Genomic DNA, 438,583 nt, shown 5'->3' with positions numbered 1-438,583 from the left:
TCGCCCATGGCAATTTCCAGCCAACAGACGATCCAGACCGAAGGAGACCTCCATGCAACGCCGTACCTTCCTGACCGCGTTCGCCACCGCCCTCGCCGTTCCGGCCTTTTCGCGTGCGACGCTTGCACAGGAAACCCCTTCGGAAGACATGATCCTGCGCCGTCTCGACGCCGCCCCCGCCCGCCGCATGCGCGAGGAGGAACGGGTGACGGTGCGCGAATTCAAGCGTCGTCCGGACCTGCGCGGCGCGGCGCCGTCGATCAACATCCAGTCGATCAACTTCGCCTTCGCCTCGGCCGAAATTCCGCGGTCGGAATACCGCAAGGTGCGCCAGATCGCACGCGCGATGGAAAGGCTCCTCAATCGCCGCCGCCGCGCCGTTTTCCTGATCGAGGGCCATACGGACGCCGTCGGCTCGGCCGCATCGAACCAGATCCTCTCGGAACGCCGCGCCGAATCACTGAAACGGGTCCTCGTCGAGGAATTCGGCCTTCCCTACCGTGCGTTGGAGACCGTCGGCTACGGCGAGGAATACCTGCTGGTGCCGACGCAGAACGAGGAGTGGCGCAACCGCCGCGTCACGCTTCGCCGCATCGACGAGTTCGTGCGCTGAACCTTCCGCTTCGCTTCGAACCGCCGGCCCTGTGCCGGCGGTTTCGATTCGCGGCAAGAAAAGGCCCGGATCACTCCGGGCCTCTATCGTCTCAAGCGACGTTCAGCACTGCCTCGGGCGCGACGGACTCGTAGCCGAGCGCTTCGGCGACCGGCCGGTTCGTCACGCGGCCCTTGTGCACGTTGAGGCCCGCGCGCAGGTGCCGGTCCTCGGCAATGGCCTTCAGGCCCTTGTCGGCGAGTTGGAGACCATAGTGCAGGGTCGCGTTGTTGAGCGCATGGGCCGAGGTGACCGGCACCGCGCCCGGCATGTTGGCGACGCAATAGTGCACCACGCCATCGACCTCGTAGGTCGGGTCGGAATGGGTCGTCGCGTGCGAGGTCTCGAAGCAACCGCCCTGGTCGATGGCGACGTCGACGATGACCGCGCCTTTCTTCATGCCCGACAGCATTTCGCGGGTGACCAGCTTCGGCGCGGCGGCACCGGGGATGAGCACGGCGCCGATGACGAGATCGGCGGAGAAGACTTCATCCTCCAGCGCGTCGATGGTGGAGTAGCGCGTGTGAACGCGGCCGCCGAAGAGGTCGTCGAGCTGGCGCAGGCGGGGGATCGAACGGTCGAGGATGGAGACATCCGCACCGAGGCCGGCAGCCATCTTCGCCGCATGGAGGCCGACCACGCCGCCGCCAATGATCGCGACCTTGGCCGGCAGTACGCCCGGCACGCCGCCGAGCAGGATGCCGCGGCCGCCATTGGCCTTCTGCAGCGCCGTCGCGCCGGCCTGGATGGAGAGACGGCCGGCGACCTCGGACATGGGCGCGAGCAGCGGCAGGCCACCGCGGTCGTCCGTCACCGTCTCATAGGCGATGGCCGTGACGCCGGAGGCGAGAAGCCCCTTCGTCTGTTCCGGGTCGGGGGCCAGATGGAGATAGGTATAGAGAATCTGTCCGTCGCGGAGCTGCGCCCATTCGGCGGGCTGCGGTTCCTTGACCTTCACCACCATGTCGGACTTCTGGAAAATGTCCGCGGCGGTGGGCACGATCCTCGCGCCGGCGGCGCGATAGGCGTCATCGTCCGCGCCGATGCCGGCGCCGGCCTTGGTCTCGACGATCACCTCATGGCCGTGGGCCACATATTCGCGCACGGCTCCGGGCGTGAGACCCACCCGATATTCATGATTCTTGATTTCCTTCGGACAACCGACACGCATGCGCGTTCCTTTCCCAGTGATGTGGTGCGTTCCCGTTCTTGCCGCCGGTTCGGCGGAGACATCATGGAAGCAGAGGATGCGCGCAATGTCCTTGCAAAGCCCCTTGGCGAAAGGGGCGCCTATCGAATATTCTTCGATTATCAGCGGAGTTTTCGGAGAAAATTCGAATGGCGCAACTGGATGCTATCGATGCTGCGATCCTGAAGGCGGTTCAGCAGAACGGGCGAATCTCCAATGCCGAGCTTGCCGAGCGCGTCGGCCTGTCGCCATCGGCCTGTTCGCGCCGCCTCGACATTCTCGAAAAGTCCGGTGTCATCAACGGCTATCACGCCCGCGTCTCGCCCAAGGCGCTCGACTACAAAATGATCGCCATCGTGCACATCTCGCTCTCCGGCCAGTTCGCCAAGACGCTGGCGGAGTTCGAGGCGGCGGTGAAGCTCTGTCCCAATGTCCTTGTCTGCTACCTGATGTCCGGCGAATACGACTATATCCTGCGTGTCGCGGCCAAGGACCTCGAGGATTACGAGCGCATCCACCGCGACTGGCTCTCGGCGCTGCCCCATGTGGTGAAGATCAATTCGAGCTTCGCGCTGCGCGAGATCATCGACCGGCCGAATGTCGGGGTCTAGGGCAGCCGGGCGTTTTCGCCGGCCATAACCCGGTTGCGGCCGGCGTCCTTGGCCGCATAGAGCCGCGCGTCGGCGGCCGACAGGAGGGCATTGAGCGTGGTGCCGTCGCCATAGCTGTTGGCGACACCGATGCTGACCGTGACCGGCAGGCCGTCGGGCCGGCGGATTTCCGTCTCCACGGCGCGGCGCAACGCCTCGGCTCGCCCTGTCCCGGCCTCCGGTACGATATCCTCGCAGAGCACGACGAACTCCTCACCGCCGAAGCGGAAAATCCGGTCGCCGCCGCGTAGCGTGCGCTGCAGGCAGGCGGCGATGTCCTTGAGCACCCCGTCGCCGGCAAGGTGGCCGAAGCGGTCGTTGACGTCCTTGAAATGGTCGGCGTCGATGATCATCAGCGCCAGCGGCTTACCCGCCGCCAGCATGGCCGAAAGCACGCGCGGGGCCTCGAATTCCAGCCGGCTTCGATCGTAGATGCCCGTCAGCGCGTCGCGGCCGGAACGGTCGAGCAGGTCCTCGTAACGCTCGCGGAAAGTGAGGTCGGCGAAGATGTCCGCGATCGGCCGCGGCGAGACGGGAATGGCCGACAGGCGCGAATAATGCAGGTATACCGTGATCAGCACCGCATAGACGCAGGCCGCCATCATCTTGGCGACCCAGCCACCCCAGAAGACCGCGACCGGCGCACCGTTGAGGAAATGCAGCGCCGCGAAGAAGCCGATCTGGTCGAAGGTGAGCACGACGACGCCGGAGACGAAGAAGCGCAGGGCCACGCTCTTCCTGAAGACCCGGCCGAGCCGCTCGTAGAGCAGGATGATGCCGAGAGCATCGAGATAGAGCAACGTCGTGCCCCACAGCATCAGCCAGCCCATCTCGTCGATGAAGGCGAGGTCGGCGATGCGGCCCGGCACCGCGCCCACCGTCTGGTGATGCCGCAGGAGGAAGCTCAGCCCCACCGTCAGGAAGTTGCCGGCGAGCAAGCCGTAGATCGGCGCGCGCACGACGGCGGCGTCCTCCTTCACATAGAGAAGAAGAATCATCATCAGCTTGCCGGAGAACAGCACCGAGGAGCCGGGCGAGATCACGCCGAAAGGCAATTCGACGTAGAAGACGGCGGCGAGATAGGTCTCGAGGAAATGCATCACGCCAAGCGCGGCGATGAACACGCCGATGCCCAATTGATGGCGCAGATGCAGGATGCCCACCATGAAGACGAAATAGAACCCGGCTTCGATGAGAAGCAGGATCAGGTTTTCTGTACCCATGATCGGTCCGCGAATCTTCGACTATCCCCGCCTTGGGACACGGGGAGAATCGCCAAAAGTCATCTTCTGCGGATACAGGCAATCGCGCCGGTTCTCCAGCGTCTTCCTGCCAAGCATCCGGATTATTTAGACCTGCCGGCTCTCCGCGCCGTCGCCGAACAGCGACGCGCCGTGCTGGTCGGCGATCTGCCGGGCCTTGCGGAAGGTCGAGGCCACCGTGTCGTCCCGCGAGGAGAAGAGGTCGGCACGAATGAACGTGCGGATCAGCACGCGCTCGCCATCCTGCTTTTCGATGCGGCCCGCGAGCCGATACTGACCGCCTTCAGCAATGGGGGCAGCGACAAGGAGAAGGTCGTTATAGGTCTCGGTTTCCTCGGCAACCTTTGCCGGAGCATCCGAGCCGCCGCCGCGACCGAAGAGTTTTGAAAAGAACGATGCCATGGTCGATTGCTAGCACAGGCGGCCGCGCGCTCCAAGAGAAACGCACGGCCGGCGCCGTGTCCCTAGATGATGAGGTTTGCGAGAATCTCGTTCTCGGTGATGTCCTGGTAGCGCATGCCGGCGGCGTCGAACGCCTTCGTGAGCGCCGTGAAATTCTCCGGCGCCTTCGTTTCGATGCCGATGAGGATCGAGCCGAAGTTGCGGGCGGATTTCTTCAGGTACTCGAAGCGGGCGATATCGTCGTCCGGGCCGAGCATGTTGAGGAAGTCGCGCAGCGCGCCGGGGCGCTGGGCAAGGCGCAGGATGAAGTATTTCTTCAGCCCCGCATGGCGCATCGCCCGTTCCTTGACGTCCGGCAGGCGCTCGAAGTCGAAATTGCCGCCGGAGACGACGGCGACGACCGTCTTGCCCTCCAGCGCCTCACGGCCGAGCGCATCCAGCGCCGTCAGCGACAGCGCGCCGGCGGGCTCCAGCACCACGCCCTCCACGTTCAGCATGTCGATCATCGTCACGCAGATCGCGTTTTCCGAAAGCAGCATGACCTGATCGGCGGAGAAGCGGTTGAGCGCCGCGAAATTCAGCGCGCCGATCTCACCGACCGCGGCGCCGTCGACGAAATTGTCGACCTGGTCGAGCGTCACCACCGCGCCGTTTTCAAGGCTGCGCTTGAGGCTCGGCGCGCCGGCCGGCTCGCAGAACAGGAAGCTCGATGGGTCGATCATGCCGTCGAGGTAGCCGGTGACGCCGGAGGCAAGGCCGCCGCCGCCGACAGGGAGGACCACGAGGTCCGGCAGCTTGCCTTCACCGAGCTGGGCGACGATCTCCGCCGCCACGGTCGCCTGCCCCTCGATGATATCCGCATGGTCGAAAGGCGGCACCATCAGCGCGCCGGTCGCCTCCGCATGGTCGCGGGCAGCCTTGTAGCACTGGTCGAAGAAGTCGCCGACGAGCCTGATCGTCACGAACTCGCCGCCGAACATGCGCGTCTTGTCGATTTTCTGCTGCGGCGTCGTCACGGGCATGAAGACCACGCCCGGCACGCCGAAATGCCGGCAGACAAAGGCGAAGCCCTGTGCGTGGTTGCCGGCCGAGGCGCAGACGAAACTGCGCGCGCCATCCGGCTCTGCCAGAACCTTGCGGAAGAAGTTGAAGGCGCCCCGTATCTTGTAGGAGCGCACCGGCGAGAGGTCCTCGCGCTTCAGGTAGATCTCCGCGCCGTAGCGGGCGGAAAGGTGTTCGTTGAGCTGGAGCGGTGTTTCGGGGAAAAGCCCGCGCAACGCTTCGCAGGCCGCGTCGACGTCCGGTTTCATGCCGTTCGATGCCATCCTTGAGTTTGGACAATGCAGAGGCTATAGCATCGTGCCGAACAGTGGACAGCGGTTTTCGGTAAAAAACGATGCGAAAAACAAAAAGTTGTCGATCGCAGCACTGGACACCGCCCCTCCTGGCCGCGCGGCCCTTCGAGACCAGACCTTGAACCCAGCCGGCTTGCAGGACCATCTTCCTTGAACGCCACGATCTTCCGGTCCGCCATCAACATCGCCGCCATCAGCGGAGCCTATCTTTCATTGGCGATGCTCATCCCGGCGTTCATCGACGTTTATTACGGGCATCCCGACTGGGAGGTTTTCCTACTGTCCGCCTTTTTCACCGGCGGCCTCTCGCTTGCCACAGCCGTCGCGACGCGCGCCGGCCCGCCGCCCTTCAACAAGCGGATGGGCTTCTTGGTGGTGAACCTGCTCTGGCTGAGCGCGACCTTTATCGGCGCGATCCCGCTCTGGCTCTCCTCGCTGAAGCTCACCTTCGCGCAGGCCTACTTCGAATCGGTATCCGCGATCAGCACGACAGGCTCCACCGTCATCGTCGGCCTCGACCATGCGCCGCCCGGCATCCTGATGTGGCGCTCGCTGCTGCATTGGCTCGGCGGCATCGGGATCCTGGCGCTCGGCCTCTTCATCATGCCGTATCTGCGCGTCGGGGGCATGTCCTTCTTCAAGCTCGAATCGTCCGACACGGCCGACAAGCCCTTCGCCCGCATCGCCAGCTATACCCGCGCCTTCCTCGCCATCTATGTGTCGATAACCCTCATCTGCGCCATCACCTATGCCGCGCTCGGCATGAACCGCTTCGACGCGCTGAACAACGCCATGTCCACCGTCGCCACCGGCGGGCTTTCGACGCACGACGCTTCCTTCGGCTATTTCAAGAGCCTGCCGCTGCTATGGGCCGCCACCTTCTTCATGACGCTGAGCAGCCTGCCCTTCTCCGTCCTGATCCTCATCGTGGTGCGCGGGCGGGTGGATGCGTGGCGCGATCCGCAGATCCGTGTGTTCCTCGGCTACCTCGCGCTGTTCTCGATCGCGGCAAGCGTCTTCCAGCGCCTCCAGAACGGCGTCGATTTCCACGAAGCCCTCGCCCATTCCTTCTTCACCGTCTCGTCCATTCTATCGACGACCGGCTTTGCCAGCGACGATTACACCCAATGGGGCCATTTCATCGTCGCGCTCGCCTTCGTCGCCACCTTCATGGGCGGCTGCTCCGGCTCGACGGCGGGCGGCATCAAGGCCTATCGCCTGATCATCCTCTTCAACTTCATCCGTACCGGCCTCTACCGCCTCATCTATCCCGACGGCATCCATGCCGTGCGCTACGGGCCGATGACGGTCGACGCGGACCTGCAGCGCAACGTCTTTCTGTTCTTCATCACCTTCGTGGCCATCTCCGCCATCGGCGCGATCCTGCTCGCCCTCATGGGCTACGACGTGCTGACGGCGATCTCGGCCGCGGCCACATCGCTTTCGAATGTCGGCCCGGGCGTCACGCAGGCGATCGGGCCGGCCGGCACCTTCGCCGGCTTCCACGATGCGGCGCTCTATCTGCTGTCCTTCCTGATGCTGCTCGGACGTCTGGAAATCCTCACCGTCCTCGTGATCCTGACGCCGCTCTTCTGGAAGCACTGACAAGAGCGGCCCCGTCCTTGACTGTTGTCACGCTTCTTCGCATCTTGGCCGGCATGCGGCTGGAGGAAGACTGAATGTCCGTGTGGAAGTCCCTGATGCGTCTGACCTTTGTCGCCGCCCTTGCGCCGACGTTCGCGCTGGCCGGCCCCCTCGCGGATGCGGCGAAGAAGGCGGAGGAGCAGGCGGCGGCCGGCGATACGGTCGGCGCGCACAACACGATCCGCGACGCCTACGGCGCCTTCGCCGCCACCCTGCCCTTCTCCATCGGCAAGGCGATCTTCGTTTCCGCGCCGCCGGAGGGCTACGGCATGTACGCCACCCGCGCCGATACCAGCTTCAAGGCGGGCGAAGCGCTGATCTCCTATGTCGAGCCGGTCGGCCTCACCTGGCGTCCCGTCGATGGCGGCCTCCTGGAATCGCATTTCACCGTCGATCTGGAACTGCTCGATCCGAAGGGCGCGAAACTCGCCGAACAGAAGGCCTTCGGCTCCTTCGACTTCAAGGGAAGCGTGCGCAACCAGGAAGTCTTCGCCAAGCTGACGCTCAATCTCAGCAGCCCGCCGGCGGGCGACTACGTGCTGCGCTACCGCTTCCGCGACAGCGCGAGCGGCGCCGTCGCCATCAGCGAGCAACCGTTCAAGATCGTGCCCTGATACCCTCCGGGCCTGTTTACCGCACCGCAAGAGAATTGTGACAAGCGGCGAATCAGTGCTTTTCAGCGCCTTTCCGCTCAATTATGACAGCCGCATGACAACCCCAGCCACATAAGGGGCATCCATGCTTTCGCTGTTTCGCAAATTCATGCCGCGCGAGGACCGTTTCTTCGATCTCTTCGAGCAGCATTCCCGCACCGTCGTCGGCGCCGCCGAAGCCCTCCGCTCGGCGCTTGCCGGCGGCCCGGACCTTCAAAAACACTGCGACCGCATCGTCGAACTGGAAGACCAGGCCGACGAGATCACGCGCGAGGTCCTGCTCGCCGTCCGCCGCAGCTTCATCACGCCCTTCGACCGCGGCGACATCAAGGACCTGATCCAGTCGATGGACGACGCCATCGACATGATGCATAAGACGGTCAAGACCATCCGCCTCTTCGAGCAGACGAGCTTCCAGCCCGGCATGCAGGAAATGGGCGAAGCGGTCGTCAAGGCCGCCCACCTCATCGCCGAGGCCATTCCGCTGCTCGACAAGGTCGGCGTGCATGCCGGCCGTCTCAGCGCCATCGCGGAAGAAGTCACCCGCGTCGAAGGCCGCTCGGACGAGCTGCATGAGCAGGGCCTGAAGGATCTCTTCAAGCGGTTCGGCCAATCCGATCCGATGGCCTATATCATCGGCAGCGAGATCTATGGCGAACTCGAGAAGGTCGTCGACCGCTTCGAGGATGTTGCCGATGAAATCAGCGGTATCGTGATCGAGAACGTCTGATGGACGCCACCCTCGCCCTTCCGCTGCTGATCGCTCTCATCGGCATCGCGCTGCTCTTCGATTTCCTGAACGGCCTGCACGATGCCGCCAACTCCATCGCCACGATCGTCTCGACGCGCGTGCTGCGGCCGCAATATGCCGTGATGTGGGCGGCATTCTTCAATTTCATCGCCTTCCTGTTCTTCGGCCTGCATGTCGCCGAGACGCTGGGCAGGGGGATCATCGATCCCTCCATCGTCAGCCCGCTCGTCATCTTCGCGGCGCTGATGGGCGCGATCATCTGGAACGTCGTCACCTGGATCTTCGGCATCCCTTCCAGTTCCTCGCATGCCCTCATCGGCGGTCTCGTCGGCGCGGGCCTTGCCCGCACGGGCTTCGACGCGGTCGTCTGGAGCGGCCTTCTCAAGACGGCGAGCGCCATCTTCCTGTCGCCCGCCCTCGGCTTCTTCCTGGCGCTGGTCCTCGTGCTGATCGTCTCCTGGATCTTCGTGCGCCAGACGCCGTTCGCCGTCGACCGCACCTTCCGCGTCATGCAGTTCGTCTCGGCCTCGCTCTATTCGCTCGGCCATGGCGGCAACGACGCGCAGAAGACGATGGGCATCATCGCCGTGCTGCTCTATTCGCAGGGGTATCTCGGCGGAGAGTTCTACGTGCCCTTCTGGGTCGTCATCACCTGCCAGGCCGCCATGGCGCTCGGCACGCTGATGGGCGGCTGGCGCATCGTGCACACGATGGGCTCGAAGATCACCCGCCTCAACCCGATGCAGGGCTTCTGCGCGGAGACCGGCGGCGCTCTCACCCTCTTCGGCGCCACCTGGCTCGGCATCCCGGTCTCCACCACCCATACGATCACCGGCGCCATCATCGGCGTCGGCGCCGCACGCCGCGTCTCCGCGGTCCGCTGGGGCGTCGCCAGCAACATCGTCTGGGCGTGGATCATCACCCTGCCCTCGGCAGCGGCGATCTCGGCGCTGTTCTATCTGGTGTTCAACGCGATCAGCGGTTGAGCGCAACGCGATACGGGCTGTAGCATCACCTACAGCCCGTAATCCTCGCATTACATATCCGCACTTCGGTCTATTATGGCTTTATGCAATCGCCGTCCTTGAGCCATCCAGCTCTCACGGTGGGGCCGTTGTTCGTCACGTTACGATAGATGACGGACGCATTGCCTGAATCGTTGAAGCACACCTCAATGCCGTGGGTGTAACCTCCCCCGACTATGTTGAAGTTTCCTCTATCCACCTTACACACCTCGTCATAGATGCTTATGACCCGTGTATCCCCGGTGAATATGAAGCTTCCATCGATGCAGATGGAAGCAGCGTTCGCGGCTCCCGACGCCGACATTGCCAAGCAGAATACGACTTTCCGACGCATTTCTCCTCCTTACCGTCCAAATTGCCCGCCACCATAAGGGAGCGTCGGCAGGTTTATTTACCTGGGAAAGGCTTTTTGAGATTTGCGGTCTTGACTGACCCGCCCCGGCAATCGAGAACGCAAACCACGCGGGCGTGGCGAAACTGGTAGACGCAAGAGACTTAAAATCTCTCGGCCTTGGCTGTGCGGGTTCGATCCCCGCCGCCCGCACCATCCCTTGAGCCTGTCCTGATCGTCAGCCGAGAACCCTGGCATTCGGCTCGACGTAGTAATATTGCGGCTCCTGTTTATGGGAGCTCACCGTCTTCACCCGCTCAAGCACCCGATCCTCGCAATCGGCGATCCTGATACCGGGTTCCTCCCGCAGCACGGACTGCAAGGCATAGCTGAATGCCCCGCGGGAAACGCCTTCGATTTTCAGGTCGGCCGCCGTCTGCTCATCCTTGCAGGCGGAGAGCACATTGTAGGGTCCGACTTCGGCCGCGCGCATTGCCTCCGGCAGGCCCGATACGTCGATACACCGGTTCTGCAGGGTCTGAAGCCCTCCGTTCTCGTCGAATTCGACGAAACGGATCATCGTGCCGGAGTGGCAACAGTCGTAGAACGCCGTGAACTTGACATCCGGCGCCAGGCGGGGCGCGATGATGCCGAACAGTTCGTTGTCGGTGACAAGACTGTTGATGGTTATCTCGTAGGGGACGATCGCCTGATCACGCCCAGCCGGTTCGCCATCGACCTCGAAGCCCTTCTGCGTCCCGTGACCAGCAAAGTAGAAGAGAAGCTGATCTCCTGCGCTCGTCCCGGAAAGCAGGTTCGTCAAGCTTTCCATGATGTTGGAGCGTGTTGCCTGCGCATCGGTCACGACCCGCATGTCCCCGTCGCTGAATCCGTAGTTTTCCTTAAGGATTTTTCCCATCTCGAGGACGTCGTTGACGCATCCCGCCAGATTGAACTGGGCCTGTTCGTACTGATTTATTCCGACCAAAAGCGCACGCTTCATATCCGCTCCTCCCGAAGCGGCACCGCCGCCGGACGGCGGCGGTGCCGTCTTGAAACTCAGAAACTTCCGCTGATCGAAATCCCGACGGAGATATCCCGCGCCTCTACCGCGAGCGCCGCATCGCGCTGCGTGATCTGTGCAGCCCCCGACGCGACGAGCTCCTTTGCGGCAATGATCTTCGCGTAGACCGCCTCCCCGAGATCGCCAAGCACGAAGGCCCGCGCCGCTTCGGCATCCGCAGGAATCTGCTCCAGATCCCGAATGGTTATCGTGACGGTTCCACCCACCGAAATAGCCATGATTTTCTCCTCCACTGGCTGCTGACAGCGTTAACTTACACAATGCATCTATGGTTGCAATATAAAATACAAACTCATTGGTTGTATTAATTCTTGAGAGGGCGCCCCACGAAAACGAGGATTCCCAAGAAAAAAGGGCGCGGCCCCTGACGCTTGCCGCACCCTCTTTTTCAGCGACGTTTCAGGAGAACGTCAGGCCGAAAGCTTGCCGGCGATCTTCGCCACATGTGCGCCCTGGTAGCGGGCGGCTTCGAGTTCCACCTCGGAGGGCTGGCGCGAGCCGTCGCCGTCGGTGATGGTGGAGGCGCCGTAGGGCGAGCCGCCCTTGACTTCGTTCACGCCCATCTGCCCCTGGAACGCATAGGGCAGGCCGGCGACGACGAGACCGTGGTGAAGCAGCGTCGGAATAAAGCCGAGAATAGTGGATTCCTGGCCGCCGTGCTGGGTGGCGGAGGAGGTGAAGACCGAGCCGACCTTGCCGACCAGCTTGCCCTGCGCCCAAAGGCCGCCCGTCTGATCCCAGAAATTGCGCATCTGCGAGGCGACGGTGCCGAAGCGGGTGCCGGCGCCGACGATGATGGCGTCGTAGTTCTCGAGGTCGGCGACGGTGGCGATCTCGGCCTTCTGGTCCATTTTGTAATAGGATGCCTTGGCGACATCGTCCGGCACCAGTTCCGGCACGCGCTTGACGGTGACGTCCGCACCGGCCGACCTGGCGCCTTCCGCCACGGCATAGGCCATCGTTTCGATATGGCCGTAGGCCGAGTAATAAAGAACCAGAACTTTCGCCATCGTCGTCTCCTGTTGCAAAGGGGCTTTCCGCTTGATTGCGGCCTCGCCTTGGATGTAGCACTTCGAGATGACCGCGGCACGAAGCGGCACGGTCGACAGACTGTTCACCCGTCATTGACAATGCCCCCGCCTTCGGTCGGCATTTCTGTCCGAACTTCGGAGAGCGCCCATGAGTTCCACCACGATCGCCACCGCCGCCATGCTCGCCATCGGCGATGAACTGCTCTCCGGGCGTACCAAGGACAAGAATATCGGCCAGCTCGCCGACATGCTCTTCCTCGCCGGCATCGACCTGAAGGAGGTGCGGATCGTCGGGGACGAGGAGGACGCCATCGTCGAGGCGCTGAACGCGCTGCGCGCGCGCTACACCTATGTCTTCACCTCCGGCGGCATCGGCCCGACGCATGACGACATCACGGCGGACGCGATCTCGAAGGCTTTCGGCGTGCCGTGCCTGCACGATCCGCTGGCCATGCGGCTTCTCGGCGCGATGTACGAGCGCCGGGGCGTGGAATTCAACGAAGCCCGCCAGCGCATGGCCCGCATGCCCGAGGGCGCCGTGCATATCGAGAACGCCGTCTCCACCGCGCCGGGCTTCCATATCGGCAATGTCTATGTCATGGCCGGCGTGCCGCAGGTCTTCACCGCCATGCTCGGCACCGTCGTGCCGAAGCTTGAGGGCGGCCAGCCCATGCTGTCGCGCTCCGTCGCCTCGCCCTTCGGCGAGGGTGATATCGGCAGCGCGCTCGCCGGGATCCAGAAGAACCACCCCGAAACCAGCATCGGCTCCTATCCGCGCTTCTCGGAGAACCGCTTCTCGACGGAAATCGTCATCCGCAGCCGTGAAGAAGCCCCGGCGGAAGCGGCCGAACGTGATATACTCGCAATGATCGCCGAAATCGCCGCGGCCAAGGCCGCATCTTGATCCGGATCAAGGTCCCGGCGGCGCGGCGGGCGCAGGTTTCGTGTGAACCCGACAGGAGGCCCAAATGACCTACAAGACCATCGTGGCAGTGCTGAGCGCCGCGGAAGACGCCGGCAAGGTAACCGATCACGCGCTCGCCCTCGCGCGCCGGACCGGCGGCCATATCATCGGCATCCACGCGGAATCCCCGGTCGTGGTCACGCTCATCGCGCCCATGGAATATCCCGATCCGAACGCCGTGCTCGAATTGCAGGAGCGCGCCCAGCAACAGTCCCGGGAGGTCGAACAGGCATTCCGCTCGCGCTGCGCGCGCGACGACATTTCCTATGAATGGCGGCTCTTCACCGGCACCGCCGGCTATGCCTCGGCGGGCGTCATCGACAGCGCGCGCGGCGCGGATATCGTCATTGCCGGCCAGTTCGACCCGGATCTCGACGGCCCTGCGCGGGAGGACATCGAGGATCTTCTCTACGAGAGCGGGCGGCCCGTCTATCTCGTCTCCAATGCGCCGGCCGGTCCCGAGCCGGTCGACCGCGCGCTCGTCGCCTGGAACGGCTCGCGGGAGGCGGCGCGCGCGGTCTTCGACGCCCTGCCGTTCCTGACCGCCGCGAAGGACGTCGAGATCTTCGCCGTCGACCCACCGGAAACCGCGATGCAGTCGCGCGATTTCAGCGGGGCGGAGCTTGCCGCGACGCTCGCCCGCCACGGCGTGAACGCCACCGTCACCTCGGGGACCTCCAGCGGCCATTCGGTCGCAGAAACGCTGAACCGTCGAGCAACGGAAATCGATGCCGGCCTCATTGTCATGGGCGCCTACAGCCATTCGCGGCTGCGCCAGCGCCTCTTCGGCGGCGTCACAAGCGCCATGATGCGCGACGCGCGCGTGCCGGTGCTGATGTCACGCTGAGACGGACTTGCCTGTGGATCGCCCGGCTTCTGTGGCCGGGCGACGATTTCCTTGACCGGCGACTTGCAGTAGAGAGAAGGAATCTTCTTTTTCCGCCTATCAGGAGCCTGTCATGTCGCTGCCCGACAAAGCCTTCCCCGTATCCTGGGACCAGTTTCACCGCGATGCGCGCGCGCTCGCCTGGCGGCTGGCGGATGGCGACCGCGAGTGGAAGGCGATCGTCTGCATCACCCGCGGCGGTCTCGTGCCGGCCGCCGTCATCTCCCGCGAACTCAACATCCGCCTGATCGAGACGGTCTGCGTCGCCTCGTATCATGACTATGTCTCGCAGGGCGACATGCATGTCCTGAAGGGCATCTCGCCGGAACTCACCCAGCATGGTGGCGAAGGCATCCTCATCGTCGACGACCTCACGGACACCGGCAAGACCGCCGCGCAGGTGCGCGCCATGCTGCCGAAGGCGCATTTCGCCGCCGTCTACGCCAAGCCGAAGGGCCGTCCTCTGGTCGACACCTTCGTCACCGAGGTCAGCCAGGACACCTGGATTTACTTCCCGTGGGACATGGGCTTCACCTATCAGGAGCCGATCGCCAAGGGCGCCCGAACCTGATCGGCCAAGGCTCGAAAGTGAGTCAAGGCCGCGCGGCAATGCATTGATTTGACGGTCATTCAGGCCGGTGGACGCGGAACCGCATCCACCGGCTTAATCTTTCCGCAATCCGTATAAAAGATACTCCTTATCCACGCATCGTCGTTGCCGGGGAGGACAGGCATTCATGCAGCATGGAAGGCGGATATTCCCGGCGGCCCTCATCGCCGCCGCCCTTCTCTTCAGCCCCGCCGGAGCCGAGACGGATATCCGCACCGCAGCCGTTGCGGACTATATCGAGGCCAATGTCCGGCCCTGGCTGGACGAGCCGGCGATCATCAATGCGATCCTCGCGCAGAACGGCGCCCATGCCAGGCTCGGCAAGGCCGGCATCGAGATGCTCGATGCCCGCTGGCAGGCAGAGCTTTCCAGTCCGACGCGCCCGATGATCGATGCCCAGCTTTCCAATCCCCTCTCGCTCTACCTCAAGGACCGCCAGCGCGCGGCCGAGGGCGTGATCACCGAAATCTTCGTCATGGACAATCGCGGTCTCAATGTCGGCCAGAGCGACGTCACCTCCGACTACTGGCAGGGTGACGAGGCGAAATGGCAGAAGAGCTTCGAGGGCAGCATCCTCTACATCGAGGAAGCAGGGCGGGACGAGTCGACCCAGCTCATGCAGTCGCAGGCAAGCCTTCCCATCAGGGACCCGAAGACCGGCGCGGTGATCGGGGCGATCACCATCGGCATCAATCTGGACGCGCTCTGAACAGGGCAAGCTCCCTCCCGACGCTTCCTCTCCCCGACCGTCATTGCAGCATCGGCATGTGCGCGGTACATGCAGGTCTCCCGCTACGGGAATCGATCCGGCCCGCATTCCCGCACAGCAGAAGGAACAGCCGATGCCGACAGACCGCCGCCGGGGACCGCTCGACCTCGCCTATCGCGTCCTCGTCCTGCCGGGCGTCATCGCCTATCTCTTCGCCGTCAGCATCGTCGTGCTGGCCGCCGACCGGTTCTGGCTGGTCGATCTCCTCACCTTCGCCTGGCCCTATGTGGGAGCGGCCGGCGTGTTCCTTGTGCTCGCGGCGCTGTTGACGCGACGTGTGAAGGCCATCGTGATCGCTCTTGCCGGCCTCGCCATCGCGGCCATCCCGGCCCTCGATGTGCCGACGGCCCGCTCCGCCACGGCGGGAGCCGGCCTGAAGGTACTCACCGCCAATCTCTTCGTGGAGAACGCGGAGGACCCTGCCGTCTTCATCGACCTGCTACGCCTGGAAAAACCGGACATCGTCGTCTTGCAGGAGACCAGGGCCGACTGGGCGCAAGCCATTTCCGCTTCCGGACTCTACCCCTATGAAAGCAGCGCAGAGAGCCGTGAGCGCGAAAACCTTCAAGTGTTCTCGACGCTGCCCATCCGTGCGGAAACCACGCTGCAGCGCGCCTTCACCGAGGAATATGCCCACAAGCAGCCGCTCCGGCTCGAACTCGACCTCAACGGACGCCCGCTCTTCCTCTATGCCCTTCATCCGGAAACGCCGCGCCGGCTCTGGCAATGGCGCGACCGCAACGCCTATCTGGCCGCCGCCGCCGACGCGGTAAAGGGCGACCTCGAAAAGGCGCCGGTCATCGTCGCGGGCGACTGGAACACGCCGACATGGTCGCCCTTCTTCCGCGGCTTCCTCAAGCAGGCGGGCCTGACCTCCACGGCCGGCGGCTGGCTGCAGCCGGTCACCCGCTTCTCGATGCGGCTCGACACCTTCGCCTATATCGGCGCGTCGATAGACCATATCGCGGTCTCCCCCGATATCCTGCTGCACGAACGCCGGGTCGGTCCCTATTTCGGATCGAACCACCTGCCGGTTATCGCCGAACTCACGCTGCCACAGACGTAAAGCTCTCGCTTCGGCCGAGAAGCGCCCTATATTGAGCGGGATCGATACAGGGAGAAGACGATGGCGACGGACAAGAACAGCCCGAAGGCCTCGCTGGAAAAGGAACGGGCCAGCAGGAAAGAGAAAAGCCCCAAGGCTGAGCAGGATGCCTATCTCGACGAGGCCCTGAAGGAAACCTTTCCCGCCAGCGACCCCATCGCACCGGGCGACGTCAACGACGACTGAAACAGGGCAGGCATGAATCCACCCTTCCTCTTCACAGGCCCGCAGGACGCACCCGTCACCCTGCTGCTTGCCCATGGCAGCGGCGCGCCGATGGATTCGCCCGCCATGGACGCCGCCGCCGCTGCGCTTGCCCGCGAAGGCCTGCGCGTCGCCCGCTTCGAGTTCTCCTACATGGCCGCGCGGCGGACGGACGGCAGCCGCAGGCCGCCGCCGAAAGCCGAGACGCTGAACCCGGAGTTCCGCGCGGCCGTCGCCTCCCTCAAGGCGAGCGGCAAGCTCGTCATCGGCGGCAAGTCCATGGGCGGACGCGTCGCCAGCATGGTTGCCGACGCGCTCCATGCGGAAGGCAGCGTCGCCGGCCTCCTTTGCCTCGGCTACCCGTTCCATCCGCCGGAAAAGCCGACGCAGCTACGGACCGCGCACCTGATGACGCTGTCGGTTCCCACCCTGATCTGCCAGGGCACACGCGACCCCTTCGGCACCCACGATGAGGTGCCGGGCTACGGCCTGCCGGAACGCATTCGCTTCCTCTGGCTGGAGGACGGCGACCACGACCTGAAGCCGCGCAAGAGCGTTTCCGGCTTTTCCGCCGCCGACCACCTCGCCACCATGGCGGGAGCCGTGCGGGCCTGGACGGAATCGCTCTGACCGGCTTGGCTCGGCGAACCTGCGACCATGAATCAAGACGCTGCCGGATCGATTCCGCTTTTTCAAGCAACACATTGAAAGAATGCAGCTATTGCTAATGCCGAAAGAAGGGAACGTTAACCGGCCCATGCCATCGTATTAGCGAAACACCAGATAATCCGGACAGTTCATGGCGCACAGCTTTCCCTATACGCACTACGATCTCGACATGCAGCGCAGCGGCACGGTGATCGAGATCACGCTTTCGGCTATCGCCAATGTCCGGCTGATGACCCATGCCAATTTCGACCTCTTCAAGAATGCGCGCCAGCACAAGTTCCTCGGCGGCGTTGCGAAGCAGTCGCCGATCCGGCTGCAGATCCCGAAAAGCGGCCATTGGCATGTGGTGGTGGACATGGAGGGCCATGCCGGCAAGGCGGAATCCTCGATCAAGATGGTGCCGCAGGCCCCGCAGAAGCCCGCCCCGCGCTTCGGCGCCGCCTGACCTCAGCCGCGCTCCCGCCGTAGCTTCGCCCACCATTCCAGCCGCTTGCGCAGTTCCCGTTCGAAACCGCGTTCCGGCGGATCGTAGAAGGTGCGACGCCCCATCTTCTCGGGGAAATAATCCTGGCCGGAAAAGGCGTCCGGCTCGTCGTGGTCGTAGCGATAGCCCTCGCCGTATCCTTCCCCCTTCATCAGCTTTGTCGGCGCATTGAGGATATGCCTGGGGGGTAGCAGCGAACCGTTCTCCTTGGCCGCGCGCATGGCGGATTTATAGGCCGTGTAGACCGCGTTGGATTTCGGAGCCGTGGCGATATAGACGCAGGCCTGCGCCAGCGCCAGTTCCCCTTCCGGCGAGCCGAGGAAATCATAGGCGTCCTTGGCCGCGTTGCAGACGACCAGCGCCTGCGGATCGGCAAGGCCGATGTCCTCGACCGCCATGCGCACCATACGGCGGCACAGGAACAGCGGATCCTCGCCGGCATCCAGCATACGCGTGAGATAGTAGAGCGCCGCGTCGGGATCAGAACCGCGCACCGCCTTGTGCAGGGCGGAAATGAGGTTGTAGTGCCCGTCCTGCGACTTGTCGTAAACTGGTGCGCGGCGCTGCACGATGCGGAAGAGGTCGTCCTGCCCGAAGGTCTCGCCGGCGCGCGCCGCCCGCCACACCTCCTCGGCCAGCGTCAGCACCGCCCGCCCATCGCCATCCGCCATGCGCAACAGCGAGGCGCGCGCCTCCTCGTCGAGAGGAAGCGGCTTTTCCTCGACGGCCTCCGCACGCTTCAGAAGCTCCTCAAGGCTCTCCTCGTCATGCGGCTTGAACGTCAGCACCCGGGCGCGAGAGAGAAGAGCGGCATTCAGCTCGAAGGACGGGTTTTCCGTCGTGGCGCCGACCAGCACGATGGTGCCGTCCTCCATGACGGGCAGGAAACTGTCCTGCTGGGCGCGGTTGAAGCGATGGATCTCATCGACGAAGAGCAAGGTCTGGCGGCCGCCCATGCGGCGCTGGCGGGCCGCTTCGAAAACCTTCTTCAGATCGGCGACGCCGGAGAAGATCGCGGAAATCTGCTCGAAAGCCAGCCCCGTCTCACCGGAGAGCAGCCGCGCGACGGTCGTCTTTCCGGTGCCGGGCGGTCCCCAGAAGATCATCGAGCCGAGCGAGCCGGCCTCGATCATGCGCGAAAGAACGCCGTCCGGCCCGGTCAGGTGCGCCTGACCGGTGACCTCGCCCAGCGTGCGGGGGCGCAGGCGGTCGGCCAGGGGCCGTTTTGCCGCCATCTCCTCCGGTTCACGCGGGGCGAAAAGGTCGCTCATCGGAAGAACTGGCGGATACGCTGGCCGTCGCGTTCGATCTCGACGCGCCAGATCGACGGGTCCTCGCCGACGAGCGAGGCGAGCGTTTCGGTGGAGGTGACCGCCGTGCCGTTCAGTTCGATGACGATATCGCGCGGCTGGAGACCGATGCGGGCAGCGGGCGAGCCGCGATTGACCTCGGTCACCACCACGCCGCTTGTCGTGCCGTTGGTCGGCATGCGCAGCTCTTCGGCGACGCGCGGCGAGAGATTGGCGACCACCGCGCCGGAAAAGGGATTGCGACCCTCGATCAGCCGCTCGTCGCGCGGCGTCGTTTCGGGTGCGCGGTCGAGGGAAAGCGTCAGTTCCTTCTCCTTGCCGTCGGCAATGACCGTGATGCGCGCCGTGCCGCCGATGCCGACCGTGGTGAGGCGATAGCCGAGCGCATCGGGATGCTCGACGGCAATGCCGTTGACGGCAGTCACGACCTGGCCGGGCTTCATGCCCGCCTTCTCCGCCGGGCTGCCCGGCTGCACCCGGGAGATGAGCGCGCCACGCGCGCGGTCGAGGCCGAGCGCTTCGGCGACTTCCGACGTCACGGCATCGAAGGTCGCGCCGACGAAGGGACGGTCGAAGGTGGCGCTGCCGTTTTCGGCGCTTGCGACGAAGGTCTTCACGAGATTGGCGGGAATGGCGAAGCCAACGCCGTTGGAGCCGCCGCCGCGCGAGAAGATGGCGGTGTTGATACCGATCAGCTCGCCGTTCATGTTGATGAGGCCGCCGCCGGAATTGCCGGGATTGATCGAGGCGTCGGTCTGGATGAAGAAGCCGAAATCGCCCGAGCGCACCTGGTTGCGGGCGAGCGCCGAGACGATGCCGCTCGTCACCGTCTGGCCGACGCCGAAGGGATTGCCGATGGCTAGCACGAGGTCGCCGACCTCGACCGCGTCGCTGTCGCCGAGCGGCAGCGCCGTGAACGCGGTGTCCGCCTTGCTCACCTTGATCTTCAGCACGGCCAGGTCGACGCGCTCGTCCTTCAGCACGACGGTGCTTTCATATTCGCGGCCGTCCGCCAGCGCCACCTTGATATCGCTGGCCCCTTCGATGACGTGGTTGTTCGTCACGACGATACCCGTGGCGCCGACGATCACGCCCGAGCCGAGCGAGGACTGCTTCTCGCTGCGATTGGGCATGCGCTGGCCGAAGAACTCCTCGAAGAAGGGATCGCCCTCGAAGATCGAGCGACGCTCCACCACGCGCTCGGCATAGACATTCACGACAGCGTTCTCGACCTGCTTGACGAGTGGGGCGAAGGAGAGCTGCATCTCGGTATGCGACTGCGGCACGGTGCGGTCCTGAGCCGTGGCGGGCGCCGCCAGCGCAAGGGCGGCGGCAAGTGGGGCGGCAAGCAGGATGCGGACTTTCGGCATGGACGAGTCTCCTTCGTTTCTGCGTAACGATCAGATAGGATTTCGCAGGAAAAAAGGCAAACCGCGCGGTCTTTCGCTCGCGCCGGCTCACGCAGCGCGCACGAAAAAGTGGTCGCCGGGAAAACGGTCCGGCCGTTGAAACAACACAGGTCTTCTTTACCTACTGATCAGGCAAGCAACCGAACGGATCGAGTCCCGCCATGTCCCTCTACCGCCCGCCCCGCATCGCCGCATCGCAGATCACGCCGGAGCGCTGTTTCTTCAGTCGCCGCTCGTTTCTCGCCACGGCCGCCGGCGGGGCGCTGGCCGCCTTCGGAACACCGGCCTTCGCGGAGGCGCTGAAGGCATCGAAAAGCCCGTACACCGTCGACGAGGCGCTGACGCCGGAAAAGGATGTGACCGGCTACAACAACTTCTATGAATTCGGCATGGGCAAGGGCGATCCACTGGCCAACTCGGAAAAATTCAAGCCGACGCCCTGGACCGTGAAGGTCGACGGTCTTGTCGGCAAGCCGAAGGAATTCGGGCTGGAGGAACTGCTCGCCATGCCGCTCGAGGACCGGGTCTACCGCATGCGCTGCGTGGAAGCCTGGTCGATGGTCGTTCCCTGGGTCGGCTTTCCACTCGCCGCGCTGCTCGACAAGGTGGAGCCACTGGGCGATGCGAAATATGTCGCCTTCGAGACCGTCGTGCGGCCGGAGGAGATGCCCGGCCAGTCCGGCTATTTCCAGTCCCTGCCCTGGCCCTATGTGGAGGGCCTGCGGCTCGACGAGGCCCGCCATCCGCTGGCGATCTTCGCCGTCGGTGTCTACGGCAAGACATTGCCCAACCAGAACGGCGCACCGATCCGCCTTGTCGTTCCGTGGAAATACGGCTTCAAGGGCATCAAGTCGATTGTCAGGATCACGCTCACCGACAAGCAGCCGCCATCCACCTGGAACCTCTCCGCCCCCGGGGAATACGGCTTCTACGCCAACGTCAATCCGGAGGTGGATCATCCGCGCTGGAGCCAGGCGAGCGAGAACCGCATCGGCGAAGGCGGTTTCTTCGGCGCCAACCGCCGGCCGACGCTACCGTTTAACGGCTATGCGGACGAGGTCGCCGGCCTCTATTCCGGCATGGACCTGCGGGCGAACTACTGATGGCATCCCTGCCCGCCCTGCCCCGCAAATACCATGCGGCGTCGATCTGGCTGCTCTACACCATCGGCCTGCTGCCTGCCGCCTACGGCTTCTGGCTGGGCGCTACGGGCCGGCTGCCCGGCAATCCGGTCAAGGAATTCGAGCATCTCCTCGGCCTGTGGGCGCTGCGCTTCCTTGTGGCGACGCTGGCGATCACGCCGTTGCGCGATCTCTTCGGCATCAACTGGATCCGCTACCGCCGCGCCCTCGGCCTTTTGGCCTTCTGGTACGTGCTGATGCATTTCCTCACCTATATGGTGCTCGACCAGTACCTGAACTTCGCCGCCATCCTTGCCGATATCGCAAAGCGCCCCTTCATCACCATCGGCATGGCCGCCTTCGTGATGCTGCTCCCGCTGGCGCTGACGTCCAATGGCTGGTCGATCCGCCGGCTGGGGCCGCGCTGGGTGAAGCTGCATCGGTTGATCTACCTCATCGCGGCGGCCGGAGCGTTGCATTTCGCCATGTCGGTGAAGGTGGTAGGGGTCGAGCCTTGGACCTATATCGCGCTGGTGGCCCTGCTTCTCGCCTATCGTCTGATCCGCCCGATGACGCGCGGAAAGAAACGCGGTCGGCCAAATGGCGCAGACGTCCGCGGCGAGGCGCGCTCCGCATAGGCTCTCGCCATAGCAGCCTTCACACGACGAAGAATTTCGGGCCGGATTGCGCGGGGATATCGGCCGGGCTGCTGACGACCCGGTTGCGGCCGCTGCTTTTCGCGAGGTAGAGCAGCCGGTCGGCGCGGCTGATGGCGTCGTGGATCGTGTGATCCCCGGCCGCCGTCACGGCGACCCCGAAGCTTGCGGTTATCGAGCGGTCGATACCGATTCCGCCCAGATCGCGTTCCGAAATGGCGATGCGCACCGTATTGGCCAGGGTATGGGCGTCCTGAAGGCGGCAGTTCGGCAGGTAGGCGATGAATTCCTCGCCGCCGAACCGGGCGACGGCCAGCTCCGGCCAGGAAAGCGCGCCGAGCACCGCCGCGACCTCTCGGATCGCCGCATCCCCCGCCGCATGGCCGAACCGATCGTTGATCGACTTGAACCAGTCGATATCGCCCACGATGATGGCGGCCTCTCCACCGCGCGCACTTCCGTTCCGGCTTACGAGCTGCTCGAAGCCGCGACGATTGAGGAGGCCGGTCAGCGGATCCTCCTCGGCGGCCTTGCGATGCCGCTCGACGATCCGCAGAGCGACCGATGCGAGCGCCGCCAGCGCCATGACCAGCGCACCGATCGTAGCCGTGATCTGCATGACATAGGCGTAGGTCGAACCGATGAATTCACCCATGGCGACGCCGCGCGTCATGACGAAGAAGACAACGGTGCGAACGCTCACCTCCAGCACGACGAACATCACCGCGCAAAGGAGCGCACGGTCCATCCACGAGCCGGCGCGCCGCCGAACGGAGACGACGGCGATCGTCAGAAGGAGGCCGCAGGCGATATCGTTGACGAAGAGCTCGACGCGCAGGCTCTGGCCGATGAGAACCGCGGCGCCGGCACAGGCATAGGCGACGGCGGCCACGCCCGCACGAAGGGCAACACGCCGCGGCCCTTCGAAATGCATGGCCAGAGCATGGCTGTAGAGAAAGAAAGCGGAGAGAAACGCGGCGTCCGCCGAAAGGGCCACGAGAGGAATGGGTAGGACGGTTTCCGCGAGCGGAACCAGAAAGCCGAAGGTAGCGCAAAGATAGCCAGCGCCCCAGAACAGGGCGGCGCGATTGCCGAAGCGCCCGACGACCAGGAAGACCAGGCCGAACAGCGTAAGGACCACCGGCAGCAGGAACGCAAAATTCTCGCCCATCACTCGAACTCGATTAAATCTCGATCGAATTCTAGAGCCGAGGGCTAAAAACAATGCCTAGGGACATGGTTTCCAAGTTCTTGTTCCACATTCCGGGCAACAAAAAAGCCGGACGCTGATGCGCCCGGCTTCATGGCATTCGCAAGAATGCTTGTCGTATCAGGCAGCTTCGGCAGCGGCTGCTTCAGCGGCAACGCGGGCCTTGTCGGCTGCGCCCTTGGCATCGACGTCGCGGTCGACGAACTCGATGACGGCGAGCGGGGCGTTGTCGCCATGGCGGAAGCCGGCCTTCATGATGCGCAGGTAGCCGCCGTTACGGTTGGCATAGCGGGTTGCGATCGCGTCGAAGAGCTTCGAAACGACGGCAACGTCGCGGATCTGCGAGATCGCCTGGCGGCGAGCGTGCAGGTCGCCGCGCTTGCCGAGGGTGACGAGCTTCTCGACGATCGGGCGGATTTCCTTCGCCTTCGGAAGCGTCGTTACGATCTGCTCATGCTGGATGAGCGAGGCAGCCATGTTGGCGAACATCGCCTTGCGGTGGCTGGCGGTACGGTTGAGTTTGCGACCGGAATTCTGGTGGCGCATCTCGGTTCTCCTTCACATGCAGGCAGGTAGCCTGCCGTTTGATGGTTAGTATTGGTCTTCGTAGCGCTTGGCGAGATCTTCGATGTTCTCCGGCGGCCATGCGGGCACTTCCATGCCGAGGTGCAGGCCCATGGAAGCGAGAACTTCCTTGATCTCGTTGAGCGACTTGCGACCAAAATTCGGAGTGCGAAGCATTTCGGCTTCGGTCTTCTGAATGAGATCGCCGATGTAGACGATGTTGTCGTTCTTCAGGCAGTTCGCCGAACGGACGGAAAGTTCCAGTTCGTCGACCTTCTTGAGGAGCGCCGGGTTGAACGCCAGTTCCGTGACCGATTCTTCCTCGGCTTCCTTCTGCGGTTCGTCGAAGTTGACGAAGACCGAGAGCTGGTCCTGGAGAATGCGGGCCGCGAACGCGATCGCATCTTCGCCGGTGACGGAACCGTCGGTTTCGATGGTCATCGTCAGCTTGTCGTAGTCGAGAACCTGGCCTTCACGGGTGTTTTCCACCTTGTAGGACACTTTCTTGACCGGCGAGTAGAGGCTGTCGACCGGGATGAGGCCGATCGGCGCGTCTTCGGAACGGTTGCGGTCGGCCGGGACGTAACCCTTGCCGTTGTTGACCGTGAACTCCATGCGGATTTCCGCGCCCTCGTCGAGGGTGCAGATCACGTGGTCGGGGTTCAGGATCTCGATGTCGCCGACCGTCTGGATGTCACCAGCCGTTACGACGCCCGGACCCTGCTTGCGCACGACCATGCGCTTGGAATCGTCGCCATCCATCTTGATGGCGATTTCCTTGATGTTAAGCACGATGTCCGTCACATCTTCCCGGACGCCCGGGATGGAGGAGAACTCGTGCAGGACGCCGTCGATCTGCACGGCGGTAACAGCCGCACCGCGCAGCGACGACAGGAGCACGCGACGCAGCGCGTTGCCGAGCGTCAGGCCGAAGCCACGCTCCAGCGGCTCGGCAACAAGGCTTGCCTTGGTGCGGCCCGAGGAGGTGAATTCCACCTTGTTCGGCTTGATCAGTTCCTGCCAGTTTTTCTGGATCATATGTTTTGCCTTCCGTTCGCCGCCACCATCCAATCGTGACGGCCGAGCCCCGAAGAACCGCGGAAGCCGGCTGGCCTCCACGGTCGTTTGAAGTCGATGATCAGACGCGGCGCTTCTTGCGCGGACGGCAACCGTTGTGCGGGATCGGGGTCACGTCGCGAATGGACGTGATCATGAAGCCGGCAGCCTGGAGGGCGCGCAGAGCCGATTCACGGCCGGAACCCGGACCGCAGACTTCGACTTCCAGCGACTTCATGCCGTGTTCCTGGGCCTTCTTGGCGCAGTCTTCAGCAGCGATCTGGGCAGCGAACGGGGTCGACTTGCGCGAACCCTTGAAGCCCTTTGCACCGGCGGACGACCAGGCAATCGCGTTGCCCTGTGCGTCGGTGATGGTGATCATCGTGTTGTTGAACGAAGAATTGACGTGAGCAACACCCGAGGTGATGTTCTTGCGTTCGCGACGGCGGACGCGTGCGGCTTCCTTGGCCATGGATAGTCCTTTCGTTGATCTCGACACCGCCGTAATTCCAGCGGCTCCACCGGGCCGGGACGAAACCCCTGCCCTGAACAGTATTTGCAGACAGGCCCGAGGGCTTTCGTCTGCGGCGATATCGTCACTGCCGTAGCACCAGCAGCTCCACCGACCGGGACCCTTGATGAAACACAAGGCCCCGCTCGAAACTCAAAAGAGGCCGGCGCGAAGCGCCAGCCTCCCGTTCCCCGTTTCCGGGAAATTACTTCTTCTTGCCTGCGATGGCCTTGGCCGGACCCTTGCGGGTACGGGCGTTCGTGTGCGTGCGCTGGCCGCGAACCGGGAGGCTACGGCGATGACGCAGGCCGCGGTAGCAGCCGAGGTCCATGAGACGCTTGATGTTCATCGAGGTCTCGCGACGCAGGTCGCCTTCGACCTGGTAGTCGCGGTCGATGGCTTCGCGGATCTGCAGGATTTCTGCGTCCGTGAGCTGATGCACGCGGCGATCAGCCGGAATACCGACCTTCTCGATGATTTCCTGTGCAAACTTCGGGCCGATCCCGTGGATGTAGCGGAGCGCGATGACAACGCGCTTTGCGGTCGGGATGTTGACGCCAGCGATACGTGCCACGCCTGTTCTCCTTGCTTCCAGTTGCCATCCGGCAAGTGGTTTTCTTCATTTGAAACGGCCTCAAGGCCGTGTCGCTCAATCTGATGTTCGGGACATGTCGAAAACGACCGAACCCGGACTTCGTTTCTGGAAATCCGCGCCGATCGCAATGGTATGTCGCGAGTTGGCGCTGTCTTAAGGGGAATCGGCCGAAAAAGTCAACTCCCCGGCCGTCCTTTTTAACCTGATATCAGGCGTTCTCGAGGATTCCCGCAATCTGCGCGGTCACCTTGTCGACATTGGCCATGCCGTCGACCGTCTGGAGCTTGCCCGTCGAAGCGTAGTACTTCGACAGCGGCGCGGTCTTCTCGCGGTATTCCGTCAACCGGCGCTTGAAGGCCTCCGGATTGTCGTCGGAGCGGACCGTACCGCCGGCGGCGATCGTTTCAGCCACGCGATTCTCCATGCGGCGAACCAGGGCGTCCTCATCGACCTTCAGCTCGACGACGGCATCGAGCGCGATACCCTTGCCGGCGAGGATCTGGTCGAGGGCCTCGGCCTGCGGAACCGTCCGCGGGTAACCGTCGAGGATGAAGCCCTTCGCGCAGTCCGGCGAATCGATGCGATCGGAAACGATTTCGTTGACGATGGCGTCGGAGACGAGCTGGCCGGCGTCCATGACGGCCTTGGCGCGCTTGCCGACATCCGTGCCGGCGGCGACGGCCGCCCGCAGCATGTCACCGGTGGAAAGCTGCGGAATGCCGTACTTGTCCGTCAGGAGCTTGGCTTGAGTCCCCTTGCCAGCGCCCGGCGGTCCCAGAAAAATCAGTCTCATCGTCCCCTCTTTCCGCCACGCAGCTTCGACTTCTTGATCAGCCCCTCATACTGCTGAGCGATCAGGTGGCCCTGTATCTGTGCTACAGTATCCAGGGTCACGCTGACAACAATCAAAAGCGACGTACCACCAAGGTAGAACGGCACGCCGGTCTGCGCGATGAGGATTTCCGGAAGAATGCAGACGAACATCAGGTAGGCCGCGCCGATGACCGTGATACGGGTCAGCACGTAGTCGATATACTCGGCGGTGCGCTCGCCCGGGCGGATGCCGGGGATGAAGCCGCCGTGCTTCTTCAGGTTGTCGGCCGTGTCCTTCGGATTGAAGACGATGGCCGTGTAGAAGAAGGCGAAGAAGGCGATCATGGCGGCGTAGAGCACCATGTAGAGCGGCCTGCCGTGGCCGAGCGCCGCGATGGCGGACGTGGCCCAGGACGGCAGCTCGGAAGTGTTGGAGAAGCCGGCCAGCGTTGCCGGCAGCAGCAGCAGCGACGAGGCGAAGATCGCCGGGATGACGCCTGCGGTGTTGAGCTTCAGCGGCAGGTGCGAGGTATCGCCCTGGAACATGCGGTTGCCGACCTGGCGCTTCGGATACTGGATCAGAAGGCGGCGCTGGGCGCGTTCCACGAAGACGATGAGCGCGATGACGCCGACAGCCATGACGACGACGGCGATGATGACGCCGATGGAAAGCGCGCCGGTACGGCCGAGTTCCAGCGTGCCGGCGAGCGCGTTCGGAAGCGCGGCGACAATGCCGGCGAAGATGATCAGCGAAATGCCGTTGCCGATACCGCGCGAGGTGATCTGCTCACCGAGCCACATCAGGAACATGGTGCCGCCGAGCAGCGAGATGACGGTGGAGATGCGGAAGAACCAGCCTGGATCGTTGACCAGCCCTGCCCCGCTCTCAAGACCGACGGCAATGCCGTAGGCCTGCAGCGTGCCGAGCAGCACCGTGCCGTAGCGGGTGTACTGGTTGATGATCTTGCGGCCCTGCTCGCCTTCCTTCTTCAGCTGCTCCAGTGAGGGAACGACGGAGGTCATCAGCTGCACGATGATCGACGCGGAAATGTACGGCATGATGCCGAGCGCGAAGATCGCCATGCGCTCGACGGCGCCGCCGGAGAACATGTTGAAGAGGCCGAGAATGCCGCCCGACTGGCCGCGGAAGGCCTGGGCGAAGGCATCGGGATTGAGGCCCGGCAACGGGATATAGGTGCCGAGACGATAGACGAGCAGCGCGCCCAGCGTGAACCAGAGACGCTTCTTCAGATCTTCCGCCTTGGCGAAAGTCGAAAAGTTGAGATTAGAGGCGAGTTGTTCCGCTGCCGAAGCCATGCATTTCTCCGCGTAGCCGATCCGGCGGCGGTGAAGCCCGGCCAGGTCCGGAATGGCTGATCCGTTGGCACCTGCGGCCAGCCCTCCCCGGACCGACGACGCCGATGCTGAAATTGGTCGTGCCCTTCTGCCGTGCGGCAAATCGGGCGGATGGAGCCTAAACCGGTTGAAACGCGGATTGTCAAGCAATCCCGGCCTCACCCTGGTTTTTTGTCCGGACAACAGCGGGGATAAGAATCCTGGCCGTCGTTGTGAGGCTCACATATGGGAGCAAAATCGCCCGGTGTGAAGCACACCGGGCGACTATTTCGTCGAATTATTCTGCGGCTTCCGCTGCTGCGACCAGCAGCTTCACCGAACCGCCAGCCTTTTCGATCTTCTCGATCGCCGGCTTGGAGGCACCGGCGACTTCGAAGGCGACCTTGGCCTTCAGTTCGCCGTCGGCGAGGATGCGCACGCCATCCTTTTCGCGACGGATGACGCCGGCAGCCTTCAGAGCAGCCGCATCAACAGTCGCCTTGGCGTCGAGCTTGCCGGCATCGATTGCCTTCTGGACGCGGTCCAGGGAAACGATGACGAAGTCGGACGCGAAGATGTTGTTGAAACCGCGCTTCGGCAGGCGACGGTAGATGGGCATCTGACCGCCTTCGAAGCCGTTGATGGCGACGCCCGAACGGGCCTTCTGACCCTTGACGCCGCGACCACCGGTCTTGCCCTTGCCCGAACCGATACCGCGACCTACGCGCTTACGGCTCTTCGAGGAACCTTCGTTGTCCTTGATTTCATTCAGCTTCATGATCTATCCCCTCACTTCTCTTCGACGACGCGAACGAGGTGCTGGACGGCACGGATCATGCCGCGGACAGACGGAGTGTCTTCCAGCGTGCGAACCCGGTGCATCTTGTTCAGGCCCAGGCCGACCAGCGTGGCGCGCTGGATGGCCGGACGGCGGATGGGGCTGCCGATCTGCTCGACAGTCACCGTCTTCTTGGCGGTTTCTTTCTTAGCCATGGATCAGTGCTCCTTATTCTTCAGCAGCAACGCCAGCCGACTGACGACGAGCCTGCAGCGTGGCGTACTTCATGCCGCGCTGAGCTGCGATGTCCTTCGGGTGCATCTGGCTCTTGAGAGCGTCGAACGTCGCACGGATCATGTTGTACGGGTTCGAGGAACCGGTCGACTTGGCGACGACGTCATGAACGCCGAGCGTTTCGAAGACGGCGCGCATCGGGCCACCGGCGATGATACCGGTACCGGCCTTGGCCGAACGAAGCAGAACCTTGCCGGCGCCGTGGCGGCCGTGCACGTCATGGTGCAGCGTGCGGCCGGAGCGCAGCGGAACGAAGATGAGGTCGCGCTTGGCGGCTTCGGTGGCCTTCCGGATTGCTTCCGGAACTTCACGAGCCTTACCATGGCCGAAGCCTACGCGGCCCTTCTGGTCGCCGACGACGACGAGAGCTGCAAAACCGAAACGACGGCCGCCCTTGACGACCTTCGCGACGCGGTTGATCGCGACGAGCTTGTCGACAAACTCGCTGTCGCGCTCTTCGCGGTTCTGGCGGTCATCGCGACCGCGCTTTTCCTGTGCCATTGTCCTTTTCCTTTTTCTTTTCCGGGTGCAATCGGCAGATTGACGAAAGTCGCCTCCATTCTGTGAACGGAAGCGACCAGTACCCTACTGAGCTGGTCGACGGGCGCTTTCGCGCCCGACCGATCGATCAGAAGTTCAGACCACCTTCACGGGCTGCGTCGGCAAGAGCCTTGACGCGGCCGTGATAGAGGAAGGCGCCACGGTCGAAGACGACGTCCTTGACGCCGGCCTTGACTGCGCGCTCGGCAATGAGCTTGCCGACGGCAGCGGCTGCTGCCGTGTCGGCGCCCGTCTTCAGCGACGAGCGCAGATCGGTGTCGAGCGTCGAGGCGGCGGCAAGGGTCTTGCCGGCCACGTCGTCGATGACCTGTACGTAGATGTTCTTCGACGAGCGATGAACCGACAGGCGCGGACGGCCGTTGGCGACCGCCTTGATGGAACGGCGCACGCGGTTGGCGCGGCGCACGAGAGCTTCTTTAGTGCTAGCCATTTCGCGTGATCCTTACTTCTTCTTGCCTTCCTTGCGGACGATGCGTTCTTCCGCGTACTTGACGCCCTTGCCCTTGTAAGGCTCGGGGCCACGGTACTCGCGGATTTCCGCAGCGACCTGGCCGACCTGCTGCTTGCTGATGCCGGACACGATGATTTCGGTCGGCTTCGGAACAGCGATCGTGATGCCTTCCGGCGTCTGGTAGACGACGTCGTGGCTAAAGCCGAGTGCCAGCTGCAGGTTCTTGCCCTGAAGCGACGCGCGGTAACCGACGCCGTTGATTTCGAGCTTGCGCTCGTAGCCGTCCTTCACGCCCTTGAAGATGCCTTCGATCATCGTGCGGGACATGCCCCACTTCGAGCGTGCATCCTTGGACTGGTTGACCGGCTGAACGACAACCGAGTTGTCTTCGAGCTTGACCGAAACTTCGTCATTGGCGACGAAGAACAGTTCGCCCTTCGGGCCCTTCGCGGTGACCTTCTGACCGTCAACGGTCGCGGTGACGCCAGCGGGAACCGGAACGGGCTTCTTACCGATACGAGACATTGTTTTATCCTGTCTGTTCGTTATGGAGATCCGTGCCCTGTCTTAGAAGACAGAGCAAAGAATCTCGCCACCAACGTTCTGTTCGCGTGCCTGGTGATCGGCCATCACGCCCTTCGGGGTCGAAAGGATGGTGATGCCGAGGCCGTTCGCGACCTGCGGAATGGACTTGACCGAGACATAGACCCGGCGGCCCGGCTTGGAGACGCGGTCGATCTTGCGGATCACCGATGCGCCTTCATAGTACTTGAGTTCGATGTTCAGCTCGGCCTTGCCGTTGCCGAATTCGACTTCCGAATATCCGCGGATGTAGCCTTCAGCCTGAAGGACGTCCAGGACGCGTGCACGCAGCTTGGAAGCCGGCGTGGAAACGCTGGACTTGCGGCGAGCGGCGCCGTTGCGGATACGGGTGAGCATATCGCCCAGGGGATCAGTCATTGCCATGTTCCCGTCTCCTTACCAGCTCGACTTGACGATACCCGGCACCTTGCCGAGATTGCCCAGTTCGCGAAGCGCAATACGCGACATCTTGAGTTTGCGATAGAAAGCGCGCGGACGGCCCGTGACTTCGCAACGGTTGCGAATGCGGGTCTTGGAGCCATTGCGCGGCATTTCGGCAAGCTTCAGGGTTGCCTTGAAGCGCTCTTCGATCGGAAGAGACTGGTTCATGATGACCGCCTTGAGAGCGGCGCGCTTGGAAGCCTGGCTGGCGACAAGCTTGCGGCGACGGTTGTTCTTTTCTACTGCGCTGGTTTTAGCCATAACAGTTATCCTTCTTTACGCTTGTCGTTACGGGTCAGGCGCGGAACGGGAAGTTGAACTCTTTCAGAAGAGCCCGTGCTTCGTCGTCCGTCTTTGCCGTCGTGCAAACGATGATGTCCATGCCCCACATCTGATCAACCTTGTCGTAGTTGATCTCAGGGAACACAATGTGCTCCTTGATACCCATGGCGAAGTTGCCACGGCCATCGAAGGACTTCGGGTTCAGACCACGGAAGTCGCGTACGCGGGGCAGCGCGATGTTCACGAGGCGATCCAGAAATTCGTACATGCGGGCGCCGCGCAGGGTGACCTTCGCGCCGATCGGCATGCCTTCACGGACCTTGAAGCCCGCGATGGAGTTACGAGCGCGCGTGATGACCGGCTTCTGGCCGGAGATCGCTGCGAGGTCGGCAGCTGCAACGGTGGGCTTCTTGGAGTCCGCCGTGGCTTCGCCTACGCCCATGTTGATGACGATCTTGTCGAGGCGCGGGATCTGCATCTCGTTGGCGAAGGAGAACTGCTCCATAAGCGCCTTGCGGATACGCTCGACGTATTCCTTCTTCAGGCGCGGCTCATACTTGGTGTCAGCCATCGATCGACACTCCCGAACGCTTTGCTACACGAACCTTCTTGTCGCCCTCGACCTTGAAACCGACGCGGGTCGGCTTGCCGTCCTTGGGGTCGGCGATCGCGATGTTCGACAGATGGATCGAAGCTTCCTTGGTGATGATGCCGGCTTCCTGGGTCTGGGTCTGGCGCTGGTGACGCTTCACCAGGTTGATACCCTTGACGACCGCGCGGTCTTCCTTCGGCATTACCTGAACGACTTCACCGGTGCGGCCCTTGTCCTTGCCGGTGAGTACGACGACTTTGTCGCCCTTGCGAATCTTTTGCATAGCCATCGCTCCTTACAGTACTTCGGGAGCCAGCGAGATGATCTTCATGTGGTTCTTGGCGCGAAGTTCGCGCGGAACCGGTCCGAAGATACGGGTGCCGATCGGCTCTTTCTTGTTGTCGATCAGGACAGCGGCGTTGCTGTCGAAACGGATGACGCTGCCGTCGGCGCGACGGATGTCCTTGGCGGTACGTACGACGACCGCCTTCATCACGTCACCCTTCTTCACGCGGCCGCGCGGAATAGCTTCCTTGATCGAGACGACGATAATGTCGCCGACCGAAGCGTACTTGCGCTTGGAGCCGCCCAGCACCTTGATGCACATGACACGACGTGCGCCGGAATTATCCGCGACGTCGAGGTTAGTCTGCATCTGAATCATGTCAGGTCGCCTTCTTGTTTTACCGGACCGGTTGGGTGTTAGCCCCCTGTTCCAGCTTATGGAAATTCATGTTTTCGCGCGGGATGGTGTGTTGCCAAGGTGGTTTCCACTTCGGCGAGCCGATGGACCTTCCGTGCGCTCAAAGCAAAAGAACGCTCGTGATTCCGAGCGTCCTTGCGCTGCTTCATACAGGATTTCGCGCCAGACGCAAGGGCCGGGCGCGAATTCTGATGATTTAAGCCTGGGCCGCTACAACGGTCCAGCGCTTGTCCTTGGAGATCGGTGCACATTCCTGGATGGAAACGACGTCGCCGACCTTGTACTGGTTGGTTTCGTCATGTGCCTTGTACTTCTTGGACCGGCGAACGGTCTTCTGAAGCAGCGGATGGGCAAAGCGGCGCTCGACGCGAACGACAACGGTCTTGTCGTTCTTGTCGCTGACTACGGTGCCCTGCAGAATGCGTTTCGGCATATTTTTCTGGTCCTTAGGCCTTGGCTTCTGCCGCCTTCTGGCGGGCAATGGTCTTGACGCGCGCGATGTCCTTGCGGACTTCGTTGATACGCGAGGTCTTTTCAAGCTGGCCGGTGGCCTTCTGGAAGCGCAGATTGAACTGCTCTTTCTTCAGCTTGGCAAGCTCTTCGTTGAGCTGGTCGGCGCTCAGCGCCTTGACGTCTGCGGCTTTCATGGCGCTCGCTCCTTACTCTGCAATGCGCTGTACGAAGCGCGTCTTGACCGAGAGCTTGGCCGAGCCGAGGCGAAGCGCTTCACGCGCGATTTCCTCGGAAACACCGTCGATCTCGAACATCATACGGCCGGGCTTGACCTTGGCTGCCCAGTATTCGACCGAACCCTTACCCTTACCCATGCGGACTTCCGTGGGCTTTGCGGTAACCGGGGTGTCGGGGAACACGCGGATCCACACACGGCCGGCACGCTTCATGTAACGGGTGATCGCGCGGCGGGCCGCTTCGATCTCGCGAGCGTTCACGCGGTTCGGTTCCTGAGCCTTCAAGCCGAACTCGCCGAAAGCGAGCTCGGAGCCGCCCTTGGCGACACCCTTGATGCGGCCCTTGAACTGCTTGCGGTACTTGGTACGCTTTGGCTGCAACATTTTTTTACTTCTCCGATATTGGCTGCCAAACGCGACTGTTACGCGTTTTCACGACGACGGTCGCCGCGATCGCCGCGTTCACGGCTTGCGGGACCCTGGCTGTCACTTTCGCTGGCGCGACGCTCAGAGGCCATCGGGTCGTGCTCAAGGATTTCGCCCTTGAAGATCCAGACCTTGATGCCGCAGATGCCGAATGCGGTTTCGGCTTCAGCCGTACCGTAGTCGATGTCCGCACGCAGCGTGTGAAGCGGAACGCGACCTTCGCGGTACCATTCCGTACGGGCGATTTCCGCACCGCCGAGACGGCCGGCGCAGGTGATCTTGATGCCTTCGGCGCCAAGACGCATGGCCGACTGAACGGCGCGCTTCATCGCACGGCGGAAGGCCACGCGGCGCTCGAGCTGCTGGGCGATCGACTGAGCGACCAGCGTTGCGTCGACTTCCGGCTTGCGCACTTCAACGATGTTGAGGTGCGTTTCGGAGTTCGTCATCTCGGAAAGCTTCTTGCGGAGCTTCTCGATGTCCGCGCCCTTCTTGCCGATGATCAGACCCGGGCGAGCCGAGTGGATCGTGACGCGGCACTTCTTGTGCGGACGCTCGATGACGACCTTGGCGATACCGGCCTGCTTCAGCTCTTCCATGACGAAAGCGCGGATCTTCAGGTCTTCGTGGAGCAGCTGGCCGTATTCGGCGTTGTCGGCGAACCAACGGCTGTCCCAGGTACGGTTGATGCCGAGGCGGAAACCGATCGGATTAATCTTCTGGCCCATTATGCGGCCTCCCCTTTGGCTTCGACTTCACGGACGACGATCGTCAGATGCGAGAAAGGCTTCTCGATCCGCGATGCACGGCCGCGGCCACGAGCGGCAAAGCGCTTCATGACGATCGACTTGCCGACATAGGCCTCAGCGACGATCAGCGAATCGACGTCGAGGTCGTGGTTGTTCTCTGCGTTGGCGATCGCGGACTCAAGCGTCTTCTTGACGGTCTCGGCGCTACGCTTGCGCGAGAATTCAAGCTCGGCGAGAGCGCGGTCGACCTTCTTGCCGCGGATGAGCGCAGCAAGCAGGTTGAGCTTCTGGGGGCTGACGCGGATCGTGCGCGCGATAGCCTGCGCCTCGTTATCCTTCAGCCGACGTTCGGCTTTAGCCTTACCCATCGTTACTTCCTCTTCGCCTTCTTGTCCGCGCCGTGACCGTAGTAGGTCCGCGTCGGAGCGAATTCACCAAACTTGTGGCCGACCATGTCTTCGTTGACGGCCACCGGGATGTGCTTGCTGCCGTTGTAGACGCCGAAGGTGAGACCTACGAACTGCGGCAGGATCGTGGAGCGACGGCTCCAGATCTTGATCACTTCGCTACGACCGCCTTCACGAACCTTCTCAGCCTTCTTGAGAAGATAGCCGTCAACAAACGGGCCTTTCCATACTGAACGAGCCATTCCTGACTACCTCTCTTACTTCTTCTTCAAGTGGCGCGAGCGCATGATGAACTTGTCCGTGGACTTGTTCGAACGGGTGCGCTTGCCCTTGGTGGGCTTGCCCCACGGGGACACCGGATGGCGACCACCGGAGGTGCGGCCTTCACCACCGCCGTGCGGGTGGTCGACCGGGTTCATGACGACGCCGCGGTTATGCGGGGTCTTGCCGCGCCAGCGGGTGCGACCGGCCTTGCCGTCGTTGATGTTGCCGTGGTCCGGATTGGATACGGCGCCGATCGTTGCGAGGCACGACGAGTGAACCAGGCGCTGTTCGCCCGAGTTCAGGCGAAGGATCGCCATGCCCTGGTCGCGGCCGACGAGCTGGACGAAGGTGCCGGCGGAGCGGGCGATCTGGCCGCCCTTGCCCGGCTTCATTTCGACGTTGTGAACGATCGAACCAACCGGGATGTACTGCAGCGGCATGGTGTTGCCGGGCTTGACGTCAACGGCCTTGTTGGAGGCGATGACCTTGTCGCCGGCTGCCAGGCGCTGCGGGGCCAGGATGTAGGCCTGTTCGCCGTCAGCGTAGTTCACCAGAGCGATGAACGCCGTGCGGTTCGGGTCGTATTCCAGGCGCTCGACCGTGCCCTCGACGTCGAACTTGCGACGCTTGAAGTCGATGAGACGGTAGGTGCGCTTGTGACCGCCGCCGATGAAGCGGGCGGTGATGCGACCGAGGTTGTTACGACCGCCGCTCTTGGAGAGGCCTTCGGTCAGAGCCTTTACGGGCTTGCCCTTGTAAAGGCCCGACCGGTCGACGATGACCAGCTGGCGCTGGCTCGGAGTGGTCGGATTGAAGTGTTTCAATGCCATTTTCTTGTTTCCTCTTTAGCCGAGTGCCCGATTAGAGCCCGGTGGAGACGTCGATGGACTGACCGTCAGCGAGCGTGACGATAGCCTTCTTGACATCTCCCTGCCGGCCGGCGAAGCCGCGGAAACGCTTTACCTTGCCCTTGCGGACGAGCGTGTTCACAGCCGTGACCTTGACGCCGAAGAGTGCTTCGACCGCAGCCTTGATCTCAGGCTTGGAAGCGCGCTTGGCAACGTTGAAGACGATCTGGTTGTTTTCGGATACCAGCGTCGACTTTTCGGTGATCGAAGGAGATACGATCACATCGTAGTGGCGAAGATCCGTCATTTGAACCGCTCCTCGAGGGCTTCTACAGCAGCCTTGGAGAGCACGAGCTTGCCGCGGCGCAGGATGTCGTAAACATTGATACCCTGGATCGGCAGGACATCCACGTTCGGGATGTTGCGTGCTGCGAGCTTGAAGTTGCCGTCAAGTTCCGCGCCGCCGATGAAGAGGGCATTGGTGAGGCCGAGCGAAGCGAATGCGCCGGCCAGAGCCTTCGTCTTTGCTTCTGCAGCGACGAGATCGTCGATGATGATGACGTCGTCAGCCTTGATCTTGGCCGAGAGAGCGTGACGCAGGCCGAGCGCGCGAACCTGCTTGGGCAGATCGTGAGCGTGGCTGCGGGATACCGGGCCGTGAGCCTTGGCACCGCCGCGGAACTGCGGAGCGCGAGCCGAATGGTGACGAGCGCGGCCCGTACCCTTCTGCTTGTACATCTTGGAGCCGGTGCGAGCGACTTCGCCGCGGGTCAGCGACTGGTGCGTGCCCTGCTGCTTCTTGGCGAGCTGCCAGCGGATGACGCGGGCAATGATGTCTTCGCGCGGCTCGAGGCCGAAGATCGCGTCGGAGAGGGAGACCTTGCCGGCGTCCTTCCCTTCGAGGGTCGTGACTTTGAGATCCATGATCAGGCTCCCTTACTTGGCTGCGGCGCGCACGGCGGCCGGACGCGGAGCGTCTGCCGGGGTGCCGGACTTGACGGCGTCACGAACGACGATCCAGGCGCCCTTGGAGCCCGGGACTGCGCCCTTGACGAGGATGAGACCGCGCTCTTCGTCGGTGGAGACGACTTCGAGGTTCTGGGTGGTGACGCGCGTCTGGCCCATATGACCAGCCATGCGCTTGCCCTTCCAGACCTTGCCCGGGTCCTGGTTGTTACCCGTCGAACCGTGCGAACGGTGCGAAACGGAAACGCCGTGCGTTGCACGAAGACCGCCGAAGTTGTGGCGCTTCATGGCGCCGGCGAAGCCCTTACCGATCGTGGTGCCGGTAACGTCGACCAGCTGGCCGGCGACGAAATGGCTGGCGGTCAGTTCCGCGCCGATTTCGATGAGGTTGTCTTCCGAAACGCGGAATTCGACGAGCTTGGCCTTCGGCTCGACGCTTGCAGCGGCGAACTGGCCGCGGAGCGCCTTTGCCGTGTTCTTCACCTTGGAAGAGCCGGCGCCGAGCTGGACGGCCGTGTAACCGTTCTTGTCCTGCGTACGCTGGGCAACGACCTGGACGTTGTCCAGTCGCAATACTGTTACGGGGATGTGCTCACCTGCGTCATTATAGACGCGAGTCATCCCTACTTTCTGTGCAATCACACCTGAACGCATGGTTCAATCCTCTTAGAAGTCCTGGCGGGATCGTGACGCCCCGTCATGCCTCTTGGTTTAAGGATTCCACTCGGGCTCGAAGGCCTTCGGGTTTCCCGTTTTTAGAAGACGTCGGCTTTCGCCACGTACCTTCCTTGTTATTCGGCTTGCGCCAGGACTTAGAGCTTGATCTCTACGTCCACACCGGCCGCAAGGTCGAGCTTCATGAGAGCATCGACCGTCTGCGGCGTCGGATCTACGATGTCGAGCAGGCGCTTGTGGGTGCGCATCTCGAACTGTTCACGGCTCTTCTTGTCAACGTGGGGCGAACGGTTGACCGTGAACTTTTCAATACGGGTCGGGAGAGGAACGGGACCGCGGACGCTTGCGCCGGTGCGCTTTGCCGTCGACACGATTTCACGCGTGGAGGCATCAAGGATCCGGTGGTCAAACGCCTTGAGGCGGATGCGGATATTCTGGCCGTTCATACGACTTTTCCTTAGTTCGTTATCGGCGCGATTCTCTTGGGGAATGCGCTTTTTTGATTCTGGCGCTTCCCATAAAGGAAGGCGCACGAAAACACAATGCCGAAAGGCCAGTCCGCTAAATTATCAAAGACCGGAGGGGCAGGATGCGATCCTGCCCTTCCTATTTCAGCGGCCTGAAGCCTTAAGACTTACTCGACGATGGAGGCTACGATGCCTGCGCCGACGGTACGGCCGCCTTCGCGGATAGCGAAGCGCAGCTTTTCTTCCATCGCGATCGGAACGATCAGCTCGACGTCAACCGTGACGTTGTCGCCCGGCATGACCATTTCCGTGCCTTCCGGAAGCGTAACGATGCCCGTTACGTCCGTCGTGCGGAAGTAGAACTGCGGACGGTAGTTCGTGAAGAACGGCGTATGACGGCCGCCTTCTTCCTTCGTCAGGATGTAGGCTTCAGCCTTGAACTTCTTGTGCGGCTTGACCGAACCCGGCTTGCACAGGATCTGGCCACGCTCGACGCCGTCACGGTTAACACCGCGCAGCAGCGCACCGATGTTGTCGCCGGCCTGGCCCTGGTCGAGCAGCTTGCGGAACATTTCAACGCCCGTGCAGGTCGTCTTCGTCGTCGGACGGATGCCGACGATTTCGATTTCCTCACCAACCTTGACGATACCGCGCTCGACGCGGCCGGTCACAACCGTACCACGGCCCGAGATCGAGAACACGTCTTCGATCGGCATCAGGAACGGAAGGTCGATCGGACGCTCCGGCGTCGGGATGTAGTCGTCGACAGCGGCCATCAGGGCGCGGATCGCGTCTTCGCCGATTTCCTTGTTCGAGTCTTCCAGAGCGGCAAGAGCCGAACCCTTGACGATCGGAATGTCGTCGCCCGGGAATTCGTAGGACGACAGAAGTTCGCGGACTTCCAGCTCGACGAGTTCGAGAAGCTCGGCGTCGTCAACCTGGTCGACCTTGTTGAGGAACACGACGATAGCCGGAACGCCGACCTGGCGGGCGAGCAGGATGTGCTCGCGGGTCTGCGGCATCGGGCCGTCGGCAGCCGAAACGACGAGGATCGCGCCATCCATCTGGGCTGCGCCGGTGATCATGTTCTTGACGTAGTCGGCGTGGCCGGGGCAGTCGACGTGCGCATAGTGACGGTTGGCCGTCTCATACTCGACGTGTGCCGTCGAGATGGTGATGCCACGGGCCTTTTCTTCCGGGGCAGCGTCGATCTGGTCGTACGCCTTGAACTCGCCGAAGTACTTCGTGATCGCGGCGGTCGTCGACGTCTTGCCATGGTCAACGTGGCCGATCGTGCCGATGTTTACGTGAGGCTTGTTGCGCTCAAACTTACCTTTTGCCATTTCCGGCTCTCCGTTCCTGATCCCTTGAGGGAAATTCGTTCAAATTCTTGAGGGGTGCACCCCGGTCACTTCTGACCGGAGTACTTAGCCTGGATTTCCTGTGCGACGTTCGACGGAACCGGCGCGTAATGGTCGAAGACCATCGAGTACTGGGCGCGGCCCTGCGACATGGAGCGCAGGTTGTCGACGTACTTGAACATGTTCGCCAGCGGCACATTGGCGGAGATCACGACGGCGACGCCGCGCGATTCCTGGCCCTGGATCTGGCCACGACGGGAGTTCAGGTCGCCGATGACGTCGCCGACATAGTCTTCCGGCGTCACGACTTCGACCTTCATCATCGGCTCCAGAAGCTGGGCGCCGGCTTCGCGGGATGCTTCACGGAAGCAGGCGCGCGATGCGATTTCGAAGGCGAGGACCGAGGAGTCGACGTCGTGGAAGGCGCCGTCGATGAGCGTCGCCTTGACGCCGAGCATCGGGAAGCCTGCAAGCGGACCCGAGGACAGAACGCTTTCGATACCCTTCTGAACGCCCGGGATGTATTCCTTCGGAACAGCACCGCCGACGATCTTGGATTCGAAGACGAAATCTTCGCCATCCGGGTTCGGTTCGAAGACGAGCTTCACGCGGGCGAACTGGCCGGTACCACCGGTCTGCTTCTTGTGCGTGTAATCCTTCTCGGTCTTGCGCGTGATCGTCTCACGGTAAGCAACCTGCGGAGCGCCGACGTTGGCTTCGACCTTGAACTCGCGACGCATGCGGTCGACGATGATGTCGAGGTGAAGTTCGCCCATGCCAGCGATGATCGTCTGGCCGGATTCTTCGTCGGTCTTGACGCGGAAGGACGGGTCTTCGGCGGCCAGGCGGTTCAGGGCGAGGCCCATCTTTTCCTGGTCGTTCTTGGTCTTCGGCTCGATGGCGATCTGGATGACCGGCTCGGGGAATTCCATGCGCTCGAGGATGACCGGCTTCAGCGGATCGCAGAGCGTGTCGCCCGTCGTCGTGTCCTTGAGGCCGGCGAGAGCAACGATGTCGCCTGCGAAGGCTTCTTCGATGTCTTCACGCGAGTTGGAATGCATCTGGAGCATGCGGCCGACGCGCTCGCGCTTTTCCTTGACCGTGTTCATGACCGACGTGCCCTTTTCGAGCTTGCCGGAATAGATGCGGGCGAAGGTGAGCGAACCGACGAAGGGGTCGTTCATGATCTTGAAGGCGAGCATGGAAAGCGGCTCGGCGTCGTCGGCGTGACGCTCGATCTCGCCTTCCGTCTTCACGTCGATGCCCTTGATGGCCGGGATGTCGACCGGCGACGGCAGGAAGTCGACGACGGCGTCGAGAAGCGGCTGGACGCCCTTGTTCTTGAACGCGGTGCCGCAATAGACCGGGTGGAACTTCACGTCGATCGTGCCGCGACGGACGAGTTCACGGATCTTGTCGTTGTCCGGGTAGTTGCCTTCGAGATAGGCTTCCATCGCGGCCTCGTCGACTTCGACGACGGTCTCGATGAGCTTCTCGCGGTACTCCTCGGCCTTTTCCTTCAGGTCTTCCGGGATCTCGACGACGTCCCACTGGGCGCCGAGCGATTCGTCGCGCCAGACGAGAGCGTTCATCTCGATCAGGTCGATGACGCCCTTGAACTCGGTCTCGGCGCCGATCGGCAGCTGCATGGCGACTGGGATCGCACCGAGGCGCGACTTGATCATGTCAAGGCAGCGGTAGAAGTCAGCGCCGGTCTTGTCCATCTTGTTGCAGAAGATCATGCGCGGAACGTTGTACTTCTCGGCCTGACGCCAGACGGTTTCCGTCTGCGGCTCGACGCCTGCGTTGGAGTCGAGAAGGGCGATCGCACCGTCGAGAACGCGCAGCGAGCGCTCGACTTCGATGGTGAAGTCGACGTGGCCGGGGGTGTCGATGATGTTGAAGCGGCGAGCCTTGCCGTCACGGCCCTTCCAGAAGGTCGTGGTGGCGGCAGACGTGATCGTGATGCCGCGTTCCTGCTCCTGCTCCATCCAGTCCATCGTCGAGGCGCCGTCGTGGGTCTCGCCGATCTTGTGGTTCTTGCCGGTGTAGTAGAGGATGCGTTCGGTCGTCGTCGTCTTGCCGGCGTCGATATGCGCCATGATACCGAAATTACGGTAGTCTTCGATTTTGTATTCGCGAGCCATCGGGGACTCCTTTCGAGACGTTAGTATCGGTTACCAGCGGTAGTGCGAGAATGCACGGTTGGCGTCAGCCATCTTGTGCGTGTCTTCGCGCTTCTTGACAGCGCTGCCGCGGTTGTTCGCTGCGTCCATGAGTTCGCCGGAGAGGCGCTCGACCATGGTCGTTTCGTTACGCTTGCGGGCAGCGGCGATCAGCCAGCGGATGGCCAGAGCCTGACGACGCTCCGGACGAACGTCGACCGGAACCTGGTACGTCGCACCACCGACGCGGCGCGAGCGCACTTCGACGTGCGGAGCGACGTTGTCGAGAGCCGAGTGGAACACGCCGAGCGGATCCTGCTTGGCCTTGCCCTGAACGACATCGAAGGCGCCGTAAACGATCGTTTCGGCGACGGACTTCTTGCCGTCCAGCATGATGGCGTTCATGAACTTGGTGACGACGAGATCGCCGAACTTCGGGTCCGGGTTGATCTCGCGCTTTTCTGCTCTATGGCGACGGGACATACTTTTCGTCTTTCTTCAAAAGGTTCTGACCAGCGAAATGGCGCCGGTTACTGTATTACTTCGGACGCTTCGCGCCGTACTTGGAGCGGCGCTGCTTGCGGTTCTTGACGCCCTGGGTGTCGAGAACGCCGCGGATGATGTGGTAACGCACGCCCGGCAAGTCCTTTACGCGGCCGCCACGGATCATGACGACGGAGTGTTCCTGCAGGTTGTGGCCTTCGCCCGGGATATAGCCGATGACTTCGAAGCCATTGGTCAGGCGGATCTTGGCGACCTTACGCAGAGCCGAGTTCGGCTTCTTCGGGGTCGTCGTGTAGACGCGGGTGCAAACGCCGCGCTTCTGCGGGTTTTCCTGCAGGGCAGGAACCTTGTTGCGCTTAACCGACGCCTGGCGCGGCTTGCGGATCAACTGGTTTACGGTAGGCATAGAACCATCCCTTAATCGTGTCTGTTACCCTTGCGGGCGGTTTTGGAGCGGCGGACCGCCCCGGCATACTCGGTTGCCGCATTTATGCGACGCCAAGCATGCCGCTTGCCTGCAAAATGCTCGTGGCCACACGCGTGTTCATGCGCAATAAAAGGCCGATCCACCTTGGTGGATGACCTCGTTAGGCAGAGGACGCGCTATAACCGCGTCATGCGTGCAGCATTCATGTTCTCAACGTGCGTCGAGCCCTGTTTGAGGCGAACTTCAGAACGAGTCATTCCGAACCAGCCAGCCCCACATAGGCTCTGATGGCGTGCGGTCTACTGTCTCAAGGGCAAAAGGTCAAGGGGCGAGGCCAAAGAATCCCGGGCCGGAATGGCTGACCCGCCTGAAAAGCCGGGCTTTCAGCCCCTGCCCTGCCGCGTTTCGGCGCTGGCAACAAGGGCCGAGGCGACTGCCGGAGAACATTAAGAAAGCATGAAGGCGGAATCAACCGGAAAGAGTCGGAGCCGCCACGGCACATCCACCGATTCTCTTTCACCTTTTTGAAGGGCTGGAGATTTTGCGTTTGGGTCCGGCCGCCCTACCCTTTATAGAACGAGCACAACCCGATCCCGAAAGGAACCCGCCATGACGTCCAGCGCCGACAACGACAACAACACGCTCGACGAGCCGATGGTCTTCATCATCATCGGCAAGGCCTATGAGCGCGAGGGCGACGAGGGCATCGACATCCACGTGATGCTGCGCGCGCCGGACGACGACAGCGCCGTGCGGGAGGCCCTGAACGCGCTTTCCGAAGAAGGTTTCCTCGAAGCCGACCTCGACCAGATCGGCACCCTGACCGGCGAGCCGGAAGACGAGCCGCATGCCTCCGCCTACCGGGGCGCGCTCGAAGGGGAAGTCGCGATCATCCGCTTCGCCTGAGCCTTTACTCCCGAAATGCAAAAAGCCGCCCGGTCGCCGGGCGGCTTTTTTGTTTTCGTTTGGGATCGGCAAACCGCTCTCCCCGCCGAATGAAAACGCCGGGCGCTAGGCCCGGCGTTCTGCATTGTCGTAGCGTCAGCCTTACTCGGCTGCGGCACCTTCGCCGCCGGCGAGGTCCGCCAGCATCGGGGTGGCGACGCCAGCGCCCGTCGACTTGCGGCGCTCGTCGAGGATCATCTCGTCGCGAGCCGTCGCGATGCGGCGGATCTGGGTCATGGTGCCGCCCGTACCGGCCGGGATGAGGCGGCCGACGATGACGTTTTCCTTGAGGCCCTGCAGGCCGTCGGTCTTGCCGGCGATCGCAGCTTCCGTGAGGACCTTGGTGGTCTCCTGGAACGAAGCGGCCGAGATGAACGACGGAGTCTGCAGCGACGCCTTGGTGATACCGAGAAGGACCGGATCGCCGTAAGCCGGCTTCTTGCCTTCCTCGATCAGGGCGTTGTTGACGTCTTCCAGCTCGATGCGGTCGATGTTGTCGCCGACGATGTACGTCGAGTCGCCAGCATCCGTGATCTCGACCTTCTGCAGCATCTGGCGAACGATCACCTCGATGTGCTTGTCGTTGATCACAACGCCCTGCAGTCGGTAGACTTCCTGGATTTCGTTCACGAGGTAGGAAGCGAGTGCTTCCACGCCCTTGATCGCCAGGATGTCGTGCGGGGCCGGGTTGCCGTCGAGGATGTAGTCACCCTTTTCGATGTAGTCGCCGTCCTGAAGGTGGAAGGGCTTGCCCTTCGGGATCAGGTACTCGACCGGCTCGACACCGTCTTCCGCCGGTTCGATCAGCACGCGACGCTTGTTCTTGTAGTCGCGGCCGAAGCGGATCGTGCCATCGATCTCAGCGATGATGGCGTGGTCCTTCGGACGACGGGCTTCGAACAGTTCGGCAACGCGCGGCAGACCACCGGTGATGTCCTTGGTCTTGGCGCTTTCCAGCGGCGAGCGGGCAAGAACGTCACCCTGGGAGACCTTCTGCCCCGGTTCGACCGAGAGGATCGCGTCGACCGAGAGCATGAAGCGGGCTTCACCACCGCGGGACAGCTTGGCGACAGCGCCATTCTTGTCCTTGATGACGATGGCCGGCTTCAGGTCCGTACCGCGCGGCGTCGAGCGCCAGTCGATGACCGAACGCTTGGTGATGCCGGTGGATTCGTCCGTCGATTCCAGAACCGAGATACCGTCGACGACGTCTTCGAAGTGAACGGTACCCTCGACTTCCGTCATCATCGGACGGGTGTAGGGGTCCCACTCGGCGAGACGCTGGCCGCGCTTCACCTTGTCGCCGTCGTCGACGAAGATCTTCGAACCGTAGGCGACGCGCTGCGAGGAACGTTCCACGCCGCGCTCGTCGAGGATGGTGATCGCCATGTTGCGGCCCATCGCGACGAGTGCGCCTTCGGAGTTGCGCAGCATGTTGCGGTTCTTCATCTGCACCGTGCCTTCATACGATGCTTCCAGGAACGACTGGTCGACCACGGTCGCCGTGCCGCCAAGGTGGAAGGTACGCATGGTGAGCTGGGTGCCCGGTTCACCGATCGACTGAGCCGCGATGACGCCGACGGCTTCGCCCATGTTGACGGGCGTGCCGCGTGCAAGGTCGCGACCGTAGCAGACGCCGCAGACGCCGGTCTGGATTTCGCAGGTCAGCGCCGAGCGGATGCGGATCGACTGGATGCCGGCCTTTTCGATCTCGACGACATCGGCCTCGAGGATCATCTTGCCAGCATCGACGATGCGAGCGCCGGTGACCGGATGATCGATATCGTCCAGGGCCGTACGGCCGAGAACGCGGGTGCCGATGGAAGCCACGACCTGGCCGGCGTCGACGATCGCCGTCATCGTGAGGCCCTTGTCGGTGCCGCAGTCGACATGCGTGACGATGCAATCCTGCGCGACGTCGACGAGACGACGGGTCAGGTAACCGGAGTTCGCGGTCTTCAAGGCGGTGTCTGCCAGACCCTTACGGGCGCCGTGCGTCGAGTTGAAGTACTCGTTCACGGTCAGGCCTTCCTTGAAGTTCGAGATGATCGGCGTTTCGATGATCTCGCCCGACGGCTTAGCCATGAGGCCGCGCATGCCGCCCAGCTGGCGCATCTGGTTCGGAGAACCGCGGGCGCCCGAGTGGGACATCATGTAGATCGCGTTCATCGGCTTCTGGCGACCGGTTTCCGGGTCGAACTCGACGGCCTTAATGCGGGCCATCATGTCTTCCGCAACCTTTTCGGTGGCCTTGCCCCAGGCGTCGACGACCTTGTTGTACTTCTCGCCCTGAGTGATCAGGCCGTCGTTGTACTGCTGCTCGTATTCCTTGACCAGGGATTCGGTATCGCCGACGATCTTCACCTTGGTTTCCGGGATGATCATGTCGTCCTTGCCGAACGAAATGCCGGCGCGGCAGGCATGGGCGAAGCCGAGCTGCATGATGCGGTCGCAGAAGATGACCGTGTCCTTCTGGCCGCAATGACGGTAGACCGTATCGATCATCTTGGAGATGTTCTTCTTGGTCATTTCCTGGTTGCAGATGTCGAACGGAATGTTGCCGTTCTTCGGCAGCAGTTCGCCGATGATCATGCGGCCAGGCGTCGTCTCGTAGATCTTCGTGTAGGGCTTGCCGTCGGCATCGACCGACTTGAAGCGACCACGGATCTTCGCGTGCAGTGTGACGACCTTGTTTTCCAGAGCATGGTGCAGTTCGCCCATGTCGGAGAAGGCCATGCCTTCGCCCGGCTCGTTCTGGTTCTGGATCGCCAGATAGTAGAGGCCGAGAACCATGTCCTGCGAGGGAACGATGATCGGTGCGCCGTTCGCCGGATGCAGGATGTTGTTCGTCGACATCATGAGCACGCGCGCTTCAAGCTGGGCTTCCAGCGAGAGCGGGACGTGAACAGCCATCTGGTCGCCGTCGAAGTCGGCGTTGAAGGCCGTGCAGACGAGCGGGTGCAGCTGGATGGCCTTGCCTTCGACCAGGATCGGTTCGAAGGCCTGGATGCCCAGGCGGTGCAGCGTCGGTGCGCGGTTCAGGAGAACCGGATGCTCGCGGATAACCTCGTCGAGGATATCCCAGACTTCCGGCTTTTCCTTTTCGACGAGCTTCTTGGCCTGCTTGACGGTCGAGGAGAAACCCTTGGCGTCGAGGCGGGCGTAGATGAACGGCTTGAACAGTTCGAGCGCCATCTTCTTCGGCAGGCCGCACTGGTGCAGCTTGAGTTCCGGACCCGTCACGATGACCGAACGGCCGGAATAGTCGACGCGCTTGCCGAGCAGGTTCTGGCGGAAGCGGCCCTGCTTGCCCTTGAGCATGTCGGACAGCGACTTCAGCGGACGCTTGTTGGCGCCGGTGATGACGCGGCCACGGCGGCCGTTGTCGAACAGGGCGTCAACCGATTCCTGAAGCATGCGCTTCTCGTTACGGATGATGATGCCCGGCGCGCGCAGCTCGATGAGGCGCTTCAGACGGTTGTTGCGGTTGATGACGCGGCGATAGAGATCGTTGAGGTCCGACGTCGCGAAACGGCCGCCGTCGAGCGGAACGAGCGGACGCAGGTCCGGCGGGATCACCGGAACGACCTTCATGATCATCCATTCCGGACGGTTGCCGGATTCCATGAAGTTCTCGACGATCTTCAGGCGCTTCATCAGCTTCTTCTGCTTCAGCTCCGACGTGGTGTCGGCAAGGTCCGAACGCAGATCGCCAGCGATCTTCTCGAGGTTCATCGAGGCGAGCATCTCGTAGATGGCCTCGGCGCCGATCATCGCCGTGAACTGGTCTTCACCATATTCATCGACGGCGATCATGTATTCTTCTTCGGAAAGAAGCTGGTTTTCCTTGAGCGCGGTCAGGCCCGGCTCCGTCACGATGTAGTTCTCGAAATAGAGAACGCGCTCGACATCCTTCAGCGTCATGTCGAGGAGCGTGGCGATGCGCGACGGCAGCGACTTCAGGAACCAGATATGGGCAACGGGAGCGGCGAGCTCGATATGGCCCATGCGCTCACGGCGAACGCGCGACAGCGTGACTTCGACGCCGCACTTTTCGCAGATGATGCCCTTGTACTTCATGCGCTTGTACTTGCCGCACAGGCACTCGTAGTCCTTGATCGGACCAAAGATGCGCGCGCAGAACAGGCCGTCGCGTTCCGGCTTGAACGTACGGTAGTTGATCGTTTCCGGCTTCTTGATCTCGCCATACGACCAGGACAGGATCTTTTCCGGAGACGCGATCGAAATACGGATGGAGTCGAACGTCTGCGCAGGCACCTGCGGGTTGAAAAGGTTCATGACCTCTTGGTTCATGCCTATCTCCTTCGTGGGCCAGTGGCCCTCTGCTTAGCAGCCAATTGCGGCGATACCCGGGTGCCGCAAGGCTGCTTGAAACGGATGAGCCGCCCCTGCCCGACCGGGCGGAGGCGGAAACGGTGCGCGCCGGAAGGCGCGCACCAGATCAGGCTTATTCCGCCGCGTCGGGAAGCTGGCCGGCTTCCGCGTTCGGATCGACCTTCGAGTTCTCGAGTTCGACCGACAGACCGAGCGAGCGCATTTCCTTGACGAGAACGTTGAAGCTCTCCGGAATGCCCGCCTCGAACGTGTCGTCGCCACGCACGATCGCCTCGTACACCTTGGTGCGGCCCGCGACGTCGTCCGACTTCACGGTCAGCATTTCCTGCAGCGTGTAGGCGGCGCCGTAGGCTTCGAGCGCCCAGACCTCCATTTCCCCGAAGCGCTGGCCGCCGAACTGCGCCTTGCCGCCCAGCGGCTGCTGGGTAACGAGCGAGTACGGGCCGATCGAACGGGCGTGGATCTTGTCGTCCACGAGGTGGTTCAGCTTGATCATGTACATGTAGCCGACGGTGACCTGGCGGTCGAAGGCTTCACCCGTACGGCCGTCGTAAAGAACCGACTGACCGGAAGAGGCAAGACCTGCGCGCTCCAGCATGCTGGCGACGTCGGGCTCATGCGCACCGTCGAAGACCGGCGTTGCGATGGAGACGCCCTTGCGGGACTGCTCGGCAAGCTTGACTAGGGCGTCGTCGTCGAAGTGAGCGACTTCGTCCTTGGCTTCGCTCTCGTAGACTTCCGTCAGCTCGCGCTTCAGGTCCGAGATGTCCATGGTCTTGCGGTACTCGTCGAGCAGGTCGCCGATCTTCTTGCCCATGCCGGCGCAAGCCCAGGCAAGGTGGGTTTCGAGGATTTGGCCGACGTTCATGCGCGAAGGCACGCCCAGCGGGTTCAAGCAGATGTCGACATGCGTGCCGTCTTCGAGGAACGGCATGTCCTCGATCGGCAGGATGCGCGAGACGACACCCTTGTTGCCGTGACGGCCGGCCATCTTGTCGCCCGGCTGGATCTTGCGCTTCACAGCGACGAAGACCTTGACCATCTTCATGACGCCCGGGGGCATTTCGTCGCCGCGCTGGACCTTTTCGACCTTGTCCATGAAGCGCTGTTCAAGGCGCGACTTGGACTCGTCGTACTGGCCGCGGAGGGCTTCGATCTCGCCCTGAACCTTCTCGTCCTCGACGGCGAACATCCACCACTGCGAGCGGGGATATTCGGAAACGACGGCGTTCGAAAGCTCGGTGCCCTTCTTGAAGGACTTCGGGCCGGCAACGGCGACGTGGCCACGCAGCATGTCGATCAGACGGCCGTAGACGTTACGGTCGAGGATCGCCTGCTCGTCGTCACGGTCCTTCGCCAGACGCTCGATCTCTTCACGCTCGATCGCCATCGCGCGTTCGTCCTTCTCCACGCCGTGGCGGTTGAAGACGCGAACTTCGACGACCGTGCCGAAGGTGCCCGGGGGCATGCGCATGGAGGTGTCGCGAACGTCGGAAGCCTTTTCACCGAAGATGGCGCGCAGGAGCTTTTCTTCCGGCGTCATCGGGCTTTCGCCCTTCGGGGTGATCTTGCCGACCAGGATGTCGCCCGGCTGAACCTCTGCACCGATGTAAACGATACCGGCCTCGTCGAGATTCTTCAGCGCTTCTTCCGAGACGTTCGGAATGTCGCGCGTGATTTCTTCCGGACCCAGCTTGGTGTCGCGGGCCATGACTTCGAATTCCTCGATGTGGATCGAGGTGAACACGTCGTCGGAGACGATGCGTTCGGACATCAGGATCGAGTCTTCGTAGTTGTAGCCGTTCCACGGCATGAACGCGACGAGCGCGTTGCGGCCGAGCGCGAGGTCGCCGAGGTCGGTCGACGGACCGTCCGCGATGATGTCGCCCTTGTTCAGAACGTCGCCGACAGTGACCAGCGGGCGCTGGTTGACGCAGGTGTTCTGGTTGGAACGCTGGAACTTCTGCAGACGGTAGATATCGACGCCCGACTTCGACGGATCGAGGTCTTCGGTGGCGCGGATAACGATACGCGTCGCGTCGACCTGGTCGACGACGCCGCCGCGGCGGGCCGCGATGGCCGCACCCGAGTCACGAGCGACGACCGGCTCCATGCCGGTGCCGACGAACGGCGCTTCCGCACGCAGAAGCGGCACGGCCTGACGCTGCATGTTCGACCCCATGAGCGCGCGGTTGGCGTCGTCGTTCTCAAGGAACGGGATGAGCGCCGCCGCGACCGAAACGAGCTGCTTCGGCGAAACGTCCATGAGGTTGATCTGGTCGCGCGGAGCGAGCATGACTTCGCCGGCGTGACGGCAGACGACGAACTCTTCAGCGAAGGAGTTGTCGGCTTCCAGCGGCGAGTTGGCCTGGGCGACGTGGTACTTGGCCTCTTCCATGGCGGAGAGGTAGACCACGTCCGTCGTGACCTTGCCGTCGACGATCTTGCGGTACGGGCTTTCGATGAAGCCGTACTTGTTGACGCGGGCGAAGGTTGCGAGCGAGTTGATCAGACCGATGTTCGGGCCTTCCGGCGTTTCGATCGGGCAGATACGGCCATAGTGGGTCGGATGAACGTCGCGGACTTCAAAGCCTGCGCGCTCACGGGTCAGACCACCCGGGCCAAGGGCCGAAAGACGGCGCTTGTGGGTGATTTCCGAAAGCGGGTTCACCTGGTCCATGAACTGCGAGAGCTGCGAGGAACCGAAGAATTCACGAACGGCGGCGGCCGCCGGCTTCGCGTTGATCAGGTCCTGCGGCATAACCGTGTCGATCTCGATCGAGGACATGCGTTCCTTGATCGCGCGCTCCATGCGGAGCAGGCCGAGACGGTACTGGTTCTCCATCAGTTCGCCGACCGAACGGACGCGGCGGTTGCCGAGGTTGTCGATGTCGTCGATCTCGCCCTTGCCGTCGCGCAGTTCGACAAGCATCTTCACGACGGCAAGGATATCGTCCTTGCGCAGCGTGCGGACCGTGTCGGCGACGTCGAGGTCGAGGCGCATGTTCATCTTCACGCGGCCGACGGCGGAGAGGTCGTAACGCTCCGCATCGAAGAACAGCGTGTTGAACATGGCTTCGGCCGAATCCATGGTCGGCGGTTCACCCGGACGCATGACGCGGTAGATGTCGAACAGAGCGTCCTGGCGGTTCTCGTTCTTGTCTGCCGAAAGCGTGTTGCGGATGTAGGCGCCGACATTGATGTGGTCGATGTCGAGAACCGGGATCTCGTCGAAACCGGCCGACAGGATGACCGGCAGGGTCTTCTCGTCGATTTCGTCGCCGGCTTCCAGGTAGATCTCACCGGTGCCGTAGTTGACGACGTCTTCGGCGAGGTAGTTGCCGTAGAGGTCTTCGTCGGTCGCCTTGAGGGCCTTCAGGCCCTTTTCGGAGAGCGAGCGCAGCAGACGCGGGGTCAGCTTCTTTCCGATCTCGACGACCACTTCACCCGTGTCGGCGTCGATCATGTCCGCGACGGCCTTCTGGCCCTTCAGCGCGTCGGGATTGAACGGTACGCGCCAGCCTTCGCCGTCGCGCTGGTAGAGCGACTTCGTGTAGAAGGTCGACAGGATGTCTTCGCCGTCCATGCCGAGAGCCATGAGCAGCGAGGTGACGGGGATCTTGCGGCGGCGGTCGATGCGCGCATGCACGATGTCCTTGGCGTCGAACTCGATGTCGAGCCAGGAACCGCGATACGGGATGACGCGGGCGGCGAAGAGCAGCTTGCCGGAAGAATGGCTCTTGCCCTTGTCGTGGTCGAAGAACACGCCCGGCGAACGGTGCATCTGGGAAACGATGACGCGCTCGGTGCCGTTGACGATGAACGTGCCGTTGTCGGTCATGAGCGGCATGTCGCCCATGTAGACGTTCTGTTCCTTGATGTCCTTGATGGACTTCGCGCCCGTATCCTCGTCGATATCGAACACGATGAGGCGCAGCGTCACCTTGAGCGGCGCTGCGTAGGTCAGGTCACGCTGGCGGCATTCCTCGACGTCGAACTTCGGCTGTTCGAACTCGTAGGAAACGAATTCGAGCATGGAAGCGCCGGAGAAGTCTGTGATCGGGAAAACCGACTTGAAAACGGCCTGAAGGCCCTCATCCGGACGACCGCCGGCGGGCTCTTCAACCATCAGGAATTGATCATAAGACGCTTTCTGAACCTCGATGAGGTTCGGCATTTCAGCGACTTCGGGGATTTTACCAAAAAACTTGCGTACGCGCCTACGACCGTTAAACGAAAGGGTCTGAGCCATCGTCGCTCCTTCAAATTTGCATCCGGGCCTGCAACGGACGGGGTTCGCTGGCCAGTCGATCCCGTCGACCAATGGGTTGGTTCAAACTCGTCTTGCTGCCGGTTGACGGGCCGGATTGCCCAATCGCGCGGTGAAGACCATCCTCTTGAAGAACCCATTACCCAAAAGCCGTTTTTGCGGCTTTTGGGTAATCAGTTCAGCGGAAAGGACCAATGGGAGAGGGTCGAAACCCTCTCCCACCGTATTCCGGTATTACTTGACGTCGACCTTGGCGCCGGCGTCCTCAAGCTTCTTCTTGAGGTCAGCGGCTTCAGCCTTGGAAACGGCTTCCTTGACCGGCTTCGGAGCGCCTTCGACCAGGTCCTTGGCTTCCTTGAGGCCGAGGCCGGTGATGCCGCGGACTTCCTTGATGACGTTGATCTTGTTGGCGCCAGCGTCAACCAGGATAACGTCGAACTCGGTCTTTTCTTCTTCAGCAGCAGCCGGAGCAGCAGCGCCGCCAGCAGCAGCAACAGCTACGGGAGCTGCAGCCGAAACGCCCCACTTCTCTTCGAGAAGCTTGGAAAGCTCAGCGGCTTCCAGGACGGTCAGGGCGGACAGGTCTTCAACGATCTTTGCGAGATCAGCCATTGTAGTAGTTCCTTTTGTTCGGTTCGAACTGGGTTGTTTGATTTACAGCGAAAAACCGCCTTACGCGGCTTCGTCCTTCTTGGCGTAGGCTGCGAACACGCGGGCAAGCTGGCTTGCCGGTGCTGCAACGACCGTGGCGACGCGCGTTGCCGGGGCTGCAATGAGGCCCAGGAGCTTTGCACGAAGCTCGTCGAGCGAAGGCAGGGTCGCAAGCGACTTGACTGCTTCTGCGTCGAGTGTGGTCGCACCCATGGCACCACCGAGAACAACGAGCTTGTCGTTGGTCTTGGCGAAATCCATGGCTACCTTCGGAGCGATCATCGGATCATTTGCGTATGCAATGAGTGTCTGACCCTGGAAGAGATCAGACATCCCTTCCGACTCCGTACCCTGAAGGGCAATTTTGGCCAGGCGGTTCTTCGCGACTTTGACGGTACCGCCAGCTGCACGCATCTTCGTACGAAGATCGTTCATCTGTGCAACGGTGATGCCGGCATAGCGGGCCACGACAACCGAACCGGAAGCCTTGAAGACTTCATTCAGCTCCGTGACGAATTCGCGTTTTTCCGCTCTTTCCACTGCCTATCTCCAGTTAACAGGACCGTGAATTCTCACGGAACCTGCCGGGTTTGCCTTTGCCGCTAGAGATCATCTCAAAAAGCTGATCCCGAGCGACGCTCGAGGATCCTGTCCCCCCGCGCTCGGCTTGGAGCCGCGGCACAGGCAAGGTAGGTTCGAACCGAATTCCGCGTCATCCGACGCTGAGTGAAATTCAGGTCTCACCCGTCTCATGCAGGCAACGTGATTAAGGTCTAACCACCTGCAATCTCGGACAGGAGTTCCGGGTTTCCCCGGAAATTCCCGGCCAGACCGGCCGGGAATTCTGTTGCGATCCGGCCGAGGCCGAACCGAAATTAAGCGACCGTCGACGGGTCGATCTTTACGCCCGGGCCCATCGTCGAAGAGATGGCTACGCGCTTGACGTAGTTGCCCTTGGCGCCAGCCGGCTTCGCCTTGATGACGGCGTCGGCGAAGGCCTTGATGTTCTCTTCAAGAGCCTTGGCGTCGAAGGAAGCCTTGCCGATGCCGGCATGGATGATACCAGCCTTCTCGACGCGGAACTCGACAGCGCCGCCCTTGGAAGCCTTGACGGCGCCCGTGACGTCCATGGTGACCGTACCCACCTTCGGGTTCGGCATCATGCCGCGCGGGCCGAGAACCTTACCGAGACGACCGACGAGCGGCATCATGTCCGGGGTCGCGATGCAACGATCGAAGTCGATCTTGCCGCCCTGGACGATTTCGAGCAGGTCTTCCGCACCGACGATGTCGGCTCCGGCGGCCTTGGCTTCGTCAGCCTTGGCGCCACGTGCGAAGACGGCGACGCGAACGTCACGGCCCGTGCCGTTCGGCAGGTTGACCACGCCGCGGACCATCTGGTCTGCGTGGCGCGGGTCGACGCCGAGGTTCATGGCGACTTCGACGGTTTCGTCGAACTTGGCGACGGCACGCTCCTTGACGAGAGCGATTGCGTCCGACAGGGCGACGAGCTTGGTCGGATCGATGCCTTCACGGATCTTCTGGATGCGCTTTGCAATCTTGGCCATGATATTAACCTACCACTTCCAGGCCCATGGCGCGGGCGGAGCCCTCGACCATTGCCATCGCGCCTTCGATATCGGCGGCGTTGAGATCCTTCATCTTGGCTTCGGCGATCGACTTGATCTGAGCCTTGGTGAGCTTGCCGACCGTCGCGCCCTTGCCCGGGGTCTTCGAACCGGACTGGATCTTGGCTTCCTTCTTGAGGAAGTAGGTCACCGGCGGCTGCTTCATCACGAAGGTGAAGGACTTGTCCTGGTAGTAGGTGATGACGACCGGGATCGGCATACCCTTTTCCATTTCCTGCGTAGCCGCGTTGAACGACTTGCAGAATTCCATGATGTTAATGCCACGCTGACCAAGCGCCGGGCCGATCGGCGGGGACGGGTTTGCCGATCCTGCCTTGACCTGAAGCTTGAGCTGGCCTGCAACTTTCTTAGCCATTTTCTCTGCCTTTCAGAATGCGGCCGGTTGCCCGGCCCTTGATGCCGATCCAGGGACCGGCGGCTGCGGTTGCGTGGTGCGGTCCGGGCGCCCGGCTAAAGGCCGCCTTCCCTTCCACGCGATCGGCGGAAACTTCCGCCACCAACCCTCACGAGGAGGATTGGATTTCGAAACAGCAACGCCCGGAAGGCGCCGCCGAAATCAGATTTTCTCGACCTGAGCGTATTCCAGCTCGACCGGGGTGGCGCGACCGAAGATCGACACTTCCACCTTGAGGCGCGAACGCTCCTCGTCGACGTCCTGGACGATACCGTTGAACGAAGCGAACGGACCATCGGAAACGCGAACCTGCTCGCCGATCTCGAACGAGACGGAGGGCTTCGGACGATCGACACCGTCCTGAACCTGCGACAGGATGCGCTCGGCCTCACTGTCCGGGATCGGAACCGGCTTGTTGTCGGAACCGAGGAAGCCCGTGACCTTCGGCGTATTCTTGATGAGGTGGTACGCCTCGTCCGTCAGGTTCGCCCGCACCAGCACGTAGCCGGGGAAGAACTTGCGCTCGGAGTCGACCTTGCGGCCACGACGCACCTCGACAACCTTTTCGGTCGGCACGAGGATCTTTTCGAACAGGTGATCAAGACCCTTCTGGCGAGCCTTGTTCTCGATGTCCTCAGCGACCTTCTTCTCGAAATTCGAATAGGCGTGGACGATGTACCAACGGGAAGCCATGTTCATCTCCAACCAATCAGGCGCCGGCGTTCAGGACGAGGCCGATAAGCCAGCCCATCAACTGGTCCGCAGCAAAGAAGAACACCGCGGCAAGGAAGACCATGACAAAGACCATGACGGTCGAGATCATCGTCTCGCGCCGCGAGGGCCAAGTCACTTTCGCCGTCTCGGAGCGTACCTGCTTCAGAAACGCAATCGGATTCGTTTTCGATGCCATTGAATGTCCACGCCATTACGGCGCGTAAAGCTGAACTCTCAGCCCCACGCACCGCGTGTCTGTTTTGCCCTACATAAAGCCCGATTCCCTTTTTCACAAGAGGCAACCGGACTTTTAACGAATTTAGGCGGTGGAAGCCGCCACGCCATTTACGACCGTCGCTGCAAGTGGTCCGCGCTGTCCGGCAGGAAATGGCAGGGGCAGAGGGGCTCGAACCCCCGACCTGCGGTTTTGGAGACCGCCGCTCTACCAACTGAGCTATACCCCTAGTCGCCTGCCGCATCGGAAGCAAAGCACCCGTCACCGGCAAGGCATGGGGTCTTTACGGCGCTGGGGCGGACTTTGCAAGCCCGAAAAACGCATTTCTTACAACAAATCAGTGCTTATTCCGGCCAGCGCCCTGCCCCACCGGCGCAAGCGCCCGAAACGCAAAAGCCCCGCGGTTTCCCGCGGGGCTCTCTTCAGGTCAAGGACCCGAAATTACTCGACGATGGAGGCTACGATGCCTGCGCCGACGGTACGGCCGCCTTCGCGGATAGCGAAGCGCAGCTTTTCTTCCATCGCGATCGGAACGATCAGCTCGACGTCAACCGTGACGTTGTCGCCCGGCATGACCATTTCCGTGCCTTCCGGAAGCGTAACGATGCCCGTTACGTCCGTCGTGCGGAAGTAGAACTGCGGACGGTAGTTCGTGAAGAACGGCGTATGACGGCCGCCTTCTTCCTTCGTCAGGATGTAGGCTTCAGCCTTGAACTTCTTGTGCGGCTTGACCGAACCCGGCTTGCACAGGATCTGGCCACGCTCGACGCCGTCACGGTTAACACCGCGCAGCAGCGCACCGATGTTGTCGCCGGCCTGGCCCTGGTCGAGCAGCTTGCGGAACATTTCAACGCCCGTGCAGGTCGTCTTCGTCGTCGGACGGATGCCGACGATTTCGATTTCCTCACCAACCTTGACGATACCGCGCTCGACGCGGCCGGTCACAACCGTACCACGGCCCGAGATCGAGAACACGTCTTCGATCGGCATCAGGAACGGAAGGTCGATCGGACGCTCCGGCGTCGGGATGTAGTCGTCGACAGCGGCCATCAGGGCGCGGATCGCGTCTTCGCCGATTTCCTTGTTCGAGTCTTCCAGAGCGGCAAGAGCCGAACCCTTGACGATCGGAATGTCGTCGCCCGGGAATTCGTAGGACGACAGAAGTTCGCGGACTTCCAGCTCGACGAGTTCGAGAAGCTCGGCGTCGTCAACCTGGTCGACCTTGTTGAGGAACACGACGATAGCCGGAACGCCGACCTGGCGGGCGAGCAGGATGTGCTCGCGGGTCTGCGGCATCGGGCCGTCGGCAGCCGAAACGACGAGGATCGCGCCATCCATCTGGGCTGCGCCGGTGATCATGTTCTTGACGTAGTCGGCGTGGCCGGGGCAGTCGACGTGCGCATAGTGACGGTTGGCCGTCTCATACTCGACGTGTGCCGTCGAGATGGTGATGCCACGGGCCTTTTCTTCCGGGGCAGCGTCGATCTGGTCGTACGCCTTGAACTCGCCGAAGTACTTCGTGATCGCGGCGGTCGTCGACGTCTTGCCATGGTCAACGTGGCCGATCGTGCCGATGTTTACGTGAGGCTTGTTGCGCTCAAACTTACCTTTTGCCATGTCTTTTTCCTACTGAACGAAAGTTGGGCTAACCGGCCCGTCCGGTTTGGCAGGCGTTTAAGGCTTTCGCAACGAATGCGCAAGCCTTAAATGCACAATGAAATCCGCCGGAAACGAGCTGGGGCAAGCCGGATTTGCCATAAGTCGGGATGCCGAATCGGTTTTTCAAGGCAACGCCTTATGCCGGAATACAGCCCCGCCGCCCGGGCACGAAAAGCGACGGGACCAAACCGGCATATCCTGCCGGCAAGGCCTCCAAAACCGGCAATCGCCTCGAACCGGCGACCTACTGCGCCGCCAGAACGATTCCGGCCTTCTGGCAGAACGTCGTCGTCAACGCGGCCTTCTCATCATCGCTTCCGACCCCGGTCACGTCGAAGACCGGCTTCGGCGCAAGCGTCAGGACGCCCATGAAGGGCGCCGTGCCGACATAGCCGCAGACCGTTATCACGCCATCGGCCCGTTGCGTCGCGCTCATCGGGCCGAACGTCGCGGATGCCGGGTCCTTGAGGGAGGCCCGCACGCCGGCCTGGACGGTCTCGGTATCCGTCTGCGTCAGCGCATAGGCCGGCGTCGACGGCGTCACGTCTTTTGTTGCGGTCTGGCTGCAACCCGAAAGGGCCACCGCGAAGGCGACAACAATGCAGGATTTCACATTCATGATCCCCTCCCCATCGCTGAGAAAGATCATGAGACCAATTGAGGAAAGAGTCGAGCGGCTTCAGGATTCTCGCCGGAGCAGAGGAGCGCCACATACCGCAAACGGATGCGGCGAGACCGAACAACACATCAGTTTCAGGGGGCGACCGATGGAGCGGGTAGCGGGAATCGAACCCGCGTATTCAGCTTGGAAGGCTGCTGCTCTACCATTGAGCTATACCCGCGGGAGGTCTTGATCCGAGCAACGGAATGGTGGAGGGAGTTGGATTTGAACCAACGTAGGCTGAGCCAACGGATTTACAGTCCGTCCCCTTTAACCACTCGGGCATCCCTCCATATTCCGGCGGGATCAAGCGACCAGTATCGACCGTTCGGCTGTGCCCTGCGGCGGCGCCTTCGATCTGGCGCGGTATATGACGGGCACAATTCATCCTGTCAACACGACGTCACGGAAAAAATTGCGAAAAATGTCGTCATCCCCATGCCGGAGCCCAAGCGGCGGCATTCGCTTGCCGCCCGATTTTTCGCGGCTTGTGCAAAACCGCTGCACACTTTTGCGCGACATGCATTATAGAAGCGGCATGAGCAAAGACGATACCGGCGGCAAGTCCGCAAAAGACACCCATTACGCCAAGCTTCGCCGCGCGCATCGCGACCAGCGGCGCGAGCGCGGGGAGATCCCGACGCCCAAGGACGACCGCCGCCGCCGGCAGGCCGATGGCTGGAAGCCGCCGGCCGTCGCCCCCGACCAGGTCTTCCTTTATGGCCTGCATACGGTGCGCGCGGCGCTCGACAATCCCGAGCGCAGGATCGTCAAGCTTTCCGTGAGCCAGAACGCCGCCCAGCGGCTGGAGCTGCCGGATTTCTCCACCCTGCCCTATCCGGTCGAGACGGTGCTTCCCTCCGACCTCGACAAGGTGCTCGGCCCCGAGGCCATCCATCAGGGCGTGATGCTGGAAACACGGCCGCTGCCGGTGCGCCGGCTGGAGGCGTTGAAGGATTCGCCGCTCCTCCTCGTGCTCGACCAGGTCACCGACCCGCACAATGTCGGCGCCATCATGCGCTCGGCCGTCGCCTTCAACGCCGGCGCGGTCATCACCACGCAGCGCCATTCGCCGACCGAATCGGGCGTACTTGCGAAAACCGCCTCGGGCGCGCTGGAACTCATTCCCTATATCCAGATCACCAATCTCTCGGATGCGCTGGAAGAGTTGCACAAGCTCGGCTTCCAGACCGTCGGTCTCGATTCGGAAGGCCCCGCCCCGCTGGAAGGCACGCTTTCCGGCCAGCGCATCGCGCTCGTCATGGGGTCGGAGGGCAAAGGCCTGCGGCAGAAGACGCGCGCCACCTGCAAGGCCCTCGCCCGTCTCGACATGCCCGGCGCGATCAAGTCGCTCAACGTGTCGAATGCGGCCGCCATCGCGCTCTACGCCTCGCATCGCCACCTGTTCGGCTGAATCGTCGTCCTGAATGCGCAAAGGCCCGCCGGCTTCCACCGGCGGGCCTTTGCGTTGCGGGACGTGTCCCTTAGCTGGCGAGCTTCAGGCTGCCGCGGCCGGAGATGACGCGCTCGGCCTCCGAAATGGCCTCGACCTTCGAATCGGCGCTGAGATTCAGGCCTTCGGCGCGTACGATCTCGATATCCGTGATGCCGAGGAAGCCGAGCACAGTCTTCAGGTAGCTTTCCTGGTGATCCATGACGGCCGCCGGGCCCGCGCTGTAATGGCCGCCGCGGGTGGAGACGACGATCACCTTCTTGCCCTTGGCAAGCCCCTCCGGGCCTTCGGCCGTGTAGCGGAACGTCTTACCGGCGACGGCAACGCGATCGATCCAGGCCTTGAGCTGGCTCGGCAGGGAGAAGTTGTACATGGGCACGCCGAGGACGATGGTGTCGGCGGCGAGGAACTCGTCCAGCACGGCCTTGCTTTCCGCGACGTCGGCCGCGATCTGCGCGTCGACATCTTCAGGCGCGGCGTTGGCCGCCATCAGATGCGCGCCGGAAAGATGCGGCAGCGGGCTGGCGACGAGGTCGCGGTAGGCGACGGTCGCGCGGGGCTGCTCGGCCTTGATCTGGGCAGTGACAGCGGCGGTCAGGCGGCGGGAAACGGAATGGTCTCCGAGAATGCCGGAATCGATGTGAAGGAGGTTCATGGGTCAGCACCTTTGCTTGAAATTTGATGAAACCCATATGATCCGAAAACAATCACATGATTAGACGGCAAAAATCCAATTGACTGTTTCTTGATGGAAACAATAATCAGGAGACCATCGGAGAAAACGCCATGCAGGACCTGAACGATCTCGCGCTTTACGCCGCCGTGGTTCGGCACAAGGGCTTCACCGCGGCGGCGAATGCGCTGTCCGTGCCGAAATCGAAGATCAGCAAGCGCATCGCCGCACTGGAGGAGCAGCTCGGCGTGCGGCTCATCGAGCGCTCGACCCGCAAGCTCTCCATCACCGATATCGGCCAGTCCTTCTATGAGCGCTGCGAAGCGGTGCTGTCCGGCGTGGAGGCGGCGGAGGCCGTTGTCGCCGTCGCCAAGGCGGAGCCGGCCGGCACGGTGCGCATGTCCATGCCGCCCGGCTTCGCCCCCGTCGTTGCCGATATCCTGCCGGGCTTCATGCGGCGCTATCCGCTGGTGCGCCTCTCGATCCTCACCACCGGGCGGCCGGTCGACCTCATCGAGGAGCGGATAGACGTGGCGCTGCGCGTGCGCGACAGCTACGACACCGACCAGTCGCTGATCGTGCGCCGCTTCGGCGGCACCCGCCGCTACCTCGCGGCCAGCCCCCGTTTCCTGGAGCGTCACGGCCCCATCGACCTCGATACGATTGGCCGCGTGCCGACCCTGTCGATGCAGGAGAACAATCCACGCGCCATCTGGACACTGTTCCACACCAATGGCGAGGTGCACGACGTCTCCCATTCGCCGGTGCTGACCTGTTCCGACTTCACCGTTCTGGAACGGGCGACAATCGAGGGCGTGGGACTGGCGCTGCTGCCGGACATGATCGTCGAGCGCGGCTTCCGCGCCGGCCTGCTGACCCCGGTCCTGCCGGACTGGTCGAGCGCGGAATCGGCCGTCCACGCCGTCTTCACCTCGCGCCACGGCATGCTGCCGGCCGTACGCGCCCTCATCGACCATCTCGCAGAAAACCTGCCGCGCTCCATGGAACGCTGCCAGGAAATCGTCCCGCGAGGCGCCTCCGACAGCAACTGGTCGATCTGAGGCGGCCTTTTCGCTTTACAGCGGCGGAGAATATGCTAACTCCCTCGCAGAGTGCCCTTATAGCTCAGTTGGTAGAGCACCTGATTTGTAATCAGGGGGTCGCGAGTTCGAGTCTTGCTGGGGGCACCACTCTCTCCTCTTCGTCGCCGATTACCGGCCGGCGCGGCCATGTGTAGACAAAATCCCGAAATTCAATGGACTTGCGCTACCGCAGGGCGCACCATGGCCGTTACAGGACCGCGCCCGATTTTCCGGCGCAGCCCCTCCCTGTCGTGCGGGGTGCCCATGAGATATGTCATCGCCGTCTTTGCGATCGCCTGCGCCATCGTCTGGGATTTCACGCAGAACCACGGCGCGTATACCCAGGGAATTGCCGAAAGCCTGTCCCATTTCCTTCGAACCACATTCTGAGCCCGCCGCCAGCGCCCATCTCTTGACTCTTTCACCAGAATAGAACATATAGAGAACATTGGAGGTCGCGATCATGCAGAACGATACCCTGGAACGCGGACATGCCCTTCTGGAAGCCTGCCGGTCCTTGCGGGAGCGGCAGATGCAGAACCGCCTTGAGCTTCAGCGCAAGGCCGCGGCCGTCGCCAAGCCGCTCTATGTGCTTAAGAGCAAGAAGCAGCTCGAACTACGGCTTCAATGACACCATCCCGGCGCCGGGGTCTCCTTGCGCAGCCTCCATTGCCGTAGGCGGCGCTCTGCCCTATAGGCATGCTCAGCGCGCGGTTACGTAGCGGCGCGGCGATCATGCGGAGGAACGGACGTGGCGGCAGACAAGAACCCGGATGCCAGGAACCCGATTACCAAGATCACAGTGGAGAAGGACGCCAAGGGGCTCTATTTCTTCGCCCTCACCTATCGTGGCGTCACCTATCCGGTGAACGGTCCCTTCGCCAATCCGCTTCAGGCCGCGGCCGCCGGTCAGGCCGTGCTCAACCGCCTCGAGGCGCAGGAAAAGGCCCGCAAGGCTTGACGCAGGCGGCGAACGCCGCCGCCTTTTTGCATCGATGCCTCTGGTATTTTTCAGATGCATGGACCGTGAAGGCGTGCGACAAAGGCCAGCCCGCACCCGGCGGGGCTTTGCAGCGAGGATGCGGATCAGGGCATGACGCGTAACTTCACCTCCCTCTCCTTCGTCGCCTCGCAGGCGCCGGAAGCGCAGGAAGCGCGCAACGAGCTGATCGCCATCTACGGCAATGCCGATCCCGAGGAGGCCGACGTGATCGTCGCACTCGGCGGCGACGGCTTCATGCTTCAGACGCTGCACACGACGATGAATTCCGGCAAGCGCGTCTACGGCATGAATCGCGGCTCCATCGGCTTCCTGATGAATCGCTACGACACCAGGGACCTTCAGGCGCGCATCGAGACCGCGGTGGAAAACGCCTTCCGCCCGCTCGAAATGACCACGAGCGACGCCAGCGGCCAGGAACGCCGGGCGCTGGCCATCAACGAGGTCTATCTGTTCCGCCAGTCCTACCAGGCGGCCAAGCTGCGCGTCAGCGTGGACGGGCGTGTGAGGCTTGAGGAACTGATCTGCGACGGCCTGCTTTTGGCGACGCCGGCAGGTTCCACGGCCTACAATCTCTCCGCCCACGGCCCCATCCTGCCACTGGAGGCACCGCTTCTCGCCCTGACGCCCGTCAGCGCTTTCCGGCCCCGCCGCTGGCGCGGCGCACTGCTGCCGAACAAGGTGACGGTGGAGATCGAGGTGCTGGAGGCGGAAAAGCGGCCGGTCAATGCGGTGGCCGACAATACGGAGGTCAAGTCGGTGATCTCGGTGCGCATCGCCGAATCGGCCGGCCTCTCGGCGCGCATCCTTTCGGATCCCGATCATTCCTGGTCCGACCGGATTCTCGCCGAACAATTCGATTATTGAGGCGGCGACAGGTTCAGGACAGGAGTTCGTCATGAAACGGCATATGCTCGCCGCCGCCCTCGCCTTTCTCCTTTTCGCCGCGCCGGCTTCGGCCGAGGGCGATTCGCCGGTTGGCGAGACGATCACCTTCGTGGTCAGCACCGGCTTCTGGGAGGCGCCGGCCGAGGATGGCGACGCAGCAAAGCCGGAAACGACCACAGGCGGCCTGCGCCGCGGCTACTACAAGCTGATCGCCGTGCGCCAGCCGGACGGAACGGCCGCGATCCATCTCCAGCAGATCGAGGCGACCGCGACCGGCCCGAAGATCGCCTCCTCGGCGGTGCTGGAAGAGTTTTCAGCGATGAAACCCTATGTGACGGATATCCGCCCGGAGAACTCTTCGGGCGTCACCGCCCAGCCCGGTCTCTTCGCCACGGTCTATCTCAAGACCGATCCTAAGACCGTGGAGCCTGAAAGCTGGACGGTGCTGATCGACGACCTCGGCGCGGTCAAGGTGGAGCGCGCCACCAACTGAAAACGGGCGCCGAAGCGCCCGTCATCCATTCGATCCCTGCCGAACTCAGCTCAGGTCGTCCACCACCGCATCGGCGCCGCCATTGACGCGATGGGCGAGAGCGGCTTCCATGAACTCGTTCAGTTCGCCGTCGAGCACATCCGAGGGGGCCGTGCTTTCGACGCCCGTGCGCAGGTCCTTGACGAGCTGATAGGGCTGGAGGACGTAGGAGCGGATCTGGTGGCCCCAGCCGATATCCGTCTTGGAGGCGGCTTCGGCGTTGGCGGCGTCCTCACGTTTCTTCAGCTCCTGCTCGTAGAGGCGGGCGCGCAGCATGTCCCACGCCTTGGCGCGGTTCTTGTGCTGCGAACGCTCCTGCTGGCAGGCGACCACGATGCCGGTCGGGATGTGCGTGATGCGCACGGCCGAGTCGGTCGTGTTGACGTGCTGGCCGCCGGCGCCCGACGAACGGTAGGTGTCGATACGGCAATCGCTTTCGTTCACCTCGACGGTGATCGAATCGTCGACGACCGGATAGACCCAGATCGACGAGAACGAGGTGTGGCGCCGCGCATTGCTGTCATACGGCGAGATGCGCACGAGACGGTGCACGCCCGATTCCGTCTTCAGCCAGCCATAGGCGTTGTGGCCCTTGACGAGAAGCGTCGCGGACTTGATGCCTGCCTCTTCGCCGTCGTGGACTTCCAGCAGCTCCACCTTGTAGCCCGAGCGCTCGGCCCAGCGGGTATACATGCGCAGCAGCATGTTCGCCCAGTCCTGGCTTTCCGTGCCGCCGGCGCCGGAATGCACTTCGAGATAGGTATCGTTGGTGTCCGCCTCGCCCGAAAGCATGGCCTCGACCTGCTTGCGCGCGGCCTCGACCTTGACGGCCTTCAGCGCGTCCTCGGCATCCTTGACGACGGAATCGTCGCCCTCTTCCTCACCCATTTCGATGAGTTCGATATTGTCCCGGAGCTGCTGCTCGATGGCTCTTACGCCATTTATGCTCTCGTCCAGCTGCTGGCGCTCGCGCATCAGCTTCTGGGCTTCCTGGGCATCGTTCCAGAGGTTGGGATCCTCTGCCTTGTTGTTCAACCAGTCCAGTCGTCTTACCGCCTGATCCCAGTCAAAGATGCCTCCTCAGCAGGCTTATGGCCTGCTTGATTTCGTCGACGATATTCTCGATTTCCGCGCGCATGTCCGTTTCTTCGATGCTTCAGGTTTCGGTGGCCCCGAAATAGAGAGGGCGGGCGCGGATGTAAAGCCCCGCGCCCGCCCTCGAACAGGGATCGGATGGATCAGAACAGGCCGCCGCTGCCGCCCGTCACGGCCTGGTTGGCCTGCGGCGAGCTGTTCAGGATTTCCTCGGGGGTGGCATATTCGTCACCGCCGATGACCGAGAAGACGTCGGCCGGGCCGGTGCCGGGCTTGAAGGCTTCCATGATCGTGTCCGGATCGCCCTCATAGGCCTGCATGCCCGTCTTGCGGTTGACGGCGATGAACTGCATGCCTTCCGGCACGATGAACTTTGTCGGCCGCGTGCCCTCCACCGCAGCCTGCATGAACTCGTTGAAGATCGGCGCGGACAGCGAGCCGCCGGTGCCGCCGCGGCCAAGCGGGGCCGGACTGTCGAAGCCGATATAGAGACCCGCGACAAGGTCCGGCGTATAGCCGACGAACCAGGCGTCCTTCTCATCGTTGGTCGTGCCGGTCTTGCCGGCCGTCGGGCGGTCGAGCTTGATCTTGCCGGCGGCGGTGCCGCGCGTGACGACGCCTTCCATCATCGAGGTGATCTGGTAGGCGGTCATCGGGTCGAGCACCTGCTCGCGATTGTCGACCAGTTCCGGCTCCTGCTGGTTTTCCCAGTCGGTGGCGTTGCAGTTCTCGCAGGTGCGCTCTTCATGGCGGAAGATCGTCTTGCCGTAGCGGTCCTGGATGCGGTCGATCAGCGAGGGCTTGATCTGCTTGCCGCCATTGGCGAGCACGGCATAGGCCGAGACCATGCGCATCACCGTCGTCTCACCCGAGCCGAGCGACATGGCGAGCACCGGCAGCATCTTGTCGTAGATGCCGAAGCGCTCGGCATATTCTGCGACGAGGTTCATGCCCATGTCGTTGGCAAGGCGAACGGTCATCAGGTTGCGCGAGCGCTCGATGCCGAGACGCAGCGTCGACGGGCCGGCCGAGCCGCCGCCGTAGTTCTGCGGGCGCCAGACCTGGCCGCCGGCGACCATCTCGAACGGCGCGTCCATGACCACCGAGGCCGGCGTATAGCCGTTGTCGAGCGCGGCAGCATAGACGAAGGGCTTGAAGGAGGAACCCGGCTGGCGCATCGCCTGCGTGGCACGGTTGAATTCCGACTGGCCGTAGGAGAAGCCGCCGACCATGGCGAGCACGCGGCCGGTATGCGGGTCCATGGCGATGAGGCCGCCCTGCACCTTCGGCGGCTGGCGCAGGCGATAGGTACCGCCTTCCACCGGCTCGACATAGACGACATCGCCCGCACTGAGCACGCCGACCGGCGATTTCGCCGTCTTGCGATCACCCTTGGCGGAGCGGTAGGCCCAGGTCATCGCCTTGGCCTCGATGCGGCCCGTGACGCGCTCCTCGACGACCTTGCCGGAGGCTTCCTTGCTCGGTTGCAGGCCGATATCCGCGCCGCTGTCGTCGACGGCAAGCACGACGGCGAGCTTCCATTCCGGCACGTCGGAGAAGGCGTCGACCTTGGCCAGTTCCACGCCCCAGTCACCACCGATCTCGATGGTCTTGATCGGGCCGTGGAAGCCGCGGCGCTCGTCATAGCTTAGAAGACCGTGCTGCAGCGCCTTGCGGGCCGCGACCTGGATGCGCGGGTCGAGCGAGGTGCGCACCGAAAGGCCACCTTCGTAAAGCGCGTTGTCGCCGTAGCGCTCGATGATCTGGCGGCGGACTTCCTCGGAGAAGTAATCCGAGGCGAAGAGATAGGTGCCGCGGTGGCGCGGGGTCACGCCGAGCGGCTGGGCTTTCGCCTCCGCGCCGTCGCTCTGGGTGACGTAGCCGTTCTCCACCATGCGGTCGATGACCCAGTTGCGGCGCTCGATGGCCGCTTCCGCGCGGCGGAAGGGATGGTAGTTCGACGGCCCCTTCGGCAGGGCTGCAAGATAGGCGGTCTCGGCGATGGTCAGTTCGGTGACGGACTTGTCGAAATAGGTGAGCGCCGCGCCGGCGATGCCGTAGGAATTGAGGCCGAAGAAGATTTCGTTCAGGTAGAGTTCGAGGATGCGGTCCTTGGAATAGGCCTGCTCGATGCGGAAGGAGAGGATCGCTTCCTTGACCTTGCGGTCCATGGTCTGGTCGGAGGACAGGAGGAAGTTCTTCGCGACCTGCTGCGTGATGGTCGACGCGCCGACGGGGCGGCGGCCGGACCCCATGTTCTGCAGGTTGACCACGATGGCGCGGAAGAGGCCCGTCACGTCGACGCCGGGATGCTGGTAGAAATTCTTGTCTTCCGCCGAAAGGAAGGCGGCCTTCACGCGGTCCGGGATCGCCTGGATCGGCAGGTAGAGGCGGCGTTCGCGGGCATATTCGGCCATCAGCGCGCCGTTGCCGGCATGTACGCGCGTCGTCACCGGCGGCGCGTAGCTGTTGAGCACCTCATAATCGGGGAGATCCTTTGCGACACTTCCGAGATAGAGGGCAACCATTGCCGCCACGCCGAGAAAGAATACGGCGCCAATCCCGAAGAAATATCCAATCAGTCTGATCATGAGCCAGTTACCGGTGCCTTATGCTTATGAATTCATCGGACAGACCTGCTGCCCGGCCTGTGCCGCTCCGGCTGGATCCAGCCGCCGCGCCCTGCCCGTCGAAGACGACTCGTCCCCAGTTTCCGCTTCCGTCTAGCGATCGGATTGTGAGGAAAATAGGGCTTACAGCATGCCCGATGGCTTCGCTACCCGCACAATGGGCGGCGATGTCACTTTTCCGGCACAGGAAAGACTAGCATGTTCGCCGATCCGGCGCCCACGTTTTTAAGGACAAGCTTAACCGCCGTTGGCGACCACAGTCTCGCGGTATTCCTCCACCGCCTTGGCGACGAGGCCCGCAACCTTCTTCTGCCAGGCGGGATCGATCAGCAATTGCTCGTCGTCCTTGTTCGACATGAAGCCGAGTTCCAGCAGGATCGAGGGCACATCCGGCGCGGTCAGCACGCGGAAGCCGGCATGGCGGTGCGGGTTGTTGATCAGCAGCACCTCGTCCTTGAAGGTGCCGACGACGCTCTGGGCGAGATTGATGGAAAAGGCCTGCGTCTCGCGGCGCGTCAGGTCCAGCAGGATGTCGGCGACCTCGGCCGGCTCATCGGTGAAGGAGATGCCAGCGATCTGGTCGGAGAGGTTTTCCCGCTCGGCAAGGCTTGCGGCGAGACTGTCGGAAGCCTTGTCGGAAATGGTGTAGACCGTCGCGCCGCGGATATCCTTCTGCTTCAGCGTATCGGCGTGGATGGAGATCAGGAGGTTCGCGCCCTCGCCGCGGGCAAGCTGCACGCGCTGGGAAAGCGAGAGGAACTCGTCCTTGTCGCGGGTCAGGATGGCCTTGGTGCCGGGCAGCTTGTTAAGGGCGTCCGCAAGCTCCCTTGCGAAGGCGAGCGTGACATTCTTCTCCTCCGTCTTCGTCGCGCCGCCGCGCGCGCCGTTGTCGATGCCGCCGTGACCGGCATCGACGGCGATGACGAAGGGGCCGTCCGGCCGGCTGCCCGGCAACAGCACGGGCGTTTCCTCGCTTGCGGCGGGCGCGGATGCCTGCCAGCTCTGCTTGTCCATCTGGCCCTGGAAGACCTCACCGGTGACGATGGCCGTGTCGATGACAAGGCGATAGCTTTCCGCCCCCTGCTCTTCCTGCACCTCCGCCAGCACGACGCCGACAGGGCGCGAGGCGGTCAGCACGATGCGGGCGCGCCCGGCGGCCATGGTGCCGTAGCGGATGTCGGAGAAGATGCCGCGCGCCTCCAGTTCCTCTGCCTTGATGCCGAAATCGGTCTCCGGCAGGTCGATGAGGATGCGATAGGGATTGGCGACGTAGTGGACCTTGAAGTCGGGCTTGCGGTCGAAGTCGATGACGAGGCGCGTGCGGGCGTCGTCACCGGCGATGCGGGCGCCGAAGGCGAGCAGCGGCGCGGCGGAAGCGGAAACGGCGAGCACAGGCGTCACGACGGCAAGGCAGAGACTTGCGGCGAACGCCCCCATGGCAAGGCGATAAAGGGTCTTGGTCAGAAAGCTTGGCATCACCACTTGCAGTCCGTTCGAACGCGTGAAACCCGCGCGGCGCGGCGCTGGACGAAGTCCATAGATGCCCCCATATGGTTAACCGAAGCTTGCCGGAGGCGGCCGTGCGCGGCGCGGCGCACAGATCATGGCAAATCCATCAAGATTATGACGCTTTTGGCTTTTCCCTTGCCATTGTGACATATCCGCCATAAAAGCAAAATCAGGGAAAAAGAATAGACGGGATAGAATCGCTTAGAGCAGGCAGCCACCCCTTCGGGATCTTGGCGCCGAACCGGGCCTTCATCCGCCGTCGCACCACTTTTTCCCGGCCGATTAGATCGCGTAAACCGGCGGTGGCCGGAACAGTCAAGGTGGATTTCCACCACTCGCCCTTACCCAAGGGCAACTTCATCGGACCCTATGGGTCTATGGCACTGGCATTCTCGTTGGACGTTGATGTTGTCACGGCGGATTCTATCAGAGGGTAACAGGCACCGGGACGCTCGCGTACCGACCACCCTCCGTCCGCTTACCCCTCACCGGGGCCTGACGGGAACTTACTTATCCGGCGCATCCCTCTCCTCCCCCGGCTCATCCCTTTCAGGGAACAGCTCGCCGCCAGGATTGCGGCTGCGCCGAGGAGCTCAAATTACATGGCAGAGAAAATGCTTATCGATGCGTCTCACTCTGAGGAGACGCGGGTTGTCGTCGTACGCGGGAACCGCATAGAAGAATTCGACTTCGAATCCGAACACAAGAAGCAGATCCGCGGCAATATCTACCTTGCCAAGGTCACGCGCGTCGAACCGTCGCTCCAGGCGGCCTTCGTCGACTACGGCGGCAACCGCCACGGCTTCCTGGCTTTCGCCGAAATCCACCCGGATTATTACCAGATCCCCCTCGCCGACCGTCAGGCTCTCCTGAAGGCCGAAGCCGAGGAACATCGCCGCGACGACGACATCGAGCCGATCGAGACGGGCACGCGCGCTTCCGATGAGAGCGAAGCGCCGGTCGAGGCCGAAGCCGAGGCGGTCGTCGCCGTCGAAGAAACCGTAGTCGAGGCGGTCGTCGCCGTCGAAGAAACCGTAGTCGAGGCCCCGGCCGAGCCGGAAGTCGTCGAAGCGTCCGCTGACCTTGCCGCTGAAGAGGCTCCGGCCGAAAAGCCGAAGAAGCCGCGCCGCACCCGCAAGGCCAAGGCGAAGACCGAGGAAGAAGCCCCGGCCGCCGAAGAGGCTGCCGCTTCCACCGAAGGCAGCGAGGACGAGACGCCCGGCGGCGCGATGGCCATGGCCGTCGACACCGACGAAATCTCCGAGCCCGCCGAGCGCTCGCGCGGCCGTCGCCGCCGCGATGACGACGACGATGACGACGATCACAACGGCGAAGAGAAGGAAGTCATCGAATCCGTCGGCGCCGAAGACGCCATGGAAGAGGTACCGGATCGCGTGCAGCGCAAGCCGCGCAAGCAGTACCGCATCCAGGAAGTCATCAAGCGCCGCCAGATCCTGCTCGTGCAGGTCGCCAAGGAAGAGCGCGGCAACAAGGGCGCGGCTCTCACCACATACCTTTCGCTCGCCGGCCGCTACTCCGTCCTGATGCCGAATACGGCGCGCGGCGGCGGCATTTCCCGCAAGATCACCAACCTTCAGGACCGCAAGCGCCTGAAGGAAATCGCCCGCGACCTCGAGGTTCCGCAGGGCATGGGCGTGATCCTGCGCACCGCCGGCGCGAACCGCACCCGCGTCGAGGTCAAGCGCGACTTCGAATACCTGATGCGCCTGTGGGAGAACGTCCGCACGCTGACGCTCGCCTCCACCGCGCCCTGCCTCGTCTATGAGGAAGGCTCGCTCATCAAGCGCTCGATCCGCGACCTCTACAACAAGGACATCAGTGAGATCGTCGTTGCCGGCGAGGAAGGCTACCGCGAGGCGAAAGCCTTCATGAAGATGCTGATGCCGAGCCACGCGAAGGTCGTCCAGCCTTACCGCGACGTGCATCCGATCTTCTCGCGCTCGGGCATCGAAGCCCAGCTCGACCGCATGCTGCAGCCGCAGGTGACGCTGAAGTCCGGCGGCTACATCATCATCAACCAGACCGAGGCGCTCGTCTCGATCGACGTCAACTCCGGCCGTTCGACCCGCGAGCACTCCATCGAGGAGACCGCGCTCCAGACGAACCTGGAAGCGGCGGAAGAAGTCGCGCGCCAGCTGCGCCTGCGCGACCTTGCCGGCCTCGTCGTCATCGACTTCATCGACATGGAGGAGAAGCGCAACAACCGGGCCGTCGAGAAGCGTCTGAAGGACCATCTCAAGAACGACCGCGCGCGCATCCAGGTCGGCCGCATCTCGCATTTCGGCCTGCTCGAAATGTCGCGCCAGCGTATCCGCGCTTCGGTTCTCGAATCGACGATGCAGACCTGCCCGCACTGCAACGGCACGGGCCATATCCGCTCGCAGTCGTCGGTCGCGCTGCATGTCCTGCGCGGCATTGAGGAATATCTCCTCAAGAACACCACGCACAACATCACCGTCCGCACCACGCCGGACATCGCGCTCTACCTGCTCAACCACAAGCGCGGCACGATCATCGATTATGAGGGCCGTTTCGGCGTCGCCATCATCATCGAGGCGGATGCCCATGTAGGCGCACAGCACTTCGCGATCGACCGCGGCGAGGCTGTGGAGAATCCGGTCAAGATCGAGCAGATCCTGCACTTCGAGCCGGAGCCGGAAGAAGAAGACGTCGTGATCGAGGAAGAGATCGACGAGGAAGAGGAAGAAGCAGCCCGCCCGGCCGCCGCCGCCGCGCAGTCCGCCTCCTCCGACGAGAACGGCCGCAACAAGCGCAAGCGCCGCCGCCGCCGTCGCGGTCGTGGCCGCGAGAACGGCGACGGCACGGACACCGCCTCCTTCGGCGGTGAACAGGCCGGCGATGACGACGCACTCGACGACGATGACGCCGAAGGCGATGGCGATGGCGAGGAGGGTACGGAAGCGACCCAGGCCGAAGCCGGCGAGAGCAGCGACCAGCGCCGCAAGCGCCGCCGTCGTGGCAAGCGCGGCGGCCGCCGCAACCGTCCCGAAGACGGCTCCGTCGAAGCCGGCGCCGAAGGGTCCGACGATGCGGAAGGCGATGACGACGACGGCGATGCCGTGACGGTGGAAGCCGTCGAGGCGGAAGTCGCCGAAGTGGCTGTCGCTGCCGAGGAAACCCCGGCCGAAGCCATCGTCGAGGAAGTGCCTGCCAAGCCGAAGCGCGCTCGCCGCAGCCGCGCCAAGGCGGCCGAGGAAGCCGTTGCCGACGAGGCTGCCCGCAGCGAGGTCGAGGCCCAGCCCGCACCGGCTGCCGTGGAAGAGACCGCAACGTCGGCGGAACCGGAAGTCGAGCAGGCCGCCGCCGATCTCGAAGAGCCGGCCAAGCCCGTACGCGCCAACCGCGACCTCTCGAAGATCGCCTCCGAACCCGTCGTGAAGTCCACGACGGCCACCAAGGAAGCGGCAACGGACGATGAACCGGAAAAGCCCAAGAAAGGCGGCTGGTGGCAGCGTCGCGGCTTCTTCTAAGAGCCTGCTTATATTATGAAATCGAAAAGGCCCGGTTTTGCCGGGCCTTTTTCTTGCGCGGGAATCGGGTGGCTGCTCCCTTCTCCTTCTGCGACATCGCTGTCGTCAGAACCAAGAGGAGCTTCCCATGACATATCTCGATAGCAAGGTTGCCATCATCACCGGCGCAAGCTCCGGCATCGGCCGCGCCGCCGCGCTGCTGTTCGCCCGGCAGGGGGCGAAGGTCGTGCTTTCGGCACGCGGACGCGAACGGCTGGAGGCGGTTGCCGAGGAAATCCGTATGGCCGGCGGCGCGGTCGTCGCCGTTCCCGGCGACGTCAGCGAAGAATCCCATCACGAGGCGCTGGTCGATGCCGCGCAGGCGGAATTCGGCGGCCTTGACATAGCCTTCAACAATGCCGGCACGACGGGGCCGGTCGGCGCCCTCACCGCGCTCTCCATGGCGGAATGGCAGGCGGTTCTGGGCGTCAACCTGACGAGCGGCTTCCTCGCCGCCAAGTACCAGCTTCCCGCGATGGAGGCACGCGGCGGCGGCAGCCTGGTCTTCACGTCCACCTTCGTCGGCTACACGGCAGGTTTTCCCGGTCTTGCGGCCTACGCCGCGTCCAAGTCCGGCCTTGTCGGCCTGGTGCAGGTGCTCGCTTCCGAATACGGGCCGAAGGGCATTCGCGTGAATGCGCTGCTGCCGGGCGCGACGGATACGCCGATGGGCCGCGACGTGGCGAACACGCCCGAGGCGCTGCAATTCGTCGCCGGCCTCAACGCCTTCAAGCGCATCGCCGCGCCGGAGGAAATCGCTGAAGCCGCACTTTTCCTCTGCTCGCCCGCCTCCAGCTTCACGACGGGAACGGCGATGCTGGTCGATGGCGGCGTCTCGATCAACCGCGTCTGAGAAAGTGAATCAGGTGCCTGAAAGATCGATTCCGCTTCGCATCGCAAAGCCTTGAAGCGGAATCGCTTTCCGATCTCAGGCGAGCCAGCGCGCGAGGCGGTCGACCGCCTCGTTCATCTCCTCGAAGGAGCCGGCATAGGAGAACCGCATCGTGTGATGGCCGTCCAGCGGATCGAAGTCGATGCCGGGCGTCGCGGCGACATCGGTCTCGGCCAGCATGCGGCGGGCGAAGGCCATGCTGTCGTTGGTGAAGCGGCGGACATCCACATAGGCATAAAAGGCGCCATCCATCGGCGAGGCGATGGAGAAGCCGAGTTCCGGCAGGCGCTTAACGAGGAAATCACGGTTCACGCGGTAGGCATCGCGGTAGACGTTCAACTCCGCCTCCGCGCCGAGGGCCGCCTGCGCCGCGATCTGCGAGAGTTCCGGCGCGGAAATATAGAGGCTCTGGGCGATGCGCTCGACCGGACGCACCAGCTTTTCCGGCAGCACCATCCAGCCGATCCGCCAGCCGGTCATGCAATAGTATTTCGAGAAGGAGTTGATGATCACCGCCTCCTCGCCGAATTCCAGCGCCGTCGCCTCCTCGCCGACGAAGGTGAGGCCGTGATAGATCTCGTCCGAGATGAAGGCGATGCTGTTGTCCCGGCAGTAGGCGGAGAGCGCCGAAAGGTTGGCGCGGCCGGTCACGGTGCCCGTCGGGTTCGCAGGGCTGGCGAGCAGCACGCCATCGATGCGGCCCGCCGCCTCCAATGCCTCCGGCGTCAGCGTGAAGCCGTTTTCCGCGCTCACCTCGATCTCCACCGTCTCGATGCCGAGCGCGGCGAGGATATTGCGATAGGCAGGATATCCAGGGCGCGCGATGGCGACCCGGTCTCCGGCATCGAACAGCGCGAGGAAGGCGAGGTTGAAGCCGGCGGAAGAGCCGGTCGTGATGGCAATGCGGCCGGGATCGACCGAAACGCCGTGGAGGGCCTTGTAGAAATCCGAGATGGCGGTGCGCAGCGAAAGCAGGCCGAGCGCGTCCGTATAGCCGATGCGGCCGATCTCCAGCGCACGGCGCGCGGCTTCGCGGGCAGCTTCCGGCGCGGGATGGACGGGCTGGCCCACGGCCATGGAGATCACCGGGCGGCCGGCGGCCCGGCGCTTCGTCGCCTCGGCGAGCACATCCATGGCGTGAAAGGGTTCGACGGCGCCGCGGCGGGAGAGTTTCATGGGCTTTTCTTCCGGTTCATGAGATGCCGCCTTCCTGCCGCAAGACGCCCACGTTCACAATCCCGCGAGGGCCGAAAATCCGCCGCTTTTGCCCTATCGTTTGCGCGCGGCGAACCATAAGGTCGTTGAAAGCGTGCCGCGCGGATTGACGCGCAGGCCCCGCCGGTGGCAGTTCTCCGGCGCATCACGGACGAGGACAGGACAGACATGACATTCAAGACCAAGCTTGCGGCCACCGTCGCTCTTACCATCGCGGCCGCAGCCCCCCTTCCCGCTCTCGCCCTCGACGATGCGCAGAAGAAGGAAATCGGCGAGTTCATCAAGGAATATCTCGTCGAGAACCCGGAAATCTTGATCGACGTGCAGGAAGCCCTGCAGAAGAAGCAGGAAGAACAGCAGCAGGCGAAGGCCCAGTCCGCGATCACCGACAATGCGAAGGCGATCTTCTCCTCGCCTTACGACATCGCGCTCGGCAATCCGAAGGGCGACGTCACGATCGTCGAGTTTTTCGATTATAACTGCGGCTACTGCAAGCGCGCCCTCTCCGACATGGACGAGGTCCTGAAGGAGGACCAGAACGTCCGCTTCGTCCTCAAGGAACTGCCGATCCTCGGCCCCGATTCGGCCGCCGCCCACAAGGTCAGCGCCGCGGTGCGCGATCTGGCTCCGGAAAAGTACGGCGAGTTCCACCGTGCCCTCCTCGGCGGCGAAGGCCGCGCGACGGAAGAAAGCGCCATCGCGCTTGCCGCCACCATGGGCCTTGCCGAGGCGGATATCCGCAAGACCATGACGGAAAAGCCGCATGACGACGCCGTGCGCGAAGCCTATACGCTGGCGAATGATCTCGGCATCACCGGCACTCCTTCCTACGTGCTGGGCGAGGAGATGGTCTTCGGCGCCGTCGGCGTGGACGAACTCAAGCAGAAGATCGCCAATGTCCGCTCCTGCGGCAAGGCGACCTGCTGAGAACCGCGCGTTCTTCCCGTCACGCCGGCCATAGCGGCCCTTTGGCTTGTGGACAGCCCTTTCGACCGGCAAAGCCCCGCTGCTTGGGGCTTTCCTCACGCAAACCGCCGGTCTATAGGTAATTGTCTATCCAGCATGCGGAATTGCGAATGGCTTCAACCCTTTTCGTGCTCAACGGCCCCAACCTGAACGCCCTCGGCAAGCGCGAGCCCGGTATCTATGGCGGCCAGACGCTCGCCGATATCGAAGCGCTCTGCAAGGCGGAGGGCGGGAAGCTGGGCTATGCCGTCGAGTTCCGCCAGTCCAACCACGAAGGCGATCTGGTCGACTGGATCCATGAGGCCGGCGATATCGCCGCCGGCATCGCCATCAACGCCGGTGCCTATACCCACACCTCGATCGCGCTGCACGACGCCATCCGCGCCGTGAAGATACCGGTCGTCGAACTGCACCTTTCCAACGTGCATGCCCGCGAGGAATTCCGCCACACGTCGATGATCGCGCCCGCCGTGAAGGGCGTCATCTGCGGCTTCGGCGCGCATAGCTATATCCTCGCGCTCCATGCGCTTTCGTCCATCACGACATAAGAAGAACCAGAGGCTCATTTCCATGGCTGACAAGAAACACGGCATCGATCAGGCTCTGATCCGCGATCTCGCCAACATCCTCAACGAGACGGACCTGACCGAGATCGAAGTGGAGCAGGACGACCTGCGCATCCGCGTCTCGCGCGCCGGCACCCCGCAATATGTCCAGGCTCCGATCGCCGCACCCGTCGCCGCCGTCAGCGCCGCGCCGGCTGCCGCCGCTGCGCCTGCCGCCCCGGCCGATGCCCGCAGCAACAAGAACGCCGTGACGGCGCCGATGGTGGGCACCGCCTACCTCGCTCCGGCCCCGGGGGCGCGCGCCTTCATCGAGGTCGGCTCGACGGTCAAGGAAGGCCAGACCATCCTCATCATCGAAGCCATGAAGACGATGAACCAGATTCCCGCGCCGCGCTCGGGCAAGGTTACTGAAATCCTCGTGCAGGATGCGAGCCCGGTCGAATATGGCGAACCGCTGATCGTCATCGAATAAGGCGGGTCCCATGATCTCCAAAGTCCTCATTGCCAACCGCGGCGAAATCGCCCTCCGGGTCCTTCGGGCCTGTAAGGAGCTGGGTATCGCCACGGTCGCCGTGCATTCGACGGCCGACGCCGACGCCATGCATGTGCGTCTTGCCGACGAGAGCGTGTGCATCGGCCCGCCGCCGTCGCGCGAAAGCTACCTGAACATCCATCAGATCGTCGCCGCCTGCGAGATCACCGGCGCTGACGCCGTGCATCCGGGCTACGGCTTCCTGTCGGAGAACGCCAAGTTCGCGGAGATTCTCGACGCGCACGGCATCACCTTCATCGGCCCGACGGCGGAGCATATCCGCGTCATGGGCGACAAGATCACCGCCAAGCAGACGGCGCAGGAACTCGGCATTCCCGTCGTTCCCGGCTCCGACGGCGAGGTGAAGCCGGAAGACGCACTGGAGATCGCCCGCAAGATCGGCTTCCCCGTGCTGATCAAGGCCACCGCCGGCGGCGGCGGACGCGGCATGAAGGTCGCCCGGACCGAAGCAGACCTTGAAGAGGCCGTCTCGACCGCCCGTTCCGAAGCGCTCGCCGCCTTCGGCAACGACGCCGTCTACATGGAAAAGTATCTCGGCAAGCCGCGTCATATCGAAATCCAGGTCATGGGCGACGGCATGGGCAACGCGGTGCACATGGGCGAGCGCGACTGCTCGCTGCAGCGCCGCCACCAGAAGGTCTGGGAAGAAGCCAATTCCCCGGCTCTCAATGTCGAGCAGCGCATGAAGATCGGCCAGATCTGCGCCGAGGCCATGCAGAAGCTGAAGTACCGCGGCGCCGGCACGATCGAGTTCCTCTACGAGAACGGCGAGTTCTATTTCATCGAAATGAACACTCGTCTTCAGGTGGAGCACACCATCACCGAAGCGATCACCGGCATCGACCTCGTGCATGAGCAGATCCGCGTCGCTTCCGGCGGGGGCCTTTCGGTCCGCCAGGAGGATATCGTCTTCTCCGGCCATGCCATCGAGTGCCGCATCAACGCCGAGGATCCGCGCACCTTCGTTCCCTCCCCGGGCACGATCACGCATTTCCATGCACCGGGCGGCCTTGGCGTTCGCGTCGATTCGGGTGCCTATCAGGGCTACCGCATCCCGCCCTACTACGACAGCCTGATCGGCAAGCTCATCGTGCACGGCCGCACCCGCGTCGAATGCATGATGCGTCTGCGCCGCGTTTTGGACGAGTTCGTCATCGACGGCATCAAGACGACGCTGCCGCTCTTCCAGGACCTGATCGGCAACCAGGACATCGCCAACGGCGATTACGACATCCACTGGCTGGAGAACTATCTGGCCAGCAAGACCGACGCTTAAGGGGCGTCGGTCGATGGCAGGGCGACGCAGACGGCATCCGGAGATCACCCCGGAACTTCTTCTGCGCGCCTATTCCATCGGGCTTTTCCCGATGGCCGATTCGGCGGACGACCCGGAGCTCTTCTGGGTCGAGCCGGACATGCGGGGCGTCATCCCGCTCGACGGATTTCACGTCTCGCGCAGCCTTGCCAAGACGATCCGCAAAGTCCCCTTCGACATCCGTTTCGATACGGCCTTCGACGCGGTGGTCGCGGCCTGCGCGCAGGCCGCGCCGGACCGGCCGTCGACCTGGATCAACGCGAAGATCAAGTCGCTCTACGGCACCCTGCACCGCATGGGCCATGCCCATTCCGTCGAGGCCTGGGAGGGGGATCAGCTCGTTGGCGGTCTCTACGGCGTCTCACTCGGCGCTGCCTTCTTCGGAGAAAGCATGTTCTCGCGGCGCACCGACGCCTCGAAAATCTGTCTCGTCCATCTCGTGGAACGCCTGAAGACGAACGGCTTCCGCCTGCTCGACACGCAGTTCACCACCGAACACCTGAAGACGTTCGGGGCCATCGACGTGCCGAAGATCGATTATGAAGACATGCTGGCGAACGCGCTGGCCTCGCCGCACCTGCCGTTTTAAGGCGACTCATCTCCAAATCCATGCTTTTTCAGGTTACCGGCATTCAACCTGCCGGCGTTGAGGATCAAGGATATATCCTCCAGACGTCGCGTCATCACAACGGTCGATATGGTCGTTGATTTGAGAGGCCAGAGCGACCATCCATACGACTATAGCCGTCAAAAAAACCACACAAACGGCGCCGATTATCTGCCCTTTTCCAACGCCGAACACTGGGTGCTACTGCGCCTTCGCCTTGGCGTCATCAGGCGGCGGGACGTCCGACTTCGCCTTGCACTCGGTCAGCCAGACGTCATAGACGGGGTGCTCGACGGCGTTGAGGCCGGGGCTGTCGGCAAACATCCAGCCGGTGAAGATGCGGCGGATCTTGCGGTCGAGGGTGATCTCGTCGACTTCGACGAAGGAGGTGATCTTCTGCGCCTCGGTATCGTCACGGCTGTAGCAGACCTTCGGCGTCACCTGAAGCGCGCCGAACTGCACGGTCTCGCCGATATAGACGTCGAAATTGGTGATGCGGCCGGTGATCTTGTCGATGCCGGAAAAGGCGGCGACCGGGTTCTCGATGCGCGCCGCCGATGCAGCAACGGGCGTCAGGGCAAGCCCTGCGACAAAAGCCGCAAGCACCACCGAACCGAAGCGCCGCCCGGCGTTTGCCCGTGAAAACCCTGATGTCATGAAGCCGTCTCCTGATCCGTTCCGGCGTTCGCCGGTGGCTTCCAGCTACCGGCGAAATGTGGCCAAATCGGTATCAGTTGCCCGGGGTCCAGGCGTCGTAGTCGCCGGTAACGCGCGGGCGCTCGCCGGCAGCGGCAAGCGAACCCGGCGGGCGGTAAGCCTGCGAGGTGCCAGTCGGATTGGCGCGATGCGCCTTTTCCCATTCGCGCGCCTTGTAGCTCTCGTCGGCCGGGGAAACGTCCGTGCGGTGATGCATCCAGCCGTGCCAGCCCGGCGGGATGGCGGAGGCGTCGGCATAGCCATTGTAGATCACCCAGCGGCGCGTGCGGCCTTCGGAGTCCTTGCCGCCACCCTGATAGTAGACGTTGCCGAACTCATCCTGGCCGACCTTGGTGCCGAAGCGCCAGGTATGGAAGCGGGTGCCGATCGTCTGACCGTTCCACCAGGTGAAAATCTGCTTGAGAAGGCTCATGGGTGGCGTCCTTGGCAGGGCCATGCCGGAAGCGCGGCCCGAGACTGATGGTTTGCCCGCTCGTCACGGACGATATTTCTTCCGCTTATGGCCCCAAGACGCTGGAATGTCCAGCGATTCCCGCGCCTTCGCCCACGGCTTTTCGTGAGCGTCAACCGCCAAGCGGCTTCTCGTACACATCCAGCGGCACGCCGGAGACATTGTCCGCCGTATGCTGCGCCTCGCCCACCTTGGCAAAGCCGTGTGCATAGTAGAAGGCGACGGCCGCGTCGTTGCGCGGATCGACTTCCAGCAGCATGGTCTTCGCATCCGGGAAGCAGGTTTCAAGCTCGGCGAACATGTCGCGCCCGATGCCCTGACGCTGGTAGCGCGGCAGCACATAGAGCTGGTGGAGGAAGGCGACCTTCGGCCGGTCCTTCGACATGGCGACATAGCCCATGCCGGCCAGTTCCTTGCCATTGTCGGCGACGACGAACTCGCTGTCCTTGCGTTCCAGCTTGGTCTTGAGCGCCGGCACGGAATGCCAGCGCGCGGTGATCTCGCTGACCTTGTCGACGCCGTAGAGCGCATCGTAGGTCGCGTGCCACGTCTCGGCCAGAAGCGCGCTGACTTTCGCCAGATCGCGCTCCGAAGCCGTGCGGACAAAGAACACCGGATTACTCCTCGATGCCGAGCTTGGCCTTGACGAGGGCCTGAACGGCCTGCGGGTTGGCCTTGCCGCCCGTCGCCTTCATCACCTGGCCGACGAACCAGCCGGCGAGCGTCGGCTTGGCCAGGACCTTGGCGACCTGATCGGGGTTGGCGGCGATGATCTCGTCCACGGCCTTCTCGATGGCGCCGGTGTCCGTGACCTGCTTCATGCCGCGGGTCTCGACGATTTCGGCCGGCTCGCCGCCCTCGTTCCAGACGATCTCGAAGAGGTCCTTGGCGATCTTGCCGGAGATGGTGCCGTCCTTGATGAGATCGATGATGCCGCCGAGCTGGGCGGGCGAAACCGGAGTCTCTTCAATGGCTTTGCCGTCCTTGTTCAAGGCGCCCAGCAAGTCGTTGATGACCCAGTTCGCGGCAATCTTGCCATCGCGGCCGGCGGCCACGGCCTCGTAATAGTCGGCGATCGCCTTCTCCGAGACGAGCACCGAGGCGTCGTAGACGGAAAGGCCGAGATCCTTGAAGAAGCGGATCTTCTTGTCGTCGGGAAGTTCCGGCAGGTCGGCCAGAAGCTTGCCGACGAATTCGTTGTCGAATTCCAGCGGCAGCAGGTCCGGATCGGGGAAATAGCGGTAGTCGTGCGCGTCTTCCTTCGAGCGCATGGAGCGCGTCTCGCCCTTGCCCGGATCGAAGAGACGGGTTTCCTGGTCGATGCTGCCGCCATCCTCCAGAATGCCGATCTGGCGACGGGCTTCATATTCGATGGCCTGGCCGATGAAGCGGATGGAGTTGACGTTCTTGATCTCGCAGCGCGTGCCGAAGGCTTCGCCCGGGCGGCGCACGGAAACGTTGACGTCGGCGCGCATGGAACCCTCGTCCATATTGCCGTCGCAGGTGCCGAGATAGCGCACGATGGAGCGCAGCTTCGTCATATAGGCCTTGGCCTCGTCCGAGGAGCGCATGTCCGGCTTGGAGACGATCTCCATCAGCGCGACGCCCGAGCGGTTGAGGTCGACATAGGACATGGTCGGATGCTGGTCGTGCATCGACTTGCCGGCGTCCTGCTCCAGATGCAGGCGCTCGATGCCGATCTCGATATCCTCGAAATTGCCCTGGCGGTCCGGGCCGAGCGAGATGACGATCTTGCCCTCGCCGACGATCGGGTCCTTGAACTGCGAGATCTGGTAGCCCTGCGGCAGGTCCGGATAGAAGTAGTTCTTGCGGTCGAAGATCGAGCGGTGGTTGATCTGCGCCTTCAGGCCCAGGCCCGTGCGCACCGCCTGCCTGACGCATTCCTCGTTGATGACCGGCAGCATGCCCGGCATGGCGGCATCGACCAGCGAGACGTTGGCATTCGGTGCCTTGCCGAATTCCGTCGATGCGCCGGAGAAGAGCTTCGAATTGGAAAGGACCTGCGCGTGCACCTCCATGCCGATGATGACTTCCCAGTCGCCGGTGGCGCCGGGGATCAAGCGTTTCGGATCGGGGGTGCGGACGTCGACGAGGGTCATTGCAGGCTCTTTTTGTGGTGTCTTCGGTGCTGTCTCGGTAGAACATATGGGCAGGCGGCGCAAGGTTTTCAGCGGGTGCCGTCCGCCCTCGTTAGCCAAGCCGCAAGGATGATCGGCTAAAAGCGTGTCATGGACACGATAGCGACGCTTCCGATCATCCTTGTTCTCTTCAACATCGTGACGTTCTGCCTCTACTGGTGGGACAAGGAAGCCGCGCACGACGGCCATTGGCGCGTTTCCGAAGCGCGACTGCTGCAGTTCGCCTTCTTCGGGGGCAGCCTCGGCGCCGTTGCCGCACAGCGGATCCTACGGCACAAGACGCGCAAGGAGCCGTTTCGCACGCGGCTGATGGCGATCCTGATTCTCCATGCGTTGTTGATCCCGGCAGCCCTGATCTTCGGCCCTTCCCTCTATCGAATGTTGCTCGCCGGCTGACGCGCCTTTTCGGCATGTGTTGACATGCGGCGAGATTCGTAACTATTATTGTTACATGAAAAGAAACAGCCGCCTTTCCGCCGTGCTTCACGCACTCATGCACATGGCCGAGCGCAACGAGCCGATGACCTCGGATGATCTCGCGCTTTGCCTCGACACCAATGCCGTCGTCGTCCGGCGCACCATGGCCGGGCTTCGCGACGCCGGCATCGTACAGTCCGGCCGGGGCCATGGCGGCGGCTGGCACTTTGCCAGGCCGCTTGCCGAAATCTCGCTGCTCGACATCTACAATGCGCTGGGAGAGCCGATCCTCTTCCAGATCGGCCCGGCGACGGAAATGCCGGGCTGCGTGGTCGAGCAATCCGTCAACCGCGTAATCGGCGATGCGCTTAGGGATGCCGAGGCGATCCTGATGGCGCGCTTCGCCGGCACGACGCTCGCCGACCTCGCGGTCGATTTCCGCGCAGCGGCAAGGCACTGCCGGCCCGATACCGGCTAAACCGCAGTCACTCCCGATACCCTGCATCGCACGGACGGCGCCCGCCGGCCGAACGATGCCGCTCGCTCCATAGAAAGGATCAACCATGACCGAAGATGCCATCATCATCGGCGGGGGCTTTGCCGGCCTTTCCGCCGCCATGCAGCTCGCCCGCGCCCGCCGCCGCATCACCATTCTCGACACCGGGGAGCCGCGCAATCGCTTCGCCTCCCGCTCGCACGGCTTCCTCGCGCAGGATGGCCGGCCGGGAAGCGATATCCTCGCCGATGCCCGGCGCCAGCTTGCCGCCTATGAGACCGTCACATTTCGCGATACCCCCGCCGAGCGGCTGGACGGTGAACGGGATGCCTTCTCCGTCATCACCGGCGATGGCGAGCGGATCGATACGCGGCGCGTGCTGCTCGCCACCGGGTTCGAGGATCAGTTGCCACTCATTCCGGGCATTGCGGAGCGCTGGGGCAAGACGGTGCTGCATTGCCCCTATTGCCACGGTTACGAGGTGGGTGGCGGACCGATCGGCGTCCTGGCGCGCACGGCGGAGGCAGCCCGCTTTGCGGCCGTCGTCGCCGACTGGGGCAATGTCACGCTCTTCACCAATGCAGTACCGGAACCGGACGACGAAGCCCTCGCCGTTCTCGCCGAGCGCAACGTGAAGCTGCGGCCGGGCCGTGTCACGGGTGTAACCGACGGGCCGGACGACATGCTCTCCGTCGAAACCGGTCCCGGCATCCCGACGCTGGTCAAGGCGCTCTTCGTCATGCCGGAGGCGCGGGTGCGCAGCGCCATTCCGGCCGAACGCGGCCTGAAGCTGAAGGAAACGCCCATCGGCAATATCCTCCACACGGACGATACCGGCCAGACCTCCCTGCCCGGCCTCTATGCCGCCGGGGATATCGCATTGGGCGCGGCCAATATCTCGCTCGCCTCGGCCAATGGCGTGAAGACCGGCGTCTTCCTGCATCACTCGCTGATCTGGCCCGCACATTGACCTTTGCGGATGCTCCGGGTATTTCCGGAGCATCCGTCATGGAGTTTTGATGTCTAACTTGTCTGAGACCCGCTGAGGACCCTGCCCGCCACAGCTTGCGCGCAGGGTCTGAAAAAACGATGAGCCCTGCCACCCATCGGATGGCGGAACGTTTTTTCGCGTTCATTCGAACGCTGGACGGATTCTCAAGACAATGGACATTTCGCGCGCCGAACAGCGCATCCTTCACCTGCTCGCCCAGGGCGGCAGGATCGACATCGAAAAAGACGACGACACCCGGAAGATCACGACGGTCACCTGCATCACGCGGGACGGCTGGCGGGCAAGCGGTCTTGACATGGATCTCTTCCGCAGGCTGAAGCGCCGGCGGTGCATCGCCTCCTCCGGCGGCAAGCCCTACCGTATCACGCAGCGGGGGCTGGAACTGGTTCGTGCCCAGCACGACAACCAGTAGAAAGTGGCGGAGGCGCGGCGAAAGCCCGCCTCCTCTTCGCCTCAGAACCCGCCCGGTCCGTAGGCGATGGGTCCGTCCATCACGAGCTGCCGGCGCAGACCAACCGATTCGATGTTGCGATCGAGGCGCTCCGAGTAATCGACAGAAAGCCAGCTCACCCCATAGCCATGCTTCTGGAAGAAGCCGACGGCCGCAAGGTTGCGCGCATGGGTCTGGAGACGCGCCGCCTCGAAGCCGGCCGCGGCGATCTCGGTTTCCATCGCGGCAAGCAGGGCCGAACCGAGGCCCTTTCGCTGCTGCGCGGGATCGACCCAGAGATCGCTGATTTCGTCGTCCAGCTTCTCGCGCGAAGCCCAACCGGAAAGCTGGCCGTCGAGATCGGCGACGGTCACGCGCAGCCAGCGATTGGCGAGGAATTGCTGGAAGGCATTGCGGGCATGGTCGCGCCGCACCTGAACGGGAACGCCGACGATGGCCTGCTCCCAGGCGCGGACGCCGATCCCGATCAGGGCCGGGACATCTTCCTCAAGCGCGTTGCGTACGGTGATCATGCGGCAGCTCTCTCCGCCGCCATCAAAGCACTGTGGATAGCGGTTGGCGAGAGACGCCAACCGCTATCCACGAAGATGATCGAGGGCTATGCGCCCCTTACCACCACTTGGCCGGCGTGAAGCGGCCAGCGGCCTGCTCGATGACATGGGCCGTCTTGAAGAGGCTTTCCTCCTCGAAGGGCTTGCCAATAAGCTGCAGGCCGAGCGGCAGGCCCTTGTGGTCGAGGCCGGCGGGAACCGAAAGGCCCGGCAGGCCGGCCATGTTCACCGTCACCGTGAAGATGTCCTGAAGGTACATCTTCACCGGATCGGCCGCGAGGTCCTCGTCGGCGATGCCGAAGGCGGAGGACGGCGTGGCGGGCGTCAGGATGGCGTCGACACCGGCATTGAAGGCCAGTTCGAAGTCACGCTTGATGAGCGTGCGCACCTTCTGGGCCTGCAGGTAATAGGCGTCGTAGTAACCGGCCGAGAGCACGTAGGTGCCGATCATGATGCGGCGCTTGACCTCGTGGCCGAAGCCTGCGGCGCGCGTCTTCTCGTACATGTCGACGATATCCTTGCCGTCGACGCGCAGGCCGTAGCGCACGCCGTCGTAACGGGCGAGGTTCGACGAGGCTTCCGCCGGAGCAACGATGTAATAGGCCGGCAGGGCATATTTCGTGTGCGGCAGGGAAATGTCGACGATCTCGGCACCAGCATCCTTGAGCCAGGCGATGCCCTGCTGCCAGAGCGCTTCGATTTCGTCCGGCATGCCGTCGACGCGGTATTCGCGCGGAATGCCGATGCGCATGCCCTTCAGCGACTGGCCGAGCGAGGCTTCATAATCCGGCACCGGCAGATCGACGGAGGTCGTGTCCTTCTTGTCGACGCTCGCCATGGACTTCAGGAGGATCGCGGCGTCGCGCACGTCGCGGGCGATCGGGCCGGCCTGGTCCAGCGAGGAGGCAAAGGCGACGATACCCCAGCGCGAGCAGCGGCCGTAGGTCGGCTTGATGCCGACGGTGCCGGTGAAGGCGGCAGGCTGGCGGATCGAGCCGCCGGTGTCCGTCGCGGTCGCGCCGGCGCACAGGAACGCAGCGACGGCAGCGGCCGAGCCACCCGAAGAGCCGCCGGGCACGAGGTCGGCGTTGGAGCCCGTTGCCCGCCACGGGTTCTTGACGACACCGTAATAGGAGGATTCGTTGGAGGAGCCCATGGCGAACTCGTCCATGTTCAGCTTGCCGAGCATGACGGCGCCGTCGTTCCAGAGGTTCTGGGTGACGGTCGATTCGTATTTCGGCTTGAAGCCGTCGAGGATGTGGCTGCAGGCCTGCGTGTGCACGTCTTCCGTGGCGAACAGGTCCTTGATGCCGAGCGGAATGCCTTCCAGCGCACCGGCCTTGCCTTCGGCGAGACGGGCGTCGGACGCCTTCGCCATTTCGCGCGCCTTTTCGGGCGTGACGGTGACGTAGGCGTTGATCGCCGGGTTGGCCGCTTCGATCGCAGCCAGATACGCGTCCGTCAGCTCGACGGCCTTGATCTCCTTCGAGGAAAGCTTCTCGCGGGCTTCGGCAATGGTGAGGCGGGTCAGATCGGTCATGGTGCGGTCACTTCGGGTCAGGCAGCACGAAGCTGCTTTTGATAAAATACGGAATAAGGCGAATCCGGGTAGTCGAGCACAGGGCCGCAGCGGGCAAAGCCCGCCTTCTCGTAGAGCGCCCAGGCGGCCGGATGCTGGTCGCCGGTTTCGAGGACGAGGGTTTCGAGCCCTTCCCGTTCGGCGATGGCCTCGATCTCGCCGAGGATGCGGCGGCCGATGCCCTGCCCCTGCCATTCCGGCCGGGTGAACATGCGCTTCACCTCACCGATTTCATCGGAATGACGCTTCAGCGCGCCACAGCCGATAACGGCATCCCCATCGCGGGCAATCCAGACCGTGACGGTCGGCTCGGCCATCTGTTCGACGGTCAGGTGATAGCAGGCCTCCGGCGGCGAGAGTTCGAGCAGGACCGTGTTCAGCTCCGCGATCAGCGTGCGAACATCATCCTGCAAGGGGCTCTCGATGGCGAGGGTGACGGGCAAGGATTACTCCACCACCTTCGGAACCTGGAAGAAGTTGCGGTCGGACGACGGCGCATTAGCGACGATGGCATCCGCCTTGTTGCCGTCATTGACGACGTCATCGCGCTTGCGCATCTCCATGGGCGTGACGGACGTCATCGGCTCGACGCCCTCGACATCAACCTCGGAAAGCTGCTCGACGAAGCCGAGGATGCCGTTCAGCTCGCCGGTCATGCGGTTTGCCTCTTCCTCGCTGACAGCGATGCGGGCAAGGCGCGCGACGCGCTTCACGGTGGCTAGATCTACGGACATGGATGGTCTCCGATAGGAAATTTCCTCCCCGCTATACTGACCAAGCCCAAGGGGCGCAACGGGGGAATGGTCGCTTCCATGCCCCCTCGCCGCTTTTCCAGCCGCTTAGCACGACACCGAACCACCGGCCTTCGGCACCTCGATCTTCGCCGAAGCACCGTCCATCGCCTGCACGAAGAGGTCGGCCGTCTGGTCGATGATGCCGAAGGAACCGTAGTGGCAGGGAATGACGGTGTCGAACTTGAAGAAGCGCTGGCAGGCGAGCGCCGCCACGGCACCGCCCATGGTGAACCGGTCGCCGATCGGCAGGAGGCCGATTTCCGGCTGGTGCAGTTCGTTGATCAGCGCCATGTCGGAGAAGATATCGGTATCGCCCATGTGATAGAGCGTCGGCTCGTCCTCAAAATGCAGCACGAGACCGTTGGCGTTGCCGAGCGAATGGGAAACGCCGTCCTCGGTGATCTGCGCGGAAGAATGCAGCGCGTTGACGAAGGTGGTCGAGAAGCCGTCGAAATGCACGGTGCCGCCGGTATTGCCCATGTCGACCTTTTCAACACCCTTCGCGCCGAGCCAGGCGGCAAGGTCCGCATTGGCCAGAACGGTCGCGCCAGTCTCCGCGGCGATCTTGATCGTATCGCCGACATGGTCGCCGTGGCCATGGGTGAGCAGGACATGGGTGAGTCCGGCGACGGCATCCTTGCGGGTCGATTCGTCGAAGGCGGGATTGCCGGTGAAGAACGGGTCGATGAGGATCCGGGCCTTCGCCGTCTCGATCCGGAAGGCGGAATGGCCGAGCCAGGTGATTTTCATGCGTATTCTCCCGTTTGATTGCCAGTTCCCAATATAGAGCGGCCAAGGCCGTTTCCATCCACGGCGCGAACGTTATAAGCGTGACCTACATCATATTGAAGGAACCCCGCCATGAGCGATGACGACTACATCTATGACGAAGCAACCGGCGAATGGCGTCCGGCCTCGGAGATCGCGGCGGAGAAGGCCGCGGCGAACGTTGTGCACGATGCCGCCGGTAATGTGCTGGCCGATGGCGATTCGGTTGTTCTCATTAAGGACCTGAAGGTGAAGGGCGCGGGGCAGACGCTCAAACAGGGCACCGTCATCAAGACGATCCGCCTCACCGACAATCCGGAAGAGATCGATTGCCGGCACGACGCCATCAAGGGACTGGTGCTGCGCACCGAGTTCGTCCGCAAGCGCTGAGGAACCTCCAATGGCGACGCTGACACTGGAAGAACTGGCGGAAGCCCTTGCGCCCGGCCAGCCCATCGCCGGCCTCGACCTCGGCACCAAGACCATCGGTCTTTCGGTCTCCGATCTCGGCCGGCGTCTGGCAACGCCCCGGCCGGTGCTGAAGCGCGTGAAATTCACGCAGGATGCGGAAGTGCTGCTGGCCTTTGCCGAAAAGGAGAAGGTCGTCGCCTTCGTCATCGGCCTGCCGATGAACATGGACGGCAGCGCCGGCCCGCGCGTTCAGGCGACGCGCGCCTTCGTGCGCTCGATGTCCGACAAGACCGACATTCCCTTCGTCTTCTGGGATGAGCGGCTTTCGACGGTGGCGGCGGAACGCACGCTGATCGAAATGGACGTCTCGCGCAAGAAGCGGGCCGAACGCATCGATTCGGCCGCCGCGTCCTTCATCCTTCAGGGCGCGCTGGACAGGCTCTCGTCGCTGGCAAGAGCCGCGCGGGAAGAGGACTGACGGCGCGCCTGCCACCATGCCGCAATCTTCCTGCGGCGACGGAAGGCGATAAGGGCGAAGACCAGCAGGCTGTCGAAGATGATGGCGCGCAGCACGAGCGGCGGGATGCTTTCCGGAGGAATGCCGAGGATGTGGCCGTAGATGCGGAAGACCAGATCATGCGCATCGCGCGTCAGCATGAAGATGCCGAAGCTCATGTCGTAGTAGGAAAGCCCGTACCAGCTGCCAAGCAGCGCGATGGGGCCTGCCCAGAGAATCAGGAACCACTTCATGCCGCCGCCCTCCTCTTCAGGGCGAGAAGATCGCCAGCCGCAAAAATCGCCTCGCTGACCGCCACGCCCGCAACGAGCACGAGGAGCGGCACGACGATATCCACCGCCGCGAAGGAAAACAGGGTCGTCATGACCGAAATGCGGGCCGTTCTGGCCATATCAGGTACTCGCCTACATGGTTAACACCAAGTAAACAGCACCTTTGCCGGTTAACCTTCGCCGCGCAACGCAAACCCGTTATTAAGGTTAATTTCCACACGGCCTCCGGCCATGCCCCTCCCTTGCCCCGCCCTTGCCATGAGCGCTGCGGCATGGAATGAGCAGGCATCGCGTCCCGCCGGTGCTCCATGCTCGCCATCTTCGAAACTATCCTCCCCGTTTTCCTGCTCGTCGTGCTGGGCGCGCTGCTCAAGCGCTGGCGACAGATCGACCGCGACATGTGGAACGGGCTGGAACAACTCGGCTTCTTCGTGCTGTTTCCCGCGCTGCTCTTCATCACGCTCGCCAAGGCGGAGTTTTCGGGCATCGACGCGGGCGCGATCGCGCTCGGTTCCATCGGCTCCGTGACGTTCATCGCCCTGGTGCTAATCCTCTGCTGGCCACTCTTTCGCGCAGCGCAGGTTTCCGGCGCGTCCTATACGACCGTTTTCCAGACCTCGACGCGCTGGAATGCCTTCATCGCGCTCGCCATCGGTGAAAAGCTCTACGGTGCGGATAGTCTCGCCCTCGTCGCGCTCGTGGCGACGCTGATCATCATCCCCCTGAATTTCTACAATATCGCCGTGCTTGTCTGGTTCGGCGGCGGCTCGCGCAGCCTGAAGACCTTCGCGCAGAAGATCCTCACCAATCCGATGATCATCGGCTCCGTGCTCGGCGTTCTCGTCAACCTGTCGGGGGTCCGTATCTATGCGCCGCTGATGCAGACGGTGGAGTTCGTCGCCGACACCTCGCTCAGCCTCGGCCTGATCATGGTCGGCGCTGGGCTGAAGCTGGCGGATGCGATGCGGCCCCGCCCGCTGGCGCTATTGCCCGTCGCGCTGAAACTCGTCTTCATGCCGCTGATCATGACGGGCGCGGCCTATGCGCTGGGCCTTCGCGGCGAACAGCTCCTCACCATCGCCATGGGCGCGAGCGTTCCGACCGCGATGAACGGCTATGTGCTGGCCAAGCAGATGGGCGGCGACGCACCGCTCTACGCCGCCGTCGCGACACTGCAGACGATCGCCTCTTTCTTCACCATTCCGATGGTGCTGACGGCGACCGCCTATCTCGCCGGCGGATAGAGCAGGTCGACGATGTAGGCCGAATCGAAGCGCGAATCGAGCATGCCATAGGTCGAGCGCCAGCCGGAGGCGAGGCGCGTTTCCAGGAAGGCATCGGCGACGCGGCCGGCACCGGCGCGGTAGAGTTCGGCGGCGGCGGCGGCGAGCGCCAGCTGCTCCACCAGCATGCGGGCCGCGCCCTCGTCGCGCTCGCAGAGCGACAGGCAGGCGCGCAGCACGTCCACCGTCTTCTTGCCGGCCGGGCCGAGATCACGGGCGAGCCCGGCGAAGAGCATTTCGAAGAGGTCCCTGCCCCGGCCGATGACGCGCATCAAGTCGAGCGCCATGACATTGCCGGAGCCTTCCCAGATCGCATTGACCGGTGCTTCGCGGTAATGCCGCGCGATGGGCCGCTCCTCGACATAACCGCTGCCGCCGATGCACTCCATCGCCTCGTAGATAAGGGCGGGCGCGATCTTGCAGCACCAGTATTTCGTGACCGGCGTCATGATGCGGGCATAGGCGGCATCCTCCGCGCTGTCGCGCGCCTTGTCGAAGGCGTCGGCGAGGCGGAAGGCGAGCGCGGTCGCACCGGCGACGTCGAGCGCCATGTCGGCGAGAACACGCGTCATGATCGGCTGGGCGACGAGCGGCTTGCCGAAGACGCTGCGGCCGCGCGTATGGTGCACGGCCTCCGCCAGCGAGGCACGCATGATGCCGGCAGAAGCCAGCGCGCAGTCGAGCCGCGTCAGCGTCACCATGTCGAGGATCGTGCGGATGCCCGCATCGGGCGCGCCGAGCAGGAAGCCGAAGGTTTCGGAGAACTCGACCTCGGAGGAGGCATTCGATCGGTTGCCGATCTTGTCCTTGAGGCGCTGGAAGCGCAGGCCGTTGCTGGAGCCGTCCTCCAGCAGCCGCGGCACGAGGAAGCAGCCGACGCCCTCGCGCGTCTGCGCCAGCATGACGAAGCCGTCGCTCATCGGCGCGGACATGAACCACTTGTGGCCGGAGAGGCGATAGACGCCCTCGCCCACCCGCTCGGCCGTCGAAGTGTTGGCGCGCACATCCGTGCCGCCCTGCTTTTCCGTCATGCCCATGCCGAGCGTGATGGCGCTCTTCTGCATGGCCGGCTTGTTGGCCGAATCGTATTTGCGCGACAGGATTTTTCGACCCCATTCGCGCTGCACCTGCGGCGAGGCGGAAAGCGCGGCGACCGAGGCGCTGGTCATCGTCAGCGGGCACAGATGCCCGCATTCGAGCTGCGCCGTCAGGTAGAAACGCACGGCGCGCGCCTTGTGCGCCCGGCCCTGCTCGTCCGGCACGTTCTCCCAGAGCGAGGAATGCAGGCCGCTCACCATGGAGCGGCGCATCAGCGCGTGCCAGGCCGGGTGGAAATCGACGGTATCGATGCGCTCGCCGCGCGGCCCGTGGGTGCGCAGCTTCGGCACGCCCTCGTTCGCCATGCGGGCCAGCTCCTGCGCCTCCGGCGAGGTCACATAGCGGCCGATGGCGTCGAACTCGTCGCGCAGCGGCTTGGGCATGGCGTCGGTGGCATCGACCAGCAGCGGGTCGGAGCGATAGGCGTTGATGCCCGACCAGAGAGAGGGCTGGTTGAGATCGGAAAATTTCTGTTCGGTGTCGCGAGTCATGAGCGGGTTCTAGCCCAAGTCGCGGCGGGGCGAAACGGGGCGCAAGGCCCTGCGGCACCGTTGCCCCGCACAAAAGCGTGGGAAGGCGCGAATGCTCGCCCTCTTCGCCTTGCCGGGGCGGGATCGACGCTCTATAGACCCCGCGTATCCACGACAGTTGAGGCGGTCCCATGGACTTCTTTCCGCATCGCCACCTTCTCGGTATCAAGGGTTTGACCGAGCAGGAGATCACCCACCTGCTCGACCGCGCCGACGAGGCGGTGAAAATCTCCCGCCAGCGAGAGAAGAAGACGTCGACCCTCCGGGGCCTGACGCAGATCAATCTCTTCTTCGAAGCCTCCACCCGCACGCAATCCTCCTTCGAGCTTGCCGGCAAACGCCTCGGCGCCGACGTGATGAACATGTCGGTCGGCAATTCCTCGGTGAAGAAGGGCGAGACGCTGATCGACACGGCGATGACGCTGAACGCCATGCACCCCGACGTGCTGGTGGTGCGCCACTCCTCGGCCGGTGCCGCCGCGCTGCTGGCGCAGAAAGTCTCCTGCTCGGTGGTGAACGCCGGCGACGGCCAGCATGAGCATCCGACGCAGGCCCTGCTCGATGCGCTGACCATCCGCCGAGCCAAGGGCAAGCTCTCGCGCATCATCGTCGCCATCTGCGGCGACGTGCTGCATTCGCGCGTCGCCCGCTCTAACATCCTCCTCCTCAACGCCATGGGCGCGCGGGTGCGCGTCGTCGCCCCGGCGACGCTGCTACCCTCCGGCATCGCGGACATGGGCGCGGAGGTCTATCACTCGATGGAGGAAGGCCTGAAAGACGCCGACGTCGTGATGATGCTGCGCCTCCAGCGCGAGCGCATGTCCGGCGCCTTCGTGCCCTCCGTGCGCGAATACTTCCACTATTACGGCCTCGACGCGGAAAAGCTGAAGGCGGCGAAGGACGACGCGCTCGTCATGCACCCCGGCCCGATGAACCGCGGCGTCGAGATCGCCTCCGAGATCGCCGACGGCCCGCAGAGCGTGATCGAGCAGCAGGTCGAGATGGGCGTCGCCGTCCGCATGGCCGTTATGGAAACGCTTCTTCTCTCGCAGAACCAGGGTGCCCGCGCATGACCCGCACCATTGTCCTGAAAAACCTCCGCATTCTCGATCCCTCGCGCAATCTCGACGAGAACGGTTCCATCGTCATCGAGAACGGCAGGATCGCCGCGATCGGCAGCGGTGCACAGAACCAGGGCGCGCCCGAGGGCGCCGAGACCGTCGACGGGCGCGGCATGATCGCCGCCCCCGGCCTCGTCGATGCCCGCGTCTTCACCGGCGAGCCGGGCGGCGAGCACCGCGAGACCATCGAATCCGCCTCCCGCGCGGCGGCGGCCGGCGGCGTCACCACCTTCATCGTGATGCCGGACACCGATCCCGTCATCGACGATATCGCGCTGGTCGAGTTCGTGCTGAAGGCGGCGCGCGACAAGGCCGTCGTGAACGTGCATCCTGCCGCGGCGCTCACCAAGCACCTCGCTGGCGAGGAGATGACCGAATTCGGCCTGCTGCGCGATGCCGGCGCGGTCGCCTTCACCAACGGGCGCAACCCGATGCACAATGCGCAGGTGCTGCGCCGCGCCATGACCTATGCGCGCGAATTCGGCAGCGTCATCGCGCTGGAGACCCGCGACAGACATCTCGGCGCTGGCGGCGTCATGAACGAGGGGCTGCTGGCGAGCTGGCTCGGCCTTTCCGGCACGCCGCGCGAGGCCGAACTGATCCCCCTCGAGCGGGACCTGCGTATCGCCGCCCTCACCCGCGCGAAATACCATGCCGCGCAGATTTCGGTGCCGGAATCGGCCGAAGCGGTGAAGATCGCCCGCGAGCGCGGCGCGAACGTCACCTGCGCGGCTTCGATCAATCACCTGACGCTGAACGAGAACGACATCGGCGAATACCGCACCTTCTTCAAGCTCTCCCCGCCGCTGCGTGGCGAGGATGACCGCAAGGCGATGGTGGATGCGCTGGCGAGGGGCGAGATCGACATCATCGTCTCCTCGCACGATCCACAGGACGTCGACACCAAGCGCCTGCCCTTCGCGGATGCGGCGGACGGCGCGATCGGCCTCGAAACCATGCTGGCGGCGGCGCTGCGGCTGCATCACAGCGGCGAAGTCCCGCTGATGCGCCTCATCGATGCGCTTTCCACGCGGCCGGCGAAGATCTTCGGCCTCGATGCCGGAACGCTCGCACCGGGCGCGCGCGCCGACATCGTGCTGATCGATCCCGACGAGCCGTGGCTCGCCACGAAGGACTGCTTCGTTTCGCGCTCGAAGAACACGCCGTTCGAAGATGCCCGCTTTACGGGGCGCGCCGTTAGCACCTATGTTGCCGGCAAACGGGTGCACTCGCTCGGCTGAGCGTCCGCGCCGCCGTTCGCCGGAAGGGACAGTCCCGGCGGGCGGCCCAAGCAAGGTTTCGGGGGAGAACTGACGTGACCGACATCTTCACCTGGCAGCTCGGCGGCCTGCCGACGCTTGCCGCCCTCGCCTTCGGCTATCTTCTCGGCTCCATTCCTTTCGGCCTGATCCTCACCCGCATGGCCGGGCTTGGCGACGTGCGGCAGATCGGCTCCGGCAATATCGGCGCGACCAACGTGCTGCGCACCGGCAACAAGAAACTCGCCGCAGCGACCCTGCTGCTCGATGCCCTGAAGGGCACGGCGGCGGCGGCCATCGCCTCGCGCTGGGGCCTCGACGCCGGCATTGCGGCGGGCCTCGCGGCCTTCCTCGGTCATCTCTTCCCCGTCTGGCTCGGCTTCAAGGGCGGCAAGGGCGTCGCCACCTATGTCGGCGTGCTGCTCGGCCTCGTGCCGGTCATGGTCGCGGTCTTTGCGGTGGTGTGGATCGGGCTTGCCTACCTCACCCGCTATTCGTCCCTCTCGGCCCTGGTTGCAACCGCCGTATCTCCGGTTGTATTGTGGTTTACCGGAAACGAGAAGGTGGCGCTGCTCTTCGCCATCCTCACCGTGATCACCTGGTGGAAGCATCGCGCCAATATCGGCCGCCTGCTCAACGGCACCGAAAGCAGGATCGGCAGCAAGGGATAGCCATGGACGACCGCAGCGCAGGGACACGGGGAATTGCGCTGACGGAAAGACAGAGGATCGCCTGGCTGCGGCTCATCCGCAGCGACAATGTCGGACCGGTCACCTTCCGCGAACTGATCAATCATTTCGGCAGCGCCGAGACGGCGCTGGAGATGCTGCCGGAGCTTTCCCGCCGCGGCGGGGCATCGCGCAGCATCCGTGTGGCCAGCAGAGGCGAAGCCGAGCGCGAACTGGAGATCGCGGAACGGCACGGCGCGGCCTTCGTCGGCATCGGCGAGCCGGACTATCCGCCTTTCCTGCGCCAGATCGACGGCGCGCCGCCGCTGCTTGCCGTCAAGGGCAACCGCGCGGTTGCCGCGGCGCCGGCCGTCGGCATCGTCGGCGCGCGCAACGCCTCGATCTCCGGCATGAAATTCGCAAGCCTGCTGGCGCGAGAGATCGGCCGCACCGGCTACACGATCGTCTCCGGCCTTGCGCGCGGCATCGACACGGCGGCCCATCGCGCCAGCCTCGACACCGGCACCGTCGCCGCCATGGCGGGCGGCCTCGACAAGCCCTATCCGCCGGAAAATATCGGCCTTCTGGATGAACTCACGCATGGGCAGGGCCTTGCGATCAGCGAAATGCCCTTCGGCTGGGAGCCGCGGGCGCGCGACTTTCCCCGCCGCAACCGGCTGATCGCCGGCATGTCGCTCGGCCTCGTCGTGGTGGAGGCCGCGATGCGCTCCGGCTCGCTGATCACGGCGCGCAATGCGGGGGATTTCGGCCGACAGGTCTTCGCCGTGCCCGGCTCGCCGCTCGATCCGCGCTGCGAAGGCACCAATGGCCTCCTGAAGGACGGCGCGACGATCGTCACGACGCCGCAGGATGTGCTGGAGGCGCTTCGCCCGCTTTGCGAACCCGATCTTTTTGCCCCGCGCCCCGGCGCAAGCGAGCCGCCGCGGGATGCAAGGCCGGGCCTGATCGCACCGCCGAACGACGGCGAGCGCGAGCGCGTCGCGGACGCCCTGAGCCAGGTGCCGGCTGAAATCGACGACATCATCCGCCACACGGGCATCGCGCCGGCGACCGTCTATCTGGTGCTGCTAGAGCTTGACCTTGCCGGCCGGATTCAACGGCACGCCGGGGGTACGGTCTCGATTCTCCCGGATTGACAGCGGCCGGAAGCCGGACAGGATGTCCCCTGCCTCCACATAGGCCATTTCGATGAAGTACCGCAGCATGTCGGCGCCTTCGTTGTGCGCGACGGCGCGCAACTCACCCAGCATCTGGCGCACATAGGCGATATTTTCTTCCACCCCATGCTGCGGCTGGGCGGGTTTGGCTGGCTTCAGGTTCATGGCACCCCCGTTGCATCCACGATGCAAAAATCCCCCATAGGTTGCGAAATTCATGCATATACGACCATACAACCAATATCAATAATTGCAACATCACTCATTTCTCTTATTGGTTGCATATCTTGCAAGGCAAGTTGCATCTATTGGTGCGCACCAAAAAATATCCCCATATGGTTGCATCGCGTTGTATTGCTAAATTTTGCCCCCACCTCTTGACCGGGACGCTTTCCCTGTTCATGTCGAGACCACGACTTTCCGGCGGACAAACGCCCCTTTCGCCCCGCGTCCGATCGCGCGGCGCCCGGCATCAGAGAAAATGACGATGAATGTTGTAGTTGTGGAATCGCCTGCCAAGGCCAAGACGATCAACAAGTATCTCGGCCCCGGCTACAAGGTGCTGGCCTCCTTCGGCCATGTGCGCGACCTGCCCGCCAAGGACGGTTCCGTGCGCCCGGACGAGGACTTCGAAATGTCCTGGGAAGTCGACAGCGCATCGGCCAAGCGCATGAAGGACATCGCCGACGCGGTAAAATCCTCCGACGGCCTCATTCTCGCAACCGACCCGGATCGCGAGGGTGAAGCCATTTCCTGGCACGTTCTGGACGTGCTCAAGAAGAAGCGGGTCATCGGCGACAAGCCGGTCCAGCGCGTCGTCTTCAACGCCATCACCAAATCGGCCGTGCTCGACGCCATGCGCAATCCGCGCGATATCGACATCGCGCTGGTGGACGCCTATCTTGCCCGCCGCGCGCTCGACTATCTCGTCGGCTTCAACCTGTCGCCCGTCCTGTGGCGCAAGCTGCCCGGCGCGCGCTCGGCTGGCCGCGTGCAGTCCGTCGCGCTGCGCCTCGTCTGCGATCGCGAGTCCGAGATCGAGCGTTTCGTCTCGGAAGAATACTGGAACCTCTCCGCCCTCCTGAAGACGCCGCGCGGCGATGAGTTCGAGGCGCGCCTCGTCTCGGCCGAGGGCAAGCGCCTGCAGGCGAAGTCCATCGGCAATGGCGAGGAGGCGAACCGCCTCAAGACGCTGCTCGACGGCGCGGCCTACCGGGTCGAAAGCGTCGAGGCCAAGCCGACGAAGCGCAACCCCGCACCGCCCTTCACCACATCCACGCTGCAACAGGCCGCCTCCTCCAAGCTCGGCTTCTCGGCTTCGCGCACCATGCAGGTTGCGCAGCGGCTCTATGAAGGTATCGACATCGGCGGCGAGACGGTCGGTCTCATCACCTATATGCGTACCGACGGCGTGCAGATGGCTCCCGAGGCGATCGACGCGGCCCGCCGGGCCGTCGGCGAGCAGTTCGGCGCGCGCTACGTGCCGGAAAAGCCCCGCTTCTATTCCACCAAGGCCAAGAACGCCCAGGAAGCCCACGAGGCGATCCGCCCGACCTCCTTCGACCGCACGCCGGACCAGGTGCGCCGCTATCTCGACCCCGACCAGCTCCGCCTCTACGACCTCGTCTGGAAGCGCGGCATCGCCAGCCAGATGGCGTCGGCCGAGATCGAGCGCACCACCGTCGAGATCGAGGCGGACAATGGCGGGCGCAAGGCAGGCCTGCGCGCCACCGGCTCCGTCATCCGCTTCGACGGCTTCATCGCCGCCTATACGGACCAGAAGGAAGACGGCGAGCAGTCGGACGACGGTGACGAGGACGGCCGCCTGCCCGAGATCAACGCCAACGAGGCGGTCGCCAAGCAGAAGATCAATGCCACGCAGCACTTCACCGAGCCGCCGCCGCGCTACTCCGAAGCCTCGCTCATCAAGAAGATGGAAGAGCTGGGCATCGGCCGCCCGTCGACCTATGCCGCGACGCTGGCGACGCTACGCGACCGCGAATATATCATCATCGACAAGCGCAAGCTGATCCCGGAAGCCAAGGGCCGCCTCGTGACGGCCTTCCTCGAAAGCTTCTTCACCCGCTATGTCGAATACGACTTCACGGCCGATCTCGAAGAGAAGCTCGACAAGATCTCGGCCGGCGAACTCGACTGGAAGCAGGTTCTCCGCGACTTCTGGAAGGATTTCTTCGCCCAGATCGAGGACACCAAGGAACTGCGCGTCACCAACGTTCTCGATGCGCTGAACGAGGAACTCGCCCCGCTCGTCTTCCCCAAGCGCGAGGACGGCAGCGATCCGCGCATCTGCCAGGTGTGCGGCACCGGCAAGCTCTCGCTGAAGCTCGGCAAGTTCGGCGCCTTCGTCGGCTGCTCGAACTATCCGGAATGCAACTACACGCGCCAGCTTTCCGCCGATGGCGGCTCGGATGCGGAGGCTGCGGCTTCCAACGAGCCGCAGAACCTCGGCAAGGACCCGCATACCGGCGAGGACGTCACGCTGCGCTCCGGTCGCTTCGGGCCTTACGTGCAGCGCGGCGACGGCAAGGAGGCCAAGCGCGCCAGCCTGCCGAAGGGCTGGACGCCGGCGAGCATCGACCATGAGAAGGCGCTTGCCCTGCTCTCGCTGCCGCGCGACATCGGCCAGCATCCCGAGACGGGCAAGATGATCTCGGCGGGCCTCGGCCGCTACGGGCCGTTCCTGCTGCATGACGGCAGCTATGCGAACCTGGAGACCGTCGAGGACGTGTTCTCCATTGGCCTCAACCGCGCCGTGACGGTGATCGCCGACAAGCAGTCGAAGGGTCCGGGCCGCGGACGCGCCGCGCCGGCCGCGCTGAAGACGCTCGGCGATCATCCCGATGGCGGCGCGATCACCGTTCGCGACGGCAAATACGGCCCCTATGTCAACTGGGGCAAGGTCAACGCCACCCTGCCGAAGAGCAAGGCCGCCGACAGCGTCACGCTGGAAGAGGCGCTGGTGCTGATCGCCGAGAAGGCGGGCAAGACGCCTGCCAAGGGCAAGGCGAAGGCCCCGGCAAAGGCGAAGACGGCCAAGGCTAAGTCCGACGAGACCAAGACGGCGAAGCCGAAGGCGAAGGCTGCGGCCAAGCCCAAGACAGCAGCCAAGGCAAAGAAGGCTTGAGGCCATGACGAAGGAACCACGCAGCCGGGCAGGACACGAAAGGCGGCCCGGCCGCGCGGGCCGTGACCTGCCGCCTGCCAATGACACCCCGGTCATCCATGGCGCCGTCCCGCCGCGCGACGTGCTGCTGCGTTTCATCGCCGAGAACCCGGAACAGGCCTCCAAGCGCGAGATCGCCAAGGCCTTCGGCCTGAAGGGCGAGGCGCGCGTCGAATTGAAGGCGCTGCTGAAATCCTTCGAGGAAGACGGGCTTCTGGAAAAGCGCCGCAAGTCGCTGGTGCGGCCCGGCGCGCTTCCCCCCGTCACCGTGCTCGACATCACCACGCGCGACGTCGACGGCGAGCTGATCGGCCGCCCGGCCGAATGGCTCGACGACGCGGGCGTCGCCCCCGCCGTGCTGATCCGCCAGTCGGGCGGCCCGCGCAAGGACAAGGCCCCGGTGGCCGGCCTTGGTGATCGGGTGCTCGCAAAAATCTTCCCCGCGAAGGAACGCGGCGGGCCGACCTATACAGGCCGCGTCATCAAGGTTCTCGACAAGAAGAAGAATTCCGGCATGGGCGTCTTCCGCTCCATGGCGGGCGGCGGCGGGCGCATCATGCCCATCGACCGGCGCGGCGAGGAAATGGAAGTCGACGCACAGTTCACGGCGGACGCCAGGGACGGCGATCTCGTCGAGATCGACGTCGTGCGCATGGGCCGCTACGGCCTGCCACGCGCGCAGGTCAAGGGCGTGGTCGGCTCGGTCGCCTCGGAAAAGGCGATCTCGATGATCGCCATCCACGCCCACGGCATTCCCTATATCTTCCCCGACGCGGTCATCCGCGAGGCGGAAGCCGCCGGCCCGGCCACCATGTCGCACCGCGAGGACTGGCGCAGCCTCCCGCTCATCACCATCGACCCCGCCGACGCCAAGGACCACGACGACGCGGTCTTCGCCGAGCTGGATACCTCGCCCGACAATCCGGGCGGCGTGATCGTCACCGTCGCCATCGCCGACGTCAGCTACTATGTGCGCCCGAAATCGGCGCTCGACCGCGAGGCGCTGAAGCGCGGCAACTCGGTCTATTTCCCCGACCGCGTGGTGCCCATGCTGCCGGAGCGCATCTCCAACGATCTCTGCTCGCTGAAGGAGGGCGTCGACCGCCCGGCGCTGGCCGTGCGCATGGTCTTCTCCCACGAGGGCCGCAAGGCCAGCCACACCTTCCACCGCATCATGATGAAGAGCGCGGCCAAGCTGTCATACCAACAGGCGCAGGCCGCCATAGACGGCGCGCCGGACAACAAGACAGGCCCGATCCTCGAGACGATCCTGAAGCCGCTCTGGCAGGCCTATCGCATCATGACGGTCGGCCGGAACCGTCGCCAGCCGCTCGAACTCGACATGCCGGAGCGCAAGATCCTGCTGAAGGAAGACGGCACCGTGGACCGGGTCTTCGTGCCGCCGCGGCTCGATGCGCACAAGCTCATCGAGGAGATGATGATCCAGGCCAACGTCGCGGCCGCCGAGACGCTGGAGAAGAAGAAGCAGGCGCTCGTCTATCGCGTGCACGACGCCCCCTCGCTTGCCAAGCAGGAGGTGCTGCGCGAGTTTCTCCAGACGCTCGACATCTCGCTCGCCAAGGGCGGCAACATGCGCTCCAACCACTTCAACGGCATCCTCGCCAAGGCCAAGGACAAGCCGTTCGAGCAGATGGTGAGCGAGATGGTACTGCGCTCGCAGAGCCAGGCGATCTACAGTCCCGAGAATATCGGCCATTTCGGCCTGAACCTCATGAAATACGCCCATTTCACCTCACCGATCCGCCGCTATGCGGACCTGATCGTGCACCGGGCGCTGGTCGGTTCGCTCGGGCTTGGCGAAGGGGGCATCACGCCGGACGAGGAAGCGGTGCTCGACGACATCGCCGCCGAAATCTCCACCTTCGAGCGCCGCGCCATGGCGGCCGAGCGCGACACGGTGGACCGGCTGATCGCCCATCACCTCGCCGGCCGTATCGGCGAGGAGTTCGACGGGCGCGTTTCCGGCGTCACCAAGGCGGGACTTTTTGTCACTCTGCCGGAATATGGCGCCGACGGTTTCGTGCCTATATCCATGCTCGGACGCGACTATTATATCTACGACGAGGCCCATCAGGCGCTTTCAGGCGAGAAGACCGGACTTGGCTACCGTCTCGGCGACGAGGTGCGCGTGAAGCTGGCAGAAGCGGTTCCGCTTGCCGGCTCGCTCCGGTTCGACATGATCAGCGAAGGGCGCAAGATGCCGACGGCGGTGCGCTCGTTCCACAAGTCGGGCCGGCGCAGGAACAGCGCGCCGAAGCGCCAGCCGGGCACGCGCCCGCCGCGCGGGAGACGCTAGGCCGGAGCCGATGCACAGGCAGGAAGGACATGGACATGCAGGCGAATGAGACGACCGGCGGCACGATGCATTTCGGCGGCGCGCCGGATGCCCCTTCCCAGGAACGCCCCGTCGGACGCTCCATCAAGCGGGGCCTTCTGAGCCGCTGCCCGGCCTGCGGCACCGGCCGCCTCTTCCGCGCCTATGTCAAGCCGGTGGATCATTGCGCGGCCTGCGGCGAGGACTATACCCACCAGCGCGCCGACGACCTGCCGCCCTATCTCGTCATCACCATCGTCGGCCACATCGTCGTCGGCGGCTATATGGGGACGGACCTCATCTGGCCGCTCACGACGTGGCAGCATCTCGCCATCTGGGTGCCGATCACGCTCATCCTCTCGCTGCTTCTGCTGCAGCCGGTCAAGGGCGGTGCGATCGGCCTGCAATGGGCGTTGAAGATGCACGGCTTCGGCGCCGCGCCCGAGGAGACGGAAGAACCTGCCGCCTATGGCGACCGGCAGGCATGAGCGCCATCCGGCCCGTCGATGCCGCCTCCATCCTGCTCCTCGACCGGTCGGGGAGCGGTATTCGCGTGCTCATGGGCCGGCGCAGCAGCAGGCATGTCTTCATGCCTAACGTCTACGTCTTCCCGGGCGGCCGGCGCGATGCGGAGGACCGCCGCATTCCGGTCGCCAATCCGCTCAATCCGCACGCTCGCGAACGGCTGGCGCTGAAGACGGGCACGCGCTGTCCCGATTCGCGGCTGCGCGCGCTCGGCGTCGCGGCGCTGCGCGAGCTTTATGAGGAGGCCGGAATCGCCGTGGGCGCGCCGCTCATCGATTCGGCCGGGTCCGCGCTGCCCTTCCGGCCCGATCTCTCGCGCCTGCGCTTCCTTGCCCGCGCCATCACGCCTGCCGGCATGGTCCGCCGCTTCGACACACGCTTCTTTACGCTTTTTGCCGACGAGGCCGACATCGACCCGGCAGGCGCGGCCGCCAGCCACGAGCTGGAAGACGTGCGCTGGGTGGATATTTTTGATCCCGCGGGCATCGAGATGCCCGACATAACCGTATTGATCCTTGAAGAGCTTCAAAAAAGCCTTCAGGAAGACAAGTCTCTCCCCTTCGGAAGGGCCGCGCCGCTGTACCACACCCAGCGCGGGCGCTTTCTGCGGGACCTTCTTTGAGGATCGACAGCATATGACGCAGCCGCAATCGGGAACCTCCGGCCCGGTGGAGCATATTCACTGGCGGTCACTCATTGCAGCCATCGCCGCCATTTCCGCCGTCGGCATCGCCATGGGCCTCGGCCTCCCGCTCCTGTCCCTCATCATGGAGAAGCGCGGCATCTCCTCCACGCTCATCGGCATCAACTCCGCCATGGCGGGGATCGCCGCCATGATGGCCGCCCCCTTCACCACGCGCCTCGCCCATGAATGGGGCACTTCAACCACCATGATCGGCGCCGTCCTGATGGCGGCCGTCAGCGGTCTCGGCTTCTACTACATCGAGAATTTCTGGCTCTGGTTCCCGCTCCGCATCGTCTTCCACGGCGCGACGACGATGCTCTTCATCCTCTCCGAATTCTGGATCAACGCCGCCGCCCCGCCGAGCCGGCGCGGGCTGGTGCTCGGCATCTACGCGACCGTGCTGGCGCTCGGCTTCGCCACCGGCCCGCTGCTCTTCTCGCTGATCGGCAGCGAGGGCGCGCTGCCCTTCACGGTGGGCGCTGTCATCATCCTTCTCGCCGCGTTGCCCATCTTCATCGCCCGCGGCGAAAGCCCGATCATCGATGAGAAGCCCGAGCTGCATTTCATGCGCTACATCCTGCTCGTGCCGACGGCGACGGCGGCCGTCTTCATCTTCGGTGCCGTCCAGGTGGGCGGGCTTTCCTTCCTGCCGATCTACGCCACCCGCGCCGGCTTCTCCGAGGCGCAGGCGGCGCTGCTGCTCACCGTGATGAGCGTCGGCAGCATGGCCTTCCAGATCCCCCTCGGTCTGCTCTCCGACCGTATGCGCGACCGCAGGAGCCTGCTCACCATCATGGCGGCCATCGGCCTCATCGGCTCCCTCTCCCTGCCGCTCATCTCACACAACTGGCTGTTGATGGCCGGCATGCTACTGGCCTGGGGCGGATGCGTCGCCGGCCTCTATACGGTCGGCCTCAGCCATCTCGGCTCGCGACTCGTCGGCGCGGACCTTGCGGCCGCCAATGCCGCCTTCATCTTCTGCTACGCGGTCGGCACCGTGGTCGGCCCCCAGGTGATCGGCGCGGCCATGGATGTCTCCGGCAATGACGGTTTTGCCTGGGCCATCGTCGCCTTCTTCGGCTTTTACCTCGTACTTTCTCTCGGGCGGATGGTTTTCCGGCCGAAACGGGGTTGACTTTTCGGGCGCGATTTGTAGTTTCCGCCCAGATTTAAGCCGTGGAGCAGACTGGCTGTCCGCGGCTTCGTTTTTCATAAAGGCAGGACGACCATGGCCAAGGCTACCACCATCAAGATCAAGCTGCTGTCGACGGCCGACACCGGTTTCTTCTACGTAACGACGAAGAACAGCCGCACGATGACGGACAAGATGACCAAGACGAAGTACGACCCGGTCGTCAAGAAGCACGTCGAATTCAAGGAAACCAAGATCAAGTAATCTTGGGAGCCTTACGAGGTTCGCAAAGGCGCTGGACGGAAACGTCCGGCGCCTTTTCTTTTGCCGCGCTCCCGGCTGCCGCCCCTGCCCGGATTGCAACCGCCCGAATCAAAAACGCCGCCCCCTGATCGGGAGCGGCGTTGAAATGGGGGTCGGTCAGGCATGACGACGGCACGAGGATTCCGTTTTTGTCATGGCTGACCGACCGACCCCACGACCCAGGAGATGCGGCGGACCTAGCATCATGGGGTAACCGGTTGTGCGGCTTTATCTGCCGCCCACAAAACGAGCATCGCGCGAAAAAGAAAAAAAATCAACGAATTCTTAATATTCAGGCAGCGCGTCCTTGTCTCATAGTTAACCGCCGAAGTTGCAACTGTCTCATCCGGCGGCAATTCCGTTATGGAAAACAACAATACAGCACGCCCTTGCCGGCAACCATGACGGTAGGGCCTCACAACCTCCATGAAGGTCCCGGCAGCCACACGGTCAGATTGCACAAAAGCAAGCCCTTGATAAGGCTCATCAAAAATAAATCATGCGATTTATTGTCGAAATCCGCCGCAGCATATGTATGCAGTCGCACTGCGCCACCAGTCCGCCTCGCGCGTGTCCGCACGATAAGTGCCTGAAATTGCAGACGAGCGCGCAACGTCTCTTCAATGCCTGTGGACAAACGGGAGCCGGATGGTCCCGGAACGGCTCAGGCGGCGGCGGCCACAACCCGGTTCCGGCCTGAGCGCTTGGCCTCGTAGAGGGCAGCGTCGGCGCGCTTCAGCAACGCCTCCGGGCTGTCGCCTTCCGGCAGGACGGACGCGATGCCGAGTGAAGCGGTGATCGGCAGGAAGGCATCGGTGCCGGGAATGCGGAACGGCTCCCGCTCGACGATGGAGCGCAGGCGCTCGGCGACACCTGCCGCCATCTCGGCGGACGTATCGGGCATCACCAGCACGAACTCCTCCCCGCCATAGCGGCAGGCAAGGTCCGCGCCGCGCACGGTGGAGCGGACACGGTTGGCGAATTCACGGAGCACGGCATCGCCCGCATCGTGACCATAGGTATCGTTGACGAGCTTGAAGCGGTCGATATCCGTGATGCAGACCGACATCGGCCGGCCGCGCGCTATCGCCCGGTCGATCAACAGCTTCAGGTGACTGTCCAGATAGCGACGATTGTGCAGGCCCGTCAGGCCGTCAGTGACGGCAAGCTCGATTGTATGGCGCACGCTCGTGCGCAGGCGGTCGTTGCAGCGCTTGCGGCGGATCTGGGTGAGGCTGCGGGCGATCAGCTCGTTCGGATCGATCGGACGCATCAGATAGTCCGTCACGCCGAGATCGAGGGCGCGCACGACCACGTCGTCGTCGCCCTGCTCGGCGATCAGCAGGATAGGCAGGAAGCGCGTGCGCTCCAGCGAGCGGAGCTGCGAGCAGAGCCGTAGCGGATCGTAGTCGTCGAAATTCGCATTGACGATGACAAGCTCGTAGTTGCTCTCGGCCGCCTGGAACAAGGCCGCCTGCGGATCGGACATGCAGGTGACGTCGGCGATCGGCTTCAGCGCGCGGGCGATGCGCTCCTGCGAGCTGGCGCGACCGTCGACGAGCAGGATGTCGCCCGGCTCGTTGCCGAGATCGGTATCCAGCCCCTCTTCCATCGAGATGGCGCGCGCGGTCATCGCGCGCATGCGCAGCTCGTCCGTCAGCGTCTTGAGGCGCACCAGGCTCTTGACGCGCGACATGAGCTGCAGGTCGTTGACCGGCTTGGTGAGGAAATCGTCGGCGCCGGCCTTGAGGCCGCGCACGCGATCGGACGGCTGGTCGAGCGCCGTGACCATGACGACGGGAATATGGGCGGTGCGCGGATTGGCCTTCAGCCGCTCGCAGACCTCAAATCCGTCGATGCCCGGCATCATGATGTCGAGCAGGATGAGATCGACCTGGGTGCGCTCGCAGAGCGACAGCGCTTCGTAGCCGTTCTCGGCTGTCAGCACGTCGAAATATTCGGCCAGCAGCCGGGCCTCGAGAAGTTTCACATTGGCCGGAACGTCGTCGACGACGAGAATGCGTGCTGTCATATCCGCCTCATGCGTCGCCGAGATAGGTCTTGATCGTCTCGATGAACTTCGGAACGGAGATCGGCTTGGAGACATAGGCCTCGCAGCCGCCCTGCCGGATTCGCTCCTCGTCTCCCTTCATGGCGAAGGCCGTCACGGCGATCACGGGGATGACGTGAAGCTCGTCGTCTTCCTTCAGCCACTTGGTCACCTCGAGGCCCGAGACCTCGGGAAGCTGGATGTCCATGAGAATGAGGTCCGGGCGGTGTTTGCGCGCAAGATCAAGGGCTTCCATGCCATTCCGGGTCTGGATGGTCGTGTAGCCGGATGCCTCGATGAGGTCCCGGAAGAGCTTCATGTTCAGCTCGTTGTCCTCGACAATCATGACCTGCTTGGGCATCGTGCGTCCCTGTTCCTCTGACCGGCCTTGCAACCTGCCTGGAGATGGATAAGTTGCGGCAAAGCCGAAATCACCCAGCCTGACCGCTGCCACGTTAGCGTCACTTGGTTGATTAAAAGGTAAATTTCCCGAGGAAAACCGATGAAAAGCCAAAAAGATACAACCGCGGCGCAGAACGCGGAAGTAACCGCTGTCGCCATCCTCGGCTGGCTTGCGGGTGAGCCTGAGCTTCTGTCGCGTTTCCTCGCGCTGACCGGCGTGATGCCTTCCGAAGTTCGCAACGCCATGAACGACCCCGGGTTCCTCGCCGGCCTCGTCGATTTCCTGATGAGCCACGAGCCGACGCTGCTCGCCTTCAGCGAGGCGACGGGCATTAGGCCGGAGGCGGTCGTGCATGCCCATGCGGTCTTTTCCGGACCGAACGACGGAGGCGATTTCTGAGCGGCAGGCCTGTGTACGGTCATGCATTCGGCCCCGGCGGCTATTGAGACTCGCGAATTTAAGCCTTAATGTCGCGATGTTCAATATTTGTTCTACATCATGAGCACCGCCGACACGCGTTTTCCGGGCTTCTGCCGCGACTGCCTCTCTGGGCAGCCTGCCGGGCTGCGCCGTTGTCGCGCCTGCGGCAGCCCCCGCCTCCTCTACCATGATGAACTCTACGGCCTGACGCTCGCCCATATCGACTGCGACGCTTTCTACGCGGCGATCGAGAAACGCGACGACCCAACGCTTGCCGACAAGCCGGTCATCATCGGCGGCGGCAAGCGCGGGGTCGTCTCCACCGCCTGCTATGTCGCGCGCATCCATGGCGTGCGCTCGGCCATGCCGATGTTCAAGGCGCTGGAGGCCTGCCCGAACGCCGTCGTCATCAAGCCGAACATGGAGAAATATGTCGCGGTCGGGCGGCAGGTGCGCGCGATGATGCAGGACCTGACACCGCTGGTGCAGCCGATCTCCATCGATGAGGCCTTCCTCGAATTGAAGGGCACCGAGAGGCTGCACCACGATCCCCCTGCCCGCGTGCTGGCGCGCTTCGTGCAGCGGGTGGAGAAGGAGGTGGGCATCACCATCTCTGTCGGCCTTTCCTACTGCAAGTTCCTCGCCAAGGTCGCCTCCGACCTCAACAAACCGCGCGGCTTTTCCGTCATCGGCGAAGCCGAGGCGCTGGATTTCCTGCGGGAAAAGCCGGTGCGCCTCATCTGGGGCGTCGGCAAGGCCTTTGCCGAGACGCTGGAGCGCGACGGAATCCGCACCGTCGGCCAACTCCAGACCATGGAGGAAACCGACCTGATGCGCCGCTACGGCATAATGGGCAAGCGGCTCTTCAACCTCTCGCGCGGGCAGGACGACCGCGAGGTGCACCCGAACGATCCGGCCAAGAGCGTTTCGGCCGAAACCACCTTCTTCGACGATATTTCCAGCCACGACGAGCTTGTCGCGCATCTGCGGCGGCTGAGCGAGAAGGTGGCCGTGCGCCTGCGCAAATCCGGCATCGCCGGCCATACGGTCGTCCTCAAGCTGAAGACCGCCGACTTCAAGGGCCGCACGCGCAACCGCAAGCTCGAAGATCCCACCATGCTGGCCGACAAGATCTTCCGCATCGGCATGGAACTGCTGCGCAAGGAGACGGACGGCACGAAATTCCGGCTGATCGGCATCGGCGTCACCGACCTTGCCGATCCCGGTCGCGCCGACCCGCCCGATCTGGTCGACCCGGCAGCAACACGCCGCGCCGCGGCGGAAGCCGCGATGAACACGCTGCGCGACAAGTTCGGCAAGGCGAGCGTGGAGACCGGCTATACATTCGGCAAATCCGGCCCCGAGCGCTTTCACGGAAAGTTGACCGTGAAGACGTCAGGCAAAACCGGCGATCCCGGCGAATAAATCCCGGCAGTCCGGCGTTCTTGACTGCATCGGGATGGCACGGATCGGGGGAGCGCCGGGGTGCATCAAGCCTTCCTTAAGCGAGATGCACTAGCCTCCCAGCCGGTTTGTATTGCGTACGGATGGGTAACATGAAGTTTCGCCTCGCCACTGGCATGAGCATATTTGGCCTGATGCTGAGCTGCGCCACCGCGCTCGGCGGAACGCTCGAAGGTCCGCTCCAGATCATGGTGTCGAAGGACCTGCAGGAACTGAAGATCTACGATGGCGGCGTTGTGGTCGCCACCTCGCGCGTTTCCACCGGCAAAGCCGGCCATTCGACGCCCACCGGCATCTTCTCGATCCTCGAAAAGAAGCGCACGCATTTCTCCAACATCTATGACAGCGCGCCGATGCCGTTCATGCAGCGGCTCACCTGGTCGGGCATCGCGCTGCACGCTTCAAACAGCGTGCCCTCCTACCCGGCCTCGCACGGCTGCGTGCGCCTGCCGAACGATTTCGCAAAAACTCTGTTCTCCGTCACGCGGCGCGGCGGCCATGTGCTGATCACCGACAGCGAGACGGCGCCGCAGCGCATCGTGCATGAACTGCTCTTCAAGCCCTCCATCGTGGTGCCGGATACGCCGCTGCTCGCGGATGCCGGCCTGCGCCCGACGCTGATCGAGACCGGCGGCAAGAGCGTCGAGGTGGCGATGACCGAGCCGAAGCCGGAGGTCCTCACACCCGTCGTGCAGAAGACCGAGCAGGACCCGATCCGCATCCTCATCACCCGTCGCGGTGATCGGGAAATGATGATCGATCTGCAGACGCTATTGACCTCGCTCGGCTACGATGCCGGCGTGCCGGACGGGCGCCACGGCAAGCAGACGGTGACCGCCATTCGCGCCTTCCAGCTTGCCGAAGGCCAGAAGGAAGACGGCATGGTGACCCAGGAGCTTCTCGCCGCCGTCTATGCCAAGGCCGGCAAGGGCACGCCGCCGAACGGCCAGATCCTCGTGCGCCAGAAATTCAAGCCCCTGGTCGAAGAGCCGATCACCATCCGCAACCCGGAGATCGCGCTCGGAACCCACTTCCTGCTCGCCCGTGAAGTCGATGCCGACAAGGGCAAGGCCGAATGGTATGGCGTCAGCATGGACAACCAGCTTTCGCCCGCGACCCTGAAGCGCCTCGGCATCACCACCGAGGCCGACGCGAGCGCGCCCGACGCCCTGACGAAGACGCTCGACCGCCTGGATATCCCGCAGGACATGCGCAGCCGCATTTCCGGCCTGATGGGCGAAGGCGCGTCCCTCTCCATCTCCGATACGGGCCTCGGCCCGGAAACCGGCGACGGCACGGACTTCATCACCGTGACCCGCAAGGTGCAAAAGGCGGATGCCTCCGTCGTGCAGGGCAAGAAGAAGAAAAAGAAGAGGTCGTCGGTCACGGTGGTGAACTGACCGGGAGAGCCTTCAGACTGGCGCGGTCCGGCCGACCGGAAAGCGCCAGCCAAGTCGCACGCCGAGCGTTCCGAGGGCGATCAACATCATGCCGAGCGCCTGCGCGATCCCGAGCGGGTGGCCATATATGATCCAGTCGATCAGAATCGCGACCAGCGGATAGATGAAGGTCAGCACGCCGATAACCGGCGTTGACAGCTTCGGATAGGCTGAATACATCAGCACATAGGCAATGCCCGTGTGCAGGATGCCGATGCCGAGAAGCCATCCCCATGACGCCGCTGGGACGGAACGGAAGAGATCGGCAAATGGCGCCAGCAGGATGGTGCCGACGACGGTCTGGCACAAGGCCGTCACCTCCGGGCGCTGCTGCCCGAGGCCCTTCGCAAGAATGGTGGCAATCGCATAGAGCAGCGCGGCCGCAAGCGTCAGCGCGATCCCGGCCACCCACGTTGGGTCGACCGCGCCGGAGGAAACGGCAAGGCCGCTTGCGAGAACGACGCCGATGAACGCGCCGACCATCCAGACGATCTGGTCGAGCGTAATCCGCTCCTTGAGGAACAGCACGCCGATCAGGACCACGAAGAAGGGTTGAATATGGTAGACGATCGTCGTCGTCGCGATCGACGTCATCGCAAATCCGGCAAAGAACGCTGTCCAGCTCAAGACCATGCAGACGCCGCCGAGCGCGGCAAGCACCAGCCGGGCCGGTGAGAGGCTCTTGTCCGGCAAATAGCCGCGTATCAGGCACCATGCCCCGAGAAAGGCGGTGCCGAAGGCGCATCGCCAGAAAACGGTCGTCACCGGATCAAGCCCGGCCTCGACCGCGAATGCCCCGACCGTGCCGACGATTACCATCGCGGCCACGAGCTTTGCGGCGGGGAGACTGGTGTCGCGTGTCTTTTCCATGCTGACCTCTCAAAACAGGTTGAGAGGACTTATCGCCGTCCGGCGAAACTCAATCAAACGAATAGATTTGGAGAGCTCTATTCGTTATACTGATAGCACCATGACGAACCCCTTGGATATAGATCTGCTGCGAACCTTTGTTGCCGTCGTCGAAACGGGCAGCTTTTCCAATGCCGCTCCGCGGATCGGGCGCAGTCAGTCTGCCGTGAGCATGCAGATGCAACGGCTGGAACAGGCCGTCGGCAAGCAGCTCCTGATCCGTGGTCCCAAGGCCGTCACGCCCAACGCGGCCGGCTCGGATTTTCTGGTCCACGCCCGCCGGCTCCTGAAACTGTCGGACGAGGCATGGGCAAGCGTCACGCGGCCGGAGGAGAGCGGCTGCGTGCGCCTCGGCGTTCCGGACGACTACGCGGCCTTCCTGCTCCCGCCGGCCCTGGCCCAGTTTGCGGCGGAGCACCCGCGGGTCACGGTGGAACTCGTGTGCGAGCCTTCGACCGCGCTGACGAAGGCCGTCGAAGACGGGCGCATCGACCTTGCCATCGTTACGCGTCTGGCCGAGCAGCCTGTCGAGATCTTGCGGCGGGAGCCTTTCGTCTGGGTCGCATCGCCGTCCCATATCGCCTGGGATATCGAGCCGCTTCCCGTCGCGCTTTTCGAACCCGGTTGCACCGCGCGCATCAACGTCCTGAAGGCCCTTGCGGAAGGCGACCGCGCCTACCGCTGCACCTATTCGAGCGCGAGCCTGCTGGGTCTTGTCGCGGTCGTGCAGGCCGGTCTTGCCATCGCAGGCCTCGCGCTGTGCAGCGTGCCGCCTTCCTTGCGGATCATCGGAGCCAATGAGGGATTGCCGCGTCTGGACGAGCTGGAAATCAGCATCCTGCGCAACCCGCGATCAGCCAGCCCGGCTGTGGAGCGCCTGAACGACTTTCTTCGCCGCGCCCTGTCCTGAGAGGCACGGAGCATCCACGTAACGCCACTGAGCTAAACGTCATCCCCTGGCGCGCAAGGCGCCAGGGCTCTCCTCACACGAGCTCCACATCCAGCACGCCCGGCGTCGAGCGCATGGCGGCCGCGATCTCGGGGGAGATGCGGAAGCGTTCCGTCAGCTCCACCTCGATCTCGCGCTGGCCGCTGTCCTTGATGACGATGAAGGAAACGAGGCCGTCGCCCTTGGTGTTGAGATGAGCGGCGACCGAGCGCAGGGGGCCGCTGTCGCGGACATAAACGCGCAGCGCCTTCTGGGTATGGAGCGATTCCTCCTCCAGCGAGCGGAGCGTCTGGATGCGCAGGCCGATGCCTTCCGGGCGCTCTTCCGCCTGCACGGTCATGACAAGCGATTTGCCGGGCTCCAGCAAGTCGCGGTACTGGTTCAGCATTTCGGAGAACAGCACCGCCTCGAACTGGCCGGAGGAATCGGAGAAGGCGACGATGCCCATCTTGTTGCCGGTGCGGGTCTTGCGCTCCTGCTTGGACGTCACCGTGCCGGCAAGGCGGCCGGCGGTCGCGCCGCGCTTCACCGCGGCGGAGAAATCGCCAAAAGTCTGCACGCGCATCTTGGCGAGGATCGGAGCGTAGGTATCGAGGGGATGGGCCGAGAGGTAGAAGCCGAGCACCTGGAACTCGCGGTGCAGCTTCTCCGAGGCAAGCCAGGGCGTGTAGGCGGGCAGCGTGATGACCTCCGGCCCCGTCGCCGCGCCCATGCCGAAGATATCGCCCTGCCCGCTCGTCTTGTTCTCCTGCGCGCGCTGGGCGGCGCCGAGCAGACGGTCGAGGCCGGCGATCATGGCCGCGCGGTCATGGCCGAAGCAATCGAAGGCGCCGGCGACGATGAGGCTTTCGAAAACGCGGCGGTTGACGAATTTCGGATCGATGCGCACGCAAAAGTCTTCGAGGCTCTTGAAGGGCGCATCGCCGCGCACCTGCACGATATGCTGCACGGCCGCCTCGCCTACGCCCTTGATGGCGGCGAGCGCGTAGTAGATGCGGCTTTCGCCCGTCTCGAAATGGGCGAAGGACGTCTGCACCGACGGCGGGATGACCTCGATGCCGAGGCGCCCGGCATCCTGCCGGAAGTCGTTCAGCTTGTCCGTGTTTGACATATCGTAGGTCATCGACGCGGCGAGGAACTCGACCGGGTAATGCGCCTTCAGATAGGCCGTCTGGTAGGAGACGATGGCGTAGGCGGCGGCATGCGACTTGTTGAAGCCGTAGTTGGCGAACTTGGCGAGCAGGTCGAAGATCAGGTCGGACTGCGGCTTCGACACGCCGTTCTTCACCGCCCCGTCGACGAAGCGGGCGCGCTGCTTGTCCATCTCCTCCTTGATCTTCTTGCCCATGGCGCGGCGCAGAAGATCGGCCTCGCCGAGCGAGTAGCCGGAGAGGACCTGGGCGATCTGCATCACCTGTTCCTGGTAGACGATAACGCCCTGTGTCTCCTTGAGCAGATGGTCGATCATCGGGTGGATCGACTCGATCTCCTCCTCGCCGTGCTTGCGGGCGTTATAGACCGGGATGTTCTCCATCGGGCCGGGACGGTAGAGCGCCACCAGCGCGATGATGTCCTCGATGCAGTCGGGCCGCATGCCGATCAGCGCCTTGCGCATGCCCGCGCTTTCCACCTGGAACACGCCGACCGTCTCGCCGCGCGAGAGCATCTCGTAGGTGAGCTGGTCGTCGAGCGGCAGGCTTTCGAGATTGACCTCGATGTTGCGCTTGCGGATGAAATCGACCGCCGTCTTCAAGACGGTCAACGTCTTGAGGCCGAGGAAGTCGAACTTCACAAGGCCGGCCTGCTCGACCCATTTCATGTTGAACTGGGTGACCGGCATGTCCGAGCGCGGATCGCGGTACATCGGCACGAGCTTGGAGAGCGGCCGGTCGCCGATCACGATGCCGGCGGCGTGGGTGGAGGCGTGGCGGTAGAGGCCCTCGATCTTTTGGGCGATATCGAGCAGGCGCGCGACGACCGGCTCTTTTTCCGCCTCCTCCTGCAGCTTCGGCTCTTCCTCGATGGCCTTGTAGAGGGGCGTCGGGTTGGCCGGGTTGTTCGGCACGAGCTTGCAGATCTTGTCGACCTGACCGTAGGGCATTTCCAGCACGCGGCCGACGTCGCGCAGCGCCGCGCGGGCCTGCAGCGAACCGAAGGTGATGATCTGCGCCACCTGCTCACGGCCGTATTTCTGCTGCACGTAGCGGATCACCTCTTCGCGGCGATCCTGGCAGAAGTCGATGTCGAAGTCGGGCATCGAGACGCGTTCCGGATTGAGGAAGCGTTCAAAGAGCAGCGAGAAGCGCAGCGGATCGACGTCGGTGATGGTGAGCGCATAGGCGACGAGCGAGCCCGCGCCCGAACCGCGGCCCGGCCCGACGGGAATGTTATGCTGCTTGGCCCATTTGATGAAGTCGGCAACGATGAGGAAGTAGCCGGGGAACTTCATACGCTCGATGACGGAGAGTTCGAAATCCAGCCTCTCGCGATAGTCCTGCTCGGTATAGCCGGGTGTCAGCCCGAGCAGCGCCATGCGGCTTTCAAGACCTTCCACGGACTGCCGGCGCAATTCCGCTGCCTCCGCGCGCTCGGCTTCCTCCGCATCGTCCGTCGCGCCGGTGAAGCGCGGCAGGATGGGGCCGCGCGTCTTCAGGACGAAGGAGCAGCGCCTTGCGATCTCCACCGTGTTCTCAAGCGCCTCCGGCAGGTCGGCAAAGAGCTTTGCCATGTCCTTGCGGCTCTTGAGATAGTGGTCCGGCGACAGGCGGAAACGATTGTCGTCCGAGACCATGGCGTTATGCGCAACTGCCATCAGCGCGTCATGCGCGTCATAATCATCAGGCGCCGGGAAGAACGGCTCGTTGGTCGCGACCAGCGGCACGTCCTCGGCATAGGCAAGCTCGACCATGCGTCGCTCATGCTGCCGGTCATAGCGGCCATGGCGCTGCAGCTCGATATAGAGCCGGTCGCCGAAGATCCGCTTCAGCGCCTCAAGCCGCGCCTTGCCAACGGCAGGCTGGCCGGCGAGGAAGGCCATGTCGACCGGGCCGCCGAGCGCCCCCGTCAGCGCGATCAGCCCTTCCGTTCCCTCTTCCACCAGCCAGCTATAGGCGATGCGGATCGCCTGCCCGCTCTCGCCGCCGAGATAGGCACGGCTGACAAGATCGACGAGGCGCGTGTAACCCGCGTCGGTCGCGGCAAGGAGAACGATGGACGGCAGCTTGGCGAGCTGCGCCTGCGGCCCGCGCCGCTCGCCGCCCTCGCCCTCGTCTTCCATGTCGATCGAAAGCTGACAGCCGATCAGCGGCTGGATGCCGTCGCCGACCGCCTTCTGCGAAAATTCGAGCGCCGCGAACAGGTTGTTCGTGTCGGTGATGGCAATGGCAGGCTGCTGGTCGGATATGGCCTTGCCGATGATCTTCTTGATCGGCAAGGCGCCTTCGAGCAGCGAGAAGGCCGAATGCACGCGCAGATGCACGAATTCCGGCGCTTCCGCGATCATCCCGCCCTCTGTCGTCTGCGCTGCGTCCGCCATCTCATCTTCCTTCCGGTCAAGGCAGGAAGCTTAAACGGATTCGGACCCGGCTCGTCCAGAGGGCTTTGCCCGTTGCACCCGCTTTCCACGCACGGGATGCATTGCGGATACACGATTGTTCAGGGAGACGTTACATCCCGAAGAGGATGACGGAGAAGCTGGCGACGAACATGAGCATGGAGGTGAATGCTGCAAGATCACGAAGAAAATCGGTCATTGTGGCTCCCTTTCCTTTTATGTTTTTATTTTGTTCTCTTTTTGTTTCAATGTCAACAGCTTTCCACAGCCCCTCTGGACCGGCGCTTGTCGCCGCAATAAGGTCGCCCGATCACATGGAGGACACGAAATGAAGCCCTGGATTGCCGCCCTTCTGCTTTCGGCCGCGCTCCCCGCTATGGCAGCCGCCGAAGAGTTTCCTGCCGACCGGATCATCGCCATGGCGAGCGGCGACTGGAACAAGGACGGCACGCCGGATCTTGCCGTGGTGGCGACGCCTGGCGACGGCGGCGACGAGGACAACGGGGTCTATGTCTATCTCGCCAAGCCGGAAGAAAATCGCCTGACGCTGGCGCTTGCCGCACCGAATTCCGTCTGGGGCAATCTCACCATGTACGGGCAGGAGCCGGAACTGACGGCACTCGCCAACGGCTCCTTCACGATCACCACGAAGAACGACGCGGTAGGCCGCGACCGCTGGCGGCAGTCGCTGACCGTCGCCTATCGCAATTTCGACTTCATCGTCGCCGGCTATACCTATTCGTCCTACGACACACTCGATCCGAACGGCGGCAGCGAATGCGACCTCAACGTGCTGACCGGCAAGGGCAAGACGCATAGAGGCCCTGTCGCCGGCAAGGCGCAGTTCATGCTGCTCAAGGACTGGAAGGACGGGATCGCCCGCTCGATCTGCGGGCTGGACGAATGACCGGACGAGACGTGCGCGAGACTCAGGCGAGCTCGCGCACGAAGCCATCCTCGATGGTCACGCGGCGGTCCATGAGACCGGCAAGCTCGTGGTTGTGCGTGGCGATGAGCGAGGCAAGGCCGGACTGGCGGGCAAGCGCTTCCAGCGCCTCGAAGACGTAGCCGGCGGTTTCCGGATCGAGGTTGCCGGTCGGCTCGTCGGCAAGCAGCACCAGCGGCGCATTGGCGACGGCGCGGGCGATGGCGACACGCTGCTGCTCGCCGCCGGAAAGCTCCGAAGGACGATGATCGGCGCGGTGGCCGATGCGCATATAGTCGAGCAACTGGGCGGCGCGCTCGCGCGCCTCGCCCTTGGAGAGACCGCCGATCAGTTGCGGCATCATGATGTTCTCCAGCGCGGTGAATTCCGGCAGGAGATGGTGGAACTGGTAGACGAAGCCGATCTCGCTGCGGCGAATCGCGGTGCGCTGGTCGTCGGAAAGATCGGCGCAGGAATGGCCGTTGACGAGAACCTCGCCGCTATCGGGCTTCTCGAGCAGGCCCGCGACATGCAGCAACGTCGACTTGCCAGTGCCCGAAGGCGCGACGAGCGCGACGGTCTCGCCGCTTTTCAGGACGAAATCGGCTCCCTTCAGGATCGACAGCACGGTCTCGCCCTGGCCGTAATGCCGTTCGATGCCCTTCAGTTCCAAAGCGACGCGCGCAGCCATGCGTTCTTTCCTATTCGTACCGGAGGGCCTGGACGGGGTCGAGCTTGGAGGCGCGCCAGGCGGGGAAGATCGTCGCGAGGAACGACAGCGCCAGCGCCATGACGACGACCGAGACCGTCTCGCCGAAATTCATGTCGGCCGGAAGCTGGCTGAGGAAATAGAGTTCCGGGTTGAACAGCGTCGTGCCGGAAATCCACGAGAAGAACTGGCGGATCGATTCGACATTGAGGCAGACGAGGACGCCGAGCAGGACGCCGGCGAAGGTGCCGACCGTGCCGATGGCCGCGCCCGTCATGAAGAAAATGCGCATGATGGCGCCCGATGTCGCGCCCATGGTGCGCAGGATCGCGATATCGCTGCCCTTGTCCTTCACCAGCATGATGAGGCCGGAGATGATGTTGAGCGCGGCGACGAGCACGATGAGCGTCAGGATCATGAACATGACGTTGCGCTCGACCTGGAGGGCCGAGAAGAAGGTCTGGTTGCGCTGGCGCCAGTCGGTGATGAAGATCTGCCGCTCGGCCGCCGCCTCGATGGGCTGGCGGAGATCGTCCACGGCGTCCGGATGCGAGACGAACAGCTCTATCGACTGCACGACGCCCTCGGAGTTGAAGTAGAGCTGCGCTTCCTCCAGCGGCATGTAGATGATCGAGGCGTCGTATTCCGACATGCCGATCTCGAAGACGGCCGAGACCGTATAGGTCTTCACGCGCGGGTTCACGCCGAGCGGTGTCACATCGCCTTCCGGCGCGACGAGCGTGATCTGGCCGCCGGCGCTGAGGCCGAGGGATTCGGCCATGCGCGAGCCGATAGCGACGCCGCCAGTCGCGAAGCCGACGAGATCGCCTTCCTTGATATGGTCGGAGACGGCCTTCATCTTGGCGAGATCGTCGGCGCGGATGCCGCGCACCAGCGCGCCCGAACCGCCGCCGACCGTGCCCTGCGCCAGCGTCTGGCCCTCGACGAGCGGGATCGCCATGGTGACGCCCGGGACGGCTGAAAGGCGCTCGGCGAGCTTGGCGTAGTCGTTCAGCGGCGTATCGATCGGCTGGATGATCATATGGCCGTTGATGCCGAGGATGCGCGAGATCAGCTCGGTGCGGAAGCCGTTCATGACGGCCATGACGATGATGAGGGTCGCCACACCCAGCATGATGCCGATGAAGGAGAAGCCGGCGATGACCGAGATGAAGGCTTCCTTGCGCCGCGAGCGCAGGTAGCGCCAGGCGACCATCCGCTCGAAGGCGGAGAACGGGCGGCTTTTCTTGAAGGCCTGAGCCTCGGTTGCAGATGCACCGCTCGCTGCGTCAGCCATGTTTCCTCCCGTTACCGCCGGCTTCGCATCAGTTGCCGGACGTCAGGCGGTTGATGGCCGCCTCGATGGTCAGCGTCTCGCGTTCGCCGGTCTTGCGATCCTTGATCTCGACCTCGCCGCTGGCGACGCCGCGCGGGCCGGCGATGACCTGCACCGGCGCGCCGATGAGGTCGGCGGTGGCGAACTTGGCGCCTGCGCGCTCGTCCTTGTCGTCGTAGAGCACGTCGACGCCGGCGTTCAGCAGCGCGCCGTAGATCTTTTCGCAAGCCGCGTCGCAGGCTTCGTCGCCCGACTTCATGTTGATGACGATGGCTTCGAACGGTGCGACGGCCTTCGGCCAGATGATGCCGTTCTCGTCATGCGAGGCTTCGATGATCGCCGGAACAAGGCGCGTCGGGCCGATGCCGTAGGAACCCATATGCACGGTATGTTCCTTGCCGTCAGGGCCCTGCACCTTGGCGCCCATGGCTTCGGAATATTTCGTGCCGAAATAGAAGATGTGGCCGACCTCGATGCCGCGGGCCGACAGGCGCTCGCCCTCCGGGATCGCCTCGAAGGCCGGCGCGTCGTGCATTTCGGAGGTCGCAGCGTAGCGCGAGGTCCACTTGTCGAAGATGGCGCGCAGGCCCGCGACGTCGTCGAAGTTGGTGTCCACGCCGGGAATGTCGAAGTTCAGGAAGTCCTTGTGGCAGAAGACTTCCGACTCGCCGGTATCGGCGAGGATGATGAATTCGTGGCTGAGATCGCCACCGATCGGGCCGGTGTCGGCACGCATCGGAATAGCGCGCAGGCCCATGCGCGAGAAGGTGCGCAGATAGGCCGCGAACATGCGGTTATAGGCATGCACGGCGCCTTCGCGGTTGAGGTCGAAGGAATAGGCGTCCTTCATCAGGAACTCGCGCGAGCGCATGGTGCCGAAGCGCGGACGGATCTCATCGCGGAACTTGAGCTGGATATGGTAGAGGTTGAGCGGCAGGTCCTTGTAGGACTTCACGAACGAACGGAAGACGTCGGTAATCATCTCCTCGTTGGTCGGGCCGTAGAGCATCGGACGCTCCTGGCGGTCCTTGATGCGCAGCATTTCCTTGCCATAGGCGTCATAGCGGCCGCTTTCCTGCCAGAGTTCGGCGGACTGCAGCGTCGGCATCAAGAGCTCGACGGCGCCGGAGCGGTTCTGCTCCTCGCGGATGATGGCGTTCACCTTGTCGAGAACGCGCTTGCCGAGCGGCAGCCAGGTATAGATGCCCTGGGACTGCTGCTTGACCATGCCCGCACGCAGCATGAGCCGGTGGGAGACGATCTCGGCTTCCTTGGGGTTTTCCTTGAGGATGGTCAGGAAGAAGCGGGAAAGGCGCATATCGGTTTCCGGTGTGACTGATCCGCCCTATTTCGGGAATCGGGCAAAATGACGTTGATTTTCACGCGTTCATAAACGCTTCGCCGGAGGAAGGAAACCCGGCAGGCCGAGTGGGCGTCGTGGTGGGAAGCACTGTCCACCGCTCTTGGGCGGTTTCGCCGAGGATGGCGGAAAAACAGGGCCGCCAATAACGAAAATTGCGCAATGGTTGTCAATCGAAAAACTTTATTCCACTGTAGCAAAAATGCAAAAAAAGCGGATGACAACGCCCAAGCTTTGGGCTAGTTTCAGGCCACAAAACAGGCAGGAAGTACAAATTCCAGCCAATTTCGCGGTCAAGTCTTGGGAGGATCAGATCTTTGGCGCGCGCAGACGCTGCCACCGCACAACGGATAAAGATCACGCGATACCTGTAAAACAAGGCTCTACGCCTTGTTTTTTTTTGCCTTTCGATCAAAGCCCCTTCCATTTAGCAACTCTGGACAGCGTGTCCATGCGGCAAGGTCGCGCAGCCCGGCGGCGCGGCGGCATTACCCCGCGCATGGGAAGCCGGACCTGGCGAAGAGACCTGCCGAAAACGCCGCGTGGGCCTGCCCGATGAGGCGAGCGCCGACGAATGGGAAAGGAAGACTTTTCCAGTACAGTCCGAAGCCCCCGGAATGAATTACCCGGGGCGGCATGCCGTGGTTAACCTTTGCGGCATGCTACTTGAAGTTCGGCATGATCTGCGGGATGGCGTCGATGCCAAGGCCGAAACGCACCGACAGGATATACCAGGCGCCGTAGATAACGGCGGATACGATGGTCGTCAGCAGCACCACGCGGCCGCCGCGAAAGCGCGCCGGGGCACTCTCGACCGTGCCGGGCACAACCTCCTCGGCCTCCGCCTGCGTCTTCAGCCCCAGGGGAAGGATCGCAAAGAGCGTCATCCACCAGACGATGAAATAAACGGCGAAGTAGGAAAAGAGCTGCATGGACGGTCCTCGTGCGACAGGCGGCCTTTTACGCCGTCTGCCCTGGAAATTCAAATGGCGTAAGGGTGGCGTGCCGTCGCACCCTCGAATCCCAAGCTTGCGGACGGCCGCTCACCCCGCTGCCGCGAGCCGATATCCCGCAAGCTGCGGCTGAAATGTTGCAACCGCCTTCTCCCCGCTTGCGGGGAGAAGCTGCCGGCAGGCGGAGGGGCGGCTTAACCGCCCCGCATCACACCTTGGTCAGGAACACGGTGACGACCGGCTTCTTGCCCCAGATCTCGTTCGCCGTGGAGCGCACCGCGCGGCGCACGGCCTCACGCACCATCTCAAGGTCCTTGCGGCGGGCGCGCGGAATGCTTTCGACCGCACCGAGCACGGCGTCATAGAGCGTGTCGCCCATGTCCTCGCCCTCGTCGTCGAACTGCGGCAGGCCGAAAGGCTCGACCTCCGGGTCACCCTGGAAATCATAGCGGCTGTCGAGCAGGACACTGACGGCGACATGGCCGACGAAGGCGAGCTTGCGGCGGTCGCCGATGCCCATCTCCTCATAATCACCGATCAGGTTGCCGTCCTTGAAGATGCGGCCGAAGGGTGCGTGATCGACGACCTCGGGCGCGCCCGGAGCGAGCTTCAGCACATCGCCGTTGCGCACGCGCGGCACTTCGCCGATGCCGGACTGTTCGGCAAGCTGGGCATGGGCCGTCAGTTGCGCGGCCTCGCCGTGCACCGGCACGACCATCTTCGGACGCACCCAGCCGTACATCTGCTGCAATTCATGCCGGCGCGGATGGCCGGAGACATGCACGAGCGCCTCGGCGTCGGTGATGATGTTGATGCCCTGCTCGATCAGGCCGTTCTTGATATCGTTGATGGCCTTCTCGTTGCCGGGAATGGCGCGCGAGGAGAAGATGATCGTATCGCCATCGGTAAAGGCGACGTTGCGCATCTCGTCGCGGGCGATTTTCGCCAGCGCGGCGCGCGGCTCGCCCTGGCTGCCGGTGAGGATGACGACGACCTTGTCGCGCGGGATATAGCCGAACTCGTCCTCGGCGATGAAGGGCTTCAGACCTTCCATGAGGCCGATATCGCGCGCCACGTCCGTCACGCGCTTCATGGAGCTGCCGAGCAGCAGCACTTCGCGACCGGCGGCCTCGGCGGCCAGCGCGATGGAGCGAATGCGGCCGACATTCGAAGAAAAGGTGGTGATACCCACCCTGCCCTCGGCCGCCTCGATGATCTTCGTCAGGCTCTCGGAGACCTCATGCTCGGACGGCGAGATGCCGTCGCGCACCGCATTGGTGCTGTCGCAGATCAGCGCCAGAACGCCCTCGTCGCCGAGCTTGCGGAAGCGTGCCTCGTCGGTCAGCGGACCGAGCGAGGGATCGAGGTCGATCTTCCAGTCACCCGTATGGATGACCGTGCCGAGCGGCGTCGTGATCGCCAGCGACATCGGTTCGGGAATGGAGTGGTTGACGCCGATGGCCTCGATCTCGAAGGGGCCGACATTGATGCGGTCGCCCTGCTTGAAGATCGTCACCGGGATTTCGACGCGGCTGCGCTCGTAGTCGCGCTTGGCTTCCAGCATGCCGGCCGTAAACGGTGAAGCATAGACCGGCACGTTGAGGCCGGGCCAGAGGTCGTTCAGCGCGCCGTAATGGTCCTCGTGCGCATGGGTGATGATGATACCCTTGAGGTTCTTGCGCTGTTCCGCGAGGAAGCGGATATCGGGCAGCACCAGATCGACGCCCGGCAGGTCCGGTCCCGGGAAGGTGACGCCGCAATCGACCATGATCCACTGGCGGTTCGTCTTCGGGCCGTAGCCGTAGAGCGCCAGATTCATGCCGATTTCGCCGACGCCGCCAAGCGGCAGGAACACCAGTTCGTCTTCTTTTGCCATCGCCTTCAAAAATTCCTATCCAAAAAATACGTCGCCGGCCGCGATCAGTTGCGTGCCGCCATCATCCGTCTCCAGTTTCAGGAGACCTGTATCATCAATTCCGGCAAAGCGCCCGGAAATAGAACGGTCGGGCAGATTGACCGTGATGTTTTCCCCGATGCCGCCCGCCACCTCTTTCCAGCGCTCCATGATGGAGGCGATGCCGCGGCCGCGGTTCCATAGCGCCAGCGTTTCCGCCATCGACCGGAAGAGATGGGCGAAGAGTTCGTCCGGGGATGCGGAGACGCCGAAATCCCGCAAGGTCGCGACGGGATACAGGCCTGCACCCGGTGCGACCGAAACATTGATGCCGATACCGATCACCAGCGCGTGCCTGCCATCCGGCAGGGCCTCCCCCTCGATCAGGATGCCGCAGACCTTGCGGCGCTCGATGAGGATATCGTTCGGCCACTTGACCAGCACTTCGGGTGCACCGAGAGGCATGACGCGGCTGACGGCATCCTGCACGGCGACGGCAATCGCCAACGGCAGGGAGCCGAGCCGATCCATCGGCGCGGCGTCGATCAGCAACAGCGAGGAATAAAGGTTGCCCGGCTCGGAAAACCAGGCCCGGCCGCGCCGGCCGCGACCGCCGGTCTGCCGGTCGGCGGTGATCCAGAGACCGGAAAGCGCGCCCTTTCGGGCGCGCTCCAGGCATTCCGTATTGGTCGAGCCCACATCCGCGAGCGCCTCGTGCCGGAAATCGTCGAGCGATATCCGGCGAGGATTGTCAGACCCGCTCAAAAGAAGGTCCGCGCCGCAGCTTCGGCCGCATTGCCGATCGGGCCGCCGATCAGCACATAGCCGAGAACGAAGAGGCCGGAGAGCCCGAAGACCAGCTTCAGCTCGCCCGAGGTGCGGGCGAATTCCCCGGTCGGCTCGTCGAACCACATGACCTTGATGACGCGCAGATAGTAGTAGGCGCCGACGACCGAGGAGAGCACGCCGATGATGGCGAGCGCATAGAGCTGGGCTTCGATGGCCGCCATGAACACGAAGTACTTGGCGAAGAAGCCTGCCATCGGCGGGATGCCGGCCAGCGAGAACATCAGGATCGTCATGACGGTCGCCATGAACGGATTGGTCGAGGAGAGGCCCGCCAGATCGCTGATCTCCTCGACATTGCCGCCTTCCTTGCGGCGCATGGCGAGGATGATCGCGAAGGTGCCGAGCGTCATGACCATGTAGATCAGCATGTAGAGCGCGACGCCGCGCACACCGGCCATGGAGCCGGAGGCAAGGCCGACCAGCGCGTAGCCCATGTGGCCGATGGAGGAATAGGCCATCAGGCGCTTGATGTTGCGCTGGCCGATGGCGGCGAAGGAGCCGAGCAGCATCGAGGCGATCGAGATGAAGACCACGACCTGCTGCCAGTCGGCGACGACCGGCTGGAAAGCGTCGATGACGATGCGCACCAGCATGGCCATGGCGGCGACCTTCGGAGCGGCGGCGAAGAAGGCCGTGACCGGGGTCGGCGCGCCCTCATAGACGTCGGGCGTCCACATGTGGAACGGCACGGCCGAGATCTTGAAGGCAAGGCCGGCGAGGATGAACACGAGACCGAAGACGAGGCCGAGCGAGCGGCCCTCGGCGGTAAGTGCCGCGGCGATATCCTGGAAGCCGATATGGCCGGTGAAGCCATAGACCAGCGACATGCCATAGAGCAGCATGCCCGAGGAGAGCGCGCCGAGCACGAAGTACTTCAGGCCGGCTTCCGTCGAACGCAGGCTCTCGCGGTTGATCGCAGCCACCACGTAGAGGGCGAGCGACTGGAGTTCCAGCGCGAGATAGAGCGACAGCAGGCTGTTGGCCGAGATCATCAGCAGCATGCCGAGCGTCGAGAGCACGATCAGGACCGGGAACTCGAAACGGTCGAGCTGGTCGGAGCGGGCGTGGCCGACGGTCATCACCATTGCGGTGATGGAGCCGATCAGCGCCAGCACCTTCATGAACTTGGCGAAGGCATCGGAGACGAAGGCGCCGCCATAGGCCTGGCCCTCGCCCGTGGCAAGCACGAGCCAGAGACCGGCGATGATGAACAGGGCGACGGCAAGGCCGGTGACGGTGGTGCCCGAGCGCTCGCCCGAGAACACACCGATCATCAGCAGGACCAGGGCGCCGACGGCGAGAATGATCTCGGGCGTCGAGAGCTGAAGGCTGGCAAGGAGAGTATCAGCAGTCATGTTTGGTCCCGTCCTCAGTTCGCCGAGAGCGCAACGGATTGCGCCGCTTGCAGAGCCGCGGAGTATTGATTGAGAAGCGCGTCGACCGAAGCCGCCGTCACATCGAAGACCGGCGCCGGATAGACACCGAAGAAGATCGTCAGGATCACCAGCGGGTAGAGCAGCGCCTTTTCACGGCCCGACAGGTCGAGCAGCGACTTCAGGCTTTCCTTCTCGAGCGCACCGAAGATCACGCGGCGGTAGAGCCACAGCGCGTAGGAGGCGGAGAGGATGACGCCCGTCGTGGCGAAGAGCGCAACCCAGGTGTTGGCGCGGAAGGCACCGAGCAGGGTCATGATTTCGCCGACGAAGCCGGATGTGCCGGGCAGGCCGACATTCGCCATGGTGAAGATCATGAAGGCGACGGCGTATTTCGGCATGTTGTTGACGAGGCCGCCATAGGCGGAGATCTCGCGGGTGTGCAGCCGGTCGTAGACGACGCCGACGCAAAGGAAGAGCGCGCCGGAGACGATGCCGTGCGAGAGCATCTGGAAGATGGCGCCCTGGAGACCCTGCGCGTTCGCCGCGAAGATGCCCATGGTGACATAGCCCATGTGGGCGACCGACGAATAGGCGATCAGCTTCTTGATGTCGTCCTGCATCATCGCGACCAGTGAGGTGTAGATGATGGCGATGACCGACAGCGCGAAGACGAAGGGCGCGAAATAGTCGGAGGCGAGCGGGAACATGGCCAGCGAGAAGCGGATGAAACCGTAACCGCCGAGCTTCAGGAGAACGCCGGCCAGGATGACCGAGCCTGCCGTCGGCGCCTGAACGTGCGCGTCGGGAAGCCAGGTATGGACCGGCCACATCGGCATCTTCACCGCGAAGGAGGCGAAGAAGGCGAGCCACAGCCAGGTCTGCATATGGGCCGGGAAATTGTAAGCGAGCAGTTCCGTGATGTCGGTCGTGCCGGCCTGCCAGTACATCGCCATGATGGCGAGCAGCATCAGGACCGAGCCGAGCAGCGTATAGAGGAAGAACTTGTAGGATGCGTAGACGCGATCCTTGCCGCCCCACACGCCGATGATGATGAACATCGGAATGAGGCCCGCTTCGAAGAAGACGTAGAAGAGGACGATGTCGAGCGAGACGAACACGCCGACCATGAACACTTCCAGAAGCAGGAAGGCGATCATGTATTCCTTCAGGCGCTTCTCGATGGTGTTCCAGCTTGCGAGCACGCAGAACGGCATCAGGAAGGTCGAAAGGATGACGAACAGCATGGAGATGCCGTCGACGCCGAGGTGGTAGGAAATGCCGGTGCCGAGCCATTCATGCTTCTCGACCATCTGGAAACCGGGGTTCGAATAGTCGAAGCCAACCCAGATGAAGAGCGAGAGCACGAAGGTGAAGACCGTCGTCAGCAGCGCCACGTTCAGGATGTTGCGGCGGCCGTACGGGCTGTCCTCGCGGGTCAGCAGCAGGAGCGCCACACCGACGAGCGGGAGGAAGGTGACCGCTGAAAGAATGGGCCAATCGGTCATCAGAGGGAACTCCCGAGCATCATCCAGGTGACGAGTGCTGCAATACCGAGCAGCATCGCGAATGCGTAGTGATAGAGGTAGCCGGTCTGCAGGCGGACGACGCGGTTGGTGACGTCGACGACGCGGGCGGCGATGCCGTTCGGGCCGAGACCGTCGATGACGACGCCGTCACCCTTCTTCCAGAGGAACTTGCCGAGCGCCTTCGCCGAACGGACGAAGAGGAAATCGTAGAGTTCGTCGAAGTACCACTTGTTGAGCAGGAACTGGTAAAGACCGCGGTGCTGCTCTGCGAGGGCCTTCGGCGTTTCCGGCGACCGGATATACATGTACCAGGCGGTGACGAAGCCGATGGCCATGGCGGCGAACGGGCTCCACTTCACCCAGAGCGGGACGTTGTGGAACTCGTGCACGAGGTGGTTTTCGGCACCCGTGAAGAGTGCGCCCTGCCAGAATTCCTCGTAGTGATGGCCGTAGAAATATTCCACGAAGATCACGCCGGCTGCGACCGCGCCTGCGGCGAGCAGGTAGAGCGGGATCAGCATCACGGCCGGGGATTCATGGACATGGTGCATGACATCAGCGGAAGCGCGCGGCTTGCCGAAGAAGGTCATGAACGCCAGGCGCCAGGAATAGAAGCTCGTGAAGAGCGCGGCGATGACCAGCATGACGAAGGCGAAACCGGCGATCGGGCTGTGCGAGGCGAAGGTCGATTCGATGATCGCGTCCTTCGAGAAGAAGCCGGCGAAGCCGATGATCGTGCCCGGGATGCCGACGCCCGTCAGTGCCAGCGTGCCGATCGTCATCATCCAGAACGTGACCGGGATGTGCTTGCGAAGGCCACCCATGTAACGCATGTCCTGCTCGCCATCGACGGCGTGGATGACGGAACCCGCACCAAGGAACAGCAGAGCCTTGAAGAAGGCGTGCGTGAAGAGATGGAAGATCGCCGCGCCATAGGCGCCGATGCCGAGCGCCACGAACATGTAGCCGAGCTGCGAGCAGGTCGAATAGGCGATGACGCGCTTGATGTCGTTCTGCACGAGGCCGACCGTCGCCGCGAAGAAGGCGGTGATGGCGCCGACGAGCGTCACGACCATCAGGGCGTTGTGCGACAGTTCGAAGACCGGCGACATGCGGGCGACGAGGAAGACGCCGGCGGTGACCATGGTCGCGGCATGGATGAGGGCCGAGACCGGGGTCGGGCCTTCCATGGCGTCCGGCAGCCAGGTGTGCAGCAGGAACTGCGCCGACTTGCCCATCGCGCCCATGAAGAGCAGCAGGCAGGTGGCCGTCAGCGCCTGCGACTTGTCGAGGCTCATGCCGAAGAGGTTGATGACCGGCTCTGCGGCGTCAGCAGCGCCTTCGGCCGGCAGGTAGGTCGCGGCGGTCGCAAAGATCGTCTCGAAGTTGATCGAGCCGAAGAGCACGAAGACCGAGAAGATGCCGAGCGCGAAGCCGAAGTCGCCGACGCGGTTGACGATGAAGGCCTTCATGGCGGCGGCGCTGGCCGAGGGCTTCTTGTACCAGAAGCCGATCAGCAGGTACGAGGCCAGACCCACGCCTTCCCAGCCGAAGAACATCTGGAGAAGGTTGTCGGACGTCACCAGCATGAGCATAGCGAAGGTGAAGAGCGACAGATACGCGAAGAAGCGCGGGCGATGCGGATCGTGGTGCATGTAGCCGATGGAATAGACATGCACGAGCGTCGAGACCGAGTTCACGACGACGAGCATGACCGCCGTCAGCGTATCGACGCGGAACGCCCATTCGACATCGAAGCTGCCGGACTGGATCCAGGTGAGCACGCTGACCTTGATCATCTCCGTCTCGCCCATGGCGACGTTGAAGAAGACGATCCACGACAGCGCGGCCGCGATGATCATGAAGCCGGACGTGACATATTCCGACGCCTTGGCGCCGATGGCGTTGCCACCGAGGCCGGCGATCAGGAAGCCGATCAGCGGGAGGAAGACGATTGCCTTGATGATGGTATCCATGACCCGATCAGCCCTTCATCATATTGACGTCTTCGACGGCGATCGAACCGCGGTTACGGTAGAAGACGACGAGAATTGCAAGACCGATGGCCGCTTCCGCAGCCGCGACGGTCAGAATGAACAGCGCGAAGACCTGGCCGACGATATCGTTCAGGAAGTGCGAGAACGCGACCATGTTGATGTTGACCGAAAGCAGGATGAGCTCGATCGACATCAGGATGACGATGACGTTCTTCCGGTTCAGGAAGATGCCGAAGACGCCGAGGACGAACAGGATGGCGCTGACGGTGAGATAGTGGGAAATACCGATTTCCATGATGCTTTTCCTTGTCCGCGCGGCCTCAGATACCCTGCCCGGGCTTCACCTTGACCACCTCGACGGCGGTCTCCGGCGTGCGGGCGACCTGCTGGGAGATGTTCTGGCGCTTGATATGTGGCTTGTGACGCAGCGTCAGCACGATCGCGCCGATCATGGCGACGAGCAGCACGAGGCCGGCGATCTGGAAGAAGTAGACGTAGTTCGTATAGAGCACGTCGCCGAGGGCGGCGGTGTTCTGGCGCTCGGCGACCGGCGGGATCGGCATCGAGGCATTGGCGGCGATCTCGGGAGAGAGCGTCGAGCCGCCGACCACGACGACCAGTTCGATCGCCAGGATGATGCCGATCAGCGCGCCGACAGGAGCATATTCCAGCGCGCCCGCGCGCAGCTCGGCAAAGTCGATGTCCAGCATCATGACGACGAAGAGGAAGAGAACCGCGACGGCGCCGACATAGACGACCAGCAGGATCATCGCCAGGAACTCGGCGCCCGTCAGGAGGAACAAGCCCGCCGAATTGAAAAAGGTGAGGATCAGGAACAGCACGGAATAGACCGGGTTCCTGGACGCGATCACCATGAAGGCGGACGCCACCGCCACGAAGGCGAACAGATAGAAGAATAGAGCCTGCAGACCCATTTTGGTGCCTTTTCGTCTTCCCCGGAAGAGGTCCCCCTCCCCCGTCGAAGCCTGACGACCTTTCGTCAGGCACTTGCTTTCATTTTGCCCGTCCGCCGATCAGCGGTAAGGCGAATCCATAGCGATGTTGCGGGCGATTTCCCGCTCCCAGCGATCGCCGTTATCGAGGAGCTTCTGCTTGTCGTAGTAGAGCTCTTCGCGCGTCTCGGTCGAGAATTCGAAATTCGGACCTTCGACGATGGCGTCGACCGGGCAGGCTTCCTGGCAGAAGCCGCAATAGATGCACTTCACCATGTCTATGTCGTAGCGCACCGTGCGGCGCGTGCCGTCGTTGCGGCGCGGGCCGGCTTCGATGGTGATGGCCTGGGCCGGACAGATGGCTTCGCACAGCTTGCAGGCGATGCAGCGTTCCTCGCCGTTCGGGTAGCGGCGCAGCGCGTGCTCGCCGCGGAAGCGCGGGGAGACCGGGCCCTTTTCGAAGGGATAGTTCACCGTCGCCTTCGGGCGGAAGAAGTAGCGCATCGACAGGAAGAACGCGCCGACGAATTCCTTGAGGAACAGCGAATTTACGGCTTGCGAAAGACTAGCCATGCTTAAGCTCCAATGCTGCTGAGGTTCCGGGCGGTCATGCGGACCAGCCCGTGAGCTTCAGCACGAATGCAACGATGACGACCATGGCGAGCGAGATCGGAAGGAAGACCTTCCAGCCGAGACGCATGAGCTGGTCGTAGCGGTAGCGCGGCACGAAGGCCTTCACCATCGCGAACATGAAGAAGACGAAGGATGCCTTCAGGACGAACCAGATGATGCCGGGAACCCAGTTGAGGAACCAGACGTCGACCGGAGGCAGCCAGCCGCCGAGGAAGAGGATCGTCATCAGCGCGCACATCAGGCAGATGGCGGCATATTCGCCGAGCATGAACATCATGTACGGGGTCGAGCCGTATTCCACCATGAAGCCGGCGACGAGTTCGGATTCGGCTTCCGGAAGATCGAAGGGCGGACGGTTCGTCTCGGCGAGCGACGAGATGAAGAAGATGATGAACATCGGGAACAGCGACAGCCAGTGCCAGTCGAGGAACGAAGCCGGCAGGCCGAGGCGCGTGCCGAGACCGTCGCTCTGCGACATCACGATATCCGTCAGGTTCAGCGAGCCGACGCAGAGCAGCACGGTGACGATGACGAAGCCGATGGACACTTCATAGGACACCATCTGCGCGGCCGAACGCAGCGCGCCGAGGAACGGGTACTTCGAGTTCGAAGCCCAGCCGCCCATGATGATGCCGTACACTTCGAGCGAGGAGATCGCGAAGATGTAGAGGATGCCGACATTGATGTTGGCGATCACCCAGCCGTTGTTGAGCGGCACGACCGCCCAGGTGGCGAGCGCCAGCGTCACGGAGACCAGCGGGGCGAGCAGGAAGATCACCTTGTTGGCCGTCGCCGGGATCACCGGCTCCTTGAAGACGAACTTCAGAAGGTCGGCGAAGGACTGGAACAGACCCCACGGGCCGACGACGTTCGGGCCGCGGCGAAGCTGCACGGCCGCCCAGATCTTGCGGTCGGCAAGGAGGATGTAGGCGATGAAGACCAGCAGGGCGACCAAGAGCAGCAGCGACTGCGCCACCATGATCACGCCGGGCCAGACATAGGTCGAAATGAAAGCGTCCATAACGTCTTATTCCTTCGCGCTCATTCCGCCGCGGCTTTGAAATTGTTGCGGGCAAGCGCCGAGCATTCGGCCATGACCGCGGAGGCGCGCGCTATCGGGTTCGTCAAATAGAAGTCTTTGACCGGAGACGCAAACCCGGAATTCGCCATCGTCCCGCCTTTTTTCGCAAGGGCGGAGAGATCGGCGATATCGCCGGCTGCAATCTCGTCGATCGCGGCAAAATGCGGATGCGCCGCATAGAGTTTAGCGCGCAGCTGAACCAGCGAATCGAAGGGCAGCTTCTTGCCGAGCACGTCGGAAAGCGCACGCAGGATCGCCCAGTCCTCACGGGCATCGCCCGGTGCGAAGCCGGCGCGGTTGCCCATCTGGACGCGGCCTTCGGTATTGACCCAGGTGCCCGACTTCTCGGTATAGGTCGCGCCCGGCAGGATGACGTCGGCGACATGCGCCGCGTTGTCGCCGTGCGAACCGATATAGACCGTGAAGGCGGTCTTCTTGGAGAAGTCCATCTCGTCTGCGCCGAGCAGGAAGAGCACGTCCGTGCCAGTAAGCATGTCGGCCGCCGTCTTGCCGCCCTCACCCGGCACGAAGCCGAGATCGAGGCCGCCGACACGCGAGGCTGCGGTGTGCAGAACGGCAAGGCCGTTCCAGTCCGCCTTCACCGCGCCGACCTTTTCCGCAAGCGCGGAGACGGCCGAGAGAACGGCAAGGCCATCGGCGCGCGACAGCGCGCCCTGGCCGACGATGATCATCGGACGCTCGGCCTTCTTCAGCTTGGCGGCGAACTTGACCGAACCGTCGATGAGGCCGGAAAGCGTGTCCGTGCCGGCGCCGAGATATTCGTAGCCGTAGCGCAGGTCGCTCTCCTCGCCGATCACGCCGACCGGGAAGTTGTCCATGCGCCAGCGCTTGCGGATGCGGGCGTTGAGCACGGCCGCCTCGAGGCGCGGGTTGGAGCCGACGATCAGCAGCGCGTCGGCCTGCTCGATGCCTTCGATGGTCGGGTTGAAGATGTAGCTGGCGCGGCCGAGCGACGGGTCGAGCACCGAGCCGTCCTGGCGGCAGTCGACATTCGTCGAGCCGAGTGCGGTCATCAGTTCGCGCAGCGCATAGATTTCCTCGACGGAGGCGAGGTCACCGGCGATGGCGCCGATGCGGTCGCCCGCCTTGCCGGCGACGGCGGACTTGATGGCGCCAAAGGCTTCCGCCCAGCTTGCCGGCTGGAGACGGCCATCCTTGCGGACATAGGGGCGGTCGAGGCGCTGAGTCTTCAGGCCATCCCAGATGTAGCGGGTCTTGTCGGAGATCCACTCTTCGTTGATCTCTTCGTTGACGCGCGGCAGGATGCGCATGACCTCACGGCCGCGCGTATCGACGCGAATGGCCGAGCCGACGGCGTCCATGACGTCGACGGATTCGGTCTTGTTCAGCTCCCACGGACGGGCCGTGAAGGCGAAGGGCTTGGAGGTGAGCGCACCGACCGGGCAGAGGTCGACCACGTTGCCCTGAAGTTCGGAGGTCATCGCCTGTTCGAGATAGGTGGTGATCTCGGCGTCCTCACCGCGGCCGATGAGGCCGAGTTCGCTGATGCCGGCCACTTCCGTCGTGAAGCGGACGCAGCGCGTGCAGTGGATGCAGCGCGTCATGACCGTCTTGACGAGCGGGCCGATATACTTGTCCTCGACCGCGCGCTTGTTCTCAGCATAGCGCGAACTGTCGATGCCGAAGGCCATCGCCTGGTCCTGCAGGTCGCATTCGCCGCCCTGGTCGCAGATCGGGCAATCCAGCGGGTGGTTGATCAGCAGGAATTCCATCACGCCTTCGCGCGCCTTCTTGACCATCGGCGTGGTCGTGAAGACTTCCGGCGGCTCGCCGTTCGGGCCGGGACGCAGGTCGCGCACGCCCATGGCGCAGGAGGCCGCCGGCTTCGGCGGGCCGCCCTTCACCTCGACGAGGCACATGCGGCAGTTGCCGGCAACCGACAGCCGCTCGTGGAAACAGAAGCGCGGAACTTCGGCACCCGCCTCCTCGCACGCCTGAAGCAGCGTGAAGTGATCCGGGACTTCAATTTCTTTTCCGTCGACTATCAGCTTTGCCATATCTCAATCCCGCTTCTGACGCGGGGAACCCCCGCCCTGCCAGCGCCATTCTCCAGCTTCCGTTCCGGGCCTTCGCCCTTCCCTTCGGCCTTTGTTCCATCTGCCGGTTCCGGCGGGTTCTAGCCCCTGCCCTTCGCCAGCGTCCTTGCCTGCTCCACCCAGCCGTCGCGGGCGATACGCCCGTCGAGGCCGAGTTCGGCTTCGATCCTTGCCGCATCCGCGTCCGAAAGGGCCGCGATGTCGGTGTAGCGCCGGAAGCCCATGCCGTTCAGCACCTGCTCCAGCTTAGGCCCGATGCCCGAAATCGCCTTCAGGTCATCGGCTTTCCCGGCTTTCGCCGCCGGCGCCTTGCGCGCCGGCCTTGCTTCTACCGTCTTCGGCGTCGCGCTCTTTTCACGCGCCACCTTCGTCTCCGGTTCCCTCGCCGGCATTTCGGCCTTCGGAACCACCCGCAGGTCCGGCTTCGCCTTCACCGGCGCTGCCGTTTCCCTTGAGGCGTCGGCCTTGGCGGCGAGTTCCGCCGCCTCGTCCAGCATCACCTTCGTCCGCTCCGCCGCGCTCTGCATCACGCCCAGCATCGCCCCGGCCATCTGCCCCGCAAGGCCGAAACCGATCGCAGTCGTGGCGGCCATCGCCGCCATCGGATGCGCCATCAGCGGATGCAGCGGCACGTCCGGCATTTCCTTCAGCCACGGCGCCAGACCGAACGGGTCGTCGCCGGCAGCTTCAGCCGGAGGGACGTGGGTCGCATTCGCATCCTGTCCAACCGGCTTCTTCATCGCCTTACTCCGCGGCTTCCAGCACCGCGCCATGCGCCATGGCATTGGCGGTGTACTGGTCGATTCGCGCCTCGATCTCGGGGCGGAAGTTGCGGATGAGGCCCTGGATCGGCCAGGCCGCAGCGTCGCCGAGCGCGCAGATCGTGTGGCCCTCGATCTGCTTCGTCACGTCGAAGAGCATGTCGATTTCGCGCTTCTGCGCATTGCCGCGCACCATGCGCTCCATGACGCGCATCATCCAGCCCGTGCCTTCGCGGCAGGGCGTGCACTGGCCGCAGCTCTCGTGCTTGAAGAAGGCCGAGATGCGCCAGATCGCCTTGATGATGTCGGTCGAGCGATCCATGACGATCATGCCGCCGGTGCCGAAGGAGGACTTCACCTCGCGCAGGCCGTCGAAGTCGAGCGTGACGTTCATCATGTCCTCGGCCTTGACGACCGGGCACGATGCGCCGCCGGGGATGACGGCGAGAAGATTGTCCCAGCCGCCGCGAATGCCGCCGCCGTGCTTCTCGACCATCTCCTTGAAGGAGATGCCCATGCTTTCCTCGACCGTGCACGGCTTGTTGACGTGGCCGGACATCATGAACAGCTTGGTGCCGACATTGTTCGGGCGGCCGAAGCTGGAGAACCAGCTTGCGCCGCGGCGCAGGATCGTCGGCGTGACGGCGATGGATTCGACGTTGTTGACGGTCGTCGGGCAGCCATAGAGGCCCATATTGGCCGGGAACGGCGGCTTCAGGCGCGGCTGGCCCTTCTTGCCTTCGAGGCTTTCGAGCAGCGCGGTCTCTTCACCGCAGATATAGGCGCCGGCGCCGTGGTGAACGTAGATGTCGATATCGTAGCCGAGCTTGTTGTTCTTGCCGAGCAGACCGGCATCGTAGCACTCGTCGATGGCAGCCTGGAGCGCCTCACGCTCGCGGATGAACTCGCCGCGCACGTAGATATAGGCCGCATGCGCGCCCATGGCGAAGGAGGCGATGACGCAGCCCTCGATCAGCGTATGCGGATCGTGGCGCAGGATATCGCGGTCCTTGCAGGTGCCGGGCTCGGATTCGTCGGCATTGACGACGAGGTAATGCGGACGGCCGTCGGATTCCTTCGGCATGAAGGACCACTTGAGGCCGGTCGGGAAGCCGGCGCCGCCACGGCCGCGCAGGCCCGAGGCCTTGACCTCGTTGATGATCCAGTCGCGGCCCTTTTCGAGAAGCTGCTTGGTGCCGTCCCAATGGCCGCGGGACATGGCGCCCTTCAGCGACTTGTCCTTGGTGCCGTAGATATTGGTGAAGATGCGATCCTGGTCCTTAAGCATGTTTCACCCCTTTACCGCGGCTTCTTGCCGAAGACGCGGATGTATTCCGCTTCACCGCCCTTGGCGAGCGCCTTGGCCTGCTTGACCCAGTCGTCGCGCTCGATGCGGCCCTTGAAATTCAGATAGCCGTCGACCCACTCGCGCTCCGCCTTCTTCCATCCCGCGACTTGCGCGAAGGTGAAGATGCCGAGCTCGTGCAGCGTGCCCTCGATCTTCGGGCCGACGCCGGAGATGAGCTTGAGGTCGTCGAGCGTTGCCGGACGTTCGATGCCGGCCGGGCGGTTCTTGTCTTCCAGCGAAGGCTTGCCGACAGCGGCCGCGACCGGCTGCTTGGTTGCGGCATCGCCACCTTCGGCGCGCGTGTCGCCCTTCGCCTTGGTGTTGGCGGCAGCGTCCGCCTTGGCGGTCGCCGGCGTCTTCAGCTTCGGATCGGTCTCTTCCGCATCCGTCTTGGCTCGGGCGGCGTTCGACGGGGGAACGCTGACGCTGTCCTCGTCGGCCTTCTTGGCGCGCGTCGCGGTCTTCTTCGCTGCCGGCTCCGGCTCGTTCAGGCTGGTGAGCCCACCGGCCGGCGCGGAATAGATGCGGTCGATCTGCGTGCCCGGCGTGACGTCAGCGCCCTTGCCGGCGTCGAAGCGGTCAATGATGTGCTCAAGCTGCGTCGGCGTCAGGTCTTCATAGCTGTCCTTGAAGATCATGATCATCGGCGCATTGACGCAAGCACCCTGACACTCGACCTCTTCCCAGGAAAGCGTGCCGCTCTCGTTGAGGTGGAAGGGTTCCGGGTGGATGCGATTCTTGCAGACCTTGATCAGGTCTTCCGCGCCGCGCAGCATGCAGGGCGTCGTGCCGCAGACCTGCACATGGGCGCGCGTGCCGACCGGCAGAAGCTGGAACTGCGTATAGAAGGTGGCGACTTCCAGCACGCGGATATAGGCCATGTCGAGCATGTCGGCGACGGATTCGATGGCCGCCTTCGTGACCCAGCCGTCCTGCTCCTGCGCGCGCATCAGCAGAGGAATGACCGCCGATTGCTGGCGGCCCTTCGGGTACTTGTTGATCGTGGCCTTGGCCCAGGCCGCATTCTCCTTGGAGAAGGCGAAGCTGGCGGGCTGGACATTGTCATCGGCTAGTCGACGAACGGACATTCTGTAACGCCTTGTCTCAGTTAATCTGCCGGCGCCGCGTTCCCGCCTTGTAAGCGGAAGCGCGACCGTGGGCCGGCGTGTCGTTCTGAAGGAATACGAAAGCACAGCCTGCGGACGCACCACCCCGGGCACCGGCCTCAGCGAAGGCGGCGGCGGTCGGGATCGCGGCGGTCACGGCAAGGGCTGCGTTCGGCATCAGCGGTCAACCTCGCCGAACACGATGTCGAGGGAACCCAGGATCGCCGAGACGTCGGCGAGCTGGTGGCCGCGACAGATGAAGTCCATGGCCTGCAGGTGGGCATAGCCCGGGGCGCGAATCTTGCAGCGGTAGGGCTTGTTGGTGCCGTCGGCGACGACATAGACGCCGAACTCGCCCTTCGGCGCTTCCACGGCCGCGTACACTTCACCGGCCGGCACATGGTAGCCTTCCGTGTAGAGCTTGAAGTGGTGGATCAGCGCTTCCATCGAACGTTTCATCTGGCCGCGCTTCGGCGGAACCATCTTGCCGTCGATGGAGGAGACCGGGCCGACCTTGGCGTCGCCGAGCAGGCGATCGACGCACTGGCGCATGATCTTCGCCGATTCACGCATTTCGATCATGCGGATGACATAACGGTCGTAGCAGTCGCCGTTCTTGCCGATCGGAATGTCGAAGTCGAGGTCGGAATAGCATTCGTAGGGCTGCGAGCGACGCAGGTCCCACGCCGCGCCCGAACCGCGCACCATCACGCCCGAGAAGCCCCAGGCCCAGCAATCTTCCAGCTTCACGACGCCGATATCGACGTTGCGCTGCTTGAAGATGCGGTTGCCGGTCAGCAGTTCGTCGATATCGTCGACGGTCTTGAGGAACGGGTCGATCCACTTGCCGATGTCTTCCACCAGCTCGTGCGGCAGGTCCTGGTGGACGCCGCCCGGACGGATATAGGCCGAGTGCATGCGCGCGCCGCAGGCGCGCTCGTAGAACACCATCAGCTTCTCGCGCTCCTCGAAGCCCCAGAGCGGCGGCGTCAGCGCGCCGACGTCCATGGCCTGGGTCGTCACGTTGAGGAGGTGCGAGAGGATACGGCCGATCTCGGAATAAAGCACACGGATGAGCTGGCCGCGGATCGGAACCTCGGTGCCCGTCAGTTTCTCGACGGCGAGCGCGAAGGCATGCTCCTGGTTCATCGGCGCCACGTAGTCGAGGCGGTCGAAATAGGGCACGGCCTGAAGGTAGGTCTTCGTCTCGATCAGCTTCTCGGTGCCGCGATGCAGCAAACCGATATGCGGGTCGACGCGCTCGACGATTTCGCCGTCGAGTTCGAGGACAAGACGCAGAACCCCGTGCGCCGCAGGATGCTGCGGGCCGAAGTTGATATTGAAATTACGAACGTTGTGCTCGTTCATGCCGCTTGCTCCAGAAGCCGCCGCCCGTTCGGGCCGCCGACCCAAAATCAGTTCGTCTTCGCCTTCTCGTCGCCCGGCAGCACATAATCCGTGCCTTCCCAGGGAGAGAGGAAGTCGAAGTTGCGGAATTCCTGCTTCAGTTCGACAGGCTCGTACACGACACGCTTGACCTCGTCGTCATAACGCACCTCCACGAAACCGGTCGTCGGAAAGTCCTTGCGCAGCGGATGCCCCTCGAAACCGTAGTCGGTGAGGATGCGGCGCAGGTCCGGATGGCCGGTGAAGAGGATGCCGTACATGTCGTAGGCTTCGCGTTCGAACCAGTCCGCGCCCGGATAGACCGCACAGGCAGACGGAACCGGCTGATCCTCGCCGGTCGCGACCTTGACGCGGATGCGCAGGTTCTGGCGCGGCGACAGGAGGTGGTAGACCACGTCGAAGCGCTCGGCGCGCGCCGGCCAGTCCACGCCGCAGATGTCGACGAGGTTGACGAAGCCGCACTGCACGTCATCGCGCAGGAAGGTCAGAAGCGCGATGACGCGCGCGCCATCCGTCTTCAGGGTGAGTTCGCCAAAGGCGATATCGGCGGAGGCGACGAGACCGCCGGCCGCTTCGCCGATGTAGGAGGAAAGCTCCTGGAGGGCTTCGCTCATGTCTAAAGTCCCCTGCCCTTAACGCTCGATCGTACCGGTCCGGCGGATCTTCTTCTGCAGCAGCAGCACGCCGTAAAGGAGCGCTTCCGCCGTGGGAGGACAGCCTGGTACATAGATGTCGACCGGCACCACGCGGTCACAGCCGCGCACCACCGAATAGGAATAGTGATAGTAGCCACCGCCATTGGCGCAGGAGCCCATCGAAATGACGTAGCGCGGCTCCGGCATCTGGTCGTAGACCTTGCGGAGCGCGGGCGCCATCTTGTTGGTCAGCGTGCCGGCGACGATCATGACGTCCGACTGGCGCGGCGAGGCGCGCGGCGCAAAGCCGAAGCGCTCGACGTCGTAACGCGGCATCGAAAGCTGCATCATTTCCACGGCGCAGCAGGCAAGACCGAAGGTCATCCACATCAGCGAGCCGGTACGTGCCCAGGTGATCAGCTCATCCGTGGAGGTGACCAGAAAACCCTTGTCGGCGAGTTCGTTGTTGATCTCGCCGAAGAAAGCGTCGTTGCTGCCGACGGGCTTGCCGGTGTTGGGATCGATGATCCCCTTGGCCGCAGGCGCAACGAGCGTGTTGTTCGTATGAGCTACTCCCATTCGAGCGCCCCCTTCTTCCATTCGTAGATAAAGCCGATGGTCAGGACACCGAGGAAGACCATCATCGACCAGAAGCCGAACCAGCCCAGCTCACCGAAGGAAACAGCCCAGGGGAAGAGGAAGGCGACTTCCAGGTCGAAGATGATGAAGAGGATCGACACCAGGTAGAAGCGGATATCGAATTTCATGCGCGCATCGTCGAACGCATTGAAGCCGCACTCGTAAGCGGAAAGCTTTTCCGAATCGGGGGCCTTGTATGCCACGGCAAACGGCGCGACCAGCAGTGCAATGCCGATCACGAGCGCGATACCGATGAAGATGGCGATCGGGATATAGGAACCGAGAAGTTCAGTCATTGGCGTCCATCCTGCCTGCTCGTGGCGCCGGAGAGACGCCTGTTGGTCGAAGACCTGCAAGCCGATAAAGTATGTTGCAACGGGATGTCGTTAGCGCAGCGAGCGTCCCCGCGCAAGGCTTTGTCCGGCTTTCGCCGCAATCATTGTGTTCTTTTCCCGACCCGCTGGAAAGGCTGGCGGCAAAGCCATTTAAATCGTTACGATTTCATGAAGGCAACGTGCGGGACGTTTCGCCGCAGCGTAGGACCGGCGCATACCCATCCCCATCCCCCACAAGACTTCCAGCTCCCGCCAAACACCCGGCGCCACCGGCCGGCACAAAGCGAGTCTCTCGCCAGCCACCAGACGGAAGACAACGAGAATCATCCGCCAAAACGCTTCCAGCAGAAGATGAGAAAACAGCGATAACGTACTGAGAGAAGGAAGAAATGGCGCGAGTGACGGGGCTCGAACCCGCGACCTCCGGCGTGACAGGCCGGCACTCTAACCGACTGAGCTACACCCGCGCATCTTCTTGACCTTGCGGTCCCGAATGTTCGTCCGGCCTTTCGAGTGGCGCGAGTGACGGGGCTCGAACCCGCGACCTCCGGCGTGACAGGCCGGCACTCTAACCGACTGAGCTACACCCGCATTCTCGAAAGCGTCCGGATGGCGAAGCACCCGTCCCGAGCGGCCTGAGCCGTTCGATGAGCGGCTAACTACGGGGTTCGTGTTTGGGTGTCAAGCAGGTTTCAAGACAAAAGAATGACGCGGGCCGAAATGTTTCCACACCCTTGTCCATCTTCATGGGGCCATTCAAAAAAATGCAAAAAACTTTGCGATTGCCTCTTGCGGTTCGATCCGGTTCCGCATAGATCACAGCCACCAACGCGGCGGGCGATTAGCTCAGTTGGTAGAGCGCCTCGTTTACACCGAGGATGTCGGGAGTTCGAGTCTCTCATCGCCCACCACTTTTTTCCAAAGCAGTTCCAAAACCTTAGCGTTTCCCGTGGTTTCCGTCAATGCGGACTGCTATGGGAATGTGCTACGGGAATGTCTGGTAGACAGCGACTGATGCGGGGACTCTTCAAGCGTAAAAGCTCTGATATTTGGCAGGGACGATTCCGAATCCCTGAGGAACTTTGGCGTCAACGCGGCCGCCTCCTCGCCCTTGGCGTCCGCGACCTGGGGAGAAGTCAGGAATTCGCCAAGTCCACAGGCCACGCGGATCGCGACGAAGCAGCGGTAAGTTACCGCCGCATGTTGACCTTGTGGGACGAGAGGCTCGCATCCTGGACTACGCTCTTGAGGGACGGCCCCCAGGCGCTTTCCCCTAAGCAGCAAATGGCCCTCGCGGCAGACCACGCCAAGGCGTTCCTCTCGGCCCACGAGGATGATCCATTCTCTACCCCCTCCCCGCGAAACCTTCCAGAATCAATTCCTGGGAACGATGCCGCTTGGTCTGAGATGACGCGGAGTATGCAGTCCTCCCAACGCGCTGCCTTTGCAAAGGACCTCCAGGTCCTTCTGCGGACAAAGGATGGTGAGCGGCGCTCATCACTCGCCTTCCGGCTGCTTGAGAAATATCCAGGCATGAGGGCGGTCCTCGCACCCGCCTTGGCGGCAACGCTGGAAGCTATCCACGGAGCGGACACGGACGCGGCGCTCGCCTCTAAGGGGCTCGATGTCGATTCCGAGACACGGCGGCTGGTAAACCTGGAGATGGCCCGCCTTATGGGTGCGGCCGAACGCGGTCTGGAAGCAATGCGCGGCGGGATATACGACGATGTGAGGGAGCTTAAGGCCGCGCCTGCATTCGTTGCTACGCCAAAGACACGCGGTAGCTCGGAAAAGGTAGACACCAAATTCACCTTCACGGGCATTGTGGATGCGGAGAAAGCACGGAGGGCGCTCGGGAAGGACGCCAAGCCTTTCCCCGAAGCGACGGTGCGCAAGTACTCCAAGCATGGCGAAGAGTTTGCCGACTGGCGTAGGTCCCAGGGTCTATCCAAGCCCGCCTCCACGGACGCGCGGACGGTTACGCGGGATGAGGCAGAGCGGTGGCGAACCGCAATGCAGACCAAGGGAGACCTCAGCAACCGCACCATCAACGGCAAGGTGGCGGGCATTTCCACAATCATAAGGTGGGGGCGTCGCCTGCTACGTGATGACTTCCACCCGAATGGAAACCCGCTCGAAGGGCTCGAAAAGCTCGACTTTGTGATGCTCGACAGTGACGCCCGCACGTACCGCATTGACGAGGCTGTGACGGTGCTCAAAGCCGCCTCCAAGGAGACAGAGCACCGGAGGCGGTGGTTGCCATGGATATGTGCCTACACGGGCATGCGTATCGAAGAGGCTGGCCAATTGACGGCGGAGGACTTCTTCCAGGTGGACGGGCGGTGGTTCTTCCGGGTGTCTACATCCGGAAGACGGAGCTTGAAGACGGCCTCTAGTCAGCGGCGCATTCCCGTCCATCCGTCCCTTGAGCTTGAGGGTTTCATGAAGTTCGTTCAGCGTGTCGGGAAGGGTCCTCTCTTCGAGAGTCAGCGCATCCAGCCGCTCATGTCGGAATGGGTTCGCGACAAGGTGGGCATCAAGAGGACGGAGTTGTCTCCGAACCACGGATGGCGTCACTTCTTTGAAGACCTTTGCGCTCTGGCCGGCATGCCCGATTCGGCGCGAGAGTACATAACCGGACGAGCTTCCGGGAAATCGCGTGATCTGTACGGGAAGAGTGAGTTAATGTTGCCGGGACTTGCCGCTGCAATGGACAAGGTGCCGGACATATTGCACCTCAAGAAGATAGGAGGCGATAGGGATGGAATACCAAACAGTCCACGTTCGGCCTGAAAGCTGGAGTAATGATCGCCTCCATTTCTACAAATATATGTCGGCGTCTACAGCGAAGATCGTACTTGAAAGCCGTACACTTAGATGGTCCGCACCGTCCCTCTTCAATGATCCATTTGATGTTCAGTTCGACATGAAGATTACGGCCAACCAAGAGACAGTCAAATCTCTGGCATTGGAGCGCCTTTGGGACGTCTATGAAGGAAGGCGCGACCCCGATCCGCAGAATCCTTTGGGAGCACTTTTCAAGCTCCTTCGCACTAGCGTCACAATGAGCAAGGATGAATTGTTCAATAAATTCGGGCCAGCGTTTGAAGAAGGCTTTTCACGGATGCTTCGGGTCCTCCCCGAGGTCAACAAAGATGCCGCAAAGATATTGGAAGACCTTAAAATACTTTGCATGACTGTGCGGCTCGATAACAGTCTGATGTGGACTCACTATGCGGACTCCCACAGGGGTGTTGTCCTTCGGTTTCGCTCTATCCCGGCCTTTGATAGTCCGTATGGCGCTGCACAGCCGATCAATTATGTAGACGAGGTGCCGCCGCTTGTGAGCGAAGAGCAAATCGCAGACATCTTTGCAGGCGTAGGAACTCTCGATAAGGCCGGGATAATGGATAGAGCCGTCTACACTAAATCGAAAACATGGGCCTATGAGGAGGAGTGGCGTCTGAATAGCGGCGGCGGGAGGCGCCCTGGTGAAATGTACGAAGACGTTCCATTTGGGCGTAACGAGCTAGACGGCCTCATTTTTGGTCTCCGAACTTCTTCGTACGCATCCGAGGTGGGCCGCCTTGTAGGAATTGCCGGATCTGGCACTGACTGTCCTTATTGACGTCAAAAAGGACAGTGCGGCTATGGATCGAGTTGAGATTGTCGACACGGGTCGGCGTCGTCGATTTAGCAAAGAGATGAAGCTCCAGATTGTCGCCGAGAGCTATTCGGAACCTGGCTTGTGTGCGACGACGGCGCGGCGACATGGAATATCGCGTTCTCAGTTATATGAATGGCGCCGGCTCGCACGAGTGTGGCAACTGGATGTTGGGTCTCCTGTCGGTGGCTTTGTCCCGGCGCTACTTGTGCCAGAGGTAGAGCCAGCAGCAGGGTCATTGCCGAACGCCAGCCGGATGGAGGTTGTCAGCGCGAATGGTCGCCGTGTGATTGTGGACCGCGATGTCGACGTTGAAGCGCTGCTCCGGATCCTGCGCGGACTGGAGGCGCTGCGGTGAATCCGTTTCCGATGGGAACAGGGGTCAAGGTCTGGCTTTCGACGGGGTATACGGACATGCGCTGTGGCTTTCCCTCCCTGGCGCTTCGGGTGCAGGAGGTGCTGAAGCATGATCCGTTGTCAGGGCATCTCTTCGTCTTCAGGGGGCGCAGATCGGATATATTGAAGATCATCTGGCATGATGGTCTGGGCGCCTGCCTTTTTACGCGGCGCCTGGAGAAGGGCCGGTTTATCTGGCCGAATATGGAGGGCGGCGCGGTAGCGATCTCACCGGCGCAATTATCTTATTTGTTGTCCGGGATCGACTGGCGCAATCCGCAGGAAACCTGGCGTCCGACACGGGTCGGATAGCATTATTGCATTGAAAATATTGAGTGAATCTGATCGAATGGCTTCATGACTTCGAAGCCTGTGGATCTTCCTGCGGACCTTGCGAACGCCTATCTGGCGCTGCTTTCCGAGCGCGAGATGTTACAGGCTGAACGCGACGTCGTTGTCGCCGAGCGCGATACCGTCGTCGCCGAGCGGGACATGGCAGTGGCGCAAGCCGCCAATGCGCAGGCCATGCTGTCGGACAGTGAGGCCTTGATTGCCAGTCTGGAACTGGCGATCGAAAAGCTGAAGCGGGAACTGCGCGGCCGGCGATCCGAGCGCACGGCGCGCCTGATCGACCAGATGGAATTGCAGCTCGAAGAACTGGTGATGGCGGCGACGGAAGATGAAGCCGCAGCGCAGGCGGCTGCCGCCAAGACCTCGAGCGTGCGGTCGTTCACGCGCAAACGGCCGGTCCGAAAGCCGTGGCCGGAGGATATCGAGCGTGAGCGCGTGGTGATCGATCCCCCAGTCACCTGTGCATGCTGCGGCGGGTCGCGCCTGTCGAAACTGGGCGAGGACGTCACTGAGACGCTCGAGGAGGTTCCGCGCCGGTTCAAAGTGATCGAGACGGTGCGGGAGAAATTTACCTGCCGAGACTGCGAGGCGATCAGCCAGCCGCCGGCGCCGTTCCATGCCACGCCACGCGGCTTCATCGGTCCTCATCTGCTGGCGACGATCCTCTTTGACAAGTTTGGTATGCATAGCCCCCTCAACCGCCAGAGCACCCGGTTCAAATGTGAGGGCATCGAGCTTTCGACCTCGACGCTGGCCGACCAGGTCGGGTATGGCACAGCCGCGCTCCTGCCGATCTTTGATCTGATCGAGGCGCATGTCTTCGCGGCCGAGCGCCTTTTTGGCGACGACACCACCATTCCCATCCAGGCCAAAGACAAATGCACGACCGGGCGAATATGGACGTACGTGTGCGATGATCGACCCTACGGCGGCGCGGCAGCGCCGGCGGCCATATACTATGCGTCGAGCGACCGCCGCGGCGAGCACCCGCAGAAGCACCTGGCCGAGTATGGCGGTATTCTGCAGAGTGATTGTTACAATGGCTTCGAGCCGCTCAGTGTCGCCGAAAAGAAAGCGGTACCGATCACCTTCGCCTTTTGTCATGCGCACGCGCGGCGCAAATTCTTTGAACTGGCCGACATCCAGAAAAGTGCCCGTAACCGCAAACGCAAAGGAAAGCCGATCTCGCCGATCGCATTGGAGGCCGTCCAACGCTACGACGCGCTGTTCGAGATCGAGCGCCAGATCAATGGATTGAGCGCCGAAGAACGACTGGCCGCGCGGCAGGAAAAGAGCAAGCCGCTGTTCGATGACATGCACGAGTGGCTGAAACGGGAGCGCGCCACGCTCAGCAAATCGTCCGAGGTGATCGAGCCGATCGATTACATGCTGAAGCGCTGGGATGGGTTTGCCCGTTTCCTGGAAGATGGCCGGATTTGTCTCACGAACAATGCCGCCGAGCGCGCGCTGAGAGGAATTGCGCTCGGGCGCCGCAACTGGACCTTCGCCGGTTCCCAGCGTGGGGCCGATCGAGCCGCCATCATGCTCTCCGTGATCACGACTTGCCGTCTCAACGACGTCGACCCAAAAGCGTGGCTCGCCGATGTGTTCGCTCGCATCGCCGATCTTCCCGTCTCCCGCCTGCACGAACTGCTGCCTTGGCAATGGAAGACACACAAAGGGACGGCTATTGCGGCGGCCGCGTAAACAGCTCCCGGAACAACGCTTCCGAACGCTCCAAGCCTTCATCGGTCAGGATCAATGACTTCGACTTGTTGACAGGGTCGCCGATCAAGCCCTTCTTGTGAAGCCGATCCGTCGTTGCCCAGTCGAAGCCCTTCCAGGCACAACGCTCGTTATGCAGCGTCAGCCATAACAGCGCCAAGACGGCATCGTCGATCTTGTCCTCATCGATCTCCATGAACCGACGTTACCACGCGCGGCGCCCAAAATCCCGCGGCCCTCCTCGGATGGATACACTTCTTCTGAAGACAGGGCTGCTCTAGCATCGTTGGCGCAAAAATATCCTAATGTCGAACTACTGGGCGTTAGTAAGCTCGAAGGCACGTTCGGACTCACTGCAAGCAGTCTCTAAGAGACTATGCCGCCGTCCGGTCCAAGACCCTCTTTACCTGCATGGCCGTCCACTGGCCTCCCCTTGAAGTCTTCACCTCCATGTCATTAAGCGTCCCGGCAATCGCAGCAAGGGTCTGCCCCGCGCTTCTTAATGGTCCGACGATCTTCATGGCCTTCTCGGCCTCCGCCCTGGCCTTCTCCTGGATCGCCTCATTGCGCTTCATGGTCTTGTCACGGAGGCCACCCAGTTGCCGGCCCCTCTCCTTCGCCACCTGGAGAGCCGCCTTCGTGCGCTTCGAGATGAACTCCCGCTCCTGCTCTGCGAGGGCCGCATAGATATGAAGCTGGAAGTTATCCGCATGGGGCATTGAGGCCACCCGGATAGTTGCCTGCTTGATGGCCCTGGCGATGAACTCCACGTCGCGGCTCAAGCGGTCCAGCTTTGCCACAAGTAGCTCCGCCTTTTCCTTGCGGGCCAATTGCAGGGCCTTCATGAGTTCTGGCCTGTCGTCCACCTTGCCAGATTGAACATCTTGGAACTCCCCGATGATCTCCCAGGGCGTCTCCGAGAAGTTCTGGAGGAAGAGATGGATGTCCCTCTCTTGCGCTTCCAGACCCAGGCCGCTCTTGCCCTGCTCCGCCGTGCTCACTCGCGTATAGATGACGTACCGTTTCATGCGCCTCTCCGGGTATTGAGAGGATTCTGAATCATCAAATATCCAATGTCAACGTTGGTTGTGGATGTTACAGGTAGTTTCGAAGGGTCCGGAGGGTGCCCCGGTGTTGTGCTTCATGGATCGCCCCTCCGGTCTGGGCACCATGCTGCCGGGGCCTGAGGGTGGAGGGGGGAAGCCGCCGCGTTGCCACGTAAATTGGAGATGTCGCGCGAGGCACCCTTTGCGGCGATCCGGTGACGACGCTCCGTTCATGTTTTGTTTGACGGCACGTTTAAAGCGATCGATGGTATTGAGAATCGACCATGGGTTAGGGAGGACTTCAAGTGACCAAACTCACAGACCAGACGTAAGCGGTTAGGCAAACCCACGTAGCGCGTTTGTCGGTGGAAGCTCATTTTCTGCATGAGTCATGCGGAGAGTCATATGAGCGACAAGGTGAATCAGGTTCGGACCTTCGAAGTTTTGACGGCGACGCCGTCGCGACGTTCGCCGCGGCATTGGTCTGATGACGAGAAGGCGCGGCTTGTGGCGGAAGCGTTTTCGCCGGGAGGGACGGTGGCGGAGGTTGCACGCGCCTATGAACTGGACGTGTCGCAACTCTACGCATGGCGCAGGAAGGCACTTTCCTCGGGGGCGCTGGCGCCATTGACGGCGCCATTGGGCGATCGAACCATGTCGGAAAGCGAGCCGGTGAAGTTCGCGCGCTTTGAGACGGGCGGCAGCGCGACCGTAGAGATCGTTCTGGGTGATGTCGTTGTTCGGGTGCGCGGGGATATTGATCCGGATCAGTTGGCGGGAATTATCGGCGCGGTGCGCAAGGCATGATCGCTTCCGGCGTTGTGGTTTACGTGTCGTGCCAGCCGGTCGACTTCCGCAAGGGGGCCGCATCCTTGATGGCGCTGGTGCGGGAAGGCGGCCTCGACCCGTTCAATGGCGCGCTTTACGTGTTCAGATCGAAACGGGCGGACCGTGTCCGGATCGTCTGGTGGGACGGCAGCGGGGTCTGTCTCTATTCGAAAACCCTGGAAGAGAACAGCTTCTGCTGGCCGGGCATATCGGCGGCGCGGGTGCGTCTCGACCATTCGCAACTAATGGCGCTGCTGGCTGGAATGGATTGGAAGAAGATCCGTCCGGCCAAGGTTCGGCGACCGCTGCTGACGGGCTGATATCGGCCTGCGGCAAGATGAATCATGTCGCTGTAATGGTTGGGAAAACGGCTGCTTTTGTGCTCTATTGCCTCCCATGGTTTTGCCCATTCCCGACCTGCCGGACGACGTCGATGCGCTGAAAGCGATGATATCAGCGATGGCCGAGGAACGGGCTGCGAACGAGGCTCGGCTTGTCGCGGCACAAGCCGAGATCACCCGACTGGAAGCGGTCGAGAAAAGCGCCAACGAGCGGATTGCCAACCTCACATCGATCCTGAAGGTTCTGCAGCGCACCCAACATGGCACGCGTTCCGAGCGGCTGCGCCTGGCCGTCAACGACGAGCAAGTGTCCTTTGCCTTCGAGGAGATCGAGACCGGCCTTTCGGCGATCCAGAGCGAACTTGATCGCGCTTCCGGTGACAAGCCGAAACGCGCCCCGCGTCCGCGCAAGGGCTTTGCCGCTCATCTCGAACGCATCGAGGAGGTGATCGAACCGGACGTCCCCGCCGAGTGCGCGGGGCTGGAGAAGGTTCTGATCGGGGAAGACCGCTCAGAACGGCTGGATGTCGTGCCGCCGAAGTTCCGGGTCATCGTGACGCGCCGCCCCAAATACGCTTTCCGGGCACGCGACGGCGTGATCCAGGCCCTGGCGCCGGCACACATCATCGAAAGCGGCCTGCCGACGGAGCGGCTGCTCGCCTATATCGCCGTCTCCAAATACGCCGACGGTCTTCCACTTTACCGCCAGGAGGCGATCTATTTGCGCGACGGCGTCGAGATCAGCCGGAATTTGATGGCCCAATGGATGGGGCATCTGGGCTTCGAGCTTCAGATCTGCGCCGATTATATCCTCGAGCGGGTCAAAGAGGGCGAAAGGGTCTTTGCCGACGAAACGACCTTGCCCACCTTGGCGCCCGGCTCAGGGAAAACGACGAAAGCCTGGCTTTGGGCTTACGCGCGCGATGATCGACCCTACGGCGGAACCAGCCCGCCGATGGTTGCTTATCGGTTTGAAGACAGCCGAGGCGCCGAGTGCGTGGCGCGGCATCTCTCCGGCTTTAGCGGCATCCTGCAGGTCGACGGTTACTCGGCCTATAGCAACCTGGCCAAGGCGCGGGCCAAGACCGGGAGCAACGAGACGATCCAGCTGGCGGGCTGTTGGGCTCATCTTCGGCGCAAGTTTTACGACCTGCACATCAGCGGGGTCTCGCAGACGGCGACAGACACCATCGTCGCCATGACCGAACTGTGGAAGGTCGAGGACGAGGTTCGCGGCAAGGACGCCGGCACCCGAGCCCGCCGCCGTCAGGAAACGTCCTCGGTCATCGTCACCAGCCTCTTCGAGCTGTGGGAAAAGGAGCTGGGTAAGGTCTCGGGAAAATCCAAAACTGCTGAGGCGATCCGCTACGCGCTCACGCGGCGTGAGGCCCTCGAACGCTTCCTGATGGACGGCCGTATCGAAATCGACTCCAACATAGTCGAACGCGCGATCAGGCCCCAAACAATTACGAGAAAGAACAGTCTGTTCGCCGGAAGTGAGGGCGGTGGACGGACATGGGCCACGCTGGCCACCTTGCTGCAGACCTGCAGAATGAACAGCGTCGATCCGCTGAACTGGCTATCCCAGACCTTGACCCGCATCGCTCAAGGCTGGCCGGTAGCGGATATCGAGGCGCTTATGCCATGGAACTTCAAGCCTGACGCCATCGGCTGACCGCTTACGACCAGACGATGCCAAGAGAGACACAAAGCGTGGACATAGGCCAGTCAACTGTACAGCACACGATTGACGCAAAGAGACTACTGCCTGCCCTGCTTGAAGGAGATGACATCGGGGCCGTGATCCGTTGCCACCATGAAGCTGAGAGGGCAATGAATCACGTATTGGAACGCCTCACAGGAGGACGCTCCAAGAGGAAAGTCACCTCATGGTTGTTTGCGCAGCGCATGGAGATTTGCCACGTCCTGGGGATACCTGAGAATTGGACCACCCCTCTAAAAATACATAATGATTGAACCGCACCGGGTTTGCCGGAGACCCCAACTTGTGAGAAGTAGGGTCTATGACAAGCAAGACGACGAACAAGTTTTCTCCCGAAGTGCGCGCCCGCGCCGTTCGAATGGTTGTCGAGCATGAAGCAGAGCATCCTTCGCGGTGGGCGGCCGTGTCTTCCATAGCTGCCAAGATCGGCTGCTCGGCGCATACGCTCAATGAATGGGTGAAGAAGGCTGAGGTGGACAGCGGCAAGCGAGCTGGCCTGCCGAGTGACGTCGCCGAGAAGATGAAGGCTCTGGAGCGGGAGAACCGCGAGCTTCGTCAGGCCAACGAGATTTTGCGCAAAGCCTCTGCGTATTTTGCGATGGCGGAGCTCGACCGCCCAATGAAGCGATGATTTCCTTCATCGACGAACACCGCTCGGTGCTCGGGGTCGAGCCGATCTGCAGGCTGCTGCCGATTGCCCCGTCCACCTATTATGAAGTCGTCGCCAAGCGCACGGACGTGGGTCGCCTATCGGCCCGCGCCCGGCGCGATATGGCTATGAAAGTCGAGATACGCCGGGTGTTCAACGAGAACTTCCAGGTCTATGGCGTGCGGAAAGTGTGGCGACAGTTGCAGCGAGAAGGCTTCGATATCGCTCGCTGCACCGTCGCAAGGCTCATGAGAATGATGGGTCTTCAAGGCATCATTCGTGGCAAGCCGATCAAAACCACTGTATCGGACAAGTCTGCCCCGTGTCCGCTCGACCGCGTCAATCGCCACTTCAAGGCTCCCGCGCCGAACATGCTGTGGTTATCCGATTTCACCTATGTCGCGACCTGGCAGGGCTTCGTTTACGTGGCCTTCGTGATCGATGCCTTTGCCCGACGTATCGTCGGTTGGCGGGCAAGCCGGACTGCCCATGCGGGCTTTGTCCTCGATGCTCTGGAGCAGGCACTTCATGATCGGCGGCCCGTCAAACGGGGCGGGCTGGTTCATCATTCCGACCGCGGCTCGCAATACGTGTCGATTCGCTATTCTGAGCGGCTGGCGGAGGCGGGCATCGAGCCGTCTGTCGGGAGCGTCGGTGATTCCTATGACAACGCTCTCGCCGAAACGATCAACGGCCTTTACAAAGCCGAGGTCATCCATCGCCGGGGACCATGGCGCAACTTCGAAGCCGTGGAGTTCGCCACACTCGAATGGGTGGACTGGTTCAACAACCGACGCCTTCTGGAGCCCATCGGCAACATACCGCCAGCCGAGGCAGAAGAACGATACCATGCCATGCTGGACGCGCCAGCCATGGCCGCATAACTTAAACCAAACGGTCTCCGGTAAACTCGGCGCGGTTCAGTATCGAAGGTGGGCAGATGTCGCCTGAGGTGTCTTTCCGGTTCTGGCGGCAAGCTCTTCAAGGCTCATCGGGACTTCTCCAATACGCCTTTCGGACCAGATGGCGGCTCCCAGGTACGTGACCCATATGGAAATCGGTAGCTCAAACTCGGTGGACATGGCCATCATGTACCGGCCTGCGTCGAGGTAGGCGTGAAGTGGGCGATTGCTGGACAAGATACTCTCCCAAGGTCGCAATATGGGAGGGGCAGAATGCGCCGCCCCTCCGAGTTCCACACCAAGCTAGTGCGGCATTAAGCGGCTTCTTCAGGGGTCTCGTCGTCCCGAGTGGACTCCACCCAGGCCGTCATGTTGATGGACCAGAGGTATTCGTCCTCGTGGGCTTTCCACTCTGTGAAGAATTCCACCATCTGGTGCGGGAGGTGTTCAAGCGCCCATCCGATGGCAAGCTGTGGGTTCCTCAGCATGTGGACGGTTTCAGCGACGGATGGCTTGTAGATGGCGTCGAAGGAATTGGTGGTCATAAGTCGGTCTCCATAGGTTGAACCTGTTAGGTTTCACTGCTATGGTTTTCCGAAACGCCACGCCGAAAAGCTAAATGTTTTCAGTGAGGATTCTAGAGGATAGGCGACTTCGAGTCTCTCATCGCCCACCATTTTCTCTTCAAGAATATATGTAAAGCCCTGCAAAAGCGGGGCTTTTGTCATTTCAGCCTGCCTGCGGCAGGCTCGTACCTCAATGCGTCGTCGGGGCGTCGTCTTCCTCTATCTCTTCCAGAAACGAGCCGATTCCGTCCCTTGCGACGGTCGCCAGGAATTCGTCGAAGGCCTCGCGGTCTGTGGCGAAGGGCTCGTCCCATTCGAAGAGGTCTTCGTTCTGGGTGATGACTTCCAGCTTCCAGTCGTTCTGCGTGCCGGCGGGGCGGGAGATGTCGACGAGGACCGTGATTCCGTCTTCGGTGAATTCTCCCGAAAGCTCGGAATGCTCCAGTTTCGTTTTCTTGCTCATGGCTGACGGTCCTGCGGGCCTGCGCCGGACCAAGGGTCCGGCAAGATCGGATGAATGAGAATGGGATTAGGCGAAATGCAGAACGGCCAGCGTGATCTCGCGGCAGCGACGTGACGTCAATCGGTCGCCCGACCCCGATCTATAAATACCGGCAGTCGCGTTCCGGAAACCTTGTGACAGAGTGGAGGCTTCTCGTCCACCCTCAAGGCTGCTTGGGATGCGTCGGGGCGAATTCGGCCACGAGTTCATGCATTTCACCCGGATAGGTCAGGCGTACATGGGTGACATAGAGGCCGCCGCTCCAGGTGCGGCGCTCGACGACCAGGCAGGGTGTTCCGGGGGCGATGGCCAGGAGTTCGGCGGCGCGGATATCGGCACCGACGGCGCGGATGCGGTGCTCGGCGGCGCTCCACGGCACGCGGCTGATCAGCCAGGGACCGGGCGCAAGATCTTCGAAGGTCTCGCCGGCGGCCTCGGGCACGGCCTTGAGGTTGATCAGGCGGTCTTCCAGACAGAAGGGATGCGCGCCGGCGAAATGAAGGGCCGAGATTTCCGTGAGCCGGGCAGCATCCGGCAGGTCCATCAGGCGCCGGTCGGCGGCCCTCGCCGTGCGGTCGAGACGCGTGCGGCGCTGGTAGCGATAGGGAAGCCCGAGCGATTCGACCTCCAGGCGGATGTCGTGGATTTCGAGGACAGCGGACTGGGCATGCGGGTGGGTGACAAAGCTGCCGGACTTGCGGCGGCGCTCTATGAGTCCGCGCTTGACGAGCTCGGTGATCGCCTTGTTCACCGTCATGCGCGAGCATTGGTACTGCTCGGTCAACTCGTGCTCGAAGGGAATGCGGTAGCCGGGAGGCCATTCGCCGGAAAGAATCCGGCCCTCCACATCCTCCAGGATGCGGCGGTGCAGCGACGGCTCCCTGGCCTCCGGTCCCGTTCTGTCCTCAACGATGGAAATGGCCGCCTCCGCTTCCGCCGGGCATGGATTCGCCCGGCCAGCACGTGTTTTAGAAAAGGCCGCGGCGCCTTTCAATAGCACCCTCAGCCCTCGGCGAGCGCCCGCATGGTCGCCGTGAAACGCCGGCCGACGGCCTCGCGCGCAACATGCCGGCCGCCCTCGACCTGCTTGCGGCCGTCCACCCAGACGCAATCGACCGCCGCCCCATTGGCGAAGATCCAGCCGTCGAGAAGTCCGTCGCCGGCAAGGTCAAGGCCGTGGCGGGCCTTGAGGCTGACGAAATCGGCCGCATTGCCGACCGCAAGCCCGGCCTCGACGCCCAGCGCCGCCGCGCCGCCGGCAAGCGCGCCGTCGAAGAGCGCGCGGCCCGTCGAACCGCCGGGCGCAGCCAGCACGTTGCGGGCGCGATGATGGAGGCGCTGGGAATATTCGAGCTGGCGCAGTTCATCCGGCAGGCCGATCAGCACGTTCGAATCGGAGCCGACGCCATAGCGGCCGCCGGCAGCGAGGAAATCGGGCGCCGGGAACGTGCCGTCGCCGAGATTGGCCTCCGTCACGGGGCAGAGGCCGGCAATGGCGCCGGCTTTCGCCATGCCGAGCGTTTCGGCATCCGTCATGTGAGTCGCGTGGATGAAGCACCAGCGGCCGTCGACCTTCTGGTTGTCGAGCAGCCATTCCACCGGACGGCGGCCGGACCAGGCGACGCTATCCTCCACTTCCTTCACCTGTTCGGCTATGTGGATATGGACCGGCGCGTCACCGGCCATCGTGACGACGGCGCTCAGCTCATCGGGCGTGACGGCGCGCAGGCTGTGCGGCGCAACGCCGGTGACGCCGTTCGGCAGCGCATCCGTTAGGGCGCGGCAGCGTTCCAGAAGGGCCGCATAGGAATCACGGTCGTTGATGAAGCGGCGCTGCCCCTCGCCCGGCGCGGTGCCGCCGAAGCCGGCATGGGCATAGAAGACGGGCAGCAGCGTCAGCGCGATGCCCGTCGCGGACGCGGCGGAAGCGATTCGCGCGGCCATCTCGGCGATATCGCCGTAATGGCCGCCATCCTTGTCGTGATGCAGGTAATGGAATTCGCCGACGCGGGTGAAACCGGCCTCCAGCATTTCCACATAGAGCTGCGCGGCGACGGCCTCGACGTCGTCCGGCGTCATGGAGAGCGCAAAGCGGTACATGACGTTGCGCCAGCTCCAGAAACTGTCATTGCCCGGGCCGCGCGTTTCGGCAAGGCCCGCCATGCCGCGCTGGAAGGCGTGGCTGTGCAGGTTCGGCATGCCGGCGACGATCGTGTCGTGACGCTCGTCGCCGGGCGCGGCGGCCCTGCTTTCGATGGCGACGATGCGTCCGCCCTCGATGCCGATACGCACATTGTTCGCCCAGCCGCTCGCCAGAAGCGCTTGCCTTGCATGAATGACGGCCATGGCCAGTCTCCTCTCCCGATATACCCACCCCGAAAATTGCCGCTTGCGTCCGGCATGATTATGTATATACATTATATCCATCACAGGGAAGAGGCAATCACGATGACGGCAAAGGAAAACGCTCGCGTCTGGAGTAACGCCAGACTCGCCACGCTCAGGGAAGATATGCCCGGCCTCGGCATCGTGGAGAACGGCGCCATCGCGGTCGTCGACGGCCGCATCGCCTTCGCGGGTCCGGAGGCCGAGCTTCCCGGCGAATTCTCCTGCGCCGAGAACATCGACTGCGAGGGCCGCTGGATCACGCCGGGCCTCATCGACTGCCATACCCATCTCGTGCATGCCGGCGACCGCGCCCATGAGTTCGAGCTTCGCCTTGCCGGCGCATCCTACGAAGAGATCGCGCGGGCCGGCGGCGGTATCGTTTCGTCCGTCAAGGCGCTGCGCGCGGCGAGCGAGGACGATCTGGTACGGGAAACCCTGCCCCGCCTCGACGCGCTGATCGCCGAGGGCGTGACGACGGTCGAGATGAAGTCCGGTTATGGCCTCGATACGGAAAACGAACTGAAGTCGCTGCGTGCGGCCCGCCGCATCGCCGAGGAGCGCGACATCACCGTGCGCACGACCTTCCTCGGCGCCCATGCGCTGCCGCCGGAGATGAACGGCGACAAGATCGCCTATATAAAGAAGGTCGTCACCGAGATGCTGCCGGCCGTCGCGGCCGAGGGGCTTGCCGATGCCGTGGACGGCTTCTGCGAGGGTATCGCCTTCTCGACGGCGGAAATGACCGAGGTCTTCGAGGCCGCGAAGGCCCATGGCCTGCCGGTCAAGCTTCATGCCGACCAGCTTTCCAACCTTCACGGCGCGGAACTCGCCGCCCGTTACAACGCGCTTTCGGCCGATCACCTCGAATATACCGACGATGCGGGCGCGGCCGCGATGGCCAAGGCCGGCACCGTCGCCGTCATCCTGCCGGGCGCCTTCTACTTCATCCGCGAAACGAAGAAGCCGCCGGTCGATCTCTTCCGCAAGCACGGCGTCCGGATGGCCGTCGCAACCGACGCCAATCCCGGCACGTCGCCGCTCACCTCCCTCCTCCTCACCATGAACATGGCCGCAACCCTCTTCGGCATGACCGTCGAGGAATGCATCGCCGGAACGACGCGCGAAGCCGCCCGCGCGCTCGGGCTGGTCGACGAGGTGGGGACGCTGGAGGCCGGAAAATGGGCGGACTTCGTCCTCTGGGACATCGGCCGGCCGGCGGAACTGGTCTATCGCATGGGCTTCAACCCCATGCACGCCCGCATCCGCAGCGGAAATTAATTCAGTCAAGCCGCAGCCTTAGCTGCATCGGGGAATGAACCATGACGATCACGCTTCACCCGGGCTCCGTGCCCCTCAAGACCCTTGAAACCATCTACTGGACCGGCGAGGCCGCAAAGCTCGACGCCGCCTTCGACGCCGGCATCGAGAAGGCCGCCGCACGCATCGCGGAAATCGCCGCCGGCGACGAGCCGGTCTACGGCATCAATACCGGCTTCGGCAAGCTCGCCTCCATCAAGATCGCCCCGGCCGACGTCGCCACGCTCCAGCGCAACCTGATCCTGTCGCACTGCTGCGGCGTCGGCAAACCGCTCGCGGAAAACATCGTTCGCCTCGTCATGGCGCTGAAGCTCATCTCGCTCGGCCGCGGCGCGTCCGGCGTTCGCATCGAGATCGTCCGTCTTCTGGAATCCATGCAGGCCAAGGGCGTCATTCCGGTCATTCCCGAACAGGGTTCCGTCGGCGCGTCCGGCGACCTTGCCCCCCTCGCCCACATGACAGCGGTTATGATCGGCGAAGGTGAAGCCATCTATGCCGGCGAACGTCTGTCAGGCGGCAAGGCGCTCGAAAAGGCCGGCCTGAAGCCGGTCGTGCTCGCCGCGAAGGAAGGCCTTGCCCTCATCAACGGCACGCAGGTCTCGACCGGCCTTGCACTTGCCGGCCTCTTCCGCGCTCATCGCGCCGCGCAGGCCGCCCTCGTTACCGGCGCACTCTCCACCGACGCCGCCATGGGGTCCTCCGCGCCGTTCCACCCCGATATCCACACGCTGCGCGGCCACAAGGGCCAGATCGACGCCGCCGCGACGCTCCGCGCGCTGCTGGCCGGCTCAGTCATCCGCGAAAGCCACATCAACGGCGACGAGCGCGTGCAGGACCCCTATTGCATCCGCTGCCAGCCGCAGGTCGACGGCGCCTGCCTCGATCTTCTGCGCTCGGCCGCCCATACGCTCGAGATCGAAGCCAATGCCGTGACCGACAACCCGCTCGTCCTTTCGGACAACAGCGTGGTTTCGGGCGGCAACTTCCATGCCGAGCCGGTCGCCTTCGCCGCCGACCAGATCGCGATCGCGACTTGCGAAGTCGGCGCCATCGCCCAGCGCCGCATCGCGCTTCTGGTCGATCCCGCCCTCTCCTTCGGCCTCCCGGCCTTCCTCGCCAAGAAGCCGGGTCTCAATTCCGGCCTGATGATCGCGGAAGTCACCTCGGCCGCGCTGATGAGCGAAAACAAGCAGATGTCGCACCCGGCCTCGGTCGACTCCACCCCGACCTCCGCCAACCAGGAAGACCATGTCTCCATGGCCTGCCACGGCGCACATCGCCTGCTGCGCATGACGGAAAACCTCTCCGCCATCATCGGCATCGAGGCGCTGACGGCCGCACAGGGCATCGAGTTCCGCGCCCCGCTCGTGACCAGCCCGGAGTTGAAGAAGGTCGTCGCCGCGCTGCGCACCGTCGTGCCGACGCTGGAGGAAGACCGCTACATGGCGCCGGACCTCGCCGCCGCCGGCACGTTCGTCTCCTCGGGCGCGCTCGCCGCTTCCGTCACCAAGGGTATCCTGCCGGTTCTGGAAGCCTGACATGGCGCTCTTCGAACTCCACCAGGGCACCTCGCCCGTCATTCTCGCCTTCCCGCATACCGGTACGGACGTTCCCGCCGATATCCGGGAGCGCCTGAACGACAATGGCCGCATCCTCGCGGATACGGACTGGCACATCGAACGCCTCTATGATGGCCTGCTGCCGAACGTGACGACCGTGCGCGCCACGTTCCACCGCTATGTCGTCGACGCCAACCGGGATCCGGCTGGCGTCAGCCTCTATCCCGGCCAGAACACGACGGGCCTCGTTCCGGAAACGGATTTCGACGGCAAGCCGATCTGGAAGGACGGCGAGGCACCGACCGAGGCCGACATCGCCTACCGGCTCGCCAATTTCCATGCGCCCTATCATGCGGCCCTCGCCGCCGAGATCGAGCGCGTGAAGGCGATCCATGGCGTGGCAATCCTCTATGACTGCCACTCGATCCGCTCGCTGATCCCCTTCCTGTTCGAAGGCCGGCTGCCGGATTTCAACGTAGGCACCGACATGGGGCGCACCTGCGCGAAGGAAATCGAAGCGGCGACGTTCGAAGTCTGCGCGAAGGCCGAGGCCTATACCAGCATCCTCAACGGCCGCTTCAAGGGCGGCTGGACGACGCGCCATTACGGCAAGCCGGAAACCGGCGTGCACGCCATCCAGATGGAGCTCGCGCAGGTGAGCCATCTGTCCACGGAAGTCCCGCCCTTCGATCTTGACGAAGAGAAGGCCGCGCGGCTCCGCATTCCCCTGAAAGACATTCTGCAACGTATCGAGGCGCTCGCCTCCACCCTCACACGCTGATCCGGGAGAACCAGCCATGACCGACAATCCCCGCCACAACATCCGCGAAGTCCGCGCCGCCACCGGCACCGAACGCACCGCCAAGAGCTGGCTGACCGAAGCGCCGCTTCGCATGCTGATGAACAACCTCGACCCCGACGTCGCGGAAAACCCGCACGAACTGGTCGTCTATGGAGGCATCGGCCGCGCCGCCCGCACCTGGGCCGATTTCGACAGGATCGTCGCCTCGCTGCGCGACCTTGAAGAAAACGAGACGCTGATCGTGCAGTCCGGCAAGCCGGTCGGCATCTTCCGCACGCACAAGGATGCGCCGCGCGTTCTCATCGCCAACTCCAACCTCGTGCCGCACTGGGCCACGTGGGATCACTTCAACGAGCTGGATAAGAAGGGCCTTGCCATGTACGGCCAGATGACGGCCGGCTCGTGGATCTATATCGGCTCGCAGGGCATCGTTCAGGGCACCTACGAGACCTTCGTGGAAGCCGGCCGCCAGCACTATAACGGCAACCTCAAGGGCAAGTGGGTCCTCACCGGCGGCCTCGGCGGCATGGGCGGCGCCCAGCCGCTCGCCGCGGTCATGGCCGGCGCCTCGTGCCTTGCCGTCGAGTGCAACCCGGACTCGATCGATTTCCGCCTGCGCACCCGCTACATCGACGAGAAGGCCGAGACGCTCGACGAAGCCATGGCGATGATCGACCGCTGGACGAAGGCCGGCGAAGCCAAGTCCGTCGGCCTGCTCGGCAACGCCGCCGAGATCCTTCCCGAGATGATCCGCCGCGGCATCCGCCCCGACATGGTCACCGACCAGACCTCCGCCCACGACCCGATCAACGGCTACCTGCCGAAGGGCTGGACGATGGCCGAGTGGAAGGCAAAGCGCGAAAGCGACCCGAAGGCTGTCGAGAAGGCCGCCCGCGCTTCCATGCGCGAGCATGTCGAAGCCATGATCGCCTTCCAGGACATGGGCATCCCGACCTTCGACTACGGCAACAACATCCGCCAGGTCGCCAAGGAAGAAGGCCTCGAAAATGCCTTCGCCTTCCCGGGCTTCGTGCCGGCCTATATCCGCCCGCTGTTCTGCAAGGGCATCGGTCCGTTCCGCTGGGCCGCTCTCTCGGGCGATCCGGAAGACATCTACAAGACCGACGCCAAGGTGAAGGAACTGCTGCCCGACAACAAGCACCTGCACAACTGGCTGGACATGGCGAAGGACCGTATCTCCTTCCAGGGCCTGCCGGCGCGCATTTGCTGGGTCGGCCTCGGCGACCGCCATCGCCTCGGCCTCGCCTTCAACGAGATGGTCAAGAACGGTGAGCTGAAGGCTCCGATCGTCATCGGCCGCGACCATCTCGATTCGGGTTCCGTCGCCTCGCCGAACCGCGAGACGGAATCGATGAAGGACGGCTCCGACGCCGTATCCGACTGGCCGCTGCTCAACGCCCTGCTCAACACCGCATCCGGCGCGACCTGGGTGTCGCTCCACCACGGCGGCGGCGTCGGCATGGGCTTCTCGCAGCATTCGGGCGTCGTCATCTGCTGCGACGGCACGGATGAAGCCGCCGAGCGTGTTGGCCGTGTATTGTGGAACGACCCGGCGACCGGCGTCATGCGCCACGCCGATGCGGGCTACGACATCGCGCTCGACTGCGCCCGTGAAAAGGGCCTGCGCCTGCCGGGCATCCTGGGCAACTGATGAGCCTCTTGCTCCGCAACGCGGACCATCGCCGCATGCCGTGGAAGAACGGCGGCGGCGAGACGGTCGAGGTGATCGTCCATCCGGAAGGCGCAAGCCTTTCGGATTTCGGCTGGCGCGTCAGCATGGCGGGCGTGGCGAGCGACGGTCCCTTCTCCGTCTTCCCCGGCATCGACCGCACGCTGGCGGTGCTCACGGGCGACGGCATGGAACTGTCCATCGAAGGGCTTGGCGAGAGGCTGCTGACGCCAAAGTCCGCGCCGCTCCCCTTCCCGGCCGATGCGCCGACCACGGCACGCCTTCCCGGCGGGCCGATCACCGACCTCAACGTGATGACGCGGCGCGGTGTTTTCGGGCACAGCCTCGCGCACCACATCGCCGAGGGCGCGAAGGCGCTCCCGGCATCGTCGGGCCAGCGTCTCTTGCTGGCGCTCGAACCGCTCGGCGTCTCCACGGCGGAAGGCCTCGTCGGCCTCCAGCCACTCGACGCCCTCGTGCTCGATGGCGCTGAGGAGGCGGAAGTGGTGCCGGCGGGCGCTAGCGCCGCCTTCTACCTCGTCGAAATCACGCCGGCCTGACCGGCGTTCCTTGTCCGTCCCTTCCCGGGATGTTACCTCCCGGCAAATTCATTTTTTGCCGGGAGATTTTCATGAGACATCGCACATTCGGCCGTACGGGCTTCACCACCACGGATATCGGCTTCGGCGCCTGGCAGATCGGCGGCGCCTGGGGTGACGTCAGCGAGGCGGACGGCCGCGCCGCCCTTCACGCCGCACTCGATGCCGGCATGACCTTCATCGACACCGCCGATGTCTATGGCGACGGCCGCTCGGAAAAGATCATCGCCGACGTGCTGAAGGAACGTGGCGGTGAGCGCCCGATGGTGGCGACCAAGGCCGGACGCCGGCTCTCCCCCCATGTCGCTGACGGTTACAACAAGGCCAATCTCGAAGGCTTCATCGACCGCAGCCTGAAGAACCTCGGCGTCGAATGCCTCGACCTCGTGCAGCTCCATTGCCCGCCGACCGAAGTCTATTACCGTCCCGAGGTCTTCCAGGCATTGGAGGAGATCAAGGCCGCCGGCAAGATCGCCGATTACGGCGTCAGCGTCGAGAAGGTCGAGGAAGCGCTGAAGGCCATCGAATATCCCGGCGTCGTCAGCGTACAGATCATCTACAACATCTTCCGCCAGCGCCCGGCGCGGCTCTTCTTCCAGGAGGCCGCCCGCCGCAAGGTCGCGATCATCGCCCGCGTGCCGCTGGCAAGCGGCCTGCTCTCCGGCAAGATCACGCGGGACACCGCGTTTGCCGCCGACGACCACCGCAACTTCAACCGCAACGGTGACGCCTTCGACGTCGGCGAGACCTTTGCCGGCGTGCCTTTCGAGACGGGATTGCAAGCCGTCGAGGAAATCCGTGCGCTGGTGCCGGCGGGCGAAAGCATGGCCGCCTTCGCGCTGCGCTGGATCCTGATGGCGGATGCCGTCAGCGTCGTCATCCCGGGCGCACGCAATGGTGAACAGGCGAAGGCCAATGCGGCGGCCGCAAGCCTGCCCGCCATCCCGCAGGATGTCATGGATGCGACGCGCGCGGTCTACGATCGCCTCGTCGCGCCGCACGTGCACCAGCGCTGGTAAGATGGGAGAGCGCATAAACGAGAATAATAGCGAACATCATGGCTATCTATTTCGTTTATGCGCGCCCGCGCGCTACCGTCGCCTCCGGTCACAATCAGAACAGGGGAACGACCATGAAGAAAACACTGCTCGCAATGGCTCTTGCGGCCTCCACCCTCCTTTCGGCCCAGGCTTCGGCCGAGACGCTGACGATCGGCACGGAAGGCGCCTACCCGCCCTTCAACTTCCAGGACGCCGACGGCAAGCTCGGCGGCTTCGACGTCGAGATCGGCCTTGCGCTCTGCGAGAAGATGAAGGTCGAATGCGAAGTCGTCGGCCAGGATTGGGACGGCATCATTCCGGGCCTTCTCGCCAAGAAATACGACATGATCATCGCTTCGATGTTCATCACCGACGAGCGCAAGAAGCAGGTCGCCTTCACCGATCCCTACTACCTCGCCGCCATGACCCATGCCGCGCCGAAGAATTCCGGCATTACGGACTTCACCAATGAGGGCATGAAGGGCAAGACGATCGGCGCCCAGCAGGGCACCACGCAGGCGGACTACGCCGCGGCCGTCTATCCCGACGCGGATATCAAGCTCTACCCGACGCAGGATGAAGTGAACCTCGACATGGTGAATGGCCGCCTCGACCTGCAGGTCGGCGACATGATCCCGCTGCTCGACTGGGTCACCAAGAACGACGACGGCAAGGCCTGCTGCGAGCTGATCGGCGAGCCGATCACCGACAAGAAGTTCGTCGGCGAAGGCGTCGGCATCGCGGTGCGCCAGGACGACAACGACCTGCGCGAGAAGCTGAACGCCGCCCTCCAGGCGATCCGTGAAGACGGCACCTACAAGAAGATCAACGACAAGTACTTCTCCATCGACGTCTATACGATGAAGTAAGATACGGGGGCGTAGCGCGCCCCTCATCCGGCCTGCCGGCCACCTTCTCCCCGCAAGCGGGGAGAAGGAAACGTGCGGCACGGCTTTCTTCCCTCTACGCGAAACCCTTGAGCGAGGCGGCGCACCATTCCCCCTCTCCCTGCCTGCGGGAAGAAGATCGCGGCGGCGGGCTGAGGCAGCCCGCGCGCAGTGCAAAGACATCTCCACTCTTGCCTTCCCCCGTGCCGCCGTCCTAGCTAGGGACATGCCGATCAATCGCCTCGAACGCTTCGCCCACAATCTCGACTGGAACCTGCTGCGCACCTTCGTCGTCGTGGTGGAGGAAGGCTCGATCACGCGGGCGGCGAATCGCTTGCTCCTGCAGCAGCCGGCCGTCAGCATGGCGCTCAAGCGGCTGGAGCAATCGGTCGGCCACCGGCTGATCGACCGCGGCCCGGGCCGTTTCGAACTGACGGAAGCCGGCGAGCGACTGCATACGCTCTGCCACGACATCTTCACCGCCATCGTGCGGCTGCCGGAAGCCATGGTCTCCTCCGGCGAGGACATTGCCGGGCACATCGCCATCCACGCCGTCAGCCATGCCTTGAACCCGGCCTGGGACCAGGCGATCGCCGATTTCTTCCGCCTGCATCCGCGCGTCACCGTGGGCGTGACGGTCGAGACGACGACCGACGTCATCCGCTCCGTGGAACGGGGCGTGGCGACGCTCGGCCTTTCGGACGGCATCATTCCGGACGGGCTGGACAAGGCGCCCTTCTGCTACGAGCGCTGTGCGCTCTATTGCGGGCGCGGGCATCGGCTGTTCGGCGCGACGGACGCCCGGCTGGAGGATCTGCGGGGCGAACCCTATGTCAGCTTCCTTGCCGATGTTCTCGGCGGGCCGCATATGGGACCGGTGACGGCGGTGCGCGCGGTCGGCTCCTTCGGCCAGCAGGTGCGCGCGCTCGCCTTCAATGTCGAGGAGGTGCTGCGGCTCGTCGTCGCCAATGCGGGCATCGGCATGCTGCCGATCCACCTCACCGGGCCGGCTCTGGCCGCCGGCGAACTCTGGCAATTGCCGCCGCATGAGAACCTGCCGGTCACGGAAACCTTCCGCATCACCAATCCTAGCTCGGCGCTCAACCCGGCGGAGCGGGCCTTCCTTGCCCATGTGGCGGATGTCGAGCCGTGGCGCTGGGGCGAGCCGCATCAATCCGGCTGATATCGACCTTCACTCTTATAAATTTGAAGAATGCCGGACGCTTCCCTACGCCAGATGAACAAACGACAGGAGGCGATCATGCAGACTTTCGACATCGCAATCATCGGCGGCGGCATTGCCGGCATTTCGCTCGCCTATTTTCTCGCCCCGCACCGGTCCGTCGCGGTGCTGGAGCAGGAAAGCGCGCTCGGCTACCACAGCACCGGTCGGTCGGCCGCCGAATTCACCCTGCGCGATAACCCGCCCCTCGTGAACGCGCTTGCCCGGGCCAGCCACGCCTTCATGACGACGCCGCCCGAAGGCTTTGCCGCTGTTCCCCTCCTCATTGCGCGCGGCAGCGTCATCTTCGGCACGCACGGCAAGGAGGCGCTCGTGCGCAAGCGCTTCGAGGAAGCGACGGCGCTCGGCGTGGCCGTTGAGTGGCTCGACGAAGCGGCGCTGCTTGCCCGCGCGCCGATCCTCAATCCCGCCTATTGCGCTGCCGCCTATTTCGACCCGAGCTACTGGGATATCGAAGTCGACGCCCTGCTGCAGGCTTACGCCCGCCACGCCCGGCACAACGGCGCGCAGATCCTTGAGAACCGTGCTTTCTCGAGCGCGCGCCGGATCGGCGATAAATGGCTGATCGAGACGAACGGCGAGACCATCGCGGCAGACATTCTGGTGAACGCGGCCGGCGGCTGGGCCGACAGCGTCGCGTCGCTCTCGGGCGTCGCCCCCCTCGGGGTCGTGCCGAACCGGCGCACGGCCGTCACCATCGATCTTCCCGAAGGCATCGATGCCGGCCGCCTGCCGGAAATGAACGAGATCGAGGACACCTTCTATTTCAAGCCGGAGGGCGGCCGCCTGCTCGCCTCGCCCGCCGACGAGACGCCCTGCGAGCCGGCCGACGTACAGCCGGAAGAACTCGATATCGCCTATGCCGCCCATTACGTGGAAGAGGCGACGACCGTGCAGGTGCGGCGCGTTTTCAGCAGTTGGGCCGGCATGCGCAGCTTTGCCGCCGACCGCCTGCCCGTCGTCGGCCCCGCGCCGGACGAGCCGACCTTCTTCTGGCTGGCCGGCCAGGGCGGCTATGGCATCCTCACCTCCCCGGCGCTCGGCAGCCTCGCCGCCGCGCTCCTTGCCGGACAGCCGGTGCCGGAGCCGCTGGCCCGCGAGGGCATCGGGGCGGAGACCTTCAGTCCCGCACGCTTCTCCTGAAACTAAAACGGGCGCCCGAGGGCGCCCGTTTCTGTTTCAGCTTTCCGCGGCCGGCGTTCCGGCCGAACCGGGCGCCCGCGATCCCTCGCGGTCCTTCCAGAAACGGTTGAGGAACAGCAGGATCGGGCCACCGATATAGATCGACGAGGTCGTCGCGACGATGACGCCGAACAGCATCGGCCAGGCGAAGGGCTTGACCGTATCGCCACCCCAGATCGCCATCGGCAGCAGCGAGACCGCGACGGCGAGCGAGGTGAAGATGCATCGCATGACCACCTGGTTGATCGACAGGTCGATGAGATCCGAGAAGGGCATCGACTTGTACTTGCGCAGGTTCTCGCGCATACGGTCGTACACCACCACCTTGTCGTTGACCGAGTAGCCGATCAGCGTCAGCACGGCGGCGATGGCCGTCAGGTTGAAGTCGATCTGCATCAGCGAGAAGAAGCCGATCATCTTGGTGATATCCAGGACCAGCGTGGCGATGGCGCCCACGGCGAAGTGCCATTCGAAGCGCCACCAGATGTAGATCAGGATGGCGAGCATGCCGAGGCCAACGGCGAGGAAGCCGGAGCGGGCAAGCTCGGTGCTGACCGTCGGGCCGACCACTTCCGTGCGCTCGAAGTTCGCGTCCGGAATCACTTCGGCAACGCCATCGCGGATCTTCTGGAGAGCTGCGGTCTGCACCTCTTCACCGCCCGGCTGACGCTGGACACGGACGAGGACCGACGTGCCCTGGCCGAACTCCTGCAACGCGACTTCACCGAGGTTGAGGCCTTCCATCTTCTCACGCAGCGGCGCGAGGTCGATCGGCGTCTTGGAGGTCGCTTCCACCTGGATGCCACCGACGAAGTCGATGCCGTAATTGAGGCCCGGCGTGAAGAACAGGATGACCGAACTCGTCGAGATGAAGGCCGACATGGCGATGGCGATATAGCGGCCGCGCATGAAGGAGAAGGTCGGGATTTCCCAGACCTTGCCGAAGAGCGAGTGGATCTCGATCTTCTTCATCTTCCGCACGATCACGGCCTCGCGCATCAGGAAGCGCACGAAGGTGATCGAGGTGAACATCGAGATCGCAAGGCCGATGATCATGGTGATGGCGAAGCCGCGCACCGGACCCGAGCCGAACATGAAGAGGAGGATCATGCCGACCATGGTCGTCATGTTGCCGTCGACGATGGTGGCATAGGCCTTGTTGAAGCCGACATCGAGCGCCTTCATGGCCCCCGCCCCCGCCGCCGTCTCTTCGCGGATACGGGCGTTGATCAGGATGTTGGCGTCCACCGCCATACCGATGCCGAGGATGATACCGGCAATGCCGGGCAGGGTCAGCGTGGAGCCGAGAATGCCGAGCAGGCCGATGGTGAGGATCGTGTGCAGCACGAGGCCGAGATTGGCGATAAGACCCCAGGAGCCGTAGAGCACCTGCATCAGCACCACGACGGCGGCAAGGCCGGCGAGACCCGTATAGAGACCCATGCGGATCGAGTCCGAACCGAGGTTCGGGCCGACGGTGCGTTCCTCGATGATGGTGAGCGGGGCCGGCAGCGCGCCGGAGCGCAGCAGCGCCGAAAGCACGGTCGCTTCCTGCGGGTTGAAGTTGCCGGAGATCTGGCCCTGGCCGCCGATGATCGGCTCGCGGATGACCGGCGCGGTCAGCACCTTGCCGTCGAGGACGATGGCGAAGGGTTTCCCGACATTGGCCTGCGTGATTTCGGCGAACTGGCGCGCGCCGGTGGAATCGAAGCTGAACGAGACGATCGGCTCGTTCGTGCGCTGGTCGAAGCCGGCCTTGGCGTCGGCAAGACGGTCGCCGGAAATGGCGACGCGCTCTTCGACGGCGTATTTGTTGTTATCGTTGGCGCCAGGCAGGATCATCACGCCGCGCGGGGCGACGCCGTTCGGGTCCACGGTCTGATCGACCATGTGGAAGCTCATCTGCGCGGTCGAGCCGAGGAGCTGACGCAGGCGCGTCGGATCCTGCAGGCCCGGGAGCTGGACGAGGATGCGGTCGCCGCCGACGCGCTGGATGAGCGGCTCGGCGACGCCGACCTGGTCGACGCGGCGGCGGATGATCTCGAGGCTCTGCTCGACGGCGGCCGACATGCGCTCGTTGACGCCGGCTTCCGTCAGCGTGACGTTGATGACGAGACCGCTGGTCGCGACGTCGATATCGGACGAGCCGGCGCCGAAGCCGAGGGTCGAGGTCGGTGCGGCGAGCTTGCGCACTTCCGGCAGAACCTTGTCGAAGGCCTCCTGATCCGGCAGCGTGACCGTCAGCGTCGTACCGCTCAGGCGGGCGGCCGAGGCGCGTTCGCCGGCGGTGCGCAGAATGGCGCGCGTATCGTTGAGCAGCACGTCCATGCGCGCCTTGCGGAGCGCGGCGGCGTCCACTTCGAGAACGAGGTGCGAGCCGCCCTTCAGGTCGAGGCCGAGGGTGACGGGATTGGCGGGCAGGTAGCGCCCGAATTTCGCCTGCTGTTCAGGCGTCAGCACGTTCGGCACGGCCGCAAGCACCCCGAAAAGGATGATGGCGGCGGTGACAAACAATGCCCATTTGGAGGTTTTCATGGGATGTTCCACTTCAACTGCCGGAAGGACGCGGCATCGTGGGCCGGCGTCCTCCGTGGGGATCGGAATTTCAATCGAATGGCGCGGCGTCGGAAACGCCACAGGGCCTCAGGCGGCGCGAACCGGCGGCGCGCGGCTGCGGAAGGATACGGGGCCGGATCGGGCCTGCGCCGGATCGTCCATCGCCGGAAACGCTTCCGCGGCAACGGTCTCGAAGGGGTAGATCAGCCGGCCCGCGCCCGGAAGGAGCGCCTTGCCGCCGGCATCGCCGTCGGGAAGACCGGTCTTCGCCTTGGCGGCGCGCCGTTCGGCATGGCCGCTGGCGGGGAACCAGAGTTCATCGGCAGCGGCGGTCAGCGGAGACGGAGCGACGCCGCCCTCGCTTGCCGCGCGCTGCGGATGGCGCGGCCCGACGACGCTGTCCGGCAGCGAGAACTGCGAGAGGAACAGGGTGAAAAGCAGCACGAGGAAGCCGGCAGGCGCAAGACCTCGCTCCCACATCGTCGCCTCTTTCCCGGTTCTCATCGTCATGCCTGTCCGTTCATCCAGGGCGCGGCGCCCGCGAAGCATGCTTCGCCACGGTCGTAATGGTGCGCCAAGAACCATTTACCATCCGTCGAGTCAAGTTCGCGGCCTTGCCGGCCGCCTGGTATATCGACGTTTCGGCCTTCACAATTCATGCAGCCTCACGTCCGGGCAGGCCTCAAGCGCAAGGTCGCGCAGATGCTGATGGTGCGTAAGATAGATCACCTGCCCGCCCCTTGCCATCTCGCCCATCACGCTGAGCGCGTTCAGCGCGCGCCGGTCGTCGAAGGTCTCCATGATGTCGTCTGCGATAAAGGGCACGATCTCCCGGCTGGCGGCAATCTCGTGATAGCCGGCGACGCGCAGGGCGAGATAGAGCTGGAAGCGCGTGCCCTTGGAAAGGTCCTTCGCCAGCTTGGAGCCGCCGGCGGCCGCATTGACGACGAGGAACTCGCTGTCCTTCTCCAGCATCGTGGAAAGCCCCGTATATTCGCCGCCGGTGATCGCGCGGAAGGTCTTCGAGGCGCGCTCCATCATCGCGCTGCGGTGACGCTCGCGATAGAGCCGCAGCGCCTGCTCCGCAGCCATGATGCCGGCGCGGGTCGCAAGGTAGCGGCGCGATCTGTCCGCAAGGTCGATGAGCGCCGTGCGCCGCTTCTCCTCCAGCGCCGCCGCCGCGTCGCTGCCGGCGATCCGGGCCAACGCCTCCTCCGCCCGCGCCCGCGCCAGGTGCTGTTCCTGCACCTCCCGGTCCAACGCATCGAGGCGCATGGAAAGATCGGCCTTCTCGCCCGCAAGCTGGTCGTCGTCGACTGCGGAAAGCAGCGCCTCGGCCTCCTCGACGGTCTCGGCGCGCATCTGCTGCAACAGCGTGCGCGCCGCATCCTCGACGCGGCCTAGAACCTCGTCGCGCCTGCGGTAGGCTTCGAGCAGCATTTCGGCCTCGGTCAGCGTATCGCAGCCGAGGAAGGAAAAGACTTCGGACTGGCGCGAGACGAGAACGGCGCGCCGCTCCTCCAGCGCGCCCTCCTCCTCGGCAAGGCGCGCCAGCGCCTTGTCTATCGCTTCACGCCGCTCGCGAATCGTCCGCGCCGTGGCCAGACGACCCGCAAGGCCCGCGACGGTGGCGAGCGGATCGTTCGCATCGAACCGCTCGGACAGACGCGCGGCAAGCCGTTCCGCATGGGCGCGATAGTCCTGCTGGTCGCGGCGCATGGCGGCGATGCGGCGGTCCAGTTCCTGCTGCCGCTCGAGATTGCGGCCGAGCGCCTGTAAGGCGGGCAGCAGCGCGGCGAGACGGTCCGGCCCGGCCGGCGCACCGTCGGACGCAAGCCAGCTTCCGGCAATCTCGCGGTCCCATGCCGCCTGCCACGCGGCAAGCTCGCCAGCCGCCGCCTCCGCGGCCTTCCCGCGCGTTTCGGCGTCCGTCTTCGCCCGAGCCAGACGCTCGGCAACGGCCTGCCGCGCCTGAGCGGCGGCTTTCAACGCCTCGAGCCGGTCCTCGGCGAGGAAAAGCGCCTCGTCCAGCGGCGTCTGCGCGGCAATGCCGGCCGGCAGGAATGCAGCAAGCCGCGTCACGAGCGCGCGCGCTTCCGTCTCCACAAGCGCCGCCTCGCCCCTCTGCCGGGCGAGGCTTTCCAGCGCGTCCAGCGCCGCCAGCCGCTGCCCGAGCCAGAGCGTTAGATCCGCCAGGGACGCCTTGGAAAATCCGATGCGACCGGCAATCGAGGCCACCTCCGCATCGATATCCGCCTTCGCCCGTTGCAGGCGGGCCGTCTCGCCGCCGAGAGCATCGAGCCGCGCGGCTCCCTCGACGATGGTGCGTTCCACGACGCGGATTTCCGAAAGCCGGTCGGCGTTGCGCAGGCGCGCTTCCGTCGCCCGGTCGTCCTCGCGCATGGTCTTTTCGAATGCCACGGCAGACCCCATGTCGAGCGCGCCGAGATGCGCGCTCCATGCGGCCTCGCGCGCCGAGCGCAAGTGCGATGCCTGTTCCTCGCCGGCCGCGCCGGTTGTCTTCTGCAGCGCATCGAGCGCGGCGCGGGCCGAAGCGACCTCCAGTTCCAGGGCGGCGACCTGCTCGCTTTGCCGGCGCAGGGCCTCGGTCGCGCCGTCATGCCGATTGCGCAGGCTGTCGAGAACCTCCGGCGTCGGAACGCTCATGGCCGCCAGCATCGCGGCATCGCCTTCCCACGGCGCAAGGCGCGCCAATGCGGCTTGCGCATCCTGCTCGGAAAAGAGGACGTGACGGCGGCTTTCCCGCAGGCGGGCCGGCAGGTCGGCAGAGCGGGCAGCCTTGAGGGCCGCGCCAAGGGCGGCCTGAAGCGCCTCCTCGCTCCCGGTTTCCTCCGTCGACGCCGCGCCGGAGCGAAGGATGGCGTCCAGTGCTTTTTCCGCCTCCGCCTGCTCGCGCCGGGCGCTTTCGCCGCGTTCGGTCAATGCGGCATGGCGGGAGAGAAGCGCATTGAGCCTTTCGACCAGCCCGGCGGGAGGCACGATCTCCGCCGCATCGGCCTCCGGCGGCAGGCCGAGGGCGACGATGGCCGCACCGATGGTCGCGGCAAGCCCGTCTCGCTCGGCCTCGCGGGCGGCAAGGTCCATGGCGGCGGTGCGGAAGCGGGCTTCGAGGGCGGAGCCGGACAGAGCCGCGATGTCGGCCTCGGCGGCCAGCGCCGCGTCGTCCTCGGCAAGCCCCGCGCGCTCCTCGTCCCATTGCGCGCGCTCGGTGACGGCCCGCGCCGCCCGCGCCGCGATCTGCGCCTCCTCGCGGGCAAGTTCGGCCAGCAGGGAGCGCCAGCCGGCGGGCGGCGAAGCGCCGAGGTCGAAGGCGCCGAGCTCGGCCCGCAGCGCGCGCAGGCGCCGCAGGCCGGGAAGAGCGGAAAGGCTGCGTTCAAGCTGGGCCAGCGCCATGCGCGCCTCGGCACGGGCCGCCGTCACCGCCTCATGGCGCTGCAGGGCCGCGTCGCGTTCGCGCACGAGCGCGCCATAGTCGCGCGCCGCGACATCCAGCGCCTTGCGCTCGGCGGCGAGCGTCTCGATCTCGGCCTTGAGCGCGGACAGGTCATGCTTGCGGCCGGACGGGCGGTAGAACTCGTCCGCCTCCAACTTGAGCGCCGCAAGACCCGTCGCCATGTCGGAAAGGCCGGAGCTGGCGGAAAAGAGCATCGCCCCAAGCTCGCCTTCGCTCTTCAGGATGTCCTCGCCCCCCTTCTCGATGCTCTCGTCGTCGAGCGAGAACATGGTGCGATAGGCATTGCGGTCCATGCCGCCCAGCACGGACGCGAAGAGCGTATCCGGCAGCGGCCTGTCATCGGCCGATACCAGCGAGGCCTGGTTGCGCTTCAAGCGATAGGCCTCGTGCCGCTCTCCTCCGATGGAAAGCCGGCCGCCGACGCGCATCAGGCCATAGGCGTGCAGGAAGCCGTAGGCGCTCGACTTCTCGATACCGAAGAGCAGGTCGAGATAGGCGGAAAACAGCGTCGACTTGCCGGCCTCGTTGGGACCGTAGACGAGGTGGAAATCCGGCTTTCCGGGTTCCGCCAGGCCGAAATCGAGGCTACGGTCGGTGAACTTGCCGTAGCGGACAAGATCGAGGCGGTCGAGACGCATCCTATGCCCTCCCGCTCTCGCCGCCGAGGCGGGCAAGTACGGCGTCGGCTCCCTGAAGGGCAAGCTCCGAGAGCAGAGCGTCCTCCGCCGCCTCATCCGGCGCGAGCAGGCTGCGCGCCTCCCTGGGAAGCTGGCGCAGGAGATCGCCCAGCGTCTCGCGCAATTCCTCGCGGTAAGCGTGGCTTACCGCGACATCGTCATGCATCAGGCGGCCCAGCTCCGCCAAGGGACCGGCATCGGCCTCCGCGACGGCCTGTGGCTGGACCACAGCAAGTTCCACCGCCTCGATCCAGCAATCGCCGAGCGAGGCGGCAAGGTTCTGGAGTTCGCCGGAAAGCAGGTCCTCGTCGCGCCGCAGCCGCCAGCCAAGCGGCGTCGTCCCGGTCAAGGCCAGGCGAGCGACGAGATGCGCGCCGGCGGCGGTCTTCGCCGCGCCAAGCGCGGCCTCGACACGGTCGAGCATGCCATGCCAGTCCTCGATGCCGGAGAGATCGACGGAAAGCCGCTCGAAGACCGCGATGGCGATGGGGCGCTCCTCGCAGGAGATCGTGCCGTCCTCGGCGATGGTGGCGAGCGTCACACCCTTCGGCCCGCCCTCGTTGATGTCCCTGCCCTGCGGATTGCCGGGCATGACGATCCACGGATCCTGCGAATGCACCCGGCGCTGATGGATATGGCCGAGCGCCCAGTAATCGAAGCCATGCGCCGCAAGGTCGGAAATGCCGACCGGCGCATAGGGATCGTGGCGGCTCGCGCCGGCAAGGCTGGTGTGCATGAGGCCGATATTGACGGCATCCGGCACCGGCGCGCGGAAGGCCGGCAACAGCGAGTTCGGGGCATGCGGCTGGGCGAAGCTGATGCCGTGGACGTGAACCTCCCGGCCGCTCGCCAGCGCACCCGCCTTCACCGGCTTGCCGCGCCCGTCGAAGACATGCACGTTCGGCGGAAAAGTCAGCTCGCGCGTGATCTGCGACTGCGCATCGTGGTTGCCACGAATGATGAAGACGCGGATGCCCGCCGCCTCCAGCCGCCGCATCTCCCCCATCAGGAAGAGCGCCGTCGCCATGGAGGTCTGCGAGCCATCGTAGAGATCGCCCGCGACAATCACCATATCCACCTCTTCGGCGATGGCGAGATCGACGATGCGCTCCAGCGCCTTGCGCGTTGCGCCGCGCACCAGATCGCCGAGATCGGCATTGCGCAGGGCGAGCGAGGCGAGCGGCGAATCGAGATGCAGGTCGGCGGTATGGATGAAGCGGAAAGGCATGGCCGGACAATCGCCTCCGCCCTCCTCCGGGTCAATGCTGGCGGCAATCTCCGGCGCGTTGCAGGCAGGTTATGCAGAAGGAAATCGCGCAGCGCCGCAAAAGTCTGAGAAGAGGAAAGGAAAATCGCCTGCAGGCCGGCCGCACACATTTACAGGCATCGTTCAATATCTATGATCGAAATGAACGAGAGATATCACGATCATTTGACATGGTCCCTCATAATACCTATATTTCCCCTCATGAATAGCACGATAGAAATCTCCCAGGGCATGTTCAAACTCTACCATCAGGTGAGCCGCCTGGTGAATGAGTGCATGATGGACGAAGGCGTATCGCTCGCCCGCAGCAAGTTCCTGCTTCTTCTGGAATGCCAGGGGCCGCAGCGGTCGACGGATATCGCCTGCGCGCTTGGTTTCGCACCCCGCACGGTGACGGAAGCGATCGACGGTCTGGAGCGGGACAAGCTCGTCATGCGCGAGCCGGACCCGAAGGACCGCCGCGCCAAGATCGTCTCGATCACGGATATGGGCCGGACCGTCATTTCGGCCGCCCAGCAGCCGCAGCACAAGACGATCGAGGCGATCTTCAACGTCCTCACCGACGACCAGAAGCAGCACTTGAAGGAAATCATCCGCTGTCTCAGCGAGAAGACCGAGGAGTTGCAAGGGGAAAGAGACAGGAACGCAGGCGACCCGTCCGCAGCGTCATCCGCCCGCTCCCTGCAGGCCGTCGGCTAAGCCGGGTGGCAACGAAAATAAAAAGGCCGGGATCGCGAGATCCCGGCCTTTTTGTTTGCGGCTCATGCCGTTCGGCGCATCACATCGCGTTGATGGGACCGATGCCGAAGAACAGCGTTTCTCCCGAGGAGTCGTCGACGCCGTCATTGTCTGTCACGACATAGCCGTTGCCGGCGGCATCGATGGCAAAACCTTCCACCTTGTCGACGACATAGCCGTTCGTGGCCTTGAGATTGGGAATGAGGTCGCGGACCTCCTCCTTCTTCACGACAGGCAGCTCGCCACCGAGCTTGACGGGCTTCAGGTCGGCAAGCGCGACCCGGTAGAGCTTCTTCAGCTTCGCGGCCTCGCCGATCAGGTTGTCACGCTCGATGATATAGGCATGATCGCCGTTCGCGGTGATTTCCGAAAGCCCGATCCAGCCGCTTTCCGTCTTGTCGAGCGGATAGCGCACCGCACCCCATTCCTTATCGGACGGCTTGTAGGAGACGAGCTTCACAAAACCCTTCTCGTCATCGCCCCATTCGCGCTGGACGGCCATCCAGAGCACCATGTCGTCGCCTTCGCCGACGCTGGTGATGCCTTCGAAACCGAAGCGCTTCTCGCCGGCGCGCAGCTCGGCGGGAATGGCGATTTCCTTGTCGATCTCGCCTTTCTCGTTCACATGGATGATGGCGTGGGCATAGAGTTTGTCGGCATCGCCCTCGTTGGCCAGCCAGACGCCGCCTTCACCATCCGGCGTCAGCCCTTCGCTGTCGAGTTTCTGCGCGGGGGCACCGTTGCGGGTGATGCGAAGGGCATCGACGATCCTCGCCGGCTTCTGCGTGGCATCGATCGTGAAGATCGTCGGCTGCGAGGCGTAGAAGGAATCGTTGACGGCATAGAGGATGCCCGGCTTGTCCTTGACCGGAGCAAGACCAGAGAGTGCGCCGAAGCCGATCAGTTCGCCGTCCTTCTCGGTGGAGACGATCTGCGGATAAGCGGCCTCCCCTTCCGCACGCTCATAGATCATGACATGCGAGCGCGCGCCGCCGTCCTCGACGAGGTCGGCTTCATTGGCCGTCACGAGCAGGTTGCGGCCCGGAATGGCGACCGCGCCTTCCGGTGCTATGCCCGAAGGCAGGAGCTGGAGAAGCTGCGGCTCGGCACCGGTATCCTTGTAGACGCCGACGATGGAGGCGCGCTCGGCCAGCACGAAGAACAGGTTGTCCTCGCCGAATTTCGCGGCTTCCAGGCCTTCCGGCTCGACGCCCTTCTTGTTGCGCTTGTCCGGATAGTGACCGATCCTGGCGATCTCGCGCTCAAAGGCCGGGCCGTTCTCATAGAGAACCTTGCCCTGCTTGTCGAAGATGGTGAAGCCGCGCGCGCCACCCTTCCAGTCGCCTTCGTTGGCGACGACGAGGCGGTCGTCGTCCAGCCACTTCACGGCGTCGGGCTCGCGGGCAACGTCCTCGACCTTGTCGGTGAACTTCAGCGCACCGTCCTTCTTGGTATCGACGCCTGCGAGGCTGACAGTGCCGGCGGAGAAGTGGCTCTTCACCGTACCCGTCTTGCCGTCGACGATGACGATATGGTTGTTTTCCTGCAGCGTGACGGCGACTTCGTCGAGGCCGTTGAAGGAAACGAATTCGGGCTCCGGGTCTTCGCCGGCAACCTCGGCAAGGCCCGTCAGGGCGACATGCTTGATCGAACCGCAATCGACGACGCCATCCTTCAGCGAGAGAAGAACGAGGTCGCCGGCCGGCATCTGCGGGATGTCGCCGTCATTGACCTCTTCGTCGCGCTCGTTCTCGATGGCGATCGCGGCAAGGGTCTTGTCCTTGTTGAGGGCGATGGAATCCGGCTGGCCGCCGAGGTCGCAGGTCGCATCGACCGCCTTCGAGGCAAGATCGACCTGGGCGAGAATGCCAGAGGGCTTGACGAAGCTTTCACGCGTGTTAATCGCGACGAGCGCCTTGCCGGCGGCGATGGTCACGGAGGTCGGCTCGCCGTCGAAGGAGACCGAGCCGCCGGCCTTCGGGGCCCTGGCGTCGGTGATATCGATGAAGCCGACCGCCTTGTTGGGGCTGTCGGAATAGACGAGCGTGTTGCCGTCCTCGGACGCGGCGATGATTTCGGATGAGCTCGGCGTCGCCTTGTCCACGCCTTCCGGCAGGTTTCCGGCAACGGCGAAGGACGCGATACGGTTGAATACAGGCTCGGCGCTGGCGGCAGGGGCCACCGATGCGGCGAGAACCGCTGCCAGCGCAGCGGTGAGCGAACGGGTTTTCATGAATGCCTCCGGAATCCGGTCGATTGGAACCCGGCGGTTCTGAGGCCTGCGTGTTACAGCCGCATGACAATGCGCCCGCCTCTCCCCCGCAAATAAAAAGGGGTCCGGAAAACCGGACCCCCGACCTGAACTTCAGGATTGGCGGCGGAGTGGATAACCGCTCTGCCCGAACTGAGGATCAGCCGTTGACGGCGTCCTTCAGGCCCTTGCCGGCCGAGAACTTCGGCACGTTGCGAGCCGGGATCTCGATCTCGGCGCCGGTCGAAAGGTTGCGACCCTTCGAAGCTTCGCGACGCGACACGGAGAAATTGCCGAAACCGACGAGACGAACGTCGCCGCCGTTCTTGAGTTCGCCCTGGATCGTCTCGAAAACGGCGTCGACAGCAGATGCTGCGTCCGTCTTGGAGAGGCCGGACTTCTCAGCCACTGCGGATACGAGTTCATTCTTGTTCATGTTTCCACCCCTTTCTTACGGTTTGAAACGACTCATACAAGTCGGGGGCAGAATACGCATCGGCCCTCGCCCCGCAAGAATATTTCGTCCGAAAAGCCTGAGAATCCGGGGGTTACACACTCTTTTCAACGAAAAAGACCGGCCAGAAGGCCGGTCTTTATGAAGTTGGGCGTTCAAAAGAGCCTAGTGCGCGATGGCACCGGCGCCGTCGTCGGTCGATTCGACCGGCGGAACCTTGGCCGCTTCAAGCGTGCCGTCCCACTCGATCGGCTCGGGCCGGCGCAGCAGCGCATGCTCGATCACCTCGCCCATGCGGGAGACCGGGACGATCTCCATGCTGTTCTTCACGTTGTCCGGAATGTCCGCCAGGTCCTTGGCGTTCTCTTCCGGGATCAGCACCTTCTTGATGCCGCCGCGAAGCGCCGCGAGCAGCTTTTCCTTCAGGCCGCCGATGGGCAGGACCCGGCCGCGCAGCGTCACTTCGCCCGTCATCGCGATATCCTTCGAGACCGGAATGCCGGTCATGATGGAGACGATGGCGGTCGCCATGGCGATACCGGCCGACGGACCGTCCTTCGGCGTCGCGCCTTCCGGCACGTGCACGTGGATGTCGGTCTTGTCGAAGCGCGGCGGCTCGATGCCGAAATCGACGGCGCGCGAGCGGACATAGGATGCCGCCGCCGAAATCGATTCCTTCATCACGTCCTTCAGGTTGCCCGTGACCGTCATGCGGCCCTTGCCACCCGGCAGGCTGACGCCTTCGATGGTGAGCAGTTCGCCGCCGACTTCCGTCCAGGCAAGACCCGTGACGACACCGACCTGATCCTCGCGCTCGGCTTCGCCGTGGCGGAAGCGCGGAACGCCGAGGAAGTCGTGGATGTTCTCCGCCGTGACCTCGACCTTCGTCGCCTTGCCCTTGATGATCTCGGTCACCGCCTTGCGGGCGAGCTTCATCAGTTCACGTTCGAAGTTACGGACGCCCGCCTCGCGGGTGTACTGCTGGATGACCGCCATCAGCGCGCCGTCGGTGACCGAGAATTCCTTCGGCTGCAGCGCGTGGTCACGGATCGCCTTGGGCAGCAGGTGCCGCTTGGCGATTTCCAGCTTTTCCTCTTCCGTGTAGCCGGCAATGCGGATCACTTCCATGCGGTCCATCAGGGGCGCAGGAATGTTCAGCGTGTTCGCCGTCGTCACGAACATGACGTTGGACAGGTCGTATTCGACTTCCAGGTAGTGGTCCATGAAGGTCGAGTTCTGTTCCGGATCCAGCACCTCCAGCAGGGCCGAGGACGGGTCGCCGCGGAAATCCATGCCCATCTTGTCGATCTCGTCGAGCAGGAAGAGCGGGTTGGACTTCTTCGCCTTCTTCATCGACTGGATGACCTTGCCGGGCATCGAGCCAATATAGGTGCGGCGGTGACCGCGGATTTCGGCCTCGTCACGCACGCCGCCAAGCGCCATGCGGATGTATTCGCGGCCGGTCGCCTTGGCGATCGATTTCGCGAGCGAGGTCTTGCCGACGCCCGGAGGACCGACGAGGCACAGGATCGGACCCTTGATCTTGGTCGAGCGAGCCTGCACGGCGAGATATTCGACGATGCGCTCCTTGACCTTGTCGAGGCCGAAATGATCCTCATCGAGGATCTTTTCCGCGGCGTTGAGATCGGTCTTGATCTTCGACTTCTTGCCCCACGGAATGCCCGTGAGCCAGTCGAGATAGTTGCGCACGACGGTGGCTTCCGCCGACATCGGGCTCATCTGGCGCAGCTTCTTCAGCTCGGCATCCGCCTTTTCGCGGGCCTCCTTGGAGAGCTTGGCCTTTGCGATCTTCTCTTCCAGTTCGGCCATCTCGTCACGGCCGTCCTCGCCGTCGCCGAGTTCCTTCTGGATCGCCTTCATCTGTTCGTTGAGGTAGTATTCGCGCTGGGTCTTCTCCATCTGGCGCTTGACGCGCGAGCGGATGCGCTTTTCGACCTGGAGAACGGAAATCTCGCCTTCCATGAAGCCGAGCGCTTTTTCGAGGCGCAGCTTGACGCTGGTCGTCTCGAGCATTTCCTGCTTCTCGACGATCTTGATGGACAGGTGCGAGGCGACCGTGTCGGCGAGCTTCGAGTAATCCTCGATCTGGCTCGCGGCACCGACGACTTCGGGCGAAATCTTCTTGTTGAGCTTCACATAGTTCTCGAACTCGGAGACGACCGAGCGCGACAGCGCCTCGATCTCGACCGGGTCCTCTTCGGGCTCGGGCAGCACATGCGCCATCGCCTCGTAGAACTCCTCGCGATCGGTATAGCCGTCGATCTCCGCGCGGGCGCGGCCCTCGACCAGCACCTTGACGGTGCCGTCGGGCAACTTCAGCAGCTGGAGAACATTGGCGACGGCGCCGATGCGGTAGATGGCGTCGGTCTCCGGATCGTCGTCGGAAGCGTTGATCTGGGTGGCAAGCATGATCTGCTTGTCGGTGCCCATGACCTCTTCCAGCGCACGGATCGACTTCTCGCGACCGACGAACAGCGGCACGATCATGTGCGGGAACACCACGATGTCGCGCAGGGGCAGGACCGGATAGGCCGTGGATTCGTGCGGCGCAGACGTCTTTTTCGTCATGTCATTTCCTTTCAAACGTCCCGTTTCCGGGAACCGGTCCTGTCGGCGCTTGGGACACCGGGCCGGCGATCTTTTCCATCCACAAGTGGCGTGCGGCTAACGCTTTTTCAAGCCCGGCGCCGGGGTGCCCCACCCCCGCACCGAACCAGACGAACCAACATGGGAAGTCTAGTCTTCCGCGCTGTCGCGGAACTTGCGGCCTTCCCCCGACAATCATTGCCGGAGCATACGCAGAACAGAATCGAAGTCTTCCATATTCGCGCGGCGCGTGCCGTTTCGCAACGCCTCACGCGTCGAAACACCCACGCATCATGCCCTCAACGGGCAAAAGCGGCCAGTCACGAAATATCACCAGTCGACCTCAAACGAAAAGACCCGCCGTGGCGGGTCCTTCCTCAAGCGATTTGCGGCCGGTCAGGCCGAAACGTTAGCCTTCTCGTCGGTACGCTCCGAGTAGATGTAGAGCGGGCGGGCCGAACCCTTGACCACTTCGTCGGAGATGACGACTTCGCGAACGCCTTCCAGCGTCGGAAGTTCGAACATCGTGTCGAGCAGGATCTTCTCCATGATCGAGCGAAGGCCGCGGGCGCCGGTCTTGCGGACGATCGCCTTGCGGGCGATCTCGCGCAGTGCGTCCTCGTGGAAGGTCAGTTCGACGTCTTCCATCTCGAACAGGCGCTGGTACTGCTTGATCAGCGCGTTCTTGGGCTCGGACAGGATCTGGATCAGCGCATCCTCGTCGAGATCTTCCAGCGTCGCCAGAACCGGCAGACGACCGATGAATTCCGGGATGAGGCCGAACTTCACCAGATCTTCCGGCTCCAGGTCGCGCAGGACTTCGCCGACGCGGCGATCTTCCGGCGAACGAACCGTCGCGCCGAAGCCGATGGAGGTCTTCTCGCCGCGGGCGGAGATGATCTTGTCGAGGCCTGCGAAGGCGCCGCCGCAGATGAACAGGATGTTCGTCGTGTCGACCTGCAGGAATTCCTGCTGCGGATGCTTGCGGCCGCCCTGCGGCGGTACGGAGGCAACCGTGCCTTCCATGATCTTCAGAAGCGCCTGCTGCACGCCCTCGCCCGAAACGTCACGGGTGATGGACGGGTTGTCGGACTTGCGCGAGATCTTGTCGACTTCGTCGATATAGACGATGCCGCGCTGCGCGCGCTCGACATTGTAGTCGGCAGCCTGCAGGAGCTTCAGGATGATGTTCTCAACGTCCTCGCCGACGTAACCGGCTTCGGTCAGCGTCGTGGCGTCGGCCATGGTGAAGGGCACGTCGATGATGCGGGCGAGCGTCTGGGCGAGGTAGGTCTTGCCGCAGCCCGTGGGGCCGACCAGCATGATGTTCGACTTCGCCAGTTCCACGTCCGAGCCCTTGGCGGCATGCGCCAAGCGCTTGTAGTGGTTGTGCACCGCGACCGACAGGATGCGCTTGGCCTGCTGCTGGCCGATGACGTATTCGTCGAGGACCTTGATGATATCCTGGGGCGTGGGAACGCCGTCGCGGGATTTCACCATCGAGGTCTTGTTCTCCTCGCGGATGATGTCCATGCACAGTTCGACGCATTCATCGCAGATGAACACCGTCGGTCCTGCAATCAGCTTGCGGACCTCGTGCTGGCTCTTGCCGCAGAAGGAGCAGTAAAGGGTATTCTTGGAGTCGCCGCCGTTGCTGCCGCTGACCTTGCTCATATCACTTTCCTTCCAGCACGCCGTCCACCCCTCGCAAGATGGCCGGACCACTCAAATCACCCTTGTCGGAAGCGCTTGCGCCCTTCAAAGGCTCCAGGGGTACTGACCGGCCCGGGCAACGCCCTTGAACCGATTGCAACGCATTCCCCGTCTAAACACCGAATGCTATGCCTTCACAAATCAACATAGCATTAACGGCCAATATTACCGGCTTTGTGGCGAGGATAAAGCCCCGCGATCATTACAATCGCGTAAGGCCCCTTCACACCCTCGTCATAAGCCGAGATCGGCGCGAGCCTTGCGCGTCAACTTCGCCGCCACCAGAGCGTGGCTCTCCCTTAGATAGTCGCACAGGGCAGCATCATCAACCGATTCGCCCGTCCGCCGCTGGATCCACTTCATGCCGCGCGAGGCAAGATAGGGCGCCGGACGGCATCCCGGCTGCTCGCGCAGTATGTCGTAAGCAAGCTCGGACACCTTGAACGTGACCCCAAGTCCTTCCGCCTCGCTCCATCCGGCGATGGCGAATACCTTGTCGCCCACCTTCCAGACATGCGCCCCGCCCCATTGCACGACATGCGTCGTGGCGGGGAGCGAAGCGCAGAAGGCGTTGTAGTCGTCGAGCGTCATCGGACCCTGCAGCGCAATCGGGATTACGTGGCGTCAGGCCCCTCGATAACCTCGCGGCTCGTGATGACCCGGTCGACCAGACCCCAGTCCTTCGCCTCGTCGGCGCTCATGAAATGGTCGCGGTCGAGCGTCTGTTCCACTTCCTCATAGGTGCGGCCGCAATGCTTGACATAGACCTCATTCAGCTTGCGCTTCATCTTGAGGATGTCCTTGGCGTGGCGCTCGATGTCCGATGCCTGGCCCTGGAAACCGCCCGAGGGCTGGTGAACCATGATGCGGGCGTTCGGCGTGGCAAAGCGCATGTCCTTGTGGCCGGCGGCGAGCAGCAGCGAGCCCATGGACGCGGCCTGGCCGATGCAGAGCGTCGACACGGCCGGCTTGATGAACTGCATCGTGTCGTAGATCGCCATGCCCGAGGTCACGACCCCGCCCGGCGAGTTGATGTAGAGCGCGATTTCCTTCTTCGGGTTCTCGGCCTCGAGGAAGAGAAGCTGGGCGCAGACGAGCGTTGCGATATGATCCTCGACGGGACCCGTCAGGAAGATGATGCGCTCTTTCAGGAGGCGCGAATAGATGTCGTAGGAACGCTCGCCGCGGTTGGTCTGCTCGACGACCATCGGCACCAGAGCCATGGCGGTATCTACGGGATTTCTCATATCAATCCTTCATCTCAAGTGGCCCTGAAACCCTCGCCAAGCGTTGGGAATCAGCAAGTTTCGTCTTCCCTACATAGAGTGTCAGGGTATCGGACTTCAAGACGGCCCCACGTTTTGCGGCGCTCTATGCGAGATTGCGGTTAACTCACGCAACGGCAGACGAGGATTTCCACAAGCCAGGCGTCGACAGGGTGAAGAAAGGGTGAATTCCCCATCCGCCTTGCCTCCACCCTGCAAATGCCTGCACTATATCGCCCCCAGCGGAGGCAATCACGATGAAACGATCCCTCGTCGCCCTCGGGCTTTTCTTCCTGACGACCACGGGTGCGCTTGCCCAGCAGGCTTCGGACACCGTTGCGCCCGAGCGCGCAACCGGGCTTGCGGCGGCGAAGGTCGTCACGGCGCACGAGCACATGGTGGCCGCCGCGCATCCCCTGGCGGCACAGGCCGGCGAAAAAGTGCTGGCCGAGGGCGGCAGCGCCATCGACGCCATGATCGCGGTCCAGACCGTGCTTGGCCTCGTCGAGCCGCAATCCTCCGGCCTCGGCGGCGGCGCGTTCCTCGTCTACTACGATGCGACGGCGAAACGCATCGTCACGCTCGACGGCCGCGAGACGGCACCGATGGATGCCACGCCCAGGCTCTTCCTCGACGGCAAGGGCGAGCCGATGAAGTTCTTCGACGCCGTCGTCGGCGGGCGTTCGGTCGGCACGCCCGGCACCGTCATGCTGATGCAGGAGGCACACAACCGCTGGGGTCGCAAGGACTGGAAGGACCTCTTCGTCCCCGCGGAGAAACTGGCGCGCGACGGCTTTTCCGTCTCTCCCCGCCTTGCCAGCCTTGTCGCCGCCGAGGGCGACGGCCTGAAGACCTTCGAGGCGACCGCCTCCTATTTCTTCGGTTCCGACGGCGCGCCGATCAAGGCCGGCACCGTGCTCAAAAATCCCGCCTATGCCGAAACACTCTCGACCATCGCCAGGGGCGGCGCGGAGGCCTTCTACAAAGGCCCCATCGCGGAGGCGATCGTCGATACCGTGCGCATGTCCGGCAAGAATGCCGGCGTGCTATCGCTTGCAGACCTTGCGAACTACCGGGTGAGGGAACGGCAGCCGGTATGCGTCCGCTACCGCGCGCTCGATATCTGCGGCATGGGACCGCCCTCCTCCGGCGCGGTCGCCATCGGCCAGATGCTTGGCATGCTGGAGAATTTCGATCTGAAAGCGCTCGGCAGGGACAATCCCGAAAGCTGGCGGCTGATCGGCGACGCGCAGCGCCTCGCCTTCGCGGATCGCGGCCGCTATCTCGCCGACACCGATTTCGTCCCCGCCCCGATCAAGGGTCTTCTGGACAAGGCCTATCTCGGCGAGAGGGCCAGACTGCTGGACGGCGACAAGGCGCTTGGCGATGATGCCGTAGCGGCCGGCAAGCCGGAATGGGACCATGCCTTCAATTTCGGCCGTGACGCCGCCATCGAATTGCCCTCCACCAGCCACTTCGTCATCGTCGACAAGGACGGCAACGTCGTCTCCATGACGACGACCATCGAGAACGGCTTCGGCTCGCGGCTGATGACGGGCGGCTTCCTGCTCAACAACGAGCTCACCGATTTCTCCTTCGAGACGCATGACGAGGGCGTGCCCATCGCCAACCGCGTCGAACCCGGCAAGCGCCCCCGCTCCTCCATGTCGCCGACCATCGTGCTGAAGGACGGAAAACCGCTGCTTGCCATCGGCTCGCCCGGCGGCAGCCAGATCATCGGCTATGTCGCCCAGGCGCTGATCGCCTATATCGACTGGGGCATGGATGTCGGCGAGATCGTCGCCATGCCCCACCTCATCAACCGCTTCGGCCCCTATGACCTCGAAGCGGGCACCGATGCTGAAAAGCTGGCCGAACCGCTGAAGGCGCTCGGCTACGAGGTGAAGGCCGGCGACATGAACTCCGGCCTGCACGCCATCGAGCTTACCGCCGACGGCCTCAAGGGCGCCGCCGATCCGCGGCGGGAGGGCGTGGCGGTCGGGAAGTGATGCGGCTGTTGAACGCGGATCGTCACGCTTTCCCGGCGGGATGAAATCCGCTAGGTCATAGCCATCATGACGACGACACACCTCCCCTTCCTCACCATCGATGCCGCCAGCCGCCGGGTTTCCCTCGACGGCCGCAATCCCGATTTCTACCGCGATCCCAATCCGGTCTATGCGGCGCTGCACGCGCACTGTCCCACCTTCTGGTGGGAGGAGCAGAAGCAGTGGTATTTCACCGGCTACGACCATGTGAACGGCTTGCTGCGCGACCGCCGCTTCGGCCGGCAGATCCTGCACGTGGCGACGCGGGAAGAACTCGGGATGCCGGAACCGCAGGATCATGTGCGGCACTTCGATGCCGCCGAAGCCTGGTCGCTGCTGGAGCTGGAGCCGCCGGAGCATACGCGGCTGCGAACCCTCGTGAACCGCGCCTTCGTCTCGCGCATGATCGAGCGCCTGACGCCCGAGATCACGGATCTCTGCAATCAGGCCATCGACCGCTTCGAGAAGGACGGGCGCGTCGAGCTGCTTACCGCCTTCGCCGACATCCTTCCGGTGACGATGATCGCCCGCATGATCGGCATTCCCGACGATATGGGGCCGCAGCTGCTGAAGTGGTCGCATGCCTATGTGCGCATGTACATGTTCGGCCGCACCCGCGAGGACGAGCTTGCCGCCGACAAGGCCGCGCAGGAATTTTCCGACTATGTGCGCGGCGTCATCGCCGAACGCCGGGCGGAGCCGCGCGACGACCTGCTCTCGCACATGGTCCATACCGAACACAAAGGCCAGCTCCTCACCGAGGACGAGCTGATCTCAACGACCATCGTATTGCTCAATGCCGGCCATGAGGCGACGGTGCACCAGATCGGCAACGCCGTGCGCACCATCCTCGAAAACGACGCCGACCCGGCCGCGCTCTTCGCCGATGCGAAGGCGACGGAACGCACGGTCGAAGAGTGCCTGCGCATCTCCGCGCCGGTGCATATCTTCCAGCGCTATGCGCTTGAGGACGTGGAACTCGACGGTATCCAGTTCCGTCGCGGCGACAAGGTCGCGATGATCCTCGCCGCCGCCAATCTCGATCCGAAGAAATTCAGCGACCCGCTCGCCTTCAAGGCGGATCGCGACGAGGGCGCGAACCTATCCTTCGGCGCCGGCATCCACTTCTGCATCGGCGCGCCGCTCGCCCGGCTGGAACTGAACATCGCCCTGCCGATCCTCTTCCAGCGCCTGCCGGGCTTGAAGATCGCCAAGGCGCCCGTGGTGAAGGACGTGTACCATTTCCACGGGCTGGAGGCGCTGGAGCTGACCTGGTGACTACAGCCGGATGACGTAATCCTTGCGAGTCGTTTCAACGACTTCCCAGATTCCCTTGAAGCCGGGCCTCAAGATAAGTCGGTCCCCGGCCTTGAGGTGGAATATCTCCCCGTCCACGGAGGTCACGATCGAATGACCTTCGAGGATGTGGAAATATTCCCACTCGTCATACTGGATGCGCCACTTGCCGGGCGTCGATTGCCAGATGCCGGAATAGATACCGCCCTCGGCCTCCTCGATGTTCCAGGTCGTGAAGACCGGGTCGCCCGCGATCAGTCGATCCGCGGCCGGACGGCCCTCCTCCGCTTCGATGCCGGAGGTGTCGAAAAGTTGCACATTGCTCATGCTTTACCCGCTCGCTGAAATGAAAAGGGCGGCCCGCGAGGGCCGCCCGACTGGCATCAGGCCTTGGCGAGAGCCTGCTCGATATCGGCGATGATATCGGCGGCGTCCTCGATACCGATCGACAGGCGCACCACATCCGGGCCGGCGCCGGCAGCGGTCTGCTGCTCCTCGCTAAGCTGGCGGTGGGTGGTGGAGGCCGGGTGGATGACGAGCGAGCGCGTATCGCCGATATTGGCGAGGTGCGAGAGCATTTCCAGGCCCTCGACGAAGCGCTTACCGGACTCGTAGCCACCCTTCAGGCCGAAGGTGAAGACGGCGCCCGCGCCCTTCGGCGAGTAGCGCTGCTGCAGCGCATGGTTCGGGTCCGTATCGAGGCCGGCATAGTTGACCCAGGAGACCTTGTCGTGAGCCTTCAGCCATTTGGCGACGGCGAGCGCGTTGTCGCAATGGCGCTGCATGCGCAGCGGCAGCGTCTCGATGCCGTTGAGGATCTGGAAGGCGTTGAACGGCGAGATGGCGGGGCCGAAGTCACGCAGGCCGAGAACGCGGCAGGCGATGGCGAAGGCGAAATTGCCGAAGGTGGCGTGCAGCACGACGCCGGCATATTCAGGGCGCGGCTCGGAAAGCGCCGGATACTTGCCGGAAGCGGACCAGTCGAACGTGCCGCCATCGACGATGACGCCGCCCATGGAATTGCCGTGGCCGCCCATGAACTTGGTCAGCGAATGCACGACGATATCGGCGCCATGCTCCAGCGGGCGCAGCAGGTAGGGCGTCGCCATGGTGTTGTCGACGATCAGCGGCAGGCCGTGGCGATGGGCAACCTCGGCAATGCCGGCGATGTCGACGAAGGTGCCGCCCGGATTAGCAAGGCTCTCGATGAAGATCGCCTTGGTCTTGTCGTCGATCTGGCTTTCGAAGCTCGCAAGATCGGCGGTATCGGCCCAGCGCACATGCCAGTCGAAGCTCTTGAAGGCATTGCCGAACTGATTGATCGAGCCGCCGTAGAGCCGGCGCGCGGCGATGAAATTGTCGCCCGGGCGCATGATCGTATGGAAGACGAGAAGCTGGGCGGAGTGGCCCGAGGCGACGGCCAGCGCGGCCGTGCCGCCTTCGAGCGCGGCGACACGCTCTTCGAGCACGGCCTGCGTCGGGTTCATGATGCGGGTGTAGATGTTGCCGAAGGCCTGCAGGCCGAAGAGCGAGGCGGCGTGGTCCGTGTCGTTGAAGACGAAGCTCGTCGTCTGGTAGATCGGCGTCGCACGCGCGCCGGTCGTCGGATCCGGCTGCGCGCCGGCATGGACGGCGAGCGTGGCAAATCCGGGCTTGTTCCTGGTCATAAATAGCCTCCCAAAGTGAAATCCGGGGCGACTATTTCAGAGAGTTAAAGGCCGGTCAAAGAAAGATTTTCCGTGAAAGTTCCAGCCCGGCGAAGCGCTTTGCGCGCGGGAAACCCTCAGGCGACGAGCCGCGGATACTCGATGGCCGGGCAGCGGTCCATCACCACCTTGACGCCGGCCGCTTCCGCCGTCGCCGCGGCCTCGTCGTGGCGCACCGAGAGCTGCCCCCAGATGGCCTTGGGCGGTGGGGAGAGCGCCAGCGCGTCCTCCACCACGGCCGGCAACGCATCGGCGGCGCGGAAGACATCGACCATGTCGATCGGCTCGACGATATCGGCAAGGCGCGCGACGACAGGCTGGCCGAGGATTTCCTTGCCGGCCTGGCCGGGATTGACCGGAATGACGCGGTAGCCCTTGCGCAGCAGGAAGGCCATGACCCGATAGCTCGGGCGTTCCGGATTCGGCGAGGCGCCGACAAGCGCGATCACCTTCGTCGAGCGGAGGATATCGGCGAGATAATAATCCGGATAGGAATCGTGATTCATGGCGTTGCCCCGTTTGTTGCGCGGACAATTGGGGTAACGCTGCGTGAAGTCAATATCGGGCGTTCAGGACGCCCGGAGCATCATCACCGGATATTCCGTCACCGGGCAGCGGTCCATGACGACCTGGATGCCGGCGGCCTCGGCCCGCGCGGCGGCCGCATCGTCGCGCACCGTGAACTGGCCCCAGAGCACGGAAGGCAGCGGGCGAAGCGCCAGGACCTCGTCCACCACCGCGTGGAACTGGCTCGCCGCGCGGAAAACGTCGACCATGTCGATCGGCTCGGGAATATCGGCCAGATGCGCATAGACGGTCTGGCCGAGGATCGTCCTGCCGGCATGGCCGGGATTGACCGGGATGACGCGATAGCCCTTGCCGAGCAGGAAGCCCATCACGCCATGGCTCGGCCGCCCGTCATGCGGCGATGCGCCGAGCACGGCGATGGTATGCACGGACTTCAGGATGTGGCGGATGTAGCTGTCGGCATAGTGATCGTGGTTCATCGCAGCCTCCTCCGGCATTCGCGACCGCCTCGCACGTTTCTTCACCGCCCCAATCTAGCCCGAAACCTTAAAGAAGACGACCGCCCGCCGGCGCCCTTACCTATCGTCCCTGTGCCAATCCTGCACAGATTTCCGGGTTTTGGCGGCCGCGCGGCATGAAGAGCGAAATTGCCGATTGCAAATCGCCTGCTTTGGGCGGATGAAAGGGTCTCCCCGTCCGCCTGCCTGCCCCTCCGAGGTCCCAGATTGCCGCTAGACGTCCTCTTTCTCGTGCTGTTCGGCGCGGCCCTGCATGCGACCTGGAATGCCCTCGTCAAATCCGGCACGGACAAATCGCTCGACGCGGCGATGGTGGCGCTGGGCGCAGGCGTCGTCGGCCTTGCCTTCCTGCCCTTCGTGCCGCTGCCGAGACCAGAAGCCTGGCCGTTCATCCTCGTCTCGGCCTTCCTGCAGTTCGCCTATTTCCAGCTCGTCGCCGCCGCCTATCGGGCCGGCGACATCGGCCTCGTCTATCCCCTGATGCGCGGTGCCGCTCCGCTGCTGGTCGCCACGACGAGCGGCGCGGTGCTCGGCGAGCACCTCACGACGGCCGCCATGGCGGGCGTGCTCATCATCTCGGCCGGCGTGCTGACGCTTGCCTTCGAGGCGCGCCACGGCAGCCGCAACGCCATTCTGCTGGCGCTCGCCAACGCCATCGTGATCGCCACCTACACCTTCGTCGACGGTGCGGGCGCGCGCGCCTCGGGCAACGCCGTCTCCTATACGCTCTGGATGGCGCTGCTGCCGCCGGTGCTGCTCTTTGCCTGGGCCGTCGCGCGCCGCGGCCGCGTCACGGTCTGGAACCATGTCCGCCGCAACTGGGCGCGCGGCCTCTTCGGCGGCGCCGGCTCCATCGCCTCCTACGGACTTGCACTCTGGGCGATGACAAAGGCTCCCGTCGCCACCGTCGCGGCCCTGCGCGAGACCGCCATCATCTTCGCCCTCCTCATCTCCGTCGTCATCCTCAAGGAGAAGGCGAGCGTCTGGCGCTACGTTGCCGGCGCGGTGATCGCCTGCGGCGTACTGGTGCTGAAGCTGGCGTAGGCTACCTGCGCTCCCATTCCGGCATGCGCTTGTCGAGAAATGCCCCGATCCCCTCCTTCGCATCGTCGGCGAACAGGTTATCCACCATCGTCGCGACGGCCAGATCGTAAGCATCCGCGACCGGCAGACCGGCCTGCGCGCGGAAGGCGGCCTTGCCGATGCGCAGGGCCTGCGGCGACTTGGCGGCGATGACGGCGGCGTATTTGTCGACCACCTGGCGCAGGTACTGCTGCGGCACGATGCGGTTGACGAGGCCGAAATCCTTGGCGGTGGAGGCGTCGATCGTCTCGCCGGTCAGCAGCATCTCCATGGCCTGCTTGGGATGAGCGGCCCTCGTGACGGCGACCATCGGCGTCGAGCAGAAGAGGCCGATATTGACGCCCGGCGTGCAGAAGGTGGACGTGTCGGTGCAGATGGCAAGGTCGCAGCTCGCCACGAGCTGGCAGCCGGCGGCGGTCGCAAGGCCGTCGATCTCCGCCACGACAGGCTGCGGCAGCGCCGCGATCTTCAGCATGATATCGGCCGCCATGCGCACGGTCTTCTCGAAGAAGGCGCGCCCACCGTCGGCATCGGCGCGGTGCGCGGTCAACTCCTTGAGGTCGTGGCCGGCGGAAAAGACATTGCCTGTCGAGGCGATCACGACGATGCGGATCGCCTCGTCGGCGGCAACGGCATCGAGCGCCGCGCCGAGAGCCTCGAGGACCGCAACAGAGAGCGCATTGGCCGGGGAATTGTTGAGCGTGATGCGCAGGATCGGTTCGGCGCGTTCGATGCGGACTAGGCCCGCCTGCTCTTCTTTCCTGAACGATACCACGTCAGCCATCACCGTCTCCTTCGTCGTTATCCGTGAGCGGTCTACGCGCCGAAACGACGGGTTTCAAGCAGAGAACAGGAACTTTGGGAGGGCTTGCCGCGGCCGGCAAATCAGTCTGTAAAGCAGGCGACAGGAGACGAAGGCCATGCAACTGACGCCGATCATGGATCCGGAGGCGCTGAACCGCTTCCTCGAAGCCGATTTTCCGCAGCTCCATACGGACGGCAAGGTCTTCGAGGTGATGGAGGTCGCGCCCGGCACGGTCACCATGCGCCTCCTGCCGAACGAACGGCACCTGCGGCCGGGCGGCACGATTTCCGGCCCTACCCTGTTCGCACTCGCCGACGTCGGCGCATGGTGCGCGGTCCTCGCCCATATCGGCCCCGTGGCGCTCGCCGTCACCACCAATCTCAACATCAACTTTCTGCGCAAACCGGAGCCCGGCCCCCTCTCCTGCACCTGCCGCCTGCTGAAGCTCGGCAAGCGGCTAGCCGTTGTCGAAGCCTCCATTTTCGATGAGAACGGCGACGATCTGGTGGCGCATGCGACGGCGACCTATTCGATTCCGCCGAGATAAATTGTGGTATATAAATACCACAATGCTAAAATACTGTTTTTATTGATGTATCTTTAGGCGCCTCCGAAATCGGTGCCTTGACGCCCAATCGGCTCTCGCTTATAAGCCGCCCCAGATCGCGGTCCCCACGGGCCGCGTTCGATTTTTGGCATCCGCAAGGGGCCAAACCAAGCAACAAGAAACGCCCGTCGCCCACAAGGCCTCGGGACCCTAAAGAAAGAGCTACTCCTATGGCAACCTTCGTACAGAAGCCCGCCGAGGTAGAGAAGAAGTGGATCCTCATCGACGCCGAAGGCCTCGTTGTCGGTCGCCTCGCTACCCTCATCGCTAACCGCCTGCGCGGCAAGCACAAGGCAACCTTCACGCCCCACGTCGACGACGGCGACAACGTCATCGTCATCAACGCCGACAAGGTCGTCTTCACCGGCAAGAAGTACTCCGACAAGAAGTACTACTGGCACACCGGTTACCCGGGCGGCATCAAGGAGCGCACGGCTCGCCAGATCATCGAAGGCCGCTTCCCGGAGCGCGTCCTCGAGAAGGCTGTCGAACGCATGGTTCCGCGCGGCCCGCTCGGCCGTCGCCAGATGAAGAACCTGCGCGTATACGCCGGCTCCAACCACCCGCATGAAGCACAGCAGCCCGTCGCTCTCGACGTCGCCGCGCTGAACAGCAAGAACACAAGGAGCGCCTGATAATGGCCGACCTCTCCTCGCTCAAGGACCTCGGCGTCGCCGCTGCAGCTCCGGCCGCTTCCGCCCCGGTTCACGTCAAGAAGGTTGACGCCCAGGGCCGTTCCTACGCAACCGGCAAGCGCAAGGACGCCGTTGCCCGCGTGTGGGTCAAGCCGGGCTCCGGCAAGATCACCGTCAACGGCAAGTCGTTCGAAGCCTACTTCGCACGCCCGGTCCTGCAGATGATCCTGCAGCAGCCGATCGTCGCGGCTGCCCGTGACGGCCAGTTCGACATCGACGCCACCGTCGCCGGCGGCGGCCTTTCCGGCCAGGCCGGTGCCGTTCGTCACGGCATCTCCAAGGCGCTCACCTACTTCGAACCGGGCCTGCGCACGGTTCTGAAGAAGGGCGGCTTCCTGACCCGCGACTCGCGCGTCGTCGAACGCAAGAAGTACGGCAAGGCCAAGGCCCGCCGTTCGTTCCAGTTCTCCAAGCGTTAATCGCTCGGAAGACTTGTTCTTCAGGAAAGGCCGGGGTTCGCCCCGGCCTTTTCTTTTTGGGATCAACAAACCTCTTGCCTTAAGCATCGCGATTGGCGAACGTCCCGCCACACTTCGGAGGGACTTTCATGGCCAACAAGACGATCGACCACGCCATCACCGCCAAGACGCTGAAGAGCGCGGCCTCGGACCCGACCCATGCCGGCATCCTCTCCTTCATGCGCCGCCGCTACACCAAGGTCCTGAAGGATGTCGACGCGGTCGTCTGGGGCATTCCCTTCGATGCCGCGACCTCCAACCGTCCCGGCACGCGCTTCGGACCGCAGGCCATCCGCCGCGCCTCGGCGATCATGGACAACGATCCGCAATATCCCTTCGAACGCGATCTTTTCGAGGACATGGCCGTCATCGACTACGGCGACTGCCTGCTCGACTACGGCAACCACCAGAAGACGCCCGGCACCATCGAGCGCGAGGCGAAGAAGATTCTGAAGTCCGGCGCCTACATGCTGACGCTGGGCGGCGACCATTTCATCACGCTGCCGCTGCTGCGCGCCCATGCGGAAAAATACGGCCCCCTCTCCCTCGTGCAGTTCGACGCCCACCAGGACACCTGGGCGGACGAGAAGGGCCGCATCGACCACGGTTCCTTCGTCGGCACCGCCGTGCGCGAGGGGCTGATCGACGCTGAAAGCTCGATCCAGATCGGCATTCGCACCCATGCGCCGGAAGATTGCGGCATCCGCATTCTTTATGGCTACGACGTCGAGGAAATGAGCGCAGCCGAGATCGCCGACACGATCATCCGCCATGTCGGCGACCGGGCGACCTACCTCACCTTCGACATCGACTGCCTCGACCCGGCCTTCGCCCCCGGAACCGGCACGCCGGTCTCCGGCGGCCCGTCCAGCGCGCGCATCCTCTCGGTCCTGCGCAAGCTCGGTGCCCTCAGCATCGTCGGCTCCGACGTGGTCGAGGTGGCCCCCGCCTACGACCATGCGGACATCACCGCCATCGCCGGCTCCAACATCGCCATGTACATGCTGGGCCTGCACGCCGAAAAGCTGGCGGAGCGCCGCTGACGGCAAGGCCCCGCAGCATCAGTCGAGCTTGAGCAGGCCGCCATTGGCGCGCATCGTGAGATTCGCGTCGACAAGCTCTCGCTGCGGACAATCGTGATACTTGCCGCCGCAGGCCCTTCGAAGCTCCGCCAGGCTGCGCATCAAGGGCGAACTCGGTAGACCGGCAGCCTCGACCAGGGTCGCGGCCAGGAAGCCGGTCGCCATCGGCTTGTCGAAAAGATGCTTGTTCACGGGCGTTTCGAACGCATGGATCGACAGGAAGGTGCGATAGGCCGGCGACGTCAGGTCGGCGAGGCGAAGGTCGCCGCGCTGTTCCAGCAAGGGCTTGGTCGCAATCGGCTGATGGTCGCCATATTCAAGCAGCACCGTCCCGCGTGGTCCCGGCTCCGCCTGACGTTCGGCGAGGAAGCGATGAAGCTGGACGCGTGCGGCATGAACGCGGCGCAGATAGTTGTCGACCTGCGGATCATCCGAGAACGCCTTGAGGCCGGCATCCCGCGTATCCGGCGCGGCATCGTAAGGCCCGTGCGCGAACATGGTCTGGATCGCCAGGAAAAGCGGCCTTCGGTCCGTCGCCCGATGCTTGGCGATGAGTTTTTCGGCAAAGTCGTAATAGGTGCTGTCCTCCGTGAGGTTCCCCACGCCGGCAAGCCCGAGCGCCGCGGCATCGTAAACCTCCTGAACCCCGATGGAGCGGAGAAAATCCCCTTCGTTCACGAACTGCTGGAACATCGGCATGATCGTGACTGTGCGGTAGCCGCAGGCCGCGAGCATTTCCGGCAGGGCGCCGCGTATACGGTTCTCCATCAGTTCCGTCACATAGTGCGACTGCCAACTGAAATCGGTCGGGGAAAGGCCGGTCAGCACCGAAAAGTTTGTAGCCCAGGTGCCGCCTCCGAAAATTTCGACCGAGAGCGGGCGTACCTTGCCATCGTCGGAGGCGAAGAGCGCGCGGAAATCCTCCGGCAAGCCAAGTTCCGGGAAGATGGCCGATCCGCCTGGCTTTCGCTGAGTACGAGCATGACGTCCGGCTTTTGCCCAACGCCACAGTCTGCGGCACCCGAAAGGCTTTCGCCGATATCTCCCTTGAGATGGTCCGCCAGCTTCACTTTCCTGCCCATCGGATCGAAGTCCGCGAACGAGAAATAGAATGCAGACGCATTGTATCCATCGATAAATGGCATGAAGCCCTGGTTTTCAGGCGTCGCCTTCGGGAAGAGCAAAATTGCCAGCCCCACACAGGCCGGCACCAGGCCCACTCGCCACAGGAAGCGGGGCGCGCGCGGCCTGTCGCCGAGGAAGACAACGGCAAGAAGCGCCACCGCCACGCCGATCAGCGCCAGCCCGATATAGAGGATATAGCCATAATTCCGGACGAGGAAGTCGAGAGCGCTCGTGTCTCCACCGGTAAAGACGAGATCGTAGTAGTGAAGCGCAAAGCCCTTGAGGTCGAATTTCACCTTGGAGGCAATCCCGATCAGCAAGGTCACGGCGCCAGCAGTATAGAGCGAGAAAATCGGCCGCCTGGAAGCAATATAAGCCATTGCCGCAAGCGTCAGCGTCACGGCCGCCGTGTATGGCAGATAGGCTCCGCGCTTGTCAAGATAGCGAAGCATGCCTGCGAATGCGATTGCCAGTACAAATACCGCCGCAGGGTGAACTAGAATACCGGCGAAGCGGCGGATGACTTTCATTACGATACTTCCCTGTCTGCATCGGCGGGATGGAACCTTTGCCGGAAATACCACCGATGGTATGCGCCGTCACATAACTTTCATGAAACTGGTAAATGCGGCGGCGGCATTGAAAGCGGCCGGAGCCGGGGCTATAGCGTGGGAGGAAGCTTTTGCAGTGCGCCTGGATGCGCGTGCAGGCCGCCCACACGACACCACCTCGACGGAAATGGACAGCAGATGAAACCGAAGATCTTCATCGATGGCGAACACGGCACGACGGGCCTGCAGATCCGCACGCGCATGGCCGGCCGCAGCGATGTCGAGCTGCTCTCCATTCCCGAAGCCGAGCGCCGCAATGCGCAGATGCGCGAAGACCTGCTGAACAGTGCCGACGTCGCGATCCTCTGCCTGCCGGATGATGCCGCGAAGGAAGCCGTCGCCATGGTTTCCGGCAACAACCAGGTGCGGATCATCGACACCTCGACCGCGCACCGCGTCGATCCGGACTGGGCGTATGGCTTTGCCGAGATGGACCGCGAGCAGCCGAAGAAGATCGCGAGTGCCCGCTACGTCGCCAATCCCGGCTGCTATCCGACGGGAGCCATCGGCCTCCTGCGGCCGCTGCGCCTCGCCGGCATCCTGCCGGAGGACTATCCAGTCACGGTCAATGCCGTCTCGGGCTATACCGGTGGCGGCAAGCAGATGATCGCTCAGATGGAGAATGCCGACCATCCCGAGCATATCGACGCGCCGCACTTCCTCTACGGCCTGCCGCTCAAGCACAAGCACGTGCCGGAAATGCAGGTTCACGGCCTGCTGGCGCGCGCGCCCCTCTTCTCGCCCTCCGTCGGCAAGTTCGCGCAGGGCATGATCGTGCAGGTGCCGCTCTATCTCGCCGATCTCAACGATCACGCCTCTCTCGGTGCGATCCATGAGGCGCTGGCCGAGCACTATGCCGGACAGGATATCGTCGAGGTCGTCGATCTCAAGGAAAGCGCGAACCTCGCCCGCGTCAACGCCGTGGAACTGGCCGATACGGACCGCATGAAGCTCTATGTCTTCGGCACCGCCGGCGCGCCGCATGTCAACCTCGTCGCCCTGCTCGACAATCTCGGCAAGGGCGCGTCCGGCGCGGCGGTTCAGAACATGGACCTGATGCTGAAGGGATGAAGGCCGGATTACCGTCCTTCCCCGTTGAATGGCGGATCGAAAGCGCCCGGCCGCTTGCCGATACCGCCGCCGGAAGCATCTATGAAGTGGCGCTTTCAGACGGCACGAGCGCGGTCGTCAAGCACCTGAAGCCAAAAGTCCTGGAAGACAGCCTGCGTGGCGCGGATTTTCTGGCCTGGAGAAACGGCTTCGGCTGCGTAAGGCTGCTTGCCCGCTCGGACGACATGCTGCTGATGGAGCACGCCGGCAAGACGACGCTGCGCGATCACCTGGAAACCCAAGGCGACGATGACGCGACCCGCATCGCCGCCGAGGTCCTGCGGGCATATCACCATCCTTCACAGACGCCGCCACCCGCGAGCCTGCTGCCGCTACCGCGCTATTTTGCCAGCCTGTTCAGCAAAGCCGAGCAGGACCGCAGGGAAAGCCGTGTAAGTCCCTATGTGGAAGCAGCGGCTGTCGCCGACGCGCTGATCGCCGACCAGCGGGATATCAAGCCGCTGCATGGCGACCTGCACCACGAAAACATCGTCCACGGCCCACGCGGCTGGTTGATCATCGATCCGGCGGGACTGATCGGCGATGCGGCGCTCGACGTCGCCAACATGTTCTCCAATCCGCTCGACCGTTTCGACCTGACACGGAACGAGGAGCGGATCGCCGCGATGGCCGGCATTTTCGCCGAGACGCTCGGCCGCGACATCCGCACGATCCTTCGCTACGCCTTCGCCTATGGCTGCCTGTCCGCCGCATGGCACGAAGAAGACGGCAGCGTGGAGGAGCGCGACAACGAGCTTGCCGTTGTCGCCGCCGTCCGCAGCGTCCTCAAGCAGGCTTGACGGATCAGCCGTCCGCGATCTCCCGCGGATACTCGCCGTAGAACCCGCGCCAATGGGCGACGGCGAAGCCGAGCACGACCAGCGCGCCGCCCTGGTGGGCAAGCGCCCAGGTGAGCGGGACCTGCCAGACCAGCGTCAGGATGCCGATGGTCGCCTGGAGACAGACGAGCGCGAAGAGCACGAGGGAGCGGCGGGCATGCGTCGTTCGGGGAGCCGCGCGCAGCGAGGCGATCATGTGGGTGAGCGCGAGCGTGAAGAGCACATAGGCGCCGACGCGGTGGACGAACTGCACGGTCTTCGGGTTCTCGAAGAGATTGATCCACCAAGGCTGCTGCAGGAAGAGGCCGCCCGGCACGACGGCGCCGTCCATCAGCGGCCAAGTGTTGTAGCTGAGGCCCGCATCGAGGCCGGCGACGAGCGCGCCGAGATAGATCTGGAAGATCGCCATGCAGGCGATGATGCCGGCCATGCGGCGCGAGCCGTCCGTCGGCGGGGCATCGTCGCTGTGCGGCGACAGCGCCCGCATCAGCCAGGCCGTCAGGGCGAAGATCAGACAGGCGATGGTGAGATGGGTGGCAAGCCTGTACTGGCTGACCGAAACCCGCTCGGCAAGCCCCGAGGAGACCATCCACCAGCCGATGAAGCCCTGGAAGCCGCCGAGTGCCAGCAGCCCGACGAGCGGCCAGCGCAGCTTCCTCTCGATCCGGCCCGTCAGCCAGAAGAAGGCAAGCGGCATGGCGAAGACGAAGCCGATGGAGCGGGCGATCAGGCGATGCGCCCATTCCCACCAGAAGATCGTCTTGAACTCGTCGACGGTCATGCCCTTGTTGATCTGCTCGTATTGCGGAATGCGCTTGTAGAGATCGAATTCCTCCTGCCATTCCGCGGCGGTGAGCGGCGGAATGACGCCGTGGATCGGTTTCCACTGGGTAATGGAGAGGCCGGAATCGGTCAGCCGCGTCGCGCCGCCGACCAGCACCAGCACGAACAGCGTGAACAGCACGAAGCCCAGCCAGCGGCGCACCTGCCGGCGGTTGCGGTCGATCCTGTCCGTGTCGTGATCCCTGCGGTATGCGGTCGCGGTCATGGCGCTCATTCTGGCGGCTCCTGTCACCGGAGCGGCGGGCGCGCCGCCGTTCCGGTCAAATCCTTTGCATGGAATCCTGGCGGAAAACCGCTCGCAGAGGGCTTGCCCGGATTGCTCCAGCGTTGATTTGCCCGAGCGGCCCGTGCAAAACAAGGTCCGAACCTTTGCGGCATGCCGTCGCGGCCCTGCCCTCCCATGCTTATCGCCGTATTTACCGCCCGTATTGACCGCCCATATTGACCGAAAGACCGACAATGCCCCCTCGCCTCAGAAAACTGATCGGTACGGTACTGATCATCATCCTCGTGCTCGTCTACGCGCTGGTCGCGACCACCGTCGCCTCCGCCACGCTCGGGGCCTCGCCCTGGTATATCCATCTCCTCTATTTCGCGGCTACGGGCCTGCTCTGGATCCTGCCGGCGATGCTGATCATCAAGTGGATGGAAAAGCCCGGCAAGCCGGGCGGCCAATAGCGGCGTTAGGAAACCGCTAACCGCACCGGCCGAATTCACCGGGCCGCAGGCCGGCCATCGCCGGCCTTTAAACCATTCTGCAGGCCCGGCCTCTATCGTCGTGCCGCGATGACACGGCCGCTGGCTGGGCAAGGGTCGGGATTGATGCAGTTGCAGATCGAGGCGTCCGAGTGCGCGCTTGCCGATCCCGCTTCGCGGGAGGCCGGCGACTGTCCGCATGTGCCAGCCGCACCGCTGACCCTGCGCCTTCACACGCAGATGGAGCCGCTTGCCGAGCGCTGGCGCGCCATGGAGGCCGGCGCCTCCATCTCGCTTCACCAGAGCTACGACTGGTGCCGGGCATGGACGCAGGCCCATGCCTGCGACCTCATGATCATCGAGGGCGTCAGCGAAGGGCGCAGCCAGTTCATCCTGCCGCTGGAGATCGTGCGCCGCGGCCCGCTGCGCGTCGCCCGCCTGCTTGCGACGGACTTCAGCAACATCAATACCGGCCTCCATACCGATGAATTCCGCGCTCCGGGAAGCGGGGCGCAGCTACGCGAGGCGCTGGAACGGGCGCGCGGAGACCTTGCCCGGTCCTTCGATCTTCTTCTGCTGGAAAAGATGCCGCTCGACTGGCGCGGCGAGCGGAACCCGTTCGCGGACCTGCCCGCCGTGCTGAACCAGAACGCCGCCTTCCAGCTTGCGCTCTTCGAGGATTTCGAGAAGACGCTGGCGCAGCTCAACGCCAAGCGGCGGCGCAAGAGGGCGCGCAATTCCGAACGGCGGCTCACGGAGGCCGGCGGCTATGAGCATGTTGTGGCGACCTCCCCGGAGGAAGCGCTCGCATTGCTCGACGTCTTCTTCAGCCAGAAGGCAGCACGGTTCAAAGCGATGGGTCTGCCGGACGTGTTTCGCGGCGAGGAGACGCGCGCCTTCTTTCGCAGGCTCGCCGTCACCCCGGCCTCCGGCGCCGACTATCCGCTCCGCCTGCACGCCCTGAGACTTTCCGGCGCGCAGGCCGGACATATCGCCGCCGTCACCGGCCTCTCGCGCAAGGGCGATCACGTGATCTGCCAGTTCGGCTCCATCGACGACGGCGTCGCAGCCGATGCCAGCCCGGGCGATTTCCTGTTTCACCTTGCGATCGAGAAGCTGTGCGCGGAAGGTGCGCGCCTCTTCGATTTCGGCATCGGCGACCAGCCCTACAAGCGGTCGTGGTGCAGGATCGAGACGGCGCAGCACGATCTCCTGTGGCCGGTCACGGCGACCGGCCGGATAGCGGCCGGCGCACACCGGGCGAAAGCCGCCGCCAAGCGTTTCATCAAGCGAAACCCGCGCCTCTACGCGCTGCTGCAACGCCTGCGCTTCGGCCGCACGGATGTGGGCGACGACGCGGACTAGGCCGCCCGGCGTCCGGGATGGCGGGGCGGCTCGTTCCCCTCGCCCGTCATCAGCACGATCTCGTTGTAACCCGCCTCGCCGAAAGCGCCGATCAGGTCGACGATGTCGTCCTCGTCGGCACCGGGAATGGACAGGACGATATCCGTCTCCTGCCCGCGCGTCAGGCGGCGCACGCCTTCCACTTCCGCCGGGCCGCACTCGACGATCACCGTGTCATAGGCATCGGAAAGCGAATCGACGACGATCGCCAGACGATCGATACCGCGCATGGCGCGCTTGATGTTGGCCGTGCCGCGCGGAATGACATGCGCGCCGGACAGGCGGTCGCCGTGGATGATGTCGCCGAAGGCGGCATCGCCGACGAGCAGGTCCGTGATGCCGGGAAGCTGCACAGACTGCGCCATCAGGCGTGTCGGGCAGGCGGAACCCGTCAGGTCGATGACGAGCGTCTTGCGGCCCTCCTCCGCGACGCGGCGGGCCAGCATCACCGTCGCGGTCGAGCCGCGGTCGCCGGAGGGCGAGACCGAGACGACGACCGGAATGTCGTTCTCGATCAGGTGCCGGGCGACGGCCGCAATGGAATAGTCGCCCTCCTCCTCCTCGACCATATCGTCCTCAGCCAGCGGGGCAAGATCCTCATTTTCATCCTCGTCCACGTCTTCCGACTCGATATCCGAAAGAAGAGACCGGGCAGGCGCTTCGATATCCGGCGCGGCAACATAGTCGGCGGGGGATTCCGCCTTCTTGCGGGCGACCGGCTCCGGCGCGGCGGCGACAAGCTCCACTTCCCCGTCCTCCTCCTCGCGGTAGGACGTCGCGGTGGCCGCACCGCCCACCGGCTTCAGGGCGCGGCCGCTGAAAAGCTCGGCCAGCAGGATCGCGATGGCGCTCAGCGCGAAACCGGCGACGCCCCCGACGACGGTGATCGGCATCACCTTCGGGAAAGCGGCTTCCGTCGGTTGGACCGCGGCGGAGATAACGCGGGCGTCGGCCGGACTGGAGCTGCTGTCGGTGCGCGAAGTGGCTTCGCGGTAGCGCGCGAGATAGGTTTCGAGAAGCTGGCGCTGGGCGGCGGCTTCGCGCTCCAGCGCGTTTAGTCCGACCTCGTCCTCGCCGGCCCGGGCCGCATTCGCCTTCAGCGTATTGAGCTGCCGGGTGAGCTGCGTTTCGCGCAAGGCTGCCGTCTTCGCCTCATTCTCGAGGCTGGACAGGATCTTCTGCGTTTCCGCCTTGATCTGTCCCCTTATGCCGGCAAGCTGCGAGCGCAGCCCCTTCAGCCGCGGGTGGCCGTCGAGCATGGAGGTGGAGAGGTCCGAAATCTGGCCCTGGATCTGCGCCTCGCTCTCCTTGAGACGCTGGATCATCTGAGAGCCAACGACATCGGTCAGCGTGTCCGGCGCGCCGCCGTTCTTCAGCACCGCGCGCACGCTCTCCGCCCGCGCCTCGGCGCTGGCGCGCTCGCCGCGCACGCGGGCAAGTTCCGTGGAAATATCGTTGAGCTGCCGCACCGCGAGCGTCGCGTTCTCCCCTGTCGGCAGGAGATCGGATTGCGAGCGGTATTCCGCGACCTTCTGCTCGGCCTCGCGCACCTTCTCGCGCAGGTTGGCGATCTCCGGCTCGAGCCAGCGCGTCGCCTCCGAATTGGTGTCGAGCCGTGCTCCGCTCTGGAGCGACAGGTAAACCTTGGCCATCTCGTTCGGGATCGCGGCGGCAAGGGCCGGGTCCTTCGAGGCGAATTCGATGCCGATGACGCGCGAGCGCTCCGCCTGGTAGACGGTGAGCCTTTCGGCGAATTCCTTCAGCACGCGCTCCTCGGGCGGCAGGTCGAGCGGATTCTTCCTGATGCCGAGCAGGACGAGCACGTCGGAAATCGCCGAAGGCCTTGCCGTCGTGTCGAACTCGTCCAGTTCGTAGAGCTTCATGTTGCGGGCGACCTGCTTGATGAGGTCGACCGATTGCAGGAGCTGGACCTGGCTGGCGATGCCCAGTTCATCGAAGGCGGTCTGCGCATCGCCGCTCGGCGCCCGCTCCTGCCCCGTCGTGAAGACAGGCTCGCGCGTCTCGATGAGCAGGCGGGCTTCGCCCTTGTACTGGGGCGTGATCAGACTGGCGCCGACGAAGGCGACGCCGGCGCAGGCGGCGGTTGCCAGCAGCACGCGCATGCGATTGCGCCAGATCGCGCCGAACAGGCCGCCAAGGTCGATATCGACATCCTGCTGGCTCTTGTTGAGGCCCGACATATATCCCACTCCAAACACGATGATTTCCGCGCACGGTAAACAAACATGGTAACTCAAGTGTTAACCGGGCCGGAGCCGGCGCGGGGCGCGCCAGCCCCCCATGCCGCGAATATTCCGTGTACGCCCCGCCACTTTTTACCAGCTATTAACCCTAACGGATCGATAACAGCGGCCAGACTTCTGATTTGGGGATGGAACACGCGAATGAGCTTCGCAACCTTCAACAAGGGCCTGTTGCTGGCGCTCGCGCTGGTGGCGCCGGCCGTTTCCGGCTGCAGCGGCTACCGCCCCGCCCCCAAGGCCTTCCACGAGGCGACGATCCAGCCCTATCGCCTCGACAGCGGCGACCGCCTGCGCATCACGGTCTTCGAACAGCCGGGCCTCAGCAACACCTACACGGTCGACCAGGCCGGCTATGTCGCCTTCCCGCTCATCGGCTCGGTGCCGGCGCGCGGCCGGACGCTCCAGGAACTCGAAGGCGCCATCGCGGCTAAGCTGCGCCAGGGCTATCTGCGCGATCCCGACATCTCCATCGAGGTCGACCGCTACCGCTCCATCTACGTCATGGGCGAGGTCGGCCAGGCCGGGCAGTACAGCTACGTGGCCGGCATGACGATCCAGAACGCCATCGCGGTCGCCGGCGGCTTCTCGCCGCGCGCCAACCAGCGCGACGTCGACGTGACCCGCAAGATCAACGGCAAGATCGTCACGGGCCGCGTCTCCATCTCCGACCCGATCCTGGCCGGCGACACGATCTATGTCCGCGAACGGCTGTTCTGAGCACCATGGCGGACGATGGGCCTCTGCGCATCATTCATTGTTTCCGGTCTCCCATCGGCGGTATCTTCCGCCATGTGCGGGACCTTGCCGAATTCCATGTGAAGGCGGGCCATGACGTCGGCATCATCTGCGACAGTCTTACGGGCGGCTCATTCGAGGATTCGCTGTTCGATGAAATCCGCCCCTATCTTCCTCTCGGTCTCGTGCGCCTGCCGATCAGCCGGTCCATCAGCCCGCGGGATTTCGGCGCCTTCCGGGAAAGTTATCGTGAAATAAAAGGTTTGCAGCCGGATGTCCTGCACGGGCACGGCGCCAAGGGTGGCGCCATTGCCCGGCTCATCGGCTCAGCCCTGCGGGTCAACAGGTATCGCGTAGCCCGCCTCTATTCGCCGCATGGCGGCAGCCTGCACTACACCAACCGCACGGCCGCGGGACTGGCGATCCTGACGGCCGAGCGACTTCTCCAGCCGCTCGGCGACGCGCTCACCTTCGTCTGCGACTATGAGCAGGAGGCCTATGCCAGTCGCGTCGGCCAGCCACGCGTACGCGCCGAACGCATCTACAACGGCATCCACGACCGCGATTTCGATACGGTCTACCCCAGCGAGGACGCCGTCGATTTCCTCTATATCGGCATGCTGCGCGACCTGAAGGGGCCGGATATCTTCATCGACGCCTTCGCCGAGGCCGAGCGCCTCGTCGGCCGACCGCTCTCGGCCCTGATGGTCGGCGACGGGCCGGACAAGGGCAAATACGAGCAGATGATGCTGCAGCTCGGCCTCGGCCGGCGCATCGCCCTCATGCCGTCCATGCGGGCGCGCGAAGCCTTCGCCTTCGCCCACAATGTCGTCGTGCCCTCCCGTGCCGAGGCCATGCCCTATATCGTGCTGGAAGCGCTCGCCGCCCGCAAGCCGGTCATCGCCAGCCGCGTCGGCGGCATTCCCGAGGTGCTCGGCCGCGACAGCATCGCGCTCACGGAGCCGGGAGACGTCCGCTCGCTTGCCGCCGTCATGGCGCAGGCCGTCAGCGATCCGGGCTGGCTGCGCAAGGTCATGCCGGAACCGGCCGCCTTCAAGAGCACCTTCTCCGCCTCGGCCATGTCGAGTTCCCTTCTCGCACTCTACCGCGAGGTGCTGGCCGGCCAGAGCGGCGGAAAGCGATACCCTTCCTGAACGTCCGCGCCCCCGCCCCGTAAACGTTTCTTAGGGCCTTCATGCTATCCCCGGGGAAAGCTCCCTAGGTGCATGCCATGAACCATGTCGACAAATCCGACTCCTTCGATCCGGAAGCCTTCAGGCGCAAGATCTCCGAAAGCCGGACCAGCACGCCCGACGACGCCGGCGACAACGAGGTCGAGCTCAATCCGCTTGCCCGCAAGATTGCGCAGCAATTCCGCGAGGATACCTATTCACCGGCCATGATCACGGGCCTCCTGCGCCTCGGCGAGTTCGTGGCGCTGGTCACGCTCGGCTATATCATCCACGCGCTCTATCTCGATGTAAGCATGCGGGCCCTCTACGTGGCGGTGCTCGTCGGCGGCGCGGGGCTTGGCATCGTGCTGCTCCAGCTTGCCGACGCCTACCAGGTCCCCGCGCTCCGCTCGCCGCTGCGCATGACGCCGCGTATCCTGGCAGCCTGGGCCGCCGCCTTCGCGGCCATGGCGCTCGCGCTCTTCTTCTTCAAATCAGGCGGCCACTATTCCCGTGTCTGGTTCGCCTCCTGGTTCGCGGCCGGCGCCGTCTTTCTCATCATCGAGCGGCAGGTGCTCGCCTATGCCATCCGCCGCTGGGCGCGCAACGGCACGATGGAGCGGCGTGCCGTCATCGTCGGCGGCGGCGAGCCGGCCAAGGAGCTGATCCGCACGCTGGAACACCAGCCGGAGAACGACATCCGCATCTGCGGCATCTTCGATGACCGCGACGAGCGCCGCTCGCCCTCGATCATCGCCGGCTACCCCAAGCTCGGCAACGTCGCCGAACTCGTCGAATTCGCACGCCTTGCCCGCATCGACATGCTGATCATCTCGCTGCCGCTGTCGGCCGAGACACGCATCCTCACGCTGCTCAAGAAACTCTGGGTGCTGCCGGTCGACATTCGCCTCGCCGCACATGCCAAGGGCCTGCGTTTCCGTCCGCGCAGCTATTCGCAGGTCGGCAGCCTGCCGATGCTCGACATCTTCGACAAGCCCATCGCCGACTGGGACAATGTCGCCAAGCGCATCTTCGACATCTTCTTCAGCATCGTCGCGCTCGCGCTGCTCTGGCCGGTGTTCATCGGCGCGGCGATCGCGGTCAAGCTCTCCTCGCCCGGGCCGATCATCTTCAAGCAGAAGCGCCACGGCTTCAACAACGAGATCATCGAGGTCTACAAGTTCCGCTCGATGTACACGCATCTTTCCGACCCGACGGCGCGCGCCGCGGTAACGAAGGGCGATCCGCGCGTGACCCGCGTCGGCCGCTTCCTGCGCAAGTCCTCCATCGACGAGCTGCCGCAGATCTTCAACGTGCTGAAGGGCCAGCTCTCCCTCGTCGGCCCGCGCCCGCACGCCGTCGAGGCGCAATCGCACGACCGCAAATATGTCGACGTGGTCGACGGCTACTTCGCCCGCCACCGCGTCAAGCCCGGCGTCACCGGCTGGGCGCAGATCAACGGCTGGCGCGGCGAGATCGACCATGACGACAAGATCCGCTTCCGCACGGAGTTCGACCTCTACTATATCGAGAACTGGTCGCTCTGGCTGGACCTGAAAATCCTGTTCCTGACACCGATCCGCCTGCTCAATACGGAAAACGCCTATTGAGCGACGCGGCCCTCCCCTACACCCCGTCTTTCCGGCCGCAGCTCGCGGCTCTCGGCATCATCGGCTCCCTGCTGGTGACGACGGGCGTGTTCCTGTCGGGCTTCGTCATCAGCGAGCCGGCGCCCTATGAGCTTTTCATGGCGGGCCTCATCGGCCTGTGGGCCATCGTGGGCCTGCGCATCTCGCGCGGCGTCGCGCCGCTGCTCATCCTCTACGTGCTGTTCAATATCGGCGGCATGCTCTCGCTGACGGTGATGGACGATCTCGCCGGCGGGCCGATGTATATCGCCGTCTCGCTGTTCCTGGCGCTGTCCAGCGTGTTCTTCGCCGCGATCATCGAGGCCAGGCCCGCCCGGCTGGAACTCATCTTCCGGGCCTGGGTGGCGAGCGCGCTCATCACCTCGCTCCTCGGCATCCTCGGCTACTTCCACGCCTTTCCGGGCGCCGAGGCCTTCACGCTCTACGACCGCGCCAAGGGCGCCTTCCAGGACCCGAACGTCTTCGGCCCTTTCCTCATCGCTCCGTCGCTCTATCTGGTGCACGGCCTGCTTGCCGGCCGTATCCTCGCCGCGCCACTCAAGCTCATCGGTCTCCTCATCCTTGCGCTCGGCGTCTTCCTCTCCTTCTCCCGCGCGGCCTGGGCGCTCTATCTCTTCTGCATCGTCGCGCTCGTCTTCGTCATGCTGCTCAAGGAGCGCACAGGCGCCTTCCGTCTGAGAATCCTCGTTCTCAGCCTTTCGGCGGTCGGCCTGATGATCCTCGCGCTGATCGTAGCGCTGCAGTTCGAGAAGGTTTCCAGCCTCTTCACCAGCCGCACCCAGCTCGTTCAGGACTATGACAGCGGTCATCTCGGCCGCTTCGAGCGCCACCGCATCGGCTTCCTGATGGCCATGGAACGGCCGCTCGGCATCGGCCCCATGGTGTTCAGCAAGATGTTCCCGGAGGACGAGCACAACATCTACCTCAAATCGCTGACCACCTATGGCTGGCTCGGTTTCCTCACCTATCTGACGCTTATCGTCTGGACGCTCTCGGCCGCCTTCAAGGTGTTGCTGCGCGACCGGCCATGGCAGCCGTTCCTGATGATCGCCTTCATCACCATCGTCGGCCACAGCGCCATCGGCTTCGTCATCGACACCGACCACTGGCGTCACTTCTACCTGCTGATGGGTGTCATCTGGGGGTGTCTCGCGCTCGAGCGGCGTCACAACCGGCAAGCAGCATCCACCTCCGGTACCCCATGACGACCGCTGGGAACACGGGTCCGCGGCCCATGCGCCTCCTTGAGGTGCTGGAGCCGAGCGGCGGCGGGTCCGGCCGCCACTTCCTCGATCTCTGTCGGGGCATGCAGGCGCGCGGCCATGCGGTGCACGCCATCTATTCACCCGTCAGGGCCGACCGGCGCTTCGTCGAGGAACTGACCGCACTAAACCTTGCCGGTCTGCACGCCGTCGCCATGATGCGCATGCCGGGTCTTTCGGATTTTCCCGCCTGGTGGGCGCTGCGCGGGGTCATGCGCCGCGCCGGTCCGTTCGACATCGTCCACGGCCACAGCTCCAAGGCCGGCGCGCTTTCCCGCATTCGCCTTCCCGGCCCGCATGTGCCGCGGGTCTATACGCCGCATGCCTTCCGCACCATGGATCCGGGCCTGGGCACTGTCGGCCGCGCGGTCTTCGGCACGATCGAAAAGATACTCGCCCGCAGCTTCACCGACCGGCTGGTTTGCGTTTCGGCGGACGAATACGCCCATGCCTGTACCCTGGGCATACCGCGCGAGAAACTGACACTCATCGTCAACGGGGTGGCGACGCCGCCTGCCGGATCGCGCGCGCCGGTGCGGACCGCCCTCGGTATTCCCGACGGCGCCCTCCTCTTCGGCTTCGTCGGCCGCCTGACGCACCAGAAGGCGCCCGAACGCCTCGTCGCCGCCTTCGAGCGCCTCGCCGAGCGCGCGCCGCATGCAAGGCTGCTGATGATCGGAGACGGCGAGATGCGGGAAGCGCTGCGCAGGCAGATCGATGCCGGCCGCCATGCAGGACGTATCCACCTCACCAACGACTTCACCGGCCCGCAGGCGATAGCGGCGATGGACGCCCTCGTCGTTCCAAGCCGCTACGAGGCGATGTCCTATGCCATGCTGGAAGCCGCTGCCGCCGGAAAGCCGCTGATCCTGTCGGATGTCGGCGGGGCCTCGACCGTCCTGAAGGACGGCGAAAACGGCCTCCTGGTCGCCAATGACGACGACCCGGCCCCGCTTGCCGAAGCCATGCTGGCCTTTTCCCGTCCCGGACGCCTCGCGCCCTACGCCGAGGCCGCCCTAGCCCGAAGCCGGGACTATGACCTGACACGGATGATCGGCGAGACGGAAGCGCTCTACCGTAGCCTGCTCACCTGACTCAAGGGATCGCCCCTCCTCCCGGAAGGACGGCCTTTGCAAAACCCTTTTTCGCACACGGATATTTTTAGCGCCGTACAGCCCGCGCAAGCGCGATCAGAATGCAGGCGCCGAGGAAACCGGCGACGAGGTAGCCGAGCCAGCCGCCCAGCGACACGCCGATCAGGCCCAGCAGAAGATTTGCCACCATCGCGCCGACAATGCCGAGCACGATGTTCATCAGCACGCCCATGTCGCTCTTCATGAACCTCTCGGCGAGCCAGCCGGCGAAGCCTCCGATGATGATGGCCGCGATCCAGCCGATACCTGCGTCTTCCATGGGCGTCTCCTCAAGCTCCAGATGATGCCGGCGCGCGGGCCGGCGCTGAGGAAACGCAAAACATGCCGAAAAGTTCCACGAATGGAACTTCGGCATCAATCGATGATCAAAGGAAAAATGGTCGGAATGGCGGGATTCGAACCCACGACCCCTTGACCCCCAGTCAAGTGCGCTACCGGGCTGCGCTACATTCCGGACCGCGCAAACCCCTATAGTCTCGGGCACTTGGATGCAAGCGGAAATTTCCCTGCCGCACGAAATCGCATCCCATGCACAGGTACGGAACGATGGAGTTCCGGTTTTCCGGCGGAGGGCCGCAACCGCCCCGGCCCCGTGCTCCAACATCACACCCGCCGCAACGGGTCCCCAAATCCATTTCCTGATATTTCTTTGCGCAGCCGTACCGGATTCGCCGAATCAGACCTTCCCCCGCATTAGACGAAAGTCGTAGAATGCCACCGTTCGCTTGTCATTTGCGAACACTCCCCCGCGTCACAAGAGCCAAGCGTGACGCCTGTTTGCCCCGCCATCGGCGGGGCTTTTTCGTATGGGGATTGCGATGCGGGCTATCGCACCTGATCGAGCAGGCGCTTGCATTCGAGGAGGTCGTAAAGCGCTTCCTGGAGCAGCGCGCGATCCTCCTTGCCGACGCTCGTCTTGCCGAGCGAGATTTCCGGCGGCTCGTCGCCGCCGCCGACGAAGGAGAAGAAGCGGCGGCTGGCGGGAGCCTTGGCGCGGCCGACGATCTGGTCCTCGTCGCTGCCGGCCTTCGGCGGCGTCGGGTCCTCATGGCTGGCAGCGGCAAGGGCCTCGACGGTGGCAAGGTCGCCGCTGGCGATCGCCGCCACGAACTTGTTGCCGTTGACCTTGAGCAGCTTCTGGACGCCCTTGATCGTATAGCCGTGATCGTACAGCAGGTGGCGGATGCCCTTCAGCAGGTCCACATCCTCGGGCCGGTAATAGCGCCGCCCACCGCCACGCTTCATCGGCTTGATCTGCGTGAAGCGCGTCTCCCAGAAGCGCAGCACATGCTGCGGCAGGTCGAGGTCGTCAGCGACCTCGCTGATGGTGCGGAAAGCGTCCGGACTCTTGTCCATTCTATCCTCGATGAAAGCTCATACTGACGCACGCCGAAGGCGCTGCCGAATCGCATTCATTTCAGCGGCTTGTCGGGCGATATTCAAGTTTCAAATCGTATGTGTCGCGGCGGCCGGCCGAAAAACCGCAGAATCCGACGGCAACCCGGTAGCGCAGGCCTCCCCTTTCGCGAAGAGGTTGCCGCATCTGGCCAAGAGGCCTCAGGAGGCGGGCGAAGCCGGCTTCTGCTTCGCCTTGCGGGAGAGATGCGATTTCAGCACCCGCTGCTTCAGCACGTTGGACGCCTTGAAGGTCATCACGCGGCGCGGCGAGATCGGCACTTCCTCGCCGGTCTTCGGATTGCGGCCGATGCGCTCGTTCTTGTCGCGCACCTGGAAGGTGGCGAAGGAGGAGAGCTTTACGCTCTCGCCCCGCACGATGGCGTTGCAAATCTCATCGATCACGGTTTCGACGAGTTCCGCCGATTCGGTTCTGGAAAGGCCGACCTTCCGGAAAACCGATTCGGCCAAATCTGCGCGTGTCACCGTCTTGCCGCTCATCGTTCCTCACCGATTTCCTATTGAAAGCGTATGGTTAGTGGCGGAAGAGTATTGTCCTTGCCCCCTCGGGTCAAGCGGCCGCGTAGAAGCGGCCCCACCCTACCAGCGCAGCAGCACCGCGCCCCAGGTGAAACCGCCGCCCATGGCTTCCAGAAGCACGAGGTCGCCTTCCTTGATGCGGCCGTCCGCCGCCGCAGCAGCAAGCGCCAGCGGGATGGATGCGGCGGAGGTGTTGCCGTGCTGATCGACGGTGATGACGACCTTCTCCAGCGGAATGCCGAGCTTCTTGGCCGAGCCGTCGATGATGCGCTTGTTCGCCTGGTGCGGCACCAGCCAGTCGACATCCTCGGCGGAAAACCCGGTCGCATCGAAGGCCGAGACGATGACGTCGGTGATCATGCCGACCGCATGCTTGAAGACCTCGCGGCCCTCCATGCGCAGGTGGCCGACCGTGCCCGTGGTGGAAGGGCCGCCGTCGACATAGAGCTTGTCGCGGTGCGCACCGTCCGACCGGAGCTGCGTCGTCAGCACGCCGCGATCCGCATTGGTGCCTGCCCCGTCCTGCGCTTCCAGCACGATGGCGCCCGCGCCGTCGCCGAAAAGCACGCAGGTCGTGCGGTCCGTCCAGTCGAGAATGCGCGAGAAGGTTTCCGCGCCGATGACGAGAACGCGCTTTGCAAGGCCGCCGCGGATATAGGCATCCGCCGTCGTCACGGCATAGACGAAGCCGGAACAGACCGCCTGCAGGTCGAAGGCAAAGCCGTGATGCATGCCGAGGCGGTTCTGGATGTTGACGGCGGTCGCCGGGAAGGTGTTGTCGGGCGTCGAGGTGGCGACGACGATGAGGTCGATATCGGCGGCGGTCAGGCCCGCCCTGTCGAGCGCCGCGCGTGCGGCCGCCTCGCCGAGCGAAGCTGTCGTCTCACCTTCGCCGGCGATGTAGCGCTGGCGGATGCCGGTGCGCTGCACGATCCACTCATCGGACGTGTCGACCATGCTTTCCATTTCGGCATTGGTGACTACCCGTTTCGGAAGCGCCGTTCCGAAACCGCGGACCACTGAACGAATCATTCTATACCCCGTCGTTCACGCCTTGGGCGCCTTCGACAGGCCGGCCCGCGTGATACTTCTGCAAATCGTTTTCGATCTTGTCCTTGAGGCCGTTGCGGACCATGTCGTAACCGACATCGACCGCTGCGGCAAAGCCCTCGGCGTCCGTGCCGCCGTGGCTCTTGATGACGATGCCGTTGAGGCCGAGGAACACGCCGCCGTTGACCTTGCGCGGGTCCATCTTCTCGCGCACGCGGTCGAACGCGCCCTTGGCGAGAAGATAGCCGAGCTTGGCCAGCAGGGTGCGCGACATGGCCGCGCGCAGGTATTCGGCGATCTGCCGCGCTGTGCCTTCCGCCGCCTTCAATGCGATATTGCCCGCAAAGCCTTCCGTTACCACGACATCCACCGTGCCGCGACCGATATCGTCGCCCTCGACGAAGCCGTAATAGTCAATCGTGTCGAAATTGGCCTCGCGGATGAGCTGGCCGGCGGCTTTCACCTCTTCCTGGCCCTTGATCTCCTCGACGCCGACATTGAGAAGGCCCAGCGTCGGCCGGTCGATCTCGAAGAGCGCGCGCGCCATCGCGCCGCCCATCAGCGCGAAGTCGAAAAGCTGGTTGGCGTCGGCGCCGATGGTCGCGCCGATATCGAGCACGATGCTCTCGCCCTTCAGCGTCGGCCAGATGCCGGCGATGGCGGGGCGCTCGATATTGGCCATCATGCGCAGGCAGAATTTCGACATGGCCATCAGCGCGCCGGTATTGCCGGCGGAGACGGCGACATCGGCCTGCCCTTTCGCGACGGCGTCGATGGACTGCCACATGGAGGATTTGCCGCGACCACGGCGCAGCGCCTGGCTCGGCTTCTCGTCCATGGCGACGGCGACGTCGCAATGATGGAAGGTGCTTGCGGCTTTCAGCTTCGGGTGTTGCGCCAGAAGCGGCTCGCATTCAGCGGCATTGCCAAAGAGGACGAAGCGGATTTCGGGATGGCGCTCGAGGGCCTTGGCTGCGCCGGGGATGGCGACCTTCGGACCGAAATCGCCACCCATGACGTCGACGGAAATTCTGACCACGCGAGTCTTGCCTACCTTCTTGGCCGTATTTTCTTGTCCCGGCGGCACGAGGGCCACCATAGCGGAATTCGGCCAAAATACCGCTTTTCGCCGGGTGCACAACTGAATTATCGGACGCTTGCCGGGCCGTTCAGTCTTTTTTCCAGTCCTTCAGAACCGCGAAGGGCGAGGGTTTGCGGTCGTCCTTGTCCGTGCTCTCGATATGGCCGGCGAAGCCCGTATCGGCCTTGCGCGGATAGGGATCGATGGCGAGCGCCACATGCTCGGCGGCAACTTCGCCGGCATCGATGCTGTCGCCGGAGAAGATTTCCGGTGCGTCCGGACCATCCGGATCGAGCAGCATTTCGCCGCTTTCGCTCGCCAGCGGCAGCCGTGCCAGCTTCGATCCTTCCGGCACGAAGACCACCTCGACCGGCTCGTCGATATGGCTTTCCACCGGATCGAGCGTCACCACGCAGGCCTGCACGATATCGGCGGTGACGCGGCCCTTGAGCCGCACGCCGTCCCGCTTCCAGCGGCGCACCTCGAAGGTCGCGGTCAGCGCCTTCACCTCCAGGATGGACCAGAGCTTCGCCAGCCCCGCCCGCTCCCCGGCATCTGCGCTTATAGTCACCTCCACCGGGTTGGCCGAGATATGCCCGACCTTGACCGGATAGGAGAACGGCGTGTCGTCGTCTTTCTTCATCGTCTGCCTTCCAGCCGCCTTCAGGCGGCGTATCCTTGCGGGCCGGGCTCAGCCACCCAGAGCGCGCCGGTCTCGATCTCGCTTTCCCCGACATCCGCCATCGCCTTTTCGGCGATGAAGAGATATCCGGCCAGCGCCTCCATCGTCGGCGCGGCGTCGCCGGCCTCCGGATGAATATTGCGCGCAAGCGCCGTCGCCAGTCCCGCGCGGTCCCCGGCGTCCAGCGCCGCCGCGTAGGATTCCAGCCGGCCGTAGAACATGCCGGCGAATTTCTTCATGCGCTTGGGCACGCCGACATCGCCGACGCCAAGCTCGCGAATCGAATGGTCGACGTCCTCGAAGAAGGCGTCGACGATCTCCTGGGCGATCTCCTGACCGGAGGTGGCGCTTGCGCGCGTGCGCCGGAAATAGAGGATCAGCATCGCCGACAGCATCTCGAACCGCCCCATGACCGTGTCAGGAACGTCAAGCGCTTCATAGAGATAGGGATGGCGCGCCGCCTTTGTCAGGGTCGCATACTGCTTTTCGACGATGCGCCGGTTGCCGTTTTTTTTGCCGAACAGGCCGAAAATCATCATAAAGCCTAGTTTTGCCCGATTCAAACCATGGAGCCGTCGCAAGTCATGTTGCATGACGCTCGAAGCTGGTTTACCGAAGCAGGCATGAATTGCAATGGCTGCGCGGCCATCATAGTCCCGGGGAAATTGTGAAGAGAGATTATGTGAATATGAAGCTGTTGCGTAACGCCGCCGTTGCCGTCACCCTCTCCGCTTCCGTTCTTGCGGCCTGCCAGGGTCCGAGCGAAGTTCTCTACCAAGGCTATGTCGTCGACCAGGAAACGCTGGCGCTGGCGCCGGTCGGCTCCTCGCGCGAGCAGGTCCTGCTGTCGCTCGGCACGCCGTCCGCGACCGCGACCTTCGACAACGAAGTCTTCTACTACATCTCGCAGAAGCGCAAACGCTCCGCCGCCTTCATGAAGCCGAAGATCGTCGAGCAGAGCGTGCTCGCCGTCTATTTCGACAAGGACGGCAATGTCGAGCGCCTTGGGCACTACACGATGCAGGACGGCAAGGTCTTCGACATGATCGCGCGCGTCACGCCCACGGGCGGCGCGGAGACGACGTTCCTCGGCCAGTTGCTGCGCGGCGGCGCAAGCCCCGGCAACATGATGAAGAACCTGATGAGCAACTGACGCTCGGCCGGTATCAAAAAGAAACCGCGGGGATCGCTCCCCGCGGTTTTTGTTTGCGCGCCTTTCGGTTCAGGCGAGGACGGCGAGCAGCAGCAAGGCCACGATATTGGTGATCTTGATCGCCGGGTTCACCGCCGGGCCGGCCGTGTCCTTATAGGGATCGCCGACCGTGTCGCCGGTGACGGAGGCCTTGTGGGCTTCCGAGCCCTTGAGATGGCGGGTGCCGTCCTTGTCGACGAAACCGTCCTCGAAGCTCTTCTTTGCGTTATCCCATGCACCGCCACCGGAGGTCATGGAAATAGCGACGAAGAGGCCGTTGACGATGACGCCGAGCAGCGAGGCGCCGAGCGCCGCGAAGGCCGACGCCTTGGAGCCGGAGATGGCGAGCACGCCGAAATAGACGACGAGCGGTGCCAAAACCGGCAGCAGCGAAGGCACGATCATCTCGCGGATCGCCGCCTTGGTCAGGATATCCACCGCGCGGCCGTAGTCCGGCCGCTCGGTGCCGGCCATGATGCCGGCCTTCTCGCGGAACTGCCGGCGCACCTCTTCCACGATTGACCCTGCCGCCCGGCCGACGGCGGTCATCGCGATGCCGCCGAAGAGGTACGGGATGAGGCCGCCGAAGATGAGGCCGGCCACCACGTAGGGGTTGGAGAGGTCGAAGGAGATCGTGCCGATATCCGCGAAATACGGGTACTTGCCGCCGTTCGCCGCGAAATAGGCGAGGTCGTTCGAATAGGCGGCGAACAGTACCAGCGCGCCAAGACCGGCCGAACCGATGGCATAGCCCTTGGTGACGGCCTTGGTCGTGTTGCCGACGGCGTCGAGCGCGTCGGTGGACTTGCGCACCTCCGGCGGCAGATGGGACATTTCGGCGATGCCGCCTGCATTGTCCGTGACCGGGCCGAAAGCGTCGAGCGCCACGATCATGCCCGCGATGCCGAGCATGCCGGTGACGGCGATGCCGGTGCCGAAGAGGCCCGCGAGCTGGTAGGTGGCGATGATGCCGCCGACGATGACGATGGCCGGCAACGCCGTCGATTCCAGCGAGACGGCAAGGCCTTGGATGACGTTGGTGCCGTGGCCGGTCACCGACGCCTGGGCGATGGAGTTCACCGGCCGCTTGTTGGTGCCCGTATAGTATTCGGTGATCACCACGATGAGCGCCGTCACCAGAAGGCCGAGAAGGCCGCAGATGAAGAGGTTCGTGCCGGTGATTTCCTTGCCCGCCACGGTGCCGATGCTGCCCCAGCCGACGGTCAGCGAGGTCGCTGCGCCGAGGCCGAGGATAGACAGCACGCCCGTCACGATGAGGCCCTTGTAGAGGGCGCCCATGATCGAGCCGTTCGAGCCGAGCTTGACGAAGAACGAGCCGATGATCGAGGTGATGATGCAGGCGCCGCAGATGGCGAGCGGATAGATCATGGCGCTCGCAAGGATCGGCGTACCGGCGAAGAAGATCGCCGCGAGGACCATGGTGGCGACGACGGTCACCGCATAGGTCTCGAAGAGGTCGGCGGCCATGCCGGCGCAGTCGCCCACGTTGTCGCCCACGTTGTCGGCGATGGTGGCCGGGTTACGCGGGTCGTCCTCGGGAATGCCGGCCTCGACCTTGCCCACGAGGTCGCCGCCGACATCCGCACCCTTGGTGAAGATGCCGCCGCCGAGACGGGCGAAGATCGAGATCAGCGATGCGCCGAAGCCGAGCGCGACGAGCGCGTCGATGACTTCACGCGAGGCGGGTTCCTGGCCGAGAGCACCGGTCAGGATCCAGTAGTAGATGGACACGCCGAGAAGCGCGAGGCCCGCCACCAGCATGCCGGTGATCGCGCCCGACTTGAAGGCGATGTCGAGGCCGGAGGACAGGCTGACGGACGCGGCCTGCGCCGTGCGCACATTGGCGCGGACGGAGACATGCATGCCGATGAAGCCGGCGACGCCTGACAGCACGGCGCCGATCAGGAACCCGATGGCGGCCGTAGCGGAAAGCAGAAGCCAGGTGCCGATGAAGACGACGACCCCGACGATGGCAATGGTCTTGTACTGCCGGGTGAGATAGGCCTGCGCCCCTTCCCGGATATAACCTGCAATTTCCTGCATGCGGGCATTCCCCTGGTCGGCGGCAAGCACCGACTGTGTCGCCCAGATGGCATAGACCACCGAAAGCAACCCGCATGCGATAACGCCAAGCAATATGGTCATTTCGCTCTGTCCTCCTTGGAGGCTCCGGGGTCCTCTCCCCGCAGCCGAAACGCGTCCGCTCCCCCTTGCCTCCTCACAAGCAGGGAGCCGGCGCGCGGCCAGAGTGCGATTGCGAATCGGTTGCGTCAAGTCGCCGCATTGCGGCAAGCGCTTCTAAAAACCGGATTTTCCGAAACGGCGGGTGCGAAACGATTATACCGCAGCGCGGCGGGAGCGCATAAGCAGCAGGAGGACGAGCACGAGGCTGATGCCGGTGATCGGCCAGAACATCAGGTTGATCGCCTGCCAGCCATAGGCGTTGAACACCTTGCCGGAGGAGAAGGAGGCGAGCGCCACCGCGCCGAAGAGGATGATGTCGTGGAAACCCTGCACCTTGTCGGCCTCGTGCGGCCGGTAGCTGGAGGCGACAATGGCCGTGGCCCCGATGAAGCCGAAGTTCCAGCCGACGCCGAGCAGGATGAGCGCACCCCAGAAATTCCAGAGCGCGATCCCCGCATGTGCGACGGTGGCGCATGCCATGAGGATGAGGAGGCCGGCTGCCACCACCTTCTCCGTGCCGAGCCGCTGGATCAGCATGCCGGTGAAGAAGCTCGGGCCGAACATGGCGAGCACATGCCACTGGATGCCGAGCGTCGCCATTTCCGGCGAGAAGCCGCAGCCGATGACCATGGCGAGCGGCGCGCCCGTCATCATGAAGGTCATCAGCGCATAGGAGGAGATGCCGCAGACCATGCCCGTCAGGAAACGCTGCGTCAGCACGATCTCTTTCAGCGGCCGCGCCACCTCGCCGCTCGCCGCGCCCGCCGCCTTGTGGTCGGGCAGGCGCAGCATGAGGAAGAGGACGATCGCCAGGCCGCAGAGCGGGGCCAGCGCCACGAAAGCGCCGGCAAAGAGCACCGGCTCGAACAGGTCCTTGGTGAGGATGACGACCTGCGGGCCGAGCACGGCGGAGATGACGCCGCCGGCAAGAATCCAGGAAATGGCGCGCGGCTTGTAGAAGGACGGCGACGCATCGGCCGCCGCGAAGCGGATCTTCTGCGCGAAACCGCTGGAAATGCCGACGAGCACGAAGCCGAGGGCGAAGAGCCAGAAATCGCCGCGGAACAGCGCGATGGCAGCGGTCAATCCGCCCGCCGCGCCCACCAGCGCGCCGACGATGAAGCCGTGGGCGCGCCCGAGCATGCGCGCGGCGATGGCGACGAAGACGGCGCCGAGCGCGACCCCGATGTTGAAGCCGGTCAGCGGGGCGGTCGCGAGCGACTTGTCCTCGCCGAGCAGATTGTAGCCGGCAAGGGCGCCGATGGAAAAGACGATCGGTCCCGAGGAGGCGAGCAACGCCTGCGCGAATGTCAGCAGGAACACGTTGCGGCGCGCGGCCGACAGTTCTCGTTCAAGACCCTCTACCGCGCCTGCGCTCATGTCCGATGCCGATCTACTTGCGTGTGTCCGCGCGAACCTGCTTGGCGATGCGGTCGAGCACCGCGTTCACCAGCTTCGGCTCCTCGTCCTCGAAGAACGCCTTGGCGATCTCGACATATTCCGTGACGATCACGGCGATGGGCACATCCTTGCGCTCGCGCAGCTCGAAGGTGCCGGCGCGCAGGATGGCGCGCACCGTCGAATCGAGGCGCGACAGCGCCCAGTCGTCCTGCAGCGCCGTACCGATCAGCGGATCGAGCTGGCGCTGGTCGCGCACGACGCCCGAGACGATGGAGCGGAACCAGGAGGCGTCCGCCTTGAGATAGGTGTCGCCGTCGAGTTCCTGGCCGAGACGGTGCGTCTCGTATTCGGCGACGATCTCGAGCACGCCCGTGCCGCCGACATCCATCTGGTAGAGCGCCTGCACGGCGGCAAGACGCGCCGCGCCGCGCTGGTTGGCCGGCTTCACCGGCTGCTGGTTCTTGTCGGTGGTCACTGTTCGCCGCCCAGTTTCTTCTTCAGGTCGATCATGGTCAGCGCCGCGCGGGCGGCAAAACCGCCCTTGTCGCCTTCCGAGCGGCGGGCGCGCGCCCAGCCCTGCTCGTCGTTCTCGACGGTCAGGATGCCGTTGCCGATTGGAAGGGCCTCGCTGACGGCAAGATCCATCAGCGCGCGGCACGATTCGTTGGCGACGATGTCGAAATGATAGGTCTCGCCGCGGATGACCATGCCGAGCGCAACGAAGCCGTCATACCAGGTGCCGGCGTTTTCCATGCCGTCGAGCGCCATGGAGATCGCCGCAGGGATTTCGAGCGCGCCCATGACGGTCACGATGTCGTAGGTCGCGCCGGCGGCGTCCAGCGCATGCTTGGCGCCGTCGAGCATCGCATCGGCCATGTCGTCGTAGAAACGGGCCTCGACGATGAGGAGATGAAGTTTATCGGTGTTGGCCATGAATCACCTGAAAATTGGAAGCAGGCCACGCAAATGCGGGCGGAAGCGGCGGTCAAACCATGCCCGGCGATGCTTGGCAAGCCCTTTCCCGCCCCGCTCCGCGATTTCGGCCTTCCGGCGCCTGCCTTGCGGCAGGAGCCGGGGGCGGCAATCCGGCGATCAGGCGGCAAGCGAGACGCGGTTACGGCCGTTGCGCTTGGACATGTAGAGCGCCTTGTCTGCATTGCTCAGCAGGGAGTCGAAGTTCGTGCAATGCTCTCCTCCGAAGGCGATGCCGGCGCTCACCGTGCAGGAGATGGAGCGGCGGCCGATGGGAATGAGCTGTGCCGCAAAATCTGCGCGGACCCGTTCGGCGACGTGCTGCGCGCGATCCGGCAGGGTGCGGTCGAGCACGACGACGAATTCCTCGCCGCCGAGGCGCGCGACGCTGGCCGCCGCGCCGCAGACGTTGCCGAGAATGTCGGCGAACACCTTCAGAACCACGTCGCCGGCCGCATGACCATGGTGGTCGTTGACCGACTTGAAATTATCGAGATCGAAGGCGATGGCCGCCCGGTGCGGGCCGACGGCCTCCTCGCCATGACGCGCGAAGAGGGCGCGGCGGTTGAGCAGGCCCGTCAGCGCGTCGGTGTTGGCCGCGCGCTGGTGATTGCCTGCCACGCGCCACTGGTTGAGCGCCAGCGACATGGCGCCGATGCCGGTGATACCGACGATCGCGACGACCAGATTGAGGTTTTCCGCCCAATTGTCCGGCGCATGCCCCATCACCCATTTCCCGTCGTGAATGAGCGCGGCCGCGCATAGCACGAAGGAGAACGCCGTCAGCAGGTAGAGGATGACCATGCCGGTCAGCGGCCGCGGCGCTTCCGACCGCCCGAGCCAATATTCCCGCGCCGTCGCGACCAGTGCGCCTGCGATCATGACATTGAGCATGATGAAGCCGATGCCGTCGTAGCCCGCGACCAGCCACGGCACGGACAGGAGCATCGAGGCCGCGAAGAGGAGGATCATGCGGCGGCGGGCGCTCCTTCCCGTGCGGAAACGGTAGGCCGCGCCGTAGATGAAGGCGAAGCCGAGGAACTGCAGCATGAAAGCAAGGCAGCCGATGCGAAAATCCGGATTGCTGAAGTAGATGCTGTAGACGGCCACGGCCGGCACGATGCAGCCGATACCGATGGACCAGGACAGCAGGAACCGCTCGACCCGCGACGACAGCCAGGAGGCGAACAGCGTTGCCGACAGGCAGAATCCGGACAAGGCAATCGCCAGAAGGAGCGTATTGTAGTCAGGCGTCATGCTTGCGCGGTCTCCGGGGTCCGATACGGCACCCTAGAAGCGGAGAAGTATCGATATCGTTACCTGACGCGCAGCGATGCTACATCTTGTTGTACCGTTACGTAACGCAGCCCGCCCTGTTACGCTTATGTCACGCCATCGCGCTTCATTTGCCCCTTCGAGCGAAGCCGCCGCCTCTCGGAATTGGAGGCAGAGACAAGGATGCGCGCAGCGTCCCGTCAGGTCTTGGGCGCGGGAAACTCCGCCAGCCGAGCGGCGTAGCGGGCCATGGTGTCTACTTCGAAATTGACGAAGTCGCCGGCCTTGCGCTCGCCCCAGGTCGTGACCTCCAGCGTGTGGCGGATGAGGAGCACGTCGAAGACCGCGCCGTCCACCGCATTGACGGTCAGCGAGGTGCCGTCGAGCGCGACGGAGCCTTTCGGAGCGACGAACCGCTCCAGCCCTTCCGGCGCGCGGATGCGGAAGCGCGTGGCGTCGCCTTCCGCCTCGACGGAGAGAATTTCAGCCTTGCCGTCGACATGGCCGGAAACGATATGGCCGCCGAGCTCGTCACCGATCTTCAGCGAACGCTCCAGATTGATGCGCGTGCCCGCCGTCCAGGAGCCGATCGTGGTCAACCGCAGCGCCTCCTCCCAAGCCTCGACCTCGAACCAGCGGGCGTTGGCGCCCTCTTCCGGCAGCGCGGTCACCGTGAGGCAGGTGCCGGAATGGGCGATGGAAGCCCCCATGTCGATGGTGGCGGGATCGTAGTTCGTGCGCACGCGCAGACGAACCCCTTCATTCATAGGCTCGATCTTCTCGACCGTTCCGATATCCGTGACAATGCCGGTAAACATCAATCGTCTCTTTCGTATTCCTGCAGGATATCCGCGCCATAGCGGGCCGCATGGCGCAGCGCAAATCCGGGCGGCATCCGCCCGGACATACATGGGGATGCGACCCCGTCCTTACCAATGGCGACCGCACCCGAAAACAGGAGAACGCGGTCGACGAGGCCGGCATCGAGGAAGGACTGCGCCGTTCGCGCGCCGCCCTCCACCAGCAGCGAGGAGATGCCGCGCGTGGCAAGCGCCGTGAGCAATGCATCCAGCTTGCGCGGATCGCAGATCAGCACCTCGACGCCGAGCGCCTCCAGCGCAGACTGGCGGGCGAGGAAGGCAGGATCGCCCTTGCCGTCCTTTTCCGCGACCGCGATGACAGGGACGCTTTGCGCCGTCCGTGCCAGCTTCGACCCCACCGGCAGCTCCAGCCGTGGATCGAGCACGATGCGCACCGGCGAGCGGGCTTCCAGGCCCGGCAGGCGGCAGGTCAGTTCCGGGTCGTCGGCGAGCGCCGTGCCGATGCCGACGAGGATCGCGTCCGTCTCGGCACGCAACACATGCACCTGTCCGCGCGAGACCGGCCCGGTAATCGCCACCTGCCCCTCACCCAACCGGCCGAGCATGCCATCGGCGGAAACGGCAAGTTTCAGAGTCACATAGGGCTGTCTCTTCGTCTGTCTAGCGAGGTAGGCCGCAAGCGCCTCCCGGCCCGCGTCCTCCAGAATGCCGGTCTCCACCGCGATGCCCGCATCCCGCAGCATCGCAAGCCCCCTGCCCGCCACGCGCTCATCCGGGTCCGTCACCGACACGACGACACGCGCGACGCCGGCGGCGATCAGCGCCTCGGAGCAAGGCGGCGTTCTGCCATGGTGGGAACAGGGTTCGAGCGTGACATAGGCCGTCGCGCCACGGGCAGCTTCGCCGGCTGCGGCAAGCGCCTGCGTTTCCGCGTGCGGCCGGCCGCCGGGCGCGGTCACGGCCGAGCCGGCGATCACGCCCTCCTTGACGATCAGGCAGGCGACGGAGGGATTGGTGGATGTCAGGCCAAGGTTGCGGCGGCAGAGGCGGATCGCCGCCGCCATGAAACGCTCGTCTTCCGCGCGGGAAGACATCTAGCCGTCGGCGCCCGGGTCCCGGGCGATCTTGGCAGCGACTTCGGCAAGAATCTTCTCGAAGTCGTCGACATGGGAGAAGTCGCGATAGACCGAGGCGTAACGCACGAAGCCCACATCATCGAGCGCCTTCAGCGCCTCAAGCACCTGAAGGCCGATCTCCTCGGAAGCGATTTCCGTCTCGCCGGAGCTTTCCAGCCGTCGGACGATCCCTGAGACCGCGCGTTCGATCCGGTCCCGGTCGACGGGCCGCTTGCGAAGCGCGATCTCGAAGGATTTCAGGAGCTTGTCGCGGTCGAAGGGGGCCTTGCGGCCCGTCTTCTTGACGACCATCAACTCACGGAGCTGCACCCGTTCGAAGGTCGTGAAACGACCGCCGCAATCCGGGCAGATGCGCCGGCGGCGAATGGCGGCCCCGTCCTCTGCGGGACGGGAATCCTTCACCTGCGAATCTTCCGAACTGCAATAGGGGCAGCGCATGAACTCTCCTGTTTCTACGCAGCTCCGGACGGAAAACCGCGCGACACTTTTCCTGAACCTGCTGTCCTTACAGGTAAGGGTACATCGGGAAACGGTCCGTCAGCGCGACGACCTTCTCCCGAACGGCGGCTTCGACGCCTGCATTGCCTTCGTCGGAATTGGCGACCTTCAGGCCGTCGAGGACCTCGACGATCAGGTTGCCGATTTCCTTGAACTCGGCTTCCTTGAAGCCGCGGGTCGTGCCGGCCGGCGTGCCGAGGCGAACGCCGGAGGTGACGAAGGGCTTTTCAGGGTCGAACGGGATGCCGTTCTTGTTGCAGGTGACATAGGCGCGGCCGAGGGCGGCTTCCGCGCGCTTGCCGGTCGCGTTCTTCTTGCGAAGGTCGACGAGCATCAGGTGGTTGTCGGTACCACCCGAGACAATGTCGAGACCGCCGGCCTTCAGCGTCTCGGCGAGCGCCTTGGCGTTCTTGACGATCTGCGCGGCATAGTCCTTGAATTCCGGCTGCAGCGCCTCGCCGAAGGCAACGGCCTTGGCGGCGATGATGTGCATGAGCGGGCCGCCCTGCAGGCCCGGGAAGACGGCCGAGTTGATCTTCTTGGCGATATCCTCGTCGTTCGTCAGCACGACGCCGCCGCGCGGGCCGCGGAGCGACTTGTGCGTGGTGGTGGTCGCGACGTGGCAATGCGGGAACGGCGACGGATGCTGGCCACCGGCGACGAGGCCGGCGATATGCGCCATGTCGACCATGAGATACGCGCCGACTTCATCGGCGATCTCGCGGAAGCGCTTCCAGTCCCAGATGCGGGAATAGGCGGTGCCGCCGGCGATGATGAGCTTCGGCTTGTTCTTGCGTGCCTTCTCGGCCACATCGTCCATGTCGAGCAGGTGATCGCCTTCGCGCACGCCGTAGGAAACGACGTTGAACCACTTGCCGGACATGTTGACCGGCGAACCGTGCGTCAGGTGCCCGCCCGAATTGAGGTCGAGACCCATGAAGGTGTCGCCCGGCTGCAGCAGCGCAAGGAAGACGGCCTGGTTCATCTGCGAGCCGGAATTCGGCTGGACGTTGGCGAAGTTGACGCCGAACAGCTTCTTGGCGCGCTCGATGGCCAGTTCTTCGGCGATGTCGACGAACTGGCAGCCACCGTAGTAGCGCTTGCCCGGATAGCCTTCGGCATACTTGTTCGTCATGATCGAGCCCTGGGCTTCGAGCACGGCGCGCGAGACGATGTTCTCCGAGGCGATCAGTTCGATCTCATGGCGCTGGCGACCGAGTTCCTTCTGGATCGAGCCGAAAATCTCCGGATCGGTATCGGCAAGGGAACGCGTGAAGAAAACTTCGGTGGCGGAAGACTGGCTCATCCTCGAGGCTCCTTAAGGGTGGGTGGCACGGTGTTTATCGTCCTCGCATGGCAAGGGCAATATCCGCTCCACGGTTTGCGCCATTTCCACGCGCCTTGTGAAATAAAAACGACATGCGCCCTTCACTCGCAAGGAAGGTCTAAGCGGCCTCGTCGTTCTTCCTCGACACCGGCGCAAGGCCGATGCCCAGCGCATGCATGATCTTCATGACGGTGGCGAATTCCGGGTTTCCTTCGCCGCTCAGAGCCTTGTAGAGCGCCGGGCGGCTCATGCCCACATCGCGGGCGAGCTGCGCCATGTTCCGCGCCCGCGCGACGATGCCCAGGCAATGGGCGATATGCGCCGCATCGCCTTGCAAGAACGCCACCCTGAGGAATTCGACGATCTCCTCCTCGCTGTCGAGACTGTGCGCCAGATCGAAGGGCCTGAATGTGATCTTCTCTTCCATTGTCATTCCTTCCATTCCCGCGCGATGCGCCTCGCTTCCTCGATATCCCGGGCCTGGCTTCCCTTATGCCCGCCGCACAGGAGAACGACGACGACAGACCCGCTACGCATGAAGTAAACGCGATAGCCCGGGCCGTAATCGACACGAAGCTCGCTGACGCCCTCACCAACGGACTTGGCATCTCCGAAATGTCCCTGCTCCAGCCGCGCGAGCCGCTGGCGAATGCGAGCGCTGGCTCGATAGTCCCGCAGGCCACCGAACCATTTTTCGAACTTGCTGCTCGCAACCAGCGTGAACATTGAAAATATGTACCCCATAGAGGACACACCTTCAAGCGACTGCCCATCACATCTGCGTCGGAATCAAAAAAAGCCGCCCCTTCTGGAGAAGGAGCGGCCTTTCACATCGGGCAAATCGCCTTATTGCGGCAGCAGGTCGCTGTCGACGGTCTGGCCGCCTTCCTGGTTGTAGCCGGTCTGGAGCGCGAGTTCCGTGGCGCCGTCCATCTGGTAGATGTCGTCGCGGAACTGCACGACGCGGTCGCGCGCCGACCAGGCCGAAATGTAGACGAAATAGACCGGGACCTCGACAGCCAGCCTGATCGGCGTGTTGACGCGGGTGTCGATGACCCTCTCGATGTCCTGACGCGACCAGCCGGGCGTGTCGCGCAGCAGCCAGGTGATCAGGTCGCGCACGTTCTGCACGCGCACGCAGCCGGACGATTCGAAACGCATCAGCTTGTTGAACAGGCCCTGCTGGGGCGTGTCGTGCATGTATTCGTTGTTCGGGTTGTGGAAGTTGATCTTCGTCGAGGACATGGCGTTGATCTTGCCCGGGTCCTGGCGGAACATCAGGTTCGGCGCCTTCTCGGCGTTCCAGTCGATCGTTTCCGGCGCCACTTCCTGGCCCTTGCCGTCGATCAGGCGAATGTTGTTGCGCTTCAGATAGGTCGGATCCGTGCGCATCAGCGGCACGATGTCCTTTTCGACGATCGAACGCGGCGCGGTCCAGTAAGGATTGAGCGTGACGTCGTAGATCTTGGAATTGAGGATGTGCGTCGGACGGCTCAGGCGACCGACAACGGCGACGTGGCGCGATGCCACGCGGCCATTCTCCACCGCCTCGATATAGGCGGCCGGGATGTTGACCATCACGTAGCGCTGGCCGAGATCGCCCGACATGGCCTGCAGGCGCACGAGGTTCGTGTTGAGCTGGTTGAGGCGCGTCGTGGCCGGCACGTTCATGGCCTTCTGCGTGTATTCGCCGATCACGCCGTCCTGCGGCAGGCCGTGACGGGCCTGGAAGCGCTTCACAGCGCCGTCGACGTAGGAATCGAAGGCGTTGGAGATGCCGGCTTCACGCTGCAGGTCGCCGGAAATCATCAGGCGCTGGCGCAACGACTGCACGCCGGGATCGGCCACGCCGAGCTGCAGCTTCTGCGACGAGGAGACGTTCGGCCAGCCGCCGGCGGAGACGATCTGCTGGTAATCGGAGATTGCCTGCTGGATGTTCGAGACGGCGCCGGAGCCGAGAATCGGATTGTTCGAGGTGACGGCGTCCGCACTGCGCGACGCCTTGGCGTCGAACTGGTCGTCCCAGTTGCCGCGGCGCGGCGCGTTGAGAACGTCGTCCATCGCCGTCTGGGCGAGCGTCGGGCCGGCAACGGCGGCAGCGCCGAGGGTTGCGGCGGAACGCAGGAATGCGCGGCGCGAGAACACATCAAATCCGGTTTTGCGAGACATCAATCCTACCATCTCCTGAAACGCCGTTCAAAGCGGCGGGTGCGCCTGGGCACGAGACCCAAGGTCCATACCCGATGCAGCTATCACGAACAGGGTTAACAAACGCAAACCGGCCCTGCCGCCCGCGCATACTTAAGCCCATCGTCCGGGTGTCACAGCAATATGGCCAATTCGTGTCTCGGGGGCCTTCGGGCATGGCGAGCGCCCTGCACGAAAACGTGAAAAGCCGGACGCGCAGGGAACGCGGCCGGCTTTCGGAGGAGGTCGGAAACGGCGCCCGGATTAGAGGCGATAGAGGATCGAGTCGTTCCAGAAGCGGTCGAGGCGCTGCAGGAGCTTGTTCATCTGGTTGAACTCACCTTCGCCGATGCCGCCGACCTTCTGGATCGAGCCGATATGGCGCTCATAGAGCCCGGCGACGGTCTCGGCGATCTCCTGGCCGCTTTCCGTCAGGCTGATGCGGACGGAACGGCGGTCGATGCGCGAGCGCTGGTGGTTGATGAAGCCGAGGTCGACCAGCTTCTTGACGTTGTAGGAGACGTTCGAGCCGAGATAGTAGCCACGCGAACGAAGCTCACCGGCGGTCAGTTCCGAGTTGCCGATGTTGAAGAGGAGAAGCGCCTGGACGGCGTTGACGTCGGAGCGGCCGGCGCGGTCGAACTCGTCCTTGATGACGTCGAGCAGGCGGCGGTGAAGGCGTTCGACGAGGTGAAGGGATTCGAGATAGAGGTTACGGATCGCGTCTTCCTGCGGATCGACGGCGGGAACCTGCTGCTGCTTGATCTTGGTGTTCATTGTTACTGCCTCACTGTTTTGTTTGGCGGTGTGGTTTGTTTTCCCGCCTTGAGTGAGAACCTAACGAATGCATCTAAAATTCTACTTAAACCGCAGCCTTAACAGCGCCTTACCGGAAGGCGACCCTGTCTCACGGTGAATCAGTTCTTACCGCTCGCGCCTGCCGGCGGCGCTGGATGAAGAGCGCGAGGCGGAAAAGAACGAAGAGCGCGGCGACGGCAAGGTGCATCAGGACCAGCAACCGGTTGATGCCGAAAATGGACGGATAGAGCTCGTGCATGGCGATCTCGGTCGCCGCCGCGATAAGCCAGATCACCCGTCCCCAGGACACCAGAAGCCATAGTCCCACCGCCGCGACGGGAAAGAGCACGGCAAGCGCCGTGGCGGCTGCCTTCCAGGCCGGCGGCAGCAGGTCGAAGCGCCCCTTGCCCTCGATGGAAAGGCCGGTCAGCATCGCCCAGTATTGCACGGCGAACCAAAGCGCGGCGACCGCCACCAGCCGCAGGAACAGCATGAACAGCGTTTCGGTCAGGCTTGGCCTCGGGCCTTTGGCAGAATCAGCAACCATCCGCGGACAGTAAGGGCAAGGCCGGCCGGCATAAAGCCCGCAACGCCATGTCATGCACGGCCATATGCCGCAGCGTGGCCTCCGCCACGCGATTTGATTGGCCCGGCCGGCGTGATATGGAGGCGGAAAACGCATCCAAGCGAGGAAACGGCATCATGAACATCGTTGACGAGATCACCGGCGGCCGACGCATGCGGCGCAACCGCAAGGCCGACTGGACCCGCCGGCTCGTGCAGGAAAACCGCCTGACGGTCGACGATCTCATCTGGCCGGTCTTCGTCGTGCCCGGCACCAATATCGTCGATCCGGTCGCCGCCATGCCCGGCGTCAACCGCATGAGCGTGGACAAGCTCGTCGAAGCGGCGAAGGAAGCGGCCGATCTCGGCATCCCGGCCATCGCCACCTTCCCCAATGTCGAGATGCACCTGCGCGACGAGACCGGCTCGAACAGCCTGGAAAGCGACAACCTCATCAACGCGGCGACGCGCGCCATCAAGAAGGCCGTGCCGAATATCGGCGTCATCACCGACGTCGCGCTCGATCCCTTCACCAGCCACGGCCATGACGGCGTTCTGCGCGGCGAGGTCATCGCCAACGACGAGACGGTGGAACTGGTGGCGCGGGCCGCCGTCATCCAGGCCGATGCCGGCTCCGACATCATCGCGCCGTCCGAGATGATGGACGGGCGTATCGGCGCGATCCGCCGCGCGCTCGATGCGAGCGGACACCAGAATGTCGGCATCATGTCCTATGCCACCAAGTTTGCCTCCGCCTTCTACGGTCCCTATCGCGACGCCATCGGCACCGGCGGCCTGCTGAAGGGCGACAAGAAGACCTATTACATCGACCCGGCCAACGGCACCGAGGCGATGCGCGACGCCGCGCTCGACGTCGAGGAAGGCGCGGACATGCTGATGGTCAAGCCCGGCCTTCCCTATCTCGACATCTGTTGGCGCATGAAGGAAGCCTTCGGCCTGCCGGTCTTCGCCTACCAGGTCTCGGGCGAATACAGCCAGATCAAGGCCGCCGCGATGAACGGCTGGATCGACGGCGAGCGCGTGATGCTGGAAACCCTGCTGGCCTTCAAGCGCGCCGGCTGCGACGGCATCCTCACCTATTTCGCGATGGACGTGGCGCGGCATCTGGCCCGCAGGGGCTGAACGCCCCCGAGGCTAGAATACGGTCCGCGACAGGGCGAACGGCATCCCGATGATCACACCCATCGCGATAGGGTGGATTTTCGATTCCCCCTTTCCCGGCAACGGGTTTGCCGCAACCTCGGCCAGGCTGGCGAAGTAGAGGCTGCAAAGCATGAACATGCCGGCATGCCAGAACGCGCCGGTGATCGCAGGAACCAGCGCAAATCCGAAAAGAGCGGAAGCAGCCACCGAAGCGAAACCGACGGCTCTATTCGCCACATCGGTCACACTATCCCGTAGCCATGCCATTCCGCGCCCGTTGCCGCGCCACGCCAGAATCAGCCTTGCGGTCCATAGGAACAGGATCGAGACGACCGTGGAATGGAAGGCGACATGTTCCAGCAGCAGGATTTCGCCCCAGTTCGCCCTGTTGAAGTGGTAGGCGACAATCTGAAGGATGGACGCCAATACGCCGAAGGGCACGAAGTAAGGCGCATTCCTGCGAAAATCGCCACTCACAAGGATCCACGGATTGTTTTCCGACAGTCGCATGATTGTCTCCCTTTCTTTCGAATTTGCAGGTCGGGAGATTCACGCCTCCCCTCGCCCATCCTATCACCGCCACGCCCCGGGGGGCGCCTGTGGGCCGGAGCTGTTGTTTTCCCCCAGGGACGTCCCCATATGAACTCCATGTTCCATTCGGGAGACAGGCAGATGAGCGCTGATTTCAACGAAACGCGGGTTCCGACGACGGACTGGCAGGCCTATCGCGGCGTGCTGTCACGGCGGATCTTCGCGTTCCTGATCGACTACGCGATCATCGCGCTGCTCTGGATTCCGGCCGCCGTCGTGGTCTTCTTCCTCGGCATCCTGACCTTCGGTCTCGGCTTCTTCCTCTATCCGGCGCTCTTCGCCATCGTCGCCATGCTCTATTTCGGCCTGACGATGGGTGGGCCGAGCCAGGCGAGCGCCGGCATGAACGTGATGGGCCTCGCGCTTGCCCGCGTGGACGGCCGGCCGGTCGATTTCCTGACGGCGATCGTGCATCTCGTGCTGTTCTGGATCGGCAACGCGCTGCTGACGCCCTTCATCGTGCTCGTCGGCCTCTTCACCGACCGCGGTCGCCTGCTGCACGATCTTCTGCTCGGCACCGTGATGGTTCGGCGCGACCGCTACTGAGAAGCGCCGAAACCTGCGGCGCGCCAGTTGACCTTTTCCCGAACTAGGCCAATCCTACCGGCTTGGAAATGTCACACAGCGACGGAGTCGCTTCACGGCTGATGAATACGCAGGCAACATCCTCTCCGCAGTTCTATCTCACCGCGCCGGCGGCTTGCCCCTACCTGCCGCAGGAGATGGAGAGGAAGGTGTTTACGCATCTGGTGGGCGAGCGCGCTCCGGAACTCAACGATCTCCTGACGCAGGGCGGTTTCCGCCGCTCGCAGAACATCGCCTATCGCCCGGCCTGCGAGACCTGCCGCGCCTGCATCTCGGTCCGTATCCTCGTCAACGAATTCGAGCCACGACGCACCATGCGCCGGGTGCTGGCGGACAATGCCGACCTCGTTTCCCGCGAGTATCCGGCAGAGCCGTCCAGCGAGCAATATTCGCTGTTCCGCCACTATCTCGACGCCCGCCACCAGAAGGGCGGCATGTCGGACATGTCCGTGCTCGACTATGCGATGATGGTGGAGGACACCCACGTCCACACCAAGGTCATCGAATATCGCGTGCGTGAGGAAGGCGCGGGCCTCCGGGAGCGCCCGCAGGGCGAACTCGTCGCCGTCGCGCTCACCGACCGCATGGGCGACGGGCTTTCCATGGTCTATTCCTTCTACAATCCGGACCTTTCCCGCCGCTCGCTCGGCACGTTCATGATCCTCGACCATATCCGCCGCGCCCAACAGCTCGGCCTGCCGCACGTTTATCTCGGCTACTGGGTCAAGGGATCGCGAAAAATGGACTATAAAACGAAGTTTTTGCCGCAAGAGCACCTGATGCAACGCGGCTGGGAACGCTATGATGGCGAAAACCCCGAGAAATAAGCCCGAATCGGTTCCGACGTGCCCCCAGCCAGCGATCCCGCCCTTCACCGCAAGGGCCTCCTCATAACCGCCATCGGCGGCCTGTCCCTCTCCTTCGATATTCCGCTGATCCGCCTGTCCGACGGCGAGGTCTGGTCGGTGCTGGCGACGCGCAGCATCGCGACCTTCGTGGTCGCCCTGCTGGCATGGTCCGTCGTCCGCTTCGCGCTCGGTAGGCGCATGGCGCTGATCCCCGGCCCTATCGGCCTGCTGATCGGCGTTCTCTACGGCATCAACTCGCTGACCTTCATGCTGGCGGTGTTCAACACCTCCACGGCGAATGTCGTGTTCATCCTCGCCTTCACATCGATGTTCGCCGCGATCCTCTCCTGGATCTTCCTCGGCGAGCGCCCCTCGAACGCGACCCTTCTCACCATGGGAGCGATGGTCGCGGGCGTGGCGCTGATCGTGCATGACGGCCTGGAAAGCGGCAATTTCTTCGGCGACGCCATGGCGGCCTGCTCCGCCTTCCTGCTCGCCTCGGCCATCACGCTCAGCCGTCACACGCGTCTGGACATGGGCTTCGTGCCCCTCGTCACCGCCATCTTCCCCGGCATTGCCGCGCTGCTCCTGCTGCCGGAGGCCGGCTTCCAGGTCGCCCATCCGGGCTTCATCCTGTTCAACGGCCTCATCATGATCCCCCTCGCGTTCTTCTGCCTGGCGACGGGGCCTCGCTTCCTCTCCGCCCCGGAAGTCGGCATGTTCTACCTCTTGGAAACGGTGCTCGCCCCCATCTGGGTCTGGATCGTCTTCTCCGAGACACCCACCAACCAGACCCTCATCGGCGGCTCGATCCTCATCCTCGCGCTGCTCGCCCATTCGATCTGGCAGATGCGCTCGAAGGCCCGCGCGGCGAGGGATGACGATACGGCAGCGGAGTTTCCGTTCACGGGGTAACGCGGTATACTTCCCAAAAGCAGGTGCCGAGGACAGAAACGATGACGCAAAGCGAAGCCCCCCAGCCACCGCCGCCTAGCGATGAAGATCTCGAACGGCCACTGAAGGCCGCTCGCATCATAATGGAAAAATACGAGGGCGTACTTCGCGAACTTGCGAAGCACTGACGCGCTTCCTGCGCGACGTCAGCGTCCCCTATTCCCGCTGATCAGCCGCTGAACCTGCCGCTTCTCGGGAAACCCTTCGGCACGGTGCGGCCGGCGGTGGCGCGGTCGCCGAGCCATTCGGCCAGTTCTTCCTTCGAGCGAACGAAGTTGCGGCCGGCGCTGTCATCCCAGGTGAGGCCATCCGCGATGGCGAAGCAGCGGATGTCGGAGATGCCGCCATCCTTGTAGCGCTGCAGGCGCACGCCCTTGCCGCGCGACATTTCCGGGAGCTGCACGAGCGGGAAGACCAGCATCTTGCGGTTCTCGCCGACGACGGCGACATGGTCGCCGCGCACCGGCACGACGAGCTTGGCCTCGTCCGGCATGCCGACATTCATCACCTGCTTGCCCTTGCGGGTATTGGCGACCATCTCGGTTTCCGAAACGACGAAGCCGTTGCCGGCCTGCGAGGCGACGATGACCTTGCGCGACGCGTCGTGCACGAAGGCGGTCAGGACGTCCTGATCGTTCTCCATGTCGACCATGATGCGCAGCGGCTCGCCGTGTCCACGGCCGCCAGGCAGCTTGTCGGCGCCAAGGGTGTAGACCTTGCCACCCGTCGTGACGATCAGCACCTTGTCCGTCGTCTGCGCCGGGAAGGCCACCTTCAATGCGTCGCCCTCCTTGAACTGGAGGCCGGACGTGTCGGCGATATGGCCCTTCAACGCGCGGATCCAGCCCTTCTCCGAGATGACGACCGTGACCGGCTCCTTCTCGATCATGGCCTGCTGGATGGCCTCGACATCGGCTTGCGGGGCGCTGGCGAACTGCGTGCGGCGGCGGCCGATCTCGGTCGCCTTGGCGAATTTCTTGCGGACCTCGCCGATTTCCCAGGCGACGGTCTGCCATTGCTTCTCGTCGGAGGCGAGCAGCGCCTCGATTTCCGCCTTCTCCTTCGACAGATTGTCGAACTCTGTGCGGATCTCGAACTCCTCCAGCTTGCGCAGGGAGCGCAGGCGCATGTTGAGGATCGCCTCGGCCTGCACGTCCGTCAGCGAGAAGGTCTCCATCAGGGAGATCTTCGGCTCGTCCTCCTCGCGGATGATGCGGATCACCTCATCGAGGTTGAGATAGGCGACGAGATAGCCGCCGAGGATTTCGAGGCGTCGGTCGATGGCGGCGAGGCGATGGCGCGAACGGCGCTGGAGCACCTCGCGCCGGTGCGCCAGCCACTCGACCAGCACGTCCTTGAGGCCCATGACCTTCGGCACGCGCCCCATCGAGAGCACGTTCATGTTGAGCGGAATGCGGCTTTCCAGCTCGGAGAGCTTGAAGAGCGATTCCATCAGGATCGTCGGATCGACGGTGCGGCTCTTCGGCACCAGCACGATGCGTACGTCCTCGGCCGATTCGTCGCGGATATCCTCGAGCAGCGGCAGCTTGCGGGCGAGCAGCAGTTCGGCGATCTTCTCGATCAGGCGCGACTTTTGCACCTGATAGGGAATCTCCGTGACGACGATCTGGTAGCCGCCGCGACCGAGGTCTTCCGTCTCCCATTTCGAGCGCACGCGGAAACCACCGCGACCCGTCTTGTAGGCCTCGATGATGCTTTCACGGCTGTCGATGATGATGCCGCCGGTCGGCAGGTCCGGACCCTGCACGAACTCGACCAGCTTCTCCACATCCGCATCGGGGTTACGGATGAGATGGAGCGCGGCGTCGCAAAGCTCATGGGCGTTGTGCGAGGGAATGGAGGTCGCCATGCCGACGGCGATGCCGGAGGAGCCATTGGCCAAAAGGTTCGGGAAGGCGCCCGGCAGGACGATCGGTTCCTCGTCTTCCTCGTTGTAGGTCGGGCGGAAATCGACGGCGTCCTGGTCGATGCCTTCGAGCAGCAGCGTCGCGACCTCGGTCATGCGCGCTTCGGTGTATCGGTAGGCGGCGGCGTTGTCGCCGTCGATATTGCCGAAATTGCCCTGCCCGTCGACGATGGGATAGCGCTGCGAGAAATCCTGCGCGAGGCGCACCAGCGCGTCGTAGACCGACTGGTCGCCGTGCGGGTGGAACTTACCGATGACGTCGCCGACGATACGCGCGCATTTCTTGAACGAGGAGTTGGACTTGAGACCCATCTCGCTCATGGCGTGGATGATGCGGCGGTGGACCGGCTTCAGGCCGTCGCGGACATCCGGCAGCGCGCGCTGGGTGATGGTCGACAGCGCATAGGCAAGGTAGCGCTCTTCCAGCGCCGCCTTGAGGTCGACCGGCAGGATGTTGTCGTCTCCGCCATCCGGCGGCAAAGTGTTTTGTCCCATCCCTCTTGACTAGCCGCTCGGCCGATTCGCGGCAAGGAATCCGGGCGATCCGGCTGTGGATAGCGCTTTGTGACGTTTCTTTGAAATCTCCCGTCCGAAACGGAGAATCCCGTGGAAACTCTCTGCGGCATGAATATATTTGCCGCGCCGCCCGTATAGGAGCGGTAACGGCAAGGCAGCCGTCCAAGAAATCCAGAAAGAGAGCCTATTCATGATGCGCACCTCCCATTTCCGCGCCCTCCTCGCCGGCGCAGCGCTCGCCACCCTGGCAAGCCCCGCCTTCGCACTCGATGGCGCGGATCTGCTGACGAAGCTGAATGCGACCTATGCCACCAGCGGCGTATCCATCACCTCTTCCAACGTCGAGGCCGACGGCTCCACCGTCACGCTGGAAGGCGTGGAAGCGAAGGCCGCGGGCGCCGAAGCCCCGTTCAAGCTCGGCACGATCACCATGGAAGGCGTCGAGGAAGACGGCGAAGGCGGCTACACGATCGAGACCGTTTCCTTCGAGGACATCAACGTCACCGAAGCGGAAACGACGATCACGGCCCAGGACCTCGCCATTAGCGGCGTCACCATTCCCGGCACGATCGTTCCCGGCACGCTCGAATCGCTGCTGATGTACGAATCGGCATCCGCCGGCCCGGTCAGCGTCAGCAGCAAGGGCAAGGAAGTCTTCTCCATGTCCGGCGCGGAAACGAACATCACCCGCATGGATGGCGACGCCGGCCTCGAATTCGACGCGACCCTGTCCGACCTCAAGGCGGACCTCAGCTCCGTCGAGGACCCGAAGGCCAAGGAAACCATGGACAAGCTCGGCATCCACTCGCTGGATGGCAAGGTCTCCATGTCCGGCAGCTGGGAACTGGCGAGCGGCAAGCTGGCCGTCGACGAATATGCCTTCGACTTCAAGGATATCGGCCGCCTGAACATCACGCTGGCCTTCTCGGGCTACACGCTCGACTTCATGAAGAACCTGCAGGAAGCCCTGAAGACCGCCGAAGCCAACCCGAACAAGGAAGAAGCCAACGCCGCCATGGGCATGGCCATGATGGGCCTCGTCCAGCAGCTCACCTTCAACAACGCCTCGATCTCCTTCGACGACGCCTCCATCACCAAGAAGCTGCTCGACTATGCCGGCGGTGAACAGGGTGTGACGGGCGAGCAGATGGCGCAGTCGCTGAAGGGTCTCGTTCCGATCATGATCGCGCAGCTCAACATGCCCGACCTGCAGAACCAGATCTCGGCCGCCGTCAACACCTTCCTCGACGACCCGAAGAACCTGAAGATCAGCGCCGAGCCGAAGGAGCCGGTGCCGTTCCCGATGATCATGGGCGCCGCCATGGGCGCGCCGCAGACCATCCCGCAGGTCCTTGGCGTCACCGTCACGGCGAACCAGTAAGCCGTTCGACCGTTCGAGATTGGAAAGCCCGGAGCGTCGCTCCGGGCTTTTTCTTTTGTGTGGGAGTGGCCTCACGCCGCCTGTGCCCTCCCCGACCAGTCCACGCGGCGGGTCGCGTACATGGTGGTCGCGATCGAGACGAAGGAGATGAGCGCGCCGGCGAGCAGCGCATATTCGTCCTCGCGCAGTACGAGATACATGACGCCGTAGGCGGACAGCAGGACGATGCCGAGCGCGATGCCATTCCGCCGGCTTCCCGTGGCCGATCCGAGATAGGCGGCGATCAGGATCGTCGTTGCCAGTGCAGCCATGGCATAGGCAATGGCGAAGCCGGTATGCTCCGCAAGCGCCAGCAGCAGCACGTAGAAGACGATGAGCGCGAGGCCCGTCAGCACGTACTGGATCCAGTGCACCATGCGCCCGCCCTTCAACTCCACGACGAAGACGGCGAGGAAGACCAGCGAGATGAAGCCGATGGAGTATTTCAGCGTGCGCGAGACCACCTGGTAGAACTGCACGGGCTCCACGAGATTGATGCTCATCATGCTGTTCGACAGCGGCAGCGCCGAGCCGGCGGCGACGCGGTCGATACCACGAGCCAGGTAAGGGATCGTCCACTTCGCGGCGAAGTCGGAGGCCATGATCGTTTTCTCTTCCGGCAGGAAAAGTCCCTCGAAACCGGGATGCGGCCAGTTCGCCTTTGCGGAGAAGGTCGTCGTCTGCCCGGCGGGCGCGACCGCGAAGCTGCGCGAGCCGTTGAGCGACATGGCGATCTCGAAGGTGAAACCTTTTTCGATCAGCGCGCGCTCGATCGGCCGGTGCACGCCGGCACTCGTCTGCGGCGTGGCGTAGCCGTCGCCGCCGACGACCGTCATCGCGGAAATCTGCCGCATGCCCGGATCGAAGGGCCGGACCGCGCCGTTGTCGATCTTCACGCCGGCATCGGAGCGGATGCCAGTGATGTCGTTGATGTTGAGCACGAGCACGGCGCGGTCGAGCTGCGGCGTGCCGGGGAATTGCGAGAGGTCCTGCAACATGCTGGCGCCAAAACGGCCCTTCAGCGTCAGCGCGCCGTTATAGACCGGCAGCGTATAGATCGAGAGCCGGCGCTCCTCCGTCTTGAGGTCCGCCGTCACGTCAAGCGTTTCCGGCATGACCAGCGCCCATTCCGTCACCTGCTCGACAATGGTTCGCCCGTCGACCTCGCGGCTGCGCTGCACGTCGAAGGGCACCGCTATGTAGGGGCCGTTGATCGCCTGCGCGCCGCCCCAGCCATTGGCGATGCGGTTCGACACTTCCGTCGCCCGCTGGGCGCGCTCCTCGGTCAGGCCCCAGACGAGGAGCAGCGGCACGAGGAGCGCCACGGAGATAATGCCGATCATGATGAACTTGACGCCCGGCGAGCGCAGCAGCGTCGCTACGTTTCCGCGCTGTTCGGGATGGGGAAATGGTCGGGATGAAGTCGGAACGGGGTCGTCGGATTCCGTCACAGTCATGGATAGTCCCTCCAGTCTTTGAATCGCCAGTTTAAGGCGAGTTCACGCTAGGGGGACATTTCGACCGATTATGCGCGGAATTGGGATCGCCCGGCGGCGAATTCGCGGCATTGTGGCGTCTCTTCACGCAAAAAGGGGCCGGCGTTTCCGCCGGCCCCTTTTTCCAAAACTGCCGAAAGGCTCAGTCCTTCTTGGACGGAACGACGCGCAGCGCCAGTTCCCGAAGCTGCGTCGGCGTTGCCGGCGACGGAGCGTTCATCAGGAGGTCCTGCGCCTGCTGGTTCATCGGGAACAGCGAGATTTCGCGCAGGTTCTTCGCGCCGACGAGCAGCATGACGACACGGTCGATGCCGAAGGCGCAGCCGCCGTGCGGCGGGGCGCCGTACTGGAAGGCACGGTAGAGGCCGCCGAAGCGCTCTTCCACGTCGCCCTGCGAGAGGCCGACCTTCTCGAAGGCCTTGACCATCAGTTCCGGCGACTGGTTACGGATCGAGCCCGAGGCGATCTCGAAGCCGTTGCAGACGGCGTCGTACTGGTAGGCCTTGAGTTCCAGCGGATCCTTGCTGTCGAAGGCTTCGAGGCCGCCCTGCGGCATGGAGAAGGGGTTGTGCGCGAAGTCGATCTTCTTTTCGTCTTCGTTGTATTCGTAGAACGGGAAGTCGACGATCCAGCACATTTCGAAGCGGTCGCGATCGACGAGGTTCAGTTCCTCGCCGGCGCGGGTACGGGCTTCGCCTGCGAACTTGTAGAACTTGGCCGGGTCGCCGGCGACGAAGAAGCAGGCGTCGCCGTCATCGAGGCCGAGCTGCGTGCGGATGGCTTCCGTGCGCTCCTCGCCGATGTTCTTGGCGAGCGGGCCTGCGCCCTCCAGCTTGTCGGCTTCCTTGCGCCAGAAGATGTAGCCGAGGCCGGGCTGGCCGGTCGACTGCGCCCAGGCGTTCATGCGGTCGCAGAAAGCGCGGCTGCCGCCGGTCTTGGCCGGGATCGCCCAGACTTCGACCTTCGGGTTCGACGCGATCATGTTCGCGAAGACCTTGAAGCCGGAGCCGGCGAAATGCTCGGTGACGGCCTGCATGACGATGGGGTTGCGCAGGTCCGGCTTGTCGGAGCCGTATTTGCGGATCGCTTCATCGTAAGGAATACGCGGCCACTCCTTCGTGACGGGCTTGCCTTCGGCAAACTCCTCGAAGACGGCCGTCATCATCGGCTCCATCGTCTGCCAGACGTCTTCCTGCGTGACGAAGCTCATCTCGACGTCGAGCTGGTAGAATTCGCCCGGCAGGCGGTCGGCGCGCGGGTCTTCGTCGCGGAAGCACGGCGCGATCTGGAAGTAGCGGTCGAAACCGGCGACCATCAGCAGCTGCTTGTACTGCTGCGGGGCCTGCGGCAAGGCGAAGAACTTGCCCTCATGGATGCGCGACGGCACGAGGAAGTCGCGCGCGCCCTCAGGCGAGGAGGCCGTGAGGATCGGCGTCGTGTATTCGGCAAAGCCGGCATCGCCCATGCCCTTGCGCATGGCGGAGATGATCTGCGTGCGCTTGACGATGTTTCTGTGCAGCGTCTCGCGGCGCAGGTCGATGAAGCGGTACTTGAGGCGGACGTCTTCCGGATATTCCGGCTCGCCGAAGACCGGCAGCGGCAGTTCCTTGGCGGCCGACAGGACTTCGATGTCCTGCGCGTAAAGCTCGATCTCGCCGGTCGGCATACCCTTGTTGACCGTATCCTCAGTGCGCGCCTTGACGAGGCCGTCGATGCGGATCACCCATTCGCCGCGCACCGTCTCGGCCTTCTTGAAGGCAGGGGAATCGGGGTCGGCGACGACCTGCGTGATGCCGTAATGGTCGCGCAGGTCGATGAAGAGCACGCCGCCGTGATCTCGAACGCGGTGGACCCAGCCGGAAAGACGAACGGTCTGGCCGACATCGGACTTGCGGAGAGCGGCGCAGGTGTGGCTGCGGTAACGGTGCATCGTGGTATCCTGAAATGCTGACAGGCCGCGCGGGAAGGTCCCGGCGCAGCTACCCAAGAAAATCGCGCGGAAAAGCGCATGGTGGCGGCCGTTTGTCAAGGCTTGGCGGGCGAGCGCCTTGGTGCCCGCCCCTCATCCGGCCTGCCGGCCACCTTCTCCCCGCAAGCGGGGCGAAGGGGATATGCCGCCCTCTTTTCCCCAAGCAAGAACCTTTCGCGGGGCACGTCCCCTCTCCCCGCTTGCGGGGAGAGGGTCAGGGTGAGGGGCAAAGCCGCAGGGAATCACTTGCCATGTCTCAGGCAAACATCTCGCGGTTCAACATCAGCCATTGCAACATCATGATCGTCTTGGAATCGACGATGCCGCCGGTGGCGATCAGGCCGCAGGCTTCGTCGATGGGCATTTCGACGATCTCGATATCCTCGCCTTCGCCATCCACGCCGCCGCCCTTGCCGTCGCGCTTCGAGGAATCGATGTGGGCGGCAAAGCAGCTCACGCGCTCGGTCAGCGTGCCGGGGCTGGAATACATGTCAAAGGCATGGCGAAGGTCGCTGACGGCGTAGCCCGTTTCCTCCATCGCCTCGCGGCTGATGGCATCCTCCGGGCTGTCATCGTCGAGAAGGCCGGCGGGGATTTCCAGGAGGAAGCCATCCGCATGGCCGCCGAAGAAGGCGCCGGGGCGGAACTGGCGCACCAGCATGACCGTCCTGCGCGAGGGATCGACGAGGAGGATCGCGGCGGCCGCGCCATGGTCGTGCACCTCACGGTCGAGGAATTCGACCCGGCCGTCGGCGCGGGTCTGTTCGAGGACGATGGTGCGCAAATGGATGAAGCGCTTCCAGACCGTCTGCTGTTCGACGATGCGGATGGAAGACTGCTTTTCTGCGGACATGAAGAACCCTTCGGCGTCAGGCCTTGCGCAGCCAGACGCGGTTATCGTGGAAGGCCGCGCCGCCATAGGGCGCGACGGGATCGGCGCCGGTCAGGACATTGATGCCCTCGCCGTCGAGATGAGCGGAATTCGGCCAGATGCCTTCGGCGATCAGCACGCCGGGCTTGGCATCGCCGGTGATCCTGGCATGCAGGCGGATATCGCCGCGCACATTGCCGAGGCGGACGATATCGCCGGCTTCGATGGCGTGGGCCTCGGCGTCCTGCGGGTGGATCATCACCTCCGGCCTGCCTTCGCGATCCTTCGAGCCCTTGGTTTCCGTGAAGGTGGAATTGAGGAAGCTGCGGGCCGGCGACGTGGCGAGGCGGAACGGGTGTTCGGCATCCACCGTCTCGATCACGGTGACATAATCCGGGAAGGTCGGCAGTTCCTCATGCGGGCCGAAGGCGCCGAGCGCTTTCGGCGGCTTGTTGGGGGCCGGCGTGTTCGTCCAGTTCGGGCGGAAGCGGAATTTTCCATCCGGGAAACCGAAACCCTTGCCGAAATGCGCGGCCTCGAAATCCGGCTGGCAATCGATCCACTTCTCCTGCTGCAGGCCGTCGAAGTCCATTTCGTAATAGGGCAGCATGCGCGTGATATGCTCGCGCTCGGTGAGGCCGAAGCCCGGCAGGTGCGCGACGCCGAGGCGTTTTGCCAGTTCCTCGATGACGAAGAGATTGGTGCGCACGGTCTGCGGCGGCTCGACGAGCTTGGGGCCGAGCACGATGTGCTGCTGGCCGCCGCCGCGATAGATATCGTCATGCTCGACGAACATGGTGGCCGGCAGCACGATATCGGCGAGTTTTGCCGTATCGGTCATAAAGTGTTCGTGCACGGCGGCGAAGAGGTTGCTGCGCAGGAATCCTTCCTTCACGAGGCGCTGTTCGGGCGCGACGTTCACCGGGTTGGTATTCTGGATCAGCATGGCCGTGACGGGACCGCGGTCGCGCAGCGCCACGGCATCGCCGGTGAGGACGCGGCCGATCTGCGACTGGTCGAGCATGCGGATATCGGGGTCCACCATCCTGGCCAGCGTCAGCTCGGCCTTGCGCAGGTGGAAGATATCCGAATTGCTGTGGAAGGCGCCGCCGCCCTCATATTGCCAGGAGCCGAGCACGGTGGCGATGGAAAGCGCCGCATGCATGGACACCGCGCCGTTGCGACTGCGGGTAAAGCCGTAGCCGAGGCGGAAATAGCTCTTCTTCGTGCGACCGACGAGCGCTGCGAAGGCCTCGATCTCCTCGACGGAAAGGCCGGTGATATCGGCGGCCCATTGCGGGGTGCGGGTCGCGAGATGCGCTTCGAGGCCGGCCGGGTCGTCGGCGAATTTTTCCATATAGGCGCGGTCGGCGTAGCCGTCGCGGAAGGCGACATGCATGACGGCGCAGGCGAGCGCGGCATCGGTGCCGGGGCGCAGCTTCAACGCGAGATCGGCCTGCTTCATCGTCGGGTTGTCGTAGATGTCGACCACGACGATCTTCGCGCCGCGCTCCTTGCGGGCCTTGATGGCGTGGGTCATCACGTTGACCTGCGTGGAGACCGGGTTGGTGCCCCAGATGACGACACAGTCGGACTTCGCCATCTCGCGCGGATCCGGGCCGCGCAGTGTGCCGGCGCCCATGGTGTAGCCGGTCCAGGCGGGATTGGTGCAGATCGAGCCGAAGAAACCGGAATAGCGTTTGGCGTGGCGCAGGCGATCGATGGAATCGCGCTGCACGAGGCCCATCGTGCCGGCGTAGTAGTAAGGCCAGACGGCCTCGCTGCCATAGGCCTGCTCGGCCTTGACGAAGTTCTCGGCGATGGCGTCGAGCGCGGCTTCCCAGGAGATGTCGCCCCATTCCCCGCCGCCCTTGTCGCCCTTGCGGACGAGCGGCTTCATCAGCCGGTCGGGATGGTAGAGACGTTCGGCATAGCGGGCGACCTTGGCGCAGATGACGCCGGCGGTGTAGCTGTTGTCGGGGCTGCCTTTCACGCGGCCCATGCGGCCGTCCGCACTTATCTCGACATCGAGCGCGCAGGTGGAGGGACAGTCATGCGGGCAGGCCGAATGGCCGATCCGCGGTTTTCCGAGATGGGGGGTCGCAACGTTCATGGCTTTTCTATATTGCAGAGCGCAAAGGCCCAAAAGGCAAATCGTGTCACCATCGCAACAATTCATCGACGCATCATTGCGGATGATTTCGGGCAGCGCTCCATGAACTATCGCCATATCTACCACGCCGGCAACTTCGCGGATGTGCTCAAACATGCCGTGCTGGCGCGCCTCGTCACCTATATGCAGGGCAAGGACAAGGCGTTCCGCGTGCTCGACACCCATGCGGGCATCGGCCTCTACGACCTTTCCAGCGAAGAGGCGCAGAAGACCGGCGAATGGCTGGACGGGATCGGCCGGCTTCTCGAAAGCGACATGCCCCCCGCGGTGGCTGAAATCCTCGCGCCCTATCTGAAGGTCATTCAGGAATTGAATCCGCAGGGCGGGTTAACCCATTATCCGGGCTCGCCAAAACTTGCCCGCATGCTCTTCCGCCCGCAGGACCGGCTTTCGGCCATGGAACTGCATCCCGATGATTACGAGACGCTGCATCGCCTCTTCGACGGTGACTTCCAGAGCCGCGTCACGCATCTCGACGGCTGGCTCTCGCTCGGCGCGCATCTGCCGCCGAAGGAGAAGCGCGGCATCGTGCTGGTCGACCCGCCCTTCGAGATCGAGGGCGAATACGAGCGGCTGGTGGACGGACTGGAAAAGGCCGTGCGCCGCTTTGCCGGCGGGGTCTATTGCCTGTGGTATCCGCTGAAGAAGAATGCGCCGATCGCCGCCTTCCACAAGGCGCTGAAGGAGACGGGCATTCCCAAGATGCTGTGCGCCGAGCTTTCCGTGAAGAGCGACCGCGAAACGACGGGGCTGACCGGCTCCGGCCTCATCGTCGTCAACCCGCCCTTCACGCTGAAGCAGGAGCTCGACGTGCTGCTGCCCTTCCTCAAGGAAAAGCTGGCGCAGGACCGCTTCGCCTCGGCGCGCGCCTTCTGGCTTGCGGGGGAAACGAAGGCCTCTTGACCTTTGGCGTTCGGCGGCAACAATCGCGCGCCGAACCGGGAGACCTTCATGACGCCTTTCTCCGCAGCCCACCGATGATCCGGCTGCCCTCCTCCATCGCTGCGCGCTCCGCCTGGCTGCTGCTCGCCGGGCTGGCCATGCTTGCCGGCTGCAGTGAAGAAAAGCCCGCAGAGAAGCCGAAGGCGGGAACGGATCGGGCCGCGCCGGAGAAACGGACGCAGGTGCCGCTCGGCAAGGGCTTCGATTTCTACGTGCTGTCGCTTTCGTGGTCGCCGACCTGGTGCGCCGAAAACGATTCGAGCGGCAGGACGCAGCAGTGCCGGCGCGGCGAGGACAACGGCTTCATCGTGCATGGCCTGTGGCCGCAGAACGAGCGCGGCTATCCAGAATACTGTTCGACGCGGGAATCGGACCGCGTGCCGGAAAGCCTTGGCCGCACCGTGCTCGACATCATTCCCTCCATGGGGCTGATCGGCCATCAATGGCGCAAGCACGGCAGTTGCTCCGGCCTTGGCCAGAAGGACTACTTCGCCGTGACCCGCGCCGCCTTCGAGCGCGTCCGCATTCCCGCCGAACTGGAAGAACAGCACGGCGGCCGGCGTCTTGCGCCCGAAGCCGTGGAAAAGGCCTTCATTGCCGCCAATTCCGGCCTCTCCGCCGGAGGCATCGCCGTCACCTGCGCCGACGGGCAACTGGAAGAGGTCCGCATCTGCATGAATGCCGATCTTTCCTTCCGTCCCTGCCCCGCCGTCGACCGCGCCGCCTGCCGCGCCAAGACCATCGAACAGCCGCCCATCCGCTAGAACAGGAACCGCCCATGAAGATCTTCTATTCCGACGCCTCGCCCTATTCCACCAAGGTGCGCATGGCCGCGCTCTATGCCGGCCTTCCGGCCGAATCGGTGGCGGTCGACACCAATGCCGACCCGGCCGAGCTTCTGGCGGCCAACCCTCTCGGCAAGATTCCGACGCTCCTGACCGACGACGGCCTCGCCGTCTACGACAGCCGCGCGATCATGAATTACATCGACCGCCAGACGCGCGGTTCGCTCTATCCGCGCAATAGCGTCAAGCGCACGGAGGTCGACGTGCTGGAAGCGACCGCCGACGGCGTCTGCGACAGCCTGCTCGCCATCGTCTACGAGCGCCGCGCCCGGCCGGAGGAGAAGATCCACCAGCCGTGGATCGACCGCCAGTGGCAGAAGGTGGAACGCACGCTCGACCATCTGGAGGCCAACATGCCGCGTCTCGGCAAGAAGCCGAATGCCGGCCACTTCGCGCTCGCCGCCATGCTGCGCTACATCGGTCTGCGCTTTGCCGGAAAATGGCAGCGCGGCCGGCCGAAGCTGAAGCGCTACCTCGCCCGCTTCGAGGCCGTCTTCCCCGACTACGCAAAGTTCAAGGATTGAGCACAGCAAAAAGGCCGCGGATCGCTCCGCGGCCTTTTCCGTATTTCCAGAGCCTTTAAGGCTTAGAACTTCACGCCCATACCGACGCGGATGCTGTGGTCTTCGAAGCCGCTGCGCTGGCCGTTCGCACCGTGGAAGGTCTTCTTGCCGTAGTCGCTGTAGCGGTATTCGACGCGAGCCGTGACGTTGTCCGTGACGAAGGCTTCGACGCCGGCGCCGGCGGTCCAGCCGAGCAGGGTCGCATCGTCCTTGGCGCCCGCATTCGTCTCGACTTCAACGTTCGAGGCGGCGACACCACCCGTGCCGTAGACGAGAACCGGGTTCAGGTCGACACCGACGCGGCCGCGGATCGAGCCGTTCGCGCCCTGCTTGGCGGTGAAGCCATGCGAGTTGTTGTCGACGCCCGAGTAGTTGAGGTCGGCTTCGGCACCGTAGACGAGCTGGCCGCTCTGCATGTTGTAACCGCCGTAGAGGCCGCCGCCGAGGGCATGGCCGCGATCCTGATCCTGGCCGTTGAACTTGCCCTTCTGCCAGGTGGCGTTACCACCGACATAGGCGCCCGACCAGTTCTTGACGACCGGCTCGGAATATTCAGCGGCCGGAGCCTGCGGAACTTCGTCGATGGCGTCAGCGGCGTGAGCGGCCTGGAAGGCGACCATGGAAACGGTCGAAGCGATGAGGGTGGCGATAAGTGTACGCATGTTATTCTCCTTTACTAAACGACGCCCTCTCTTGGGAGGCTTTCGGGCATCGTCATTCCTGTTCAGTCCCGCCCGGTTGAGGGGAATTTGAATAAAGATTGAGGAAATGAAAGAGCCAAAATGTGAAATGATTGTGGCAGACACGCGGCACAAATGGGATGTGACTTTTGAACAACAGGGAATTCATTAACCACGATTTCAACAAACCAAGAATACGATAAAATATACTCCAAATTACTTCGAAGCACCTTTTGCAGTTAATTTTTCTGCAACCAATTTTCAGGGGGAGTTTAAGCCTGCGCAGAGATGTCTATATCTTTGACCGGTTAATCAAATGAATCGGCAGGACGGATATTTCTTGAACAAGCCCCTGAAGACGGCCCTCGTGACGGGCGGCGCAAGGCGCATCGGCAAGGCCATCGTCGAGAATCTGGCGGCGCACGGTTTCGCGGTCGCCATCCATGCGAACGAATCCATCGCGGAGGCGGAGGCCATTGCCCGCCGCATCGATGCCGAGGGAGGAAGAGCCGTCGCCGTGCGATGCGACCTTGCCGACGGCGCGGCGACGGGACGGCTCATCAAGGCAGCGACCGCTGCGCTCGGTCCGCTCGACCTGCTCGTCAACAACGCCTCCGTCTTCCGGCCCGATACGGTCGAGGCCTTCGACGATACGCTTCTCGACCGGCATTTCGCCGTCCATGTGAAGGCCCCCTCCATTCTCGCCCGCGATTTCGTACGGCAGCTTCCGGACGAGATGTCCGGCTCCATCGTCAACATCATCGACCAGCGCGTCTGGAATCCCACGCCGCGCTACTATTCCTACACCCTGTCGAAATCGGCGCTGTGGATGGCGACGCGCACCATGGCTCAGGGCTTTGCGCCACGCGTGCGCGTCAACGCCATCGGCCCCGGCCCCTCGCTGCCGAGCGAGCGGCAGGACGACGCGGCCTTCCGGGCGCAGGTGGAGGGATTGATCCTCCGGCGCGGGCCTTCACTGGACGAATTTGGACGCACGGTTCGCTTTTTGTTCGACACGCCTTCCATTACGGGGCAAATGATAGCGCTCGACGGCGGGCAGCATCTTGCCTGGGAAACACCCGATGTCTGGGGAATAGCGGAATGAACGGCCGGAAGGTGGAGGATGGCGGCATCCTCTATGACGAGAACGAGACCGACGATGAGGACGAGCTTCAGGAAAGCCCGCCCGAAGGCGTCGCCGCGTCCGGCATAGACTGGAACGAGGGCGGCGACGCGCCGGAAGGCCTGATCGGGGCCGAGCTGATCCAGCTCTTCGTCAAGCGCCTGCCGAACAGCCCGGGCGTCTACCGCATGTTCAACGCCGATGGCGACGTGCTCTATGTCGGCAAGGCGCGCAGCCTGAAGAAGCGCGTGACGAACTATGCGCAGGGCCGCGGCCACTCCAACCGCATCACCCAGATGATTCGCCTGACGGCGAACATGGAATTCGTCACCACGCGCACCGAGACCGAGGCGCTGCTGCTGGAGGCGAATCTCATCAAGCGCCTGCGCCCGCGCTTCAACGTGCTTCTGCGCGACGACAAGTCCTTCCCCTACATCCTCCTGACAGGCGACAGCCGCGCACCGGCGATCTTCAAGCATCGCGGCGCGCGCAGCCGCAAGGGCGACTATTTCGGCCCCTTCGCCTCGGCGGGCGCCGTAGGGCGCACCATCAATTCGCTGCAACGCGCCTTTCTTCTGCGCACCTGCACGGACAGCGTCTTCGAGACGCGCAGCCGGCCGTGCCTGCTCTATCAGATCAAGCGCTGCTCCGCGCCCTGCACCCATGAGATCAGCGACCGGGACTATGCCGAGCTGGTGCAGGAGGCGAAGGACTTCCTCTCCGGCAAGAGCCAGAAGGTGAAGGCGCAGATGGCCGAGGCCATGAACGCCGCATCGCAGGACCTCGATTTCGAGCGCGCTGCCGTCTATCGCGACCGGCTGGCGGCGCTTTCGCACGTCCAGAGCCATCAGGGCATCAACCCGGCCGGCGTGGAAGAGGCCGACGTCTTCGCCATCCATCACGAGGGCGGCGTTTCCTGCATCCAGGTCTTCTTCTTCCGCACCGGGCAGAACTGGGGCAACCGCGCCTATTTCCCCAAGGCCGACCCGCAGCTTACCGGCGCGGAAGTGCTCAACGCCTTCCTTGCCCAGTTCTACGACGACAAGCCCTGTCCGCGGCAGATTCTGCTGTCCGAGCCGGTCGAGGAAATCGACCTGCTCTCGCAGGCGCTCTCCGAGCGGTCCAACTACAAGGTGACGATCTCCGTGCCGCAACGCGGCGAGAAGAAGGACCTTGTCGACCATGTGGTGGCCAATGCCCGCGAGGCGCATGGCCGCAAGCTCGCCGAAACGGCTTCGCAGTCGCGCCTGCTCGAAGGTTTTGCCTCGACTTTCAAGCTGCCCTCCGTGCCGCGCCGCATCGAAATCTACGACAACTCGCATATCATGGGCACCAATGCCGTGGGCGGCATGGTCGTGGCGGGGCCAGAAGGCTTCGTGAAGGGGCAGTATCGCAAGTTCAACATCAAATCGACCGACATCACGCCCGGCGACGACTTCGGCATGATGAAGGAGGTCATGACCCGGCGCTTCTCGCGCCTCATCAAGGAAGAGGGCCTGCCGGACCGCAATGCCGACCCGGGCGCGGACGCAGTGGACCTGCCCTTCCCCGCCTGGCCCGATGTCATCCTTATCGACGGCGGCCAGGGGCAGATGACGGCGGTGCGGGCGATTCTGGAAGAGCTCGGTATTACCGACCAGGTCATCGCCATCGGCGTCGCCAAGGGCGCGGACCGCGAGGCGGGGCGCGAGCGATTCTTCATGAAGGGCATTGCCGACTTCTCGCTGCCGCCGCGCGATCCGGTGCTCTATTTCGTGCAGCGCCTGCGCGACGAGGCACACCGCTTCGCCATCGGCTCGCACCGGGCGCGGCGCAAGAAGGAACTGGTCAAGAACCCGCTCGACGAGATCGCCGGCATCGGCCCGACGCGCAAGCGCGCCTTGCTCCAGCACTTCGGCACCGCCAAGGCCGTTTCGCGCGCCGCAATGGCGGACCTGATGGCCGTGGGCGGCATTTCGGAGAGCGTCGCGCGGATCGTCTACAACCATTTCCACGACGACGCGGCGGGTTAACGGCGATATTCCGGCTTTTCCGCCAACCCTCCGTAAATTCGCCAAGAATTGCCGGAAACAAAGGTTGACGACGCTCGCACAAAGACCTCATCTACCCGCACAGACAGTCGAGACTGAAAAATCCATGGCTTCCCGCGCATATAGCATTCCGAATCTCCTCACCTACGGCCGTATCCTGGCCGTTCCCCTGATCGTGCTGTGCTTCTTCATCGAGGGACGGCTGGAATCGTCGGACTTCGCGCGCTGGGCGGCCTTCTGGCTGTTCGTCGCCGCCTCGATCACCGACTATCTCGACGGCTATCTCGCCCGCATCTGGAACCAGACGTCGAATATCGGCCGCATGCTGGACCCGATCGCCGACAAGCTGCTGGTCGCCTCCGTGCTGCTGCTGATGGCCGCCGACGGCACGATCGCCGGCTGGACGATCTGGGCCGCCATCATCATCCTGTGCCGCGAAATCCTCGTCTCGGGCCTGCGCGAATATCTCGCCGACCTCAAGGTCTCCGTGCCGGTGACGCGCATCGCCAAGTGGAAGACGGCGATCCAGATGTTCGCCATCGCCTTCCTGCTGGCCGGCCCCGCCGGCGACAAGGTCCTGCCCTACACGACCGAGATCGGCATCACCCTGCTCTGGGTCGCCGCGCTCATCACCATGTATACCGGCTACGACTATTTCCGCGTCGGCCTGAAGCATATCGTGGACGAATAGGATGACGAAGCTCGTCTATTTCGCCTGGGTGCGCGAACGGATCGGCAAGGGCGAAGAAGAGATCGACCTGCCCGCCTCCGTCAAGACCGGCGGCGACCTGCTCCGGCACCTCAAGACGCTCGGCGAGGACTACGCCTACGCGCTGGAGCATGACAAGGTCATCCGCATCGCGATCAACCACGAGCATGTCGAGCACGACGAGCCTATCGCCGGCGCACGCGAGATCGCCCTCTTCCCACCGATGACGGGGGGCTGAACCATGGCCGGCGGCGTTTCGGCTCCGGTCGTCGTGCGCGTCCAGACGGACGATTTCGACGTTATGGCCGAAACGGCGCGCCTTACGGCTGGCGGGGCCTCGGCGGGTGCCGTCGTGACCTTCACCGGCCTTTGCCGCGACGAGGGCGGCAAACTTTCCGCGCTGGAGCTGGAGCATTATCCCGGCATGGCCGAGGCGGAGATCGGCCGCATCTGCCGGCTGGCCGTCGAGCGCTTCTCGCTTCTCGGCATCACGGCAATCCACCGCGTTGGCAGGATCGCGCCGGGCGGCAACATCGTGCTCGTCATCGCCGCCGCCCCGCACCGCCACGCCGCCTTCGACGGCGCGTCCTTCGTCATGGACTACCTGAAGACCTCCGCGCCCTTCTGGAAGAAGGAGCACTTTGCCCACGGCAGCGTCGGCGGCTGGGTCGACGCCAAGGACAGCGACGACCGGGCGCGGGACAAGTGGGCCTGAGCCTTACGGCGCCGGCCGCTCCCGCCGGAAGATCACGAGCAGCAGCACCAGCGCCGAGAAGATAGCGAAATCGCGCCAGAGGAATTCGCCATAGGCGCTCCAGAGCGTTTCGGCGGCCCCCATCGCCGCGCCGCCGAGCGCGGAGCGGAGCGGCGCCCCGGCTCCGCCGATGGCGGCAATGAACAGCACCTTCACCCCGAAGACGAGGCTGGAGCCGAAATCCATGTTGCCGTAATAGGAAACCGCGAGGATGCCGGAGAGGCTGGCGATCAGCGCCGCCCCGGCATAGGCCGCAAGATAGACGCCCGCCGCATCCACGCCGCACAGCTCCGCCGCCCGCCGGTCCTGCGAGACCGCGCGCCAGCGCCGCCCAAAGGCCGAGCGGGAGAGGAAGACGTGGCCGATGGCGACGATGGCGACGAATGCCAGCGTGTTGGCCAGCTGCAGCACGGTGAGCACGACCGGGAAGGCCGGATCGTTCCAGAGCACCACCGGCATCGCCAGAAGCGGCGGCAGCCAGAGGCTGCGCGTATCGGAGGCAAGCCGCGCCGTCTCCATCAGCACCAGAACGGTGCCGAGCGCGGCGACGACCACCGTATTATCCGAGGAAAAGGCGAGCGGGCGCATGACATGCCGCCCGATGACGAGGCCGGCACCGACGCCATAGACAAGTGCAACGACCCCGCCGAAGGCTAGCGCGGCCGGCAGTACAAGCCAGAGCTGGTTCCAGCCATAGCCTGCAAACAGCACGAACATCTGCGCCGCGAAAGCGAAGAGCGCGCCATAGCCGATATCCGCCCGCCGCGTCACCGCGAAGGCGATGGAATAGCCGAAGGCCAGCGCCGCATAGAGCGCGGCGACCGGCGCGGCATTGGCGACCTGCTGCAGGAAATAGGCCATGGGCGCTCCGGGCTTCGACAAATTATAACTGGCAAAATTGCTTTTACCAGTTAGAATATCGCATGACCTTCGCCTGGACCCCGCATCGTTTCTCCGGCGGCGCGCTCGCCCTCGATGTCGCCAATTCCGTCGTGCTGCGCGCAGATCCGGAACGGCGGATCGACCGCTTTGCCGATCCGGCGGTGATGGACGCCTTCGCGACCGGCGCGAACCGGCACGGAGCGGAACGCGATCTTTTCGGCGGACTGGAGCCGGCCCGCGAGACGGCGCGCGCCGGATTGATCGCGCTGCGCGAGGCGATAGACCGGCACTTTCGCGCGGAAGCACGGGGCGAAGGAAAGCCCGCGCTGCTTGCCGACCTGCTCGAGGCCAGCGCGGCGACGCTGCGCCGATCCGGCGCGCAGCCGCAGGCGCTCGATACCGCGACGGCCCGCTCCGCACTCCTGCTGCTGTCGCGGCCGGAACCGGAGCGGCTGAAAATCTGCCCGAACTGCCAATGGCTGTTTCTCGACCGCAGCCGCAACCGCTCACGCGCCTGGTGCGACATGGCCGTCTGCGGCAACCGGGCGAAGGCAAACCGCCACTATCGCCGCAACCGAGAGGACCAACGGCCATGAAACGACTTCTGCCGATCCTGCTCGTGCTGCTGCTTGCCGCCTGCCAGCGCGAGGCCGGCCCCGAGCCGCTGAAGCTGACCGGCCGGATGTTCGTCTTCAACTACCGTCTCGCCTACGCGACCTATCTCGTCACGCTGGAGCAGACGCAGCCTCTGCCCGGCGGCTCCATCGTGAAGGCCGAATTCGAGAACCCGGCGGGCGGCGCGGCGCTGACGCTGGAACGGAAAATCTTCCCCGGCCTACCGCGCGTGGTGCTGGAAAGCCCGGACGTGACCTGCGTGAAAAAGGGACGGCCCTACAAAGTCAGGATCGCGGTGGTCGGGCCGGACGGCGGCCAGTTGCAGGCGCTGGAGGTGGACGTGACCTCCAATGTCGACCAGAGCGTGCTTCCGGCCAAGCCGCTCGTCGTCGGCCCCGGCTATGACAAGAACCCGGAAGTCTTCAAGGACGGCAAGGCGCCCGCGCATTTCGAAACGGCAAAATGCGGGCAATGAAAAACCGGGGCCTTTCGGCCCCGGTTCCAGAGTCATTTCAAAGGCTTCCGGCCTCAGCCGGACAAACCGATTCAGCCGACGATTTCGGTGTCGGAGAACCAGTACTTGATTTCCTGGGCAGCCGTTTCCGGAGCGTCGGAGCCGTGGACCGAGTTCTCGCCGATGGAGAGAGCGTGGGTCTTGCGGATCGTGCCTTCGTCAGCGTTGGCCGGGTTGGTGGCGCCCATGACTTCGCGGTTCTTGAGGATCGCGTTCTCGCCTTCGAGAACCTGGACGATCGTCGGGCCGGAGGTCATGCCTTCAACGAGTTCGCCGAAGAAGGGGCGTTCCTTGTGAACGGCGTAGAAGCCTTCGGCTTCGCGCTTGCTCATCCAGACGCGCTTGGAAGCTACGACGCGCAGGCCTGCGTCTTCGAGCATCTTGGTGATCGCGCCGGTAAGGTTGCGCTTCGTTGCGTCCGGCTTGATCATCGAAAAGGTGCGTTCAATCGCCATTTTCCCGTTTCCCTTGGTTTTCCGGTGAAAGTGGCGGTTCAATAGCCGCCAACGCCCCGCAAAACAAGGGGGTGGCGGCGTTTGGCGCGTTCCGTCTCAAACTTTCATGCAGCCGTCACACGATGGCCGACGCCGCCGTGCAGGTCCAGGCACCGCGCGAACCAGAGGGCGACGGGATCGTTCGCCTCCAGCACTTTGGCGCCCGCGGTGGTGCGCAGCCATTGCAGCGCGCCAAAGACGATATAGTCGGGGAAAAGCGGCGCCTCACCGCCGATGAAGGGCTGGACCTTCAGCATGTTGCGCAACGGCTGGAGCTTTTTGGCGAAGCCCTCGACCTCCGCCCGGCCCGCCGCCGCGATATCCTCCAGCGACGCGCCAAGCCGCTCCTCGCGGCTGCGGCGGAAATAGGCCCTGTCCTCGGGGCCGAGCAGGTCATGGATATGGAGGATGGCGATGCGGGTGACGGCCATGTGCAGCGTCGATTGCGACCAGTTCTCGATGAAGCGGGCCATCGCCTTGCCGCCCTCCCCGCCGAAGAGCGAGGGGCGGTCGGGATAGGCCTCATCGAGATAGAGCGCGATCTCGAAACTGTCGCGCACCAGCTTTTCGCCGTCGCGCAGCAGCGGCACCGTCGCGGTGCAGCCGTTCTCGATGGCCGGGATATCGGTGAAGCTCACCGGCACCGTCTCGTAGTCGAGACCCTTGTGGGCGAGCGACATCACGGTCTTCCAGACATGGGGCGAGAACTGGCGGGCCTTGTCGGCGCCGGCAAGGGCGTAGAGCAGTCGGGTCATCGAAGCCTCGTCGTTCGGTCGGCGCGCATTGGAGCGCAGCGCCGCGCCGCGCGCAAATCAGATAATTTCATGGGTCGCATTCACGCGGTCGATGGCTGCTTCCTCTATAATGCGCGCCGTCATGGAGATCGCGATGCTCAACCACTACCGCATGTTCGCCGCCTACAACGCCTGGGCCAACCGCACCCTCTACACGGAGGTGGGTAAGCTCGACGACGAGGCTTTCCGCAGGAATCTCGGCGCGTTCTTCGGCTCTCTTCACCGCACGCTCAACCATCTCCTGACCGCCGACCGCATCTGGCTGAAGCGTTTCACCGGCGAGGGCGACGCGCCGACCAGTCTCGACGCGGTGCTGCACGAGGATTTCGCGGGGCTTTGGGCCGCGCGGCAGGCGGAGGATGCGCGCCTCGCCGCCTTTGTCGATTCGCTGACAGATGGGCAGATCCGGAGCGACATCACCTATAGTCCGCTCACCAATCCGGCGGTCATCACCCATCCGCTCGGGCCGGCGCTGACCCATGTTTTCAACCACCAGACCCATCACCGCGGCCAGTGCCACGGCATATTGACGGCCCTCGGCGGCCCGAGCCTTGCACTGGACCTCATTTATTTCGTGCGGACCGAGGGTAAAGAATACCTATAAATTTTAGGGTGAGCGGCATCTTCCTGTTCCTGCAACAGTAGTGATACAGTTGTAGCGTATGGAAGCGCTCTACACCGATTTCGGGGGCTGTCCCGCCCTGTCACCCAGGTGACAGGCACGGGCGATCGGTAATGAGATAGTCGCTGCCATTGGGGCCGACGCCGAATGGCGCGCGCCTCGCCCGAAGAGAGGAAATGCAATGGCAAGAACGAACGAAGAGTGGGCAGCCCTGCTCGGCAGTACGCTTTGCAAGATGGCCCGCGTTTACGGCACCGATGCCCCGGACGCCTATCTGCCGGAAGAGTGCTATCCGGTCATCGAGAAGACTTTCGAGGTCGCCCTGAAGGAAGCCCGCGCCGAAGGCTATGCAGCGGCCATGCGCGAGATGCAGCAGAACCGGCCGCCCCGCGCCGCCAACCCGTCGCGCCCGACGGTGATCGACCAGTTCATGCGGGTGATTCCGCTCGCCCGGCGCACCGCCTGACGAGGCCCGCCTCGATCCGGTTGAATCTGCAATCCAGCACACGCAAAATTAACCGCGCAATCCGATAGTTACGCCAAGAACCTCCAGAGCGCGGGTCCCTGCCCGCGCCTTCAGCCGACGGCGTTTCATGACCAGCAAAACAACTTCCGCCCCGAAAGACGCACCGCAGGCGGTTCCGCCGATCATGGCGCGCATCGCCCATGTCATGGCCAGCTTCGGCATCTCGCCGCTGCCGCGCAATTACGAGCTGCTGTTCGAGGCGCTGAACGGCAATGCGGGCGTGGCACGCGAGATCGCCGCGCTCGGCAAGACGCCTGACCAGGCCTCCCTCGATTCCATTGCGCTGCGCCATGCGCTGCCGAGCCACAATGTTCTCGCCGCCGGCCAGGCGGCCGGCGAGGCCGTGCGCCTGCTTTCCGAAATCACCCGCATGACGGAGGAGAACCATCGCCAGCGCGCCGCGACCATTCAGGAACTGGAGGAAATCGCCGCGCGCATGAGCCGCGATCCCGTCCTCGGCATTTCCGATTTCTCCAGCGATACGGTGCGCCTGCTGTCGCTGGTCCGCGATATTCTCAGCGCCGACCGGGCCGCCACCGCCCGCATGGGAGACCTCCAGTCCCATCTCGACGGCCTGCGCTCCGGCCTCTCCATCAGCCGCGAGGCCTTGACCCACGACCCGGTGACGGGCCTTGCCAACCATGCCGCCCTGCTCGGCCACCTGAAGCCGCTCTTCCAGGAGGAGGCCGGGGAAACCGCCGCGCTGCTGCTCTTCCGCGTCGAGCAGCTCAAGGAATTCGCCGAGACCCATCCGGCGGGCGCGGCCGAAAAGACGCTGAAGCGCCTCGCCGCCATCTTCCGCCAGTCGGTCAAGAAGCACGATTTCGTCGCCCGCACCGGGCCGGACCTCTTCTGCCTGCTGCTGTCCGACGTCGATCGCGAGATCGCCGTCAACATCGCCCGGCGCGTGGCGGGGCGGGTCGCGGAAAAACCCTTCCCCTTCATGGACCGCGAACTGCCGGCGGGCTTCCTGACACTGACCGTCGGCGTCTCGATGAGCGATTCGGCGAAATCCCCGGCCATGCTCTACGATCAGGCGGACCAGGCCCTCGCCTATGCGGGGGAAACGGGCATCGCGCTGCGCATCTACTCCGCCGAGGTCGCCGACCGGTCGGGGCGGACCTACCGGGCGGGCAACGCGGCGTAGCTCCGCATCTTCCCGTGATCGTGCGCGCAAAACCGCTTCGCACTTTTACGGGAATTGCTCTATAGAGCCGGCATGATCACGATTTCCGGCCTCACCGCCCGCGTTGCCGGGCGTCTCCTCATCGATAACGCTTCCCTTTCGCTGCCGAGCGGCGTGAAAGTGGGTCTTGTCGGCCGCAACGGCACCGGCAAGTCCACGCTGTTCCGCGTCATCACCGGCCAGCTCGCCTCCGAAGCCGGCACGATATCGCTACCGAAGAATGCCCGCATCGGGCAGGTGGCGCAGGAAGCGCCGGGCACGGACGAATCCCTGATCGAGATCGTGCTTGCCGCGGACAAGGAGCGCGCCGCGCTTCTCAAGGAAGCGGAAACGGCGAGCGACCCGCACCGGATCGCGGAGATCCAGACGCGGCTCACCGATATCGGCGCGCATTCGGCCGAAGCGCGCGCGGCAAGCATCCTTGCCGGCCTCGGCTTCGACCACGAGGCGCAGCAGCGCCCGGCCAAGAGCTTTTCCGGCGGCTGGCGCATGCGCGTGGCGCTCGCGGCGGTGCTGTTCTCCGAGCCGGACCTTCTGCTGCTCGACGAGCCGACCAACTATCTCGACCTCGAAGGAACGCTCTGGCTGGAAGACTATGTGCGGCGCTATCCGCACACCGTCATCATCATCAGCCACGACCGCGACCTCCTCAACACCGCCGTCAACGCCATCGTGCATCTCGACCAGCAGAAGCTGACCTTCTATCGTGGCTCCTACGACCAGTTCGAGCGCCAGAAGGCGGAAGCCGACGAATTGCAGATGAAGGCGAAAGCCAAGAACGAGGCCGCGCGAAAACATCTCCAGAGCTTCATCGACCGCTTCAAGGCCAAGGCCACCAAGGCCAAGCAGGCGCAGAGCCGCGTGAAGGCGCTGGAGCGCATGGGCACGGTCGCGGCCGTGGTCGAGACGCATGTGCAGCCGATCACGTTCCCCGAGCCGGAAAAGCAGCCCGCCTCGCCGATCATCGCCATCGAGGGCGGCGCGGTCGGCTACACGCCGGGCAAGCCGATCCTCAAGCAGATCAACCTGCGCATCGACAATGACGACCGCATCGCGCTGCTCGGCTCGAACGGCAACGGCAAGTCGACTTTCGCCAAGTTCATCTCCGGGCGGCTGGAGGCGGAAGCGGGCGCGGTGAAGCGCGCGCCGGGGCTGAAAATCGGCTTCTTCGCCCAGCACCAGCTCGACGACCTCATTCCCGACCAGTCGCCCGTCGAGCATGTGCGCCGGCTGATGCCCGAAGCACCAGAGGCCAAGGTGCGCGCCCGCGTCGCCCAGATGGGCCTTGCGACGGAGAAGATGTCGACCGCCGCCAAGGACCTCTCCGGCGGCGAGAAGGCCCGCCTGCTGATGGGCCTTGCCGCCTTCGACGCGCCGAACCTCCTCATCCTCGACGAACCGACCAACCATCTCGACATCGACAGCCGCCGCGCCCTGATCGAGGCGCTGAACGACTATGAAGGCGCCGTCATCCTGATCTCGCACGACCGCCACCTGATCGAGGCGACGGTGGACCGGCTCTGGCTGGTCAACAACGGCACCGTGAAATCCTTCGATGGCGACATGGAGGAATATCGCAGCCTCATCGTCCAGTCCGGCAAGAAGGACGAGAAGGACAAGACCGCCTCCGCCGGCGGCGAGGCCAACAAGGCGGAGCTGCGCAAGGCCAATGCCGACCGGCGCGCCCAGTTCGCCCCGCTCAGGAAAAAGATCAGCGAAATCGAATCGTTGACGGCGAAACTGCAGAAACAGATTCAGCTTCTTGATGCGGAACTCGCAGATCCCGCGCTCTACGAGAAGAACCCGGCCAAGGCCGCCGAGAAGGCGAAACTGCGCGCGGCGACGGTCGACAAGCTCGGCGAGGCCGAGGATCAATGGCTGGAGCTTTCGGCCGAGTATGAAGAGGCAATGGCCGGCTGACCGGCCGCGCTCGCCCACGATAAACGCTCAAAAAACAGGCGGATAGCGATGGGAAATCCTTACGACGAAAGTCGTAGGGGAGCCTTCCCGGATGTTGGTCCCCTCGGCTTGAAACGCCCTCCCCGCCATGCTTAGCTCCCGCGTGATGACACGAGGGCGGATGATGACATCCGTCCGCCATTGGGAGGAAACTATGGATCGTCGTTCATTCATCAAGAAAGCCGGTGTGGCCGGCGTCGGTGGCGCGGCCGCCACGGTGCTCGCCGCCCCGGCGCTGGCGCAGAGCGCCCCGAAGATCAACTGGCGCCTCGCCTCGTCTTTCCCCAAGTCGCTCGACACCATCTATGGCGGCGCCGAGGTGCTGTCGAAATACGTTTCCGAGGCATCGGACGGCAATTTCCAGATCCAGGTCTTCGCCGCCGGTGAGATCGTCCCGGGCCTTCAGGCCGCCGACGCGGCGGCAGCCGGCACGGTGGAGGCCGCCCACACGGTTTCCTACTACTACTGGGGCAAGGACCCGGTCTGGGCGCTCGGCGCGGCCGTGCCCTTCGCGCTCAACGCGCGCGGCATGAACGCCTGGCAGTACCACGGCGGCGGCATCGACCTCTTCAACGAATTCCTCGCCACGCAAGGCCTCGTCGGTTTCCCCGGCGGCAATACGGGCGTGCAGATGGGCGGCTGGTTCCGCAAGGAAATCAAGACCGTCGCCGACCTGCAGGGCCTGAAGATGCGCATCGGCGGCTTCGCCGGCAAGGTCATGGAACGTCTCGGCGTCGTGCCGCAGCAGATCCCCGGCGGCGATATCTATCCCGCGCTCGAAAAGGGCACCATCGACGCCGCCGAATGGGTTGGTCCCTATGACGACGAGAAGCTCGGCTTCTACAAGGTCGCGCCCTACTACTACTATCCCGGCTGGTGGGAAGGCGGCCCGACGGTGCATGCCATGTTCAACAAGGCGGCCTATGAGGGCCTGCCGAAGACCTACCAGTCGCTGCTGCGCACGGCCTGCCAGGCGACCGACGCGAACATGCTGCAGGCCTACGACTGGCTCAACCCTCCGGCACTTCGCCGTCTGGTGGCCAACGGCACCCAGCTTCGCCCGTTCAGCAAGGAGATCCTGGAAGCGTCCTTCGACGCATCCAACGCGGTCTATGCCGAGATGGAAGCGTCGAACCCGACCTTCAAGAAGATCTGGGACTCGATCAAGGCCTTCCGCGGCGACTTCTACCTGAACGCCCAGATCGCCGAATACAACTACGACACCTTCATGATGCTCCAGCAGCGCGCCGGCAAGCTGTAAGCCTTCATCCAAAGCGCAAACGGAAACCCCGGGGCAGCGATGCCCCGGGGTTTTTGCTTGCTCCGGCATATGCCCTTTCGAACGCAAAAGGGCCGGCTTGCGCCGGCCCTTCTCATTCGATTGCTTCCGCCCTCAGTTGAAGGACGGCGGGGTGGATAGGTCCGTGGCGGGCTTGTCGGCCCCGCCTTCGGCCGGCTTCTCGCCACCCTCCAGCGGATTGCCGGCGGGAAGCTGCAGGCCGCCCGGCAGGCCGAGGCCGCCATCGTCGGGCAGGCCCAGCCCCGGAAGACCGCCCTCGCTGCCGAAGCCCGGAACCTCGATCTTGATCGTCGCGGGATCGACGCCGGTACCCTCGCCCTTGTAGTGCATGACCATGCCAGGGAAGAGAATGGTCAGCGACACCATGAGGATCTGGATGCCGACGAAGGGCACCGCGCCCCAGTAGATCTGTCCCGTCGTCACCGGCGCGGTCATCTTGCCCGTCACCCTGTCGAGATAGGGCACCTTGGCCGCGACCGAGCGCAGGTAGAACAGCGCGAAGCCGAAGGGCGGGTGCATGAAGCTCGTCTGCATGTTGATGCCGAGCAGCACGCCGAACCAGATGAGGTCGATGCCGAGCTTGTCGGCGGCCGGCGCCAGCAGCGGCACGATGATGAAGGCAAGCTCGAAGAAATCGAGGAAGAACGCCAGGAAGAAGACCAGCACGTTGACCGCGATCAGGAAGCCCGTCTCCCCGCCCGGCATCGAGACCAGCAGGTGCTCGACCCACAGATGCCCGTTCACGCCGTAGAAGGTGAGCGAGAAGACGCGCGCGCCGATGAGGATGAACAGCACGAAGGCCGAAAGGCGCGTCGTGGAGGTGAGTGCCGCGCGCACCACCTCCATGTTGAGCCGCCCCTTGGCCGCCGCCATGGCGAGCGCGCCGACCGCGCCCATGGCGCCGCCTTCCGTCGGCGTCGCGATGCCGAGGAAGATCGTGCCGAGCACGAGGAAGATCAGCGCCAGCGGCGGGATGAGCACGATGATGACCTGCTGGGCAAGCCGCGACATCATGTTGATGTTGAACGCCTTGTCGGCCAGCGCCACGATATAGATGAAGGCGACGCCGACGGTGGCCCCGAGGATATCGGCATTCTCGCCGTGGGTCGGATAGAGGTAGACATGGGCCGCATAGGCAAAGCCCGCCGCCACGATCAGCGCGATGGCGAGCGACGTCACGCCCGACCCCAGCGAACGCGCCTCCAGCGGCAGCGCCGGCATGGAATCCCGCTTCAGGAAGGTCATGAGCAGGATATAGGCCATGTAGAGGCCCGTCAGCACGAGGCCCGGGATGAGCGCGCCGGCATACATGTCGCCGACCGAACGGCCGAGCTGGTCGGCAAGCACGATCAGCACCAGCGAGGGCGGGATGATCTGGGCGAGCGTGCCGGAGGCCGCGATGACGCCCGAGGCGATCGACCGGTCGTAGCCGTAGCGGAGCATGATCGGCAGGGAGATGAGGCCCATGGCGATGACCGAGGCCGCAACGACGCCGGTCGTGGCCGCCAGCAGCGCGCCGACGAAGATGACCGCATAGGCAAGGCCGCCGCGGATCGGCCCGAAGAGCTGGCCGATCGTATCGAGCAGATCTTCGGCCATGCCCGATCGTTCAAGCACGATCCCCATGAATGTGAAGAACGGGATGGCGAGCAATGTGTCGTTCGACATCACCCCCCATAGCCGCTCCGGCATGGCATTGAGCAGCGGCCAGGAGAGGTTGATCGAATCGGACAGCGGCGCAAGCTCGACGCCGACGACGAAGAAAAGCAGGCCGTTCGCCGCCAGCGAGAACGCCACCGGATAGCCCAGCAGCAGGAACACGATCAGCGACAGGAACATGATCGGCGCGAGGTTTTCCGCAATGAACTCGATCATGCGCCCTTCTCCTCTGCGACGGCGTTGTCGAGCGGGGCATGGGCCGGCACGTAGGGCGTCGGGTCCTCCATGTCGCCGCGCATGATGGCGATCTTCTTGATGATCTCCGAAACGCCCTGGAAGGCGAGAAGCAGGAAGCCGGCGAGAAGGATGGCCTTGGCCGGCCAGACGATCAGCCCGCCGGCGCTGGACGAAACCTCACCCGAACGGAAGGACATCGCCACATAGGGCACGAGGAAATAGACCATCAGCAGCACGAAGGGCATCAGGAACAGGCAATGGCCGAGAAGGTCGATCCAGTGCTGCACCCGGCGGGAGAACTTGCCGTAGACGACGTCGATGCGGATATGCTCGTTCTGGGCCAGCGTATAGGCGGCGGCCAGCATGAAGGCGCCCCCGAAGAGATACCATTGCGCCTCGAGCCAGGCATTCGACGATGTGTTGAAAACCTTCCGGACGATGGCGTTGCCGGCACTGACAAGGACGGCGACAAGGATCAGCCAACCGACGGCCTTGCCGATATTTTCCGTGACAGCGTCGATCAGCCGGCTGAAAACCAGCAGCGTCTTCATGAGAACTCCTCCCCGCTCAGCGTGTTATTTTGATTTGTGCCAAGCACAGCCAGAGTGCCGATTTCAAGGCTGGTTTCAAGTCTGAAGCCCGGTTTTCCCGGCCTCAGCGCCCGCATTAGACGAAAGACGAATACGGCTTTCGGGCAATTGCACAAACGATAGGCAAAGAGCGGCGCAAAGGCGGCCTTGCCGCCGCCGAAGGTTCTGCTACAACAGCACCCGATTTATCATACAAATTAGGGTGGAGACATGTCACCGATCAATCTCGCAATCGTCGGCGTCGGCAAGATCGTGCGCGACCAGCATCTTCCGGCCGTCGCGAAGAACGGCGATTACAGGCTGATCGCCGCCGCGAGCCGCCACGGCACGGTCGACGGCATCGACAATTTCAAGTCGATCGACGAGATGCTGGCCGCCGTGCCGGCCATCGACGCCGTCTCGCTCTGCATGCCCCCGCAATATCGCTACGAGGCCGCCGAGAAGGCACTTTCCGCCGGGAAGCACGTCTTCCTCGAAAAGCCGCCGGGCGCGACGCTTTCGGAAGTCGCCGACCTCGAGGCGCTCGCCGCCGCCAAGGGCCTTTCGCTCTTCGCGAGCTGGCATTCGCGCTATGCTCCGGCCGTCGAAGCGGCCAGGACCTTCCTCGCCGGCACGACGATCCGCTCCATGCGGGTGATCTGGAAGGAAGACGTGCGCCACTGGCACCCGAATCAGGAATGGATCTGGCAGGCCGGCGGTCTCGGCGTGTTCGACCCGGGCATCAATGCGCTCTCCATCGTCACCCACATCCTGCCGCGTCCGGTCTTCATCACCGCCGCGACGCTGGAGTTCCCGGAAAACCGCGACGCCCCCATCGCCGCCGCAATGACCTTCTCCGACGCCAGGGGCCTCGACCTTTCCGCCGAATTCGACTGGCGCCAGACCGGCAAGCAGAGCTGGGACATCGTCGCGAAGACGGATGCCGGCGAGATGGTGCTCTCCGAAGGCGGCGCGAAGCTCTCCATCGACGGCAAGCTGGTGCACGACGAGCCGGAGCAGGAATATCCGATGCTCTACAAGCGCTTCGCCGAGATCGTGAAGGCCGGCAAATCGGACGTTGACCTCGCGCCGCTGCGCCACGTCGCGGATGCCTTCATGCTGGGGCGGCGCAAGTTCGTGGAAGCATTTCACGATTGAGGACGGGCCAGCCCCAGCCGAAACGGGCGTACATTCCGTCGCAAAACTCCGATTTTGCGACGGAGTTCTTGCTGCAAAACCAGTGATAGTCGAGGCTCCGCGAAATCTAGAGTTTCCGCGACAAGTGATTGCTCATCAGGGCGCGGCCGCAGCGATCTTGCGCATGAGCTGAAAGAAATCTCGCATTTCTATGCCGCGCCTGTTCCGGCTCGGATCCACGGTCTGCACGATCACGAGCCGCTTTTCCGGCACATAGGCAACGACCTGCCCACCATAGCCGGCATTGAACGCACCGCCCTGCCCCCACTGATCGGTGCGCAGCGTCCACCACATATAACCGTAACCGCTATTGTGGTCGGATGGCTGCGACAGCGCTGCGGTGGACTCCCGCACCCAAGCGGCGGGAATAATCTGCCGGCCATCCCACTGGCCGCCGTTGAGGAAAAGCTGTCCGAAACGCGCAAGATCGCGAGCGCTCATGGCGAAGGGATAGGCTGGATGGACCGATGCCTTTTCGAGGGAATAGCTTCCGTCATGCGCCGAAAAGTCTTCCATGCCGATCGGCTTGGCGATGCGCTGCGCGAAGCTCTGGAAAATGTCCTCGCCGGTCTGCTGTCGGTAGATCGTGCCGAGCGCGTTGAAATCCCAATTGTTGTAGAACCAGAACGAGCCGGGGGCGTGACTGCCGCGCTCCGGCCGCTTCTGGCGAATATCGGCAGTTTCATATGCGGCGGCGTGGTAGATTCCCGATCTTGCCATGAGCAGATCGCGCACCGTCGCCTGCTTCTCGGCCGCCGTGAGGACCGGTCGCTTGTCGTCGATGCCGAGATCGGCAAGTCTGCTGGCGAGATGGATACGGCCGTCCGAAACCGCGATCCCGTAAAGCGCGCTTAACAGGCTCTTGCGGACGGAAGCGACATTCACCTTGCGGGATACATCGCCCCAACTGGCGATCACCTTGCCATCCTGCACCACCATGACGGCCGTGGGCTTCAAGATGGCGGCATAGTCCTGGGCTACCTCCAACCCATCAACGGACCAGCCGGAAGATGCAGGATCGGCTTTCTGCCAAGACTGCGCGCCTGCGTTTCCTGCAAGAGAAAGCAAGGCTAAGGCAATGATGACGAAGACAGTCTCTCGCATGAATATCCCTGCCCCCTGTCGCGAAAATGCCCTTGTGCATCTACCGGAGACGGTCACGCATGCCCTGCGGAAGGCAGGGGCCGGGCGTGCCTCGTGCGGAAAACCGGGCCGCGTAGCCGTCAGGCCTTCTTCATCCAGCGCCCGTCGCCGTTCTGCTGCCAGTAGGTGAGCTGATGCCCCTCGCCTTTCAGACGTTTCCAGTGCCCGCGCGCCGTCTCCACCTCGGCCTGGTCGTAGCCGTCGAACATGAAGATCACGCGTTCGTAGCCCTCGAGCGGTGGCGGTTCGGCACCGGCGACGAGGAAGCGGACGGTGGCGGCGTTCGGGTTTTCCGGCGTCGTCGTCAGGAGAACCGGCTGGTCGGCCGGGAACGCCTGCTCGTCCGTGCCGTGCGGCAGGAAGCTGTCCTCGCGGAAGGTCCACAGATGCGTGTCGAGCGCGTCGCGGCGCCCGGCGTCTCCCGCCTGCACGACGACGCGCCAGCCGCGTTCGAGGCTCTTGTCGAGCAGCGGCGGCAGCGCGTCTTCCAGCTTGGATTCCGTCAGGTGGTAGAAGAGGACTTCGCTCACGCGCCCGTCACCCCTCGTAGTTCGCCCGCACCAACTCGTCGAGCAGGCGCACGCCGAAGCCGGAGCCCCAGGACCGGTTGATCTCGTCGGTGGGCGACCCCATCGCCGTGCCAGCGATGTCGAGATGCGCCCAGGGCGTATCCTTGACGAAGCGCTGCAGGAACTGCGCGGCCGTGATCGAGCCGGCATATCGGCCGCCGGTGTTCTTCATGTCGGCGAACTTGCTGTCGATCATCTTGTCGTATTCGCGGCCGAGCGGCATGCGCCACAGCCGCTCATTCGTCGAAAGGCCGGCGGCGGTGAGGCGCGCGGCCAGCGTATCGTCGTTGGAGAAAAGGCCGGCGTGATGGCTGCCGAGCGCGACCATGATCGCGCCGGTCAGCGTCGCCAGGTTCACCATGAACTGCGGCTTGAAGGTCTCGTTGCAGTACCAGAGCGCATCGCAGAGCACGAGGCGGCCTTCCGCATCCGTATTGATGACCTCGATGGTCTGGCCGGACATGGACTTCACGATGTCGCCGGGGCGCTGGGCATTGCCGTCCGGCATGTTTTCCACAAGGCCGAGAATGCCGACGACATTCGCCTTGGCCTTGCGCGCGGCAAGCGTGTGCATGAGGCCGATGACGGCGGCCGCGCCGCCCATGTCGCCCTTCATGTCCTCCATGCCGGCCGCCGGCTTGATCGAGATGCCGCCGGTATCGAAGACAACGCCCTTGCCGATGAAGGCGATGGGCCGGTCCTTCTCCTTGCCGCCCTTCCACTGCATGACCGCAAGGCGCGGCGGACGCACGGAGCCTTGAGCGACGCCGAGCAGCGCCGCCATGCCGAGCTTCTTCATCTCGCGCTCGGTGAGGATATCCACCTCGACGCCGAGCTTCTCCAGCGCCTTGGCCTTGTCGGCGAATTCGACCGGGCCGAGCACGTTGGCCGGCTCGTTGACGAGGTTGCGGGCGAGGATCACGCCGGCGGCAACCGCATCCGAGATGTCGTTGGCCTTCTTGGCCGCGGCGGCGGCGGCCGTGACGATCGTCACCTTCACGCTCTTGCCGTTCTTCGCCTCGTCGTCATCGGCCTTCTTCGTCTTGTAGGTGTCGAAACTGTAGGCGCCGAGCTGCATGCCGAGGGCGAAATCGGCAGCATTCCTCGCCGTGACGGTGAGGCCCGGCGCATCGAGATAGATTGCGGCCTTCTCGGCGCGGCCGACCTTTGCGGCAGCGGCGCCGCCGGCCTTCAGCCAGTCATGGGCCGTCAGCTTGTCCGCCTCGCCAAGGCCGAGCACGACGATGCGGTCGGCAGGCGCGCCGTGCGGCGCCAGCACATCGAGGCTCTTCAGCGCCTTGCCGGTGAATTTCGCAACGCCAGCCGCCCGGCCGACGACACCTTCCGGATCGAGGTCTCCAAGGCCCGCCGCCTCGCCGCCGGCAACCTGGAGAAGGATCGCAAGGCCGCCCGAGACGCGGGCCGTCTTGGCAAAACCGATGTCGAATCTGGAAGTCATGTCTTACTCCGCATAGCGGCCTTGCGGCCTTTCGTTCGGCCGCGAAGGCCACCGGCGCGTCGTGCTTTTCCTTGGAATAGCGAAAACGCGCCTCTCAATTTTCCAGGCAATACCGGACCCGAGGCCGCTTCGCGCCCCGCCGGAATTGCGCCGGTCGCATCAATTCCTTGTCGCTTTTACAGCGCTTGGCAAGATGCGCCGGCTTGTTTAGAGATCGTTAGCCACGCTTGTTCGTCATAAATTTTCCATCGGGGCGGAGACTCTTGGCTCTGGCGTCAGCCTGAAGAAAGCTTATATGGCCATGGCAAAACCGATGGCGTCATGACCCGAAACGGCAACAGCCCGTCGGAAACACGGACCAAACGATGAAACTGATCGAGCGCTATATCCTGCGGCGGGCGTCGCTCATGTTCGCCGCGACACTGCTGCCGCTGCTCGGCATCGTATGGGTCACGCAGGCGCTCACCAGCATCAACCTCGTCACCGACAGCGGCCAGTCGATCTTCGCCTTCCTGAAGCTGGCGACGCTGATCCTGCCCTCGGTCATCCCGATCATCCTGCCTTTCGCGCTCGTCATCGGCGTATCGCAGACGCTCACCGTCATGAATGCCGATTCGGAGCTGACCGTGCTGAATTCGGCCGGCAGCTCGCGCTCGACCATCATCCGGCCGATCATGGTCCTTGCCATCGCGACGAGCCTCGTCTCCTTCGCCATCGACAATTTCGTCGAGCCTTATTCCCGCATGGCCGTGCGCAAGATGATCGCGACCGCGCATGCCGACATGCTCTCCTCCGTCGTGCAGGAAAACACCTTCCGCAAGGTCGCCGACGGCCTTTATGTCCAGGTGGCTGAACGGCGCGGCGGCGGCGTGCTGCACGGCATCTTCGTCGCCGACAACCGCGATCCGCGCTTCGAGATGGTCTATTACGCCCGCGAAGGCGCGGTGGACGAGAAATCCTCGGCGCTGGTGATGAAGGACGGCGAGGTGCACCGCAAGCTGCCGGATGGCAACGTCTCCGTCATCAAGTTCGAATCCTACGCCTTCGACCTCGCCGACCTGACGCAGAGCACCGGCAGCGCGAATATCCGCGCCAAGGACCGCGACCTGCCCTATCTCTTCAATCCGGATCCCGACGACCCGCAGCTCAAGAGCCATCCGGGTTCCTTCACCGCCGAACTGCACCGCCGCTTCACCGAATGGCTGTTCCCGATCGTCTTCGGCCTGATCGCGCTCGTCGTCAGCGGCGATGCGCGTTCACACCGCGAAGCGCGCATGCATCCCATGGTCACCGCGCTGCTGACCGCGCTCTTCGTGCGCTGGGCAAGTTTCTATGCATCCAACAGCGCCGAGGAATCAGTCTATTTCATACCGATCATGTATCTGATCCCGATCCTCACCGCGGCGCTCGCCATCCGCTATCTCGCGCGCAACAAGAGCCTCGACATTCCGGCAACGATCAGCGACCGCCTGCGGGAACAGCGCGAGCGCCTGCTCGCGCGCTTCCGGAAAGCCGGAGCGGCCTCCGCGAGCGGGAGCGGCAAGCCATGATTCGCACGCTCGGGCTTTATTTCTTCCGCCGCTATGTCGTCACCACGATCTGGTTCCTGCTCGGCATCTTCGCGCTGATCTTCATCATCGATTTCAGCGAGATGTCGAACCGCATAGGTTCCCTGCCCGGCTATACGCTGTCCACCGGCCTGCTCGTGACGGCGCTGCGCATTCCGATGATCATGATGCAGACCGTGCCCTTCGTCGCGCTTTTCGCCGGCATGGCCGCCCTCATCTCGCTGAACCGGCGCTACGAGCTGGTCGTGACGCGTGCGGCCGGCATTTCCGTCTGGCAGTTCCTGCGCCCCTTCGTTGCCGGCGCTTTCCTGTTCGGCGTGCTCGCGGTACTCGTGCTCAATCCGCTGGCGGCCTGGGGCAGCCGGACGGCGCAGGAATTCGAAACCTCCTGGGGCGCGACGAGTGGCGGCCGGTCGGAAAACGCCGTTCCGTGGATCCGCCAGATCTACGGGAAGGACGAGGCGATCATCGGCGCGAAGGCGGTTCTCGACAATGGAACGCGGCTTGTGAACGTCTCCGTCATCCACTTCGATTCCGACAGCCGGATCGTGCTTCGGCAGGATGCCGCCTCGGCCACTTTGGAAGATGGTTACTGGCTTCTTAAGAATGTGCACGAGACGCGAACCGGTGAACTGCCCGTTCGTCTCGATGAGGTACAGCTTCGTACCAACCTGAAACGGGAATTCGTTCAGGAGAGCCTGGAAAAGCCTGAAAGCATTGCCTTTTTCGACCTCGGCCGAAAGATAGAGGCCGCAAGGTCCTTCGGCTTCCCGACGAATGCGATGGAAACGCAGTTCCATTCCATGCTTTCGCTGCCGCTGCTCCTGGTTGCGATGACCCTGATCGCGGCCTGTGTATCCTTGAAATTTAGTCGGTTTAATCAATCGCGTGCGGTGATTCTGGGTGGAATCCTTTCGGGCTTCATGCTTTATGTCGTCACCGTGCTTGTGAAGGCATTCGGAAGCAGCGGTGTTGTTCCTCCGTTCGTTGCGGCCTGGCTCCCAGTAGTCGTCGCAATGTCCCTGGGGGCAACGATTCTTCTGCATCAGGAGGACGGCTAGTGGCGGCAGGCGACCGCAAAAAGAATCGGTGGTTGAAAGCCGCCCTGCTTGCAGGTGCGGCCACGTGCGCCCTCATGCCCGCATTCTCCCTTCCCGCATATGCGCAGGCAGTCGATAGTTCGACGCTGCAGCCGAACATTCCCGAGGACAGCAAGCTGCTGCTCGCGGCCAATGAACTCGTCTATAACAATGACAACGAAACGGTCGTCGCCCGCGGCGCCGTGCAGATCGATTACGGCGGCTACAAGCTCGTCGCCCGTGAGGTCGTCTACGACCAGAAGACGGGCCGGCTGAAGGCGCGCGGCAACATCGAATTCATCGAACCGACCGGCAATCGCATCTACGGCGACGAGATGGACATGTCGGACGACTTCGCCAACGGCTTCATCAATGCGCTGCGCATCGAGACGACCGACCTTACGAAGCTGGCCGCCACCAGCGGCGAGCGCGTCAACGACGAGGAGATGATCCTCAACCACGCCGTCTATACCGCCTGTACGCCCTGCGCCACCGACCCGACCCATCGCGGCATCTGGGAAGTCAAGGCCGAGCGCGTCGTGCAGAACGGCCGCACCAAGACGATCCGCCTCGAACGCGCCCGCTTCGAGATGTTCGGCAAGCCGATCGCCTATATCCCGGTGATCGAAGTGCCGGACCATACCGTCAAGCGGAAGACCGGCTTCCTCTTCCCGCAGTTCAGCATGACGCAGAAGCTCGGCTTCGGCGTCACGGCGCCCTATTACATCGCCATCGCGCCCGACATGGACGCCACGCTGTCGCCGACCGTCCTGACCAACCAGGGCTTCCTGATGGAAGGCGAGTTCCGCAAGCGCTTCCATAACGGCCAGGTCACGCTGCGCGCCGCCGGCATCCGGCAGATGAACGCGGAAGACTTCACCGACCATACGAGCGACTGGGAAGAAGACGGCTTCCGCGGCATGGTCGCCTCGACCGGCCACTTCCAGATCAATCCGCGCTGGACCTTCGGCTGGCAGGTAATGGCGCAGAGCGACAACAATTTCTCGCGCACCTACGAGATCAAGGGCTTCGCCGGCTCAACCAATGTGAACCAGGGCTACCTTTCCGGCCTTGGCCGCCGCAACAGCTTCGATCTGCGCGCCTTCTACTTCGACGTTCAGGACGCCGACCCCGAGGACAAGGCGGAGCGCCAACAGGCCATCGCGCAGACGCTCGACCACGAATATATCGTTCCGCAGCCCGTGCTCGGCGGTGAACTCAGCGTCACGACGAACATCACCAATACCGACCGCGACCTCCCCGATACCTATACGACGGTATACGGCGTCGACCGCTTCCGCGGCCTCGAAGGCGGCATGACGCGGCTGACCAGCGAACTGGAATGGAAACGCCAGTTCATCGTGCCGGGCGGCCTGGTCCTGACCCCGCTGCTCGCCGCACGCGGCGACGTTCACCGGCTCGATATGCGCCCGCCGGTCGGCTATGCCGGCTCCTTCGTGCCGGACGACAGCGCGACCCGTTCCATGCTGACGGCAGGCCTGGAGGCTCGCTATCCGGTCCTCGTGACGACAGATTACAGCACGCATCTCTTCGAGCCGATGGCGCAGATCTATGCGCGCCCCGACGAGGACCATGCCGGCGGCCTGCCGAACGAGGATGCGCAAAGCTTCGTCTTCGATGCCACCAACCTCTTCGAGCGCGACAAGTTCTCCGGCTTCGACCGGATCGAGGGCGGAACGCGCGCCAATCTCGGCCTGCGCTATACCGGCACCTTCGACAATGGTGTGCTCCTGCGCAGCATCGTCGGCCAGTCCTTCCATCTTGGCGGCGTGAATTCCTTCGCCACCTCGGATCTCGTGAATGCCGGCTCGGATTCGGGGCTGGAAACGGATGCGTCCGACTATGTCGGCATGACCGGCATCGACCTGCCGAACGGCATTTCCTTCACCACCAGCGCGCGGCTGGACAAGGACGATCTCTCGCTGCGCCGCAACGATACCTCGCTGCGTTTCAATGGCGACAGTTTCGAGACCGAAATCATCTATACGCGCATCGGCGCCCAGCCGCGCTACGGCCTGGCGGACACGTCCAGTGAAATTCAGGGCGCCGCCGCCCTCAAGTTCCACGATTACTGGTCCGTCTTCGGTTCCGTCACCTACGACATCGGCAATCACATCGTTTCGCGCAACGGCGTCGGCCTTTCCTATGACGACCGCGACACCGTCTTCTCGATCGTCTACGAGCAGACGCGCGACAAATCGAGCAGCCAGGCGAACGACTGGTCGATCGGCGCGCGCCTGATGTTCCGCACGCTCGGCGACATCCAGATCGGTGAGACGACGCTTACGGGCTTCTGACAGGCCCGCAAGCTGCTCTTGTCATCGTTTGGCCGCATGTATTATGCACATCGGGACAAAGCGCCTGCCGCCTCGCGCGTTCGGTTGACGATATCGCATGGCAGGCGCGCGGATGCAGGTTGGATTTGAAAGAGGGACTGGCATTATGGGCAGACAATCTCCGATGCGCGCCATGATGATGGGCGTTGCGCTGGCAGCAGCAGTGACGATCACCGTCCCGGCAGGCAGCGTGCAGGCCGCAAGCTCGGTCGTCGCGGTCGTCAACAACACGCCGATCACCAGCGGTGATCTCGAGCGCCGCGTCAACTTCCTCAAGCTGCAGCGCGCCAAGGGCAACCTGCGCAGCGTCGCCCGCGAACAGTTGATCGAAGACACGCTGAAGCGTGCGGAGATCCTCAAGCAGCGCGCTTCCGTCAGCACGGCGGAGGTCGATGCCGCCTATGCGCGCTTTGCCTCGTCCAACAAGCTGTCCACGGAGCAGCTCGCCAAGGTCCTGAACCAGGCCGGCGTCGGCCCCGAGCATTTCAAGCAGTTCATCGCCCTTCAGATGAGCTGGCCCCGCGTCGTCAATGCGCGCTTCGGCCGTGAAGCCAACGGCAAGAGCCTTGTCGAACGCATGCAGGAAAACGGCGGCAAGAAGCCGGTGACGACCGAATACTTCCTCAAGCAGGTCATTTTCGTCGTGCCGGAAAAACGCCGCAACGCCATTCTCGGCAAGCGCAAGGCGGAAGCGGAAGCGTCCCGGGCCAAGTTCCCCGGCTGCGACCAGGCCAAGGCCTTCGCCGCGACGATGCACGATGTCTCGATCCGCGACCTCGGTCGCGTCCTGGCACCGCAAATGCCGGAGGACTGGAAGCCGCTGATCGAGAAGGCCAAGGGCCAGACGACCGGCACGCGTGTCACTGAGCGCGGCGTCGAATATCTGGCGATCTGCAAGCAGCGCGAAGTGAACGACGACGTCGCCGCCGAAATGGTGTTCCGCGCCGAGGACCTCGCCAAGGCGAAGGGCGGTGAGGAAGACGCCAACAGCAAGAAATACGTCGCCGAGCTGCGCAAAAAGGCGACGATCACCGAACGCTGACCCATGGCGCCCCGTTCGCGGGGCGCGCTTCTCACAAGCGGCAGGGGCCTCATGACGACGACGAACACGCCGCCGCTGGCGCTCACCATGGGCGATCCGGCAGGGATCGGGCCTGACATCACGCTGGCCCTCTGGTCGGCCCGCGAAACGCTTTCCCTCCCCCCCTTCCTCTTCATCGGCGATGCGCAGGTCCTTCGGGATCGCGCAACGGCCCTCGGCCTGCAGGCGGCCGTTGCCATGGCCGAACCGGAAACGGCGAATGCCATGTTTTCCAATGCCATTCCGGTCCTTGCCTCCGATTGCAGCATCCCGGTTGCCGCAGGCGCGCCCGACTCTCGCAATGCCGCCGCCGTCACCGGCGCCATCGAGAAGGCCGTCGCGCTCACCATGGCCGGCCGCACCGCCGCCGTCGTGACGAACCCGATCGCCAAGGCCGTGCTCTACGATGCCGGTTTCAATTTCCCCGGCCATACCGAATTTCTCGCGGACCTCGCGATCAAGGCGACGGGCCAGGCCTCCCTTCTGCCCGTCATGCTGCTGGCCGGGCCGAAGCTGCGCGCCGTGCCCGTCACCATCCACATTCCGCTGAAGGATGTTCCGGCCGCGCTGACGGAAGACCTCATCGTTGAGACAGCAACAATCACCGAACGGGATCTGCGCCAGCGCTTCGGCATATCGCGGCCGCGCCTTGCCCTTGCCGGGCTCAACCCGCATGCCGGCGAAGGCGGTGCGCTGGGGCTGGAGGACGACGCCATCGTACGCCCCGCCGCCCTGCGGCTGAAGGCCGCCGGCATCGACGCAGTCGGCCCGCTTCCGGCCGATACGATGTTCCACGATGCCGCCCGCGCCACCTATGACGTTGCGCTCTGCATGTACCACGATCAGGCGCTGATCCCGGCCAAGGCGCTCGGCTTCGACGATTCCGTCAACACCACGCTGGGTCTGCCCTTCATCCGCACCTCGCCGGACCACGGCACGGCCTTCGCACTCGCCGGCAAGGGCGTTGCAAAGCCCGACAGCCTGCTTGCCGCCCTGCGGCTCGCCCATGAACTCGCCGCCCACGAGCGGATTGCAAGGGAGGCACGCTGATGGCGGCACTCGACGGACTTCCGCCCCTGCGCGACGTCATCCAGCGGCACGGGCTCGACGCCAAGAAGGCGCTCGGGCAGAACTTCCTGCTCGATCTCAATCTCACGCAGAAGATCGCCCGCACCGCCGGCCCCATCGAGAACCATACGGTGATCGAGGTCGGCCCCGGTCCCGGCGGCCTGACGCGCGCCATCCTGGCGCTCGGCGCAAAGCGCGTGATCGCCATCGAGCGCGACTCCCGCTGCCTGCCGGCGCTGGCGGAGATTTCCGAGCACTATCCGGGCCGATTGACCGTTATCGAAGGCGATGCGCTGAAGGTGGATTTCGAGGCGCTGGCGCCGGGCGAACCCGTGCGCATCATCGCCAACCTGCCCTACAATGTCGGCACGCAGCTTCTCGTCAACTGGCTGCTGCTTAAGACATGGCCGCCCTTCTGGGAATCGCTGACGCTGATGTTCCAGCGTGAGGTGGGCCTGCGCATCGTCGCCGAGGAGAACGACGACCATTACGGCCGGCTCGGCGTGCTCTGCGGCTGGCGCACCGATGCCCGCATGGCCTTCGACGTGCCGCCGCAGGCCTTCACGCCGCCGCCGAAGGTGACGTCCTCGGTGGTGCATCTGGAGCCGGTCGCCAATCCGCTGCCCTGCGATGTGAGCGCGCTGGAGCGCGTCACCCACGCCGCTTTCGGCCAGCGCCGCAAGATGCTGCGCCAGAGCGTGAAATCGCTGGGTGGCGAGGCCTTGCTGGCAAAGGCGGAGATCGATCCGCAGCGGCGGGCGGAGACGCTGAGCGTGGAAGAGTTCGTGCGGCTGGCCAACGCGCTTTGAAATAAAGAGGGGTAGCCCCTCATCCGGCCACCTTCTCCCCGCAAGCGGGGCGAAGGGATATGCCGTGCGGTTTCCCCAGACAAGAACCGTTCGTGGGGCACGTCCCCTCTCCCCGCTTGCAGGGAGAGGGTTAGGGTGAGGGGCAGAGCTGCCCGTTCGCAAATTTTACAGAACCGGCTTTTCCGTCACCAGCCTGGTCACGAATTCGAACAACCCGTGCCGGCGGTCGCGGCGCAGGCGCTCGGCCTTCACGATGCTCTGCACGGCGTCGAAGGCGACCGAGAGGTCGTCGTTGAGGATGACGTAATCGTATTCCCGCCAGTGCTCGATCTCGGCGCGGGAATTGGCGAGGCGCGTCTGGATAACCTCTTCCGTGTCTTCCGCGCGGCGGTGCAGGCGCGATTGCAGCTCGGTCATCGAGGGCGGCAGGATGAAGATGGAGACGACGTCGGCCGGCATCTTTTCCTGAAGCTGCTGGGCGCCCTGCCAGTCGATGTCGAAAAGCATGTCGCGGCCGGCGGACATGGCGGCTTCCACCGGCTCGCGCGGTGTGCCGTAGAAATTGCCGTGCACCTCGGCCCATTCGAGCAGCGCATCGCTGTCACGCAGGCGTTCGAATTCCTTCTGGTTGATGAAGTGGTAGTGCCGGCCGGCGATCTCGCTGGCGCGGCGCTGGCGCGTCGTCACGCTGACCGACAGGCTGAGGCCGGGATCGGCTTCCAGCAGGTTACGCGCGATGGTCGACTTGCCGGCGCCGGACGGCGAGGAAATGACGAGCATCAGCCCGCGGCGCTCGATATGGATCTGTTTCGACGGCTCGGCCATGGCCTACTCCAAGTTCTGGACCTGTTCGCGGAACTGGTCGATGACGACCTTCAGTTCGATGCCTGCAGCCGTTACAGCAGCGGCGTTCGACTTGGAACAGATCGTATTCGATTCCCGGTTAAATTCCTGTGCGAGAAAATCGAGCTTGCGGCCGATGGGACCGCCGCCGGCGATAAGCTCGCGCGCAGCAGTGACATGCGCCTTCAGCCGGTCGATCTCCTCGCGCAGATCCGCCTTGGTGGCGATGAGCGCCGCTTCCTGGTGCAGCCGGTCGCGGTCGAGCGTGCTCGCCCCCTGCAGCAGCGCTGCGACCTGAGCGGCCAGCCGCTCGGCAATCGCCGTGACGCCGCGCGAGGGATCGGCTTCGACCGTCGCGGTCAGCACCTCGATGCGGGCGACCTGCCCGAGCAGAACCCCGGCGAGCGCCGCCCCCTCCTTGCGCCGCATATCCGCAAGACAACGCACGGCCTCGGCAAGGCCTGTCCGGATATCGCCGTCGCGCGCATCGCGTTCGGCCTCACTCTCTTCGGCCTCGCGGAAATCCACGATCCCGCGCACCGAGAGCAGCGTGTCGAGCCTGACCGGCGCGGGATCGACGATGCCGGCGAGCCTGCCGCGCAACGCCAGAACGGCGGCCAGCGCCCCCTCGTTCACCACGGCCTCGACCTGCGCCTCGCTGACGCTGACCGCAAGACCGATCTGGAGGTTGCCGCGCGAAAAAGCTTCACCCGCGAGCCGGCGTACATCCGCCTCCAGCGCTTCCAGCCCGGGCGGCAGGCGCAGGCGCAGGTCCAGTCCCTTGCCGTTGACGGAACGCAGCTCCCACGCCCAGCGGGTGCGTCCGCTCGTCCCCTCGACCCGCGCGAAGCCGGTCATCGATTGCAATGTCATGTCAGCCTCCAATGGCGCCCGTCATGGCGCGGGCGGCCGGATGCGCGCGGCAGGCGCGCCATCGTCTCCGCCAAAGTGAAGCAGTTTCCCGGGCTTGGAAACGGGCAAGCGCATGGAACGGCCCGCGATCCACATCAAAGGTGTGCCCGGAAACGAAACGGCCCCGGACGCCAGGCGCCGGGGCCGTTCCTCAATCTCGCCCAACCCTCATTGCGGGTCGGTCGCGCCCGCCTCCTTGGCGGCTTGCGTGGCCTTCTCCGCCTCCAGCTTGCGCCAGCGACGGACATTCTGGTTGTGCTCGTCCAGCGTCTCCGCGAAGACGTGACCGCCCGTGCCGTCGGCGACGAAATAGAGGTCCGAGGTGCGGGACGGATTGGCGACCGCCTCCAGCGCCGCACGGCCCGGATTGGCGATCGGCGTCGGCGGCAGGCCCTTGATGACGTAGGTGTTGTAGGGTGTCTGCTTTTCGAGGTCCGACTGGTAGATCGGCCGGTCGGCCGGCTTACCTTCGCCGCCGAAAATACCGTAGATGATCGTCGGGTCGGATTGCAGGCGCATGCCCTTTTCAAGCCGGTTGAGGAATACCGAGGCGACGCGCGAGCGCTCGTCCGCCCGGCCGGTTTCCTTCTCGACGATGGAGGCGAGCGTGACGAATTCCTCGCGCGTGGCGATCGGCAGGTTGTCGTCGCGGCGCTCCCAGATCTGGTCGATCAGCGACTTCTGCGCATCCAGCATCTGGTGCAGGATGTCGGCGCGCTTGGTGCCGCGCGAGAACTTGTAGGTATCGGTCATCAGCGAGCCTTCGACCGGCAGTTCCTGCGGCAGGTCGCCTTCAAGAACCGGGTCTTCCGCCAGGCGCTTGAACACCTGCTTGACCGTCAGGCCCTCCGGCACGGAGACGCTGTAGAGGATCGACTTGCCGGATTTCAGCAGTTCGACGATCTCGCGCATCGAGGCGCCGGCCTTGATCTCGTATTCGCCGGCCTTCAGCGTCTCGCCGTCGAGATAGATGCGCGAGAGCACGCGGAAGACGCGGCCGTCGGTGATGATATTGTTGCGCTCTAGGTTGGCGGCGATCTCGTTGGTGCCGGCTCCGCCGCGAACGATGAAGTTCGTGTTGGCGGTCAGCGGCCCCTGCTCCTCGTAGCTCTTCACGCCGTAATAGAAGATGGCGACGCCGATGATGGTGGCGAACACCACCACCGTCATGACGAAATTCAGGAAGATGACGACCTGGCTACGGGCCTTGCGCGAACGGCGGCGGCTCGGCGGCTCGGGCACCTGTTCGGGGCGCAGGGCTTCCTTGGCGGATTTGGGGATGATGCGCGGCTGGCCAGTGGCCTCGCCGCGACCGAACTGCATCTCGCCGGAATCGTTCGTGTCGCTCACGGACTGTCCTCATGGGTTTGGGCATTGCTAGACGTCTTCCAGCAGAGCAATACGGCAAAAGCGGGATCAAGCCGCTCTTCACATTCGGGTGCGGGCGCGCCGGGACATCACGTCCCGGCCGGGGATCAGGCTTCGTAGCGCTTCAACACCAGCGAGGCATTCGTTCCGCCGAAGCCGAACGAGTTGGACAGCGCCACGTTGATCTCGCGCTTACGCGCCTTGTGGGGCACCAGGTCGATCTTCGTCTCGACGTCGGGATTGTCGAGGTTCAGCGTCGGCGGCGCGATGTTGTCGCGGATCGCGAGCGTCGCGAAGATCGCCTCGACCGCACCGGCCGCACCCAGAAGGTGGCCGATGGCCGACTTGGTGGAAGACATGGAAACACGGGAGGCGGCATCGCCGACCAGACGCTCGACCGCGCCAAGCTCGATCGTGTCGGCCATGGTGGAGGTGCCGTGCGCGTTGATGTAGTCGACTTCGCTCGCCGGGATGCCGGCGCGCTTCAACGCCATGGTCATGCAGCGGAACGCGCCGTCGCCGTCCTCGGACGGTGCGGTGATGTGATAGGCGTCGCCCGAAAGGCCGTAGCCGACGACTTCGGCGTAGATTTTCGCGCCGCGCGCCTTGGCGTGTTCCAGCTCTTCCAGGATGACGATGCCGGCGCCCTCGCCCATGACGAAGCCGTCGCGGTCGCGGTCATAGGGACGCGAAGCCGCTGTCGGGTCGTCGTTGCGTTCGGTCGACAGCGCCTTGCAGGCGGCGAAGCCCGCAAGAGCGATGCGGCAGATCGGCGATTCGGCGCCGCCGGCCACCATGACATCGGCATCGCCCAGCGCGATCAGGCGGCTGGCATCGCCAATGGCGTGCGCGCCGGTCGAGCAGGCGGTGACGACGGAATGGTTCGGGCCGCGCAGCTTGTGCCGGATGGAAACATGGCCGGACGCGAGATTGATCAGGCGGCCGGGGATGAAGAAGGGCGAAACGCGGCGGGGACCCTTGTCGCGCAGCGTATAGCCACCCTCGACGATGCCTTCGAGACCGCCGATGCCGGAGCCGATGAGCACGCCGGTCGCGATCTGGTCTTCGTCGGTCTTGGGATGCCAGCCGGCGTCGGCGAGCGCCATGTCGGCGGCGGCCATCGCATAGACGATGAACGGATCGACCTTGCGCTGTTCTTTGGGTTCCATCCACTGGTCGGCATTGTAGGTGCCGTCGGAACCGTCACCGAGGGGAATGGAGCAGGCGATCTTGGCGGGGAGGTCTTCGACCTCGAAGGCGGTGACCCTGGCGGCGCCGCTGCGGCCTTCGAGAAGCCGGCTCCAGGTCACTTCGGTGCCACAGCCAAGCGGGGATACCATGCCGGTACCCGTGATAACGACACGCCTCATCGTCCGTGATCCACCCTTTGTATTCGTATCCGTTGCCTCAAGCAGAGGTGCGGCCTCCGGACGGAGACCGGGACGGGCCGCCCGAAAGCGGCCCGCCGGAAATCAGATCAGGCCTGGGCCTTCTCGATGAACTTGACGGCGTCGCCGACCGTCAGGATCGAGTCAGCGGCATCGTCCGGGATCTCGACGCCGAATTCTTCTTCGAACGCCATGACCAGTTCGACGGTGTCGAGCGAGTCCGCGCCAAGGTCATCGATGAAGCTTGCGCCTTCGCTGACCTTTTCGGCGTCAACGCCCAGATGATCAATGACAATTTTCTTTACGCGTTCTGCTACGTCGCTCATGTCGGATTCCTCGACCTTCGTTTTTTTGATCGGCGCCTTCACGGCACCGGACACTCAACACGCCCGATGTGCCTCAAGAACACATCCGGCAATCCCTTCAACCGGCAATGCGGGATCGACGATCCTTTTGCGTATCGCCCGATCGCTCAGGCTTTTGCCGGTCGACTGCTGGCAGTCATGGCCCGATTAACACGGTTTATGCCTGCCGCAAAGCCTGAAAATGGCGGGCGCGCCAGCGGTCAACATGCAATTTATGCTGCTTCGCCGGGCGCTTGGGCCAGCTTCAGATCATCGCCATGCCGCCGTTCACATGCAGCGTCTGGCCGGTCATGTAGGACGCTTCCGACGAGGCGAGGTAAGCGACGGCCGACGCGACTTCCGCGCCGGTGCCCATGCGCTTCATCGGGATGGCCCCCATGATCGCTTCCTTCTGCTTGTCGTTCAGCTTGCCGGTCATCGCGCTTTCGATGAAGCCCGGGGCCACGCAGTTGACCGTGACGTTGCGGGTCGCGATCTCCTGGGCCAGCGACTTGGTGAAGCCGATCATGCCGGCCTTGGAGGCGCAGTAGTTCGCCTGGCCCGGATTTCCGGTGACGCCGACGACCGAGGTGATGTTGATGATGCGGCCGTAGCGGCGGCGCATCATGGGGTGGGTCAGCTCGCGCGTCAGGCGGAACACGGCCGTCAGGTTCACTTCGAGGACGGCATCCCAGTCCTCGTCGCTCATGCGCACGAACAGGCCATCCTTGGTGATGCCGGCATTGTTGACGAGGATGTCGACGCCGCCGAGATCGGCTTCCGCCTTCTCGCCGAGCGCCTTGACTTCGGCGCGGTCGGATAGGTTTGCCGGGAAGATGTGGACGCGTTCGCCAAGGTCGTTGGCGAGGGTTTCCAGCTTCTCGACGCGGGTGCCGTGCAGGCCGACGAGCGCTCCTTGAGCGTGGAGAACGCGGGCGATCTCTTCGCCGATGCCGCCGGATGCGCCGGTAACGAGAGCCTTGCGGCCGGTAAGATCAAGCATGGTTCCGTTCCTTTAAAGAGAGATCAGCCGATGAGCGCTGCGAGCGCGCTGTCGATATCGGCGGGGGTGTTGATGGCGATGCCGGTGACGGACTTGTCGATGCGGCGCGCGAGGCCGGTCAGCACCTTGCCGGAGCCGACCTCATAGAGCGTCGTCACATCGTTCTTGCCGAACCACTCGACCGTCTCGCGCCAGCGGACCTGGCCCGTGACCTGCTCGACGAGGAGCTTGACGATCTCCTGCGGGTCGCTGACCGGGGCGGCGCGCACATTGGCGACAACAGGCACGACCGGAGCCTTGGCCGCAACAGCAGCAAGCGCCTCACGCATGGCGTCGGCGGCGGGCGCCATCAGGGCGGAGTGGAAGGGGGCGGAGACGGAGAGCATCAGCGCGCGCTTGGCGCCCTTCTCCGTGGCGAGCCGGGCTGCGACTTCCACGGCCGGCTTGGAACCGGAGATGACGAGCTGGCCGCCGCCATTGTCGTTGGCGATCTGGCAGGAGCCGCCGGTGGAGGCTTCCTTGCAGATGGCTTCGACGTCTGACTGCTCAAGGCCGATGATCGCGGCCATGGCGCCCTCGCCGACCGGAACGGCCGACTGCATGGCATTGCCGCGGATGCGCAGGAGGCGCGCGGTATCGGCCAGCGAGAAAGTGCCGGCGGCACAGAGGGCCGAATATTCGCCGAGCGAATGGCCGGCGACGTAGGAGACCTGATCCTTCAGCGACAGGCCGCGCGCTTCCAGAACGCGCATGACGGCGATGGAGACGGCCATCAGCGCCGGCTGGGCGTTGGCGGTCAGCGTCAGCGTTTCTTCCGGCCCTTCGAACATGATGGTGGAAAGCTTCTGGCCGAGGGCCTCGTCGACTTCCGCGAAAACGGCGCGCGCCTCGGGGAAGGCGTCGGCGAGATCCTTGCCCATGCCGACGGCCTGGCTGCCCTGGCCGGGGAAGGTGAATGCTACGCTCATAGGGGTTTCTCCCGTCTTATGTTTCCTTTTCCATTCACATTCCGGCCCCGCAAGTCAAGGCGTGCGGGCATCCTCGCCCCGTACCGGCCCATGCTTTCCAAGGCCTTCGCACAGGGAATCGCGGTTTTGCGTCTTGCACTTCGTCAGGACCGGCCTACATTCGCGCCGTTTTCCAAAGACAGGATTTTCCTCCCATGAAATACAATCCGCTCGGCCGGACCGGCATCAGCGTGTCCGAGATTTGCCTCGGCACGATGACCTGGGGCTCGCAGAACAGCGAGCAGGAAGCCCACGACCAGCTCGACTACGCCTTCTCCCAGGGCGTCAACTTCATCGATACAGCCGAACTTTATCCGACCACGCCGCTCTCCCCCGAAACGTATGGCGACACCGAACGCTTCATCGGCTCGTGGATGCAGGCGCGCGGCAATCGCGACAAGGTCATCCTCGCCTCCAAGGTCGCCGGCCCCGGCCGTCCCTATATCCGCGGCGGCGCGCCGATGAGCCGTGCGGGCATCCTCGAAGCCATCGACGACAGCCTCGCGCGTCTCAAGACCGATTACCTCGACCTCTATCAGCTGCACTGGCCGAACCGCGGCCACTATCACTTCCGCAATGCCTGGGGCTACGACCCGTCGAAGCAGGACCGCGAGAAGGTGGCGGCCGAATTGCTGGAGGCGCTGGAGACGGTCGGCGACCTCGTGAAGGCCGGCAAGGTGCGCGCGCTCGGCCTTTCCAACGAGACGGCCTGGGGCACGATGCAGATGCTCAAGCACGCCGAGGACAAGGGCCTGCCGCGCGTCGCATCCATCCAGAACGAGTACAACCTGCTCTACCGGACCTACGACCTCGACCTTGCGGAACTGTCGCATCATGAAGAGGTGGGGCTGCTTGCCTATTCGCCGCTCGCCGCGGGGCTTCTGACCGGCAAGTATCTCGACGGCGCGCGGCCGGAAGGCTCGCGCCTGACCAAGAACGGTGATCTCGGTGGCCGCTACCAGCCGCTGCAGGAGCCGGCGGTGCGCGCCTATGTGGAGCTTGCGAAGGAAAACGGCATCGACCCGGCGCAGATGGCCCTCGCCTTCTGCCTGACGCGGCCCTTCATGGCCTCCGTCATCATCGGTGCGACGTCGATGGAGCAATTGAAGACGGATATCGGCGCGGCGGACCTGACGCTCTCAGTCGATGTGATGAACGGCATCCGCCGTATCCACCGGCTCTATCCGGCGCCGATGTAAAAAGAGAAGACCGGGCGGCCGAAATCAGCCGCCCGGTTCAGGCGTCAGTGGATGGGCTTGGGTTCCTGCGTTTCCGGCAGCAGCCAGTTCAGGAAGACCGCGCTGAGGCCACCGGTCGCAACGCCCGATTCCAGCACGCTCTTCACGAAATTCGGCATGTGCGAGACGAATTCCGGCACCTGCGACACGCCGAGGCCGAGCGCCAGCGAAATCGAGATGATCAGCAGCGCACGACGGTCGAGCTGAAGGCCGGCGAGGATGTTGATGCCCGAGGCGGCGACCGCGCCGAACATAACGATGACCGCACCGCCCAGAACCGGCTCCGGCACCGCCTGGATGACGCCGGCGATCGTCGGGAACAGGCCGAGCAGCACCAGCACGGCGGCGATATAGACGCCGACATGGCGGCTGGCGACGCCGGTGAGCTGGATGATGCCGTTGTTCTGCGCGAAGACCGAGCTCGGGAAGGTGTTGAAGATACCGGCAAGCAGCGAGTTCACGCCGTTGACGAGCACGCCGCCCTTCACGCGCTCCATCCAGACCGGGCCTTCGACAGGCTCATTCGAGATCTTGCTGGTGGCGGTGATGTCGCCGATGGCCTCAAGCGAGGTCACGAGATAGATGACGACCATGGGTGCAAAGAGCGCCCAGGAGAAATCCAGCCCGAAATGCAGCGGCGTCGGCACCTCGAACCAGGCGGCCTGGTGGACGCCGGAGAAATCGAGGCGGCCGAGCGCGGCGGCAAGCGCATAGCCCGCACCGAGCGCGATGATGATCGCGGCGCTGCGCACCCAGACGACCGGAATGCGGTTCAGCACGATGATCAGGCCCAGCACGGTGCCCGACAGAAGCAAGTTCTCGCCATTGGCGAAGGTGCCCGACTGCATGGCGCCGAAACCGCCGCCCATGCTGATGAGGCCGACCTTGATGAGCGTGAGGCCGATCATCAGCACGACGATGCCGGTGACGAGCGGCGTGATGAGCTTCTTGACGAAGGGCAGGACGCGCGAAAGCCCCATCTCGATGAAGGAGCCGGCGATGACCACGCCGAAGATCGCCGCCATGACGGCCTCGACGGGCGTGCCCTGCTTGACCATGAGCACGCCGCCGGCGATCAGCGGGCCGACGAAGTTGAAGCTGGTGCCCTGGACGATCAGCAGGCCCGCGCCGAGCGGACCGAAGCGGCGGCACTGCACGAAGGTCGCGATGCCGGAGATGACCAGCGACATCGAGACGATCATGTTGGTGTCGCGCGCCGGGACGCCGAGGGCCTGGCAGATCAGGAGGCCAGGCGTGACGATCGGCACGATGATGGCGAGCAGGTGCTGGATGGCGGCAAGGAGCGCGATCACCGGCTTCGGCTTGTCCTCCAGCGCGAAGACCAGGTCGTCTGCGGGTGTCGACGGTGCTTCCGGATGGGTATGGGCGTTCACGAGCGGCCCTCCCATCGGTTTGCAGTTTCATTGCACGCGATCGTGCGATCTCGTGCCTCGGCACGATGGTCGTGGTGCGCCATGGCTTCTCCTCCCGGCAATTTGGAATTTCCCGAAGCCTCCAGCTCGGGCACGGGAAACTAACCGAGTTGGCCGAGGAGGAAATCTCCCCCGTTTCCTGAAAGAGTTTCTTGCGTTCCAAGGGAGAACCCGAAAAAAGAAACCCGCCGTCTCCGGCGGGTTTCCCTTGTGCCCCATGCGGGTGGCGTTACGGCGTTGTCGTCGTCGCGCCGCCGCCCTCTGCGGGCTGTTGCACTGTGCCCGGCTGGCTTTCCAGCGGCTTCATGTCGCCGGCTGCGCCGCCCGACTGACCATCGCTCGCCGCACCACCGGCCGGCGCGCCGTTCTGCGTGCCGATGGCCGAGGTGTTGGCGTTCGGGTCGACGCCGTCGCCCGGGGTTCCGCTGCCGACGAAATAGAAGATGCCCACCGCAATGAGCACGGCGGCGATCACGGCCACGGCCCATGTACCCGTGCCGCCGCCCTGGCTGATGACCGTCGGGCCACGGTCCTCCAGCGGGGGCGTCATGCGGTCCTCCAGGCGATCTTCCGGGGGACGATTGACAAGGTTGGGGTCCTGCATGTCTCTCACTCCATCTTGTTGGATCGACGGAAAAACGCAGCGCATCCCGATTGGTTCCCACCCTGTCCCGCGATGGGGCAGGCGCATTTGCGGCACGGGCCTTGCTTTCCCGCGAAAAATCCGTATAAGCGCGCTGTTCAAAACACCCGGGTCACCGGCTGGTGGCTGAACGGAGGGCCGGCAAATCACAAGATCTGCCGTTTGGGGCCAAGGGCTCCGGCCTCCCGTGTCTCCGCTCTCGACCGTCTGGATTAACGCTTTTCTTGCTTCGGGCCTATGGCCCCTGAGAACTGTCGTTGAGGCTTGGCGCCGGTTTCGGGTGTAGTTAAAACGCAAGAAAGGCAAAGCCACATGGCTCTTTACGAACATGTATTCCTGGCCCGCCAGGACGTGTCCGCCCAGCAGGTCGACGCTCTCGTCGAACAGTACAAGGGTGTGATCGAATCCTTCGGCGGCAAGGTCGGCCGGGTTGAGAACTGGGGCCTCAAGTCCCTCACCTACCGCATCAAGAAGAACCGCAAGGCGCATTACGCGCTGATGGACATCGACGCTCCGGCCGCCGCCATCCACGAGATGGAACGCCAGATGCGCATCAGCGAAGACGTTCTTCGCTACATGACCGTCGCCGTGGAAGCCCACGAAGAAGGCCCGTCGGCCATGATGCAGAAGCGCGACCGCGACGACCGTCCGCGCCGTGATGGCGACGACCGTGGCCCGCGCCGCGACTTCGGCGACCGTCCGCGCCGCGACTTCGGCGACCGCCCGCCGCGTGGCGACCGTCCGGCCCGCGAAGACCGCGCATAATCGAAGCTGAAGGAGATTAAGACTATGGCTGATGTTTCTTCCGCTCCGGCACGCCGTCCGTTCCACCGCCGTCGCAAGACCTGCCCCTTCTCGGGCGCAAACGCTCCGAAGATCGACTACAAGGACGTCCGTCTTCTTTCGCGCTACATTTCCGAGCGCGGCAAGATCGTTCCGTCCCGCATCACGGCCGTTTCCCAGAAGAAGCAGCGCGAACTGGCCAAGGCCATCAAGCGCGCCCGCTTCCTCGGCCTGCTGCCCTACGTTGTAGCGTAATCACGCTGACCCTGCGGCCTGACTCGACGTCGGGCCGCGGCACATGACTCAAGGGGAAGACGGCTTGCCGCCTTCCCCATCTCCCTTCCGCGTTGGGCGCGGATCGGAACCGCCGGCTTCCCGAAGCCAAAACCCATGTTGGGGAAACGTTCCTGAATCGCTTTGTCAGGAAACTCCTCTAACTGTCTGACCGGACAGGACAGCGAAACGTGAAGACCCTGACGCCATCCTCGATTGCGACCGGCCTCGTTGCCGGTGTGACCGCCGCTCTGCTTTCGCTGAGCGCGAACACGCAGTCGTCGCTTGCGATCGTGCTTTACGCCGCGTCCGCCCTTCCCATCCTGATCGCCGGCCTCGGCTGGGGCAATGCCAGCGCCTTCATCGCCGTCGTCGCCGGCGGCCTGACCGCGTCGGCGCTCGTCTCCTCGCATTTCGCCGCGCTGATCGTCCTCATCACGCTGATCCCCGCCGGCTGGCTGAGCAACCTTGCCAACCTTGCGCGCCCCGCCTCCGAACTCGGCGGGCCGGACAATGCGCTCGCCTGGTATCCGCTGTCCAATATCCTCGCGCACCTTGCCGTCATGGTGACGCTCGGCATGATCGCCGTCGGCGCGATCGTCGGCTACAACAGCGACATGGCCAGCAAGCTCGTCGACATCGTCATCGAGACGCTGAAGGCGCAGGAGCCGCTTTACAATCCCGATGCCGCCGCCATCGCGCAGTTGAAGTCCATCTTCTCGCTGGCGCTGCCGCTGGTGCAGGGCGCGCTGTGGGTGTTCCTGCTGTTCGCGGCCTATTACGTCGCGACATTCATCGTGCGCGCCTCGGGCAAGGGCCTGCGCCCGCGCGAGGACATGCCATCCACGCTGCGCATGCACCGCAATGCCATCTTCCCCTTCCTCGCCGGTCTCGTCCTCGCCTTCACGGGCGGCGTGCCGGCGATCATCGGCGCGCTCGCCTGCGGCACCTTCGGGGCCGGCTTCGTGCTCGCCGGCTTCGCGAGCCTGCATTTCAGGACGCGCGGCAAGCCGTGGCGGGTCGTTGCCCTGTGGTTCGCCTATGTTTCGGTATTGCTCTTCACGATACCGATCTTCGCCATCCTTCTCCTCGGCCTGATGGACACGCGGCGCACCATAGCGCTGACGCCCACCACGCCGGCGGAAAAGAAACACCAGAATATCTGAACTGAAAGAAAGGAACTCGAAAATGGACGTCATTCTTCTCGAACGCATCGCAAAGCTCGGCCAGATGGGCGAAACCGTAAAGGTTCGCGACGGCTTTGCCCGTAACTACCTGCTGCCGCTCGGCAAGGCGCTGCGCGCCAACGAAGCCAACAAGAAGCGCTTCGAATCCGAGCGTGCGACGCTCGAAGCCCGTAACCTCGAGCGCAAGTCGGAAGCCCAGGGCGTTGCCGAAAAGCTCGACGGCAAGACCTTCGTCATCGTCCGCTCCGCCGGCGAAACCGGCCAGCTCTACGGCTCGGTCGCTGCCCGCGACATCCTCGAGGCGCTCTCGGCAGAAGGCTTCAACGTCGGCCGCAACCAGGTCGAGCTGAACACCCCGATCAAGGCGATCGGCCTGCACAAGGTCGTCCTGCACCTGCACGCCGAAGTCGAGATCTCGATCGAAGTCAACGTTGCCCGTTCGGCCGACGAAGCCGAGCGCCAGGCAAAGGGCGAGAGCCTGACCTCGGCCGACGCCATCTACGGCGTTGACGAAGACGCACTGAAGCCGGGCGATTTCTTCGACCCGGAAGCCGACCTCGACGGCGAAGAAGCCTGATATCTGCGACGGGCCGGCTCTGCCGGCCCGTTTGCTTTCGGGGGGCCAAAAAGCACGGGTTGAAATCCCGGATTTCGCGTCAATATTTATACTTAGTTAGACTGGATTGGCGGTCGGGCCGCTTCCCAGGCCGGTTTCCGACCCAGACCCGTTCCGCCAGATTTTTAAGCGCGACGGAGTTTAGCGAATGAAATTCATTGTTCAGGCTCTCGTTTCCCGCCTCGTCGAGACCGGAAATCTGAAAATCACCTATCCGGACGGAAGCTGCCAGGCCTTCGGCGATGGCACAGGAAGTCCCGTCCATCTACGCATCAACACGAAAAAGGCCCTGCGGGGCCTTGCGCTCGATCCCGCCTATTATCTCGGCCACTATTACGGTACCGGGGATATCGATCTCATCGAAGGCGACATGTATGGCTTCCTGAAGGCCGTATTCACCGGCAATCCCGATTTCAAATACTACGACACCGGTTGGAACCGCCTTCTCGACCGGCTGCGCTATCTGTTCCGATGGGTGCGGGAAAAGAACAGCGTGGTGCGCGCGCGCCGGAACGTGCAGCACCACTACGACCTGACGGGCGAACTCTACGATCTCTTCCTCGACCGGGACCGGCAATATTCCTGCGCCTATTTCCAGCGGCCGGACCAATCGCTGGACGACGCGCAGCTTGCCAAGAAGCGCCACATCGCCGCCAAGCTCAACATCAACCGGCCCGGCCAGAGCGTACTCGATATCGGCAGCGGCTGGGGCGGCATGGCGCTCTACCTTGCCCGCCAGCTCGGCGCGAAGGTGACGGGCGTCACCCTTTCCGACGAGCAGCACGCGCTCTCCGTGAAGCGGGCGAGCGAGGCGGGGTTATCGGAGGCGGTGACATTCCTCCTTCAGGACTACCGCAACACGCAAGGCCCGTTCGACCGCATCGTCTCCGTCGGCATGTTCGAGCATGTCGGCCGGCCGAACTACCTTACCTTCTTCCGCAAGAGCGCTTCGCTTCTGAAGCAGGACGGCGTGATGCTGCTGCACACGATCGGCCGCACGGACAGGCCCTCCGCCAACAACCCGTTCATCGAGAAATACATCTTCCCCGGCGGCTATATCCCCGCCCTTTCGGAGGTGATGCAGGCGGTGGAGAAGAGCGGGCTTGCGGTGACGGATGTGGAGATCCTGCGCCTCCACTATGCCGAGACGCTGCGCCACTGGCGCGAACGCTTCATGGCGCGGCGCGAAGAAGCCCGAGCACTCTACGACGAGAAGTTCTGCCGCATCTGGGAGTTCTATCTTGCCGCCTCCGAAAGCGCCTTCCGCTGGCAGAACCTCGTCGTCTTCCAGATCCAGCTTTCGCACGATCAGCAGGCGATGCCGCTGACGCGCGATTATATCGGCCGCGGCGAGGACTGCCTGCTTTCGCACGAAGGCAGCCCGAAGGCGGAGCCACGCGGCGCGCGGCAATATCCGCGGGAAGCCTCGCGCTGAGATTCGGAGCGGGAGTCAACCGAAACCGGAGAGGCCCGGCGCAATCCTGGCTTGCCGTGTCCCGGCCGCCTGTGGAAAAGTCTAAGACCGGGCCTAAAGCATGGGACGAGTCGGAACCGCTTGACCCTCGGCGGCAAAGCAACCAAACCCACCGGGCTTCAGGAAACAGGACGGGAGATTCGGGACGATGAACGATGCCGTGCGCAAGCTCAGCCAGGCCGGTCGCGAGAATGCGGAGCTGCACCACCGCGAGGCACCGAACAACATCGAGGCCGAACAGGCGCTGCTCGGCGCCATCATCCTCAACAACGACGCCTATTACCGCGTCTCGGACTTCCTGAAGCCGATCCATTTCCATGAGCCGCTGCACCGCAAGATCTACGAGATCGCCGGCGACATGATCCGCATGGGCAAGATCGCAACGACGATCACGATGAAGACGCACCTGCCGGCGGATGTGAAGGTCGGTGAGCAGACGGTGTCGCAGTATCTCGCCGCGCTTGTCGGCGGCGCCGTGACAATCATCAACGCGGAAGACTATGGCCGCGCGATCTATGACCTGGCGCTGCGCCGCTCGCTGATCAATATCGGCGAGGACATGGTGAACATCGCCTATGACGCGCCGCTCGACATGCCGCCGCAGACGCAGATCGAGGACGCCGAACGCCGCCTCTTCGAACTGGCCGAGACCGGCCGCTACGACGGCGGCTTCCAGTCGTTCAACGATGCGGTGGCGCAGGCGATCGACATGGCCGGCCAGGCCTTCGAGCGCGACGGCTCCCTCTCGGGCATCTCCACGGGCATCCATTCGCTCGACGGCCGCATGGGCGGCCTGCAGCGCTCGGACTTGATCGTGCTCGCCGGCCGTCCCGGCATGGGCAAGACCTCGCTCGCCACCAACATCGCCTACAACATCGCCGCCTCCTATGAGCCGGAGATCCAGGCGGACGGCTCGTTCAAGGCCCGCAATGGCGGCGTCGTTGGCTTCTACTCGCTCGAAATGTCCTCCGAGCAGCTCGCCACGCGTATCATCTCCGAGCAGACGGAAGTCTCATCCTCGAAGATCCGCCGCGGCGACATTTCCGAGGCCGACTTCGAAAAGCTCGTCGCCTGCTCGCAGATGATGCAGAAGGTGCCGCTCTATATCGACCAGACCGGTGGTATCTCGATTGCCCAGCTTTCCGCCCGTGCCCGCCGCCTCAAGCGCCAGCGCGGCCTCGACTGCCTCGTGGTGGACTATATCCAGCTCATGACCGGCTCGGGCAAGTCGAGCGACAACCGCGTGCAGGAAATCACCCAGATCACCACCGGCCTGAAGGCGCTCGGCAAGGAGCTGAACGTTCCGATCATCGCGCTCTCCCAGCTCTCCCGTCAGGTGGAAAGCCGAGAGGACAAGCGCCCGCAGCTCTCGGACCTTCGCGAATCCGGCTCCATCGAGCAGGACGCCGACGTGGTGCTCTTCGTGTTCCGCGAGGAATACTACGTGAAGAACCTCGAGCCGCGCGACGAGTTCGACCCGAAATACGAAGAGTGGAAGATGAAGTTCGAATCGGTGAAAGGCACCGCGGACGTCATCATCGCCAAGCAGCGTCACGGACCCACCGGCACGGTGAAGCTCGCCTTCCAGTCGGAATATACCCGCTTCACCGACCTCGCCGATCCGTCCTTCACCCAGTACGAGCATTGAGGCGCGAGCCGGGAACCGGCTCCTACTTCCTGCGAAACGCCGGAGCCTTGCAGACCCCCGCGACGATGGCGAGCGCATCCCTGCCGCGCACCTTCTGCTCCTCGTCCGTCATCGGCAGGTCCAGGCGATCGGAGCAGGTCCCGTCCGCCGCCGTGTTCTCGCCCGAGAGCGACATGCGGCTCGAACAGTAGAGCCCAGCGCCCGTCAGCACGATCTGCTCGGCCTGCGGGGCGGAGAAGGGCACCGGATTGACCTCGGCGATCATGTCCTCGACCGAGGCATAGGCCGTGACGGCCGTAACACGGCTGAGATCGACGAGAGCGAAGGTCAGCGTCGCCCATTTTCCCGGAAACTGCAGGGCGGAGGTCGTGCGGGCGCGACAGGGGGCGGCGGAGACCTCCAGCCGTGTCACCAGCCGCGGTGCCTCGGGCGTCTCGACGATGGAGTAGAAGATGTCGGCGCTGCCGTCGCGCTCCGGCTCGGCGCCCTCCTGCGCAAGGCCGAGCAGCACGGCATGGGCGCGCCGCATGTCGGCATCCGTCGGCGCCTCCTGCGCGAGCGCCGCCGCCTGACACGCCAGTGCCAGCATCACCGCCCCGAAGGTCGCCCGCGTTTCACGCCACATGCAATTCCCCGTTCTGCGGCGCACCTTAGAGAGCGGGCATCGCCACCGCAATGCGCCGGCCGGGTATATTGCCGCCACGGTCCACAGGCTGTATTCATAGCCATGAGCCATCATCATCCGCACGCACGCCCCACCCTGCCCGTCGCCGGCGAGGATCACGCCCGCCTGACGATCGATCTTTCCGCGCTCGCCGACAACTGGCGGACCATGGCCCGCCGCTCGGGCGCGGCGCGCACGGCCGCGGTGCTGAAGGCCGACGCCTACGGCATCGGACTGGAGCCGGCGGCAAAAACCTTCCATCATGCCGGCGCGCGGGATTTCTTCGTCGCGACGCCCGCCGAAGGCGCGGCGCTTCGCGGCCTCCTGCCGGATGTGCGCATCTATGTGCTGTCCGGCATGTGGGCCGGCTCCGAGCGGCTGTTCTTCGACTTCGACCTCGTGCCGGTCATCGTCTCGGAGGAACAGCTCGTCGTCTTCATGGCGGCGATCGCCGAGGGCGGGGACCTGCCCTGCGTGCTGCATGTCGATACCGGCATGAACCGCCTCGGCCTCAGCGTCGAGGATGCGCTGGCGCTCGCCGAGGATGCCGCACGGCCGGCGAGCTTCGCGCCGATCATGCTGCTGAGCCACCTCGCCTGCGCCGACGATCCGGCCCATCCGCTCAACCGCCAGCAGCTCCAGCGCTTCCGCAGTGTCGTGAAAGCCTTCGACGATATCGACGCGACGCTTGCCAACTCGGCCGGCGTCTTCCTCGGCGAGGACTATCATTTCACCCTCACCCGCCCCGGTATCGCGCTCTATGGCGGGGCGGCGGTCAACGGCGTCCCGAACCCGATGAAGTCGGTCGTCACCGCCGAGGCGCGCATCCTGCAGGTGCGCGAGGCCAAGGCCGGGGAGAGCGTCAGCTACGGCGCATCGACGGTGCTTGCCCGCGACACGCGCATCGCCGTCGCGGCCATCGGCTATGCGGACGGCTACATGCGCAGCCTCTCCGGCTCCGGCGTGCCGCTGCGCGCCGCGGGCATTGCCGGGGCAAGTGGCGTGCTGCATGGCCGTGCCGTGCCGCTGACCGGCCGCGTGACGATGGACCTTTCCCATTTCGACGTGACCGACCTGCCGCCCGGCAGCGTGCGCGCCGGCGACTTCATCGAGCTGTTCGGCCGCAACATGCCCATCGAGGACGTCGCCCGCGCTGGCGGCACCATCGACTACGAACTTCTGACCGGCCTCGGCCACCGCTACGAACGGCGCTACGAGGCCGCGAAAAAATAGGACATGTTCCTGTTTTGTGCTAATGGGCTTTCCAGTGATTCAGGAAAGCGATCTTCATGGCGAAAGCCCGCACCCAATTCGTCTGCCAGAACTGCGGCACTGCTCATTCCCGCTGGGTCGGGAAATGCGAGGGCTGCGGCGAGTGGAACACCGTCGTCGAGGAAGACCCGATGGGCGGCATCGGCTCCGGCCCCGGCAAGGTGCCGAAGAAGGGCCGGCCGGTAGCGCTGACGGCACTGTCGGGTGAAATCGAGGAAGCCCCGCGCATCCATACCGGCATCGGTGAACTCGACCGGGCGACCGGCGGCGGCTTCGTGCGCGGCTCGGCGGTGCTGATCGGCGGCGATCCCGGCATCGGCAAGTCGACGCTCCTCATGCAGGCCGCCGCCGCCCTCTCCCGAAGGGGGCATCGCATCATCTACGTTTCGGGCGAGGAGGCGGTGGCGCAGGTGCGCCTGCGCGCCCAGCGCCTGCAAGCCGCCGAGACCGACGTGCTGCTCGCCGCCGAGACGAACGTGGAGGATATCCTCGCCACCGTCGGCGAGGGCAAGCGGCCGGACCTCGTGATCATCGATTCGATCCAGACGCTGTGGAGCGACACGGCGGAGGCGGCGCCCGGCACGGTGACGCAGGTGCGCACCGGCGTGCAGGCGATGATCCGCTTCGCCAAGCAGACGGGCGCGGCCATGGTGCTGGTCGGCCACGTCACCAAGGAAGGCCAGATCGCCGGCCCGCGCGTCGTCGAGCACATGGTCGACGCCGTGCTCTATTTCGAGGGCGACCGCGGTCACCACTACCGCATCCTGCGCACGGTGAAGAACCGCTTCGGCCCGACCGACGAGATCGGCGTCTTCGAAATGTCCGACAAGGGCCTGCGCGAGGTCTCCAATCCCTCCGAACTCTTCCTTGGCGAACGCAATGCGAAATCGCCGGGCGCGGCCGTCTTCGCCGGCATGGAAGGCACCCGGCCGGTGCTCGTGGAAGTACAGGCGCTGGTCGCTCCCACCTCGCTCGGCACGCCGCGCCGCGCGGTCGTTGGCTGGGATTCGGCGCGGCTTTCGATGATTCTCGCGGTGCTGGAGGCCCATTGCGGCGTGCGGCTTGGCCAGCACGACGTTTACCTCAACGTTGCCGGCGGCTATCGCATCTCGGAACCGGCGGCGGACCTTGCCGTCGCGTCCGCGCTCGTTTCCTCGCTTGCCGGACTTGCCCTTCCCGCCGATTGCGTCTATTTCGGCGAAGTCAGCCTGTCGGGCGCCATTCGCCCGGTTGCGCACACCGCCCAGCGCCTCAAGGAGGCCGAAAAGCTGGGTTTTTCGCAGGCCGTGTTGCCCGCCGGTTCCGCCGATCTGCCCAAGGGCGCAGGCGGCCGATGGAGCGAGATCGACAGCCTGCCGGATCTGGTGGCGCGCATTGCCGGATCGAAAAGCGCCCTGAAGCGGGAAGACGAGGACGTCTGACGCCCTCCGGCACGGACAAAGCCCTGTGGGAAACGGGACTTCATCTGTGCCGAACCGGGACGGCGGCGACGCCTTCCGCTAAGTTGGCCCCGCACGGGATATGGGGCCGGCGACATTTCGGGTTTGGAGTAGGACGAACATGCCCATCACAATTCTCGACGGTATCGTCATCGGTGTCGCGCTGTTTTCGGCGGTGCTGGCGATGGTGCGCGGTTTCTCGCGCGAAGTGCTTTCCGTCGCAAGCTGGGTGGGTGCTGCCGCAGCCGCCTACTTCCTCTATCCGGTGCTGCTGCCCTATGCGAAGGACTACACGACGAGCGACACGGTCGCGATGGTCGGCTCCGCCGCCGCCGTCTTCCTCGTCGCGCTCATCGTGATTTCCTTCATCACCATGCGCATCGCCGATTTCATCATCGACAGCCGCGTCGGCGCGCTTGACCGCACACTCGGCTTCCTGTTCGGCGCGGCCCGCGGCATCCTGCTCGTCGTCGTCGCCATGCTGTTCTTCAACTGGCTGGTCGCCCCGCAACAGCAGCCGACCTGGGTCACCACGGCCAAGTCCAAGCCGCTTCTCGACAATCTCGGCTCGCGCCTCGTGGCGCTGCTGCCGGAAGACGCCGACGCGACGATCCTCGACCGCCTGCGCGGCAAGGCCGGCGCGGGAGAAGGCGGTGCGACGGAGGACCCGGACGGCGCGAGCGGCGGCACGAACCAGGCTCCGGCCGAAGAAACGCCCGCCACCAACGGATAAATCGATCAGGGGAGCCGCCGCAGCCCGAAATGACCAAGGCAGGCTCCCCGATTTTTTGGTAGGATACGATATCAGCCACTGACGCTTCCGGGCCTCGGTGGCAAATGCTTTCGGCAAACCCCATATGGGCCCTGCCGGGCGCAGCGACGACCCGAGTAACCCGTGCAACCTCTTACGGTCCCGAGCAAAGGCTTGCAGCAATGAGCGATTTTGAGTTCCCCGGCCGCCACGACGACGATCTCGACGGCGATACGCTTCACGAGGAATGCGGCGTCTTCGGCATTCTCGGCCATCCGGAAGCCGCCACGCTGACGGCGCTCGGCCTGCATGCGCTCCAGCATCGCGGCCAGGAGGCGGCGGGCATCGTCTCCTTCGACGGCAAGCAGTTCAACACCGAAAAGCACATGGGCCTCGTCGGCGACCACTATACGAACCCGGTGACGCTGGCGAAGCTTCCCGGCAACATGGCGATCGGCCACACGCGTTACTCCACCACCGGGGAGGTGGCGCTGCGCAACGTGCAGCCGCTCTTCGCCGAACTGGAAGTCGGCGGCATCGCCGTCGCCCATAACGGCAACTTCACCAACGGCCTGACGCTGCGCCGCCAGCTCATCGCCGGTGGCGCGATCTGTCAGTCGACCTCCGACACGGAAGTCGTGCTGCACCTTATTGCCCGCTCGCGCTACACCAACTCCACCGACCGCTTCATCGACGCCATCCGCCAGATGGAGGGCGGCTATTCGATGCTCGGCATCACCCGCACCAAGCTGATCGCCGCGCGCGACCCCACCGGCATCCGCCCGCTGGTCATGGGCGAGCTGGACGGCAAGCCGATCTTCGCATCCGAAACCTGCGCGCTCGACATCATCGGCGCCAAGTATGTCCGCGACGTCGAGAACGGCGAGATCGTCATCTGCGAACTCCAGCCGGACGGCTCCATCACCGTCGAGGCGCGCAAGTCCGGCAATCCGCAGCCCGAACGCCTCTGCCTTTTCGAATATGTCTATTTCGCCCGTCCCGATTCGGTCGTCGGCGGCCGCAGCGTCTATGTGGCGCGCAAGAACATGGGCATGAACCTTGCCAAGGAACATCCGGTCGAAGGCGACGTGGTCGTGCCCGTGCCGGACGGCGGCACACCCGCGGCGCTCGGCTATGCCCAGCAAAGCGGCATCCCCTTCGAATACGGCATCATCCGCAACCACTATGTCGGCCGCACCTTCATCGAGCCGACGCAGCAGATCCGCGCCTTCGGCGTGAAACTGAAGCATTCGGCAAACCGCGCGATGATCGCCGGCAAGCGCGTGATCCTCGTGGACGATTCCATCGTGCGCGGCACAACGTCGCTGAAGATCGTGCAGATGATCCGCGAAGCCGGCGCCAGGGAAGTGCATCTGCGCGTCGCCAGCCCCATGATCTTCTACCCGGACTTCTACGGCATCGACACGCCGGACCGCGACAAGCTACTCGCCAACCAGTACAACGACGTCAAGGCGATGGCGAAATATATCGGCGCGGATTCGCTGGAGTTCCTCTCCATCGACGGCCTGTACCGCGCCGTCGGCGGCGAGGACCGCAACCCGGCCCGCCCGCAGTTCACCGACCACTACTTCACCGGCGACTATCCGACGCGCCTCCTTGACAAGGAAGGCGAGACGATGGGACGGAAGGTCTCGGTTCTGGCAAGCAACGGATAATTGAAGACATCATGAGCATCGACCTGAAAGACCGCATCGCGCTGGTCACCGGCGCGTCGCGCGGCATCGGCTATTTCACCGCCCTGGAACTGGCGAAGGCCGGTGCGCATGTCATCGCCTGCGCGCGCACCGTCGGGGGGCTGGAAGAGCTGGACGATGCGATCAAGGAAATCGGCGGCAGCGCCACGCTGGTGCCCTTCGACCTTGCCGACATGGCGGCCATCGACAAGCTCGGCGGCTCGATCTTCGAGCGCTGGGGCAAGCTCGACATCCTCGTCGCCAATGCCGGCGTGCTGGGCACGATCTCGCCCATCGGCCATGTTGAGGCGAAGGTGTTCGACAAGGTCATGACGATCAACGTCACGGCGACCTGGCGTCTCATCCGCTCGGTCGAGCCGCTGCTGGCGCGTTCCGACGCCGGCCGCGCCGTCATCCTCTCCTCCAGCGCCGCGCACAAGTGCAAGCCCTTCTGGGGCCCCTACTCCGCCTCCAAGGCGGCCGTCGAGGCGCTTGCCCGCACCTGGGCCGGCGAGACGCAGCGCACGGCGCTGCGCATCACCTCCTTCGATCCGGGCGCGACCCGTACCGCCATGCGCGCACAGGCCATTCCCGGCGAGGATCCTTCGACGGTGCAGCATCCTTCCGAGGTGGCGAAGGCGATCCTGCCGTTGGTTTCTCGCGACTATGCGGAAACGGGCAAGCTCTACGACATGCGTCAAGGGCGTCTGCTGGATTATCGCCTGCCGGAGTGAGGCGGGGGCCGACAGCCCCTCATCCGGCTGCCGCCACCTTCTCCCCGCAAGCGGGGAGAAGGAATATGCGGCGCTCTCTTTCCCAGTCAAAAAACGTCGCGCTTGCAGAAGGCGTGGCATCCCTCCCGTCTCCCCGCCTGCGGGGAGAAGGTGCCGGCAGGCGGATGAGGGGCAGCGCTACCGCCTACTCCCCGACCACCGTCGTCACCACCACCGACAATCCCGGTGCGAGATACTTCGCAAGGTCCTGCCCTTCGTCGATGGCGATGCGCACCGGAATGCGCTGGGCGACCTTGGTGAAATTACCGGTCGCGTTGTCCGGCCTGATGACGCTGAATTCCGAGCCGGCGGCCGGCGAGAAGCGTTCAACACGGCCGGTCAGCCTTGCGTGCTTCAACGCATCGACACTGACCTCGACCTTCTGCCCGGGCTTGATATAGGCAAGCTGCGTTTCCTTGAAATTGGCGATGACCCAGGTATCGTGCGGCACGACGGCCATGAGCTGGGTGCCGGCGGCGACATACTGGCCGAGCTTTACGCCGACCTCCCCCACCACACCGTCGCGCGGGGCGGTGATGACCGTGTTGGAAAGGTCGATCTTCGCCAGCTCCACCGAGGCCTGCGCACCCGCCACCGCCGCGCGAAGGGAATCGCGGCCGACGATGATGGTCTGCAGGTCCTGTTTCGACACTTCCAGGCTCGCCTCGGCCTGAGAGACCGACGCTTCCGCCTGGTCGAGCGCGGTGCGGCTCTGTTCGCGGTCGCTCTGGGTGGCGATGCCCTTGCCGGAAAGCTCCTCGATGCGGTTCCAGTTCTCCTCGGCCCGGCGGCGGGCCGCCTTGGCACTGGCAAGCGCCGCCTCACTGGCGCCGATGCGCGCCCGCGCCGCGTTTTCCTGCTGCTCGGAATTGGCGAGCGCCGCCGTCTGGCTGGCGAGCGTGGCCTTGGCCTGCTCGACCTTCTGGCGATAGATGCGGTCATCGAGGCGGGCGAGCACCTGCCCGGCCTTGACGGCCTCGTAGTCCTTCACCGGAACGTCCGTGATGTAGCCGGCGAGTTGCGGGCTGATCAGCGTCACGTAGCCGCGCACATAGGCGTTGTCCGTGGTCTGGACATCGCTCGCAAAGGGCGGGAGCTGCCAGGCGTAGAGCACGGCGCCGATACCGACGATGCCGAGGACGACGGCGAGGGTCGTGGCGGTGTTGCGGATATATTGCTTCATGTCGGTCAACCTTCGACGGCCGCCTGCCCCTCGACGGGTGCGGCGGCCTCCTTGATACGAATGTAAATCCAGTGGATGGCGAGCGCGGCGGCGGCGGCGACCGCCAGCAGCGCGATGACGAAGAACGCGTCATTATGGGCAAGCACATTGGCCTCGCGCGTCACCTGCTGGCCGAGCAGCGCGACGCCCTCGGCCTTCAGTACGGCGGCGTCGGTGATCGTGCGGCCATAGGCGGCGGAAAGCTGCGAGACGCGCGCGGCGACCAGCGGATCGGTGAGCGTCATCGCCTGCGCCAGAACATTCGAGTGGAATTTTTCGCGCAGCGTGATGAAGGAGCCGAACAGCGCCGAGCCGGCAAGGCCGCCAAGGCTCTGCGTCACCAGGAAGACGACGATGAAGCTGAGGATATATTGCGGTCCCTTCTTCAGCGCCATGGTGAAGCCGGCAGCGATGGCGGGCGGCAGGAACAGGCTGCCCCCGGCGGCGATCATCGCCTGGCTGAGATACATCTGCTCGGGACGCGTCAGGTTCGTCGCATGGCTGTCCAGGAACGCGCCGACACCGATCAGGAGCAGAGCGATCATGTGGATGCCCGGCTCGCGGCCCGGCTTCATGATGACCGCGCAAAGCAGGCCACCGGCAAGCGTGGCGAGCGCCACGACACCGTAAAGACGCGTGAGCTGGTCATTCTGCAACCCCATGATCTGGAAGAAGTTGCTGGCAACGGCCGTCTGCTCGGCCAGCATCAGCCGGAAGAGGACGAGGACGGCGGCAAAATGCAGGACCTCGCGGCTGAACAGCCAGCGCAGGTCGATCAGCGGCTTTTCCCGGTTGAGTTCCAGCACGGCCGCGACCGTCAGCGCGCCGATCATGACGACCAGCAGCTCGCCGATCCACTGGGCCTCCATCCACCAGTAGGTGCGGCCGGTGACGAGGATGACGGCGCCAGATCCGAAGCCGATGGCGATGAAGAGATAGCTGACGATGTCGAGCTTCTCGATGACCTTCGCGCGCGGTATCGGCGTCAGCGGCAGAAGATAGATCGCCGCGAAGGAGAGCATGGCGAGCGCCACTTCGAGATGGAGCAAGGCCCTTACCCCGCCAAGCTCGATGAGCGCGGGGGAGATGAGGCGCGTCAATGGCGCGGCGAGGCCGATATTGGTCAAGGCCAGCGAGATGCCGACCGTCAGCTTGCGCGCCGGGGTGAAGGCCTCCAGCATGTAGAGGAAACCGAGCGAGGAGAGCGGCGCGGCGGCGATGCCGGCGAAGAAGCGCAGCACGATGGCGGAATGCAGGTCGGTGATGAAGATGTGCAGCACCGAGACGACGAGGAAGACGGCGATGCCGAGCTCGGCGAAGTGGCGCAGGCCATACTGGTTGCGGATCTTGATGAGGGCGAGCGACAGCGAGGCATTCGGCGCCATATAGGCCGCCATCAGCCAGACGGCCTCCGCGCTGGTCGCGCCGAAGGGGCCTTGGAGCTGCGGGATATTGGCGGCGACAAGGTTCATGCCGAAACCCTGCGTCATGGCGAGCAGGGTCGAGGCCGCCATGCAGGCGGCGGCGCGTCGCGGCGTTATGACGGGGGGAGCCGGCGGCGGGGCGGCCGGCTGCTGCGCCACCGGTTCCGCTGCATCCTCCTGCCCGCGCGTGTCGCTGGCGGGAACGGCGCTCATGCCTCGACGCTCTCCCGACAGCTCTGGGCGATGTTCTCCGCCATGACGGCAAAGACCTTGACGGTGGTGGACATGTCGCCCGTCGGGATGCTCTTCAGAACGTCGGCGCGCAGCGAGCGGGCGAGATCGAGCACTTCCCTGGCGACCTTCGCGCCGTAGTCTGTCATGACGATCTGCTTGGCGCGGCGGTCGCCTTCCACGGCCTGACGCTCGATGAAGCCCTGCTTTTCCATGCCGTCGAGCAGGCGCACGAGCGTCGGCGTCTCGATATCGAGTTCTTCAGCAAGCTCACGCTGGTTGAGCTGCGCGCCGCGGCCAAGGATCAGCAGGGCGCGGGCGCGGGGCAACGTCAGCCCCCTCTCCTTCACGCGCGCGTCGAACAGGGCGCGCATCTTGCGCTGGACGCGGGAGAGATCGTCGAGAAGGCGTTCGCGCGGGTCGGTCGTGTTCATCTTGGTAGTCCGAATATTATTAGCTTGCTATCTATTTGCTTGCTAGTTAGTCGAACGACGCCAAAAAAGCAAGCCCCGCCCACGGGCTGTGGGCAGGGCTTTGGGAAAGCTCACAGGGATGTGATTGCGCGGACCTACTGGCCGTCGGGTTCCTCGGGGAACTCGCTGGTGGCCGGCGTCGCGGGCGCGGTCCAGCCGCCATATTTGCGCTGCCAGGAACGAGCGCCGAACGGCAGGGTCGCCAGATAGGCGACGACCGTCACCACCATGGTCTCCCAGGTGAAGCTCATCAACGTGGCGACATAGAGCACGACGAGCAGGATGGCGGGCAGGACGAGGTCGCGGCGGATACGGCTGCCCTCGGACTTGCCGGACCAGACCGGCAGGCGGCTCACCAGCAGGAAGCCGATCAGCACCGTATAGCCGGAGGCGAGGAAGCCGAAGAGCGGCCCCGGCGTGATGCCGAGGAAGCCGAGATAGACCGGCAGCAGCACCAGCATGGCGCCGGCCGGCGCCGGCACGCCGACGAAATATTCCGACTGCCACTGCGCCTTGGTCTCGCGCTCGGCCATGACATTGAAGCGCGCAAGGCGAAGGCCGGCGGCGATGGTGTAGATCAGCGCGGCGATCCAGCCGAAGGAGCGGGCCTGGTCGAGGATGAAGACATAGAGCACGAGCGCCGGCGCAACGCCGAAATTGACGATATCGGCGAGCGAATCCATCTGGCCGCCGAACTTCGACGTCGCCTTCAGGAGGCGCGCGATGCGCCCGTCGATGCCGTCGAGGAAGGCGGCGAGCAGCACCATGCCGACGGCAAGCTCGTAGCGGTTCTCGAAGGCGAGCCGGATGCCGGTAAGGCCGGCGCAGATGGCCAGGACCGTGATGACATTGGGGATGATGATGCGCAGCGGAATCTCCCGCAGGCGCGGACCGCGGGCTTCGTCGTTCGGGCCATTCGGCTCATAGGGTGGAAACGGAGTGTCCATCGCTTTTCGCTTCGTTCGTTTCATCTGCGGTGGCTCGTCCAGCCTGGATGAGCCACCGTGGCGAAGGGTCAATCGCAGGCAGCGCTCAGCCGCGGCGGCTGACGACCGGCCCCTTGGCCGCGCCGAATTCCGCCAGCACCGTCTCGCCGGCAATCGCCGTCTGGCCGAGGCTGACGCGCGGCACGGCGCCTTCCGGCAGGAAGACGTCGAGGCGCGAGCCGAAGCGGATGAGGCCGAAGCGCTCGCCGGCTTCCAGATGGTCGTTCATCGTCGACCAGCACAGGATGCGGCGGGCGACGAGACCGGCGATCTGCACGACGCCGATCGGGCCATGGGCGCTTTCGATGACGAGGCCGTTGCGCTCGTTCTCCTGGCTCGCCTTGTCGAGATCGGCATTGAGGAATTTTCCCGCGCGATAGGCGACGCGGGCGATGCGGCCGCGCATCGGCGCGCGGTTCACATGGCAGTTGAAGACATTCATGAAGACCGAGATGCGCAGCATCGGCTGGTCGCCAAGCTCCAGCTCGGCCGGCGGCGTCACCATGGCGATGGCCGAGACGCGACCATCGGCCGGCGAGATGACGAGATCGTCATCCTGCGGCGTCAGGCGCTCGGGATCGCGGAAGAAATAGGCGCACCAGGCCGTCAGGACGAAGCCGATCCACATCAGCGGCTCCCAGAGGAGACCCAGCAGCAGCGAGACGACGAAGAAGATCGCCACGAACTTCCAGCCCTCCCGATGAATCGGCACCAGGGTGCTGCGTACCGTATCGACCAAACTCATCTTCCGACATCTCCTGATGATTTCACGCCATCGACCTAGCGTGAAAAACCCGCCGGGGCAATGCGGCGCGGTGGATAGAGCCCGGGCGCCGTGCCAGCGGAAGAGAGAAAACGGCGAACGTCCCCTCGCCCCACGGCATTGACAGCCCTAGCGTCGGAAGCTGACATTCAGCCTGAACGCAGGAGGCCGGTGCAATGTATGGCGCACAGGAAGAACAGCCCCTTCTCAGCGGCGCGGAACCGGTCCTCTACGTGACCGACTTTCCCGCTGCCCTCGCCTTCTACACGCGGAAGCTCGGCTTTGCCTTGGACATCACTTACGGCGACCCACCGTTCTACGGCATCGTGCAGCGGGACCGGGCGCGGCTCTGCCTGCGGCTCGTGGAAGGACCGGTCTTTGCGGGAGACGTGCGGGAGCGTGAAGAATTGCTGTCGGCATCGATCACGCTCGACAGCGCAGCGGCCATCGAGCGGCTTTTCCTTGACTATCAGGCGGCGGACGTGCCCTTCCACCTGGCATTGACGACGCAGCCGTGGGGCGCGAGGAATGTCATCGTTCGCGATCCGGCCGGCAACCTCATCCTCTTTGCCGCCCCCGGCGACTGATCACTCGGCCGCCGGAACGCCGCGCGTCACGATCCCGAGGTCGTCGCTTTCGCGCACCTGCTTCAGCCGTTCCTCGGCCTGCACCGCCTCGCGCTGGCGGTTCCACATGGAGGCATAGAGGCCGTCGTCGCGCTGCATCAGTTCGCCATGCGTGCCGCGCTCGGCGATAACGCCGTCTTTCAGCACGATGATCTCATCCGCTGAGATGACCGTGGAGAGGCGGTGGGCGATGACCAGCGTCGTGCGGTTCTTCGACACGACGTCGAGCGCCGCCTGGATTTCCTGCTCGGTGCGTGTGTCGAGCGCCGAGGTCGCCTCGTCGAGGATGAGGATCGGCGGGCTTTTCAGGATCGTGCGGGCGATGGCGACGCGTTGCTTCTCACCGCCGGAGAGTTTCAGGCCGCGTTCGCCGACCATCGCCTTGAAGCCGCCCGGCAGGTGCCGGATGAAGGGACCGATCTGGGCCGCTTCGGCGGCGGCGGTGACTTCCTCGTCCGTAGCGCCGGGGCGGCCGTAGCGGATGTTGTAGGCGATGGTGTCGTTGAAGAGCACGGTATCCTGCGGCACCATGCCGATGACCTTGCGCAGGCTCTTCTGCGTGACGTCGCGCACATCCTGCCCATCGATGGTGATCGCCCCCTCCTGCACGTCGTAGAAACGGTAGAGGAGGCGCGAGAGCGTCGACTTGCCGGCGCCCGATGGGCCGACGACGGCGACGGTCTTGCCGGCCGGTACATCAAAGGAGATGCCCTTAAGGATCGGCCGGGCCGGGTCATAGGCGAAATGCACGTCCTTGAAGGAGATCGCGCCGTCGGCGGCGGCAAGCTCTACCGCGCCCGGCTTGTCCTGCACTTCCTGCTCCACTTCCAGCAGGTCGAACATCTGCTCGATATCGGTGAGGCCCTGGCGGATTTCGCGATAGACGAAACCGATGAAATTGAGCGGGATGGCGAGCTGGATCAGCATGGCGTTGATGAAGACGAAATCACCGACCGTCTGCTCACCGCGCTGCACGGCAAGGGCGGACATGGCCATCATGATCGCCATGCCGACGCCGAAGATCAGCGCCTGGCCGAAGTTCAGCCAGCCGAGCGAGGTCCAGACCTGCGTGGCGGATTTTTCGTAGCGCTCCATCGACTGGTCGAAGCGGCGGGCCTCCATCTCCTCATTGCCGAAATACTTGACGGTCTCGAAATTGAGGAGCGAGTCGATGGCCTTGGTATTGGCCTCCGTATCGCTGTCGTTCATCGCGCGGCGGATGGAGATGCGCCAGTCGCTCGCCCGCACGGTGAACCAGATATAGAGCCAGACGGTGACGGCGGTGACGAGCAGATATTGCAGCCCATAGCCCTGCCAGAAGACGGCGGCGGTCAGAAGGAATTCGATGAAGGTCGGCACGCTGTTGAGGATCGTGAACCGCACGATGGTCTCAATGCCCTTGGTGCCGCGCTCGATGACGCGCGACAGCCCGCCGGTGCGCCGTTCAAGATGGAAGCGCAGGGACAGGCGATGCAGGTGCACGAAGGTGCGATAGGCAAGCTGGCGCACGGCATATTGCCCGACGCTGGCGAAGAGCGCGTCGCGAAGCTGATTGAGGCCGGCCTGCAGGATACGCGCGCCGTTATAGGCCAGCACCAGCATGACCGCGCCGAGCAGGAAGGTCGGCAGCAGGCCGACGGCATCCGGCTTGTCGTTCAGCGCATCCGTCGCCCATTTGAAGAAATAGGGCACGAGCAGCAGGACGATCTTGGAGGCAAGCAGGAAGACAGACGCCCAGACGACCCGCATCTTCAGATCCGGCCGGTCCGAAGGCCACATATAGGGCCACAGGTTCACCAGCGTCTGGAGGAGATTGCTATGGTCGGCCGAAACCGTTTTCTTCGTCGTCGTTGCCACGCTGGCCTCCACCGGGCTTGCGCCCGGTCTCATGTCCGGTTCCCGCGCGAACGCGCGTCACCGGATTATCCGAATGAAAATGCGGCGCCCGGAGGGGCGCCGCATTGCGGAGATAGGACCTCGCCGGCCGTTTCGCAACGGCCGGCGGGAAATAACAGCGGTCAATTTCCGCGAACGCGCTTGCGATGCAGCTTCTCCGCCTCGGCGTCGCTCTCCACCGTCTTGTCCGGCACGCCGAAGACCTGGCCGGGGATGATACGGTCCGGGTTGGCGATCTGGTCCTCGTTGGCAAGGTAGATGGTCGTGTAGCGCACGCCCTTGCCGTAGATGCGGCGGGAAATCTGCCACAGCGTATCGCCGCGACGAATGATGACCGAGGTCTTGCTTTCCTTCAGCGGGGCCTGCTCCACGGTCGCCGGCTCTTCCGCGGCGGCTTCGCCATTGGTCGCGGACCCGGAGGCGGCGGTCGTCGCGCTTTCGGCGGCGGTCACCGACGGCATGCCCTCGAGCGCGACAAGCGCCGGCTGGTAGGCATCCCTGCCCGCATCCGCCGGGATCGCGGCGAGACGATCGAGCGCCGTCGAGGCCCAGCCCTTCAGCTTCTCGATGGCGGCGGCGACATCCACCGCCGCATCCCCCGGCGCGACAAAGCCCGTGATGCCCTTCAGCGCATCCTCGAGCGCGACGCGCGCGGTCCGGATCTCCGCCGGGTCGGCATTGCGGCCATCGGCAAAGAGCGCGGCGAACTGCTGCTGGAGGGTTGCGGCCTGCGTTGCCAGCCGTTCGATGGAATTATCCGCGGCGGCCTTGACGTCGCCCGCGGCGACCTTCGCCTTGTCGATAGCCGGGGCCAGCGCATCGGCGACCGCCGTCTCGATCGAACCGAGCGCCTCGCCGACAGCATCGGCATCGGCGGGCAAGGCCTGGAGACGGGAGAGCGCAGAAGCCGCGGCGGCCGAAGCCTTGGCGGCCATGGCACGGGCAGCTTCACCCTCTTCCTCGCCCGGCTTGAATTCGGCCAGCGACTTCAGCGCGATCTCCGTCGCCGAGCGGGCCGCAGCCAGTTCCTCCGCACCCGGCAGGCGGCCGTTCGCATAAAGTCCCTTGAGGAGCGCGATCGCCTTGTCGGCCTCGGCGCGCAGCTTGTCGAAGGCGCCGCCGCCGATAAGGCCGAGCGCCGGACCGGCATCGCCTGCCGCGCCCTCCTGCGCCACGACCGCGACCTGCTCGCCCTCCGGCCGGTCGAACGGAACGGAAGCACGGAAATCGACCTTGCTGCCGTCCGCGCTCATCACGTCGGCGCGCACGCTATGGCGACCGACCGGCAGATCGATCTCGCCGTCCACGACATAGCGGCCCGCGTCATCGGCCTTCGCCTCGCCGACGAGCGTGTCGTCGGCATAGATACGCACGAGCGCGCCGGGCCGGGCCGTGCCGGCGATGAACATGCGCTTGCCCTCCAGCTCGACGGCCGAGACACGGGCCTCGGCCTTGACGGCCGATGCGGCCGTCGCCGCGGCGTCGCCGGCAACCTGCTGCGTCTGCGAGACGGCGGCCGTTCCGCCGACTTCCGCGGATGCGACCTCGCCGGCAGCCTGTCCGGCCGTCGTCGTGGCCGTATCGGCGGCCTTTGCCGCCGTATCCGGCACGGTGATCAGGCGGCTCGCCTCGCCGGGCCGCGAGACCATGGCGAGCAGCTCGCCGCTGCCGTCCTTCGGCACGGAGACGGTCGCCACCTCTTCCGAGGTCTTCGTGGCGCCCTTGTCGTCCTTCGTGTTGAGGGTGAGCTGGTAGTCGCCGGCCGCCAGCGGCTGGTCGAAGACCGCGGCGAAATCGCCCGAGGGGCCGATATCGGCCGTCGCGACGACCGTCTCGCCATTGCGGATCTCCAGCTTCGTGTTCGGCTGGCCGCGACCGGCGATGACGGTGGAGCCGTCCGGCTCGACGCGCAGGAGATCGAAGGCCGGCGTGACCCACGCGGCCGCAGGATCGGCGGGCGTCTCCGCCGCCTTGGCGGTCTCCTCGGTCGTTGCAGCGGCAGCCGGCGCTTCATCCGTCTGGCCGGACTTGGCGCGGGCCTGCTTGCCATCGGCGGCCGTCGTCTCGCCGCCGCCTTCCGCCGGCTTGCCGACCAGCGTCGCGACGGGCGTTTCCGCCGGCTTTTCCTTGTTCATGTTGGGCAGCACGAGGAAGATCATGAGCAACGTTGCCACCGCCAGCACGATCAAGGCCACCAGGCCAGTCCTGTTCTTCATCATCGACTCTCTCTCTGTCCCGGTTTCCCGGGAGTCCCTGAGCAAACAGCTATCGATTCCGGGGGCCGCGCACAAGCTTTCGGGGCCGCTGCCGGCCGCCTGTCCGGGCTTTTTCTCCGCCATCGTCCTTGACGGGCCGCCGGGCGGGTGGCTGAATCCCGCCATGAGCGAACAAACCCTGCCGATTCGATCCGTCTGCGTCTATTGCGGCTCCCAGCCGGGCCGCGATTCCGCCTATATCAACGCCGGAAGGCAGCTCGGCAAGGCGATGGCCGAGAACCACCTGCGCCTCGTCTACGGCGGCGGCACCAAGGGCGTCATGGGAGCCGTCGCCAGCGGCGTGCTCTCGCATGGCGGCCGCGTCACCGGCATTATACCCGAATTCCTCGTGGATATGGAGGCCACCCGCCATTCGCTGGGCCAGCTCAGCGAACTGATCGTCACGCCTGACATGCACGAGCGCAAGCACAAGATGTTCGACCGCGCCGACGCCTTCGTGGCCCTGCCCGGCGGCATCGGCACGCTGGAGGAGATCGTCGAGGTGATGACCTGGGCGCAGCTCGGCCGTCACCGCAAGCCAATGGTCTTCGCCAATATCGGCGGCTTCTGGGATCCGATGCTCAAGCTCATCCGCCACATGGCCGACGAAGGCTTCATCCACACCGCCCACCTAGTCCAGCCGCTCGTCATCGACGAGCCGGGGGAGATCGTCGCGACGCTGCTCGACCACTGGGCCGGCCAGATCGACCGCGAGGGCGAGGCCGGAATCATCGCACGGCTCTGAGAAGAGTTTCCCGAAACGGTAAAAGAAAAGCCGGAGGTTCGTCGCCTCCGGCTTTGTCGTTTCATTCCGCCGGCTTCAGCTCCGCCGCGGCGAGGCGTCTGGCGCGGGCCGTACTTAGCATCGAGCCGGAATAGATGACGAGCGCCACCCAGATGAACGCGAAGGCGACGAGCTTGGCCGTGCCGAAGGGCTCGCCGAAGATGAAGACGGCGATGACGAAGATCATCGTCGGGGCGATATACTGCATGATGCCGATGGTGGAGAGCCGCAGGAGCTTCGCGCCGTTGGCGTAGATCATCAGCGGGATCGCCGTGATGATGCCGCAGGAGAGCAGCCAAAGGACGTCAGCCGTGCCGGTGTCGCCGAAATGGCCCTGTCCGGTCGATTCGAGCCAGATCACATAGCCGATCGCCGGCACGCTGAGCAGAAGCACTTCCAGGAAGAAGCCCTGGTTCGGGCCGATCGGCAGCGTCTTGCGGAAGAAGGCATAGAAGCCCCACGAGAGGCAGAGGCCGATGGACACCCACGGCAACCCGCCCGCATCGAAGGCCAGGATCGCGACCGCGCAGGCGGCAAGGCCGATCGCCACCATCTGCGCCGGGTTCGGCTTCTCCTTCAGCAGCACCGCCCCGAGGAAGATCGAGAACAGCGGGTTGATATAATAGCCGAGCGCCGTCTCGATTGCCCTGCCCGCGCCGATGGCCCAGACATAGATGCCCCAGTTGATGGTGATCAGCACCGCCGTCAGCGTCGCCATGGCGATCATGCGCGGCGAGCGCAGCGCCGACTTGATATCGGCGGTGCGGCCGAGCCAGACCAGCACGAGACCGGCGAGCGGCACGGACCAGATGATACGATGCGCCACCACTTCAGGCGCGGGGATATGCGCCACCGCCTTCATGAAGAAAGGCAGGAAGCCCCACAGCACATAGGCGGTCAGGGCGAAGGCAAAACCGCGCGGCGAATCGCCGGTCTGGGGGCCGCTGGAGGAATTGGCGTCGGCCATGGTGTCATTTCCCGTCGATCTATCGGATTTCCGACGGAAATACTCCAACAGCCGTGAATGTACCAATTCATTCCGGTGAAGGGATGTGTGAGCGGCGCTGAACCTTATTCCGCCCCAGCGAGTTACAGGCTCACTCGGGCGAGGCCACTCCGGCTGTTCTCAGATCGGTGAAGGTAAAGCCCCGATCCTTCGTCAGCATCACGGCGTCATGACGCTTGGCAACCGCATAGTGGAAGCAATCCGCCATGTTCAGGGCACGGTTCCGCTCGTTTTCCGGCACGGCATGCCGTCCGTTCGTCTCGAATATGTCGAGAGCCAACGCCTCATCCCGTGTGTCGATCGGCAGCACTTCGATCCCGGCGACATCGATGAAAGCCTGAACGATCGCCTTTGCCTCGCCCATGGATTGCTTCCTCTTGCGAAACAAGCCGGCTGCCGCCTCCCACGTGGCGAGCACGGACGTTACTCTTTCCGGCGCATCTTCCAGCAGAACCGCATGGGCTTCGCCATCCTCTTCGCCGGTCAGGATCGCAATCATAACCGACGCGTCGACGAACATCAGTCCTCTCCACTCAACGTATCAAAGAAAGTCTTGTCCGCGGGAAGGCCCGTATTCTCCGCAGACGCCACGCGCTCCCGCAAGGGCTTCAGCCTCTCCCAGAGCGGAACATTCTCGCCAGAACGCCGGAGTTCGTTCTCCAGCGCGATGCGCACCGCCTCCGTCTTGGTAACGCGCTTGCGCGCTGCCAGCTTTTCAGCCAGCACATCGACCTGCCTGCTGCGAATGTTGAGGGCCATGACCTGCTCCTGTGTAGACAAATATGGCATCGTCCACACGGGAAATCAAACAGCTCCCCTCTCTACTCCGCCGCCACGCGCCCCGCCTCGCCCCTGTTCTTCAGCAGCTTATAGACGATAGAATCCATCAGGGCCTGGAAGGAGGCGTCGATGATGTTGTCGGAGACGCCGACCGTCCACCAGCGGGCGCCCGATGCATCGGTCGATTCGATGAGGACGCGGGTGATGGCCTCGGTGCCGCCGTTGAGGATGCGGACCTTATAGTCAGCGAGTTCCAGGTCGGCGATCTCGGCCTGGTACTTGCCGAGGTCCTTGCGCAGGGCAAGGTCGAGCGCGTTGACCGGACCGTGGCCTTCGGCGACGGACATCATGGTCTCGCCGTCGACGATCACACGGACCACGGCTTCCGAGACCGTCTTGAGCTGGCCGTTGACGTCGTAACGGCGCTCGACCATCACGCGGAAGCTCTCGACGTGGAAGAAATCCGGCACCGTGCCGAGCGTGCGGTAGGCGAGAAGCGCGAAGCTCGCGTCGGCGCCCTCATAGGCATAGCCGGTGGCCTCGCGCTCCTTGACGATCTGGATGAGCCGGTCGAGCTTCGGATCGTCCTTGGCCACCGTTATGCCGCGCAGCTTCAGCGCGTTGATGAAGTTCGCCTTGCCGCCCTGGTCCGACACCATGACCTTGCGCAGGTTGCCGACGCTTTCCGGCGTGACATGCTCGTAGGTACGCGGGTCCTTGAGGAGCGCGGAGGCGTGGATGCCGGCCTTGGTGGCGAAGGCGGACGCGCCGACATAGGGCGCCTGATGATCGGGCGAACGGTTCAGAAGCTCGTCGAAGGTGTGGGCGAGCTTGGTGAGGCCGGTGAGCTTTTCCGTGTCGATTCCGGTCTCGAAGCGGGCGCTATAGGCTTCCTTGAGCGCGAGCGTCGGGATGAGCGTGACGAGATTGGCGTTGCCGCAGCGCTCGCCGATCCCGTTGAGCGTGCCCTGGATCTGGCGCACACCCGCCTCCACGGCGGCGAGCGAATTGGCGACGGCCTGTCCTGTATCGTTATGGGCGTGGATGCCGAGGTTTACGCCCGGCACGCCGGCGGCGATCACCGCCTTGACGATGGCCTGCACCTCGGAAGGCTGCGTGCCGCCATTGGTGTCGCAGAGCACGACCCAGCGCGCGCCGGAGGCGAAGGCCGTCTTCGCGCAGGCGAGCGCATAGTCCGGGTTCGCCTTGTAGCCGTCGAAGAAGTGCTCGCAGTCGATCATGGATTCGCGGCCCGAGGCGACCACGGCCTTGACGGATTCGGCGATGCTCTCGAGGTTCTCCTCATTGGTGCAGCCGAGCGCGACGCGCACATGGTAGTCCCAGCTCTTGGCCACGAGACAGATCGCGTCGCTCCGGGAATCGAGGAGCGCGGCAAGGCCCGGGTCGTTTGAGGCGGAAACACCGGCGCGCTTCGTCATGCCGAAGGCGACGAACTGCGCGCGGCCGGTGCGCTTCTTCGAGAAGAAGGCCGTATCGGTGGGGTTGGCGCCCGGATAGCCGCCTTCGACATAGTCCAGCCCGAACGCATCCAGCATGCCGGCAATGGCGATCTTGTCCTCGACGGAAAAGTCGATGCCGGGCGTCTGCTGGCCGTCGCGAAGCGTGGTGTCGAAAAGGTAGATACGGTCTTTCATCGGTTCCCTCCCGGGAGGCAGTCTGTCTCAGTTCTTGCCGGCGAATTTGTCGGTCGCGTAAATCAGGCGGTCGAGGATGCCGGGTTCGGAATAGGCATGCCCCGCCCCTTCGACGAGGTAGAATTCCGCTTCCGGCCAGGCCTTGTGCAAGGCCCAGGCGTTCTTTGCCGGGCACGGCATGTCGTAGCGGCCATGGGCGATGACGCCCGGAATGCCATGGAGCCTGTAGGCATCGCGTAGAAGCTGCCCCTCCTCCAGCCAGCCGGCATTGACGAAATAGTGCGTTTCGAGCCGCGCGAAGGCATCGGCGAACTCGTCCACGCCGAAGCGGCCGCTCGTTGCCGGTTCCGGCAGGAGCGTGATCGTCTCGCCTTCCCAAAGGCTCCACGTCTTTGCGGCAGCGATGCGCACCGCCTTGTCGTCGCCCGTCAGGCGGCGGTAATAGGCCTGCATCATCTCGTGGCGCTCTTCCGGCGGGATGGGCGCGACGAAGCGCTCCCATTTGTCGGGGAACATTTCCGAGACGCCGAACTGGTAGTACCAGTCGAGTTCCGCCTTGGTGAGCATGTAGATGCCGCGCAGGACCAATTCGGAGACATGTTCCGGATGCTTCTGCGCGTAGGCGAGTGCCAGCGTCGAACCCCAGGAGCCGCCGAGGACCAGCCACTTTTCCGCGCCCGCCATCTCGCGCAGCTTTTCCATGTCGGCGACGAGGTGCCAGGTCGTGTTGGCTTCCAGCCCGGCATGCGGCGTGGACCGGCCGCAGCCGCGCTGGTCGAACAGCGTCACGTCGTAGAGCTTCGGATCGAACAGCCGGCGGTGGCTCGGCGCGATCGTGCCGCCGGGGCCACCGTGCAGGAAGACAGCGGGCTTGGCGCCCGGCGTGCCGGCCCGTTCCCAGTAGATGACATGCCCGTCGCCGACATCGAGATGGCCGGAGGCATAGGGTTCGATCTCGGGATAGAGGCTGCGCAGTTCGCTCATAGTTTCATTCCGTGGGCGGGCCAGTTTTCGGTCTCGTGATCGGGATGCTGGAAGGAGATGATCTTCTCCTGCTGGCTGTAGTAGTCCGGGTCGTCATGGACGGGAGCGGAGAAGATCGCCTCGACCCATGGCAGGCGCGAACCGTAGTTGACCTGGATCTGCGGGGCGAGATCACTGCGGTCGTCGAAGGCGCCGATGGCGATTTCCAGACCGCCGGGGTGCTTGTAGGTCAGCGGCGTGCCGCAATGCCGGCAGAAGCCCCGCGCGATGTTGATCGAGGACTGGAAGTAGGCCGGTTCCTCGCGGGTCCATTCCGTCTCGCCCCTGGCGGTGACGAGCGGACCGAAGAAGCCGCCGAACTGCTTCTGGCACATGCGGCAATGGCAGATCGAGGGGCGGCCGAGTTCGCCGCGGATGCGGAAGCGAACGGCGCCGCACTGGCAGCCGCCGGTCCTGATCTTTTCCTGTTCCGTGGTCATGGCAGGCTCCTTCAGCGATAAGAGGAATAGGCAATGACGGCGATGACGACGGCCGTGATCAGGACCAGCTTGCCGGCGATGAGATAGAGCCACTTGCGGGGAAAGCCGAGTTCCGGCTTCGGCGCGCTCATGCCACGTCCTCCGGCGGCCATCGGTCCGTATCGTGGTCGGGATGCTGGTAGGAGACGAGATCGGCCAGGAAGGACGCCGCCTCCTGATCCGCCATCGTCTCCTCGCCCGGCAGGTCGCGGATCGTATCGACATAGGGCAGCTTCGCCTCGGTACCCCACTGGATGCGCGGGGCGATCTCGGCGGGATCGTCGAAGGCGGCGATGGTCAGCGCCACGCCGTCCGGGGCCTCGTAGGTCAGCGGGGTGCCGCAATCGGCGCAGAAGCCGCGGTAGCCGTGGTTGGAAGACTGGAAGCGCTTCAGCTCCCCGCGCGTCCATGTCAGCTTCGCGCCGCGCACGGAAACGAGCGGCAGATAGAAATTGCCGCTCGCCTTCTGGCACATCCGGCAATGACAGACCGACGCATCGCCAAGCGCGCCCTCGACATGAAAGCGCACGGCACCGCACTGGCAGCCGCCGGTGTAGAAGGGGGTGGTCACCTTTTCACCTCCCACGTCGTCACGCGCTCGCCCGTTGCCGGGTCCTTCCCGTCCTTGAGCTGGACGCCCTTGGCAGAAAGGTCGTCGCGGATCCTGTCCGCTTCGGCGAAGTTCTTCGCTTTCAGCATTTCGAGGCGGAGCTGGATGATCGTGTCAATGCTCTCCTCCAGCGCCTTGGAAACCTCCGCCTTCTTCGGCAGCACGCCGAGAAGCCGGGCGCTGGCGGCGAAGACCGGGAGCATCAGCGGGTCGCTGTTGGCGCATTGGGCAAGCGCGTGCAAAGCCTGCACGGCACCGACCGTGTTGAGGTCGTCGAAGAGCGGGGTCAGCACCGTCTGATCCACCCGGCCCTCCGCCGGGTCGCCGCCGGCGGGCCATTTCGAAAGAAGGCGCTCAGCCTCTTCGAGACGCTTGACGGAAAAGTCGATCGGCTCGCGGTAATGCGTCATCAGCATGGCGAGGCGCAGCACCTCGCCCGGCCACTTGCGGCCGCCGAATTTCTCCTCGTGCAGCAATTCCGTGATCGTATAGAAATTGCCCTCGGATTTCGACATCTTGCGGCCTTCGACCTGCAGGAAGCCATTGTGCATCCAGACATTCGACATGACCTTGGTGCCATGCGCGCAGCGCGACTGGGCGATCTCGTTCTCATGGTGCGGGAAGATCAGGTCCAGACCGCCGCCATGGATGTCGAAGACCTCGCCGAGATAGGCGGCGGACATGGCCGAGCATTCGATATGCCAGCCGGGGCGGCCGCGGCCCCACGGGCTGTCCCAGCCCGGCTCTTCCGGCGAGGAGAGTTTCCAGAGCACGAAGTCGCCCGGGTTCTTCTTGTGCGCATCGACGGCGACGCGGGCACCGGCCTGCTGCTCGTCGAGATTGCGCTTGGAGAGGTCGCCGTAGTCGGCCATCGAATGGGTGTCGAACAGCACCTCGCCATTGGCCTCATAGGCATGGCCGCGCTCGATCAGGCGCTCGATCAGGGTGATCATGTCCACCTTGCCGTCGGCGCGCGGCTGGACGAACTCGGTGGCGCGCGGCTCATGCGTCGGCTGCATGGCACCGAGCGCCTCGATATCGGCATGGAACTGGTTTGCGGTCTTCTCCGTCACGCGGCGGATCGCCTCGTTGAGGGAGAGCGAGCCGCTTTCGATCTCGCCGCCGAAATCGCGCAGCGCCCGGGCGTTGATCTTGTCGTCGACGTCCGTGATGTTGCGGGCATAGGTAACGTGGCTTTCGCCGTAGACATGGCGCAGCAGGCGGAACAGCACGTCGAAGACGATGACCGGGCGCGCATTGCCGATATGGGCGAAGTCGTAGACCGTCGGGCCGCAGACATACATGCGCACGTTATCGGGATCGATCGGAGCGAAAGGCTCCTTCGAGCGCGTGAGCGTGTTGTACAGCGTCAGGACCGGCTTTTCGGCCATAGGAATCTCCCAAAATGCGTGCGCCCGGCTGGCCGGGTCGTTGTCATCCGGGGATTTTGGGGGACGAAAACGGCCGGGCCAGCGCGTGCGCTAGCGAATAATGCTCCGGCGAATGCAGAGTACCGTTTTCATGGCCTGCTTTATCGCGCCGCACGCGCCTGCGGTCAAGCGGGCGTGATGGCCGGGTGGCGAATTTCCTGCCCGTTCGACCTTCCATCCCAAGCTGTTACCAAGGAGACAGGCATGCGCCGGGACATCGTGCGATATGTCCGCCGCTCACAATTGGTGATCGCGGAACCGGGGATTTCGGCTCTTCGCCGCAGAGCGATCAAAATTTGAGCAGAATTTGGCCGAAAGGGTCCGGTAAATGCATGGGTCATGGGGGTAGCAACCGGGGGAATCGTACGGGGCTGCCTGATGAACCGAACTTCAGGAGAGTGAAATGTCGATTGCAATGAAAAAGCCGGCGCAGCCTGTCGCCGCCAACGAGAACCTGCAGGAACGCTACAAACCGCTCGGCCTGCGCGCCGTCGTCGCGGCCATGCAGTGCAAGCCTGAGCAGAAGCTTGCCGATCCACGCCGCGAGCGCGACCTGCCCGCCGTGCTCCAGTCGCTCTACGAGTGAGCACCTTGTCTGGCGCAAAACCGCGTCGCACTGTTGCTGGCACTGCTCAAAAGAGCGAAAGCTGATCCGAAGATGGGGGCGCTTCTGCGCCCTTGTTCTTTTTCGGCGGCGCATCCTCGATGCGCTCTTCCACCGGCTCCAGAATGTCCGGCCCCATGTTGGCAACCTTGTTGACCTTGTCGGATACCGGGATCGCCTCGAAGAAACCGTCGTCGATGGGCTTCATGAGGTCCGTCACGTCACGCGGTTCCTGCGTCTTGCAGTCGAGCCAGCGGGCAAAATCCTCCTGGCGGATGACGACCGGCATGCGGTCGTGGATGCGGGAAATGTCGTTGTTCGCGGCCGTCGTCAGGATCGCGCCGGTATCGACCTCCGAGCCGTCCGCCGAGGACCATGTCTCCATCAGGCCGGCGAAGGCGACGATCTCGCCCTGTTTCGGGCGGATGAAATAAGCCTGCGCCTTCGCGCCCTTCTCTTCCAGCCGCCGCCACTCGAAGAAACCGGAGGCCGGCACGAGGATACGGCGATGGCGCATGGCGGCCTTGAACGAGGCCTTGCCGATGGCCGTTTCGGAACGGGCGTTGATCAGCAGCGGGAATTCGCGCGGGTCCTTGACCCAGCCGGGCATGAAGCCCCAGCGCACCAGCATCGCCCGGCGCTCCGGCAGGTTGCTGCCAGGCGCCTGCCGCTCGCCTGCGACGACGACGAGGATCGGCTGCGTCGGCGCGATATTGTAGCGCGCGGGCAGGTCGTCCATTTCGGCAAGATCGAAATAGGCTTCGGCGAGGTCCGTCTTCGCCAGCAATGCAAATCGTCCACACATGGCGTCGTCATCGCACTTTGCCTATAAGGGGTCAATGAAGCGCAACCGAACCGGACCGCGATGAAGAAATCCAAGAAGCCCCAGCCCGCCTCCTCCGCCATCATCGAGCGTGACGGGCGCTACCTGCTCGTGCTGCGCACCAAGCCGCCTTCGGACGCCATGTACGCCTTTCCCGGCGGGCGCGGCGAGGACGGCGAGACGCCGGCCGAGACGGCGCTACGCGAACTTTTCGAGGAAACCGGCATAAAGGCCGAAAAGCCGCTGCTTTTCGCGACCTACGACCTGCCCGGCCGCGAGGACGGCCCCGGCAGCCCCTCCTTCTTCCTCTCCGTCTTCAAGGTGAAGGCCGACCGCGATGCGGTCGCCGTCGCCGCCGACGACGCGGCGAGCGTCGGCTGGTACACGGCCGAGGAAATCGCAAAACTCCCCGCTCCCGACAGCGTGCGCGAATGCATCGCACGCCTCGAGGCCGAGCGGCTGGAGACCACGGCATGAAAGCGATTCGCCTCGCCGTCGCCCTCGGCCTTCTCCTCGTCGCGCCCGCCCTCGCCCAGCAGGCGAAGGAAAGCGCCGGCAAGGAGGTCCCGGCAGCGGCACCCGTCGAGGAGAAACCCGCACCTTATGACGAACGACTGGAGCGGCTTTCGGAAATCCTCGGCGCGATGCACTATCTGCGCAACCTGTGCGCCGAAAAGGCCGAGGACAACTGGCGCGCCTCCGCGCAGCGCATCATCGACCTGGAAGCCGGCGCGGAACCCCGACGCAAGGAGAAGCTGACGGCAGCCTTCAACCGTGGATACCGCTCGTTCGCCGCCATCTATACCGCTTGCACCGACTCGGCGGTTGTCGCAGAAGAGAGATACCGTAACGAAGGTGCAACACTTGCCACAGAAATTACCGCGCGCTTCGGAAATTAGGAATAAATTAACCTGTTTTCGCAGCAGCCAGTGCCGTTTTGGGAAAAGGCTGCTAAGCTCGTTAACAGTGCAGTAAGAACTGAATGCCTCGCATGGACCGATCTATGGAACCTACTCTCAACGATATCGACGAGATGATCGTGCACGAGAAGATGCAGGCCGCTCTGGAATACCAGAACGAAGCCTGGGCAGACGGCATGGCGGATGGCATCGAGGCGGAGATCATCGCCGACGCGGCCATCGCGCTCGCCCTGCGCGAGACGATCCGCGTCCATGGCGAAAAGGGAGCGGAAGCGCTGCTCGATTCGCTGCGCGCCCGCCTTCTGGCCGGCGAATTTTCCCCCGCACGCACCCTGCAATAGGCTGGAAAGACAGGTCATGCAGATGTCGGCTGACGGCAAAAAGCTGTTTCGCAGCAGCCTCATCGTATTGTCGGTGCTTTTGGGAACGACGGCGCTCATCGCGCCGCCCCGCCCCGCCTTCGCGCTCAGCGAGCTGAAGAAGGCGCCGGGCGAGGAACCGCAGAAGCCTGCGGAAGACGAGAAGGCCGCGCCCGAGGAAGAAAAGCAGGAAGAGCCGGAGACCTCTCCGCTCGAACTGCCGATGCCCGACCCGCTGATCCGCAGGAACGGCGCGGTGACGGAGCCTGCCGACGAGCCACCCGTCACCGACGAGCAGCCCGACGAGACACCGCAAGCGCCCGTCGAGGTGATTCGCGATATCGAGAAGGCGCCGGAGCCGGTGCGCCGCATGCGCGAACTGATCGTCGAGGCCGCCGCCTCCGGCGATATCCAGCGTCTCGCCCCGCTGCTCGGCAAGGGCATGACGGAAACGCAGGTCTCGCTGGTCGAAAGCAACGAAAGCCCTGTCGAGACGCTGAAGGGCCAGTCCGGCGATCCGGACGGCAATGAGGTGCTGGCGATCCTTCTCGACGTGCTGGCGACCGGCTTCGTGCATGTCGGCAAGGGCACGCCGGACGAGATGTATGTCTGGCCCTATTTCGCCGAAAAGCCGCTCTCCAGCCTGACGCCGCCGGAAAAGGTGGACCTCCTGCGCATCGTGACGGCGGGCGACTATGCCGACATGCAGGAATTCGGCAGCTACAATTTCTACCGTGTCGGCATCACGCCGGACGGACAGTGGAAGTTCTTCGTCACCGGCGAATGAGCCTATAGGGCCTCAAGCCAGACATGGCCGGGATGGGCGTGCGCAAGGCAGGCCTTGAGCCAGCCGCGCTGCGCGGCGTCCAGCTTCGGCAGCGCGCAAGCAAAATCCGCCTCGTCCTTGTCACGCCGGTACTTCGCCTTGAAAAGCAGGATGGCCTGCGGCGCAAGATAGGGAATGCCCTCGGCAGTTACCTGCACCATCTCGCCCCGCGGCCGGAGGATCGAAGGATCACGCTTGTAGACCCAGGTTTCCGGCGTGCCGTCCTCGAGCATCATATCGACGCGCCAGCAGCGCGCCACCTCATCCTCGCACCAGACCTGCGCGATGCCTTCGGCGGGCGCCTCGCCCTCTCCAAGCGGCTCCACACGACCATCGCCGACCGCATGGAGCCGCAGGTCGGCGAAAGCGACGCGGAAGACGGGAAAGTCGCGGCGCAGGATCGTGAATTCCAGATCCTCATGCGCCCGCGTTTCGCATCCATGCCAGAGATCGAGCGCCCAGCCGCCGACGACGCACCACGGCCGGCAAACCCCGGAAAGCCGGCGTGCAAGCTCGCCTGGCGTCCAGGCGGACCAGGCGTCGTGCGGAAGGGGCGGCATGGTCTTCATTGTCTGTAGGCCTCGCTGCGCGGGCGTTCTTCATAACGATATGGAGCCGGCGGACAAGGGCCATGACCTTGCGAAAGACGCCCGGCCGTTCTACCTCTCTGTCAAAGGTGCGGCGACGCACCCCCTGCGCCGGACGTGCCGGCGCTAGAGAAATCTGGATACTCCCATGCCTTCCGTTACGCTCTCCGGCCGCGCCTTTCTCCGCATCTCCGGCAAGGATGCCGAAGCCTTCCTGCAATCGCTGATCACCACCAACCTGCCCGACCTTCAGGAAAACGAGATTCGCCCCGGCGCGCTGCTGACGCCGCAGGGCAAGATTCTCTTCGACTTCCTGATCCGCCGCGACGGCGATGACGCCTTGCTGATCGAAACGACGGAAGACCAGCGCGATGCGCTTCTCAAGCGGCTGACCCTGTACAAGCTGCGCGCCGCGGTCGACCTTGCCGTCGTCGACGGCAACGAGGCGACGGTGAACTGGGACGACGCGGAAACGGAGGCGCCGCGCGATTTCCGGTTCGCCAAAGCGGGCCTCGACGTCTCGCGCCGCATGGGCGGCGGCGGCGCGGACGATGCCGCGCTTTACGACACGCTGCGCATTCAAGCCGGTCTGCCCGAGGCCGGCCGCGACTATGCGCTTTCCGACGCCTTCCCGCACGACGCGCTTCTCGACCGCAGCGGCGGCCTTTCCTTCCGCACCGGCTGCTATGTCGGGCAGGAGGTCGTTTCCCGCATGCAGCATCGCGGCACCGCGCGCCGCCGCCCGGTCATCGTGCGGGGTGAGGTCGCGCTTCCGGCGACGGGCACGGAGCTTCTTGCCGGCGGCAAGCCGATCGGCGCGCTCGGCAGCGTTTCCGGCGCGCTCGGCCTTGCCATCATTCGCATCGACCGCGCGGCGGACGCCATGCGCGGCGGAACGCCGATCACGGCGGATGGCGCACCCGTCACCGTCGAGCTGCCGCCATGGGCCGGCCTTGCCTTCCCCGAGGAAGCCGCCGAGGTACCGGCGCAATGAGCGGGAGCGAACGCCCCAAGACGGAAGCCCGCGCCTGGCAGCGCATGCTGTCCGGTCGCCGCCTCGATCTTCTCAACCCCTCGCCGCTCGATATCGAGCTTTCCGACATCGCGCACGGCCTTGCCCGCGTCGCGCGCTGGAACGGCCAGACGAACGGCGACCACGCCTTCTCGGTGGCGCAGCATTCGCTCGTCGTCGAGGCGATCTTCCGCCGGCAGAACCGCTGCAACGCGCAGGAATGCCTGATGGCGCTGCTGCACGACGCGCCGGAATATGTCATCGGCGACATGATCTCGCCCTTCAAGGCCGTCGTCGGCGGCGGCTACAAGAGCGTGGAGAAACGGCTGGAGGCGGCCGTGCACCTGCGCTTCGGCCTTCCGGCCGCAACGCCCGCCACGCTGAAGGCGAAGATCAAGAAGGCCGATCAGGTCGCCGCCTTCTTCGAGGCCACCGAGCTTGCCGGCTTCTCCCATGCGGAGGCGACGAAATTCTTCGGCGCGCCGCGCGGCATCACCGTCGACATGATCGAGATCGTGCCGGTTCCCGCCGTCGAGGCGCAGAAGCGCTTCGCCGAGCGCTTCATGGCGCTGGAGGGCGAGCGCGGCCCCCTGGCGGCGGCGGTGTGACGATGGGCACCATCGTCGTCGCCCCGCTCGGCAAGATCGCGGAACTGGCCGTGCGCCATCGCTGTCGCGAGATGCTGAGCCTCGTCGCGCCGAAGCAGGGTTTTCATCGCCCGGCGGTGATCTCCGCCGAGCGTCACCTGATCCTCGGCGTCAACGACATCGCGTTTGCCGGCACCGGAAATCTCGTCGCCCCCGGCGAGGAACATGTCGCGGCGATCGTCGGCTTTGCCCTTGGTTGGGACCGGCAGGCGCCGCTGCTCGTGCATTGCATGATGGGCGTTTCCCGCTCCCCCGCCGCAGCGCTCATCGCCGCGCTTGCCGTCGCGCCGGATCAGGACGACCATGAACTGGCGCAACGCCTGCGCCGGGCCTCCGTGCAGGCAACGCCGAATGCGCGGCTGATCGAGATCGGCGACCATGTGCTCGATCGCGGCGGCCGGCTGATCGCCGCCGTCAAGGCCATCGGTCGCGGCGCGGATTATGTCGGCGACAGCCCCTTCGTTTTCTCGGCCACACCATGACGGATACCGGCGCCCGCCCACCGGTCGAAATCGGCCTCAATGCGGCGGTGGTCGCGATTTCCGGCCGCAGCCCCTGCATCCTCGCCGCCGGCCGCGATGGCGCGCACGGGCGCGACGCCCTGCCCTTCGGCCCCTTCGATCCGCAGCAGCACCGCACCTTCGAGACGAGCCTGCGCGCCAGCGTGGAGGCGCAGACCGCACTAAAGCTCGGCTATATCGAGCAGCTCTACACTTTCGGCGACCGCGGCCGCCAGAAGGCTCCCGACGAGGCCGGCACGCACATGGTCTCGGTCGGCTATCTGGCGCTGACGCGCACCGACGCCGAGGCGAACGAGCGGCTGACGGAGGCGGGCGCAGCCTGGCGCGACTGGTATGCCTATCTTCCCTGGGAGGACTGGCGGCAGGGCCGCCCGGCGGTGATCGACCAGACGATCCTGCCCGCCCTGAAGAGCTGGGCGGCGGAGGGAGCTCGCGAGGAGCGGACGAGCGCCCTGCCCGCCCCGCGCACGCGCCTGCGCCTTGCCTTCGGCCTCGACGACTTTCCCTGGGACGAGGAGCGCGTGCTGGAGCGCTACGAGCTGCTTTACGAGGCGGGCCTTGCGGAAGAAGCGGTGACCGACGGCTGGGCGAAACCCGGCCAGCCCTCACCCGGCATCGCCATGCGCCACGACCATCGCCGCATCCTGGCGACCGCCATGGCGCGGCTGCGCGGCAAGATCAAATACCGCCCCGTCATCTTCGAGCTGATGGCCCCGGAATTCACGCTCACGGAGCTGCAGGCGACGGTCGAGGCCATTTCCGGCCGGCACCTGCACAAGCAGAACTTTCGCCGGCTCGTCGAGGGAGCGGAGCTGGTCGAGCCGACCGGCGCCTCCACCTCCGCCACCGGCGGTCGTCCCGCCGCCCTCTTCCGCTTCCGCCGCCGGATCTTCGAGGAGCGCCCCGCGCCCGGCCTGAAGGTCGGAATGCGGTAAGCTGCTCCATAACACCGGGCGACAATCAGCACAGGCCGGCATGGCCTGAATATCGTGCGTTCCCAGAACGTGTCCGCTTTCCTTCGAATAGCGAAAACGCTCTATCTCTTTGTCTTTCCATATTTCCGGACGCAGGACCGCTACGCACTTTTGCTGGAAATACTTTAGCGCACCACGACGTCGAGGCCGATGTCGAGCGTCGGCGCGGCCATGGTGATCTTGGAGGTCGAGATGTAGTCGACGCCGGTCTCGGCGATGGCGCGGATCGTCTTGAGGTTCACATTGCCCGAGGCTTCGAGCTTCACGCGGCGCGGATCGGTGGCATAGGCCGTATCCGCAAGGCCGGCGCAGTCGCGGTTGATCTCGACGGCGCGGCGCAGAAGTTCCGGCCCCATATTGTCGAGCAGCACGACATCCGGCTGCGCCTCCAGCGCCTCCTCCAGCTCCTCCAGCGTCGTCACCTCCACCTCGACCTTCACGAGATGGCCGGCAAAGGCGCGGGCGGCGCGAATGGCCCCGGCGACACCGCCGGCAACGGCGATATGGTTGTCCTTGATAAGGATCGCATCGTCGAGACCGTAGCGGTGCGACGAGCCACCGCCCATGCGCACGGCATATTTCTCCAGCGCCCGAAGCCCAGGGATGGTCTTGCGCGTACAGCAGACCCTGGCCGGCGTATGGGCGACCTCCTCGGCAAAACGCGCCGTATGAGTGGCGACGCCGCACAGATGCATGAGGAAGTTGAGCGCCACGCGCTCGGCCGAAAGCACGGCGCGCGCCGGACCGGAGACCCTGGCGATCACCGTGCCGGGCGACAGCCGGTCACCGTCCTTCACGAAGGCGTCGAAGCGGATCGCCGGATCCATCAGCCGGAAGGCCGCGCGGGCAAGATCGAGGCCAGCGACGATGCCGTCCTCACGCGCGTTCAGCTCCGCTTCCGCGATCATTTCCGGCGCGATCGTCGCCTGGCTGGTGATATCGCCGGCCCGCCCGAGATCTTCCAGGAGCGCCGCGCGGACCTGCTCCTCCACCATCAGCGGCGAAAGCACGGGGAGATAGGGCGTGGTCATGGCGTATCCTGTTCCGTTTCAATTCGATGATGGCGGCGTTACGCCGCCGCCGTTTCCGCAAGCTCAGCGACCACCCTGTCGGCATCCGCGAGGGTCAGGAAGGTACGGTGCTTCCATTCCGCCTTCTGCTCGGGGAAGTCCGAGCGGAAATGGCCGCCGCGGCTTTCCTCGCGCAGATAGGCGCCGGCAGCGATCAGCTTGGCCGTGGTGACGATGTTGTGGAAGCGCATGCGGCTGTTCTCGCGCTCCAGCACCGCGATCTCGCGGATGGCGGCGGCAAGGCCCTCGCGGGTGCGGATGACACCGGCCCGGTCGCTCATGATGCGGCGCAGGCGCGTCAGCGCGGGGCTGTCCTCGATGGTCACGAGATCGTCGCTCTCGCCGGCATTCTTGCCCCAGTCGTTGATCTTTGGCTCGGGCAGCATGCCCTTGATGTTTTCCGCGATGCGCGCGGCGAAGACGACAGCCTCCAGCAGGGAGTTGGAAGCAAGGCGGTTGGCGCCGTGGACGCCGGTGGAGGTGACCTCGCCGGCGGCCCACAGGCCGTCGATGGAGGTGCGGCCTTCCGCATCCGTCAGCACGCCGCCCATGTGATAGTGCACGGCTGGTACGACGGGGATCGGCTGGGTGACCGGGTCGATGCCGGCCGCCTTGCAGGAGGCGTAGACCGTCGGGAACATTTCGGGGAAATGCGCGCCCACGGCCCTGGTGCAATCGAGGAACGCGCCGCGGCCGGCCTGTACCTCGGCGAAGACGCCGCGCGAGACGATGTCGCGCGGGGCAAGCTCGCCGTCCGGATGGATATCCAGCATGAAGCGGTGGCCGGCGGAGTTGACGAGATGCGCGCCGTCGCCGCGCAGCGCCTCGGTGGCGAGCGGCGCGGGATCGCGTCCGATATTGATGGCGGTCGGATGAAACTGCACGAATTCCGGGTCGGCGATGATCGCGCCGGCGCGGGCGGCCATGCCGACGCCCTGCCCGCAGGCCTCCCAGGGATTGGTGGTGACGGCGAAGAGATGGCCGACACCGCCCGAGCAGAGCACGACGGCGCGGGCGGGGAAATGCACGCGGTTCTTCGACTGGCCGGCATCCGGCCGGGCGACCACGCCGGAGATGAAGCGGCCTTCGCGCACCAATTCCTCGACCACGTAGCCTTCCAGCACGCGGATCGACGGCGTGTTGCGCACGGCCGCAATCAACGCCTCCATGATGGCCTTGCCGGCCATGTCGCCCTTCACCCGCACGATGCGGCGCTCGGAATGGGCAGCCTCGCGGGAGAGCAGGAGCTTGCCTTCGAGATCGCGGTCGAAGGGCACGCCGTATTCGAGCAAGTCGTGGATGCGCGCCGGACCTTCGGAAACCATGAAGCGCGCCATCTTCTCGTCGACAATGCCGGCGCCGGCCTCCAGCGTGTCGGCCACATGCTTGTCGAAGGTATCGCCGGGACTCATCGCCGCCGCGATGCCGCCCTGCGCCCAGGCGGAGGACGCGCCCTGCCCGATGGGGGCGGCCGCGAGGATGGTGACGGGGCGCGGCGCCAGCTTCAGCGCGCAGAACAGGCCCGCAAGCCCGCCGCCGACGATGACGATATCGTCGATGCCGTTCCACGATTGCGGGCGGAAACTTTCCATGGGCATTTGTCTTTCCTCCGACGTCGCGGCCTGCCGCTCGCCCCTCACCTGCCTGCCGGCATCCTCTCCCCGCAAGCGGGGCGAGGAAGGAAAACCTCACCGTTCTGCCCCTTCTCCCCGTTTACGAGGAGAAGGTCCTGGCAGGGGGATGAGGGGCCGCGTGTGCGGGCCATACGTCCGTTACTGCTTCAAGTTCACCATCCGCTCGACGGCAAGGCGTGCCCGGCCGGCGATTGCCGGATCGACCAGAACCTCCTCCGTCATGTTCACAAGGCTGTCGAGTATCTTCGGCAGCGTAATGCGCTTCATGTGCGGACAGAGATTGCACGGTTTGACGAAATCGACGTCCGGCAGCTCGGCCTGGATATTGGAGGCCATGGAGCATTCGGTGACGAGCAGAACGCGCGAAGGGCGGTTGTCCTTCACGTAATTGATCATGCCCGAGGTGGAGCCGGCGAAATCGCAGACGGCGATGACATCCGGGTGGCATTCCGGGTGGCCGATGATCTCGATGCCGGGATGGGCGTCCTTGTAGGCAAGCAGTTCCTGCGGGGTGAAGCGCTCGTGCACCTCGCAATGGCCCTTCCAGGTGAGGATCTTCTTGTTCGTCTGCTTGGCGACGTTCATCGCCAGATATTCATCCGGGATGCAGAGCACGGTGTCGCTCTCAAGGCTTTCGACAACCGCCAGCACGTTGGACGAGGTGCAGCAGATATCCGTCTCCGCCTTCACATCCGCCGAGGTATTCACATAGGTGACGACCGGCACGCCGGGATAGCGCTGCTTGAGGAGGCGCACATCCGCACCGGTGATCGAGTCCGACAGGGAGCAGCCGGCCTTGGCATCCGGGATCAGAACGGTCTTTTCCGGGTTCAGCAGCTTGGATGTTTCCGCCATGAAATGCACGCCGCACTGGATGATGATCTCGGCATCCACCTTGGTGGCGTCACGGGCGAGCTGCAGCGAATCGCCGACGATATCGGCGACGCAGTGGAAGATTTCCGGCGTCTGGTAATTGTGCGCGAGGATGACCGCGCCGCGCTCCTTCTTCAGCCGGTTGATGGCGGCGACATAGGGCGCGTAGACCGGCCATTCGAAGGCGGGGATGAACTGCTTGACCTTCTCGTAGAGATGCTCCGTCTCGCGGGCGATCTCCGGCGTGAAGGTGAGGTCCGGTTTCTCGATGACGCCGAAGCGCTCCGCGGCGGTGAGCGGACGTACGCCTTCGGCTTCCGCCGCATGCTGGGCCAGAACGGTCATGGAACCCTCCCTTTCCGCTGGTTTCCAGCGGCTTCGCCATTTTGCTCAATATGAGCATAATGGCCGTAAAACAAAACCGGCATGGCCGGTGGTTCAGATTTAGAAACTTTTGTGACGCTTTGCAAGAAGCCCCGCCGAATTCCTTCCGGCGGGGCAAGCCGTTCGGCTCAGGCGACCGCCGGGCGAGGGACGCCCCTCTCCTGTATAGGCCAGTGCACGACGGCGGCGAAGAGACCGAGCACGACGCCGAGCCACCAGACCGGATCGTAGGTGCCGAAATGGTCGTAGAGATAACCGCCCATCCACACGCCGAGGAAGGAGCCGACCTGATGCGACAGGAAGACGATGCCGCCGAGGAGACCGAGATGCTTCGTGCCGAACATGATGGCGACGAGGCCGTTGGTCGGCGGCACGGTGGAGAGCCAGAGCAGGCCCATCACGATGGCGAAGATGATGACGGAGGCCGGCGACTTCGGCAGCAGGATGAAGGCCGAAACGGCGACCGAGCGGGCGATGTAGATATAGGCGAGGAAATACGGCTTCGAATAGCGCTGGCCGATGAAGCCGGCGGCAAGAGAGCCGATGATGTTGAAGAAGCCGATCAGCGCCAGCGCGATCACGGCGTAGCGCGCATCGATGCCGATATCGCCGAGATAGGCGGGGAAATGCGCGGTGATGAAGGCGACCTGATAGCCGCAGACGAAGAAGCCGGCGACCAGCAGCAGGTAGCTGCGATGGCCGAGGGCTTCCTTCAGCGCCTCGCCAATGGTCTGCTTGTACTCGTTGGCCGAGGTAATGCCCGAGGAGGAGTTGCCGCGCAGCGGAATGGCGATCAGCGGCACGAGCAGCATCAGCACGCCGAGATAGACGAGGCTGTCCGACCAGCCGTAAGCGCTGATGAGGCCCTGCGACAGCGGCGCGAAGAGGAACATGCCGGCCGAGCCGGCGGCCGTGCAGATGCCGAAGGCCATGGAGCGCTGATCCGGCGTGACATTGCGCGCAAAGGCGGAGAGCAGGATGCCGAAGGAGCCGGCCCCGACGCCAAGCCCCACCAATACGCCGCCGCCGACATGCAGCCAGAGCGGCGAGGTGCCGAGCGACATCAGGAAGAGGCCGAGCGCATAGACGAGGCCCGAGACGAGCAGCACGCGCCAGGTGCCGAACTTGTCGGCGATGGCGCCGAAGAACGGCTGGCTGACGCCCCAGGCGAGGTTCTGCAGGGCCATGGCGAGGCCGAAGGTCGTGCGGTCCCAGCCGGTATCCTGCAGCATGGGCAACTGGAAGAAGCCCATCGCCGAGCGCGGGCCGAAGGTGAGCACGGCGATCAGCGAGCCGGCGACGATGATGAGCCAGGGCATGGGCCGGCTCGCGGCGGGCGCCGTAAATGTGGATGGGGCGGACATAGGTATCTCCCGGATTCTGTGCGCGAAAACTACGCCGGGAGATCGATGAACGAAAGCGAATTTAATTGACCGCGCGATCAATGGGATTGATGGACAATCCGATTCAGCATTCCGGCGGATGTGCTTGACGCGGCTGTATTTTGGGCGCATGTCCCCCCGCAGGCGTCATACGGCGCCCATGTAACGCGGATAGGATCCATGGACCCCGACAGTCGACAATCGAGAGCAATCGAACGTCCTGTCCGGTAGCGGCTTGAAGCCTTGCTCCGGACGGCGCGAACGCCCTCAAAGGAGTGAAGCATGCTGCAGATCTATGCCCGCAAGGCTGACCGCTTTTGCCTGCGCGATATTTCCAACCCCGCCATCGAGCAGGCGATTTCCCCTGCCCTGTGGTACGACCTGCTCAGCCCGACGCCGGAGGATGTGAAGGAGGTCGAGGCCGCCCTGCACATCTCGATTCCGACGCGCGAAGAGATGGAGGACATCGAGCTTTCCGCCCGTCTCTACCAGGAGGACGACGCGGCCTTCCTGACGATGACGGCGCTGACCAACCTCGACAGCGACGAGCCGGCCAAGATGCCGGTGACCTTCATCCTTCGTGGCCCGACGCTGGTGACGGTGCGCTATGCGGATGCCAAGCCCTTCTCCGTCTTCTGTCACAGGGCGCTGCGCGGCAACGGCCACAGCTACGAGACCGGCGAGGATGTCATGCTCGGCCTCATCGAATCCGTCATCGACCGCATGGCGGACGTGCTGGAGCGGCTCGGCAATGAGATCGACCTCCTCTCGCACGAGGTTTTCCGCAGCAAGAAGGCCACGTCGAGCAAGAAGACGCGCGACCTCGAGGCCGTGATCGAGCAGCTCGGCCGCAAGGGTGATTTCCTCAGCGGCGTGCGCGAAAGCCTCGTTTCCGTCTCCCGGCTCGCGGCCTATCACGCGGCAATCGAGACCCCTGCCCGCCGGCCGTCGAAGGAAATCCGCCAGCTCGTGAAGCTCGTGCAGCGCGACGCCTCCTCGCTCGGCGACCACGCCGCGTTTCTCTCGGGCAAGATCAACTTCCTGCTCGACGCAACGCTCGGCCTCATCAATCTCGAACAGAACCAGATCATCAAGATCTTCACCGTCGCCTCGGTCGTCTTCCTGCCGCCGACGCTGGTGGCTTCCGTCTACGGCATGAATTTCGAGCTGATGCCCGAGCTGCAATGGCATCTCGGCTACCCCTGGGCCGTCGGTCTCATGGTGCTCTCCGCGCTCGTGCCGTTCCTGTATTTCAAGCGGCGGGGATGGGTGTGACGTTCTCGCGCAGCACGGCGGCGAGGACTGGCTACACCCAGTTTTCGGCCCTTAGCCCCGGCATGCGCGCAAACTCCCGGAGATTGTTCGTAACGACGATCAGGCCTTCGCTGCGGGCATGGCCGCCGATCTGCATGTCATGCGGACCGCATGGCGTGCCGGCCCTTTCGAGCTCCGCCCGAACCTGCCCGTAATGCGCGGCCGCCCTGGCGGCGAAGGGCAGAACCTCCAGCCGCGCGACAAAGTGCTCGACCGCCACAAGGTTCTCAGCCCGGCGCGCGGACTTTTCCGCGCCATAGTGCAATTCCGCAAGCGTGATGCTCGATATGCAAAGCTGCTCAGCCAACGCGTTGAACTTCTCGCGGACCGCAGGCGGATAGGTCTTCATCACATAGATGCAGATATTGGTGTCGAGCATATAGGCCAGCATCAGAAAGACTCGCGCTCTTCCGCCGCCGGCTGCTCCCGCTCGCTCATGAAATCGTCGCTGACGCGCGGCCCGTTCAGGAAAAGGTCATCCCATCTCTGGCCTTGTGGGACGATGACACGGCTGCGGCCGATCTTGAGTACATCGACCGTATGCACATCTTCGGGAAAGGCGACCGCCTTAGGAAGGCGAACAGCCTGGCTGCGGTTGCTGGTGAAAACAGTCGAGTTGGCCATGCTGCATCCTCACGTGATATCCCATCGGGATATACATAATATCCCGGGCACGGAATCACAAGGACGCGCGCCGCCCGCGCTTAAGAGCGAACCTTCATCGGCCAGCGCTCCTCCCGCGTCTTCACCACGCGCACCGTATCCCCGAGGCGGACCTCGCCTTCGCCGCGCGGCACCGCGTTCCAGCCGAAGAGCACGCCGGGTACGCGGCGTTCGGCGGACATGCGCTTTTCGGCGAGGCCCTGGATGGGATTGCCGCCGATGCGCTCGCCGGTCATCTGGTCCTGCGTGGTCATGATGCAGCGGGCGCAGGGCTTGACGAAATCGAAGACGACGCCGTTGATCTCGATCGTTTCCCACAGATCCTCCGCCCAGGGATCGTCGCAGGAAACGAGGATGTTGGTGCGGAAGCGGTCCATGCCGACCGGCTCCTGCCCCTTGGCAACGAGCGTGCGGTTGAGATCGGCGAGCGAGCCGGTCGTGGTGACGAGAACGGGAAAGCCGTCGGCGAAGCCGACGGGGGCAGGAGCGCCGGCCCATTCCTCGCCCTCCGCGCGATGCGACAGGGCATCCATGTGCACGAGCTTGACGGGCCGGGCGAGCCAATCCGACAGCACATCGTTCACGGCCTCGTCGGCTACGGCGGCGTTGACCGCGCTGTCCCAGACGGTCACGTCAAGGCGGTCTTCCGGCTCGAAGCTCGCGAGGAGCTGGCGGCCCTCCATTTCCAGCAGAAGGCTTTCGCCGACCGCCGTCGCCTCGACGCGGGCGAGCGGCTGGAGTTCGCGCTGGGTGATGAAACGACCGTCCGGCTCGACGACCATGTAGCGCCGGTCGCCGGCAAGGCCGTCGAGGCGGATGGTCGCGCTTTCGACCGGGATGGCGCGGCCGCTCTTCAGCGGGTGGATGTTGAGGCCTTCGACCTGCATGGGGCGACCTTTCCTGACGCTTTGATTCAACGCTTTGCCGAACCGATTCAATCCGGCGGCACAAAAGCATGTTTTTCTTCAGATTTCATCCAGAAGCATATCGCGGATCGCCCGGAGACGCTGCGTGCGGTCCTTCGCCATCCGCGCGCCCGCCGCCGTCCGGAAACCGTCCGCCAGCCTGAAGAGCTTCACCTCGAAATGATCGATGGCGAAAGCCTTGTCGTCCAGCGGGCGGCGCTCGGCGAGCGGATCCAGCGGGTCGTAGAGGCCGCTGCCCATGCGCCCGGCGATGTAGAAGCAGCGCGCGGCCCCGATCATGCCGATGGCGTCCAGCCGGTCGGCATCCTGTACGATCCTCGCCTCCAGCGTTTCCGGCGGGATATCGGCCGAGAAACTGTGGGTGAGGATGGCGTGGGACACGGCCGCCACATCCGCCCCGCTCCAGCCTTCGGCGGTCAGCAGGCCGGCGGCCTTTTCGGCGGCAAGGCGCGAGGCCTCGGCGCGCAGCGGCGAATTCTTCTCCACGGCCACGCAATCGTGCAGCAGCACGGCGGCGGCCAGCACGCGAAGGTTCCCGCCCTCCTGCGCCTGGATGCGGCGGGCGCTCTTCCAGACGCGGATGAGGTGCGCGGCATCGTGCGAGCCATCATCGGCGGCGAAGGCCTGCGGCAGCAGGCGCTCGGCAAGGTCCCCGAGGGGCGAGAAGGCGGCGGCGAGGCAGGCGAAGGACATATGCGATCCGTGGTCGATCCGTGGTCGATCCGTGATTGTCTGCCCGAGACCTAGCCCGTCATGCCTGTCCGTTCAATTCCGCCTTTTCGTCCGTCCCGGACTTTCCCGAGAGGATCTTCTGGTAGAACAGGCCGATGCCGATGAGCACCGCGCCGAGACCGATGAAGGAGAGCGCGCGCAGGATACCCTCGAGGTTCGACATGTCGACGAGGAAGACCTTGACGACGGCGATCAGCACGAGGCCGGCGGAGGCAAGGCGGATGCTCCTGGAATCGACCTTCGAGCCGACCGCCAGCAGCAGCACGCCGAGCAGCAGCCAGACGACCGAATAGGTATAGGTCTCCGGCTGGAGGAACCCCTTCCATTCCGCGATGCCCTCGCCGTGCCAGTAGCGGCGCACGGAGAGTGTGACCCAGGCGAAGACGAGCGCCACGCCCGACAGCGCGAGCATGACGACATAGGGCAGAGGCCGGCGGTCACGCGCATACCAGGCAAGGCCGCCATAGGCGATGCCCGGCAGCAGGTAACCGATGAGCAGGAGATCGAGGAACGGCCATTTTCCAAGCAGCTCGCCGGTCACGTAGGGATTGAGGCCGATGAAATGGGCGCTCAGCACCGAGAGGACCGAAAGCCCGCCGACGACCATCGAGCCGTAGCGGAAGACGGGGCTCGGCGCCTTGAGATCGAGCGACATCATGATCGCCGAAGCGCCGATGACCAGCAGCGTATAGACCGACTGCTCACCGAGCGTCGGCGTCGAACTGTCGAGCACGCCGCCATTCATGCCGTGACGCACGAGGATCGCGGCGGTCAGCAACAGGAAGAGGCTGGCGAGGGCCTGAAGGAGATTGCGGATGCGCTCGCCCGGCCAGCGGCGCAGCTCGAAGGCCGAGAGCGCGAGCAGCGCGGCCGGGATGCCGTAGCCGGCGAGAAGCTGGTTGAAGACCGGCGTCCGGGAGAGGTTCGCCGCGCCGACGATGGTCGGCTCGAAACCGATCCGGCCGGCGACCACGGCAGCGGCACCGGCCATCAGCCAGGGTAGCACCGGCCAGCGGCGAAGGCGCGTGGCGTAGACGGCGGCCGTGCCGAGGAGCGCGGTGCCGAGCGTGGTGGCAAGACCGTCGGTCAGGGCATGCAGCGCCAGCACGAGGAAGGCGAAGCCGCCTGCGGCGAGCGTCCATTGCGGGATGAAAAGGCCCTCCCCGCCTCTATCCCTTGCGCGTGAAAAACCTTCCGCTGCGGCGAGGAAGACGAGACCGAAGACGACCGCGACGAGGCCATGCTTCGGATCGAAGGAGAGATTGCCGAGATTGAAGAAGCTGATGGCGACAATCGCAAAGGGGACGGCGGGCGCGAGCAGGCTCCAGATCGCGGCGAACGGACCGGAGCCGGCAAGGCGCAGGCGAACGGCGGCAAGGCCGGCAGCGGCGTAGGCGGCGGCGAGCGCCAGCAGCAGGTTGGCGGGCACCGAGCCGAGGACGGGAACCGGGAGGGACAGCGACCCGCTGCCGTCCAGCGTCGGGGGCGCGAGGTTCGTGAAATTGCCGATCAGTCCGGCGGCCGGCAGGCCGACCATCCGCACGGTACCGACGATGGCGGCGATTGCGGAGAGGATTGCCGGATAGACCGCCCAGCCGCGCGATGCGCCGAGAACGGCGAGCGCCATGACGACCACGGCAAAGCCATAGTCGGCGGAGGCGACCGCAGGCACGCTGCTGGCCAGCATCAGCGCCGGGAAGGCCATGGCGAGCGCGCCGGTGAGCGACACGGCGACGGCCGGCGGGGTGAACAGGCGGTCGAGCGGAGCGATCGGGGCAGCGACCTCGGGCTGCCCGTCCTCTTGCGTCACGCCGCCGGGCCAGATCAGGCCGTGGCCGAGGGCGAGCACGAGCATGGCGAGCAGGACCGGCATCACCTCGGCATTGCCGGCTCCGGCGAGATAGAGCAGCGCCCAGAACGCCATGCCGGCATTGGCGAGCGCCGGCACGACCTGCCAGCCACGGATGCGGGAGGCAGCGAAAGTGGCGAGCCATGCGACGGAAAGGAAGCCGAAGAGACTCCAGGCGCTCGGATCGTCAGTCGAGACCAGCGCCGGCGTCAGCATGGAGGCGAGGAGGCCGAGACCGGCGAGCGCCTGCCCATGCAGCAGCGAGAGGCCGATGGTCGCGAAGGCGACAATGGCAAGCAGCACGAAGGCGGCGGGTGCGCCGAGGTAGCCGTAGAACGCATAGGCGACATAGGTGACGGCGAAGAGCGTGATGGACCCGGCGGCCGTCAGCACGCCCGGGATCATGGCGTTCTGGAAGGCGTTGGCAATGAGCGGCTGGGTGCGGCGGCGCACGAATTCGCCAACCGCCATCAGCAGGAGGCCGAAGGCCGCCGCCAGCGACAACCGCACGGCGGGGCTGAGCAATCCCGCCTCGATGGAATACTTGACCATGAAGATGCCGCCGAGCGCGAGCGCGATGCCGCCGACCCAGACGGCCCAGCGCGCGCCGATGCGGCTTTCGAAGCTTTCCTTCGGCCTTGCCGGCGCGACGACAGGCGCCATGACGGCCTCTTCCACCTTTTCGCCTGCCTCGGCGGCTTCCGCCGCGTGAGTGGGTGCCCCGCCGAAGATGGAACGGCCCTTGCCGGCCTCGTCTGCCGATGCGGCGGCCCAGGGACTGGAGAACTCTTCCTGCTCCGATGGCGCCGTCTCTTCCTGTATCGCGGGCGAGGCCGTTTCCAAGGCGGCTTCGGCCACCGGGACCGGCGACGCGGGGAAGCCGCCGGCTTTCAGCGCCTCGATCTCACCCTTGAGGCGCATCACCTCCTCGCCCAGCTTCTGCGCGCTGCCCCGCGAGGCATTGAGGGTGTAGAGGGCGAGGCCGATAGCGACCAGCGATAGGATTTCCAGCATTACGACTCCAGAACGGCATGGTCCGGGCGGCAAACTACCCGGTTCTTGCCTATTGCCAAAACGGGTTACGTTTCAGGCCGGCGATCTCTTCGACCGTCAGCGCGTCAGGTTCTCGATGGGGAAGATGGCGCAGGTTTCCGTGCCGTGGGCGAGCAGCTTGCCCTTGCCGTCGCGCAGCCACGCCTCCGAGGTCGCGATGGTACGGCCGCGATGCACGATCCTGCCCTCGCAAAATACCTCGCCCATGCCCGGCAGGACCGGGCGCACGAGGTTCAGCTTGAATTCGATGGTCGTATAGGCCTCGCCCGGCTTGATGACGGAGAAGACCGCGCAGCCGAGCGCCGAATCCATTACCGTCGCCGTCCAGCCGCCATGTACTGTGCCAAGCGGATTGAGGTGATCGGCGGAAGGCATGCCGGCAAAGACGACACGGCCTTCCTCCACCTCGGTCATGCTGAAGGCGAGGGTCTTCGCCATCGACGGCGCGGGCAGCTCGCCGGCAAGCATCGCCTGCAACACCTTCAGCCCGCCGTCACGCTTGACCACATCGAGCGGCAGCGTGCCGATGCTACCGACCGTCAGCCCGGGATAGATTTCGACCGTCATGCATGGGCCTTTCTGGGTTGATCGTTTCGCGGCAGGGCGAGCGCCTTCAGCGCCGCCTGCACGAAGCCGTCGCGGGCATTCGCCAGTTCCAGCCCGCGCGGCTCGCAGACATGCCGGTTGAGGAAGAAGGCCGTCAGGCGGAAACCGTCGGCAAGCGCGGCGGCATCGGCGGCGTGCCGGCTCTCGTCGCCCAGGAAGGCGGGAAGCGCGAGCATCCTGTCCGCGAAAGGCGCACCCGCATCACGCGAGACGGCACGGCCGGACTTGGGCGAGACGTAACAGAGGTTTTCACGGCTGCCGGTCGCCACGCATTCGAGGAGATCGAGGCCGAAACCGAGATCGTTCAGTACGGCAAGCTCGAAGCGGATGAAGAGTTCGCCGGCGTCGGCCGGCTCGTGCAGGTGATCGAGGATGACGGACAGCGCCTCGTAGAGATGCGGATGGGGATCGCGCTCCGGCAGGAAGCGCAGCAGCGCCGCCATGGCCTGCACGCCATAAACGGCCGTCGCCGTCTCCATCAGGCGGCCGGCGCGAAGCTCCAGCGGCTCGAGGCGGAATTCGCCGAGATGCTCGTCGAGCCGCGCCCGCCAGGTCACGTCCACGGAATTGCCCGGCTGGAGCACCGGCTGCATGGCGCGCGAGCGCCCGCCCCTGACCATGCCGAGATGCCGGCCGCGGCCGCGCGTCATCACCTCGGCGATCACCGAGGTCTCGCCATGGCGCCGCACGCCCAGAACGATGGCCTCATCAGTCCATTGCATGGTCCAAGCCTTACGCCGTTGGCGCGGCGGGGGCAAGCGGCGGGACACGTTGCCTGCCGGCCACACCCAAGCCATTGCCACAGTTTCGCTTTCTTCTCGCCCTTCCCCTGCCCGCTTTGCCACCGAAGAACCGGTCGAAGGCCGCAAAGGCCGGATTGAAATCAGAAATGACAGGTGCCGTCTTCATGTGTGTGTCCCGCGTCCGCGCCTCCGTGGCTCTTCGCTCCCTCGCTCTCCTCGCCCTTGCCGCGACCCTGGCAAGCTGCGCCACCACGGCGGCGCCGGTGAAGAAGAAGGGGCCGGATCCGGTTCATGTCGCGATGTACGGGCCGCGTCCGGACGAACGCTTCCCGATGCCGGCGATCGATATCAGCGGCGTGAACCCGAAATATTTCCGCCAGCAGGTGGCCTACCAGACCATGGAGCCGGCCGGCACCATCGTCATCGATACGCAGAACCGCTTCCTCTATCTCGTGCAGGGCGAAGGAATGGCGATGCGCTACGGCATCGGCGTCGGCAAGTCGGGGCTGGAATTCGAGGGCGTCGCCCGCATCGGCCGCAAGGCGGAGTGGCCGCGCTGGACGCCGACCCCGAGCATGATCAAGCGCGAGCCGGAACGGAACCTCAAATGGGCGAACGGCATGGAGCCGGGCCTGACCAACCCGCTCGGCCCGCGCGCGCTCTATCTCTACAAGGACGGGCAGGACACGCTGTTCCGCATCCACGGCACGTCCGAGCCGTGGTCGATCGGCAAGGCCGTATCGAGCGGCTGCATCCGCCTCTTCAACCAGGATATCATCGACCTCTACGGCCGGGTGCCGAGCGGAAGCCGCGTCGTCGTGCTGCAACACCAGGCGCCGGCCGAGGAAGCAATGCCGGTGGCGGCGGCAAGCGACGGCTTCGTGCCGAGGGCGGACATCTAGAATCGGGGCGCCGGACCGTAGAGACCGGACTGCCGGCGCCTTCCCCCGTCACAGGAAATCCTGCTGCTCGGAAGCGACGACGCCCTTCATCTCGCTCGGGTAATACCCCTCGCGCAGGTTGATGCCGTATTCGACATAGGCTTTCATGCAGGCGAGCATCTGCGACCAGCCCTCGCAGTTCATGTAGGAGGATTTCTGGCCGCGGGCGTTCTCGCGCCAGCCGGTCTCGCCGATGGTCACCATCGTGCCGCCGTCGTCGAGGGGCTTGAAGCGCATCTCGACGCGCGTCCTGTAAGGCTCCTCCCCTTCCTCCACCATGGCATCCCAGCGGAAGACGATGAGCGCGTCCTCCTCCACCTTGTCGACGACGACCGGGGCCATGCCCCACCACGTCACCGTCGTGCCCTCGACGAGCGGCGCGCTCGCTCCGCCGATGGTGGTGAAGTAGCCGCTCAGCTTCTTCGGATTGACCACCGCATCGAAAACCTCGGCAATCGGCCGGCCGATCCGCCCGTTCACGCGAAATTCCAGCGTCATGCCGTCCTCCTTCGGGCGCAGCCGCCCGCGTTCGCTTGTGCTTCGTCAAAATATGTTATAAAAACATAACATGTCAAGCGAATCGAAAGAGGACGCCGTCTTCAAGGCGCTCGCCAATGGAAAGCGGCGGCAAATGCTGGACGCAATCAAGCACGCGCCGCTGACGACGGGCGCGCTGTGCGAAAAATTTCCGGAGATGGACCGCTGCACGGTCATGCAGCACCTGAAGGTGCTGGAGGACGCGGACCTGATCATTCCGCGCCGCGAGGGCCGCGAGCGCTGGAACCACCTCAACGCCCTGCCGATCCAGGCGATCCACGACCGCTGGATCAGCCAGTATGCCGGCCATGCGATGAGCGTGCTCTCGGCCCTCAAGGGCGAACTGGACGGCTGAGGCGCCGCCTTCCGGCAGCGCCCCGCGATGTCCTACGCCTCGGCGGCGATACGGCCGATCTCGGCGATCACGGCATTGCGCTCGTCGCCGGAAATGCCGGGGATCTCGCAGAAGGCGGTGACGACGACCGCGCCGCGATCCGGCGACCAGGCGATGGCGACATCGTTGGCGTTGCCGTGCTTGTCGCCGTTCGTGCCGGTCTTGTCGCCGGTCAGCCAGTCGGTCGGGAAACCGGCGCGCAGTCGCGTATCGCCGGTCTTGTTCATCACCAGCCAGGCGGCAAGCTGCGCCCGCGAGCGCGACGAGAGAACGTCGCCGATGATCAGCCTGCGCAGCGTCTCCGCCATGGCGGCTGGCGTGGTCGTGTCGCGCTCGTCGTCCGGCGTTTCGCGATAGTTGAGCGTCGGTTCGGTGCGGTCGAGACGCGTCACCTCGTCGCCGATGCCGCGCAGGAAAGCCGTCACGGCCTTCGGCCCGCCCGAGGCAGCGAGCAGGAGATTGGCCGCGGCGTTGTCGCTGAGCGTGATCGCCGCCTCGCAAAGCTCGGCAATGGAGATGCCCTTGCCGCCGACACGGGTTTCCACCACCGGCGACCAGTCCACAAGGTCGGATTTCTTGACGACGATCCGCCGGTCAAGCGCTTCTTCCTTGCGGTCGACACGGGCAAGGATATGCGCCGCCAGCAGTGCCTTGAAGGTGCTGCACATCAGGAACCGCTCGTCCGCCCGGTGGCCGATGCGGATACCCGTCGCGAGATTATGTATGGCAACGCCGATGCGGCCCTTGTGGCGCGCCTCCAGTTCGGCCAGCCGCTTTTCCAGCGCACCGCCCGTTGCCGCGCCAGCGCCGCCGGCCAGCGCGGAAACCGCGGGAACGGCAAGGAGTGCGCCGGCAATCGCCTGCCGGCGTGAGAATGTGATCGTCATCATGTATTTCCTGTCTTCGGGCAGGACGCATCTTGCGCCGCTCGCCCGTCTTGGCCCGCCCACATCGCGACTATGCGCAACGGGGCGGGTCAAGACAAACGACGATTTCTGCCGGCAGCCATTAGGAAAACTAGGGCTTATTTCCGCTTCATCGCTTCCGCCAGCGCGGCACCGAAAGCGCCCTGCGAGGGTGCCTGCGGCTTGGGCGCTGCCTGGGCGAATTTCGGCTTCATCTGCGCGTTCCTGTCGTTACGCGCGGCGTTGTCGCGGGCGACCAGCGCGCCGCCGTCCTTGCGCATGGTCAGGCCGATGCGCTTGCGGGGCACGTCCACCTCCGTCACGCGCACCTTCACCACGTCGCCGGCCTTCACCACCTCGTGCGGGTCCTTGATGAAGCGGTCGGCAAGCTGGGAGACGTGCACGAGACCATCCTGATGCACGCCGATATCGACGAAGGCGCCGAAGGCGGCAACATTCGTCACCGTCCCCTCCAGCATCATGCCGACCTTGAGGTCCTTGATGTCGTCGACGCCGTCGGCGAAGGTCGCCGTCCTGAATTCCGGGCGCGGGTCGCGGCCGGGCTTTTCGAGTTCGGCAAGGATGTCCTTCACGGTCGGCAGGCCGAAGCGCTCGTCCACGAAGACCTTCGGGTCGAGCTTCTTCAGCGCCGCGCTGTCGCCCATCAGGGCACGCACGTCCCGCCCGCAGGCGGCGACGATCTTCTTGGCAACGCCATAGGCTTCCGGATGCACAGAGGAGGCGTCGAGCGGTTCCTTGCCGTTCGGAATGCGCAGGAACCCGGCGCATTGCTCGAAGGTGCGCGCACCGAGGCGGGAAACCTTCATCAGTTCCTTGCGGCTCTCGAACGGGCCGTTCGCATCGCGGTGCGCGACGATGGCCTCCGCCGAGGACTTGCCGAGGCCGGAGACACGGGCGAGCAGCGGCGCGGAAGCCGTGTTGAGATCGACGCCGACGGCGTTCACCGCATCTTCCACCACCGCATCGAGCGAGCGCGACAGCTTGCCCTGGTCGACGTCATGCTGGTACTGGCCGACGCCGATCGACTTCGGCTCGATCTTCACGAGTTCGGCCAGCGGGTCCTGCAGGCGGCGGGCGATGGAGACGGCCCCGCGTAGCGATACGTCGAGGTTGGGGAATTCGGCGGCGGCCGTTTCCGAGGCGGAATAGACCGAAGCTCCTGCTTCCGAAACGATGACCTTGGTGGGCTTGGGCGCGGGAAGCTGGGCGAGCATGTCGGCGACCAGCTTTTCCGTCTCGCGGCTGCCCGTGCCGTTGCCAATGGCGATCAGCTCGACCCTGTGCTTTCGGACGAGGCTCGCAAGCTCGGCCTGCGTCCCGCGCACATCGTTCTTCGGCGGGAAGGGATAGACCGTCGTCGTCTCGACGACCTTGCCGGTATTGTCGACCACGGCCACCTTGACGCCGGTGCGGATACCCGGATCGAGACCCATCGTGGCGCGCGTGCCGGCGGGCGCGGCGAGCAGCAAATCCTTGAGATTGCGGGCGAAGACGCGGATCGCCTCCTCTTCCGAGCGTTCGCGCATCTCGCGCATCAGGTCGAGCGACAGCGACATGGAAAGCTTCACGCGCCAGGTCCAGCCGATCACTTCGGCCAGCCACTTGTCGCCCGGCTTCGTGCCGACGGCATGGAAGGAGGCAATGATGCGCTCGACGGGCTTGACCGGCTCGGTGTTCTCCTGGTCGACGACGATATCGACCGACAGGAACTCCTCGTTCCAGCCGCGAAGCATCGCGAGCGCGCGATGGCCGGGAACGTTCGCCCAGCGCTCGGTGTGATCGAAATAGTCGGAGAACTTGGCGCCGGCCTCCTGCTTGCCCTCCACCACGCGGGAGCGCAGGACGGCGTTGTCCTTCATGTAGTCGCGCAGGCGCTTCAGGAGGTCGGCATTTTCCGTGATCTGCTCGGCGACGATGTCGCGCGCGCCTTCCAGCGCGGCCTTCACGTCCACCACCTCGGCCGACAGGAATTTTTCCGCCAGTTGCGCGGGAACCTGCGCGCGATCCGCGAGGATAGCGTCGGCGAGCGGGCCGAGGCCGCGCTCGCGGGCGATCTCGGCCTTGGTGCGGCGCTTGGGCTTGTAGGGCAGGTAGATGTCCTCAAGCTCGGCCTTGGTGGAAACGCCGGCGATCTTGGCAGCCAGTTCGTCCGTCAGCTTGCCCTGCCCTGCGATGGAATCGAGGATGGAGGCGCGGCGGGCTTCCAGTTCGCGCAGATAGGTCAGCCGCTCGGAAAGCGTGCGAAGCTGCGTGTCGTCAAGGCCGCCCGTCACTTCCTTGCGGTAGCGCGCGATGAAGGGCACGGTCGCCCCCTCGTCGATCAGCCCCACGGCGGCGGAAACCTGCGCGGAGGTGGCCTTGATCTCGGCGGCGATCAGGTTGGCGATCTTGAGCGGCGTCGGGGCCATGGGGAACTCCTGTCGATGGCAAGGTCGGCGACCATAGTGAGCGCGAAGCGGCAGGCCAACCGCCGCTGCGGCCGCAAGCAGCCGCGTCCACAATATACTCTCGCGCGTCATGCTGCGGAACATGGCTGTATCAGGGTTGAGCAGAGGCGAAAACGAGCTTACCGGTTGTAACTCTTCATAAAGTCTTGCCGCCTATCCTCACCGGCACAGGGGAAAACGGGGCCTTCGGCATGCATGGCGCATTTTTTGCAGCAGTCTCATCGACGGCTTTCGCCGTGGCTGCCCCTGCGGGCGCGGCAACGCTCAACCTGCTCATCTGGGAAGCCTATATCGACGAGCGGATCCTGAAGGATTTCACCGCCGAAACGGGCATCGAGGTTCGCCAGACCTTCTATGACAGTGGCGATGCGCGCGACGAGATTCTCGCCGACCCGAACAGCAATGTCGACGTGGTCGTGACCAACGAGAACGGCGCGAAGCTCTACGGCAACCGCGGCGTCATCATGGCCATCGACATGGAGAACGTGCCGGCGCTGGCCGATTACGCGGAAAGCTGGACGAAGCGCTGCGGCGGCTATGGCGTGCCCTATCTTTGGGGCACGATGGGCATCCTCTACCGCTCCGACAGGATCGCCACGCCGCCGACCTCCTGGGCCGATATGATGAAGCCGGTGGAAAGCCTGCGCGGCCATATCGCCATGTACGACGACTATGCCGAAGCCTTCGTCGCACCGCTGGCGCTGCTCGGAAAATCGGTGAACGCCAACGACAACGAGACGCTGAAGGCAGCCTACGAGCTGATGAAGGCGCAGGCGCCCTATGTGCTGACCTACGACTATGTCATCACCTCCATCCAGAACGCGGACAAGGGGCCGAACATCCACATGGCGCTCGGCTATAGCGGCGACCAGTACACATTGAACGACAAGGTCGGCACGCCCGGCCTCTGGCGCTACGTCGTGCCGAAGGAGGGCACGCTCTCCTGGCTCGACTGCGTCGCCGTTAATGCGCGCTCGAGCAACAAGGACCTCGCCCTGCAACTGGTCGATTACATCAGCAATGCCCGGAACGGCGCGCGCAACGCCGAGAAGCTCAACATGCCGACCGCAAGCACCGCCGCCATGGCGCTGCTTCCGCTCGACATGCGATCCAATCCCGAAATCTATGCCGCACCGGAAATCCTGGCGAAAAGCCAGCTTCAGGAGGAACTGACCGTCCAATCGGTCCAGGCCCGCCGCCGCATCATCAGCAGTCTGGCCCAATTCAGTGACGCTCGGTAAACGCGCCCTCTCCCTCATCTTCCCGGTCGTGCTCGCTGGCTACGTGCTCGCGGCCGCGCTGATCTACTACGTCCAGAGCGCGTCGATCCTCGGGCTGGAGCGCGCGCGGCTGTGGCAGCAGATGGGCCTGCTCACCGCCGTTTTCCAGAACGAGGTCACGCAGAACCGCAGCTTCATCTATTCGCTCGTCGAGGGCGGGGCCGTGCGGCTCTTCGTCAACGAGCCGGACGCCGCCTACCGCAACACCGCGCTCGGCGTAAGGCTGCAGCAGAGCATCACGTCGCTCTCCGACGACCGCAAGCGCTTCATCTCCGTCGCGATCATCCGCCCGCCGCTGACGGTGGACTACTACTTCGAGGACAGCGACGATCCGTTCGCCGAAATCACGCCGCAGCAGATCACCCATGCCAAGCAGGTCATCGACAGCCCGCGCCTGTCGTCCTGGAGCTATCTCGACACGCACGGCCTCGAGCCGCTGATCGTGCATTCGGAATTCATCGACCCGCTCACCTCCAACCGTCCGGTGGCGAGCGCCAAGAGCGGCGCGATCCTCGTGCAGACGGCCGTACGCCCGAAGGCCTTCATCGACATGAAGCGCGCGCTGGAGAAGGAATACGGCGCGACGATCGAGATCGGGCAGCACCAGTATCTCGCCCGCGGCGCGCTTGCGGCAACCGCCACGCTCGGCCCCTCGCTCTTCGCCCGCCTGACGCCCGATCCGGCCTTCCTCGCAGGCCGGCTGCTGACGCTGAAGACACTGCTGGCGCTCGGCGCCGTCGCGCTGAGCCTGTGCACCATCGGCCTCGTGCTGCTGCTCGTGCGGCGCTACATCACCAACCCCATCGCCCGCCTCGACCGCCAGCTCACGGACGTGATGACCGGCAGCCGCAGCGCGCTGCCGGAAATGAGCGAAGCAGGCGAGATCGGCCGCCTTTCCGTCAACGTCAAGCGGCTGCACGACCATTCCATGCAGTCCTTCGACCTCGTGCAGAACGCGTCCTGGACCGACACGCTGACCGGCATCTCCAACCGGGAATACTTCAATATCCGCTCGACGCAGATCCTCGGGGAAGCCGAAGCCGAAGGCATCGGCTGCACCCTGCTCTTCATCGACGTGGACAATTTCAAGTTCGTCAACGACAAGCACGGGCACAAGATCGGCGACGAGCTGCTGAAGACGCTCGCGGACCGCATCTCGGCCATCGTCGAGCGCATCGTCGGCGAACGCGGCCTGCCGCAGGGCCTGTTCGCCCGCCTTTCCGGTGACGAATTCGCCATCATGCTGCGCTGCCAGCCGGGCAGCGGCGCGATCACCGAAGTCTCCAACGAAATCCTCGCGCTCTTCGGCGAAGGCTTCGAGGTGCTGGACAAGGCCTATCCCGTCACCGCCAGCATCGGCATCGCCGTCTATCCGGAAGATGCGCGCACGCTCGCCGAACTGGTCGCCAATGCGGACGCCGCCATGTACCAGGCGAAATCCCAGGGCAAGAACGGCTCGGCCCGCTATTCGCGCTCGCTGCACGAGACGCGCAACCGCCAGCGCCGCATCGAGGAGGAGCTGCGCGTGCTCGACCCGGACGAGGAATTCCACCTCGTCTACATGCCCATCGTCGACGGCCACGGCAAGGTGACGGGCTGCGAGGCGCTGCTGCGCTGGAGCTCTCCCCTCATCGGCAACGTCACCCCGGACGAATTCATCCCCATCGCCGAGACGACGGGTCTGTTCAGCAAGATTGACTGGTGGGTGATCGACCGGGCGATGGCGGAATACGGCCAGATCAAAAAGCTCTTCGGCGCCGACACGATCCTGTGCATCAACATCTCCTCGGCCGAGCTTTACACCAAGTCGATCAGCGACCATTTCTGCGACTGCGCCGATCGCCACGGCGTCGATGCGCGCATGATCGAGATCGAGCTGACGGAGACCTTCGCGGTGAAGCTCGGCGAGCAATCGCGCCGCAACATCGAGATCCTGCGCGGGCGCGGCTTCCGCATCTCCATCGACGATTTCGGCGCGGGCTACACGTCGGTGCAGCAGATCATCGAATATCCGGCCGAGACCATCAAGCTCGACCGCGCGCTGGTCGAAAGCCTTACCCGCTCGGCCGCCCTTCCGACGCTGCGCGCGCTCGTCGCGCTCTGCCATGCGCAGGACATGTCGGTGATTGCCGAGGGCGTCGATACGACGGAGAAGATGGCCCTGCTCGCCGCCGCGGGCTGCGACCTCTATCAGGGCTACCTGATCAGCCGCCCCCTCGCCCTCGACGACCTGGGCATCTGGGCCATGGAACGGTTGATGGAGAAGGCGCGCGAGGGAGCGCGGAAGCCGGAGCGCCGGGCGCGGGCTTGAGGTCTCTTGGAAGCGGTTGAGTAGAGGGCTGCCCCTCACCCCCCTGCCGGGACCTTCTTCCCGCAAGCGGGGAGAAGGGATATGCCGCGCCGGCTCCCAAATTTCCAACGTCGCGTGGGGCAAGTCCCCTCTCCCCGCTTGCGGGGAGAGGGTTAGGGTGAGGGGCAAACCCGATATGCGCCCCGATCAGGACGTCGGGAAATCCAGCCCCATTTCGCGGAAGCGCGCGGGGTCGTCGCCCCAGTTCTCGCGCACCTTCACGAAGAGGAAGAGGTGCACGGTCTGCTCGAGGATTTCCGACAGTTCCTTGCGGGAAGCCGTGGAGATCGCCTTGATGGCGTCGCCGTTCTTGCCGAGCGCGATCTTCTTCTGGCTGTCACGCTCGACATAGATGACCTGTTCGATGCGCACGGAGCCATCCTTGCGCTCTTCCCACTTCTCCGTCTCGACATGCGAGGAATAGGGAAGCTCCTGATGCAGGCGGAGGAACAGCTTTTCACGGGTGATCTCGGCCGCGAGCTGGCGCATCGGCAAGTCGGAGATCTGGTCTTCCGGGTAGTACCAGGGGCCTTCCGGCAGTGCGGCGGCAAGGTAATCCATCACGTCCTCGCAGCCCGAACCGTTAAGGGCCGAGATCATGAAGGTGCGCTCGAACTTGACGACCTCGTTGACCGCAGCCGTCAGCTTCAGAAGATCCTCCGGCTTCACCCGGTCGACCTTGTTGAGGACGAGGATCTTCGGCTGGTGGACTTCCTTCAGGCCTTCCAGGATCGTCTCGGCGTCGCCCTTCAGGCCGCGCTCGCTGTCGATCAGGAACATGATGAAATCGGCATCCTTGGCGCCGCCCCAGGCGGTCGTGACCATGGCGCGGTCGAGCCGGCGGCGCGGCTTGAAGATGCCGGGCGTGTCCATGAAGACGATCTGCGCGTTGTTGTGGATCGCGATGCCGCGCACGATGGCGCGGGTCGTCTGCACCTTATGGCTGACGATCGACACCTTGGCGCCGACGAGGCGGTTGACGAGCGTGGATTTGCCGGCATTGGTGGCGCCGATCAGCGCCACGAAGCCCGAGCGGGTCGCGCCCTCGACGGTGCTGCCGTTACCGGCGGGGTTTTGGTTTTCTTCTGTCATGGTGTCCGTCAATCCGCGGCCTGGCTCTTGGGCCAGACGCCTTCGCGTTCCAGAATTTTTGTCGCGGCCGCCTGCTCGGCGGCCCTTTTCGAGCGATCGACGCCGGTTTCCGGCTTCACACCCCTGATCTCCACCGTCACGGTGAAGCGCGGGTCGTGGTCCGGTCCCGAGCGTTCGTCCACCCGATAGCTCGGCGTCACGCCGAACCGGGCATGCGCCCATTCCTGCAGTTCCGTCTTGGCGTCGCGCCGCGCGCCTTCCGCGCGGGCGGCCCTGCCCTCCCAGTTGGAAAGGATGAAGCCGCGCGCCGCCTCCAGCCCGCCGTCGAGATAGATGGCGGCGATCAGCGACTCTACCACATCGGCCCGCACATTCAGCATGGCTTTTCCGGTGAGCTTCTTCACATCCGCGCCGGTGCGAATGAACCGGTGCAGGCCGAGATCGTCGGAAACGGCGGCGCAGCTTTCCGCACTGACGAGCTGGTTAAGGCGAACCGAAAGCTCGCCCTCCTTCGCATCGCGGAAGGTGCGGAACAGCATCTCGGCCACGCAAAGGCCGAGCACGCGGTCGCCGAGAAACTCCAGCCGCTCGTAGTTGCTGCCCTGACCGGGGCGGGCGCTCGCATGGGTGATCGCCCGGTCGAGGCGGTCCTTGTCGGTGAAGACGTAGCCGATCAGCGCCTCGAGGGCCTTGCGGTTGACGTCGTTCAGCGGAATGGCGCCTTTCATTCAACGACCTTGAACAGACGATCCCAGCGCAGGTTCGCCGGCCATTTCCAGATCTGGCTGAAGGACGTGTCGTGGCCCAGCGAGAAGAAGATCAGGCTTGCGCGGCCGATCAGGTTCTCGGCGGGGACGAAACCGACGTCGAAGCGGCTGTCGGCCGAGTTGTCGCGGTTGTCGCCCATCATGAAATAGTGGCCTTCCGGCACGATGAACTCGCGCGTGTTGTCTCCGACGGTGCCCGGACGGGTGTCCAGCGTGTCGAAGGAAACGCCGGTATCGAACGTCTCGCGGAAGACCGGGACGTCCTCGCCCGTGTCGTACTGGTCGTCGGCGCGGAAGAAGCCGTTATGCTCGCGCGGCACGGGCTGGCCGTTGATATAGAGCACGCTGTCGCGCACCTGCACGCGGTCGCCCGGCAGGCCGACGAGGCGCTTGATATAGTCGATGTCCGGGTTCGGCGGGAAGCGGAAGACGACGATGTCGCCGCGGCTCGGCTCGCGCGCGAAGATGCGGCCCGAGAACAGGTTCGGCGAGAACGGCAGCGAATATTTCGAATAGCCGTAGGAGAACTTGTTGACGAAGAGATAGTCGCCGACGAGCAGCGTCGGCATCATCGAGCCGGAGGGGATGGTGAAGGGCTGGAAGAGCAGCGTGCGGATCACCACGGCAAGCAGCAGCGCCTGAACGATGACCTTGACGTTTTCCCACAGGCCGCCTTCGGCCTTTTCAGTCTTCTCTGCCACGCCGGACTTGTCCTTATTTGCAAACATGGGGCACTCTATAGAGGAAAGGTTGCCTGTTGGAAATCGTATCGGTCAAAAAGACGCGGGATGCCTGTTATCCGGGCGTTCCGGCCGGCAGCGCCTCGATGATGACGAAGGCCTGCGCCAGCGGAAAATCGTCCGTGATGGTGATGTGGATGCGCGGCTCGTGGCCTGCCGGAAGGAGCTGGTTCAGCTTCTCCAGCGCGCCGCCCGTCAGCCGCATGGTGGGCTTGCCGCCCGGCAGGTTGACGACGCCCATGTCCTTCCAGAACACGCCCTGCGCCAGCCCCGTGCCGAGCGCCTTGGAACAGGCCTCCTTGGCGGCGAAGCGCTTGGCGTAGGAGGCCGCCCGGTTCTTACGACCGTCCGATTTCGCCCGTTCGATCTCGGTGAAGCAGCGTTCCGTGAAACGCGCGCCGAAACGCTCCAGCGACTTCTCCACCCGGCGGATGTCGATGAGGTCGCTGCCGATGCCGATGATCATAGGGTCTTGTCTCCGGAGGAAAGAACGGGGGCGTGGGCAAGGCCGGCGCGCTCTATAAGGCGGGCGTGGCGGCGGGCCTTGAATGAGCGCACGGCAAAGCGCGTCACGCCATAGGAAAGCATGGCGGCGCTCGCGCCGAGAAGGCCGGCGCCGACGAGCATCGGCTTGAGAACGGGCTGCCAGAGTTCCGACAGTTCGAGATGCTCCAGCATGTGGAAGAGTTCAGAGGCCGAAACCGCCTCAGCCGAATGGATGCCCAGAACGCCCTCCCCGACCCGGAAGGTGGCGATGGCGATGAGCGGGATGGTCACCGGATTGGCGACGGTCGTGGCGAGCGCCGCGGCCAGCAGATTGCCGGCCATGAGATAGGCGAGCGCCAGCGCGAGGATGACATGGAAACCGAGCAGCGGCGTGAAAGCGGAGAAAGTGCCGGCCGCAACGCCCGCGGCCACCGCATGGGGCGAGGCCGAAAGGCGCAGGATTCGCTTGGCAAGGTAGCGCGCGGGACGCGTGAACCCCTTGCGCGGCCAGAAGAATTCGCGCACCCGGTCAGGCCACGAGGCCTTTTTTCGGCGTCTGAACAACATGGTCAAGACATAGCCGATCCGTTGGTGGCATTTCAATGGCAGCGCCCTCATGGCGCCACACGCGGTCGCCGTGGCGCAACGACGTGCGCCACATGGCCGATGGCCTCTTAGAAGGACTTGCGGAACAGGCCGCGGTCAACCTGACGCTGGCGATATTCCAGGTCGATACGGTCGATGGCGCCGTTGAGATAGGCGATCTCGCGCTCGTCGGCGTTCGGAACGCGCAGGGCGCGGGCAAAGTTCTTGATCTGCTTGAGCATTTGGTAAACCCCTTTCGGTTGACCTCCCAAGGCAGAAGATAGGTTCGCCCGCCCTTCGGCACCAGCGACACTATCCCAATACAGCCATGCGGTGGGCGCATGGCTACTGGTCAAAACCTGGGCAAACCTGCCTCAATCGAGGCAGGCTGCCACATTTTTGCATGGAACCGTCACGTAAAGACGCGGCTGATGGTCGACACGCACTGAAGCTCCTTCAACTGGCCGATCAACTGGTTGAGCTGGCGCAGGTCCCAGACCTCAAGGTCGATATGGACTTCCGTGAAGTCCGCCGCGACCCGTGTCATCGACATGGAGCGGATGTTGACATCGCTGGTGGCGATCGTCTGGGTGACCTCGGCGAGCGTGCCCGGCTCGTTCAGCGCGTTGATGACGATGCGCGCCATGAAGCGGGTGTTGTTCGCCTCATCGAGATCCCAGCGCACATCGATCCAGCGTTCCGGCTCGTCGTCGAACTTCTGCAGCGCCGGCGACTGGATGGGATAGATGGTGATTCCCTTGTCCTTCTCCATGATGCCGACGATGCGGTCGCCGGGGACCGCACCGCCGACGGAGAAATGCACCTCGGCATTGCCGGAGAGGCCGCGGATCGGCAGCGCCTCCGGGCCGGTCTCGCCTTCCGCGCCCTCGAGCGCCGCCTTGGTCTTGCCCGGCAGCTTGAAGACCATGCCGGCAGCGCTGCGCATGTTGAACCAGCCCTCGTCCGAACTTGGCTTCACCGTCACGCGCTCGTCCTGATAGTCCGGGAAGACGGCGCGCAGCACGTCGAGCGAGGAAAGCTCGCCGCGACCGACCGAGGCGATGGCGTCCTCCACCTCCTTCTGGCCGAGGCGGTGCAGCACCGGCTTCAGGCCATCGCGCGAGAACTGTTTTCCGGCGCGCTCGAAGGTGCGTTCGAGGATGCGGTAGCCGAGGCCGGAATATTGTTTTCGCACGGCGGCGCGGGTGGCTCTGCGGATGGCGGCGCGCGCCTTGCCGGTAACGACGATCTCTTCCCAGGCCGGCGGCGGCACCTGGATGCCGGAGCGGATGATCTCGACCTCGTCGCCGTTGTTGAGGCGGGTGACGAGCGGCATGATACGGCCGTTGATCTTCGCGCCGACGCAGGTATCGCCGATATTGGTGTGCACCGCATAGGCGAAGTCGATGGGCGTCGCGCCGCGCGGCAGCGTGATAAGCTGGCCCTTCGGCGTGAAGGTGAAGACCTGGTCCTGGAACAGTTCGAGCTTGGTATGCTCCAGGAATTCTTCCGGATTGTCGCCTTCCGCCAGCGACTCGATGGTCCGGCGCAGCATGGCGTAGGCGTTGGAGCGCGGCGATTGGGCCGCCTCGCCGTTCGCCGCTTCCTTGTCCTTGTAGAGCGAATGGGCGGCGATACCGTATTCGGCGATCTCGTGCATGCGCTTGGTGCGAATCTGCAGCTCGATACGTTGGCGCGAGGGGCCGACGATGGTGGTGTGGATCGACTGGTAGTCGTTCTGCTTCGGTGTCGAGATGTAGTCCTTGAAACGGCCGGGCACGACGCGCCAGCGCGTGTGCACGATGCCGAGCGCCGCATAACAGCCCGGAATGTCATCGACGAGGATGCGGAAGGCATAGACGTCGGAAAGCTGCTCGAAGGACAGCGACTTCGACTGCATCTTGCGGAAGACCGAATAAGGCGTCTTCTGCCGGCCCTTGACCAAAGCATCGTCGAGGCCGTTGGTGACGAGCAGTTCGCGCAGCTCGTCCTCGATCTTGCGGATCAGGCCTTCGTTGCGCTTGGAAAGCTCCTCCAGCTTGCCCGTGACCGTATCGAAGGCTTCCGGATTGATATGGCGGAAGGAGAGGTTTTCCAGTTCCTCGCGCATGTCCTGCATGCCCATGCGGCCGGCGAGCGGCGCATAGATGTCCATCGTCTCTTCGGAGATGCGGGCGCGCTTTTCCGGCGACATGTGATCGAGCGTGCGCATGTTGTGCAGGCGGTCGGCGAGCTTGACGAGCAGCACGCGCACGTCGTCGGAAATGGCGAGCAGCAGCTTGCGCAGGTTTTCCGCCTGCTTGGCCTTCTTGGAGACGAGGTCGAGCTTCTTGATCTTGGTGAGGCCCTCGACCAGCGCGCCGATATCCTCGCCGAACAGCTCATCGATTTCCGCGCGCGTGGCGCTCGTATCCTCGATCGTATCGTGCAGCAGCGCGACGGCGACGGTCGATTCGTCGAGGCGCATGTCGGTGAGGATCGCGGCGACTTCCAGCGGGTGCGAGATATAGGGGTCGCCGCTCGCCCGCTTCTGCATGCCATGCTTCTGCATCGCATAGACATAGGCCTTGTTAAGCAGGGCCTCGTTGACATCCGGCTTGTATTTCTGAACCCGTTCGACGAGTTCATATTGACGCATCATCCTCGGTCGGCTTTCTCCCCGCTCCCGCAGGGCAAAAAAAAGTGCGCCCCAAGCTTAAGTGGGGCGCACCGGCATGCGCAACAGCAAAGGTTTCGGTAAGTTACCGAAATCAGTAATCGTCGCTCTTTTCCGGCGGAACGAGGCCTTCGATGCCGGCCAGCAGCTCTTCTTCCGACATGCGGTCGAAGGCGATGGTTTCCGGCTGGTCCTCGTCCTCGTCGACGGTCGCGGTCGTCGCATCGTCGGCGATCAGGCTTGCCGGATCGGGCTCGGGCTCGTCCACTTCCACATGCTTCTGCAGCGAGTGGATCAGGTCTTCCTTGAGGTCGTCGGGCGAAAGGGTTTCGTCGGCGATCTCGCGCAGGGCGACGACGGGGTTCTTGTCGTTGTCGCGGTCGATGGTGATGGCGGCGCCCTGCGAGATGAGGCGGGCGCGATGGCTTGCAAGAAGAACCAGCTCGAAGCGGTTGTCTACCTTGTCAATGCAATCTTCAACGGTGACACGGGCCATTGCCTGTCCTTTGTGATCGAGAATTTCAGGAGTTTGCATGGCCGATACAGGCAATGGAAGGAAAATTCAAGTTTTTCCTTGCCGCCGGCCCGCAGCCGGAGTGTCGCGGGCAATATGCGAAACCTCTGATTGAAGCCTTCCGTTACGGAAGGTAAAACGGAGAAACATCCGACAAATCAGATAAGGTGCGGGAACTATTTCTCAATTCCGAAGCCATTGAATTTACTGAAACGATGCCGGTCGGAAAATTCATTTTCGCAACCCAGATTTGCTTGGAAAGCAAGCCTTGCTGCACTAAATGAATAGTATATGAAAAATAGTTAATTCAACTGGATAGTGTGCCCGGAACGCCGTAGCCGCTTCGTGTCCAGCCGTTTATCTTCAGCTTCTATTTAAAAGGATTTCACCATGTTCGACCCCCGCGAGAAAATCGCCCTCTTCATCGACGGCGCAAATCTCTACGCGGCATCCAGGACACTCGGCTTCGATATCGACTACAGGAAACTCCTCAAGGCCTTCCAGAAACGCGGCTATCTGCTGCGCGCCTACTATTACACGGCACTCATCGAAGACCAGGAATACTCCTCCATCCGCCCGCTGATCGACTGGCTGGACTACAACGGCTACAAGGTCGTCACCAAACCGGCCAAGGAATTCACCGACTCGCTCGGCCGCCGCAAGATCAAGGGCAACATGGATATCGAGCTGGCCATCGACGCGATGGAACAGTCCGAGACCGTCGATCACCTCGTCATCTTCTCCGGCGACGGCGACTTCACCACGCTGGTCGAAGCGCTGCAGCGCCGGGGCCGCAAGGTCTCCGTCGTTTCCACCATGCAGACCCAGCCGCCGATGATCGCCGACGACCTGCGCCGCCAGGCCGACTATTTCATCGATCTCGGCACGCTGAAGGCCGAAATCGGCCGCGACCCTTCCGAGCGCCCGCAGCGCGCCACGGAGCCGGTGGAAACGGCCGTCGACTGATCGACTTCGGCCGGAAGGCGCGCTACGGCTGTTTCGGACACATCATATGACGGATGTTCGACAATGGCCGTTTTGCAAACGACGCGACTGACGCTCCGTCCCTGTCACCCGGGCGACCGCACCGACTTCATCGATCTCGAGCGCGATCCCGAGGTTATGCGCTTCCTGAATGGCGGATGCGCCGTCGATCCTGAAAATCCCGATCCGAACAGCACGTTCCTCATGCCAAGGGGAACGGAACCCCATGTCTGGACGGCGCGGCGCGCGGGCGGCGACGCCTTCGTCGGGTGGTTCTGCCTTTGGCCGGAGAACGCGGCCGTGGCCGAACTTGGATATCGCCTGTGCCGGAAGGATTGGGGACAGGGATTGGCCTCGGAAGGCGCCTTAGCGCTTGTCGACTGGGGTTTCAGGAAGGGCGGCTACGACAGGATCGTGGCAACCACGATGGCGGTGAACGGCGCATCGCGCCGTGTCATGGAAAAACTCGGCATGCGCCATACGCGCACCGAGCATATCGACTGGCCCGCGCCTATCCCCGGCAGCGAGCAAGGCGAAGTCTGGTACGAAATGGCCCATACGGAGTGGAAAGATGGCTGAAAAACCGGATTGTTCCGTTTTCTGCCTCGCGGAACACCTGAAAATCCGGCCTGTTCAACGCTTCGTTAAACATTGAATCAAATGCCAGCGCCGCCCATTAGGGTTCTGCAAGACTCTCCTGCTATTCCCGAGAGCGACAGTTATTTCGCATTGGGACATTCCAGGAATGGTGGACGCAGTATCGCTTTCGGGCAGCAGTTACCGGGCAGCATCGAACGCGCTTGAAAGGCGCGCGGTCATCCCGTCCGCCGAAAGCCGGCCCGCCGTCGAAGCGCTCGCCGCGCTCTCCCAGCCCCAGCCGGTCACGCATGTCGCCACGCCCTCCGATATAGCGGAGGAGATCGGCGATCTCAGCTTCCTTTATGCGCCGAACGGCCTGCCGGGCGTTGCCGCCCTGCCCTCCCAAGCCGTTTCCCCGACGCCGGCGGTCACGGATGCCCGCGTGGCGGCGGAACGCAGCCCGACGGCGCGCCTCGCCATCGAGAGCAACGACCTCAACACGCTGATGTCGTCGTTCCTCACCGCCCGCACGCCGAGCACCAACCCCGCGCCCTCGCCGGACGCGCCGGCACAGCAGACCGGCGCGCAGCTTGCCCAGGCCGCCCGCCAGTCGGTGATCGCGCAGATCTACAATCAGTTCTAGGAAAGACTGTCGAAGCCCTGCTTCGACCGACAAGAACGCGGCACGCCCATCGCGCGCCGCGTTTTTCGTTTCAGGCCTATCCGCGCTCGCGCAGCAAGCGGCCCTTCTGGCGGTTCCAGTCGCGTTCCTTCTCGGTCTCACGCTTGTCGTGCAGCTTCTTGCCCTTGGCGAGAGCCAGCTCGATCTTCGCGCGGCCAACGTCGTTGAAGTAGACCTTCAGCGGCACGAGCGTCATGCCTTCCCGGTTGATCGCAACGCGCAGGCGATGAATCTCGCGCTTGGAAAGCAGAAGCTTGCGGCGGCGGCGGGTCTCATGGTTGAAGCGGTTCGCCTGCAGGTATTCCGGCAGGTAGGAGTTGATCAGCCAGATTTCGCCGTCCTCGTCGGATGCGTAGGATTCCGCGATATTGGCCTTGCCCTCACGCAGCGACTTGACCTCCGTGCCGGTCAGCACCAGACCGGCCTCGTAGGTATCGATGATCTCGTAGTTGAAGCGGGCCTTGCGGTTCTCCGCCACAACCTTCTTGATCGTCGTGGGACGTGCCTTCGTCGCCATATCAGTTCAGCAGGCCGGCGTGGCGAAGCGCCGCGTCGATTGCCGCCTCCGTGGCCGGCTCAAGCGAGGAGAGCAGCGGCGAGCGAACGGTCCGGTTGAGGCCGCGGGTGCGGTTCAGCGCGTATTTCGCCCCGCAAACGCCCGGCTCCATGAAGATCGCCTTGTGCAGCGGCATCAGCTTGTCCTGGTATTCCAGGGCCTTGGCATAATCGCCGGCAAGCGTCGCCTTCTGGAAATCGGCGCACAGGCGCGGGGCGGCATTGGCGGTAACGGAGATGCAGCCGATGCCACCATGGGCGTTGAAGCCGAGCGCGGTCGCATCCTCGCCGGAAAGCTGGACGAAGTCCTTGCCGCAGGCGATGCGCTGTTCGGAAACGCGCTCGATCTTGCCCGTCGCATCCTTGACGCCCATGATGGACGGATGCGCCTTGTGCAGCGCGCCCATCGTCTCCGGCGTCATGTCGACCACGGAGCGGCCGGGGATGTTGTATATGACGATCGGCAGCTTCACGGCCTCGGCGATTGCCGCATAATGCGCGAAAAGCCCCTTCTGCGTCGGCTTGTTGTAATAGGGCGTCACGACGAGGATCGCATCCGCGCCCGCCTTTTCGGCGTGCTGGGCAAGGTCGATCGCTTCCTTCGTGTTGTTGGAGCCCGCGCCGGCGATGACGGGAACACGGCCGGCGGCAACCTCGATGCACAGCTCCACCACCCGTTTGTGCTCGTCATGCGACAGCGTCGGCGATTCGCCGGTGGTGCCGACCGGAACGAGGCCGTGGCTGCCTTCGCCGATCTGCCACTCCACATGCGCGGCGAAGGCTTCTTCGTCGACAGTGCTGGCATTCGTGAAGGGGGTGACGAGGGCGGGAATGGATCCCTTGAACATCGAGAACTCCTGAGGCCCGAGCAGCCGCGAGGCTTACATGCTTTGGCCGTATTCCGTGGTTAAAAAGCTGCCGCACAATAATCATGTGACCGTCATGCGGCAAGCGGCGCGGCAGGCGTTTTTCATGCATGAACAAGGCGGAAATGGCGCGGGCGAACGAATATTCGTCCTGTCCGGCCCGTCGCTTCGTCAGGGTCCGCCTTCACGGCTTCGTGACGGCCGCGGTTAAGGTTTCGTTAAGGCAACAAAGGGTTAATCATTGTCGGTATTCGGGCGGAAAGTGACGATCGGACGCGCCGCCCGCTGGCAGGTATCCGGGATGTAGCATGATCTTGCGAAACAGTTTCATCCTTTGCACCTTGCTGCTGGCCGGCGTGGCCGGCCTTGCCCTGCGCCCCTCCTCCGTCGAGGCGGAGAATGCCGCGACACCCGCGATGAAGCCGCTCGGCTTTGCCGCCGACATGCCGTCGAAGGATTTCATTACAAGCGCCATTCCGCGCGCGGACAGCATGCAGCCGGTGAGCGCGGACCTGCGCGACGGTCTCGACGCACTCTCCAACCGCGATGCAGCCTCCGCCATCGCCGCGCGCGACCGCCTGCCCGAGGGCAGCCTCGACCGCCATATCCTGACCTGGGCGATCGCCGTTTCGGGCCAGCGCGGGGTACCCTCCTGGGAAATCGCGAACGCCCAGCGCGAGCTGAAGGGCTGGCCGGGCCTCGCCGCGCTGCGCACCCATTCCGAACGGGCGCTCGCCCGGGAAAATCCACCCACGGCCGATGTGCTTGCCGCCTTCGGCACGACGCGGCCGGAGACGGCCGAGGGCGCCATCGTGCTCAGCCGCGCGCTGGTCGCGACGGGCAATCCGGCGCGCGCCACGGAGATCCTGCAATCCTTCTGGCAGAAGGAAACGCTCTCGCCCGATCTCGAAAGCCAGATTCTCGGCGAGTTCGGCACGCTGCTCACCGCCGCCGATCACAAGGCGCGCATGGACATGCTGCTCTACCGCGACCGCACGGAACAGGCGCAGCGTTTCGGCGATCTCGGCAAGGCGCAGTCGCTTTACCGCGCCTGGGCGGCTGTTCTCGGCAAGAGCAAGACGGCCGGCGACCTTATCAAGGCGGTGGATGCCCGCTGGCACCAGGACCCGGCCTATACCTATCTGCGCATCCGCAACCTTCGGAACAAGGAAGAGTATCGCGCGGCGGCAAAACTGTTCGACGCCATGCCGGAGGAGCCGGCTCGCCTCGTCAACCCCGGTGCCTGGTGGAACGAGCAGCGTATCGTCAGCCGCGGCCTTGCCGATCTCGGCGACTATCGCGACGCCTATCGCGTCGCCGCCCACCACGGCGCGGACGATCCGGCGGACATCGTGGAGGCGGAGTTCCATGCCGGCTGGTATGCGCTGCGCGATCTTGGCGAGGCGAAGACCGCCGCCAGGCACTTCCGGCGAATCCTGCAAGCCTCCGACCGCCCGCTCTCCGTTTCCCGCGCCTGGTACTGGCTCGGCCGCGCGGCCGAAAAGGGTGGCCCGGGCGAGGCGAAGGACTATTTCTCCAAGGCGGCCAATTTCCCGGGCACCTTCTACGGCCAGCTTGCCGGCGCGCGGCTTGGCCGCAAGACGCTGAACGTCTCATATCCGACGCCAACGGCCGAGGAACGGGCACGCTTCCACCAGCGCGAGGCGGTGCAGGCCATCGCCCGCCTGCAGGCCGCCGGTCACGGCTGGCGCGGCGACAGCCTCTACCGCGCGCTTGCCGGTGACCTGATGAGTCCCGGCGAGCTCGCCCTTCTCGCCGCACAGGCGGAGAAGGAAGGCAATCACCAGCTTTCCCTGCAGATCGGCAAGATCGCCTTCGGGCGCGGCATCGACGTGGCGGCGCTCGCCTTCCCCATCGGCGTCATCCCGGACGGCGCCAATATTTCCGGCTCCGGCAAGGCGCTCGCTTATGCCATCGCCCGGCAGGAAAGCGCCTTCAACCCCGCCGCAGTCTCGCCCGCCAATGCACGTGGCCTGCTCCAGCTTATGCCCGGCACTGCGGAAGGCGTGGCGAAGCGTTACGGCCTCGCCTATTCGAAGGAGCGGCTGACGACGGACGCGGCCTACAACGCCACGCTCGGCGCGCATTATCTCGGCGAGCAGATCAGCGATTTCGGCGGCTCCTACGTGCTCACCTTCATCGCCTATAATGCCGGCCCGCGCCGCGTCCCGCAGTGGATCGCCCGCTATGGCGACCCGCGCGGCAAGCCCATCGACGAGGTCGTCGACTGGGTCGAGCGCATCCCCTTCTCCGAGACCCGCGGCTATGTGCAGCGCGTCATGGAGAACTATCAGGTCTACAAGACCCGGCTCGGCCAGAAGGCCGATATCGTGCACGACTTGAGTGTGGGGCGGTAATCGCCGCCGGCAGCTTGAGCGGCTTGCCTCGCCCTCAAGGCCTCTCTAGTCTGGCCGCAAACCAGATACGGGCGCCGGCACATGACGCATTCCACCAGCCGTTTCATTTCCGCTCCGGATGGATTGCGGCTTCATGCGCGGGACTATGCACCGGCCGGCGGCGGAAGCGGCCGCCGTGCCGTCGTCTGCCTGCCGGGTCTCAGCCGGAACGGGCGGGACTTCCATCGCTTCGCCCTGCTGGTGTCGCAGGATCCCGTCTCCCCCCGCCGCGTCGTCAGCCTCGACTACCGCGGACGCGGCCTTTCCGCCGATGACGAGAACCCGGCCAACTACAATGTCCCCGTGGAATGCGGCGACGTCATCGCCGCCTGTTCGGCGCTCGGCATCGAGGAGGCCCTTTTCGTCGGCACATCGCGCGGCGGGCTGATCCTGCATGTCATGGCGGCCCTGCGGCCGGACCTCATCGCCGGCGCCGTGCTCAACGACATCGGCCCCGAGATCGAGGCCGCCGGCCTCAAGGAAATCCGCGACTATCTGGGGAAACGCTCCTTCCCGGCCACCCTCGCGGACGCCGCCGATGCGCTGGAGGCCATCCATGGCCCGACATTCCCCGCGCTGACGCGGGCCGACTGGCTCGAAATGGCCGAAGCCATCTATCGGGAGAAGGACGGCCGGCTCGCCGCCGACCATGATCCGAAGCTGGCCGATCAATTGCAGGCCATCGATTTCAGCAAGCCGCTACCGACGCTCTGGCCGCAATTCGAGCTTCTCGCCCTCAAGCCCCTGCTCGTGGTGCGCGGCGAGTATTCCCGGCTATTCTCGAAGGAGACGCTGGCGCGCATGGCGGCGCATGGTGCGAACGTGGAAACGACAACCGCCAAAGGCCAGGGTCACGCCCCGCTCCTTCACCATCCCGATCCGTTTTCCCGGATAAAGACCTTCCTGGACCGCCTCTAGCGGTTCATTCGACTTACAACGAACAAAAATGGGGATGAGACCGGCGCGCCCGGTTTTCTCCGGCCGGCCGTGATCCGTTCGCCAAAAATGAAAAACCCGCAGTCTCGAAGAGACTGCGGGTCAATCTTTAGCTTAACTTCAGATTAGAAGTTGCGCTGCAGGCGGAGGAAGCCGCGAACGAAGTCTTCGTCGTCTGCGCCGGAAACGTCAACGTTGTTGTAGTCAACCGTTGCAAGCAGGTCGAGACCTTCAACAACCTGGTAGCCAGCGGTCAGACCAACGCGCCACATGTCAGCATCGCTCTTGAAGCCGAGGTCGCCGAAGTACTGAGCGGCCGGGGTGATCGTCAGCTTTTCCGTTGCCTTGAAGGCGTAGGAAGCAGCAACGGTCCACTCGGAAGCAGCCCAGTAAACGTTCGGGTCGGAAGCCCAGATGCCAGCGAGCTGGAAGGTGCCCGGACCAACGTCAGCCGACAGGATAGCGCGGATTGCGCCTTCGTCAGCCCAACCGTCGTAACCGCCGAGAACGTCGAGGTTCACGCCACCGAGCGAGAAGCCAACCGTACCGGCAACGCCGAGGTCGTGGTGCGTGCCGAGAGCAAGGTTCTTCGGGTCCACGGCATTGCCCGAAAGTTCGTCGAGCGAGATGCCTGCACGCCAGGTGCCGCCATCGTAGGTGTAAGCGATGGAGTCGAAGTTGGTGACGTTGCCGAGCGAGTCGGTTTCGCCGTTGATGCCGCTATCCCACCAGCTGTAGAAACGACCGACCTTGAAGCCGCCGAGTTCGATGAAGGCTTCGTCGATGAAGAAGCTGTTGCCTTCACGAGCGTAGTAAGGCTGAACAACGCCATTAACGTTGGTAACGGAGACACCATGGCTGCCCGAGTTAGCTTCGATGTTGATGAAGCCACGGAGCGTGCCGAGTTCGGTGTCCGAACGGGCGTCGAAGTTGATGTCAACGCGCGTGTGAGCGTCCCAATCCGAAAGGTCGCTGTCCATACCCTGGAAGAATTCAGAGTATTCGTCACGACCGAACGAGGTCTGGAATCGAACGAAGCCGCCGATCTTGAGGCAGGTTTCGGTGCCCGGGATGTAGAAGAAGCCGGTGCCGAAGGCGTCGCAGACGCGAACGTATTCCATGGGTTCCGGTTCGGCAGCGACGATGGCGTCGGCGGCCTGTGCGCCGGAAACTGCTGCGAGAGCCGCAGCGGAGCCGATGAGAAGGCTCTTGATGTTCATTTCTGACCTCCAGTCAAAAAGTTTCAAACGGGTCTGGGTTTTTTGCTGAAGGACAGCGTTCCCTGCCCCATCCCCAAGTTCAGGAAGCGGACGATCAACCGCCCCTGCTTCCGAAGCTGAAAATACAAGACGCGCCCCGGTAAGCAATCTCCAAACTGAAACAGGACGGGATTTGTGGCAGCCTTCGCACAGCGCTGTTGCGCAAAGGACACAAAATGGCCGAGCGGATAGCTAAAAGTTTATAGATTCTTAACAAAAATCCTTATGAAGCGGGCACTTAGCAGTGCCGCGCCCCACATTCCCCCTGCCACAAACCCGGCAGGAACGGGGCAAAACCGGTTCTTCAAGAGGCAGAGTGGGCCTTTTTCCGGGCCGCAGCCGCATTCCTCTCTCTCATGAAATGGTGCCGGGCGCGAGAATCGCCGCCCTTGCCGGCCTGCGATTCGACACCGAGTCGCGGCCATGGCCTTGCGCCGAAAAGAGCATGCATCTCGAATCCCTGCCGTCGCCATATAGCGGCGGCCCGCAGCTTGCTTCCCTTCTTCCTGGGGAGGGAAAACTGCCATGCCACTCTGAGATGCTATTTTCCGGCATCGAAATCGCCCGCCGGATCTCACCTTATATATATAGAGTGTCCGCCAGAAGTTGATCTCCAGCGTGCCGAACGCACGCCCGGCCGTTTTTGACTGGAGGTCAGAAATGAACATCAAGAGCCTTCTCATCGGCTCCGCTGCGGCTCTCGCAGCAGTTTCCGGCGCACAGGCCGCCGACGCCATCGTCGCTGCCGAACCGGAACCCATGGAATACGTTCGCGTCTGCGACGCCTTCGGCACCGGCTTCTTCTACATCCCGGGCACCGAAACTTGCCTCAAGATCGGCGGCTTCGTTCGCTTCCAGACCTCGTTCGGTCGTGACGAAATCGGCACGCTCTTCCAGGGCAAGGACAACGATCGCTCGGACTGGGACGCTCACACCCTGGTTGATATCAACCTCGACGCCCGCAGCGACACCGAACTCGGCACGCTCCGTGGCTACGTGAACATCGAAGCTGCTTCCGGCAGCCATGGCATCGGCCTTACCGACTTTGAGGGCGAGTCGGTCGATCTCTACGGCAGCGAAAGCAACAGCTTCTTCATCGACGAAGCCTATATCGAACTCGGCGGCTTCAAGGTCGGTCGTTTCTACAGCTGGTGGGATAGCGGCATCAACGGCGAAACCGACTCGCTCGGCAACGTCACCAACTTCGACTCCATCGCTTACACCTACGATGGCGGCACCTGGCGTGCAGGCATCTCGCTCGACGAACTCTCGGGCAAGGCACACGACGCAGACGACGCAACGCTCGGCACGCATCATGACCTCGGCGTTGCCGGTACGGTTGGCTTCTCGCTCGGTGGCGTGAACCTCGACGTTCTCGGCGGTTACGACGGTTGGGCTGACGAAGGCGCAATCCGCGCTATCCTGTCGGCTGACGTTGGTCCGGGCACCCTCCAGCTCGCTGGCATCTGGGCTTCCGACCCGAACGACTACTGGACTGCTTCCGAGTGGACCGTTGCTGCTTCCTACGCCTTCAAGGCAACGGACAAGCTGACGTTCACCCCCGCCGTTCAGTACTTCGACAATCTGAACCCGAACGCCTTCTCCGCCACCAAGAGCCTGGGTCTTCCGGGCGGCTTCTACAGCGGCAGCGATATGTGGCGCGTTGGTCTGACCGTTGGCTACGAAGTCGTCAGCGGCCTGAATTTCCTCGGCACGGTTGACTACAACAACGTCTCTGTCGACGGTGAGTCTGAAGACTTCACCCGTGGCTTCCTCCGCCTGCAGCGCGACTTCTAAGCCAGTCTGGCTTCGCAAAAACGGGAACCCGGCTTTCAAGCCGGGTTTTCCATTTTCAACTCCCTCTTTATGGGGAGGGCATCCGCAGTACTTTCGCAACCCTCAGATGCAACCAATACGCGATCAATCTGCACGCAGAAGGGGTTGACATGGGGAAATCCATCCGATTGGCTGGGACGTACAGCCTCAAATACGATTTTCAGGACAATACGCGGCTGGGATCGGCCCGGCACACCCGCCTCCGCTCCCTTCTCGACCGTTACGCGGACATCCTCTGGGAACCGGGTTCCCACAAATACAATGTGACCTCTTTTATCGGCGAACTCGATGAGATCCTGCTCGGCGCGGAGTTTTCCGCCTTCACCGACGCGATGATGGACACGCTGGTCGCCGGGCTGCGCCAGCGCGGCAACAGCAATGCCACGATCAACAGGAAGATGGCCGCGCTGAGCAAGCTGCTGCGCAAGGCCTACAAGATGGGCGATATCCGCAGCCTGCCGGAATTCAAGCGCCTCAAGGAAAAGGCGGGGCGCATCCGCTTTCTCGAGCCTGAAGAGGAAGTGCGGCTTTTCGCGGCCATCTCGGAGAAATCCGATCTTTACGGCCGATTCTGCATCTTCCTCATCGATACCGGCGCACGGCTCGGCGAAGGCATCGGCCTTCGCTGGCAGGATATACAGGGCGAACGCGTCACCTTCTGGCTGACGAAGAGCGGCAGGAGTCGCTCCGTCCCTCTTACCGAACGGGCATCGGCCGCCGTCCGAGCTTGCGAGAGACGAAGGCGCGGACCGTTCGCGAACATCGTCCAGGCGCAGTTCCGGGCCGCCTGGAACGAGGCGAAGCAGGAGGTCGGGCTTGGGACGGAGCCGGACGTGGTTCCGCATATCCTACGCCACACCTGCGCCTCCCGGCTCGTCCAGGGCGGCATCGACATCCGGCGCGTCCAGACCTGGCTCGGCCACCAGACGCTGCAGATGACCATGCGCTATGCGCATCTGGCCTCCGGCGACCTCGATATCTGCGTGCCGATCCTCGAGCGAGCCGCCCGCGGCGCCACGAAGTAGCGTCTCCTTTCACCGGGAATCGCTCGGCACGAGAAGGCCCCATCATCCCGACCGGGAAATGAGGCAGGCCCGCACGGCCTCATTCGGCCTCCCCGGAGGGACCGCCGGCCGCCGGAGTGAGGCAAGAAAAAATCCCGCAGAAACCTCGCGAAAACGCGCTGGAAATCCGGCTTTCGCAAGCACCGCCTCCCCTTCCTGACATCCGGGGACAAGCTGTAAAATCTTCGCCGGAAAGTCGAAAAAAGCCTTGCAATCCCAGTCCATGCCGCATACTGAAACCGCGAGCGGAGAGGTGGCCGAGTGGTCGAAGGCGCTCCCCTGCTAAGGGCGGTTGCTGGCAGATTTTGCCTGCAAGTCACTGATTTCATTGATAAAATCAGCCTCTTCATTTTCCAATGCTTCCGTGTGCATGATTTGTGCACTTTTTTCGACGTTCTCGCCGAAGATGGCGTCCACGACGTCGTGGGCCGGATCGGCCTTTGCGTACGTATCCATCATCACTTTTGGACTGGCCCATCCACCTAAGCGTGCAGCGGTAACAGGGTCTATACCGCGTCGGACAACAAGCTCCGTGGCGAACGTGACGCGGCCAGCAGAGTGCGGCGGCGCATATGTGATGCCGGCATCGTCACACACGGACTTCCACCCATTATACACGGCGTGCCGGCTTGCGTAGCCGAAGAGGCCGTTCACCTTCTTCTTGTTCTGCCGGTTCCTTTTGGGGTCGACGGCCATCAGCGGCCGAAGCATTTCTGCGAGGACTGGAGAGATGCGCGTCAGGCGAGGCTTGGTCTTTGTCTTGGTGAGCATTACCGTCCGCGCCTCTAGGTCAACATCGTTCGCCGTGACGCGGCACGCCTCGCTGATGCGCGCCGCCGTCTCCCACATGAACCGGGCCATGGCCGTCATTCCTGGAGATTTTGACTTCTCGGCGAACTTGGCGTGCCACTCAGCATCAACGGCCTCTTTCTTTTTCGGGTCGACAGGGAATCGCTTGATCTTGATCTGCCGGCCGTCCTCGTCCTGATAGGCGAAATTCACTATCGCCTGCACGGGGGTCAGGACTTGCCTGTTTAATGTGGCTGGAGAGGCGGTTGGATACAGATCCTTCGCGTGTTGACGAACCCACTCCGGCTTTAGTCCGCGCAGCTTGCGCTTCCCCCACTTCTTGATGATGGGGCCAAGGAACCTGCCGTCCTTGCCTGCCGCCAGATAGGCGTATGCCGCATCCGCTATCGTCTTCTCTTCATCGAAGCCGCGCTGATCGGCCAGCCTTATTTGAGCGGCGCGCTCTTCAGCTAGCGCTTGAGCTTCCTTTTTCGAAGTAAGGCCAGTGCTTTCTCGGTGGTATCCGTCGGGGCGACTGACGCCGAAGTAGTAGACCTTCCCTCGTTTGAATAACTTCGCCATTTCGTTTTTTCCTCTTTGAGCAATTCCGGTATGTCGTCAATGGAGATGAGCATCGCTCTTCCTATCTTTCTTGAAACACCTACCCGTCTGGCTTTCTCCCAGACAGTGCGCGCCGACATACTAACACCACTCGCAGCGGTGATCCTCTCAGCAATGGCCTCTGGCGTCAGGAGCCGGTCGATGGCCGGTATGTTGTCGTTGTCGTGTTGCATCGCTCTCCTCTTATGGTGAACCCCATCGTTTGACTGGCGGGGCTTAGTGTTGCAGCAGCAGATAGCTACAGCGGCGGCGCGCTCACGCCGCCCTCCTGATAGCTTCCTCGACGCCGGCGTAGAGATCGACCATGCCGCCATCATTGACTATGACGCCATCCCAAGTGCCGCAGCCCTTTTCCGATTCGTGCCCGCCGGAAATGCCGCCCCTGCCCTCCAGTTTGATGATGACGCCGCCCAGGGCGCGCACTGCGGCCGCCTCGTTGGGGAAGCGAAGGTCGTCTACGACTACGCGGCCACCATTATCGACGATCTGAAGCGCGGCGTGCTCAAACAAGAACACCCAGAACCCCTCCCCGATGCAATTGCGCCCCCACTCATGGCCGAGGGTTTGCATCGCGTGCCGCGGCGTCTTCCCTTGCAGCAACCGCGTCGGCTTCTCCTTGTCCGTGCCCTCGATCTGATTGTCTGTGAGGCCTGCCGCCTTCAGCATCGCTTTCAAAGGGCCTGCGAACTTCACGCGCTCATAGCCGTGGTGACGGATCAGGTAGTCGGCTGCCGTGGATTTTCCGCTGCCGGCCGCGCCGGTGAGCGCAACGACGCGGGGGTAGTTGTCGTTGGCGGCGTGGGGCCTGTGATCGCGCTGGTAGGCAGACGCGCTGTCTTCAGTACCCCACTTCCCGATCGCCGCGCCGAGGGCGGCAAGCTGTGGTTCGTGGGTCATGGCTTTTCCTCCTCTGTGCGGAAGGCGACGATCTCGCCTGAAAATGGGGTGGTCATTGTAATACCGGCCTCCGTCTTGAATTGCTCCAGCTTATGTTTGGCGAACCAGACGATTAGGGCGTACGGCAGGTATCTGCACCATCGGTTCACACATTCTCCTCCTCTTTCACTGGCGCCCTACGGCGCGGTTCCTCTGGCGCAGGCGCCAACGGTTGCCCCGGCACAAGCAACGCCCTGAGCGAACCCAGGCGGTCGGCCACAAGCGGGCGGAAGCGACGGGCATGGAATGGTGGATCCACGTCGCCGTATTCACCGCAGACGCCGCGATCGATCTCGACGAGCCGCAGGCCGATGTATTCCCCATCGACATAGTTCTTCCACGGCAGAACCTCGCGGACGGTGTAGACCTCGCCCTCTCGGATCTGCTGGTCGATGGAGACATGGGCGAAGGTAGCATTGATGCAGGCCACTTTCTGGCCGACGTAGAATTGGTGGGTCATGCCGCCACCCTCCCCACTTCACTAGCCACCAGCCAGGCCGGTGACACGTGCAGAATGGGCCGCCCGGTCCGCACGAACTCCTCAATCTCGTATTGCAGACCGACCGATTCCTGCCATCCGTCCATGGTGAGGACGATCAGGCCGGACGCCCCGTCAATGAGCGGCTGGCATTGCGCCTTCCAGAAGTCCCATTCGAGCGGCAGGCCATGAGCCGCGACCGCATGGCCGTGCGCAATCGGCGAGTAGATAACCAGGCCGCGCCGCATCAGAGATGCCGCAGCATCCGCAACAACGCGGGCCGCCGCATCGTGGCCGGCCTCGTACTTGCTGTAGGGCGAGCCGAGGTAGATATAGCCATTGGTTGCGGCCATGAGGGCGAGACCGGGCGGCAGACGATCCTCCGGCGTCATCTCCATGTGCGGGTTGTCGCCGTGGAAATGTCCGCTGTCCGTGGACGGGGGACGTCTCAGCCCGACGTAGATGCCGCGGTCGAATTCAGGCTGCGGAAGCATCGGCCGCATGTTGCCGGCCGAGTCCACGCTCATGCCAGCCGCCACATGCGTTGCCGGCACATTATCATTCGCCGGCCGATACTTCTCGAGCGGGCCGAAGGTGGTGGTGGCAAGTTCGTTATAAGGTTTTTGCGACTCCGGTATAGCCATCACGCGGTCTCCTTCTGCAGTTCCTGGATGGACGGCCCCTTGATCTCGATCGTCGAAACAGGTCCACCCGGAACGTCATCGTCGAAGACGCCGACAACCAGCCGCCCCGTCCACCATGCGAGGGTGTCGAAATCCGAGCGGTCGGCGTTCAGAACCGGGCCGTCCTCGTATTGCTCGTGGCCGTGAACGACGTGCTTCCCGCGATAGCCGTGCGGGTAGTCGCGGCCATAGAGGTGCCATTGCAGGACTTTTGAGGGCGTATCGGCGAGGTCGAGCGTCTCGTCAACGCCGGCATGGACGAACACGCGGTGCGCATCCTCGTAGTAGAGCGGCAGGTCACGGATCCACTGAAGATGCTCTTTCGGAACAAGCTTCAGCGCCTCGCGCGCGTCTCCGCCGTTCTCGGCTCCGTAGGAAATCAGAGTCGCGCCGCCGCCATTTGGAAGCCACCAGTGCAGGACGCCCATGCAGCCGGCCAGCATGATTTCCTCGTGGTTGCCTTGAAGGCATACCCACTTCCAGCGGGGCGTCTGCGGTCCGGCCATGAGGGTTTCGATTACCTGCCGACTGGCTGGGCCGCGATCGACATAGTCGCCCGTGAAGACGACCGTGCCGCCGCTGTGGCTGGATTGCTCGATGCGTTCGATGGCCATGAGCAGCAGGTCGTGCCGTCCGTGCAGGTCGGCGATGATGAAGGTTTTGGCCATCAAAACGCCTTCCCGCCGGCAGCCTTGCGGGCTTCCAGCTTGTGATCTTCGCGGGTCGCATTGAAAGCCATCTTCTCGACGATCGCGCCGCCAAGGTCGCAGCCGAGATAGGTGGCCAGATCGCCAATGCGGATCATGGCGTCGGCGAGTTCGACTTCCACAGCGCGTCGATGCGGCAGCTTGTCGTCAGGCAAGTCCTTCCGGTAGCCTTCCATGGCCTCGCTGATCTCGCTGTGAATCAGGCAGAGCATTTCCGGCACGTTTCGCTCAAGCGCCAGGCCCGTCGTCGGGTTCGTGTACCAGCCGGCCTTGCGGCTTGCTGCATGGCAGTCGGCCGCAAACAGATTGATGGCGGCGGCGTGGTTCGGGGTGTTGTCGTTGGCGATTCTGAAAACAGGCATCATGTGATTCTCTCCTCTTGGTGGTAGCCAGCCGGTTGGTAGCCGGCGGGGTGGTGGCTTGAAAAAAGCGGGGCACGCGCTTCATGGATGGGTTGCGATGCTGCGTTGGCGCGCCCCTAACGGTGACTATGCCGCTGCCCTCACCGGAACGTTGTCGTTGGCCGCCGCATACCGCCCCATCACGCGCGCTGCCGACAGAATGACGCGTCCATCTTCGCCGAAATCTTTGTGGTACGTGATGACCTTGGCCGATCGACCAGATAGCCAGTTGGAACCGTAGGCGTCTGGAGCCGCGAGCGTTTCGTGTTGCTCGACCTTCATCAGGTCGGTCGTCTTGAGCTCGTCAGAATGCCTGTGTCCGGTATGGGCGTAACTCAGGCTCGTTCGGCCATAGACCTTGCGAAACTTGCCGACGAGGATGGAGTCGACGTTCTTGACGCCACGGCGATGACCGTGATGATAGAACAGCGAAACATTGCCATGCTCAATCACGGAATAGGTGCCTGGGTTGGTGTCGACGGTGACGCGCGGCTCGTCGTCATAGAAAGCGGCAAGCATTTCGCGCAGCCAGACCTCACCTGCCGGATCATGGTTGGCATCGCACATGATCACGTCCAGATGCTCGTGCTTCTCCAGAAGCATACGGATGACCTTGCGGACGATCCGGATAGCGGCGCGCACCATCTTTGGGTAGCGCGAGTCGCTGTCCAGCAGATGGCCATGTTCAGGCGTGATGCTCTTGAACGAATCGTAGTGGAGGAAATCCCCGAGCTGAGCGAAAACCGCCCGCTTAGCCGGCGGAGACTGGGCGATCGCGGCTGCAAACCAGTCGATGATCAGTTGTTCACCAATTCGAAGGTCGTAGTCACCCGCGCGCGTCTCCTCGTTCCATGCGAGTGCCCCGAGGTGGTGATCGGTGATCGTGTACTGGTTGAGGAGATCGTCGATTGTGTGCGCGGGCGCAGCTACCGGCTCGGCGCGAGGAATCTCATCTTTCAGCGCCTCAATGGCGGCCCGCATAGCGGCCTGTTGCGCCGCTTCGTCGCTCCGCGTCTTGATCCACTTAGCAACTTCCCGCCCATCCGAATCCACGAGGGCCGACACGCCTTTCACAACCTGACCAACGGGGAGTTCGAACACCTCACCCGGCGCCTTAGTCTGCTTTACCCAAGCGTCGCCCTGCTTGCTCGCGACGCTCTTGATGGCAAAGCCCGGCATCGTCTCCGCCGGACCAAGCAGCCCCCGCTCCGCCGCCCGCTTGAGGCGGTTCTGCAAGCTGGATCTGGCAAGGCCAAGGGCGGATGCCGCAGCAATTTGGTTGCCGTGCGCCTGCATGGCGGCAACGGCGTCGGCAAGCTGTTCATCGGTCAGGGGTGGTGTGGTCATGTGGTTCCTCATTGGTTGGCGGGCTGGGAAGCGGTATCCAGTGGGTGGGCCACCAAGTGCAGGGTAGGTAGTCATGTTCGTCAAAATCAGAACACTCCCACTCACCCTCAATCATGCAGGTGACGCTCGCCGTTCCACTCGAACCGGCCACCGCGCCGAGTATTTCAGTGCCATCCCTCGGCGCGCTCTCTATCGTCCGCCATTCCGCTACCGGCGCCATATCCAGGCCGAAGCCGAACTTCCGCAGCACGGCCAGCGCGTCGTTCAAGCCGTCCGTATAGCCTTCGTCGTAGTCGTCCATGATCGTTGCGCCGCCTAGCGCCTCGATCTCGCGGTACATTGCGGAAAGGTTCATAAGTCAGACACCTCCGGATACCAGAACCACCATGCGAAGAAGATCAGCGCAGCCATGGCGACTGTCAGCCCGCCGCAGAGCCAGATGGTTTGCGCAACCATGACTGACCGCTCGGGCTCAGTAAGGATCAAGGCGCTCATAGCAGCGGCACCTCCGCGCTCTTCGATGGGTTGCGGCCTTCCGCCTCTTCTTCGGCGAAGCCCGGCGAGCCGTCCTCGCCTTGCGTCATGACGACAGTGCCCTCGCCGTCAGCCGTACCGTCCTGCGCCTGTTGGAGTTGCTGTGCCGTCTGCTCGGTGTACGGCAGGACGAACAGGCGGGGCTCCGGGCCGTCCAGCATCACATAGATGGCCTTCCCGACATCGATGCGGGCGCCGAGGACGGTCTGCGGACCTGAAGGCAGCCACGACGACGGATAGCTTAGCGCAGCGACAGGGATTGCGATGGTGGCCGCTGCGACGATTGCGAAGGCGATGGCCTGGCGGCGATTGGGGTTGACGGCTGCGACGACGCCGATGGCGATGACGGTGGCCAGCCAGAGGAGGAGGGCGTGGGTCATAGATCAACGACCTCATGGCCAAGGTGAGCAAGAATGCGCCGATACACGTCTTCTCGATCGTAGCTTGCGCCGCCGAAGCATGAGGCATGGGGCTCTAGGTTAAGAGCCGAAGCCCCGTCGATGGAAACCCATGCACCTTCCGCGTAGGACGGGCCGCAGGTCTCGCAGTCTTCGCTACTAGACGTCAGCCACTCGATTTCAATCTTAGCCATCACTTCGCTCCTCTTATCTCTCTGAAAACATGGCTTGCCGACCCCGGCACGACCTTGCCTGCCCGCATGACGAACCGCAGCGCGGTCTTCTCCTGCTTGTCGCTGACCAGCGTCACAACGCCGGACCAGATCAACTCGCCAGTAGCCAGCCGCACTTCCGTGGCCACAGGAACCGGCACCTTTCCGGCGCAGCCGTAGCAACGGAGATTGACGATGTACTCGCCGTCGGGGAGGCCGCGTGAAATGGCGTGCTCGTAGTTAAGCGGCGTGCCGTCATTCGCGTCGCCCAGGTCATCGCGCAGAAGCGACCACGTTTTGCCCGACTTGTTCGAATACCCCACGGCCGGCTCGCGCCCGTGTCGCACCCATAGATCCACGTCAATCTTGCCAGATGGCCATGTCGCCGAGACGATCATGTTGCCCGGCGGGTCGATCCGCGGATCAGTCGGCGGGTTGACCTGTGCAATCAGCGCGACGATGAAGAAAATGAGGACGCCGAGGAAGTTGAAGAGCGCGTCGAGTTTCAGCATCACTCTGCCGCCTTGACCGTGACGACACTAGTCACATTGGGCGGCGCACCCTTACCCGCACCCACCACCTTGCTCACCGACCAAAGCCACAACATCGCAATCGCCCCGGTGATCGTCGAGCAGAACGCCGTGGACATTCCGCCGAACAGCGCGTTGCCAGCCGCAATCACGCCTTCCGTGGATTGCAGGGCGCTCACGTCCACGCCAGCCAGCCCGATCGTGATGCCGATCAGCGTCCCGACGAAGCCAAGCGTTTCACAGAGCCATGCGGCCGGCAGGATGTGTTCGGTGCGCCAGCCAGCCGCAATGACGCTGCAGGCCAGGATGGCGGCAATCACGTAAGACACATAGGAGCCGTCGCCGTTGAAGACGAAGGCTGTGTAGCCGAGGATAGTGGCCGCCAGCAGCGCCGCAAGCCAGCAGACGTTCAGGATGATGAGGCGGGCGGTCATACAGCGCCACCTTTCGCTGGTTCCGCATCCAACTTCGCGATCATCTCGCAGACCAGCGTAGACGGCACAACGAACCCGAAGCCGACGAGCGACGGCACGTAGACGCCATCGCGACCGGGCACTTGCAGCGGCGCCAGCATCACGGCGGAGACGATGCCAATCACCTTGCTGTCCGCCCACACACCACTCCCCGATTGCCCCATGACGGTCGTCATGTCGGTGACGTAGACTAGGCGGCTAGTCGCAACGGGTCTCGCCGCCCCCGCGATGCGCCCATAGGCCGAGACAAATTCCTGCCCCAGCGGATTGCCAATGGCGACGATCGGCGTCCCGACGGGCACGGCTGCGCAAGACAGATTGGCCGGCAGAAGCCGCATGCTGGTCTGAAGGATTGCAAGGTCGGTCTTTTCGTCGATTGCCACGACGCTTGCAGAGGAGATGCGCCCATCGCTTGATTTCAGCGAGACGACCTTGGCGCCGACCACGACGTGCGCCGCAGTGACGATGCGCCCCTGCCCTATGTAGACGGCCGAACCGAGACCGTTGGGGCGCTTGATCAGCAGCGCCGCGTCTTCCGTCACCGCTTCGCGGTACGCAGACCGCTCGACCATGACGGTCTGTGCGGCCGGCATGATCGGGAACATGTACGCCGCAGCGGTAGGCGTGAACAGTACGACCGCAACCGCCAGCGCAGTAACGGCAAGCAATGATATGCGTCTGAACAGACTCATCGATGCCTCCTCTATTTGTGGTAAGGGCCGCTTGGTAGGCGGCGCCGCTTGGCGGCAATGACCGCAAAGATTGGCGGTGGTAGCGCCAATTTCTCAACACTAGTTCATTTTTACAATTTTGTCAAGCGGCAAAAACAAAAATAGCCCCCTCCACCGTTAGGCAGAGGGGGCTCTAATCAAGATGCTCGTCGCGTTGGTCGCGGAGGATTCTCATACATTCTGTCGAGCCGTTCGTGTAGGCCGTCGATTCGGTTGCCGACCCCCTCAATCGATCGGAGGATCTGCGCCGTTTGCTCCTGCATGCCCTGCTTCGTGGCGAACACCTCGGAGCAATGCAGACGATGTTCCGCAAGCTCCTGCCGCGTCAAGGAAGCCAGCGCGTTGGCCGACGCGGCCACTGCCGCGACCTCCGTCTTCGCCTTCTCCACCCCGCCCTCGATGCGCCACCAGATGCCCCAGAGCGTGCCGGAAACCATCACGAAGAAGCCGACGCCGCCGACAAGTTGCGCCCATAGTTCTGCTGTCACTTCCTGCCCCCAATCGCTTTCGCAATGAGTTGGGCACCGGCAACACCACCGCCCACATAGAAGATGTTCGCGAACACAATGTCCGCATATTCCTTGAGTTGCGGCGGAAGCGCCGCAACGTCCGGAAGCGTACCGTTGAACAGCGAGTCCGTCATGCCCCAGCCGAACCACGCCGCGGTCGGCACGGCTGCAATGAGCCAGGGAATCCAGAACGCCTTGTGCTGCATGCCTTCGCGCACAACCGCCGCGTTGTTCGCCTGCGCCGCCATCTGGGCTTCGATGGCCTTGATGGACACGTCCGCCTTGATGCGCTCGCCGTCATTGGCGGCGTTTAGCTTGAGCTCGTAGGCTCGCGTGAGCGCGGTGGCGAGATCGCCGCCGAGCCATTTCAGGATAAGCTGGATCACGTTGCCCATCCCTTGCGCTTGGCCCACCGCCACCATGCAACCGGGATCGATGCGATCGCCGCGCTGATACCAGCCTCGATGGAGGCGGCCACGGCGGGGTCGGTGGTGAGGAGTTCCTTCACCTCGTCACCGATGTAGCCGGAGCCATACAGCCAGCCGGCGACCACGTATAGAAGAATGCGAAGCCATACGGTCATTTCGAGCGTCCCGGAAAGAGTGCGATGATGAGCGCCGCAAGCACCTCTAGCCAGCCAGCTTTTTTGGTCGGCGTGGCGCTGGGCGGCATTTCCGGCTTCGGCGCGGGGGATCCAGCCGCGTTGACTGCGGCAAGGAAGTGCTGGAAGTAACCCGCGATCGTCTCGGCCTTGTCCAGCACATTCACGGTGCGCCGCGCCTGCACGACGTCGCCGTTGTCCAGATAGAAGCGCAGGCCCTTCTTGGCACCGTTCCAGCGGCCATCGAGCAGCCCTTTGATAAGGACGCGCGCCGAAACCACTGGGTCGAGCATCTTGTCAGGCTCCTTGACAAGGTCGACGCCGGCATCCGCGCTGGACTTCTGGTAGTTGTCAAGCCACGTAAGCTGCACCTGCCCGCGCCCGTAATAGACGTGGTTGTACGGCCCGGTCGGCTTGGCGTATTTCGCCACGGCGCTTTTCGGCCCACGCTTTGCTGCGAGCTTATTGACGGCGGCTCGGGCGCTGGCATCGCTGGATGCGAACCCCTCGCGAACTGGCACCATGCGCCCGCCGGTCTCGTGGTAGGCCGTGGCGAGCGCATATGCCAGTGTGTCCGGCTTGCCGTCACCGTGAGTCATGAAGGCATCGAGAATGCCCTCGATGCCAGACACCTGCGCCTGCGTCACTCCACCCTTAAAAAGCGTCGTGCGCAGCGAAGCGTAAAGCTTGCTACGTTCCATTGTGAGTTCCTTTGTGGATTTTGTGCCGCGCGCCAAGCCCTAGACAACCCTGCATCGTAGTGCGAGGATGGCGCGCCTAGAGGGAGGGCGTGATGATGATGGGCGAAGCGCAGATTTCACATGACAGGTACAGGCTTCACCAAAACGGAAGCCATGCCGTGATCGTCCGCATCGATCCACCGGGATCGGGCATCACCATCCGCGGCACGCTTGCGAACGGTGAGCCTGTAGAAGTCAAGATTAGCGGCAGCAGTCCGCAGGCTGTTTTTCTTCCGATATCGGGGGAAGAGATAACAGTTCAGCGATGGCCGGATCTAAAGGCATACAGCATCCAACAAGTTCAACGATCGATTGACCTGGTGCCAATTCGATAGGAAACGTCGGGTCATCCGGATTGCACACGACCCAATGGCCGGTTCTCGTCTGTTCGTTGCTCATCATCAAATCCCCGCCTTCTCTAGCGCTTCTTTCTGTTTTCGCGGTCACTCCGCGTCTCCTTAGTTCGCGTCCGTCAGCCCGTTGCGCTGGTACTTCGACCAGCCGTCCGGGGTCGCTGGCGTGCCGGCTGGCGAGTCCTTCGCGACGGTCCCGGTGTCGCCAACGGTCTTTCCGTCGCCGCTTGTCGCGCCGTCTTTTGCTGGAGCCTTGCCGCCTTTGCCTGACTTGCCATCGTACAGCTTGGCGCTGATCGCGGTCGTATAGCCGCCCGACTTGTCGTACTTGTGGGTCGCCGTGTCGATGACATACGGCACGCCGTCCAGACCGGGGCGCACGCCGCTGAACAGCAGCGCAGAACCGGCGGTTATTGAGGTGTCGCCGATGACGGTCACGGATGCGGAGCCCTCGCCGCGCTTGAGCTCCCGCGCCTTCGCCTGAGCAGCCTTGTCGGCCTCCTCCAGCGATGAATACGGTTCGGGAATGCGGTAGACGCTGTCGCCGTCCTCGTCGCCGTCCGCCTCGATCTCGACGCGCTCGGCTTTGTCTTTGTCTTGGTGGTAGGCGACGACCTTGCTGTATTTCGTGCGGTCATTGGCCTCGAACGAGCACGAACCCTGCACCACCATGTTGGGCGTGACGATGACCGTGCCGGCGAACGTGCCGGTGGCCGAAACCCCAGAGCCCCGCTTAGCGAAGACCATCTTGCCGTCTTTGATGGCGAACAGCGCATTATGCCGCCGCTCGAGGCGCCGCATGAATTCAAGGTTGGATTCGTCCTGCTGGCCGATCCACTCGTATTCGAAGTCTCCGATGTCAGAATCCACCGACGCGGACAGCCCGCTTTCGCCAGCGATCTCGGACACCACGTCCTTGAGCTTCTTCTTGTCCCAGTGCCGCTCCTGCTTCTCCTTAAGCTTGCCGTTTCGCAGGTCGGCGGACTTGCCACCGATCGTCATGGAGTACGGCAGGCATTTCGGCGTCACCTTGTCGACCGTGAAGCGGCCAAGAGACCGGGTCGTGCCGTAGCCAATCCGAATATCGACGATCGCACCTTTGCGCGGAATGGCGAGGAACTGCGGCGGGCCGTCGTTCAACTCCATGTCGAACGTGTCGGCCTTCACGCCCTCCTTGTCTGTGACGCTGACGGATATCAGCCGCTCATAGAAGGCGCCGGCAACAGGCTGGCCGTCGATCGTAATTTCGATTTTGGGCTTCATTGGTTACTCCCACAAGCTGACGAGTGGGCGAGCAACCGGCCGCGTGTCGATGTCCGGCATAACCAAGACAGTCCCGATCGGCAAAACCGCCCCAAGTGCAGCGATGCCGGGGTTTGCATCCAGAACCGCCTCAGTCACGTCTCGAGTGCGTCCGTAAAAGTCCTGGCAAGCGAGATCGACCGTCTGCCCTTGTTTCGTCGTGTAGATCGATGGCATCAGATCACCCGAAAAGATTGAGGATCGGCGAGAACAGGCCGCCACCAGCAACAGACTGGCCGTAGCGCTTCAGCGTGATCGAGTAGCTGTTCTTTCGCGCCGCGCCGGCCGCGTTGTGATAGCTGCGGTCCTCGTCGACGCCGTGCACCGTGAACATGCCGTGGATCACGCCCTCGTAGTCGTCGCCGGAGACAAGCATCATGGGCGTACCGGCCTGCGCTGCGGCTATGATGCCGTCGAGCGACGCCTGCCCGCCGTATTCCTGCGGAAACAGCACGCCCTTAATGGTGACTTCTTCCGACGTCGGCCCGGTCCACTGCTGCTGGTCCATCGTCTGCGCGACCTTGATCTCAGCCCACGGCGTCTGCACCTTGCGCTGCACGCCTTCGTAGCCAAGCCTGTCGCGCGCCTCGAAGGCAAAGCCTCCGAGCATCATAGAAACGGTCATGGGGGTTCCATATGGATGCGGCCCGCCAGCGGTTGCTGGCAGGCTCTATTATGCCGATGTGTGGTGGCGAGTTAGGAGACTAAGCGCACCCGATGCCGCCGAACCGTCTCCTCATGGCAGCCGAGCATCTTGGATATCATCTTGTTGCTGTAGCCCTTCTCGATCAGCGGCACGATCCACTCCCCGTAGCGAACAGCACCAGGATCATGCTCAATCGTGCGCCTTGCCAAGCCAACACGCGGCAACTGGTCAGTGGGCTTTCGACTCTGCTCGCGCCTGACTTCCCGTACCAGTTTCGGATTGCAGCATAGCTGACTTGCGATCTGCCGGTCATTCCAAGGCCCCGATTCCAGCAACGTCGTGATCTGGCCGCGTAGCCGGGATGAAACGTCATCCACGACGGCTTGCCGCCGCCTCTCCAGCGGATCGACCACCATGCCGACGACCATCAGCGAATTTCGGACCATTGTTCCGTGCGCACCGGGGCGACGCTCACCCAAGGCGGTGCGCGGGCCGAAAGGCCGAACACCTATCGTGTCCGGCTCGACGTGCTCGATCCGAAGCTGGCCGTTATGACCGATGACGACCGCCCTGCCCGTACCGTCGTACTTGTTCACGTCCACGAAGACCGGCTCGCCGTCCACGATCATCGCGCAGAAGTTAGGCTGGACCTGCGGCTGGATGGAAGTGACTACCGATTCGAGGCGGTCGATGTTCTTCTTGAGGCGGAGGGCGTCGTCTACCTTGGTGCTGGTGCGGCGGTCATGTTCGCGGACGTGGACGGGTTTGTCGGTGACGACAAGATGGCCAGCAGTGTAGGCGTCGAACACCTCAACCATCTGGATCGTGACTTCCGTCGCGTTGTCCGTTTCGGACTTGGTGCAGATGTAGAGGGCCTGCTTCTTGTTGAGGTAGTAGGCTTTGCCGGGGCGTCCGCCTCTGGCAGACGTTTTCGCCACTTCCGTGCACACCTCGCCGAAGCGCGTCAGGTTCGTTGCGTGCCGTTGAATTAATGGTCTGATATCAAGCGCCTTCACAAATCCCAACGCGGTCGCAAGGATCGTGTCTTTCATTCGCGGTGCGCCATCAAACGATGTATCGAGGTCTCCAACATCAAATGCGGATCTGCTATTCAAGTAAGCAGCTCTGGTCATGGCCTTATCCTGACTTGAGTTAGGCCGGGATGATGTCGCAACCATCTGCCCGGCCGATTACAACGGTTATAACCATGATAGACATTATAATGATTGTCAACAGCGCATCATTGGATTGATTGGCTCTTTGACAAAGGGTACGATGCGGGAATGAGCCAAGAAACAAAAGAAATCCGCGTAACCATTCTCGTCTCACCGACCGAGCTTAAGGCTATAGACGACTGGTCTTTTGACCGACGTATTCGGTCACGCAGCGAGGCAATTCGCCAGCTTGTAAAGAGTGGGATAGAGGGCGAAAAAGCGAAACGAATTCAAAGTTCTCCGCACGGTGCGGAAAACCAAGAACAACACAAACCATAAAATGCTTGCCCTGCAGTATCCTCGCGCTTAGATTGCGATATCGGCGGGGAGATATTAGATGAAAAGCGTCTTAGCTGTTGGGATTGCCACATGCCTTGCGTTCGGTCACGCACACGCTGCCGGATCGGAAATTTCCATCGACGGCATTGCGTTCGAAGATGTGGTTGAGATCCCCACCAACAAGCTTTTGCTACGACCGCTGGGCGTCTCGCCAGACGATGTTAACCTTTATTGCTCTCCAACGTGGGCAGGCAGCATTGCCGTGATTGAAGGCGTGGCCATAGCCCTCAATCCCATTGCGAACAAGGCGGCAAAGAAAAATTCCGCGCTGCGGATTAATGGGAGCAGAGTTGATTTTGTCTCAACAGGGGCGAAGAGGAGTCCCCTCAAAAACGAACCAGACACGGTTGCCCGTCTTGTCGCCCGAACCGATCGTGACTGCGTGAAGAATGAGAAGGCGGCACCAGAAGAAGCCGCCAAGTCTCCACCGCTCAGGACTAAACAAGAAAACGTGCTTAATCACATAGCTGAAGTCATGGTCATTGACGAGCTATGTGATCGCCTCGAAATCAATACCGTGTTTGTAAGTCTGGCCGCGACGTATAATGGAGTCAATGCGCAAGACATCGCTAGCGGCGGCAGATATCACGATGCACTCGTTTCCCTTGTTCGAAACAAAAGGACAGAGATGCTTCAAATTGGAGCGGATGAAGACTTGGTTTGCGCATCAGGGGAACTGCTGTACGGCGAGTCTGGCATGAATGTTAAGGGCCTTCTCATATCCGCCTATTAGCGCCAACGCATCCTAACAACTAGCCTTCCGCTTGGCCCGTCGCGCCCGCGCCTCGCACGGCAGTTCGAACGCACCACGCCAAATCCCGCGCCCGTTGCGACGCGCATCATCCTGCGCATCCGCAAACTCGCCGCCGCTATACCGCACCCAGTCAACCGCCCATCCGCTTCGAACGAGCCACTCCCCTACGGCGGCGCCATCGGCACGGAAGCAGTCACCTACCATCCGTCCATAACGATCGCGATCCACGAACCCACAGCGCGTCGGCCGGGATGCGGCAAGCCATTCGTCGAGCGCAAAGGCCGCGTCCTTCCCGCACCGATATTCCTTGCCGTCCGCGACGCAGCGCTGCCAGCTTTCCGGCGCGTCAACGCCGTTGAGCCTGATGCGCTCGCCATGGATTTCGATAGTGTCTCCATCAATCACCGAAGCGCGACCCTCTATGGTCTGGGCCATGGCCGGTGAAGCAAGAACAAGAAATAGCGCGGCAAGCAAACGAGTCATTGCGATCTTGTATTGCATTGCCGCGCCCTTCTCAACCTAGAACCCACCGCCACCGCTGAAGCTGGATTCAACAGCGGCCTTTGCGGCCTGCCCCACCCTGCTGGCCGCAGCATCTGCTGCGCCCTCCGGTGACGTCACGCCCGTGATGTTAAACACATTGCTGACGTTCACGGAAACCGGCTGCGGATTGGTCACCTGAACCTGCTGAACGCCAGACGGCTGGTTCATAGCCGCGATGCTGCCGGCGTCGATGATGACCGGGCTGCTGAGACCGGATAGCATCTCGCTGGTGGTCCGAGGTGATCCGCCCCCATCCCCAAATATCGGCGATTCCCCGAAGCCCAGGTCCACAGCAACAGGAGATATCTGGTTCTTGTCCGGATTGTCATCGGTTGCGGGCAACAGATTCCCTAGCCCGTCCCAAATCTCACCCGGAGTGATACCAGAGTCCTTCGCCGGAAGACCCATCTTATCACGCAGCCAGTCATCGATTGGCGACGTGACGCCACCGAGGTTCCCCTTCGGGTCGAAGATCTGCAGGGCCTCGGCGACGGCGAGTGTGATACCCGCAACGATGGCAACCTTAGCCGCCAATCCGAACGCCTTGCCGTAAATAGACCCTGCGCTAGTGCCCGCGGCAGCGATCGCCTTATCAAGTCCGCCGCCACCAATTCCGAGAGCGCTCGCAACGCCGCCCAGTGCCTTTAGCGCGCCTACGATTGTGGATGCCCCGGAAAGAAACCAGAGAGCACCGGCCAGCTTACGGATGGCGCCGGCAACCAGCATGAAACCGATCGACCATTTCAGCGCTTCAAGATAGTACGGCGACAAGTCCGCGAAGAACTTCACGATCGGGTTATTAGCAACGTCCTCGCCGAACTTCCGAATGGACCTGCCGTATTCCTGGAATTGCCCGAAGAGGCGTCCGTACTTGTCCGCGGCGGCGCTGGCGTTCTCTGCGCCGAATATCAGGTCACGGATAGATTTGAAGACATCGGTTCCGTCGCCAAGGCCGAGACCGGATGCGAGACCGCCGAGGCGTGCCTTGATCTCGTCGAAGATCGTGAAGCGGCTGTCAAGCGTATCCAGCACATGGCCGAAATCAGCAATGCCCGCCTTCAACGAGGGCAGCCAGGATAGGCCCCAGTCCTCGAAGAAATAGCCGATCTTGTTGCGCAGTATCTGAAAGGCGTTGGCCGTTGTGTCAGCGCGCGCCGTGAACTCCCGGAACGCCGAGCCAGTGTATTTCGACTTATCGGCGACCGAGTCGAGCGCCTTGTCAAGCAACTCGGTGTTGGCAATCAGGGGCGCAAAAGCCTTGGCCTCATCGCCAAAGAATCCAGACAGCAACGAAATGTGCTTGTCCTTGGACTGCTTTCCGATCGCCTTCAAAACCTTCTTGACGGCGGCCGGCGCGTCTTTCTGCATCTCCTTGGCAAGTGTCGGCAGATCCAGCCCGAGCATCTTAGCGACGTCCCGCTGCTCTTTCTTGGCGAGCGCGCCGGCCGTCATCTTCTTCGCAACGTTCTGCATTGCGGTCGCGGCGACTTCCGGCTGTGCGCCGGCTGCGATCATGGCCGAACCGAGCGCCGCGACTTCTTCCTTGGCGAAGCCGGCCATTTCAGAAAGCGAACCAACCTTGAGCAGGAAGGTCGTGATCTCCGACGACTTCGACGCCATGTTATTCGACAGGTGGTTGACCGCGTCAGCCAGTTCGCCCGTTTCTGCAACCGTCAGCCCGAACTGCGTCTTTAGCTTCGCCAGGCTCTCGCCTGCATCTGCGGCGGTCATGTCGAACGCGATGCCGACGCGCGCAGCCATCTCGGCGAATGCCTGAAGCTCGTTCGTTGCGATGCCCGACTCGCCGGCAGCCGCGAATAGCGCAGCGATCTCCGTTGACGCCATCGGCAATTGCGTGGACATCTTACGGATGGACTTCGACATCACCTCGAACTGTTCGGGTGTCGCTTCGACAACCTTTTTAACGTCAGCGAACGCGGATTCGAAGTCCACGGCCGCCCCGATCGTCGACCTGAATCCCTGCGTGACGCCCAGATAGGCGCCACCGAAGGCGGCAAGGCGGCCAGCCATTCCTAGAAAAGCCGAAGACTGCCGTTCAATACCACTCAGTGCCTTATTAATCCGCCCCGCCCGGCCAGACACATTGTCGATCAGCGAGAGGATAAGGCTTGATTTCAAGACGGCCATGCTGCCCTCGCGCTACATGCCGCCGCCAAACAGGCGACGGAGTTCCATTGCTTTGTCGAAGTAGGCCAGAGCCTTATCGGGCGGCCACTTTTCGAGCCGGTCCACGTCCTGCTTGAGTTCGCGAGCGATAACGCTCACGATCAGCCGCCAGTCGTGACCGGCGGCTCCTCCCCCAGGAGGTCCTTGGTTGCGGCCATGATGGCGTTCAGGTCGCGAGACTTTACCTTGCGGAAGGCGGGAAGCGGCACGTCGGCCATGGATGCCAGGACGGCGATGATCTTGGACATCTCGCCCTTCACGGCGTCGGCAAGCATCAGGTCGCCGACTTCGGCTTCGCGGAACGTGAACTCGTCGTAGATCTTGCCGTTGTGTTCAACGGGCTTGGAAAGCTTGACAGTCGTCATGCTGGTCTCCTCATCAGGAAAGAAAAAGCCCGCATTCGCGCGGGCTGAGTTTGCGGCGTGGAGTGCTACAGAAGCAGCGAGTTCCGCATGCCGCTATGCTGGCTGATGCCTCCGATCTTCACGTCGAAGTCATCCATTTCGATCAGCTCGTCGCCGTCGACTTCCAGCTTGTAGTAGTTGACCGAGACCGAATAATCGTTCTCCGCCATGTCGCCCGGCTTCCAGTTGCCCGGATCGGCCTGCTTGAGGAAGCCGCGGATCGTCATGACTGCCGAGTGCTCGACGCCGTCCTCGTCCACCAGCGCGCCAGTGATAAGGAACAGGTTCTCCGTCCCAGCCTTGAGACCGAACAGCTTGAGGATCTGCGGATCGAGGCCGGGCATCTTGAAGCTGAATTCCAGCTTCTCGAAACCCATGGAGACTTCACGCGGCTTGATCATGCCGGCGTTGCGAAGCTCCTCCAGCTTGGCCTGCGGGACCGGGGGCGTGATGTCCCCGATCTGGCCAAGCTTGGATTCGCGATCGGCCCACAGCATGCAGTTGCGCAGGAGGTAGCTTGGTAGGTTATTCGCCATGTTTCAGCGCTCCTTTAGGCCGCGAGAGTAAGCGGGCCGTTCTCGATCAGGCCGCGGACGTCGTCGAGCAGCACCTGGTAGTAGAGAATGTTGCGGTAGGTCGTGATGTTGATCTGCTCCATCAGGCCGACGGGCTCGAACTCGACATTCAAGAATACCTTGCCCTGCGCGTTAAGCGTCGGCGTGTTCAGGTCGGACAGCCAGACGCGGCCGCCAAGGATGTCGTTGTTCAGGGCGAAGACGCGAAGCGCGGCGTTGCCGTCTTCGACCATCATCTTGAGGTTGCCCTTGATCAGCTTCTTGTCGACCCACTGGAAGTAGAGGTCTTCAAGCGACTCGTTGACCATGTCGGCGGTGGCGCGGACGCTGTCGAACTGCCAGACAGCGACGTCGGTTGCCAGGCGGCTGCCCCACGTGCGAAGCCCGCCGCGTTCGTTGATGACCGTGGCAATCTGGTTTTCGTTCAGGACGTTGCTGTCGTTCGGGTACTGGATCGTGCGCGCAACGCCGTCGAGCGTCTTGATGATCTTGTTCGAAACCGAACCAGAAACGCCTTCCGCGCTTGCGACAACAGCAGAACGAATACCTGCAAAGACCGGCGCGATCGGAACGGTGACGGGCGTGCCGTCGACATTCTTGATGCCCTTCGGGTCGATGATCAGGATTCGGTCGCTGTTGACCGTGTTGCGGAAGCGAATAGCCTCGGCGTTCGTCGTGTTCGGGCCGCTGACATAAGCGCGCGCGCGGATCTGCGGTGCAATCGTTGCCAATGCCGAGATGAACGGGTTGGCGACGTCGCCGATGTTGGCAGTTGCCGCGGCACCGGAACCACCGCCGCCAGAAAACGCCACAGTCGCCGTCTCGTAGCCCTCGCCGGCAGCTGTGATGGTGACGGCCGTGACTGGGCCGCCAAGCACAGCCGTCAGGATCGCGCCAGAACCGCCACCGCCGGAGATCGTGACCGCAGGGGCGTCGACATAGCCGGAGCCCTTGTTGGTCATCGTGATCGCGGTGATAGAGCCACCCGCTACTGTCGCGGTAGCCGTTGCCTGTACGCCACCAGCAGGCGGTGCGGAGATGGCAATCGTCGGAGCAGTCGCGTAGTCGTCGCCCGCGTTCGTGATCGTAAGTGACGCGACCTTGTGCTTGTTGATGGCGGCAGTTGCAGCGGCATCGCCAGAACCGGAGAACGAGACCGAAGGAGCAGACGTATAGTCCGCGCCGCCATCCGTCACCGTGACAGTCAGAACGCCATCCTCAATCCAGGCGCCAGTGTCGCCCGCCGTGACAATGACGCGCGGCTGGTAGCCGGTCAGCGACTTGGCCTTGAGGGCGGCATAGAGGCCGGTGCGCGCAACAGGATCGCCGATGAGGTTGGCCTGCAGTTCGGACGGCGTGTCGCTATGCTCGACGCGGTTGACGATCGCAAGTGTGCCGCCTTCACCGAAGTAGGCGGTCAGGTCGGCGAGCAGCGTACCTTCCGCACCAAGTGCGGAGGCAGCTGGCAGGCTTGTCACCAGCGTCGGAATGTTGTACGCAAACACGCCAGCATCAGCATCCGGCGCCGTGCCGTTGAAGTAGGTGCCGCCAAAGTTGCCGAACCGGCCCAAGGAGGGCACGTCGGGGCTTTCGGCGAGATTTACGCCGTGGAAATACGATAGGTCTGCCACGCGTGGCCTCCTTTATGGTGGTGTAGTGGTGTGGTGCGGCGCCTTGGTGGGGCGCCGCCGAAGCAGCCACCAGATCGTTGTCGCGACAGCCATAAGCGCACCCATGAAAGGCCCGCCGCTGGTCTGCGCAACGCAGATGCCGATGTCGATGTGGGATTGCAGCGTCACTGTGTCTGTGAAGTAAGCAAGGTCATGGACTTCGCAGCAGTGCCGCCAGCTCCCATCGAACCAATGGGTGCAGCCGTCGGATGTCATGGCTAAACGGCCGGCCAATACCCGTCGTCGGCAAAATCGGCCGGGACAGGCTCCATTTCCTTCAGCGCCCGTTTCGCGACGTGAAGTTCCTGCATGTACTGCTTGCCGGCATTGACCAGCTCGACCACCTGAGGAGGCGTCATGTAGTGGTCGACATTGTCTCGGTCGGTGAGCATGAGGACGGGATCGGTGACGCCGGCATCGACCAGATCGCGAGCCGTGTCCTTCAGCGCCAGGAGGACCGTCTGCGTCAGCAATGACCCTTCAAGCGCCACATCGCCATAGCCCGTCACCGTGAAGGTCTTGCCGACCAAGGCGCGGCGGTCATGCTCCTCATCCACGCTGGACGTGGAAGGCTCCGGAGGCGGCGGCAAGTCTTCCACCGTCCAGTTCTCGCCATCCCATCCAAGCCGTTGCGTGACGGCGTCATGGGCGGGTTCAGGCGGCGCTTCGACATAACCGGCATCCGCGATTTCTTCGGTCGTGAAAGGCGTCTGCGATGTGCGAGGACGCCCATCCGAAAGCCAGATGGTGTGAGGCAGTGGGGCGGGATAGGCGCCGTTGTGGGAGTAGCGCGTAGTCATGTCTTTGGCCTCAACTCATACATAAGGTGCTTGGTGGATACTGAGCTTCCCATTGATACAAACGTGCCGCGTAGTGGGCCATGCATTGCACCAACAAGCATACCATTGGCTGCAACACTTCTCCACGCGGTTTCGGGATGGGCAGTGTTGGCAAAATAAGAAAGAGTGGAGAAATTACCCCTGAAGAAAGCTAATAGTAGCGATGCTTCGTCTAGCACATCCAAGTAATCTGCAACTGTTACAGTTGTTTGTGCGCTGTCTGTTCCACCTTCACCTTTATAGATCATCTCTCCGATCCCGCCTGGGATCACAACCCAATTGAAGAAGCAGCCCCCAGCACCTTTCTGTGTGAAAGTCTTTGAAGTCACACCAGCAGGAACGTCATACCGACCTACAGCCAGTGTGTTACTGCCGTGACCGCGAACGTAGGTGATGTCGTCTGGGAGATAATCAGGGATCGGACCGGGATTTCGGGTTATTTTAAAGAGGATGGTGTCTCCTTCTTCCAGATTGTTGATGGTAAAAGATGCAGCATTTCCAGAAGTAGCACCAAATCCAACATTGATTGGTTTAGCAGCTGCACCTCCCCCCACGCGATCACTGAACCGCCGAACGCTCTTTTCAAATCCCGCCCTGAACATCACACCGGCTCCGCATAGACTTGGTCAACGGTGACATGAATGGCATTCGCCGCAGAGGCCAAGGAACGGATGCTCTCGCCCGGCTTCAACACCTTGCGAAGTGTGAACCCGTCGCCCACAGCAACTTTGTAATTGGCAGGAACAATAGGGTTGGCAGTCACGCCGCCCTGCATCCATTCGCAAGATGTTACGAAAGCATCGGCCGCGCTCTTGTTGACGAACGTAAGCTCGTAGGTCCGGCGCTCGCCGCTCCCCGCGGGGTTCTCGACCAGTGGTTGATTGGAGAGCGTAAGGGATACGCCCGGAAGGGCATCTGTAAGAGCCATCTTATCGGCCTCCAAAGGCTAGGGCGTAGGCAGCGGCACGGCGCGACGTTTCGGCAATCGCGGCATCGACTTCCGTCTTGGTGTAGGTGTCGGCGGCATCGGCTTTGTCGCTGAGACCAGCGTCAACTTCCGACTTCGTATAGACAGCCGCCGCGTCCGCTTTCTGCGCGATAGATGCCTTCTCCTCCGGAGTGACGAACACGCGGCTGGCATCTTCTTCGACATTCGCGGCCGGGATGCCGTACGCAAGGATCAAGTCAATCTGCGCTCGAAGCGCCTGAACATCCTGCTGGACACTGGCAATAAGGGCATCCGCCTGCGCCTGAACGTCGGCAAGAAGACCATCGGCGTCAGCGTCAATTGTGGCCAGTGTCTGCTGTAGAGCCGCAATATCCGCTTGCGTCTGCTCAATCAGCGGATTGATAGCCTCGTCGAGACGCTGAACACCAAAGCTCTGCAGTTCGGCCTGGATCGCCTCGATACCTGTGCCTACCGCCTCCAGCGCACGCATACGCGCGCCGATGCTCGCCATCACATGGTCCCACTGCTCCCGGTCTAGTTCCGCTGGAACTGGTTCGGGCGGGAACTTGTAGTCGTTATCGGGGCTCAGCAGTGCGGATGGCATCGGCTCCGTGCTCCTCGACAATGCGGTTCAAAAGGCTGCCCTTCGCGATGATCTTGTCGCGAGGGCGATACTTAAAGGGACCAAGAGGCACGACCCGGCTCACCACCAGGTCGTACTCACGGTCAGCGTCGAACGGCTGTGCGGTGTCGGTCATAACAGTCCTCAGAATGCGTTGAGTTGGATGTCCTGCCCAAACGGCACGGCGGTCACGTCACTGGTCGTTGCTTCCACCCTCACCCGCGCCTGCGTTGTGCCGCCGGGTAGAGTGAAGTCCGCCGTGAACTTGGTGCGCGACGGTTTGGCCGGGTCGACTTCCGTCACTACCGCACTCGCCGTCACGACCGTGTTATCCGCCAGCATCAGCTTCGGCACAGCCGTGTGTTTGGCCGCCTCATAGCTGTCCATGTTCAGGACAACCTGCGCCTCCGTGGTTGCAAAGCCGAAGGTCTTCAGCTTGCTGATGGCCGTCATCGACAAGGCCATCCGCGCCGGGATAGCGCGGGCGTAGGTATCAAGGTCGATCGCGGGTGCGACGTCTTGCGTTCCTATCATCACGGCCCGCAACTGAACCAGCGGAGGCAGGTTGGCGAGCGGGTTGTCTTCCCGCGCATCCATCGGCACCCATTCGGTGTCGCCTTGCGCCTTGATCTCCCATACGAGCGACGTTGCCGCCGGCTCCCATGCCTTGAAGATCATGTCGATTTCGGTCATGCCGTTCTCGAGTGTCAGCGGCTCGAATTCCATGACTACGCGGTTGCGCGTGAACCGCGCCGCGTTGAGACGGAACGTGAAGTCCTCCGTGGTCGAGCCTTGCGCCCAAACACCATCGCTCGAAATAAACATCGAGCCACCGCCATAGGCGTTGCCGCTGTTCGTCTTGAGTTGATGGTTGCCGGTCGTGGTAACGAACCAAGCGTACCGCTTGCCCTGGTCAAGCAACGTCGGCTCGAACGAGAACTTGTTCCAGCCCACCACAAGCGCAGATCGCGCCACGGTCGTCTTTGCCAGCACGGCCTGGAAGTCAGGAGCGCCGACGGAGTTAACCTCGCACAAGCAGAGGATGACGTCGCCTGTGGTGCCGTCCACCTTCGTGAAGTTCAGGTCAACCGATGTGGCCACCATGACCTGCGAGCAAAGGAACGACTGGCCGTGGATCGCGCCCGACAGCCCGAATGTCTCCGTGTTATAGGTGACATAGGTGCTGGTGACTGTGTCCCTGATGATGCGCTGGACGCTGTAGCTCTTGTGTCCTGCTGACGCCGGGTTCTGGTTCCAAGGGTCGTCATTGATTCCCAGCGATTGCCAGGTTTCGCCGCCAGATTGGAACTGCGAGCCCGCCTTCAGGCTGCCGAGTTGCGTCCATCCAGCCGTGTTCTCGCAGACCGAAACGGTTTCACCATAGCGGATGCGCGTGTGGCTTTTGGTCTTCTTCACCGCCGTCGTGACGGTGTGAACGACGCCCGCAATGTCCTTCTTGCCCGTGCCTTCCGGCGACGTGATGCGCGCAACTTCCGTGTAGGCCGGCATGACCAGCCGGTTGTCCCAAACGGAAATGGTCGGCGCGTCGTAGTCGAGCAAGCGAAGAATGTGGCTCGCTTGGTTGGCGGGCGGGAACCGGATGCCCTCGTCGATGCGGAAGTTTCCGCCGGCGGTGAAGTCCCAAAAGTCCTTCAGGAGCGCCTGGTCGAAGAAGTAGTTTCTCGCCTCATCCGGAAGGTTGAGCGCCTGGCTGTGACGCGCCGTGTCGCGGACAATCTGCTCGAACAGCCGCGCGTTCGGAATCTGCTTGCGCAACTCCTCGACGTTGGCTGCCACATTGCCGAGGTCTGTGCGGATGGTTTCGGTGTCTTCGTAAAGCTGGTCGACGCGGAGTTCGACGTCCGTCAGCCGACCCTCGACTTCAAACAGCGACCGGACGCGCCAATCCTGTGCAAGCTCAATCTCCTGAATGCCCTGCGTCGTCACGCGGACAAACGCGATGCAGCAATCAGGGTTGGCAATGGCGGGTTTGTCTGCCGGCGCGGGGGCGGCAATGCCACCCACCGGAGTAATCGTAATGACGCGCTTCTCGATGACGGGAGTCTGGATAGCGACAGGAAGGCCCGTTTCCGGGTCGATCTGCGCCTTGAACCCGCGTTCTTCGTTGACCTGAACCGTCTCGCCGCTGGCGATGAGTGCAATCCACCGCTCCTGCGTCGAGGAGTTCGGGAAGAGTATCGTCAGGTTGATGTCGACTGCTGCGTCGGCGCGGAAAACCTTCGACTGCTCGAAATACCGGCCAGGCGAAACCGTAACAACCTGCTCTGACTTCTCGCTGACCGTGAATCCCGACCAGTGCGCCGGATAGGAGACGGCGTCATTGACGACGTCGTCCAGCGCGGCCTGCGGGAACTCGCCAAGCCGGTTAAGGTCGACGGGCTTCACGTATTCGCTTTGATGCGTGATAACGCGATCGCTCATAGCTTGGTCCTGTTCCTGAATTTTCCAAGGAAGTGGCCGGCATCTAGGTCGAAGCCATCATCCAGAGTGATGGGCACGCGATCGGCGAAGTCGGCTGAGTACGCCGTTTCAGGCGCCTTGCTGACTGTCAGGGCCGTGCATGCCCGTTCGATAGGCGCGCGATCGATGCCAGTAATGGCGCTGTCTCCAACGGCGCTGTGGCCGACGCAGAAGCCGTCGACGGGTTCGTCCAGCGCGACCTTGACCAAGTAGCGAGCAACGAAAGGCGGGAAGTAGAACGGGTCATCCCCCACCGCCCATTCACCGAGGGCGAACCGCTGCGGGTAAGCGACCTTGTCGACGACGACAGCATCAACATAGGCCAGGTAGGCTTCGGCTGCGGCTTCAGTGCCCTTTAGCTCGGGCAGGCGTTCATCTGGATTCTCGGTCGAGACGCCAGCCGTGTGTGCGATCATCTCGCGCTTACGGTCTTCGTCCCAATCCTCGAACCAAAGGTCGACTGAATGGTGAGCGGCCAGCCAAGGCAGGTTGTCGCCTGATGTTTGGTACGGGTCCATCAATAGGCGGAAGGGAACCGGCAGCGTGTCCGACATCCCGGCCGCGGATGCTTTTTCCCACTCGTCAGTCGAGAGCGCCGGCAGCAGTTCGCCGACTGCGCTCATGTCCGCACCTCACAAACGGTGACGGTCTCGCCGTAGCGAATACGCCTATGCGGTCCGTTGTCCTCGACCGAGCGTGAAGAAGCAAGGCGCCCCGACGTTGCAACCCGGCTAGCTGCGGCCACTGAGGCGGTAAGGGCCGACGTCATCATCGGGAGAACACTCATGTCCGCACCTCTGCAATGATTTCGATGCCCATCATGACTGGCACAACATATGGATCGGGTGCGATTGCGACCGGAGCCTCGTCACGCACCTTGATGATGGACGAGCCGTAGGCCGCACCCGACAGCAGGCCGGTGGGGATCTCGCCACCAATAATGGTGCGTTCCGTCGCGACGGCTTGAACGCGCGCCTTGGCCTCATTGACGACTAGAACGGGATCGGGGCCGGGCGGAATCTCGATGGTGAGAGAAGCCTGATACTCAAGCCGCGTTGCAGGCATCACCGCCACAGACACAGCCTCCGGCTTTGCCTTCGGTGCGGTCACTGCGGTGCGAACCGTGGCAAGCTCGCCAGTAGTTGGCAGCCGCCCGAACGGGCCAACGATGACTACGTCAACGTCGCCCTTGCGTCCGTGGACCGCATGTCCATTAACGCGCGCGTCCCACAGTCCAACCGTCTTGTCATCGTTCTGCGGCCACGCGCGGAAAGCCTCAAACAGGTATCTGTCGCGGCTCCCGGCGGCAGGCATGTCGAATGACAGCAGGTAATCGCGCAGGAGCGAAGCGTCGGACTGCATGACTGCAGCCGTCGTGCTCGTGGCCGGTGTGATGACCTGGCGCACCAGGTTCCTGCTCGCTGCGATGGCATCCAGGTTCGCGCCGGTAGCCAGCGGCGCAAGCAGCGCCACGTAGGCGTCATTGACGCGCTGGCGGTCCAACAGGCGAAGATACGACCACGCCTCACCAAGAATGCCTGCTGGATCCGCTTCAAGCGTCAGCGTGTCATACTCCGGCAGCGACGGGTTGTCGGCGCGAAGTTCGTCCCATGCGGCAAGAAAGCGGGTCTTGAAGTCACCATACAGTGACTCGAAGTCCAACGCCTCAATAGCCTGCGGCCTTGGCAGGCGCGAAAAGTCGATTGTGGTGGGCGCGTAGATCGTGGCCATTGTCAGCCTCCGTAAACAACCCGCGTGCTGGCATTCTCAGCGACCGAATAATCGCCGAGGTGTCCGCGCGGGTAATAAGTTCCGTAGATTTCAATGGCCAATCGGCCGTCCGGCGTAGCGGCGGCAATCCTGCCAGCCGACATCCGAAAGCGCGGCTCCCATCGCAAAATCGCGAGGGCGGCGGCGCTGTAGACCTTAAGAATATTCGCCGCCGTCATCTTGCGGTCGACCATGTCAGGCAGGTCGCTGCCGAACGTCCGGCGCATGACGCGCGAGCCGATCGGCGTCGTCAGGATCTTCCTGATGGACTGCTCGACGTGCCCCCAGTCACTTAGCGGCCTTCCGGTTACGGCGTTTATCCCTGCCGAGTCTCGCATGGGGCTTTTCCTTCTCCGGCGCCGGGACATACGGCGCGACAACACTGCCGCGCGGTGGCGTCAGCTCGGCGGCCTGCTCGTCGGTCAGCGTGAACGGCACGCCGGTCGTGCGCCAATGGCCGGCGACCTCGCAGTCAATCCGGGTCGTGTAAAGATTCATTCGTTCACTCCGATCAGGCGCATTCCCATTTGGACGCGCCAGATATCAAAGAAGCTCCGCACGCGGTCGCGTCTCCGTGCCGCGCAATATCAGCGTTCTCGCACTTCCATCGGCTGGAACCCTGCACGATCGGGTTTACGCCGTGAATCGGACACGCATAGAGATCGCCTCTTCTGGCGATCAACTTGCCTTCGCACTTCCACTTGGACGCGGACGTGATGACCGCGCCGCCGTGCGTCCCAGTGTCGCCGAGCCGAACAATCCGCGGCATCAGGTCAGATGCCCACTCGACGCCGTCAGCGTCATGGTGGCCCCGTTCATGGTAATGGCGTCACCGCTCGCCCCGATCACCGTGTCCCCGATCTTGATGTGAAACGGGACGTCGGCGTTCTCGCGGGCGTTTTCTTCGCTGTAGGTCGACAGGTCGATCGTCGCGTCGGCAAGGTCGCCGCTCTCGGAATGAACATCCACCTGCTCGCCGGCAGACAGGATGACGTCGATCTTGACGCCACCGGCACCCAGCGTGCGGGGGCGCATCCACGGCGAAAGATACGGCTTGCCGCCTTGCTCGCCGAGATTGACGCGGTACTTGCCGGCATTCTCGCCGGTCCCGACCTCCGCTATTTTGCCTGTGCGCTTTCGGTTGCGGGCGCGCCGTTCGATCTCAGCCAGACGGCCGTAGATGTCTGCCACCTGGTCTGGCAATGTGTTGGGTATCATGGCTGCGCTGGTGCGGCGGGGGCCGCGCCCACCTCTATAATGGTGATGTCCGCCTCGACGCCTTCCGGCGGGACGATCAGCAGGTTCTCTCCCTCCGTCTTCGTCATGCCGTAGCGACGCAGCGCCGTCTGCCAGTCGTATTCCGACCCGGCAAGTTGCGCCTGCATCAGGGCGACCTGGGCTGTGACGACAGGATCCGGAATGGTGGCGGGGCTGTTCTCGTCGTCAGGATCGTGTGCCGGATTGGGCACCGTCAGCGTCGCAGCCTTCGCGAAGAACATAGCCAGCGGATGTGCCGGATTCAGTTCGGCGCCGCGAACCGGGTCCGCAACAAGATCGACGGTAAGCCTGATCTGCTGGGCCGCAAGCCGGATGCCGGAACCGTCTCCGCTCGTGCGCGCCCGCTCTATGCGAGCGTTGCCTCGGTGGAACTTGCGGAATATCTCCGCCCATTCATTTTCAGGGTCGGACAGCGTGTCGCCGATCTGGCGCGCAACCACGTCCAACAGAAACTCAAACGCGGCGTCAGTCGCCGGGATTCCGACGCCAACCAGCGTCGTTTCGCCAGTCTCATCGTTGAATTCCGTGTGCGCCGCCGTCACGCCCATTTCGAAGAGAAAGTCCGTCGCGCCGTTGTCGGTCCACGAGCGCAGCACGTTGTCGTCGGACTTGGCCGCATCGGCGTAGACCGAAATGAACGGCTTCTCCTCGTCCGTCCGCAGTTCGCCATCAGCCGTGATGTCCAACGCGCCGATCTGGCTGTCCAGAACGTTGTCGCCCACCAGCGTCTTGCCGCGCAGTGCGTATACGGCCGCCAGACGGGCAGCAATTCGTGTGAGGGACATTGCTCTCTCCTGCGCCTACTTCTGGTTCAGCGTGAGCACGATGATGGACGAATAGCGGTCGTTCACCGTCTTGATTTCCCACAGCGGCGTGCCCGGCAGTTCGTTGCCGCGGATCACGTCTTTGGGCCGGAAGATCACAGCACCCATGTCGGCCCGCTGCACCACCAGGGCGCCTTCTGACGCGGCCATGTTCGTGACGACGCCGGCGCCGATGTTGATCGTGCCTTCCGGCGAAGGCGTATGAAGCACGCCCCGCAGACTGGTGATGGGACGGCTAGGATCAACCGTCCCATCTTTTTTGTATGGATAATGGCGGACCTCTTCGTCGAAGGCATCGCCAATCGTCTTGTCGACCTTCGCCTCTAGAGTTCGCCAGTTGACCATTAGAACGAGCCGTTCAAGCGGACATTCACCGTCGCGGACGGGTTGGCCGCCGCAGTGGTCGCCACGCCCACCAGCGTATTGCCGGAGGCGGTCTTGTTGACTTCCTTGTTGGTGTTGTCCCAGTAAACCTTGTCGCCGACCGAGATGGCGAGGGCGGAAGTCTTAGCGAGATCAAAGACGCCAGTCGTCTTGAATTCGCCTTCGTCGCCGGAAGCGACAGTGCCGGTCGCGACGCCAAAAATGGATCCGACCAGTGCGCCGGCGCCAGAGGCGACGGCATACGGCGCGGTCAGCGTCAGGGTGTCACCCATCTGCACGAAATTCTTCATGTTCTTCTCCTTGAAGAAAGCGGGCGGCCGTCATTGCCAGTGGCAAATCAAGCCGCCCTTGTGGATTAGGCTCCAGAATTTTTCAGGAGACCGCGGTGATCCATCGTCTTCGCACCGACATCAAGGCGCGCCTTGACCTCGAGACCGTCAACGTCGAAGCCCTGACGGGTCTCGATGTAAACGCCGCGATTGCCTTCCAGATAGGCCAGCTCGACAGTGTCGATCTGCGACGGCGATGCGGCGAGATACCAGGAAAGCGCGGAGCCGGCGATGTCGGATGCCGTTGCAGCGCCCTTCTTGATGCCGTTGTCGAGGCGGGCTTCCGCGATGATCTCCAGCGAGCGCATCGAAGACGTTGCGACCTTGTCAGACGAGTCCGCATAGAACAGCGACTTGAGTTCCTGCTCGGCCTTGGTCTCAAGCGCTACAGGTACGATGAGGAACTGCGGACGGATGTTCAGGACCGTCTTGCCGTCCAGGCCAGTCTGCTTGGCCATCTGCGCACGGGCAACACCAAGCGCCGTGACGCCGAATGCGGCGGCCGTGGGCAGGTTGTTGTGGTTGGCGTGGAACAGGGCCACGTTGTCGCCCATGGTCGGGTTGCCGAGGATCTGCGCCCAGACAAGGTCGCTTTCCAGCTGGGCAGCCGCACCGCCCATCAGCTGCGGAATGCGGCCGAAGGCGTTCATGTCGTCGTTGATGATGACCTGGCGGGTGATCGCGATCACCTTGCCGAAGGTGGCAATCTTGTAGGATTCCTTGCCTTCAGCAACCGTGCCGCGCTTGAACTCGCCGGACTCGTTGACCTTGTCGAACGCCGGGCCTTCACCGAGCTGCGCACGGTTGACGGCCTTGAAGTCCGAAACGGTGGCTTCGCGGACGAGCGGACGGAACGTCTGACCTGCGGCCTCGTATCCGGCGCGCAGCGTGGTGTTGACCACATTGCCCAGGATGATTGGGAAGTCCGAAGTCGAGCCGTAGCCAGAACGCTGCGCAAGAGCGTCGCGGGCGATTTCTTCGCGCGACATGCCGCGGGTCTTGACGCCACGAACCTCAAGGGCTTCGCGGGCCATGTCCATCAGCGAGAAACCGCGATATTCGCGGGCGCCGTCGGTCAGAGCATGCGAAGGGTCGGCGCGGTGCATCAGGGCTTCGCGCATCGCAACGGCGCGCTTCTCATGATGCTCTTCGCCAACACGGGCGGGGCTGCGGTTGTCGGTGGCAGGCGCCTCGCGCTTCATCAGCTTCTCCAGCAGTGCGGAGCGGAATTCGGCGACGGAACGGCCTTCGTCGATATGCTCGTCACCGAGTTCGACTTCGCCTGCTTCCTTGGCCAGCTTGCGGATTTCGGAAGCGCGCTTGCGCTCGGCATCCTGCGCCCGGCGCACTTCAGCAGCAACATCCGGCTGTTCTGCCGGCTTGGGAGCGGCGCGCGATGCTGCGGCCTCTTCCGCCTCTGCAGCGGTGATCTGCGCGCGGACCTCGGCGATTTCCGCCAGGATCGCTTCGTGATCCTTTTCGATGGCACGTGCAGCATCGGCTGCGGTGTCATCTTTGATTTCAGCGAGTTTGTCAGCGGCGCGCTTTTCCAGCAGGGCCAGCCTCTCACGAAGAGTCATATTGTTTTCCTTATAAAGTTGGCCGGGCTAGGCCACGGACTGACGCTGACGCATCGCCATACGGATACGTCTAGCTTCGTTTCGGCCGGTGGCCGTCTCACTCACAAACTCGCACGGCACCATGGTCGGGGCGTCCTTGCGAATCTGACTTCCCGCGTCGGCTGGAACAGGAACAGCGCTGATTTCCAGCGGCTCCCAGTCCACGACGCGCCACTCTTCGTCATTGCCGTCGCCATCCGCGTCGGTCTTCACGACCTTGTGGATGGCGTAGCCGACGGAGATGTTTCGAATGATGCCATCGCGGATCTTGTCGACGACGGCCTTGTCTTCGTCGGCCCGCGAAAGCTTGACCGTTGCATACCCCTTACCGCCCTCCACGCGAGCGGAACCGGGAACCACGGAGCCGATAACGTCACTCAGATCCCAGTCGTTGTGGGTATTCAGGAACGGCGCGCCAGCATTCAGCCGATCGAGCCGCACCGACTTCGGAGTGACTTCCAGGATTTCCTGGTAGTAACGATCGTGGCGCCAGGACCAGCGCCGCACAGGGGCGCCGGTCGTCCAGATGACTTCGATGGTGTTTTCCGCCTCGTCAAACGAAGCTGACCGCACCTCTGCGCCCATCCCGAATTTGGGAAGGTTGATTATTTTCTCGTTCATGAGGTGTCCTTGTCGTCGCCATCATCAGGCGGTTCATCGTCGGTGGCGTCCTGTTGCGTCTGACCGGCCTGCGACATGCGGCGCGGGTCGGAATCGAAAATCAGGCCCTTCTCGTCCAGCATCTGATTCCATTCGACATAGCCGTCCAGCACCTCGTCCGGCGTGTAGCCAGTCTCGGCGATAGCAACGAGCGGGTTCAGCAGACCGGAACGCATCGCAGCCACGCGGGCCGCAACGTCCTTGGCCTCGTCGGCGGACGGGAACCGCGGCGGCGACCATTCAACAGGCACCTTGCGCGACTTGATCTTGCCGGCGAAGTAGGCCGCCTCGCAGAACCAGTCCCACAGCGGCTGGCAGATCATCGGAATGATGACCTTCCACTGCAGATCGTCGATGATCCGCTTGTAGGTCTCCAGACCTATCTTGCTGGACGAGTAGTTGACTTTGTCCAGCCGGCCGGTCAGGAACGCGTGCGGCACACGAAAGCCCGTAGCTATCGTGTGAAGCATGGAGTTCTTGTAACTGTCGTAGTTCGCCGTGTTCGCCGGCTGCGTGAACTTGATGTCCTTGCCGCCGCGGGCATGATAGATCATGCCCGGTTCGAACTTCTCGACGATCTCGCCATCCGCGTTGTAGATGCCGGCAGACTCGTCGTCACCTAAAGGGATGCCGATTCCGCCCGTGTCGTCGCCGCCCGTAACGACGCCGACCATGCAAGATTCCAGCTTCTTGCGGACGATTTCGGCGTCCTCGTAGGTGTCGAGGTCATAAAGACGCCGGATCGCTGCGTGCCCCCACGGCACGCCCTGCGTCTGGCCTGCCCGCTGCTTGGCGAACGCAAACGCAACGTCTTCTGCGGGCACGGGAACGGACGCTATCGACGTCGTCGACGTCAGGAAAGCATTGCCGGGGTGGTTTGGAAACAGCCAGTAGGCGGTGGTTTTGCCGATCAGGTCGTACTCGACGCCATAGGACGCGCGACGGCCATTGCCTAGCTCACCGTTCTTCGTGCCGTCGAGATGGTCGATTTCCAGCACCTGCAGCTGCAAAGGAACGGCCAGGCCATCCTCTGCCCTACGTCGCCTGCGACGCACCATGCCGGTGCCCGCTTCCAGCATTTCGCTGGCGGTCAGCGATACAACGCCATGAAAATCCAGATGACCGTCGGCATCGCACTGCTTCATCCATTCGGCGAACAGCTTGTTGACGGCCTTGTCTTTCGACCGCGGAACGATCCCCGCGCCAACCGCATGCGTCACAAGTACCGAAAGGGCGTTCGCCGCATACGGGTTGTCTCGAACGAGGGATCGCATCCGGTCTCGCAGCTGTTGCGCCGACGCGCCCACCTCTGCATCAGCCGAAGTATTCGGCGTGCGCCAGGAGCCATTCAATCGTCCGCGCGCCGCGCCCTCGTAGCCACGGGTGGCGATGTCAAACGCCTGCCTGGCCGCGACACGGCGCAGGGCAGCGCGAGGCGCCACCGCTGCGATGGCCCTATCCAACAGATTTGCTTTTGCCATGCTAGAACGCCGCCAGTGTCACGTTTGACTTCGGCGACTGTTTCGCCTTCATCCACTCGATCGCCTTGATCATGTCGGCAACCGAGTGGTATTCGACTTCCCGCTGTGTCCCGCCAGAGCGGAACAGCACGCGCCGGGCACCCTGCGCCATGGCTTCTTCAATGGCGGCGATTTGCGCCGTATAGTCGGTCATGGTCGCCTCCCAGTGGTTAGAGCCAGGTCGATGCGGCTTTTCGGGGTTTGGTTCTGGGCGCGCTGTCATTCGCCGCAGCCAGTGTGTAGCCGGACGCCAGTTGCTCGCGTCGCTCTTGCCAGTTGACAGGGGCGAGTTCTTTCGCGGCAATGGCGTATACGGTGCAGTCGAGCGCTTCGTTGCGGCGACCCGGAACCGGAATCCACTTTCGCACCGGGCGGCCGCGGTCCATCTTCACGACGGACTGCTCACCCGTGAACTGCTCGTACCAAACCTCCGGCAGGTCTTTCGAGAATCGGAAAATCTTGCCGTGCTTGACGCGATTGAAAATCGTGTCCTTGATGCTATCCACACCGACGATCCAGAGCGGATCCTTCTTCATCGTCTTCGACCGCAGGATGAACGGACGGCGCCCGCCATCGCCCTTGATGGCGACCACCTTGCGGCGCAGGCGCGGCCTCACGAAGTCATAGACATACGGCATATGGCTGCCGTTACTGGAGTCGATGGCGATAGCGTCGATGCCTATCTCGCCGCCGAGCGGGTGCCGCCACCGCTGCTTGGCAATGGTGTCGATGTCCGTCCAGAACTCGTCAGCTTCATACGAGCCATAAACGATGTCGTGATCCAGCACGAGAATCTGCCCGGCTTCCGTATGCCCCAGATACACCGCCTCGCCGCGGTCATCCTGCATGTCGATGCCGACCGTGATGGAAAGAACGTCTTCCGGGAACGGGTGCTGGTCAGGCCCGCCAAGCCCGAACGGCTCGGCGGATTCCTGCAGTGCGAGCTCGTCGATGCGGTCGCCGTCTGTCTTCCACCCCTCTCCGAGACGGGTGTTGACGAACACCTGCAGCTTCGTCGGGTCGTTCTTGGCCTTGACAAAGTCCTGCGCAAGCAATCGCCAGTCAGCTTTGGGTATCGGGCTCGACAGTGAGTTGATACGAAAGCCTGCGTGACCCTTCACCTCTGGCTTGGTGATGCGCCATCGGCCGCCAGCAATCATGCTGACCTTGTAGTCGTTGTGCGTTTCTGTGCCGCAGGAGGGGCACCACCAGGCAGCCTTTTCCGGATGACCTTCAGGCCACCTGATATCACACCACTTAATCTCGTGGAAGTCGCCGCAGTGCGGGCACGGAACCTCAAAGACGCGCTGGTCCGACTTGGCGTATTCCGCCAAGATGTGCGACGTCTCCTCGCACACGGGAGACGAGCCGAGGATCAGCTTGGAGTCAGGAAACGTATCCGCGCGTGTGACGGCCAGGTCAACAGGATGGCCGTCACCGATGACCTTCATGCTGTCCACTTCGTCGAGGATGATGATGCGGCCGTTGTGAGCGCGAAAGCTTCTGTCCGTTTCAGCCGACAGCACCTTGAGCGAGCCGCCGTTGAACTGGCGCATCAGCATGGTGCTGCGATCTTTCTTCCCGCCCTTCGCTGACTTGTCGCCAGACAAGACCTTTCGCAGTGCAGGTGACTCGTTGAAGATCGGCTCTATGTCGGACGTAACCATCGACCGAGCCAGACCCTCGTCCGGAAGGTATAGAAGGATCAGTGAGGGGTCGTTGACAACGTAGTGCGCCAGCAGACCAATCAAGACGGTAGAGTAACCGATACGCGCCGATTTTAGGACAGACACCCTTTCGACAGACGGGTCCGTGATGGCGTCGATGATGCCCTTCTGGTATTCGTAAAGGGAAATACGCCCCGAAACCGACGCGACGTTTTTAGGTAGATGGATTTCCTTTTCCACCCACTCCGAAACCTGCACCTTCTGCGGAGGACGGAACGTCGACATCACCCTCTTCAGGGTCGTCTGAGTCAGCGTCATAGATATCTACTCCATCCGCCAACTTGGTCATCGCCTCGCGTATTTCCTTGTCGATCGCCTCCGCATCTTCATTGGACAATGCAATTCTCTGGCGCACGCGAGGGACGACCGAAAGTAGCCCGCTTTTGACGTATGCGATCTGCTCGGACCAAACCCGGACAACCTCGTCAACGGGTAGCAACTCATTGCGAAGCTTAGCGTTTTTCAGTTCCCAGTTGTCGGCCTGCTCTTTTTTGAGGCGGGCCGCTTCCTTCGCTTCGTCGAGCGCTTCGTCGCGGGTCTTCGCCGGACCCGTCATGGATGAGACATAGTTCTGGATGGTCTTGGCGCCGTCATATTGGCCGTGCGCAATGCGCACAGCTATACCGTCATCAGCTAGTTGGCGGATGCGCCGCTCAGTCAAACCAAGCAGAACGGCGACCTGCTTCGACGTGAGATTCATGGTCGCCCCAAACGGTAGGAAATCGGTTTTTTAAAATTTTGCCCCGAGCGATTTCCCGCAGTCGCGCTTACCCGCTCCCCCGGTGGGTGGGTCTAAAGATAGTTTTGTGAGGGGCCTGTGGTGCCAAGACATACCGCTGGCACTACATTTTGTGCTTCACGCTGCGGCGCGCCACTCTTCATCAGTCCTTGCGCCCTTAGCCATGTTATCCGCAGCCCACAATGGCTGCAGATTCTCGAGCGACCATGCAGCTAGCAACTGCTCTGGATCATCAAGGTTGTGTCGGCTAAGTGGCACCTTATGATCGATGTGGATGCGACCACTCCGAAAGGCGTCCCAAGACATCCCGTCAGTGAACTGCCCCTCCAGATGCCGGGCCAGATCGGCCATGGAGTAACCAAGCGCGCCCTCAATCGAACGAAGGCCTCTATCTCCCACGTCGCCATAAAGAGCCTGGCGCATGCGCCACATTACATTAAATCCGAACCCCTTACGCCTTATACGCTGCCGAGTTCTCTCCCTTAGGACAAACTTGTTATCGTTAGCATAGCGAACACGATACCTCTCTGCCTCGCTGAGGCCGGGGCGTAGCCACGGCTTATCGTTGCTTATGTGCCACTTTCGCAGATAGTCACTTATCTTTCGGCCAATGGCTCTCTTCTCGGTCAGGCGCCGTTGGCGCGCCCGCTCGATTAGCCGTACGCGCCTATTGCGCAGGCGGTCAAATCCGCGAGCCTCGTCGCGCTTGGCGTATTCTGCGCTGCGATCACCACGACGATCAGCACGGCAAGACTTGCAGTGATAATGGCCGCCCGAGAACGAATCCAATGGAAGTTCTTGATTGCATGTCGTACAAACGCGGGAATAGTTGTCATTCGCCGCAACTAAAATCCGCTTCGGCTTGTCAGCGCGCGGGTCTCCCCATCCGTTGTACTGCTTACGCTTAATCTCGGCGCACTCAGCGCAATACTGCTCCCGACCATAGTCGAAGTTAGACATATGCGTCCCGCACCCCGCACAAGCTTTGCGCGGGTAATTGCGACCTCGCATCACTGCGCCAAAGTCCCGGCGAGCATCAGAACATGGCACGCACCATGTCGGTGTCTTGCCGGCCACCATCGTAGTGGTTTCATTACAGGATGGGCAGTCAAAGGTGTATTTATGAGTGCCCATGAATCCCCCTAATGCAAAAGCTTGACAATCGCAGCGTCGACGCGCTCCTTGAGCAGTGGCCCGGCTATGCGCTGGAACGCGGCGGCTGTCGCGCCGCTGGTCATCTCTACGGGGATGAACATGCCGGATCTTGCCTGCGTGATACGGGTGCCGCTCTTGTTCAGCCTCCGCCAGACATGGCCGCCGAGCGCCGGTGCATCGACGCGGTTGGGGAACTTGCCGCCGCGCATAAACGTGCCAGCGAAGAGTTGACGTTTGCCCCATGGCGTCGCCGTGACGCCCTTGCGCGTCTCTCGCGGGGCGAGATATTTCAGGCGGATATTACCGCCTCGCGTGGTCATGGTGTACGCAAGGCTGCGGCCATGCGCTCGCGTCGGATCGCCGATTGCGCGAACGATGGTCTTTCTGGGCAAACCGGTTTGCTTCGTCAGGTTGCGGATCACCTGCGTCTTGGATCGATCGCCCACTTGGTTGACGATGCGCGGCAACACCTTGGGGAACTTGGTGTTGAGCTCGTCAAGCTGCTTTCCATAGCGCCTGATGTTATCGTCCGCCCATCGGGCGATAATGACGGCCATGTGGCACCCATAAGCGCACCACGAACGCCCGGTGCCGGGAGAGCGCATGTAGCGCTGAAACCAAAAGCAGCCGGGAGGCGCCCGCCTTATCGTTGCGGACCTCAACCGGCTGCAGATCGCCGCGTCGCGAGAGGAGGCGCGCCAAGGCAATTGGGAAGGGGCAGCGAGAGAAACAGCCCGGCCTCAGTGACCGATGTCCCGCTCTCGCTGTCCGCCCAACGGAATGCCGCGTCCAAGCCGCTGGCATCTAGCCGTGAATGGGCAGAAGAAAACGAAGATGGATGCACGCGCAAGTCAACGTGCATCATAGGTGGCGTCCGCGCTTGCACTGCGGCTGATAGCCTAAACGATCACCGTCACCGGTGCCGCTGCATCTTCGTTGGCGAATGCTGGGTTGCAACGCCAGCACCGCTTGTAGTTACCCCGCCTTGCGGCAGGGTCGATCGCCTTGAATGGTGTCGGCGCATCGAACTGTGAATAGGGCGGAAGACGACATAGCCTTCCTACCCCTAGTCACTCTGCGGGCCTTTGAGTATATACTCAGGAAGCCAGGTCTGCGCGAGACACCTTTCCGATAGCATCCCTAATGGTGATGAGGCCCATATGGACTATCGATCTTCCGGCTGCCGTGGCTGGAACCTTGTGGGCGTTGCCCATCATGTTCCCGATGGCCTCATAAGTTGCTCCGTCGATCGTCGCCATCTCGAAAGCCTCCGCCAATACTCCGAGCCGATTGCGTAGATCGAAGAGCCTGCTTTGCGCGTCAATCATAGCGTTGACTGGCTCATCGCCTTTCCATGGTCTCGGTATAGAAGACCAATTCTTTTGAGGCTCGTCACCATCCTCGGCTGTGCTTGCGTCAAATCGGCGACGAGCTGGGATATCGGCCTCGGCGGCCGTAGATTGACGAACACGTCGATATGCGATTTTGCCGTCCGCTTTCAGTACGCTGTGACGATCAATAGACATGCCGTCGTTCAGCTGCACGCCAGAGCCACCAAGCTTGGCCTCGCTTTTAGCCGTGTCGTGAATCTTGCGATAGTACATCGCCGCTTTCAGCAGTTCTGTGTTGCCTTCCCGCACAAGCGCCGTGGCCAGAGGCCACGCGATGTTGTCGTTTGCCACCTTACCGTCCCATTCTGAGCCGTAGCGCGCTCGAGCGGCCAAGCGGGATTTCTGCACGCGAACTGCATCTCTCTCATGGTCTGCATAAATCATGCGAGCGGGAAGGTTCTCTCCTTCTCCTGCCAGGGCCTTTGCTCTCTGGCTTGACGAGCTGGTCATACTGCCTCCTGAAATTTTCTAAATGGTGTTATTGCGACATAGTCGACATTCAGCTCGTCAAGAGCGCGAATGATGATTGTGTGAGCCTCGTGTGGGCGACAGCAGAACCACTCTCCCATCAACCTACCGAATGGAGCAGCTAGTTCATGCGCTCTTCTTTCGGCGCTTGCGGCCGACGCGCTGCCATCAACCCAGAAGACCCTATGGAGAAACAACTCATCAGGGTTCCCTGTTTGAATTCGGGATAGTCGGCTCGACGGGCAATGTGCCCTGCCAATCTTTGAAACGTTTCCCTGTATATCGGACACTACGTAGACTGCGTGAGCAGGGTGAGGATTATTATCGTTGGAAGCGAGCGTCTTTCGGGATTTGCGAGCGATTTTCCGTACGTTATGAAGTTGCTCTTCAAATGTGCGGTCAAGTCCGCTTCTTTCACGAGGGCATCTCCAAGGAATGTTTCCATCGCCAAGAACCAGAATATTCGGATTCCCGATTCCTCTCTTAGCCATCTCTCCTCCTCTTTCCGGTAGCGCACGGTTGGTTTCCGCACGGTCTAAAGTTAGTACATTTTTACAATTTTGTCAAGGTGCCGCAGCGACGGCATTGTCGTTATCCGCCAGCCAGCCGCGCACGAGCGCCACGGCCATGCTGGCCGCCTCATCCGCCGTCGAAGCCTTCACCACCTCGACTGTGTGACCAATCGCGGCCAAGGCAGTATGCCGCTCTTTTTGCTCCATCGACAGTCTGCCGTTCTCTGCCTTGTTCTCGATCATGGCCACCTTACCCCCAGGCAGGAACACGGTCAGGTCTGGATGGCCTGCCGTTAGTCCGGTGGCCTTCGCCTTTATCTGCTCTTGCCTTCCGCGTCTCCCCGCCTCCATGCCGCCGACAAGCAGGAATTGCTTGCCGTACTCTGGCATGGCTTTCAGACGGCGGCACTGCTCCGCTTGCAGCTCCCATTCAAGAGCGGGTGCCTGCTTGATCGTAACCTTGCCGCCACGGGTGATGATACGGACGCGCTTGCCATTAACTTTGGTCGTTTGGGCTTGGGTGGCCTTGGGGTTGCTGGTCATGGTGTCTCCTCGGTAGGTGGTGGCTGGTGAGGCCGGGTGGTGGGTCATTACATAAATATATACTCTCCTGAATCACTCACACGGGAATAGGTAATAAAGGTATATATTTACAACGTTATATTTTTGACGATTCTCCTTACATTTTCAAAGACTTGCACATTGCAAATCGATTTGCATTTCTTTGCAATGATTGCAACGAAGCGAAATTTGGCTGCAAGAATTCGCTTCGTTGCAAGAACGTTGCAACAACGTTATGCAGCAACTTTCTGTTCAGCCAAGCGCACCTTGACGCCCTTCCCGTCGATCTTTGGCTGCTCAATCTCGCCAGCAAGAACGAGACGCTTTATGGCTTGCTCCACCATGCGGTCATCCGCCTTCGATACGCCGCGTTTTCGCACGAGCTGCGACTGTGGTAGCGACTTGTCCTTCGTTCCCCTCAGTGCCGACAGGATAGCCTTGCACAGCTCTTCGAACTGTGATCCGGCCATATACTCTTCCACGCCGCGGTTGATTGATGCCAGCGATGCTTGCACGATCGCGTGACCCCACTCAACGTCTTCGATAGAAACGGCAGGATCGGATGGGCGTCGACTGATTGCGCGTATAGTCGCCAGCTTGATCGTATGCTCTGCGGTGCGCCCGACGATACCCTCAGACGCGCCGTTGTCCTCAATCTCAGCAATCTGCCAATCTTCGATGTCCGTCCATCGCTTCTCAGCCTCGGCAGTCTCCCACGGCACGGTATACAGCGTGGGGCGCGACGTGGCCTGCCTCCACGCGACCTGAGCCAGATCCCCGCCAGGCTTCGGGAAGTCATCACGGCATTTCTTCACAGCGGTTATCAAAGAGACCGGCGTCACCAGCACAGGAGGCGCTGAATGTCTCTCAGGCCTCACCGATGGCTCCGTGACCACAAGACGAGCCACAAAACCGTCCGTCAGGCTTTCTTCTGTGATCCCCTTGTAGAAAGTTGTCGGTGTCGACATGCCCATCAGCGATACTGTTGGCATAAACACCGGCTCGGCTGAACTGTCCTTTTCTGGGTCCGCATGCTCCTTGCCGCTCCACATGCTCGTCGATTTTGAGAATATCTCGAGCAACACCTTGCGGATGGTTTGCGCCCAGCTTGACGACCCCCTGCCATTGACCGATTGAAGGACCACGCCCATCTCATCCCATGGCATGAGGAAGACAGGCCTGCGGCGCACCACCTTCTCAATTGCCGATCCGCTCGTGACCTCGCCTGGTCCGATGAGGAACGGCATTTGCAGATCAACGGCAAGCGTCTGGACCGCTTTCAACGGGTGCTCCTTACCAAAGCCGGGACCGGCGATGCCAACCATGTAGACATTTAAGCCGGCGCCCGTAGGCCCTACGGCTCGTCTGCCGAACATTACCGACATGAATGATACAGCGGCGAGGATGGAGAACTCTGGTACAGGACGCCGCCCAGTGTCATATGCCCACTGCGCAATTGCACCTAGAACCCCGCCAGCAGCTTGCGGTGTGAACGGGTTGTAATGCTGGCGATTCTGGTTAGCCGGCGCAAGCGTGGTTGTTGCTTCTGGTGAAACTGCCGCGGCAGAACCGTCTTCGGGCCGGTTGATGTTCTGTTCATGTGGTACATCCCTCTTTTTCCGACCGTTCGCGATCATGCGGGACGGGTCGACATAGGGAGCTTCCTGATAGTTTAGCCTGCCCTTCAGCCAGTCTGTTGCTACGTCAAGGCTCGCGCTGAAAGAATACATAACCACGTCAAGCGGCGTATGCGTCTCTCCATTGCCCCAGTCTGTTATGCCCTTGGCGCTAAAACCAAGATTCGGGTTATCTACGCCCCGCCACTCAGCAACGGCACGATAGCGGCCATCCCCGGTGCGTTTGGTCATGGGCAATTGCAGTCCAGGCACCCAAAGGTCAAGGTTTGCGAGAGCAAGGTCGTTGACCTCGCGCCAGACCGTGTCGCCAGCATCCACTGATGTATACTCGTGCTCTATCGGAGCGACGTACCCGAAAGGCGCAAGCACTCGCTCCAACCTATCGGCAATGTCGTCGTCAAGCCACGGAAGGTCTTCCGGCGCGTAGTCTTCAAGAGGCTCGCCAAGCCACCGATACGGCTCGTCAGTATCGGGGTGAATAGTTGGCGGGCAAACAGTCTGCTTGCCGTAAGCCAACAGGTCAACGATGCGCTCCTGCTTACCAAACACGGAAATGCTGAAAGCTCGGCTGATGATGTTAGCCGAGCCTCGATAGAAGGCAGAAAATCCTTTCTGTCCCCGCTTTTTTACCGGACTGTCCGGTAGTATTTCCGCAATGGCCGCCCTCATTTCAGCGTCATCGGTGTCGATATCGACAACCTTGACCACGTGATCCAGCGCCACGCACACACCAGCAGCTGGCCACTTGTTCCAACGCTCGACTTCATCTTCAGTTGGCGCGCGATCGCAGTACTCATTCCAACCGGTAAGTCCTTGCCAGTATCCATTCGCGAATACGCCCGGCCTCTTGCTCCCCGGCCGGCAGGGGATTGCGTGCCAGCCTTGGTCGACGAGTTTAGCGCCAACGCGAGCATATGGGGATGCAATGTCTACTTTCGGAAGTCTGCTCATGCTGCGCTCCTTCGTGCGGACATCTTCGGAGTAACGACGCTGTGCCACTCGCGATGACACTTCTTGCAAAGATGGCTTGTCGGCCAATCAAGCCAATCGTCGAACAGATGGGCCGGCGCCCAATGGTGGACTTCCGAACCTTCTTCGCTACCGCATCTCTCACACGGAATTATTGCGTGCTCTGTGATTACCTGTATCCGGGAACTGTCCAGTCCTTCTACTTGGCTATATGGAATGTTCGTTCCCTTTCCGCCGCACTCCATGCAATATGCTTTGTACTGGATAGAGCCGTTTGAGCATATAACCTTGCCAAGTGCGGCGACGTTAGTTGACTTTGAGCACCTGTATCTGTGCTGAGGCCTTCGTGACCACTCAAGATCTTCTATATTTGCAGTGTATGGCTCTCCTCCCGTCGCGGCGTAGGACAGGGCTGTTTTGAGTGGGGTCATGCTGCTTCCTTGGCGGGGGTGTTGGTGGTGGTGGCAAGCAGACGATGCAGGCGCTTACCGAGCCAAACGAACTTTGGGACGGCCCAGCTGTTGCCCAATGCGCGGTAGCGGGGTCCGTCAGCGGACAGGCGGGGCCAAGCGGCTTCGAACGCATCGCGGTCAAACACCCACTCGCCATCGACCTCCTTCATAAATTGGCCCGTGCGCTCGAAATACGCGGCAAGTTCCTCCTTTGCCTCGCCCTTCAGCTTGTTGCCTTGCGGGATGAGTGTGTAGTCAGGTGACCACCACCGGCCAGCTTCGTCCTGCCATGCGCCGGGATAGTCTGGCGAGCAAAGCCACTGGAAGCCTTGGAGGCGTTCGCACTCGCGCGGGGTGAGGCGGCGGACGGCGGAGGTCACGATAGGCAGTATTTGCGTCATGGTGCCGCCTTCGCTTGCTGAAAGCGTCGAATAGACATCCGGCGCATACAACACATGCGGCTTATCCCCGCCGCCTTGGCTCGCTCGCAAGGCGGTTGCCACCTCACCGCCCAGTTCTGCCGTTGCGCCACCATCGCGGCCACGGATGGCGACGGTTTGGACGATGCTTATGCGAGCACAATCGCCAGTTCGCATAGTCGGCGCTATCTCGATGTTGTTCCCACTGCTGTGGCTCTCGGTATCCATGAAAGCCACAATCGGCGTCCCTCTGCCCGTCCCGTCCTCGCTAGCGTCCGCGCCCTCGGCCTTGAGCGTATGGGCAACATCTCCGGTTACGCATACTGCCTGCGGCACGAATAGCGGCGCGCCGGAATTGATGTGCTGGTTTTCTAGGCCAAGCTTTTCACCAAAGGCCGCGTTGAGCGTCGAAGCTACATCTGCGGGCCATTCGCCACCGCTTCCAGCGCCACCCTTAACTGCTCCGGAAGTTCCTTTCCCCGCTTCTCGGCTCGGCGGAGTATTCCCGAACAGGCCTTTGCGCTCAAAAAGAACCGCTGCGGGATCTGCCCCGTTTCCAAAATCTGCGACAACGATAACACGACGGCGTCGTTGGGCGAGGCCGAAATATTGTGCATCGAGAACGCGCCACGCGGCCCGTCCGAGTGGACCGGCAACCATACCTGCGTTTGGCCAAGACTTCCCGTCTGGCGTTCGCAAGGGATCATCTGCGCCGACAAGTCCTGCCAGGAAACAGCCGAAGGCGTTGTCTTTGGTGCTGAGAACGCCGACGACGTTTTCCCAGACGACATTTCGAAGTCCATTGCGATCTGCAAGCTCATGGGCAAGCCTCACGAATTCGAGTGACAGGTTGCCGCGCGCGTCGGCGAGGGATTGGCGAAGGCCAGCCACGGAGAACGCCTGGCAGTTGTGAACGATGGCGCTTTGGACGACATACGAATGGTCCTCCTCCACCTCGATATTAAAAACCGTGGCTTCGCCAGCAGGAGTAAAGTCAGAAACAGTCCGAAGCATCATGCCGTGGCGGACGCGAGACTTCCGCGAAACGGATTGCGGGTATGCGCGCACCTGATAATAGTCGCGCTGGCTGCACGTCCTGCCCTCGATGACGCATGTGTCGGGTGTCTCAACGAGGGCGACAGACGAGACGTAGCCTTCGGCAGCCATGAGGTCGGAAATGCCATAAGCAAGCGACCGACTGGTGGTGCTGATGCTGACCTTGCCGTCTTTTGCTACCGAGCCGTCGGTGTCGAGGAAACCGCGAAGGAACTCCCCGCGGAAGCCGTGCCCCATAACCCACGACGGCACGGTCTTCAGGTGTGAGTAGTGCGCGAATTCGGCCTCCAGCCAATCAGCGAAGGCCGTATCATGGATGGAAACGCGCACGATTGTTCGCTCATGGCTGACTGTGTGGACCGCATTGCCAATGGCGGCCTTCAACTTCACGTATTTCTTGGGGTTGATGCCAAGCACGACAGACTTCTTGGCCTTACCCTCATGCTTACGTATCCACCCGTCACCGAGATACATGCCGGCGATGTACATAGCCGTTTTAACGTCGAACTTGGCGGATTCCGGCGCACGGTTATCGTTGTCGTGGCTCAACAACTGGCACCACTGGCGCCCCGGCATCTCCTTCGCTGCCACCCATTCAGGCTGGCCGCAATGCTCCACCTTGGTGTACAGATTGTTGCGCCTGGTGTTCTGGTTTCTCCACTCAACCGACAGGAACGGATGGTCCGGAGTGCATGTGATTGGTTCGCACATGCCGACGCCTGTCAGGACTCCAACTTCCTTCCGTTCATTGCCGATGCGCACAACCGTGCGCAGTCTTCCCTTGTGGGTGACGACCTCGTCGCCAACTTTAATGTCTTCGATGGGTACGTACCCCCTCGCGGACAGAACCATGTGGCCAGCCGTGAAGCATGGCGTGCCGCCAGCAAGGATGTCCACTTGCCCCAATGTCGACGTGTCGATCTTGGTGAAGTCGCCCAGATTCGGCACGTCTGGATAGTGGTGCGCCAGGACCGCGGACGGGAACTTCTCGATTTCTGAATAGGCCACGGCGCGCCACCCTAGCGGATGCCAAGCCACGCTGGCTGCTTCTATGCCACTGCACACGCTGAGATAGGTGAGCGTGTGGTTATCGTTGTCGTGCCTCACGCCACCTCCCCCTTGCTCTCTTCAAAGAACGGCACGTCCCCGGCGCGAAGCGCGGCGCGGACGCCCTCTCCGAAGCCGAGCACGGCCGCCTTCACGAGCATCCGCCTGTCTAGGTCGTCGTAGTAGGAGAGCTCCGTGCCTATGCCCCTTTGCTCGATCCACTCGCCGACAGCGTCCACTGCGGCGTCAAGAGCCTGCAATTCGTAGTGGTTCAGTCGATCCATCTTCGTCAAATCTCCCACCGAAACGATGCACTTTTTGCAGAGGAAGCCGGCGTCCTGTAGCTGCCCGCGGTGATTTACGACCGCCCGCCCAAGACCGATCGCCATCCTAGAGCAAGCCATGCAGACCGTCGGCGCACCTGTCTCGTCTTGGGTCGGCTGGATGGGGAGGATGGGCTTGCCTAGCGGGAGGGGGGTCATGCTGCACCTAAAAGATTGTTGGAGCGAAGCCACGCAAGAACGCGGACAGCCGGGAAGTGCCAGAGACGACTGCGGTCCTCCTTCACTTGCAGGAGGTAGCCACGCGGGAACTTTGGCGGAGGCTTCCACCCCCTCGGCGTCACCAACGTAATGTTTGCCTTCTCGTACGGCAGGTCCATGCTCTTGTAGCTGGCGATGACGTCATTGCAGGCGCTTTCCATCTGTGTCGGGGTCATGCTGCCTCCCTCGCCTGCTCGGCGCCGTTATCATTCGCCGCATCGAACTTGCCGGTCTGATTGCCCCAGCAATCCCATCCGGGCTTACTTTCGCGGCTGAACATCTCGAGACGATCGGCATCCGGGAACATACGCTCCAAGTTCAAATGCATCTCATCGGGCTTGCGGCTATGCTCGCGCGTCGGCGCCACGATAAGATTGCGCACGTTCTTGACCGCAGATTTCGGATTCCCTCGCGTGCCGACAAGGAAGAACTCAGCGGAGCATCTGAGGAGATAGCCGGTCCCGAACGCCCACTTGCTTCCCGTCGACGATTGCTTCGCCCAAGCGCCGGCGGTCTTGTATTTGAATCCCCACGCAGCCATCACGTCGAGCGCCTGGTCCAGCATAGGCTGGACGGCCCACATCATCATGAGGCAGTCGGGCTTGGCCAAGTCTGAAACGGGCAAAGCCTTGATGGCGTCCAGCGTCATCAAGGGGTAATGTTTGCTCGCGGATTTCTGCTGGTTCTCTTCGTTCCATGTCCGGAATCGCCACGGCGGGTCCGACAGGATCACGTCATAGCGCTTTCCGCCAAGTTGGGCGAACGGGCTCATCTCTTCTCCTCAATGTGGTGTCCCCGCACGTTGGTGGCGTGCGTGGTGGGTGTTAGTGGGCAATGGCCGCCCGCACCATCTGCGTCGCCGCTAGCCGCAGCCCGGCTGCCGATGCGCCGCGGTGCGTGCGCTGGTGAGGCGGCGCGGTCACGAACGTCCTTGGCCAGCCTGGGCTCGTCTTTGGCTATGCCGCGGCACGCAGCCGCCTGCTTGTCGTGCCATTGGGCGGCCAGGTAGTAGGCGGTGGCTAGGTCTGTCATGTCGAGATGCCTGCGGCCAATGCGGCGTCAATGCGACGGACGAACTCCCGGAAGTGCACGGCGCAGTCAATGTCGGCGAACCGAGCCTGATCGGCGTAACCGTCGCGAACCTTGCGTATAGCCGAAACAATAGTGTTGTGGTTATTGAGGATATCGGACCTCACAAAGACTGGGTATTCATCCCCCTCATGCTCAAGGTCGGATGCGTGCCAGCGACGGAATGAGCCAGCCCATGAAGCGCCATTGTCTTCCATCGTGATCCATATTTTATCAGGCATGTTGTCCATCATGCTGCCTCTGTGTAATGTCGATGGATCGCGTCAAGAACTTCATACATCCCGGTTATTGCATCTGGACTCCAACCGGTCTCATCGTCGTTCTTTTGTTCTGATTTGTCGAAGAACGTACAAAGCAAGATCGCTAGGTTGTCGCCGTTCATCATTGGCGTCTCAATTCCGCCAAGGCGTTCGCGCTTTTCATTAGTTCTCGCCATCACACGTTCTCCTCGGCACGGGGCGAGAACCCGTCAATTAGCGCATAGGCGTCTGCCGTTACGGCTCCGTGTTCGTAGACCTGCGCGTACAATGCGTCGGCGATACGCTGAACAACATCCGCGCGGACATATTCAGTCACTCTGTCGCGCATTGCGTCTTCGCACCACCCGCCGACGAGCTGACGGCCCCCATCAGGAAGCCGCGTGGACATGCCGTTGACGGTCGCCCATATCCTTTCGGGAAAATCCACCATCAGCCCCTCCCCTCACCCAGCCCATCAATCTGCGCCAGGCAGAAATCGACGCGAGCGCGCGCCCGATTCAACTGGTCGCCCCAGTGCGCCCGCTCGTTGGCCGCGCGAGTTGCCGCTTCTTCCTCTGTCTCGGGCCTCTCGTAGGTGATGCGGATCTGCGGGTAGCTGTCGCCTGCACAGTCGAAATATGGTTCGAAGTCGATCTCGGCAGTTGAGCGATATTCGGCGGGAATTGAAAGCCTCGCCTCGTTGAGGAGCAGCAGGACTTCGTCAAGGCCATGCGGAGCTTGACGATCGCCCGCGACGCTCCAGTTCAGGGCGGTTTCGGTGATGGTGGTCATCATGCTGCCCGCCCAGCACTAGCTACTTTCTCCTCAACCACCCGGAACCCCGGCACGCTGCGCACGCCGGAACGCACCAATTCGTCGGCATTCCGCTGCGCCACGGCATGGAACGCCGCCGCGTCACGCCCATAGGCCCAATCGAGCGCCTTCTCGACGTCCACCAACTCAGCCTCCCAAACCGTCCTAAGCCCCAGCCCCGTCGTTGCCGCCTTGTCCGCACGGCGCGCCGTCTTCTCCAGCGCCTTAGCGTCCGCCAGCAGCTCCTCTGCGGCTTCCCGTTCGGCAAGATTACCGGCGCTGGCCTGCATTGCGGCCTGCGCGGCAAGCTTAGCAGCCTCCGCCTCCCTGGCAATGCGGGCGGCCTCTGCGGCTTTTTCTGCTGCAACCTTCTGCCGCCATGGGGTCAACAAGCTGTCGAGAGCCGACTTGGCCATGTCGACGCGGCCTTTCTTCGGCTGGACGTAGGGATTGTATTTGTCCTGCACGGCCTTGGCTGCGTCATCGTGGGGCTTCTTCTCCTCGACGCGCAGCGCATCCGCCTTCTTGCCGGCCTCGTGGATGCCCTCGCGCAAGGTGGTGATGGCGTCGGCCATTTCCTGGCTGGCGATCGGCTCGCCGTCGGCAAAGTTGCGCGCTTCTTCATAGAGGTCGTCGATCTCCTGGAACAGGAGAAGTTCGGGCGACTGGTTGTGGGTCTTGGCGACGGCCATGGGGTTGAAGTCGGTGGTGGTCATGCGGCACCTACGACGCGGTAGGCAGCAACATCGCGATCATTTTTCGAATTCCAGCGGATCTCATCGCTGTACTCCTCGTATCGCATCCCGTTCTTGAGGATAACCTCAATCAGCACGTCATCGGCAACTGGTTGCTCGCCGCCGGTCCATTCGATCCAGCCGTCTTCCTGTCTTCTCGTCATCATTCGTCTCCTCTAAGCGGTATAGTTGGTTGGTACACGCAAACTAGTGCATTTTTACAATTTTGTCAAGTCAGCGTCAGAATGGAATCGCGTCGTCCATCATCGCGGCCAGCCTCGTCGGGCCGCTGTCATTCGCAGCCGCAGGAACATTGTCGTTGGCTGGGGTGTAGCCTTCGACGTTCCAGTATTTGCCGGCCGGACGAACGAAAATCTCCTTTGTCTCGGCAAGCTCCCCTTGCCTCTCCAGCCACTCGAGGGCGGTCTTAGGAAACGGTCGCTTGCCGTGATGGGCGTCCCAGAAGCGGTCACTATCCGCTTTGGCGCGGCCGCCAGCCTGCGGCGCATACCATTTATTGATCTGGCTCATGCCGACCGTGAAAACGGTTTTTACGCTGTCTGCTTTGCCGTCCTTCCCCGGATGATTCCAAAACGTGCGCTTTCGGACGATGCGAGGCTCTGCAGGAGCAGTAGAGATAATCGGGACATCGTCTGCGATTGCGTTGACCTTGATTTCCGGCTCCGGGAATTCAAGACCGCAATCAACACATGCGCGCACGGATGCGTGGTTGATGCACTCGCATTGAGGGCAGATGCGGATGGGGGCCTCACCTGTTCCCTTCCCCGGCTTTTTAATCTGGACGTCGTCGATCGGACCAAGTGTCCTGACGACATTCGCAAAATCCAAAACCAGGCAGTCCTTTTTTCCTGGCGCTAACCGTAGTCCACGGCCGACCTGTTGGATGTAAAGTGCCGGGCTTTTGGTTGGACGCATGAGCGCGACTAGGTCAATTGCAGGGTAGTCGAAACCGATCGAAAGCACATTGACGTTCGTGAGGCACCGGATTTCCCCACGAGTGTAGGCTTCGATGGTCCGCTTTCGGCTGCCGGCATCCATTGTGCCCTCAACCATCTCACAAGAGATGCCGCGCAACCGCATCGCGTCTCGCACCTCTCGAGCATGATCCACCCCGGCGCAGAAGGCGATCCAGCTTTTGCGACCGTGGCCATACCTGATCACCTCTTCTACCGCGGCATCCGTGATGTGCTGGACGTTGACAGCCCGCTCCAACTCGCCGGCAATGTATTCTCCCCCGCGCGTATGAACGCCCGTCACGTCGAAGGTTGTCGCTGTACCTTTGCTAATCGGTCGCGTCAGGTATCCCTCATCGATAAGCTGGCCTGGTCCGATGCTGTAGGCGATAGATTTGAAGAGGGCGTCATCGCCATCTGTGAGGTCGCCCATGTCCATGCGGAACGGCGTTCCAGACATGCCGAGAATACGCATGTCTGGGTTGATGGCGCGAAGCGCATCGATGAACTGCCTGTACATCGTGTTGCTCTTGGGGCTGATCAGGTGGGCCTCATCCACGATAAGGCAATCCACCCAGCCAATCTCTGCAGCCTTGCTATAGACTGACTGGATAGAGCAGAAGAGAATCTGACTTTTCGTCCGGCGTTGGCCGAGAGCGGCGCTATTGATGCCCGCATCGGCAAATGGCCAGATTCTGATCAGCGCATTAAAATTTTGAAAAACCAACTCTCTTGTGTGCACGGCGCAAACGAACCGCGCGTCGGGATACTTCCCGATAACGCGCTGAATAAATCCTGCCTGCATCAACGTTTTGCCGGCGCCTACCGACGCGACAAGCAACGTGGAATCGACACGTTCAAGCTCCGCGTCTATCGCCTCAATGGCTTCTGATTGGTACGGGCGGAATTGGATCGTAGTCACAATAGCTTACCTTTCCTGCGCGCAAATACAAACGGGTCAAGGTTATTCTTCTGGCGATTGCACGTAGGGCAAAGGCATTGAAGGTTAGACGGCCAGTTGCTCCCACCCTTCGAGATGGGGACAATGTGATCAACGTCGTAGGCCTTGCGGATTGACGTGCCACAGAACGCGCACCGATGCCTCTGTCGCACCAAGATTTCGTTTACGTCCTCAGTGGTGTGGAACCCTTCCGCCTCCCGTATCTTTGCCCGGCGATTCCGAGCGTGTGTGGCGGCGACCTCGGGATTTTCCTTCGCATACCGTCGGCTTTTTTCGCGATGCTTTTCAGGGTTCTCTGCGTATCGTTGACGTTCTTTTTCCCGCTCAGCCTCGACATACGCTGGGTCTGCTCGCTTCTCGCGCATTCGTTCTTTCGCGCGCTCGTTAAGCGTCGGGTCTTCGGCGCGCCGCATCCTCATGTACTCACGTGTGTACTCACGTCGATGATTGTCATTGGCGGCGATCCAACGTTTGTTATGTGCGCGCGACTTCGACGGGTCGGCGGCGTATCGCTCGCGTTGCTTGGCGTTGCGCTCCGCTTTCCACTCCGGGTCCAGCGCCGCTCGCAGCTTGTTTTGTTCATTTCGTGTGTCTGAGGCGCATTTTGTGCATGCCGCGTTACTCGCATAACGAGTAGTGATGTGGCCGTTTTGACACGGTTCTCCAGTGAAGTAATGCTTTGAACCTGCCTTTTTCGCGGCGGCCTGAGTCGGCAGCCACGGCCCGTTCTTTCGCTCGCGGTTGTCGTTAGCCGCTTGGTAAATCTCCCCCCCGAACGCATTTGTTAGCTCAAGCACTGTTGGCCCTCCGCCCATGCTTCTCCTCACGCCCCTCCTCCCGCGCCATGGCCTGCGCCAGCCGGATGGAGTCCTCGCGCACCACGATCCAGCCGGCCTCGCGAAGCGCCGCAACTGCGTCTGCGCCAATCACATCAACGGGGTGGGTCATGCTGCCGCCCTCAGTTCGGCGCGCGCCGCTACTTCCATCTGGCGCACCCATTCGACGGACGTGCCGCGATCGACTGCAATTTCCTTCAGGCCGTCACCCATTGCTCGACGCAGCAGGACGGAGCCATGGCGATGCGCCGATACCAGGCGCAAGGCCTCGGAAAGCTGCACATAGCCTTCCTGCGATGGCGCGACGGCGGAATCATGATGGGTGAGCGGCACGAAAATCGCGCGATTCTTCTGGCTTGCGGCCTTCTTGGCGGCGTTCGTCGCGATCCCGCGCATGTTCCATGAAAGCCAGTTCCACATGCCACCGTCTTCGCGGTAGTTCTGCCAGCGATCGAGCGCGTACATGATGGTGTCGGTCACAAGGTCATCGCGGTACGGGCGCGGGACATACTTTGCGGCAAGCCGGCGAAGGCCGGGCAGGTAGGCCATGACGCGCGCATCGAACTCGGCGGGGCGGTTGGTGTTGGTGGTAGTTGTCTTGGTTTTGTTCATTGGTTTCTCCTCTTGTGGTGTCGGCCGGCCTTGGTGGGGCCGGGCGGTTATGCGAACAGGTCGACGACGGCACACTGGTTGTCGTTCGCCGGAATTGGGAGAGCTAGGCTTGGCTGGAACGGCCCGTCCAACTTTGCGCCCTTTGATATATTGTCGAATTCCCAAAGTGGCTGCAGGTTTTCGAGTGCCCAGCAACGTTTGAAATCGATGTCTTGCGGTGTTTGGTAATTAAAAGCTGACCGAGGAATTATGTGGTCAATATGCCATCCACCTCGGCCGTAGTTCTCCCATGACATGCCGCGTTGGAACCGCTGTTCCAGGTGAATCTTGAGGGCTTCTAGCGAATAGCCGACTAAAGTCTCCCAGCTTCTTCCGCCTTTGCTTGAACCCAATGATCTCCTGACCGCTGCGCTGAACGCCAAATCCAAACGAAAGCCGCCATCCGATGCGATCTTCCGTCTCATGTATTCTCTCATGTACTCACGGCGTTCGTCGCTTGTAGTCTTTCCCTCGGCCTTTCGCCGTTGGTACCTCTCCGCGTCGGCCTTCTTCCGTTTTTCCTTCTGATCTGGCCTCGACGCATACTCGCGGCTGTACGTGTTAGATCTCTCCCTGAACCCTTCATCAGCCTTGCGCTTATTTCGCATTCTCTCGTTTTCGCGTTCCCAATATTCCTTCGTGGAGCGCCTTACGCGTTGTTTTTCCTTTATGCGAGCCCTTAGATCCGGGTCCTCAGCATAACGATCCCTTTGTTTAGAATTCCTTGCTTCTCTGTATTCATCTGAACTCTTGGCGCGCTCATATTTCTCCTTTGAACATTGTACACAGGATTGGCTAATTGTGTAACGCCTTGATAGGTGTCCTTTACTGCATGGCTGTCCAGTAAAATAAATTTTCTGGCCAGCAATCCTTGCTTCATGCGCGCTTCTGGGAATCGCCATCCCGCCAGATACTTCCATCTCGCATTCTGTAGACAATGATTTCATTTTCCTCGTCACAATCGATCTGCTCGCCATCAATTAGGCTTGGTAAAAATAGATGGGCTGGGCACGCGTCCCGCTGCTCTGTTATTCCCAGTGGCTTTGACCATCGCTGACAACTGACATGGCAGTCCCCTCCCCGCTCAGGCAGAAAGTGAATGCACGTGCGACATGTCACTCTTGGCATTGCTCCGTCGTGGCAAACCGCATGGTGGCGACAGAACTGGCATCCGAAGAAGTCCGGCTTCTCGGAAATGCGTCCCGGTGGCGCGTCTGAAAAAATGATGCGCTCAAGATTGGCGAGGAGGCGAAGACAGTAGTCCATGTCGTGCTCGACTCTCTCTGCCCAATACTCTTGAGTATCTGCGCATTTCACGTAATAGTATGCGCGTGCGTATCCCATGATATGCATGTACAGCTGCACTTGCGTCCAATGAAGAGGCTTTGCCTTTCGGACTCCGTCCTTCACTATGGACTTGAAGCCCTTAGTATTGACACTTTTGCACTCGACAACATGGGTGGTCTTCCTCGCCTCCAGAAGTCCAAGCGCTAGGCCATCTAATTTGCCGCGCACAAACCCGTGCACCGCTCGCGCTTTCTCTTGCTCACCCCACACCTCCACGCCCACCTTGCGTAGGTCGTCGAGCATTTTTTCCTCGTCCTCTTGGCCGCGCTCGAAGAGACGTTGACGTTTGCCTGTGGGGGTCTCTGGCGGAGAGGCCCATCGGAACTCGTAGAACAATGCGCGAAGGCACTCAGTGCCGGCCAGCGACACGGAGATGCCAAGGGAATCCCAGTCAGACGCCTGCTCGACATAGTAGGCGTCGATTGCGGAAATCGTTGACGGCGTTGGCTTCGGGATGGGCGCCATTACGACAGAACCGCCTTGCTGTTGCGGTACTTGGCGGGCAACTGCCACGCCGTGATTAGGGCCTCCCCGCTAAAGACGAAGACGTGTTGCGCATAGACTCGAAGGTTATTCGCGCTCCGATGCTCTAGGAAAACCCCATCGAGGTATCGCCTCATCGATCCCGCAAAGTCGGCATGTCGCTTCCCTTCGGACAGCGCGAGTGCCGCCATGCGGTCGACGGCCTTTTTCGGGATGCCGAGGCGCTCGCGGACGCGCTTTCCGCCGTGGTTCGTGATGTGCATCAAAACATCTCCTTCGTCTTCAAGCATCGTGCAGGATTGGCAGGGTCTTGGCGGAAAGCCGTGCAGTGCGGCGCGCCGTTGCGAACGACCCATTCGAGGGCGAGGACGTGACCCCAGAACGCCCGGTCGACTATGTCGCAGCCACTCACGGTCTCGTTTCCGAATTTATCCTCCCAGACGTTCGGCTTCGAGTTCAGGCAGTGACGACACCAATTAGCCTCAAAGTCCTGCCCCTCCGTGCCGTTGGCGGGCCGCCACAGCCCGCCCTCCTTTCCAGCGACGGCCATCACGAAACACGCATGGGCATCAGAACCAACGTCGGCCCCTCCGTCCCGCCCGTGATCAGCGTCGGCGAGCCGCTGTCCGCCAGCGCGATCGTCACTTCGCCGGCGGGAAGCACGCCCATCAGTTCCTTGAGGTACGCCGCATTGAAGCCGATATCGAGCGGTTCGCCGCTGTACTCGGCCTCGATCTCGTCTTCGGCGCTTCCCGCATCGGCGCTATTCACGGCCAACCGCACGCCGCCAGGCGAAATGCTGAGCTTGACGGCGCGGCCACGTTCCGACGAGACTGTCGACACCCGGTCGGCGGCCTTCATGAGAGCGTCACGGTCCACCTTGACGAGCTTGTCGTTCTGCTTCGGCATGATGCGGCGGTAGTCGGGGTACGTGCCGTCGATCAGCTTCGACGTGAGCGTGAGCGCGTCGGTCTCCAAACGTATCTTCTGCTGACTGATTGATACCTTCACGGCTCCCTTCGGCACGAGACCGACCAGCTTGCGCGGGACGATGACGGGCGTGAATTCCGGCAGGTCGGCCGCGTTCGTGCCCAGACGGTGGCCGTCCGTCGCCGTGGCGGCTGTCGGCTCCAGGTAAATGCCTTGGAGGTAAAATCTTGTCTCCTCGCTCGACATAGCAAACGAAACCGGCGCGAACAGCGCGGCAAGGTCCGTCTCGAATTCGGCGTCATAGTTGTGCGTGCCGAGATTCGGGAAGTCTTCGGCGGGCAACGTCTGCAAGCTGAAGCGAGACCGGCCGGACTTCACGACCAGTTTGCCGTCGTCCAGGATCATGGTGATGTCGCCCGTAGCTTTGCGCGCGATATCGGTGAGCAGCTTCGCTTCCACGCAGATGCTGCCGGCGGCATTGACGGTTGCTGGCGCGCCGGCTGTGGCGAGGATGTCCAGGTCGGTGGCCATGACTGACAGGCCGCCTGCGCTGCCGCTTGCTGCTGCGGTCAGCATGACGCACGACAGGATCTGGATTGTGTTCCGGCTTTCGACTACCTTGGCGACGGCGCTCAAGACGCGCGCCAGGTCTTCCTTGTGGATTACAAGGTGCATGGGTGTCTCCTCTGTGGTGGTGGGTGGCCAGTTGCGCGAGCAACCGGCCACGTTGGTTAGCGCACTGCTGCGCTAGGCGCGCTTCCCCCACGACCGGCTTCCCGTAGCAGCCGCAGCCGGTCGGCTGGCCTGCTGGCGGTTGTCGTTCGCCGCAGGTGCGCGGTTGTCGTTCGCCGGAGCCGGACGCGGCTGCTCGGCATCGATTGCCGGATCTGGCACGTTGCCCTGATCGGGGAAGTAGTAGGTCTTAATCTCGGCGCGGGCCGGATACTGACCGTCCTTCGACGGCTTGCCGAGGCCAACCTTTACAGTAAAGCTGCGGAAGTGCAGGTCTTCAGAATCAGAGACTTCGGAAAGTCCGATGGCGCGGCAAAGAGCGGCGAATTGCTGTTGTCCAATACGTTGCGCGACTTCGTTAGCGTTTTCTAAATTATAGGTACTGAACAGCTTTCTGCCCTTAAACTGCTCAGGAGCAATAACGACGTTGGTGGTCTTCAGTACCGTGCCGGTGCCAGACTTGGTGGGGCCGACGTCGCTTGCCTCGATCTCGAGAGAGTAAACACCGTTGGGCAGTTCTTCATACTCGCCACGCTGTTCAGTATCATGATCTTCGGCTTTGAAAGTGGTTCCAAGATTAGCCATTTCGTCGTCTCCTTCTGTGGTGTTAGCCCGCTATGGGCAGCGACGGCTGGAATGGTTTTTCCAGTCGAGCATGCTTTCTGATGTTGTCCTCTGCCCACAGTGGCTGCAGGTTGCTCAGAGCCCAGCATCGTTTAAAGTCGATATGTTCAGGCGCCGTGTAGTTAAACGCCGCCTTCGGTGTCTTGTGGTCGATGTGCCATTGACCGTAATTCTCCCACGTCATTCCCGGCTGGAAGAGACGCTCAAGGTGCGCCATAAGATCGTCCAGGCTATAGCCGACTAGGCTTTCCCACCGGCGGCCGGCCTTCCTGCCCCTGATGGCATGATAGATGCCGTTACCCATCGCATCATCGACCCTCCCTCGCGGGGTTGATCTCCGTAGCGCGTCACGCGCCTTGCCGTTCTTCTCGTACCATTCGTCCCATCCGGCTTTCACCTTTTCAGGATTTTCATCCCTCCATTTCGCCGAGGCGGCCTTCACTTTTTCTGGATTTTCTTCTCGATATTGAGCGGCGTACAGCAGGTTGGCTTCGCGGTTCTCCATGTATCGCTCGGCCTTTTTTTCCTTCAGATGCTCCTTGTTCTCACCATGCCAGGCACGCCATTTTGCAAGTATTTCCTCTGCGTTTTCTGCATAGTACCTCTTGCGATACTCGGTCAGATGGTCGGCGTTCTCCTCTCCCCACTTCGCTCTAGCTTCCATAGAGCACGCTATGCATCGCCGGTTGCTGGTGAACCGAGCCGAGACGTGGCCATACCCGCAAGGCTCTCCGGTGAAATACCGCCTCGCCCCGATATCCTTCGCCTCCGCGCGAGTGCGCGGAAGCCCCGCCCAATCATCAACCATCACTGCACGTAATAGAGCCAAGCGCTGGCGCTACTGGCTGTCTCGAACCGCTCGCGGATGACTGTCTCCAGCCATACGAAGCGCTTGCCGGACACGGTGCGGGCCGTGACCGGGAACCATGCGAACCAGTTTTCTCGGTGGAACATGGCGGTTAGCCCACAGCGGAAAGGCGAGCGATCTTGCCGCTCCGCACGCCGTAAAGCTTGCGGAAAGAGTCCTCATTCACTGAATGAAACGGCGACACCTCAATCATCGTCTGATGGAATGTGTGCATTTTACCGCCGCAGTTTTCGGTGAATTGCCTCGTGTAAATGTGAGTACCCTCTGGAAGCTCCATCACGCCGCCTCCTGCTCGTCGCGTTCGTCCGGCACGTTGTCGTTGGCCGGCGCCAGCGCGTTCCGCTGGAAGTAGAAATTGAGAGTTTTGAAGCCCTCGCCGCGCTTGAACGGAAGAGTTGGCTTCTCGATGTCGTAGCGGTTGCCCGCGATGAAACCGGGCCGTTCCTGCACGGCGATAAGCATTTCGCCGCCGCCTTCCCCGCGAGTGTTCGTCTTCTTGAACCCGGCGTCTTCCTTCTTGATGGACACTCGCTGGTGCAGGAAGCCGATCAGGTCTGCCGCGTCCACGACGATGCCGATGGCGTCGTCACGGAGGTTCGGCATGTAGCGCGGATAGCTGTCTGTCGTGACGCCTGGAACGGTTTTTGCCTTTACGTGCGCCAGCACGACCACGTAGAAGCCGGCCTCCTTGAGTTCCAGCATCTTGGCGACGAACTCGTGCCAGATATCAGAGGCGGCGGCGTAACCCTTGCCGTATGGAATATCCTCGATGCTGGCGACCTTGTTTTCCTGCGCCACCTTGCGCCAGATATGCTGTTCCAGTCCGTCGGCTGAATCCAGGACGAATGTCTTTCGGTCGGCGTTGACCTCTGTATCCAGCATCCAGTTCGCCTGCTCGATGATATCTTCGTAGCTTTCAGACACGCCGAACGACTTCATGACAACACCTGCCGGTGCGCGCTCGCCCTTGCCGGTGCGGACGTAAAGCGGTTTTTCGAACTCGCTAGCCAGCGTCGTCTTGCCGGACTTCGCGCCGGCATAGAACACGCAGAACGCTGGCTCCGTTTCCAGCGTGTCCTGCGGTTGCCCATTTTCCCAATTCAATGCCATGCATGTCTCCTCAGTTGGTAGGCGCTACTGGTGGTGGCCAGCAGCGCGTGGTGGTTATTCCGCCGTCTTGCTCTCCAGCCAGCCATAAACCTCAGCACCGACGAACCAGACGCCGATAGCTGCCCCGCCTACCGCAAAGGCAATCGGGATGAGCGCGTAGGTCAGGCCGATGACGGCGGCACATGCGGCTGCGGTGAGAGCTCGCTTCCAGACCCGGCGCGGTTTGTGGATGGTGCTGGCCGTTGGCTCGTGGTCCAGCGGTACAGCGGTGGGCGGTGGGTCGTTCCACCCGTCTCTGTATTTTGGCATGGGCGTCTCCTCTCCTGCTGCCGGTCGCCCAGCAGCAGGTTGGTTGGTGTGGTCGGTGGTTGGTTAGGCGGCGATCTTGTCGGCGCGGATGGTGATGGGCGCTGTCTTGCCGATATCGACCCAGACATAGCCGCCAAATCGCGCCAGCTCGTAGCCGTAGCCTTGGCCGGTTTTCAGCAGCTTGCCAGCCGCTGGCGAACCGTATTCCTCGTTGATGGCGTCCACCTGGGCGGAGACGGGCGTGGGTGCGGCGGGCGAGCCTGTGAGGGATGGTTCGGGCCATTCGGCGACGAGGTCATCACAAGCCGACATGGCCTCACATGCCTTCCGGGCGCTGCCATCAAATTCCCATACGCGACCGTCTCCAAGAGTCACGATGAGACCGGATCCAAGGTGCGTCGTCATAAGCGGCCCGACCTTCCGCCCATCGCGGGTCTTGTAGTAGCGGCCCGCCTCGATTTTCAGGGCTGCCGGTTGCGGGACGGCAACGGGCAGCGGTTCGAGATCTGATAGGTAGGCGAGTTGGTGCAGCACTCCGGCACTTTCTGTCGAAGCGTCGAGCCGGATTGCGTTACCAGTCACGCCGTCAACCACACACTCCGTCTCCGACGACACGGCGGGGTGGAAATTGTCGGTTTTGACAACAACCACCCGCTCCCCAACCTTCGGCACCCACGCCTCGACGATGTCATCGTCACCGTGAACCGCGCCGCCCGCCTTGTCGAAAATCCGCACGCGCCCGTCCACGACAGCTTCGAAGCCGGTGTCGCCCTTGGATACACGGCCCGTCACCTTGCCGTTGCGGGTGCGGTAGAATTTGCCGGGCTCGATGGTGAAGGTGGGTTCGATCTCGTGGTCGAAGAACGACCACAGCTCCGTGTCGATGTTGTCCCCGGCGTCACCGCGTACTGCCTTCACGGTGTATTCCTTGCCAGCAGTCGCACCGTGTCCGCTGAACGCAAGCGCCTTGTCACGCGGCAGCACCCGCACCCGATCGCCAATCTTGAACTTACACATCACGCAGCCCCTCCCGTCGTCGTATCCTCGCGCAGTGCGCGCCGCTTGGTGAAATCAACACGAACAACGTTCGTGTTGTCGTCCTCCGCTGCCGGCGGCGCGCCGTCCGGATCGTGCTCGATTTCGATGCCGTGCCACCAGACAAGCGAAACGCCGTCGGCCAGTCGCACCTGGTACTCGCCGCCCCAGTTGCGTTCGTTGATGATCTGGCCGGTCAGGTGCGGATTCTGTCGCGAGCGAACCCACTCGCCGAATTCGAAGTATTCGCAGTCGCTCATGCCGCCACCCTCTCGACCGCCACCCCATCCACAGACGGAATGCGGACTAACGTCACCGGCATTTTGCCGCTCGTCGTCGAGCAGCCACCGTTGCGGGCTGTCATGCGCGTGACACGGTGAGGATTGTTGTCATTGGCTGGGCCGGGAAGCGGCGTACCGCCGAGCGCGCGGTTGAAGCGCTGGTAGACCGTCATGGGTTTGACGTTGTATCTGGCGGCGATGTCTGCGACGGTATCGCCACTTTCACGGCGAGTGCGCATATCCGCCAGCATGGTGCTGGTGATTTTCGTCATCTTGTCTCCTCTTGTGTGGTATTTCGTCGGCCTGGTATTGCCAACAGTCCTATTGTGTATTACGATTTTACAATTTTGTCAATACCTCCAGGTGATAGATGAGCCAGATCAGCCAGAAACTACTAGAAAAACAGATAGCCCTAGCCGCCGTCGACCGCGCCGTTGCGGCCGAATTGTCGGCCATTCACGGCGCGCACGGCGGCAAGGAAATCAGCCAGCAGACTTACAACGCGTGGAAGAAAGGCCGCGTGCCAACCGACTCCTACACAACGACGCTGGCGCAGTGGCTTGGCCTTCCCGTCGACGAAATAGCTGCGATGCTTGCCGCAGACCGCGCCGCAGGCGGGCCGTCCCGTTTGTCCGCGTTTACCTCCCTCGCCTACGTTGCCGAGCGCGGGAAGATCGCCGACCGCAAGGAAGGCAAGTACCGCTTCGCTGGACAGCGCCCCGTCCCGGAAGGTCGCTACGTCATGCAGGTCGACACGAAGGTCATGGAGCCGATCTTTCACGTAGGCACGCAAATCTGGCTTGATCCCGCCCCGATGGCGCGGCCCGGCAATGAAGTTGTCGTGCACTCCGGCGGCTTCGGCTGGCTCGGCATCCTGCGAGATTGGAATGGCACGACCGCCAAGATAGACAGGCCGGCCACTGGCCCGCTGGAACTCAAGGGCGTGGATGCTATCCATGTCGTCATTCTGTCCAGTCGGGTGTAGCTGCGGGCTGGTGGGCTTGTGCGGCCGGATATGCCGCATCCGCCGCGTGCCGTAGCGCGTCGATCTCTTCCAGCAGCTTATAGAAGGCGTAGCAGGCCGTCTCGCCGCTGATGGCGGCCTCAATCGGGCCGGACGCTAGGTCAGCGGCGCAGATGACGTTCTGGATGGCGGATTCCAATTGGGGGTGCGGGGGCATGATGGGCATCCTCTTGACAAAATTGTATTTTCTTGGTAGCCATCCGCTGCCGCCTGGTAAGCGGTATCGAACGGGGCGCGTCAAAGGCCGGTCTCAACCTGTCTCCTCCGCGCCTCTAGTAGGAAACCCAACATGCAGACTTAACGGGTGGTGCCGGCCGAAAGGTGTCTGCTTGTTGGGGTTTATGCGCTGGTAAGGCGCAATGGGCGGAAGGCGCGCAGGACGTGTGGGGCCTGGGTGAGCCGCGCCTTCCTCTGGTAAACTTTCTAGGCGTTCGCTACGCGACGAGTTCGCCCATCTTCAAAGATTTGTACGTGAGCCAGTCGGTGGAACCCCTGCTGGTATTGCACTCGTGGCAAGCAACCGCCTTGTTATCCAGGTGGTTGGATCCACCTTCGCAGCGACGGCGCAGATGCTCTATCGTCGCGGCACGCGGATGGACATTCCCGTTCTCAAGGGCCGTCATGTGGTGCAGCAGCCGGCGTTCGCAATAGCAGCATTTTCCGCCCTGTTTTGCGATAAGGAGCGTGCGGTGCTTTTGCGCCGTGGTCTTGCGCTTCGTCATGCTGCGGCCCTCGCTGCACGGTACTTTTCAATGAACGACGTCAGATCGAACTGGCTGGCGAATTCTTTCTGCCAATCTGCTGACCACGCCTCAAACATTTGCATTGCCGCGCTCACCTCAGCGAACGCCTGATTCTTTGCGGCACGCGCCATGTCGGCTATCGGCGACGAAATCGAAACGTCGTCTTCACGCTCTTCGCGCTTGCGATCCTCCGGCGAATCCGGCGGGGCAGAGCCTTGAAAAAAGGTTGCCTCGGCGGCGGCCTCCCCGACCGCCAACACAGCATCCGCATGGTCTGGAGACGTCAGGTCCATCATTGGGAGGGGCGCAGCAGGCGAGTTATCGTTCGCAGGCAGCTTGCGGTCCTTGTTGGGAGCGCGCTCGCGTTTAGGCTTGGCCGCTTTGGCGCTGACCTGCTCGCCTGCGATGGCGCGCTTAATCAAGGCGCGGCGAGTCTCTGGGTCGAGCCGCGACAGCGCCTCTAATTCGGTGATGGAGTCTAGGGAGGTTCCGACCAGCTTAGGGGCAACAGATCCAATTGCCTTGCCTGCTGCTGCGGCGCGCTGAATTGTTCTTTCGCCCTTGCCGCTAATTTCGGCGGCGGTTTTGGTGAAGCGGTCTGTTCTATCTTCTGGCAGTTCGCCATTGTGGCGAACTGCCACCTTCCCGCCCGTGTGCTGATTCCCGCGATCCCCACCATTTTTCGTCTCAGGAAACTCCAGCTCATACAGCACCTTGCGGCGTGCTGTGGCGTAGACGAATTCGGCGGGCTTTAAATCGGTGCGCGCCATGTTCTCTTCGATCATGGCAAGCTCGGCCATGTTGTCGCTTAGATTTGTTACGTTCGCATCGATCTCTTGCCAACCAAGCCTCTTGGCGGCTTCTAGGCGATGTCTGCCGGCGACAAGCTCCCATTCTTGGAATGGCTGCCCGGACTTATAGATAGTGAGAGGGCGAACGCGGATAGCCGACTGAAGGCCGTTTATGTCCATGCTGAGGACGAGTTTGGCGACCCCATCTTCGGATACGGTGCGCTTGATGACGTCGTCCCGAAGATGGATTTCCGATACCTTCACCGACTGATAGCTACCCGCGCTCATTGCTTTATCCTTGGAACGTCGTGCCGGCGATGCGAACGTAATCCGTATCGACGACGTGTATCTGAGTCAGAGATTTGTTTGCGAGCCATGCATTCCAGGCCGTAGCAGGAACCGCGATTGTCTGGTGCATGTCACCCTTGTTGAGGGTGCGCGTAAGCATATCCATGACGAATGTGTGACGCGGGTCGCCCTTTTTCAGGCCATCGTTCTTGGCAACACCAGACCAGAATTCCTTAGCCTCGTGTGGGCGGCCCTTGAGTGTGGCAAGGGCAACCGCGGTGAACCGCACCGGGTTTGCCGGAGACCCCAACTTGTGAGAAGTAGGGTCTATGACAAGCAAGACGACGAACAAGTTTTCTCCCGAAGTGCGCGCCCGCGCCGTTCGAATGGTTGTCGAGCATGAAGCAGAGCATCCTTCGCGGTGGGCGGCCGTGTCTTCCATAGCTGCCAAGATCGGCTGCTCGGCGCATACGCTCAATGAATGGGTGAAGAAGGCTGAGGTGGACAGCGGCAAGCGAGCTGGCCTGCCGAGTGACGTCGCCGAGAAGATGAAGGCTCTGGAGCGGGAGAACCGCGAGCTTCGTCAGGCCAACGAGATTTTGCGCAAAGCCTCTGCGTATTTTGCGATGGCGGAGCTCGACCGCCCAATGAAGCGATGATTTCCTTCATCGACGAACACCGCTCGGTGCTCGGGGTCGAGCCGATCTGCAGGCTGCTGCCGATTGCCCCGTCCACCTATTATGAAGTCGTCGCCAAGCGCACGGACGTGGGTCGCCTATCGGCCCGCGCCCGGCGCGATATGGCTATGAAAGTCGAGATACGCCGGGTGTTCAACGAGAACTTCCAGGTCTATGGCGTGCGGAAAGTGTGGCGACAGTTGCAGCGAGAAGGCTTCGATATCGCTCGCTGCACCGTCGCAAGGCTCATGAGAATGATGGGTCTTCAAGGCATCATTCGTGGCAAGCCGATCAAAACCACTGTATCGGACAAGTCTGCCCCGTGTCCGCTCGACCGCGTCAATCGCCACTTCAAGGCTCCCGCGCCGAACATGCTGTGGTTATCCGATTTCACCTATGTCGCGACCTGGCAGGGCTTCGTTTACGTGGCCTTCGTGATCGATGCCTTTGCCCGACGTATCGTCGGTTGGCGGGCAAGCCGGACTGCCCATGCGGGCTTTGTCCTCGATGCTCTGGAGCAGGCACTTCATGATCGGCGGCCCGTCAAACGGGGCGGGCTGGTTCATCATTCCGACCGCGGCTCGCAATACGTGTCGATTCGCTATTCTGAGCGGCTGGCGGAGGCGGGCATCGAGCCGTCTGTCGGGAGCGTCGGTGATTCCTATGACAACGCTCTCGCCGAAACGATCAACGGCCTTTACAAAGCCGAGGTCATCCATCGCCGGGGACCATGGCGCAACTTCGAAGCCGTGGAGTTCGCCACACTCGAATGGGTGGACTGGTTCAACAACCGACGCCTTCTGGAGCCCATCGGCAACATACCGCCAGCCGAGGCAGAAGAACGATACCATGCCATGCTGGACGCGCCAGCCATGGCCGCATAACTTAAACCAAACGGTCTCCGGTAAACTCGGCGCGGTTCAAAGTGACGCCCGCGCCAAGAAGTTTCTTTTTGAGCTTGCTGTCCCCGCCTTTTAGGCACGCATCAAACATGCGAGCCTCGTCGGCATATTTCTCCATCAAGCGAAGGCGGGAATCCACCACGCGCGCCAGAAGGACTTCACCCTGCTCCCTCTCCCTGCCGGCACGGAAACGAGAGATAATGAAGGGCATGGAGCTGTAAACGGCTTTGCCAGTCTGCTTGGTGATGCCATGCTTGGCGGCATATCCAATGGCGCCAAGTATCTGCGCCTCGCTACGGCCCCGCGAATTGGTATTGAACTTGTGGAACGCTTGCAGGAATGACTCCTCGTCATCATACTGGTCGATCTTCACGTTCCAAAGGATTTTGCAACCGGACATGGACTGCCCGCGCAGCCGGTGATTGCCGTCCATCACCCAGATGCGGCCGTACAGCACACCGAATCGAATCTGGGTTTCCTCCATCCATGCGTCTGGTGTCTGCATCATCGCAACAAGGGTGGCGATGTGCTCCTGAGCGGACTGATGGTCGAGCGGTCGAATGGACTGCTGAACAGGATGCACGCAATTCGTCGTAAGAAACATTGCCTGCTCCGGCGACAGCCGAACGTCTCCCGCATGAAGGAACGCCAGCGCAGGACTCGGAAAGGCGTTCGGCGGCGCGTCGTCACCACCACCCGTCGCGCTCACGGCCGCGACAACCGCGTGATCGATCGGCTTCGCGACGGCAACCGCGCGGGCCGCCACACCGCGAGAGCGCTTCGTCTCCACCACAACGGGCTTCGGCACGTCTTCTAGAATGCGGGGCGCGGAACCGGCTTTCGGCGCTGCCCGCTTTGCGAACACCGCCTCTGCGACCTCTCTGGCGCTCATGATCTTACGTGTCTGTCTCTGATGAACGTTCATATCGTCTCCTCTTACGTGGTGATGGTGGCTCGGCGAAATGCCGCTCCTACTAAAAGGAAAAGGCCCCGCCTTTCATCGGGGCCTTCACGGCGGTCCACGAACGGCCCGCCCTCTTCTTCTGAGGTGCGCCCTCATGGCGCTCCGTCTTCTGTCTTCGTGGTTCGCATCTCAGTCTCCTCTTTCGCTCTTGGCGGCGTGTCGGCTCTTGTGGCCGGTGGCTGGTTACGGGGAGAGTTATCCCATAATCGAATAAATCAGTCAACCCAATCTATTCGTTTTTCGGAAAAGATTTTCATTGCGCGTTATGCGATAAGCGCACAATGGACAACACGATGACTATGGACGACTTCCGCAAGTGGCTGCTCGACGGGCTTGAACGCGTCGGCGCTTCGCAATCCGATCTGGCTAGGCACGTTGGAAAGCCCGCGAACTACATCAACAAAATATTCACCGAAGGCAGGAAGATTGGCCTGGAGGAGTACGTTGTCTTTGCGAAGTTCATCGGTGAGGCGCCAGTCAAGGTTCCGATTCTGATTCGCGGAAAGGTTGGCGCTGGTGGCCATGTCTATGGCCTCGATGCCGGCGTAATTGGCGAAGTGGACAATACCGGAGACTACCCCATAGACACGTCGGGACTTGAGGTCGAGGGCGGCTCTATGGGTGAGCTTATTCCAGATGGGTCGGTTATTTTTTACGACACCATTTACGAGTATCCGCAAGACTTTCATATCAACGAGATATGCGTCATCTGGTGCGCGGATGGGCGTACGATGGTCAAGCGCTTGCTGCGCGGCAGCCGACGTGACCGCTGGTCTCTTTATTCCCTGACCGGCGGCACGGTCGAGGAAGACGTATTCATCGACCATATAGCGAAGGTTACTGGCGTAAAATTTCGCTAGAGTTGCGAGAATCGGTGCCTCCTGCTGCCGCAAGAGGCACTATTATCCTTTTTTCGAATCTTTCTGTTGACACACTTGTCCTTTTATCGCATACCTCTCCTCACGCACTGACCAGGTGCGCTACCACGCCGTGTGTACGGCAAGAGGAGAGAGAGATGGCCAAGAGATCTGGCGATGCTGAAGAGGCGCGCGCACTCACCACTTATAAGGGCTTCAACAAAGACATGACCTGCACGCCGTCGGGCGTCAGGTTTCAATATGAAGTCGGGAAGACTTACACGACGGACAAGAAGGTCACCCGCTGCGGCGCTGGAGCCTTCCACTCGGTCCTTATGCCGCTTGATGCCTGGAACTACTATGGGCCGGCAACCAGCGTATTCGCGCTGACCACTGCGTCCGGCGATGTCGCCGATGACCCTGAAAGCGATACCAAGATCGCTTCCGCTTCGATCTCCATCGATATGGAGCTTCATCTCCCCGACTTCATCAAGAAGGCAGTGGCGTGGATTAAGGAAGCCGCGAAAGAAAGCGTGACAACCGGCTACCGCGCCCACGCGGCCAGCACCGGCTACCGCGCCCACGCGGCCAGCACCGGCTACCGCGCCCACGCGGCCAGCACCGGCTACCGCGCCCACGCGGCCAGCACCGGGAATGGCGCCCACGCGGCCAGCACCGGGAATGGCGCCCACGCGGCCAGCACCGGCTACCGCGCCCACGCGGCCAGCACCGGGGACTACGCCCACGCGGCCAGCACCGGCTACCGCGCCCACGCGGCCAGCACCGGGGACTACGCCCACGCGGCCAGCACCGGGAATGGCGCCCACGCGGCCAGCACCGGGGACTACGCCCACGCGGCCAGCACCGGGAATGGCGCCCACGCGGCCAGCACCGGCTACCGCGCCCACGCGGCCAGCACCGGGAATGGCGCCCACGCGGCCAGCACCGGCTACCGCGCCCACGCGGCCAGCACCGGGAATGGCGCCATCTCCGCGGCACTCGGCGCACGCTCAACTGCAAAGGCTGAAGTCGGCGGGGCGATCATGCTGGCGCATTACGACGAAACTGTCTGGCCGCACAACCTTCTGGCCGTGCGAGCTTCGCTTGTCGGTCAAAACGGCATCGAGGCCGGCAAGGCCTATCGCCTCACCGCCAACGGCGAATTCGAAGAAGTCAAAGAGTAGGCGCCGACCAAGCGTCCACCGCACCGACCACATTGAGGAGACCACCATGTACAGACCGAACGAAGACGACTTTCTGCCAGGCCCGTCCGCTCATAGCGACGAGCCGATGCGCCGCCCCGACTACAAGGCAAAGAAGCACGGCAAGCCGAACCACGGCAATAAATGGCCCGGCTTCCCCGGTCCTCGCGCAAACGAGGAGATCGGCGGCGGCCATTTCGTTTTCAAGCGCGGGCGCACGACGGGGCGCATAAAGACGGGCCACATCCCGTTCGAGCACGCAACTTATGAATCTGCGATCAACGAAGCTGCGCGGCTGTCCGTCGAGGTAGGCGGCAAGTTCGAGGTGCTCTCGCGTGTCGGCGGCGCGGAGGTTGTGCGATGAGTGGGGCGGCGGACAAGGCGCCGGGCTTAAAGCCGATTGAAGCGGCGCGCATTCTTTCCGAGTTCTTCGACGAACCGGTGGACGCCGTTCGCCAAAAGGCGCGCGTTCTTCGTGATGCTGGCATCATCCGTAAGGAGACAGCCGGGCGCGGGGCGGGCAATCTTTCTGACCTCGAGATCGCTCAACTCGTTGTGGCGGTTGGCACCGGTTGTCGGGCCTGCGAAAGCGCGTCAGTCGTGAAATTCCACGGGCATGAAATCGCCTGCCTGGCGGACGCCTTGGACGATGGAAATGCAAGGACGTTTGTCTTCAAGCGACCGCTGCGCGGCAGGGTCGTCACGGTTGAAATCGGGGCCGCCATCATTCCGCTGCTGCGGTCGGCGCTTCGTCGCAAAGCCGAGGGCCGCACCAATGCGTAGTGCCCCAGCCGCCCCCGCCATCACCCCCACCAGCGCCCCGCGCTACCCGACGCCGCTTGCCGACGCCGCCCGCGAACGTACGCGCCAGCTTATGGCAACGCACATGCGTTCTGCGCGCATTGAGCTTGCCGTTGCAACCGTCATTTTCGCCGCGCTCGGCTTTGCCGCAGCTTGCGCCATCTAGGAGATTCCCATGAACACCCGCACCACAAACATACTTACTGCCAGAGAATTCATCGCGCAGGGCACGACTGCCGGCGCTATCATGTCGATCGCCGCGGCGCAAACCGTAGCGGGCGCGAGGGCCAGGGTCGAGGCGGTGGCGCGCGAAGTTGCGGCTATCACCGGCCAGTCGCTGCAAATCCCCGGCGCCGTTACCAAGGCCAGAGAAAGCCGTCGCCAGCGCCCCGCCAACGACAATCGCCAGTGGCGGAGGGCGGCGTGATGGTTGAGGTGAATGAAGCGCGCCGGGGAGACTCGGCGCGCATTCAGGGCATGGTGCGCTCCATCGACCAGTACCGTAACGGCCAGCCGAAAGCAGTTGCAGATGGATCGTATGCGCAGATCCTCTATGCGCTGACCGACTACAAGCACGACGTTCTGGTGCTCTGGGATTTCGCCGTTTCGTCCGCCCGCCAGGCAGAGGCGTTGCAGCGGGAGAATGCGGAGCTGCGGGAGGCGCTGAAGCCGTTTGCGGTAATCGCCGGCAGATTTTCCGACGAAACAAGCCGCCGATTGAAGCCCGACGATCATAACGTTTGGGGATATGGCGACGAGCGCACGCTGACCTACGGAGACTTCCGCCGCGCCCGCGCACTCCTCGGAGGATATGAACATGCAGAGTGAACTTACCGAACGCGCCAAGACGGCGTGGAACAGCATCGCCGACGAATTCAACCAGTGGGATGCGCTGGGTCTGGACGAACAAGAAACTTATGTCGCCATCACCGCCGCTCTTGTCGATGTGCCGGCGGTAGAGCCGGACTGGTGGCTGGTGACGACCGAAATGGGCAAAGTCATCTTCCACGGCCCCGATAAGGATCGGGCAGAGCGTGTCGCCGCAATTCGCGGTCGCCCTGTCACGCCCCTCTACGCCTCCCCCTACTCCCGCAACGCGCTGGATAAGGAGCGGGGAGAATGAGCGAGAACTTGCGCAATGGTTGAATTAGGCCCATAAGAACGCAAAACGAACATAGAGAAAACGGCCATGGGTAGTATGTGTGCAGTTTTTTCTACTCTTTCGCCGTTTGTTCGCGGTTTATCCCGTATTTTCCCGTATTGAGAAATTCCGGCAACAAAATCCGTAAAAATGAAAAAAGCCCTTGCTAGACAAGGGCTTTTTAGTTATTTCGGCCCGGAGCGGAGAGGTGGCCGAGTGGTCGAAGGCGCTCCCCTGCTAAGGGAGTATACCGGAAACGGTATCGAGGGTTCGAATCCCTTCTTCTCCGCCACTTCGGAACAAAACCGGGAACGCCGATTCCCGCCGATTTCCCTCCCTTGGCGGCTACCAGCGTCCTCAACAGGACGTTTTTGCTTCCTTTGATGTAGATCGCGTCGTCTGCGACCTCGACGTGTTGGGCGAAGGCCCGGACGTGTTCCCGCCGATAGCCGCCCTTTCCAAGCCGCAGTCGGGTGCGTGCTTCGCTCGCCAGTTCCCGCACGGCTGCCCCGGTGAGGCGCTGGTGGGTAGAGCTTGCGAGCATGGCTTCGATCCGCGTGGCATCGGCCCGCGCCTGATCCCGAAGCGCCGTGAGGCCCGCGATGCGCTCGCCAAGGGAAGACTCGGCCGGGTCGAGCGAACCGGCTTCAATGGCATCGTAGAGGCGCTTGAGGCGGTTGTCGGCCTCGGCCGCGCGATGGTTCAACTCGGCAATATGCTGGCTGCGCCGCTCGACGCCTTCCTGCCGGCGATCCAGAAGCGAGGCGAGAACGTCTTCGATCCGCTCGGGGTCGAGAAGCCTTTCCTCGATATGCGTCACCACCATGCGGTCGAGCTTATCCATCGGGATCGCGCGGCCCTTGCAGCCTGTGTCGCCCTGCCGTGCCCGAATCGAGCAAGCATAGTAGCGATACCGGCCGTTCTTGCCGGTGCGCAGCGTCATTGCGCCTCCGCAATTGCCGCAATGGCAGATGCCGGTCAGCAGGTTCGGGCCGCTGACGACGCGCGGCGGCGTCACCTTCGGATTGTTGACCTTCAAGCGATTCTGCACGGCCTCGAATATCTCAAGGTCGATCAGCGGCGGCACGGCGACGGTGACGATTTCCTCCTCCGGCTTCACCACGCCCTTATTGGAGCGGCGATTGAAGCGATGCTCGCCGATATAGGTGCGCCGGGTCAGGACACGGTGAAGCTGGCCGATGCCCCAACGCCCGCCGTTGCGGGTAAACATGCGGTGCTTGTTCAGGTGATTGACGATGTTCTTGACGCCCATGGGGCCGGACGTGCCGTCGCCTTCCGATGCAAGGCGGAAAATCAGCCGCACGGTGTCGGCATGGAGCGGGTCGATCTCCAGCTTCTTCTTCATCTTCGCGCCGCGCTGCTCGGCATCGACGACACGGTAGCCGATGGGCGGCAGGGAGCCGTTCCAGAAGCCTTGCCGGGCGTTCTCCTTCAAGGCGCGCATGACGTGCTTGCCGTTCTCCTTCGACTGGTATTCGTCGAACAGCGCCATGATCTGCCGCATCATGACGTGCATGGGGTCGTCGCCCATCTCCTGCGTGATGGACACCAGCTTGACGCCGTTCTTGGCGAGCTTCCTGACGTTGAACTCCAGCTCGAAGTGATCGCGGAAGAACCGGCTGAACGAATGGACCACGACGACATCGAAGGGCGCGGGCTTGGACGTGCCGGCCTCGATCATCCGTTGGAACTCGGGGCGGCGGTCATTGGTGGCCGAAGCGCCGGCTTCCACGAAGGTTTCGACAAGCTGGTAGCCGCGCGAGACACAATAAGCCTCGCCCTGCTTGCGCTGGTCGGGGATCGACACGTCATGCTCGGCCTGCCGCGTGGTGGAAACGCGCAGGTAGAGCGCGGCGCGCAGCGCAACATGGGGACTTTGCATATTCATGACCGGACTCCTTCCGCCGTGCGACGTTCTATCAGCGGCAATTCCAGCTCCACGCGGTCATGCAGCACCTTAGGGACGAGCTTCTGGCCCTCGCCGGGGTCCATACGGATCAGGCCGTAGCTCGCCATCTTCTTGAGGGTTCGGGACAGGTTAGGCTTCGCCCGTCCCGTGATCCGCGACAGTTCCTCCAGCGAACCGGGTGACTGCTCGTCGATGACGCGCAGCAACTCGCGGTTCCCGCTCGAAAGGAGCTGCGCGAAGGATTCCATGGATGTGAACCACACCTTCGGATCGTCGGGTGCGGGCTTTTCCTCGCCTTTGGCGATCCGCATGGTGCGCGCCTTCATCTCGTCGTAGTCGGCAATCCCGACTTTCAATGTGGCCATGTTACGCCTCGTTCCTTCAACACCGCGTCCGCCGCCTGCCAGAAGTCGGCCAGCAGCGTGGCCGCATCCTCGTAGGCGTAGGGCTTCACGGTCTGGAGGCGATGCCGGTGGTCCATCGGCTCGCCCCGCCTTCCTCGGCCGACCGGATGGGCGTTATCGAATCCGACCAACCGTTCGCCCGAAGGCCCGTGAAGCGTGAGCGAATAATCGAGGCCGTGCGGCTTTTCCGGCGAGGCCGGAACGCGGGTGACGACGAACTTCACCCAATGGCCGCCCTCGGGATCGACAACGAGCACCTGTCCGTCGAGGTCCAGAAGCGTGTCGAGGCTCGGGTCACGATCCTCGCTCATGGCTTAGTGTTATCATCGGAGGATAACCGTTGCAAGTCCTGATTGCCAGGATCGTCGATTGGGCCGAACAGTCGGTCGAGCACGTCACCGAAATACCGCTCGAAGATTTGCAGTTCTTCCTCGGTGATCGGCACCTTCTCGGGCCAGTCGTCGAAGACAGGCAACGACACCACATCGACGATGCGAAGCGGCGACCTGCGGCGCTCCCGGCCGTCCGGCGTAGGTTCGTCGGCATAGTCGAAAAGATCGTCGGGAAGTGTCTCGGGGACCGGCTGTCGCGGTCGCCCTTTGCGGGCGCGACGGCGCTCTGCACACATGGAATCCTCCTTGGTTCTGGTGGATTCCGGGGCGCTGTAGGCCCCGGAATTGGGCGAACCATGGAGGGCAGTCGGCGGGCTGTAGCGTGCCGCATTTGCGTCTATGCGCTGGCGGCACCCCTGCCGGGATGGGACTCAGTTGGCGGCTCGCCGTGCCTTGGCGAAGCCGCGATCCGTGGCGATGAACCGCTCCAGCATGGGCACGATGAGCCTGACGGGATCGGCGACGGGCTGGCCGCTCTCGCGGGCCAGCACCTCGGCATAGGCGGTCAGATCGCGGTGAAGCGGCGCGGGTAGCTCCACCGTCACCTTCACGGGCTTGTCGTCGGGAAGCGGGCCGAGTTTCAGCTTGGTCATGGTCAACCTCCTGCCGGCTCAAATACAAGGTCGCGGGTGACGATGATCCTGACCGGGAAGCCGGGCCGGATGGTGAGAGTCGGCGCAACCTGCAACTGGCGCTGCACGATCTGCTGGCCCGCCTGATTGACGGTATCCTGCGCCCCGTCGCGGATAGCTCGAACAAGCCGGTCCTCGTCGCTGGTCGCCAGCTCCGTGCCGACTGCGAGCAGCGTGGACAGCCCTGCGGCCTTCATCAGATCCCACCAATGGTAATCAACCCCGTCTTCCAGCCCGGCATAGCCGCTGGCGTCCGCGCCCGGCAGGCGCTCAAGGACGATGGAACGGCCACCGGGCAGGATCAGGCGATTCCACACCAAGAGCACCCTGCGCTGGCCGAAGGTCACGCCGTCATCGTATTGACCGATGATGCGCGTCCCTTGCGGGATCAGGAGCAGGCTGCCGGTCGGGCTGTCATAGACGTTCTCGGTCACTTGCGCCGTGATCTGGCCCGGCAGGTCCGAGCGGATGCCGGTGATGAGCGCGGCGGGGATCACGGCCCCGGCCTGAAGGATGTAGGGCGATGCCGGCGGCGCGACGCGATCCGGCGCGATGGTCTGCCGGTCCACGGGTCCGTTGAGGAAAGCCGCGTGCCGGTCTTGCGTCGCGGGCTGTCCGCCGAGGCCGAGTCCTGCAAGGCCGGGCATGGACGTTCCTGCCGGCGCTCCCGTGCGTGGGCCGGACTGGAAAAACACGTTGCTCAAGCGCGCGGCTTCTTCCTCGGCGCGGCGGCGTTCTTCTTCGGGATCGACGGCGGGCGTCGTCATGACGGGCGGCGCGACCGGCTGTCCCCTGTTCTGCGCGTCGAGGATCGGACGGCCGAGGTCGCCGGGCAGCGCCGGGCCGAGCACCGGCCCCGTATAGTCGCGCGGCAAGCCGGACAGGCCGTCCGCCGTTGGGCGGTTCTCGGTCGAATAGAGTTCTTCGCCTCCCGGCCCTGCATCGCGGATCTGGAGCGCGTAGATCAGTGCGCCGCCGATGCCGAGCAAGGCGACCGCGCCGACGCCTGCCAGCATCTTGCGAGACAGGCGGGTGACGCGCGGCGGTTCGGCGCGCAGGCGCATGGGCGCGATGGTGTCGCTGATGGTGTTGTCGGTCATGACGGGGAGCCTCCGGTCGCGCTGGCGGGCTGTGCGGCAGCGGCCTGCGTCGGGTTGATGCGAACGATCCTGACGACCTGCTGGCGGTTGCCGTTGCCAAGGCGCAGCTCGGCCGCGCCGAACAGGCGGTCCACGATCAGGACGTTCTGGTGGACTCGGCTGTTGACGATCTGCGGTTCGCCATTCGTGCCGAGCACGAAAATCGGCGGCATTTCGCCCTGCACGATCCCGGCCGGGAAGACGACATAGACGCGCCGGCCATCGTCGAACACGGAAGCCGGCCGCCATGGCGGGTTGTCGCCCTGCACGTGCAATGCATAGCGGTAGTTCCGCGCAGCCTCGGCCGGGATGATCGGTGCGGCTGGAACGGTGTGACGCTGGCCGGCAGGCGGTGCGGGATAGGCCCATGCGACGGCCGGCATGTAGAGTGATTCCCGCGCGCGCAACTCGATCATGTAGGTGCGCCGGTCGGTGGTGACGACAAGGTTGGTGGAAATGTCAGGTCGCGTCGGTTTCACGAGGATATGGACGCGGCGGTTCGCACCGCTGCCGCTCTCGGTGTCGCCTATGATCCAGCGGGCGGTGTCGCCGGCCGCAATCGGCCCCGCGCCTGTCAGGCTCTCGCCCGGCTCCAGCGCAATGGTCGTGATCTGCCCGACTGCGGCATAGACCTGATAGAGCGCGCCTTCCGACCACGGATAAATCTGGATTGCATTGTAGTAGCCTTCCCGGCGCGGCTCGACGCGGGCGGCTGCATTGGCGTTCTCGACGCGGCCGGCCGGCGTCCCTGCGGCGGTTCCTCCACGCGCGACGGTCCATGCAGGGGGCACACGCAAAGGCCGGGGCGTGTTATCGGTTGCCGCCGCCTGCACGGTTGGCAGCGGGGGTACGCTGGCGTCATAGCTGAATTGCGGCGTCCGGTTGGTGGCGCAGCCTGCGAGCATGGTGGCAGAAAGCAGCACGGCCGCGATTGTGGGGGTGCGGGTGATCGTCCTCATTGGCTCATCTCCCGCGACCACGAAATTGCGTTGACGTAGATGCCGAGCGGATTGGCGCGCAGCCGTTCGGCATCGCGCGGCGGCTGGATGGCGATGGTCAGGATCGCGGTCCATCGTTCCGTGCTGGAAAGCTGGCCGTTCTCGAAATGGCGTTCGGTCCACGCGACGCGGAAGCTGTTGGGGGACGCCCGGATGACGCTAGACACCTCGACGGCGACCTGTTGACGGCCGACCTTGGCGAAAGGATCATTGGCGCGGGCGTAGTCGTTGAGCGCCGCCGCCCCGCGATCCGTGGTCCATTCGTAGGCGCGAAGCCAGTTCTGGCGGACAATGATCGCGTCGGCCGGGATCGCGCGGACCTGCTCGATGAATCGGCCGAGATGGAAAGCGATCTGCGGGTCGGTCGGGCGATAATCGGCGGCGGCCGGCGCGACGGTCTGCGCCTGTCCAAGATTGTCCACCTGCACCACCCACGGCACCACGGTCCCGCGCGCGGATTGCCAGACCAGCGCCGAGGCGAAGCCGGCCGACAGGATCAGGGAACCGAAGGCCATATAACGCCAGTTCCTCGCCTGCACGCGGGCCGAGCCGATACGCTCGTCCCATGCCTGCGCGGCCTTCTGATAGGGCGTCTCGGGTTCCGGCGATTTGCCGTAGTGGGTTGCTGGTCGTTTGAAGATGCTCATGAGCGGTCACTTTCGGAAAGGTTGATGGAGGAACCGGAGCCGTGGCTGTCGCCGGAGCGCACCGCATGGGCGGCCATGGTCGTGCCGTGGTTCATGGCCTGCGAGCGCCGCATCCGTTGCGCCCATGCGGGCGGGCTGCCGGCCGGGCCGGATGCTGCTGCGGTGGGATCGGCGCTCGCGCCGCCGACCGTGCCTGCGGTGGATGAGCCGCCGGTCACACCGAAGGCGGCGCGTGCGCCACCGGAAAAGCTGGACTTGACGCTCTCGGTGGCTTTCGAGACGGCGCGCTTCAAGGGAGAGACGGCGGCCGAGCCTGCGGCGCGGGCAACACCACCAAGGCCGGAAGCAACACCGACCGCGCCGGACTGGCCGAGCGCGCCGACGCTATAGGCTGCGGTTGCCGCGCCCGCGGCGGTCGCACCGCCGCGGACGGCCGCGGCCCCACCGGAGAGGGCGGCAGCACCGCCCTTGGCCGCAAGCATAGCCCCGCCGCCAGCGGCGACACCTGCACCTGCGACCGCAAGGCCGGTTCCCACGGCCGCGCCCGCGCCGAGCTGCGGGCCGCCAGAGACGATGCCGTTGGCGATGCCGGGGCCGAAGATGCCGAGGCCGAGCAGCGACAGGGCTGCCAGCACAATCGCCATGGCGTCGTCGATGGTCGGGGTTGCCCCGCCGAAACCGGCCGTGAATTGCGAAAATAAGGTGCTGCCGATGCCGATGATGACGGCGAGCACCAAGACCTTGATGCCGGACGACACCACATTGCCCAAGACCTTCTCGGCCATGAAGGCGGTCTTGCCGAACAGGCCGAAGGGGATCAGGACGAAGCCGGCGAGCGTGGTCAGCTTGAACTCGATCAGCGTCACGAAAAGCTGGATGGCGAGGATGAAGAAGGCCAGCACCACCAGCGCCCATGCAAACAGCAGGCACGCGATCTGGATGAAGTTCTCGAAGAAGCTGATCCAGCCCATCAGGTCGGAAATGGAATCGAGAAGCGGACGGCCGGCGTCGAGGCCGGTCTGCGCCACGCGGCCCGGCCGCATCAGATCGGTGACGGAAAAGCCGGTGCCCGAGGCCATGAGGCCGAGGCCGGCGAAACTCTCGAAGACGATGCGGGCGAGGTTGTTCCAATTGCCGATGATGTAGGCGAAGACGCCGATGAACAGCGTCTTTTTGACCAGCCGCGCGATAATGTCGTCATCCGCGCCCCATGCCCAAAAGAGCGCGGCGAGCGTCACGTCGATGACGATCAGCGTTGTGGCGATGAAGGCGACCTCGCCGCCGAGCAGCCCAAAACCACTGTCGATGTAGGAGGTGAAGACTCCGAGGAAATTGTCGATGACGCCCGTGTTGCCCATGGTCAGCGCGCCTCGCTGCGGTCACGGCCGAGGAAGCGGTCGCGGGATTCAGCCCAAGCGGCGAGGCAGTCGGCATCGCTTGCGGCGGCCTCGCCGAGCTGCTGGCAACGGCGCAGGCTGGCGCGCAGGGGATCGGGCGGCGGCTGGAGGGCCGAGGCCGGGAGCGGCGCGGAAGGTTCATCCTTCCGCGCCATGTCGATTGCGGTCACTGTCAAGGC

Annotated in this window: 470 protein-coding genes, 11 tRNA genes, 2 pseudogenes and 2 other annotated features (1 of these 485 cut by a window edge); of the genes and pseudogenes, 171 read left to right on the top strand and 312 right to left on the bottom strand. The window is 63.4% G+C overall.

What is annotated here, in order from left to right; genetic code table 11:
- Positions 1–52: 52 nt before the first annotated feature.
- Positions 53–613 carry an OmpA family protein gene (locus MOE34_RS07455; protein ID WP_242222548.1) on the top strand — a complete coding sequence of 187 codons (561 nt, stop codon included), beginning with the start codon at positions 53–55 and terminating at the stop codon, positions 611–613.
- A gap of 91 nt (positions 614–704) precedes the next feature.
- Here the strand turns inward: MOE34_RS07455 and ald are convergent, their stop codons facing one another.
- The gene (ald, locus tag MOE34_RS07450) at positions 705–1,823 is read right to left on the bottom strand and encodes an alanine dehydrogenase (protein ID WP_242222546.1); all 1,119 of its coding nucleotides are present in this window, start codon (positions 1,821–1,823) and stop codon (positions 705–707) included.
- A 167-nt stretch (positions 1,824–1,990) separates the two neighbouring features.
- Between ald and MOE34_RS07445 the strand changes: the two genes are divergently transcribed.
- Positions 1,991–2,452, top strand: coding sequence for an Lrp/AsnC family transcriptional regulator (locus MOE34_RS07445; RefSeq protein WP_160784649.1), 462 nt, complete (start codon positions 1,991–1,993; stop codon positions 2,450–2,452).
- Here MOE34_RS07445 and MOE34_RS07440 read toward each other — a convergent pair.
- From MOE34_RS07440 to ilvA, 3 genes are all read right to left on the bottom strand, one after another.
- Entirely contained in the window at positions 2,449–3,717 is a 1,269-nt protein-coding gene (locus tag MOE34_RS07440; protein WP_242223835.1) for a GGDEF domain-containing protein, read from the bottom strand. The genes MOE34_RS07445 and MOE34_RS07440 overlap by 4 nt on opposite strands.
- A 123-nt stretch (positions 3,718–3,840) precedes the next feature.
- A complete protein-coding gene (locus MOE34_RS07435; protein ID WP_242222544.1) occupies positions 3,841–4,155 on the bottom strand; it encodes an HlyU family transcriptional regulator in 315 nt (104 codons plus the stop codon).
- Positions 4,156–4,217: 62 nt separating this feature from the next.
- Entirely contained in the window at positions 4,218–5,465 is a 1,248-nt protein-coding gene (gene ilvA, locus MOE34_RS07430) for a threonine ammonia-lyase (RefSeq protein WP_242222542.1), read from the bottom strand.
- Between the two features lie 195 nt (positions 5,466–5,660).
- On the opposite strand from ilvA, the gene MOE34_RS07425 reads away from it, so the two are divergent.
- The 4 genes from MOE34_RS07425 (at position 5,661) to MOE34_RS07410 (ending at position 9,544) form a co-directional block, all read left to right on the top strand.
- Positions 5,661–7,115: a TrkH family potassium uptake protein gene (locus MOE34_RS07425; protein WP_242222540.1), complete on the top strand. Its 1,455-nt coding sequence runs from the start codon at positions 5,661–5,663 to the stop codon at positions 7,113–7,115.
- Positions 7,116–7,189: 74 nt separating this feature from the next.
- Entirely contained in the window at positions 7,190–7,768 is a 579-nt protein-coding gene (locus MOE34_RS07420; protein ID WP_242222538.1) for a hypothetical protein, read from the top strand.
- Between the two features lie 124 nt (positions 7,769–7,892).
- Positions 7,893–8,537 (top strand): DUF47 domain-containing protein, encoded by a 645-nt coding sequence (locus MOE34_RS07415; protein ID WP_242222536.1) that lies wholly within the window; start codon positions 7,893–7,895, stop codon positions 8,535–8,537.
- Positions 8,537–9,544, top strand: coding sequence for an inorganic phosphate transporter (locus MOE34_RS07410; RefSeq protein ID WP_242222534.1), 1,008 nt, complete (start codon positions 8,537–8,539; stop codon positions 9,542–9,544). The genes MOE34_RS07415 and MOE34_RS07410 overlap by 1 nt, the downstream gene beginning before the upstream one ends.
- Positions 9,545–9,617: 73 nt before the next feature.
- On the opposite strand, the gene MOE34_RS07405 is transcribed toward MOE34_RS07410, so the two are convergent.
- Positions 9,618–9,917, bottom strand: coding sequence for a hypothetical protein (locus MOE34_RS07405; RefSeq protein ID WP_242222532.1), 300 nt, complete (start codon positions 9,915–9,917; stop codon positions 9,618–9,620).
- Positions 9,918–10,045: 128 nt separating this feature from the next.
- Here MOE34_RS07405 and MOE34_RS07400 point away from each other — a divergent pair.
- Positions 10,046–10,130: transfer RNA gene (locus tag MOE34_RS07400), tRNA-Leu, on the top strand.
- Positions 10,131–10,152: 22 nt separating this feature from the next.
- Here the strand turns inward: MOE34_RS07400 and MOE34_RS07395 are convergent.
- The 3 genes from MOE34_RS07395 to wrbA form a co-directional block, all read right to left on the bottom strand.
- On the bottom strand, positions 10,153–10,917 hold the full coding sequence (locus tag MOE34_RS07395; protein WP_242222530.1) for a caspase family protein: 765 nt from the start codon (positions 10,915–10,917) through the stop codon (positions 10,153–10,155).
- Positions 10,918–10,973: 56 nt separating this feature from the next.
- Positions 10,974–11,216: a hypothetical protein gene (locus MOE34_RS07390; protein WP_242222528.1), complete on the bottom strand. Its 243-nt coding sequence runs from the start codon at positions 11,214–11,216 to the stop codon at positions 10,974–10,976.
- A 192-nt stretch (positions 11,217–11,408) separates the two neighbouring features.
- Complete coding sequence (gene wrbA, locus MOE34_RS07385) at positions 11,409–12,008, bottom strand: NAD(P)H:quinone oxidoreductase (protein ID WP_242222526.1); 600 nt, start codon at positions 12,006–12,008, stop codon at positions 11,409–11,411.
- A 169-nt stretch (positions 12,009–12,177) separates the two neighbouring features.
- Here wrbA and MOE34_RS07380 point away from each other — a divergent pair, with 169 nt between their 5' ends.
- The 8 genes from MOE34_RS07380 (at position 12,178) to MOE34_RS07345 (ending at position 17,681) form a co-directional block, all read left to right on the top strand.
- Positions 12,178–12,933 (top strand): competence/damage-inducible protein A, encoded by a 756-nt coding sequence (locus tag MOE34_RS07380; protein ID WP_242222525.1) that lies wholly within the window; start codon positions 12,178–12,180, stop codon positions 12,931–12,933.
- A gap of 64 nt (positions 12,934–12,997) precedes the next feature.
- Positions 12,998–13,840: a universal stress protein gene (locus MOE34_RS07375; protein WP_242222524.1), complete on the top strand. Its 843-nt coding sequence runs from the start codon at positions 12,998–13,000 to the stop codon at positions 13,838–13,840.
- 112 nt (positions 13,841–13,952) lie between these two features.
- Complete coding sequence (gene gpt / locus MOE34_RS07370) at positions 13,953–14,450, top strand: xanthine phosphoribosyltransferase (protein ID WP_242222522.1); 498 nt, start codon at positions 13,953–13,955, stop codon at positions 14,448–14,450.
- A 166-nt stretch (positions 14,451–14,616) separates the two neighbouring features.
- Entirely contained in the window at positions 14,617–15,198 is a 582-nt protein-coding gene (locus tag MOE34_RS07365) for a hypothetical protein (protein ID WP_242222519.1), read from the top strand.
- A gap of 133 nt (positions 15,199–15,331) precedes the next feature.
- Positions 15,332–16,324, top strand: coding sequence for an endonuclease/exonuclease/phosphatase family protein (locus MOE34_RS07360; protein WP_242222516.1), 993 nt, complete (start codon positions 15,332–15,334; stop codon positions 16,322–16,324).
- Between the two features lie 60 nt (positions 16,325–16,384).
- A complete protein-coding gene (locus MOE34_RS07355) occupies positions 16,385–16,549 on the top strand; it encodes a hypothetical protein (protein ID WP_242222514.1) in 165 nt (54 codons plus the stop codon).
- 12 nt (positions 16,550–16,561) lie between these two features.
- On the top strand, positions 16,562–17,197 hold the full coding sequence (locus tag MOE34_RS07350) for an alpha/beta hydrolase family protein (RefSeq protein ID WP_242222512.1): 636 nt from the start codon (positions 16,562–16,564) through the stop codon (positions 17,195–17,197).
- A 169-nt stretch (positions 17,198–17,366) separates the two neighbouring features.
- On the top strand, positions 17,367–17,681 hold the full coding sequence (locus MOE34_RS07345; RefSeq protein WP_242222511.1) for a DUF1883 domain-containing protein: 315 nt from the start codon (positions 17,367–17,369) through the stop codon (positions 17,679–17,681).
- A gap of 2 nt (positions 17,682–17,683) precedes the next feature.
- Here MOE34_RS07345 and MOE34_RS07340 read toward each other — a convergent pair whose 3' ends face one another.
- Entirely contained in the window at positions 17,684–18,991 is a 1,308-nt protein-coding gene (locus MOE34_RS07340; RefSeq protein ID WP_242222510.1) for a replication-associated recombination protein A, read from the bottom strand.
- Positions 18,988–20,400, bottom strand: a complete 1,413-nt coding sequence (locus MOE34_RS07335; RefSeq protein ID WP_242222508.1) for a DegQ family serine endoprotease — start codon at positions 20,398–20,400, stop codon at positions 18,988–18,990. Before MOE34_RS07335 ends, MOE34_RS07340 begins: the two co-directional genes overlap by 4 nt.
- Before the next feature lie 200 nt (positions 20,401–20,600).
- Here MOE34_RS07335 and msrP point away from each other — a divergent pair, with 200 nt between their 5' ends.
- Both msrP and msrQ read left to right on the top strand, forming a co-directional pair.
- Complete coding sequence (gene msrP, locus MOE34_RS07330; protein ID WP_242222506.1) at positions 20,601–21,542, top strand: protein-methionine-sulfoxide reductase catalytic subunit MsrP; 942 nt, start codon at positions 20,601–20,603, stop codon at positions 21,540–21,542.
- A complete protein-coding gene (gene msrQ / locus MOE34_RS07325) occupies positions 21,542–22,198 on the top strand; it encodes a protein-methionine-sulfoxide reductase heme-binding subunit MsrQ (RefSeq protein WP_242222505.1) in 657 nt (218 codons plus the stop codon). The genes msrP and msrQ overlap by 1 nt, the downstream gene beginning before the upstream one ends.
- Before the next feature lie 19 nt (positions 22,199–22,217).
- Here the strand turns inward: msrQ and MOE34_RS07320 are convergent, their stop codons facing one another.
- The 32 genes from MOE34_RS07320 to rpsL all read right to left on the bottom strand — a co-directional run bounded on the left by MOE34_RS07320 (position 22,218) and on the right by rpsL (position 42,911).
- A complete protein-coding gene (locus MOE34_RS07320; protein WP_242222502.1) occupies positions 22,218–23,387 on the bottom strand; it encodes a GGDEF domain-containing protein in 1,170 nt (389 codons plus the stop codon).
- Positions 23,388–23,546: 159 nt separating this feature from the next.
- Positions 23,547–23,972, bottom strand: coding sequence for a 50S ribosomal protein L17 (rplQ, locus tag MOE34_RS07315; protein WP_242222500.1), 426 nt, complete (start codon positions 23,970–23,972; stop codon positions 23,547–23,549).
- A gap of 45 nt (positions 23,973–24,017) precedes the next feature.
- Positions 24,018–25,028, bottom strand: coding sequence for a DNA-directed RNA polymerase subunit alpha (locus tag MOE34_RS07310; RefSeq protein ID WP_119258414.1), 1,011 nt, complete (start codon positions 25,026–25,028; stop codon positions 24,018–24,020).
- A gap of 100 nt (positions 25,029–25,128) precedes the next feature.
- Entirely contained in the window at positions 25,129–25,518 is a 390-nt protein-coding gene (gene rpsK, locus MOE34_RS07305) for a 30S ribosomal protein S11 (protein WP_023513823.1), read from the bottom strand.
- A 244-nt stretch (positions 25,519–25,762) separates the two neighbouring features.
- Positions 25,763–26,131, bottom strand: a complete 369-nt coding sequence (rpsM, locus tag MOE34_RS07300; RefSeq protein ID WP_119258415.1) for a 30S ribosomal protein S13 — start codon at positions 26,129–26,131, stop codon at positions 25,763–25,765.
- Between the two features lie 229 nt (positions 26,132–26,360).
- Positions 26,361–26,945: an adenylate kinase gene (locus tag MOE34_RS07295; RefSeq protein WP_242222498.1), complete on the bottom strand. Its 585-nt coding sequence runs from the start codon at positions 26,943–26,945 to the stop codon at positions 26,361–26,363.
- Positions 26,942–28,282 (bottom strand): preprotein translocase subunit SecY, encoded by a 1,341-nt coding sequence (secY, locus tag MOE34_RS07290; RefSeq protein ID WP_242222496.1) that lies wholly within the window; start codon positions 28,280–28,282, stop codon positions 26,942–26,944. The genes MOE34_RS07295 and secY overlap by 4 nt, the downstream gene beginning before the upstream one ends.
- Before the next feature lie 316 nt (positions 28,283–28,598).
- Positions 28,599–29,078 (bottom strand): 50S ribosomal protein L15, encoded by a 480-nt coding sequence (gene rplO, locus MOE34_RS07285; RefSeq protein WP_160784676.1) that lies wholly within the window; start codon positions 29,076–29,078, stop codon positions 28,599–28,601.
- A gap of 11 nt (positions 29,079–29,089) precedes the next feature.
- Complete coding sequence (rpmD, locus tag MOE34_RS07280) at positions 29,090–29,293, bottom strand: 50S ribosomal protein L30 (RefSeq protein ID WP_064329863.1); 204 nt, start codon at positions 29,291–29,293, stop codon at positions 29,090–29,092.
- A gap of 13 nt (positions 29,294–29,306) precedes the next feature.
- On the bottom strand, positions 29,307–29,873 hold the full coding sequence (gene rpsE, locus MOE34_RS07275; protein WP_119258420.1) for a 30S ribosomal protein S5: 567 nt from the start codon (positions 29,871–29,873) through the stop codon (positions 29,307–29,309).
- A 127-nt stretch (positions 29,874–30,000) separates the two neighbouring features.
- The gene (gene rplR / locus MOE34_RS07270) at positions 30,001–30,363 is read right to left on the bottom strand and encodes a 50S ribosomal protein L18 (RefSeq protein WP_119258421.1); all 363 of its coding nucleotides are present in this window, start codon (positions 30,361–30,363) and stop codon (positions 30,001–30,003) included.
- A gap of 12 nt (positions 30,364–30,375) precedes the next feature.
- The gene (gene rplF, locus MOE34_RS07265) at positions 30,376–30,909 is read right to left on the bottom strand and encodes a 50S ribosomal protein L6 (RefSeq protein WP_242222494.1); all 534 of its coding nucleotides are present in this window, start codon (positions 30,907–30,909) and stop codon (positions 30,376–30,378) included.
- A gap of 42 nt (positions 30,910–30,951) precedes the next feature.
- Positions 30,952–31,350, bottom strand: a complete 399-nt coding sequence (rpsH, locus tag MOE34_RS07260) for a 30S ribosomal protein S8 (RefSeq protein ID WP_064329860.1) — start codon at positions 31,348–31,350, stop codon at positions 30,952–30,954.
- 12 nt (positions 31,351–31,362) lie between these two features.
- Positions 31,363–31,668, bottom strand: coding sequence for a 30S ribosomal protein S14 (gene rpsN / locus MOE34_RS07255; RefSeq protein WP_119258423.1), 306 nt, complete (start codon positions 31,666–31,668; stop codon positions 31,363–31,365).
- A 34-nt stretch (positions 31,669–31,702) separates the two neighbouring features.
- Positions 31,703–32,260 (bottom strand): 50S ribosomal protein L5, encoded by a 558-nt coding sequence (rplE, locus tag MOE34_RS07250; protein ID WP_242222492.1) that lies wholly within the window; start codon positions 32,258–32,260, stop codon positions 31,703–31,705.
- Positions 32,253–32,564: a 50S ribosomal protein L24 gene (gene rplX, locus MOE34_RS07245; RefSeq protein ID WP_024270443.1), complete on the bottom strand. Its 312-nt coding sequence runs from the start codon at positions 32,562–32,564 to the stop codon at positions 32,253–32,255. Before rplX ends, rplE begins: the two co-directional genes overlap by 8 nt.
- 12 nt (positions 32,565–32,576) lie before the next feature.
- A complete protein-coding gene (gene rplN / locus MOE34_RS07240) occupies positions 32,577–32,945 on the bottom strand; it encodes a 50S ribosomal protein L14 (protein WP_119258425.1) in 369 nt (122 codons plus the stop codon).
- Positions 32,946–33,180: 235 nt separating this feature from the next.
- A complete protein-coding gene (rpsQ, locus tag MOE34_RS07235; protein ID WP_117372292.1) occupies positions 33,181–33,417 on the bottom strand; it encodes a 30S ribosomal protein S17 in 237 nt (78 codons plus the stop codon).
- Positions 33,418–33,430: 13 nt separating this feature from the next.
- The gene (gene rpmC / locus MOE34_RS07230; RefSeq protein ID WP_024270441.1) at positions 33,431–33,631 is read right to left on the bottom strand and encodes a 50S ribosomal protein L29; all 201 of its coding nucleotides are present in this window, start codon (positions 33,629–33,631) and stop codon (positions 33,431–33,433) included.
- Positions 33,632–33,643: 12 nt separating this feature from the next.
- Complete coding sequence (rplP, locus tag MOE34_RS07225; RefSeq protein WP_119258428.1) at positions 33,644–34,057, bottom strand: 50S ribosomal protein L16; 414 nt, start codon at positions 34,055–34,057, stop codon at positions 33,644–33,646.
- Between the two features lie 38 nt (positions 34,058–34,095).
- Positions 34,096–34,827, bottom strand: coding sequence for a 30S ribosomal protein S3 (gene rpsC / locus MOE34_RS07220; RefSeq protein WP_117372289.1), 732 nt, complete (start codon positions 34,825–34,827; stop codon positions 34,096–34,098).
- On the bottom strand, positions 34,827–35,216 hold the full coding sequence (rplV, locus tag MOE34_RS07215) for a 50S ribosomal protein L22 (RefSeq protein ID WP_023514179.1): 390 nt from the start codon (positions 35,214–35,216) through the stop codon (positions 34,827–34,829). The genes rpsC and rplV overlap by 1 nt, the downstream gene beginning before the upstream one ends.
- Positions 35,217–35,218: 2 nt before the next feature.
- Positions 35,219–35,497, bottom strand: a complete 279-nt coding sequence (rpsS, locus tag MOE34_RS07210) for a 30S ribosomal protein S19 (protein ID WP_023517272.1) — start codon at positions 35,495–35,497, stop codon at positions 35,219–35,221.
- A 15-nt stretch (positions 35,498–35,512) separates the two neighbouring features.
- On the bottom strand, positions 35,513–36,349 hold the full coding sequence (rplB, locus tag MOE34_RS07205) for a 50S ribosomal protein L2 (RefSeq protein WP_242222490.1): 837 nt from the start codon (positions 36,347–36,349) through the stop codon (positions 35,513–35,515).
- Positions 36,350–36,380: 31 nt separating this feature from the next.
- A complete protein-coding gene (locus MOE34_RS07200; RefSeq protein WP_117372286.1) occupies positions 36,381–36,674 on the bottom strand; it encodes a 50S ribosomal protein L23 in 294 nt (97 codons plus the stop codon).
- The gene (gene rplD / locus MOE34_RS07195; RefSeq protein WP_160784681.1) at positions 36,671–37,291 is read right to left on the bottom strand and encodes a 50S ribosomal protein L4; all 621 of its coding nucleotides are present in this window, start codon (positions 37,289–37,291) and stop codon (positions 36,671–36,673) included. The genes MOE34_RS07200 and rplD overlap by 4 nt, the downstream gene beginning before the upstream one ends.
- A 12-nt stretch (positions 37,292–37,303) precedes the next feature.
- Positions 37,304–37,987 carry a 50S ribosomal protein L3 gene (gene rplC, locus MOE34_RS07190; protein WP_119258431.1) on the bottom strand — a complete coding sequence of 228 codons (684 nt, stop codon included), beginning with the start codon at positions 37,985–37,987 and terminating at the stop codon, positions 37,304–37,306.
- 158 nt (positions 37,988–38,145) lie between these two features.
- Positions 38,146–38,454, bottom strand: coding sequence for a 30S ribosomal protein S10 (gene rpsJ, locus MOE34_RS07185; RefSeq protein WP_003507767.1), 309 nt, complete (start codon positions 38,452–38,454; stop codon positions 38,146–38,148).
- Between the two features lie 188 nt (positions 38,455–38,642).
- The gene (gene tuf / locus MOE34_RS07180) at positions 38,643–39,818 is read right to left on the bottom strand and encodes an elongation factor Tu (RefSeq protein ID WP_160784683.1); all 1,176 of its coding nucleotides are present in this window, start codon (positions 39,816–39,818) and stop codon (positions 38,643–38,645) included.
- 65 nt (positions 39,819–39,883) lie between these two features.
- Positions 39,884–41,983, bottom strand: coding sequence for an elongation factor G (gene fusA / locus MOE34_RS07175; RefSeq protein WP_242222488.1), 2,100 nt, complete (start codon positions 41,981–41,983; stop codon positions 39,884–39,886).
- A gap of 30 nt (positions 41,984–42,013) precedes the next feature.
- Positions 42,014–42,484, bottom strand: coding sequence for a 30S ribosomal protein S7 (gene rpsG / locus MOE34_RS07170; protein ID WP_160784685.1), 471 nt, complete (start codon positions 42,482–42,484; stop codon positions 42,014–42,016).
- A gap of 55 nt (positions 42,485–42,539) precedes the next feature.
- A complete protein-coding gene (rpsL, locus tag MOE34_RS07165) occupies positions 42,540–42,911 on the bottom strand; it encodes a 30S ribosomal protein S12 (protein ID WP_022719193.1) in 372 nt (123 codons plus the stop codon).
- A gap of 630 nt (positions 42,912–43,541) precedes the next feature.
- On the opposite strand from rpsL, the gene MOE34_RS07160 reads away from it, so the two are divergent.
- Entirely contained in the window at positions 43,542–43,838 is a 297-nt protein-coding gene (locus MOE34_RS07160; RefSeq protein ID WP_160784686.1) for a transcriptional regulator, read from the top strand.
- Between the two features lie 141 nt (positions 43,839–43,979).
- Here MOE34_RS07160 and rpoC read toward each other — a convergent pair whose 3' ends face one another.
- The 13 genes from rpoC to MOE34_RS07095 all read right to left on the bottom strand — a co-directional run bounded on the left by rpoC (position 43,980) and on the right by MOE34_RS07095 (position 58,758).
- A complete protein-coding gene (gene rpoC, locus MOE34_RS07155) occupies positions 43,980–48,191 on the bottom strand; it encodes a DNA-directed RNA polymerase subunit beta' (RefSeq protein WP_242222486.1) in 4,212 nt (1,403 codons plus the stop codon).
- Positions 48,192–48,345: 154 nt separating this feature from the next.
- Entirely contained in the window at positions 48,346–52,485 is a 4,140-nt protein-coding gene (gene rpoB, locus MOE34_RS07150; protein ID WP_242222484.1) for a DNA-directed RNA polymerase subunit beta, read from the bottom strand.
- Between the two features lie 252 nt (positions 52,486–52,737).
- The gene (gene rplL, locus MOE34_RS07145) at positions 52,738–53,115 is read right to left on the bottom strand and encodes a 50S ribosomal protein L7/L12 (RefSeq protein WP_119259254.1); all 378 of its coding nucleotides are present in this window, start codon (positions 53,113–53,115) and stop codon (positions 52,738–52,740) included.
- Positions 53,116–53,175: 60 nt separating this feature from the next.
- On the bottom strand, positions 53,176–53,694 hold the full coding sequence (gene rplJ / locus MOE34_RS07140; RefSeq protein ID WP_024270435.1) for a 50S ribosomal protein L10: 519 nt from the start codon (positions 53,692–53,694) through the stop codon (positions 53,176–53,178).
- 335 nt (positions 53,695–54,029) lie between these two features.
- Positions 54,030–54,722: a 50S ribosomal protein L1 gene (gene rplA / locus MOE34_RS07135; protein WP_160784689.1), complete on the bottom strand. Its 693-nt coding sequence runs from the start codon at positions 54,720–54,722 to the stop codon at positions 54,030–54,032.
- A 4-nt stretch (positions 54,723–54,726) separates the two neighbouring features.
- Entirely contained in the window at positions 54,727–55,158 is a 432-nt protein-coding gene (gene rplK, locus MOE34_RS07130) for a 50S ribosomal protein L11 (protein WP_160784690.1), read from the bottom strand.
- Positions 55,159–55,359: 201 nt separating this feature from the next.
- Complete coding sequence (gene nusG / locus MOE34_RS07125; RefSeq protein ID WP_119259257.1) at positions 55,360–55,890, bottom strand: transcription termination/antitermination protein NusG; 531 nt, start codon at positions 55,888–55,890, stop codon at positions 55,360–55,362.
- 16 nt (positions 55,891–55,906) lie between these two features.
- Positions 55,907–56,107: a preprotein translocase subunit SecE gene (gene secE / locus MOE34_RS07120; RefSeq protein ID WP_160784691.1), complete on the bottom strand. Its 201-nt coding sequence runs from the start codon at positions 56,105–56,107 to the stop codon at positions 55,907–55,909.
- Positions 56,108–56,299: 192 nt separating this feature from the next.
- Positions 56,300–56,375: transfer RNA gene (locus MOE34_RS07115), tRNA-Trp, on the bottom strand.
- 212 nt (positions 56,376–56,587) lie between these two features.
- A complete protein-coding gene (gene tuf, locus MOE34_RS07110; protein ID WP_160784683.1) occupies positions 56,588–57,763 on the bottom strand; it encodes an elongation factor Tu in 1,176 nt (391 codons plus the stop codon).
- A 286-nt stretch (positions 57,764–58,049) separates the two neighbouring features.
- Positions 58,050–58,424 carry a hypothetical protein gene (locus MOE34_RS07105; RefSeq protein WP_242222481.1) on the bottom strand — a complete coding sequence of 125 codons (375 nt, stop codon included), beginning with the start codon at positions 58,422–58,424 and terminating at the stop codon, positions 58,050–58,052.
- Positions 58,425–58,573: 149 nt separating this feature from the next.
- A tRNA-Gly gene (locus MOE34_RS07100) sits at positions 58,574–58,647 on the bottom strand.
- 26 nt (positions 58,648–58,673) lie between these two features.
- Positions 58,674–58,758, bottom strand: a tRNA-Tyr gene (locus tag MOE34_RS07095).
- A 246-nt stretch (positions 58,759–59,004) separates the two neighbouring features.
- Here MOE34_RS07095 and rlmB point away from each other — a divergent pair.
- Entirely contained in the window at positions 59,005–59,880 is an 876-nt protein-coding gene (gene rlmB, locus MOE34_RS07090) for a 23S rRNA (guanosine(2251)-2'-O)-methyltransferase RlmB (protein ID WP_242222479.1), read from the top strand.
- 70 nt (positions 59,881–59,950) lie between these two features.
- On the opposite strand, the gene MOE34_RS07085 is transcribed toward rlmB, so the two are convergent.
- A complete protein-coding gene (locus tag MOE34_RS07085; RefSeq protein WP_242222476.1) occupies positions 59,951–60,574 on the bottom strand; it encodes an FMN-dependent NADH-azoreductase in 624 nt (207 codons plus the stop codon).
- A 131-nt stretch (positions 60,575–60,705) separates the two neighbouring features.
- Between MOE34_RS07085 and MOE34_RS07080 the strand changes: the two genes are divergently transcribed.
- From MOE34_RS07080 to MOE34_RS07055, 7 genes are all read left to right on the top strand, one after another.
- A complete protein-coding gene (locus MOE34_RS07080) occupies positions 60,706–61,653 on the top strand; it encodes a LysR family transcriptional regulator (RefSeq protein WP_242222474.1) in 948 nt (315 codons plus the stop codon).
- A gap of 53 nt (positions 61,654–61,706) precedes the next feature.
- A tRNA-Thr gene (locus tag MOE34_RS07075) sits at positions 61,707–61,782 on the top strand.
- Positions 61,783–61,938: 156 nt separating this feature from the next.
- A complete protein-coding gene (locus MOE34_RS25420) occupies positions 61,939–62,064 on the top strand; it encodes a hypothetical protein (RefSeq protein WP_277955660.1) in 126 nt (41 codons plus the stop codon).
- A 73-nt stretch (positions 62,065–62,137) separates the two neighbouring features.
- On the top strand, positions 62,138–62,305 hold the full coding sequence (locus MOE34_RS07070; protein WP_242222472.1) for a hypothetical protein: 168 nt from the start codon (positions 62,138–62,140) through the stop codon (positions 62,303–62,305).
- A gap of 120 nt (positions 62,306–62,425) precedes the next feature.
- A complete protein-coding gene (locus tag MOE34_RS07065; protein ID WP_242222470.1) occupies positions 62,426–62,635 on the top strand; it encodes a hypothetical protein in 210 nt (69 codons plus the stop codon).
- A gap of 132 nt (positions 62,636–62,767) precedes the next feature.
- On the top strand, positions 62,768–63,541 hold the full coding sequence (locus MOE34_RS07060) for an NAD kinase (RefSeq protein ID WP_242222468.1): 774 nt from the start codon (positions 62,768–62,770) through the stop codon (positions 63,539–63,541).
- 31 nt (positions 63,542–63,572) lie between these two features.
- Positions 63,573–64,055 (top strand): hypothetical protein, encoded by a 483-nt coding sequence (locus MOE34_RS07055; protein WP_242222466.1) that lies wholly within the window; start codon positions 63,573–63,575, stop codon positions 64,053–64,055.
- A gap of 45 nt (positions 64,056–64,100) precedes the next feature.
- On the opposite strand, the gene prfB is transcribed toward MOE34_RS07055, so the two are convergent.
- The 3 genes from prfB to MOE34_RS07040 form a co-directional block, all read right to left on the bottom strand.
- A protein-coding gene (gene prfB, locus MOE34_RS07050) for a peptide chain release factor 2 (protein WP_242222464.1) occupies positions 64,101–65,232 on the bottom strand; the annotation gives its coding sequence in 2 pieces (ribosomal slippage) (positions 64,101–65,162 and positions 65,164–65,232; 1,131 coding nt in all).
- Positions 65,233–65,332: 100 nt separating this feature from the next.
- Complete coding sequence (locus MOE34_RS07045; RefSeq protein WP_242222462.1) at positions 65,333–67,780, bottom strand: penicillin-binding protein 1A; 2,448 nt, start codon at positions 67,778–67,780, stop codon at positions 65,333–65,335.
- Between the two features lie 276 nt (positions 67,781–68,056).
- On the bottom strand, positions 68,057–69,295 hold the full coding sequence (locus tag MOE34_RS07040; protein WP_242222459.1) for an N-acetylmuramoyl-L-alanine amidase: 1,239 nt from the start codon (positions 69,293–69,295) through the stop codon (positions 68,057–68,059).
- A 635-nt stretch (positions 69,296–69,930) separates the two neighbouring features.
- Between MOE34_RS07040 and MOE34_RS07035 the strand changes: the two genes are divergently transcribed.
- Complete coding sequence (locus MOE34_RS07035; RefSeq protein ID WP_242222458.1) at positions 69,931–72,840, top strand: Rne/Rng family ribonuclease; 2,910 nt, start codon at positions 69,931–69,933, stop codon at positions 72,838–72,840.
- A 127-nt stretch (positions 72,841–72,967) separates the two neighbouring features.
- Positions 72,968–73,732: an SDR family oxidoreductase gene (locus tag MOE34_RS07030; protein ID WP_242222456.1), complete on the top strand. Its 765-nt coding sequence runs from the start codon at positions 72,968–72,970 to the stop codon at positions 73,730–73,732.
- A 75-nt stretch (positions 73,733–73,807) separates the two neighbouring features.
- Here the strand turns inward: MOE34_RS07030 and MOE34_RS07025 are convergent, their stop codons facing one another.
- Entirely contained in the window at positions 73,808–74,947 is a 1,140-nt protein-coding gene (locus tag MOE34_RS07025; protein WP_242222454.1) for a pyridoxal phosphate-dependent aminotransferase, read from the bottom strand.
- Positions 74,948–75,154: 207 nt separating this feature from the next.
- Between MOE34_RS07025 and MOE34_RS07020 the strand changes: the two genes are divergently transcribed.
- From MOE34_RS07020 to aat, 5 genes are all read left to right on the top strand, one after another.
- Positions 75,155–75,913: a DsbA family protein gene (locus MOE34_RS07020; RefSeq protein WP_242222452.1), complete on the top strand. Its 759-nt coding sequence runs from the start codon at positions 75,155–75,157 to the stop codon at positions 75,911–75,913.
- Between the two features lie 149 nt (positions 75,914–76,062).
- Positions 76,063–76,500, top strand: coding sequence for a type II 3-dehydroquinate dehydratase (gene aroQ / locus MOE34_RS07015; RefSeq protein ID WP_242222450.1), 438 nt, complete (start codon positions 76,063–76,065; stop codon positions 76,498–76,500).
- 22 nt (positions 76,501–76,522) lie between these two features.
- Complete coding sequence (accB, locus tag MOE34_RS07010; protein ID WP_242222448.1) at positions 76,523–76,990, top strand: acetyl-CoA carboxylase biotin carboxyl carrier protein; 468 nt, start codon at positions 76,523–76,525, stop codon at positions 76,988–76,990.
- A 10-nt stretch (positions 76,991–77,000) separates the two neighbouring features.
- A complete protein-coding gene (gene accC, locus MOE34_RS07005; protein WP_242222445.1) occupies positions 77,001–78,347 on the top strand; it encodes an acetyl-CoA carboxylase biotin carboxylase subunit in 1,347 nt (448 codons plus the stop codon).
- 13 nt (positions 78,348–78,360) lie between these two features.
- A complete protein-coding gene (aat, locus tag MOE34_RS07000) occupies positions 78,361–78,975 on the top strand; it encodes a leucyl/phenylalanyl-tRNA--protein transferase (protein WP_242222442.1) in 615 nt (204 codons plus the stop codon).
- Positions 78,976–79,194: 219 nt separating this feature from the next.
- Here the strand turns inward: aat and MOE34_RS06995 are convergent, their stop codons facing one another.
- The 4 genes from MOE34_RS06995 to gatB all read right to left on the bottom strand — a co-directional run bounded on the left by MOE34_RS06995 (position 79,195) and on the right by gatB (position 82,281).
- The gene (locus tag MOE34_RS06995; protein WP_242222440.1) at positions 79,195–79,650 is read right to left on the bottom strand and encodes a DUF2155 domain-containing protein; all 456 of its coding nucleotides are present in this window, start codon (positions 79,648–79,650) and stop codon (positions 79,195–79,197) included.
- Positions 79,651–79,723: 73 nt separating this feature from the next.
- The gene (locus tag MOE34_RS06990) at positions 79,724–80,122 is read right to left on the bottom strand and encodes an NADH:ubiquinone oxidoreductase subunit NDUFA12 (protein WP_242222438.1); all 399 of its coding nucleotides are present in this window, start codon (positions 80,120–80,122) and stop codon (positions 79,724–79,726) included.
- A 151-nt stretch (positions 80,123–80,273) separates the two neighbouring features.
- Positions 80,274–80,774: a GNAT family N-acetyltransferase gene (locus MOE34_RS06985; protein ID WP_242222436.1), complete on the bottom strand. Its 501-nt coding sequence runs from the start codon at positions 80,772–80,774 to the stop codon at positions 80,274–80,276.
- A gap of 4 nt (positions 80,775–80,778) precedes the next feature.
- Entirely contained in the window at positions 80,779–82,281 is a 1,503-nt protein-coding gene (gatB, locus tag MOE34_RS06980) for an Asp-tRNA(Asn)/Glu-tRNA(Gln) amidotransferase subunit GatB (protein ID WP_242222434.1), read from the bottom strand.
- 129 nt (positions 82,282–82,410) lie between these two features.
- Here gatB and MOE34_RS06975 point away from each other — a divergent pair, with 129 nt between their 5' ends.
- The 4 genes from MOE34_RS06975 to MOE34_RS06960 all read left to right on the top strand — a co-directional run bounded on the left by MOE34_RS06975 (position 82,411) and on the right by MOE34_RS06960 (position 84,657).
- A complete protein-coding gene (locus tag MOE34_RS06975; RefSeq protein WP_242222432.1) occupies positions 82,411–82,716 on the top strand; it encodes a DUF1294 domain-containing protein in 306 nt (101 codons plus the stop codon).
- 55 nt (positions 82,717–82,771) lie between these two features.
- Positions 82,772–83,215: an Rrf2 family transcriptional regulator gene (locus MOE34_RS06970; RefSeq protein WP_242222430.1), complete on the top strand. Its 444-nt coding sequence runs from the start codon at positions 82,772–82,774 to the stop codon at positions 83,213–83,215.
- Positions 83,216–83,300: 85 nt separating this feature from the next.
- Positions 83,301–84,203, top strand: a complete 903-nt coding sequence (locus MOE34_RS06965) for an NAD(P)/FAD-dependent oxidoreductase (RefSeq protein ID WP_242222428.1) — start codon at positions 83,301–83,303, stop codon at positions 84,201–84,203.
- 193 nt (positions 84,204–84,396) lie between these two features.
- The gene (locus tag MOE34_RS06960) at positions 84,397–84,657 is read left to right on the top strand and encodes a YjhX family toxin (protein ID WP_242222426.1); all 261 of its coding nucleotides are present in this window, start codon (positions 84,397–84,399) and stop codon (positions 84,655–84,657) included.
- Positions 84,658–84,698: 41 nt separating this feature from the next.
- On the opposite strand, the gene MOE34_RS06955 is transcribed toward MOE34_RS06960, so the two are convergent.
- The 5 genes from MOE34_RS06955 to MOE34_RS06935 all read right to left on the bottom strand — a co-directional run bounded on the left by MOE34_RS06955 (position 84,699) and on the right by MOE34_RS06935 (position 88,370).
- Positions 84,699–85,208: a GNAT family N-acetyltransferase gene (locus tag MOE34_RS06955; protein ID WP_242222424.1), complete on the bottom strand. Its 510-nt coding sequence runs from the start codon at positions 85,206–85,208 to the stop codon at positions 84,699–84,701.
- A gap of 97 nt (positions 85,209–85,305) precedes the next feature.
- Positions 85,306–86,787 carry an Asp-tRNA(Asn)/Glu-tRNA(Gln) amidotransferase subunit GatA gene (gene gatA, locus MOE34_RS06950; RefSeq protein ID WP_242222422.1) on the bottom strand — a complete coding sequence of 494 codons (1,482 nt, stop codon included), beginning with the start codon at positions 86,785–86,787 and terminating at the stop codon, positions 85,306–85,308.
- 17 nt (positions 86,788–86,804) lie between these two features.
- Positions 86,805–87,269, bottom strand: coding sequence for a GNAT family N-acetyltransferase (locus tag MOE34_RS06945; protein ID WP_242222420.1), 465 nt, complete (start codon positions 87,267–87,269; stop codon positions 86,805–86,807).
- Positions 87,270–87,272: 3 nt separating this feature from the next.
- Positions 87,273–87,560, bottom strand: a complete 288-nt coding sequence (gatC, locus tag MOE34_RS06940; RefSeq protein WP_242222418.1) for an Asp-tRNA(Asn)/Glu-tRNA(Gln) amidotransferase subunit GatC — start codon at positions 87,558–87,560, stop codon at positions 87,273–87,275.
- Positions 87,561–87,665: 105 nt separating this feature from the next.
- Positions 87,666–88,370 carry a metal-dependent hydrolase gene (locus MOE34_RS06935; RefSeq protein ID WP_242222417.1) on the bottom strand — a complete coding sequence of 235 codons (705 nt, stop codon included), beginning with the start codon at positions 88,368–88,370 and terminating at the stop codon, positions 87,666–87,668.
- A 111-nt stretch (positions 88,371–88,481) separates the two neighbouring features.
- On the opposite strand from MOE34_RS06935, the gene MOE34_RS06930 reads away from it, so the two are divergent.
- Positions 88,482–88,778, top strand: coding sequence for an alkylphosphonate utilization protein (locus MOE34_RS06930; protein WP_160784723.1), 297 nt, complete (start codon positions 88,482–88,484; stop codon positions 88,776–88,778).
- A gap of 10 nt (positions 88,779–88,788) precedes the next feature.
- Positions 88,789–89,277, top strand: coding sequence for a Holliday junction resolvase RuvX (gene ruvX, locus MOE34_RS06925; RefSeq protein ID WP_242222416.1), 489 nt, complete (start codon positions 88,789–88,791; stop codon positions 89,275–89,277).
- Here ruvX and MOE34_RS06920 read toward each other — a convergent pair.
- Both MOE34_RS06920 and MOE34_RS06915 read right to left on the bottom strand, forming a co-directional pair.
- Positions 89,220–89,549, bottom strand: a complete 330-nt coding sequence (locus tag MOE34_RS06920) for a DUF6105 family protein (RefSeq protein WP_242222294.1) — start codon at positions 89,547–89,549, stop codon at positions 89,220–89,222. The genes ruvX and MOE34_RS06920 overlap by 58 nt on opposite strands.
- Positions 89,546–89,707, bottom strand: a complete 162-nt coding sequence (locus MOE34_RS06915) for a hypothetical protein (protein ID WP_242222292.1) — start codon at positions 89,705–89,707, stop codon at positions 89,546–89,548. Before MOE34_RS06915 ends, MOE34_RS06920 begins: the two co-directional genes overlap by 4 nt.
- Positions 89,708–89,896: 189 nt before the next feature.
- Between MOE34_RS06915 and MOE34_RS06910 the strand changes: the two genes are divergently transcribed.
- A complete protein-coding gene (locus MOE34_RS06910; protein ID WP_242222291.1) occupies positions 89,897–90,832 on the top strand; it encodes an AEC family transporter in 936 nt (311 codons plus the stop codon).
- Here MOE34_RS06910 and MOE34_RS06905 read toward each other — a convergent pair.
- Entirely contained in the window at positions 90,814–92,460 is a 1,647-nt protein-coding gene (locus MOE34_RS06905) for an acyl-CoA dehydrogenase family protein (protein ID WP_242222290.1), read from the bottom strand. The genes MOE34_RS06910 and MOE34_RS06905 overlap by 19 nt on opposite strands.
- 170 nt (positions 92,461–92,630) lie before the next feature.
- Here MOE34_RS06905 and MOE34_RS06900 point away from each other — a divergent pair, with 170 nt between their 5' ends.
- The 4 genes from MOE34_RS06900 (at position 92,631) to dprA (ending at position 96,704) form a co-directional block, all read left to right on the top strand.
- Positions 92,631–93,572, top strand: coding sequence for an aspartate carbamoyltransferase catalytic subunit (locus MOE34_RS06900; protein ID WP_242222288.1), 942 nt, complete (start codon positions 92,631–92,633; stop codon positions 93,570–93,572).
- Positions 93,569–94,861 carry a dihydroorotase gene (locus tag MOE34_RS06895; protein ID WP_242222286.1) on the top strand — a complete coding sequence of 431 codons (1,293 nt, stop codon included), beginning with the start codon at positions 93,569–93,571 and terminating at the stop codon, positions 94,859–94,861. Before MOE34_RS06900 ends, MOE34_RS06895 begins: the two co-directional genes overlap by 4 nt.
- A gap of 83 nt (positions 94,862–94,944) precedes the next feature.
- Complete coding sequence (gene plsY, locus MOE34_RS06890; protein WP_242223833.1) at positions 94,945–95,550, top strand: glycerol-3-phosphate 1-O-acyltransferase PlsY; 606 nt, start codon at positions 94,945–94,947, stop codon at positions 95,548–95,550.
- Between the two features lie 2 nt (positions 95,551–95,552).
- Positions 95,553–96,704 carry a DNA-processing protein DprA gene (gene dprA / locus MOE34_RS06885; protein WP_242222284.1) on the top strand — a complete coding sequence of 384 codons (1,152 nt, stop codon included), beginning with the start codon at positions 95,553–95,555 and terminating at the stop codon, positions 96,702–96,704.
- On the opposite strand, the gene MOE34_RS06880 is transcribed toward dprA, so the two are convergent.
- The gene (locus tag MOE34_RS06880; RefSeq protein ID WP_242222282.1) at positions 96,636–96,890 is read right to left on the bottom strand and encodes a hypothetical protein; all 255 of its coding nucleotides are present in this window, start codon (positions 96,888–96,890) and stop codon (positions 96,636–96,638) included. The genes dprA and MOE34_RS06880 overlap by 69 nt on opposite strands.
- Before the next feature lie 322 nt (positions 96,891–97,212).
- Here MOE34_RS06880 and topA point away from each other — a divergent pair, with 322 nt between their 5' ends.
- The 6 genes from topA (at position 97,213) to rpmG (ending at position 104,850) form a co-directional block, all read left to right on the top strand.
- Positions 97,213–99,870, top strand: coding sequence for a type I DNA topoisomerase (gene topA, locus MOE34_RS06875; RefSeq protein ID WP_242222280.1), 2,658 nt, complete (start codon positions 97,213–97,215; stop codon positions 99,868–99,870).
- Between the two features lie 4 nt (positions 99,871–99,874).
- Positions 99,875–102,226 carry a ribonuclease R gene (rnr, locus tag MOE34_RS06870; protein WP_242222278.1) on the top strand — a complete coding sequence of 784 codons (2,352 nt, stop codon included), beginning with the start codon at positions 99,875–99,877 and terminating at the stop codon, positions 102,224–102,226.
- A gap of 35 nt (positions 102,227–102,261) precedes the next feature.
- Positions 102,262–102,732 (top strand): DUF983 domain-containing protein, encoded by a 471-nt coding sequence (locus tag MOE34_RS06865; RefSeq protein WP_431522418.1) that lies wholly within the window; start codon positions 102,262–102,264, stop codon positions 102,730–102,732.
- Positions 102,729–103,391 carry an NUDIX hydrolase gene (locus tag MOE34_RS06860; protein ID WP_242222276.1) on the top strand — a complete coding sequence of 221 codons (663 nt, stop codon included), beginning with the start codon at positions 102,729–102,731 and terminating at the stop codon, positions 103,389–103,391. The genes MOE34_RS06865 and MOE34_RS06860 overlap by 4 nt, the downstream gene beginning before the upstream one ends.
- A 13-nt stretch (positions 103,392–103,404) precedes the next feature.
- A complete protein-coding gene (locus tag MOE34_RS06855; RefSeq protein ID WP_242222274.1) occupies positions 103,405–104,589 on the top strand; it encodes an MFS transporter in 1,185 nt (394 codons plus the stop codon).
- Positions 104,590–104,682: 93 nt separating this feature from the next.
- The gene (rpmG, locus tag MOE34_RS06850) at positions 104,683–104,850 is read left to right on the top strand and encodes a 50S ribosomal protein L33 (RefSeq protein ID WP_023512792.1); all 168 of its coding nucleotides are present in this window, start codon (positions 104,683–104,685) and stop codon (positions 104,848–104,850) included.
- A gap of 703 nt (positions 104,851–105,553) precedes the next feature.
- On the opposite strand, the gene MOE34_RS06845 is transcribed toward rpmG, so the two are convergent.
- On the bottom strand, positions 105,554–106,921 hold the full coding sequence (locus MOE34_RS06845) for a PleD family two-component system response regulator (protein ID WP_242222270.1): 1,368 nt from the start codon (positions 106,919–106,921) through the stop codon (positions 105,554–105,556).
- A 7-nt stretch (positions 106,922–106,928) separates the two neighbouring features.
- Positions 106,929–107,300 (bottom strand): response regulator, encoded by a 372-nt coding sequence (locus MOE34_RS06840; RefSeq protein ID WP_003547430.1) that lies wholly within the window; start codon positions 107,298–107,300, stop codon positions 106,929–106,931.
- A 141-nt stretch (positions 107,301–107,441) separates the two neighbouring features.
- On the opposite strand from MOE34_RS06840, the gene MOE34_RS06835 reads away from it, so the two are divergent.
- The 3 genes from MOE34_RS06835 to MOE34_RS06825 all read left to right on the top strand — a co-directional run bounded on the left by MOE34_RS06835 (position 107,442) and on the right by MOE34_RS06825 (position 110,626).
- Positions 107,442–107,741 carry a DUF3572 domain-containing protein gene (locus tag MOE34_RS06835; RefSeq protein WP_242222268.1) on the top strand — a complete coding sequence of 100 codons (300 nt, stop codon included), beginning with the start codon at positions 107,442–107,444 and terminating at the stop codon, positions 107,739–107,741.
- A gap of 99 nt (positions 107,742–107,840) precedes the next feature.
- Positions 107,841–109,187: a DNA polymerase IV gene (locus MOE34_RS06830; RefSeq protein ID WP_242222266.1), complete on the top strand. Its 1,347-nt coding sequence runs from the start codon at positions 107,841–107,843 to the stop codon at positions 109,185–109,187.
- Positions 109,188–109,318: 131 nt separating this feature from the next.
- Positions 109,319–110,626: a L,D-transpeptidase family protein gene (locus tag MOE34_RS06825; RefSeq protein ID WP_242222264.1), complete on the top strand. Its 1,308-nt coding sequence runs from the start codon at positions 109,319–109,321 to the stop codon at positions 110,624–110,626.
- Between the two features lie 12 nt (positions 110,627–110,638).
- On the opposite strand, the gene MOE34_RS06820 is transcribed toward MOE34_RS06825, so the two are convergent.
- On the bottom strand, positions 110,639–111,535 hold the full coding sequence (locus tag MOE34_RS06820; RefSeq protein ID WP_242222262.1) for a DMT family transporter: 897 nt from the start codon (positions 111,533–111,535) through the stop codon (positions 110,639–110,641).
- A gap of 100 nt (positions 111,536–111,635) precedes the next feature.
- On the opposite strand from MOE34_RS06820, the gene MOE34_RS06815 reads away from it, so the two are divergent.
- Positions 111,636–112,484 (top strand): LysR substrate-binding domain-containing protein, encoded by an 849-nt coding sequence (locus MOE34_RS06815; RefSeq protein ID WP_242222260.1) that lies wholly within the window; start codon positions 111,636–111,638, stop codon positions 112,482–112,484.
- A gap of 73 nt (positions 112,485–112,557) precedes the next feature.
- Here the strand turns inward: MOE34_RS06815 and dnaE are convergent, their stop codons facing one another.
- Positions 112,558–116,058, bottom strand: a complete 3,501-nt coding sequence (gene dnaE / locus MOE34_RS06810) for a DNA polymerase III subunit alpha (protein ID WP_242222258.1) — start codon at positions 116,056–116,058, stop codon at positions 112,558–112,560.
- 346 nt (positions 116,059–116,404) lie between these two features.
- On the opposite strand from dnaE, the gene MOE34_RS06805 reads away from it, so the two are divergent.
- A complete protein-coding gene (locus MOE34_RS06805) occupies positions 116,405–116,983 on the top strand; it encodes an FG-GAP repeat protein (protein WP_242222255.1) in 579 nt (192 codons plus the stop codon).
- Positions 116,984–117,005: 22 nt separating this feature from the next.
- Here MOE34_RS06805 and MOE34_RS06800 read toward each other — a convergent pair whose 3' ends face one another.
- The 3 genes from MOE34_RS06800 to proS are packed head-to-tail and all read right to left on the bottom strand — an operon-like array spanning position 117,006 to position 120,364.
- On the bottom strand, positions 117,006–117,692 hold the full coding sequence (locus tag MOE34_RS06800) for an ABC transporter ATP-binding protein (RefSeq protein WP_242222253.1): 687 nt from the start codon (positions 117,690–117,692) through the stop codon (positions 117,006–117,008).
- 10 nt (positions 117,693–117,702) lie between these two features.
- Positions 117,703–119,007 carry a lipoprotein-releasing ABC transporter permease subunit gene (locus MOE34_RS06795; protein WP_242222250.1) on the bottom strand — a complete coding sequence of 435 codons (1,305 nt, stop codon included), beginning with the start codon at positions 119,005–119,007 and terminating at the stop codon, positions 117,703–117,705.
- Positions 119,008–119,035: 28 nt separating this feature from the next.
- Positions 119,036–120,364, bottom strand: a complete 1,329-nt coding sequence (gene proS, locus MOE34_RS06790; RefSeq protein ID WP_242222248.1) for a proline--tRNA ligase — start codon at positions 120,362–120,364, stop codon at positions 119,036–119,038.
- A 145-nt stretch (positions 120,365–120,509) separates the two neighbouring features.
- Between proS and MOE34_RS06785 the strand changes: the two genes are divergently transcribed.
- Positions 120,510–120,965, top strand: coding sequence for a hypothetical protein (locus MOE34_RS06785; RefSeq protein WP_242222246.1), 456 nt, complete (start codon positions 120,510–120,512; stop codon positions 120,963–120,965).
- Positions 120,966–121,068: 103 nt separating this feature from the next.
- Here the strand turns inward: MOE34_RS06785 and MOE34_RS06780 are convergent, their stop codons facing one another.
- From MOE34_RS06780 to MOE34_RS06695, 18 genes are all read right to left on the bottom strand, one after another.
- Positions 121,069–121,338 carry a DUF1467 family protein gene (locus MOE34_RS06780; protein WP_242222244.1) on the bottom strand — a complete coding sequence of 90 codons (270 nt, stop codon included), beginning with the start codon at positions 121,336–121,338 and terminating at the stop codon, positions 121,069–121,071.
- A gap of 229 nt (positions 121,339–121,567) precedes the next feature.
- Positions 121,568–123,235: a ribonuclease J gene (locus MOE34_RS06775; protein WP_242222242.1), complete on the bottom strand. Its 1,668-nt coding sequence runs from the start codon at positions 123,233–123,235 to the stop codon at positions 121,568–121,570.
- 15 nt (positions 123,236–123,250) lie between these two features.
- Positions 123,251–124,018 (bottom strand): biotin--[acetyl-CoA-carboxylase] ligase, encoded by a 768-nt coding sequence (locus MOE34_RS06770; RefSeq protein WP_242222239.1) that lies wholly within the window; start codon positions 124,016–124,018, stop codon positions 123,251–123,253.
- Positions 124,015–125,457 carry an NADH-quinone oxidoreductase subunit NuoN gene (gene nuoN / locus MOE34_RS06765; protein WP_242222237.1) on the bottom strand — a complete coding sequence of 481 codons (1,443 nt, stop codon included), beginning with the start codon at positions 125,455–125,457 and terminating at the stop codon, positions 124,015–124,017. The genes MOE34_RS06770 and nuoN overlap by 4 nt, the downstream gene beginning before the upstream one ends.
- Positions 125,458–125,471: 14 nt before the next feature.
- Entirely contained in the window at positions 125,472–126,983 is a 1,512-nt protein-coding gene (locus MOE34_RS06760; RefSeq protein ID WP_242222235.1) for an NADH-quinone oxidoreductase subunit M, read from the bottom strand.
- Positions 126,983–128,980: an NADH-quinone oxidoreductase subunit L gene (nuoL, locus tag MOE34_RS06755; RefSeq protein ID WP_242222234.1), complete on the bottom strand. Its 1,998-nt coding sequence runs from the start codon at positions 128,978–128,980 to the stop codon at positions 126,983–126,985. The genes MOE34_RS06760 and nuoL overlap by 1 nt, the downstream gene beginning before the upstream one ends.
- Positions 128,981–128,987: 7 nt before the next feature.
- On the bottom strand, positions 128,988–129,296 hold the full coding sequence (gene nuoK / locus MOE34_RS06750; RefSeq protein WP_160784755.1) for an NADH-quinone oxidoreductase subunit NuoK: 309 nt from the start codon (positions 129,294–129,296) through the stop codon (positions 128,988–128,990).
- Positions 129,297–129,321: 25 nt separating this feature from the next.
- On the bottom strand, positions 129,322–129,936 hold the full coding sequence (locus MOE34_RS06745) for an NADH-quinone oxidoreductase subunit J (RefSeq protein WP_242222231.1): 615 nt from the start codon (positions 129,934–129,936) through the stop codon (positions 129,322–129,324).
- 99 nt (positions 129,937–130,035) lie between these two features.
- Positions 130,036–130,527: an NADH-quinone oxidoreductase subunit NuoI gene (nuoI, locus tag MOE34_RS06740; RefSeq protein ID WP_242222229.1), complete on the bottom strand. Its 492-nt coding sequence runs from the start codon at positions 130,525–130,527 to the stop codon at positions 130,036–130,038.
- A 34-nt stretch (positions 130,528–130,561) separates the two neighbouring features.
- Entirely contained in the window at positions 130,562–131,608 is a 1,047-nt protein-coding gene (nuoH, locus tag MOE34_RS06735) for an NADH-quinone oxidoreductase subunit NuoH (RefSeq protein WP_242222228.1), read from the bottom strand.
- A 20-nt stretch (positions 131,609–131,628) separates the two neighbouring features.
- On the bottom strand, positions 131,629–133,707 hold the full coding sequence (gene nuoG / locus MOE34_RS06730; RefSeq protein ID WP_242222135.1) for an NADH-quinone oxidoreductase subunit NuoG: 2,079 nt from the start codon (positions 133,705–133,707) through the stop codon (positions 131,629–131,631).
- Positions 133,708–133,826: 119 nt separating this feature from the next.
- Positions 133,827–134,486, bottom strand: coding sequence for an NADH:ubiquinone oxidoreductase (locus tag MOE34_RS06725; protein ID WP_242222133.1), 660 nt, complete (start codon positions 134,484–134,486; stop codon positions 133,827–133,829).
- Between the two features lie 4 nt (positions 134,487–134,490).
- Positions 134,491–135,795, bottom strand: coding sequence for an NADH-quinone oxidoreductase subunit NuoF (gene nuoF / locus MOE34_RS06720; protein WP_242222097.1), 1,305 nt, complete (start codon positions 135,793–135,795; stop codon positions 134,491–134,493).
- 11 nt (positions 135,796–135,806) lie between these two features.
- Positions 135,807–136,943 (bottom strand): NADH-quinone oxidoreductase subunit E, encoded by a 1,137-nt coding sequence (locus MOE34_RS06715; protein WP_242222095.1) that lies wholly within the window; start codon positions 136,941–136,943, stop codon positions 135,807–135,809.
- Between the two features lie 195 nt (positions 136,944–137,138).
- On the bottom strand, positions 137,139–138,329 hold the full coding sequence (locus MOE34_RS06710) for an NADH-quinone oxidoreductase subunit D (protein ID WP_160784761.1): 1,191 nt from the start codon (positions 138,327–138,329) through the stop codon (positions 137,139–137,141).
- Positions 138,330–138,376: 47 nt separating this feature from the next.
- A complete protein-coding gene (locus tag MOE34_RS06705) occupies positions 138,377–138,982 on the bottom strand; it encodes an NADH-quinone oxidoreductase subunit C (protein WP_242222092.1) in 606 nt (201 codons plus the stop codon).
- 18 nt (positions 138,983–139,000) lie between these two features.
- A complete protein-coding gene (locus tag MOE34_RS06700; protein WP_242222090.1) occupies positions 139,001–139,582 on the bottom strand; it encodes a NuoB/complex I 20 kDa subunit family protein in 582 nt (193 codons plus the stop codon).
- Positions 139,573–139,938, bottom strand: a complete 366-nt coding sequence (locus tag MOE34_RS06695; protein ID WP_160784764.1) for an NADH-quinone oxidoreductase subunit A — start codon at positions 139,936–139,938, stop codon at positions 139,573–139,575. The genes MOE34_RS06700 and MOE34_RS06695 overlap by 10 nt, the downstream gene beginning before the upstream one ends.
- A gap of 42 nt (positions 139,939–139,980) precedes the next feature.
- Between MOE34_RS06695 and MOE34_RS06690 the strand changes: the two genes are divergently transcribed.
- The gene (locus tag MOE34_RS06690) at positions 139,981–140,346 is read left to right on the top strand and encodes a hypothetical protein (RefSeq protein ID WP_242222089.1); all 366 of its coding nucleotides are present in this window, start codon (positions 139,981–139,983) and stop codon (positions 140,344–140,346) included.
- Positions 140,347–140,367: 21 nt separating this feature from the next.
- On the opposite strand, the gene MOE34_RS06685 is transcribed toward MOE34_RS06690, so the two are convergent.
- Both MOE34_RS06685 and MOE34_RS06680 read right to left on the bottom strand, forming a co-directional pair.
- Positions 140,368–140,444, bottom strand: a tRNA-Asp gene (locus MOE34_RS06685).
- A 47-nt stretch (positions 140,445–140,491) separates the two neighbouring features.
- Positions 140,492–140,568, bottom strand: a tRNA-Asp gene (locus MOE34_RS06680).
- 244 nt (positions 140,569–140,812) lie between these two features.
- Here MOE34_RS06680 and MOE34_RS06675 point away from each other — a divergent pair.
- From MOE34_RS06675 to tnpC (MOE34_RS06650), 6 genes are all read left to right on the top strand, one after another.
- A tRNA-Val gene (locus MOE34_RS06675) sits at positions 140,813–140,888 on the top strand.
- A gap of 103 nt (positions 140,889–140,991) precedes the next feature.
- A complete protein-coding gene (locus MOE34_RS06670; RefSeq protein ID WP_242222087.1) occupies positions 140,992–142,770 on the top strand; it encodes a hypothetical protein in 1,779 nt (592 codons plus the stop codon).
- Complete coding sequence (locus MOE34_RS06665; RefSeq protein WP_242222085.1) at positions 142,739–143,605, top strand: DUF2971 domain-containing protein; 867 nt, start codon at positions 142,739–142,741, stop codon at positions 143,603–143,605. Before MOE34_RS06670 ends, MOE34_RS06665 begins: the two co-directional genes overlap by 32 nt.
- Before the next feature lie 22 nt (positions 143,606–143,627).
- The gene (gene tnpA, locus MOE34_RS06660; protein WP_242220772.1) at positions 143,628–143,999 is read left to right on the top strand and encodes an IS66-like element accessory protein TnpA; all 372 of its coding nucleotides are present in this window, start codon (positions 143,628–143,630) and stop codon (positions 143,997–143,999) included.
- Positions 143,996–144,349 carry an IS66 family insertion sequence element accessory protein TnpB gene (gene tnpB / locus MOE34_RS06655; protein ID WP_037436657.1) on the top strand — a complete coding sequence of 118 codons (354 nt, stop codon included), beginning with the start codon at positions 143,996–143,998 and terminating at the stop codon, positions 144,347–144,349. The genes tnpA and tnpB (MOE34_RS06655) overlap by 4 nt, the downstream gene beginning before the upstream one ends.
- 45 nt (positions 144,350–144,394) lie before the next feature.
- Positions 144,395–146,095, top strand: coding sequence for an IS66 family transposase (tnpC, locus tag MOE34_RS06650; protein WP_242218822.1), 1,701 nt, complete (start codon positions 144,395–144,397; stop codon positions 146,093–146,095).
- On the opposite strand, the gene MOE34_RS06645 is transcribed toward tnpC (MOE34_RS06650), so the two are convergent.
- Positions 146,076–146,309 (bottom strand): DUF6429 family protein, encoded by a 234-nt coding sequence (locus MOE34_RS06645; protein WP_108523402.1) that lies wholly within the window; start codon positions 146,307–146,309, stop codon positions 146,076–146,078. The genes tnpC (MOE34_RS06650) and MOE34_RS06645 overlap by 20 nt on opposite strands.
- Before the next feature lie 178 nt (positions 146,310–146,487).
- A complete protein-coding gene (locus MOE34_RS06640) occupies positions 146,488–147,141 on the bottom strand; it encodes a recombinase family protein (protein WP_242222083.1) in 654 nt (217 codons plus the stop codon).
- Positions 147,142–147,564: 423 nt separating this feature from the next.
- Between MOE34_RS06640 and MOE34_RS06635 the strand changes: the two genes are divergently transcribed.
- The 4 genes from MOE34_RS06635 to MOE34_RS06620 all read left to right on the top strand — a co-directional run bounded on the left by MOE34_RS06635 (position 147,565) and on the right by MOE34_RS06620 (position 151,584).
- Positions 147,565–147,966: a transposase gene (locus MOE34_RS06635; RefSeq protein ID WP_242220761.1), complete on the top strand. Its 402-nt coding sequence runs from the start codon at positions 147,565–147,567 to the stop codon at positions 147,964–147,966.
- Positions 147,963–148,307, top strand: a complete 345-nt coding sequence (gene tnpB, locus MOE34_RS06630) for an IS66 family insertion sequence element accessory protein TnpB (protein WP_112700979.1) — start codon at positions 147,963–147,965, stop codon at positions 148,305–148,307. Before MOE34_RS06635 ends, tnpB (MOE34_RS06630) begins: the two co-directional genes overlap by 4 nt.
- Positions 148,308–148,383: 76 nt before the next feature.
- Entirely contained in the window at positions 148,384–150,003 is a 1,620-nt protein-coding gene (gene tnpC / locus MOE34_RS06625; protein WP_242220763.1) for an IS66 family transposase, read from the top strand.
- A gap of 349 nt (positions 150,004–150,352) precedes the next feature.
- Positions 150,353–151,584 (top strand): IS3 family transposase gene (locus MOE34_RS06620; RefSeq protein WP_129567183.1). Its coding sequence is split into 2 segments (ribosomal slippage): positions 150,353–150,644 and positions 150,644–151,584, totalling 1,233 coding nucleotides; the frame shifts between segments, so codons are not numbered across the junction.
- Positions 150,637–150,753, top strand: a sequence feature (AL1L pseudoknot). It overlaps the preceding gene by 117 nt.
- 332 nt (positions 151,585–151,916) lie before the next feature.
- Here MOE34_RS06620 and MOE34_RS06615 read toward each other — a convergent pair.
- From MOE34_RS06615 to MOE34_RS06600, 4 genes are all read right to left on the bottom strand, one after another.
- Complete coding sequence (locus MOE34_RS06615) at positions 151,917–152,147, bottom strand: hypothetical protein (RefSeq protein ID WP_242222081.1); 231 nt, start codon at positions 152,145–152,147, stop codon at positions 151,917–151,919.
- A 211-nt stretch (positions 152,148–152,358) separates the two neighbouring features.
- The gene (locus MOE34_RS06610; RefSeq protein WP_242222079.1) at positions 152,359–152,631 is read right to left on the bottom strand and encodes a hypothetical protein; all 273 of its coding nucleotides are present in this window, start codon (positions 152,629–152,631) and stop codon (positions 152,359–152,361) included.
- A gap of 202 nt (positions 152,632–152,833) precedes the next feature.
- Positions 152,834–153,526, bottom strand: coding sequence for a histidine utilization repressor (gene hutC / locus MOE34_RS06605; RefSeq protein WP_242223831.1), 693 nt, complete (start codon positions 153,524–153,526; stop codon positions 152,834–152,836).
- 146 nt (positions 153,527–153,672) lie between these two features.
- Positions 153,673–155,016, bottom strand: coding sequence for a formimidoylglutamate deiminase (locus MOE34_RS06600; protein WP_242222077.1), 1,344 nt, complete (start codon positions 155,014–155,016; stop codon positions 153,673–153,675).
- A gap of 102 nt (positions 155,017–155,118) precedes the next feature.
- Between MOE34_RS06600 and hutI the strand changes: the two genes are divergently transcribed.
- The 9 genes from hutI (at position 155,119) to MOE34_RS06555 (ending at position 165,338) form a co-directional block, all read left to right on the top strand.
- On the top strand, positions 155,119–156,336 hold the full coding sequence (hutI, locus tag MOE34_RS06595; protein ID WP_242222075.1) for an imidazolonepropionase: 1,218 nt from the start codon (positions 155,119–155,121) through the stop codon (positions 156,334–156,336).
- A gap of 41 nt (positions 156,337–156,377) precedes the next feature.
- Positions 156,378–157,913 (top strand): histidine ammonia-lyase, encoded by a 1,536-nt coding sequence (gene hutH / locus MOE34_RS06590; protein ID WP_242222073.1) that lies wholly within the window; start codon positions 156,378–156,380, stop codon positions 157,911–157,913.
- Position 157,914: 1 nt separating this feature from the next.
- On the top strand, positions 157,915–158,715 hold the full coding sequence (hutG, locus tag MOE34_RS06585; protein WP_242222071.1) for an N-formylglutamate deformylase: 801 nt from the start codon (positions 157,915–157,917) through the stop codon (positions 158,713–158,715).
- Positions 158,716–158,731: 16 nt separating this feature from the next.
- On the top strand, positions 158,732–160,408 hold the full coding sequence (hutU, locus tag MOE34_RS06580) for a urocanate hydratase (RefSeq protein ID WP_242222069.1): 1,677 nt from the start codon (positions 158,732–158,734) through the stop codon (positions 160,406–160,408).
- Positions 160,408–160,986, top strand: a complete 579-nt coding sequence (locus MOE34_RS06575; protein ID WP_242222067.1) for a HutD/Ves family protein — start codon at positions 160,408–160,410, stop codon at positions 160,984–160,986. The genes hutU and MOE34_RS06575 overlap by 1 nt, the downstream gene beginning before the upstream one ends.
- A gap of 71 nt (positions 160,987–161,057) precedes the next feature.
- A complete protein-coding gene (locus tag MOE34_RS06570) occupies positions 161,058–162,044 on the top strand; it encodes an aldo/keto reductase (protein ID WP_242222065.1) in 987 nt (328 codons plus the stop codon).
- Between the two features lie 113 nt (positions 162,045–162,157).
- The gene (locus MOE34_RS06565) at positions 162,158–162,934 is read left to right on the top strand and encodes an ABC transporter substrate-binding protein (RefSeq protein ID WP_242222063.1); all 777 of its coding nucleotides are present in this window, start codon (positions 162,158–162,160) and stop codon (positions 162,932–162,934) included.
- Between the two features lie 244 nt (positions 162,935–163,178).
- Positions 163,179–164,135, top strand: coding sequence for a LysR family transcriptional regulator (locus tag MOE34_RS06560; protein WP_242222060.1), 957 nt, complete (start codon positions 163,179–163,181; stop codon positions 164,133–164,135).
- Positions 164,136–164,213: 78 nt separating this feature from the next.
- Positions 164,214–165,338: an NAD(P)/FAD-dependent oxidoreductase gene (locus MOE34_RS06555; protein WP_242222058.1), complete on the top strand. Its 1,125-nt coding sequence runs from the start codon at positions 164,214–164,216 to the stop codon at positions 165,336–165,338.
- A 36-nt stretch (positions 165,339–165,374) separates the two neighbouring features.
- Here MOE34_RS06555 and secD read toward each other — a convergent pair whose 3' ends face one another.
- From secD to MOE34_RS06535, 4 genes are all read right to left on the bottom strand, one after another.
- Positions 165,375–167,912 (bottom strand): protein translocase subunit SecD, encoded by a 2,538-nt coding sequence (secD, locus tag MOE34_RS06550; protein ID WP_242222056.1) that lies wholly within the window; start codon positions 167,910–167,912, stop codon positions 165,375–165,377.
- Positions 167,913–168,020: 108 nt separating this feature from the next.
- Entirely contained in the window at positions 168,021–168,443 is a 423-nt protein-coding gene (locus tag MOE34_RS06545; RefSeq protein WP_242222054.1) for a hypothetical protein, read from the bottom strand.
- Positions 168,444–168,581: 138 nt separating this feature from the next.
- The gene (locus MOE34_RS06540) at positions 168,582–172,046 is read right to left on the bottom strand and encodes an AAA family ATPase (protein ID WP_242222052.1); all 3,465 of its coding nucleotides are present in this window, start codon (positions 172,044–172,046) and stop codon (positions 168,582–168,584) included.
- Between the two features lies 1 nt (position 172,047).
- Positions 172,048–173,313, bottom strand: coding sequence for a DNA repair exonuclease (locus MOE34_RS06535; RefSeq protein ID WP_242222050.1), 1,266 nt, complete (start codon positions 173,311–173,313; stop codon positions 172,048–172,050).
- Positions 173,314–173,553: 240 nt separating this feature from the next.
- Here MOE34_RS06535 and MOE34_RS06530 point away from each other — a divergent pair, with 240 nt between their 5' ends.
- Complete coding sequence (locus MOE34_RS06530; RefSeq protein ID WP_347342753.1) at positions 173,554–174,051, top strand: MarR family winged helix-turn-helix transcriptional regulator; 498 nt, start codon at positions 173,554–173,556, stop codon at positions 174,049–174,051.
- 79 nt (positions 174,052–174,130) lie between these two features.
- On the opposite strand, the gene MOE34_RS06525 is transcribed toward MOE34_RS06530, so the two are convergent.
- From MOE34_RS06525 to clpP, 6 genes are all read right to left on the bottom strand, one after another.
- A complete protein-coding gene (locus MOE34_RS06525; RefSeq protein WP_242222046.1) occupies positions 174,131–176,323 on the bottom strand; it encodes an esterase-like activity of phytase family protein in 2,193 nt (730 codons plus the stop codon).
- A 178-nt stretch (positions 176,324–176,501) separates the two neighbouring features.
- Entirely contained in the window at positions 176,502–176,777 is a 276-nt protein-coding gene (hupB, locus tag MOE34_RS06520; RefSeq protein WP_023516583.1) for a DNA-binding protein HupB, read from the bottom strand.
- A gap of 183 nt (positions 176,778–176,960) precedes the next feature.
- Positions 176,961–179,384, bottom strand: a complete 2,424-nt coding sequence (lon, locus tag MOE34_RS06515; RefSeq protein WP_242222044.1) for an endopeptidase La — start codon at positions 179,382–179,384, stop codon at positions 176,961–176,963.
- Between the two features lie 414 nt (positions 179,385–179,798).
- Positions 179,799–181,076 (bottom strand): ATP-dependent Clp protease ATP-binding subunit ClpX, encoded by a 1,278-nt coding sequence (clpX, locus tag MOE34_RS06510; RefSeq protein WP_160784784.1) that lies wholly within the window; start codon positions 181,074–181,076, stop codon positions 179,799–179,801.
- 273 nt (positions 181,077–181,349) lie between these two features.
- Positions 181,350–181,706: an MmcQ/YjbR family DNA-binding protein gene (locus tag MOE34_RS06505; protein WP_242222041.1), complete on the bottom strand. Its 357-nt coding sequence runs from the start codon at positions 181,704–181,706 to the stop codon at positions 181,350–181,352.
- 23 nt (positions 181,707–181,729) lie between these two features.
- Positions 181,730–182,362 carry an ATP-dependent Clp endopeptidase proteolytic subunit ClpP gene (clpP, locus tag MOE34_RS06500; protein ID WP_160784786.1) on the bottom strand — a complete coding sequence of 211 codons (633 nt, stop codon included), beginning with the start codon at positions 182,360–182,362 and terminating at the stop codon, positions 181,730–181,732.
- A gap of 275 nt (positions 182,363–182,637) precedes the next feature.
- On the opposite strand from clpP, the gene ggt reads away from it, so the two are divergent.
- Both ggt and MOE34_RS06490 read left to right on the top strand, forming a co-directional pair.
- The gene (gene ggt, locus MOE34_RS06495; protein ID WP_242222039.1) at positions 182,638–184,389 is read left to right on the top strand and encodes a gamma-glutamyltransferase; all 1,752 of its coding nucleotides are present in this window, start codon (positions 182,638–182,640) and stop codon (positions 184,387–184,389) included.
- 66 nt (positions 184,390–184,455) lie between these two features.
- The gene (locus tag MOE34_RS06490; RefSeq protein ID WP_242222037.1) at positions 184,456–185,706 is read left to right on the top strand and encodes a cytochrome P450; all 1,251 of its coding nucleotides are present in this window, start codon (positions 184,456–184,458) and stop codon (positions 185,704–185,706) included.
- On the opposite strand, the gene MOE34_RS06485 is transcribed toward MOE34_RS06490, so the two are convergent.
- The 4 genes from MOE34_RS06485 to MOE34_RS06470 all read right to left on the bottom strand — a co-directional run bounded on the left by MOE34_RS06485 (position 185,707) and on the right by MOE34_RS06470 (position 188,437).
- Complete coding sequence (locus MOE34_RS06485; protein ID WP_242222034.1) at positions 185,707–186,051, bottom strand: cupin domain-containing protein; 345 nt, start codon at positions 186,049–186,051, stop codon at positions 185,707–185,709.
- A gap of 56 nt (positions 186,052–186,107) precedes the next feature.
- The gene (locus tag MOE34_RS06480) at positions 186,108–187,391 is read right to left on the bottom strand and encodes an O-acetylhomoserine aminocarboxypropyltransferase (protein WP_242222032.1); all 1,284 of its coding nucleotides are present in this window, start codon (positions 187,389–187,391) and stop codon (positions 186,108–186,110) included.
- Positions 187,392–187,507: 116 nt separating this feature from the next.
- Complete coding sequence (locus MOE34_RS06475) at positions 187,508–187,936, bottom strand: CoA-binding protein (protein WP_242222030.1); 429 nt, start codon at positions 187,934–187,936, stop codon at positions 187,508–187,510.
- A 63-nt stretch (positions 187,937–187,999) separates the two neighbouring features.
- The gene (locus MOE34_RS06470) at positions 188,000–188,437 is read right to left on the bottom strand and encodes a CoA-binding protein (protein WP_242222029.1); all 438 of its coding nucleotides are present in this window, start codon (positions 188,435–188,437) and stop codon (positions 188,000–188,002) included.
- 246 nt (positions 188,438–188,683) lie between these two features.
- On the opposite strand from MOE34_RS06470, the gene MOE34_RS06465 reads away from it, so the two are divergent.
- A complete protein-coding gene (locus tag MOE34_RS06465) occupies positions 188,684–189,520 on the top strand; it encodes an EamA family transporter (RefSeq protein ID WP_242222027.1) in 837 nt (278 codons plus the stop codon).
- A gap of 1 nt (position 189,521) precedes the next feature.
- Here MOE34_RS06465 and MOE34_RS06460 read toward each other — a convergent pair whose 3' ends face one another.
- Positions 189,522–190,343: an enoyl-CoA hydratase gene (locus MOE34_RS06460; RefSeq protein WP_242222026.1), complete on the bottom strand. Its 822-nt coding sequence runs from the start codon at positions 190,341–190,343 to the stop codon at positions 189,522–189,524.
- 136 nt (positions 190,344–190,479) lie between these two features.
- Between MOE34_RS06460 and MOE34_RS06455 the strand changes: the two genes are divergently transcribed.
- The 4 genes from MOE34_RS06455 to speB all read left to right on the top strand — a co-directional run bounded on the left by MOE34_RS06455 (position 190,480) and on the right by speB (position 193,167).
- On the top strand, positions 190,480–190,911 hold the full coding sequence (locus MOE34_RS06455) for a PaaI family thioesterase (protein ID WP_242222024.1): 432 nt from the start codon (positions 190,480–190,482) through the stop codon (positions 190,909–190,911).
- Positions 190,912–191,141: 230 nt separating this feature from the next.
- Positions 191,142–191,606 (top strand): 50S ribosomal protein L13, encoded by a 465-nt coding sequence (rplM, locus tag MOE34_RS06450; protein WP_119258742.1) that lies wholly within the window; start codon positions 191,142–191,144, stop codon positions 191,604–191,606.
- A 2-nt stretch (positions 191,607–191,608) separates the two neighbouring features.
- The gene (gene rpsI / locus MOE34_RS06445; RefSeq protein ID WP_160784798.1) at positions 191,609–192,085 is read left to right on the top strand and encodes a 30S ribosomal protein S9; all 477 of its coding nucleotides are present in this window, start codon (positions 191,609–191,611) and stop codon (positions 192,083–192,085) included.
- Between the two features lie 128 nt (positions 192,086–192,213).
- A complete protein-coding gene (gene speB, locus MOE34_RS06440) occupies positions 192,214–193,167 on the top strand; it encodes an agmatinase (RefSeq protein ID WP_242222023.1) in 954 nt (317 codons plus the stop codon).
- 18 nt (positions 193,168–193,185) lie between these two features.
- Here speB and MOE34_RS06435 read toward each other — a convergent pair whose 3' ends face one another.
- Together MOE34_RS06435 and MOE34_RS06430 are read right to left on the bottom strand one after the other, a co-directional pair.
- Positions 193,186–194,136 (bottom strand): sulfatase-like hydrolase/transferase, encoded by a 951-nt coding sequence (locus MOE34_RS06435; protein WP_242222022.1) that lies wholly within the window; start codon positions 194,134–194,136, stop codon positions 193,186–193,188.
- Complete coding sequence (locus MOE34_RS06430; protein ID WP_242222021.1) at positions 194,028–194,861, bottom strand: hypothetical protein; 834 nt, start codon at positions 194,859–194,861, stop codon at positions 194,028–194,030. The genes MOE34_RS06435 and MOE34_RS06430 overlap by 109 nt, the downstream gene beginning before the upstream one ends.
- A 219-nt stretch (positions 194,862–195,080) precedes the next feature.
- Between MOE34_RS06430 and argC the strand changes: the two genes are divergently transcribed.
- Together argC and MOE34_RS06420 are read left to right on the top strand one after the other, a co-directional pair.
- The gene (argC, locus tag MOE34_RS06425) at positions 195,081–196,013 is read left to right on the top strand and encodes an N-acetyl-gamma-glutamyl-phosphate reductase (protein ID WP_242222019.1); all 933 of its coding nucleotides are present in this window, start codon (positions 195,081–195,083) and stop codon (positions 196,011–196,013) included.
- A complete protein-coding gene (locus MOE34_RS06420) occupies positions 196,010–196,852 on the top strand; it encodes an aminoglycoside phosphotransferase family protein (RefSeq protein WP_242222017.1) in 843 nt (280 codons plus the stop codon). Before argC ends, MOE34_RS06420 begins: the two co-directional genes overlap by 4 nt.
- Positions 196,853–196,856: 4 nt before the next feature.
- On the opposite strand, the gene MOE34_RS06415 is transcribed toward MOE34_RS06420, so the two are convergent.
- Positions 196,857–197,948, bottom strand: coding sequence for a COX15/CtaA family protein (locus MOE34_RS06415; RefSeq protein ID WP_242222015.1), 1,092 nt, complete (start codon positions 197,946–197,948; stop codon positions 196,857–196,859).
- Positions 197,949–198,193: 245 nt separating this feature from the next.
- Here MOE34_RS06415 and MOE34_RS06410 point away from each other — a divergent pair, with 245 nt between their 5' ends.
- Both MOE34_RS06410 and MOE34_RS06405 read left to right on the top strand, forming a co-directional pair.
- Positions 198,194–198,412, top strand: a complete 219-nt coding sequence (locus MOE34_RS06410; RefSeq protein ID WP_160784804.1) for a DUF2842 domain-containing protein — start codon at positions 198,194–198,196, stop codon at positions 198,410–198,412.
- A gap of 144 nt (positions 198,413–198,556) precedes the next feature.
- Complete coding sequence (locus MOE34_RS06405) at positions 198,557–199,795, top strand: GNAT family N-acetyltransferase (protein ID WP_242222012.1); 1,239 nt, start codon at positions 198,557–198,559, stop codon at positions 199,793–199,795.
- Here the strand turns inward: MOE34_RS06405 and MOE34_RS06400 are convergent.
- A complete protein-coding gene (locus MOE34_RS06400; RefSeq protein WP_242222011.1) occupies positions 199,792–202,035 on the bottom strand; it encodes a GumC family protein in 2,244 nt (747 codons plus the stop codon). The two genes, MOE34_RS06405 and MOE34_RS06400, sit on opposite strands and share 4 nt — an antisense overlap.
- Before the next feature lie 204 nt (positions 202,036–202,239).
- Here MOE34_RS06400 and MOE34_RS06395 point away from each other — a divergent pair, with 204 nt between their 5' ends.
- The 5 genes from MOE34_RS06395 (at position 202,240) to MOE34_RS06375 (ending at position 208,010) form a co-directional block, all read left to right on the top strand.
- Complete coding sequence (locus tag MOE34_RS06395; RefSeq protein WP_160784807.1) at positions 202,240–202,815, top strand: polysaccharide biosynthesis/export family protein; 576 nt, start codon at positions 202,240–202,242, stop codon at positions 202,813–202,815.
- Between the two features lie 5 nt (positions 202,816–202,820).
- Complete coding sequence (locus MOE34_RS06390) at positions 202,821–203,987, top strand: glycosyltransferase family 4 protein (protein WP_242222009.1); 1,167 nt, start codon at positions 202,821–202,823, stop codon at positions 203,985–203,987.
- Positions 203,988–204,064: 77 nt separating this feature from the next.
- Positions 204,065–205,615, top strand: a complete 1,551-nt coding sequence (locus MOE34_RS06385) for an undecaprenyl-phosphate glucose phosphotransferase (protein ID WP_242222007.1) — start codon at positions 204,065–204,067, stop codon at positions 205,613–205,615.
- Positions 205,612–206,859, top strand: coding sequence for an O-antigen ligase family protein (locus tag MOE34_RS06380; protein ID WP_242222005.1), 1,248 nt, complete (start codon positions 205,612–205,614; stop codon positions 206,857–206,859). The genes MOE34_RS06385 and MOE34_RS06380 overlap by 4 nt, the downstream gene beginning before the upstream one ends.
- 29 nt (positions 206,860–206,888) lie before the next feature.
- Positions 206,889–208,010: a glycosyltransferase gene (locus tag MOE34_RS06375; protein ID WP_242222003.1), complete on the top strand. Its 1,122-nt coding sequence runs from the start codon at positions 206,889–206,891 to the stop codon at positions 208,008–208,010.
- Positions 208,011–208,077: 67 nt separating this feature from the next.
- Here the strand turns inward: MOE34_RS06375 and MOE34_RS06370 are convergent, their stop codons facing one another.
- The 8 genes from MOE34_RS06370 to MOE34_RS06335 all read right to left on the bottom strand — a co-directional run bounded on the left by MOE34_RS06370 (position 208,078) and on the right by MOE34_RS06335 (position 213,354).
- Positions 208,078–208,329 (bottom strand): GlsB/YeaQ/YmgE family stress response membrane protein, encoded by a 252-nt coding sequence (locus tag MOE34_RS06370; protein WP_242222002.1) that lies wholly within the window; start codon positions 208,327–208,329, stop codon positions 208,078–208,080.
- Between the two features lie 118 nt (positions 208,330–208,447).
- Positions 208,448–208,524, bottom strand: a tRNA-Pro gene (locus tag MOE34_RS06365).
- A 371-nt stretch (positions 208,525–208,895) separates the two neighbouring features.
- Positions 208,896–209,426, bottom strand: a complete 531-nt coding sequence (locus MOE34_RS06360) for a MerR family transcriptional regulator (protein ID WP_242222000.1) — start codon at positions 209,424–209,426, stop codon at positions 208,896–208,898.
- A 201-nt stretch (positions 209,427–209,627) separates the two neighbouring features.
- A complete protein-coding gene (locus MOE34_RS06355) occupies positions 209,628–209,966 on the bottom strand; it encodes an integration host factor subunit alpha (protein WP_023513396.1) in 339 nt (112 codons plus the stop codon).
- Positions 209,967–210,065: 99 nt separating this feature from the next.
- On the bottom strand, positions 210,066–211,037 hold the full coding sequence (locus MOE34_RS06350; protein ID WP_242221998.1) for a beta-ketoacyl-ACP synthase III: 972 nt from the start codon (positions 211,035–211,037) through the stop codon (positions 210,066–210,068).
- Position 211,038: 1 nt separating this feature from the next.
- Positions 211,039–212,094 carry a phosphate acyltransferase PlsX gene (gene plsX, locus MOE34_RS06345; RefSeq protein WP_160784867.1) on the bottom strand — a complete coding sequence of 352 codons (1,056 nt, stop codon included), beginning with the start codon at positions 212,092–212,094 and terminating at the stop codon, positions 211,039–211,041.
- 130 nt (positions 212,095–212,224) lie between these two features.
- Positions 212,225–212,779 carry a YceD family protein gene (locus MOE34_RS06340; RefSeq protein WP_242221996.1) on the bottom strand — a complete coding sequence of 185 codons (555 nt, stop codon included), beginning with the start codon at positions 212,777–212,779 and terminating at the stop codon, positions 212,225–212,227.
- Between the two features lie 20 nt (positions 212,780–212,799).
- Positions 212,800–213,354 carry a ubiquinol-cytochrome C chaperone family protein gene (locus tag MOE34_RS06335; protein ID WP_242223830.1) on the bottom strand — a complete coding sequence of 185 codons (555 nt, stop codon included), beginning with the start codon at positions 213,352–213,354 and terminating at the stop codon, positions 212,800–212,802.
- A 152-nt stretch (positions 213,355–213,506) separates the two neighbouring features.
- On the opposite strand from MOE34_RS06335, the gene MOE34_RS06330 reads away from it, so the two are divergent.
- Entirely contained in the window at positions 213,507–213,971 is a 465-nt protein-coding gene (locus tag MOE34_RS06330) for an outer membrane protein assembly factor BamE (RefSeq protein WP_160785015.1), read from the top strand.
- 69 nt (positions 213,972–214,040) lie between these two features.
- Here MOE34_RS06330 and MOE34_RS06325 read toward each other — a convergent pair whose 3' ends face one another.
- The 14 genes from MOE34_RS06325 to MOE34_RS06260 all read right to left on the bottom strand — a co-directional run bounded on the left by MOE34_RS06325 (position 214,041) and on the right by MOE34_RS06260 (position 227,123).
- On the bottom strand, positions 214,041–216,176 hold the full coding sequence (locus MOE34_RS06325; RefSeq protein WP_242221995.1) for a sodium-translocating pyrophosphatase: 2,136 nt from the start codon (positions 216,174–216,176) through the stop codon (positions 214,041–214,043).
- A 192-nt stretch (positions 216,177–216,368) separates the two neighbouring features.
- A complete protein-coding gene (locus tag MOE34_RS06320; RefSeq protein ID WP_242221992.1) occupies positions 216,369–217,595 on the bottom strand; it encodes an MFS transporter in 1,227 nt (408 codons plus the stop codon).
- 13 nt (positions 217,596–217,608) lie between these two features.
- Positions 217,609–218,091 (bottom strand): transcription antitermination factor NusB, encoded by a 483-nt coding sequence (gene nusB / locus MOE34_RS06315; protein ID WP_242221991.1) that lies wholly within the window; start codon positions 218,089–218,091, stop codon positions 217,609–217,611.
- Positions 218,088–218,549, bottom strand: a complete 462-nt coding sequence (gene ribH / locus MOE34_RS06310) for a 6,7-dimethyl-8-ribityllumazine synthase (protein WP_242221989.1) — start codon at positions 218,547–218,549, stop codon at positions 218,088–218,090. Before ribH ends, nusB begins: the two co-directional genes overlap by 4 nt.
- A gap of 159 nt (positions 218,550–218,708) precedes the next feature.
- Positions 218,709–219,845 carry a GGDEF domain-containing protein gene (locus tag MOE34_RS06305; RefSeq protein ID WP_242221987.1) on the bottom strand — a complete coding sequence of 379 codons (1,137 nt, stop codon included), beginning with the start codon at positions 219,843–219,845 and terminating at the stop codon, positions 218,709–218,711.
- Positions 219,846–220,063: 218 nt separating this feature from the next.
- The gene (locus MOE34_RS06300; protein WP_242221985.1) at positions 220,064–220,681 is read right to left on the bottom strand and encodes a riboflavin synthase; all 618 of its coding nucleotides are present in this window, start codon (positions 220,679–220,681) and stop codon (positions 220,064–220,066) included.
- A complete protein-coding gene (ribD, locus tag MOE34_RS06295) occupies positions 220,681–221,778 on the bottom strand; it encodes a bifunctional diaminohydroxyphosphoribosylaminopyrimidine deaminase/5-amino-6-(5-phosphoribosylamino)uracil reductase RibD (protein ID WP_242221983.1) in 1,098 nt (365 codons plus the stop codon). The genes MOE34_RS06300 and ribD overlap by 1 nt, the downstream gene beginning before the upstream one ends.
- Positions 221,779–222,258, bottom strand: a complete 480-nt coding sequence (gene nrdR, locus MOE34_RS06290; RefSeq protein ID WP_160784876.1) for a transcriptional regulator NrdR — start codon at positions 222,256–222,258, stop codon at positions 221,779–221,781. It lies immediately after the preceding gene.
- 67 nt (positions 222,259–222,325) lie between these two features.
- Positions 222,326–223,624, bottom strand: coding sequence for a serine hydroxymethyltransferase (glyA, locus tag MOE34_RS06285; RefSeq protein WP_160784877.1), 1,299 nt, complete (start codon positions 223,622–223,624; stop codon positions 222,326–222,328).
- Positions 223,625–223,763: 139 nt separating this feature from the next.
- Positions 223,764–224,072 (bottom strand): addiction module antidote protein, encoded by a 309-nt coding sequence (locus MOE34_RS06280; RefSeq protein ID WP_431522417.1) that lies wholly within the window; start codon positions 224,070–224,072, stop codon positions 223,764–223,766.
- A gap of 2 nt (positions 224,073–224,074) precedes the next feature.
- The gene (locus MOE34_RS06275; RefSeq protein ID WP_242221980.1) at positions 224,075–224,371 is read right to left on the bottom strand and encodes a type II toxin-antitoxin system RelE/ParE family toxin; all 297 of its coding nucleotides are present in this window, start codon (positions 224,369–224,371) and stop codon (positions 224,075–224,077) included.
- A gap of 120 nt (positions 224,372–224,491) precedes the next feature.
- A complete protein-coding gene (locus tag MOE34_RS06270; protein WP_242221978.1) occupies positions 224,492–225,814 on the bottom strand; it encodes a L,D-transpeptidase family protein in 1,323 nt (440 codons plus the stop codon).
- A 282-nt stretch (positions 225,815–226,096) separates the two neighbouring features.
- Positions 226,097–226,609, bottom strand: coding sequence for a transcriptional regulator LdtR (gene ldtR / locus MOE34_RS06265; RefSeq protein ID WP_242221975.1), 513 nt, complete (start codon positions 226,607–226,609; stop codon positions 226,097–226,099).
- Between the two features lie 130 nt (positions 226,610–226,739).
- Positions 226,740–227,123 (bottom strand): DUF6163 family protein, encoded by a 384-nt coding sequence (locus MOE34_RS06260; protein ID WP_242221973.1) that lies wholly within the window; start codon positions 227,121–227,123, stop codon positions 226,740–226,742.
- A gap of 209 nt (positions 227,124–227,332) precedes the next feature.
- Here MOE34_RS06260 and hemB point away from each other — a divergent pair, with 209 nt between their 5' ends.
- Complete coding sequence (gene hemB, locus MOE34_RS06255; RefSeq protein WP_242221971.1) at positions 227,333–228,337, top strand: porphobilinogen synthase; 1,005 nt, start codon at positions 227,333–227,335, stop codon at positions 228,335–228,337.
- Positions 228,338–228,349: 12 nt separating this feature from the next.
- Here the strand turns inward: hemB and MOE34_RS06250 are convergent, their stop codons facing one another.
- Positions 228,350–228,868: a hypothetical protein gene (locus MOE34_RS06250; RefSeq protein WP_242221967.1), complete on the bottom strand. Its 519-nt coding sequence runs from the start codon at positions 228,866–228,868 to the stop codon at positions 228,350–228,352.
- 162 nt (positions 228,869–229,030) lie between these two features.
- Here MOE34_RS06250 and MOE34_RS06245 point away from each other — a divergent pair, with 162 nt between their 5' ends.
- The 3 genes from MOE34_RS06245 (at position 229,031) to MOE34_RS06235 (ending at position 231,297) form a co-directional block, all read left to right on the top strand.
- Positions 229,031–229,495, top strand: coding sequence for an RDD family protein (locus MOE34_RS06245; RefSeq protein ID WP_242221964.1), 465 nt, complete (start codon positions 229,031–229,033; stop codon positions 229,493–229,495).
- 101 nt (positions 229,496–229,596) lie between these two features.
- On the top strand, positions 229,597–230,361 hold the full coding sequence (locus MOE34_RS06240; RefSeq protein ID WP_242221963.1) for an arginyltransferase: 765 nt from the start codon (positions 229,597–229,599) through the stop codon (positions 230,359–230,361).
- Positions 230,362–230,379: 18 nt separating this feature from the next.
- Positions 230,380–231,297 carry a DMT family transporter gene (locus MOE34_RS06235; protein ID WP_242221961.1) on the top strand — a complete coding sequence of 306 codons (918 nt, stop codon included), beginning with the start codon at positions 230,380–230,382 and terminating at the stop codon, positions 231,295–231,297.
- A 208-nt stretch (positions 231,298–231,505) separates the two neighbouring features.
- On the opposite strand, the gene parC is transcribed toward MOE34_RS06235, so the two are convergent.
- Entirely contained in the window at positions 231,506–233,758 is a 2,253-nt protein-coding gene (gene parC / locus MOE34_RS06230) for a DNA topoisomerase IV subunit A (protein ID WP_242221959.1), read from the bottom strand.
- A 211-nt stretch (positions 233,759–233,969) separates the two neighbouring features.
- Here parC and MOE34_RS06225 point away from each other — a divergent pair, with 211 nt between their 5' ends.
- Positions 233,970–235,160 carry a hypothetical protein gene (locus MOE34_RS06225; protein WP_242221956.1) on the top strand — a complete coding sequence of 397 codons (1,191 nt, stop codon included), beginning with the start codon at positions 233,970–233,972 and terminating at the stop codon, positions 235,158–235,160.
- 71 nt (positions 235,161–235,231) lie between these two features.
- Here MOE34_RS06225 and creD read toward each other — a convergent pair whose 3' ends face one another.
- From creD to MOE34_RS06205, 4 genes are all read right to left on the bottom strand, one after another.
- Entirely contained in the window at positions 235,232–236,656 is a 1,425-nt protein-coding gene (gene creD / locus MOE34_RS06220) for a cell envelope integrity protein CreD (protein ID WP_242221955.1), read from the bottom strand.
- A 181-nt stretch (positions 236,657–236,837) separates the two neighbouring features.
- On the bottom strand, positions 236,838–238,625 hold the full coding sequence (aspS, locus tag MOE34_RS06215; protein ID WP_242221952.1) for an aspartate--tRNA ligase: 1,788 nt from the start codon (positions 238,623–238,625) through the stop codon (positions 236,838–236,840).
- A 295-nt stretch (positions 238,626–238,920) separates the two neighbouring features.
- A complete protein-coding gene (locus tag MOE34_RS06210; protein ID WP_242221950.1) occupies positions 238,921–239,517 on the bottom strand; it encodes an NUDIX domain-containing protein in 597 nt (198 codons plus the stop codon).
- A 16-nt stretch (positions 239,518–239,533) separates the two neighbouring features.
- On the bottom strand, positions 239,534–241,714 hold the full coding sequence (locus MOE34_RS06205; RefSeq protein ID WP_242223829.1) for a molybdopterin-containing oxidoreductase family protein: 2,181 nt from the start codon (positions 241,712–241,714) through the stop codon (positions 239,534–239,536).
- Between the two features lie 36 nt (positions 241,715–241,750).
- Between MOE34_RS06205 and MOE34_RS06200 the strand changes: the two genes are divergently transcribed.
- The 3 genes from MOE34_RS06200 (at position 241,751) to MOE34_RS06190 (ending at position 244,019) form a co-directional block, all read left to right on the top strand.
- Positions 241,751–242,611 (top strand): 23S rRNA (adenine(2030)-N(6))-methyltransferase RlmJ, encoded by an 861-nt coding sequence (locus tag MOE34_RS06200; protein ID WP_242221948.1) that lies wholly within the window; start codon positions 241,751–241,753, stop codon positions 242,609–242,611.
- A 74-nt stretch (positions 242,612–242,685) separates the two neighbouring features.
- Positions 242,686–243,414 carry a ribonuclease T2 family protein gene (locus MOE34_RS06195; protein WP_242221946.1) on the top strand — a complete coding sequence of 243 codons (729 nt, stop codon included), beginning with the start codon at positions 242,686–242,688 and terminating at the stop codon, positions 243,412–243,414.
- Positions 243,415–243,428: 14 nt separating this feature from the next.
- Positions 243,429–244,019, top strand: coding sequence for a glutathione S-transferase family protein (locus tag MOE34_RS06190; RefSeq protein WP_242221945.1), 591 nt, complete (start codon positions 243,429–243,431; stop codon positions 244,017–244,019).
- A 62-nt stretch (positions 244,020–244,081) separates the two neighbouring features.
- On the opposite strand, the gene MOE34_RS06185 is transcribed toward MOE34_RS06190, so the two are convergent.
- A complete protein-coding gene (locus tag MOE34_RS06185) occupies positions 244,082–244,720 on the bottom strand; it encodes an outer membrane protein (protein WP_242221943.1) in 639 nt (212 codons plus the stop codon).
- 358 nt (positions 244,721–245,078) lie between these two features.
- Between MOE34_RS06185 and MOE34_RS06180 the strand changes: the two genes are divergently transcribed.
- From MOE34_RS06180 to MOE34_RS06160, 5 genes are all read left to right on the top strand, one after another.
- Complete coding sequence (locus tag MOE34_RS06180) at positions 245,079–245,843, top strand: SDR family oxidoreductase (protein ID WP_242221941.1); 765 nt, start codon at positions 245,079–245,081, stop codon at positions 245,841–245,843.
- The gene (gene uvrC, locus MOE34_RS06175; protein ID WP_242221938.1) at positions 245,840–247,873 is read left to right on the top strand and encodes an excinuclease ABC subunit UvrC; all 2,034 of its coding nucleotides are present in this window, start codon (positions 245,840–245,842) and stop codon (positions 247,871–247,873) included. The genes MOE34_RS06180 and uvrC overlap by 4 nt, the downstream gene beginning before the upstream one ends.
- A gap of 124 nt (positions 247,874–247,997) precedes the next feature.
- Complete coding sequence (gene pgsA, locus MOE34_RS06170) at positions 247,998–248,582, top strand: CDP-diacylglycerol--glycerol-3-phosphate 3-phosphatidyltransferase (RefSeq protein ID WP_242221937.1); 585 nt, start codon at positions 247,998–248,000, stop codon at positions 248,580–248,582.
- Position 248,583: 1 nt separating this feature from the next.
- Positions 248,584–248,838 (top strand): molybdopterin converting factor subunit 1, encoded by a 255-nt coding sequence (moaD, locus tag MOE34_RS06165; RefSeq protein WP_242221935.1) that lies wholly within the window; start codon positions 248,584–248,586, stop codon positions 248,836–248,838.
- A gap of 3 nt (positions 248,839–248,841) precedes the next feature.
- Positions 248,842–249,315, top strand: a complete 474-nt coding sequence (locus MOE34_RS06160; RefSeq protein ID WP_242221933.1) for a molybdenum cofactor biosynthesis protein MoaE — start codon at positions 248,842–248,844, stop codon at positions 249,313–249,315.
- A gap of 3 nt (positions 249,316–249,318) precedes the next feature.
- Here the strand turns inward: MOE34_RS06160 and MOE34_RS06155 are convergent, their stop codons facing one another.
- Entirely contained in the window at positions 249,319–250,215 is an 897-nt protein-coding gene (locus tag MOE34_RS06155) for a branched-chain amino acid ABC transporter permease (protein ID WP_242221931.1), read from the bottom strand.
- 62 nt (positions 250,216–250,277) lie between these two features.
- Between MOE34_RS06155 and MOE34_RS06150 the strand changes: the two genes are divergently transcribed.
- Positions 250,278–250,832, top strand: a complete 555-nt coding sequence (locus MOE34_RS06150; protein WP_242221929.1) for a CGNR zinc finger domain-containing protein — start codon at positions 250,278–250,280, stop codon at positions 250,830–250,832.
- A complete protein-coding gene (locus tag MOE34_RS06145; protein ID WP_242221928.1) occupies positions 250,829–251,326 on the top strand; it encodes a hypothetical protein in 498 nt (165 codons plus the stop codon). The genes MOE34_RS06150 and MOE34_RS06145 overlap by 4 nt, the downstream gene beginning before the upstream one ends.
- A 71-nt stretch (positions 251,327–251,397) precedes the next feature.
- Here MOE34_RS06145 and ndk read toward each other — a convergent pair whose 3' ends face one another.
- Both ndk and MOE34_RS06135 read right to left on the bottom strand, forming a co-directional pair.
- On the bottom strand, positions 251,398–251,820 hold the full coding sequence (ndk, locus tag MOE34_RS06140; RefSeq protein ID WP_050742909.1) for a nucleoside-diphosphate kinase: 423 nt from the start codon (positions 251,818–251,820) through the stop codon (positions 251,398–251,400).
- Positions 251,821–251,924: 104 nt separating this feature from the next.
- Positions 251,925–252,614 (bottom strand): glutathione S-transferase family protein, encoded by a 690-nt coding sequence (locus MOE34_RS06135; RefSeq protein ID WP_242221927.1) that lies wholly within the window; start codon positions 252,612–252,614, stop codon positions 251,925–251,927.
- 133 nt (positions 252,615–252,747) lie between these two features.
- Here MOE34_RS06135 and MOE34_RS06130 point away from each other — a divergent pair, with 133 nt between their 5' ends.
- The 5 genes from MOE34_RS06130 (at position 252,748) to MOE34_RS06110 (ending at position 258,207) form a co-directional block, all read left to right on the top strand.
- Positions 252,748–253,257 (top strand): DinB family protein, encoded by a 510-nt coding sequence (locus tag MOE34_RS06130; RefSeq protein WP_242221925.1) that lies wholly within the window; start codon positions 252,748–252,750, stop codon positions 253,255–253,257.
- Between the two features lie 199 nt (positions 253,258–253,456).
- Positions 253,457–253,741: a hypothetical protein gene (locus MOE34_RS06125; protein WP_242221924.1), complete on the top strand. Its 285-nt coding sequence runs from the start codon at positions 253,457–253,459 to the stop codon at positions 253,739–253,741.
- Positions 253,742–253,868: 127 nt separating this feature from the next.
- Complete coding sequence (locus MOE34_RS06120) at positions 253,869–254,948, top strand: GGDEF domain-containing protein (RefSeq protein ID WP_242221922.1); 1,080 nt, start codon at positions 253,869–253,871, stop codon at positions 254,946–254,948.
- A gap of 72 nt (positions 254,949–255,020) precedes the next feature.
- Positions 255,021–256,907 carry an ABC-F family ATP-binding cassette domain-containing protein gene (locus tag MOE34_RS06115; RefSeq protein WP_242221919.1) on the top strand — a complete coding sequence of 629 codons (1,887 nt, stop codon included), beginning with the start codon at positions 255,021–255,023 and terminating at the stop codon, positions 256,905–256,907.
- A gap of 193 nt (positions 256,908–257,100) precedes the next feature.
- Positions 257,101–258,207 (top strand): TRAP transporter substrate-binding protein, encoded by a 1,107-nt coding sequence (locus MOE34_RS06110; RefSeq protein WP_242221917.1) that lies wholly within the window; start codon positions 257,101–257,103, stop codon positions 258,205–258,207.
- 132 nt (positions 258,208–258,339) lie between these two features.
- On the opposite strand, the gene MOE34_RS06105 is transcribed toward MOE34_RS06110, so the two are convergent.
- Positions 258,340–260,121 carry a TRAP transporter large permease gene (locus MOE34_RS06105; RefSeq protein ID WP_242221915.1) on the bottom strand — a complete coding sequence of 594 codons (1,782 nt, stop codon included), beginning with the start codon at positions 260,119–260,121 and terminating at the stop codon, positions 258,340–258,342.
- Positions 260,118–260,693 carry a TRAP transporter small permease subunit gene (locus MOE34_RS06100; RefSeq protein ID WP_242221914.1) on the bottom strand — a complete coding sequence of 192 codons (576 nt, stop codon included), beginning with the start codon at positions 260,691–260,693 and terminating at the stop codon, positions 260,118–260,120. Before MOE34_RS06100 ends, MOE34_RS06105 begins: the two co-directional genes overlap by 4 nt.
- Positions 260,694–260,942: 249 nt before the next feature.
- Between MOE34_RS06100 and MOE34_RS06095 the strand changes: the two genes are divergently transcribed.
- The gene (locus MOE34_RS06095; RefSeq protein WP_242221913.1) at positions 260,943–261,869 is read left to right on the top strand and encodes a Gfo/Idh/MocA family protein; all 927 of its coding nucleotides are present in this window, start codon (positions 260,943–260,945) and stop codon (positions 261,867–261,869) included.
- Positions 261,870–262,004: 135 nt separating this feature from the next.
- Here MOE34_RS06095 and MOE34_RS06090 read toward each other — a convergent pair whose 3' ends face one another.
- From MOE34_RS06090 to MOE34_RS06080, 3 genes are all read right to left on the bottom strand, one after another.
- Positions 262,005–263,069 carry a serine hydrolase domain-containing protein gene (locus MOE34_RS06090; protein WP_242221911.1) on the bottom strand — a complete coding sequence of 355 codons (1,065 nt, stop codon included), beginning with the start codon at positions 263,067–263,069 and terminating at the stop codon, positions 262,005–262,007.
- 62 nt (positions 263,070–263,131) lie between these two features.
- Positions 263,132–263,581 (bottom strand): DNA polymerase III subunit chi, encoded by a 450-nt coding sequence (locus tag MOE34_RS06085; protein WP_242221909.1) that lies wholly within the window; start codon positions 263,579–263,581, stop codon positions 263,132–263,134.
- A gap of 7 nt (positions 263,582–263,588) precedes the next feature.
- On the bottom strand, positions 263,589–265,079 hold the full coding sequence (locus MOE34_RS06080) for a leucyl aminopeptidase (RefSeq protein WP_242221907.1): 1,491 nt from the start codon (positions 265,077–265,079) through the stop codon (positions 263,589–263,591).
- 365 nt (positions 265,080–265,444) lie between these two features.
- On the opposite strand from MOE34_RS06080, the gene lptF reads away from it, so the two are divergent.
- The 6 genes from lptF to rsmA all read left to right on the top strand — a co-directional run bounded on the left by lptF (position 265,445) and on the right by rsmA (position 273,041).
- Complete coding sequence (gene lptF / locus MOE34_RS06075) at positions 265,445–266,629, top strand: LPS export ABC transporter permease LptF (RefSeq protein ID WP_242221905.1); 1,185 nt, start codon at positions 265,445–265,447, stop codon at positions 266,627–266,629.
- A complete protein-coding gene (gene lptG / locus MOE34_RS06070; protein ID WP_242221903.1) occupies positions 266,626–267,708 on the top strand; it encodes an LPS export ABC transporter permease LptG in 1,083 nt (360 codons plus the stop codon). Before lptF ends, lptG begins: the two co-directional genes overlap by 4 nt.
- Entirely contained in the window at positions 267,708–270,044 is a 2,337-nt protein-coding gene (locus MOE34_RS06065) for an LPS-assembly protein LptD (protein ID WP_242221901.1), read from the top strand. Before lptG ends, MOE34_RS06065 begins: the two co-directional genes overlap by 1 nt.
- A gap of 145 nt (positions 270,045–270,189) precedes the next feature.
- Complete coding sequence (locus tag MOE34_RS06060) at positions 270,190–271,125, top strand: SurA N-terminal domain-containing protein (protein WP_242221899.1); 936 nt, start codon at positions 270,190–270,192, stop codon at positions 271,123–271,125.
- A 51-nt stretch (positions 271,126–271,176) separates the two neighbouring features.
- A complete protein-coding gene (pdxA, locus tag MOE34_RS06055; protein ID WP_242221897.1) occupies positions 271,177–272,214 on the top strand; it encodes a 4-hydroxythreonine-4-phosphate dehydrogenase PdxA in 1,038 nt (345 codons plus the stop codon).
- Positions 272,214–273,041 (top strand): 16S rRNA (adenine(1518)-N(6)/adenine(1519)-N(6))-dimethyltransferase RsmA, encoded by an 828-nt coding sequence (gene rsmA, locus MOE34_RS06050; RefSeq protein WP_242221895.1) that lies wholly within the window; start codon positions 272,214–272,216, stop codon positions 273,039–273,041. Before pdxA ends, rsmA begins: the two co-directional genes overlap by 1 nt.
- Positions 273,042–273,206: 165 nt before the next feature.
- On the opposite strand, the gene gmk is transcribed toward rsmA, so the two are convergent.
- The 7 genes from gmk to fabD all read right to left on the bottom strand — a co-directional run bounded on the left by gmk (position 273,207) and on the right by fabD (position 279,867).
- A complete protein-coding gene (gene gmk / locus MOE34_RS06045; RefSeq protein ID WP_242221893.1) occupies positions 273,207–273,866 on the bottom strand; it encodes a guanylate kinase in 660 nt (219 codons plus the stop codon).
- Between the two features lie 3 nt (positions 273,867–273,869).
- A complete protein-coding gene (locus MOE34_RS06040) occupies positions 273,870–274,757 on the bottom strand; it encodes a YicC/YloC family endoribonuclease (RefSeq protein ID WP_242221891.1) in 888 nt (295 codons plus the stop codon).
- Between the two features lie 207 nt (positions 274,758–274,964).
- Entirely contained in the window at positions 274,965–276,146 is a 1,182-nt protein-coding gene (gene mltG, locus MOE34_RS06035; protein WP_242221890.1) for an endolytic transglycosylase MltG, read from the bottom strand.
- 125 nt (positions 276,147–276,271) lie between these two features.
- On the bottom strand, positions 276,272–277,534 hold the full coding sequence (fabF, locus tag MOE34_RS06030) for a beta-ketoacyl-ACP synthase II (protein ID WP_160784927.1): 1,263 nt from the start codon (positions 277,532–277,534) through the stop codon (positions 276,272–276,274).
- Positions 277,535–277,641: 107 nt separating this feature from the next.
- Complete coding sequence (locus tag MOE34_RS06025) at positions 277,642–277,878, bottom strand: acyl carrier protein (RefSeq protein WP_018327362.1); 237 nt, start codon at positions 277,876–277,878, stop codon at positions 277,642–277,644.
- Positions 277,879–278,161: 283 nt separating this feature from the next.
- Positions 278,162–278,899, bottom strand: a complete 738-nt coding sequence (gene fabG, locus MOE34_RS06020) for a 3-oxoacyl-[acyl-carrier-protein] reductase (RefSeq protein WP_242221888.1) — start codon at positions 278,897–278,899, stop codon at positions 278,162–278,164.
- Positions 278,900–278,922: 23 nt separating this feature from the next.
- Complete coding sequence (fabD, locus tag MOE34_RS06015) at positions 278,923–279,867, bottom strand: ACP S-malonyltransferase (protein ID WP_242221886.1); 945 nt, start codon at positions 279,865–279,867, stop codon at positions 278,923–278,925.
- Positions 279,868–280,061: 194 nt separating this feature from the next.
- On the opposite strand from fabD, the gene MOE34_RS06010 reads away from it, so the two are divergent.
- Positions 280,062–281,105 carry an aldo/keto reductase gene (locus tag MOE34_RS06010; protein WP_242221884.1) on the top strand — a complete coding sequence of 348 codons (1,044 nt, stop codon included), beginning with the start codon at positions 280,062–280,064 and terminating at the stop codon, positions 281,103–281,105.
- Between the two features lie 44 nt (positions 281,106–281,149).
- On the opposite strand, the gene MOE34_RS06005 is transcribed toward MOE34_RS06010, so the two are convergent.
- Together MOE34_RS06005 and MOE34_RS06000 are read right to left on the bottom strand one after the other, a co-directional pair.
- Positions 281,150–282,538, bottom strand: coding sequence for a nucleobase:cation symporter-2 family protein (locus tag MOE34_RS06005; protein ID WP_242221882.1), 1,389 nt, complete (start codon positions 282,536–282,538; stop codon positions 281,150–281,152).
- A gap of 268 nt (positions 282,539–282,806) precedes the next feature.
- Positions 282,807–283,181, bottom strand: coding sequence for a hypothetical protein (locus tag MOE34_RS06000; RefSeq protein ID WP_242221879.1), 375 nt, complete (start codon positions 283,179–283,181; stop codon positions 282,807–282,809).
- A 351-nt stretch (positions 283,182–283,532) separates the two neighbouring features.
- Here MOE34_RS06000 and rpsF point away from each other — a divergent pair, with 351 nt between their 5' ends.
- The 6 genes from rpsF to MOE34_RS05970 all read left to right on the top strand — a co-directional run bounded on the left by rpsF (position 283,533) and on the right by MOE34_RS05970 (position 289,201).
- Entirely contained in the window at positions 283,533–283,985 is a 453-nt protein-coding gene (gene rpsF, locus MOE34_RS05995; RefSeq protein ID WP_242221877.1) for a 30S ribosomal protein S6, read from the top strand.
- Between the two features lie 24 nt (positions 283,986–284,009).
- Positions 284,010–284,258: a 30S ribosomal protein S18 gene (gene rpsR / locus MOE34_RS05990; RefSeq protein ID WP_023515801.1), complete on the top strand. Its 249-nt coding sequence runs from the start codon at positions 284,010–284,012 to the stop codon at positions 284,256–284,258.
- 209 nt (positions 284,259–284,467) lie between these two features.
- Positions 284,468–285,442, top strand: a complete 975-nt coding sequence (locus MOE34_RS05985) for a YybS family protein (protein WP_242221875.1) — start codon at positions 284,468–284,470, stop codon at positions 285,440–285,442.
- Positions 285,443–285,464: 22 nt separating this feature from the next.
- Positions 285,465–286,040 (top strand): 50S ribosomal protein L9, encoded by a 576-nt coding sequence (gene rplI / locus MOE34_RS05980; RefSeq protein ID WP_242221873.1) that lies wholly within the window; start codon positions 285,465–285,467, stop codon positions 286,038–286,040.
- 187 nt (positions 286,041–286,227) lie between these two features.
- On the top strand, positions 286,228–287,514 hold the full coding sequence (locus MOE34_RS05975) for an SAM-dependent methyltransferase (protein ID WP_242221871.1): 1,287 nt from the start codon (positions 286,228–286,230) through the stop codon (positions 287,512–287,514).
- Positions 287,515–287,701: 187 nt separating this feature from the next.
- Entirely contained in the window at positions 287,702–289,201 is a 1,500-nt protein-coding gene (locus MOE34_RS05970; RefSeq protein ID WP_242221869.1) for a replicative DNA helicase, read from the top strand.
- A 22-nt stretch (positions 289,202–289,223) separates the two neighbouring features.
- On the opposite strand, the gene MOE34_RS05965 is transcribed toward MOE34_RS05970, so the two are convergent.
- Positions 289,224–289,826, bottom strand: a complete 603-nt coding sequence (locus tag MOE34_RS05965) for a hypothetical protein (RefSeq protein ID WP_242221867.1) — start codon at positions 289,824–289,826, stop codon at positions 289,224–289,226.
- Between the two features lie 102 nt (positions 289,827–289,928).
- On the opposite strand from MOE34_RS05965, the gene alr reads away from it, so the two are divergent.
- The 5 genes from alr (at position 289,929) to MOE34_RS05940 (ending at position 295,755) form a co-directional block, all read left to right on the top strand.
- Positions 289,929–291,098, top strand: coding sequence for an alanine racemase (gene alr / locus MOE34_RS05960; RefSeq protein WP_242221865.1), 1,170 nt, complete (start codon positions 289,929–289,931; stop codon positions 291,096–291,098).
- Between the two features lie 56 nt (positions 291,099–291,154).
- A complete protein-coding gene (radA, locus tag MOE34_RS05955) occupies positions 291,155–292,558 on the top strand; it encodes a DNA repair protein RadA (protein ID WP_242221863.1) in 1,404 nt (467 codons plus the stop codon).
- A 139-nt stretch (positions 292,559–292,697) separates the two neighbouring features.
- A complete protein-coding gene (locus MOE34_RS05950; RefSeq protein WP_242221861.1) occupies positions 292,698–293,309 on the top strand; it encodes a CvpA family protein in 612 nt (203 codons plus the stop codon).
- Between the two features lie 200 nt (positions 293,310–293,509).
- The gene (purF, locus tag MOE34_RS05945) at positions 293,510–295,003 is read left to right on the top strand and encodes an amidophosphoribosyltransferase (protein WP_242221859.1); all 1,494 of its coding nucleotides are present in this window, start codon (positions 293,510–293,512) and stop codon (positions 295,001–295,003) included.
- Positions 295,004–295,014: 11 nt separating this feature from the next.
- The gene (locus MOE34_RS05940) at positions 295,015–295,755 is read left to right on the top strand and encodes an SDR family NAD(P)-dependent oxidoreductase (protein ID WP_242221857.1); all 741 of its coding nucleotides are present in this window, start codon (positions 295,015–295,017) and stop codon (positions 295,753–295,755) included.
- Between the two features lie 184 nt (positions 295,756–295,939).
- Here MOE34_RS05940 and MOE34_RS05935 read toward each other — a convergent pair whose 3' ends face one another.
- The 5 genes from MOE34_RS05935 to MOE34_RS05915 all read right to left on the bottom strand — a co-directional run bounded on the left by MOE34_RS05935 (position 295,940) and on the right by MOE34_RS05915 (position 300,875).
- Complete coding sequence (locus tag MOE34_RS05935; protein ID WP_242221855.1) at positions 295,940–296,977, bottom strand: HlyD family secretion protein; 1,038 nt, start codon at positions 296,975–296,977, stop codon at positions 295,940–295,942.
- Positions 296,978–296,982: 5 nt separating this feature from the next.
- The gene (locus tag MOE34_RS05930; RefSeq protein ID WP_347342758.1) at positions 296,983–298,530 is read right to left on the bottom strand and encodes an MFS transporter; all 1,548 of its coding nucleotides are present in this window, start codon (positions 298,528–298,530) and stop codon (positions 296,983–296,985) included.
- Between the two features lie 119 nt (positions 298,531–298,649).
- Complete coding sequence (locus MOE34_RS05925; protein ID WP_242221851.1) at positions 298,650–299,105, bottom strand: MarR family winged helix-turn-helix transcriptional regulator; 456 nt, start codon at positions 299,103–299,105, stop codon at positions 298,650–298,652.
- A gap of 134 nt (positions 299,106–299,239) precedes the next feature.
- Positions 299,240–300,091 carry a CDP-diacylglycerol--serine O-phosphatidyltransferase gene (gene pssA, locus MOE34_RS05920; RefSeq protein ID WP_242221849.1) on the bottom strand — a complete coding sequence of 284 codons (852 nt, stop codon included), beginning with the start codon at positions 300,089–300,091 and terminating at the stop codon, positions 299,240–299,242.
- Positions 300,092–300,176: 85 nt separating this feature from the next.
- Positions 300,177–300,875 carry a phosphatidylserine decarboxylase gene (locus MOE34_RS05915; RefSeq protein WP_242221847.1) on the bottom strand — a complete coding sequence of 233 codons (699 nt, stop codon included), beginning with the start codon at positions 300,873–300,875 and terminating at the stop codon, positions 300,177–300,179.
- Between the two features lie 194 nt (positions 300,876–301,069).
- On the opposite strand from MOE34_RS05915, the gene MOE34_RS05910 reads away from it, so the two are divergent.
- The gene (locus MOE34_RS05910) at positions 301,070–301,480 is read left to right on the top strand and encodes a VOC family protein (RefSeq protein WP_347342752.1); all 411 of its coding nucleotides are present in this window, start codon (positions 301,070–301,072) and stop codon (positions 301,478–301,480) included.
- On the opposite strand, the gene MOE34_RS05905 is transcribed toward MOE34_RS05910, so the two are convergent.
- Positions 301,481–303,409 (bottom strand): ABCB family ABC transporter ATP-binding protein/permease, encoded by a 1,929-nt coding sequence (locus MOE34_RS05905; RefSeq protein ID WP_242221845.1) that lies wholly within the window; start codon positions 303,407–303,409, stop codon positions 301,481–301,483.
- A 128-nt stretch (positions 303,410–303,537) separates the two neighbouring features.
- On the bottom strand, positions 303,538–305,634 hold the full coding sequence (locus MOE34_RS05900) for a LysM peptidoglycan-binding domain-containing protein (protein WP_242221843.1): 2,097 nt from the start codon (positions 305,632–305,634) through the stop codon (positions 303,538–303,540).
- Positions 305,635–305,794: 160 nt separating this feature from the next.
- Between MOE34_RS05900 and MOE34_RS05895 the strand changes: the two genes are divergently transcribed.
- On the top strand, positions 305,795–306,415 hold the full coding sequence (locus MOE34_RS05895; RefSeq protein ID WP_242221841.1) for a TIGR00730 family Rossman fold protein: 621 nt from the start codon (positions 305,795–305,797) through the stop codon (positions 306,413–306,415).
- 61 nt (positions 306,416–306,476) lie between these two features.
- On the opposite strand, the gene rarD is transcribed toward MOE34_RS05895, so the two are convergent.
- The 8 genes from rarD to cysS form a co-directional block, all read right to left on the bottom strand.
- On the bottom strand, positions 306,477–307,421 hold the full coding sequence (gene rarD, locus MOE34_RS05890) for an EamA family transporter RarD (protein ID WP_242221839.1): 945 nt from the start codon (positions 307,419–307,421) through the stop codon (positions 306,477–306,479).
- A gap of 130 nt (positions 307,422–307,551) precedes the next feature.
- Complete coding sequence (locus MOE34_RS05885; RefSeq protein ID WP_242221837.1) at positions 307,552–307,980, bottom strand: type II toxin-antitoxin system VapC family toxin; 429 nt, start codon at positions 307,978–307,980, stop codon at positions 307,552–307,554.
- Positions 307,980–308,219 carry a type II toxin-antitoxin system VapB family antitoxin gene (locus tag MOE34_RS05880; RefSeq protein WP_242221835.1) on the bottom strand — a complete coding sequence of 80 codons (240 nt, stop codon included), beginning with the start codon at positions 308,217–308,219 and terminating at the stop codon, positions 307,980–307,982. Before MOE34_RS05880 ends, MOE34_RS05885 begins: the two co-directional genes overlap by 1 nt.
- Before the next feature lie 62 nt (positions 308,220–308,281).
- The gene (gene cimA, locus MOE34_RS05875) at positions 308,282–309,895 is read right to left on the bottom strand and encodes a citramalate synthase (protein WP_242221834.1); all 1,614 of its coding nucleotides are present in this window, start codon (positions 309,893–309,895) and stop codon (positions 308,282–308,284) included.
- A gap of 27 nt (positions 309,896–309,922) precedes the next feature.
- Positions 309,923–310,879 carry a prolyl aminopeptidase gene (gene pip, locus MOE34_RS05870; RefSeq protein WP_242221833.1) on the bottom strand — a complete coding sequence of 319 codons (957 nt, stop codon included), beginning with the start codon at positions 310,877–310,879 and terminating at the stop codon, positions 309,923–309,925.
- A complete protein-coding gene (locus MOE34_RS05865; protein WP_242221831.1) occupies positions 310,876–311,358 on the bottom strand; it encodes a GFA family protein in 483 nt (160 codons plus the stop codon). The genes pip and MOE34_RS05865 overlap by 4 nt, the downstream gene beginning before the upstream one ends.
- A gap of 127 nt (positions 311,359–311,485) precedes the next feature.
- Positions 311,486–311,968 carry a GFA family protein gene (locus tag MOE34_RS05860; RefSeq protein WP_242221829.1) on the bottom strand — a complete coding sequence of 161 codons (483 nt, stop codon included), beginning with the start codon at positions 311,966–311,968 and terminating at the stop codon, positions 311,486–311,488.
- On the bottom strand, positions 311,965–313,398 hold the full coding sequence (gene cysS / locus MOE34_RS05855) for a cysteine--tRNA ligase (protein ID WP_242221827.1): 1,434 nt from the start codon (positions 313,396–313,398) through the stop codon (positions 311,965–311,967). Before cysS ends, MOE34_RS05860 begins: the two co-directional genes overlap by 4 nt.
- 442 nt (positions 313,399–313,840) lie before the next feature.
- Here cysS and MOE34_RS05850 point away from each other — a divergent pair, with 442 nt between their 5' ends.
- Positions 313,841–314,023 (top strand): hypothetical protein, encoded by a 183-nt coding sequence (locus tag MOE34_RS05850; protein WP_242221826.1) that lies wholly within the window; start codon positions 313,841–313,843, stop codon positions 314,021–314,023.
- Positions 314,024–314,069: 46 nt separating this feature from the next.
- On the opposite strand, the gene MOE34_RS05845 is transcribed toward MOE34_RS05850, so the two are convergent.
- Positions 314,070–314,846, bottom strand: coding sequence for an SOS response-associated peptidase (locus MOE34_RS05845; RefSeq protein WP_347342751.1), 777 nt, complete (start codon positions 314,844–314,846; stop codon positions 314,070–314,072).
- A gap of 60 nt (positions 314,847–314,906) precedes the next feature.
- Between MOE34_RS05845 and MOE34_RS05840 the strand changes: the two genes are divergently transcribed.
- The 4 genes from MOE34_RS05840 (at position 314,907) to MOE34_RS05825 (ending at position 316,930) form a co-directional block, all read left to right on the top strand.
- Positions 314,907–315,341: an NUDIX domain-containing protein gene (locus tag MOE34_RS05840; RefSeq protein WP_242221824.1), complete on the top strand. Its 435-nt coding sequence runs from the start codon at positions 314,907–314,909 to the stop codon at positions 315,339–315,341.
- Complete coding sequence (locus MOE34_RS05835; RefSeq protein WP_242221822.1) at positions 315,338–315,763, top strand: TIGR02301 family protein; 426 nt, start codon at positions 315,338–315,340, stop codon at positions 315,761–315,763. The genes MOE34_RS05840 and MOE34_RS05835 overlap by 4 nt, the downstream gene beginning before the upstream one ends.
- 92 nt (positions 315,764–315,855) lie before the next feature.
- Positions 315,856–316,125, top strand: a complete 270-nt coding sequence (locus MOE34_RS05830) for a hypothetical protein (RefSeq protein ID WP_206366646.1) — start codon at positions 315,856–315,858, stop codon at positions 316,123–316,125.
- 22 nt (positions 316,126–316,147) lie between these two features.
- Entirely contained in the window at positions 316,148–316,930 is a 783-nt protein-coding gene (locus MOE34_RS05825) for a hypothetical protein (RefSeq protein ID WP_431522431.1), read from the top strand.
- A gap of 2 nt (positions 316,931–316,932) precedes the next feature.
- Here the strand turns inward: MOE34_RS05825 and MOE34_RS05820 are convergent, their stop codons facing one another.
- The gene (locus tag MOE34_RS05820; RefSeq protein WP_242221820.1) at positions 316,933–317,538 is read right to left on the bottom strand and encodes an amino acid transporter; all 606 of its coding nucleotides are present in this window, start codon (positions 317,536–317,538) and stop codon (positions 316,933–316,935) included.
- A 166-nt stretch (positions 317,539–317,704) separates the two neighbouring features.
- Here MOE34_RS05820 and MOE34_RS05815 point away from each other — a divergent pair, with 166 nt between their 5' ends.
- From MOE34_RS05815 to MOE34_RS05800, 4 genes are read left to right on the top strand one after another with little or no spacing between them, the layout of a single operon-like run.
- Positions 317,705–318,550, top strand: a complete 846-nt coding sequence (locus MOE34_RS05815) for a YgfZ/GcvT domain-containing protein (RefSeq protein ID WP_242221818.1) — start codon at positions 317,705–317,707, stop codon at positions 318,548–318,550.
- Positions 318,547–319,176 carry an HD domain-containing protein gene (locus tag MOE34_RS05810; RefSeq protein ID WP_242221816.1) on the top strand — a complete coding sequence of 210 codons (630 nt, stop codon included), beginning with the start codon at positions 318,547–318,549 and terminating at the stop codon, positions 319,174–319,176. Before MOE34_RS05815 ends, MOE34_RS05810 begins: the two co-directional genes overlap by 4 nt.
- A 2-nt stretch (positions 319,177–319,178) precedes the next feature.
- Complete coding sequence (locus MOE34_RS05805) at positions 319,179–319,697, top strand: tyrosine phosphatase family protein (RefSeq protein WP_242221814.1); 519 nt, start codon at positions 319,179–319,181, stop codon at positions 319,695–319,697.
- Positions 319,694–320,671, top strand: coding sequence for an NUDIX hydrolase (locus MOE34_RS05800; protein ID WP_242221812.1), 978 nt, complete (start codon positions 319,694–319,696; stop codon positions 320,669–320,671). Before MOE34_RS05805 ends, MOE34_RS05800 begins: the two co-directional genes overlap by 4 nt.
- Before the next feature lie 164 nt (positions 320,672–320,835).
- Here MOE34_RS05800 and nadC read toward each other — a convergent pair whose 3' ends face one another.
- The 4 genes from nadC to MOE34_RS05780 all read right to left on the bottom strand — a co-directional run bounded on the left by nadC (position 320,836) and on the right by MOE34_RS05780 (position 326,035).
- Positions 320,836–321,741, bottom strand: a complete 906-nt coding sequence (gene nadC, locus MOE34_RS05795) for a carboxylating nicotinate-nucleotide diphosphorylase (protein ID WP_242221811.1) — start codon at positions 321,739–321,741, stop codon at positions 320,836–320,838.
- 38 nt (positions 321,742–321,779) lie between these two features.
- Complete coding sequence (locus MOE34_RS05790) at positions 321,780–323,378, bottom strand: L-aspartate oxidase (RefSeq protein ID WP_242221809.1); 1,599 nt, start codon at positions 323,376–323,378, stop codon at positions 321,780–321,782.
- Between the two features lie 174 nt (positions 323,379–323,552).
- Complete coding sequence (gene nadA / locus MOE34_RS05785; protein WP_242221807.1) at positions 323,553–324,632, bottom strand: quinolinate synthase NadA; 1,080 nt, start codon at positions 324,630–324,632, stop codon at positions 323,553–323,555.
- Positions 324,633–324,799: 167 nt separating this feature from the next.
- Positions 324,800–326,035: an MFS transporter gene (locus MOE34_RS05780; protein WP_242221804.1), complete on the bottom strand. Its 1,236-nt coding sequence runs from the start codon at positions 326,033–326,035 to the stop codon at positions 324,800–324,802.
- Positions 326,036–326,335: 300 nt separating this feature from the next.
- On the opposite strand from MOE34_RS05780, the gene MOE34_RS05775 reads away from it, so the two are divergent.
- Entirely contained in the window at positions 326,336–327,328 is a 993-nt protein-coding gene (locus MOE34_RS05775; protein WP_242221803.1) for a magnesium transporter CorA family protein, read from the top strand.
- A 31-nt stretch (positions 327,329–327,359) separates the two neighbouring features.
- Here the strand turns inward: MOE34_RS05775 and vapC are convergent, their stop codons facing one another.
- The 7 genes from vapC to recO all read right to left on the bottom strand — a co-directional run bounded on the left by vapC (position 327,360) and on the right by recO (position 333,918).
- Complete coding sequence (vapC, locus tag MOE34_RS05770; RefSeq protein ID WP_242221802.1) at positions 327,360–327,758, bottom strand: type II toxin-antitoxin system tRNA(fMet)-specific endonuclease VapC; 399 nt, start codon at positions 327,756–327,758, stop codon at positions 327,360–327,362.
- Complete coding sequence (gene vapB, locus MOE34_RS05765; protein ID WP_242221801.1) at positions 327,758–327,991, bottom strand: type II toxin-antitoxin system VapB family antitoxin; 234 nt, start codon at positions 327,989–327,991, stop codon at positions 327,758–327,760. Before vapB ends, vapC begins: the two co-directional genes overlap by 1 nt.
- Positions 327,992–328,071: 80 nt before the next feature.
- A complete protein-coding gene (locus MOE34_RS05760; RefSeq protein WP_242221800.1) occupies positions 328,072–328,917 on the bottom strand; it encodes an MOSC domain-containing protein in 846 nt (281 codons plus the stop codon).
- Between the two features lie 78 nt (positions 328,918–328,995).
- Entirely contained in the window at positions 328,996–329,649 is a 654-nt protein-coding gene (locus tag MOE34_RS05755; RefSeq protein ID WP_242221799.1) for an HD domain-containing protein, read from the bottom strand.
- 58 nt (positions 329,650–329,707) lie between these two features.
- Complete coding sequence (locus tag MOE34_RS05750) at positions 329,708–332,551, bottom strand: DUF2339 domain-containing protein (RefSeq protein ID WP_242221798.1); 2,844 nt, start codon at positions 332,549–332,551, stop codon at positions 329,708–329,710.
- Between the two features lie 96 nt (positions 332,552–332,647).
- Positions 332,648–333,157, bottom strand: coding sequence for a PaaI family thioesterase (locus MOE34_RS05745; RefSeq protein WP_242221797.1), 510 nt, complete (start codon positions 333,155–333,157; stop codon positions 332,648–332,650).
- Positions 333,154–333,918 (bottom strand): DNA repair protein RecO, encoded by a 765-nt coding sequence (gene recO / locus MOE34_RS05740; protein ID WP_242221796.1) that lies wholly within the window; start codon positions 333,916–333,918, stop codon positions 333,154–333,156. The genes MOE34_RS05745 and recO overlap by 4 nt, the downstream gene beginning before the upstream one ends.
- A gap of 185 nt (positions 333,919–334,103) precedes the next feature.
- Here recO and MOE34_RS05735 point away from each other — a divergent pair, with 185 nt between their 5' ends.
- Complete coding sequence (locus MOE34_RS05735; RefSeq protein ID WP_242221795.1) at positions 334,104–334,841, top strand: L,D-transpeptidase; 738 nt, start codon at positions 334,104–334,106, stop codon at positions 334,839–334,841.
- A 48-nt stretch (positions 334,842–334,889) separates the two neighbouring features.
- Here the strand turns inward: MOE34_RS05735 and MOE34_RS05730 are convergent, their stop codons facing one another.
- A complete protein-coding gene (locus tag MOE34_RS05730) occupies positions 334,890–335,378 on the bottom strand; it encodes an SRPBCC domain-containing protein (RefSeq protein WP_242221794.1) in 489 nt (162 codons plus the stop codon).
- A 70-nt stretch (positions 335,379–335,448) separates the two neighbouring features.
- Here MOE34_RS05730 and MOE34_RS05725 point away from each other — a divergent pair, with 70 nt between their 5' ends.
- The gene (locus MOE34_RS05725) at positions 335,449–335,772 is read left to right on the top strand and encodes an ArsR/SmtB family transcription factor (protein WP_242221793.1); all 324 of its coding nucleotides are present in this window, start codon (positions 335,449–335,451) and stop codon (positions 335,770–335,772) included.
- A gap of 32 nt (positions 335,773–335,804) precedes the next feature.
- Here the strand turns inward: MOE34_RS05725 and bla are convergent, their stop codons facing one another.
- Together bla and MOE34_RS05715 are read right to left on the bottom strand one after the other, a co-directional pair.
- Positions 335,805–336,698 (bottom strand): BKC/GPC family carbapenem-hydrolyzing class A beta-lactamase, encoded by an 894-nt coding sequence (gene bla, locus MOE34_RS05720; RefSeq protein WP_242223828.1) that lies wholly within the window; start codon positions 336,696–336,698, stop codon positions 335,805–335,807.
- 137 nt (positions 336,699–336,835) lie between these two features.
- Entirely contained in the window at positions 336,836–339,145 is a 2,310-nt protein-coding gene (locus tag MOE34_RS05715) for a Tex family protein (protein WP_242221792.1), read from the bottom strand.
- Positions 339,146–339,375: 230 nt separating this feature from the next.
- Here MOE34_RS05715 and MOE34_RS05710 point away from each other — a divergent pair, with 230 nt between their 5' ends.
- Positions 339,376–340,425: a polyamine ABC transporter substrate-binding protein gene (locus MOE34_RS05710; RefSeq protein ID WP_242221791.1), complete on the top strand. Its 1,050-nt coding sequence runs from the start codon at positions 339,376–339,378 to the stop codon at positions 340,423–340,425.
- Positions 340,412–342,775, top strand: a complete 2,364-nt coding sequence (locus MOE34_RS05705; RefSeq protein ID WP_242221790.1) for a putative bifunctional diguanylate cyclase/phosphodiesterase — start codon at positions 340,412–340,414, stop codon at positions 342,773–342,775. Before MOE34_RS05710 ends, MOE34_RS05705 begins: the two co-directional genes overlap by 14 nt.
- A 186-nt stretch (positions 342,776–342,961) precedes the next feature.
- Here the strand turns inward: MOE34_RS05705 and era are convergent, their stop codons facing one another.
- The 8 genes from era to rpoZ all read right to left on the bottom strand — a co-directional run bounded on the left by era (position 342,962) and on the right by rpoZ (position 349,636).
- Entirely contained in the window at positions 342,962–343,906 is a 945-nt protein-coding gene (gene era, locus MOE34_RS05700) for a GTPase Era (protein WP_160784987.1), read from the bottom strand.
- 8 nt (positions 343,907–343,914) lie between these two features.
- A complete protein-coding gene (gene rnc / locus MOE34_RS05695; RefSeq protein ID WP_242221789.1) occupies positions 343,915–344,634 on the bottom strand; it encodes a ribonuclease III in 720 nt (239 codons plus the stop codon).
- Positions 344,631–345,401, bottom strand: a complete 771-nt coding sequence (gene lepB, locus MOE34_RS05690) for a signal peptidase I (RefSeq protein ID WP_160784989.1) — start codon at positions 345,399–345,401, stop codon at positions 344,631–344,633. Before lepB ends, rnc begins: the two co-directional genes overlap by 4 nt.
- Positions 345,402–345,468: 67 nt before the next feature.
- Positions 345,469–345,879, bottom strand: coding sequence for a holo-ACP synthase (acpS, locus tag MOE34_RS05685; RefSeq protein ID WP_242221788.1), 411 nt, complete (start codon positions 345,877–345,879; stop codon positions 345,469–345,471).
- Positions 345,876–346,466, bottom strand: a complete 591-nt coding sequence (locus MOE34_RS05680) for a DUF2062 domain-containing protein (protein ID WP_242221787.1) — start codon at positions 346,464–346,466, stop codon at positions 345,876–345,878. Before MOE34_RS05680 ends, acpS begins: the two co-directional genes overlap by 4 nt.
- Positions 346,467–346,573: 107 nt before the next feature.
- Positions 346,574–346,726 (bottom strand): DUF3563 family protein, encoded by a 153-nt coding sequence (locus MOE34_RS05675; protein ID WP_160784991.1) that lies wholly within the window; start codon positions 346,724–346,726, stop codon positions 346,574–346,576.
- A gap of 170 nt (positions 346,727–346,896) precedes the next feature.
- On the bottom strand, positions 346,897–349,125 hold the full coding sequence (locus MOE34_RS05670; protein ID WP_242221786.1) for a RelA/SpoT family protein: 2,229 nt from the start codon (positions 349,123–349,125) through the stop codon (positions 346,897–346,899).
- A gap of 109 nt (positions 349,126–349,234) precedes the next feature.
- Positions 349,235–349,636 (bottom strand): DNA-directed RNA polymerase subunit omega, encoded by a 402-nt coding sequence (gene rpoZ / locus MOE34_RS05665; protein ID WP_119258843.1) that lies wholly within the window; start codon positions 349,634–349,636, stop codon positions 349,235–349,237.
- Between the two features lie 408 nt (positions 349,637–350,044).
- Between rpoZ and MOE34_RS05660 the strand changes: the two genes are divergently transcribed.
- The 3 genes from MOE34_RS05660 (at position 350,045) to MOE34_RS05650 (ending at position 351,860) form a co-directional block, all read left to right on the top strand.
- Entirely contained in the window at positions 350,045–350,620 is a 576-nt protein-coding gene (locus MOE34_RS05660; RefSeq protein ID WP_242221785.1) for an NYN domain-containing protein, read from the top strand.
- A 63-nt stretch (positions 350,621–350,683) separates the two neighbouring features.
- A complete protein-coding gene (locus MOE34_RS05655) occupies positions 350,684–351,217 on the top strand; it encodes a GNAT family N-acetyltransferase (RefSeq protein ID WP_242221784.1) in 534 nt (177 codons plus the stop codon).
- Between the two features lie 166 nt (positions 351,218–351,383).
- Positions 351,384–351,860 (top strand): hypothetical protein, encoded by a 477-nt coding sequence (locus MOE34_RS05650; protein WP_242221783.1) that lies wholly within the window; start codon positions 351,384–351,386, stop codon positions 351,858–351,860.
- 76 nt (positions 351,861–351,936) lie between these two features.
- Here MOE34_RS05650 and smpB read toward each other — a convergent pair whose 3' ends face one another.
- Together smpB and dapA are read right to left on the bottom strand one after the other, a co-directional pair.
- Positions 351,937–352,416, bottom strand: coding sequence for an SsrA-binding protein SmpB (smpB, locus tag MOE34_RS05645; protein WP_242221781.1), 480 nt, complete (start codon positions 352,414–352,416; stop codon positions 351,937–351,939).
- A 1-nt stretch (position 352,417) separates the two neighbouring features.
- Positions 352,418–353,302: a 4-hydroxy-tetrahydrodipicolinate synthase gene (gene dapA / locus MOE34_RS05640; protein WP_242221779.1), complete on the bottom strand. Its 885-nt coding sequence runs from the start codon at positions 353,300–353,302 to the stop codon at positions 352,418–352,420.
- Between the two features lie 326 nt (positions 353,303–353,628).
- Between dapA and MOE34_RS05635 the strand changes: the two genes are divergently transcribed.
- Both MOE34_RS05635 and MOE34_RS05630 read left to right on the top strand, forming a co-directional pair.
- Positions 353,629–355,698, top strand: a complete 2,070-nt coding sequence (locus MOE34_RS05635) for a lytic transglycosylase domain-containing protein (protein ID WP_242221776.1) — start codon at positions 353,629–353,631, stop codon at positions 355,696–355,698.
- Positions 355,699–355,779: 81 nt separating this feature from the next.
- Complete coding sequence (locus tag MOE34_RS05630) at positions 355,780–356,655, top strand: alpha/beta fold hydrolase (protein WP_242221774.1); 876 nt, start codon at positions 355,780–355,782, stop codon at positions 356,653–356,655.
- 143 nt (positions 356,656–356,798) lie between these two features.
- Here the strand turns inward: MOE34_RS05630 and MOE34_RS05625 are convergent, their stop codons facing one another.
- Positions 356,799–357,893: a porin gene (locus MOE34_RS05625; protein ID WP_242221773.1), complete on the bottom strand. Its 1,095-nt coding sequence runs from the start codon at positions 357,891–357,893 to the stop codon at positions 356,799–356,801.
- 699 nt (positions 357,894–358,592) lie between these two features.
- On the opposite strand from MOE34_RS05625, the gene MOE34_RS05620 reads away from it, so the two are divergent.
- The 3 genes from MOE34_RS05620 to MOE34_RS05610 all read left to right on the top strand — a co-directional run bounded on the left by MOE34_RS05620 (position 358,593) and on the right by MOE34_RS05610 (position 361,181).
- Positions 358,593–359,729: a porin gene (locus MOE34_RS05620; protein WP_242221771.1), complete on the top strand. Its 1,137-nt coding sequence runs from the start codon at positions 358,593–358,595 to the stop codon at positions 359,727–359,729.
- Between the two features lie 149 nt (positions 359,730–359,878).
- A complete protein-coding gene (locus tag MOE34_RS05615; protein ID WP_242221769.1) occupies positions 359,879–360,793 on the top strand; it encodes a tyrosine-type recombinase/integrase in 915 nt (304 codons plus the stop codon).
- 286 nt (positions 360,794–361,079) lie between these two features.
- A tRNA-Ser gene (locus MOE34_RS05610) sits at positions 361,080–361,181 on the top strand.
- A gap of 140 nt (positions 361,182–361,321) precedes the next feature.
- On the opposite strand, the pseudogene MOE34_RS25570 reads toward MOE34_RS05610, so the two are convergent.
- From MOE34_RS25570 to MOE34_RS05520, 19 genes and pseudogenes are all read right to left on the bottom strand, one after another.
- A pseudogene (locus MOE34_RS25570) lies at positions 361,322–361,681 on the bottom strand (tyrosine-type recombinase/integrase); the annotation flags it as partial.
- A 410-nt stretch (positions 361,682–362,091) separates the two neighbouring features.
- On the bottom strand, positions 362,092–362,415 hold the full coding sequence (locus MOE34_RS05605) for a hypothetical protein (protein ID WP_242221767.1): 324 nt from the start codon (positions 362,413–362,415) through the stop codon (positions 362,092–362,094).
- 82 nt (positions 362,416–362,497) lie between these two features.
- Positions 362,498–363,139, bottom strand: coding sequence for a deoxynucleotide monophosphate kinase (locus tag MOE34_RS05600; RefSeq protein ID WP_242221765.1), 642 nt, complete (start codon positions 363,137–363,139; stop codon positions 362,498–362,500).
- 145 nt (positions 363,140–363,284) lie between these two features.
- Positions 363,285–363,638: a CAP-Gly domain protein gene (locus tag MOE34_RS05595; RefSeq protein ID WP_242221763.1), complete on the bottom strand. Its 354-nt coding sequence runs from the start codon at positions 363,636–363,638 to the stop codon at positions 363,285–363,287.
- Positions 363,635–364,300, bottom strand: coding sequence for a DUF1937 family protein (locus MOE34_RS05590; RefSeq protein WP_242221762.1), 666 nt, complete (start codon positions 364,298–364,300; stop codon positions 363,635–363,637). Before MOE34_RS05590 ends, MOE34_RS05595 begins: the two co-directional genes overlap by 4 nt.
- Positions 364,300–365,007 (bottom strand): metallophosphoesterase, encoded by a 708-nt coding sequence (locus tag MOE34_RS05585; protein ID WP_242221761.1) that lies wholly within the window; start codon positions 365,005–365,007, stop codon positions 364,300–364,302. The genes MOE34_RS05590 and MOE34_RS05585 overlap by 1 nt, the downstream gene beginning before the upstream one ends.
- Positions 365,007–365,411, bottom strand: coding sequence for a hypothetical protein (locus MOE34_RS05580; protein ID WP_242221760.1), 405 nt, complete (start codon positions 365,409–365,411; stop codon positions 365,007–365,009). Before MOE34_RS05580 ends, MOE34_RS05585 begins: the two co-directional genes overlap by 1 nt.
- Before the next feature lie 123 nt (positions 365,412–365,534).
- Positions 365,535–366,794, bottom strand: coding sequence for an oxidoreductase (locus MOE34_RS05575; protein WP_242221758.1), 1,260 nt, complete (start codon positions 366,792–366,794; stop codon positions 365,535–365,537).
- On the bottom strand, positions 366,769–367,149 hold the full coding sequence (locus MOE34_RS05570; RefSeq protein WP_242221757.1) for a hypothetical protein: 381 nt from the start codon (positions 367,147–367,149) through the stop codon (positions 366,769–366,771). Before MOE34_RS05570 ends, MOE34_RS05575 begins: the two co-directional genes overlap by 26 nt.
- Complete coding sequence (locus tag MOE34_RS05565) at positions 367,146–367,289, bottom strand: hypothetical protein (RefSeq protein ID WP_242221756.1); 144 nt, start codon at positions 367,287–367,289, stop codon at positions 367,146–367,148. The genes MOE34_RS05570 and MOE34_RS05565 overlap by 4 nt, the downstream gene beginning before the upstream one ends.
- Entirely contained in the window at positions 367,286–367,708 is a 423-nt protein-coding gene (locus MOE34_RS05560; protein ID WP_242221754.1) for a hypothetical protein, read from the bottom strand. The genes MOE34_RS05565 and MOE34_RS05560 overlap by 4 nt, the downstream gene beginning before the upstream one ends.
- On the bottom strand, positions 367,705–367,920 hold the full coding sequence (locus MOE34_RS05555) for a hypothetical protein (protein ID WP_242221752.1): 216 nt from the start codon (positions 367,918–367,920) through the stop codon (positions 367,705–367,707). Before MOE34_RS05555 ends, MOE34_RS05560 begins: the two co-directional genes overlap by 4 nt.
- On the bottom strand, positions 367,920–368,450 hold the full coding sequence (locus tag MOE34_RS05550; protein WP_242221750.1) for a hypothetical protein: 531 nt from the start codon (positions 368,448–368,450) through the stop codon (positions 367,920–367,922). The genes MOE34_RS05555 and MOE34_RS05550 overlap by 1 nt, the downstream gene beginning before the upstream one ends.
- Positions 368,450–368,902, bottom strand: a complete 453-nt coding sequence (locus tag MOE34_RS05545) for a hypothetical protein (protein WP_242221748.1) — start codon at positions 368,900–368,902, stop codon at positions 368,450–368,452. Before MOE34_RS05545 ends, MOE34_RS05550 begins: the two co-directional genes overlap by 1 nt.
- Positions 368,899–369,633, bottom strand: a complete 735-nt coding sequence (locus MOE34_RS05540; RefSeq protein WP_242221746.1) for a S1 family peptidase — start codon at positions 369,631–369,633, stop codon at positions 368,899–368,901. Before MOE34_RS05540 ends, MOE34_RS05545 begins: the two co-directional genes overlap by 4 nt.
- 176 nt (positions 369,634–369,809) lie before the next feature.
- On the bottom strand, positions 369,810–370,160 hold the full coding sequence (locus MOE34_RS05535) for a hypothetical protein (protein ID WP_242221745.1): 351 nt from the start codon (positions 370,158–370,160) through the stop codon (positions 369,810–369,812).
- Entirely contained in the window at positions 370,157–370,567 is a 411-nt protein-coding gene (locus MOE34_RS05530; RefSeq protein WP_242221743.1) for a hypothetical protein, read from the bottom strand. Before MOE34_RS05530 ends, MOE34_RS05535 begins: the two co-directional genes overlap by 4 nt.
- A complete protein-coding gene (locus tag MOE34_RS05525; RefSeq protein ID WP_242221741.1) occupies positions 370,564–370,764 on the bottom strand; it encodes a hypothetical protein in 201 nt (66 codons plus the stop codon). The genes MOE34_RS05530 and MOE34_RS05525 overlap by 4 nt, the downstream gene beginning before the upstream one ends.
- Positions 370,761–371,483, bottom strand: a complete 723-nt coding sequence (locus tag MOE34_RS05520; protein WP_242221740.1) for a glycoside hydrolase family 19 protein — start codon at positions 371,481–371,483, stop codon at positions 370,761–370,763. The genes MOE34_RS05525 and MOE34_RS05520 overlap by 4 nt, the downstream gene beginning before the upstream one ends.
- Before the next feature lie 92 nt (positions 371,484–371,575).
- Between MOE34_RS05520 and MOE34_RS05515 the strand changes: the two genes are divergently transcribed.
- A complete protein-coding gene (locus MOE34_RS05515) occupies positions 371,576–371,857 on the top strand; it encodes a hypothetical protein (protein ID WP_242221738.1) in 282 nt (93 codons plus the stop codon).
- A gap of 123 nt (positions 371,858–371,980) precedes the next feature.
- Here the strand turns inward: MOE34_RS05515 and MOE34_RS05510 are convergent, their stop codons facing one another.
- The 4 genes from MOE34_RS05510 to MOE34_RS05495 all read right to left on the bottom strand — a co-directional run bounded on the left by MOE34_RS05510 (position 371,981) and on the right by MOE34_RS05495 (position 374,956).
- Positions 371,981–373,138: a phage late control D family protein gene (locus MOE34_RS05510; protein ID WP_242221736.1), complete on the bottom strand. Its 1,158-nt coding sequence runs from the start codon at positions 373,136–373,138 to the stop codon at positions 371,981–371,983.
- Between the two features lie 3 nt (positions 373,139–373,141).
- A complete protein-coding gene (locus tag MOE34_RS05505) occupies positions 373,142–373,354 on the bottom strand; it encodes a tail protein X (RefSeq protein WP_242221734.1) in 213 nt (70 codons plus the stop codon).
- Positions 373,355–373,358: 4 nt separating this feature from the next.
- A complete protein-coding gene (locus tag MOE34_RS05500) occupies positions 373,359–373,802 on the bottom strand; it encodes a phage tail protein (protein ID WP_242221732.1) in 444 nt (147 codons plus the stop codon).
- A gap of 71 nt (positions 373,803–373,873) precedes the next feature.
- Positions 373,874–374,956 (bottom strand): hypothetical protein, encoded by a 1,083-nt coding sequence (locus tag MOE34_RS05495; RefSeq protein ID WP_242221730.1) that lies wholly within the window; start codon positions 374,954–374,956, stop codon positions 373,874–373,876.
- Between the two features lie 150 nt (positions 374,957–375,106).
- On the opposite strand from MOE34_RS05495, the gene MOE34_RS05490 reads away from it, so the two are divergent.
- Positions 375,107–375,316 (top strand): ribbon-helix-helix domain-containing protein, encoded by a 210-nt coding sequence (locus tag MOE34_RS05490; protein ID WP_242221728.1) that lies wholly within the window; start codon positions 375,107–375,109, stop codon positions 375,314–375,316.
- A gap of 58 nt (positions 375,317–375,374) precedes the next feature.
- Positions 375,375–376,109, top strand: coding sequence for a hypothetical protein (locus tag MOE34_RS05485; protein ID WP_242221726.1), 735 nt, complete (start codon positions 375,375–375,377; stop codon positions 376,107–376,109).
- A 12-nt stretch (positions 376,110–376,121) separates the two neighbouring features.
- Here MOE34_RS05485 and MOE34_RS05480 read toward each other — a convergent pair whose 3' ends face one another.
- From MOE34_RS05480 to MOE34_RS05195, 60 genes are all read right to left on the bottom strand, one after another.
- Positions 376,122–376,631 (bottom strand): thermonuclease family protein, encoded by a 510-nt coding sequence (locus tag MOE34_RS05480; protein ID WP_431522416.1) that lies wholly within the window; start codon positions 376,629–376,631, stop codon positions 376,122–376,124.
- A gap of 18 nt (positions 376,632–376,649) precedes the next feature.
- Positions 376,650–378,821 carry a phage tail tape measure protein gene (locus MOE34_RS05475; RefSeq protein ID WP_242221725.1) on the bottom strand — a complete coding sequence of 724 codons (2,172 nt, stop codon included), beginning with the start codon at positions 378,819–378,821 and terminating at the stop codon, positions 376,650–376,652.
- 12 nt (positions 378,822–378,833) lie between these two features.
- On the bottom strand, positions 378,834–378,959 hold the full coding sequence (locus tag MOE34_RS25415) for a hypothetical protein (RefSeq protein ID WP_277955659.1): 126 nt from the start codon (positions 378,957–378,959) through the stop codon (positions 378,834–378,836).
- 2 nt (positions 378,960–378,961) lie between these two features.
- Entirely contained in the window at positions 378,962–379,225 is a 264-nt protein-coding gene (locus tag MOE34_RS05470; protein ID WP_242221723.1) for a phage tail assembly protein, read from the bottom strand.
- 65 nt (positions 379,226–379,290) lie between these two features.
- Complete coding sequence (locus MOE34_RS05465; RefSeq protein ID WP_242221722.1) at positions 379,291–379,800, bottom strand: phage major tail tube protein; 510 nt, start codon at positions 379,798–379,800, stop codon at positions 379,291–379,293.
- A 14-nt stretch (positions 379,801–379,814) separates the two neighbouring features.
- Positions 379,815–381,470, bottom strand: coding sequence for a phage tail protein (locus MOE34_RS05460; protein WP_242221720.1), 1,656 nt, complete (start codon positions 381,468–381,470; stop codon positions 379,815–379,817).
- Between the two features lie 257 nt (positions 381,471–381,727).
- Complete coding sequence (locus MOE34_RS05455) at positions 381,728–382,309, bottom strand: hypothetical protein (RefSeq protein WP_242221717.1); 582 nt, start codon at positions 382,307–382,309, stop codon at positions 381,728–381,730.
- Positions 382,306–382,950: a hypothetical protein gene (locus MOE34_RS05450; RefSeq protein ID WP_242221716.1), complete on the bottom strand. Its 645-nt coding sequence runs from the start codon at positions 382,948–382,950 to the stop codon at positions 382,306–382,308. Before MOE34_RS05450 ends, MOE34_RS05455 begins: the two co-directional genes overlap by 4 nt.
- Positions 382,950–383,276 (bottom strand): hypothetical protein, encoded by a 327-nt coding sequence (locus tag MOE34_RS05445; RefSeq protein WP_242221714.1) that lies wholly within the window; start codon positions 383,274–383,276, stop codon positions 382,950–382,952. The genes MOE34_RS05450 and MOE34_RS05445 overlap by 1 nt, the downstream gene beginning before the upstream one ends.
- Position 383,277: 1 nt before the next feature.
- Positions 383,278–383,901 (bottom strand): hypothetical protein, encoded by a 624-nt coding sequence (locus MOE34_RS05440; RefSeq protein WP_242221712.1) that lies wholly within the window; start codon positions 383,899–383,901, stop codon positions 383,278–383,280.
- Entirely contained in the window at positions 383,873–384,055 is a 183-nt protein-coding gene (locus MOE34_RS05435; protein ID WP_242221710.1) for a hypothetical protein, read from the bottom strand. Before MOE34_RS05435 ends, MOE34_RS05440 begins: the two co-directional genes overlap by 29 nt.
- Before the next feature lie 8 nt (positions 384,056–384,063).
- A complete protein-coding gene (locus MOE34_RS05430) occupies positions 384,064–386,361 on the bottom strand; it encodes a hypothetical protein (RefSeq protein ID WP_242221708.1) in 2,298 nt (765 codons plus the stop codon).
- The gene (locus MOE34_RS05425) at positions 386,358–387,023 is read right to left on the bottom strand and encodes a phage tail protein I (RefSeq protein ID WP_242221706.1); all 666 of its coding nucleotides are present in this window, start codon (positions 387,021–387,023) and stop codon (positions 386,358–386,360) included. The genes MOE34_RS05430 and MOE34_RS05425 overlap by 4 nt, the downstream gene beginning before the upstream one ends.
- Before the next feature lie 160 nt (positions 387,024–387,183).
- Complete coding sequence (locus MOE34_RS05420; RefSeq protein ID WP_242221703.1) at positions 387,184–388,131, bottom strand: baseplate J/gp47 family protein; 948 nt, start codon at positions 388,129–388,131, stop codon at positions 387,184–387,186.
- Between the two features lie 2 nt (positions 388,132–388,133).
- The gene (locus MOE34_RS05415; protein ID WP_242221702.1) at positions 388,134–388,508 is read right to left on the bottom strand and encodes a GPW/gp25 family protein; all 375 of its coding nucleotides are present in this window, start codon (positions 388,506–388,508) and stop codon (positions 388,134–388,136) included.
- Complete coding sequence (locus MOE34_RS05410; protein WP_242221700.1) at positions 388,459–388,668, bottom strand: hypothetical protein; 210 nt, start codon at positions 388,666–388,668, stop codon at positions 388,459–388,461. Before MOE34_RS05410 ends, MOE34_RS05415 begins: the two co-directional genes overlap by 50 nt.
- A gap of 13 nt (positions 388,669–388,681) precedes the next feature.
- Entirely contained in the window at positions 388,682–388,939 is a 258-nt protein-coding gene (locus MOE34_RS05405) for a PAAR domain-containing protein (protein WP_242221698.1), read from the bottom strand.
- The gene (locus MOE34_RS05400; protein ID WP_242221696.1) at positions 388,939–389,361 is read right to left on the bottom strand and encodes a phage baseplate assembly protein V; all 423 of its coding nucleotides are present in this window, start codon (positions 389,359–389,361) and stop codon (positions 388,939–388,941) included. The genes MOE34_RS05405 and MOE34_RS05400 overlap by 1 nt, the downstream gene beginning before the upstream one ends.
- 23 nt (positions 389,362–389,384) lie before the next feature.
- A complete protein-coding gene (locus MOE34_RS05395; RefSeq protein ID WP_242221694.1) occupies positions 389,385–390,233 on the bottom strand; it encodes a hypothetical protein in 849 nt (282 codons plus the stop codon).
- A gap of 15 nt (positions 390,234–390,248) precedes the next feature.
- Positions 390,249–390,617 (bottom strand): hypothetical protein, encoded by a 369-nt coding sequence (locus MOE34_RS05390; RefSeq protein ID WP_242221692.1) that lies wholly within the window; start codon positions 390,615–390,617, stop codon positions 390,249–390,251.
- A complete protein-coding gene (locus tag MOE34_RS05385) occupies positions 390,617–390,946 on the bottom strand; it encodes a DUF2190 family protein (RefSeq protein ID WP_242221690.1) in 330 nt (109 codons plus the stop codon). The genes MOE34_RS05390 and MOE34_RS05385 overlap by 1 nt, the downstream gene beginning before the upstream one ends.
- Positions 390,947–391,011: 65 nt before the next feature.
- Entirely contained in the window at positions 391,012–392,565 is a 1,554-nt protein-coding gene (locus MOE34_RS05380; protein WP_242221689.1) for a prohead protease/major capsid protein fusion protein, read from the bottom strand.
- Positions 392,566–392,592: 27 nt separating this feature from the next.
- Entirely contained in the window at positions 392,593–393,225 is a 633-nt protein-coding gene (locus MOE34_RS05375; protein WP_242221687.1) for an HK97 family phage prohead protease, read from the bottom strand.
- Positions 393,222–394,745 carry a phage portal protein gene (locus MOE34_RS05370; protein ID WP_242221685.1) on the bottom strand — a complete coding sequence of 508 codons (1,524 nt, stop codon included), beginning with the start codon at positions 394,743–394,745 and terminating at the stop codon, positions 393,222–393,224. Before MOE34_RS05370 ends, MOE34_RS05375 begins: the two co-directional genes overlap by 4 nt.
- A gap of 1 nt (position 394,746) precedes the next feature.
- Positions 394,747–394,938, bottom strand: coding sequence for a phage head-tail joining protein (locus MOE34_RS05365; protein ID WP_242221683.1), 192 nt, complete (start codon positions 394,936–394,938; stop codon positions 394,747–394,749).
- A gap of 16 nt (positions 394,939–394,954) precedes the next feature.
- On the bottom strand, positions 394,955–396,736 hold the full coding sequence (locus tag MOE34_RS05360; protein WP_242221679.1) for a phage terminase large subunit family protein: 1,782 nt from the start codon (positions 396,734–396,736) through the stop codon (positions 394,955–394,957).
- A complete protein-coding gene (locus MOE34_RS05355; RefSeq protein ID WP_242221678.1) occupies positions 396,666–397,211 on the bottom strand; it encodes a hypothetical protein in 546 nt (181 codons plus the stop codon). The genes MOE34_RS05360 and MOE34_RS05355 overlap by 71 nt, the downstream gene beginning before the upstream one ends.
- Before the next feature lie 156 nt (positions 397,212–397,367).
- Positions 397,368–398,210, bottom strand: a complete 843-nt coding sequence (locus MOE34_RS05350) for a hypothetical protein (protein ID WP_242221676.1) — start codon at positions 398,208–398,210, stop codon at positions 397,368–397,370.
- A gap of 182 nt (positions 398,211–398,392) precedes the next feature.
- The gene (locus MOE34_RS05345; RefSeq protein WP_242221674.1) at positions 398,393–398,962 is read right to left on the bottom strand and encodes a hypothetical protein; all 570 of its coding nucleotides are present in this window, start codon (positions 398,960–398,962) and stop codon (positions 398,393–398,395) included.
- 540 nt (positions 398,963–399,502) lie between these two features.
- Positions 399,503–400,246: a hypothetical protein gene (locus MOE34_RS05340; RefSeq protein WP_242221672.1), complete on the bottom strand. Its 744-nt coding sequence runs from the start codon at positions 400,244–400,246 to the stop codon at positions 399,503–399,505.
- Positions 400,243–400,755, bottom strand: coding sequence for a GIY-YIG nuclease family protein (locus MOE34_RS25565; RefSeq protein ID WP_431522415.1), 513 nt, complete (start codon positions 400,753–400,755; stop codon positions 400,243–400,245). Before MOE34_RS25565 ends, MOE34_RS05340 begins: the two co-directional genes overlap by 4 nt.
- Before the next feature lie 72 nt (positions 400,756–400,827).
- Positions 400,828–401,319: a VRR-NUC domain-containing protein gene (locus MOE34_RS05335; protein WP_242221670.1), complete on the bottom strand. Its 492-nt coding sequence runs from the start codon at positions 401,317–401,319 to the stop codon at positions 400,828–400,830.
- Between the two features lie 251 nt (positions 401,320–401,570).
- Positions 401,571–403,925 (bottom strand): bifunctional DNA primase/polymerase, encoded by a 2,355-nt coding sequence (locus MOE34_RS05330; RefSeq protein WP_242221667.1) that lies wholly within the window; start codon positions 403,923–403,925, stop codon positions 401,571–401,573.
- Positions 403,926–404,370: 445 nt separating this feature from the next.
- The gene (locus MOE34_RS05325) at positions 404,371–406,977 is read right to left on the bottom strand and encodes a DNA cytosine methyltransferase (protein ID WP_242221664.1); all 2,607 of its coding nucleotides are present in this window, start codon (positions 406,975–406,977) and stop codon (positions 404,371–404,373) included.
- Entirely contained in the window at positions 406,974–407,399 is a 426-nt protein-coding gene (locus MOE34_RS05320) for a DUF6511 domain-containing protein (RefSeq protein ID WP_242221662.1), read from the bottom strand. Before MOE34_RS05320 ends, MOE34_RS05325 begins: the two co-directional genes overlap by 4 nt.
- Entirely contained in the window at positions 407,396–407,635 is a 240-nt protein-coding gene (locus MOE34_RS05315) for a hypothetical protein (RefSeq protein WP_242221661.1), read from the bottom strand. Before MOE34_RS05315 ends, MOE34_RS05320 begins: the two co-directional genes overlap by 4 nt.
- A complete protein-coding gene (locus MOE34_RS05310; protein ID WP_242221660.1) occupies positions 407,632–408,231 on the bottom strand; it encodes an MT-A70 family methyltransferase in 600 nt (199 codons plus the stop codon). Before MOE34_RS05310 ends, MOE34_RS05315 begins: the two co-directional genes overlap by 4 nt.
- Positions 408,232–408,487: 256 nt before the next feature.
- On the bottom strand, positions 408,488–408,781 hold the full coding sequence (locus tag MOE34_RS05305; RefSeq protein WP_242221658.1) for a hypothetical protein: 294 nt from the start codon (positions 408,779–408,781) through the stop codon (positions 408,488–408,490).
- Entirely contained in the window at positions 408,778–408,984 is a 207-nt protein-coding gene (locus tag MOE34_RS05300) for a hypothetical protein (protein WP_242221656.1), read from the bottom strand. Before MOE34_RS05300 ends, MOE34_RS05305 begins: the two co-directional genes overlap by 4 nt.
- Positions 408,984–409,238, bottom strand: a complete 255-nt coding sequence (locus MOE34_RS05295; RefSeq protein ID WP_242221654.1) for a hypothetical protein — start codon at positions 409,236–409,238, stop codon at positions 408,984–408,986. Before MOE34_RS05295 ends, MOE34_RS05300 begins: the two co-directional genes overlap by 1 nt.
- Positions 409,238–409,582 (bottom strand): hypothetical protein, encoded by a 345-nt coding sequence (locus tag MOE34_RS05290; RefSeq protein WP_242221652.1) that lies wholly within the window; start codon positions 409,580–409,582, stop codon positions 409,238–409,240. The genes MOE34_RS05295 and MOE34_RS05290 overlap by 1 nt, the downstream gene beginning before the upstream one ends.
- Positions 409,579–410,316 (bottom strand): hypothetical protein, encoded by a 738-nt coding sequence (locus MOE34_RS05285; protein ID WP_242221649.1) that lies wholly within the window; start codon positions 410,314–410,316, stop codon positions 409,579–409,581. Before MOE34_RS05285 ends, MOE34_RS05290 begins: the two co-directional genes overlap by 4 nt.
- On the bottom strand, positions 410,313–410,501 hold the full coding sequence (locus MOE34_RS05280) for a hypothetical protein (protein ID WP_242221647.1): 189 nt from the start codon (positions 410,499–410,501) through the stop codon (positions 410,313–410,315). The genes MOE34_RS05285 and MOE34_RS05280 overlap by 4 nt, the downstream gene beginning before the upstream one ends.
- A 73-nt stretch (positions 410,502–410,574) precedes the next feature.
- Positions 410,575–412,230, bottom strand: coding sequence for a DEAD/DEAH box helicase (locus MOE34_RS05275; protein ID WP_242221645.1), 1,656 nt, complete (start codon positions 412,228–412,230; stop codon positions 410,575–410,577).
- Positions 412,227–413,066, bottom strand: coding sequence for an HNH endonuclease (locus MOE34_RS05270; protein ID WP_242221643.1), 840 nt, complete (start codon positions 413,064–413,066; stop codon positions 412,227–412,229). Before MOE34_RS05270 ends, MOE34_RS05275 begins: the two co-directional genes overlap by 4 nt.
- Positions 413,059–413,217, bottom strand: coding sequence for a hypothetical protein (locus MOE34_RS05265; RefSeq protein ID WP_242221641.1), 159 nt, complete (start codon positions 413,215–413,217; stop codon positions 413,059–413,061). The genes MOE34_RS05270 and MOE34_RS05265 overlap by 8 nt, the downstream gene beginning before the upstream one ends.
- On the bottom strand, positions 413,214–413,717 hold the full coding sequence (locus MOE34_RS05260; protein WP_242221638.1) for a sigma-70 family RNA polymerase sigma factor: 504 nt from the start codon (positions 413,715–413,717) through the stop codon (positions 413,214–413,216). Before MOE34_RS05260 ends, MOE34_RS05265 begins: the two co-directional genes overlap by 4 nt.
- 47 nt (positions 413,718–413,764) lie before the next feature.
- Positions 413,765–414,181 (bottom strand): HNH endonuclease signature motif containing protein, encoded by a 417-nt coding sequence (locus tag MOE34_RS05255; RefSeq protein ID WP_242221636.1) that lies wholly within the window; start codon positions 414,179–414,181, stop codon positions 413,765–413,767.
- A 451-nt stretch (positions 414,182–414,632) separates the two neighbouring features.
- Positions 414,633–415,568, bottom strand: coding sequence for an oxidoreductase (locus tag MOE34_RS05250; protein WP_242221634.1), 936 nt, complete (start codon positions 415,566–415,568; stop codon positions 414,633–414,635).
- Entirely contained in the window at positions 415,568–415,849 is a 282-nt protein-coding gene (locus MOE34_RS05245) for a hypothetical protein (protein ID WP_242221632.1), read from the bottom strand. Before MOE34_RS05245 ends, MOE34_RS05250 begins: the two co-directional genes overlap by 1 nt.
- A gap of 286 nt (positions 415,850–416,135) precedes the next feature.
- On the bottom strand, positions 416,136–417,191 hold the full coding sequence (gene dnaN, locus MOE34_RS05240; protein ID WP_242221630.1) for a DNA polymerase III subunit beta: 1,056 nt from the start codon (positions 417,189–417,191) through the stop codon (positions 416,136–416,138).
- Positions 417,192–417,263: 72 nt separating this feature from the next.
- Positions 417,264–417,833 carry a DUF669 domain-containing protein gene (locus MOE34_RS05235; RefSeq protein ID WP_242221628.1) on the bottom strand — a complete coding sequence of 190 codons (570 nt, stop codon included), beginning with the start codon at positions 417,831–417,833 and terminating at the stop codon, positions 417,264–417,266.
- A 22-nt stretch (positions 417,834–417,855) separates the two neighbouring features.
- Positions 417,856–418,536 (bottom strand): hypothetical protein, encoded by a 681-nt coding sequence (locus MOE34_RS05230; RefSeq protein WP_242221626.1) that lies wholly within the window; start codon positions 418,534–418,536, stop codon positions 417,856–417,858.
- 143 nt (positions 418,537–418,679) lie between these two features.
- Positions 418,680–418,826, bottom strand: coding sequence for a hypothetical protein (locus tag MOE34_RS05225; RefSeq protein ID WP_242221624.1), 147 nt, complete (start codon positions 418,824–418,826; stop codon positions 418,680–418,682).
- Between the two features lie 5 nt (positions 418,827–418,831).
- Positions 418,832–419,017: a hypothetical protein gene (locus tag MOE34_RS05220; protein ID WP_242221622.1), complete on the bottom strand. Its 186-nt coding sequence runs from the start codon at positions 419,015–419,017 to the stop codon at positions 418,832–418,834.
- Positions 419,017–419,850 carry an ATP-binding protein gene (locus MOE34_RS05215; RefSeq protein ID WP_242221620.1) on the bottom strand — a complete coding sequence of 278 codons (834 nt, stop codon included), beginning with the start codon at positions 419,848–419,850 and terminating at the stop codon, positions 419,017–419,019. The genes MOE34_RS05220 and MOE34_RS05215 overlap by 1 nt, the downstream gene beginning before the upstream one ends.
- 54 nt (positions 419,851–419,904) lie before the next feature.
- Positions 419,905–420,159, bottom strand: a complete 255-nt coding sequence (locus tag MOE34_RS05210) for a hypothetical protein (RefSeq protein WP_242221617.1) — start codon at positions 420,157–420,159, stop codon at positions 419,905–419,907.
- 63 nt (positions 420,160–420,222) lie between these two features.
- Positions 420,223–421,176, bottom strand: a complete 954-nt coding sequence (locus tag MOE34_RS05205) for a hypothetical protein (protein ID WP_242221615.1) — start codon at positions 421,174–421,176, stop codon at positions 420,223–420,225.
- A complete protein-coding gene (locus MOE34_RS05200) occupies positions 421,176–421,454 on the bottom strand; it encodes a hypothetical protein (protein ID WP_242221612.1) in 279 nt (92 codons plus the stop codon). Before MOE34_RS05200 ends, MOE34_RS05205 begins: the two co-directional genes overlap by 1 nt.
- Positions 421,451–421,747: a hypothetical protein gene (locus MOE34_RS05195; RefSeq protein WP_242221610.1), complete on the bottom strand. Its 297-nt coding sequence runs from the start codon at positions 421,745–421,747 to the stop codon at positions 421,451–421,453. Before MOE34_RS05195 ends, MOE34_RS05200 begins: the two co-directional genes overlap by 4 nt.
- 98 nt (positions 421,748–421,845) lie before the next feature.
- Between MOE34_RS05195 and MOE34_RS05190 the strand changes: the two genes are divergently transcribed.
- On the top strand, positions 421,846–422,460 hold the full coding sequence (locus MOE34_RS05190) for a hypothetical protein (RefSeq protein ID WP_242221608.1): 615 nt from the start codon (positions 421,846–421,848) through the stop codon (positions 422,458–422,460).
- Here MOE34_RS05190 and MOE34_RS05185 read toward each other — a convergent pair.
- The 4 genes from MOE34_RS05185 to MOE34_RS05170 all read right to left on the bottom strand — a co-directional run bounded on the left by MOE34_RS05185 (position 422,438) and on the right by MOE34_RS05170 (position 424,673).
- Positions 422,438–422,656, bottom strand: a complete 219-nt coding sequence (locus MOE34_RS05185; protein WP_242221606.1) for a hypothetical protein — start codon at positions 422,654–422,656, stop codon at positions 422,438–422,440. The genes MOE34_RS05190 and MOE34_RS05185 overlap by 23 nt on opposite strands.
- Positions 422,657–422,933: 277 nt before the next feature.
- Positions 422,934–423,221: an HNH endonuclease gene (locus MOE34_RS05180; RefSeq protein WP_242221604.1), complete on the bottom strand. Its 288-nt coding sequence runs from the start codon at positions 423,219–423,221 to the stop codon at positions 422,934–422,936.
- A complete protein-coding gene (locus tag MOE34_RS05175; protein ID WP_242221602.1) occupies positions 423,218–424,321 on the bottom strand; it encodes a ParB N-terminal domain-containing protein in 1,104 nt (367 codons plus the stop codon). Before MOE34_RS05175 ends, MOE34_RS05180 begins: the two co-directional genes overlap by 4 nt.
- A gap of 4 nt (positions 424,322–424,325) precedes the next feature.
- A complete protein-coding gene (locus MOE34_RS05170; RefSeq protein WP_242221600.1) occupies positions 424,326–424,673 on the bottom strand; it encodes a hypothetical protein in 348 nt (115 codons plus the stop codon).
- Between MOE34_RS05170 and MOE34_RS05165 the strand changes: the two genes are divergently transcribed.
- A protein-coding gene (locus MOE34_RS05165; RefSeq protein ID WP_129567183.1) for an IS3 family transposase occupies positions 424,651–425,882 on the top strand; the annotation gives its coding sequence in 2 pieces (ribosomal slippage) (positions 424,651–424,942 and positions 424,942–425,882; 1,233 coding nt in all). The two genes, MOE34_RS05170 and MOE34_RS05165, sit on opposite strands and share 23 nt — an antisense overlap.
- Positions 424,935–425,051 (top strand) — a sequence feature (AL1L pseudoknot). (Overlaps the previous gene by 117 nt.)
- A 1-nt stretch (position 425,883) precedes the next feature.
- Here MOE34_RS05165 and MOE34_RS05160 read toward each other — a convergent pair.
- Entirely contained in the window at positions 425,884–426,825 is a 942-nt protein-coding gene (locus MOE34_RS05160; protein WP_242221598.1) for a hypothetical protein, read from the bottom strand.
- Positions 426,826–427,157: 332 nt separating this feature from the next.
- On the opposite strand from MOE34_RS05160, the gene MOE34_RS05155 reads away from it, so the two are divergent.
- The 9 genes from MOE34_RS05155 (at position 427,158) to MOE34_RS05115 (ending at position 431,157) form a co-directional block, all read left to right on the top strand.
- Positions 427,158–427,724 (top strand): LexA family transcriptional regulator, encoded by a 567-nt coding sequence (locus MOE34_RS05155; RefSeq protein WP_242221596.1) that lies wholly within the window; start codon positions 427,158–427,160, stop codon positions 427,722–427,724.
- Between the two features lie 155 nt (positions 427,725–427,879).
- Positions 427,880–428,905, top strand: coding sequence for a DUF7666 domain-containing protein (locus MOE34_RS05150; protein ID WP_242221594.1), 1,026 nt, complete (start codon positions 427,880–427,882; stop codon positions 428,903–428,905).
- A 46-nt stretch (positions 428,906–428,951) separates the two neighbouring features.
- A complete protein-coding gene (locus MOE34_RS05145) occupies positions 428,952–429,287 on the top strand; it encodes a hypothetical protein (protein ID WP_242221592.1) in 336 nt (111 codons plus the stop codon).
- Complete coding sequence (locus tag MOE34_RS05140) at positions 429,284–429,706, top strand: hypothetical protein (protein WP_242221590.1); 423 nt, start codon at positions 429,284–429,286, stop codon at positions 429,704–429,706. Before MOE34_RS05145 ends, MOE34_RS05140 begins: the two co-directional genes overlap by 4 nt.
- Positions 429,699–429,890 (top strand): hypothetical protein, encoded by a 192-nt coding sequence (locus tag MOE34_RS05135; protein ID WP_242221588.1) that lies wholly within the window; start codon positions 429,699–429,701, stop codon positions 429,888–429,890. The genes MOE34_RS05140 and MOE34_RS05135 overlap by 8 nt, the downstream gene beginning before the upstream one ends.
- A 9-nt stretch (positions 429,891–429,899) precedes the next feature.
- Complete coding sequence (locus MOE34_RS05130) at positions 429,900–430,151, top strand: hypothetical protein (RefSeq protein WP_242221586.1); 252 nt, start codon at positions 429,900–429,902, stop codon at positions 430,149–430,151.
- Positions 430,151–430,552 (top strand): hypothetical protein, encoded by a 402-nt coding sequence (locus MOE34_RS05125; protein WP_242221584.1) that lies wholly within the window; start codon positions 430,151–430,153, stop codon positions 430,550–430,552. Before MOE34_RS05130 ends, MOE34_RS05125 begins: the two co-directional genes overlap by 1 nt.
- Positions 430,542–430,847, top strand: a complete 306-nt coding sequence (locus tag MOE34_RS05120; RefSeq protein ID WP_242221582.1) for a hypothetical protein — start codon at positions 430,542–430,544, stop codon at positions 430,845–430,847. The genes MOE34_RS05125 and MOE34_RS05120 overlap by 11 nt, the downstream gene beginning before the upstream one ends.
- A gap of 220 nt (positions 430,848–431,067) precedes the next feature.
- Positions 431,068–431,157: transfer RNA gene (locus tag MOE34_RS05115), tRNA-Ser, on the top strand.
- Between the two features lie 576 nt (positions 431,158–431,733).
- Here MOE34_RS05115 and MOE34_RS25560 read toward each other — a convergent pair.
- The 10 genes and pseudogenes from MOE34_RS25560 to trbK-alt form a co-directional block, all read right to left on the bottom strand.
- Positions 431,734–432,768 (bottom strand): annotated as a pseudogene (locus tag MOE34_RS25560) (recombinase family protein); the annotation flags it as partial.
- Between the two features lie 2 nt (positions 432,769–432,770).
- Positions 432,771–433,160 carry a transcriptional regulator gene (locus MOE34_RS05110; protein ID WP_242221581.1) on the bottom strand — a complete coding sequence of 130 codons (390 nt, stop codon included), beginning with the start codon at positions 433,158–433,160 and terminating at the stop codon, positions 432,771–432,773.
- The gene (locus tag MOE34_RS05105; protein ID WP_242221579.1) at positions 433,148–433,510 is read right to left on the bottom strand and encodes a toxin-antitoxin system TumE family protein; all 363 of its coding nucleotides are present in this window, start codon (positions 433,508–433,510) and stop codon (positions 433,148–433,150) included. Before MOE34_RS05105 ends, MOE34_RS05110 begins: the two co-directional genes overlap by 13 nt.
- Positions 433,507–433,827, bottom strand: a complete 321-nt coding sequence (locus tag MOE34_RS05100; protein ID WP_029074222.1) for a hypothetical protein — start codon at positions 433,825–433,827, stop codon at positions 433,507–433,509. The genes MOE34_RS05105 and MOE34_RS05100 overlap by 4 nt, the downstream gene beginning before the upstream one ends.
- Before the next feature lie 135 nt (positions 433,828–433,962).
- Entirely contained in the window at positions 433,963–434,184 is a 222-nt protein-coding gene (locus MOE34_RS05095) for a DUF2274 domain-containing protein (protein ID WP_029074221.1), read from the bottom strand.
- A gap of 2 nt (positions 434,185–434,186) precedes the next feature.
- The gene (locus tag MOE34_RS05090) at positions 434,187–435,323 is read right to left on the bottom strand and encodes a TrbI/VirB10 family protein (RefSeq protein ID WP_029074220.1); all 1,137 of its coding nucleotides are present in this window, start codon (positions 435,321–435,323) and stop codon (positions 434,187–434,189) included.
- Positions 435,320–436,321, bottom strand: a complete 1,002-nt coding sequence (trbG, locus tag MOE34_RS05085; protein ID WP_029074219.1) for a P-type conjugative transfer protein TrbG — start codon at positions 436,319–436,321, stop codon at positions 435,320–435,322. The genes MOE34_RS05090 and trbG overlap by 4 nt, the downstream gene beginning before the upstream one ends.
- Positions 436,318–437,007, bottom strand: coding sequence for a conjugal transfer protein TrbF (gene trbF, locus MOE34_RS05080; protein ID WP_029074218.1), 690 nt, complete (start codon positions 437,005–437,007; stop codon positions 436,318–436,320). The genes trbG and trbF overlap by 4 nt, the downstream gene beginning before the upstream one ends.
- Positions 437,004–438,365, bottom strand: coding sequence for a P-type conjugative transfer protein TrbL (gene trbL, locus MOE34_RS05075; protein WP_029074217.1), 1,362 nt, complete (start codon positions 438,363–438,365; stop codon positions 437,004–437,006). Before trbL ends, trbF begins: the two co-directional genes overlap by 4 nt.
- A gap of 2 nt (positions 438,366–438,367) precedes the next feature.
- Positions 438,368–438,583: the 3' portion of a putative entry exclusion protein TrbK-alt gene (trbK-alt, locus tag MOE34_RS05070; RefSeq protein ID WP_029074216.1), read on the bottom strand. Its footprint extends 51 nt past the window's final position; the window shows 216 of its 267 coding nt (coding positions 52–267); the start codon falls outside the window, past its right edge; the stop codon is at positions 438,368–438,370.

Source organism: Shinella zoogloeoides, from assembly GCF_022682305.1.
GTDB classification, from domain to species: domain Bacteria; phylum Pseudomonadota; class Alphaproteobacteria; order Rhizobiales; family Rhizobiaceae; genus Shinella; species Shinella zoogloeoides_B.
This window is presented reverse-complemented; position numbering and strand designations above follow the sequence as displayed.

Bases quoted from the DNA above. Each gene is read 5' to 3' on its own strand.
- MOE34_RS05265 (WP_242221641.1), bottom strand. From the start codon at position 413,217: ATGACCCACCCCGTTGATGTGATTGGCGCAGACGCAGTTGCGGCGCTT.
- MOE34_RS05660 (WP_242221785.1), top strand. From the start codon at position 350,045: ATGTTCGACCCCCGCGAGAAAATCGCCCTCTTCATCGACGGCGCAAAT.
- MOE34_RS06100 (WP_242221914.1), bottom strand. From the start codon at position 260,693: ATGAAGACGCTGCTGGTTTTCAGCCGGCTGATCGACGCTGTCACGGAA.
- fabF (WP_160784927.1), bottom strand. From the start codon at position 277,534: ATGAGGCGTGTCGTTATCACGGGTACCGGCATGGTATCCCCGCTTGGC.
- vapC (WP_242221802.1), bottom strand. From the start codon at position 327,758: ATGCTGGCCTATATGCTCGACACCAATATCTGCATCTATGTGATGAAG.
- lptF (WP_242221905.1), top strand. From the start codon at position 265,445: ATGAAACTGATCGAGCGCTATATCCTGCGGCGGGCGTCGCTCATGTTC.
- MOE34_RS07340 (WP_242222510.1), bottom strand. From the start codon at position 18,991: ATGAGCGACCTTTTCGCCCCGCGTGAACCGGAGGAGATGGCGGCAAAA.
- secD (WP_242222056.1), bottom strand. From the start codon at position 167,912: ATGAAAACCTCCAAATGGGCATTGTTTGTCACCGCCGCCATCATCCTT.
- MOE34_RS05450 (WP_242221716.1), bottom strand. From the start codon at position 382,950: ATGTTCAGGGCGGGATTTGAAAAGAGCGTTCGGCGGTTCAGTGATCGC.
- MOE34_RS06260 (WP_242221973.1), bottom strand. From the start codon at position 227,123: ATGCTGTTCCTGCGGCTGGTGGCGGTCGCCGCGCTTTGGTTCGCCGTG.
- MOE34_RS05100 (WP_029074222.1), bottom strand. From the start codon at position 433,827: ATGTGTGCAGAGCGCCGTCGCGCCCGCAAAGGGCGACCGCGACAGCCG.
- MOE34_RS05930 (WP_347342758.1), bottom strand. From the start codon at position 298,530: ATGGCGGCCTCGACCCTGCTCGCCATGACGCAGGGTTTCGGCATGAAC.
- rpoB (WP_242222484.1), bottom strand. From the start codon at position 52,485: ATGGCTCAGACCCTTTCGTTTAACGGTCGTAGGCGCGTACGCAAGTTT.
- rarD (WP_242221839.1), bottom strand. From the start codon at position 307,421: ATGGCCGACGCCAATTCCTCCAGCGGCCCCCAGACCGGCGATTCGCCG.
- MOE34_RS05250 (WP_242221634.1), bottom strand. From the start codon at position 415,568: ATGGCGCCCATCCCGAAGCCAACGCCGTCAACGATTTCCGCAATCGAC.
- MOE34_RS06130 (WP_242221925.1), top strand. From the start codon at position 252,748: ATGCTCAACCACTACCGCATGTTCGCCGCCTACAACGCCTGGGCCAAC.
- MOE34_RS06845 (WP_242222270.1), bottom strand. From the start codon at position 106,921: ATGACAGCACGCATTCTCGTCGTCGACGACGTTCCGGCCAATGTGAAA.
- rpoZ (WP_119258843.1), bottom strand. From the start codon at position 349,636: ATGGCCCGTGTCACCGTTGAAGATTGCATTGACAAGGTAGACAACCGC.
- MOE34_RS05345 (WP_242221674.1), bottom strand. From the start codon at position 398,962: ATGGCCGTCATTATCGCCCGATGGGCGGACGATAACATCAGGCGCTAT.
- MOE34_RS06575 (WP_242222067.1), top strand. From the start codon at position 160,408: ATGAGCCTCTTGCTCCGCAACGCGGACCATCGCCGCATGCCGTGGAAG.
- MOE34_RS06280 (WP_431522417.1), bottom strand. From the start codon at position 224,072: ATGGAAGAGAAGATCACATTCAGGCCCTTCGATCTGGCGCACAGTCTC.
- MOE34_RS06225 (WP_242221956.1), top strand. From the start codon at position 233,970: ATGATGCGCACCTCCCATTTCCGCGCCCTCCTCGCCGGCGCAGCGCTC.
- gpt (WP_242222522.1), top strand. From the start codon at position 13,953: ATGTCGCTGCCCGACAAAGCCTTCCCCGTATCCTGGGACCAGTTTCAC.
- MOE34_RS06545 (WP_242222054.1), bottom strand. From the start codon at position 168,443: ATGACGATGAGAACCGGGAAAGAGGCGACGATGTGGGAGCGAGGTCTT.
- tnpA (WP_242220772.1), top strand. From the start codon at position 143,628: ATGGATCGAGTTGAGATTGTCGACACGGGTCGGCGTCGTCGATTTAGC.
- aspS (WP_242221952.1), bottom strand. From the start codon at position 238,625: ATGCACCGTTACCGCAGCCACACCTGCGCCGCTCTCCGCAAGTCCGAT.
- MOE34_RS05120 (WP_242221582.1), top strand. From the start codon at position 430,542: ATGCAGAGTGAACTTACCGAACGCGCCAAGACGGCGTGGAACAGCATC.
- nrdR (WP_160784876.1), bottom strand. From the start codon at position 222,258: ATGCGCTGCCCCTATTGCAGTTCGGAAGATTCGCAGGTGAAGGATTCC.
- nuoH (WP_242222228.1), bottom strand. From the start codon at position 131,608: ATGGACGCTTTCATTTCGACCTATGTCTGGCCCGGCGTGATCATGGTG.
- argC (WP_242222019.1), top strand. From the start codon at position 195,081: ATGAAACCGAAGATCTTCATCGATGGCGAACACGGCACGACGGGCCTG.
- MOE34_RS05455 (WP_242221717.1), bottom strand. From the start codon at position 382,309: ATGACTACGCGCTACTCCCACAACGGCGCCTATCCCGCCCCACTGCCT.
- MOE34_RS05605 (WP_242221767.1), bottom strand. From the start codon at position 362,415: ATGCAACACGACAACGACAACATACCGGCCATCGACCGGCTCCTGACG.
- MOE34_RS07435 (WP_242222544.1), bottom strand. From the start codon at position 4,155: ATGGCATCGTTCTTTTCAAAACTCTTCGGTCGCGGCGGCGGCTCGGAT.
- MOE34_RS05975 (WP_242221871.1), top strand. From the start codon at position 286,228: ATGAAATTCATTGTTCAGGCTCTCGTTTCCCGCCTCGTCGAGACCGGA.
- MOE34_RS06470 (WP_242222029.1), bottom strand. From the start codon at position 188,437: ATGAACCACGATCACTATGCCGACAGCTACATCCGCCACATCCTGAAG.
- MOE34_RS06975 (WP_242222432.1), top strand. From the start codon at position 82,411: ATGGACACGATAGCGACGCTTCCGATCATCCTTGTTCTCTTCAACATC.
- ggt (WP_242222039.1), top strand. From the start codon at position 182,638: ATGAAACGATCCCTCGTCGCCCTCGGGCTTTTCTTCCTGACGACCACG.
- MOE34_RS06805 (WP_242222255.1), top strand. From the start codon at position 116,405: ATGAAGCCCTGGATTGCCGCCCTTCTGCTTTCGGCCGCGCTCCCCGCT.
- rpoC (WP_242222486.1), bottom strand. From the start codon at position 48,191: ATGAACCAAGAGGTCATGAACCTTTTCAACCCGCAGGTGCCTGCGCAG.
- MOE34_RS06955 (WP_242222424.1), bottom strand. From the start codon at position 85,208: ATGATCACCGTACGCAACGCGCTTGAGGAAGATGTCCCGGCCCTGATC.
- fusA (WP_242222488.1), bottom strand. From the start codon at position 41,983: ATGGCTCGCGAATACAAAATCGAAGACTACCGTAATTTCGGTATCATG.
- dprA (WP_242222284.1), top strand. From the start codon at position 95,553: ATGGACGACCGCAGCGCAGGGACACGGGGAATTGCGCTGACGGAAAGA.
- MOE34_RS06960 (WP_242222426.1), top strand. From the start codon at position 84,397: ATGGACATTTCGCGCGCCGAACAGCGCATCCTTCACCTGCTCGCCCAG.
- MOE34_RS05845 (WP_347342751.1), bottom strand. From the start codon at position 314,846: ATGTGTGGACGATTTGCATTGCTGGCGAAGACGGACCTCGCCGAAGCC.
- MOE34_RS05280 (WP_242221647.1), bottom strand. From the start codon at position 410,501: ATGATGACGAGAAGACAGGAAGACGGCTGGATCGAATGGACCGGCGGC.
- nuoI (WP_242222229.1), bottom strand. From the start codon at position 130,527: ATGGCTAGTCTTTCGCAAGCCGTAAATTCGCTGTTCCTCAAGGAATTC.
- rplO (WP_160784676.1), bottom strand. From the start codon at position 29,078: ATGAAGCTGAATGAAATCAAGGACAACGAAGGTTCCTCGAAGAGCCGT.
- MOE34_RS06010 (WP_242221884.1), top strand. From the start codon at position 280,062: ATGAAATACAATCCGCTCGGCCGGACCGGCATCAGCGTGTCCGAGATT.
- MOE34_RS05255 (WP_242221636.1), bottom strand. From the start codon at position 414,181: ATGAGACGGAAGATCGCATCGGATGGCGGCTTTCGTTTGGATTTGGCG.
- MOE34_RS05285 (WP_242221649.1), bottom strand. From the start codon at position 410,316: ATGACCACCACCGACTTCAACCCCATGGCCGTCGCCAAGACCCACAAC.
- MOE34_RS06195 (WP_242221946.1), top strand. From the start codon at position 242,686: ATGATCCGGCTGCCCTCCTCCATCGCTGCGCGCTCCGCCTGGCTGCTG.
- MOE34_RS05410 (WP_242221700.1), bottom strand. From the start codon at position 388,668: ATGAATCTTTACACGACCCGGATTGACTGCGAGGTCGCCGGCCATTGG.
- MOE34_RS05815 (WP_242221818.1), top strand. From the start codon at position 317,705: ATGCCTTCCGTTACGCTCTCCGGCCGCGCCTTTCTCCGCATCTCCGGC.
- rplP (WP_119258428.1), bottom strand. From the start codon at position 34,057: ATGTTGCAGCCAAAGCGTACCAAGTACCGCAAGCAGTTCAAGGGCCGC.
- MOE34_RS05485 (WP_242221726.1), top strand. From the start codon at position 375,375: ATGAAAAGCGTCTTAGCTGTTGGGATTGCCACATGCCTTGCGTTCGGT.
- MOE34_RS06455 (WP_242222024.1), top strand. From the start codon at position 190,480: ATGCAACTGACGCCGATCATGGATCCGGAGGCGCTGAACCGCTTCCTC.
- rpsI (WP_160784798.1), top strand. From the start codon at position 191,609: ATGGCCGACCTCTCCTCGCTCAAGGACCTCGGCGTCGCCGCTGCAGCT.
- MOE34_RS05810 (WP_242221816.1), top strand. From the start codon at position 318,547: ATGAGCGGGAGCGAACGCCCCAAGACGGAAGCCCGCGCCTGGCAGCGC.
- MOE34_RS06880 (WP_242222282.1), bottom strand. From the start codon at position 96,890: ATGAACCTGAAGCCAGCCAAACCCGCCCAGCCGCAGCATGGGGTGGAA.
- rpsE (WP_119258420.1), bottom strand. From the start codon at position 29,873: ATGGCACAGGAAAAGCGCGGTCGCGATGACCGCCAGAACCGCGAAGAG.
- rpsS (WP_023517272.1), bottom strand. From the start codon at position 35,497: ATGGCTCGTTCAGTATGGAAAGGCCCGTTTGTTGACGGCTATCTTCTC.
- aroQ (WP_242222450.1), top strand. From the start codon at position 76,063: ATGGCTTCAACCCTTTTCGTGCTCAACGGCCCCAACCTGAACGCCCTC.
- cysS (WP_242221827.1), bottom strand. From the start codon at position 313,398: ATGGCCGAAAAGCCGGTCCTGACGCTGTACAACACGCTCACGCGCTCG.
- topA (WP_242222280.1), top strand. From the start codon at position 97,213: ATGAATGTTGTAGTTGTGGAATCGCCTGCCAAGGCCAAGACGATCAAC.
- MOE34_RS05615 (WP_242221769.1), top strand. From the start codon at position 359,879: ATGGGGAAATCCATCCGATTGGCTGGGACGTACAGCCTCAAATACGAT.
- MOE34_RS06535 (WP_242222050.1), bottom strand. From the start codon at position 173,313: ATGCCTTTCCGCTTCATCCATACCGCCGACCTGCATCTCGATTCGCCG.
- MOE34_RS06000 (WP_242221879.1), bottom strand. From the start codon at position 283,181: ATGCAGGACCCCAACCTTGTCAATCGTCCCCCGGAAGATCGCCTGGAG.
- nuoL (WP_242222234.1), bottom strand. From the start codon at position 128,980: ATGGATACCATCATCAAGGCAATCGTCTTCCTCCCGCTGATCGGCTTC.
- MOE34_RS07085 (WP_242222476.1), bottom strand. From the start codon at position 60,574: ATGAACCTCCTTCACATCGATTCCGGCATTCTCGGAGACCATTCCGTT.
- MOE34_RS07405 (WP_242222532.1), bottom strand. From the start codon at position 9,917: ATGCGTCGGAAAGTCGTATTCTGCTTGGCAATGTCGGCGTCGGGAGCC.
- rnr (WP_242222278.1), top strand. From the start codon at position 99,875: ATGACGAAGGAACCACGCAGCCGGGCAGGACACGAAAGGCGGCCCGGC.
- MOE34_RS06305 (WP_242221987.1), bottom strand. From the start codon at position 219,845: ATGACGCCTGACTACAATACGCTCCTTCTGGCGATTGCCTTGTCCGGA.
- MOE34_RS05160 (WP_242221598.1), bottom strand. From the start codon at position 426,825: ATGAACGTTCATCAGAGACAGACACGTAAGATCATGAGCGCCAGAGAG.
- MOE34_RS06640 (WP_242222083.1), bottom strand. From the start codon at position 147,141: ATGAAACGGTACGTCATCTATACGCGAGTGAGCACGGCGGAGCAGGGC.
- MOE34_RS05970 (WP_242221869.1), top strand. From the start codon at position 287,702: ATGAACGATGCCGTGCGCAAGCTCAGCCAGGCCGGTCGCGAGAATGCG.
- MOE34_RS06120 (WP_242221922.1), top strand. From the start codon at position 253,869: ATGACCAGCAAAACAACTTCCGCCCCGAAAGACGCACCGCAGGCGGTT.
- MOE34_RS05710 (WP_242221791.1), top strand. From the start codon at position 339,376: ATGCATGGCGCATTTTTTGCAGCAGTCTCATCGACGGCTTTCGCCGTG.
- MOE34_RS06540 (WP_242222052.1), bottom strand. From the start codon at position 172,046: ATGCGTCTCGACCGCCTCGATCTTGTCCGCTACGGCAAGTTCACCGAC.
- MOE34_RS05330 (WP_242221667.1), bottom strand. From the start codon at position 403,925: ATGAGCAGACTTCCGAAAGTAGACATTGCATCCCCATATGCTCGCGTT.
- era (WP_160784987.1), bottom strand. From the start codon at position 343,906: ATGACAGAAGAAAACCAAAACCCCGCCGGTAACGGCAGCACCGTCGAG.
- MOE34_RS05805 (WP_242221814.1), top strand. From the start codon at position 319,179: ATGGGCACCATCGTCGTCGCCCCGCTCGGCAAGATCGCGGAACTGGCC.
- MOE34_RS05205 (WP_242221615.1), bottom strand. From the start codon at position 421,176: ATGTGTAAGTTCAAGATTGGCGATCGGGTGCGGGTGCTGCCGCGTGAC.
- MOE34_RS05230 (WP_242221626.1), bottom strand. From the start codon at position 418,536: ATGGAAGCTAGAGCGAAGTGGGGAGAGGAGAACGCCGACCATCTGACC.
- MOE34_RS07080 (WP_242222474.1), top strand. From the start codon at position 60,706: ATGCAGGACCTGAACGATCTCGCGCTTTACGCCGCCGTGGTTCGGCAC.
- MOE34_RS05210 (WP_242221617.1), bottom strand. From the start codon at position 420,159: ATGCCAAAATACAGAGACGGGTGGAACGACCCACCGCCCACCGCTGTA.
- MOE34_RS06895 (WP_242222286.1), top strand. From the start codon at position 93,569: ATGACCCGCACCATTGTCCTGAAAAACCTCCGCATTCTCGATCCCTCG.
- rsmA (WP_242221895.1), top strand. From the start codon at position 272,214: ATGGCGGCACTCGACGGACTTCCGCCCCTGCGCGACGTCATCCAGCGG.
- lptG (WP_242221903.1), top strand. From the start codon at position 266,626: ATGATTCGCACGCTCGGGCTTTATTTCTTCCGCCGCTATGTCGTCACC.
- MOE34_RS05395 (WP_242221694.1), bottom strand. From the start codon at position 390,233: ATGTCCCTCACACGAATTGCTGCCCGTCTGGCGGCCGTATACGCACTG.
- rpsK (WP_023513823.1), bottom strand. From the start codon at position 25,518: ATGGCCAAGGAAGCCGCACGCGTCCGCCGTCGCGAACGCAAGAACATC.
- MOE34_RS06795 (WP_242222250.1), bottom strand. From the start codon at position 119,007: ATGGCTGACGCAGCGAGCGGTGCATCTGCAACCGAGGCTCAGGCCTTC.
- gatC (WP_242222418.1), bottom strand. From the start codon at position 87,560: ATGTCCGTAGATCTAGCCACCGTGAAGCGCGTCGCGCGCCTTGCCCGC.
- MOE34_RS06600 (WP_242222077.1), bottom strand. From the start codon at position 155,016: ATGGCCGTCATTCATGCAAGGCAAGCGCTTCTGGCGAGCGGCTGGGCG.
- MOE34_RS05405 (WP_242221698.1), bottom strand. From the start codon at position 388,939: ATGCCGCGGATTGTTCGGCTCGGCGACACTGGGACGCACGGCGGCGCG.
- MOE34_RS06725 (WP_242222133.1), bottom strand. From the start codon at position 134,486: ATGAAGAAGCCGGTTGGACAGGATGCGAATGCGACCCACGTCCCTCCG.
- pssA (WP_242221849.1), bottom strand. From the start codon at position 300,091: ATGGACACTCCGTTTCCACCCTATGAGCCGAATGGCCCGAACGACGAA.
- MOE34_RS06570 (WP_242222065.1), top strand. From the start codon at position 161,058: ATGAGACATCGCACATTCGGCCGTACGGGCTTCACCACCACGGATATC.
- MOE34_RS06490 (WP_242222037.1), top strand. From the start codon at position 184,456: ATGACGACGACACACCTCCCCTTCCTCACCATCGATGCCGCCAGCCGC.
- nuoN (WP_242222237.1), bottom strand. From the start codon at position 125,457: ATGACTGCTGATACTCTCCTTGCCAGCCTTCAGCTCTCGACGCCCGAG.
- glyA (WP_160784877.1), bottom strand. From the start codon at position 223,624: ATGAGCCAGTCTTCCGCCACCGAAGTTTTCTTCACGCGTTCCCTTGCC.
- MOE34_RS05555 (WP_242221752.1), bottom strand. From the start codon at position 367,920: ATGGCTAAGATTGAAATCGAGTGGCTGACGTCTAGTAGCGAAGACTGC.
- MOE34_RS05620 (WP_242221771.1), top strand. From the start codon at position 358,593: ATGAACATCAAGAGCCTTCTCATCGGCTCCGCTGCGGCTCTCGCAGCA.
- MOE34_RS06970 (WP_242222430.1), top strand. From the start codon at position 82,772: ATGAAAAGAAACAGCCGCCTTTCCGCCGTGCTTCACGCACTCATGCAC.
- MOE34_RS05370 (WP_242221685.1), bottom strand. From the start codon at position 394,745: ATGGCAAAAGCAAATCTGTTGGATAGGGCCATCGCAGCGGTGGCGCCT.
- MOE34_RS05905 (WP_242221845.1), bottom strand. From the start codon at position 303,409: ATGAGACCGGGCGCAAGCCCGGTGGAGGCCAGCGTGGCAACGACGACG.
- MOE34_RS06505 (WP_242222041.1), bottom strand. From the start codon at position 181,706: ATGACGCTCGACGACTACAACGCCTTCTGCGCTTCGCTCCCCGCCACG.
- MOE34_RS05680 (WP_242221787.1), bottom strand. From the start codon at position 346,466: ATGTTGTTCAGACGCCGAAAAAAGGCCTCGTGGCCTGACCGGGTGCGC.
- rpsR (WP_023515801.1), top strand. From the start codon at position 284,010: ATGGCTGATGTTTCTTCCGCTCCGGCACGCCGTCCGTTCCACCGCCGT.
- recO (WP_242221796.1), bottom strand. From the start codon at position 333,918: ATGCAATGGACTGATGAGGCCATCGTTCTGGGCGTGCGGCGCCATGGC.
- MOE34_RS07200 (WP_117372286.1), bottom strand. From the start codon at position 36,674: ATGACGGATCTTCGCCACTACGATGTGATCGTATCTCCTTCGATCACC.
- MOE34_RS06430 (WP_242222021.1), bottom strand. From the start codon at position 194,861: ATGAAAGTCATCCGCCGCTTCGCCGGTATTCTAGTTCACCCTGCGGCG.
- MOE34_RS05290 (WP_242221652.1), bottom strand. From the start codon at position 409,582: ATGATGACCACCATCACCGAAACCGCCCTGAACTGGAGCGTCGCGGGC.
- MOE34_RS06355 (WP_023513396.1), bottom strand. From the start codon at position 209,966: ATGAGCGGCAAGACGGTGACACGCGCAGATTTGGCCGAATCGGTTTTC.
- MOE34_RS05755 (WP_242221799.1), bottom strand. From the start codon at position 329,649: ATGTCCTTCGCCTGCCTCGCCGCCGCCTTCTCGCCCCTCGGGGACCTT.
- hutI (WP_242222075.1), top strand. From the start codon at position 155,119: ATGACGGCAAAGGAAAACGCTCGCGTCTGGAGTAACGCCAGACTCGCC.
- MOE34_RS05540 (WP_242221746.1), bottom strand. From the start codon at position 369,633: ATGAGTCTGTTCAGACGCATATCATTGCTTGCCGTTACTGCGCTGGCG.
- MOE34_RS05190 (WP_242221608.1), top strand. From the start codon at position 421,846: ATGAGCCAGATCAGCCAGAAACTACTAGAAAAACAGATAGCCCTAGCC.
- MOE34_RS05820 (WP_242221820.1), bottom strand. From the start codon at position 317,538: ATGAAGACCATGCCGCCCCTTCCGCACGACGCCTGGTCCGCCTGGACG.
- MOE34_RS06555 (WP_242222058.1), top strand. From the start codon at position 164,214: ATGCAGACTTTCGACATCGCAATCATCGGCGGCGGCATTGCCGGCATT.
- MOE34_RS06350 (WP_242221998.1), bottom strand. From the start codon at position 211,037: ATGATTCGTTCAGTGGTCCGCGGTTTCGGAACGGCGCTTCCGAAACGG.
- MOE34_RS06420 (WP_242222017.1), top strand. From the start codon at position 196,010: ATGAAGGCCGGATTACCGTCCTTCCCCGTTGAATGGCGGATCGAAAGC.
- MOE34_RS06800 (WP_242222253.1), bottom strand. From the start codon at position 117,692: ATGGCTGCGCGCGTCGCTTTGGAACTGAAGGGCATCGAACGGCATTAC.
- MOE34_RS05790 (WP_242221809.1), bottom strand. From the start codon at position 323,378: ATGCCCATGGAAAGTTTCCGCCCGCAATCGTGGAACGGCATCGACGAT.
- MOE34_RS05420 (WP_242221703.1), bottom strand. From the start codon at position 388,131: ATGGCCACGATCTACGCGCCCACCACAATCGACTTTTCGCGCCTGCCA.
- accB (WP_242222448.1), top strand. From the start codon at position 76,523: ATGGCTGACAAGAAACACGGCATCGATCAGGCTCTGATCCGCGATCTC.
- rplL (WP_119259254.1), bottom strand. From the start codon at position 53,115: ATGGCTGATCTCGCAAAGATCGTTGAAGACCTGTCCGCCCTGACCGTC.
- MOE34_RS07310 (WP_119258414.1), bottom strand. From the start codon at position 25,028: ATGATCCAGAAAAACTGGCAGGAACTGATCAAGCCGAACAAGGTGGAA.
- MOE34_RS05445 (WP_242221714.1), bottom strand. From the start codon at position 383,276: ATGGCTCTTACAGATGCCCTTCCGGGCGTATCCCTTACGCTCTCCAAT.
- rpsH (WP_064329860.1), bottom strand. From the start codon at position 31,350: ATGGCAATGACTGATCCCCTGGGCGATATGCTCACCCGTATCCGCAAC.
- MOE34_RS06530 (WP_347342753.1), top strand. From the start codon at position 173,554: ATGAATAGCACGATAGAAATCTCCCAGGGCATGTTCAAACTCTACCAT.
- tuf (WP_160784683.1), bottom strand. From the start codon at position 39,818: ATGGCAAAAGGTAAGTTTGAGCGCAACAAGCCTCACGTAAACATCGGC.
- MOE34_RS05745 (WP_242221797.1), bottom strand. From the start codon at position 333,157: ATGACGGTCGAAATCTATCCCGGGCTGACGGTCGGTAGCATCGGCACG.
- MOE34_RS06320 (WP_242221992.1), bottom strand. From the start codon at position 217,595: ATGAGCGCAGGCGCGGTAGAGGGTCTTGAACGAGAACTGTCGGCCGCG.
- MOE34_RS06200 (WP_242221948.1), top strand. From the start codon at position 241,751: ATGAACTATCGCCATATCTACCACGCCGGCAACTTCGCGGATGTGCTC.
- rplK (WP_160784690.1), bottom strand. From the start codon at position 55,158: ATGGCTAAGAAAGTTGCAGGCCAGCTCAAGCTTCAGGTCAAGGCAGGA.
- MOE34_RS05090 (WP_029074220.1), bottom strand. From the start codon at position 435,323: ATGACCGACAACACCATCAGCGACACCATCGCGCCCATGCGCCTGCGC.
- MOE34_RS06275 (WP_242221980.1), bottom strand. From the start codon at position 224,371: ATGTTCACGCTGGTTGCGAGCAGCAAGTTCGAAAAATGGTTCGGTGGC.
- dapA (WP_242221779.1), bottom strand. From the start codon at position 353,302: ATGTTCAAGGGATCCATTCCCGCCCTCGTCACCCCCTTCACGAATGCC.
- MOE34_RS05185 (WP_242221606.1), bottom strand. From the start codon at position 422,656: ATGCCCCCGCACCCCCAATTGGAATCCGCCATCCAGAACGTCATCTGC.
- speB (WP_242222023.1), top strand. From the start codon at position 192,214: ATGGCCAACAAGACGATCGACCACGCCATCACCGCCAAGACGCTGAAG.
- MOE34_RS05635 (WP_242221776.1), top strand. From the start codon at position 353,629: ATGATCTTGCGAAACAGTTTCATCCTTTGCACCTTGCTGCTGGCCGGC.
- MOE34_RS06385 (WP_242222007.1), top strand. From the start codon at position 204,065: ATGAACCATGTCGACAAATCCGACTCCTTCGATCCGGAAGCCTTCAGG.
- tuf (WP_160784683.1), bottom strand. From the start codon at position 57,763: ATGGCAAAAGGTAAGTTTGAGCGCAACAAGCCTCACGTAAACATCGGC.
- MOE34_RS06155 (WP_242221931.1), bottom strand. From the start codon at position 250,215: ATGGCCTATTTCCTGCAGCAGGTCGCCAATGCCGCGCCGGTCGCCGCG.
- pip (WP_242221833.1), bottom strand. From the start codon at position 310,879: ATGAGCGAACTGCGCAGCCTCTATCCCGAGATCGAACCCTATGCCTCC.
- MOE34_RS06965 (WP_242222428.1), top strand. From the start codon at position 83,301: ATGACCGAAGATGCCATCATCATCGGCGGGGGCTTTGCCGGCCTTTCC.
- MOE34_RS06525 (WP_242222046.1), bottom strand. From the start codon at position 176,323: ATGAAAACCCGTTCGCTCACCGCTGCGCTGGCAGCGGTTCTCGCCGCA.
- MOE34_RS06915 (WP_242222292.1), bottom strand. From the start codon at position 89,707: ATGGCCAGAACGGCCCGCATTTCGGTCATGACGACCCTGTTTTCCTTC.
- rpsF (WP_242221877.1), top strand. From the start codon at position 283,533: ATGGCTCTTTACGAACATGTATTCCTGGCCCGCCAGGACGTGTCCGCC.
- MOE34_RS06610 (WP_242222079.1), bottom strand. From the start codon at position 152,631: ATGAGCAAGAAAACGAAACTGGAGCATTCCGAGCTTTCGGGAGAATTC.
- nuoF (WP_242222097.1), bottom strand. From the start codon at position 135,795: ATGCTTAAGGACCAGGATCGCATCTTCACCAATATCTACGGCACCAAG.
- trbL (WP_029074217.1), bottom strand. From the start codon at position 438,365: ATGGGCAACACGGGCGTCATCGACAATTTCCTCGGAGTCTTCACCTCC.
- ruvX (WP_242222416.1), top strand. From the start codon at position 88,789: ATGGCGACGCTGACACTGGAAGAACTGGCGGAAGCCCTTGCGCCCGGC.
- alr (WP_242221865.1), top strand. From the start codon at position 289,929: ATGAGCCATCATCATCCGCACGCACGCCCCACCCTGCCCGTCGCCGGC.
- msrQ (WP_242222505.1), top strand. From the start codon at position 21,542: ATGGCATCCCTGCCCGCCCTGCCCCGCAAATACCATGCGGCGTCGATC.
- MOE34_RS05435 (WP_242221710.1), bottom strand. From the start codon at position 384,055: ATGACCGACACCGCACAGCCGTTCGACGCTGACCGTGAGTACGACCTG.
- MOE34_RS06695 (WP_160784764.1), bottom strand. From the start codon at position 139,938: ATGACTGAACTTCTCGGTTCCTATATCCCGATCGCCATCTTCATCGGT.
- MOE34_RS06190 (WP_242221945.1), top strand. From the start codon at position 243,429: ATGAAGATCTTCTATTCCGACGCCTCGCCCTATTCCACCAAGGTGCGC.
- rplN (WP_119258425.1), bottom strand. From the start codon at position 32,945: ATGATTCAGATGCAGACTAACCTCGACGTCGCGGATAATTCCGGCGCA.
- MOE34_RS06910 (WP_242222291.1), top strand. From the start codon at position 89,897: ATGCTCGCCATCTTCGAAACTATCCTCCCCGTTTTCCTGCTCGTCGTG.
- MOE34_RS06375 (WP_242222003.1), top strand. From the start codon at position 206,889: ATGCGCCTCCTTGAGGTGCTGGAGCCGAGCGGCGGCGGGTCCGGCCGC.
- rpsQ (WP_117372292.1), bottom strand. From the start codon at position 33,417: ATGCCGAAACGCATTCTGCAGGGCACCGTAGTCAGCGACAAGAACGAC.
- rplA (WP_160784689.1), bottom strand. From the start codon at position 54,722: ATGGCCAAGATTGCAAAGCGCATCCAGAAGATCCGTGAAGGCATCGAT.
- MOE34_RS05630 (WP_242221774.1), top strand. From the start codon at position 355,780: ATGACGCATTCCACCAGCCGTTTCATTTCCGCTCCGGATGGATTGCGG.
- MOE34_RS07335 (WP_242222508.1), bottom strand. From the start codon at position 20,400: ATGCCGAAAGTCCGCATCCTGCTTGCCGCCCCACTTGCCGCCGCCCTT.
- MOE34_RS05880 (WP_242221835.1), bottom strand. From the start codon at position 308,219: ATGGCCCTCAACATTCGCAGCAGGCAGGTCGATGTGCTGGCTGAAAAG.
- MOE34_RS06615 (WP_242222081.1), bottom strand. From the start codon at position 152,147: ATGACCACCAATTCCTTCGACGCCATCTACAAGCCATCCGTCGCTGAA.
- MOE34_RS05715 (WP_242221792.1), bottom strand. From the start codon at position 339,145: ATGGCCCCGACGCCGCTCAAGATCGCCAACCTGATCGCCGCCGAGATC.
- MOE34_RS05365 (WP_242221683.1), bottom strand. From the start codon at position 394,938: ATGACCGACTATACGGCGCAAATCGCCGCCATTGAAGAAGCCATGGCG.
- MOE34_RS05735 (WP_242221795.1), top strand. From the start codon at position 334,104: ATGTGTGTGTCCCGCGTCCGCGCCTCCGTGGCTCTTCGCTCCCTCGCT.
- rplB (WP_242222490.1), bottom strand. From the start codon at position 36,349: ATGGCATTGAAACACTTCAATCCGACCACTCCGAGCCAGCGCCAGCTG.
- MOE34_RS05155 (WP_242221596.1), top strand. From the start codon at position 427,158: ATGACTATGGACGACTTCCGCAAGTGGCTGCTCGACGGGCTTGAACGC.
- MOE34_RS05385 (WP_242221690.1), bottom strand. From the start codon at position 390,946: ATGAAGAATTTCGTGCAGATGGGTGACACCCTGACGCTGACCGCGCCG.
- rpmD (WP_064329863.1), bottom strand. From the start codon at position 29,293: ATGGCTAAGAAAGAAACCGCCAAGAAGACGGTGACTGTCGAGCAGATC.
- MOE34_RS05840 (WP_242221824.1), top strand. From the start codon at position 314,907: ATGAAGAAATCCAAGAAGCCCCAGCCCGCCTCCTCCGCCATCATCGAG.
- MOE34_RS06475 (WP_242222030.1), bottom strand. From the start codon at position 187,936: ATGAATCACGATTCCTATCCGGATTATTATCTCGCCGATATCCTCCGC.
- tnpC (WP_242218822.1), top strand. From the start codon at position 144,395: ATGACTTCGAAGCCTGTGGATCTTCCTGCGGACCTTGCGAACGCCTAT.
- MOE34_RS05350 (WP_242221676.1), bottom strand. From the start codon at position 398,210: ATGTCTAACTTCGACTATGGTCGGGAGCAGTATTGCGCTGAGTGCGCC.
- hutU (WP_242222069.1), top strand. From the start codon at position 158,732: ATGACCGACAATCCCCGCCACAACATCCGCGAAGTCCGCGCCGCCACC.
- MOE34_RS06405 (WP_242222012.1), top strand. From the start codon at position 198,557: ATGCAGTTGCAGATCGAGGCGTCCGAGTGCGCGCTTGCCGATCCCGCT.
- MOE34_RS06415 (WP_242222015.1), bottom strand. From the start codon at position 197,948: ATGAGCGCCATGACCGCGACCGCATACCGCAGGGATCACGACACGGAC.
- MOE34_RS07070 (WP_242222472.1), top strand. From the start codon at position 62,138: ATGCAGAACGATACCCTGGAACGCGGACATGCCCTTCTGGAAGCCTGC.
- MOE34_RS07445 (WP_160784649.1), top strand. From the start codon at position 1,991: ATGGCGCAACTGGATGCTATCGATGCTGCGATCCTGAAGGCGGTTCAG.
- trbF (WP_029074218.1), bottom strand. From the start codon at position 437,007: ATGAGCATCTTCAAACGACCAGCAACCCACTACGGCAAATCGCCGGAA.
- MOE34_RS06705 (WP_242222092.1), bottom strand. From the start codon at position 138,982: ATGAGCGAAGCCCTCCAGGAGCTTTCCTCCTACATCGGCGAAGCGGCC.
- MOE34_RS05580 (WP_242221760.1), bottom strand. From the start codon at position 365,411: ATGATGCCTGTTTTCAGAATCGCCAACGACAACACCCCGAACCACGCC.
- MOE34_RS06485 (WP_242222034.1), bottom strand. From the start codon at position 186,051: ATGAGCAATGTGCAACTTTTCGACACCTCCGGCATCGAAGCGGAGGAG.
- MOE34_RS06780 (WP_242222244.1), bottom strand. From the start codon at position 121,338: ATGCAGCTCTTTTCCTACTTCGCCGTTTATTTCATCGTCTGGTGGATG.
- MOE34_RS05355 (WP_242221678.1), bottom strand. From the start codon at position 397,211: ATGAATCTCACGTCGAAGCAGGTCGCCGTTCTGCTTGGTTTGACTGAG.
- MOE34_RS05175 (WP_242221602.1), bottom strand. From the start codon at position 424,321: ATGAGCGCGGGTAGCTATCAGTCGGTGAAGGTATCGGAAATCCATCTT.
- MOE34_RS06900 (WP_242222288.1), top strand. From the start codon at position 92,631: ATGGACTTCTTTCCGCATCGCCACCTTCTCGGTATCAAGGGTTTGACC.
- MOE34_RS05140 (WP_242221590.1), top strand. From the start codon at position 429,284: ATGAGTGGGGCGGCGGACAAGGCGCCGGGCTTAAAGCCGATTGAAGCG.
- rplM (WP_119258742.1), top strand. From the start codon at position 191,142: ATGGCAACCTTCGTACAGAAGCCCGCCGAGGTAGAGAAGAAGTGGATC.
- MOE34_RS05320 (WP_242221662.1), bottom strand. From the start codon at position 407,399: ATGACCCCCCTCCCGCTAGGCAAGCCCATCCTCCCCATCCAGCCGACC.
- MOE34_RS07355 (WP_242222514.1), top strand. From the start codon at position 16,385: ATGGCGACGGACAAGAACAGCCCGAAGGCCTCGCTGGAAAAGGAACGG.
- smpB (WP_242221781.1), bottom strand. From the start codon at position 352,416: ATGGCGACGAAGGCACGTCCCACGACGATCAAGAAGGTTGTGGCGGAG.
- MOE34_RS05650 (WP_242221783.1), top strand. From the start codon at position 351,384: ATGGTGGACGCAGTATCGCTTTCGGGCAGCAGTTACCGGGCAGCATCG.
- radA (WP_242221863.1), top strand. From the start codon at position 291,155: ATGGCGAAAGCCCGCACCCAATTCGTCTGCCAGAACTGCGGCACTGCT.
- MOE34_RS07025 (WP_242222454.1), bottom strand. From the start codon at position 74,947: ATGAAACTCTCCCGCCGCGGCGCCGTCGAACCCTTTCACGCCATGGAT.
- MOE34_RS06240 (WP_242221963.1), top strand. From the start codon at position 229,597: ATGAATACGCAGGCAACATCCTCTCCGCAGTTCTATCTCACCGCGCCG.
- MOE34_RS06565 (WP_242222063.1), top strand. From the start codon at position 162,158: ATGAAGAAAACACTGCTCGCAATGGCTCTTGCGGCCTCCACCCTCCTT.
- MOE34_RS06855 (WP_242222274.1), top strand. From the start codon at position 103,405: ATGACGCAGCCGCAATCGGGAACCTCCGGCCCGGTGGAGCATATTCAC.
- MOE34_RS07415 (WP_242222536.1), top strand. From the start codon at position 7,893: ATGCTTTCGCTGTTTCGCAAATTCATGCCGCGCGAGGACCGTTTCTTC.
- MOE34_RS05315 (WP_242221661.1), bottom strand. From the start codon at position 407,635: ATGACCCCGACACAGATGGAAAGCGCCTGCAATGACGTCATCGCCAGC.
- MOE34_RS06935 (WP_242222417.1), bottom strand. From the start codon at position 88,370: ATGAAAATCACCTGGCTCGGCCATTCCGCCTTCCGGATCGAGACGGCG.
- ribH (WP_242221989.1), bottom strand. From the start codon at position 218,549: ATGGCCAACACCGATAAACTTCATCTCCTCATCGTCGAGGCCCGTTTC.
- MOE34_RS06095 (WP_242221913.1), top strand. From the start codon at position 260,943: ATGTCACCGATCAATCTCGCAATCGTCGGCGTCGGCAAGATCGTGCGC.
- MOE34_RS05935 (WP_242221855.1), bottom strand. From the start codon at position 296,977: ATGAAGCAATATATCCGCAACACCGCCACGACCCTCGCCGTCGTCCTC.
- MOE34_RS07105 (WP_242222481.1), bottom strand. From the start codon at position 58,424: ATGAATGTGAAATCCTGCATTGTTGTCGCCTTCGCGGTGGCCCTTTCG.
- MOE34_RS07040 (WP_242222459.1), bottom strand. From the start codon at position 69,295: ATGCCAAGCTTTCTGACCAAGACCCTTTATCGCCTTGCCATGGGGGCG.
- MOE34_RS05940 (WP_242221857.1), top strand. From the start codon at position 295,015: ATGAGCATCGACCTGAAAGACCGCATCGCGCTGGTCACCGGCGCGTCG.
- rnc (WP_242221789.1), bottom strand. From the start codon at position 344,634: ATGAAAGGCGCCATTCCGCTGAACGACGTCAACCGCAAGGCCCTCGAG.
- hemB (WP_242221971.1), top strand. From the start codon at position 227,333: ATGAACATCGTTGACGAGATCACCGGCGGCCGACGCATGCGGCGCAAC.
- MOE34_RS07455 (WP_242222548.1), top strand. From the start codon at position 53: ATGCAACGCCGTACCTTCCTGACCGCGTTCGCCACCGCCCTCGCCGTT.
- MOE34_RS07375 (WP_242222524.1), top strand. From the start codon at position 12,998: ATGACCTACAAGACCATCGTGGCAGTGCTGAGCGCCGCGGAAGACGCC.
- MOE34_RS05760 (WP_242221800.1), bottom strand. From the start codon at position 328,917: ATGCAGGTCGAAGGCCTCAACATCCACCCGCTGAAGAGCGGCCGCGCC.
- MOE34_RS05465 (WP_242221722.1), bottom strand. From the start codon at position 379,800: ATGGCGAATAACCTACCAAGCTACCTCCTGCGCAACTGCATGCTGTGG.
- MOE34_RS05125 (WP_242221584.1), top strand. From the start codon at position 430,151: ATGGTTGAGGTGAATGAAGCGCGCCGGGGAGACTCGGCGCGCATTCAG.
- MOE34_RS05180 (WP_242221604.1), bottom strand. From the start codon at position 423,221: ATGACGAAGCGCAAGACCACGGCGCAAAAGCACCGCACGCTCCTTATC.
- MOE34_RS07365 (WP_242222519.1), top strand. From the start codon at position 14,617: ATGCAGCATGGAAGGCGGATATTCCCGGCGGCCCTCATCGCCGCCGCC.
- MOE34_RS06930 (WP_160784723.1), top strand. From the start codon at position 88,482: ATGAGCGATGACGACTACATCTATGACGAAGCAACCGGCGAATGGCGT.
- MOE34_RS25565 (WP_431522415.1), bottom strand. From the start codon at position 400,755: ATGGCTAAGAGAGGAATCGGGAATCCGAATATTCTGGTTCTTGGCGAT.
- MOE34_RS05195 (WP_242221610.1), bottom strand. From the start codon at position 421,747: ATGACGAAAATCACCAGCACCATGCTGGCGGATATGCGCACTCGCCGT.
- MOE34_RS06040 (WP_242221891.1), bottom strand. From the start codon at position 274,757: ATGACATTGCAATCGATGACCGGCTTCGCGCGGGTCGAGGGGACGAGC.
- MOE34_RS05430 (WP_242221708.1), bottom strand. From the start codon at position 386,361: ATGAGCGATCGCGTTATCACGCATCAAAGCGAATACGTGAAGCCCGTC.
- MOE34_RS06760 (WP_242222235.1), bottom strand. From the start codon at position 126,983: ATGACCGATTGGCCCATTCTTTCAGCGGTCACCTTCCTCCCGCTCGTC.
- MOE34_RS06715 (WP_242222095.1), bottom strand. From the start codon at position 136,943: ATGTCCGTTCGTCGACTAGCCGATGACAATGTCCAGCCCGCCAGCTTC.
- hupB (WP_023516583.1), bottom strand. From the start codon at position 176,777: ATGAACAAGAATGAACTCGTATCCGCAGTGGCTGAGAAGTCCGGCCTC.
- rplF (WP_242222494.1), bottom strand. From the start codon at position 30,909: ATGTCTCGTATCGGTAAGAAGCCCGTTCCGGTTCCCGCTGGCGTCACC.
- rpsG (WP_160784685.1), bottom strand. From the start codon at position 42,484: ATGTCCCGTCGCCATAGAGCAGAAAAGCGCGAGATCAACCCGGACCCG.
- MOE34_RS05200 (WP_242221612.1), bottom strand. From the start codon at position 421,454: ATGAGCGACTGCGAATACTTCGAATTCGGCGAGTGGGTTCGCTCGCGA.
- MOE34_RS07035 (WP_242222458.1), top strand. From the start codon at position 69,931: ATGGCAGAGAAAATGCTTATCGATGCGTCTCACTCTGAGGAGACGCGG.
- MOE34_RS05565 (WP_242221756.1), bottom strand. From the start codon at position 367,289: ATGAGCGCCTTGATCCTTACTGAGCCCGAGCGGTCAGTCATGGTTGCG.
- MOE34_RS05220 (WP_242221622.1), bottom strand. From the start codon at position 419,017: ATGGAGCTTCCAGAGGGTACTCACATTTACACGAGGCAATTCACCGAA.
- MOE34_RS06250 (WP_242221967.1), bottom strand. From the start codon at position 228,868: ATGCGACTGTCGGAAAACAATCCGTGGATCCTTGTGAGTGGCGATTTT.
- creD (WP_242221955.1), bottom strand. From the start codon at position 236,656: ATGACTGTGACGGAATCCGACGACCCCGTTCCGACTTCATCCCGACCA.
- MOE34_RS05390 (WP_242221692.1), bottom strand. From the start codon at position 390,617: ATGGTCAACTGGCGAACTCTAGAGGCGAAGGTCGACAAGACGATTGGC.
- MOE34_RS05730 (WP_242221794.1), bottom strand. From the start codon at position 335,378: ATGACGCTGGAATTTCGCGTGAACGGGCGGATCGGCCGGCCGATTGCC.
- MOE34_RS06840 (WP_003547430.1), bottom strand. From the start codon at position 107,300: ATGCCCAAGCAGGTCATGATTGTCGAGGACAACGAGCTGAACATGAAG.
- MOE34_RS06145 (WP_242221928.1), top strand. From the start codon at position 250,829: ATGAAACGACTTCTGCCGATCCTGCTCGTGCTGCTGCTTGCCGCCTGC.
- MOE34_RS05510 (WP_242221736.1), bottom strand. From the start codon at position 373,138: ATGAAGCCCAAAATCGAAATTACGATCGACGGCCAGCCTGTTGCCGGC.
- ald (WP_242222546.1), bottom strand. From the start codon at position 1,823: ATGCGTGTCGGTTGTCCGAAGGAAATCAAGAATCATGAATATCGGGTG.
- MOE34_RS07055 (WP_242222466.1), top strand. From the start codon at position 63,573: ATGAAACGGCATATGCTCGCCGCCGCCCTCGCCTTTCTCCTTTTCGCC.
- MOE34_RS05490 (WP_242221728.1), top strand. From the start codon at position 375,107: ATGAGCCAAGAAACAAAAGAAATCCGCGTAACCATTCTCGTCTCACCG.
- rpsL (WP_022719193.1), bottom strand. From the start codon at position 42,911: ATGCCTACCGTAAACCAGTTGATCCGCAAGCCGCGCCAGGCGTCGGTT.
- tnpB (WP_112700979.1), top strand. From the start codon at position 147,963: ATGATCGCTTCCGGCGTTGTGGTTTACGTGTCGTGCCAGCCGGTCGAC.
- MOE34_RS06080 (WP_242221907.1), bottom strand. From the start codon at position 265,079: ATGACTTCCAGATTCGACATCGGTTTTGCCAAGACGGCCCGCGTCTCG.
- fabD (WP_242221886.1), bottom strand. From the start codon at position 279,867: ATGAGCGTAGCATTCACCTTCCCCGGCCAGGGCAGCCAGGCCGTCGGC.
- MOE34_RS07410 (WP_242222534.1), top strand. From the start codon at position 8,537: ATGGACGCCACCCTCGCCCTTCCGCTGCTGATCGCTCTCATCGGCATC.
- MOE34_RS06245 (WP_242221964.1), top strand. From the start codon at position 229,031: ATGAGCGCTGATTTCAACGAAACGCGGGTTCCGACGACGGACTGGCAG.
- MOE34_RS05525 (WP_242221741.1), bottom strand. From the start codon at position 370,764: ATGACCGTATGGCTTCGCATTCTTCTATACGTGGTCGCCGGCTGGCTG.
- ndk (WP_050742909.1), bottom strand. From the start codon at position 251,820: ATGGCGATTGAACGCACCTTTTCGATGATCAAGCCGGACGCAACGAAG.
- rplD (WP_160784681.1), bottom strand. From the start codon at position 37,291: ATGGATCTCAAAGTCACGACCCTCGAAGGGAAGGACGCCGGCAAGGTC.
- MOE34_RS05825 (WP_431522431.1), top strand. From the start codon at position 316,148: ATGTCGGCTGACGGCAAAAAGCTGTTTCGCAGCAGCCTCATCGTATTG.
- MOE34_RS05725 (WP_242221793.1), top strand. From the start codon at position 335,449: ATGTCAAGCGAATCGAAAGAGGACGCCGTCTTCAAGGCGCTCGCCAAT.
- MOE34_RS05885 (WP_242221837.1), bottom strand. From the start codon at position 307,980: ATGTTCGTCGACGCGTCGGTTATGATTGCGATCCTGACCGGCGAAGAG.
- ribD (WP_242221983.1), bottom strand. From the start codon at position 221,778: ATGTCTTCCCGCGCGGAAGACGAGCGTTTCATGGCGGCGGCGATCCGC.
- uvrC (WP_242221938.1), top strand. From the start codon at position 245,840: ATGAACGGCCGGAAGGTGGAGGATGGCGGCATCCTCTATGACGAGAAC.
- MOE34_RS06775 (WP_242222242.1), bottom strand. From the start codon at position 123,235: ATGGCAAAAGAAGACGAACTGGTGTTCCTGCCGCTTGGCGGCGTCGGC.
- MOE34_RS07345 (WP_242222511.1), top strand. From the start codon at position 17,367: ATGGCGCACAGCTTTCCCTATACGCACTACGATCTCGACATGCAGCGC.
- secY (WP_242222496.1), bottom strand. From the start codon at position 28,282: ATGGCTTCGGCAGCGGAACAACTCGCCTCTAATCTCAACTTTTCGACT.
- MOE34_RS06995 (WP_242222440.1), bottom strand. From the start codon at position 79,650: ATGACATCAGGGTTTTCACGGGCAAACGCCGGGCGGCGCTTCGGTTCG.
- MOE34_RS05750 (WP_242221798.1), bottom strand. From the start codon at position 332,551: ATGCTGGAAATCCTATCGCTGGTCGCTATCGGCCTCGCCCTCTACACC.
- MOE34_RS05095 (WP_029074221.1), bottom strand. From the start codon at position 434,184: ATGACCAAGCTGAAACTCGGCCCGCTTCCCGACGACAAGCCCGTGAAG.
- MOE34_RS07045 (WP_242222462.1), bottom strand. From the start codon at position 67,780: ATGATCAGACTGATTGGATATTTCTTCGGGATTGGCGCCGTATTCTTT.
- accC (WP_242222445.1), top strand. From the start codon at position 77,001: ATGATCTCCAAAGTCCTCATTGCCAACCGCGGCGAAATCGCCCTCCGG.
- trbG (WP_029074219.1), bottom strand. From the start codon at position 436,321: ATGAGGACGATCACCCGCACCCCCACAATCGCGGCCGTGCTGCTTTCT.
- MOE34_RS07060 (WP_242222468.1), top strand. From the start codon at position 62,768: ATGACGCGTAACTTCACCTCCCTCTCCTTCGTCGCCTCGCAGGCGCCG.
- MOE34_RS05495 (WP_242221730.1), bottom strand. From the start codon at position 374,956: ATGACCAGAGCTGCTTACTTGAATAGCAGATCCGCATTTGATGTTGGA.
- MOE34_RS05850 (WP_242221826.1), top strand. From the start codon at position 313,841: ATGTCGATTGCAATGAAAAAGCCGGCGCAGCCTGTCGCCGCCAACGAG.
- tnpC (WP_242220763.1), top strand. From the start codon at position 148,384: ATGGTTTTGCCCATTCCCGACCTGCCGGACGACGTCGATGCGCTGAAA.
- rpsJ (WP_003507767.1), bottom strand. From the start codon at position 38,454: ATGAACGGCCAGAATATCCGCATCCGCCTCAAGGCGTTTGACCACCGG.
- nuoG (WP_242222135.1), bottom strand. From the start codon at position 133,707: ATGGCAAAGCTGATAGTCGACGGAAAAGAAATTGAAGTCCCGGATCAC.
- MOE34_RS05235 (WP_242221628.1), bottom strand. From the start codon at position 417,833: ATGGCTAATCTTGGAACCACTTTCAAAGCCGAAGATCATGATACTGAA.
- rplV (WP_023514179.1), bottom strand. From the start codon at position 35,216: ATGGGTAAGGCTAAAGCCGAACGTCGGCTGAAGGATAACGAGGCGCAG.
- MOE34_RS07390 (WP_242222528.1), bottom strand. From the start codon at position 11,216: ATGGCTATTTCGGTGGGTGGAACCGTCACGATAACCATTCGGGATCTG.
- MOE34_RS05500 (WP_242221732.1), bottom strand. From the start codon at position 373,802: ATGACCGTTTCTATGATGCTCGGAGGCTTTGCCTTCGAGGCGCGCGAC.
- MOE34_RS06560 (WP_242222060.1), top strand. From the start codon at position 163,179: ATGCCGATCAATCGCCTCGAACGCTTCGCCCACAATCTCGACTGGAAC.
- MOE34_RS06205 (WP_242223829.1), bottom strand. From the start codon at position 241,714: ATGAATTGTTGCGATGGTGACACGATTTGCCTTTTGGGCCTTTGCGCT.
- vapB (WP_242221801.1), bottom strand. From the start codon at position 327,991: ATGGCCAACTCGACTGTTTTCACCAGCAACCGCAGCCAGGCTGTTCGC.
- MOE34_RS05295 (WP_242221654.1), bottom strand. From the start codon at position 409,238: ATGGTGGATTTTCCCGAAAGGATATGGGCGACCGTCAACGGCATGTCC.
- MOE34_RS06390 (WP_242222009.1), top strand. From the start codon at position 202,821: ATGGCGGACGATGGGCCTCTGCGCATCATTCATTGTTTCCGGTCTCCC.
- MOE34_RS06395 (WP_160784807.1), top strand. From the start codon at position 202,240: ATGAGCTTCGCAACCTTCAACAAGGGCCTGTTGCTGGCGCTCGCGCTG.
- MOE34_RS05505 (WP_242221734.1), bottom strand. From the start codon at position 373,354: ATGCCATCGATCTACACGACGAAACAAGGGCAGACGGTCGATCTCGCT.
- MOE34_RS05475 (WP_242221725.1), bottom strand. From the start codon at position 378,821: ATGGCCGTCTTGAAATCAAGCCTTATCCTCTCGCTGATCGACAATGTG.
- MOE34_RS05260 (WP_242221638.1), bottom strand. From the start codon at position 413,717: ATGAACAAAACCAAGACAACTACCACCAACACCAACCGCCCCGCCGAG.
- MOE34_RS06920 (WP_242222294.1), bottom strand. From the start codon at position 89,549: ATGAAGTGGTTCCTGATTCTCTGGGCAGGCCCCATCGCGCTGCTTGGC.
- nadC (WP_242221811.1), bottom strand. From the start codon at position 321,741: ATGACCACGCCCTATCTCCCCGTGCTTTCGCCGCTGATGGTGGAGGAG.
- MOE34_RS07360 (WP_242222516.1), top strand. From the start codon at position 15,332: ATGCCGACAGACCGCCGCCGGGGACCGCTCGACCTCGCCTATCGCGTC.
- MOE34_RS05900 (WP_242221843.1), bottom strand. From the start codon at position 305,634: ATGATGAAGAACAGGACTGGCCTGGTGGCCTTGATCGTGCTGGCGGTG.
- MOE34_RS05560 (WP_242221754.1), bottom strand. From the start codon at position 367,708: ATGACCCACGCCCTCCTCCTCTGGCTGGCCACCGTCATCGCCATCGGC.
- MOE34_RS05670 (WP_242221786.1), bottom strand. From the start codon at position 349,125: ATGATGCGTCAATATGAACTCGTCGAACGGGTTCAGAAATACAAGCCG.
- MOE34_RS07395 (WP_242222530.1), bottom strand. From the start codon at position 10,917: ATGAAGCGTGCGCTTTTGGTCGGAATAAATCAGTACGAACAGGCCCAG.
- MOE34_RS06990 (WP_242222438.1), bottom strand. From the start codon at position 80,122: ATGAGCCTTCTCAAGCAGATTTTCACCTGGTGGAACGGTCAGACGATC.
- MOE34_RS05775 (WP_242221803.1), top strand. From the start codon at position 326,336: ATGCTGCAGATCTATGCCCGCAAGGCTGACCGCTTTTGCCTGCGCGAT.
- MOE34_RS06645 (WP_108523402.1), bottom strand. From the start codon at position 146,309: ATGGAGATCGATGAGGACAAGATCGACGATGCCGTCTTGGCGCTGTTA.
- rplC (WP_119258431.1), bottom strand. From the start codon at position 37,987: ATGCGTTCAGGTGTGATTGCACAGAAAGTAGGGATGACTCGCGTCTAT.
- pdxA (WP_242221897.1), top strand. From the start codon at position 271,177: ATGACGACGACGAACACGCCGCCGCTGGCGCTCACCATGGGCGATCCG.
- MOE34_RS05895 (WP_242221841.1), top strand. From the start codon at position 305,795: ATGAGCGAACAAACCCTGCCGATTCGATCCGTCTGCGTCTATTGCGGC.
- MOE34_RS07420 (WP_242222538.1), top strand. From the start codon at position 7,190: ATGTCCGTGTGGAAGTCCCTGATGCGTCTGACCTTTGTCGCCGCCCTT.
- MOE34_RS06150 (WP_242221929.1), top strand. From the start codon at position 250,278: ATGACCTTCGCCTGGACCCCGCATCGTTTCTCCGGCGGCGCGCTCGCC.
- MOE34_RS06125 (WP_242221924.1), top strand. From the start codon at position 253,457: ATGGCAAGAACGAACGAAGAGTGGGCAGCCCTGCTCGGCAGTACGCTT.
- MOE34_RS05915 (WP_242221847.1), bottom strand. From the start codon at position 300,875: ATGAGTTTGGTCGATACGGTACGCAGCACCCTGGTGCCGATTCATCGG.
- MOE34_RS05425 (WP_242221706.1), bottom strand. From the start codon at position 387,023: ATGAGCGCAGTCGGCGAACTGCTGCCGGCGCTCTCGACTGACGAGTGG.
- MOE34_RS05225 (WP_242221624.1), bottom strand. From the start codon at position 418,826: ATGTTCCACCGAGAAAACTGGTTCGCATGGTTCCCGGTCACGGCCCGC.
- hutH (WP_242222073.1), top strand. From the start codon at position 156,378: ATGACGATCACGCTTCACCCGGGCTCCGTGCCCCTCAAGACCCTTGAA.
- clpP (WP_160784786.1), bottom strand. From the start codon at position 182,362: ATGAGAAATCCCGTAGATACCGCCATGGCTCTGGTGCCGATGGTCGTC.
- MOE34_RS05135 (WP_242221588.1), top strand. From the start codon at position 429,699: ATGCGTAGTGCCCCAGCCGCCCCCGCCATCACCCCCACCAGCGCCCCG.
- acpS (WP_242221788.1), bottom strand. From the start codon at position 345,879: ATGATCATCGGCATCGGCAGCGACCTCATCGACATCCGCCGGGTGGAG.
- fabG (WP_242221888.1), bottom strand. From the start codon at position 278,899: ATGCTTGATCTTACCGGCCGCAAGGCTCTCGTTACCGGCGCATCCGGC.
- MOE34_RS05950 (WP_242221861.1), top strand. From the start codon at position 292,698: ATGCCCATCACAATTCTCGACGGTATCGTCATCGGTGTCGCGCTGTTT.
- MOE34_RS06135 (WP_242221927.1), bottom strand. From the start codon at position 252,614: ATGACCCGACTGCTCTACGCCCTTGCCGGCGCCGACAAGGCCCGCCAG.
- MOE34_RS06210 (WP_242221950.1), bottom strand. From the start codon at position 239,517: ATGTCCGCAGAAAAGCAGTCTTCCATCCGCATCGTCGAACAGCAGACG.
- MOE34_RS05360 (WP_242221679.1), bottom strand. From the start codon at position 396,736: ATGTCGACGTTCCGTCCTCCGCAGAAGGTGCAGGTTTCGGAGTGGGTG.
- MOE34_RS05520 (WP_242221740.1), bottom strand. From the start codon at position 371,483: ATGGAACGTAGCAAGCTTTACGCTTCGCTGCGCACGACGCTTTTTAAG.
- MOE34_RS05910 (WP_347342752.1), top strand. From the start codon at position 301,070: ATGTATGGCGCACAGGAAGAACAGCCCCTTCTCAGCGGCGCGGAACCG.
- MOE34_RS05340 (WP_242221672.1), bottom strand. From the start codon at position 400,246: ATGACCAGCTCGTCAAGCCAGAGAGCAAAGGCCCTGGCAGGAGAAGGA.
- MOE34_RS06060 (WP_242221899.1), top strand. From the start codon at position 270,190: ATGGGCAGACAATCTCCGATGCGCGCCATGATGATGGGCGTTGCGCTG.
- MOE34_RS06670 (WP_242222087.1), top strand. From the start codon at position 140,992: ATGCGGGGACTCTTCAAGCGTAAAAGCTCTGATATTTGGCAGGGACGA.
- MOE34_RS06480 (WP_242222032.1), bottom strand. From the start codon at position 187,391: ATGACCAGGAACAAGCCCGGATTTGCCACGCTCGCCGTCCATGCCGGC.
- MOE34_RS05105 (WP_242221579.1), bottom strand. From the start codon at position 433,510: ATGAGCGAGGATCGTGACCCGAGCCTCGACACGCTTCTGGACCTCGAC.
- MOE34_RS05595 (WP_242221763.1), bottom strand. From the start codon at position 363,638: ATGACCCACCAATTCTACGTCGGCCAGAAAGTGGCCTGCATCAATGCT.
- MOE34_RS07295 (WP_242222498.1), bottom strand. From the start codon at position 26,945: ATGAGACTGATTTTTCTGGGACCGCCGGGCGCTGGCAAGGGGACTCAA.
- MOE34_RS05310 (WP_242221660.1), bottom strand. From the start codon at position 408,231: ATGAGCCCGTTCGCCCAACTTGGCGGAAAGCGCTATGACGTGATCCTG.
- MOE34_RS06860 (WP_242222276.1), top strand. From the start codon at position 102,729: ATGAGCGCCATCCGGCCCGTCGATGCCGCCTCCATCCTGCTCCTCGAC.
- MOE34_RS05675 (WP_160784991.1), bottom strand. From the start codon at position 346,726: ATGCTCAAGCAGATCAAGAACTTTGCCCGCGCCCTGCGCGTTCCGAAC.
- gatA (WP_242222422.1), bottom strand. From the start codon at position 86,787: ATGACCGATCTGACCCGCCTCACCATTGCCGAAGCCCGCGAGAAGCTT.
- MOE34_RS25420 (WP_277955660.1), top strand. From the start codon at position 61,939: ATGAGATATGTCATCGCCGTCTTTGCGATCGCCTGCGCCATCGTCTGG.
- MOE34_RS05110 (WP_242221581.1), bottom strand. From the start codon at position 433,160: ATGGCCACATTGAAAGTCGGGATTGCCGACTACGACGAGATGAAGGCG.
- aat (WP_242222442.1), top strand. From the start codon at position 78,361: ATGGCAGGGCGACGCAGACGGCATCCGGAGATCACCCCGGAACTTCTT.
- MOE34_RS06410 (WP_160784804.1), top strand. From the start codon at position 198,194: ATGCCCCCTCGCCTCAGAAAACTGATCGGTACGGTACTGATCATCATC.
- MOE34_RS05925 (WP_242221851.1), bottom strand. From the start codon at position 299,105: ATGAACACGACCGACCCGCGCGAACGCCTTCTCGACGATCTCTCCCGC.
- MOE34_RS06025 (WP_018327362.1), bottom strand. From the start codon at position 277,878: ATGAGCGACGTAGCAGAACGCGTAAAGAAAATTGTCATTGATCATCTG.
- pgsA (WP_242221937.1), top strand. From the start codon at position 247,998: ATGGCTTCCCGCGCATATAGCATTCCGAATCTCCTCACCTACGGCCGT.
- rplX (WP_024270443.1), bottom strand. From the start codon at position 32,564: ATGCAAAAGATTCGCAAGGGCGACAAAGTCGTCGTACTCACCGGCAAG.
- rpmC (WP_024270441.1), bottom strand. From the start codon at position 33,631: ATGAAAGCCGCAGACGTCAAGGCGCTGAGCGCCGACCAGCTCAACGAA.
- MOE34_RS06110 (WP_242221917.1), top strand. From the start codon at position 257,101: ATGGATCGTCGTTCATTCATCAAGAAAGCCGGTGTGGCCGGCGTCGGT.
- lon (WP_242222044.1), bottom strand. From the start codon at position 179,384: ATGACGAAAAAGACGTCTGCGCCGCACGAATCCACGGCCTATCCGGTC.
- nadA (WP_242221807.1), bottom strand. From the start codon at position 324,632: ATGACCGTTCTGGCCCAGCATGCGGCGGAAGCCGAAGGCGTACGTCCG.
- MOE34_RS06635 (WP_242220761.1), top strand. From the start codon at position 147,565: ATGAGCGACAAGGTGAATCAGGTTCGGACCTTCGAAGTTTTGACGGCG.
- parC (WP_242221959.1), bottom strand. From the start codon at position 233,758: ATGGGACAAAACACTTTGCCGCCGGATGGCGGAGACGACAACATCCTG.
- MOE34_RS05130 (WP_242221586.1), top strand. From the start codon at position 429,900: ATGAACACCCGCACCACAAACATACTTACTGCCAGAGAATTCATCGCG.
- secE (WP_160784691.1), bottom strand. From the start codon at position 56,107: ATGGCATCGAAAACGAATCCGATTGCGTTTCTGAAGCAGGTACGCTCC.
- MOE34_RS05625 (WP_242221773.1), bottom strand. From the start codon at position 357,893: ATGAACATCAAGAGCCTTCTCATCGGCTCCGCTGCGGCTCTCGCAGCA.
- MOE34_RS05590 (WP_242221762.1), bottom strand. From the start codon at position 364,300: ATGGCTATACCGGAGTCGCAAAAACCTTATAACGAACTTGCCACCACC.
- MOE34_RS05150 (WP_242221594.1), top strand. From the start codon at position 427,880: ATGGCCAAGAGATCTGGCGATGCTGAAGAGGCGCGCGCACTCACCACT.
- MOE34_RS07350 (WP_242222512.1), top strand. From the start codon at position 16,562: ATGAATCCACCCTTCCTCTTCACAGGCCCGCAGGACGCACCCGTCACC.
- MOE34_RS06325 (WP_242221995.1), bottom strand. From the start codon at position 216,176: ATGACCATATTGCTTGGCGTTATCGCATGCGGGTTGCTTTCGGTGGTC.
- MOE34_RS05515 (WP_242221738.1), top strand. From the start codon at position 371,576: ATGATGATGGGCGAAGCGCAGATTTCACATGACAGGTACAGGCTTCAC.
- hutG (WP_242222071.1), top strand. From the start codon at position 157,915: ATGGCGCTCTTCGAACTCCACCAGGGCACCTCGCCCGTCATTCTCGCC.
- MOE34_RS07020 (WP_242222452.1), top strand. From the start codon at position 75,155: ATGACATTCAAGACCAAGCTTGCGGCCACCGTCGCTCTTACCATCGCG.
- rplI (WP_242221873.1), top strand. From the start codon at position 285,465: ATGGACGTCATTCTTCTCGAACGCATCGCAAAGCTCGGCCAGATGGGC.
- MOE34_RS05335 (WP_242221670.1), bottom strand. From the start codon at position 401,319: ATGACCAGCAACCCCAAGGCCACCCAAGCCCAAACGACCAAAGTTAAT.
- gmk (WP_242221893.1), bottom strand. From the start codon at position 273,866: ATGGCCGAGCCGTCGAAACAGATCCATATCGAGCGCCGCGGGCTGATG.
- clpX (WP_160784784.1), bottom strand. From the start codon at position 181,076: ATGAGCAAGGTCAGCGGCAGCAACGGCGGCGACTCCAAGAATACCCTT.
- MOE34_RS05865 (WP_242221831.1), bottom strand. From the start codon at position 311,358: ATGACCACGGAACAGGAAAAGATCAGGACCGGCGGCTGCCAGTGCGGC.
- MOE34_RS05480 (WP_431522416.1), bottom strand. From the start codon at position 376,631: ATGCAATACAAGATCGCAATGACTCGTTTGCTTGCCGCGCTATTTCTT.
- MOE34_RS05585 (WP_242221761.1), bottom strand. From the start codon at position 365,007: ATGGCCAAAACCTTCATCATCGCCGACCTGCACGGACGGCACGACCTG.
- MOE34_RS06830 (WP_242222266.1), top strand. From the start codon at position 107,841: ATGAGCACCGCCGACACGCGTTTTCCGGGCTTCTGCCGCGACTGCCTC.
- MOE34_RS06105 (WP_242221915.1), bottom strand. From the start codon at position 260,121: ATGATCGAGTTCATTGCGGAAAACCTCGCGCCGATCATGTTCCTGTCG.
- rpsN (WP_119258423.1), bottom strand. From the start codon at position 31,668: ATGGCTAAAACCAGCGCAGTAGAAAAGAACAACCGTCGCCGCAAGCTT.
- MOE34_RS06270 (WP_242221978.1), bottom strand. From the start codon at position 225,814: ATGTCTCGCAAAACCGGATTTGATGTGTTCTCGCGCCGCGCATTCCTG.
- MOE34_RS06820 (WP_242222262.1), bottom strand. From the start codon at position 111,535: ATGGAAAAGACACGCGACACCAGTCTCCCCGCCGCAAAGCTCGTGGCC.
- MOE34_RS06865 (WP_431522418.1), top strand. From the start codon at position 102,262: ATGCAGGCGAATGAGACGACCGGCGGCACGATGCATTTCGGCGGCGCG.
- MOE34_RS06400 (WP_242222011.1), bottom strand. From the start codon at position 202,035: ATGTCGGGCCTCAACAAGAGCCAGCAGGATGTCGATATCGACCTTGGC.
- wrbA (WP_242222526.1), bottom strand. From the start codon at position 12,008: ATGGCGAAAGTTCTGGTTCTTTATTACTCGGCCTACGGCCATATCGAA.
- msrP (WP_242222506.1), top strand. From the start codon at position 20,601: ATGTCCCTCTACCGCCCGCCCCGCATCGCCGCATCGCAGATCACGCCG.
- MOE34_RS06745 (WP_242222231.1), bottom strand. From the start codon at position 129,936: ATGGGTCTGCAGGCTCTATTCTTCTATCTGTTCGCCTTCGTGGCGGTG.
- dnaE (WP_242222258.1), bottom strand. From the start codon at position 116,058: ATGGCGGACGCAGCGCAGACGACAGAGGGCGGGATGATCGCGGAAGCG.
- MOE34_RS06360 (WP_242222000.1), bottom strand. From the start codon at position 209,426: ATGGACAAGAGTCCGGACGCTTTCCGCACCATCAGCGAGGTCGCTGAC.
- ldtR (WP_242221975.1), bottom strand. From the start codon at position 226,609: ATGAACACCAAGATCAAGCAGCAGCAGGTTCCCGCCGTCGATCCGCAG.
- gatB (WP_242222434.1), bottom strand. From the start codon at position 82,281: ATGACCCTCGTCGACGTCCGCACCCCCGATCCGAAACGCTTGATCCCC.
- MOE34_RS06300 (WP_242221985.1), bottom strand. From the start codon at position 220,681: ATGTTTACCGGCATTGTCACGGATATCGGAACGGTCGAGAAGATCGAG.
- MOE34_RS06460 (WP_242222026.1), bottom strand. From the start codon at position 190,343: ATGGCTGACGTGGTATCGTTCAGGAAAGAAGAGCAGGCGGGCCTAGTC.
- MOE34_RS06160 (WP_242221933.1), top strand. From the start codon at position 248,842: ATGGCCGGCGGCGTTTCGGCTCCGGTCGTCGTGCGCGTCCAGACGGAC.
- cimA (WP_242221834.1), bottom strand. From the start codon at position 309,895: ATGAAAGACCGTATCTACCTTTTCGACACCACGCTTCGCGACGGCCAG.
- MOE34_RS05965 (WP_242221867.1), bottom strand. From the start codon at position 289,826: ATGTGGCGTGAAACGCGGGCGACCTTCGGGGCGGTGATGCTGGCACTG.
- MOE34_RS06330 (WP_160785015.1), top strand. From the start codon at position 213,507: ATGAAGCTGTTGCGTAACGCCGCCGTTGCCGTCACCCTCTCCGCTTCC.
- MOE34_RS06340 (WP_242221996.1), bottom strand. From the start codon at position 212,779: ATGAAGAAAGACGACGACACGCCGTTCTCCTATCCGGTCAAGGTCGGG.
- MOE34_RS06815 (WP_242222260.1), top strand. From the start codon at position 111,636: ATGACGAACCCCTTGGATATAGATCTGCTGCGAACCTTTGTTGCCGTC.
- MOE34_RS05375 (WP_242221687.1), bottom strand. From the start codon at position 393,225: ATGAACGAGAAAATAATCAACCTTCCCAAATTCGGGATGGGCGCAGAG.
- MOE34_RS05655 (WP_242221784.1), top strand. From the start codon at position 350,684: ATGGCCGTTTTGCAAACGACGCGACTGACGCTCCGTCCCTGTCACCCG.
- MOE34_RS06115 (WP_242221919.1), top strand. From the start codon at position 255,021: ATGATCACGATTTCCGGCCTCACCGCCCGCGTTGCCGGGCGTCTCCTC.
- MOE34_RS07030 (WP_242222456.1), top strand. From the start codon at position 72,968: ATGACATATCTCGATAGCAAGGTTGCCATCATCACCGGCGCAAGCTCC.
- rlmB (WP_242222479.1), top strand. From the start codon at position 59,005: ATGAGCAAAGACGATACCGGCGGCAAGTCCGCAAAAGACACCCATTAC.
- MOE34_RS05415 (WP_242221702.1), bottom strand. From the start codon at position 388,508: ATGCGAGACTCGGCAGGGATAAACGCCGTAACCGGAAGGCCGCTAAGT.
- bla (WP_242223828.1), bottom strand. From the start codon at position 336,698: ATGACGATCACATTCTCACGCCGGCAGGCGATTGCCGGCGCACTCCTT.
- MOE34_RS05215 (WP_242221620.1), bottom strand. From the start codon at position 419,850: ATGGCATTGAATTGGGAAAATGGGCAACCGCAGGACACGCTGGAAACG.
- MOE34_RS05835 (WP_242221822.1), top strand. From the start codon at position 315,338: ATGAAAGCGATTCGCCTCGCCGTCGCCCTCGGCCTTCTCCTCGTCGCG.
- MOE34_RS06370 (WP_242222002.1), bottom strand. From the start codon at position 208,329: ATGGAAGACGCAGGTATCGGCTGGATCGCGGCCATCATCATCGGAGGC.
- MOE34_RS07320 (WP_242222502.1), bottom strand. From the start codon at position 23,387: ATGGGCGAGAATTTTGCGTTCCTGCTGCCGGTGGTCCTTACGCTGTTC.
- purF (WP_242221859.1), top strand. From the start codon at position 293,510: ATGAGCGATTTTGAGTTCCCCGGCCGCCACGACGACGATCTCGACGGC.
- MOE34_RS07160 (WP_160784686.1), top strand. From the start codon at position 43,542: ATGACGTCCAGCGCCGACAACGACAACAACACGCTCGACGAGCCGATG.
- MOE34_RS05245 (WP_242221632.1), bottom strand. From the start codon at position 415,849: ATGCACATCACGAACCACGGCGGAAAGCGCGTCCGCGAGCGCCTCGGC.
- moaD (WP_242221935.1), top strand. From the start codon at position 248,584: ATGACGAAGCTCGTCTATTTCGCCTGGGTGCGCGAACGGATCGGCAAG.
- MOE34_RS06665 (WP_242222085.1), top strand. From the start codon at position 142,739: ATGGAATACCAAACAGTCCACGTTCGGCCTGAAAGCTGGAGTAATGAT.
- MOE34_RS05570 (WP_242221757.1), bottom strand. From the start codon at position 367,149: ATGAACCTTTCCGCAATGTACCGCGAGATCGAGGCGCTAGGCGGCGCA.
- MOE34_RS05830 (WP_206366646.1), top strand. From the start codon at position 315,856: ATGGACCGATCTATGGAACCTACTCTCAACGATATCGACGAGATGATC.
- MOE34_RS05800 (WP_242221812.1), top strand. From the start codon at position 319,694: ATGACGGATACCGGCGCCCGCCCACCGGTCGAAATCGGCCTCAATGCG.
- proS (WP_242222248.1), bottom strand. From the start codon at position 120,364: ATGCGCCTTTCCCGCTTCTTCCTGACCATCCTCAAGGAAAACCCCAAG.
- MOE34_RS05300 (WP_242221656.1), bottom strand. From the start codon at position 408,984: ATGGCGAGAACTAATGAAAAGCGCGAACGCCTTGGCGGAATTGAGACG.
- MOE34_RS05575 (WP_242221758.1), bottom strand. From the start codon at position 366,794: ATGACCACACCACCCCTGACCGATGAACAGCTTGCCGACGCCGTTGCC.
- MOE34_RS05380 (WP_242221689.1), bottom strand. From the start codon at position 392,565: ATGACTCTTCGTGAGAGGCTGGCCCTGCTGGAAAAGCGCGCCGCTGAC.
- MOE34_RS05550 (WP_242221750.1), bottom strand. From the start codon at position 368,450: ATGCTGAAACTCGACGCGCTCTTCAACTTCCTCGGCGTCCTCATTTTC.
- dnaN (WP_242221630.1), bottom strand. From the start codon at position 417,191: ATGCACCTTGTAATCCACAAGGAAGACCTGGCGCGCGTCTTGAGCGCC.
- MOE34_RS05545 (WP_242221748.1), bottom strand. From the start codon at position 368,902: ATGACCGCCCGCCTCATCATCCTGAACGTCTGCTGGCTTGCGGCGCTG.
- MOE34_RS06835 (WP_242222268.1), top strand. From the start codon at position 107,442: ATGAAAAGCCAAAAAGATACAACCGCGGCGCAGAACGCGGAAGTAACC.
- MOE34_RS05440 (WP_242221712.1), bottom strand. From the start codon at position 383,901: ATGCCATCCGCACTGCTGAGCCCCGATAACGACTACAAGTTCCCGCCC.
- MOE34_RS06825 (WP_242222264.1), top strand. From the start codon at position 109,319: ATGAAGTTTCGCCTCGCCACTGGCATGAGCATATTTGGCCTGATGCTG.
- lepB (WP_160784989.1), bottom strand. From the start codon at position 345,401: ATGTTTGCAAATAAGGACAAGTCCGGCGTGGCAGAGAAGACTGAAAAG.
- MOE34_RS07380 (WP_242222525.1), top strand. From the start codon at position 12,178: ATGAGTTCCACCACGATCGCCACCGCCGCCATGCTCGCCATCGGCGAT.
- nusG (WP_119259257.1), bottom strand. From the start codon at position 55,890: ATGGCTTCCCGTTGGTACATCGTCCACGCCTATTCGAATTTCGAGAAG.
- MOE34_RS06185 (WP_242221943.1), bottom strand. From the start codon at position 244,720: ATGCGTACACTTATCGCCACCCTCATCGCTTCGACCGTTTCCATGGTC.
- rpsC (WP_117372289.1), bottom strand. From the start codon at position 34,827: ATGGGCCAGAAGATTAATCCGATCGGTTTCCGCCTCGGCATCAACCGT.
- ilvA (WP_242222542.1), bottom strand. From the start codon at position 5,465: ATGAAACCGGACGTCGACGCGGCCTGCGAAGCGTTGCGCGGGCTTTTC.
- MOE34_RS05145 (WP_242221592.1), top strand. From the start codon at position 428,952: ATGTACAGACCGAACGAAGACGACTTTCTGCCAGGCCCGTCCGCTCAT.
- MOE34_RS06710 (WP_160784761.1), bottom strand. From the start codon at position 138,329: ATGAACGAGCACAACGTTCGTAATTTCAATATCAACTTCGGCCCGCAG.
- MOE34_RS05305 (WP_242221658.1), bottom strand. From the start codon at position 408,781: ATGATGGACAACATGCCTGATAAAATATGGATCACGATGGAAGACAAT.
- MOE34_RS05470 (WP_242221723.1), bottom strand. From the start codon at position 379,225: ATGACGACTGTCAAGCTTTCCAAGCCCGTTGAACACAACGGCAAGATC.
- MOE34_RS05780 (WP_242221804.1), bottom strand. From the start codon at position 326,035: ATGTCCGCCCCATCCACATTTACGGCGCCCGCCGCGAGCCGGCCCATG.
- MOE34_RS06905 (WP_242222290.1), bottom strand. From the start codon at position 92,460: ATGACTCGCGACACCGAACAGAAATTTTCCGATCTCAACCAGCCCTCT.
- MOE34_RS06700 (WP_242222090.1), bottom strand. From the start codon at position 139,582: ATGGGAGTAGCTCATACGAACAACACGCTCGTTGCGCCTGCGGCCAAG.
- rplR (WP_119258421.1), bottom strand. From the start codon at position 30,363: ATGGCTAGCACTAAAGAAGCTCTCGTGCGCCGCGCCAACCGCGTGCGC.
- rplE (WP_242222492.1), bottom strand. From the start codon at position 32,260: ATGGCTGACACCAAGTATGAGCCGCGCCTGAAGAAGGAATACGTCGAG.
- MOE34_RS06335 (WP_242223830.1), bottom strand. From the start codon at position 213,354: ATGATTTTCGGCCTGTTCGGCAAAAAAAACGGCAACCGGCGCATCGTC.
- rpmG (WP_023512792.1), top strand. From the start codon at position 104,683: ATGGCCAAGGCTACCACCATCAAGATCAAGCTGCTGTCGACGGCCGAC.
- rplQ (WP_242222500.1), bottom strand. From the start codon at position 23,972: ATGCGCCACCAGAATTCCGGTCGCAAACTCAACCGTACCGCCAGCCAC.
- nuoK (WP_160784755.1), bottom strand. From the start codon at position 129,296: ATGGAAATCGGTATTTCCCACTATCTCACCGTCAGCGCCATCCTGTTC.
- MOE34_RS05600 (WP_242221765.1), bottom strand. From the start codon at position 363,139: ATGACCCACGAACCACAGCTTGCCGCCCTCGGCGCGGCGATCGGGAAG.